This window comes from Peribacillus frigoritolerans, assembly GCF_040250305.1.
Lineage (GTDB): Bacteria > Bacillota > Bacilli > Bacillales > DSM-1321 > Peribacillus.
In genome coordinates, this window is sequence record NZ_CP158190.1 from 4,725,172 (window position 1) to 5,186,544 (window position 461,373).

The following is a 461,373-nucleotide window of genomic DNA, read 5'->3' on the forward strand; positions in this document are numbered from 1 at the left end:
TCCTAAGGGGAATTATGTTAAAAAATTATCAATATTATCAAAACAAACACCGATTTATACTGAAGGCATTCATGGCAATGATATCCTTTTTACTATTGGTTGGGATTTCTGTATCACCTATAAGTTGGAAAGATAATCCCTACGAGATGATATTACAGGTCATTTTAATATCGGGGATGATAATTTCTCTGTTATTTTTCTTAAAAACAGAAGTCAATTTTTATAAAACCCTATTCATTTTCTTAATTACTGTTTATTTATATAGCAAATTCTGGATTTTCCCGGATACCGCCATCATGCTGGCTTTATTTGCTATAGCGCCCTTGATTCCCATTTTTCTCTTTGATAAAATCGGGTTTTATGTTGTCGCCACTTTAAATATCATATTAGGTCCCGCTTCCATCTTGATCATTTCAAAAACGGATCTTCAATACACTTATGAATATGTCGCTTTGGATAGTTTCGGCAACACGCTTAATTTCATCGCTATACAAATCATATTGGTATTCGTATTCTTAGGAACCAATAATAGGGTGGAATCCACTAATGCATTTCATAAGGAAATACAGCAGGCCAAGCAATTGAACTCAGTCGGACAGCTAGCTGCCACCATTGCACATGAGATACGTAATCCGATTACAGTCGTGAAAGGGTTTGCCCAGCTATTAGACCAAGAGAAGGAACTGAATGAAACGGAAAAATTTTATGTACAGACCATGCTTACAGAACTTGAATATACACAAGTGATAATCAATGACTATTTGTCTTTGGCAAAACCGCAAACGGATAATGTACAGGTCATTCCTTTAAATTATGAAATCCAAAAGATTTCCGAACTCTTAACCAGTTTCGCCAATAATCGCAACATAGGCTTTCTCCTGGATTTCCGGGACGACCTGCACATTAGCATGAATCCCATCGAGCTTAAACAGATACTGGTCAATATCATGAAAAATGGAATTGAGTCAATGAACAAACCCGGATTCATCAAGGTGGAAACAGAGCAGGAACGCACTATGGCAAAAGTACGAATAACGGATACAGGAATTGGCCTCTCAAAAGAACAGCTTGAAATACTAGGTACCCCATTTTATTCACTTAAAGATAGGGGAACCGGTATCGGCCTGACCGTTTGTTATTCCATCGTTCAAAAATACAAAGGGAAAATCTTGGTACAGAGCGAAGTGAACAAAGGAACATCGTTCACCATTTATTTGCCCTTATATAAAGAAATAGATTAAACATATATCCCTAATAAGAAAAAGGATGACCACCCATCACCGGGCGGTCATCCTATTTCAATTAGGCTTTAAAACTATCTTGCCATTTCAGCAAATGATTTTCTAAAAAGCGGACAAACGAGTCTGAGATTTTACCAGCGAGGGCAAAAATGATGATGCCTACGAATACGACGTCCGTTTGCATGAATGAACGGGCATCCTGGATCATGAAGCCCACCCCTCTATCCGCACCCAGCAATTCAGCGACGACCAGGCACATCCAAGCCGCACTTAAGGCTAAACGGATGCCAAGTAATATGTTTGGTAAAGCTGCCGGAATCATGAGCTTCGTTATTTGTTCCCTACGGCTAAATTCCAAGATTAAGGCAACATCGTACAGTTTTTTATCCACATTCCGAAGGCCCAAAAAAGTTTGTAAATATAAAGGAAAAAAAGCACCTAAAGCAATAAGCAGCACTTTAGACAGTTCACCAAATCCGAACCACATAATGAATAAAGGGGTAATCGCAAGTAACGGGACTGTTCGTAACATTTGAATGCTTGGGTTTAAAAATTCTTCAGATTTTTTTTGCATGCCAACGATGACTCCAAACAATAATCCTAAAAAACCACCTAATGCAAAGCCTAGAAGGGCCCGCGTTAAACTGATTTGTAAATGGATGCCCATTTCCCCCGACTGAACGAGATTAATGAAAGTCGTGACGATCAATAAAGGTGATGAGAACAATTGGGCAGGCAGGATGCCAACCGTTCCTAATGTTTGCCATGTAATCAACACGACAACGGGAAGGACCGAACCCCGCAATGCCGATTTGGCGAGTTTGGATTGTTTTGTCGTTTCCCTTATGACAAGCGGCTTGTTTTGAGCAACGGTCTGTGTAGACATAATTTTCATCCTTCCTTTTTTCAAAAATTTATTTAAATGCTCCAATCTTCCACTTCTACTGGATGATGATCAAGTTGGGTTAATATGACGGACCTGAATTCTTGAAACGCTTTGCTTGTTCGAGTTCTTGGATATGGCAAATCAATTGGAACGATAGCTTTAATCCGCCCAGGCTTTGCATCCATGACGACCACTTTCCTCGATAAAAAGATGGATTCATCTATATCATGGGTGACAAGCACCATCGTTGTCTTATTCCTCTCCCATATTTCTAGTAAAGCCTCTTGAAGATGCGTTCGCGTGAATGCATCCAAAGCACCGAATGGCTCATCCAGCAATAATACTTCCGGATTACGCAATAAGGCCCTGGCAATGGCAACACGCTGCGACATTCCACCGGATAATTGGCGTGGATACGCCTTTTCAAATCCTTTTAGTTTAACAAGTGAAATCAAATCATCCACCCTTTTTCGAATGTCCGGTTTCTTTAATGGAAGATTACCTGCAATATTCTTCTCCACGTTTAGCCATGGAAATAAGCGATGCTCCTGAAAAATGAAACCACGGTCTTTAGAAGGGCCGATAACCGGATGATTCCCTGCCATGATCGCGCCGTCAAAGTCTGAATCAAGTCCTGCGATCAACTTTAATAATGTGCTTTTCCCGCAGCCGCTCGGACCAATGATCGTGACGAATTCACCATTGTTGACGGTCAGTTTTAAATTATCCAAAACATGGACACTTTCATTCTCATTCTTAAATGTTTTGCTTACTTGATTAATTTCTAACGTCGCAACCAATACCCTCACCCTTTCTCAAATAAAAAAATAGAGATCCAGCAATAAGGCACATATTGTCCCTTTGCTGAATCTCTAGTTAACTAGTCGATTCAATATTTCATTTTATATTAACTTATCGATTATTTATAATCAACACCTAATTCCAATTTATTTTATCGGATTAATTACAAATAATAATTGACAGATAATTCTAACAGCTGTTAAGATGCATTCATACACAAATCCGCTTCACACTGGAGCCAAATAAATAAAGGTCATGTGAATCAACTGGACTACCGGAGATTCAATGAAGAGTAACCCCGGCATACTCTTCGTTGAATCTCTTTTTTGTCATTAATCTGACTATCCAGATGTGGTAAGTGTATTAAAAAAGGAGGGAAATCATGAAGGACTATCGTAACAAGTTAACCGCAGTACTACTTGCCATCATTAGCATCGCTGTATTGGCAGGCTGTAACTCCGATGCCGGCAAAGCTTCCGGGAAAAGTGATCCACTGAAAGTTCATATTGCCTTAAATGGCAAGATGGGGCCATTGGTCATTGCAAAGGAAAAGGGATTGTTCAACGAAGAGTTTTCTAAACTGGATGCCCAAATCGAGTGGAGTGAATTCCAGAGTGGTCCCCCGCTTTTGGAATCCCTTGCTTCCAATCGGGTCGACCTGTCTTTTTTAGGGGATGGTGCACTGATTGCCGGCATTGATAAGAATCTGCCATTCGAAGTTATTGCACAAACAGGTCGGGGTGAGTCATCTGTCCGGATCCTGGCTCAAGCAGAAGGTAACATAAAGAAGATTGAAGACTTAAAAGGAAAAACGGTCGGTGTTGCCTCGGGGACAACGGGTCATGTGTATTTAATCAAGGCATTGAAAGCCCATGGCTTAACTACTGATGACATTAAACTCATCAATTTACAACCGGATGATGCTCAAGCAGCTTTTGAAACCAAACAATTGGACGCCTGGGCGATATGGAACCCTTATTACCTTAATAATATTGAAAAAGGCAATGCTGTCGCTCTTAAAGTAAAAGGAAAAATATTGGCTCCTGGTGCAATCATTGCACGTAAGGGCTTTGCCGAAGAGCATCCTGAAATTGTCGAGGCCTATTTAAAGGTTTATAAAAAAGCTGCCGACTGGCAAATTGAACATCCAGATGAAGCATCTGAAATTTATTCCAAAGAAACTAAATTGCCTGTGGGTACGGTCAAGACAATAATAACGGCCGAAGAACCAAATATCTTCTTTACCGAAGATGCCATCAAAGCACAACAAGAATCCATCGATACTTTAGCTGGTGTGGGTTATATCAAGAAATCATTTAATTTTAAAAATCAGATCCACAATGAATACATTGATGAAGCCTTTAAAAAATAAAAAAACATACCTTACAGGAGGAGATTGATTATGACCGAAACTAAAACACAACAATTGAAAGTGGTACCGGTAGCAGGAAGGATTGGAGCGGAAATTCAAGGAGTCCAATTAAGCGGAGACTTGGATTTAGCTATTTTCAATGAAATCAAACAAGCGTTAAACCATCATAAAGTCGTATTCTTCAAAGGACAAAATCATTTGGACGATGCCAGCCAAGAAGCATTTGCCAAACTATTGGGTGAGCCTTATGCACATCCTACAGTACCGGTCAAAGACAATACTAACTATATTTTCGAACTTGATTCCGAAAGGGGCGCTAAAGCAAACCATTGGCATACTGATGTCACTTTCGTTCCAGAAGTTCCAAAATACTCTATTTTAAGAGGTGTAACCATCCCTGACGTTGGCGGAGATACAGTCTGGGCAAATACGAATGAAGCATATGAGGACCTGCCGGATGGATTGAAGAAATTAGCTGACGGACTTTGGGCGATCCATACAAATGAATATGATTATGCCCAATTCAAACCAGCTGAAAACATCGATGATGAGGTTAAAAAGAAATATCGTGATATATTCGAATCGACCATTTATAAAACAAGGCACCCAGTCGTTCACGTGCACGCTGAAACCGGAAAAAGGCATTTGTTATTAGGTGGCTTTGCTGGTAGAGTGGAAGGATATACAACAAGTGAATCCGAAAGATTATTAAGTATCTTCGATTCATACGTCACGCGCTTAGAAAATACCGTTCGTTGGCAATGGAGTGAAGGGGACGTGGTCATTTGGGATAACCTAGCCACGCAGCATTACGCTATTGCCGATTACGGAAACCAGCACCGCGTCGTTCGCAGGGTCACTGTCGGCAAAGACGTTCCCGTAAACAAGGAGAACGAGTCCAGCAGTCTAATTATTAAAAAATAAACTGCTGTATCGAGTGAAAGGTTCGAAAATACTCAAACCTCCTGAGGAACTGGCCTTATTGAAGGAGGTTTGAGTGTTTTCTTTTTGAACAGGTCTTGTCACTCGCCCTTTGGCATTTTCAGTACTTTCCCCTCATTTAAAATTAACTTCAATGAATTCAACCTCTTCTGCACGGCTTAATGTTCCATGGGCTTTTCCAACGGTGCCTTCTTTATCTTCCCAAAAGAAGTTATGGTCCTGAACGATCGTGCTAAAATCAAAATCTCGCCACCGGGCAGCGATGGCCAGCAATCTATCTCTATGCTGAAAATCACTTGAATCCACTATTTTATAAACTTCTTCAATAATTTTAGGGGACATCGGTATAGCTCCCCATTTATCTTGCGAGCGAACCTTTTGATGAGTCATTTTATGCATGACGTCCATGACTTCCGTTTCGGTTGAGCCTTCATCAAGTCCTATTTCAAATTCGATCCCATCATATATCGCTGTTTTCGCTTCAAGTTCCGCAGCTTTCGCTTTCGCTTCCCTTTTGGCTTCGATTTTTTCATCTTCTCTTTCTCTTTCAATTTGTTCCTTGGCTTCCCTGGCTTCAATTACCAGTTGAGCTTTTTCGTACTCATTGGAGTTCTCCATGATTTTAAAGGAAGCAACCCCCACCCCGAATAATGCAACAGCAGAGATTCCACTAATAAGTAAAACCTTTTGCGTTTTCTTCATAAAAACTTCCTCCAAGATATTGATAATGTCAGATAATATTTATTTTAACATATTAACTGGATGGACTATCCAGAAAAGGAAGACATCAAACCTTCTCATCCCTTCAATAAGAATTATAGTAGTTTCAGATATCGATAATTACCCAAGGTACCCATTCTATTTTTCCAAGAAGATTCATACGTCACTTCAAGAAAAATTGATAATACCGGGTGCCGGGCACTGTGAAGCTGAGGTAGTGGATCCAAAATAGTATTGGAACAAGATATGGGGTTTTGTGGATAAATATATGGAGTAATGTAAGAGGGTAAAAAGAAACTGCCGATATGATATCAGCAGTTTCCTTTCGTTTTCGTCCAGATTATTTTGAGCTTACATGGCGTTTTTATCAGGATTAATTAGCCTGAACGATTATTTCATCGATTATACCGTAATCCTTCGCCTCATTTGCGCTTAAGAAATAATCACGATCTGTGTCCTTCGCCACCTTTTCGATAGGCTGACCGGTCCTTTCCGAGATGATTTGATTGATATGATCCTTTAGCTTCAAAATCCTTCGGGCAGAAATTTCTATTTCCGTTGCTTGCCCCCTCGCCCCACCAAGCGGTTGATGAAGCATGATTTCACTATTTGGCAAAGCACACCTTTTCCCTTTCGTACCCGCCAATAAAAGCATGGCCCCGAATGATGCAGCCATCCCCGTACATACAGTCCGGACATCAGGCTTAATATATTGCATCGTATCATAAATGGCGAAACCGGCACTGGTCGATCCCCCTGGACTGTTTATGAAGATGGTAATTTCTTTATCTGGTGCATCAGCTGCCAAGAATAACAATTGGGCAACCACGCTATTGGCTAAATGATCGGTGATCTCTTCCCCGATCATGATGATACGGTCTTTTAGAAGTCTGGAATAAATATCGTACGAGCGCTCACCCTTGCTTGATTGCTCAATTACATATGGAATGGTGGTCATATCTCTTCTTCCTCCTAACAATAATATTGGCTATGCAGCCATTGAGAGTGTGTTTGAAGGAGTGAAGCTTGATTTGGAAAGAATCGGACGATTCATCAGTTTAGGAATCATCGATTCACTGTTCAGAGATTTGAAAGATGGGATGCTTCTAATGAGGATATCAGGATTTTGGGCTTTTAAAGCCTGTGTCATCAAGGACATGAGCCGCTGTTCCTCCTCATCCTCCCAATTTTCCACGCAAGACAACCTACTACGCTCTTCAACGTCATTGTCAAAACGCTTTTTCACACGGTTCAAGATTGCCTTTACAGCCGTTTCAGTGGTGTTCAAGTAATCTGAGATTTCTTTTGACCGATAAAGGAATCCTTCCTTTAATATGAACACTACAGCTTGTTTCGGCGTAAGGGATTTTATTATATATTCAACCGTTTCAAAAACATTTTCCCCAACTGACCCCAGCTGTTCGGTATCCAACAGATCGCCTAAAGATTCTTTTTTCCTTTTTCTTATCGTATCAATCCAGGAATGTCGGGCTATGGTCTTCAATAAAGCTGTTGTTATCTCCGTTTTCTTCCCATAGCCCTGCATTGCCTTCAATATCGTTTCCTGTGCCAAATCATCCCCATCCCAATTATTTTGGGTCAGGAATCGGCAAAACCGAATCAATTCAGGATAAACTTCACGCAAAATCGCACCGTTATCCTTTTCTTCAGAAATATCTTCCCTTAACTTATTTATCATTTTTCTCACTCCTTCAACACCCTCTATCCTATAAACGTTTCAGAAAGAGAAAAAGATATGGGGGTGAAAAATTTTCCTTCATTCTTCATTATATTCTATTCCATTTTTTCCTTTGGATTTCCTTTCATACTAAAAACCTGTTTGGTTAAGATCCAAACAGGCTTGTATCAATGTTCTAATATCCTACATTTAGTCCTTCCTCGGCCTGCCCCGCTGTGTAACCGGTTCGTCACCAATCATTACAGCGAAAATTCTTCGTGCATTCCGCTCCATTCCATTTATTCAACCAGCCAAATTTTCGGAAGTGACCTTCTGCTTACGTTAATGTCCCGCAATGTCGTTACGTTTTCCCAAATCGCAATTTGTTCCGATATCCCTGACCTCCCGGATGTCCTTGTTGTAGATTCTGAATTTCAAATTTCCGGATGATCCATAGGAACTCTGCTGCTATTCCAAGTGTTCAATGCATTCGACCGTGTATTCGCTTGGTTCCATTACGTTTACTTCAATATCAAACCAACTGGAGGAACGACTTTCGTTAGCGCTATCTTTACAATAGTTCACCAAAGAACCTGCTGGTTTTTCTTCAGACTCTTGATCGCTCATCTCTTCAAAATTCACTGATCGCTCGTTATGACGCTCTCTGTCTGCCTTTTCATTCTCCAGGTCTGCGAACATGAACATGCAGTAAAAAACGGCTATCATAATTGCCATCGTAATCAACCTTGACCTTAAAGGCAGTACCTTTTTCAATATAGCTAAAACTTTCTTCATTGTGGTTTCCCCAATCCTGACTTAAAAGTATCTATTAAATACCATCTTCATTATGTTAGACAAAAAAATAAGCCCGAAGGGGCAGACTACTTTATTGATCAATCCTCGCAAAAAAAATTTATTCTTCATTTTGGATTCTTCTTTGTTATTTCGCTCCCACTGGATATAACAAAGGGTTTCGAAGGAAAACTGGCAGGACCGTCAATTTCATTTCACATTCCCCCCTAGACTTTTTCCTTTTTTGCTTAAGATATCCAATTAATATAATAACATAAAATTAACCATTTTTCTTGAAAGAACCAATTGACCTTACAATTTTGGTCAGGAATCAATATATGTGAAACAACCTTCCCTCATTTTGGAGGGAAGGTTAACCAGCCATTTTCACTTAAAGCCTTAAAGCATTCCTATTGATGCTACGCTGGAATTCATCAGCGTCCGTTTTTTCAATGAAATCATTCAATCCGTCGATGAATGACTGTTTATCCCTTGGCAAGCTCCCGCTTAATGTTAATGCGTTCGATGCATGCAATGACGATATTCTTGTATCGTCCTTTACATTCAGATGTTCGATGAATGTTTTTAATTCTATGATTCTCTCCATTTCAGCAGATTCTTCAAAATCGCCCTTTAAATACTCCATATGCAGTTCAGTACCAGGTATTAACGTAGTAGACATGGGGAATATCGCCTTGGACCGAACTTCATTTAATAATGCAGCTGTATCTACCGCATTCGGCAAGCCCTTCCCTCGTCCTGCAAGACCATACATGACCATAACGAAAAACTCTATACCTGCTTCATTCAATCTCTGCAATTGCACTCTTGCCTCTTTTGCCGTATATCCTTTCTTTACATGCTCCAGAACTTCATCGTTTCCGCTTTCGAGACCTATATATAAATCATTGATTCCTAATTCTTTTAATTCCTTTAATTCTTCGATCGTTTTCGTCGCAACACTTTGTATAGATGCATACATCGTGATTGTTTCAACTTCAGGGAGATGTTTCTTGATCAATTTTGCGATATCCCTTAACTTATTCGCACTAAGAATGAATGGATCTCCATTTAATAAATAAATCCTTTGTGCATTCGGATAAAAACCCTTTGCCTCTATCAAGTCTTTTTCTATTTGATCTAATTTCTCCATTTTGAAATTTATATCCTTATACATATTGCAATATGTACACTTATTGTTTGAACACCCGGATGTAACTTGTAATAAAAGGGTGTTTGCCTCTAATGGCGGTCTATAAATCTTCTCATCATATTTCATATGAAAACCTCTTTCTTCATTAATACATCGGAATTTCCCGATGAATATAAAGATACACACCATTTCTATTTTTGTCCAGCAATTTAATCGTACGGCAGGAGACCACCATTCCCTAAAAAGAATAGGCAGTTGACATATTTCCTTTTGTATTTAAACTGATTGTATATAACCCATTAAATAATATTGAATGATGAGGTTTTAAAATCATAAGTTGGCAGGCAGGTATAAAATATGGATGATTTAAAAATATTAAAAGCAATATCACATAAAACCCGATTGAATATACTACTTTGGCTGAAAGAACCAGAAAAGAACTTCAAGGAATTTGGATGGGCGCCCCATCTAACCGAACCAGAATTCATCAATAGTGTTTGTGTTTACCATATTCAGTTAAAGACAGGCAATTCCCAATCGACAACTTCCGAAAATTTATCAATTCTTGAGAAAGCCGGATTACTGCAGTCCAAAAAAGTAGCCGTATGGACACTTTACCAAAGAAATGAAAAGGTAATAAAAGAGTTTTCCGACTGGATAGGGAATGTACTATAAATAGTGAAGTATGCCCTTACCTAAAACGCGGCCCTTTCCTAATGTAAGAAGAGGCCGCGTTTTTTCATCCCCACAATTCATCCCCGGGTTATCTTCCCCACTGCAAAACACCGTATATCATGCTATCAATGTACCCGTCACATTGACTTCCATCCTTTTTCAGTGTTACTCTTAAAAGTATACATTCAAAATACTGATTCCATTAGTGTGAAATAAGGGAGAACACATTTGCCAAAAGAACATTTAATAGACGTTCAACCAATCAGATCATTGGAAAAATTAGATGATATGAAATGGTCATTGAAAAGACATTGCAGCGAGAGAGACTACATATTGTTCTTGTTAGGCATCAATACCGGCTTGCGTGTAACTGATTTATTATCGCTGAAGATAAAGGACATTAAAGGCAAGATGGAGGTAATCATCAAGGAAGGGAAAACAAAAAAGCCAAGATTGATACAGCTTAACAATGTATGTAATGAATTGGCAGCCTATATAGCCACCATTGATGGTGAATGGCTATTTCCCTCACGCAAGGGCGATAAGCCAATAAGTAAGATACAAGCTTACAGACAGCTTAATAAAGCAGCGGACATGGTGGACATCGTGGGCGTCGGTACCCATACCATGCGGAAAACATTCGGGTACTGGCACTATAAACGAAGTAAGAACCTTGCTGAGTTACAAATGATCCTTAACCATTCATATCCTGAAATTACACTAAGGTACATTGGGATTGCTGATGAAGTAACAGAGGACAGTTTAAATGACTTTGCACTATGGGAGGACGGAAGAAATGTCACTGGCTGAATACAATGCAAAATATGAATATATCATTCGCAGCAATATTTCCGACAGACAAAAGGCATTGAAATTAGCTGATTTAATGACCGATATGGAAGGCCAGCTAAGAAATGAAATCGGGGAACATCGAAATAAAGAGGTAAATGCTTTATATAAAAAAGTATCTCTTTTCTCCAACTTGTTATAACCAGCTTAAGACCTTGCCCTATGAGCAGAGGTCTTTTTTTCCTTGAAAGTAAATGCTTGTTTCTTTAAGGCTTTAAACTGTACCTCATTTATAATGCAGGCCCTTTTCATCTTCCTGTAACACCACAACATAACATAACGAAAAAGCTCTATTTCAAGCTTCATTCCCTCTCTTCTCTGGCTCTCCTAAGCCGTATGCTTGCGATTTAATTCCAGACAACTTTCGAATAAAAAAATTAATTAATATCATCCGACTCACTCGGTAATGGTTTCAATGTTTACAAATTAAACATACTTAAGGAATACTTTTTCGCCATCATTTCCAAGATTTTTATCCCGGCAACGCTGTTCCCCTTCTCATCCAGCGCTGCACCATAAATTCCAATCCCACATTTTCCGGGGACGGCCCCCATGATTCCCCCTGACACACCGCTTTTAGCCGGTATGCCAACATTAATGGCAAATTCACCAGATGCGTTATACATGCCGCAGGTAACCATGAATGTCTTGCAAATACGGGCAATGTCCCCGGGGATGATTTGCTTTCCCGTCAGCAAATCTTTTCCATTCATGGCCAGCACACAGCCTATCCTTGCTAAATCCTGACTGTCCATTTCAATGGCACACTGCTTCGAATACAATTCGATTAAATCCTCCACATCCTCATTTATTACATTATGCTGCTTTAAAAAATAGCTTAACGACCTATTCAAGTCTGCTGTATTGTATTCTGACCGGGCAACATCATCATTAAAACCGATAGTAGGATTTTGCGTCAACTCCCGGATAAAATGTAAAATACGCTGAAATCGCTCATTTACACTGTTACCCTCAATCATGTGGGTCACAGTCAATGCTCCTGCATTGATCATCGGGTTTAACGGCTTGGATGGCTTGTTTGTCTCTAACTTGGCTATCGAGTTAAAAGGGTCGCCGGTAGGTTCTTTTCCTACATAGGAAAAGACATATTCCTCTCCCTTTTCCATTAATACGAGAGCAAGTGTCAAAACTTTCGATATGCTTTGCAGGGTCATTTTACCTGTTACATCCCCAGCACAATATCCTTTTCCGTCAGGATAGTAAATTGCAACAGACAAATCCCCAGGATTCGCCTTTTCAAGAGCCGGTATATAGTCTGCCACTGTTCCCATATTTGTATATTTTTTTGCCTCATCGACCAGTTGCTGTAATTCTTCATTGGAACTGCATTGACATCCCATATTGTTCACAATTTTCCGCCCCTTAGAAAATTTGTCATGTGAAGTGTGCTTAGATATTGGTTTTATTATTTATTACCATATTTCATCGATATTATTTAAAAAATCAGGAATCGGCAATTTTCCTGGTTTTAAATTAGATGTACAGGTTCTGAATTATTTTCATAAAGACAAAGAAAAACAACAACATATACGTCAAAGGTAAAGCAGTAAAACAGATAAGCCAACGCCTTGTAAAAAAATCGTAGCAACTTCACTGTTCTTTAAAGAAGATTTAATTTTAAAAAAGAAGGAATTAGAAGCGCTTAGGCGGAAATATATATTATCGTATAAGCTTTCATATGTATTTCACACTTGATGGAAAGTAGGCAAAGCCATGGGAAAATCGAAGAGTTTACAAGAAATCTATAACGCCAACCGTCCAGAAAATAATGAACTTTTCCGAGCGATACAACAGCGTCTACAAATCAAGCATCCAGACAAACGAATGACAGCTACGAGAACATTACAAATAATTGTGGCTGATAGTGTTTCATCTGGAGAGCTGCGTAACGTGGAAGCTCGCCTTCTTCACAGTTTATAACGACCTGTTGTTTCATAAGCCTTTGAAATGTTAGAACACAGAAAGGATCTTCGTTTCGTAACTCAGCAACATTCATTCTTTTGCTTACTTAGTGCGCTTCGGTGCAATCATTTTGCCTCTGGAAAAGTGTCTGTTTTCTATTTACTTAATTTGAGTACAGATTTACTTTCAAAGGAGTAAAAATGCTCAAAAGATAAAGATTGACAACATTATTAGTGTGACTCATACTAATGGTGACTCAAATAACAGAATATTACGAATAGTGGAGGGGTAATTATGAATAAGATTTTCGTTCCTAACGCAATCGCCACTTTAACAAGACTTTTCTACAGTTCGACTACAATGAATGAGTATTTAGCGATGAGAACCGCCCAATTCTACATTGAAGACCTGAAATTACTGCAAGACGTGGAAGCTGTTGCCTTGGCAATTGAAAATCAAAATGCTTTCGCATTAATGTCTAAATTTAAATTATTTGATTATAAGGCTGCTGAAAAAATTGAAATCGCACTATCCTCTTCTGGCTATACGGAAGCGGACCTAAATGCTATGAATATTGAAATCTAAATTATTTTAAAAGAACGAATGGTAGAGTTAATACTCTTTGACCCATTCGTTTTTATTTTCATCGTAATAACAAACGTTGATAAAATATTATCTAGGATTTGAATATAGATGTCTTCTTTCGTTTCACATGTTTCTCCATAAGCAGTCGTATTAAGTGAGAAGAACAATATCATGAATAGGGATACGATTCCGACTTTGCTGTAAATAGGGTGCATATAGGTCTCCGATCTTTCTCATTTATGAACACATGTATGGCCAAGGAGAGTATTCCCCTTGGCCATACATCTCTTCTTATTATTGAACTATTGTCGCATTTTTATTTGACGTGTATTGTCCATTAATTTGGACGCCTTCATCGATCGTTACGACATCTCCCTTTTGAAGACGGCGTACGTCTCCTGACTTCGTGACAACAAAACGACTATAGATGCGATATGTTCCGTCTTTTTCAATTTTTCCAGCCCCAGCCTGTTTAGGTGTAATCACACGTTGAAGGATTCCATTGACCACAAGACGCAACGTTTGTGTCCCTTTTTCGGCTGTACCAGTGACATAGTCCGCCTTTGATTCAACGGTGTTAACCCTTATTGGAGATGTAATGGTCCACCCCACCTTCATATGAGCTTGTAAATGTTCTGGGGTCCGCAGTCCATAATCCACTGTAATCTGATCGGCATTCCGTATAGGACGGTTTATCGTATCCGTTACTTTAATGAAACGAGTTGGAATCGTGAAATACCCGTCTTCCTCCACCGTTGCAATTCGTTGAGGAACCCCATTTACGAGTAAGCGGACGGTCTTGTGCCCATCGATGACGTAGCCAGTAACAGCTTGAAGACGTTCGGTAACAGCATTCAGTTTAGGAGCTACTCCATCAACAACTGTAATATGCGTAGGATCGCTCTCAACTCCCCTTGCATCAGCAACCCTTACTTCTACTTTAGTACCTTGAGATAGGGATGGGACTGGTATCGAAAAATGACCTTGCGAATCTGCTGTCCCCGTATACGATTTCCCCTCAACCATTGCATGAACGGTATATCCAGGTTTGGTTGTACCTGTAATAGACGTATTCAGAATGGAAAGGGGCTGTAAGTTTGGTGGTTCAGGTAAATCAACAACCTCGACTGATACCGTTTTTATATATCCTGGAACTGGTTCAATGGTTACTTGGTATGTTCCAGCTTCTTGACCTGTTAATGACACCTTTTGGATGGATGCAGAATCAATCTGAAGTCCAGATTCAGAGGTTGTAACCACAGGTTTAACTTGCCTAAAGTGAGTCTTAGAGAGGTCGGTTAGCGTTAAGCCGTCGTGAGTCCATGACAAGGGAACGTCTAGACTGGTCCCTAGTGCAATACGGATTGATTCAGGAACAGACACCTGGTATTGATTAGCTGTATCTGATAAAAAATTTTGATCTGCTATCATCTTTTCAATATTGAGTGGATTATCCACTATGTAGTTTTGAGTCAGATTCACAGTGTGTAATTTAGATAATGTGTTTATAGATGATACGTCATTGATTTGATTACCAGCTAGATTTAATGTTTCAATATTTGACAAATCACTGAGTACTGAGATATCTTGAATTCGATTATTTTCTAAAGAAATGGATGTTAATTTTTTTAGAGCTTGAAGGTGAGAAATATCGTTCAAATTGGTTCGATTTATAGAGATAGATTCCAACAACTTTAAATTCTTTATAAAACTTATATCTTCAATAGGACTTGAACTTGTATTGAATCGCGTATTTCCTAAGACTAACTCTTCTAAATTTACTAAATGAGATATCGGAGAGAGATTGCTCAACCTATAAGAACCAGACAAGTTCAATTTCGTTAGATTAGTTAAAGAACTTAGCGATACTATGTTTACGCTATCTGTGCTCATATTTAATTCTGTTAGTTTTGTTAGTGAAGAAATAGGCGATAAATCTTTAGCCGATACCGATACAGCATCTAGTTTTTCAAGGTTAGTAGCATGCTCTAAACCGCTCAAATTTTCAACATTTACGATTTTTAAATTTGATATTTTACTTAGCATGTCTTTAGTCATAATTGTGTCAGAAGTTACTCCAAGTTCCTTTGCTATAGCTGTTTTTAAATATACATCTGGAATATCTACAGTTTCTTCATCGTGAGATGGAATTGTAGGGGCTGCAACAAAATCTCGCTCTTCAATATTTGTTTTTATATTCGCTCGTTCTTCGATCCCCTCACTTGGAGTTTGAGTTTCCTCCTCTTTTGTTGTTTCTTCAGGAATGATAGGAACTTCTACTTGTTCTTTGGTAGTTGTCCCTTCTTTTTCGTCTACTTGATCTTTATCTGAATTCGCTTCTATTACCGACTCAGATTCTCCTGACATTCCATTTAATGGTCGGGCTGATGCGTCGAATGTCGCCTCTGATGAAAGTTTTTTATCCTCGTTCTTTTCCTTCAAAGCTTCTTCAGAACGTGGAGATTCAACTAAACTTGCTTTTTTAGCTTCCTTTGTCGGTAAAGGCGTCTCTGAATTTGAATTTGTTTCAAAAAGTGAAGCTTGCTGTTCCTCTTTGTTAGTCTCAGCAGATGGTGATTCTAAACCCACTGCAAAAATTGGCAATGATTGACTCGATAAAATGACAGCTGTCAGAACGGTCGTTATCGTTTTCATTCGTTGTTTCTCCTCTATTTTTATCTCTCTTTAACAAATTTATGTTACAAGCAAATGGTAGAAATAAATAACAATAGTGCAAAGATCACCAGTCGCTGAAAAATTAATTGTGGAAAAATCGATAAGTAAAGAAGCTCCGTTCTTTTTTAATGAACGTTCTAAAACAGCAAGTACAGTAAAAAATGAAGCGGCAGATGCTTCAAAAGATTTTAGCGATCCCTCAAACCCATCTAAAATCCATAATAATTTAAAACTCTATGCAGAAGAAGTAAATATGATTTTTTCTAATTGGACAAGTCAACACTATGTTTATGGGAAATTGTCCTATCAGAATCACTGTGTATAAATAGTATTTTCCTCGGATAAATTTTTTCAATAGCTTCTATGGGCTTTATACTATTTATATCTATACGAGAAATAAAAGGTAATAACCAAAGAATAATTGGCGTAAATGGGTATTTAGGAAGCTTTGTGAATTAAAACATACTCTCAAAAAGTATGACCTCAAGTCACTAAATGGACTGTCTGCAATCACAGTTCCCACACACTCTTCCTCCGCTGCTGCTAATAATGCAGTAGCACCACCCATAGAAAACCTATTAACCCAATCAACAGCACCTTGCATATCATTTTTTTCATAATAACCCAAAGTGGTCATATTACCCTCTGAATTTACCCAAGCCCTAAAATCAAAAAGCAAGCAACTAACCTCCTCGCCAATTAGAAATTTTACTAATTCCAACGCATTAGCCCTAGGTTCTACTCTATTTGCCAAGTATCCATAGCCAAAAATCAAGACCATTTTCTACTTTTGAATTCTATATCTTCAAATTCCATTAAATAATCACTAGGATAACTATTTACAGGTTTCGCATTCGGATGTATCAATTTTCACCCAACAAATAAAGAAACCAAAACTATAAGAACCACTACGATAATAAAGCCCAAAATTAAATATCCCAAAACTACCCACTTCCTATTTATTTAAACTATTTTACCAGTTATTTCACATCTCAAGATTTTTTTTTAGAAACGCCAATCACCAAAAAAGAAACCCCCAAAAAAACATTTAAGGTATACAATAAAACGTGCAACTTAAATTCTAATTATTGTACAATTAAAAAAATCAAAATGTTCCTCACCATTAATTTCAACATAGTCTGGAGTTAGATCGTCCACATAAAAAGACACGCCAAAGGAGGTGAAGTTACAAATTCGCAATGGAGTAAAGTTTGGTAGAAGGAAAATCGAATTGACTGACACATTTCCATCTGTCTATCAAGAATGGAAACAACAGAAGAGTAAAGGAAACACGAAAGGATTTGTTGCTTGTAATGCACGTGCAACAAACGAATTTAAAGAAAAGGAATCGCTTGCTTATGTGGTGAATCGCTTCATGAATCCGCATGAAAAGAAATTCTTTAGTGTACGTGGCATAGAGGTGAATGAAGATATGTATGCATTATCTGAATTGATTCAGTGGATATGGAGAAGCAGAATCAGGAAAGGTAAAGCTATTAACCTTTACATTCCAAGTAAACGTATGCGGTCAATATTAGAAGAATATTTATTGAATGATATGTAAAGTTATTGACCAACTGTATCTCCAGCAGTTGGTCACAATTAACTAATATTTCTGCATTAATTTAAAATATTAGTTAGGGTAAATTAAAGGTATGATTTCGTTTAGTTTTATTCTCTCCTTGTCTAATTCCTTTGTTAGAGTAGACAAATATGCGTCTAACATAAATCTATTCAACATCATGTCATTTAAATCAATTAATTTTTCTGGAAGTTTTCCTTTACGTGTTCTTCAGTAACACTGGAAGGTTTAAGTACAGTTAAGTCTATACCCTGTTCAGATTAGTGAGTTAGAAAAACTGAAATTTCATTACGATAATACTTGATGGTGTACGGTCTCAAATTGCGTATATCACAATCTCTTTCAAACAGTTCTCATGCATCTTTGAACGATTGGACGTACGATTGCTTTTTTTGACGAACAATAGAAAGTTCAGCTTCACTTAAACCATTTTTCCGCCTAGCCATTACAGTAATCACCCCTATCTATGCACACGATTAGTTCACACGATTAGAAGATATTTAGTAAAGACCATTTCTCAAAAAATAAACACAAAAAAACCGTTAGCCACTACTGTGAGAAACGGTTTAAATTGCGGTACTTATTCACTATTAAATTACTGATATAAGCACCATGTTTCGACTTCTTTTGATACCGGTGGCCGGGGTCGAACCGGCACTCCAGAGGAACACGATTTTGAGTCGTGCGCGTCTGCCAATTCCGCCACACCGGCATGTATGTCAATGTTTACAGTAGTTTTAGTCAATGCTAATTATGTAATTGTCCATACGATTATTAAATACCTTTGATATGAATTTATCAAAATTCCAAACTAATGTCAATAATCAGTATTTATATATTAACCTTATTAATGAAAGCCTTGCAGGATAGATTCGAACTCCCGACCGACGCCTTAGAAGGGCGTTGCTCTACCCACTGAGCTACCTTATATATTGCTGTTTTTCTTCCATTCAGTGTAACGGTCACTTTACGAACTTAGACCGTCTGACTGTTTTTAGTATAATCAATTGAGTTAATCCTGGAAATACATAGGTATTATTAAAGAATGATAAGTTTTAGTTGTGCAGACATTCCTTTAGAAAACCTATACACAATCTCACGGTGATATTGTTAGTCTAACTTGCGTATAAAGATAAAGTCATATGGAATTAATCAACGTTACTTCTACTCCTTTGAAAATGACATGGAAAGTACTTTTCTATTGATACAATAAAAAAGACACCCACTAATTAGGATGTCTTTCTACAACTATTGCACTTGTTCTTGTAGTACTTCTTTCAGTAATTCAACTGAACTTTCTTCACTTGGGTTATTTGTTCCAAGCTCGCCTTGGAAAGCTTTTGACAATATTGATTGCCTCAGTGCATCCAGATTTCCCTCTAGTTTACACAGATTATTAGCTCTTTGCTCAATTTCTAAATTTTTTTCAATGATATTAACTATATTTTGTTGAATTTCAATTGGCGCAATAGGTAAGCGTAATTTTCTTAATGTACTTATATTTATTCTTGGGGATGTGGTTTGGGATATATTTGAGAACACCTGTCTAAGCATTATTGGTGAATTTAGTAAGTAAACAAAGTACTTAGGTAATGCTTTTACTTTATTAGGTCTAAAAAGCACTACTCTTTGCGCTAAACATACTATTTCATCTTCAATTATTCCTGCATTCCCAATGGTACCTTCTCTACAATAAATGATATCTCCCTTTTGTGGTTGTGTATTTCTAGTACGTTCTAGATAATCCTTTTCAGAAACTCTTCTTGCTTTAGAGATATCAATTTTGCCGAAATGCACATCAGAAGTTCTGATTGCTGGATACTGTCCGTCTTCAATATATTTTGGTGTTGAGTGTGGGCAATCAGAAATAAGTTCACAAACATCTTCTAGACTCATCCAATTCCAATTAGATGGAATAAAATAATTCATTCCATCCAATTCTTTCAAGTCTATTTCCTGTCCATTGAATTCCCCACGAAACGCTTTATCTAAAATAGCATTTCGCCGAGGTTCAAACGAGTCCTTCGCTTCTTCAATCAATTGCTTCGCTTCATCAATTTTACTTAAAAGCCGTTCTATCTTTTCCACAATACGTTTTTGTTCACTGAGAGGAGGAAGAGGAAAAGAAATATCTTCTATATTTTTTTTTGAAATTTGTTTAAATGTAGTTCCTGTACTTATCTTACTCAAATACGACTGTATAGTTTCAATATAAAACCTCAATAATTTTGTTTCAATTTTTCCCGACTTTATTCCTGCTACACCTCGTCCAAGACAATATTGACCATCTGCAATATTTGTTTTCCCAATAGTTGCTCTTATGGAGATAATTAAATCATCCTCACTAGATAATTTTGTTGCTTTTTTAGTATATCTACTAACTTTAGGAAAGTCTTTACCCATATCTGCTGGCCCACCTATAAGAGGTGTATAACTTGAATCATCAGTAGTAAATTCTCCTTTAGGTGATTGCCCCATATTAATTTCAAACAAAGACTTTAGGTTTGTCCATACCCAATTCTTTGGCACTTTATAAGGCTGCTCATCCTTTGGAACTAACGCTTCTTCAAATAACTCTTCTACTGTCTTCTTTTGCTTAACCATTAGTTATTCACCTTAACTTCTTCTGGCTCATGGAGTTCTACTACAACTTCATTTAATAAGTCCATCGCTTGTTTTAGCTTTACAATTGCCGCTTCGGCTGATTCTATTGGGTCTGGCAAATTATCATATGAAGATAATGATTCGTCAGCAATTAGTCCAATATCTAGACTATCATTCTTCTTAGCGATTTCTTCTCTAATGAACTTGTTCCAACGCTCGTCTTCCACTTTAGAGCGGTCTTCCGCAACATAGGCTTTCATGAAGTTTTCGAAATGAGCCATTGTTAACTGATTCCGTTTACCAAATGAAGACATATTTGTTCTGAGGTCATATACCCAAACACCTTTTGTATTTCCCTGGTCTGTCTTTTCTCTTGTAAAAAACAAGACATTTGTTTTAACACCTTGTGCATAGAAGATTCCTGTTGGTAAGCGTAGTATTGTGTGTAAATTACATTTATTCATTAAATCTCGACGAATTTGCGCGCCAATTCCGCCTTCAAATAAGACGTTATCTGGTACTACCACTGCTGCGCGCCCTGTACCGTCTGTTAAAAGAGAGTTGTAAATAAGCTGTAAGAAGTTTAATTGTTTATTTGATGTTTCAAATGTTAAATCGTCACGTGTTGCACGTTCGCCACCTTTTTTCGTACCAAATGGCGGATTTGTTAAAACAACATTGAAGTTTTTCATCCATTTTCCATTTGTTGATAACGTATCACCTTGCTCTAAACGTCCTTCCATATCATGCAGCAATGCATTCATTAATGCTAAACGATGTGTATCTTTAACAAGCTCCATCCCCGTAAAGGCTTCTTTCTTCTGGAATTCCGCTTCTTCTGGTGAAAGGTCAAAATAATTATCTGTTTTTTCCTTTAAATAATGGTCAGCTGCAATCATAAAGCCTAATGTCCCTGCTGCTGGGTCATTACAACGCTCGCCTACTTTTGGGTCAATTAGTTGAACCATTACATCAATTAATACACGCGGAGTAAAGTATTGTCCTGCTCCTGATTTTTTCTCACTGGCATTTTTCTCGAGTAATCCCTCATAAAGATTTCCTAATCCTTCTTCTTTGGCATTGTACCAATCTAAATCATCAATTGATTTAATAATCTTTTCAAGATTTTTTGGCTCATCAATACTAGTAGAAGCACCATTATATATCATACGCAATCTTTCATTTTCAATATCTTCACTACCTAAATCAAGTAGTAGTTGACGATAAAATCGATTTAATTCGATTCCTTCTTTACTAACTAGGTCGCTCCAACGCTTCCCTTCTGGAATAATGGATTCGGTTTCTTGTTCTTGCATCATTTTCAAGAAAAGTAGATATGTTAATTCAGTCACATACTCATGATATGTAATACCGTCATCTCTTAATACTGTCGCTAAATTCCAAAGCTTCGAAACAATCTCTGCGTTATTCATTATGCTCCTCCTAATGTCTGTTCATCTATGTTATTATACCTGAGTTTCGTTACGTTCTCGATAGTAAAAGGGAATCCACAGAAATAGACTCCCTTTTTGATTAATCAATTATTCGTTTATCTGTCAAAATAGCATAAATGTAAGAAGGTGCTCGCAAATGTTGAATTGGTACTGTATTACTTAACGGCAAGTAAGGTACAGCTTTTTCAAATTCAGATTTTGCTACGAGTTGATTCGTTGTCGTTAATTTAATCGATGTTCCTACAACTGTATACACAAACTGTTTTCCTCGAATTTGCTTAAATATATTCCCTTCATTTTCAACAATACGTTGCCATACTTCTTCAATCATCTTCTCACCTCATTAACTTACATACAAGTTATCATTAATCGCATATACAATCTTATCAATCTCGTCACCAAATTCACGTTTTAGCACGTTATAACCACCGCTACTTTTAAAAGGCTCTTCTGAAAATGCTTCTACTGGTGTGGGTGCTAAAACAGGCACTTGTAGCAACTGCTTTTCAATACGCTCTAGCCATTTACGTTGTCTTAGTGTCCAATCGTGTAATGCATAAACTTTTTGCATCGCGTTTTTCACGCGTGTTTCATGGTCAACCAAAGCTTCCCCTAATGCAGCTTGACGAATAAAACTAATAATATCCGCAGCAATTTCTTCATTCTTCGCTTGCTTCCAAGCAGATTGTAAATGTGATTGTTTGAAACCTTTTGTATCTAAATGAGTTACAAGCTCTCGTAAATCTTTACGTGTTAAGTCTTTTGGTCTTGTGCATATTAATTGAAGTGCTGGGATTACATTCATGTTATCTCGAATATATTGGACAAAACCGTCTAAATAGTCTGCTGGCTTTTCGTTTCCTTCTCCATATCCACGGGTTACATCCTTTACCTCATCTTCATGCTTTGAAATAATTTGAAGCTCTTTAGGTGTCTGATATGATGCGACATATTCAAACAAAATACTATTTGTTTGAGCTTGTTCTGGTCGATAGTGTTGAATTTCTTGCGCCCATTCATCAAGTGATACACCGTTTGATAATTCTTCAAAGCGACGTTGCCCCGCATCATCTATTTTTTGCTTCTTGCGCTGAATTTTCGCAACGAGCTGATTACGGAAATGCTCTGCTTCATCTTCTGTCTCTGCTTGCGTAAATGATTCATGTAAATCAGTAATCGTGAAATGTTGCTGCTTCACAACAGGCTTCATATCTGTATATTTTTGTAGTTGATTGTAAATACCAACTGCATCATAAACTCGGAAATGTGTTTTTCCGATGTCAGGACATAAACGTGTTGCACGACCTAGCATTTGGTCATATAAAATACGTGACTTTATACGACGTAAAAAAACCAAGTTTGTAATGGCAGGCACATCTATTCCTGTAGTGAGCAAATCAACTGTTACAACGATATTTGGTAAACGCTCATTTTTAAAGCGCTTAATCATTTCATTTGGATTATAAATAGAACCTGTAATTTTTACAATCCCATCGTCTGATACTACATCACCGCGATTCGCAAATGCTTCTTTTAGTATACGTACTACTAAATCCGCATGTTGATTCGTTGCAGCGAAGATAAGCGTTTTTTCTCGACTTTCTGGGTCAATATAGTCGGTTAATCTATTTAAGACTGCACGATTAAATTGTTCAGTAATGACTTGTCTATTAAAGTGCTCGACATTGAATTTCAACTCATCTTCTAAGCGTTCGAGAATCACTTCGCCTTGCTCAGGGTCATACACTTCAACTTCCTCGCCTTTTTTAAATGAAATCCCACTTTTAGCTAACTCTGATTCAAATAAATATGGCGGCTCATGGTCTACTAAATAACCATCCAATACCGCTTCTGTATAAGAATATTTATAAATCGGCATACCGAAAATATCCGTTGTATGAAGTGCTGGTGTAGCTGTTAGTCCTAGAACTGCTGCATCAAAATAGTCAATGACACGACGATATTGGCTCACATAGTCATTTTGATTTTGGAATAACAGCTCATCATCTGACATTTCGCGGTCACTTGTATAACCTCTATGTGCTTCATCGACAATGATAAAATCATATTGTCCTACAGAAGGCAACTTTTCCCCATCATTATAAAATAAGCGTTTGACCATTCCTTGTACTGTCGCAATCTGTACCTTTGTTTCAACATCTGGTGTCATTTCTTCAAGCGACTTTACATCATAAATACTAGCAAATGATAAACCTTCAAATTTCGTATCCTTTAGCGAGTCAATTGCTTGCTGTCCAAGTGAATTACGGTCAACTAAAAATAAAATGCGTCGACATTTTTTCGCTTTAATAAGTCGATACATAAGTGCAATCGCTGTACGTGTTTTCCCTGTACCTGTTGCCATCGCAAGTAGCATTTTACGTTGTCCTTCGATTAATGCAGCTTCAGCAGCTAATACGGCAGTTTGTTGATAGTAACGTAAACCAAACTTTGTAATATCTTCTATCGCGAGTTTTTCATTTGCTTCTGTATCATCTACATCTAAAAGTAAGCGTAAGTCCTCTGGTGAGTGCCATCCTTCTAATGCATGTGCATGTTTGTGAGGTGTACGTGAATCCCAGAACCAAATACCTGATTGGTCTTGTAATTGTTTTAAGTATGGTCGTCCATTTGACGCGTATAAGAATGGTGCTTTATATTCGCCATTTGCTGGAAGCAATGTGATACCTTCCTTTTCTTCTATTAAACGTGAATACGTTTTCGTTTGGCTTTCAAGAGCTGCTGGAATATCTCTGTGCTTCGCTTTTGCTTCTACAATGCCCACTAATTGCAATCCAATAAATAGAGCATAATCAGCATATTTACTTCCAACTTTCCATTCAGCAATTGCCATATTTTTATTCTTCTCTGGCATTGTTTTGTTCTTTTTGAAGCTGAGTTTTTCTGTATCAACAATCCAACCAACAGAGCGTAATTTTTCATCAATAATAATGCGTGTTTGTGCTTCTGAAAGACGATGTTTCTTAACATGAAGCTGGGATTTTTCTCTACGCTTTACACGTACATCTTTTGAAATCGTATCATCTGTTATTACATCTAATTGTTTAACAAGTTGCTTCTCTTTAGCTTCAATTTCATTTTCAAGTTGTTCAATTTTTTGTTGAAGTTTCTCTTTAGTTGTATCAACTTGATGCAACAGTTCTATATATTTAGGAGCGGAAAAGTTCCAATCAACATATACTTCCACAAACCAAATGGATAGCTGATATGCAAGTTCTAATAAGCTTTTAGCTCCTTCTGTTTTTCCATAGTTTGCATCATGTGAAGCGGTGTTCCCTTTACGACGTAATATATCAAAAATATCTATTATTTCTGGCTCTGCAAGTCCTTCTCTTCTCATAGTATTTATGCGGTCTACTTGTGTTGTATTGTAAGCTTCCCGAATATTATCAGAAGCTAATACAGCCTTCGCAATTGTTTCACCAAACAATCGAAGTTTCATAATCGATGTATGAGGGTCTTGATACACATTACGCTCAGCACTTTCCCCTAATTTCCCTAGCACTTCCCATTTGCCTTCAAAAAAAGCAAAGTTACTCTTCAATAATTTCACCGCTCTTCAATGTAGTATGTTTCTTCAATTGTACTATATTGGAAATAATAAACACACTATGTAAGCTTATTTTGATTATCACTTCATATTTTTTTTATACCTTCATTTAATAAAATCAATATTTCATTAATTGAATGAGGTTTGGAAAAATCATAACGTGTGGATAAGCCTGCCTATCCCGTTTCCTGCCTAAGACCCCAGTGAATATGTGGAAATATACCCCCTACCTATATCAATTACAAATGAAAAGAGACCCCTTAAGAGTCCCCTTAGTCAGCTTCATATTCCTTAACCTTGCGATAGAATGTAGCCTTAGTTAAATTTGATTTTTTCATTGCTTCAACTGCAGTGATATCTCCTGCTCTCCATTGTTTATAAGCCTGTTCAAATTCAGATGTAATAGATGTTTTAGGTCTGCCCAGGTGTTTCCCCTGTGCCTTTGCTGAAGCTATGCCTTCAGCTTGACGAGCCTTAATCTTAATTCTTTCTTCCTCAGCAACCCATGATAATACCTGTAATACCAAGTCAGCTACAAAAGAACCAATAGAATCATTGTATTTCCGTGTATCCAGTAATGGCATATCAATTACAACAATATGTGCTTTAATGTTCTGTGTGATATCATTCCACTCGTTTAGAATCATCTCTTTGTTACGACCTATCCTATCTAATGAATGAATGTATAATGTATCTCCTTTACGTAAACGCATTTTCAAAGCTTGGTATTGAGGTCTATTGAAGTCTTTACCACTTTGCTTATCAATATGAATATCACGTTCATTAATTCCAAGAGCATACATGCTATTCATTTGTCGTGCTTCATTTTGGTCTTTACTGCTTACTCGTACATATCCGAATTCTTTGTTGTCCATGGTTAATTCCGCCTTTGTTATTTGATAATGTCATTTTATTGGATGTGTATCAAAATATCAATAATAATTATGATACGTTTCATAATTGGACTTGATACCATATGAGACGTTACGAACCCTTATTCCACCGTTTCACAAAATGTGTTGCAGAAAGTGTACCTTTTGAAACCAAAAAAAGAGAGCCACTTCATCTGCCCTCTGATTTAAACAATTATAAAGTTGCTGTCCTTCTAAACAACTTCTACTGTTAACTCACCGTTAATTGGATTAGGAAGGTTTTTTGCATAGATAGTGTAAGACCATACAAAACTCCTATTTATACTTTCCTTCCCAAAGAATACTCTTAGATGCTCATCAAATACTTCTGTAAATTGTTGATGTTTCAAAGCGCCAATATCTTCCCGAACAATTTATATCCCTTCGTCTTCTTTAACATCTGGATAATACATATTTGAAGTACTTGTGAGAGCGGCAGTAGATAAATAGCTATACCCTGACTTCGGTTCATCGTGTATCGTGTTCATCACCATTACTGATTCAGATGGAATTCTTAGTACTATAGAAACATCCTCTAAATATGTACTCCCATCGTTTCTTAAGATAAAGTTTATCTTTTCAGACATTTGCTTACCAATATAATTCCAATCGTGGTCGTTGGGATATCCCTGCTCTTAAAGAGAAGTATTGGGCATCTCCTCGCCGGACTAGGTGGAGCTTGGAAGACCCACCCTTGAAATAAAGCAAAACACACCCGTAAAAAGGTGTGTTTTTTTGTTAACCCCTATTTATCTGAACGGGACTGAGGTAGCCTTCAAAACCTTTAGAAGAATTAAGGAATCTTATCGAATGAATAAGAACAGTGTGTTCAAGATGATGAACGTAACCGTCGAAAAGATTAGGTAGGTAACCCCTTGGTTGTAGAGATTGAATTTCTGTTGGCAAATCTTCGAATTGATGTAGATTTGGGATAAATAATCGTTCTGAATCTCTACCGGCGTTTGTGCTTCAATCGCATCTTTGAAATCGCCGAAGGACTTGCTCTGTATGCTTCCAAAAAACAGATTGGAATTCGTCGTCAGCTGGGACTGCTGGTAGACTGTGGGGTCAATTGAACCCTTAATACCCCGGAATAGATAGGTTATGCTCACAATCATTAAGATGACAAAAATGATGAGTACAAGGGTCGTGAACTCGATGTGCCGCATTTCCCAGTGATTCTCTATATCATTGATTTTGATGAGTTTATCTATCAATTTCGTGAGCGAGCCAGTAATGATGCTACTGGAGAAGAACCCGCCTAATAAAATGCCGGCAAACGCTAACGAAAAGGAAATCTTGGTATCACAATTCGAAATCCAGAAATTTATGCGTTCAAGCGTCTTTAATGACTCCTCTTTTTGTTCCGCATGACTTAATACGTGTGTCGGCTGGGCGTTCTGAGAATCTTCAGCACCTGGAGCGGGTTGTGGTTGTGAATTATTAGTGCTGTCTGGCATCAGTCATTCCTCCTTATAACGCTTATTTGGGCTACTTCCTTTATAAGCCTTTCTGACCAGGAATACAAGAGAAAACAAATGTGGAAAATACATGTTTTCCTTAGCGATATTGGCTCCCAGGTCTTATAATAAGAATATTCGTTCATAGAAAGTGGTGTCAGAACATGCCGAGTGTCAGCAAGGCGAAATTCAATGAAATCGAAACACGGATTGAACGCATCTTTACAACCGATATGGAAGTCAATGATTTTACTGGAGATGTCGTTCCTTCTACACAGGATTTGCCGGATAAGAACCGTGGGCTGATTATTACGAATTGTACCATCCTGTTCGTGGACATCAGAAGCTCTACGAAACTATCGGACAAATCCCAAGCGAAGAATATGGCGAAAATCTACCGAGCCTTTGCCAGAGCCATGTCTATGTGCGTGTATGAAAGCGGTGGTCGAGTTCGTCAAATCGCCGGTGACCGAGTGATGGGTGTTTTTGTCGATGATGCCGAAGAAAGCTCTGTCCATAAAGCCATGATTGCCGCACAAGCCATCTTAACCGTGGTTGAATATCTCTTCAATCCCTTGTGCCGAAAAAATGTCAGCAACAAAGAAATTGGTTGTGGAATAGGACTGGATACCGGACGAGTCTTAACCACTTCGATTGGGATGAAACATCAAGGAGAAGATTCCCGGGATTTGGTATGGGCAGGGAAGACCGCTAATGTTGCGAGCAAGCACACCGATTTAGCAGAAGCCAACGAAATCTTCGTGACCAAACGCTTTTATGACAAACTGCCTCAACAATTCAAAACGGATTCGGAAGGCAACCCCATTTGGAAAAAAGGATACCGGGTAAAAGGCGACAGTCTCTTTGAAGGGTATGGTATCCATGAGTTTTACATGAAAGAGCTAGTAGAAGAGCTTGGGGAGGAAACTGCAGAGAAACGGGCAACAGCTTCTTCATCTGAGGGCTCCACGGAATCGGAAGGCATTGATACGGCTCAAATCATTACAGACATTGTTCAGGGTGTGGAATCAAAAGTCGGCGGGTTATTAAGCCATTTTGAACAGGTCGTTCTCCGGGAAGTGACAGTGTCCGCCAAAGAAAGACAAGCCGAGCAAAAGCTAAAAGAACTCAGTCACCGGGAAGAAGCCGTGAAGAAAAAAGAAGAAGAATTAAAAAGGAAAGAACAGGAAATCGAAAATATCATTGCTTACAAGAAAAAAGAGGTCGTCTATGATGTTCGGGTGAAAGCTCTCAGAGAGCGAACCGACCATATGAAACTTCCGGATTTTCTGGTTGAACTAAAAGAAGTTCAAAATCTAGGAGCGGAAATTGGCAAGAAAGCGGGAACTGTCGATGACGATGTCTACGTATGGCAAATCGTGACGTATTTGCATGAGAAGGATGAGTCCGAGTTAGCTTTTCAAATTCTTGTGGGACAGTTGACGCAAGATTTGCCTTCGGCTTATATCCCAGCAACGTCGAACTCGGTGCCGATTATCAAAAAAGTGGGAAAAGAGCGTGAGTATTTGAAGGCTGCTCTCTATTACATCGAAAATAAGAAGCCGGACACGAAGAAAATTCTTCAAATTCGAAGTGTCCTCAAGGAGTTAGGAATGGAACATGAAATCGTGCATCACCCTGGTTTTTTAATAGAATAGATAGATAGATAGATAGATATAGAGAGAGAGGAATCATCCAACCATGCGAGGTAATTACCAGAAGTTTAATTTTGACAATAGCTTGAGCCGAATCGACGATATCTTAACAAGCTCCGCCACTTACGAAGAAGCAGATGACATTCCTAAAAAGGATGATTTGACGTATAAGAGCGGTAAATATGTGCAATGTGCTTCCTTATTTATCGACTTGAGAGGTTCTACGGACTTAATCAAGACGCAAGGAAGACAATCGAAGACCCTAGCACGCATCTACCGAGCGTATATCAGTGAGATTGTTGCCATCGTCAACAGTTTCCAAACGTGTAAGGAAATCAACATCGTAGGTGATTGTGTCTCTGCGATGTTCGCAGGAAAAGAAGAAACTAGTCAATCAGCAGTCATCGAAGCCCTCCAAGCCGCTTCCATGTGCAATGGCATGATGCAAGTCTTGAACGTGAAGTTCAAGAAAAAATGGGATGGCTTCCAAGAGTTAAAAGCAGGAATCGGTATAGCCCTCGGAAGAGCTTTGGTTATCAAAGCCGGATTCAGCGGAAGTGCCATTAACGATTTGATATACATGGGAGATGTGGTAAACCGAGCATCGAAAATGTGTGGATTGGCTCATAAAGACTTTGATTATCCGATTTGCGTCACGGAAGCAGTTTTTTTAAATGCGGGTAGCTACATTGCCAACGCTGACAAACAGCAGACCTACCAAGATTTCCTTACCCTACGTAATCATTCAAAACACGGGTCAGTCTACACCGGTAACTTTCACCGAGTAGAATTTGCTGATTGGGCATCTGAAAACGAATAGTAAGATAGAACGAAGTTCACGTGTGTGAGCTTCTTTTTTGGGGTATATATTGACTATAGTCAATAATTAGCTACTCATTGCAAATGGTGAATATTCAGACGGAAGGATTAATTGTATAAGAAGAGAAATTCCCACAGTTTCGTTTTCAAGATATTTTAACTCAAGCACTTATAGACTTCATAAAAAAGTACAAGTGAATTTCAGGCTTCCATCATTCTTGCTGTTTGATGGAGCCTATTTCAATTATTATGTAGGCAATTTCAGTTAATTTTCAACATCAGTAACACACTTTGTACTACCCGTCTTAACAAAATTGCTTAACTATATTATCGTTGTCAAGCTGATAACTCTTGAGTTATCACTCCGAATTCTGAGTGCTAGGAACGTTAAATATCTTTCTGTTACAGACAATATAAAAGACGGGTTTTATTAGTATGTGTATCGAACGATGATTACGACCTCATGTTCAATCATCCGCTCCAATATACAAAAAAGAGAGCCTCAAAAAAGAAACTCTCCTCAGAGTGATACTTATACCCCTCCCACAACTGGCTTAATATCTTCGAACTTACAATTCTGTAATGTTTCTGTTCCTTGCATAGCCTCCCTTGTAATCATTTCCTTATGCTTGTATCTGCCATAGAAGTTTTTATTCTTCTTCGCATGAACCTTTGTTGTGATACAAAACAAAACTTCAGCTTCGTGCAATAGTTTGATGTATTTCATTACTGTCCGTCTGTCTAGTCCTGTAATTTCAGCTAGTGTTTCAATTGTAGCCCACACAGACTTATGCTCCATACTCGCATCATGATAGTAATATAAGTGGGATACGATAGCCATGTAAATTATGAATAGCTTTGACTTATGTTTCGATTGCATAGTTACTATTATTTCAATATCAGTTTCGAACACTTTTACAAAGTAATCTTCGTTCTCTTTAGTGGGTTTGATGAAATAGGTTTGTGCAGGCTTCAAGTCTGTTACTGTTTTTGTTTTAGGTCTGTCTGCATAAACGGTGATGTAATACATAGCTTGTAGTCGGATGATGCTCTCTCTTGCCTTCTGACTAGCTTCTTTATTCTTGGGATTAATGCCCATTACAGTCATCAAATCATTGATGCTAGTTATAGCTGTTTTAGTAAAGTTATTAGCTAATGACTTAATGATTGCTAAATGGCATATATCTAGGTCTCTGCCTTCGTAATCATGCTCATGCAATAGGATTTTGGGAAACATGATGAATGATTCTGTTTTTTCTTGGATTATTGATTTTGGTAGGTCTGACACAATAAATTATCCTTTTCTTTCAGCAAAATGATAGCACTAGGCTAACCATGACTTGCTGAGGGTCATGTATCCACCACTCCTTTCATTTTTGAAATTGAGAGAATAGAAGCAAAGTGATTCAAGTTAAAGGGTGCAAGGAAGGAAGCGAAGCGACTAATTGCGCTCTTATTTGTCTCTTCTTTATTTTCTTCTCTCTTCTTTTTCTTCTCTCTTCTTACAGTATCGTTTCCCCCTTTTTTTTAGGGGAGTTTTTGAACACAGACCCCCACATTTTAGGGGGGCTGTGTTTAACCCTTTGCACAGTCCCTCTTTTTTTAGAGGAGTTTGTGTTTTTAGGTTTCTTGGAACTACTATTCTACCTTGCCCAAAACCCTTCTGTTGAAGCAATACACTACATATCTTCTAATCCTACAGCAGCAATGGATTGAGCATGATTTGTACAATGGTTACAATTTCAAGACAAATAGTTTAGGCTGTTTTCCTTTTTGGTTTGAGCATTTGTGTTTTTGGATTCTTACTGCAATATCTTGTTAGATTGCGTTTTTCATCTGCAAGTGCTAAATCAATTAGTTCATATTTTATCTTTCCTTTGTATTTGTTGAAGATATGTTTTCTCATCTCACTATAAGTCCATTTTCGAGCGGATTCATTCACTGTTCTAGCTATCACTTTTTGTAGTGCTAGTGTTTTATATCTAGGATTGTCTGGCTCATTGAACAAGGGAATATACTCTTGAATCCATAGTGTTTCTTGTTCTTTCAAGTCTGACTTATCCATTGGAGCGAATATTACTTCTACCATTTCGGGACTTGATGCAATTAGTTCCATTAAATCAGTATTCTTATGGACTTTACTATCTTCTTTAAGATACCCATATCCGAATCTGTTCCAAAAATCAATGGCTTTGCCAACATACATTAGAATTCCGTTTACATGATAGAAATACAGACCGCTTTCCTTATTTAGCATTTTTTTGCTCTTTTTTAACTCATTCCACTCAACTGTAAACACCCTATTCTTATCGACCTTAAACATTCATACTTGAAGCTAGTATAAGCCCTCACTCTCGACAATATATTATTGCCCGATACTACGATTTTCAGCAACTCCGCACCCCGCTTTCTATTTTAGATATACTTCTATTATACAAATGGACTAAATCACGAAATTCGTCTAAAACTATCATAAAAAATATGAGGTTTCTTATCACAAAATCCAAAATGCCGTGTCAAGAACTTTTTCAAAAAAAATTCATTTATTTATTACTAATGACAATTTGCTTCGAATAGACGATAGTGTTTTACAATGCAATCCGCCGTTTATATATAATGATGAATTTCGGAGAGGTTAATGTTTACCTTGAAAAATCTTATTGTCGCAAAAACTATTAATAAAGTAACTCAATGGGTATTTGTCTCGTAACGGGATTTTTTACACCATGTTGGCGTGGATTGAGGTGCTAACTGTACTTCGCGGAACGAGAAGGCTATAAAATATGGAAAATATCCCCTCCTATTTTCTCATTTGAAGCGGTAGGATAGGATGCAGATATTCTCTCTAGAGTCCCTCATACATCCACTTCAACATCTATAACCCTTTTCTTTTGGTCATACAAAAAAACCTCCTATATCGTTAGTAATATAAGTCGATATACGATGTAATTTCTTACATGACCGTTATACTGACCATTTCACTAACCAATATTGAAGGTTTTCCTAGCGGGCTTTAAAGCCGCTTTGTTAGTGTCCCAGGAGAGATTTGAACTCCCTGACCAACGACGGCTTAGAAGGACGTTGCACGGTTAATAGAATTTACACTTACCCTCTTCTTCCTCTATTCATTCTAGGGTTACTTGAATAATTTGCTATAATACTATGTTGTTCAAATCCTTCTTTTAAATCCTTTGCATATAAGTTTACATAATTTAAAGTAACATCCAATGTTGCATGACCTAGCAAGCGTTGAAGCTTAAAAGCATCCCCTCCGCTAGTTATATAGTGCTTTGCAAATGTATGCCTAAAAGCATGAATAGAGGTCTTCTCGACTCCTCTACTTTTATTGTATCGAGCAATAGTATGCTGCATGGAGTTCCTTGTCATTTGTTCACCTAACTCATTAATAAAAAGAAAATCACTTTTTTGAAACTTGTATGTTCTAATATATTCAGTTAAGACTTTGACGATATACTCGCTTATCGGATTGTACTGTGCTTTTCGATTCTTTGTTGTATTTAAGACTACCATACCATTCTCCAAGTCAATGTCTTCTACCTTTACATTTAGAATTGTATTTAGACGATTACCTGTTTCTAGTAGGTAGTTAACCATCACCCAATTCCTATGCTCTACAAAGCCGCATTCTCTTATATTTGGCTTCTTAATTAACTTCTTAATGTCTTCATCTGAGTATGGCTCTTTTTGTTCCTTTTCGGCTTTTATAAGGCTAATCTCAAACTGTCTGAGATAATCTTCTCTCATTGCAAAATAAAGCAAGGCTCTAGCTGCTCTCAAGTAAGTGTTGATAGTCGTTGCTTTTAAATTCTTTTTCTTAAGGAACAAAATATACTTATCAACTGTCTTTTTTTCAATTTCACTTGCATGGATTATTTTTATGTCCTCTAAGTATCGAATGAAATGAATTAAATTCTGTTCATAGTAACGAATAGTCATTTCAGAAAGATTCTTCACTCTGTTTTCTAACTGAAAGTCCTCATATAACTCTTTAACAGTTTTCTCATTACTCCCTTTTTGCCATTCACGAATCTTAGCCATTACATACACTCCCTTTAAGATATTTAAACTCTTAAAGGCATTTAATAATCGAAGATGTTGTCCACACGATTAGCACTCTGCTTTAGTCAATTAAACACAAAAAAAGCCAATGCTGAGATTGTCTCAAAGCATTGACTTATAAGGGTTTAACCCTTTAGATTGATACCGGTGGCCGGGGTCGAACCGGCACTCCAGAGGAACACGATTTTGAGTCGTGCGCGTCTGCCAATTCCGCCACACCGGCATGTTTGTTGGAGGCGGCAACCGGAATCGAACCGGTGGTAAAGGTTTTGCAGACCTCTGCCTTACCGCTTGGCTATGCCGCCAACGTTTTTGGAGCGAAAGACGGGATTCGAACCCGCGACCCCAACCTTGGCAAGGTTGTATTCTACCACTGAACTACTTTCGCATATGGCTGGGCTAGAAGGGATCGAACCTTCGCATGACGGAATCAAAATCCGTTGCCTTACCGCTTGGCTATAGCCCATTAACGTTGTAATCATTATACCATGTTTTTTAAAATGGGGCGACTGATGGGAATCGAACCCACGAATGCCTGAACCACAATCAGGTGCGTTAACCACTTCGCCACAATCGCCATTATAGGATTGAAATTGGCAGGGGTAGTAGGACTCGAACCCACACTGGAGGTTTTGGAGACCTCTGTTCTACCTTTAAACTATACCCCTGTAAGAAAAATGGTGGAGGGGGGCAGATTCGAACTGCCGAACCCGAAGGAGCGGATTTACAGTCCGCCGCGTTTAGCCACTTCGCTACCCCTCCGCATATGGATGAAACATGGTGCCGGCAAGAGGACTTGAACCCCCAACCTACTGATTACAAGTCAGTTGCTCTACCAGTTGAGCTACACCGGCACTACTATGGTGGCTCAGGACGGAATCGAACCGCCGACACAAGGATTTTCAGTCCTTTGCTCTACCGACTGAGCTACTGAGCCAAACAATAAAAATGGCGGTCCCGACGGGAATCGAACCCGCGATCTCCTGCGTGACAGGCAGGCATGTTAACCGCTACACCACGGGACCATAGATTGCGGGGACAGGATTTGAACCTGCGACCTTCGGGTTATGAGCCCGACGAGCTACCGGACTGCTCCACCCCGCGACGGTAATAATGTTGCTATTATGCATCAAGTTTTCGTGTTGAGCGTTTCAATGGGCTGAAATAATCAATCCTTTATGCAGAAACAACTTGATGTTATTGAAAAATGGTGGAGGATGACGGGATCGAACCGCCGACCCTCTGCTTGTAAGGCAGATGCTCTCCCAGCTGAGCTAATCCTCCAATATGTTGTCTAAATGGTGACCCGTACGGGATTCGAACCCGTGTTACCGCCGTGAAAGGGCGGTGTCTTAACCGCTTGACCAACGGGCCAGGTATAAATGGCGGAGAGCAAGGGATTTGAACCCTTGAGACAGGGTTACCCGTCTACACGATTTCCAATCGTGCTCCTTCGGCCACTCGGACAGCTCTCCAATAATGGCTCCGCAGGTAGGACTCGAACCTACGACCGTTCGGTTAACAGCCGAATGCTCTACCACTGAGCTACTGCGGAACAATATAAGCTTGGCGACGTCCTACTCTCACAGGGGGAAACCCCCAACTACCATCGGCGCTGAAGAGCTTAACTGCCGTGTTCGGAATGGGAACGGGTGTGACCTCTTCGCTATCGTCACCAAACAATGTTAACATTTTTCAAGACATATATTATTATAACGTCTTTTTGAGAAAATGCAAGAAGAAATTTTCATTCCTTCAAAACTAGATAATAAGAAGGTATTTCATTTTTTAAAAAGCGTTGGTTAAGTCCTCGATCTATTAGTATCAGTCAGCTCCACATGTCACCATGCTTCCACCTCTGACCTATCAACCTGATCATCTTTCAGGGATCTTACTAGCTTGCGCCATGGGAAATCTCATCTTGAGGGGGGCTTCATGCTTAGATGCTTTCAGCACTTATCCCGTCCGCACGTAGCTACCCAGCTATGCCTTTGGCAAGACAACTGGTACACCAGCGGTGCGTCCATCCCGGTCCTCTCGTACTAAGGACAGCTCCTCTCAAATTTCCTGCGCCCGCGACGGATAGGGACCGAACTGTCTCACGACGTTCTGAACCCAGCTCGCGTACCGCTTTAATGGGCGAACAGCCCAACCCTTGGGACCGACTACAGCCCCAGGATGCGATGAGCCGACATCGAGGTGCCAAACCTCCCCGTCGATGTGGACTCTTGGGGGAGATAAGCCTGTTATCCCCGGGGTAGCTTTTATCCGTTGAGCGATGGCCCTTCCATGCGGAACCACCGGATCACTAAGCCCGACTTTCGTCCCTGCTCGACTTGTAGGTCTCGCAGTCAAGCTCCCTTGTGCCTTTACACTCTACGAATGATTTCCAACCATTCTGAGGGAACCTTTGGGCGCCTCCGTTACTCTTTAGGAGGCGACCGCCCCAGTCAAACTGCCCACCTGACACTGTCTCCCACCCCGATAAGGGGCGCGGGTTAGAATTTCAATACAGCCAGGGTAGTATCCCACCAACGCCTCCACCGAAGCTGGCGCTCCGGCTTCTCAGGCTCCTACCTATCCTGTACAAGCTGTACCAAAATTCAATATCAGGCTGCAGTAAAGCTCCACGGGGTCTTTCCGTCCTGTCGCGGGTAACCTGCATCTTCACAGGTACTATAATTTCACCGAGTCTCTCGTTGAGACAGTGCCCAGATCGTTACACCTTTCGTGCGGGTCGGAACTTACCCGACAAGGAATTTCGCTACCTTAGGACCGTTATAGTTACGGCCGCCGTTTACTGGGGCTTCGGTTCAAAGCTTCGCTTGCGCTAACCTCTCCCCTTAACCTTCCAGCACCGGGCAGGTGTCAGCCCCTATACTTCGCCTTGCGGCTTCGCAGAGACCTGTGTTTTTGCTAAACAGTCGCCTGGGCCTATTCACTGCGGCTTTTCTGGGCTATTCACCCTAAAAAGCACCCCTTCTCCCGAAGTTACGGGGTCATTTTGCCGAGTTCCTTAACGAGAGTTCTCTCGCACACCTTAGGATTCTCTCCTCGCCTACCTGTGTCGGTTTGCGGTACGGGCACCTTACATCTCACTAGAGGCTTTTCTTGGCAGCGTGGAATCAGGAACTTCGGTACTATATTTCCCTCGCCATCACAGCTCCGCCTTAATGGAAACGGGATTTGCCTCGTTTCCGGCCTAACTGCTTGGACGCGCATATCCAACAGCGCGCTTACCCTATCCTTCTGCGTCCCCCCATCGTTCAAACGATGTATAGGTGGTACAGGAATATCAACCTGTTGTCCATCGCCTACGCCTTTCGGCCTCGGCTTAGGTCCCGACTAACCCTGAGCGGACGAGCCTTCCTCAGGAAACCTTAGGCATTCGGTGGAAGGGATTCTCACCCTTCTTTCGCTACTCATACCGGCATTCTCACTTCTAAGCGCTCCACCAGTCCTTCCGGTCTGACTTCAACGCCCTTAGAACGCTCTCCTACCATCGACACCATACGGTGTCAATCCACAGCTTCGGTGATACGTTTAGCCCCGGTACATTTTCGGCGCGGAGTCACTCGACCAGTGAGCTATTACGCACTCTTTAAATGGTGGCTGCTTCTAAGCCAACATCCTGGTTGTCTAAGCAACTCCACATCCTTTTCCACTTAACGTATACTTTGGGACCTTAGCTGGTGGTCTGGGCTGTTTCCCTTTCGACTACGGATCTTATCACTCGCAGTCTGACTCCCAAGAATAAGTATTTGGCATTCGGAGTTTGACTGAATTCGGTAACCCGTTGGGGGCCCCTAGTCCAATCAGTGCTCTACCTCCAATACTCTCATCTTGAGGCTAGCCCTAAAGCTATTTCGGAGAGAACCAGCTATCTCCAGGTTCGATTGGAATTTCTCCGCTACCCACACCTCATCCCCGCACTTTTCAACGTGCGTGGGTTCGGGCCTCCATTCAGTGTTACCTGAACTTCACCCTGGACATGGGTAGATCACCTGGTTTCGGGTCTACGACCTCATACTCATTCGCCCTATTCAGACTCGCTTTCGCTGCGGCTCCGTCTCATCAACTTAACCTCGCATGAAATCGTAACTCGCCGGTTCATTCTACAAAAGGCACGCCATTACCCATTAACGGGCTTTGACTACTTGTAGGCACACGGTTTCAGGATCTATTTCACTCCCCTTCCGGGGTGCTTTTCACCTTTCCCTCACGGTACTGGTTCACTATCGGTCACTAGGGAGTATTTAGCCTTGGGAGATGGTCCTCCCTGCTTCCGACGGGATTTCTCGTGTCCCGCCGTACTCAGGATCCACTCAGGAGGGAACGAAGTTTCAACTACAGGGTTTTTACCTTCTTCGACGGATCTTTCCAGATCGCTTCATTTACCCCGTTCCTTTGTAACTCCATGTTGAGTGTCCTACAACCCCAAGAGGCAAGCCTCTTGGTTTGGGCTAATTCCGTTTCGCTCGCCGCTACTCAGGAAATCGCGTTTGCTTTCTCTTCCTCCGGGTACTTAGATGTTTCAGTTCCCCGGGTCTGCCTTCAGTACCCTATGTATTCAGGTAAAGATACTGTTCCATTACGAACAGTGGGTTTCCCCATTCGGAAATCTCCGGATCAAAGCTTACTTACAGCTCCCCGAAGCATATCGGTGTTAGTCCCGTCCTTCATCGGCTCCTAGTGCCAAGGCATCCACCGTGCGCCCTTTCTAACTTAACCGTTAAAAAAGATCTTACAGATGCTTTGAAAAAAATTAATTGCCTTCTATCTATTATCTAGTTTTCAAGGAACAAAGCAGAAAGAATCCATCACATCGTGATGTTTGTCTTTCCTATTTGAATGAATTACTCATTCAAAACTGAACAAAACAAAAGCGCTCTCGTAATTATCCTTAGAAAGGAGGTGATCCAGCCGCACCTTCCGATACGGCTACCTTGTTACGACTTCACCCCAATCATCTGTCCCACCTTAGGCGGCTGGCTCCATGAAGGTTACCTCACCGACTTCGGGTGTTACAAACTCTCGTGGTGTGACGGGCGGTGTGTACAAGGCCCGGGAACGTATTCACCGCGGCATGCTGATCCGCGATTACTAGCGATTCCGGCTTCATGCAGGCGAGTTGCAGCCTGCAATCCGAACTGAGAATGGCTTTATGGGATTCGCTTACCTTCGCAGGTTTGCAGCCCTTTGTACCATCCATTGTAGCACGTGTGTAGCCCAGGTCATAAGGGGCATGATGATTTGACGTCATCCCCACCTTCCTCCGGTTTGTCACCGGCAGTCACCTTAGAGTGCCCAACTGAATGCTGGCAACTAAGATCAAGGGTTGCGCTCGTTGCGGGACTTAACCCAACATCTCACGACACGAGCTGACGACAACCATGCACCACCTGTCACTCTGTCCCCCGAAGGGGAAAGCCCTATCTCTAGGGTTGTCAGAGGATGTCAAGACCTGGTAAGGTTCTTCGCGTTGCTTCGAATTAAACCACATGCTCCACCGCTTGTGCGGGCCCCCGTCAATTCCTTTGAGTTTCAGCCTTGCGGCCGTACTCCCCAGGCGGAGTGCTTAATGCGTTAGCTGCAGCACTAAAGGGCGGAAACCCTCTAACACTTAGCACTCATCGTTTACGGCGTGGACTACCAGGGTATCTAATCCTGTTTGCTCCCCACGCTTTCGCGCCTCAGTGTCAGTTACAGACCAGAAAGTCGCCTTCGCCACTGGTGTTCCTCCAAATCTCTACGCATTTCACCGCTACACTTGGAATTCCACTTTCCTCTTCTGCACTCAAGTTCCCCAGTTTCCAATGACCCTCCACGGTTGAGCCGTGGGCTTTCACATCAGACTTAAGGAACCACCTGCGCGCGCTTTACGCCCAATAATTCCGGACAACGCTTGCCACCTACGTATTACCGCGGCTGCTGGCACGTAGTTAGCCGTGGCTTTCTGGTTAGGTACCGTCAAGGTACCAGCAGTTACTCTGGTACTTGTTCTTCCCTAACAACAGAACTTTACGACCCGAAGGCCTTCTTCGTTCACGCGGCGTTGCTCCGTCAGACTTTCGTCCATTGCGGAAGATTCCCTACTGCTGCCTCCCGTAGGAGTCTGGGCCGTGTCTCAGTCCCAGTGTGGCCGATCACCCTCTCAGGTCGGCTACGCATCGTCGCCTTGGTGAGCCATTACCTCACCAACTAGCTAATGCGCCGCGGGCCCATCTATAAGTGACAGCGTAAACCGTCTTTCCATCTTCTCTCATGCGAGAAAAGAACGTATCCGGTATTAGCTCCGGTTTCCCGAAGTTATCCCAGTCTTATAGGCAGGTTGCCCACGTGTTACTCACCCGTCCGCCGCTAATCTCAGGGAGCAAGCTCCCATCGATTCGCTCGACTTGCATGTATTAGGCACGCCGCCAGCGTTCGTCCTGAGCCAGGATCAAACTCTCCGAAGAAATGTTTGACTTGCTCATTTGCTTTTTTGATAGTGTGTGCTCACTTAAAATTTAACGTTGGCGCTTTGTTTTGTTCAGTTTTCAAAGAGCAATTTCGTTGCCGTTTACTTCGTAAGCGACTTTTACATCTTATCACGTTTTCAACATTGTTGTCAACATGTTTTTTAAGTTTTTTTGTTTTGATGAAGCTGCGAAAGCTGATGTCCCGCAGCGACATGTATTAATATAACACCTATATTACTATTGGTCAACAATAAAAATACATTTTTTTAAAAGTTTTTTGACACCCGATAAAACCGGTGATATACCTCGTGACCTTTTGTCTCCGCTTTGATGACGTCGATTACCTTCTTCTCTATCAAATATTCCAATAAAACACCTAGGTCGACTGAATAAAACTTAACTTCCGGATGCTCCATAAGCTCCGCAATCGTCCACGGATCTTCTTTCGTCCCCATTATTTCGACCAAATGCTGTGAACCTGCATTCGTCCTCGAATAAATAAGAAATTCGCTCGCAAGGAAAAGAAGCTCCAATCTTTTTTCGAGAGTTTCCTCACTGCTGATCAATTCTTTATACAACTTATAGATCTCTGGTTCCATATGCTTCACTTGGTTCCAGACCGTAACCTCCGGATAAAAGCCTTGTTCTATTATTTCCAAACGGGCCAAGTGATGCAGGGAATGAACGATATGGTTGTATGCCTCCAGATAATGGCCTTTTTCAAAGAAGCTTTTCCCATCCATGTACCTGCGAATTAACTTCGCAAACTCCATCCCCATCTTTAACTTCCTTCCATAGAAGGGGAACTCCCGGATTTCTGTTTTCAAACGGTTCAAATATTCATTCCGGTCAAAAAGAACCTTCCCGTTATATATCCAGTCAACCACTTTGCGGTTCGTACCTAATAGAAGCCATTCTTTTAACTGGTCTTCCTTTACGATATGTAAGGCTGCCTTTTTATCCCGGTAAGTGTAATGTTTTAAAAACACGGCCTCTTCGGCTTCGTCTGCAATCACAAAAAGGATGTAGTCAAATGTATCGGTAATCGGGCTATTATCATCCCTTTTTTCTACTAACAAGATTCCAAGTGTAGATTTTAAACTTGCTCGCTCTTGATAAATCGGGCGAAGGATATCTTCCATCATAAATTCCTCCAAAACCTTTTTTTTTAGATTTTCGACAAAACTCTTCAAATTCCTGCTTATGTCCCTTACCCCAAACCATCTCAATTCAAAAGTAATATGTATCCTTTATTTCTTTTTTGTTCCATCCATTGTTTATGTTATAGTTAAAGTTATATTTTAGGAGGGACAATCCATGGCTAAATATTCTAGCAAAATCAATAAAATACGCACTTTTGCTTTGAGTTTGATTTTCATCGGCTTCATCGTAATGTACCTTGGGCTTTTCTTCAAAACGCATCCTGTTGTCATGACGATTTTCATGGGGCTGGGCCTTTTATTCATAATCGCAAGTACAGGGGTTTATTTTTGGATTGGAATGCTTTCCACAAAATCGATCCAGGTTGTCTGTCCTAACTGCAGCAAACCTACAAAAATACTAGGGCGTGTAGATATTTGCATGCATTGTGAAGAACCATTGACACTTGACAAAAAGTTGGAAGGCGAAGAATTCAACGAAAAATATAACCGGAAAAGCCTGCATGACTAAAGGAATTCGGCTAGCTGAATTCCAGAAGTCTTTAACAATTGTATCATTTCTTCATAACACGAAAAAAAGTTCCAACCAAGTGGAGGAACTTTTTTTAATGCGATTCTTTTTTCGCACATTCCGTACAGTCGCCGTAGATTTCCATCCGATGGTGACTAACATTGAAACCGGTGACTTGTGCTGCGAAATGCTCGACTTCATCCAATGCAGGATAATCGAAATCCACAATTTTCCCGCAAGTTTGGCAAATTACATGATAATGATTCGTCGTCACAAAATCAAACCTTGCTGAAGAATCACCATACGTAAGTTCTTTTACCAAACCTACCTCACGGAACACACGCAGGTTGTTATAAACCGTTGCCACACTCATATTCGGAAACTTGCCTTCCAGCGCTTTATATATATCATCAGCGGTAGGGTGGGACATGGAGCTTATCAAATACTCAAGTATCGCATGGCGTTGAGGAGTTATTCTTACACCGGTATCTTTTAAGGAATCCAACGCTTCTTTTAACTGAACTTCAGACACCGTCATCCACCTCTTTTTCTCATTAAGTATGCATTCTTAAATTATAATGTTTATAAATAGTGTACCTTTTATGCGTTGAATTTGTCAATAATTCAATGGCTTAACCATTCTTTTTTAGTTTATTCATGAACACATTGAATCTTTCCCATTTTTGCATTGAGTTTAGTATCCCCTGGATAAGTCGATTACGTTGGTGAAGTCTTTTCCAGCTTTCAGGTATTCACGCATATTTTTTTCGAATATGGCAAAGGTTCTTGGTAAATATTCTCCGCTTTTACTTGAAAGATGCGGAGTGACTGTAACATTCTCCATCCTCCAAAACGGATGCCCTTTTCCTAAAGGTTCCGGATCAAATACATCCAAGATGGCATGAGATAATTCCCCGGCATCCAGCGCTTCGATCAACATTTCATCATTAATCAGGTCGCCGCGGCCAATATTCACGAATACTGCAGTTTCTTTCATTGCTTCAAAGTGTTCTTTTTGCAGAAGGCCCTTCGTTTCATCCGTACTTGGCAGGACGGATACGATATAATCGGCTCCCGGTATGGCTTCCAATAAATTATCCAGGGCATAAAGGTGATCGATGGATTCCACTGGTTTCCCGCTCCGATTCACTCCTATCATCGTCATCCCAAAGGCTTTCCCAAGACGAGCCACTTCCCCTCCAATTGCACCCACACCAATAACGAGCATCGTCTTGCCATTCAATTCCCCTACTTCAATCTTTCTATCCCACAATTCTTCCTTTTCATTCTTCATAAGCAGTTTCAATTTCTTTTCATATTGCAAAAGCATCCCTATCGTATACTCTGCCATCGGGATTTTATGAATGCCTCTTGCGTTGGTCACCAGAATTCCCCGTTCCTCTATGGCTTTAAAAGGCATTAATTCCATCCCTGCACTCATGACCATGATCCATTTCAAGTTCGCAGCTTTTTCAATGATTTCTTCAGTTAAGTCTTCACCATATGTAATTAAGATTTCCGCTTCACGAAGCGGCCCACCCGTCCATCCTTTTTGATAAATGAAGCCCAAGTCAGGAAAAGCTTCCGTCATCTTCTTTTGGATGCCTTCATTCGGAATGACAGTTGAAAGTATTAACATGTTTATCTCTCCCTTTTAATTAACATAAAAAAAACACGGGCTCTATGTGTCCCGCGCAACTTTCTCTGAGGAGGTATTCCCTTAATAAAGCATATTCAGGTGTCCCCTTTTTGAGTTGGACAAAAGCCTTAGCCTTATTAAAAAAGGCTTTATTTTAAGGAATTTGGGTTTAATGCATCTAATTCAGGCAAAATGAAAACGCCATCCCTTCTGATCAGGACGTCGTCAAAGAAGATGTCACCACCCCCATATTCGGGCCGCTGAATCAAAACCATATCCCAATGAATCGATGATCGGTTTCCATTATCCGCTTCTTGATAGGCAAGTCCAAGAGCCAAGTGCAGACTCCCGCTTATTTTCTCATCGAACAGGATATCATCCATAGGTTCCAATATGTATGGATTGATTCCAATTGCAAACTCCCCGATAAATCGGGACCCTTCATCAATATTCAGAATTCGGTTCATTTCAGAGTCACGATCGGAAGTAGCTTTAATGATTTTTCCCTTTTCCAAGTTTAATTCTATGTCACTAAAGGTGAATCCTTCATAGGTTGTTGGTGTGTTGAAGGATATCCTTCCATTGAGACTATCTTTTATGGGTGCCGTAAACACTTCCCCATCCGGTAAATTCTTTTTTCCGGCACATATGACGGCCGGCATACCTTTGATGGAGAAGGTCAAATCCGTTCCTGGCGAGACGATCCTGACATTGTCAGTTCGTTCCATCAATTGTTTTAACGGTTTCAAGGCCGTCTCCATTTTCCCGTAATCCATGTTGCATACATTCAAAAGAAAATCTTCGTACCTGTCGAAGGTCATGCCGGCTTTTTGCGCTAATGCGTTGGTGGGATAATTAAGCAAGACCCAACGTCGGTTGTTTACATAGAAAAGAGTGGGGGAATTCATAGCCTCCCCTTGAAGACGGTGCCTCTCGATGGGAACATCGGTCATTCCCACATCGTTTTCCTCCCCGGTGATGATGATGACCGCATCGATATCCTTATATTTCTTCAAGGCCCATTGCGAAGAGGTGTCAAGTTGTTCCTTTACATTCCCTTGTAACAGGTGGCGGCTTATTTCATCGTCTTCGAGTTCTACATATGGGTAAGCACCCACTCTATAAATTTCATCAATCAGCTCTTTCAATAATGGTTTCGTGTTGATATGGCCCCGTATGAGGATTCTCTCTTTTGGCTGTAATTGTATCGAATGATGAATCAGCCTGGCTGCAAGCTTCGTTATTCGCTCATCCTTCATCTGCCTGTCCCTTATTTTTCGAGGTCACGAAGAGTTTCAAGAGCTTCTTCGACGTGGCCTTTGACTTTTACTTTACGCCATTCTTTGACTACCTTACCAGACTTATCAATCAGGAAAGTTGAACGTTCAATGCCCATATACTCCTTGCCGAAGTTCTTTTTCAATTGCCACACATCAAATGATTCAGCCGCTTCATGATTTTCATCAGCCAGCAGCAGAAAAGGCAATCCATGTTTTTCGATGAATTTTTCATGACGTGCAGCTGGGTCTGGGCTGATTCCAATGATGACAGCGTTCATTTCCTCAAATTGCTCATTATGGTCCCGGAAATCACAGGCCTCCGTCGTGCAGCCTGGCGTCATGTCTTTTGGATAAAAATATAAAACAATATATTTCCCCTTAAAATCCGATAGGGACACCATTTCACCATTGTTTGCAGGGAGCTTGAAATCAGGTGCTTTTTCTCCAATTTTAACTGTCATATTGAACCCTCCATTTCTTTCATTATGGTAAGAGTACCCAATAATCGAAAGAAACACAACTTTCATTTATCCTTCCTATCTTTGTGCTCCAAATCAATCACCGTCCGGATCACGAACGCTGCCGGCAGTGTATAACCGATGAAAGCCTGAATCGTAGCTATCATCCTCCCCATGCCAATCGGGGCTATATCTCCATACCCTACAGAAAACATCGTCATCGCACTAAAATAAAAAGAAGTCTTCAACTGTTCATAGAAAGTGCCATCCAATCGATTGCCCATATCAAGAATCACCGAATGATTCTGAAGTTCGTATAATAAATAAATCAGTGCAAATCCAACTAATATCGTCGCATATAAATTGCCTAGCCACAGCATATCCTCCAGAGAAAACTTCTTTCCTCCCGACTCAACAAGAAATAACGTACGAATGCTCATCACCATGCAAAAAATGATTCCTGCAATCAAGATGTAGAAAGTCATCCCCCACGCCCCATTTCAAAACGCCACTTCCTCTATACATACTCCCTGTCCAAACAATATATTCTTTTTTAGGAACAGACCCTTATCACCTACACACCTAATAGCCGCATACTTTTCCTGAATCTTTTTTTCATGTTGACCCTTTTGGTCGGATATGTTAAGATTGTCTAAATTTTTATAATAGTTTTTATTTTATAAATTTTTAGCCTGCAAACAGTTATCAAGGCAGGTTTTGTCAAATTTCATATGTGGAAATAGGTTCCTAATTTTAAATTAGGATTAAAAGGGAAGTCCGGTGTAATTCCGGCACGGTCCCGCCACTGTAATGGGAGTGTTAGCGCCATCCAATATGCCACTGATCAACAGATCGGGAAGGCCCGTCGCTAATGTTAATCCCTAAGTCAGGAGACCTGCCTATTTCGACAACACTGTTTTAACCTACGGGAGATAGGGAGGTGTTAGGGACCTTATAATTTTAAGGGGCATTTTGCATGCCTCTTTATTTTAAGCATTTCTAACCATCTCTTTTGACGGTTAGGAATGCTTTTTTTATTGCTCAATTAAATGAATATAGGAGGATGGGAATATTGAAAAGCAGTAGTTTGGGTTACCCTCGAATCGGGGAAAATCGTGAATGGAAACGTACATTGGAGTCTTACTGGTCCGGTAAAATCGATGAAGCAGAATTTACGGCACAGCTAAAAGCCATCCGTTTAGGCAACTTACAAAAACAGAAGAAGCGAGGCATTGATATTATTCCTGTCAACGACTTCACTTGCTATGATCAAATGCTCGATATGTCCGTCATGTTCGGTCTTGTTCCTGAACGTTATTCAGCCTATGAAAGCGGAAGCGTCCCCCTTTCCGTTTATTATTCAATGGCTCGCGGAAACAATGATGAAGTAGCTTCCGAAATGACGAAATGGTTCAATACGAACTATCACTATATTGTCCCTGAATTAAAGGTGCCACAGCTGACGTTAACAGAAAACAAACCACTTGCAGCATATCGGGAAGCCAAGGAAAACCTAGGGATTGAAACGAAGCCCGTATTGATCGGTCCTTATACTTTCATCTCCCTTTCCAAAGGCTTCAAAAAACAAGATATCCCTGGCATCATCCTGAGCCTGCTTCCCCTATACACGCAAATCCTGCGGGAGTTGGAGCAAGAAGGCGTGAAGTGGGTTCAAATGGACGAACCTTCACTTGTTTCATCGATTTCCAAAGAAGATATGCAAACTGTTACTTACCTCTATGAAAAACTGAATGAAGCAGCACCAAACCTGAACATCATGCTACAAACATACTTTGATGCCGTGGAACATTACCAAGAAGTCATCGAATTACAAGTCCAAGGAATTGGTCTTGATTTTGTACATGACAAAGGAAGGAATCTAAGCAACCTGGAAGCATTCGGCTTCCCGAAGGACAAAGTGCTTGCTGCAGGTGTGATTGACGGAAAAAACATTTGGCTTTCTGATTTATCGAAAAAAATCCAATTGATCGAGACTCTTAAGACAATTGTAGCCGAAGACCAAATCTGGCTTCAGCCCTCTTGTTCCCTGCTTCATGTCCCGGTGACAGTTCGTAATGAAACCGCCCTTTCAAAAGAAGCGAAAGAGGCACTCGCTTTCGCTGATGAGAAACTTGAGGAAATCACACTCTTGGTCAAAGGGAATAATCAAGGCTTTGAAGCAATTGCCGAAAAAGTCGATGCCAATAAATTCACGCTTCAAACGTTAGCAAGTTCAAATGCCCGGAATCACGGAACTGTACAAGCCAATGTCGAAAAGGTTAAAACCAGGACCGCAGCCCGACAGCTTCCATTTAAAGAACGTTACCAAAAACAACAGGAATTTTTCAAATTGCCTTTTCTCCCTTCGACTACGATCGGCAGCTTTCCGCAAACATTTGAAGTTAAACAAGCACGCGGGAAATTCAAAAGAGGAGAATGGACCGCTTCGCAATATGAAATATTCGTTAACGAAGAAATTGGCAGATGGATTGAAATCCAAGAAGAAATCGGTTTGGATGTCCTTGTTCACGGGGAATTCGAACGGACGGATATGGTTGAATACTTCGGCCATAAGTTAGGCGGATTCGTCTTTTTAGAAAAGGGTTGGGTACAATCCTATGGATCCCGCTGTGTGAAACCACCAGTCATCTACGGCGACATCCATTTCATCGAACCGATGACAGTCAGGGAAAGTGTATATGCACAATCACTGACGAAGAAGACGGTAAAGGGAATGCTTACAGGTCCTGTTACGATTTTGAACTGGTCATTTGTCCGTGATGATATTTCCAGGGAGAATGTTTGCTATCAGCTGGCGCTCGCTTTGGAAAAAGAAGTCATTGCATTGGAATCCGCTGGAATCAAAATGATTCAGGTTGATGAGCCTGCACTTAGAGAAGGTCTGCCATTGAAAAGAAGCGATCGCGACGAGTATTTGAACTGGGCTGTGAATTCGTTCTTGATATCCACATCAAGCGTGGAGGATACAACCCAAATTCATACGCATATGTGCTATTGCGACTTCAACAGTTTCATGGATGTCATCTCCTCCCTGGATGCCGATGTAATTTCCATCGAAACATCCCGTAGCCATGGGGAGCTTGCTTCCGCATTCGAGGAAAAAACGTATGAAAAAGGCATTGGTCTGGGTGTGTATGATATTCATAGCCCGCGTGTGCCGGCAGTGGAAGAAATGGTAGATATGATTGAACGTGGGATCAAGGTATTGGATAAAGACCAGTTTTGGATCAATCCCGACTGCGGACTGAAAACAAGGGGTATCCCGGAAACCGTCGCTTCCTTGAAAAACATGGTCGAAGCAGCAAAAATCGTCCGTGAAAACCTTTTAGCAAAAACAACAGGCAAATGATTGAAAAGAACGTTGCCCATCCAATACAGCAGTCCCGGACTTTTTTAACCGACCTTGTTTTTCCACCGGATACAAATCATCACAATACCATCTTTGGCGGTAAAGTAATGGCCTATGTTGATAAAATAGCCTGCATTTCAGCTATGCGCCATTGTCGAAAACCCGTTGTGACTGCTTCAAGCGACTCTTTTGATTTTTTGGCCCCCATCAAGACGGGGGATGCGATCAACCTTGAAGCTTATGTTACCTGTGCCCATCGCACATCAATGGAGGTATTCGTGAAAGTGGAGCGCGAGAACCTATTAACAGGCGAGAAACAGCTTACGGCCCGTGCTTTTTTAACGATGCTGGCCATTGATGAAGACGGTAAGCCGACAAACGTACCACAGGTCATTCCGGAAACCGAAGAGGAAAAGCAGCAATATGTTCAAGCACAAGCAAGATATATTGAAAGAAAGAATAAACGCAACTAAACAAAAACCCCTTCAACATGAATGCTGTTGAAGGGGTTTCTTTCAGTTCCCTGCCCCGCGGTACCTCTTCACTCCCTGATTCCATATGAATACGGATATCACGAAAAAGGCTACCCCAATTACAGGTGTGGCAAATGCATATGCATACCACTCTTCCTTTCTAAGGAAATAAGATGCCGGATAAACACCAACAAACGCGAATGGCAGCACCCATGTTAGGACAAAACGAATGACCTTATTATAAATATCAACAGGATAGCGCCCATAGTTCCCGATATTATACATCATTGGCATGATGGAGGTTTTCGCATCCGACCAGAAACCAATGCTTGCTATCGAAACGAATATGGCTGCATAAGCAAGGGCCCCGCCTATTGCAAAAATGATGAAAAGAATCGGGTCATACCACGCAAGCTGCAGATCCAATGAAATCCCCGAATAGACTATAATGATCAAACCGGTCACAACACCAAATAACGCTTCAAGCTCGATTCTTTCTAAAATGACTTGAAACAGGCTATGTATCGGTCTTGTTAATATCCGGTCCATTTCACCTTTGACGATATAACGGTCATTAAAATCCCAGATGTTGAAAAAGGCTGAAAAAAGGGCGAATGGGATAAGGAAAAATCCATAAATGAATATGATTTCTTCACGGCTCCATCCGCTTAAAAATTGCGTATGTCCAAAAACGACTAAGATAAATACTAGATTCACGACCTGATTCAGCAGGTCAGATAGGATTTCCATGAAGAAATCGGCTCGATATTGCAGTCTTGTTTTCATATATTGACTCACATATTGAAAAAACATCGATACATAAAACATCCCGTCAACCTCCTTGAATAATCAGCTGTTTTTTTGCGACTATCCATAAAAGCTGAATCGGTATTATGAGAATGATGCACCAAATTAACTGCTGTAAAAGCGCCATGCCAATTTCGCCTGAACTGTACCCATTCGTAAAAATCATGCTTGGTACATAGCTGATCCCTTGAAAGGGTAAATATTTCATCACTTCCTGCGCCCATATAGGATAGAAACTGATGGGCAGCAGCAGACCGGAAAATAAATCAATGATAACCCTTTTAGCGCGGATTAATCCGGCATTATTATATAAGAAAAAGGTGGTGATTCCCGTCAATAAGTTGATTTGTGTATTGATGATGAAGCTGAACAGTAAGGAAATGCCGAACATCCCCCACGTAGCCGGCTCGTGCGGCAATTCGATAGGAAAAATGAAAGCTACCAGCAGCATCCCCGGAATCGAGAAGAAGAAGAAACGGAATATCCCTTCCCCAAGCCCTTGCATCGTTTTCATGCCTAAATAGTTATAAGGCCTTATCATTTCAATGGCAACCTTGCCGTCTTTAATCTCAGTGGCGATTTCGCGGTCAATATTATTGAAATAAAAAGCGCGCGCCATCCATGCAACCGCGACATAGGTTGTCATCTGCATGCTTGTAAGTCCTTCGATGGAGCTTTTTTCTCCATATATCGCATTCCATAAGAAATAATAAGCACCGATATTAATGCTATAAATTAAAATGCCGGTATAATAATCCGTTCGATACGCAAGCATCATTAAAAAACGCATGCGGATCATGGCAAGATACTTCCCCATGGCCCTCCCCCTTCTTGATAGACACGTTGTTTCTTAATGATAAGAGAGTCAGACAGTGCCTTCTTCGTAAATATTGCGAACGATCTCTTCAATGGACGTTTCATGGATTTTGATGTCTTTTATTTTAAAATGAGATACGACAGCTGAAACAAGCTGTGAAATATGATCACTTTCTTCTTTCAACAAGGCAATGTAAGTTTGATTTTTCTCATCATAAACCCAGTTAGCGGTAAATGGGAGCGCTAATGATTGTAATTCCTTCAATGCGATCGGCTCGATGAATTGAAAATGGATCTGTTTTTCCTCAGCCCAGTTATTTTTCAAACTCTGCAATTCCCCATCATAGATGATTTGTCCTTCATCAAGCATGATTACACGCTCACATAATGCTTCAATATCTCCTAAATCATGTGTAGTCAAAAGGATTGTCGTATTATATTTCTCATTGATTTCTTTCAGGAACTCACGAATCTTCATTTTCACGAGCACATCAAGTCCAATTGTCGGCTCATCCAGGAACAGCAAAGGCGGATTGTGGATCAAGGCTGCCGCAAGCTCGCAGCGCATTCGCTGACCAAGCGAGAGTTTACGCACTGGTTTGTCCAGCAAAGGGCCGATATCAAGCGTCTTGATGACATGTTCCATATGATCGTCATATTGTTCATCCGTTACCTTATAGACCTTTTTTAACAGCCTAAACGATTCTTGAACCGCAATATCCCACCAAAGCTGTGAGCGCTGACCGAATACGACTCCGATTGTCTGAGTGAACTTTTCCCTTTCTTTATGCGGATTCATGCCATTGACCGTGATTTCACCTGCTGTCGGTTCCAAAATACCTGTCAGCATTTTGATCGTGGTCGATTTCCCTGCACCATTTTCCCCGATATAAGCTACCATCTCACCCTTTTTTACAGTAAAATTGATATCATTGACGGCAGGGACGACCTTATAATTTCTGGTAAGTAAATCCCGGAAGGCACCCTTTAGCCCTGAACGGCTTGATGCCGACTTAAATTCCTTCCGAAGCTGTTTCACTTGAATTGCATCACTCATCCTGTTACATCCTCCGTAATCTCTTGTCCTAATGAATTAGTTTATCCAAACCAACCTTTTTAGACAATAAAAATGCTTGGATGCCATATACCATTTTCAGGGAGGAAATGGCCGTTGTACCAGATACATATATAAAGGAGACCAGTATGCTATGAATATCAAAAAATTATTACTATCCCAAATTGAAAAGGTCGTTTTCGACCTTCGATATGACTTCCTTTATGAAGATGAGTACGGTGAATTATTATGCCAGGTCATCAAAAGGGATTCCAGCGGGTCGATCGAAAGCACACCCATCAGTTTCCACCTTCGCATTAATGAAGAGAAAGGAACCGGGCAGCTAATCTATTACCAAGCCCAGGGCGAAATGAACCGCCAATCCTTCGACATCGAAAACCCTGACACCATCTTGGCCATTCTTACTTTCATAACAGGAGTTATGAAATCCGACTCTATTTCGCAAACAAAATGAAGGCCCGGAACCCTGATGCTTATAGGGCTTCAGCGCTTCCACCAGTGAATGAATCACATTTCCCGGCCTTCGACCCCAGATTTACGGACGGAAAAGTGCTATGATTAAGGGGAAATATGTTTATATATTTAGGAGGTTTTAAGATTGGATTTTAGTAATTCGGAGCTTTTACATAAAGAGGCATTGGAACATATCGTTGGCGGGGTTAACAGCCCATCCCGTTCTTACAAAGCTGTAGGCGGCGGTTCACCTGTTGCGATGGATCATGCCAAAGGTGCTTATTTCTGGGATGTTGATGGCAATAAATATATCGATTACTTAGCTGCATATGGCCCGATCATCACAGGTCATGCGCATCCACATATTACGGAGGCGATCGTTAAAGCAGCAGAAACGGGCGTTTTATACGGCACACCGACCAAACATGAAGTCAAATTTGCCAAAATGTTGAAAGAAGCCATACCATCCATGGATAAAGTCCGCTTCACCAATTCAGGAACCGAGTCCGTCATGTCCACCATCCGCGTTGCCCGCGCTTACACAGGACGAGATAAGATCATCAAGTTTGCAGGCTGTTACCATGGACACTCCGACCTTGTTCTCGTCGCTGCAGGCTCCGGCCCGTCCACTTTAGGTACACCGGACTCTGCCGGCGTTCCCAAAAGCATCGCACAAGAAGTCATCACGGTACCTTTCAATGATATTGAGCCATTTAAAGAAGCACTGGATAAATGGGGCAATGAAATTGCTGGCGTGCTGGTTGAACCGATCGTCGGCAACTTCGGAATCGTGGAACCAAGCCCCGGCTTTTTGGAAGAAGTCATTTCATTATCTCACGAAGCCGGATCACTAGTCATTTTCGACGAGGTCATCACAGCGTTCCGCTTCATGTACGGAGGGGCACAGGACTTTTTGGGAATTCAACCTGATTTGACCGCGCTTGGAAAAATCATCGGGGGCGGGCTTCCTATTGGTGCCTATGGCGGTAAAAAAGAGATCATGGATTCTGTCGCACCGCTGGGACCAGCCTATCAAGCAGGTACGATGGCAGGAAATCCGGCTTCCATGCTTTCCGGGATAGCTTGCTTAGAAGTACTTAAAGAAGAGGGACTGTATGACGAGCTGGACCGGCTGGGGAAAATCCTTGAAGAAGGTATCCTGAAAGCAGCCCGCCAATATAATGTACCGATCACCATCAACCGCCTTAAAGGAGCGTTGACGATCTATTTCACGACAGAAAAAATTGAAAACTATGAGCAGGCGGAAAATACGGATGGCGAAATGTTCGCTAAGTTCTTCAAGCTCATGCTCAACCAGGGAATCAATTTGGCACCGTCCAAATACGAAGCCTGGTTCTTGACGATTGCTCACACGGATGATGATATCGCTTATACTCTAAAAGCGGTTGAACATGCATTCAAAAACCTAATATAATAAATCGAATCAGCATAATTATGCATTTTTTATACACCCTCAGGATGTTCATCAATCTTGAGGGTTTCTTATTTCCCTGTAATAAATCTTTAATATTGGCATTTGAAGCCACTCCTTACAAAAATCCCACCAATTACAGCATCCATTCTATTGTATAAAAAATTGATTTCTGAATATTTAAATGATATGATATGGATACATTTATATACATTTATACACTTTCTTTCAATCTATCAAAACTTGGACTATTGTTCGGGTTTACTAATATTTCCCCCATTAAACACATGCTACAGGAGGTGAAAGGCAGAGAATAAGGGTAACCTTATTCAAGCCACATATATGACCCAACAATGGACACCTGCTACATTCAAAGAATTTCACAAGGAAGAACATGATGCCTGCGGTATCGTGTCCTGCATCGAAAAAAAGAAGATCCCTACTAACGAAAACATCTTTGCCTGTATCGACGCCCTGGTTAAAATGAACCATCGCTGCGGCTTCATCAATGGTGAGGGCGATGGCGCCGGCATCCATATCGATATTCCCCGGGCTCTTTGGAAAAAGAAGCTTGAAGCGGTAAATGTCGATCCAAGCATCGTCGATCAAGATTCCTTCATAGTCGGCCATTTATTTTTAAGCAAAAAAACAGAAGCTAACGACTTAAAAATCGAAGTCAAGGAGAAACTGCTCCAACATGGTCTCTCATTGATATTCGAAACGGATAAAGCCTACCGTTCCGAGGCATTGGGACCGATTGCCATTCAAGAAGACCCAGTGTTCTGGCAATTTGCCTGTTCCTCCACCATCAATAACAACCAGGAGCTTTCAAATGTTCTTTTTGAGCTGACTTCCGACATCGAAAAAAGTGATTTCATCCATGTTGCATCTTTAAGCCAGCATCATGCGGTATACAAAGTGATGGGTGCTGGAGATACACTCCCTGCCTATTATCTTGATCTTGCCGACCCTTTGGCTGCCTCCACCATGACACTGGGGCATAATCGTTTTTCAACTAATACTCTATCAAGCTTCTTCCGGGTCCAGCCTTTCAGTGTACTTGGTCATAATGGTGAAATCAATACCATCGCCAAATTGCGTGATGAAGCGAAAATGATTGGAGTTCCCATCGCTAAAGATGGAAGCGACTCACAGGATTTAAACAAAACGATCGAAACTTTCATCTGCCGTCATGGCTACTCTTTATTTGAAGCTGTCGATCTTATGTTCCCGCCAATCATTAATGAAATCAAGGAATATCCCGAGCACTTACAAGACTTATATACGTATTTAAGGGAAGCATGGGGTCATTTTGCACAAGGTCCGGCAGGCATCATCTCCCGTTTCGGCGATGAAGCCGTGTTCTCAGTCGACTCTTTAGGCTTGCGCCCACTATGGAATATTGAAACGGAATCATCTTATATGTTCACTTCCGAACCAGGAATCATCCCTTCCAGTGAATATACCGGAGATCCGAAACCGATGGGGCCAGGGGAAAAAATCGGTTTGAAATGGAACGGCGACCGTATTGAATTGTACACTTACAAGGATTACCAGGATAAAGTATTTGAACTCTTCAATGATCGTTTCGTCCTTTCCAATGACCGAGTCCGCTTACAGCCCCAAGTGTTTGAAAAGGTTGTCTCCATGACAAATACGCAAGCCATTCATAATGGTCAGTATAAAGCCTTTGGGTGGGAAAGGGAGCATGTCCAATTAGTGGAGCAGATGGCCGAAAAAGGCGCTGAGCCCATTCGTTCACTTGGTCATGATGCGCCACTCGCAGCACTTAATCCCCAACGGACCAACATTGCTGATTTCATTAAGGAAAGTGTGGCCGTTGTAACCAACCCTGCGATCGACCGGGACCGGGAAACCGAGCACTTCTCAACAAGAACGATCATCGGAAAACGTCCTTCCCTTTTCGAAGCGAATAAGGCAGGAAAGGTTACGGAGCTGCTGACTCCCTTATTGATTGAAGGGTCAACGGGTTATGAGTGCTCATCTATCGTATCGCAGCCAAGCTATGATCAGTTCATTAAATATAACCAAGATCAAAAACTCGTGCACTTCATTTCAAGCACGTTCAAAGAGGATGAAAACATCACGGATGCCTTGACCAGGATTACGGATGAAAGTGTCAATGCAGTGGATGAAGGAAAAACGCTGCTCGTTCTGGATGATGCCCTTGCCCATCAAAACGGCAACCTTTGGCTTGATCCCCACCTTGTCACTTCGGCCGTCGATCAAGCGTTGGTCCGCACAGGCAAGCGCCGTGATTGTTCCATCCTTTTACGTTCAGCATCGCTAAGGTCACTGCATGATATCATCGTTTCTTATGGTCTTGGGGCCAACTTAATCAGCCCCTATTATATGTTCCTTTCCTTATCTTCGGATGACCTCAAGGGGGTTACCAATCTATATAACTCCTTGACGAAAGGTCTTGAGAAAGTCATCTCCACCATTGGCATTCATGAGCTGCGCGGTTATGGAAGACTTTTCTCAAGCATCGGTTTACATGAGGAAATCGCGAAATATTTAAATGTGGCTAACTTCTTTGGATCCAATGATCTGGACTATAATTTTGATAAAATCAAGGCAGATGCTATCCAGCGCGCAGAAGATTACGGCAATGAAAAAGAACGGATGGGTAAAACCTTCCATCTGTTCCCAAGGATTTGGAAGTCTATCGGGGAAGTTGCTTCAACCGGGGACTATGATGCTTATCGCGAAAAGATCACCGAACAGGAAGAATCCAATCCTACGACGATCCGCCACTTGACATCTTTAAAAACTTCAGATGCTTCCATCCCTTCTGAAGAAGTCAGTCTTTCGGTCGGCGAACAGGAATTGCCGTTCGTCATAGCCTCCATGTCTTTTGGGTCACAAAATGAGATTGCTTTCCGGGCCTATGCAGAAGCTGCCGAGAGGTTAGGCATGATCAGCATGAATGGTGAAGGCGGGGAAATAAAGGATATGCTTGGCAAGTACCCGAAATCCCGCGGACAGCAAATCGCTTCCGGCCGTTTCGGTGTCAATGCAGAACTATTGAACTCTTCAAATCTATTGGAAATTAAAATTGGGCAAGGGGCAAAACCTGGTGAAGGCGGTCACCTTCCAGGTTCCAAGGTCACAGCGAAAATCGCAGAAGCCCGAAATGCAACAATCGGTTCCGATTTGATCTCCCCTTCCAATAATCATGATATATACTCAATTGAAGATTTGGCCCAAATGATCCATGAGCTAAAAACGGCAAACGACAAGGCAAAAGTTGCCGTCAAAGTACCAGTCGTTCCAAACATTGGTACGATTGCTGTCGGCGTCGCAAAAGCGGGGGCCGATATCATAACGCTTTCCGGTTTTGATGGCGGAACGGGTGCTGCCAGGATCCATGCACTCGCACATGTCGGTCTGCCAGTAGAGATAGGTGTGAAAGCCGCCCATAATGCGCTGCTTGAGTCAGGTATCAGACAGAATGTTGAAATTTGGGCAGACGGTGGGTTAAAAAGCTCAATGGATGTATTGAAGGTAATGCTGCTTGGTGCAAACCGTGTAGGTTTTGGAACCCTTTCGATGATTGCCGTCGGCTGTACAACGTGCCGCGGATGTCATCTTGATACTTGCCATGTGGGCATCGCCACACAAATTGAATCGGAAGCACAGGCGAAGGAACACGGGCTGCGCCGTTTTGTTCCACGAAAATTTGATTTAGCCGTTCAGGGATTAACGAATATGTTCAGTGCATTTGCAAAAGAACTCAAATCTTTGACCGGATCACTTGGGGTGAAGAATCTTCAGGATATCGTCGGACGTTCTGATTTACTGCAGCAAGTTAAAGGTCAACAATCATTGGATTTAACCTATTTATTGAAAAACTTGGATATAACACCGTTCTCACATAAGGAAACTGCGGCGTATTTGAATGAAGGCTCCATGCAGGTAGCCGTTGGCGCTGAATATCTAGATTCGCATGTAGATGATCTGCAGCAATCCCGTAGCTATAGCTCGATCACTTCCGAGCAGCGTGTACTCGGCAGCAGGGTGTCCTGTCACCGCGTTAGGGGCAGATTGGACGGATCATACAAAAAACTTCCCCCCGTCCACCTATCCTACCAGGATGGTTCCATCCCGGGTAATGGACTCGGGGCATACAATACGGAGGGAATTTCAATCAGCGTGAATGGCGGTGCCCAGGATGGTATCGGCAAAACATCGATTGGCGGTAATATTGCCATCTTTAAATCTCCAGGAAAAGATGGAAAGTTCTACAATGGCTCTGTAGGCAAGGGATTTGGTTACGGTGCACAGCATGGTCTTCTCATTGCCCAAGGTGATGCCGATGCCAGGGCAGGAATCCGGCTTTCCGGAGCGGATATGATCATTGGAGGATTATTGAAACAACCGCTTCCTAAAAAGGAAACCGGCAATATTGCGGTAACTTCCAATATTAAGGGATTCGCTTTTGAATACATGACAAATGGAAGAGGTTTGGTTCTGGGAGATCCCGGTCCATGGATTTGCGCAGGGATGACAGGCGGTGTCGTTTATTTACGGCAACAGCCTGAATCTGGATTAACCAAAGAGGTCATTAAGAAGCGGGTTGCGAAAGGTGCAAAGATTTCCATTGAGCCCCTATCCGGAAGAGGCCTGCAGGATGTGGCCGAACTTCTGGGCAAATACACGGCCCTCTTGAAAGATCATGGCCAAACCGAAGAAGCGGCCTCTTTAGAGGCCCTGCTACAAAATCCTGAAGAGCACTTCCTTCAGGTCGTTCCAGTTAAAGAACAGGCGGATCCTGCTGTTTCCACGGAGTGATGCCGAAAATATATATTAATAAAGGCTGATGCTCTTTAATGCGAGCATCAGCCTTTTCCAGTCATATACCTCTGGAATGTCTTCAAACGATGGAAAAATAAACTTGAAAGCAATCAAGAAATTGCCTATCGTTTCTTTATATATTAAACTTGATTTTAACTATTGTAACTCTTAGGAAAATCCTGTATATTACTTTTTGTTTACATCTTCTTATTTTAGTGTAAAGTACTAACAAATAAGTTAGAATACAACTTTAAGCAAAAGCCTATATATAAATAGAGCCACTTATCCATTACAATACAAAGAAAGGATTAACCCATATATGAAGTTTGGTGCCCGCATTCTCAAAACAGGAATAGCAATCGTTTTAGCGCTTTATCTCTCGGAACTGCTTAACCTTCCTGCTCCTGTCCTTTCTGGGATTGCTGCAATTTTTGCAATACAGCCGACCATTTACCGTTCATATCAAACGGTGCTGGAGCAAATTCAAGGAAATATCATTGGCGCATTGGTTGCTGTCTCCTTCGTTTTGTTGTTCGGAAATGATATTTTTATGATCGGTCTTGCCGTAATGGTTGTCATAACCATCAATTTAAAATTGAAAATGGATAAAACGATCGTCCTTTCCATCGTGACGGTCATCGCCATCATGGAAAGCCAGGACGGGGAATTCCTGAATTTTGCCTTTATTCGTCTCTCATCCGTTTTGCTTGGAATCGTTTCTTCGTTTATCGTGAATCTAGTTTTCATTCCTCCAAAATATGAAGCAAAGCTTTATACACGCATTACAGATGTAACCGAAGACATCTTGAAATGGATTAGAATCAGCACAAGACATGCTACTGAACACACTTTATTAAAAAAAGACATCAGCCGATTGAAGGCGGAGTTACTCGATCTGGAACATATCTATTCCATGTACAAAGAGGAACGGGAATATTTCAAGAAAAACAGTGTAGCTAAAGCAAGAAAGCTTGTCGTTTATCGGCAAATGATCATAACGACAAAAAAAGCGTTTGAAACCTTGAAGAGAATTCATAAGTTCGAGAATGAAGTATATCAAATGCCTGAGGATTTCCAACGGAGCATCTTACAGCAGCTTGATTCCTTGATCCGCAAGCATGAACAGTTGATATTACTGCATATCGAAAAAATCAAGTCCATCGAGGAGATTGAAGATTGGGACCAGGATTGTTTAAGTCGTAAAGAGCTGCTCGCCCACTTTTTCGAACAGCAGAATCAAGTGGACGAAATGCATGATAATCTGGGCCATCTCTCTGCCCGCCTTGTACCATTGATTTCTGCGGTCATAGAATATGACGAGCAATTGGAACATCTTGAAAAGCTGATTGTCAGCTTCCAGTCCTTCCATAAGGAAGATAACGAAATATCTGTCCACTATGAAGAAGATTAAAAAAGACGGTTCCCAGGAACCGTCTTTTTTCGTCTCTATTTAGAGCATGCCCCTCATTCAATCATCCAAAAGGTTCTTATCTGCCGCCTTTTCAATCGTATCCAATTTCTTCAAAAGATCCTGCAGCTCATCTTCTGAGAATGAATTGAAGTTCTTGCCCATCAATTGGTTATGCTCCGCAAGGACTCTCCCCAAAATCGCTTCCCCTGCCTCTTTCAATTCAAGGTTGATGACCCTGCGATCCTTATCAGAAGGCTGCCTTTTTACATAATCCATTTCGACCAACTTATCTACAAATACGGTAATCGCACTTGGCTTAACGGTTAAGAAGTCAGCCAGCTGGGTCGATTTGATTGACCCCTCTTTTTTCAATATCAATAATATGAAAAACTGAGGCGATGTTAATCCATAAGGCTGAAGATTTTTTGCTACGATGGCCCTAAGCTTCTTCCTAATCCGAAAAATCTGCATTTCTATACTATTAGTTACTTCCCATTTAAATTCCAGCCTTCTCACTCCTTATATAGGACAATCCTACCTCTTAAATTTAATTAAACGGCATTCCAATGTCAACTTTACTTTCCATATATCCTTAAAACTAAAAAAAATTCAAATTTTTACTATTTCACTGTATTTATTTCCCACTATTATTCCGAATAAATTACATGACAAAAAATAATTAAACTGGTAAACTCTTTACTTAATAATATTAATACTTATAAAAGTTAATATTTATTTAATTTAACAAATAAACATCAGAATAGGGGGCGTTGTCATTTCTAGCTTATGAACAGTATCGAAAAAAGAAATACATCATCAATATTTTTTGGAGGCGAAACAAGTGAATAGAGGACGTTTAGTTTTAATCAATGTCATTGGTTTGGTTATTATCATAGCGGTATTGGCCGGTGGGGCTTATTACTATTATGAAAGCACGAATTTCATTAAAACGGATGAAGCGAAAGTGTCGGGAGAGCTATATACCATCGTTGCCCCCGCTGCCGGTAAACTAGCAGATTGGGACTTACATGAAGGAGACAGTGTAAGTAAGGATGACAAAGTTGCCAATGTAACCACCTTAGACGGAAAAGAAGCGGTAAAAACCGCAGCACAAGGTACTATCGTTAAAACACAAGTGCATGATGAGCAGCTTGTTCAAGCGGGTCAAACGCTGGCTCAAACCATCAATATGGATGACCTGTCCATTACGGCTAATATTGAAGAAAATAAATTGAAGGATATCGAAAAAGGTGACAGCGTCGATATTATCATCGATGGAGATCCCGATACTGTCTTCGAAGGTACATTGGAACAGATCGGTTATGCTACAACGTCTGTCTTTTCAGTGATGGGCAATCAAAACAGCAGCGGAAATTATACAAAAGTTACCCAAAAAGTACCAGTTAAAATTTCCATCAAAGCACCATCCGATAAAGTTCTGCCTGGAATGAACGCAGAAGTGAAAATTTCAACTAAATAAAATGGCTACATAGTTATACAGAAAGGAGGCTTTTCTTTAAATGGCTTCTCAAACCATCACAGTAAATGAAAACAAGGGAATGAAGCAGTTTGCCCCCATGTTAATTATCTTAATGCTAGGTTTGTTCATGGTCATTTTGAATCAAACCCTGCTTAGTGTCGCCATGCCCAGGATGATGGCAGAATTCAATGTAGCTGCGACTACGATTCAATGGTTATCAACTGGATTCATGCTCGTGAATGGAGCCTTGATCCCACTGTCCGCTTTTTTAATAGAACGGTTTGGCACGCGCATTTTATTCCTTGCTGCCATGTTTTTATTCACCGTCGGGACATTCATCTGCGGCATCGCACCAAATTTCCCCGTCATCCTTACAGGTCGGCTGATACAGGCGGCTGGCGGCGGAATCCTGCAGCCATTGGTCATGACGATCATTCTTTTCATCTTCCCTCCGGAAATGCGCGGGAAAGGAATGGGAATCTTTGGACTTGCCATTATGTTTGCCCCTGCAATAGGCCCGACTTTATCTGGTTGGGTCATTCAGGAATATAGCTGGCGGGTTATGTTCTACGCAATGGTGCCATTAGGCATGATAGTCATGACACTCGCCTTTTTAAGTATGCGTAATGTAGCAGAACCAAAGAAAATCAAATTGGATTTGTTGGGTGCGTCTCTATCCTTGCTAGGTGTTGCATCATTACTATACGGTGTCAGTGAAGCTGGTTCCAAAGGCTGGACGGATCCCATCGTTCTGGGAACGATCATCATTGGGCTGATCCTTTTGACGCTTTTTGTGGTTCAACAGCTAAAATCGGAAACACCTATGCTCGACTTCCGTGTATTTAAGTATGACATGTTCGTATTATCGAATATCATTTCCGCCATCGTCACAGTGGCCATGTTTACCGGGATATTCTTATTGCCTATATATTTGCAGACTTTAAGAGGCTTCACACCAGTTCAATCGGGCCTATTGATGCTACCCGGAGCCCTTGTGATGATGGTGATGTCACCCATTTCAGGAGCATTATTTGACAAAATCGGCCCCCGGCCATTAGCACTTCTTGGTTTAGCGATTACTGCCGTCACAACCTTCGAATTCGCTAAATTGACTACGGAAACTACCTATTCGACTTTGGTCATCATCTATGCAATCCGCTCACTTGGAATGTCTTTACTGATGATGCCGATCATGACTGCTGGGATGAATCAGCTTCCTAAGCATTTGAATACACATGGTACGGCAATGAGCAATACGCTTAAACAAGTGACCGGAGCCATTGGTACGAGCTTCGTGACGACCATTTATACAACCCGTGCATCTTTCCATGGAACTGCTTTAGGAACGGAAATGAGTACGAGTGATCCCGGTTTTGTTCAGAATTTCCAAACAATCGTTCAATCCATCATGGGTTCGATGAATCAAACTAGTGAACAGGCACAGGAAACTGCCATGTCGCTGATTTCTTCACAAATCCAGGGTCAAGCAAATGTGATGGGAATCAATGATGCATTCTTTTGGGCAACAGGCTTCGCAATTGCCGGTATCGTTCTTTCCCTCTTTTTGCGTGACGTTCGGAAGGACAAAGCAATGAAAAAAGCTAAACAAGAACATTTGGATGTACCTTTGCTTCCTTCACCAGTAAAAAAATCGGTTTAATTAAATGGGGGAATAAAAATGAAGATCTATGTTGTTTACGACAGTGAAGGCAACCATACGAAAGCACTTGCCGAATCAATAGCTCAAGGGGCCGCCGCGGTCCCTGGCGCTGAGGTTCTCATTGACCATGTGAACGAGGCGGATGTTTATAAGCTCCAAGAAATGGATGCCATCATTTGGGGCTGTCCCGGTCATTTCGGCACCATCAGTTCGAGTTTGAAAACATGGATCGATAAACTTGGGTATCTATGGGCGGAAGGTGCGCTGATCAATAAAGTGGGTGCTGTGTTCTGTACGACGGCCACCGTACATGGCGGACTCGAGGCTACCATGCTGAACTTAATCACCCCTATGCTTCATCAAGGCATGATCATTGTCGGCTTGCCCGGCACTGTCCCGGAAAACGCCTTATATGGCTCCTACTATGGAGTAGGAATAAGCTGTCCGCCCGGTGTGGATGACAACATCACCAAAAATGACTTGCAGCTTGGAGAAGCATTAGGAAAACGGGTAGCCCATGTCACCCGTTCATTCATAAACGAGCTCTAGGAGGCTTGATTCAATGGGCATAATTCTAATTATCATCGTTGCCATATTAGCGGTTACGGGCTTGATCACATACAATATCAAAGCCTTATCGCCTGAAGGTAAGCCGCCGCCAGCGGAGGAAGAGAACTCGTTGGAAGAGTCCGCTTTCGCTTCGGCTGATGATTCCATTACCGAAATCATCTCCCCAACAGACAATGATGAGTTGAAAATGAAAGATCAGGATTATCGTTTGGCACTTTCCAAGCTTCACAATCAAAAGCCAAATGATGAGCCAACTGCAGAAAAAAAGCCTAATCTTCGAAAAATGAAAGACGAGGAATACCGTGGTACATTGGAAGACTTCCGGCAAAATGGCGATTGAAGCACCTCACCCCATTCGGCATATTCGCCTTTTTGGGGGTTTTCAATTACTTTGGGTGAAAGGAACATCTCCTGCCTCTCACACCGCCTTTAGCTTAAAGATAGACCTGCAGGCTTAACTTATTTTTCTGGTTGACAAATATTCACAAAGACTTTAAGCTAAGGTAATGCAACACAAACATTTTTTTAAACTCAGCTTTTGTTGAGAGACGGAATTTTAAAAGGATTTCCTTTTTTCGTTCGTCACTTGCCTTTTTGGCAGGTGGCGATTTTTATTTTTACAGGGGTGAAAAACATGCAACTTTTGAAGTATTCCATAATGGTCTTAATCGGTTCGATCTCATATGGCACATTATCAACCATGATGAAGTTTGGATTCATGGATGGCCATTCATCCGGAGAACTGGTCGGCAGTCAATACCTCGTCGGTTGGCTGATTGTCTCCGTGTTATTTCTTTTTTCGTTTAAATATAAAGTTTCATGGAAGAGTGCCGGATTACTTTTAATCACGGGCATGATGTCCACTTTCGTCGGAAAGGCATATGCCGTTTCCGTATCCGAGCTTCCCGCTTCGATTGCCGTTGTCTTTTTATTTCAATTTACCTGGATAGGCGTCCTCATTGAAAGTTTCATAAATAAAAGACGCCCGGATAAAAATAAACTCATTGCCATTTTCGTTCTCTTCATCGGGACATTATTGGCAGGCGCGATCTTTGGTCAGCCTCTATCCGGCCTAAGCCTAAAAGGCGTATTGTTCGGTCTAGTGTCAGCCTTGCTATTTGCGCTATATATGTATTGCAACTCTCAATTCGCAGTTGGGGAATCTTCAATGAAACGGCTGTTTTTCATTGCAACGGGTGGTATGCTGACTGCTGTATTCACAACTAACCCCGTCACACTTGTGACGAATCTTGTCCAAACGAACCTATGGTACTACGGTCTGCTGCTCGGCACATTGGGTGTTTTAGTTCCTTTCTTTTTCTTTGCTGTCAGTTTACCGAAAGTGGGTGTCGGGCTTGGAACGATTCTTTGTGCTGCGGAACTGCCTTCAGCGATGATCGTTTCCGTCATCTTCTTGAATGAACAGGTTACGTCACTGCAATGGTTCGGGATGTGCTTGATCATCGTCGGCATCGCCTTGCCTGAGGGAATAAAGCATCTGCCGCATTTCCTTCCTGGAAAAAAAACGCTGCATGAAAAAAGGATTTCATAACGTGCATGCACAAGTAAGACCATTCCCGTTAGCGGAATGGTCTTCTTTTGTATATTGTTTTTCCTATTCTTCTTAAGAATCCAATTGTTGTACTTGAAATAGGTTATAGTAATGCCCTTGCTTTTTCATAAGTTCTTCGTGTGTTCCCATTTCCGCAATTTCCCCATTATCGATATGAACGATCCGATCGGCATGGGTGATCGTTGATAACCGATGGGCCACGATAATGGTGGTCCGGTCTTTCGCTAAAATATCCAGCGCCTCCTGGATATAGTGTTCACTTTCCAAATCCAATGCGGATGTGGCTTCATCGAGAACAAGGATTGGCGGGTTTTTCAAAAATACCCTCGCAATGGCCACCCGTTGCTTTTGGCCTCCGGATAATTTAACTCCCCGCTCCCCGACTTTCGTTTCATATCCTTCTTTCAGACCCATGATGAATTCATGGGCATTCGCCGCCTTAGCCGCTTCAAATACTTCTTCGTCACTTGCATCAGGTCGTCCCATAAGGATGTTGGCCTTAACCGATTCACTAAATAGGATATTATCCTGTAGAACCATTCCTATTTTATCTCTTAGGCTGCGGACTTGATACTTACGGATATCCGTCCCATCCAATAATACCCTTCCCTCCGTCACATCATAGAAACGGGAAATCAAACTGACGATCGAGGATTTCCCGCCGCCGCTCATCCCGACAAGTGCAATGGTTTCCCCTGGTTTGACATCCAAGTTTATATGTTTCAAAACGGGTGCCTCTTTCTCGTCATAAGCAAAGGATACATCCTGAAAGGTTATTCGGCCTTCCACTTGCTTCAGCTCTTTCGCCCCTGGCTGGTCATCGATATCATACTTCTCATCCACAAACTCAAAAACCCGGTCCATGGATGCCAATGTCTGAGTCATTGTCGTCGAAGAGTTAACTAAACGTCTGAGGGGATTATAAAGCCGGTCAATGAAACCGACGAAGGCAACCATGGTACCCAATGACAATTGTTCATGAATGACCTGATAACCGGCAAATCCTATCACGAGCAAGGGGGCAATATCCGTGATCGTATTCACGACGGCAAATGACTTGGCATTCCAGCTTGTATGCTTTAGGGCCTTATCGAGGAAATTCTTGTTTTGCTTCGCAAACAATTCCTGTTCCCTGTCTTCTATCGCAAAGCTTTTGATGACTGACATCCCTGAAACCCGTTCATGAAGGTGACTCTGTACATCAGCTAACGCTTGGGACCGAATCCTTGTATAAGTTCTCAGCTTGCCAAAGAAATGCTTGATCGAAAATGCGTAAAATGGAAGCATGATGATCGATACAATGGTTAACTTCACGTCCATCGTAAACATGATGACTATTACTATGATGATCGTTGCGATATCGAGCCAAAGGTTCATCAAACCCGTGATGACAAAGTTCTTCGTTTGTTCCACATCCGTGATCATCCTCGAAATGACCTCGCCAACCCTTGTATTGGAATAATATTTAAAACTCAGTTTCTGTATATGAGTAAATAAATCATTACGAATATCATATAAGATTTTCGTTCCGGTCCATTGAGCGAAATATTGTCTGTAATACTCAATCGGCGGTCTAACTGCAACGAAAATGAAAATCATGATGGCCATTGCCCATAAAAGGCGTTCGGACTTCACGGCTTTGGACAGGTCACCATTTCCGATGATGTCATCCACTATATACTTACTGAGCAATGGAAGTAAAAGCGGAATCGCGAACTTTAGCAATCCAATCAGTACCGTCCCAATTATCTGCCATTTATATGGTTTGACGAATTGCAAATATCTCTTAATGCTCCCCACGGAATACCTCCTTTTCTGAATCATTAAATCCAAATGAAAAAAGTCCATACCAGTCAATTTGGAATCTTATATGCACTGTTCAATTATATTTTCCTTTTCGATGATTAAGTATCAAAAGGATTTCATTCACTAACTTTCAAACACATTTAAAGGAGGTTTAAAGGTTCCTGCATCGTGATAGATTGAAACAGTTGGTAGATACGTTACACAATGAAAAAGCCTGCCAATTAAGCAGCAGGCCTTTTCTATCATCGATAGGTTAAAAAGCGTTCATACCAACTATCAATAAACTCTGCGGAGAATGGTCCTTTTCGCTGGCGTATCATATAAATCAAATAGTCTACGTTCTGTTTCAATATTGAATCGATGGCATCCGGGTAATTCATTTCTTTCCGATGCCTTTCATATTCATCCTCATCCAGCAAATTAAACGTCATATCTGGGAATACTTTAATGTCCAGGTCATAATCAATGTATTTCAATGCTCCCGAATCGTATGTGAACGGCGAACTGATATTGCAATAATAATAAACCCCGTCCTCTCTCAACATACCAATAACATTAAACCAATACTTTGAATGAAAATAGCAAATCGCCGGCTCTCTCGTAATCCAGGTCCTTCCATCTGATTCCGTTACCATAGTACGGTCATTCGCTGCTATCACCAGATTTTGGGTCCCTTTTAAAACGGTTGTCTCTTCCCAGATACGATGGATATGTCCATTATGTTTATAGCTATGGATTTGGATTTTTCCTCCTTCGGCAGGAACAATCCCCATTTATCTCTCCCTACTTTCTATAGACACCCTGACAGCGTACTGTGCCCTATTCCGTTTGCAGTTGTTGTGTGTATTTAAAATATATACTTTTTTCCATTTACCCTATATTCCTATATTATAGCGATTTATTCATAAATTTAAAACAAAAGTGGCTAATCTCCCAGTGAAAATGTGTAAATAAGTCGAAAAAGTCTGACCATCCACCCATTTTAACTAAGAAATTAGCCGGTTATTTATCGTATGGCAGCCTGTCCTTGCTGAAAATAACGGATGACTTCTTCCGTTTGCTTCTCGAACATATCATGGATACTTTTCAATTCCTGCTTTTTGAGTTGAATCTCTTCCTGAATGGTGACCGCTTCACTTTCCTCTTCCAGTGCAAGGAGTTGCTTCTCTATATCTTGGCATCTTTCGATTTCGGATTGTAAAAGTAAAAGCTTATCCATCGTTTTCAACTGGTTGTTTATAAGCCGGTTAAATTCCTCCATGAATGCACCTTCCTAATCTGTATTTTTTCTATAGTATGTATATTCTATTTTTATCCTTTTTTTCCTTTGACATAAAATGTAAACACGACGAAACATTTGTCGAATCCAATGAAAGGCAAAAAAAAGCACCCTTCAAAAGAAGGATGCTTTTCATCGGCGATTAGCCTTGGCTTTTATTGCTTTGAGATTTTTGGTTTTGTTGTTTCACTTCTTGAACGTTAGTTTCAGAAGCAAACTCTGTACCGAATTGGCCTTGTGCTTGACCTTGACCTTTTTTTTGCTGAGATTGCGCGTTTTGTTGTCTCACTTCTTGAACGTTAGTTTCAGAAGCAAACTCTGTACCGAATTGGCCTTGACCTTGTTGAGATTGCGCGTTTTGTTGTCTCACTTGTTGAACATTAGTACCTGCTTGTGATTTATTTTTGTTATTAGCCATTGATATCACCTCCACAGATAATAAGATATCCATTATCCAAGAGTGTTATCCAACTAAAAACATTTAAATTTTTCCAGTTATATTAAACAAGCAATGAAATGCCTCCATCAACTATTACGGTTTGTCCACGAATCATACTGGCTCCATCGGAAATTAAAAACAGGATGGTATTCACCATATCTTCCACCTCGACCATCCGTCCAGCCGGAGTCTGATCTGCCGCCTCAGCAAGCATTTCATCCCGATTCGGGAAAGACTTAAGGGCATCCGTATCGATCACACCGCCTGAAACGGCATTGACACAAATATTTTTAGCAGCAAGTTCGACCGCTAAATATCTTGTCAGGGCTTCAAGCGCAGCTTTGGAAACTCCAACAGCTGTATAATTTTTTAAATAGCGAATGGATCCCAGTGAACTGATGCTGACAATTTTCCCTCCGCCGTTCCTCTCCATTAATTTCGCCGCTTCCTGTGCGCAGAAAAGGAGGGCTTTTGTATTGATGTCCATGGTCCAGTTCCAATGGGATTCCTCCAGCTCCATCAATGGGCGCTGCACTCCAGAGGCAGCATTATTAATGAAAATATCCAAACGTCCATAATAAGCATCGATTTCCTCGAACATGCTTTTCACTTTCGCAACGTCACCGACATTTGCCTTAACTACAAGGGCTTTGCGCCCCAACGCTTCAATTTCGGCTGCCACTTCTAATGCTTTCGACTTGCTCCGGGCATAATTAATAACGAGGTCGTAACCTTCCTCTGCAAGCCTTATTGCCGTGCTTCTTCCTAAACCTTTACTGCTACCTGTAACGAGTGCCACTTTTTGTTCCATTCGTTTATTCATCCTTTCTGAGTAAACACCGAGTAATAAAAATCATTTTTTTAAGGAGTGTTACTGTTATGTATGTTGGACGTGATATGACAGAGTTGTCGATGATGAAAAAATCGGATTGGGAAAATAGTGAACTTGCCTATTTTCATCACTCCCTTCAACAAATGGTACCTTATTTAAACCAAGAAGGACAGAGTATCCATAGCGAAATCGTCAAAGAAATTGAAAATAGAGGCGGACTTAATAGACAAGAAGCAGATTATACCCATGGAACGAAAACCATTTACGATTGATTTTATACGGATTTCGCTTTAATAATCAACAAAAGGAAGAGGATATCTTAGCGGATATCCTCTTTTAGCATAATATCCCTGTTCCCACTGATTTTCAAATCGCACCCAAAGAATGTAATATGATTGAACCCACGAATGCTTGTGACTATAATCTTTTATTCAATACACTCTTTTTCTTTATACGCTCTCATCATTTTTTGGTGGGAAACCGGAAATGCTAACTCACCCATCTCTGCTTCACTTACCCACTTAAGTTGCTGTTCTTTTAATGTCTCTTCACTGATGGCTTCTTTGACCATTCCGATATACGTGTCCACTTTCCAAACGAGGTGTGAGAAAACATGTTCAATTCTCACAAGTGATTCAGTGATTTCTGGTTTGACGCCATACATTTCCTGAAACCGACTCTCGAAGAATTCCCTCTTATGCAAAAGGGATGAATGGTTTTCGAAATTCGGATATTCCCAAAGATTTGCAAGCAATCCTTCTGATGCTCGCTTGTGAATTAAAAATTCGCCTTTTTCATTCGTTAAAACGGCAGCTACAATTGGTACATCCCGCGTTTTTTTCTTTTGGATTTTTACCGGCAATTCCGACTGAACCCCAGCTTCAAATGCTAGACAATGACTTTGAACTGGACATAATAGGCAGGCAGGCTTACCTGGTGTACAAATCAATGCTCCAAGTTCCATCAACGCTTGATTGAAGGCAGAGGTATGCTCATGATCGATCAGCTTTCTGACGGCTGCTTCGAAAGTCTTTCTTGTCTTTGGCTTTGCTATGTCTTCATATATCATCAATATCCTTGATAAAACACGCATGACGTTTCCATCAACGGCTGGCTCCGGCTTACCGTACGCGATACTAAGAATCGCACCAGCTGTATAAGGGCCGACACCTTTCAATTTGGCTATTTCCTCGGGATCATCCGGTACAATCCCATTATAGGATGCTTTCACTTCCTGAACGGCACTATGCAGATTCCTTACACGTGAATAATATCCCAGCCCTTCCCATGCTTTTAGGATTTTCTCTTCATCGGCATTGGCAAAATCCTCGAGTGTAGGGAACCATTCCACAAACCGGTTGAAATAAGGAATCACCGTGTCCACTCTCGTTTGCTGCAGCATTATTTCAGAAACCCAAACACGGTACGGGTCCTTATTTTCCCTCCATGGCAATTCTCTTTGTTCTTCGAGAAACCATGAAACCAAATCTTTTTGAAATTCATCGATTTTTATTTTTTCTATTGTCGGGATCGTTATTTCTTTCACATCAGTTCCTCCAAAGATGTTACACTCTTATCAAAATTGGGAATACCTATAGTAGGCCATTCTTTTTTAATATCATGTTCATATTCATTTATTTGTAAAGGTTCACGGAAATAAATCTAAATTATATTCATTTGATGGTTAATATATAAATACGGTATGATGAAAGAAGACCATTTTTTTCAAATTGTGGCAGGGAGGTTAGATTTTTGGATACAGGTACTCACTTTGTCATGGGAATTGCTCTTGGAGGTCTTGCCACATTAGATCCTGTCATTGCGCAGAGCCCAGTCACTGCAAGTGCAGTCATAGCAGGTACGATATTGGGATCACAAGCTCCGGACATTGACACTGTTTTAAAATTAAGGAATAACGCTGTATATATACGAAACCACCGTGGAATCACGCATTCCATTCCCGCTGTTTTACTTTGGCCCTTGATTATCAGCGGAGCACTTTTCGCCATCATACCTGAAGCAAATTACCTACATCTTTGGCTTTGGACCTTTTTAGCCGTTTTCCTTCACGTATTCGTGGATATATTCAATGCTTATGGGACCCAGGCTCTTAGGCCGATTTCGTCAAAATGGGTAGCTTTAGGGGTCATCAATACATTTGACCCGTTCATTTTTGGAATACATGTTGCCGGCCTGATATTATGGGGCTATGGATTTCCTCCAGGCTATTTATTTCTTTCCATTTACGGAATACTTGTCATTTATTATATTACCAGGTTCAGGGAACAAGCTTTTATAAAAAAAGTGGTCAAAAAGCAAATTCCTGGAGCAAGGAAAATTCTATTATCACCGACGATGCGTTTTCATCGCTGGAAAATTGCGGTGATTACCGAAAAGAATTATTATGTGGCACGGGCTGATAATGGATATGTGACGATTCTAGATACGTTCGATCGAGTGCCATTGCCTGAAAGTGAAATTCTTGAAGCCGCCAAAAAGGATATCAACTTGGCAGCCTTTCTGTCCTTTTCGCCTGTATACCGCTTTGAAATCGAACAGATAAAAGAATATTATGAAGTCCGTTTTATCGATTTAAGATACCGCAGCAATGGATATTACCCGTTTGTGGCAGTGGTCCATTTAGACAGCGAATTGAATATCTTGAATTCTTATACTGGCTGGATCTTTAGCGAAGCGAAACTGCAGAAGAAATTGAATATTATTTTGTAGTCACTGCGTATTGAAAAAGAGCTGATTCCAGGGAACCCCTCTGGAATCAGCTTTTTTAATGCAGTCGATTCTGCTGATTTAATAACTGTTGATATTTAGGGTTTTTTGCAATGAATTCGTGGAATTGCTCACCGTAGTTATCAATCCAGGTCCTTACAACGCGCGATGTCATTTCTTCTCCGGCATATTCATGCCCGGCCTTTGCATAGGTCGCCTCGAAATCTTCCCATAATAATTCCACCCAAGTCAAAGCTTGCTCATACGTGATGTGTTCATTTTTCTCAAGCAGTATCTTGGTTAATCTTTCATGGTAATCATTCATTAGAACCACCTCATTGCCAATATTTTTACAGAATGAACTATACTGTTCCATACCCATACTAGTAGTAAGCGGAAACGCTTCTGTCTTTAATCTGATGCTTGGAGGAGAAAAATTTGCGAAATAAACAAAAAGGATTCCCCAACCAAAACAATAATAAATTCCAAGGCGAGCCTCGTGCCAAAGCAAGATATGCTTCAAAGCGTGCAGATGGCAGTATAAATACACACCCTCAAGAAAGAATGAAAGCATCAAACGAGCGATCGAATTAAAAGATGCACCAGAAGGAATCGGGTACTTCCCCGGTTCCTTTTTATTTTAACATTGAAATCGGCAGTGCTTCTTCCTTACCGCTTCCACCTAAGCGGTATCCCCAGGCGAATACACCATTCATATAATCAATTTTGAAATAGACACCGGGATCTCCGTCAATTTGATATATTTCACCTTTTTTGAAATCATCCGGATTTAACAAATAGGCCTTGGCCATCGTCACTTTTCGTTCCAATACTGAAAATTCATTAACCATTCCCAATTGCTCTGCTTTTCTTGCTTTTTCAGTCAACGCTGCAATTTCCTGCTGTAGTTCATAGGCGGACAACTTGCTGTATCTTACGTCGCTCATATATATGACTCCTTAAATGAAATATTAATTTACCTCTATATTAAACAAAATTTTGAGATTTGGCTATCAATGCACTTAATCCCCATCTGCATTGGAAAGATAACGCTCAATCAATTCTATTGGAAAACCTTTTCGGTATAATGCCTGCTTCATTTTTTGTTCATATTCGAAGCCTTCATGGTTTTTATATCGACGTTGCATTTTTTCGGCATGGTGGCAAAGAGAATCCCATTGTTCATCTTCATCCTTTTCAACCGTCACATCTTCAAGTGCTTCATGGATGACATCTCTAGGGAAGCCTTTCCGTAACAAGGTTTGTTCAACCTTCAGCCTTAAAGCTCGTTCGGAAATGTTTTTTTCCTTTTTGACCGCTTTTCCAGCAAGTTTGCTTGCATGTTCAATCTGAATATCATAGGGGTATTCCTTCAATGCCTCGACAACCAACTTTTCTTGCACCCCTTTTTCCTTAAGCTCGAGCTTAAGGGTAGTGGGCCCTTTATTGCCTCCATTCACATGGGTCCGTACGTAAGCCTTGGCAAATTCAAGGTCGTCTAAATAGTTAAAGCTGTAAAGTTTATGTATCGCTTCCTTAATGATCGGCTCTTCCGTTTCCTTCTTTTTTAAATAAAGGCGAATTTCCGATTCCGAGCGCATCCGGTATGATAAATAATTAAGTGCATCGGTAAATGCTTTTTGGATTTCATCATGGAATTGTATTTCAGCCAAAAGCAGGTCATCAAGTTCCATACCCTTTTTCAAATGAAATTTCAATAGCACTTCTTCATCTACACTGAAGGCATATTTTTCGTCAACGAAAATGTTAAAACGATCTTTACGTTTCTTTTGGGTTGTTATTTTTGTTATGTTTGGCATAATTCCACCCCCACCCCTACTTTACCCCTTTACGTTTACCATTTCTATATATAGCATGTCTAAAAATGAAAAAAGAACATGGGCATGTTAAAGTGAAGGAAAGAAAGGGAAAGGAAGTGGTTTTCATGAAAATAGCCATTGCTGGTGGAAGCGGTTTTGTCGGCACAGCCCTTATTGATAAATTATCAAAAGAAAATCATGATATATATATTTTGACCCGTCATCCCGAAAAATTTAATAAACAGACTAATTTGACATATATCGGTTGGTTGACCAAGGACGCAAAGCCGGAAAAGCACTTGGCGGGGCTCGATGTTTTCATTAACCTTGCAGGTGAATCTCTGAACAGCGGGCGTTGGACACCTGAACGAAAACGCCGGATTGTCGAAAGCAGGGTCGAAGCTTCCAAAGAGATGAAACGAATCCTTTCCATACTGCCCGATAAAGTGCCCGTCATCATTAATGCAAGTGCAATCGGATATTATGGTATTTCAGATGATGAAACCTTTAACGAAACCTCTGAATCCATTGGTGATGATTTCTTGGCCCGTACTGTTCAACTATGGGAAAATGAAGCGGCTAAATCACGATCTTATAGTAACAGGTTGATCCTGACAAGATTCGGGGTGATTCTTGGAGAAAAAGACGGTGCACTGCCAATGATGGTCCTACCATATAAACTATTCGGCGGAGGAAAGATGGGCAAAGGGAATCAGTGGCTTTCCTGGATTCATATCCATGACGTGGTCCGTGCAATCATCTTTTGCATGAACGATGCTCGGATAGAAGGTCCAGTCAATTTTACGGCACCGAATCCCGTTCAGATGGATACATTCGGAAAAACCATAGGAGCTGTCCTGCACCGGCCCCATTGGTTGCCCGTACCACCCTTCTTCCTCAAGAAACTGCTTGGGGAAATGAGCATACTTGTACTTGAAGGGCAAAATGTCCTTCCCACTAAACTTAAAGAGGAAGGATTCACCTTCTCCTTTCCAACCCTTAAAGAAGCTTTACAAAATATCTTAAAGGAAGATTCTCACGTATGAAAGGGGCATTTTAGGAAAAAATAGGGATATTAAGTGGAATGGAGATGATTTAATTGCTCAAAAAACACGATAAAGAGAAAAGTAACTTGACTAGTACACAAGCGATTCTTTATGCTCGCGAATTTAAAAAAGCAGATCGAGCTGGTGGATATACCGAAAAGAAATCCCGTCGTTAAGTTTGGTGTTTTTTCCCGTACATTTTGAATAGCCACTCAACACAAAATAAGCTGGAGATGATTAATGAATTCATCTCCAGCTTATTTTTATTCTAGGGGGCGCTAACATGGGACGCAACAATATACACCATAATCGAGATAAGAACAAACAGAAACTTCCTCAGGTTCCTAAAAACCTGAAAAGTGACGGACTTGACGTTGAATATTCTTCCGAACTGGCTGACCAGGAAGACATCGAGGCACAAGCCCGGGCAAATGCTGCTGACCGCCGTGCTCATAGTCGCCGCTTATAAGCAGGAGAAACCAACCAAGGGGCTGTAAATCAGCCCCTTTTGTTTTCTTTATTTACATAGCTTATCCACAGCCCTGTGTATATTGTGGATATATTCTGAAAATACTGATAAAAAACAAGTACAATAAATCACCTTATCAACATGAAAATAATGTTATTTCTGGATAACCCTGTGGATTATGTGGATAAAGGCCATTTTAAGCTAACCACTCTGCATTATTGTTGTGGATAACTATTCTCTCTCCTTGAATTGTTCCACAGGATTATTATTTATATAATAACTATCTGCTACGATCTTTATTAAATGTCTTCCCTCCAAGTATCATCGCATGCCAAATGACTTTTCCAACCCTAACTTGTCAGTAGTTTTATCGCTATTGACCCCGGCATTAAAGAAGGTTCCCCAAACTTTTTCCATCAGCATTTTCTTCCAACTGTTTACGAAGCAAGAATTTTTGTATCTTCCCACTTGCGTTTCGAGGCAGCTCATTACTGAAGATATATCTTCTTGGACGTTTATAGTTCGCCAGTGTTTCACTGTTCTTACACCAAGTTTCTAAGTCGGATTCCGCCAGCGTTGGGTCTTTGGCTACGATGAAGGCCGTTACCATTTCCCCCCAATGACCATCTGGCTGACCAAGGACTGCACAGTCGAGAACTCCTGGATGCTCATATAATGTATCTTCCACTTCACGCGGATAAATATTTTCCCCTCCAGAAATGATCATGTCGTCCACCCGGTCCTTGACCCACAGATATCCATCCTCATCCAGGAAACCGATATCACCGGAATGATACCAGCCTTTGTAAAGCGCCGTTTCGGTCTCTTTATCTTTTTGAAAGTAACCCTGCATGATACATGGACCTTTCACAAGGATCTCCCCTGTTTCCCCAGGCTCCAGCATATCCTCGGGATCCGATGGCCCTTCGTCATTCGGACGGGCAATGATGATTTCATGACCGGAACATGCCTTGCCGGCAGAACCCGCTTTCCTAATTTGATCTTCCTCCAATAGGAGAGTGATGGCGGGACCCATTTCAGTCATTCCATAAGCTTGGATGAACTGGATGCCGAGTTTCTCCTGACAGGCCCTTACAAGTGAGGGAGCCATCGGGGCTGCTCCATAAAGCCCAAGCTTCAAACTCTGGAATTTATAATCATCCAAGTTTTCATGAATGAGCATGTTCCACATCGTAGGAGCAGCAAAAAACTTGGTGATCCCCTCGGATTCAATCAGTTCCATGGCTTTTTTGGGATTAAACTGATGTAATATGACATTTGCGGCACCGACCTGTACGCGAGGTAAAAAGGAACAGTGCAATTCGGCACAATGGAACATCGGTGCAGTAATCAAACCGATATCAGAGCGTTCGTACTTCATTGCCTCTATTAAAATCTCTGCTTGTTTGACCATATCTTTATGAAGGTGAATGACCCCTTTGGGCCGTCCGGTTGTCCCGCTCGTATACATGATGGCATAGATATCATCCTCGTGAACATCCACTTCTTCTGGCTTTGATGAGATACTGGCCATTTTCTGGCGGTAACCTTTGGCATATCCAGGCACATCATCATCAATATACCAGAAGGCCGTTTCCGGAAATCGCTTTTCAACCGCGGCAACGTTCGCTTCCAATTCGTGTTCGAATAAAACAACCTTTGGAGCAGCGTCGTTCAAGATGAAGGCCAGCTCTTCCGGCATTAAACGGAAGTTGATTGGATTAAAGATTGCACCGATTTTTGCACAGGCAAAGAATGCTGTTGCAAGCTCTTCATTGTTGTAAAGGTACGTAGAGACCCTGTCCCCTTTTCGCACCCCTTCCGCTTGAAGGGCCGCCGCCAACCTATTCACCTGCTCATTCCATTGAATGTACGTATAGCGGATATTTCTTCTCACGTCGTAGATAGCTTCTTTAATGGGGAATTCCTGAACCGTCTGATCAAAGATATTTTTAATCGTTACTGACATATCATTTTCCTCCTCAAGTAGGCCCACCATCAACAGGAAGAGTTCAGGCAAAGCCTGCGATGGTCGGCTTCATCCCTTTTCAGCTTTTACTTTCGTGCGAATTACGAATATTCACAAATGGAATGTCCAGATTCAGTCCAATCTTTCAATGATGGTCGCATTCGCCATCCCATGGCCTTCACACATTGTTTGCAGCCCATAACGGCCGCCCGTCCTTTCTAACTCATGGATCATTGACACCATCAATCTGGCCCCGCTGCCGCCAAGAGGATGACCCAAGGCAATCGCCCCACCATTTGGATTCAGTTTCTTCGGGTCTGCCCCCGTTTCTTTTAGCCAGGCAATCGGTACAGGCGCGAAAGCCTCATTCACTTCAAAGATGTCGATATCATCAATTGTAAGACCTGCTTTTTCCAAAGCTTTTTGGGTAGCCGGAATCGGCCCCGTAAGCATCAGGGTGGGATCTGACCCGACAACAACCCGTGTAAGCACTTTAAAGCGCGGTTTCAATCCAAGCTCTTCGGCTTTACTGCGTTCCATCAATAATAAAGCGGCAGCACCGTCACTTATTTGACTTGAATTCCCCGCATGGATTAAACCGTCTTCTTGGAAAACCGGTTTCAATCCAGCAAGTACTTCAAGAGTAGTTCCATCCCTTGGGCCTTGATCTTCCGTAACTTCGATATGATTTCCTTCTTTATCAGTACCCGATACTGATATCATTTCACGGTTAAAATGTCCTTCTTTTTGAGCACGTATTGCCTTGGCATGACTCTCCACGGAAAACTGATCACAATCTTCACGTGTTATTCCCCACTTATCGGCAATTCTCTCAGCTGATAATCCTTGGTTGATCACCTCATAATGGTCCATATACTTTTGGCTTGTTACAGCACCTTGATAATTAGATCCCATGGGAACTCGTGACATGTTTTCCACTCCACCTGCCACTACCACATCCATATCACCCGACAAGATGGCCTGGGAAGCGAAGTGGACTGCCTGCTGACTTGATCCGCATTGACGGTCAATCGTCGTTCCAGGCACTTCAATCGGAAATCCGGCAATCAGTGCAGCAACCCTTGCTATATCACCGGCCTGTTCGCCCGACTGTGAAACACAGCCTAAAATGACATCATCGACAATAGCCGGATCGATGCCCGCCTTTTCAATCAGCTTCTTCAATACTTCCCCTGCCAGATCATCAGGGCGGACGTCTTTCAAGACACCGTTCCTTCTGCCTACTGGCGTGCGAATCCCTTCAACGATAACCACTTCCCGCATATACTCTCTTCCCTTCTCAACCTTTTTATTGAATTAAAGACCCATATTCTTAGCGATGATCTTCTTCATGATTTCATTTGTCCCGGCATAGATGCTCGCTACCGGAACATCCCGATACCTTCTGGCAATCTTGTATTCCTCCATATATCCATAGCCGCCATGGAGCTGCATGCATTCAATGGATATTTTTCTGGCAGTCTCCGTCAAACGCCATTTTGCCATCGAAACTTCCGTTACAACCTGTTCACCAGCCACATGTTTGGCAATCAATTGATCTAGGAAGGCACGCCCCATTTTGATTTCCGTTGCCATTTCCGCGATTTTGAATTGAGTATTTTGAAACTGACTTACGGATTTTCCGAACGCTTCCCTGCCCTTCACATACTCAATCGTATCGGCCAACATATCCTCAGATGCGGTTTGAGCACAAATCGCCACCACAAGTCGTTCCTGCTGCAGTTTATCCATTAGGTAATTAAACCCTTTGCCTTCTTCACCAAGCAGGTTTTCCTTTGGAACACGGCAATCCTCGAAGATGAGCTCCGCTGTATCCTGACTGTGCAAACCAAGCTTCTTCAGTTTTCGCCCCCTAGAAAACCCGGGTGTATCCCTTTCGACCACGACTAAGCTAACGCCTTTATGTTTCGGAACGGCATTTGGATCCGTTTTACAGGCAACGATGACCAAATCGGAATGTATGCCATTCGTGATGAATGTCTTTTGGCCATTTACTATGTAATGATCTCCATCCAAAATGGCAGTCGTTTTAATATTGGCCAAATCCGAACCTGTACCAGGCTCTGTCATGGCAATGGCTGTAATGATTTCCCCCGTCGTGCATCTGGGAAGCCAGCGCTGTTTCTGCGACTCATTTCCGTATGCGGAAATATACGGGACGGTGATGTCACTGTGAAGTCCGAAACCAATGAAACCAGAACCGACTCTTTCCAATTCCTCATTAATTATGACGGCAAAGCCCCAATCTACCCCTGAACCCCCATAATCTTCTCCTAGGTCCGGACATAAAAAACCCTGTTCCCCCATTTTCACCCAAAATGACCGGGGAATGATCCTCTCTTCTTCCCATTGTTCATAGTGGGGAACTGCTTCTTTCTCTAAAAACTTTCGGAATGACTTACGGAAAATCTCATGATCTTCACTTAGGTATGGATGTTTCATCTGTTTTATCTCCTCTCTAATTCTTTGTCGGAGGCTCTTTTCCTGGATTTAGAATGGATTGCCCTGAAAGAATTAATAACTTACCTGGGTGACATTCTAATCGCCCCATCCAGTCTGATGGTTTCCCCATTCAGCATTGGATTCGTTATGATGCTTTCCGTTAGTTTAGCGTACTCTTCTGGATACCCGAGCCTTGATGGGAATGGTACGGTTTTCCCTAATGAAGACCTAGCTTCATCAGGTAACGAATCAAACATCGGAGTATGGAATAGACCCGGTGCAATTGATACGACACGTATCCCTTTGTTGGCTAACTCCCTTGCAATCGGCAAAGTCATACCAACAATCCCTCCCTTGGAGGCACTATATGCGGCTTGTCCGATTTGCCCTTCAAAGGCAGCGACCGAAGCTGTATTGATAATGACCCCACGCTCCCCCTCTTGGTTCGGTTCATTTTCGACCATCTTTTCCGCAGCAAGCCGGATTACGTTAAACGTACCGACCAAATTGATTTGAACGACTTTTGAGAACGCTTTCAATTCATGTGTACCTTTTCTGCCTATGACCTTCTCTGCAATTGCAATGCCTGCACAGTTGATGACCGTATTGATGCTCCCGAATTTTTTCATCCCTTCATCCAACGCCACCGATACGCTTTCTTCACTTGTTACATCCGTTTTAATAAATAGGACTGAATCTCCCAATTCCTGAGCCATTTTAGCGCCTTTTTCCTCAGAGAGGTCAAATATGACCGCTTTTCCGCCTTTTTTAATGATGTTTCTTACTGTCGCGGCTCCAAGACCTGAAGCTCCTCCTGTCACAACTGCAATCGTTTCTTGAATTTCCAAATCCTCACCCCATTTGTTTCTATTATATATATTCATCTTTCACTATCATCAAAACCTATTTTCAAGATTAATTTCACCGCTTGCATGTTTTATCGTTCACTTTCAAGTCATGAAGGGTTTCGGTAAAGCCTTTGATTACCTGTTCAAAATCCTGCTTCAACCCATCCAGCTCTTTAATGCGTTCATTTATTTCGTTTAGCTTCTGTCCTGCAGTTTCAATCGTTTTTTCCAATTGCTTTATGCCTGTCCTATCCTTATCGAATAAAAGGACGATATCCTTTATTTCCACTAACGAAAAACCATACTTCTTACCGCGCATTATGATTTTGAGCTGTGCATATTCCTTCTTTCCATAAACCCTTTTTCCCGTTTCGGTACGCTTTGGTCTAAGCATACCAAGTTCCTCATAATATCGGAGGGTCCTTGTCGTCAATCCGAATTCTTTTGCTAAATCAGAAATGGTGTACATGTTAAAACCACACTTTGCAAAGGGATTATTTACCTTCATTTTAACATTGACGTTAACGTAAACTTCAATAATTATTCACAAAATTTATAATATATGAAACTGTATGAAAGATTTAAATTGATATACTAAGGGTATATTCTTTAAAGAAGGGAATGATCGCTCCATGCTATGTTCAAAAATATTAGTTGCTTATGATGAATCCGAATTGGCACTTAAATCTTTAGAAAAAGCGATTGAATTAGGGAAGCTGGATCCCGCTATCGAAATCCAGGTGCTTCACGCTGTTACGCTGCCAATCAAGCCAAATATATATGGCAATGCCTTTCAGGAAATTGAAGAATCCATGCTCAAGTATGGCAAGGAAGTGATTAAAAAAGCGGAAGCGCTTTTATCCGAAATACCGAATGCATCCCAAACATTTGTCGTAGAGGGTTCAGCCATCACGACTTTATTGGAACATGCAAAATCCCAGAATTGTGACCTTATCATCATGGGCAGCCGCGGATTGAGTGGCTTCAAGGAATTCCTAGGCAGTGTGAGCCACTATATCGTTCAACATTCCCCAGTTCCTGTCTTACTGGTCAAATAAAATACTCTTTATAGCCAGCCCTTTCCTAGGCTGGGTTCCCCTTGGAATCCAGCTTATTTATGCGTGCATGAACTCCAAACTTATCATGTTTTACAAACACTTCCGTTTGCAGGTAAAATGAAACTAATTTAAACGAGGATAACAGGTGACGCAATGGATATTAAACATTTGCAATACTTTATAGAGGTAACCAATTTCAATAGCTTCACTCGGGCTGCCGACCATTTATTCATTACCCAGCCGACCATCAGCAAGATGATTAAAAACCTGGAAACCGAGCTAGGCGTTGAGCTTTTTGATCGTTCACGCAAGCAACTGATCTTGACCGATGCAGGCAGGGTCGTCTTAGAGCAGGCAAAATTGATTGATAAGGCCTTTCACAATTTAGAAACGGAAATGGACAATTTATTAGGTTTGAAAAAGGGACATATCCGTATCGGCCTTCCGCCGATAATAGACGCTTCTTTCTTCCCCCGGATACTTAGCCGTTTTCACGAGGATTATCCTAATATTACCTTTCAATTAGTAGAGGATGGTTCAAAGAAAATAGAAGAATCCGTTCAAAATGACTTAATTGATATAGGCGTAATAGTCCTGCCAACCAACACCGCACTTTTTCATCATTTTGCTTTTTTGGAAGAAGACATCAACTTGATTGTTCATCCCTCCCATCCGCATGCTTGTGTGGAAGAAATTGATTTGGCTGACCTGGAAAACGAATCTTTCATCTTATTCAATAAAGATTACGCCCTTCGAGATCTCATCATTTCATCCTGTAATGAAGCTGGTTTTTCTCCACATATCGTCACGGAAAGCTCACGCTGGGATTTTATTGAGGAAATGGTTTACTGTAAACTTGGCGTTGCTCTATTACCTGAAAGTTTATGCCGTCATGATGAGCGAGTAAAGACAATCAAGGTTAAAAATCCATCCATTAGTTGGAATTTGGGATTGATATGGAGTAAGGACCATTACCTTTCATTCGCTGCAAAAGAATGGCTGAAATATACGAGGGAAGCATTGTCCCATAAGCAGTGAATTATCTAGCATGATTATGTAAGCAGTATCATAGATTTAGGTTATGCACATGATAACATCTAACCATTTTACAATGCGTTACGGCGGGGTTAGACTAGTATAAGTAAAAAGCACGGTAAATGCTGGTGGATTCCATATATTCTTAAAAGGAGATATTCATGATCACTTTATCTAGTGTCGATGAGTTACAGGCAACAGAAGCAACTCTGGAGAAAATTAAATATTCATACCCCGAACTATTTGATAAACTGCACCATGTCGTTGCTTTAACACGGGCTCTTCAATTTAAATATCAATTTATGGGCACATTAATCATGGATGAAAACCATAACGAATACACCCCTGAATTCGTTATGCCCTCCGTTATCGGATTATATATAGAGGAAGTTCAAAAGTTAAAGGATGATCCAAATATCCAGGTATTACTACAGACCTTCTCCCAAAATAAAAATATTGGATATGCCAAAATCAGCATGCTTGTGCTCGGTAAAAGCCCTGAATCGCTTTTAGGCGCATCATGCATCAAATGAAGCCCCTGATATACTCCGAAAAAAACCTCCCATAATGGAAGGTTTCTTTTCTTTACATGTAATTAAAGTACTTTACTCAAAAAGGCTTTAGTTCTTTCCTGCTGGGGATTATTAAAAATCTCACTAGGAATATTTTCTTCAATAATATAACCTTCGTCCATGAAAATCACGCGATCTCCAACTTCTTTTGCAAACCCCATCTCATGGGTCACAACTACCATGGTCATGCCTTCCTTAGCCAGCTGCTTCATGACCTCAAGGACTTCGCCGACCATTTCCGGATCTAGAGCGGAAGTAGGCTCGTCGAATAGCATGATTTTCGGTTCCATCGCCAACGCCCTGGCAATGGCGACGCGCTGCTTTTGTCCCCCCGATAATGAATCCGGATATGCGTTCGCTTTCTCGGCAAGTCCGACTTTCTTAAGCAATTCCATCCCTCTTTGGGAAGCCTGTTCTTTGGATATCTTGCGGACCTTTATAGGCGCAAGCATTATATTCTCAAGAACAGTCTTATGTGGAAATAAGTTAAAATGCTGAAATACCATGCCAACTTCCGTCCGGACTTTATTGATATTGACCTTCTTGTCTGTCGTATCAAGCCCTTCAATGAAAATATGGCCTCCCGTTATCGTTTCAAGTTGATTGATACACCTCAGGAAAGTGGATTTTCCCGACCCAGAAGGACCAATTACCACGACTACTTCCCGAGGGGAAACGATTGCATTGATATTTTTCAATACATCATTATCGCCAAATGACTTCTTAAGATTCTCCACCTTTATCATTCTGTTTTCAACCTTCTTTCGAGTCTATTTAATACGAAACTTAAAATGAGGGTAAGGAATAGATAGATGAAGGCACACGCCAAGTATGGCTCCCACACTTTAAAGTACTGACTCCCCATCGCTTTCCCCCAATACATCAATTCCGGGGCAGCAATGACACAAAGCAGGGATGAATCCTTCAATAATACGATGAACTCATTTCCTAACGGAGGAATCATCCGTTTGAAAGCTTGAGGCAATACAATATGTATCATTGTTTGGACATGGGTCATTCCCAATGAACGGGCACCTTCCATTTGCCCTTTATCGATGGATTGAATGCCCGCCCGGAAAATTTCGGCAATATATGCGGCTGCATTTAACGATAAAGCAATGACACCGGCTGTTACTGCATTCGTTTCCCCGGTAAAAAAGGGCACAATTCCAAAATGGATTAAAAAGATTTGAACTAAAAGCGGTGTTCCGCGAAAAACCGTGACATAACAGTAAAATGGAAAGGCAAGCACCTTGTTTCTCATGATTTTCCCTAAACCGATAAATAACCCCAAAAAGGTTCCTATGAGGATGGAGGAAACTGACAGCCCTATTGTAAGCAATGTTCCTTTTAATAAGAAAGGAGCATATTCAAAAATAATATCCCAGCGAAAACTCATTTTGTTTCCCTCCTAAGGCCAAAAAAACTGCGTAACTTCACACGTAAAGTTACGCAATCTTTTACTATCCATTTGTTTTTATTGTTGTGCTTTTAATGTTTCTATATCTGGATCAGTACCAAACCACTCTTTATAAATTTCTGCATATTTCCCATTTTCATAAATGGCATTCACGGCTTTATCGAATTCCGATTTCAATTCACTGCCTTTTGGGAACATAAGACCATAAAACTCCTCATTGAAACTTTTGCTGTCTTCAACAACTTTAAGTTTTTGATCGGGGTTATTTTTCACATATTCTTCAACAACCGTATTATCAGCCACGACTGCCGCAGCTCCGCCTTTTAGTAATTCCTGAATGGCCAGGTTATTATTTTCGAACTTTTTGATATCCTTGTGATTCTTTCCAAGGAGTTTCTCTACCGCTTCCTGTCCGGTAGTACCAGTCTGAACGGCAATGACGTTTCCTTTCAATTCATCTCCTGATTTTATATCACTATCCTCAGGAACGAGAATCTTGTTTGTGGATAAGAAATACGGAACCGAGAAGTCATAAGATTGTTTTCTTTCGTCATTCACTGTAATCGCAGATATGGCGACATCCGCTCTCTTACCTTCGATTTCAACAAAAATCGGATCCCAGCCAACACTTTCCAATTTAATTTTATAACCCGCTTCTTTTGCAACGGCATTGATGAAATCAACATCGAAACCTACAATCTTATCTCCTTCAAGATATTCAAATGGAGCATAGTTGGCGTCCGTCACGATCCTGAGTGTTTTCCCATTGGATTCTTCTTCTTTTCCAGTTGTCGAGACTTCCTTACCCTTCCCGCATCCTGTCATGACTAGTAACAAAGAAGCAACCATGGCAAACACTAAAAAAGAAACCTTTTTCAAAATAATCCCCTCTTCTCTCTCGTAAACTCTCTTTTTTAAAAAAACAGATAAATCTAACTTTAGAGAACATTCAGTATATTCTTTTAAGAATATTATACGTTTATTTGTTTTTTTATGCAATAAAAAGTCGATAAATAACTTTAGTAAAATAAAATTTTAATCAATTAACTTGGTAAATCAAAAACGCAACTAAGCTCCAATCGGTAAAGATGCACCCTTTTACCCTTTACTCGAATTAATTGATATTATATTGAAAACAGATAGCGCCACCTTTCAAAAGGTTTAATAGAACAAAAATAAGCAGCGGCCATATTAGCGTGGCCGCTGCTCGAATGATTATTATGGGACTTCCTTATTCCCCTCTTCAATATCCAACATATCCAACAGGAAGATAAAGATCGGTATTCCGATGATCAATCCCCATATCCCAAGGAAATGCTCGGAAAACAATAGGATGATGAAGGTGAAAAATGTTGGAAGATTTGTTTTTGCCGACATGAATTTCGGATTTAAAATATAGCTTTCAATTGCATGGATCACAACAATCATGATCAATACAGCAATCACTTTGGGCATGCCGCCGATACTATAGGCAATCATGCTAAGTGGAATGAGGGAGATGATGACCCCTGCAACCGGTATCAAACCCAGGAAGAAAATCATGATCCCTAGACCGAGCAACTGCGGGAAGCCAAGAATCCATAAGAAAGTTACAGATAGGACAGCATTCGTAATGGCTATCAAGAACTGGACCTCGATCACCTTTCCGAATGAATTGATGAATTTGACGCCAAAGTGACTTAAGTTTATGAAGAAAGACTTAAATTTGGCCCGCTTGAATTTTGAAGTGAAACGAATGATTTTATCTTTTTCCAATAAGAAAAATAGACTAAGCAACATGGAAATGAAAATTTGAAATGCCAGTTTACCGAAATCGGATATATAAAGATAGAGTGTATTCATCTGTGTTTGAAGATCCAGCGGCGATCGCAGCTCGTTCATTATATTAATGGCATATTGAATGACCCTACTATCTGGTGGATGTTGAAAGAAGAAAACGATCTGTGTCACTAATTCCGTGAATTGCAGCGTAATGACCGGTAGATATTTATAAAGAACGATGGCTAAACAAGAAATGACGACTGCATATAAAAAGCTTATAACAACCTTAGAGTTGATATGCATCACTTTATTCAGCCGAATCATGATGAATTGCTCCAGCCTTCCCATCAGGAAAGTGAAAACAAATGTGAATAACACGATATTAACCATACTACCGATGCTTATTAAAAAGAGAACTAACACAATTAATGTAATTAACCTTGAAAAACCTTCGCTTTGCAAATACTCTTTTACCACTTACCTATCTCCTAACTACCGTTCTGCCGTTATAAATCCTTTACCCTTCATTTTACACGGAATTGAGGAATTCTACTACAATTACCTTCCATTGACAATAAAATTATTTGAATGATCAGTAAAACCCATGCTGAAGAAGCCGTTAAGATGTTTTCGAAAAATTCAATCTTTTATCCCAAGCCATTTCTGCATGAAAAAACATCTGCCAAATCGGCAGATGCCAGACCGTAGACAAACTCAATGAAAATCGAGTATGTCTACGGTTTTTTATTGGTTTTTAGATTTTGGACGTTGATTTCCACTCCAGGCACTCGCTTTCCGCGGGCGGTCCGGGAGCCTCCTCGGCTTGCGCCTGTGGGGTCTCCCCTAGACGCGCTTTTCCCGCAGGAGTCTCGCACCTTCCATTCCAATCAACTTAACTTTAGATAGAACCCCTTTTGTCTACAAACTCAACATCTGCCAAATCGGCAGATGCTAATCTTCATCCTTCACATCGATATCTTCGGGGATAGGTTCGTTATAATAATCCGCTAAATCCTTCTTATATTTCTCCATCTGTTCAAGATGCATATTAAACTGATCTTTAAAAATCAAATGCTGCTCACCATCATGAACGGTGCGAATTTTATTTTGAACGATCAAACTTTCTATATAAGATTCCGGCATCGATAGATATTCCGCAGTCTCTTTTACTGTCAAGTACATGCCTTCACCCCTTTTCCTCTCTAACTATACTAGATATGAGGCATTATTTGAAGCGCTTGATTTTCAACTGAAAACCTCGTACATGCCAAGGAAAGGATGATACCCGATTCAGGGTATTGTCATGCAACCTCACCAGCTTAATCAATTTCCACCAATGGAACATTTTAGATGAAAAAACTTACAATCCCTTCCAAGAACATGTAAGATAATGTTAAAGCAATATATTCATAGATTGAGGAGTGGACAAAAATGACCTTCTTTTATGTCATTCTTGCAGCAATTTTTGCTGTTTTCCTGGTCAAGTTCGTTAAAGGGCTAAGTGAACCGGCTAAATTAGAACGCTATCAAAATGAATTCCGTAAATACCATGGTGAAACTTTAGATCTGCATGCAACGGAAATCGTTTCAGAAGCATTGATAGAAAAGCTTAATAAAGCACTAGATTTCAATTATATGGAAAAGGTCAATACTGAATTCCGCCTGAAGCATCCACGGGACTCGCAGTTAAAGGTCAATCAGGCTTGGCGTGAATTGAAACGCTACTTGATCATGACTGCTGTGTTTGGAAAAGTTGAGATGTTTAATTCAGTCATCGATGAGTTATGGCATATCATGCTGAACTATAGACAGGAATATGATGAGTTTTGCCAGGCTTTCATCGGTAGGACCATTTTGCACCATCCTCATTCAGAACCTGTTTTCAAACCCGAAGAGCGGACTCTTTTTGACTTTTACTATGTACAGCTATTTACGGTGGACTCCCATTCCATTCAAAAATGGGGCAAATTTTTCAAACATGATAAAGGGCTAACGCTTCTCCGAGATTTTGAAACGCTGGAGCTGGAGCAGTTAAAAGAGAAATATATGCGGAAACCGACAAGTATACAAGCGGAACGGACCTTTGAATCCTTCACTTCCCAATTTAAAGAAAATCGCCCCATGACAGAATTGAATTGGCGGAAAACGTACGATCAGACTGACTACGCAGCTCCTGCCTATTTCACTTATGCAAGCACAGATGATTTTGACGGCGAATTTAAAGATATTTTCGGGAATGAACCGAACACAGTTTCCTCCGGATCCGGCCATGCCGATCATGGTGGTCATAACAGTTCCCATGACAGCAGTTCTGATTCCTCTTCCAGCTGTTCTTCATGCAGCTCTTGTTCGTCTTGAGCCTTTCGCTTGGAGAAATCCAAGCGTTTTTTTATACCATTAGATGAACTGGATTGATGAAGCTTAGTTTTTACTCAATATAAAAGGAGTTACAACTGATATGCATGATAATGAGATCCGAAAATTCAGACCAGTTTTTGTCTATGCAAATTTGGAAAACAAGAAAAAATTAGTACAAGGTTTAACTGAAGATCGAGTGAAATTAATTCAAGAATTAAAAAAATATAGAAATGCCCTTTCACCATTTTTAATTAATGTTTTGCAAACTAATATAGATCAGTGGGAAATAGAAATTCATGATTGGGAAGAGGAAATAAAAAAAATAGAAGCAGAGAAAGAGAGCTTTTAAGTGCTTTCGGTTTACAGACAAAAGTGGTTCGGAATTAATAAATTCCGAACCACTTTGAATTATCGTCCAAGGTTAAGGGATTGGGGCTCTGCAAGCCCACTCTCTTAGTCCATTATTAAACATGTGCAATTGAGCTATTTTCTCCAAGTTAAAGGTAAGCATCGCCTTCATCGGAAATTTTCAAGTCAATTGACGCATTCCATTTTCCTTATTCATTAATTCCACCGATTGAACCAATTCTTGATCCTCTGTTTATTTTTCTCAAGAACCTCCTTGGAAGTCCGGTTGTCTTTTTGTTTTTTCCATTCAAAGAAAGATGCAATTCCGATAAGCAGCCCTCCGCCAATGATTAAATACAGCCACCATGGCATCTCACCCCACATCGAATTGGTATTCATATAGACATTGAATAAAATCGTCCCAGTTCCAGCGATGAAATAGGATTTGTATTTCATCATGAATCCAAAGAGCATTGCTGCCAATGACACCGTGCCGATAATGAGGGCATCATATAAGGTGTTTCCTGCCATTGCATCAATGATCAAGGCCAAAAACAAAAGGAAAACAATACCACTTTCGATATATTGTGTGATTTTGCCTTTAACAAGGATTTTCCTCAGCAGAGTGGTGCTGACAATGAACAGCGGCAGAATATTCACCTCCTCCTCAAGTACAGGAGGGATCGTGAGCTGATCGACAATGACCCAATACGGATATAGACTGAACAAAATCGCTGCCGCCAACTGGTATTTCCTTTCCAACATGTCTGTCGTCGTGCTTCTCATCAAAATGAAATAGGCCGGAATCAGAAGTGCCGCGAAGATTTCCAAAATGAAATGTGCCGGTCCCCCCGTCAAAACATCCATGTTCATGGCAAGAAGAAACAGCAGACCATAGACTCTGTAAAAATCCAATTGAAGTCCTTCCCTGCCTTTATCAAGCAAGCCTTTAAAGTATTTCCTGCTTAGCAGTACCATTATGGCCGTACACCCAAAAAGGACTGCCGTTCCAACGAAAGGCTGTAATGTGTCCGCGTACATGATGATGATCCAATACGGATACAAACTGAGAACTCCGGTCAGCCAAACGTAGATGCCCTTTTCTTTTACATCCTTTGTGAAACTTCCAATCAAGATGAAGTAAACCGTGATCAAGAGCGATACAAAAACTTCGAGTAACGGGGTCAATGTTTCAGTTACTGGAAATCCCCGATTCATGGCCAGTAAAAACAGCAAGCCATATATCCTGTATGCATCGATGGTAATGCCTGTTTCTTCCTTTTTGATTAAACCATCGAAATAACGCCGGCTTAAAAGCAGCATCCCTGACATACAGCCGAAAAGGAACATCAATCCCATTACAACCGATAAGCTGTCGGCATAGCCGACAATGATCAGGAAGGGATACAGACTGACTAGTGCAGCAATATTGGAATAGATTTTCCTTTCTTGCTTTTCCGCTGTCAAGCTTCTCAGGAAAATGAAATAAGCGGTTAACAGCAGCGATACAAAGACTTGGAGTAACTGATGCTTAGCATCATTAAAAACCTCTGCATTCATATCGATCAAAAAGAATAAACCATAAATCCTGAAAGGATCAAAGCTGATGATGCCTGATCCGTTTTTCTTGAGTAATCCGCTGGAATACAGCCTGCTTAACAACAACATTCCTGCCATACAGCCAAAAAGAATAGCCAAACTCGTGACGATTGGGAGTGTATGGGCATAATCTATGATATTGATGAATGGGAAAAGGCCGATGATTGCCGCTATTCCCGAGTAAATGATTTTTTCTTTCTTATAGATCGTGAATCTTCCCATCAGGATGAAGTAGCTAGGCAACAGCAGGGAAACAAAAATCCCCAAAATTGCAGAATCTGTATCGCTCATAAACACTTCCAGATTCAAAGTACACAGATATAACAAGCCAAAAATCCGATAATAATCAATGACTCTCTTCGTTCCGTCTTGGTTGAGCAATCCTTTGAAAAGGCGTCTGCTAGCCATGACCATCACAGCCATACATACAAGCAATACGATAATCGCCATAACCAGAGGTAATGTATTTACATACATATTATAGAAGATGTACGCCAGGCCTAGAGGAACCACAACATAGTTTCGCCAATTCCTTAGCATGAGGAGATACCAGGCAAACAAGAGCTGTACAGTCATCACCCCTACCCAGACCAGCTCCCGGTTAAGCGGGAAGTCCCGGATTGCCGTTTCCAAAATGGATATGCTTATCCCTAAATGAATGAATGGAATAAGGTAATACTCCATGATGCCTTTCCAATTCTTATTGGATAACGCCCACAGAATGGTTATGAGTCCTGCTGTAATCATCAAGCATATTGATGTAATGAATACCATTTGCTCCATGTTTACGACAAATAAATGGACCTGCAGGAAAAGGACTGAAAACCCTAGGTACGTAAAAGCATATTTTTCCCATTTTACGTGCGCCCTTAAAGCACTCAAAATATAAATCAACAGTTGTGCAACATATAGTAACGGTGAGCTTTCCGTATGAATAATGAGCAAATATCCAACAGGAATCGCCAGTAAATTGGCAAGGTGACTTGCGTAAAAGAAACACAGTTTCCCATTTTTCGAATATTTCCCAAGCCATTCTCCTAATAGGAAAAAGATAATGGGGCCGAGCAACACGAACGCAATTCTCAACACCATTGAAGCAAAATCAAAAACATCGTAGAGTGAAGCATATAAGCTGGCACTTGTAATCACGACAGGCACCCAGAATATTTGCTTCCTATGGATATGGACGGACCAGCCGTTTATTGCAGTAGCTACGGCAATCACTCCGCTTGCCTCCAAAGGATTCAGTGAATCGAATGGAATCGATATCAAGGAAAGGAAGGAAAGAATCTGTCCGCTATATGCAAAAACAGGAAAGAATTTATGGTATCCCTTTTTAAATGTGTAAGCTGCACCGATGGAAATCAGTGAAACACCCATTAAATAGACGCTGAGCGGGATATTTGACCGAACCCATTCTAAACTCTCCAACAAATATGGATAGAAAGCAACCAAAGCCAGTACGAAAGTGATTGGAAATCCGTATAAGGCATTTTCCTTCATATGCTTTGATTCGTCTTTTATATATGTGATGAAGAAAAGCCCAGAGATCATGGCGAGCGCCGCACTAACTGCAAGCCAATCCATTTCGCTGAATTTAATGGTCAGTATCACTAACATGATCATTGGGGAGATAAGTAAGATACTCTTCTTAAACAGGCTGTACCTTGGGTGACGATTATATAAATATACTCCAAGATATTGAATGACCTGAATAACAAAAATCAGATTTAAGATGGTAGAAAAAGAGACTGGCAATGCAAAGAAAAGATATAGTAACGCTAAGTCGAAAATAACAACAGCCGGGTACGTGAGGCTTGAATTTCTCGAATGAAGGGAAAAATAGGTAAGCTGAGCGGAAACTAACATGAGCGCGACGAATATTTGCGCATAGTTCTCCTCGTACACCATCGCGTTACTATATAAGAAAACGATCCCGCTCCCAATCAAACTGGTGAACATGAAGTTTTTGGAAAGCTTAGTCATTTTGGATTTAGCCAGATATTTCGATAGCATAGTAAAAATGATTGGTACAAGTGCAAATGCAGTGATCATGTACTCACTTAAAAACGAGTTATAAACAAGATGGATATATCCATACGTGAAAACGGCGCTAAAAGCCATTTCATAATATTTTTTTTGGAATTTGACCGAAAAAATTAAAAACAAAACAGAAAAGACCATTAACGTTAGCGAATACAAAAAGTTGCTTGAAAATAACGTCAGGATTACAAAGGTCTCCACGATAATTTTAAACTGGATAAATTGAAAAATGAATGGTTTAAATAACGTTAATGCTTTTTGATTTTTCAACTGCTCAATATTCCATAATATTATTAAATTAAGAACGCCAATCGTCAAAAACATCCACTCGATAGTCGGCGTCACAAAAGCCAATCCGAAATAGCAGGTAATGCCAAACGTGAATATTGAAATGAAAATGAATATTTTCGACTTGAAGTAGTCAGCAATCTTACAATAAATGGCTAAGCAGAGTAATCCCCCAAGAAATCCCAGAAGCCCCCGCCCCCCACCATTAAGTGAAAGGTACTCTCCAAAAATCCGATAATATGAAGCTGATAAAATCGTAATCGGAATGAATAAACCCGCTAGCGTCAGGAATGCAAAAGAGGTCTGTTTAATTTTCAGCTTCGAAGCGATGAAGGCCATCCCTGCAAAAATGACGGATATCATTCCAATGAAGAGAACTTTCAGGACCGCATTCAGATCCCCCCATGAAGTGGTTGCTAAAATCAACCCGCCAAACAGAAGCAATATGACCCCAGTGAGCAGGATGACAGAAATATTCCGTTCCCTGATTTGCTCAGGTGTTTTCTTCGGCTTTGCCGGTTTTACCGGTTTCTCCCGTTTGATGGCCTGCTGTTGAATAACCGGTTTCCTATCAGTGATTTCCTTGACAGGTTCAAGGCTTTCCTCGAAAACGGATTCAATAGGAGCATACCCGGCCTTCTCATCTTTCATTTTCGATTCGTTCAATCCACTGGATTCCCGTAATTGCAATGAAGATTCTTCAATCAGGCTATCCTGAACCCTCTTATCGGCACTTTCGCCGATTATCGTTTCAGTTCCATGGGTGGATTTCTTCTTTTCTTGCTCTAAGCGCTTTTGTTTATGGAGGGCTAATTGGAAATGCCGATTGTATGCCCTGCTAATCCGGATATATTCTGATTTAGGGATGAGCCGCCTTTCCCATAAAACATCCAGCTCTTCTTGGAAAATACGCTTCCTTCTTTCTAATGTCATTTCTTCGTTTGAAGAATCATTCATTCCAAGCTTCCCCTTCCTTCAAATAGACCTTCTATCATCTTATGTATATTCTCTTTTCGATAATAACAAACTTTTTCCATTTTTAAAATATTTAGGATAATGCACCAAGGGTGTTCCTGCTGACTCAAAAAAAAGAATGACTTCCATAGAAGCCATCCAACGTCACTATATTGATTTTACTTTATCCTCGCTCCTGATAATGCATAAATAAACGATCATTGAAATGAAAATCGAGGCGGCTGCCGTGATATAGATGCTCCTATAGCCGAAGAGGAAGCCTATCTGCCCGAACACGATGGCTCCTATGCCCACTCCAAGATCGAAAAATGAAAAGTATGTGGCATTCGCCATCGCCTTCCGATTAGGTGCCGTCTTTTCAATCGACCATGCCTGCAGCGCAGGCTGGACAGAACCGAATCCAAATCCATAAAGCACTGCCGCAATGTAAAGGACCGCTTCACTCGGCATCCATGCAAGCAGGAGCATCCCAGCCATGATGAGTACTGTTGAAGGCACGAATATGGCTCGATGTCCCCTTCGGTCATATAATCGACCCGCGAATAATCTCGTGACCATGAGGGCCATTGCATATACTAAAAAGTACCACTGAATTCCATCTACTCCTTTTTCCGCTGTATACAGGGGAAGGAAGGTTGCAATTCCACCGAATGTAACGGAAATGAAGAAAATGAGCAATGATGGCTGAAGGGCACTCTTTTCATATATATCAAACCTTTTTGCTCTGACAGCCGCGGAAGGATCACTTTCCACTTTTTGATACCGAATAAGTGATGCTGTAACGATGGCAAACAATCCTAATAATGAACAGATCAAAAACAACTCTTGAAACGGAAGGACCGTAACTAGAAAAAGACCCAATGATGGCCCGAATGCCAATGCTAAGTTACCCGATAATCCGTAATACCCCATCCCCTCACCACGCCGTTTCGCAGGGATTATATCGGAAGCAATCGTTCCTGAAGCCGTTGAAGAAAATCCCCAGCCGACGCCCTGTACAATCCGCATCATGAATAACAAGCCGATGCTCCCCATAAAACCGAAGGAACCCACTGACAATGCAAAAATGGCTAAACCGGCAAGAAAAACCATGCGCCTTCCCTTCGTCTCCAATAATCTGCCGGCAATTGGCCGAACGAGCAAGGCCGAAAAAGTGAAGATTCCAAGGACAGCCCCCACCAGACGATCGTCACCGCCAAGCTGTTCTACAAACAGCGGGAGGGTCGGCATCGTCATTTGAAAACCCATGAAGATGCACATATTTGCCAAACAGATCATGATGAAATCACGTGTCCAGATTTTATCAGTCCCTCTTACCCGTTCATCCACTAAGGTTTCCCTCATATCCCTTCACCTTCTAATTATAATAGTCATTGCCAGTTTACTAAAATTGGTTAAAATAAGCGAATGATTTATTTCGTGTACCTAAATATATATATATAAATAAAAGCCCAGTATGACACTGGGCTCCCCCTATATCTTTCATCTACCCGCCCTAATGAGTTTCTGTTCTTTTCTTCGCCGTTTATCTTGAAACATTTTTTGATCCGCTTCCATGAATAAACTATCCATATTTCCTTTTGAATGCGAACGGTAAGCATGCCCGAATGACATACTGATGTGAGGGCCTTTTTTTAGGGAGTTTTGCAAAAGGGTTTCTTCCTTTAATAATTCACAAAGAGATTCAACTTCTCTCTTGCTTCTATCAATCAGCAGAATGGCAAACTCATCTCCTCCCACTCTCGCTAAAACAGCGATGTCCGAGAAAATCCGTTTCAATAGATTGGCCGCTTCTTTAATCAATTCATCCCCTTTCTTATGGCCATACGTATCATTCATATATTTCAGCTCATCTAAATCACACAGAATCATGGCAACCGGAGTATCAAAATCCAGATTGGATTTGGCAAATATATGATCAAAAAACTGTCGATTATGGATATTCGTTAATGGGTCATGGGACATTTGATACTCAATATCCTGTATGAATCTCACTCTTTCATCGATATTGCGAATGATTCCTTGAACGGCTACCAATTGCTCTTTTTCATATATAGGTGTAGCATATTCCTCGAACCACAAAAAATCCCCCTCGATATTTCTCCAGCGTTGAATGACCGGCTTAGTATAATCAATCCCACCATATATCTTTTCATTCAGGATTTCAAAGTCATCAGGATGAATCCTTCCGAAAGGGGAGGAAGGGTCATTGTATGCTTCTTCCAAGACGCCTTGACCTAAAAGTGTATTGATGGATGGACTTAGGTACCTAAACTCGGAACTTGGGTTTGTTTCGTAGCAGTAGATAATATCCTGAGAACTTTCCACTATATTAAAAACCTTTTTTTGCACTTCGAATCCTTTCTTCTGATAGTCCTTTTCCCTTTTCTTGCGAGTGAAGATCGTACGTTTAAATATATCCAATGACAATTTATTGAATTTCATTCCACAGCCCCCATACTTTTGAAGTCATTTTCATTAAAATCTTTAGATTTGATGGCGGACTTACACACATTACTTTTAACATAATTATCCTTTATTTATTATAATTCCAAAACATCTAAAAGGAAAAACTTTATATGTTTTTCCTTTTCTCCTTAAGTAAAGGGGACAGCTTCTAGCAATGGCCGCATAATTGAAAAAAACCGATTCCAATTGGATCGGCTTTTTCATGCTTCACGACTATTTCGTTATCTCGATTTTCCCATTATTAGTTTCCAATTTCACTAGATTTTCACCTTTGCCAATGACAGTATCTCCCTCATACTTACCAAGGATATCCACTCTCCCATTGTCAACATGAACATCGAAAGTTGTATTTGTCGGTTCCTTCTCCGTTTTGATCATGATTTTACCATTATTACTTTCGAAGTCGATCTCCCTATCCAAGTCTTTCGTGACCAATGTGATTTTACCGTTATTCGATGACCCAACCAGTTTTCCCTCCACATTATTAAGCTCTACTTTTCCATTAGCAGATTTCACTTCAACTTTTTCGGTTATTATATCATTTAATTCTACCCGGCCATTTTGAGATTTCACTTTTAGATTTTCGCTTTTCAATCCTGATATTTGCAATTTTCCATTATCGGATTCGGCGACAAAGGATTTATAAGATTCATCAGGCACATACACCTTTAAATGTAAGGATTGAATATGAAAACCAAAGCTAAAGGTACGTCGATCTTTTAATTGTACCGAAAGCTTCTTCCCTTCCACATCTGCAGTGAAATCCAACTTGGAAACATCCATCCCTTTTGAAACCAACTCTATCCTGGTCTCCTTATCCTTCGTTGGAACGATCTCTACAGCTGCATTGTCAGTGTCGATCTGAATGTCCGTTACGATTTCCGATATCGTTTTTTCCTCTGTAGTCGTTTCCTTATTCGTCACTTGGGAAAACGTAAACAGACTTCCTATTACTCCGATCAATAACAATACAAGTGCAAAGATCGATAATTTTTTTACATTAATCATTTTTCAAACCGCCTTTCACAAGAGAAGCGTTAAATTTTAAATAGCGAACGAACCCTTTAGTTAAAGCACTAGTAGCGACAAACATTCCCATGGCAATGAAAATGCCAATCCCACATAGTCCCAATGCGAAGAAAAGATCGAATAATTGAAAGTTACCTATCGCAAGGTTAAAAAGAACGCCAAACGGAGCTAGAATGAACGCTATCGCCGAAGCCCATCCTGCAATGACAACTCCGATCAATGCTATAAATGGCCCCAAAACGATCACTAAATTAAAGAATCCCAAACCAATGACTGCCCAAACTGCCCGCATTACATTACCTGCAGAAGTCGTTTGTTCGACCTGACCAAGACGATAGGATGCCATCAGTTCCTTGGAAATCTGTTTAGGATTCCCAAGCGATTTGGAGATTTCCTGCTCTGACTTTCCTTCTTCCTTTCCAATTTCGAAGTACTCTTCGTAATCTTGAAGGATATCTTCCCGTTCCTCTAAGGAAAGTCTGGTTAAAGAAGCATTCAATTGTTTTAAAAATTGTTCTTTATTCATTGGTTCACACCTTCCTTAATTAATTGATTGACCCCATTGGAAAATTCATTCCATTCCGTCAACAACTCTTGAAGGTATCTCCGGCCTTTGTCGGTTAATGTATAATACTTGCGCGGAGGCCCTTCTGTTGATTCTTGTAAATATGTCGTAAAATACTCTTCCTTCGTCAATCGTCGTAAAAGTGGATATACCGATCCTTCCGATATTTCAATTTGATCCGATATCTTCTGTACAAGTTCATACCCATAGCGATCCTGCTTATCCAATAAGACCAGGACACATAGTTCCAGGACACCTTTCTTAAATTGCACATTCATAGCACCAACACTCCTTCCAAGAGTTCTTTAGTATAGTTCAATAAACAGTACTGAACACCGAACAATACATCATATGTAAATAATTTACCACATGGTACTGTTCATTGCAAGGTACTATAAATATTTTTTTGGTCTTACATGCATTCCAATAAGGGTAGAAGAAAATTAACATTATATTCAAAGCTGCAAGAGAATACGATGTATAATAGTAAAATGTGGAAGGAGGAGTTACTTTGGCCAACAAAGAAATAACAAAAAAGCAATTCGAGTTTCTTGAACATGAATTTAATTACCTTGAAAAGGAAGGAGTCATCTCCCAGCAAGAGAAAGTGAGGATGTTAGATTCCTATGACGTAAAAGGTAATTTGAGCTTCATCACTATTCTATTATCCATTGGCGCACTTCTTTTAGGTTTGGGCGTATTGACCTTCGTAGCCAGTAACTGGATCTATTTAAGTAAAGCGGTTAAATTCCTGCTTATCATTGCATGCCTCAGCGGAGTGAACTTTGCTGGCGTGAAGGTGCAGGTACGCTTTCCCAAAACGTCACGAAGTCTGCATTATGCAGGTATTCTGATCTTTGGTGCAGGGATTTTTTTAATCGAGCAGATGTTTAATATCAGCATCAATTTCAATAGTTCCTTTTTATTATGGGCGATCGGTACGGTATTCATTGGATATTATTTGAAGGATGTCTTCGTTCTCCTTTTTACATCTTTCCTGCTTTTCATTTATATTAACGGAAGTATATTCGTTGATGAAACGTCTTATCCGCTTGCCATTCTTGTATTTCTACCAGCTTTATACATTATGTTAAAGAAATTCGATTACCCTAAATATCTGACCTTTTTCATTAACGCTTTAGCCATCAATACAATTGCCTTATTTCTTATGGAATTCGTGCCTAAGCTGGAGTTTGAAAATTCGAATACGATTGTCCTTTCCATTTTGTTTGTACTGGGAATCGTACTTGCCTATATTCCGGTAAGAGCCAAATTACAAGACATCACCCACATACAAGGGCATATCTTACATGGTATAACCGCACTCTTCCTTACCTTTGATTTTTCAATCTGGTTCCCTTTAGCTTATTTCGTTTTCCTGCTTTACCTCATTCTAAAAGGCAGTTTGACAAGTATCGTGATAATATGTGCACTGATTTTCAGATATTACATCTACTCCTTTGACTTCCTGCCAAAATCGCTTACATTCATCATCGGTGGAATCATGCTTATCGGTTTTGGCTTCTTCTTTGAAAATCAACGAAAAAAAGGAGGGAAGCTCAATGAATAATCCGTTATTCCGGCCACTTATCGTATTTTCCATTCCAGTCTTGATTCTGTTAGTCTTGGCGATTCCTCCGGTCTGGACAACAATGACAGGAGATGTAATCAAGATCAAAACAGCCCCGGTCGACCCGACTGATTTGTTTAGGGGAAGCTATGTGGCTTTGAAATACGAAATTGAATCCGTTAAGCCATCACAAGTCGATGACTCGATTAAAACCGAATTCCATACAAGAAATATGGGTGATTTTAAAAAGGTATATGTACGTTTAAAACAAAATAAGGATGGACTATACGTTGTCGATTACGTAACGAAAGAAAAACCCGGCAAAGGCGTTTACCTAAAAGGGGAATTGGAAATCCCATATGACCTGCAAAATGCTGAAACCATTCAAATCAGATACGGTCTGGACAATTATTTCGCATCCGAAGAAAAGGCAAAGGAAATGGAGAAGGAAGCATTGGCCAATCCTTCAGTCGCCGTCGTAAAGGTTCGTAATGGGAATGTTGTTTTAACGGATATCATCATTAAATGAATGAACCCGGAAATGACTAGCAAAAAGAGCATCGGTTTTTCGATGCTCTTTTTATTGCTGGACTTTTTTCATATGAATATCAGATGTTACTTAATGACACGTTTTGCCCCTATATATTTTTCTTTCCAATACTTATCACTCATTTTGACCACCTTGACCCCTTTGGTGGTGGTACCGATAAATGTACCATTTCCATAATAGATTCCTACAAAAGAGACCTGCCCTTTCTTACCTGTCGCATAGAAGACCAAATCGCCCGCTTTTAAATCTTTTTGCTTAACGGCCTTTCCCGTTTTATACTGGTCCGCACTCGTTCTTGGAATCTTCATTTCTGTGGCGGCATTTTTATATACATACTGGGTTAGACCGCTAGCATCAAACCCTTTAGGGGTCGTCCCCCCATATTTATATTTGCTTCCCACCTGCTTCTTTGCCAAAGCGGCAACTTCATCGCCATAATTGATAGAGGCTGAAGCATTAGCCGGACTGAATATGAATGCCGTCAATAATGCTCCGATCAAAACTATGGCTGCAAGCCATTTTGAAACTGGTAAACTATAACTCATCCTTTTTCCTCCCTAAACTGAAAATGAACCACAATTTTAAATGTATGCTTCATTTCGGTTTTCAGACCAAAATCATTTTTAATTGGTGCGATCATCATTTTTGCAAAAAAACAAATAACCAGATAACGCCGTTGTGTAGCAAGTTACGGTGTTATCTGGTATATTCTACTCTTCAATAGATGAAAGAATAGTGCCCATTACTTAGGCTCCTCGTATTGTCGTGCATTCTCACTATCGCTTAGACCTTTAGTGGTATGATCGACCACACCGCCGACCCCAAAGAATGTAAGCGCTATGAAGTTAATGATGCCTAAAGCCCCGTTCAATGCATCATCAGTAATTGTAAAGCCTATAGGGGTAATGAAATTGTTTATGAACGCGGCAACCATCTGCGCCAATAATAAAAGCCCAGGAAGGAGTACCGTGAATATAAACGTCGGATTCTTAAGACGCACTTTCCAGTTGATCATTGCTTTTCCCCCTCTCTATCATATTAAGTCCGAAAATGGATGCGGACTTGCTATATATTATGCGGCTTGTCCTTTTTACGTTCGGAAATTCCATAAATCTCTCTAGTTTCCGATTACATAAAAAAAAGCCCATCGGTGGATGGACCTTCTCTCAAACTTCAAAGTAGTTTTTAAAAACACTAGAGAGCGCCTCACTTTAACAAGTAAGCAACAACTTCCTCAAGCTCTATATACTCCTTTGTGTGCCAGTTGATTCCTTCCTTTACTAAATAAGCTTCTGCCTCTAAAGGAAGTCACCGTCCGCAAATCTTTTCTCTCAATCTCCCCCGGAATGGATACTGCCAGCCAAAACCGTTTATACTGCTGAGCCAATTTATAACCTGAATATATTAAATGCTATATTTTTCACACTCCATTTTTTCCTGCAAAAACATTCTGATCCGCTCAGCAGCTTCTGTCAATCTCTCGACCGGCTGGACCAAGGCAATCCGGACATACCCTTCACCCTGCTTCCCAAAAGCATCGCCTGGAACGACCGTCACCCCTGCTTTTTCAATCAATGCATAAGCAAAATCCCACGATTCCCAGCCAGCAGGAATTTGGGCCCAAATAAACATGGTGGCTGAGGATTTCGGCACATGCCAGCCACCTCTCGCAAGACCTGATATCAAGGCATCACGTCGGGACTCGTATTCCTTAACTTGTTCGGAAAGCAGCGAAAGATTGGAAGTTAGCGCCATCTCGGCAGCTTTTTGGATAGGATAAAAAACCCCATAATCGATGTGTGATTTCAACGTTCCCAGGATGTTCAGCACCTCTCTATTGCCCACCGCATATCCAATGCGGCAGCCGGCCATGTTAAAAGTTTTGGAAAGTGAGTTAAACTCAATCCCCACTTCCTTGGCACCAGGAATGGCCATAAAACTAATTTGCGGATGATCATCAAAAATCAATTCGGAATAAGCAAAATCGTGAACCACCATGATCTCGTTCTTTTTCGCAAACGATATGACTTCCGAAAAGAAAGCTTCATCAGCAAGGGCGGTGACAGGATTTCCTGGATAACTGATGATCATCATTTTAGTCTTTTTCACTATTTCATCCGGAATTCCGTTGAGCTGCGGCAGGAATCCATTTTCGGCAGTAAGCGGCATCGGATAAATGATTCCGCCGGCAAGCTCTACACTCGCTTCATAAATTGGATATCCCGGATCTGGCACCAGCACATAATCTCCAGGGTTTATCATCGCCGTTGCCAAGTGTGCAAGCCCATCCTGCGATCCCATCAGTTGGAGGACTTCCCTTTCTGCATCCAGCTCCACTCCATAACGCTTCCGATAAAAATAACGGACTGCCTCATGGAATTCAGGCGTACCTTTTAACGTATACCCATAGGAACTGGGATCCTGCGCATACTTCACAAGCGTATCCACTACGAAATCAGGCGGTGGTAAATCCGGACTTCCTACACTCAAATCGATAACATCCAGCCCACGTTTCATTGCATCCTGCTTGCGTTTCGCCAACTCTGAAAATATCCCTGTTGTGAATCTTCCGACTTTTTCAGATGGAGTCATATTCATTCTACAATTCCCCTCCATTAATGATTTCTATCTATCATTATAGCAATCAATCTCGAGTATTTTAAGAATTCATCAATATCTGTTCCAGAGCCTCATCAAGATGAGGGAATTTAAATGCATACCCCGCCTTTTCCAATCTCTCAGGTATGACCCACCGGCTTTTTAATATCAATTCCGTTTCGGTACCCATAAAGAAAGCCCCCATTTCAAGCATGGGTCTTGGACAGGGCAGTCCCATCCTAATATTCATGAGCTTTCTCAAATGAGCCATCCATTCACGATTTGTAACTGGATGCGGCGATGAACAATTGAATACCCCGCTCAACTGATTCTTTCTTAGAAAAAGGACAATGTTAAATAAATCTTCTATATGTATCCAACTGAATTTCTGATTTCCTGATCCTTGATGACCTCCCAGTCCGAATTTAACCAAATTCCTATATGGGGTCATCACTCCCCCATCTCCCAATACAATGGCGATCCGTAAAGCGATTTGTCTCGTCCTGGGTAATCGGAAATTGAAAAATGAGCGCTCCCACGCTTTCGCAACATCTACGGAAAAGCCTGAACCGATTACACCATCCCCCTCTGTCATTGGTTTATCCTCAGCATGCCTGTATATCGTTGCAGTACTTGAGTTTATCCATAATGATGGAGGATTTTCACATTGTTCAATCGCCTTACCTATCACTCCAGTCGTATCGGTTCGTGAATCCAATATTTCTTTCTTATTCTTGGCATTGTAGCGGCAATTGACCGTTTTTCCTGCTAGGTTGATTAACATATCCGAATTATCGATCGTTTCCCTTATTCCTTCTATATCTTCCCAGCCAGTATGCGGGGTTTGCCTGGAGATGATCCTTACCTCATATCCCAAATTCCTGAAATGCTTTTCAAAGTATTGACCGACAAAACCAGTCCCGCCAGCTAAAACCACTTTCTTCAGCATATAACCAACCCGCTTTCTTTTATGAGTGAATAGGTCCAACGATAACCAGTTCGGCCCTTTTTGTGAATTACTTCACAATTATACCATATTATTACATACGTTGGTATCACCAATACATAACGTATACGTGTGCAACAAATGGTGAACTTGTCCAAGCAAAAACGAATATTACACATAAATTAGTAATGTGGAAAATTTATAAAGCAAAGGGATGATTACAGTGTCAAAAAAACTAAGAAAAACTGGTGGATTCAATAATGGTGGATCCAATAATGGTGGATCCAATAATGGTGGATCCAATAATGGTGGATCCAATAATGGTGGATCCAATAATGGCGGTTCAGGTAATGGCAATTCCGAAAATGGAAATAGCAGATGCAGGTCTGCCTTGAAAAGAATCTTAAAAGATTTATTAAACAATAATAGAGGTAATTCAATCAAGGAACCTATTTCTATCAAGAAAATCAGAAGGGATTAAGAGATTCCTTTTTGAGATTAGCATGGAAACCCTTTGGAATCTTTTAAAGGGTTTCCATATTAATAAACAATAATATGATCTCCGCATTTTGGTTTAATAGAGAAAAAGGAGAAGTTATGATGTATTTTCGAGACTGGAAACCTAAAAAAGATATCAACAAATTAACGGATATTACGGTAAGTAATTTTCGGGTTTCGTCTGATACAGTGCATGAAATTTTGCAAAAGTCACATAAGGTACTTGTGATTTGTACTGATAAAGGTAAAGTAGTGGGATTTCTTTGTTATAATCTTTATTTATATAAAGTCGCTCATGTTAATTATGTAGTCCTTGACAAGAAATATAGAGGAAAGGGAATTCTACAATCCCTTTTACCGAAATTAGTAGCTCATGCAAGAGAAATAGGGATCCTTGCAGTGTCCGGTTTGGTAAACAAAAATAACCCTGAAGCATTGCAAAAATTTAAAGACTTTGGCTTTAGACCAATTTTAACTTATCAAGATGACATTCTAATTCAATCCTTTATATAACAAGGGCCTCTGCGTAATTAAGAAGATAGATTGTGAAAACATGTATTAAATATGAATCATGTGTTCCTCCATACAAAACTAGGGATGAAATAGCCTGTAAATTCTACACGAATTCATGGGCATTTCCCCTGTACTCTCATAATTAGGAATACGCAATAAATTCACTACCTAAAATAGTTAATCGAATTTTCTATTTTTTCAAATGAATCCCATTATTTTCTCCTTCCATTCGTGTATAGTGAATGTATACCTGCAAAAAGGGGGATCTTTATGAAATCGATAGAACTTATCATCTTGAATCTGGAAGAGGTTAGAAGAAGAAACATTAAACTATGGACTTCAATACCTAAAGGCTCACTGCATTGGAAGCCAGACGACAAGGCAATGAGCTGTTTAGAAATGGTTAGACATGTCCTTGATAGTGAGCATTACTATCATTTATCAATTAAAAATCAAGGCAGCTTACCCGTTTATGAATCACCATTTGAAAAACAGCCTCTTATCTCTGTCGAAGCCGAATTAAACTATGCGGAACCTTACAGGCGTGATTTTTTGGACACAATCCTATCCTTCAGCGAGGACGACTTATCCACTATTAAAATTGATCGCTCCGATATTGGGTATATCAGGGATTTAGGAGATATGTTGCTAAGGATCGCTTATCATGAGTCTGTACATACTGGTCAATTATTGGACTACTTAAGAACTGCTGGAGTTCCTAGAATTAGCGTTTGGGATTAACTGCATCATTTTCAAAGGGTGTTTCATCAAGGTGAAGCACCCATACTGTAGGCAAACTCGATGAAAATCGAGTTTGCCTACAGTTTTTTTATTGTTGTACAATTTGGACGTTGATTTCCGCTCCAGGCACGCGCTTTTCCCGCAGGAGTCTCGCACACCCGCTCTAATTAACTTATTTTTTAATTTTAGAACCCTTTTGCCTATAGTCTTTATTGTTTTAAAATTGAAATGATTACTTTAAATCAACTGGTGCCGCAGACCGCAAAAGTTTTGTATTGGGAACGATTTTAACATTTGGAAATACACATGACAGTCAAACCTTAGAGCCACTTGTTGAACAAGTGATTGAGAAAGTTGGAAAACCGGAAGCCGTTGCCGCAGATGCTGCTTAAATTTCCCCTGATGCTCCACGATAATCAAACAATCCAATTGATCACCAAGAAAAAGTTTCATGCAAGAAAATTGTGGAAAAGTAATGATATAGGAGGGATAAGAAATGTTATCAAAAAAACCGGCGGCCAGAATGGTCAGCGCCGTTATTCTAACCGGTTCACTTTTAGGAGCAGGTGCATCGTTTCCAACAGAACCGGTTGGGGCTGCATCTACAATGGATTCGGCTTCTGGCATAGCTAAGGAACACGCTCTTACCACCTTACATGAAATCTACAACAAAGCTTTTTCAGGGGAAATGCCTTATACTGCCGTGGGTTTGAAAATTAATGAAAACACCCAAAAAGAAGTATATGATGCATTTGGTCCTCCCCCTGAGCCAGGTAACCCAGATGAAGCTTTTGACTATTACCATGCAGAAATGGGGCATCCAGGATTTGCATTTGCCTATAACGATGACAAAACCATCTCACAAATCCGATATTTTGGGACAAATGTAGAACGGGACCATAACCTAGGAAGCATCACCCCTAAAGTTTTAGGAAAACAACTCGGCAGTGCTGACGAAATACGCCACATTTCCAGTACGAATGAAATAAACTACATTTACAAGACCGGAATTTATGAACTGCAATTCATTGTTGGTGAAGATCAAACTGTAGATCATATCAATCTACTCGAAGCTAAATAATATGTACGGCAAAATGGTTGTCGAAGGTTGCAGAGAATGCAAATTATCTCTGCAACCTTTTTTTGTTTCAAGCCCCTCCCCCTTCTTTCCTCTTCAACTTCAAAGCCGTGTCACTGCCAAAATCAGATAATGGAAGCAAAAGGTTCATTTCATTTACATAAACCATACTCCCCCCAAACGGATTCTTAATATTTTTACAATAAAATTAGCTTGTTCAAAATTATTTCAATATATGGAGGGTGTCAGTAAAATGATTAATAAGTTCAGGGCTTTCACAGTATCGGTTCTAAGCATAGCCATCCTCTTTCAGGGTCTTCCAGCCGCGGTTGCTGCAAATGATTCAGCAAACAATCAGGCAAATCCGGGAGGCAGATGGATGAAGGGGGAATATCATGCCCATACCACTCAGTCCGATGATGCCGAGGGATCACAGAGCCTTGAGAGCTTGCTAAATAACGCATTTGATAAGTATGGTATGGATTGGATGGGAATTTCCGACCACTTGAGGATGTCTTCAAGGGATGCTGAGGGAAATTTGATTCCAGGCGGGCCGATACCGCTATCTCAGGGAATCATACAATATCAAGCCCCAAAAATGGAGCAACTGCAAAAAGAGGGCAAATTTAAAAATAAAGTCATCTTTTCAGGCTTCGAATGGGATATGCCCACATACGAGCATGTCGGCATAGGAATTCTGGGAGACCAGCCGGGCTCACCGAAAAGTCTGAAAGCTGGCAATCAGTTCGAATATCTGTTCACCAACCAGGATGAAAAGATGTTTGATCCTGATGATGTAGCCGTCTGGAAAGCACAGGATCAAAGGGCCAATAAGACATCCGAGGATGCGCGAACAGCATTGGCATGGCTCGAGAAAAATTATAAGAATACAAGTTATGCCATATTGAACCACCCATCAAGAAAAAGGGTGTACAACATATCTGATTTTCGCGACTTCAACAATATAGCCCCGGATGTCATGTTCGGATTTGAAGGTATGCCAGGTAACCAGATGGAGCCGGATAGAGGCGGTTTAAATCTGACAACACCGGAAAACCGGACCTACGGCGGTTCCGATTACATGCTCGCTAAGGTAGGAGGTGCATGGGATGCGCTTCTTGGGGAAGGTCGTAAGTTCTGGAACTTTTCCAATTCGGACTCCCATTTTGAAATCAGTGAAAACCGCCTATACTCAAGCGGCTACTGGCCAGGTGAATATTCCAAGAATTATACATGGGTAAATGGTTCATCGATGCAATCCGTCCTTGATGGCATGCGATCAGGGAAATCCTTCTCTGTTTTTGGTGACTTGATCGACGCCCTTGATTTCCAAGCTAAAAACGGAAACAACAAGGCAGATATGGGCGGGGATCTTAAAGTGAAGGAAGGACAGATGGTCAAGATCACCATCCGATTTAAGAGCCCCCAAAAGAACAATAACGGGGACCCGGTCAAGGTGGATCACGTGGATCTGATTTCCGGGGAAGTAACCGGGAAAGCAGATCCTGGAACATCTGCTTATAATAAAGCCACCAATGATACGACAAAAGTGGTTAAACGCTTTACAAGTAAAGACTGGAAAACCGATCGCGATGGTTTTCATACCATCACTTACAAAGTCAAAGCAAATAAGGATCAATATTTCCGTTTGCGCGGCACGAATCTAGGGGAAAATGTCTCTGGAGAAACGATGGACGGTGAACCGCTGATCGATGCAAAGACTGAAATCGAGGATAACGAAACACGCTTTTCAGAAATAAACAAACGTAACTATAAAGACCTTTGGTTCTATTCGAACCCTATCTTCGTCAGTGTAGAGGATAAAAATCATTAAAACGTTAAGTTAAAAAGAATCCTGAAATAGTTCTGGACAGTCCAAAAAGCCCCTCTCCACTTAGCTAATAGTTGACGTGGATAAGGGGTTTTTTGTCTCCTTAGAATGGATATCGGTTCAGTTCCTTCCCTGGATGACGATACACCTTTCTTTTAGTTTTATTTTCACTTCAATGCGTGAAAAACCGTATAATTCACCAAGTTTCATTAACACTAATGATATAAGTTATTTTCATTGACTTTTTTCCTTTTCTTGTATAGTATCACAGAGTATCAATCCCTATCAGATTACTAGGAGGTTTACCCAAATGAAAAAAATGGTTGCACTTTTATCGCTATTGTTAGCTTTCACGGTTGTACTTACCGCTTGTGGTACCGATACAAAAAATGAGGCAAACGATACCGGCAATAAATCTTCTTCACAAGAAAGTCTATATGATAAAGTCAAAAAAGATGGCGTATTAACTGTTGGAACAGAAGGTACATACCCTCCTTTCACATTCCACGATGATTCAGATAAACTAACGGGGTTTGATGTTGAAATTGCTCAAGAAGTGGCAAAACGCCTTGGAGTAAAAGCTGAATTCAAGGAAACACAATGGGACGGCATGTTTGCAGGCTTGGATGCAAAACGTTTTGATATGATCGCAAACCAAGTGGGCATCGATGAAGACCGTCAAAAGAAATATGATTTCTCTGACCCATATATTCAATCAGGAGCGGTATTACTGGTACACAAAGATAATACGGATATTAAATCCTTCGATGATTTAAAAGGCAAGACCTCTGCACAATCATTAACGAGTAACTACAATGATCTAGCCAAATCACATGGTGCTGAAGTTACAGGTATTGAAGGATTTTCTCAATCCGTACAGCTTATTGGTTCTAAACGTGTAGATGCGACGATCAATGACAAATTATCGTACCTTGATTATAAAAAGCAACACCCGGATGCACCTATCAAAGTGGCTGATGAGGAAGAAAGCGGAGTCGCAAGTGGTTTAATGTTCAGAAAAGACAGCGGCAAATTAGTGGAAGAAGTAAACAAAGCACTTAAAGCAATGCAAGACGACGGCACGTACGCGAAAATCTCGGATAAATGGTTTGGTGAAGATGTTTCTCCTAAGTAACATTTTCACCGACCCCGAGCGCATGAACCAGCTTGTTTCCATCGCTCAAACCTCCCTCTATCCTATGATAGAGGGAGCTATTCAATATACGATTCCACTAACATTGATCACATTCGTTCTCGGCCTTATTCTTGCTGTACTCACAGCATTGGCTAGATTATCTTCCATAAGGATTCTTCAAATAATTGCGCGTGTATATGTGTCAATCATCCGCGGGACACCTTTACTTGTGCAATTATTTATCATTTTCTATGGACTTCCAAATTTAGATGTTACCATCAATCCTTTCATATCGGCTATTATAGGATTCTCTTTAAATGTGGGAGCATACGCTTCGGAAATTATCCGGGCAGCCATTTTATCCATACCAAAAGGGCAATGGGAAGCAGGCTATTCAATCGGGATGACATATACCCAAGCTTTAAAGCGCATCATTTTGCCTCAAGCTGCGCGGGTATCCATTCCCCCATTATCCAATACGTTCATTAGCCTTTTAAAAGATACATCGCTTGCCTCACTTATTCTTGTAACGGAATTATTCCGTAAAGCTCAAGAAATCGCTGCAAAAAACTATGAATTTCTACTACTTTACATGGAAGCAGCTGCTTTATATTGGATTTTGTGTACGATTCTATCTTTCATTCAAGGAAGTTTAGAGGACAGACTTAATCGTTATGTAGCAAAATAAGAACCGCAGTAGTTAAAGGAGATTTTAAAATGATCAACATTAAGAATCTTCATAAATCGTTTGGTGACCTTGAAGTATTAAAGGGCATCGATTTGGAAGTGGAGCAAGGTAAAGTCATTGTATTGATCGGTCCTTCGGGTTCAGGTAAAACAACCTTTCTTCGGTGTTTGAATCTCCTTGAGGTGCCAACGGACGGGACGATTGAAATCGATGCAACGGAAATGGACTTCAAAAAACCCGTTAGAAAAAATTCGATTACATCTTTTCGCAGTTTGACAGGGATGGTTTTCCAAAGCTATAACCTCTTCCCCCACAAAACAGCATTGGAAAATGTAATGGAAGGACCCATCATTGTAAAAAACATAGCCAAACAGCAAGCGAAGGAAACGGCTGCTGCCCTGCTTACAAAGGTGGGCTTAGGTGAAAAAATCGATTTTTATCCGTTTCAATTGTCCGGCGGACAGCAACAACGGGTCGGAATTGCAAGGGCACTGGCCATGGAGCCTAAGGTCATGCTATTCGATGAACCCACTTCCGCTTTGGATCCCGAACTAGTTGGAGACGTCCTGCAGGTCATGAAAGACCTGGCGAAAGATGAAGGCATGACAATGATCGTGGTAACCCATGAAATGCGTTTCGCCCGTGAAGTCGCCGATGAAGTCATTTTCATGGATGAAGGAAAAATAATGGAGCGGGGAACACCCGAGCAGATTTTCACCAACCCTAAAGAAGCGCGCACACGAAAATTCCTCAATATGATTCAATAAAAAAACGGTGCTATTCAAGCACCGCTCGCAGCCCCCCATTTTTTAGAAATGGGGGTTTTTGCCCATCATTATATTAATGAGATGCATGGACCTGTTTAGTATGTGTCCGTGCATGGTATAACTGAAAAAGAATCAAAGCAAAAACGGAAAGGATGGCACCCGATATAAATGGTAAATCAATAGAAATCGAAAATAACCAACCGCCGATCGGAGGACCCGCAATCCTGCCGAACGAGTCGAAGGAAGATAGCAGTCCCGTGACACTGCCATGGCCCGTCATGGAACTTTTGGTAAGCAGTGCCGAAATTGCCGGCCGGATGAACCCATTCCCCACTCCGAAAATCGTCAGGAAGACCGCCGATGTCCAGAACCCGGAAGAAAACAGGATGAGAATGAAACCAACTGCCGAGACGATGATTCCCATTCGGATGACCGCGCCTTCCCCATATTTCTTTGTCATCCTACCCACTAATCCACCTTGAACGATCGCACTCCCAAACCCCATGATCATAAAGATATAGCCTAATTGTACAAGACTTATATCAGCCTTTTTGGCTGCAAAATAAGCAAAAGTCGTTTCGAGTCCTGCCATTGAAAGAGTGACGATCAATTGCAGAAAGAACATGGTTTTAAGAGGCCCACTAAAGGCTTTCCACATGGACTCTTTATTTTTTGACTGCTGGGTCCTCTTTTCAACTGTATGTGATTCCTTCAGCATCGCAATCACTAAGAATAAAGTAATCAAAGAGGAAATTCCAGCAATGTAAAAAGGTAAATTCAAACTTGATTTGGAAAATACCCCGCCAATCGCCGGACCAAAGATGAAACCAAGCCCTGTAGCTGCCCCGATGATTCCCATCCCTTTTCCCCGATCTTCCGGCGTCGTGATGTCAGCCACATACGCCATTGCGGTTGGCATGTTTGCCGATGACAAAATCCCGCCAATGATCCTTGCTACAAATAATACCCATAAGGAATCTGCCGAAGCCGTGATAAAAAACGACAGAGCCAAGCCAGCAATCCCGATTATCATGACAGGCTTACGTCCTATCCGGTCTGATATACGTCCCCATATCGGGGCAAAAAATAATTGCATCAGTGAATAAACAGCCATTAAAAGGCCAAGCTCTGTAGGACTGCCACCAACCTTTTCAGCAAGGAATGGAATGACGGGAATGATGATCCCAAATCCGACCATGACTAAAAACATCACTAAAAAAAGTACGGGTAACACCTTTTTTGTTTCCATTATATTTTTCTCCTTTTATTCTTCCACATTCGCTACGTACATTGGATCGAATTCCTAAAATCCCATTACTTAGCATAATCTTCCTAGCAATTCTTTAAACAGTTTATCATACAACCTTTACCAAATCAGTATGAAGCACGATCTTCTTGCCCAAACCACCTTAACTAAATACAGAACAGACAACAGGATTCCTGATCTCAACATTAATTTTTCATGTAATGGCACTTTCGTGAAAATAATGGATGAGTTTGTTAAAAAACTTTCCCTCCCCTTATTTTTTGTTAAGGGGTACTCTATACTGTAGGGTATGATTGAAGTTTAGGAGGTAAAAGAATGTCTAATGATCAGTGGATTTTAATTATTGACGATGAAGAAGATTTGGCACGTCTCATGGAGACGGTTTTACATAAAGAAGGTATCCCGAATATTGTTACGGCGGGGACGATTGCGGATGGGTGGGCAAAGTTTCAAAAGTTCGATCCATCACTAGTCTTGCTAGATATTATGCTGCCAGATGGTGAAGGCTATGATTTATGCAAGCAAATTCGGGAAGTGTCGAATGTGCCCATTTTATTTTTGTCGGCAAAGGATGAGGAAATTGATAAGCTTTTAGGGTTGGCGATTGGCGGGGATGATTATATTACCAAGCCATTCAGTCCGAAGGAAGTTGCATATCGGGTAAAGGCGCAGCTGAGGCGTGCGGGCTTTTCAGAGGAAAAAGCTGCTCCAAAAAAATTTCAAGTTGGTCCTTTTGAGCTTAGTGCAAATGAAAATGAATTGAAAAAGGATGGCAAAACGCTAGAGCTCACAGCTAAAGAAATCGGACTGATGAGCTGTTTTATCCATCACCCAAATCAGATTTTGAGCAAGGAAACTTTATTTGAACATGTGTGGGGCGATGATTACTTTGGCTCTGATAATACAGTGATGGTTCATATTCACCGTTTACGCGAAAAAATCGAGGCAGATCCTTCAAATCCTTCTTTTTTAATAACCGTTAAAGGACTTGGTTATAAATTACAAACAAAGGGTGAAACAAGATGAAGTGGAAATTGACACGGCGCTTTTTAGGATCCGTTGTGACAATTGTTGTAATCGTAGGGATCGTAAATACAATTTTACTTTTATGCTTACTCTTTGTTCATTTCGACACGGAAGAGGAATCTGCGGAAAACTTTAGCCGATCTTTTTCACAATATGTAGAACTGATAGATGACAAACCGATGGTAAATGAAGAAGGGCTGGAAAAACTGCGGAACAATAACGCCTGGATACAATTTTTGAATGATAAGGGTGAACAAGTTGCAGCCTATTACACACCTCAAGAATTGCAAACCGTATATTCTCCTGTTGAAATCGTCCAAATGTATAAGTATAAAGAAATTGATGCAGAGACGACTGTTTTTGTCGGCGAAGCTCATGATTTCAGCTATTTTGTAGGGGTTAAAGATCGAGGAATTGGCCGATATGTAATGTCCTATAATTATGTTCACCTTTTAAAGTACATCAACATCATACTTTTACTGTTTTTAACCGTGGATATTATTATCGCCCTAGTCATTGGACTATTATTTGGTAAAAGATTAACGACACCACTTAACATTTTAATAGAAGGAATACAGCAGCTTCGCGAAAGACGTTTCAAAAAGATGAGTATACCAAAAGGCGTTTATGAGGATGTATTTCACAATATGAATGAACTATCTATAAAGTTGGATCAGTATGAAAAGGAACGTGATCAACTCGACCAAATGCGTGAGGAATGGATTAGCAATGTTTCTCATGACATGAAGACACCACTTGCTTCCATCCATGGGTATACAGAATTGATGAAAGATAATGCCACTGAATTAACACCACAGGAATTGTATGAGTTTACATCCATTATTAATAGACAGTCCGTATATATGAAAGATTTGCTGGATGATCTCAATTTAACGATGCGTTTGCGCAACCAACGACTTCCTTTGCAATTTGAAGATGTTGATATCGTTAAGTTTATAAAAGAAATGACGATCGAGCTTTTAAATGATTCACAATTTGGTGATAAACAGGTTGAATTTGAGGCAAATGTGGATAAAGCAACACATAAAGTGGATAAAAAATTACTGAAACGGGCGATTTTTAACTTTATCTACAATGCGCTCGTACATAATGATGAAAATGTCGTCGTGAAAATACAAATTGATGATATTGGTCCACAATCGGAACTTGATACCAAAATTACCATTGCCGATAATGGCCGCGGTATTCCCGACAAAGACTTGGAACAGGTTTTTGAACGCTACTATCGAGGTACGAATACTGCCAGTACACATGGGACCGGTTTAGGAATGGCCATTGCAAGGGACATTATTCTGGCTCATAAAGGTAAACTTGATTTGACTAGCGTTGAAAATAAGGGAACCACAATTACGATACTTTTATAATTATTTAAAGGGCTGTCCATAATTTACAGACAGCCCTTCTTTCATTTATTTTGTTCGTGCCTTTTTTGGAATATCCTCAAATTTCACTTCATCATATGACGAAACCTCATCACTATTTTTCACGTACATCTTTAAGTAAGCGTCTTTTCGAAGGTTTTTTTGTGCCGTGAATTCAAGGGGTATCGTTTCACCATCTGCATTTTTGGCGTCCAGTTTATAAGAATAGTAAGTCATCACTGAACCATCATCCAGTTTGGTTTCATGTTGTACCCCATCCTCTGTAATTTGCAAATAATAATTATCGGCATTCATGCGGTTAAAGTCTATTTTAGTAAGCGCGAAGACCCCTGCCGCTCCCAGTATAAACAAAATGCCAACTACCATAATAAATTTCTTCATCTCGATCATCCTTCTGTTTTATTATTTTGTGTGATAATACGATTATAGGAAGCTACCGTTAAGATATAATACAGACCGTAAATGACCGTATAAGCGATCATCCAGATCAACACAGGTTTTGCCAGGTCCATCATCAATAAGCCCGAGAAGGCTTTTAAAGCAACCGCACTGTGCAATAACCCCACTGCCAGTGGAACGAAAAAGATTACAAACACTTGTGATGCAATGGATTTCCGCATTTCTTTTGCGTTAACACCCATTTTATGAAGCATATTGTATTGTGATTTATCTTCCTCAGCTTCCGTTAGAACTTTAAAGTAAATGATACTGCCTGTTGCCGCTAAAAAAACAAGACCAAGAAAACTTCCGATAAAGAGCAATGAGCCTACACTTTCAATGCTTGTTTGAAAATCTTGAGGGGCACTGGAAAATAGCGCTTCTTCAGGCAATTGTTTTGCAATTTCCCCCGATAAATCAGTGGAAGCTTGATCAACCCCGATAACACGATAGCTTAGGGCTTCCCCTTCTTTTTGCAATGATTTAAATTGATCATTCGATACAACCACTGCTATGCCTGCTGTTTTCGCATTTAAAACTGTTTGTTTCTTAAAACTTTGGAATGTGATTGCCGTGTTGTTTTCTGTCGTGATGGTTTTGTCCTTATATATAGGTGAGAACCTTTTGTCATATCCAATATCTAAAATGACCGCTTTGTCATTATTCACAAGCAGTGCTTCCTTGCCTTGAACTTCTGCTAATTTGTTATATGTTTTTTCGTCGATAACCGTGTAAATCCTTTTATCAGAGCTATCGAATGCTGATCCCTTGCTAAGTTCTTTCGTATTAAATGTGACAGATAGTGCTTCAATATTTTCATCATACTTTGTATCTGACAATACAGCGCTCACTTGTTGATCGCTTTTTGCATCCGTAAGCTGATACATGAAGGTGTTAGGATCAACGGTCATAACTTGGTCATTTGCATTGTAATAAAGACCATAAACCGCACCGCCGGCCGTTACAGTTGTAGCACTTAACACCGCAATTACGGTCAATGTACGTGCATTACCCCGAATGCGATACAGCAGTTGCGAGATCGTCATTATATGAAGGCCTTTCCATAGCCATTTTTCATTTTTCTTAATCACGGCTAACACAAAGCCTGTCACGCTATGAAACAAGAGAAACGTACCGACAATAACTGTTGTCAATATAATGAGTGCTGTCATTAAAAACCCGACCTTTTCCCACACTTTAGAAGTAAAAAGATCTTGCATCGCCAACCAATAACCCATGACAATCAGGAAAATTCCTATAATGGCTACAATCATTGATGGCTTCGGGGCTGCTTCCCCTTTTTTCGATGCATGGAAGAGATCAATTAGTTTAAATTGATAAATTAAACGATAGCCCTGGAAAGATGTCACCAAGAAAATAATCAGAAATACGATAGAGGTGTTCAATGCTGCAGATCCCGAAAAAGTAAATGGTGCGATGACATCATAGCCCATTAAATAGATCAAAACCGTCATGAACCCTTTTGAACAAAGAAATCCAAGTAAAATTCCCACAACCAATGAAACCAAACCTAGCAATAGGTTTTCAAAGAAGAGCATAAAACCAATCTGACGATTACGTACGCCAAGCAATGCATATAATGCAACTTCTTTTTTACGTTTTTTCATGAAGAATGAATTTGAATAGGCAATGAAAATGGCAACGAAGAAAATCAGGATGACGGCCGCACCACTCATTAATGAACCTAATTTTTGTGATGAAGCCGTTTGTTCTGCAACTGTGTCGCTATATTTTAATGTTACAAATGTAAAATAGATGATAATGCTAAATACCATGGATGCGATATATAAAAAATATTGGGAGAGGTTTCGAGCAATATTCTTTCTCGCCAGACTAAATAACGTCATCTACCTCACCTCCAATTGTTGCAAGGACATCCATAATTTCTTGGAAGAAAGCTTTACGTGATTGGCCACGACGATAAATTTCTGTTGAAAGCGTCCCATCCTTGATGAAAATGATCCGCCGGCAGAAGCTTGCGGCATATGCATCATGTGTCACCAACATGATGGTGGAATTATTATTTTCATTCAGTTCACTTAAGCTTTCCAGCAGACCTGTTGCTGATTTTGAATCAAGTGCACCTGTTGGCTCATCTGCCAGGATCAATTGTGGCTCCGTCACAAGCGCTCTGGCTGCAGCTGTTCTTTGCTTTTGCCCACCGGAGATTTGGTATGGATATTTAGCTAATAAACCTTCAATCCCGAATACTTTAGCAATACGATTCACCAAGGCAGTAATTTCTTTCGCTGGAACTTTCGCAATCGCCAGTGGTAATAATATATTTTCCTTCACAGTCAATGAGTCTAGCAAATTGTAATCCTGGAAGATGAAACCAAGATTATCACGTCTGAAATCCGTTAAGTCAGCCCCTTTCATATCGTGAATGCTCGTATCATTCATATAAATTTCCCCTTCAGTCGGCGAGTCAATGGTTGCTAACAAATTGAGCAACGTCGATTTCCCCGCTCCAGAAGGTCCCATGATCCCTACAAACTCCCCTGCATGTATGTCAAAAGATATATTTTCCAGCGCTGTGTAGGCAGCGCTTGATTTACCATATGTTTTTTTTATATTTTTCACTTTTAATAATGGTTCCATTTGTTTCACCTCTTCAGTATTGTTGATACTTATACTTTACATGCCCATTCTTACAGCATCTTTGTGCCAACCTTACAGCAAGCTTAAATCCATAAAAAAAACGCCTGCCATTTAAATAGCAAGACGTTATTTTATGGGATTTTTTTAAAGTAAAAGTATTTAACTTTGCTTCAGAAGCCTGCGATCGATTACAAAATTACCAAATGGAATGAATGAAACGATGAAAATCATCGCCATTTTTAAAAAGGACCATTTTGATATGATGCTTACATAAAGTAATAAAAGCCCAAATACGACAAATAAGAAACCATGGATGCTGCCTAAAATGAGTGTTGCTTCCCCAATATCCAATATGTACTTAATGGGCATACCAATGGCAAGCAATAAAACATATGAGATTCCCTCAATTATTGTAATAAACCGAAACCAACCAATAGCTGTCGAAAACATTCGCTCATCCCCTTATTCATTGTACAAGTACGGCACACAAATCCAGCTTCTTGTCCTAATCCAAAATCTGTTACTTCATCATATTATATTACTGTGACATCCACTAATAAATAGTACCAGGTTTGCCTAAAAATAGAACAACAAAAGCCCAATCCAAGGATTGGGCCAGTTAACAACACAAGGTTCAAATTTACTTAAAGACGTTCAATTTCGAAACCAATTCGCTCCCTCATCCATATGCACGAAGGGAATATCCGTATCAATTACACCTTTGATTCGTTTTAACTCAACATCTTCCCCTTCGAGCCATTTTGCAAAATCTATTGAAGTCGGCTCCTGGTTCCCTCCCAAGGCAATCCAAGCTCTCATCTTCTTAGGTAAATAAGCGGATGTATGAATCGTTCCCGCCCAGCTGCTATATAAATCCGAGAAGACACCTTGGTTGGTATCATTAAACAACCTATAAGCATCGTAGGCAGATGAAAGTTTCCCTTCGTGATCTTGGATGATCTCTAATCGGCGTTTTGAATCGATAAGATGGTTACGGTTTTCATTTTTCATGATTTCAAAGTGATTTGTACAGGCATTTGACGTGCGCACCTCTACATTTCTCGGGGAGGTTTCCACAATATAGGTACTTCCGCTTTTATCATAAACGACGTAAGTGAAAGAATGACGATGCGGGATTTCCTTCAACATCGCGACCGCTTCTTGAACGTTTGCACAAGATTCAACAATCAGTCTGCCAATCATGCAGCATATGAAACCATCACCAGGATTCTTGCGATTCATGAAGTTATAGCCTATCACCAAACCTTTTTCATTCATTCCATCCATCCGACCAGTCCCTCGCTGACTCGGGCCGATGCTTGAATACCCTTGATCGGTTGGCTGGAATAGGACATAGCGTCCTTCATAGGTCTTTGGGTGGTAATCATAATTGCGAATGAGATAATCATCGCCTGTCATGATCGAACAGCCCGACCGAACATAATCCAATCGGTATCCACCAAACTCTTGCAGTACGCGGTCAATTGGCCATTTCAGCGCTTCTTGCAACCCCAGTAATTCTTCCCAAACTCCAGGGGCGAATTGTGTAATTGCTTTCTTGACCTCTTCTTCTTCAACCGTAAACCGAGGCTGCCTGATCTTCCACTGATCTTCACGATTTTTTACCGTTAGTGAATCTTTTAATTCCTCCCCTTGCATGTATCCAAACTCATAATGTGTACCCCGAAATTGTATGACATCACTATATATTTGCTTCACGGCTTATCCCTCATTTACAGTAGTTGCTATTCAAGTTAAGAATACTTGAAGTATTGTTGAAAATAAAGAAGATAAGCCTTGAATCATGCCATTAGTTCAAATATCAAGGAAATATTTCTATCTTACTATTGATGGAGACACGAATAAAGGCAGTGTAACGGATAAAAAGCATCTTCATAAATTAGGAAAATAAGCGGTTTTTTCGTGCTATATTAGTTATAATTTAAATTTTTGAATTAAAGGAGGGTCTTACTTTGAAGGTACTCATTGGAACAATACTTTTATCAATTAGCCTTTTATTTTGGTCTTTTTCTAATTTTGGCAATTACTATCCAACAAGAGAATTTATACTTGTACATATAATAATTAGTATCGTTGCCATTTTTATATTACTGTCATCATTAATACAATATATTAAAAATCCAAATGAAAAAATTTGACGTCAGTTCCCCAGCTAGTCAAAATAAATGTATTTTTTGAGAGTCTGTCCTAAAAGAGACAAAGGCAAATCTTCTGCAGAAGGTTATTATCAACACTTCCACTTTTATAATCGTACTGGTGGCCATTCATTTTATTATTAAAAGGATGATATAACTTATGGATGTAAAAAGTGAAGAACTATACAAGAAATATCTTAACCGTTCGATACCAAATAAATTTTTATTATCTGATGTAGAAGATGTTCTAATAAATGAATATCTTTCTAAATCACTAGATAAAAAAGAGATGGCTTTTCTAGTTGATCCAAAAGAATTGGATTTTTATAATAAGTGTTACATCATTGATAATGTTGAAATTCTACACAACTTATTTACAGATCAAGAAAAAAGTGATTTTCTAAGTTTAAATGAATTAAACAAACAATATACACTTGATCCTTCTGAAACTACAAAAGCAGAAATCGAATATACTCTTATTCAAGAAGGAGAATATTTGGTGATATTTTTAGGAGTTGACAGTGATGGTTACATTAAAGATTTCAAAACAATTGGGAATAGCGAGAGATTATTTCATAGATTAGTCGTCTTAATGGGAATCGAAAAAGAAGATTGCAACCTGGAAAATAGAGATTTTCATGATTATTTAGAAGCCCTTTCAAATTTAGGCTACTTAGATTAATTGTGGCCACTACCGCAAAAAGCAAATGAAAATACAACAATTCCGCTTTTACTAACGATAGATAGCTCCTAAATATTGATTTAAACAAAAAATAGTAAGTCTTTCTAAAGTAAATCCTACACTTTTTAGACTATATTAATAAAAAGTCGATTCCTTAATGTTTAGGGTCGACTTTTTTTATGCCGAAGTAATTAAATGGGTGTATTATAGGAGTGATTTTATAATAGTATCTTTCTCATAATGCAGTCCACTTAGGTCACTCGCTTTAAATCAATCATAATTAGATCTATCTTGTCCAACTTCGTTCTATGCAGATTCTATTGCATCATTTTTCTATTTCGGCTAAGTTGGTTACCATACACAATAAACCAAATGAAAAAATACTCTGACCAAGTATTCTCTTCTAAAACCCGATATTTACATCATAAGTGAAAATTAGATAAGCCTTTAAATTCATGAAACAACTCACCACCTCGTACCTCCCTCATAATCTGTAACTAGGCATATTTATGAGGGGGACGGATCATGGAGATAGAATTAACGGCACTCCATTGCTTGGTGTGGCAATGGAGATGAACCTTTTTGGTCTCGGAATAGCATTATCAGGGTAAACAAGAAATTGAAATAGGCACCAAAGCTTTCAAGGAATTTGCTATGAAGGTTAAGAGTGGAGTTAAGATGCATAAGCGGCAGTTTGCTTATTTTAATGGGATTGTTAACAAGCTTTTGAATGACCTTTACTTTGATGCTGAAGTTTATACACAACTTTAATCGAACATAAGAGGCAGGATAGTTGAGGAAGAATTCACTTTAATAAGACGAACTTTTACTATATTTAAGGAGTCCTGCTTACGGAAGACTTATTCCGAAGATAGAAAAGACCTGCTTCTTGTTATAATAGGGTATTCTCCTTTTGATTTTTGACTCGTCTTACAATGCCGTATAAGTAAGGAACAAAAAAGGCCTGGTAATCCAGACCTCTTGTCGTAACCTATTTCGGGAAAGTGATTCCACTAATAAAACCAACTACCTTTTAGATTTATCTTTTATAGTTTTTGCTATTGCTAAAAAAACTATAAATCCGATAATACCCACGAAACCTAATATATTAATTATAGTAGACAATCCGATTCTTCCTTTCCGTTAATAATCTTATTCTTTATTTTGAATAACAACTCTAAAGGAACCAAAAGTTTGTTGACTCTCGTAATTATCAACTGATACTTCATAAGGAAACGGGAAAGCGATGAGTTGGAAATTATTTTCTCTTTCAACGTCGGGAAGATTAAAATCAAAAAGATGTCTAGTTTCTGGTGGAACAGTGGTATATAAGACTTCTGTGTTATCTATGACCGGAACTTGTTCCCAATCTTTTAAAGCTATGATTGCATATCTGATCTCTTCATTCGTCTCATTTCCGGCAGAGAGCTTAAGCTTCTTGCCTTCTTTTTCAGTCATAATTGATTGCAACTTTTCCTGGCTATTTGTGATTGATATATTTTCATTTAATCCATCCTTCGCAACAGCATCAGGTTTTACTTCCTTTACTTTATTAACATCTTTCCCGCTGTCAGCTTTGTTGATGGAATACCGCATACTTAAAACTTGTTCTAAAATCCCTGCCCTATTTAGGTCGAGCTCCTTTAATTTATACTCTGGCTTTTGAACGATTACAAAAGTCAATTCACTGGAATCGGAACGAATGGGAACAGAAACTTTGAAGTTTATGGAGCTGTTAGGTTTCGCATCAAAGAAAAATTTATTTACTTCCTGCTCCTTATTTTCAGCTTTGAAATTTACTTGTTTATAATCTTCAAAAATAAGTAAAGCATACTTTCTGTCCTCATCAATGTCATTGTCTACTGAGGCAACAACTGTCACTTCATTGTTTTTACTATTAAGTGCACTTCCTTCATCGATAAGTTTACCATTCAAATCTATCAAACCATACCCAACCGAACCATACTCAGCCGCATTCGTTTCTTTGCTTTCTTTTTCAATATCATCATTATTAGACGTGCTTAATCTTAATTCTTTAGGTGGAGATGAAGCATAAAACCAGTAAAAAACCCCAAGCAATATCAAAACAGATAACGCAGCTATGTAGTATTTTTTCATAAAACCAATCTTCTCCTAATTAAAAGAGATATGCAATGAGCATATCTCTTCATTATTTTTCTACTACCAATTACCAATAGGCCTTTGTTTGACCATTAACAGTTTTATACCCTTTAAGTTTAAAAGTATGAGTCCCAATAGCAAAATCATTCCTGAAGTATATTGAATCGTTCAATGTTTTAACTCCAATATAGTCCGTCTTTGTAGAACTTGCCGATTTAGTTTTGATTAAAGAACCATCACCATTAAAGGTTTTAGCTCGTGCGTAAATATAGTCCTGTATCTTATCAGAAGATGATTTAGCGACTGCATAATTAGTCGATAAAATTGGGTTGTATGTACTTAAACTCATACGAACTTTATTCTTTGCTAGGATGGTACTACCTGTACCATCTGGTTCTTGAGTAAATGATGTTTCTTTTGAATTTACCAGACCTTCAGTTTCAGCTGCACTTGCCCCCGTAGCAGAACCTAGTATTGATAAACCTAATGCTGTTATATATAATGACCTTTTCAACTTCAATATAATAACCTCCCCTTCGTTTAGTATTTAACTATAAAAGTAAATATAAGTAAATATTACCAAATTATATAATGAAATATGTCTGCAGCTGATTTTGTCTTAACAAATTCCCAACTGGATAAATATGAGAAACCATCCTACAATTGATAAGACGTTTAAATTAGCTAAATTATTAGGTGTGAAGGTCGATGATAAGGATGAGGATGAGGATGAGGAATGAAAAAATACCCTGACCAAGTTACCTCACCTTAAATTGGTTATTCACATCATAAGTTGAAACTAAGATAAGCCTTTAAAATTTATGAAATAACTCACCACCCCGTACCTCTCTCATAATCTGTAACTAGGCATATTTATGAGGGGGACGGATCATGGAGATGGAATTAACGGCACTCCATTGGATTTATGTTGTATTCATTGCATTGATAATCGGGTTTATGGTAAAACGTCGTGATACTACCCTCATCTGCATAATTGGTATTTTCCTTTTGGCTTTAGTGGCTACAGGCAGTTTAGCATCTTCGATAAGCGGGATATTCAACAGCTTCATTTTCGCAATCACGGAATTAATGTCCACGATTTTAATCATTTCAATCATCGTTGCCATGAGCTCGGTATTAACGAAGTCGGGCATTAATGATGTCATGATTGCACCATTTGCGAAATTCATTAAAAATCCTACACTTGCCTTTTGGGTAATCGGAATCGTCATGATGATGATATCCTGGTTTTTCTGGCCATCACCTGCCGTTGCCTTATTGGGTGCCGTTCTGCTCCCCGTTGCTTTACGGGCAGGTTTACCAGCCCTCGGCGTGGCAATGGCGATGAACCTTTTTGGTCACGGAATAGCATTATCAGGGGATTTCATCATTCAGGCTGCCCCTAAACTAACGGGTGATGCGGCTTCCATACCAGTCGGTGATGTCATCGCTGCGAGCATCCCCCTTGTCATTACAATGGGGGTCGTCACCACCATCTCCGCCTTTATCCTTTTAAAGCGGGATATGAAGCTGGGAAAAATCAAGGCGGCGGATACTGAGGGGATCAGCCAAGATCAGACAATCAGTGAAAATCTGCTCACTCTGGGACAAAAGAAGTTTTTTGCAATTTTCATTCCGATCGCCTTTCTGTTGGATGTTGTGGCATTGTCGATTTTGAAGTTGCAAGGTGGAGATGCAACGGCATTGGTTGGGGGTACTGCTGTTTTCATATTGCTGATTTTATCCCTTGTCGCACATAAACAACAAGGACTTGAAAAATCAACGGCCTATTTGATTCAAGGTTTTCAATTTGGCTTCAAAGTATTCGGACCCGTCATTCCAATCGCCGCATTCTTCTATTTAGGTGATTCTGGATTCAATCAGATCATCGGTGACTACTTACCGAAAACATCCCTCGGCATCGTCAATGACCTCGGTGCCGCCTTAGCGGCCTCCGTTCCTTTAACGAAAGAAATAGCCGCCGTCACATTAACGGGCATCGGTGCCATCACTGGCTTGGATGGATCGGGCTTCTCAGGCATTTCTTTAGCGGGATCTGTCGCCAAACTTTTTGGCACGGCAATCGGAGGCGGAACCGCAACCTTGACCGCACTCGGGCAGATAACCGCGATTTGGGTTGGCGGAGGTACCCTGATACCATGGGCACTGATCCCTGCAGCTGCCATATGTAACGTCAGTCCCTTTGAACTTGCCCGTCGGAACCTGCTGCCGGTAACCATTGGTTTGGCAGTCACTACAATAGTCGCGATGTTTCTCATATAATTGATCTGCATCAATGTTGTGGACTCTAAAACACGGAACGGCATTTCGATTTCCATTCCCATATTTAAAAAGGACTGAGTAAAAAAATCAGTCCTTTATCATTTTAATCATCGATATAACTGTATTCGTCGATATATTCTTATTTTCGGAGATATAACTGTAGATTTCGTCGATATATTTTTATTTTCGAAGATATAACTGTAGATTTCGTCGATTTATTTTTCTTCATACCTAACCTATTCGTTATTGAATTTCTTTTTTGAAATCCATATGATCGTTACCAATATCGCTACTGCAGTCAACTCAAGTGCCGCTAATGCACCCCAAATCGCTTGTGAATTGACTGTGCCTAAAATCAGTACTTCCATGGCATGTTTACTCATGCTTGCTGGATTCACATTGTCTATTACGGGACTTAATCCAACTATGATTCTACAGCCGAGGAGAAATACTATCGAAATTAATGCAATAATACCCTGACTATTAAAAATGGTACTGATCATCGTGGTGAATGAAACGATAAATAGGATCCACAGCAGATAGAACAGCAAAGCCACTATTAAATCCGCAAAATCAACACTCGTAAACAAAAAAACTGCATACAGGTATGAAACCAAATATCCCAATGCCACACTGCAGGCAACAAACAGATAATTGGAAATGATTTTCCCGCTTATATAAGATCCAACCGTCACGGGCCTTGTAAGAATGAAAGCCAGCATACCATTTGCTTTATCGGATTGTACGACTCCCATCATGGAAACGATGATGATCATGACCCCTAGCTGATCAAATTGAGACCCTAAAGTACTGGCCAGAACTTCGCCGCCTTTTTGGGCAGCCATGCTTGGATCAATGGTGATCCCTTGGCTCCCGCCCAGTGCCTCTAAAATTGAAGGTAAATAATAACTTACGACTGGTTGAGTTATTCCTAAAAATATAAATACAAGCGGCAGCCAAATCACTTTAAATTCACGTACCATCTGAACAAATTCCTTTTTAGCTAAAACGGCAAAATTATTCATGTTTCCACCACCAATTTCAAGAATATCTCTTCCAATGTATCGTTATCTATTTCGAACCTTATAAGATCAACATTATGCTCCAGAGCATTTGCAAGTAACATATTCTTGTTTGAATCAATATTTTCCACTTCTATCTTCAATTTATTTCCCATTACCTCTACACCTTTGACAAAGTTCAAGCTTTTAACATGTTCAATCCATTTTTGACTTCTAGAGGTTATGGCGACATTGATTTTATTTCCGCTATTCCTGGTTAATAATTCAGACATTGTAGTGTCCTCAATTTTTTCACCACTTTTTATAATGACAAACCTCTCACATATCTCTTCTGCATCGCTTAATATATGCGTCGATAATAAAATGGTCGTATCTTTCTTTATCTCTTTTATGATATTTAACACTTCTCTCCGGCCGATCGGATCTAATGCCGAAACCGGTTCATCCATGACAATCAAAGCTGGTTTATGTAACAGTGCCTGTGCAATTCCAAGCCTTTGTTTCATTCCGCCTGAAAAAGTCCGCACCTTTGAATTCTCTTCCCCTCTCAACCCTACCTTCGACAATATCTCTGGAATGCCGCTTAATAATTCTTCCTTTTTGATACCCGAGAGCTGCCCCATGAATGTAAGGGTTTCTTTGGCAGTCATCCATTGAAAGAAGTTAGGGTATTGTGGTAAGTAGCCTATTTCCTTTTTCATTTTTGAAATTTTCTTACCGTCAAGCAATACTTCTCCCATAGTTGGATCAATAATATCTGCAATGACTTTTATTAGTGTCGACTTACCAGCCCCATTGGGCCCTATCAATCCAACACATTCCCCAGATTGCAATTCCATTGAAAAATTATTGACCGCTGTTTTTTCTTTGAATTTTTTTGTGACATTATTAATCTGTAATTTCATATTCTGTCACTGTCCTTTCTACCAATAACGAAGTATAGAATTGGACCGATAGTATTTGCAAAAATAATGATGAGTGTCCACAATAAAACATTTTTCCGTGTCTTTCGATTTCTGTATAAATCAATTAATGCAATAAGGATTAAAATCATCCCAATAGCAATTACCGGTAAAATAATCGGCAGAATAGGCATGAAATCAATATCTTTCAATTCGTTCCATCCATAATGCAATTTCATATATACCACTCCTTAATAACAAATTTTATTATCATTATCAGTAATGATAACATTTAAACTGGGATTTTTCACCTACTTTTTTCACCTACTTTTTTCTTGATAAAATATTGTTTGAGGTTTTATTGTTATTTATAATGATAATATTATCATTATAAATAACAATAAAAATATAGTCGCTTTATAGCATGAAGACATTAATTATTTACAATTGAAATTATTCAATTTCCAATGTGAGGAGAATAAGATGATTAATAAAGCCGAAATTTTAATGCATCCTGTAAGAATGAAAATTACCCAAGCTTTAATGAGAAACAGGGAAAATGGTTTAACACCATTAGAAATGTTAAAAATCATTAAAGATGTACCCCAAGCAACATTATATAGACATATACAGGTTCTATTTGATTCAGGGGTCATCCGCATTGTAAAAGAAAAAAAAGTGAGATCCGTTTCCGAAAAATACTATGTTTTAAATGAAGAAGAAGCGCGACTTAGCGGGGAAGAATGGAAAAAATATTCTAATGAGAAAAAGGTGAACTACTTTTCTTATTATCAATTATCCCTTATGACTCAATATCAAAACTATCTTACTAAATTAGAAGAAAGAGATTGCACTGAAGATGGTTCAACCTTTTCCCTTTTAGAACTAAAGCTTGATGATGAAAGCTTTATTAACTTTCAAAATGAATTGAACGATTTAATGGTAAAATACTACAACGCTACGAATCAGAGTGCTAAACAAGATTCACCTATTCGAACAATCGGCGTTACAATCATTCCTGAATCATAAGTAAATGAAAAGGCTGTTCTCAAACCTTGGACTAAAAGAACCATGAATACTATAGATTCACCAACCAAAATGGTTGCAGTCTCCGTTTTGAAACAGCCCTTCATTATGGAAGAAACCCCAAGGTTAAAAAGGGATATCCCTGCTGTCAGCAGCTTCCCAATGCTTCCTTGATACTGGTGTATACTTCATCCCATAGTTGTTTTTCTTCAGCAAAAGCCGCAGTTATCTTTTTGATGACTGCTTTTTGCGCTACCTCGAAACGTTCATCATCCTTGGCTGGCAGGTCTGACCTTAACTCCATTACATACTCTTGTACCTTTGGTGCACGTGGTCCCCAAACAGCTTTTTCTTCACTATTCTTATCAATGAATATAAAAATGGGAATTGAACGCGCTGTTCCATTCGTTAAGTATTGATCCATCAGTTCAAGATTTTGATCTCGTAAAACAATGCGAGTTTCAATATTTGCCGCTTCAGCTATATTCAGCAGGATTGGAATGTTCATCATTGCGTCTCCGCACCAGTCTTCAGTAATGACAATGGCTCGAAGTTCCTTCGTCTTTAATTCATCGAAAAAACCTTGATCCTCTGCAGAAACGGAAAAATCCTCCTGAATCGATTGTAAGTTTTCTTTATGAACCTTCATCGAAGATACAAATTCTTTAGCGGGAATCCCCTTTTCAAACCATTCATTCAGTGTCGTCATACTATTTCTCCTAACTGTTTTTAAGTTAAAAGTACCATAAACCTCTTATTTTTTCATTGTTTCCACCCTGAAAAATAAAATTCCAAATTGGTAAATTAAAACCATGTTTTCTTTCCCGTGTAAAGGGAAAACTCTAAATACATTCAATAGCTTACTAACTAACTATTTTATATTCATTAAAACATTGTTTTCTAGTTTAGGAGATGAATTTTGTGGAAGGTTTTCTCTTTGCGCTACTCCCTGCATTGACATGGGGCAGCTTAGTGCTTGTTTCCGAAAAACTCGGAGGCAACTCTTATAATCAAACACTTGGCATTACAATCGGTTCATTACTGTTTGCCATCATGATGTCTTTCATCAATCCGCCGGAATGGAGCAGTACAGTGTGGATTGTCGGTATCATTTCCGGGATAGGCTGGGCATTCGGGCAGTTATTTCAATTCAACAGCGTCAAGGAAATCGGGGTATCGAAAACCGTTCCAATCTCAACAGGGCTGCAAATTCTAGGAAATACATTTTTTGCAGTTATCATTTTCAGGGAATGGAATGACAGGATGACAATCATCATCGGCATAGTTGCAATAATCTGTTTGGTTACAGGTGTCTTGCTGACGAGCTACGGCGATGGTGATAACAAAAAAGCAGGAAGCATGAAAAAAGGGGTTTTATATCTTGCCATTTCAACGGTAGGTTATGTTACATATGTCATTGTCGTCAGATGGAATGAAGTTGACGGATGGTCGGCGATCCTGCCGCAAGCAATTGGCATGTTCCTGGCTGCCCTGCTCCTATCCATCAAACATAAACCGTTTAATAAATATGCTAGGCGCAATATTCTAACCGGAATGATGTGGGCAGTCGGTAATATCGGCCTCCTGCTCGCTAATCCAAAAGTGGGTGTTGCCATCGCATTCTCATTTTCCCAAATGGGGATCGTCATTTCCACTTTAGGCGGCATCTTTCTTTTAGGGGAGAAAAAATCCAAAAAGCAAATGGTCTTCGTCATCACCGGGTGTGTACTCGTAATTGCTGGCGGAATCATGATCGGCTTTACAAAAGAATAGTCAAAGGAGCGATAAATGATGTATGACGATTTAGAGAAAAAAGTGGTAGTGATCACTGGGGCGGCAAAAGGGTTAGGAAAAGCCATGGCCGAAAGGTTCGGTAAAGAAAAAGCACATGTCGTATTAAATTATCACACTGAAAATGGCGAACATAAGGAAATCATCAAAACGATTGAAGCGGCAGGCGGGAAAGCCGCAGCCATGCAAGGCGACGTTTCAAAGGAGGCGGATGTGAAGAAATTGCTTTCATTCGCTGTGGACACCTTTGGCACAATCGATATCATGATCAACAATGCTGGTATTGAAAATGAAGTGCCCAGCGAAAAATTGACTCTTGAAGATTGGCAGAAAGTCATCGATGTAAATCTAACCGGGATGTTCCTGGCAAGCAGGGAAGCAATCAGTTATATGCTCGATCATGGCATTAAGGGGAATATCATTAACATGTCTTCCGTTCATGACCGGATCCCTTGGCCTCATTTTGTCCACTATGCAGCAAGTAAGGGCGGAGTGAAGATGATGACAGAAACCCTTGCACTTGAATATGCTCCTAAAGGGATTCGCATTAATAATATTTCACCCGGTGCGATCGACACACCCATCAATGCCGAAAAATTCAATGACCCAAAAGCTAAACAAGATGTCATCGACCTGATACCGATGGGATATATCGGAAAACCGGAACAAATTGCGGCTTGTGCCGCTTGGTTAGCTTCCGCCGAATCGAGCTATGTAACGGGAATGACCTTATATGCTGATGGCGGAATGACCAAATATCCAGGATTCCAGGCAGGAAAAGGCTGAACTTAACTAATGAGAAGAACCATTTCAATGACTAAAACGAATAAAACCAATAAGAAAACCATGGTGAAATGACGTGTTTGACCCAATAAAGGAAAAGGTTCTTACAACCAGAAAAAAGAGCAATCCTATAAAGGATGCTCTTTTTTACATTTACAGCTTGCAGCGCTTGGAAGATATTTGTTGAAAAATTAAACTTCTCAGATTGGTCTTCATCAAATCGTAATCGTTAAATGGGGGTAACCTTTGGTGAACCAATATTAGCAAACCTTCGATCTGTTCCTCTTAAGAAAACTTTGTTACAAATTCAGCAGAACCGTATCATTTCTGAAAACCAACTGATCACTTTTGGAATTTATCAAGTTGAAACATAGTTTATTATGAATTCACAAGATATTTAGTTAGGCGGTAATGATAATGGCAAAAAAATCAAAAAGGTATAAGATGTTCGTAAACCCTGCATTAATTATTCTTTTGAGTATTTCTTTATTTTTTTTAGTATGATTGTACCAAATGTTCAAGCGGCTGGATATGTATACAAATCTGGCGGAATTACTTATGATTGTACTACTGTAAAGACATTGTCAGCTGTTAAAGTAAAAAAAGCAGCTGCTCAAATGTCTTCATTTTCTAACAAAGTTAATGGATTAACTCTTGCTGTTGGTTGGTTTAATAAGTATATAGGTACAGGTATGGGTGTTTTCGCAATAGGACTAGGTATTTCAACTTCTAAATGGAATAATGCCGCTGCAGCTGGAAAAAAGCGAAGCAAGACCATTGCGTTAAAAGGAATTGGGATGGATACTCAGCTCGTTCCATAGCTAGATATTTATTTTATTAAGGAATGAGGAGGGTTTAAATGAAAAATAGATTGTACTTAGGTATTCTATTTTCGATTTATTTCATTTTAGGATATTGTATTTTTTTTATCATGGATATCGGGCCCATTCCCAAGATTGTTTTGTTTTTTGTCTTAGTGTTCACTGTGGATCCTATTAAAAAGAAGTTAAAAGATAAAGGTTTGAATCACAAACTCAAATTAAATCGATCAAATTTCAAGACAATGGAATAGGATTCCACATTCAGATGAAGCTAGGGGAAGCAAAAATGATAATAATAAAAAAAAGATGACCCCTTGTATTCAGAGGTCATCTTTCTTCTACTGCTGGCTAAGTGTTAGCGAATGCCTTTCATGTAGCCTTGAATCTTTGGTGATAAGGCCATCAGGACAAGTCCAAGGACCATTGAAGCAATACCGATCACTCCAAAATAAGCCATTTCGGTTTGAGGTGTGTAGAATCTTACGATTTGTGCGTTCAGTGCTTGTGCTGCTGCACTTGCCAGGAACCACAGGCTCATCGTTTGTGCCGAGAATGCGGCCGGAGCCAATTTTGTAGTCGCTGAAAGTCCAACAGGAGATAAACAAAGTTCTCCAAGCACTACAAGGAAATAGCTAAGTACAAGCCATAGCGGATTGACTAATGCGTCGGATCCACCAAAATAAGCAGGAAGCAGGATTACCAGGAATGATAAACCGGCGAACAGTAAACCTATTGAAAATTTTTGAGGAATGGTCGGCTGACGCTTTCCTAGTTTAATCCATAACCATGCGAATACTGGTGCAAGGGTAATGATGAACAAAGGATTCAATGATTGGAACCAAGACGGGTTTATTTCGATTCCAGCAAAATTCAACTGTGTCCGTTTGTCTGCATAGCTTGCCAATATTGTTGCACCTTGCTCTTGAATCGCCCAGAACATGACGGCTGCTATAAACAAAGGAATATAGGCAATCAATCGGGAACGTTCAACAGAAGTTGTTTTAGGGCTGCGATACATGAAAATGAAATAAAGGGTCGGAATTACGATCCCTAGGATTCCTACAAGATTAATGAAGGTTTTAATCGTTAAGATGCCTGCAGAAGCCGTGATGCCGATGATGGCAGCGATGATCAGTGCTGCTATCCCCAATTTAGTGAATACTTTTTTCTTTTCATTCTGTGATAGTGGGTTAGCAGGAAGAGTTCCCGCCAGGCCCAGGTTCTTTTTCTTTGTTGCAACAAAGACGATGAGCCCAATTAACATACCAATTGCCGCAAGTCCAAAACCAAGGTGGAAGCTGTATTTCATTCCGACTGTACCGACAACAAACGGTGAAAGGAATGCACCCATGTTGATACCCATATAGAATATGCTGAAACCGGAATCCCGGCGTTCATCATTTTCTGCGTAAATTTCCCCGACAATGCTGGAAACGTTCGGTTTTAATAGACCAGTACCAAGAACAATGAGTACCATGGAAACAAAGAACATGGAGAGACTGCCTGGTACAGCAAGGACAATATGCCCGAGCATGATCAAGATACCACCGTAAAATACGGCTTTTGAAGTCCCGAAAATCCTATCGGCGAGCCATCCGCCAATTATACCGGACATATATACTAAAGATCCGTATATGGATACAAGGGCAAGGGCTGTGGGTTCATCAAGACCTAGTCCCCCTTTAGATACTTCGTAATACATATAGTAAACAAGAATGGCCTTCATGCCATAATAGGAGAAACGCTCCCAGAACTCAGTAAAGAAAAGGGTGAATAGTCCTTTAGGGTTTCCAAAAAAACCTTTTTGAGGTACACTATCCACAATTTTCTGTTTATTTATCGTTGCCATACCTAGCCCTCCTTTTATTATTGTATAATAACTTTTATTTTCTCTGTTGTAAACAAATATTTAGTATATTTAAATAATTAATTTCAAAATAAATAGAAGTGACTTTCCACCATGCAAGCAAAATTTCACGTTTCCAAGTAAAAGACATTCTATATAGTCTAATAGGGAGTTGTCATCAATGATATATTGCCCTAACTTCAATAATGGTATTACTTTGGTTGCCATGCACTTATTAATGAGAATCGGAAATGGCATATTTTGAAAAATCCCACCACAATCGTTATATTCACCATATAATAGATATAAAAACGAGGAGGCACCATAATGTTCGGGATCATAACCGTCGTGATGATTTTTTCCATCCCTATAATCGCCATACTGACAAGCCATTTCGAAAAACAGTCAAAAACCAAACACAAGATGCTACAAGTTGAATTGGAGCTTGAAAAACTTAAACATGAAAACTTCCTTATGGAGACGGAAAAATTGAGGCTGGAACTGGATCAGATGAAATTCGAACAAAAAAGAGACGAACCAAGGTTACTGTAATCAAGTAACGTTGTTCGTCTTTTTTAATGGATATTGTGCCGTTTTAAAAACCTTCCGCCCGTCATAAGAATTACAATAGGGCCGTTTTAATGGATATATTGATCGCCAACAAGAAGGTCTGACAGCACCTTTGTCGGGATGATGAACTCGACGGCCCCCATATATCCCGGTGCAGCTTCATAGCTGTTAAACGCGATGACTAGCTTGCCATCTTCGTTTATATAAAAGTTTTGGTTTTCATTGATGCCTTTAAAAGCAGTAAGATCATCATCTTCGACCCAATATACCTTTTCCGGATCTTCAGCCATCTGCCGCTTCATCTGTTCCTTGATGTTCTCGCTGATCACCTGAAGATAGCGATCATCTTTAAATAAGCTATTTAGCGTTAAAAGCACTTCGTTTTTCTTGTCGACTGTATCGAATTGACTTTCCGTGGAACTGGAGGCCTGAATCGTATCCGTATAACGCTGTACGGATAATATCGTTTCATTATCCGTCAATATCACATATCCGCTTTCCACCGAGATATTGCCCTTTTCACCTTCCTTCAGTTTTTCCATGGATTCCGTAAATTCCTTATAAAGCTGCTTACTTTCCGTTAAATATTTATCATTCAAGCTATTTTCGAGCTTTTTATTCTCCAAACCGGATATAGCAGGCGTTTTGATTATTGCCGAGGAATTATTCGCTTCTTCTTTCCATTCGACGAAGGTAATCACTTTGATGACCTTCTCGACTATCGGAATATCACTCATGGCTTTCGCCGCTGCCGGGCTGATGTTTACGGAAGCTGTCACAATCAGAAGCGCCGCTGCCGCTGACACGAGGATATTCCTGCCAACCCTCGGCCTCTTCCTTGGCTTTTCATTCAAGGCTGCTTGAACGACATCATTCAATTCCTTTGGTATCGGTATTTTAAGATATTCTTCCCGCAGATCTTTTAATTTTTTTTCCATTTTTTCGTTTCCTCCTGTTCAGTCATGTTGATCCGCAATAGTTGCAGCGCTTTATATAATCTTGTTTTGATCGTGCTTACGTTCTCTTCCAGCACTTCCGCTATCTCGTCCAACTTCAGGTCCTCAAAGAAACGGAGGACGACTACCGTTTTGTACTTGACTGAAAGTCCTTCCAGGGCCTTTTGCAAATCCAGGTCAGGATAGTGATCCTCCTCACCGCTGCGTAAGTATTCTATTGTTTCGTCATCGGCGACGGTCAGTTTCTTTTTCTTCCGCAAAACATCCAGTGCCGTTCTGACGATGATCTTATATAACCAACTATCTATAGATGCAGCGTCTTTGATTTTGCTGCTGGAGGCTAGCGCTTTCCTTATTGATTCCTGCACGATATCAAGGGCATCCTCTTGGTTTTTGACATAGTAAAAAGCAAGTCTGTACAAATTCTCTTGCCGTTCGGTTATCCGGGCCGCGATTAATTGATTCATATCTGGATTTTTCATTGCATGATAGAGCTCCTTACATTTAAATTACGTATCCTAGGTACAAAGAATAGACGTTGGTGCAGCCATAAAAGTTTGAAAATGAGCAAGGAAATATATTAATATAAAAAAATGAAATTTTTTACAAACTTTTAAGGCTTTTGGCGCGTCTATATAGTAGAATGATTATCGAGGTGGAGTGCATCATGAGGAAATTAAATTATAAAAAAGTCTTTATTTTTCTATTTTGTCTAACAGCTGCTGTGGGAACGATGGGGTTAGCCATTAAAAGCCTTGCTTTTGATAAGAAGAGAACCGTTTCGGCCTATACAACTGATAAAAATTACCCAGAAGCCGATATTCAAACGTATGTGAAAGATAATACGAAAGGCGGGTATTCAGCCAGCAGGCCCGTTCTGCATTTAGAAAAGATCGACAAACAGCTAGAAGCCTACATAAAGAAAGAAATTAAGGATTATGAAAAGAAATGGAAAGCATCCGACGGAAAAGCTTCCGAGCTTAACCTCACCTATACGATCCTCCATTTCAGTAAACAGACCATTACGATTTCCTTCGATAAATATGAGCAAGTGGAAGGAAAGAAGCAGTCTGGAACCCAGATCTTCACTTATGATATTCCATCTCAGCAAAAGCTCTCCATAGAAGACATCTTTGCCACGGATACTGATTATTTATCCGTTTTATCCGATATTGTTTTTGAAGAGTTAACGCAGAAGGAAGAAGAAGGCATTTCAAACAGTCTCATTAAAAAGGAAAACAAACTGAAGGCAGCCAACTTCAATTCTTTTTCAGTCTTGAAAAATACGCTTGTATTCTACGTTAAGACTGATGATTCAACTAAGACTCATACAATAGCCATCAAGAAGGATCTTTTTAAAGATAGTTTGCTAGATTCATATCAAAGTCAAGATTTGAATGAGGATCGTGTAAAGGAATGGCAGCCGAAACATATCGTCGCCAAACTGCCCGTGCAAAATGAATGGATCGACCCTTCAAAAAAGGTCATTGCCTTGACGTTCGATGACGGGCCGCATCCAAGTCATACCATGTCCATTCTGGAAGACCTGAAAAAATATGATGGACACGCGACGTTTTTCGTACTTGGAAGCCGCGTACAGCACTATCCGGAAGTTCTGCAAAAAATGCTGCAGCAAGGAAATGAGATCGGCAACCATTCATGGGATCATCCGCAGCTGACGCGCTTAAGCAAGAACAAAATCGAAGATCAAATCGAAAAGACCCAAGACGCTGTAGAAAAAGCAACAGGTACTGAGCCAAATCTCGTCCGTCCCCCATATGGAGCGATTAACAATAATGTGAGGGAATACATGGAGGATATGAAAGTCTCACTTTGGGATGTCGATCCAGAAGATTGGAAAGAACGCGATGAAAAGAAAATCGTAAACAAGGTGATGAGCAAAGCCAAGGATGGCAGAATCATATTAATGCATGATATCTATCAAACTAGCGCCCAGGCTGCAGGAAAAATCATCAAACAACTGCATGACCAAGGTTATCAACTGGTCACAATTTCGGAATTGGAAAAGGTAAAGAAGGACCGTGAACTTTCCGGAATCACCATAAGTGAATAATCAAAAGGAAAGAGCCTGTTTCGTGATTCGGAACAGGCTCTTTCCTTTCAAATAAAATAAGCAGGCCTTTGATCATATAGCAAAGGTCTGCTTGTCATTTCACTAACCAAGATCTACATTATGATAAACTTGTTGAACATCTTCCAAATCTTCCAGTGCATCAATCATTTTTTCGAATTGTGCTTGTGCATCTTCTGGTAGGGTTAGGTCATTTTGTGCAAGCATCGTCAGCTCGGCCACTGTAAAATCGCTGATTCCTGCATCCTTGAATGCTTGTTGTACAGCATGGAATTGTTCAGGTTCGGCATAAACGATGACACTTTCTTCTTCTTCAATGATGTCACGTACATCAACATCCGCTTCCATTAACAGTTCAAGAACATCATCAGCCGTTTTACCTTCAATCCCGATGACTGCCGTTGCATCGAACATATAAGCAACAGATCCGCTGACACCCATATTCCCGCCATTTTTCCCAAATGCGGCACGTACATCAGATGCCGTCCGGTTCACGTTGTTTGTCAATGCATCCACGATGACCATTGAACCATTTGGACCGAACCCTTCATAACGAAGTTCGTCATAGTTTTCTTCAGAACCGCCTTTGGCTTTTTCAATCGCACGGTCAATGATCGCTCTTGGAACATTGTACGTTTTCGCACGCTCAAGCACGACCCTTAATGCCTGATTGGATTCTGGATCTGGTTCACCTTGTTTTGCCACTACATATATTTCCCGTCCGAACTTAGCATAAATCCGACTAGTATTAGCATCTTTTGACGCTTTTTTTTCTTTAATGTTATTCCACTTACGACCCATTATAAACACTCTCTTTCATCATTGATATATACGAATAGATTATTAAGATACGGCCCTATGAGAAAACCCTAAGGGGAATTCCTACGAAGATAGGCTATACGTTTACTAGATTATATTATACATCAATTGTATAATTTTGAAAAAGTCCTGCACATCCCTCACTGGCATTTATCGGTGCTTGGCACTATTTTTTTTGAAATACTATGGAAAACATCAGCAGTGGTATAGTATGAAGTGATCGGAAAGGAGAGATGATCCATGAAGGACAACCAAATCATCATCGGGATACCCGGTAAATGGAAGGACCGGACAGAAGTGATTCAAACGGTCGCTTCCCAAAGCGAAGGGTATCTGTTAGCCGGGAATGTTTTTCATAACAGTGATAAAAACATTACTTTTCAGGCAGAGATCCATGATTATGAACCCACATTAAAGGAGAGCTTTTCCTACGCCAGTAAAGACGCCTTTTCAGAGAATGCATTAGAGGAAATCAATGACCATACCTTTACCGTTTATATAATAGCCGATGTATCCGATACCGGAACTGTTATCGATTTGATCGATGCCGGGGCAGCGATCCTAAGGGCAGGCGGAATGGCAGTGAAGATAGAAACGGCTGGAATTGCCCATTCAAAGGAAGATTGGCAGCATCTTCATCATAGCCCGGATATTCTCTCGGTATATGCCCATTTTGTCACGATCATCGGAGAGGAAGACTATTATTGTTCATTCGGAATGAAAGCCTTTGGTCTTCCGGATGCCGTGACACTTAACACAATGAGTCCGAAAGAGGCGGCTGCTCTGCTTAACACATTTAATTATTACCATGTAGGTGAACGTCCTCTCTTTAAGAATGGCGAAACCTTTAGCATTCAGCAAGATGCACCCGACTTTATATTGACTGGCCTTCAGGACTTTAGATATGAAGAAGACCATCCCTTCTACAACCCGTTTGGATTATGGAATTTAGGGACAAGTAAATAGAGGAGCGATTCGCTCCCCCAGACTGCAGGCAAATTCGAATAAATCGAGTTTGCCTGCAGTTTTTATTTAAAAACGTACCAGCTGATTTCAGAAATCCGCTCCCTTTCCGCCGACTGTCTGCAAAGTCTCCTCGACGCAAGCGCCTGTGGGGTCTCGGCTAGCCAGTTAATCGGCAGGAGTGTCGCAAATTTCTTCAATCCAATAAGGGATTACAGTAAAAAACATTAAGGGTTATAAAATCATGCTTTGGGATGAGAACAGACTACAGTTTTTCTAAAAAAATCAATCCAGTTGATTGGAATGGAAGGTACGAGACTCCTGCGGGAAAAGCGCGTCTAAGGGAGACCCCACAGGCGCAAAGAGCGCCGAGGAGGCTCCCGGACCGCCCGCGGAAAGCGAGTGCCTGAAGTGGAAATCAACGTTCAAAACCATAAAGTATAACCTAGTCATAATCATGGTTTGGAATGAAACTGCTCCAAACCTCCATTTTTATACAATGTTTGTTCAACCGAGTTTTTCACGCTTTTCTTCTTCATGTTCCTTTTTTACGAGGGACATGCCGCTCGCTTGGTATTTGAGGATCTTTTGAATGACCGTGCCAAGATGTGCCCCAGCTTCAACCGGGGGAATCCCTCCTTTATGAATGTTTGAAATGACCATCCTCTCCGCTTCAATGGTGCCCAAACGTGGTTTATAGCAAATGTAAGCGCTCAATGATTCAGCACTTACCAGACCAGGCCGTTCACCGATCAGCAGGACAATGACCTCAGGTCCAAGGATTTCACCGATATCATCCATCACGGCAACCCGTCCCTTTTCAATATAAAAAGGTGTACCCGTATCCAGACCTGCCACCACCAAAGATTGTTTGAAAGATAAATAGACGTCCTCCGCATTTTCTTCGATCGCCTTGGCACTTAAGCCATCGGAAATGATGATTTGAACTGTTGGGGCCTTTATGCATTTGGCCTCTATCGCCCGCTTTGCTTCATCCGAAAGCTTCCTGCCATAATCCGGACGCCGTAAATAGACTTCCTTATCATCTGCCTTCGTTTTCACCTTGAATAAATTCAAGCGCTTCAAAAGAATATCACTGACTTCACCATATACAGCATCGACGGCCGCCGCATGGTCAAAACGGAATTTCAGCCAAGAATCCGTTTTCGGCCGGGTCCCTGACCTGCCTACACCTATCCGCGCAGGGGTTTTCGCTATCAAGGCATCCAAATCTTCCTTATTATTCATTCCCATATCATCCACTCCTAATGGTTAAATATAGTTGGATCACCAGCACGCTTCGTTAATTTTCCGTTCTCCATAATCTCCATCTTCTCCAGCCAAGCTTCATATAATGGGGCAGGCCGCTTATCCATCGTTTGCCTCAAAGTCGCTATATCGTGGTAACTCAAAGACTGATAGTTTAACATGCAGTCATCCCCCATCGGAGTTGCGATGATGAAATTCACACCAGCCGCCGTTAAAAGTACACCCAAATCCTCGATATCATTTTGATCCGCCTTCATATGATTCGTATAGCAAATATCCACACCCATCGGCAGTCCATGCATTTTTCCCATGAAATGATCTTCTAACCCGGCTCGGATGACCTGCTTGCTGTTATATAGATATTCAGGACCAATGAATCCGACGACCGTATTGACAATGTACGGATCAAAATAGCGTGCAAATCCATAGTTCCTGGCTTCGAGCGTCACCTGATCGATTCCGAAATGCGCTTCAGCCGATAACTCGGAGCCTTGCCCCGTTTCAAAATAAAGATGCTGCGGGCCTGTGCCGGTCCCATAGGCCTTGGCGATCTCATTAGCTTCTTCGAGCAATTGTACGTTAATTCCAAAAGAGCGATTGGCCGTTTCCGTTCCGGCTATGCTTTGAAAGATCATATCAGCAGGCGCCCCCTGCTGTACGGCCTTCATTTGTGTGGTCACATGCGCAAGCACACAATTTTGGGTCGGGATGTTCCACTTCTGGATGACATCCTGTGTCGCATGAAGCAGCCGCTTTACGCTTTCAACCGAATCATCGACAGGGTTGATTCCAATGAGTGCATCCCCGATTCCATAGGAGAGGCCTTCTTTTAAAGATGCCAGCATGCCATCCACATTGTCAGTCGGGTGGTTAGGCTGAAGGCGCGAAGCAAGCGTTCCTTTGTATCCGATCGTGCTATTATTCTTGGTGAGCACTTCGATTTTATTGGCTGCATGAATAAGGTCGAGGTTCGACATTAACTTGGCTGCCGCAGCAATCATCTCACTATTCAATCCCCTGCTTAATCGCATTAAATCTTCACCGGTCGTTTCGTCACTCAAAATATATTCACGCAGCTCGCCAACGCTCCAATTCTTCACAGATTGATAGATGGTTCCATTGATGAGACCATCTATGATCCGCGAAACCTCATCCTCTTCCGGGGAGAGCAAGGGATAGTTCCTAATGTCCGCCAAAGTCAATTCGCTAAGCACCGCTTTTGCCGCAATCCGTTCTTGGACAGAATCTGCTGCAATTCCCGCAAGCCTATCTCCTGATTTCTCTTCATTCGCTTTGGCCAGGACTTCTTTCAACGATTTGAATTGATGGATTTCCCCAAAGTATTGAGTGGATAATTTCATCGTATAATCCTCCTTTTCCTAACTGTGAAAGGTTAGCGTTTTTACTACAACCGGAACGACCCCTGTCCGCAGCAGCCTTCCTATATCCAAATAATCACCATGTTCGACTTCTGTCTGATCAATGCAGATGACCGGCAGATCCGGTTGGTTCGCTAGAATGGTTTGACCAAGTGCCTTCCCATAATCACTATCCATGACAATGATCAGAGGCTGCCGCCAATTCGGTTTTTGCTTCAGTGCCTCGGTAAAAGCGACTGCGAGCCGGTGAATGTCCCGAAATGATTGATAAGGTAAATTCGTTAAATAAAAAGCAAAATTCAACCCCTCCTGCAAGGCGTCGTATATTGTGATCGCATCCTTAACAGCTTGTGCCATTTTCGCTGTTACATCCTCAAGCACGCCATGAAAATCGACCCGATAGACTGGGATATTACGAACTGGCAGATGAGAATCATTCACCTCGATGGTTGCTCCGCTGATTTCAGTTGTATGTGCGCCTGCTCCAAGTACAGTCGCCCGAACCGTTTCAACGGGCTGTTCCCACTCCCAGGCAGCCAGTTCTTCATTTCCCTTAATATAGGCCGCAAGCATCATGCCGATATCCCGGAAGCTTTTGTCCTCCCGTTCTTCATGATAGATGCAATCACTGACACCGCCCGAGAACATCAACACATCGATTCGTCCTGTCCAAGATGGCTCCCTCCCCACTAATAGAAGTTCATCTTCTTTTGTGAATGAACCAGCCAAAAACCTCGATAGCACCCTAGTCATTTCATTTGCGATGATTGCCCCATCACCATTCAAAGGAGAATACCCCTTTGATTTCAGCCATTTCCCTATTGAAGGAGCAACCTTCACCTTTGCTCCCTCCCACTCCACCAAACGGCCTCCTATATGCAGTGTGCAAGTTCCGCAAAGCATGCCAGAACGGTATACGGCGATATTCGCCGTTCCCCCGCCAATGTCTATGTTCGCTACAGTCTTTCTTGTCTTGATGGAATGTTGATAGGCGCCAGATCCCTTGGCGGCAATGATTCCCTCCAAATCCGGACCGGCTGCCGCTACAAGGAATTCTCCCGCCGCTTTAGATAACCGGTATACCATTTCTTCTGCATTTTGTTTGGTTGCCGTTTCCCCAGTGATGATGACAGCCCCTGTTTGTATGCTTTCGATCGTGATTCCTGCTTTTTGGTATTCACTTTCCACCATTCTTTGAACAGCAGGTATATCAATTACCGTCTCGGATAAAAGCGGGGTCCTGAAAATGGGACTTCGATACAGAATTTCCTTATCGGTAATTTCGATTTTTGGCACCTGTCCGCCACCCGCCACATTCCTAAGCGAAAGCTCGCTGATAACAAGTTTCGTCGTACTGGTGCCAATATCAATTCCTGCACTGATGATTCGTTCCACCTTTTCATTCATTAAAATCACACCCCAGTTTTATACCACTTGGATTTCATTGCTGTTTTCTTCCTCGTTTTTCGTTTTATATTCATTTATGCCGATAACTCCTGCTGCACGATCCTTTTCTTCTAATTCCAAAGCTTTCGGAACGGACAGCCAGTAAGCAAGACCGATTCCAATCGCTCCGGCAGATAGCTTTCCGACAATGATCGGTAATATTAAAGAGGGCTGAAAGTTGGCTGTGAATGATAAATGATCGCCTAATAGGAAGGCCGCACACACAGCGAAGGAAATGTTTATGACCTTATCCTTCGGCGGCATTTCTTTAACAAGCTTGAACATTGCTAATATATTTGCTACCGTGGCTAATATCCCTGCACTCCCAGCTTTGCTCAACCCAATTTTCCCGCCCATCGCTTCCAATGGCTTGCCTGCATATTTTTGAATCAGGTAAATCATTGGAAATGCACCTGCCAGCATTATCCCGATATACCCCGCCGTTTCCAGGGCACGGAACTGGTCTGCCTTATCAGCCATGATCGGATGGAAACCCCAAGCACCAAATACATTGGAAAACAGTCCGGTAAAAATTTCCACGATTGAAAACACGAGTACAAGTTTAATTGCGGCATCCAATATTTTTCCAAACCACATGAAACCTTTGATCATCAAATCCGGCAGGAAATAAAGACCTAAAGCGAGCAAGACTACAAAAATAAGAAGAGGAGAAAGATTCAGGGCAATTTTCAAATAGCTCAACGCGAATTCGTATGTAGAATCCGCATTTGTGGAAATCACTTCACGGATTTTCGAATTCGTTGCCACCACCAGCACGCTTGAGATAAAAGCGCCAATCGGAATCGTCAGGATTCCTGACATGACACCAAGTGCCATGTATTTATGATCACGTTTCTCCAGCATCGCAAGCCCCATTGGAATCGAGAATACAATCGTTGCCCCAGACATAAAGCCGACAATCATCGCCATGATCCAGCCTTCATATGATTCCTTCAGCTCGGCCGCTAATTGGTAACCCCCCATATCCGTCGCCAAAATCGTTGTTGCGGCGAGGGCTGGATCTGCACCGATCGCAGCGAAAACCGGGCCGCATACTGTATTGATGAACCATGATAAATAAGGGATCGAGGCCATGATTCCAGCTGCCGGAATAAATATATGGCCAACGGTATGCAAACCTTCCATGAACTGTTTCCCCAAGCCTTGCTCACTGTCTTTAATCGATGCAATAGCACCGACAACAGCACACACCATAATGATGTAAATAACGATTTTACCTACCATCTCCATACATATTCCCCCTGAATTCCGATTTGATTTGGCCTATCGACTTTAAAAAAGGGTATAAAAAAGACGCCTCTTATAGCCCAAACTTAGGTTTTTCGGCAGAAAAGCCTACAACCAATTTGGTCCATCAAAGCGCCATTGCTTCATCTATTTACTTGTTTTTGATCATTTGCAATGATTCGACGTGCCACCGTCTCCATGGAAAGCTGCTTATCCATACTAAGCCTTCTCAGCTTATTGTAAGCGATTTCTTCTGTTACATTCTTCCTTTTCATGATAATACCTTTTGCCTTTTCAATGACTTTACGATTTGTGAGCGTTTCATCTAATTGAGCATTTCGTTCCTGATACTTCTTTGTATTGGCAGCTTGCAGCAATGCTATCTCCACTGCCGGAATCAAATTCGCCTCCGTAATTGGCTTAACAAGATATCCGACGATATTCGCGCGCTTCGCCTCGTCGATATATTCACGCTGGCTGAATGCAGTTAAAAGCAGGACCGGAATCTGAAAGGTATTGGATATCACATCGCTAGCCTTAAGCCCATTCATTTTAGGCATTTTAATATCCATCAAAACGAGATCCGGCTGTAGTGCATGTGCCATTTCAATTGCCTTCTCGCCATTACGGGCATGTCCAACCACATCGAAGCCTGCATCCTTGAGCATGATCGTTATATCAAGCAGAACAATCGATTCATCCTCCACGACCAAAATCCTCTTGACCACTTCTCCCACCTACCTCTTGTATGGAAATCTTACAGAAGCCAGGGTACCTTCTTTAATCCGATGAATCAAAAACTCCCCATCCAAATCGTTTTCCACCGTCATACGGATGATATCCAGCCCCAAAGAGGGTTTCATTGCAGGTGAATACCCGATGCCATCATCTCTTACTTGAATTTCCAATTCAGGACCATCCTTATGAAAGCATACGGTAATCTTCCCTTCCGCCCCTTCCTTGAAAGCATGCTTCACACAATTATGGATGAGCTCATTCACCACCAGCGCGACAGATATGCCAATGTCGGAATCAATGGAATGAAACTCACCACCACTATATTCGATGCTTAGGCTTTGACGGGTATGATCCTCCGTATGAACAATCATATCGCCTATTTTCCTAATAAGCTCCAGCAGATCCACATGGTCGACATGACTGCTTGCCAAAATGATTTCGTAAACCGACGAGATGCTTAACACCCGGTTCAGACTGACCAATAAATGGGGCTTGATTTCTTCAGGGGCCCCTATCCTCATTTGCAGCCGAAGTAAACTGGCCACTGTCTGCAAATTATTCTTCACCCTATGATGAATTTCACGAATGGCTACTGATTTGCTGATCAGCTCTCTCTCTTTATCCCGCAGTTCAGTCAGGTCACGGATGATGATGAACGTTTCATTGGAATTCTTGTTGCCCAAATGGAATTTCTTTATTTGGAAAATCTTTTTACCAATGTTCATTTCCTTCATTAAAATGTCCTCTTTTGAAGCAAGAACATCGGCAAAGTCAGGAAAATATTCGAAAATCGATTCACCTAAGACACATTCCTTCATGCATATTTCCGATACTAAATTAATGGCAGAAGGATTCGTATAGACAAGTCGATTTTGATTATTAATCAGGAAAATGGACTCCTCGATAAATTCAGGAACCAAGGAATTTTGTTGATCTTGCCTATCAAACTGATTTGACGTTTCAGGTTCTTCATGAATCACCTTTTCCATGATTAAAACGGCGATGACCCGATCGCATTCCCCCTTGATTGGAACGACACTTTGCTGGACCATTGCCCCCTCTTGAGTCAATGCCCGATTCACGAACATGTCCTTTCCGGTGCGCAATACATAAAATACGGCCGGTTCAAAAGCCTTATAGGCAAATTTCCCGACAACCGGATGATCATAAACCGATTTCACGGAATGTCCGCATGCCTCTGCCACGACAATGGCATGCTTCCCTTCACGCACCGGACAATCAATAAACACATTCGCTTTATTCAAATTAGCTATCAATGATAAATTCGTTGATAGGTTTTCAAGAATTTGAATATCACTGTCCAGTAAATGAGTATGCAATTCACATAAATCTCGGACAGTCATTGTCCGTTCCATAGGCAAAACCCCAATAAACGTTTATTCATGGATATTATTATTGATTATTATAGATACCGACCCTATTTTTGTCAATATTCAAAATATTCTAATGTAATGTATTCTAACATAGATAACGATATTTAAAACGATTGATCCACATTCTTATCAACTCACTTGTAGAGCAAAGTTACCACTTTAAGTCCATATATGACCACCGTTACTTTTTGCATACTCATGAATTCCACCTCTTCTGGTTATAGTAAAAAAGAAAATAACGGAGGAGGTACATTCCATGAAAAGTTCAAAGGAGTTTGTTGAAAGCATTCAAGAGCAGCAAAAAAAGGAAGAAGGCAATATGCGCCGTCAAGGCAATGGGAATCCCGCTCAGAAATTACCGAATAAAAAACATTAATGAAGCCCTTCTTTAAAATATCCCAGCCTTAAATTTCAGGCTGGGATCCCTTTACTCCGATGCACTTTTTTTCTTCTTCATCTCTTCGATTTCTTTAGAAAATGTTTCTTCTATCTCTTTTTTATTTCCATATAAAAAGAGGTTATCCCCTAATTTAATTTTATACTCATATAACTCTTTCCTGATCTTCACTTCTCCGCTTTCAATAAATAAAATATTGATGTCGGCTCCATCTGAAATGACATCAAATGCTTTGACATCGATGAATTCGGAATCCTCATAAATATCGATCTCCATGACGACGTCTTCCTCTTCTAAAAATAGGACCTCCTCTATCGGGTGTTCCCATAATTCATAATGATTGTACATTTCACTTTTCATCTTATTCGATAATCTATTATTCAGGAATGGAGCTTTCACTAAAACCACCAGGACCACCAGTATCCCTATAATGATGCTTAACTCCATCAAGCGGAGATCATCTGTAAGCAATGTACTAATCGATGAAATGATGACAGCAAGTGAGAAAGCACCAAATAAAATCAAGAACATGCTTATTTTCCTTCGAACGGGATGATCAATAATCGATTTTGACTCGTCAGTTGTAAAACCAGTACCCGTCAGCATGGAGATAACCTGAAATCTTGCCACTGTACTTTTTAATCCAGTCAATTTCATCAAGGTGACCGATATTTCAATAACAAGAATAATGATTATAAGATAAAGCAACATAAAAAGTAAATTCATCAAAACGATCACTTCCTCATTTATGGTTTACCCTAATACGCCAAAAGAAATCGCATTCGTTGTTTTTCATGTCTCCACCAATATATTCACTTAATGCAAATAACTGGCATTAAAACAAAAAACACAGTAAGATCTCATTGAATCTTACTGTGTTTTATTCTTTATTCTAATCAGGATACCTTTTTCCGTTCTAATCTTGCTTTTCGAGGGAAACTTGATTTCTCAAATGGTCTTCAGCAGCAGCTTTTTTAACAACGGTGTAAATTGCTCTGGCAATTCAGCTACGCTTGGAATCATTAGGCGTTCTTTTCCATAGATGTTTTTCATCGTCATTTCTTCACTTTCATCGATGCCTCCATCGGCTAAAAACAGGCCGATGACTTCTATGCCTTTTTTCCTGGCTTCCGAAACAGCAAGATGTGTATCGACAATGCCATTTTGATCATAATCGGCAGCTGCCGGCTCACCATCGGAAAATACGAGCAAGAAACGGTTTTTTTCGCGTCTTTTTTCCAATTCCATTGCGGCAACCCTGATACTGTATCCGTCCCGGTTGTCTTCCTCAGGTTCAAGCTGCATGATTTTAGCTCCTGAGTTTAGATAAAGAGAATCGGAATGGGATTGGATCACATGGAAGTAGTTTGGCTGATATCCTTCTCTCACTTCATTTGCATCTTCCCAAAATCCCACGATCGAGTGGGGGATCTTTAATTTCTTCAGTACTTCATGAAACAGGACCACTCCTCGTTTCGTTTCATCCATCTTGTTATGCATGGAAGCCGAGCAATCGATAAGCAATGTGAATACGGCATCCATTTCATTTGAATCCTGGTTCTTTTTATAAAAAACCCGAGGATTCTCTTCAAATACAAGCGGCAGTAATTTTTTAGATAAACGGCCAAAAACCAAATCTTTTCTTGGTGCGTTCTTTTTATTTTCCAGTGTTTTTTCAATTGTACTGGAGAGTTTTCTCTTAAACGGTTCGATATCCGCAACAAACTCACGGTAGCGTCTCTCTTCCGTTATTGTTGGAATTTTTGCTTCCTTGATTACCTGAACGACGTCTTTATTTTCTTCACCAAATGGATGTTCACCACTTTTGCCCATATTGGTTTGTTTCTTCTCCAGCGTTTCCTGCTGATTGTATTCCTTTTGTTGACTTTCCCCTGATGAACCCTGGATCGAAGCCAGTGCTTGGTCGGCATCTTCCGCTTCCCGGGCACCGCCGCCCATCAGACTTGTTTTCGTTCCCTGCTCCAATTCAAATTGAAGAAATGTCGAATTGCTCTCGCCGTTCTTATTCTCCCGGTGCCAAGTCGAGAATTTCTCATCAATGAACTCACTTTTTTCTTCGTCTGCCTCTTCTGTATCATCGTTCAACAGTTCATCATTTCTAGTCAGTTCATCAAATAAGGTATTTGCCTTATACTTTTCCACCTTTGCAATGGGGAAGATGAAATACTCATTCATCGTATCCTCGTATCCATCGTTGACACGGAAAACGATTTGCTCGCAAATCCTCGTGATATCACTGGTTTTAGTGGCTTCAAAGACGGAATGGATGAACGGTTTGAGTTTCTCCAGTTCTTCAAGCTGCCTTACATTGGCTCTTGGAAAAATCGGATCCGGCCTGTCAGATTGAAGCAGTAAATATATGAGGCAGTATAATTCATCCAGTGCAAAACTTCTTGTGACATTCGTCGCCAATTGGCTTTCGAAATATTGTTTAAGGTAAGCCCCCCTTACCGAAAACCATTTTTTCGTGCCTGGTCTTTCTTTCTTCACCAATTCTTCCAATCGCAAATCTTCCAGCAAAGCGAATAATTGGGCTGCAAACTTCGGAAGTGAACTTTCCCCGATGCTGTCCTGGTACTCCTTCATGCTCTGGATTGTGGTATGATGCAGCGTGCCTATCGTTCGAAGAAGCACGTCCGTTTTCAGCCCCGCTTCCTTCACTTCCTTATTGCCATTTTCCCAAAAATGGCTGGCAGTGACCTTATTCTCGATCAGATCAATGAAGGATCCATAATTGTATTCGAATTCCAGCTCAGGAATGCCGGATAAAACAGTCGAAAGATCCTGAAGCTGTAAAAAAAGTGCCGTATCTATTATTGAATCATTGAACCTGATATACTTCATGAGGCATTCTCCTAGTTAGAATAATGTGTCAGCCAAGTTCTTCACGAACTCACGCTCCCGTTCCTCGTCCAACTTATCCACAATGGAACGAAGAATCGCCCGTTTCGGCGGGATCAACACACTTAGATCGCAAGCATCAAGCAAAGCCCTAATTGACGCCGCATCTTCAGCCACCTTCCCTTGATTCACGGCATTTATCAAATCACTCGACAGTTTAACGAACAAATCAATACTTCTTGGGTCCTTCAACTTTGTATTGGTTTCTATCAATTGCTTTAACTGCTCTCCTTCAATATAAGGAACTTCAATGACGACAAACCTATTTTTTAGCGCTTCGTTCAGCGGCACTGTCCCGACATACCCTTCGTTGATTGCAGCAATCACATTAAAGCCTTCTTTTGCCGTTATGACTTCATTCGTGAAGGGATTCGTTATCGTCCTTCTGTAATCAAGCACACCATTGATAAGCGGCAGAGTTTCCGGTTTTGCCATGTTGATTTCATCTATATATAGGAAGTGACCGTGATTCATCGAATTGGTCACTGGTCCAGGTACGAATTCTATCACTTGTTTTTCCTCTTTGTAAGCCAGCGTCTTGAAGCCCAATAAGCTTTCGGCATCCAAGTCGACTGAGCAGTTGACGCTGAACATCGGCTGATTGAATAAGTTCGATAAAGTCTCGGCAAACTTTGTCTTTCCAGCCCCTGTCGGACCCTTCAAAAGGATATTCTTCCCCATACTCAAGGCCGTGATGGCATCCACCATCAACTCCATCTCGGGAGGCAGATATCCGCCGCTCCTGATCAATTCCTCAAATTGAGCAGGATTCTTTTTGCTTGTTTGTAAAATATTCGCTATTTCTTTTGGTAATCGATTGATCATTATGTTCCTACACCCCTTTCTGAACATTTTAAGGCTCTTTCCCATTAAAAACAAACACTAAGAAAAGGAGCTGTCATCAAGACAGCTCCTTTCAAGATTCGATGTTAGAGAATGATACCCCTTAATAGGCTTCCTTAGGGTCACCTTTCAATAGGTATACCATATAGCCCAATACACCGCCAATGATGGCGGGAATCACCCACCCTATCCCTACACTATATAGTGGAAGGTATTGAGTGAAAAGGTCAGAAACGGCATCCAGTTTAATCCCTGATGCCACTATTCCATCCATTATGCTGATGATGGCCGTTAATAATAAGCTTCCTAAATATACCTCCGATTTCCCTTTGAATAAGGAATGGAAGAACGTAAGAACAATCAAAACGATCGCCACGGGATAAAGCGCCGTTAACACAGGCACTGTAATGGAAATCAGCTTGGTCAAACCTACATTGGCAACAGCCGCACTGAAAACGGAGAAGATGACGACATATGATTTATACGATACGGCAGGCAGTATTTTATTGAAATACGTAGCACAAGCCGTTATCAAACCGATGCTTGTCGTCAGGCAAGCAGCGATCACAATCAACCCTAACAACACGGCACCAGCCGGTCCAAAAAAATGATTCGAGGCTTGGGCCAAAACGTCTCCGCCATTACCCAGTTGACCGAGTTTTTCCACACTTGTTGCCCCGACATAAGTTATAGACGCATAAACGATCACCAACAAGGTGGCAGCTATTAAGCCGGCTTTCATACAGAAGCCTAACACTTCTTTTCTTGATGTTATCCCTCTATCTTTGATCGCGTTGATGACGATGATCCCAAATGCAAATCCGGCCAGCGTATCCATAGTCAAATATCCTTCTTGAAATCCCTTGAAGAAAGAATTATCTGAATAATCTGCCGTTGGTGACTGGATTTCACCCATTGGGTTAATGATGGCGACCACAATGAGAATCCCGATGAAGATCAATAATAAAGGTGTTAATATTTTTCCGACGATATCGAGCATTTTTGATGGATTGATGGATAATAAACAGGCAATTCCAAAGTATATGATTGTGAAGATCAGCAATGGTAAAAAACCGACATCATTAGATAGGAAAGGTTTAATCCCTATTTCGTAGGACACACTCCCCGTTCTCGGAAGCGCGAAAAGCGGTCCTAAAGATAAATAAAGAACGACTGTGAAAATGATGCCGAATAACGGGTGAGCCCTGCTTGCAAGCGATTGGACATCATTTTTCCCCGAAAAACCAAAAGCCAATATTGTAATGAATGGCAATCCAACACCAGTAATGATGAACCCTAAACTGGCCGACCATAAATTGGTCCCGGCGGATTGACCGAGCATCGCAGGGAAAATTAAGTTTCCTGCACCAAAAAATAAAGCAAAAAGCATTAATCCTGTTACAATGACAAAAGACAGCGGTGCTTTTTGTGACATATAGAGCCCTCCATTGTTTTGTGATTATCTTAACGAAGAAAAGAGTTGTCCATCAATTTCCGGTAAAAAAAGTGACATGAACTTCGAACGATTCTACTTATCTGTTAAAATGGACCTTCATGAAACTATGAATCATCCATAACTCTCCTAACTATAAAATCCGGCGGAACGTTTGTCAAAGCTATTTCATTCATTATTCGGAAAAATCTTTCTTTTCTTACTTCTTTTTAAGAAAACGAGAGAGGCATTTAGATTCAACAGAAAAGTTGAGTAAAAAGTACTGCAATTTATTTTGCAGGAAAAATGTTTTAATATTCAGATATCTATCTAAACTATACAAAAAACAAAGAAACAGGAGGAGTAAACATGAATACTGAAAAAGAAAAAATGGTAAGCGGGAAACCTTACATGGCCGCTGATCCGGAATTAATCAGAGATAGGGAAAATGCCAGAAAGTTGACCCGGTTATACAATCAGACAACGGAAAGCGAAGGAGATGAACGGACTGCACTGCTGAAACGGCTTTTAGGTTCCACTGGGCTAAATGTATATATTGAACCCACTTTCCGTTGTGACTATGGATACAACATTTCTGTCGGGGAAAACTTTTATGCTAATTTTGATTGTGTCATTTTGGATGTTTGTGAAGTGAAAATTGGCAGGGACTGCATGTTGGCTCCCGGAGTGCATATCTATACCGCCACACATCCACTGGATCCCTTTGAACGCAGTTCTGGAGTGGAATACGGAAAACCGGTTACGATAGGGGATCATGTATGGATTGGCGGAAGGGCCATCATCAATCCTGGAGTTACAATAGGGAGTCATTCCGTCGTCGCCTCAGGAGCGGTCGTAACAAAGGATGTTCCTGAAGGCGTTGTTGTCGGCGGAAACCCAGCTAAGGTCATCAAGCATATTGAAGGAATTAAATAAGCAGAGCCCACTTGAGTGGCTCTGCCCCTTGTTTTTCGTTAAATTTTCCTCAATGCTTCCGCGATTGCAGTATCGCCAGAGATTAAATCAAATGAACGCTTATAGGTATTTTCTTCGTTCAATGAAGCAAAAATCGTTCGAGCCACATCTTCACGGGTAATCGAACCTCTTTCCAATTCCTCGGCGGCGGTCACTTTGCCCGTTCCCGGTTCATTCACCAGACCGCCAGGCCGAATGATCGTATAATTTAAATCGCTTTGTAACAATGCCCTATCCGCATAGTGCTTGGCCACATAATACGGTTTGATGGCCTCATTCCAGTTATCGCGATTATTGGCCTGAAAAGCACTCACCATGATGAATCGGTCGATTCCCAAGTTTTCTGCCGCTTCAATCGTTTTAACTGCACCATCCAGATCAATCAACAGCGTTTGATCAGCACCGGTGCTCCCTCCTGATCCTGCTGTGAATACGATGGCATCACAGCCTTTTGCCGCATTCGCAATCTCATCCACAGATCCAGTTAAACTGACGACTGCAGATTCAATTCCATTTTTCTCTAAAGACTTACTTTGTTCTTCTTTGCGAACCATTGCCCGTACACTATGTTCCGGGCTATCTTTTAATAAATCCACAAGATGTTTACCGATCTGCCCATTTGCCCCAACTACGAATACTTTCATAAAGTCAGCTCCCATAATGGTTAGTTTGGTTTCCATTCAAATTATTTCATGGACTCAGAACATTATCAAACAATCAGCCCGGCGATTCTGCTTTAACATTGGAAAAAGTTTGGCAACCACTCTTATATATTTTATAATAAGAACAATAAGTGTTCTTCAGAAACACAAAGGGGAGGTGTAAAGATGGCAATAAGAATGTTAATGCCACCTTCTGCAGCGTCTCATGCAAAGCCTAGTATTGGAGGCGATACTTTGCATGGGGTTGAATTAAGCTAAATTTAATCGCCCGCCTTATCATTTCTAATATTCGGCTTTGCACCTTATTTCATTCTTAATAAAGAATAAGGGGCTGGCAGAAATGAAATATGTAAAAGCGACGGCCGTTTTACCTGAAAAGCTGATCGTTGAAATTCAAAAATATGTGCAAGGTGAAACCATATATATCCCTAAACCTGAAACGTCCCATCACAAATGGGGAACCCGATCGGGATCAAGGGAATTGATCGATGACAGAAATGCCTCTATAAAATATGCATTCAAACACGGGCATACCATCCATCAATTAGCCGAGGAACATTTTCTCTCCGCGGAAACCATCAAGAAAATCGTTTATTCTAAATAGGATTGCATGGGTAGCACTGATAATGATATCAGTGCTATTCGTATGCCGAGTATGTTTCTTACTCGTTTTCTCCCTTTTAAAGCAGATCCGATTTCTGTAAAGTAAAGAGAAACGGTATACTGTGAAAAGTATCGAGCAACAGAAACAGGAGTGAAGAAAATGGAACCTTTTATCAGGAGCGAGCAGTATAACTTCATAAAATCCCAAACACAGATTCTCATAAATGGACACGCGACTGCCAACGATAAGGATGTGATCAACACCCTGAAAACAGTCGCCAAAGAAAGAGTATTAAGCTTATTCAGTGACTTGAACGAAGAGCAAAAACAACTGCTGGATCCAGTAGATACCATCAAGGATCCCGCACAAGCCGAAGCCTTTCTCTTACAGGTAAAACCATTTGTGATTCCATTTAAAGAAGTAGCCGAAAAAACGATAAAAAAATTATTTCCTAAAGCAAAGAAATTAAAAACCCCTTTGTTGGAAAACATCGATTTGAGAGAGATTTCATACCTGGGATGGGATGATGTGGGATCCGGAAAGAAATTCATCATTGCACCCCATCATAATAAACTCACCGGATTACATGGAACCATTAAACCTGCCAACAAAAAAGGGATCTGTGCCATATGCAGCCGTTTTGAAGAAGTAGGGATGTTCATGTCTGAAACAAAAGGAACCATCCAAGGGACATTCATTAAAAAAGGGAATTATATTTGTCTGGACAGTATGAAATGCAACCAGAACATAACCACTTTGGATAAAATGACCGATCTGATTGAACGGCTGAAATAATACGGAAAAGCAATCCTTCAAAAGCGAAGGATTGCTTTTTGTTCTTGTTAAAAAATTCTCATTTTGTCTTGCTTATAGAATTCAAGTATAATTGAAGCGATACATGAAAGAAGGATTGATATATTGAAAAGCAAAATGAATCAGTTGTTTGAAGACCAAAAAAATGTTCATGTGCTATATTCCTATACTGAAATGGAAAATTACATTAAACAAGTTTTAGGTTATATCCAAGATGGCATCGCAGCGGGAGATTATGTCATTCTTGTTGAAAATGACCGTATTTACTCCATTATTCATAAAGAACTAAGCACTCGGTTAACGAACGATCAAATGGAGCTCCTTCACTTTGTGAACAACTTCGATTTCTATTGCTCAAGCGGCAGTTATCATCCTCCTGCAATCGAAGAATATTTTAATAAAATGGTACAGCCCTATGTGGAAAATAAAATCTCTTTCCGATCATGGGCACATGTGGAATGGGCAACCCTGGAAGAGCCGCTGCACATCATAGAGGAATTTGAAAGAACAGTAGATGAAGCTGTAAATCTGCTGTCATTTCCATTAATTTGTGCGTACAAAGGTGAGAGGATGCCAGACTACCTGAAAACCATATTGCTGGAAACACATCCTTATGTTCTAAAAGACGATGATATCATCATCTGTGAACAATACTTGCCAACTAGTTTGAAATAATACACTTACACGCTTAGGAATTCCCCTAGGCGTGTTGTTTTCCGTTGCATTATTGAATGATCATCATGAGCAATTCACCGATTTTCACCTTGACCGTTTCCCCATTAACATTCAATATGCCAAAGCAGTCTTATGCATAATCCGAGATTAATTCCCGACACATTCCACATAGGCTAACCACTTTTAAAGCTCTGACTTATCATCGGAATAGGGATACTTAACCGCCACGATTGTATCGAATCCCTTTTCGCCGTCCGATATCGCCTTCCCGATCGCAATGGCTTCTGCACATACGGTAACTCGGCCAATATATGCTTCAATATGTACGGCAGCTACGATTTTTCCTGAATTCGTTTTTAATGCAGCGCCAACATGATGCCTATTTTCCTCATAAAGATCCCTAATTTTTGCACCTGCAGCTTCTATTAAATCACGATTCGACTCAATCAAAGGATAAGTTTTGTTGATTGGCACTCCTTCTCCTCTAAAATTTCATTTAGGGATTTTTTTTAACGCTTCTAAAGCCAATAAGCGGAAATAAGAAGCCGCTGGAAAAAGTGCCGTTTCATCTACTATAAACTTAGGGTGATGCAGGTCATACGGACCGCCTGAACCTATCATTACGAAAGCACCTGGTATTTTTTCTTGGTAAAAGGCGAAGTCTTCCCCTATGGAGCTAGCTTCTAAAGTTTTTGTCGTGTAACCTGCTGTGTCACCAACCTGAAGTGCCAAATCCGCCCATTCAGGCGTATTATCAACTGATGGAGGGCCTGGATGCCAAGATAATTCAACATTTGCATTGAATGTTTCACTTATACCGTGCAGGACCTGTTTCATACGTTTCTGAATGAACTCTCGTTGAGTTTTACTGAAGGTGCGGACGGTTCCTTCCATATATGCACTATCTGGGATAACATTCCACGTTGAGCCACTATGAATTTGGGTGATGCTCAAAACCGCGGACTCTTTTGGCGCCACATTTCGGCTGATGATGGTTTGCAAAGTTGAGATAATATGTCCTGTTATGATAATCGGATCATTACCCTCTTCCGGTTTGGCTGCATGAGAACCAGTTGCTTTAACATGCACTTCAAAGCGATCGACTCCCGCTGTCAGTGCACCATGTTTTGTCCCTAACTCCCCAACTTGCAATGTCGGATCATTATGAAGACCAAATATCACATCAACATCATCCAACACACCTGTTTCCATTAAAGCACTTGCACCATGTCCCGTTTCCTCCGCAGGTTGAAATATCAAACGAATAGTTCCGGACAGATCTCTTTCTTCTTTTTTTAATAAAAAAGCAGTCCCCAAAATGACGGAAGTGTGAAAATCATGACCACATGCATGCATCACGCCGATGTGCCTTGAAGGAAAGTCCACCTCAGATTGCTCCAAAATTGGTAAAGCATCAATATCGGAGCGAAGTGCTATCGTAGGTCCCGGCTTGCTGCCTTTTATCTCTGCTACGACACCAGTTTTTAATGGGAAATTAAGTATCTTAATATTTTGAGATTGAAGCGCTTCTTTAACTTTTTTAGTCGTTTCAAATTCTTTGTTTGATAATTCAGGTGTCATATGAAGATCACGTCTGAATTCCAATAGATAATTTTCCAATTCTACATTGCTTATAGTCACCGGTTGTCCATCTCCTTAAAAATCCGAATATTAAAGAACGAAAGCTATCCAAGCAATATCAAATGAAACAGCTATCAAATAAACTATTTGATAAACGTGTAAAGCATGAGTTCTAGCTTTAGACGCATCGCAAGCATCATAACAATGAATTACTGAAAAGTGTTTATTTCGAATATTCAGCATTGACAATTTATTATACAAGGTGCTACCATGTGAAGTAATTCACTATATTATAGTAACGTATCAATACAAAAAAGGATTAAATTTCTATAGTAGAAAAGAAGTAAAGAGATACATACACATTGGTCGGAAGGAACCCTCTTCTAAACTGGAAGCGGGTTTTATTTTAACATTAATTCATAGTAAACCAGTAAGGATATACTATTATACATCCCCTGCGTTTAAAAGTGAAGACACAAAGGAGCATTTGACATATGAAAAAGAAAACAGTAAAACTTGGGGTATTTTTTGCGGGAACAGGACATCACGTTGCTTCTTGGAGACATCCTAACGCCAATCCGAAAGCAAATATGAACATCGATTATTTTAAGGGGTTGGCGCAGACTGCCGAAAAAGGTTTATTTGATTTATTATTCTTGGCAGATAGTTTATCAGTTGCAAAGGACTCGCATCCTAATATTCTGACTCGATTCGAGCCATTGACCTTGTTATCTTATCTAGCCTCGGCGACTTCCAATATTGGTTTGGTTTCAACGGCCTCCACGACCTACGAAGAACCCTTTAATGTTGCTAGAAAATTTGCTTCTTTAGACCATATTACCTCCGGCCGTGCTGGATGGAACGTAGTTACAACGTCCCTTGCCTCCACTGCAGTAAACTTCAATAAATCTGAACATTTAGAACATGGTCTCCGTTATAAAAGGGCGACTGAATTTGTTGAAGTTACCAAGAAATTATGGGACTCATGGGAAGACGATACGTTGGTTATCGATAAGGAAACAGGCCAATTCATTGATGAAAGCAAGTTTCATGAAATCAATCATCAAGGTGAGTTTTTCTCTGTAAAAGGACCATTAAATATTTCTCGCTCACCTCAGGGGCATCCGGTCATTGTACAAGCAGGTTCTTCTGGCGATGGGCAATTGCTTGCAGCAAAGCATGCAGAGATTGTCTTTACCGCCCAGGAGAATAAGGAGGACGCGGTTGCATTTTACCATGAGTTAAAAGGTCATTTGGCCGCTTTTAATCGGGAGAAAAGCAGCTTGAGTATTATGCCAGGTTTGTTCCCGATTGTGGGACAGACTGAGAAGGAAGCCCAAGAAAAGTACGAGGCATTGCAGGAGCTGATTATTCCCGAAATAGGATTGGCTGTTATGGGAAGGTATTTTGGAAATGTGGATTTTTCGAATATCCCCTTGGATACACCGTTTGCTGATATTTCGTTACCAGATAATGTAGATAGCATCCAAAGTAAATATGATTTGATCGTTAAACGGGCGACCAATGAAAATTTGACGTTACGTCAGACATATCAGTGGGTTGCTGGATCACGTGGACATCATATTGCAATTGGAACACCAACGCAGATTGCGGATAAGATTGAGGATTGGGTTAATGGAAATGCAGCTGACGGCTTTAATATTATGCCAGCCCTCTTGCCTGATTCTTTAACGGATTTTGTTGAACTTGTTGTCCCTGAACTGCAATCAAAAGGAATTTTCCGTACGAAATATGAAAGTAACACATTACGAGGGAATCTTGGCCTGGATAAACCGGTCAACCAATATTCATAAGCTTTAAACATCATACACCCGGCGGATAGTTCTCAAAGACAGAATCACCCAACCGAAGAGGCATTAACTAGATAGAGTATAGGAGGTGCAAGATGAGTCAAATATTTCGTGAAGTACGTGTAGAAGATGTGGATAAATTCCTCCAATTAACATTGGATGCTTATGCGAGTATAAGAGAGTTGGATATTCACTTTTCTGCGGCAACGGCCAAGAGAGAGGAAGCGGTTAAGCATATATCAGAAAATAAGGTATATGTTCTGGAGGAAAATGGGACATTTATTTCGACCGTTTCGATTCGGTTACCTTGGGGCCCTAATCCTGGCCCGCTCGTATTGCCACACATAGGCTGGTTCGCTACAAACCCTGCATATAAGCGTCAAGGCATAGGGAAAAAAGTTCTGTCATGGCTCGAAGAAGAAATTTTGAAGAAGCAACTGAGAGCCCCCGCGGTTACGCTCGGAACCGCGGATAATCATCCATGGCTGAAGGAAATGTACGAAAAAAGTGGATTTGAAGAGATCGGGCAAAAAGATTTAGGCAAAGGTCATCTCACAATATACTTAAGGAAAATCTTACACCCGGGACAATATCAAGCTTGGACTGAAAAACATAATCAAGCCATTTAATAATAGGAGGAAAATAACAATGAAAAAAATTCTTTCCCTTGGACTCTCTTTACTTTTCATATTAGTACTTGCAGCATGTGGCAATTCAAAACAAGAGAATGCTGCCAATGATTCCGAACAAAAAACAATTAAAGTGGGGTCCACTGGCCAAAGCTATCCAAATGGTTATCAAGAGGATGGTAAATTAATAGGTTTTGACGTAGAACTTACAGAACTCATCGCCAAGAATTTAGGATACAAGGTAGAGTGGGTCACTTCTGATTTCAGCGGGATAATGGGGCAATTGGGATCAGGTAAATTGGACACCGTTGCGAATGCCGTTGCTATAACACCAGAACGCCAAGAGCAATTTAATTTTACAGAGCCATATAGTTATTATGGTGCACAAATTGTATCAAGCACAAAAAACGATGATATTAAAAGTTTGGCTGATCTTAAAGGCAAAACCGTTTCCGGTGTGCTGGGGTCTAATAACGTAACAAACCTAGAAAAATATGATAAAAATGGCGATATCAAAATACGAACCTATGAAACCCGGGATGGCGCGATGCAAGATGCCATTAACAACCGTGTAGATGGATATATCAATTCCCGCCCAATCCTGGTTGCAGAAATAAAGAAAAATGATCTTCCGTTAAAACTAGTTGGTGATCCAGTGGCCTATGAAAATGTAGGGTATCCATTTACCAAAACAGATAAAGGCAAAAAATTAAATGATGAATTCACGATAGAAATCAAAAAACTTAAAGAAGATGGTACATTAACGAAGCTGTCCAATAAATATTTTGGTGAAGACATCACCACGAATTCCGGCGAATAAGCATAGCGGAGGTTTTAAAGCATTATGAATTTTGATTTACAATATATGTTGGAAATTTCCCTGCAAATCGCAAAATTTATTCCAATCACTCTGGTTTTAGCCATCATTTCGATGGCTTTAGCCATTATAATCGGACTTGTAGTAGCCTTAATAAGAAATAGCAATATTTTTGGAATCACCCAATTGGCAGGCTTATATATCTCTTTATTCAGAGGAATGCCAACATTGGTACAATTATTCATCATTTATTACGGTTTACCACAGTTATTCCCGTCGTTGTCAACGATGGAAGCCATGACGGCGGCGATCATTGGATTTAGTTTGAAAGAATCCTCTTATTTAGCAGAAATTTTCCGAGCTGGATTGAATTCCGTGGACAAAGGGCAGATGGAAGCGGGCCTTGCAACTGGCATGAAAAGAGTGCAGATTTACTCGCGAATCATATTACCACAGGCTGCTTTAAATGCATTGCCAGCAACAGGGAATACATTTATATCTTTGATTAAAGAAACGTCCCTTGCCTTTACATTAGGAATTACGGAACTATTTGCAGAGGGAAAAATTATAGCATCCGCTAACATGCGCTTTTTCGAGACATATTTGGTGGTTGGCTTGATTTACTGGCTATTGGTTATTCTTTATTCTTGGATACAAAAATACCTGGAGATTTGGCTCAGCAAACCACTTAGAAGGTGATCATATGATAAAAGTAAGAAACTTATCTAAACATTTTGATGATAAACAAGTATTGAACGATATTGACTTGGATATAAGAACCGGGGAAGTTGTCGCAATTATTGGCCCTTCAGGTTCTGGAAAATCAACGTTATTACGCTGTCTTAACCTGTTGGAAAAGCCCAACAGCGGCACCATCGAAATCAAGGATGTAAAATTGGATACCCAAAAATATAAAGAGAAAGACGCGTACCAATTAAGACAGCAAACAGCGATGGTATTCCAACACTATAACCTTTTTAAAAATAAAACGGCCTTAAAAAACGTGATTGAAGCTCTGCTTGTCAGCAAAAAGGTGAAAAAAGAGGAAGCCATTCAAATCGGCGTGGATTTATTGAAACGGGTTGGCTTGGAAAAACAAGCCAAACAATACCCTGCTACCTTATCCGGCGGACAACAGCAGCGTGTCAGCATCGCTAGAGCATTAGCTGTAAAACCACATGCCATTTTATTTGATGAACCTACCTCCGCTCTAGATCCCGAATTGGTTAATGAGGTTTTACAAGTAATACGGGAGTTAGCGAGAGAGGATACCACAATGGTGATCGTGACGCATGAAATGCAATTTGCGAAGGAAGTTGCTGACCATGTCATATTCATGGCAGACGGACATATTATCGAACAAGGAACCCCAGAACAAGTAATTGAGCATTCTCTTAATCCGCGAACTCAGCGTTTTTTACGGCAAATGGGAGATGAGACGGACGTATCTGCCAGGCAAAAAAGGAAGTGAAGTGCATGAACACGGAAAGGTTATCTGAAATGATTTATCATTCCAATCCGTTGGTAAATGAAGTAGTATTACAGGCAGCAATCGAAGGACTTCTTGATTATCTTGCTGTTTCCTATCAAACGAAATCCGAAAAGGAAATTACGATTTTAAAGCAAATCATTTTGGAAGAAGGCGGAAATGGGACGAGTTATTTGATTGGAAGTCACATACATGCAACAAGATCCCAGGCAGCACTCTTCAATGGCTTTCAAGTTCATTTACTAGATTATGATGATGTACATTCAGATGTACGAGGTCATCCAAGCGCAGTCATTTTGTCTGCTTTGTTAGCAGTTGGAGAACCTGAAATGTCCGGAAAACGCTTTTTAGCTGCCTATGTGGTCGGTGTGGAGATCATGGCTCGGTTTGGGGAAGCTATGAACCCCTATCATTATACAAAAGGTTGGCATAATACAGCTACACTTGGCGTAATAGCTGCAGCTGGTGCGGTTGCGTATTTACGGGAATACTCACCACGCTTAATAGCTGAAACCATGAGTCTTGCCGCTACCCAATCGGCGGGTTTACGACTTCAATTTGGCACTGTGGTAAAGCCGCTCCATGTAGGGATTGCTGCTAAAAACGCTGTAGATTCCGCAGATTGGATTCGGATGGGATTACATAGCAACCCCGACTTTTTGAATGATAGGAATGGATTCTTTAAGGTATATGCAGAAAATGGAGTTTCCGGTTTGACGGAAAATTGGGGAAAGACATGGCGGATCGTAACACCAGGATTATGGTTTAAACAGTACCCTTTTTGTTCTGCTGGGGCACATGGCGCAGATGCAGCTGTCTTTTTACATAAGACGTACGATTTGTCGGAAGAAGATATTGAATCGGTGAGTGTTTGCTTTCCTCCAAATGGTGATTCCGCTTTGATACACCATAACCCATCGACTGGTGAAGAAGGAAGATTTTCGATTGAATATATTGTATGGCTCGCGCTAACAGGCAAACCCCTAACCTTTGCTTCTTTTGAATCGAAACCTATTCCCCATTCATGGAGAGAATCCTTTCAAAAAGTAAATAGAGAGACGGATGCAACAATCAAGCCTTCCAAAGCAGCACTCCCAGTGGGACGGTTTACAATTGTAACCGTGACTACAACGAATGGGGATGTACTTTCGAAACGAATCGATACACCTAAAGGAAGTCCTGGAAATCCATTAACAAAATCCCAGCTAAAAGAAAAATTGCATAAAGCCGTAGGAGATGATGTAGAGACAGAAAAAATAATAGCAGCTGTCCATGCACTGAATCGCACATCCCTTGGTGTTCTTCAAGAAGCTGACTATAGAAGCTGACTGATAGTAAATTAGGCGAACAGTATTTATATACTGCTCGCCTAATTTATATACCATCAACCCTTGACGTCCCTCTTCTTTAGCACAGTATCTTTACTCGGGAGTTTCAGCCATTTACTCGTGAATGTCGGCGCTTTACTCGTGAGTACGGGGCATTTACTCGTGAGTTTCGGGCGTTTCACTCGTGAGCTCGGGCATTTACTCGTGAGTTTGGAGCTTTTACTCGTGAGTTTGGAGCTTTTACTCGTGAGTTTGGAGCTTTTACTCGTGAGTTTGGAGCTTTTACTCGTGAGCTCGGGCATTTACTCGTGAGCTTTGAGCTTTTACTCGTGAGTTTGGAGCTTTTACTCGTGAGTTTGGAGCTTTTACTCGTGAGTTTGGAGCTTTTACTCGTGAGTTTCGGCGTTTTACTCGTGAATTTCGACCATTTACTCGTGAGTTTTAGCGTTTTACTCGTGAATTTTGAGCATTTACTTGTGAGTACCCTATTTTCAACCACCACAAAAAAAGAAGCACCATTATGGCACTTCTTTTTTAAAAATTATGGCAATACCGATGCGCCCATCAAGTAGCGGTCCACTTCTCTTGCCACTTCACGGCCTTCATTGATTGCCCAAACGATGAGGCTTTGCCCTCTCCTTGCATCTCCGGCAGCGAAAACTCCTTCGACATTCGTTCTGTAATCGCCATAAACGGCATCAATTTTTTGATTTACTGTTTCTACGCCAAATTGAGTTAATAGCGGCATTTCCGTTCCTTCAAATCCGATTGCGATGAAAACGAATTGTGCAGGCCATACTTTTTCAGTTCCTGGAACTTCCCTGAAAATGTACATTCCGTCATCGCCTTTGATTTTTTCCATTGAGATTGTGTGCAGTTCTTTAACGTTGCCATTTTCATCGGCTACAATCTTCTTTGTTTGGATTGAATATTGACGCGGATCTGCACCGAATTTCGCTTCCGCTTCTTCATACGCATAATCGAGGGAAAACACATTCGGGTAGGCTGGCCACATATTATCAGATGTACGGGCCGTCGGAAGGATTGGATGCTTCCCGAATTGTACGACGCTCTTACATTCCTGGCGAAGAGCAGTTGCAACACAGTCAGCTCCTGTATCCCCGCCGCCGATTACGATGACGTCCTTCCCCTTAGTGTCTAAAAACTTGCCGTCTTCAAAATTGGAGTCCAACAGGCTTTTTGTCGAAGTCGTTAAGTAATCCATTGCAAGGTGAATGCCTGTTGCCCCTCGGCCTTCAATTTTCAGGTCACGCTGCTTTTGGGCACCTGTGCAAAGGATGACTGCATCATATTGATCTTGCAGTTCTTCGGCTGAAATATCTTTGCCTACTTCTGTATTGGTAATGAAGTCGATGCCTTCCTGGGTCAATAATTTGATTCGGCGTGCAACGACATCTTTTTCAAGCTTCATGTTAGGGATACCGTATGTCAACAGCCCGCCTGCACGGTCTGAACGCTCATAAACCGTGACCGAATGACCTGCTTGATTCAACTGGTCGGCACTCGCCAATCCTGCCGGGCCTGAACCGATGATGGCAATTTTCTTGCCGGTCCTGCTTTCAGGGATGCGAGGCGTGATCCAGCCATTTTCAAACCCTTTATCGATGATGGTCCGTTCAATGTTCTTGATGGTAACGGCAGGGTCGCTTATCGCTACCGTACAAGACCCTTCACAAGGGGCCGGGCAGACGCGCCCGGTGAATTCAGGGAAATTATTCGTTTTCGATAAACGGTCCAATGCTTCTTTCCATCTGCCGCGGTACACCAAATCATTCCACTCCGGAATCAGATTATGAATCGGACAGCCCGTTGTGACCCGGTTCAATTCCATGCCCATATGACAGAAAGGGGTGGCGCAGTCCATACACCGCGCTCCCTGTGTACTTAACTTTTCATCAGAGAAAGGAGCTGTATACTCTCTCCAGTCGTTTAAACGAGTGAGAGGATTCCGGTCTTTTGGTTTTTCTCGCGGATAATCCATAAATCCTGTTGCTTTTCCCATCTTTCTCTCCCCTTCCTTACTGCATCACAGCTTGTTTAGTGATTTTTTTATCTTGAACGGCATTTGCTTGAAATGCACTCATGATCGCTTCTTCATCCGTCAGCCCTGCACGCTTCTGCTCATTGATGCTTTTGATCATCCGTTTGTAATCTTTCGGAATGACTTTTACGAATCTCTTAGCGAAATCCTCCCAGTTCTCCAGTACATACGATGCTTTGGCACTTTCTGTATAATGAAGGTGGCTGTAAAGCATTTCTTTTACCTCGTTTGCATCATCCATATCATCAAGTGTCTCGAATTCTATCATTTCACCATTGCATAATGCCTTGAATTCTTCTGCATCATCAGCAAGTACATAAGCGATGCCGCCTGACATGCCTGCCGCAAAGTTTTTGCCGACGTCGCCCAGAATGACCACGCGTCCGCCTGTCATATACTCACAGCCATGGTCTCCAATTCCTTCAACGACGACATTGACTCCACTGTTACGTACGGCAAATCGTTCTCCTGCACGGCCATTAATGTAGGCCTCGCCGCTTGTTGCACCATATAAGGCGATATTTCCGGCAATTACATTGTCCCCGGCCTCGATCTGATTGCCAGAAGGTGCCGTGACAATGATTTTCCCGCCAGATAAGCCTTTCCCAACATAGTCATTCACATCACCAGTCAAATACATCGACATCCCTTTTGGAATGAACGCACCGAAGCTCTGGCCCGCCGATCCTGTAAAACGAAGTGTGATCGTATCTTCAGGCAACCCTTCCTCACCGTAGCGTTTGGATACTTCACTGCCGACAATCGTTCCGACCACACGGTTCACGTTGGTAATCGGGAAGCTGACATCCACCTGGGTTTGGTCATTTAAAGCAGGCTCCACAACAGGTAAAATCTCACGGATATCCAAAGATTCTTCTATTTTATGGTTTTGAGGAAGTTGATACGTACGAATCCCCTCCGGTTGGAAAAGAAGTGTCGTCAAGTCCAGATGCTTCGCTTTCCAATGGTTTTGCGCCCGCTCGCTCACTTGTAAAACATCAGTGCGGCCGACCATTTCTTCCAGTGTTCTAAAGCCAAGCTCAGCCATCGTTTCCCGGACTTCCTCAGCGATGAAGCGCATGAAATTCACGACATGATCCGCATCTCCAGTGAATTTGCTGCGAAGTTCAGGGTTTTGGGTAGCTACCCCGACAGGACATGTATCCAAATGGCAAGCACGCATCATGACACAGCCTAGGACCACAAGCGGTGCTGTAGCAAAGCCGAATTCTTCCGCTCCAAGGATAGCTGCCATGACCACATCGCGTCCCGTCATTAACTTTCCATCCGTTTCAAGGACTACACGGCTGCGCAGGCCATTCAGCATTAATGTTTGGTGTGCTTCGGCAAGACCAAGCTCCCAAGGAAGACCAGTATGTTTGATACTCGTTTTTGGTGATGCACCCGTACCGCCATCATACCCGCTGATAACGATGACATCTGCGGCTCCTTTGGCCACGCCGGCTGCGATCGTGCCTACGCCTGCTTTTGACACAAGCTTGACGCTTATCCTGGCATCACGGTTCGCATTTTTCAAATCATGGATCAGCTGTGCCAAATCTTCAATCGAATAGATATCGTGATGCGGAGGCGGTGAAATCAGGCCGACACCCGGTGTGGAACCGCGGACCTCTGCAACCCAAGGATATACTTTGTTTCCGGGCAGCTGGCCGCCTTCACCCGGCTTAGCACCTTGCGCCATTTTGATTTGAAGTTCATCGGCATTAACAAGGTAATGGCTTTTCACTCCAAAACGGCCGGACGCAATTTGTTTAATACCGCTGCGGCGATTATCGCCGTTTTCATCCAGTTGGTAACGGCTAGGGTGCTCCCCGCCTTCACCGCTATTGCTTTTTCCGCCTAAACGGTTCATCGCAATCGCTAATGTTTCATGTGCTTCCTGACTCAATGAACCGAATGACATCGCGCCCGTTTTGAATCGGCTGACGATGGATTCCACGGATTCCACTTCATCTATTGAAATGCTTTGGCGTTTTTGATCGAACGAGAATAAATTCCGTAAAAACCCGAGTCTCTCTTCATTCGCCAAGTTTGAATATTGCTTAAATAAATTATAATCGCCTTTCCGGCACGCCCATTGCAATGTATGGATCGTTTTAGGATTGAAAGCATGATGTTCCCCTGTTTTTCTCCATTGAAAATCACTTCCGCTTTCAAGCGTTTCATCAAGGGAATCGGCTGCAGCTTTCCTATGGCGAATCAACGCTTCATCTGCGATCGTTACCAAATCGATCCCACTAAGCTGCGATGCCGTACCGCTGAAATAGCGTTCGATCACATCAGCACCGATTCCGACCGCTTCGAAAATTTGTGCGCCGCGATAACTTTGAATCGTTGAAATCCCCATTTTCGACATCACTTTTACGATGCCTTCTGTCACAGAGCTTACATATTTCCTTACCGTTTCTTCGTAGCTGGTGGCCAAACTGCCTTCCAATACCGCCTGCTTATATGTTTCATAAGCAAGATACGGGTAAATCGCATCCACTCCATACCCGATTAGGGATGCATAATGATGGACTTCCCTTGCTTCCCCCGATTCAACGATAATGCTCACCTTCGTACGGTTACCATGGCGGATCAGCTCTTGATGAAGGGCGCTCGCAGCCAGCAGGGAAGGAATCGCAGCTTTTTCTTTGCTCATATCCTTGTCAGATAATATCAAAAGGCTGACCCCATCAGCGATCGCTTGTTCCGCTTCACGGCAGATGCGATCGAGTCCACTCTCTAAATCTTCTGAAAATAAAGTGTGAATGACTTTGCTCCTGAATTCAGGATAGGCATTTTCTTTCAACTGCTGCATTTGACCTGGCGTCAAAACAGGTGAATCCAATTGAATGCGGCGGCTGTTCGTTTCATCCGGTTTCAGCAAATCTCCTTCCGCACCGAGAAATGTCATCGTTGACGTGACGATTTGTTCACGAAGCGAATCGATTGGCGGGTTGGTTACCTGTGCAAAGGATTGCTTGAAATAGTTGAATAGCGATTGCGGGCGATCTGATAAGACTGCTAACGGAATGTCATTCCCCATGCTGCCCAGTGGATCTTTGCCTTCATTAATGACAGGCAGTAAATATTTTTGGACATCTTCATACGTGTATCCAAACGCTTTTTGCCTGAATAATAAATCACTCAATGGCTCCCCTTCGAGCACAGGTTCTTCGTCACTTAATTGAACAAGCTGTTCGTCCAGCCATTGCTGGTATGGATTTTCCTGAGCCATTTCCGACTTGATCTCTTCATCGGAAACAATACGGCCTTCCTCTAAATCTATTAAAAGCATTCTGCCTGGGCTTAAACGATCTTTGTATAATACATTCTCCGGCTCCTCATCGATCACGCCGACTTCAGAGGAGAAAATGATGTAATCATCTTTAGTCACATAATACCTTGCCGGCCTTAAACCATTACGATCCAGGATGGCACCGATTTGCTTGCCATTCGTAAAGGATATGGCCGTCGGACCATCCCATGGCTCCATGAGCATGCTATGATATTCGTAAAATGCCTTCTTTTCCTTCGTCATATGCGGATTTTCCGTCCATGGTTCAGGAATGAGCATCATCGCCGCATGTGCTGGTTTACGCCCTGCAAGCACGAAGAATTCAAGTGCATTATCAAGAATCGAGGAATCACTGCCGTCTATATCCAGAATGGGCAGGACCTTTTGCAGGTCATCCCCGAATGCTTCCGAAACAAACTGCTGCTCACGCGCTTTCATCCAATTCACATTACCTCTAAGCGTATTGATTTCGCCATTATGGATCAGGTAACGGTTTGGATGTGCCCGTTCCCAACTAGGAAAAGTATTCGTGCTGAAGCGGGAATGCACTAAAGCGAAAGCCGAAACGAAGGACTCCTGTTGAAGGTCAAGATAAAAAGCATCCACCTGCTCAGGCGTCAACAATCCTTTGTAAACGATCGTAGCACTTGAAAGGCTGGCAAAATAAAAACGATTGCCGCGTTCACGAGCCCAGTTTTCAGCTTGTTTTCTGATAATGAACAATTTACGCTCAAAAGCTAAATCATCAGTCATCCCTTCGCTTGCCCCGATGAATACTTGGCGAATCGTCGGACATGTCTCCTTGCCGACCTCCCCGATTTTCGTTGCATCAACAGGAACCGTTCTCCAGCCTAATAACGTTTGGCCCTCTTGTTCGATAAATGCATTCAAACGAGCTTCGATTTCATTCCGTTCATCATCATTGTTAGAGAAAAAGAGCATGCCTACACCATAGCGTCCTTTTGCCGGCAAGTTCATTTCCGGGCATGCCAGCCTGAAATATTCATCAGGAATCTGTACCATTAATCCTGCGCCATCTCCTGTAAGGGGATCGCTGCCTTGTCCGCCGCGATGATCTAATTGGCACAGCATATTCAGTCCTTGTTTGACGATGTCATGTGTAGCAAGCCCTTTTAAATGAGCGTATAAACCGATCCCACATGCATCATGTTCAAATTCAGGATGGTAGAGCCCTTGTGCTTTTGGTATTTGATTGTATGTCATATTAATCGCCCCCATCGTATTCTTACACCGTTATGTCACTTACATTTATTCTAGGTTTTCAAATCGATATAAACAATATATAATTCTAGTAGAATCCATCTCAATTTGAGATGAATGGCAGGAGGATGAATAAATGGAACTACGACAATTACGTTATTTTGTTGAAGTCGCCGAGAGGGAACACGTCTCAGAAGCCGCAGAGCACCTGCATATCGCACAATCAGCAATCAGCCGGCAAATCTCCAGACTGGAAGATGAACTTGGCGTTCTTTTATTCGAGAAAATCGGCCGGAATATCCAGTTAACTCCCATTGGTAAAATATTCTTGATCCATGCCAAAACAGCGATACAGGCGATTGAATATGCCAAATATCAAATTGAGGAGTTTTTGGACCCTGAACACGGAAGCATTAAAATCGGGTTTCCGACCAGCCTTTCCACCCATTTACTGCCTACCGTCATTTCCGCTTTTAAAGATGAGCAGCCAAATATCGGCTTCCACTTAAGACAGGGATCTTATTCCTCTTTAAAGGAAGCTGTCAAAAATCGCGAAATCGGATTAGCCTTCCTTGGACCGATTCCGACAAACGATCCAGATATCGAAGGTCATATCCTGTTCACGGAAAACATATCTGCTTTACTGCCAATAACTCACCCATTGGCTGAAAGAAAGAGTCTGCGCCTAAGTGATTTACGAAATGATCCCTTCGTCTTGTTTCCCAAAGGATACATCTTTCACACTATCGCTCTTGAAGCGTGCAAAGCAGCCGGTTTCGCACCTAATATCGCCTCGGAAGGTGAAGACATGGATTCCATAAAAGGGCTCGTTTCTGCCGGAATCGGAGTCAGTCTGCTCCCTGACAGTACTTTTTATGAAGTCATTCCAAGACTGACTGTCAAGATCCCGATCGATACACCCGAAGTCAAACGGACTGTCGGCATCATCACTCCTAAAAATAGGGACTTGGCTCCATCAGAAAAACTTTTTTACCAATTTGCCAAAAAGTTTTTCTCTGTTCTCGAGCAATATCAATAAAACATGGACTTCTAAACTGTTAATGGTAATCGTAGATGGGACAGCTCTTCCCATAAATAACTTCACTAGACAACTTGCCTATAGCCCACTGAACGAATAATGTATTAAGATTATTCGTTCAGAGGAATATACATGCACCCCCACCCATTCACATCTTGCTTGGCACGAAACACTCGAGCTTCATGAGCTGGTCGCCGCCCAGTCCAATGCCCTTATGAAATTTAAAAAAGCTTACCCAAAAATAAAAGACCCCATTCTAAAAACGATTTATAAACAAACGATCGATACCCTTACCCAAAACATCATGGAGCTGCTGCAATTTTACCCATTGACGCCTAAAACGTACCGGGATGAAGATGAATCAAGGGATGACGCATCGGCAGTTGTTGCCAGGGAGTTGCTAGGCTTTTCCAAAACATCGATTAAAAGTTATGCACTTGCCATTACGGAAACAGCCACCCCTTCCCTACGAAAAGTATTTAAGAAACATTTAAATGGAGCCATCGATACTCATGCCAAGATTTTCAACTACCTTTATGAAAGAAACCTCTATCCTGCTTACGACTTGAACCAATTGCTGCAAAATGACGTCGATGTTGCCAATAAGGCTCTTTCCCAACCATTCTAAATGCAAAAAAAGGCAAGCATACCGATTGCTTGCCTTTTTGTCGCGTTCCGATTCCGTTTTTCATTATAATGTTATAATATATAAGAATTGGTTTTAATTAGGTTAATATTATTCAAGAGGTGAAAATCATGAAAAAGATCTATTTATCCATCATCCTTTCCCTGCTCTCATTTTCTTTAGTTGCCTGTAAGGCTGATGATCCAAAATCCGAGAATAACCTTTCAGTTCCTGAGCTGACAGCAAGGGAGAAAGCCATCCTCGAGAATTCAAGTGAACATTCCTTTCTTATCGATTTCAGTGTTGATGATACATACAAGGAGATGTCAGTCTGGGTCGAAAAATATGAATTTGGAAAACTTGTCGAATCTGAAATGGGACGCATGACAACTGCCATCAAAGATAATGGGACGATTATCTTCACCACATCCAAAACGGATGCTGACCAAAAACGATCGATGTTCAACGTCAGCATTCAAAACGATGATGGTACGGATACAGTTACTTATCCTGAAACCATTGATGAAATGGATTCCAGCGTATGGGGCAGTGCTGGCAAACTCAAAATAAACAGCACAGACAAGCTTGCATTGGCGAGTATATGCTACTCAAGCGGAAATGAAGGCATACGTTCACTTTCCACTGATTTTTATGGTAATAGTGAAGACCATATGGACGAGTTGAAGGAATACGATGTTGTCTATCTACTAAGAAGTGAATTCACTAAATGAGCTGACAAATGCAGGGGCAGGTTTGTTTTAGCACGATACTATTGCAAAAGTGGATCGTTAAAATCTATGAATTTGAGAAAATAAATGAGGCATTTGAAGAATCAAAAAAAGGTTTGTCATCTAATGGGTGAAGGTGAAAAAGCCTATTAGATGACTGATTTTGCTCATTCGATAGATGAGTAAGTCCAAGTTATAAGATAGAAGTAAATTTTTCTACATTTTAAAAAGGGGTTGAAGGAAGAGGAATTTGGGTGTAATCTTTAAAAATAATAAAACGGAAAGAAGATTATTAATTTGAAGAAAATCATACTCCTCTTTGCAGCAGTAGTCATTGCGAGCTCTCTCGGACATCAAATAACCGGCGGATATATGGACCCTCGTAAATCCCGCCCTCGGTATATACATTTGAAATAAGGAATCCGCTTTTGCGCTTGATTCCTTATCATTTCGGAAGTAAATAAATATTAATATTTTAAGAAACGATCATGGAATTTAAATTTGTCCAAATATTTTCTCAATTGGACTTATATTAAATCCCCTTATTTCGCTCCAAACAGATCACCCTCACTTGATATACAACCATCTTACCCATTTTTTAATATACACGTTATAGCCCTTTTTCAGTTCTATCTCGATTGGTTTTTTCACTTTTTCGTCGATTTCCCATTGAATCGTTTGCAAATTTTCGGACTTAGAGCTCATCGATATCCGGTTTTTCAAATATCGCTTTGGTGACACTTCATTGTTGTGTCATCCTCACATTCTGGTTTCAAGGGAAAACAGTCCTGATTTTTTAAGTCAGGCGGGATACAAATCCGATTATTCAATAAGTTATTTACTGATCCTACTTGAAAATGAATTTCACGTCCAACCTCGGCAAATGTGTGATCATTTTCAATCAGAGTTTTTTCCATGGTCAATGGCAGGGTTGTGTAGTCATTATTAAAGTTCCCATTATTATGAGACCCGCGTATGCCAATGCCAGCTTGGATAAAGTTATTTTCGGATTTTTCGACATGGTGAATCTTGTTTCTTTGTAGTTTCGTGAACTTGTTGGAACTAAGAAACACGATCCCGTTGTTGAAACTGTTTTCAATGGTATTGTCTTCAATGGTCGCATTTTTTGTCACGTGGATGCTGATGCCTCCATGTGACTCTACAGCGGCTTGGATATCGCTTACGTAATTATCCTTAATCACTACCGAGTCCAAGAACCCCATCTCCATTTTGGTCAGGTCCGTAAATTGTGCTCCGGTAACGGCTATGCCTCGTTCTGTAATCGTGTCATTTTTTTCTATGCCATAAACATCATAATCACCCTTGGTTCCCACTCCATGGCTGTTAATTCGATTCCCTGAAATCGTAATGTTTTGAGGCGGGTAAGCGGACATCTTGCCGTTATCATACTCCATTCCTCCAACGACAATGGGGAAACGTGTATTTAAGATGACATTGTTCGTGAAGGATACGTTTTGTCCCGAATGTGTGTCGATTCCCTCCCATGTCGGGTTGTTGGCGACCACGTTCTGATCGACCACAATGGTATCGCTTGGCGGGAACTTCGCTTGCGCTTTGGCATCATCTGTTGTATTGACTTTCCTATGGCTAAAGGCCACCCCATAGCTTTGCTGAACGCTTCCAACGGTTGCTCCTGGCCAAAGATCACTAACGGTCGCATGCTTTATGGTCACGTTATTCGCTGAGACGCCGCCAATGCCCGCATATCCAATATCCGTGATACTCATGCTTTTTTTAGAAATGGGATCGGATCCTTTGATGGTTACTCCATCCACATGCTCTAAATAGATGCCATACCCTTCATATCCCGTAATATGAACATCCTCAATCGTGATATTTTTCAGCCGTTTCGCGTCACCATCTTTATCATTTATCGGGTAATCACCCACTAAATCATCCGTTGATTTCGTTTGATCAATAGCGGTAATCTGGATGCCTCTATGTCTTGATGAATAATACTTCCTTGGTTCTCCTGTTACGGCATCTTCTGTTTTTCTTTTCCCATCCAAAATAAGATTTTTTATGCCCATATGACTTTCCATTATTTTAATGGTAACAGGGTCACTTCTTGATTCAGTACAGATTGTCGTGACTGTCTTTCCATTCTCCACGGTTCCTTCCAAGGAAACTCCAGATTTCATCACAATAAAGGCACTCGCCGTGAAATTCCCTTTTGATAAGAGAACGGTCCCTCGTTTTCCGGTTTCCCCATCCTTCGGAAATTTTGAAACACTTAGAACGGCATGATTAAAAGCTGCTCTTACGGATGACGTTGTAGAGTTGGGTGCTAATGTTGACGTTTCCATCAGGGTATTGTTGTGGTCGAATAATTGGATTGTCGTTCCTGTTGTTGGTTCGCAATCCGGATTTGCTGCCGCTGTCATGGATGGGAGCGGAAAGAAAACGGCCGCAAACAGAATGAATATTACGGTACTTCTACATACTTTCATCTGAAAACTCCCCATGCATGTAATTATTCCTTGATAATTGATAACGTTGAATGCTTACCCTTGAGACGTTCGAGTCATTTATTATCCACCGTTCAATTAGCCAAAGATGGTTTTGGAGTATAATTTTGCGAACTCTAAAGTTTCAATAGGATGGCAACACACCATTGTTATCACTGTAAGAAACGTTGCCATTGCTTTTTCTTGCATCTTCTTTCTCTCCTCTTCTTTTTTGTAATACCAGATATATTACAAGAAAGAAGGGAACGGGAAATTTCATTATTAAAACGAGAAATACCAAATCTGACATCATGAAATGAAAATGCACATTATAAATCATATTGTAGGATCACAGCTCGGCAAAGGACCCAAGCCTAGCAAAAAGCCGCTGAAAATTAGAGCTGCGGTAACCCATGCTTTAAGTGAGGACATCCAGATCGAAGATGGAGATGTGTTCATTTTAATGAAGTAACAGCTAACATTTTTTCAACGTCTGTAAAAAGGGAAGTGTAGTCGCCTGTTACATGTTGGTTTCAATTCACGAAAACGCGATAGGACCCAATATGGGTCCCTAAAATTTGAGTATAAGAATTAGCCCTGTCTTAAAATCTTAATTACTTTCCTGATCATTTACCTCCAATATCAGATCACCTTCATTTGATATATATCCATCTTTTCCTGTTTTATCGATATATACGTTATAGCCCTTTTTCAGTTCGATCTCGATTGTTTTTTTCACTTTTTCGTCAATTTCCCATTGAATCGTTTGCAAGCTTTCGGTTTGCGTTTCATCTTTTATATCGACAAACACTCGGATTTTATCGGTTGTTCTTGAAAGCACATAGTTCCCCGCTGGGATCTCTGTTACGACCACATAATGACCAGGATCTTTCATGATGATTTTTTGATTTTTTTTCACGACTTTTTCAAATTCAGAAGGCTTGAATTCAATCTTCCCTTTAATTGAGAAATTTTCATTCATATATGAGGGCTCTGCATGCAGTACAGCATTTTTGTGCATTTTATTGCCAGCAACTACCGCTTCACTATCGAGAGCTTTAATATCATAATAGCCCTGATTGATATCTTTTCCGACAATGATGTTTTGTGACTCCAACACCTTATAGGAAGCAGCATTATTTTCCGTATTTCTATTAGCGGCACTCATCGCTGATGGAACAATGTACATTTTATAGATAAGGAATCCGCTTACTAATAATAGTAAAGTTATCGCGGCTATGGTTTATTTAGAGTCAAGGACGATTCCTCCAATATATACTTTGATAATGCTTTAATATATCCTTAATTACTTTCCTGATCATTTACCTCCAATATCAAATCACCTTCATTCGATATATATCCATCTTTTCCCGTTTTTTTGATATACACGTTATAGCCCTTTTTTAGTTCGATCTCGATTGGTTTTTTCACTTTTTCGTCGATATCCCATTGAATCGTTTGCAAGCTTCCAGATTTTGTTCCATGTCTAATATCGACAAACACTCCGATTTTATCGCTTGTTCTTGATAGTACATAATTCCCCGCTGGTATTTCTGTACCGACCACATAATGACCAGGATCTTTCATGATGATTTGTTGATTTTTTTTCACTGCTTTTTTAAATTCAGAAGGCTTGAATTCAAACTTCCCCTTAATCGACATTTTCGCATTCAGATAAAAAGGTCTTGCATGTAAAACAGCATTTTCATGCATTTTATCGCCAAAAAACTCCGCTTCACTATCGAGAGCTTTAATATCATAATAGCCCTGATCGATATCCTTGCCGACTATGATGTTTTGTGACTCCAACACCTTATAGGAAGCAGTATTATTTTCCGTATTTCTATTAGCGGCACTCATAGCTGATGGAACAATGTACACTTTATAAATAAGGAATCCGCTTATCAATACGAGTAAAGTTAACGCGGCTATGCTTTTATTTAGAGTCAAGGACGATTCCTCCATTATCCATCTTTACATACTCATCGGCTAATGCCTCCAGGTCCTGTTTATGATGGCTTGTCAACAGAATGAGGGCGCCGCGCTCTTTTTCTTCCTTCAAGATTCGATAAACTAGCGTAACACCTTCTTCATCGATGGCATTTGTCGGTTCATCCAATAATAAGATGTCCGGTTTTTCAAATATCGCTTGGGCGACGCTTAGACGCTGCTTCATTCCTAACGAAAATTTTCCAACCTTCATTTTTGAATCAGGATCCAGGCCGACTCTTTTTATATTCAGTTTAATATCCTCATCAGTGGCGATGTTCCTGATTTTTGCTAATATTTTCAGATTTGTATAAGCGTCATATTGGTGCAGCAGCGAAGTGTTTTCAATAATGACACTAATATTAGCAGGAAAGGAAATATCTTTATGAAGAATTTTTTCGTCTATGGCAATTTCTCCTGAGCTTGGCATGATTAATCCTGCAATCGCTCTAAGCAGCATCGTTTTACCGGAGCCATTCCTTCCATACAAACCATAAATTTTCCCGCTGTTAAACTCATAATTGATATCATGCAAAAGTGTCTTCTTCTTCATCTTTTTATGTAAAGAGCTAATTCGTATTTTTGTCATTGTGCACCTCGTTAAATTAAATCGATTTTCTTTAATCGTCTATAGGTTAAAACAGTTAAAATGATCGTCATTACGGTTAAAACGATATAAGCATTTACTGTTGATATTCCGCCAGTTTCAAGTACATCACTTCTTACATACATGCCGAAATTGGGAAGCAAAAAATATAAAATCCACGTCAGCTTTTGTGTAGATAATAGAACTCCGCCTAATGTAACCGAAAAAAGCACATAAACATTTATCAGCAATAAAGATACTTCCTCCGTAAAATGAAGTTCGAGTGCCATTTGAATGAAAATCAGGACAAAATTGGACATCATATAAAGACCTGCTATACAAATCAATGATTGGAAATTATCATAAAAAAAGGCCTGATCGACATTATTTATAAAAGCGAATACGATCGAGAAAAGAAGTTGAATTATAGATAATCCAGATATAAGGATCATTAAGTTCACGATTCTTCTAAACCCAAGTTTCACCCTGCTTTTTTCCCTGATCATCAGGTAGACCCCATAACCGGATATATATTGCCGCAAATACCCTAACGACAAAAAACTCAATCCAGAAAAGAACATATACCATGTTCCCAATACAACAAATTTATTACTGATGGGAACTCCGCTAACGATCATATATCCCGTAAGATCGGCTTTAGAGCCATCGAAATAATCAAATAGGAAAATTTGCAACAAAATGACGATCAACATCGTTATGAAGATTCGTTTAGTCATCAGAAACACCAAACATGAAATCTTTTTTCTCGATCGCGAATAGCCCAAGTAAAACCATCACGAGAGATAGAAATAATTCTTTTCCAATCATGATTAGCGAATAATATCCTGTAATTCCGCTGCTTAATAAAGGATCGATAACATTTGCGGAACTGGCAGGGCCCCAATCATTATTCAGCTGACTCTTCATCACATATAAGAGAAAACAGATACAAAAGGTCGCTGCCATCGCTATGATTGAATTGGAATAATCAAAAATGAAATAATAAAGCAGGCCAATCGAGAAATAAATGCACGTTAATAGCGCTAGATTAAGAAGAGATAAGTTCCAATAATTTGATGATATAAAGTGAAATCTATCGAATAAGAAAACAGCTGCGAAATTAATCAATAAAATGATGAACGCAAAGATAAACGAACTTATAAAAACTTGGATGGTCCGTCTCCGATACATGTCGATTCTTGATTTTAAGCGAACGATAATGTGTGGATGTTCATCTTCAATAAAAAAACGATAAAATAGTAACAAAGGAACAATATATGTGATCAATAAATTTTTAACCGAGAGATAGCCTTCTACACTCGCACTTACATCAATGATCAATGGATACGCTGGGTCAAGCTGCTTTATTTTTAAATAATGAATATTATAGGTCATCCATAAACATCCAAATAACAGAACAAGCAGCAGTGATACATACACTTTTTTTTGATTAGACTTCATCACTTTTCACCTTATAAATGAACCCGACTGTGATGACCGCTAAAAAAAGGATGGTCGATCTAAAGAAAATAAAAACGAAAGCTTCCAAGGTCACTTCGTTAAACGGCTGGATGATCATTGCTAGTGAATAATTCAGTCCTAAAATTTGTGAAAACCAGATAACAAAGCTTAACGGATACGTATACTTTATATCCGGGAAACACCAACTAAGAACAGTCGCCATCCCTGCGCATAAACTAGTGAAAAATCCAAAAATGATGATATAAACCACATTAGTGACAAAAGGTATTTTATTGGCGAGTGTATATAAAGGATTTTCCGGAAATAAATCTGGGGTCAACCCAGTGTCAAATTCACCATTCATGAAAACCATATATGCAATGAGCATATTAAATAATAAGCAACCAACCATCACTAAAAAGGAAAATGACATATTTCCCAATAACATGGTTTTATAATAAGAGTATCGCCCTTTTTTGGTCGCTACGATATATCGATAGCCTGTTTTATAGTCTTGGATATAGCTGTCAGCACACATAATTAATAGAAAAATAGGCAAAAACCAAATAAGTAGTATTTGCATCATATGACCTAATGAACTTCCCGCTAAAAAAGTGGCTAGATGGGGCATGATCCATGACTCTGAAACATTGCCGATCAAGATAAATATGTCAATAATAACAATCGCCATAATACATAACACGATGAACTTTGTTTTTTTATTATTTGTTAATCGATAATAATAACTATTCATTTTGTCTCCCTTTAGGACGCCACCTTGGTATATTCATCATCTTTTATTTATTATATTCAGTGGTGTAATAAGTCTTATATTGTCCAGGTAGTATTCTCCCTGTCTCTTCATCCCAATATCCGTCTACAGTATAGGTACTAGAGCTATAATTATTATTTTCTGCCGTTAATCTTACCTTAGCGGCATTGGCACCTGCATTGCCTTTAACATAATGGTTGCGCCCACTTTTTTCACCGCCGCTACCTGCTGTAACTTTCACTGAAGGAGATACGTTCGTGCCATCGCTTCTTTCCAACCAATAAGTCGTATAAGTATTTGTACCTTCTTGTGAATGATACATTCTCACCTTCCATGTATTCCGTTCTGTAGTTGTTTGGCGATACTTTGTACGTGTATATTCGTTGCCTTGCTCTTTCTTAATCTTAAAGGAATATAACGAATTCTCATTCCCAGCTTCAACTGAAAGCGTTCCTAACCCAATCGAGCAAGCTAAAATAGTTCCTAATGCTATTACTCTTCCCTTTCTTTTTTTCATCATATGTTCTCCTGAAATTTATTTTTGAACAGATTAATGATATATGAATGGCAAGTATGTGAAGTTTCAGAATTAAAATGGGTCATCCCAAATCTGACATCATGAAGAAAATGCACATGATAAATCATTTTCTAGCATTACAGCTCGGAAAAAGGCACGCTCATAGCAAAAACACCGCCGATGAGGAGCGGTGTTTTAATTCGTTTCCACACAAAAAAAGGCCGTTTAACATGTAGTTAAACGGCCTTCACCTACTATTTATTTGGATTTTTTAACCGTTACTTTTGTTGCTTTTCCTGTATTGCCCGCTTTGTCTTTTGCTGAGACGTATAATGCGGAGCCTGCTTTTTTCTTGCTGATTTTGATGGAGAAGTTCCCCTTACCATCAGCTTTTGCCGTTCCGATGTTTTTATTACTGTACTTCACGGTAACGGTTGAACCGATTTCCGCTTTACCTGTTACTTTTGTTGCTTTATCGTTTACTTCATTCACTTTCGGTGCACTTGGAGCGGTTTTATCTTTAACCGTTACTTTTGCTGCTTTTCCTGTATTGCCCGCTTTGTCTTTTGCTGAGACGTATAATGCGGAGCCTGCTTTTTTCTTACTGATCTTGATGGAGAAGTTCCCCTTACCATCAGTTTTTGCCGTTCCGATGTTTTTATTGCTGTGCTTCACGGTAACGGTTGAACCGATTTCCGCTTTACCTGTTACGGTAGTAGCTTTGTCGCTTACTTCATTCACTTTCGGTACATCTGGAGCTGTTTTATCGAGAACAGTCACGGTTGCCGCCTTGCTTTCACGTTTTGCTAAGTCTGTAGCTGTGACTGAAAGTTTAGTGCCGGCCTTTTGCTTGCTAATTTTCACTTTGAAATTCCCTTTGCTGTCCGTGTTACCTGAACCAATCACTTTTTTTGCGCTATTTTTGATCGTGATTTTCATGTCCGCTTGCGATTGACCCGTTACATACGTATCTTTGTCACTTAAAGCTTTAACAGTTGGCTTGTTAGGGGTTGCACCCTTATTCACGAATACTTTGATTGAAGATACTGCTAGTTTGGAAGAATCAGAGATATTCACAGTAAGCTGCTGCGCAGCTTTTTGAACCGGAATCGTAACGGCGAACGTTCCGTTAGCTGCCGCCGTTCCTTTACCGAGCGTTTTGTTTCCGCTTTTCACTTCGATTACTGAACCTTTTTTAGCTGAACCAGTCAGTTTTGTTTGCGTATCCATCACAAGATTGACTTTAGCTTGTAAATCCACTGCACTAATTGCACTGTACGCATTCAGCCTTCCATATCCAGATACTAAATCTTTTCCGACAGGCAGTTCTACTTCTGGTATTATGATTTCTCCATCTTCAGGTTGATAGTCCTCATAAGGGTCTTTTACATTATCTTCTTCTTCAAAAGCGACATATTCCGATGTCTCATGCAGGATTTCCCTTATCTCATTCACTTTCAACCCAGGGTTTCCGGATAATAACAAAGCTGTAGCTGCCGCAACATGGGGAGCTGCCATTGATGTACCATCCATGTAGGTAACATTCCCATTAGGCACAAGGCTCGGGATTCCTGTCCCTGGAGCGACCATGTCCAATTTCGATCCATAATTGGAATAATCGGATACTAAATCAAGGGCATTGGTTGCGCCAACGGATATGGCGTATTTAGATGATGCAGGATAAGAAAGACCCTCCATCCCATCATTACCGCTTGCTACGACAACCATTACATTCTTGGCGGCTGCATCTTTCAAGGCGTGTTCAATCGTCCTGCTATATTCTCCGCCCAAGCTAAGGTTTATCACCTTTGCTCCATGTTCCACGGCATATTTAATGCCTAGTGCAATTTTCTCATTATCTCCATATCCTGAAGAGTCCAAGACCTTTACAGGCAAGATTTTAGCTACTGGATTGATTCCTTGCATGGAATAACCATTATCTGCTTTTGCAGCGATGATTCCGGATACATGTGTACCATGGCCATTGTCATCGATTGCTTTTTCTTTCTTATCAATGAAATTCTTACCATCCTTCATTTCAACAATACCTTGTAAATCCGCCAGTGAATCATCGACACCTGTGTCGATAACCGCTACCAATGTATCTTTTAAATTACGTTTCTTAATAAGGTTCTGCAGTTTTTCGTTATCAATGTCCGCTCCCTTTATGCCTTCATCGCCCCCGGCGTTATTTAAAGACCATTGATACGGTGATTGTATGTCGGCAGAAAGTGCTTTGTACGTTTTTACCGGTTCGATATATTCCACTTCTGGAAGTTTTTCGATACCGGATAGAGCAGCAGACGCCTTCGTGTTGGCTTCGTTCTCTAACTCAACGACGTACATATCATCATACATTGGCTCTTGCTTCTCGGGAGTCGACAATGTTCCATATCCTTTTACCTTGGATTGGACGGAGCTTAATGACTTCCCAGGTTTAAGTTTGACGATATATTTGTTCTTTACATTTTTCGAAGCAGGAAGCTCGATTCCCGCTTTGCTTGCGATATCGACGATTCTCTTACCTTCAAGCTTATCAAGATTGATTTTCTTTGCAATGGCTTCCATATCTTTTTTCAACCCGGCTGGAGCGACGCCTGCCGACTTAGTGAACAAAGCTTTGATCGCTTCTTGCTGATCAGTGCTAATGACTGCCGTACTGCTTGCTCCATTTTCATTAAGATCCTCAATAAGGGGCTTAATCTCAACTAAGTGATTATAAACGGCTTCCCTTGCCGTTTTATTACCAGCAAGATGTAGAGCCAGGAATGGCGAAGCTTTATAATATAAAGAGGAAAGGGTGCGTCCCTCAGACGATTTCGTGAGAACTTCATCTCTAAACACGCGGAGTGTTTTCAACATGGATTCTCCCGTTTTCTTATCGTTTACACTCAGTTCAACCGGGCAAGATTCAAGCTCTTCCCCTTCGTCCCCGGCAGATGGCGGCAATGTCACTGAATGAGCATTGATGGAGTATTCAGCTACATTTTTTGCATCCGGGATGGGATTTCCCTCATCATCCGTATCGCCGAAATATTCAACTTTAACATAATATGTTCCTTCCCAAGCATATGGGAAATCGACTACAGCTTTTTCATCAGGATAAGAAGAGACAATATAATTGCTCTCATCCTTTTCTGCTTTTTCTTTATCTTGATATACGGAGATATTCAAGATTTTGTCCGAATTGACTTCAAACTCAATATGGGAGAACTTTTGTACTTCTTCTGTTGTGGGACTGAGTTGGTACCATTGGACATCCGGTTTTTCAAACTTTCCATCCAGAGTGTCCCCATTTTTTATCGTTTTTACATTTTCAATAGGCGTTGCAGCTGCAGCTTGAGAATTTAGCGGAACCATCAAGCTGAATATCAGTGTAAAAATAAGTACACACGCCGTAATTCGACTCACATTCTTAAATTTCACGGTTTCCCCTCCAATAATTGGTTAAAAAATAACAGTACTATACCAAACTATCACACTGTAAAATTTTATCAACCAATTTTTTCCCTTTTTTATGTCAAATGCTTGATATATATGGCCATAGAGCTGAAAAATGATTCTCATGAACCAATTAAGCAAGATATTTGCGTTCCGATGGTCCTCTCATGACGATTGTAGATGTCCAATTGGTAGATTGATCGCTAATAGATTTAAATCGGTGAGAATCCTAATATGACCTAATCCCTATGTTCTGCCTGCCCACGAAAAAAAAGCTGCCCAGCAGTAAAAATATGCGGGACAGCTTCCAATCGATTTATTTAGTTTGCGACGATATTGACTAATTTGCCTGGTACGGCAATCACTTTACGAATGGTTTTCCCATCGATTTGTTCTTTGATGGAATCATCACCCATCGCGATTTCTTCCAGTTTTTCTCTCGTAGTGTCAGTCGGCACCATTAATTTCGCTTTGACTTTTCCGTTGATTTGGATGACGATTTCGACTTCGTTATCCACTAACTTCGCTTCGTCGAAAGCCGGCCATGTTCCGTACGTGATGCTCTCGGAATGGCCCAGTTTAGACCAAAGCTCCTCGGCGATGTGCGGTGCAACCGGTGCAAGCAGCTTTACGAAGCCTTCGATATATACTTTAGGAAGCGATTCCGCTTTATACGCATCATTAATGAATACCATCAATTGTGATATCGCCGTATTGAATTTCAATTCCTCATAGTTCTCGGTCACTTTTTTAACCGTTTGATGATAGACTTTTTCAAGCTTGCCCGTGTCATCCGTTTCGGTCATCTTATCTGTGATCGTACCGTCATCGTTGACTAATAAACGCCAGATGCGGTCAAGGAATCGGCGGGAACCGTCCAATCCGTTTGTGGACCAGGCAATCGAAGCATCCAATGGCCCCATGAACATTTCGTACATGCGAAGTGTATCGGCACCATGGCTTTCAACGATATCATCCGGGTTCACGACATTCCCTTTTGATTTACTCATTTTTTCATTATTCTCGCCAAGGATCATTCCTTGGTTAAATAGGTTTTGGAATGGCTCTTTCGTTGGCACGACACCGATATCGTACAGGAATTTATGCCAGAAACGAGCGTAAAGCAAGTGAAGCACCGCATGCTCAGCGCCGCCAATATAAATGTCGACCGGCATCCATTCTTTTAATTTTTCAGGATCTGCAAGTGCTTCCTTGTTGTCCGGATCGATATAACGAAGGAAGTACCAGCTGCTGCCTGCCCACTGTGGCATCGTGTTTGTCTCACGGCGTCCTTTTCGTCCATTTTCATCCGTTACATTCACCCATTCCGATATGTTAGCAAGTGGTGATTCGCCTGTACCTGAAGGCTTGATATCCGTAGCTTTCGGTAAAATCAATGGAAGATCTTCTTCCTTCACTGCAGACATCGTGCCGTCTTCCCAATGAATGATTGGAATCGGTTCACCCCAGTAACGCTGACGGCTGAATAACCAGTCGCGAAGACGGTATGTTATTTTCTTCGTACCGATTTCTTTTTCTTCCAGCCATTTGATCATGGTCGAAATGCCTTCTTCTTTATTCAATCCATCAAGGAATTCCGAATTCACATGAAGACCATCGCCTGTATATGCTTCACTTGTCACATCTCCGCCAGCTACGACTTCCTTGATCGGCAAGTCGAACTTGACTGCAAATTCATAATCACGCTCATCATGGGCAGGAACGGCCATGATTGCACCTGTTCCATAGCTGATCAACACGTAATCGGCAATCCAGATCGGCATTTTTTCGCCATTTACCGGGTTAATGGCATAAGCCCCCGTGAACACGCCTGATTTATCCTTGGCCAAGTCTGTTCTTTCCAAATCGCTTTTATGTTTCACTTCATCTAAATAGGCTTCAACCGCAGCTCTTTGATCAGCCGACGTAATCTTATCTACAAACTGATGTTCAGGTGCCAATACTGCATATGTTGCACCGAATAACGTATCCGGACGAGTCGTGAACACCGTGAATGTATCATCAAAGCCATCAATATTGAATGTAACCTCCGCTCCCTCGGAACGGCCAATCCAGTTACGCTGCATATCCTTGATGTTTTCCGGCCAATCCACATCGTTCAAATCGTCGATCAAGCGGTCTGCATACGCAGTGATACGAAGCATCCACTGTTTCATCGGGCGGCGCTCAACCGGATGACCTCCACGCTCACTTTTCCCATCGATGACTTCTTCATTAGCCAATACCGTGCCAAGTGCCGGACACCAGTTAACGGCAACTTCATCAATATATGCAAGGCCCTTTTCATATAATTTCAAGAAGATCCACTGCGTCCATTTGTAATAGTCGGGATCTGTCGTGTTTATTTCGCGATCCCAGTCATAAGAAAAACCTAGGGCTTTGATTTGGCGGCGGAACGTGTTGATGTTGTGCTCCGTGAATTCGGCTGGATCATTGCCCGTATCGATCGCATATTGCTCTGCCGGAAGTCCAAAAGCGTCCCAGCCGATCGGATGCAATACATTATACCCCTGCGCCCGTTTCATCCGTGCCAGGATATCGCTTGCCGTATAACCTTCCGGGTGCCCCACATGAAGACCTGCCCCTGAAGGATATGGGAACATATCCAGCGCGTAGAATTTACGTTTGCCGCTTTCTTCACCTGTCTTGAATGTCTTATTGCCTTCCCAATACTTTTGCCATTTCGTTTCTATGCTCCTATGGTCAAAACTCATATGATTTCCTCCTAATTTCCGTATAAAAAACAATAAAAAACCCCTCATCCCAAAATAGGGACGAGAGGATTATGTATATCTTCCCGCGGTACCACCCACATTGGCGATAGCTAAAATCCGCCCAGCTTAAAATATCCGTAACATGGATTAAAACGCCAGGCATTACTTTTCACCTTCACACCCGGGACTCCAAGGCGAGTTCACGACCATCCCAGGTTGACTTGCACCACCCGTCAACTCTCTTTACTGGTTTAAACCGTTACTATTCCTCATCATAGTCTTTATGAGAATATTGGATTTTATTACATTCTAGTCAATTTCAACGATAATTGCAATAGCCGTACATAAACATTATCGACAGGTTTTTCTTTATATATGCGAATTCAAGAAAAATCGTGCAAAAAAGGGAGCTATTCATTCATAGCTCCCTTGCTTCCATTTAATGTCGCAGTAAAGTCATTTCATTCCTCAATTGATTCAACTGCTGCTTCATCCGCGAAAGCATTTCCCGTTGCTGGTCATTCGAACTGGCATACAATCGTTCCATATCCGTCAAAGCCTCTTCGATATACCTTTGCGAATTTTGAAATTGTTCATCATCATAATGCTCCTGCCGTGAGGCCTCGTTGAATTCAAACTCTGCAAAATGGAGAGCACCTTCACATTGCTCTAAAAAATGATCGACGGATTGTCTGGTTGCCATTTCAAACCCTCTCCTTCGAATCTCATTTGGATGATTCGGAATCATCTTGTCTAGTTTGAGCAAATAACGGGTGGATTATCATTTTTTTTGAGCAATCAACCTTTATCCCAAAACTTTTCACCTTGATGGGAAATGAATTGCTCAATCCATTCGGCAAAACCCATGTGGAGTTTCTCGCCTTCTTCAAAATCATCGATATGGCCTTTTACCATTAAATACTCCTTATCGCCTTTAGCGACGGCTTCCCCATCAATGACGATATTATCTTGATAAATGCAGGCCACTTTATAGCATCCCTCGTAGGAATTTTCATATGTGTAATTAATAATATCATCCAGGCTGTATAAATCATTTTCCCCGCCCGATTCTCGTGTTTCGAACAGACGGCATCCATTGGTTATTTTTAAAAACTCCTTATAATCCTCGGGCAGAAGCAGTCCGGTTTTCTTTTCAAAGGAATGAATTTGTTCATCCGAAGCAGGTGAATTGAAGGTGCAAGTGGCTTTGTATATGAATCCATCTTCATTTTCTTCGATCACCTGATTATTTTCGGCTAATTTCTTTTTCATTTGATTAATCGCTTCTTCAACTTGACCGGTCATGTCCATCAGCTCCCGATTGGATATAGTCATTCAAAGATATACTGGAAATAGCAGCAAAATGTTTAGCCCTCAAGTATACAGTATACGCTTATTTTTCAAAAAAAGACCTAGCTGCGAGAATGTTGTATAATATATGTTGCGATTTAATTTATTTAGGAGGTTGCTGATTTGAATCAGGCAAACCCGTTTATATATGCAACGGATAACAAACGATATCATACATGGAATTACCACCTGAGGGAACATTTTGGACATAAGGTTTTTAAAGTTGCCCTGGATGGCGGCTTTGACTGCCCGAACCGTGATGGCACCGTCGCACATGGCGGCTGTACCTTCTGCAGTGCCTCAGGCTCTGGTGACTTTGCGGGCAACAGGGTTGAACCCCTCGACGTCCAGTTTAAGAAGATCAGCGAACGGATGCATCACAAATGGAAAGATGGAAAATATATGGCCTATTTCCAAGCGTTCACGAATACGCATGCCCCAGTGGAAGAACTTCGCGAGAAATATGAAAGTGTATTGACCCAGGAGGGTGTCGTCGGTCTCTCCATTGCGACACGTCCGGATTGCCTTCCAGATGATGTAGTCGAGTATTTAGCCGAATTGAACGAACGGACCTACCTTTGGGTGGAGCTGGGTCTCCAGACAGTTCATGAAAAGACCGCGACGATGATCAACCGTGCCCATGACTTCGATAGCTACAAAGAAGGCGTCGATAAACTGCGGAAACATGGGATCCGCATATGCTCCCATATCATCAATGGCCTTCCTCAGGAAGATTACGGCATGATGCTGGAAACAGCCCGGGAAGTTGCCAAACTCGATGTGCAGGGGATAAAGATCCATTTACTTCATTTATTAAAAGGGACACCGATGGTCAAACAATACGAAAAAGGCCTGCTCGAGTTTCTTGACCGTGACGATTATGTCAGCCTGGTATGTGACCAGCTGGAAATAATCCCTCCAGAAATGATCGTTCACCGCATTACGGGTGACGGTCCGATCGATTTGATGATCGGTCCAATGTGGAGCGTCAATAAATGGGATGTCTTGAACGCCATTGATGCCGAATTGAAACGCCGTAACAGCTGGCAAGGAAAAAATCATCATACGGAGGTACAATCATGAAGCTTGACCGAATTTTGCCATTCGCCAGGATTCTGCTTGAAAAAGCGGTCCATCCCGGGGATATAACCATTGATTGCACGATGGGCAACGGTTTTGATACGGTCTTTCTTGCAGGACTTACAGGTGAAAACGGGCATGTCTATAGTTTTGATATTCAGAAAGAAGCGATCCAAACCACAGCGGCGAAACTAAAGGCCGAGAATTTACAAGAGTGCTGCACCCTCATTCACGATGGGCATCAACATTTGAGCAAATACATCGGGAAAGAGCATTCCGGAAAGGTCACGGGTGCCATATTAAACCTGGGCTACCTTCCTGGCGGTGACAAATCAATCATCACCCAAGCCGATACGACGATATCAGCCATTGAACAGCTATTCGAACTGCTGGCGCCTGAAGGCATCATCATCCTCGTCATTTACCATGGTCATCCAGGGGGATCGGCAGAACGGGATGCATTGATGGATTATGTACAGAACTTCCCTCAACAGAAAGCCCATATCCTGAAATACGGGTTCATCAACCAATCAAACAATCCGCCATTCATTGTCGCGATTGAAAAGAGATGATAAATCTGACACCGTTCTGTTCGAACGGTGTTTTTTCAATCCCAACTCGCAGAAGCAGAATTACCAATCACAACATTTTGAATTTTTCGTCTATAATGATTATAATGATAGAAAATAGATAAGAGGGTGCAGAAAATGGAACATTTGCCTACTTCATTACTGACGGATATATTGTCTGAAAAAATCAAAAGGGATTCAAGTGAACAATACGGGGAGTTTGTCAGCTCGCTTAACTCGTTGACAGAAAACCAAAAAACCATGGAGGACCTCAAACAATTCGATCACCATTTTGATAGGTTCCTGCCACAGCTCGATTTAATGATTTCCACTCAAAACCATGAAGCGATCATGAATATGAAAGCGACGCTTTTGGACCTATTCGCCAATGACTTAACCTTCAAATCCATTTATCTTCTATCAACCGCATTATCCAATAAAAAAGAACTTACACACTTGAACCAATTTATGTACCCGGTTACTTTCTGGGCACCGGTGATCAAGTCGAACGAGTTGCTTAAAAACGCAGGCTGATTCAAATAAAAAAACTGCCGAAGGTCTAACCTCGGCAGTTTTTTATTTATCCTGAAGTATGTACTGATCAAACGACATACCCTAATATTTTTAAACGGTTTTCAACAAAACTCAGTGCATATTGAAATACATCATCACGCTCTGGTTCATTGAAGATTTCATGATATAGCTTCGGCCATTCCTTATATTGCTTTTCACTGGCCAAGTTATAATTAAACCACTCACGAACCGCCTTCTTGTTCACGACTCGGTCATCTCCACCCTGCATGACCAAAAGCGGCACATCCTGAAATTCAGGAATCTCTTCAAAAGCATCCTTCATAGCCTGTGCAAGCTCGCGATACCAGCGAACCGAAACCCTTGTGATATATAATGTATCGTTTCTATCGGATTCACGGATTTCTGCGCTTCTCGTCGCCATTTCAGGTGTCAATCCAGATTCAACCCTGAACTTAGGCATCACGATGTTCAAACCATGCGAGATGGTTGTAAGGAACTTCGGCGGCTTCGTCACGAGGCCCAAGCATGGAGAAGAAAGAATTACCCCTGCAATGTCCCATTCCTCTTCCTGAAGAAGGCGTATCGAAATCAAACCACCCATGCTGTGTCCAAGTAAAAAGACCGGCAACGAATATTCGTAAGCCTCTTCTATCCAGCTTTTCACTTCGTCCAAATACTCATCAAAGGAATCGATATGTCCCCGGTAGGCGCGAGTAGTCATACCCTGCCCAGGAAGGTCGCCCATGACGACATGGTATCCAGCCGAAAGCCACATTTGTGTTACCCACTTATAACGTCCGTGATGTTCCATTGCCCCATGAATGATGACAATGACGCCCTTTGCGTCTCCTTCTGTCTCCCATTTCCACATTCGAAATCCCCCTTTCACTTTTCACTTGTTGTGTACGATCCATGATAGTTAAAATAATATATATAAATTATAACCATATTCGTGATTTTCGACAAAAAAGAAATCTAACAAGTTGTACATTGCTATTATAAATAGCCAAGTGTATATGCATACGGTATATTAAAATAATACATAAAAACACTCACTTCGGAAAGGAAATGATTGAAAATGATTATTTATCCGTATAAAGGCAAAGAACCTGAAATCGCCGAAAGCGCTTATATTGCTGAGAATGCTGTCGTGACAGGTGATGTCAAAATTGGCGACGAAACATCAATTTGGTTCAATTCCGTCATTCGCGGTGATGTATCCCCAACCATCATCGGGAAAAAAGTCAGTATACAGGATAACAGCGTCCTGCACCAAAGCCCAAATAATCCATTGATCATCGAGGATGAAGTAACCATTGGCCATCAGGTCATTTTACATAGCTGTAAAGTCCGTAAAGGAGCTCTGATCGGCATGGGATCGATTGTACTTGATGAAGCCGAAATCGGCGAAGGGGCCTTCATCGGTGCCGGCAGTCTCGTTCCCCAAGGTAAAGTCATTCCACCGAACATGCTGGCATTCGGACGCCCAGCTAAAGTCATTCGCGAAATCAACGAAGAAGATCGCCAGGATATGGAACGCATCGTTCGCGAATATGCCGAAAAAGGACAATACTATAAAACGGCGGAACGAATAAAGTGAATTAACTGAAAGTTACGAGTATTGTACTCAAACTCACGAGTAAACGTTCCAAATTCATGAGTAACGCTTCAACCTCACGAGTAGATGACCCAAACAAACTTGTAAACGACCTTAACTCACGAGTTTTGCACATATTTTATATTTCTTTGGGATTTCTTGAATTATTCCCGCTGAGGGTAAAATTAATCCACAAAAAAAGGTGCCCCGCAAATTGCGGGACACCTTTTTTATATGATTTACGCTTGTGCTTTTAATGTTTCTGCTTTGTCCGTACGTTCCCATGGAAGATCGACATCTGTACGGCCAAAGTGTCCGTATGCAGCTGTTTGTTTGTAGATCGGGCGACGAAGGTCAAGCATTTTGATGATGCCAGCTGGACGAAGGTCGAAGTTGGCGCGAACTAGGTCAACAAGGACTTCTTCGCTAACTGTACCAGTTCCGAACGTATCAATTGAAATCGATACAGGCTCTGCCACACCAATTGCGTATGCCAATTGAACTTCCGCTTTGTCGGCAAGGCCTGCTGCCACGATGTTTTTCGCAACGTAACGAGCAGCGTATGCAGCAGAACGGTCAACTTTAGTAGCATCCTTACCAGAGAATGCACCGCCGCCATGACGAGCGTATCCGCCGTAAGTATCGACTATGATTTTACGTCCAGTAAGACCAGCATCCCCTTGAGGTCCGCCAATTACGAAACGGCCAGTAGGGTTGATGAAGTATTTAGTTTGAGCATCGATCAATTCAGCTGGAACGACAGCTTTGATCACATGTTCTTTTAGATCTGCTTGAATTTGTTCAAGTGTAATTTCTGCATCATGCTGTGTAGAGATAACGATCGTATCTACACGTACGGGACGGTTATTCTCATCATATTCCACTGTTACCTGTGTTTTACCATCAGGGCGTAGGTAAGCAAGAGTTTCATCTTTACGAACTTGAGCCAAGCGGAATGAAAGTTTATGCGCCAATGAAATCGGAAGCGGCATAAGCTCTTCTGTTTCATTACAAGCAAATCCGAACATAAGACCTTGGTCCCCTGCACCGATTGCATCGATTTCTTCCTCAGACATGTTTCCTTCACGAGCTTCCAATGCTTTATCGACACCAGCTGCGATATCGGCAGACTGCTCATCAATGGAACTCAACACGGCACAAGTTTCAGCATCGAAACCGTATTTCGCACGTGTGTAGCCAATTCCTTTAATCGTATCACGAACGATACGCGGAATATCCACGTAAGCGGACGTTGTAATTTCACCAGCAACAAGTACAAGACCTGTTGTTACACTAGTTTCACACGCAACACGTGCATTTGCATCCTTAGCTAGGATAGCATCTAAAATGGAATCTGAAATCTGATCACAAATTTTGTCCGGATGGCCCTCTGTAACAGATTCAGAAGTAAATAGACGTTTCTTTGACATCATATTTCCTCCTTGGAAGTTAGTATGTTGTAGGCATAAGCCTGTTTTTTACGGAACTCGTTTCCCTCATTAGTTTCAACTATAGACACAGAATTACTTATAAAAAACACAAAAACCTTCCCTGGCAAATGAGGAAAGGTTTAAAATTCTGTCTTCTATCCTTTCACTCTTATCGTTCAAGGGTTTTTTACCTTGCTCAGGTTAGCACCATCACCACTATTCCTTGAAGATCTTCGCTTTATTTTCGGCGATCGATCTTGGAGTCAAGTTCAATATGGCAGGTTGCTGGGTTTCAAAGGGCCTGTCCCTCCACCAACTCGGGATAAGAGAATCCGTACAATTTAAGATATTATCGTATCTGCTTGGAATTTGTCAATGCTTTTCTAAAAAGAACATTTCCGCCCAGTATGGCGTTCATTTGAAAAACATGTTGATACAGCGCCTTAGAAGGGTTTACAATGCAAAATACGAATAGAAATGTTGAAAATTGCCATTAATAATAAGTATTAAGCAAACGAAAAACGACTTCACCATTGGAAATATATTGCTTACTTACTTCCTATTAAAATAAAATTGACTTCATTAAAGTATATGTGTTAAATCCTGACTCGGTTCCTGCCGGAATAAATGATTAACGCGACCAACTGAAAATAATCACAAATTAGAAGAAATAGTATAGACTATTTAAATGAATGTGTTATACTAATTGTAATCTAAAAACTTAAACAAAGGAAGGTACCTCATATATGAATTCTGTAGATGTTTCTAATGAGTTACACCAGTTATTAACAGGAAACAATGTGCAAACTCAACTTTCAGTTCCTCAATTGGTCGAAAAAGTATTAAGCAGAAATGAAGGCGTTTTAACATCAACAGGCGCAGTAAAAGCTGAAACTGGCAAATATACTGGTCGTTCACCTAAAGATAAATTTATCGTGGAAGAAGCATCCGTTAAAGATAAAATCGATTGGGGTTCAGTGAACCAGCCAATTTCCGAAGATGTGTTCAATAAACTATATAATAAAGTAGTTGACTACCTAAAAGCAAAAGAAGAGATTTTTGTTTTTAAAGGTTTCGCTGGTGCAGACGAATCATCTCGTCTTCCAATCCGTGTTGTTAATGAATATGCTTGGCATAACCTTTTCGCCCATACTTTGTTCATCCGTCCAAATGAAGAGGAACTAAGAGGTCACGAAGCTGAATTCACAATCCTTTCTGCACCTAACTTCAAAGCAGACCCAGAAGTGGACGGAACCACTTCCGAAACTTTCATCATCGTTTCATTTGAACGCCGTACCATCCTGATCGGCGGAACGGAATATGCAGGAGAAATGAAAAAATCGATCTTCTCGATCATGAACTACTTACTTCCAGAGGCTGGAATCCTTCCAATGCATTGCTCTGCTAACGTAGGACGTGAAGGGGACGTCGCTTTATTCTTCGGACTGTCCGGTACAGGCAAAACAACTTTATCAGCAGACACTAGCCGTAAACTGATTGGCGATGACGAGCACGGCTGGTCTTCTAACGGCGTATTCAACATCGAAGGCGGCTGCTATGCGAAAACGATCAATCTTTCACGTGAAAAAGAACCACAAATTTTCGATGCAATCCGTTTCGGTGCCGTATTGGAAAATGTTGTTGTTGATCCGGATACACGTGAAGCGAACTATGATGACAGTTCATTGACTGAAAACACTCGTGCTGCTTACCAAATGCAAGCGATCGATAACATCGTGAACCCAAGTATTGCAGGACACCCAAATACAATCATTTTCTTAACAGCTGATGCTTCAGGCGTTCTGCCTCCAATCAGCAAGCTCTCCAAAGAACAGGCAATGTTCCACTTCCTAAGTGGATACACTAGTAAATTGGCTGGTACTGAAAGAGGCGTAACTTCACCGGAAGCTACATTCTCCACTTGCTTCGGATCACCATTCTTACCGCTTCCAGCTCAACGCTATGCTGAGATGCTTGGTGATAAAATTGACGAGCACAATGCAAAGGTATATCTTGTCAACACTGGATGGACTGGCGGAGCATACGGAACTGGAAGCCGTATGAAACTTGCTTACACTCGTGCAATGGTACAAGCGGCACTTGAAGGTGAATTAGCGAACATCGAAACGATCAAAGATGATATCTTCGGCTTGGATATCCCGCTTCATGTTCCTGGTGTTCCTGATGAAGTGCTTCAGCCAATCAAGACTTGGGCAGATCCTGCCGCTTATAAAGAAGCAGCAACGGACCTTGCCGCACAATTCCGTGCTAACTTCAAGAAATTCGGCAGCGTTCCAAGTGAAATCGAAGAACTTGGCGGACCGACAGCTTAATAAATTACACAAAAGGACCAAGCTCTTGCTTGGTCTTTTCAGTTTGTCGACAAGAAATGTCTCATTCCCGAACCATGATTTCAAAACATTACTTGGTTAACCTTCATGGTTTACTTTTTGAATGGAATCCCCAGAAATTTGCTACAATCCTGCAACTGGCTATCCAAGACCCCGCTAGATACATCAGCGAGTAGTCCGAATAGTGAGGTGTAGATCGAATAAATTTGTGAACGGCCGAATAATGTGTAGTGTAGGTGGATTAACGGCAACAACGGTCGAATATAGTGCCCTGGAGGTCGATTAACGGCGACAACGGTCGAATATAGTGCCCTGGAGGTCGATTAACGGCGACAACGGTCGAATATAGTGCCCTGGAGGTCGATTAACGGCGACAACGGCCGAATAATGTGCACTGGAGGTGGATTAACGGCGACAACGGCCGAATAATGTGCACTGGAGGTCGATTAACGGCGACAACGGTCGAATATAGTGCCCTGGAGGTCGATTAACTGCAGTGAACGGTCGAATAAAGTGCACTGGAGGTCGATTAACTGCAGTGAACGGTCGAATATAGTGCCCTGGAGGTCGATTAACGGCGACAACGGTCGAATATAGTGCCCTGGAGGTCGATTAACTGCAGTGAACGGTCGAATATAGTGCACTGGAGGTCGATTAACGGCGACAACTGCCGAATATAGTGCACTGGAGGTCGATTAACGGCGTCTTAGGTCAATAGTTCGTTCTAGGTCGAATAACGCCGGCAACGGCCTAATATCTGGCCAGCCAAGCCCCAGCCAGATTGTTTGGCGGAAAGGAAGCTGAATTTCTGAAACCAACTGGAACGTTTCTACAGTCTGAAAGGACCAACTCTTGCATGGTCCTTATCTTCATTGGAAAAAGGGCACTGTCATAGTCAGCGCCCCTTAATCCTTATTCCAATATGGATTTTTTTGTCCAAGTTTTTTTTAAATGATCGCTTTATTCCTGGCTTTTTTCATGGACATCGTTTTGTATTGATATATATTGCCCAGGTTGGCCACCGGGACATCTGTTTTAGTTGCATCAATGCAATTGCGTGTATCCAAAATCAATTTATTTCTCATGAGATTTGATAGATTATCATAATCCATTTGTTTAAATTCATCATGGTCGGTCAGGACAAGTATCAAGTCGGCATCATTTACAGCGTCTTCCACTGATACGACTGGCATCTTTCCAGATTGGACATGCGGGTCATGCAAGGATACATCCATGTTTTCCATCCCCATCAAGATATTGACGACATCAATGGCTGGGCTTTCACGAATATCATCTACATTTCCTTTGTATGCAAGACCGAAAACAGCTACTTTTGGCTTCCGGATCCCCTCTAGCATCATCCTTACGGAATTAACGATATAATAAGGCATCGATACGTTGGTATCGCGGGCCAATTTAATGATTCTCGCTTGCTCTGGTGCCTTTGCAACGACGAAATACGGATCGACCGCTAAACAATGGCCGCCAACTCCTGGTCCTGGTTGGTGTATATTGACACGAGGGTGTTTGTTTGCCATCGATATGACATCCAAAACATTGATGTCCAGCTCGAAACAGATTTTCGTCAGCTCATTCGCAAGGGCGATATTGACATCCCTGAAGGTGTTTTCCATCAGTTTGGACATTTCAGCCGTTTTCGCATCCGTCTGAATGATCTCCCCTTGAACGAAGGTTTTGTAAACAAGACTTCCTTTATATGAGCATGTTTCCGTGATGCCCCCGACGATACGGTTATTATGAACCAACTCTTCAAGAATCCTTCCAGGTAAAACGCGTTCCGGACAATGAACGAGGAAAATGTCTTTTCCGATGGTAAGGCCCGTCCTCTCAATCATCGGTTTAATATGATCATCCATGCTTCTTGGCGCTATCGTCGATTCGATAATGATGACATTCCCTTTTTTGATAAAAGGAAGAATGTTTGAGGTTGCATCCATGACATGAGTTAAATCACAGGATTGATGCATGTCCTTTTTATTTGGAGTAGGTACCGCGATGATGAAAACATCCGCATGTTCCGGGCTTAACGTAGCCCGGAACTTATTGGTAGTAAGCACTTCTTGCAATACCTCCTCCAATCCTGGTTCTTCGATATGGAGCCTGCCGCTATTCAAATTGGAAATAATCTCAGGATGGATATCCACGCCGACAACATCGACACCGTGTTTCGCAAACATTAAAGAAGTTGGAAGTCCTATATAACCAAGTCCGATTGTACAAAGTTTCATATAAACCACTCCTATCTATTTTTCTGCTACACTCAAATTTGTTAGGCTGTTTGATAGATTTCGATAAAGATTTCCTTCTCTTGTTTCCAATTGTATTTTTGTCGCGCCTTCAGGCAGTTTTGGCTCATTTCCGCCCTTTTTTCAGGATGCTTCAATAAGTAATTGACACCTTCGGCAATTGATTTTGGATCATGTGAATCGACACACACACCGATTTTTTCCGTATCGACAACCTTTTGAATTTCAGGAAAGCTGCAGGCAACCACAGGAACACCGCTCATCATGTATTCAAACAATTTATTTGAAGAAGCGGAGTAGTGATTAAAGCAGACATTATTCAATATTTGAAAACCTAAATACGCATTTTTTGTATAATGGAGCAGCTCGTCGACCGGAACCTTCGGCAGGAACTTCACACGATGCTCCAGATTCATGTCGCTTACTTTTTTCATTAATTCATCCTTGATCCTTCCATCCCCGATAAAAACTACCGTCCCGCCCTCGATCATCGGTACAGCATCAACCAATTGCTCTAACCCTCTTCCCATTTGAACGCCGCCTTGGTATAACAATATCGGTTCATTCTCTGGCAAATCGAGCAGCTCATGCAAATTCACGGCCGTACTTTCCTCAGGATTGGTTGGAATCGGGTAGTTATGGACCACCTTGGGATATAGACCATATAAGTCTTCGTTATACTTAGCTCTCGTATGGTTTTCGGCAATCATTTCATCAACGAACATTAATAGGAATTTCTCCATCATCCCGTAAATCCGGCTATTATATCCCGTCCTGCTCGTTTGTACCTCATGTGAGTCATAAATCAGCTTTTTCCTTCTCAACCATTTACTGCTGATCGCTCCCTGCAAGAGCGTATTCAAGTCATTCGAATGGTAAAAATCATATTTCCTTTTCCGGCCATGATAGATCATTTGACCAAAAATGTAGCTCCTCGTTAATAGTGTCGGCAGCTTCGTTTTAGTGATCATCACGGTGCCCATCGCTAGGAGTGCAAGGGAACCGAACAGTATTGCCGATCCCAACCAGCCGTTGATCAAGTTCAAATTCCACAACGTATTCCAGACCAATAAGGCCAATAGAACGATTTCAAACTTCTTTTTCTTCAATTTGCCTACGATCCTGAGAATCTTATGAAGCGCCTCCCAGCGGTTATTCACCCTGGTGACCGAGAAACCATTTTGGTGTTTCTCCTTTTTGGCCAAACCCTCGATTTTCCAATTATGAATGGCAATTAAATCGACTTCATAACCCGCTTCAGTAAGTGCTGTGCATTCTCTTAGAACCCTCGCATCGTTCGTAAAGTGATTCCACACGAACATACATACTTTCTTCGCCATGTTGTCCTCCACTTCCGGATTTTTCAGCCTGAGGCTTCCATCACGTTGATGAGACCTTTAATATTTTTAGACCATTGAAAATGTTGTTTAGCATACCGATGACCGTTTTCCCCCAGTTCTTCACGAAGAGCTGGATCTGAGGCCATTGTCAATATATGCTGACAGATTTCATCAACATTTCTGCTCTCTGCTACCAACCCGCATTTCGCCTCAGATAGCATCTTCTTGGCCCTGCCGTCCACATCTCCGACAATGGGTATTCCGACACACATATAATCGATGATTTTACCAGGCAGCACCTTATTGAAGACTTCCTTTTCAACCAAGCTCACATAGGCAATATGGGACGTTGAAACTTCATGAAGAGTCACTCTTCGATTCATCGCATTAATCATCTTAATATTTGTCAGCCCTCTAGAGCTTATCTCCTTCTCCACTTCGGATATCCGATATCCATATCCAATCATCGAGAATTCGATTTGTTTATGTTCCCTTAGCTTTTCAGCTACGGCTATCAGTTTTTTCAAGTCCTGGGCCAGTCCGATATTCCCCGCATAAACGACCTTGATTACCTTTTCCGATACGGGTGTAAGCAAATTCTTTAAAGTCAGCTCATCCGCAGTAAGCGAATTGGGGATGTATTGGATGGCCTCCTCCTTGACTCCCTTTGCAACGATATAATCCCTGAAACCAGGACTATTGATGATAATGAAATCTGAATGCCGATATAGCTTCCTTTCCAGGAAGAAAGCGACTTTCAAAACCCACTTATTAGTAAATACTCCTACTCCTATCAACGATTCCGGCCATAAATCCCTGACATCGGTAATGAGTTTCGCCTTCATCTTTTTCTTGGCGATCAACGCCGCCAATGTCGGGAAGATCGGCGGGGTCGTGGCAAACACATAATCATATTTTTTTTCGAGACGGATGATTGTATAAATGAAAAGCCACATCGCTTCAAGATAATGAAGCAACCGCTTCCCCATATTGCTTGTATACCTCTTCACTTTGTCCGGTTTAATCCTGATGACATCCTCTTCAATGCTTTCTTCATCCCAAAACTTTGTATCTTGATATAAACTTTGATTAGGATAACTCGGCTTCAATGTGATGACCGTTACCTCAAATCCGTTTCTTTTCAAATGGAGATATATATTTTTCATTCTATTTCCCGCACTTCCGATTTCCGGATAAAAGTTTTGCACGATCATCAGGACGCTTTTCATATTCGCCTATCACCTCTATTCTGCTTTGCTTTACTTCATGCTTTATATTGTAAATGCCAGATATTAACTGAAGGTTAAAGAAATATAAAGTCCTTATTAATATTGTAAAAATTCTGTTAATTATTGTTTCATTTTCATATTTCCCATGAACTTCCCGTTATAATGGGGGAGACATTCAGAATGGGAGGAAATGAGCATGCCTAAACAACGTATTAAGGTCATGACCGTATTTGGTACAAGACCAGAGGCTATCAAAATGGCACCAGTCGTTTTGGAACTGAAAAAGCATCCAGAAGAAATAGAAACCATCGTGGTGGTCACCGCCCAGCATAGGGAAATGCTCGACCAAGTCTTGCAATGTTTTCAAATAAAGCCAGATCACGATTTGGATATGATGAAGGATAGACAAACATTAGAAGAGATAACAACTCGAGGGCTTGAAAAATTGAGTTCGCTCATGAAAGATATAAAACCGGATATCGTCCTCGTTCATGGGGATACAACGACAACTTTCATCGCAAGCTTGGCAGCTTTCTATAATAAGATACAGATTGGCCACGTTGAAGCTGGTCTCCGGACTGGTAATAAGTATTCTCCATATCCTGAAGAAATGAATAGGCAGCTGACAGGCGTCCTGGCTGATTTGCACTTTGCGCCAACAAATCAGGCGGCAGAGAATCTAATTTTGGAAAATAAAAAGAGTGATTGTATCCATATTACTGGAAATACGGCAATCGATGCGTTGAAAACAACAGTACGGAAAGATTATGAACATCCGATTCTATCTGGTTTGAATGGAGATCGTATGTTATTGATGACAGCGCACAGACGAGAAAATATCGGAAAACCAATGGAAGAAATATTCCGTTCCGTCAAACGGCTGCTGGAAGATCACTCGGATATCCAAGTTGTTTTCCCGCTTCATAAAAACCCAGTAGTCCGTGAAATTGCTTACCGGATATTTGGTGAAACGGAAAGACTTCACTTAATAGAGCCGCTTGAAGTACTTGATTTTCATAATTTTGCGGCGCATGCCCATCTAATATTGACAGATTCCGGAGGGGTGCAAGAAGAAGCTCCCTCACTTGGTGTTCCTGTCCTTGTGTTACGCGATACAACAGAACGTCCGGAAGGAATCGATGCTGGTACCCTTTTATTGGCAGGAATTGAGGAAGAACGAATTTATCAATTAGCCTCAGACTTACTTACAAATGAAGAAACCTATAAAAAAATGGCGACAGCTTCCAATCCATATGGAGATGGATTCGCTTCACAGCGGATTGTCGATATCCTATTAACGCATTGCGGAATGAAATCCCCCCTTCTATTATGAAAAATAAAATAGTGAGAAAAGCCTGTCACGTAAAGCGGCAGGCTTTTTCTATTCAGTCAGATTATGAAACGGCTGCTTCCATTTTCATTAGCGAAGGATTAAAGCAAAGTCCAATTTAGATTTGAAAATGTTAAATACATATGTGATAGTTTGGGTAGATCAAAGTATCATTGAAGTCAATCGTATTAGATTAAAACCTGCTTGGAGGTGTTGTAATGTTCGGGAAAGATCCCAATTGTGTTAAATGTGGTAAAGAAATTAAGGGGGACGAAGTCGTTCTTGTGAAAATGCGTTATCCGAAGCGTAAAGGGATGACTGAAATTAAAGCATATTTAAAAAATGAAGGAAGTTTCATCTGCGAAGCTTGTTTCGATAAGAAAATTTGATTTTAATTTTTTGGATGGGGAACTGAACATAACTCACAATCTAAAATGCAGCTAAGCCCCCGTGAATATAAAGGAGGATTAGATTCCCCCGTCGAATTGATAGTCATGACACGAAACAGGAGGATTAGTATGAAAAATCAAGTTACCCCCTATTTAATCTTCGATGGACAAGCAAAAGACGCATTAGCCTTTTATGCAGAGATTACCGATATGCAAACCTACGGGGAAGCTAATTTCCCAACACCTGAAGAAGCGAATGACCTTGTCCTGCATGCCAAAATCAAAAAAGGCGATATGTTGATCATGGTATCCGATACGTTTCCAGGCAATCCCTTTGAAGCCGGGAATAATGTTGCGTTGGTCCTCGAATGTGAAAGCGACTCGGAAATCAAGCATTTATATAAGGTTATGTGTGAACAAGGATTATCCTTAATGGAACTGCAAGATACCTTTTGGGGAGCTAAGTATGGTAAGGTCAAGGATCAATTTGGCATTCACTGGGATTTGAATTTAACAAAATGAATGTAAAATGGCCGAAAATACGATTTGTATCCCCGGCCATTTTCAATATTAATCATTCGCGGAACACTCCATCAAAAAATATGAAAATAATTAAGAACATTTTTTCCAATCAATAAAAGCGTGACGCAAATGAATAATATACGGACATAGGAAGCACCTTTCTTAATGGCGAAGTTCGTTCCTACCAAAGCTCCCGCGACCATTGCAAGGCCCATCGGGATTCCATAGGCAAAATTAACGGTCCCCATAGATAAAAAAATGATAAGTGCGGCAATATTGCTTCCAAAATTCAATATTCTTGCATTCCCTGCAGCCTGGACAAAATCAAACCCAATGATCAATAATGAAAATAATAAAAAGGAACCTGTGCCTGGTCCAAGAAAACCATCATAAAAACCAATCGCAAATATTATGACTATCAAAAGAATCATTTTCTTCCTTGTCAGCCCTTTATACTTTGCATCTTTACCCCAATCCTTTTTTACCAACGTATAAATCGCGACAATGACCAGCAAGATCAAAATGAGGGGCTTCAGTATCTCTGCGGAAACGAAATGTACAATGTATGCTCCTAACGCCGCTCCAATCACGGTAATCGGAAACAGCTTGATGACGAATTTGAAATCCACTTTTCCAGCCCGAATGAATGAAATCGTACTCGTTAAAGATCCCATGGTACCCGCCAGCTTGTTAGTGGCAAGTGCCGCTGAAGGCGAAATCCCCGTGAACAATAATGCCGGAATGGAAATTAAACCGCCCCCGCCCACAACGGAATCGATGAATGCGGCAATAAAACCCGCAAGTACTAAAAATAGCAAAGTATAGAGATTGATATCCTCCATGTATTCCCCTTCTTTCAAAAGCACTATCTAAAATGCCATTACTCTTTTTCATATAACCCTTCCTCTGATATGACAATGAATCCATGCCGCCTAAGCAAAGCCGCGGTCACGCCATTCCCGCCCTTCTTCTCCCCCTTGAATTCGCCATTATAAATCGTGGCACTCCCACAGGATGGACTATTTTCTTTTAAAACGACTAACGTCGCCCCTACTTCCTGGGCTTTCAATAACGTAAGATTGGCTCCCTTTATGTACAATTCCGTTACATCCCGGCCCGACTTCTCGATGATCTTCGCTTTTCCATCAAGGACATCCCCACCTTCACCGCCAACTATCTCAGCAGGCTCCCTCGGTGTCGAAAAACCGCCAAGCAACTCAGGACAAACCGCTATAGCCTTTTTCTCCCTCATTAATTCCATAATTCCATCATCCAGGCTATGTGTACCATTGTATCTTACCTCAAGACCCGCTAAACAAGCACTCACCAAAATCATCAAATCCCCCCGCCTCATGCGCTTTCCACCATTTTACCACTTAGGTTGGATTATTGGTGCAGAGGTCGAATTTGTTGATGCGTAGGTCGAATTATAAGCGTTTACGGTTGAATTGTTGGTGCGGGGGTCGAATTATGGGTGTGTACGGTCGAATCTATTGGTGCGGGGGTCGATTATGGGTGTGTACGGTCGAATCTATTGGTGCGGGGTCGAATTATGGGTGTGTACGGTCGAATCTATTGGTGCGGGGGTCGATTAAGGGTGTGTACGGTCGAATCTATTGGTGCGGGGTCGATTATGGGTGTGTACGGTCGAATCTATTGGTGCGGGGGGCGAATTATAAGCGTTTACGGTTGAATTGTTGGTGCGGGGGTCGAATTATGGGCGGTTACGGTCGAATTTGTTGGTGCGGGGGGCGAATTATAGGCGGTTACGGTCGAATTGTTGGTGTACAGCGCGTATCTTTCGCACATCTGGTCGAAATCTGCCACACAATACAAAAAAGCGCTTGCAGCGAAGACGATTCCCGGCAAGCGCTTGTCTATTTAGTTAGTTGAGTTCAGTGATAGTAGTTGGTACGTAATGATGGTCTTTTCACTGGTCCATTCAATTTTTTGGATAACGGCTGTTCCGCTTGAGTCAGATTGAATGGTTTTGCGGACATCGATTGGAATATCGATAGGGTATAATCTGTATCCAGCTTTCGACAGCCGAAAAATGTTTTCTTCTTCACGGGTTTCGTTCCCTTTTGTAACGATCATGGTATTTAGCTCCATAGGCATGCCCATGTGTATCTCCTCCTTGCCAATATACTTAGTATATACTTCATTCTATCATTATTCGGTTTTACTTTTCATCCAAGATGTTAAATCTTCGACTACTTTTCTGTTCACGGCCGGTGGGAAGTAATGTGTGAATTGAGGGAAATACCAGCTTTCGACCTCTTTGTCATGCATTTTCAACCTTTTTTCCAACCGGTACGCGTGTTCAATGGCGACATTATCATCTTTTTCACCATGAATGATCAGTACGGGTACATTCAAATCTTCAATCGCAAACAATGGCGTACGGTATTCATATTGATCGGGGCATTTTTTAGGTGTACCGCCGATGACCCGCTTCATCATCCGACGCATATCGACACGTTCGACATATGTTAAAAACATATCCGACACTCCACCCCATGTAACGATCGACGCTGCATTCCTGCAGTATATCCCCGTCCAAAGCGCCATGATGCCACCACGGGAAAATCCAAGGATATGAATGTGATCCTTATTCACTCTGGGATGCTGTTCAAGAAGATTGAATCCTGATATCGCATCGAATCTATCTTCGCCTCCAAAATCCTCATCTCCCTCTCCGCCTTGATTCCCACGGTAAAAAGGGGCAAAAACGATGAAACCTTCTACGGCATACTGCACGATCCTAGCGGGCCTCACCTTGCCGACATTTTTAATACCGCCGCGTAAATATAAGAAGGCATCATGTATTTCGCCATCAACCGGTTCAGCCAGCAACCCCTTTACCTTCAGGCCTTGTGATATGTACGTAACTGAATAAAGATGGATTCGTGGATGCGGTGATGGAAACCGCCGTTTTGAAATAATCGTTCCGTTCTCCAATTTCCACTCTCCTTTCTCTTTAATCTTATTGTAAAACATCCGCTTGTTTTTATCCCCTGCGAGGCATTCACATTTTTTTCTTCCGTTCATACGATAATGTAGGCAAAATACCTATATATCAAGGAGGAAGGAATTTTGAAAAAATGGTGTAAAGCAGGTGTCGTATTTTTACTTCTGTGCATGCTGGTAATCCCGCTTGGAGCATGCGGCAACAAGGAACAGGAAACAACGAAGGTCAGGGTTGCCGAAGTAACCCGTTCCCTTTTCTATACACCTCAATATGTAGCTATTGAAAAAGGATTTTTTAAAGATGAGGGTCTCAGCATTGATTTGAAAACGACGGCAGGCGGCGACAAGACGATGACCACGCTTCTGTCAGATGGGGCGGATATTGCTCTCGTTGGCTCTGAAACATCGATTTACGTTCAGGCACAAGGTTCGAACGACCCCGTCATCAACTTCGCTCAATTAACACAGACGGATGGAACGTTTCTTGTTTCACGTGAAAAAATTGACAACTTCAATTGGGATATGCTGAAAAACTCTACATTCCTGGGCCAGCGAAAAGGCGGGATGCCGCAAATGGCCGGCGAGTTCGTATTGAAAAAACATAACATAGACCCGAAAAAAGATTTGAACCTCATCCAGAACATTGATTTTGCGAATGTCGCAACTGCCTTCGCTTCCGGAACCGGCGATTTTGTTCAACTGTTTGAACCAACGGCCAGTGTGTTTGAAAAAGAAGGAAAAGGCTATATCGTCGCTTCTTTCGGCACCGAGTCCGGGCACCTTCCCTATACAGTTTATATGGCTAAGGAAAGCTATTTGAAAGAAGACAAAGAGACTGTCGAAAAATTCACGAGGGCATTGAAGAAAGCACAGGATTGGGTTCAGGAAAATGATGCTGCCGAAATTGCCGAAGTCATTCAGCCGTATTTTGAGGATACCAATATCGAAACGATGGAAACAGTTATCAACCGTTACAAAGAACAAGGTTCCTTTGCCACCGACCCCATCCTTGATGAAGAAGAATGGAACAATCTGCAAAACATCATGGATGAAGCAGGCGAGCTGCCTTCACGTATAAGCCATGAAGAGCTGGTCAATACCGATTTTGCTGAAGAAGTCACAAAATAGCATAGCTAAAGGTAAGGAGGATGTCAGATGAGCTTTTTAAAAATCCAAGACATTCACCATACTTATTTTTCAAATCAGACGGCAGCGACCGCACTAGCGGACATTTCCCTCGACATTGAAAAAGGTGAATTCGTCTCTTTTCTAGGTCCGAGCGGCTGCGGAAAAACCACCCTGCTTTCCATCATCGCTGGGCTATTTCCGCCCACTGCAGGAAAGATCCTGCTCGAAAACAAACCGCTGAAAGCCAACAGTGACCTTTCAATCGGCTATATGCTGCAGCAGGATTATCTATTTCCATGGAAGACGATTGAAGAAAATATATTATTAGGATTGAAACTGATTAAAAAAGATGAAGGCCTTGAGAGAATAAAAACGTTGAAACTTTTAAGTGACGTTGGATTGGGAGGCACCGGAAAATTATATCCGCGCGAACTCTCGGGAGGAATGAGGCAAAGGGCTGCACTGGCACGGACACTGGCGGTCGACCCAAAAATCCTTTTGCTTGATGAACCGTTTTCGGCTCTTGATTACCAAACGAAGTTGAAGCTGGAAGACCTTGTTTTTGAAACCCTGAAATCCTTCGGAAAGACAGCTGTGCTCGTCACCCATGATATCGGTGAAGCCATTGCAATGAGTGACCGCATCTATCTGTTTTCCGCGAACCCGGGAAGTGTGCACAAAACCTTCAAGGTGCCCGATGAACTGCGGGAACTCACGCCTTTCCATGCACGCAACCATCCACAGTATCCGACGCTATTCCAAACGATCTGGAAGGAGCTTGAGAGCCTTGAATATTGAACAGCTTCATAACCAATATAAAACCTCATTAAAAAAAGAAAACAGGCTCATTCGCTTTTATCAGATCCTGATTTTCATCGTTTTTTTCAGCAGTTGGGAACTTTTATCCAGAATGGAAGTGATCGATCCGCTCATCTTCAGCTCCCCAACTAAAGTGTGGCATCTTTTCATACAGAAATTGGGTGATGGAACACTGCTATCCCATTCCGGAGTGACCCTATTCGAGACCGTTCTCGGCTTTATCATAGGGACACTGCTTGGAACGATCCTGGCATCCCTGCTATGGTGGTCGCCAAGATTATCCAAAACACTTGACCCCTATCTCGTCATTTTAAATGCCATGCCGAAAGTGGCACTCGGCCCCATCATCATCGTAGCATTCGGCCCTGGCTTTCCATCCATCATCTCGATGGGGGCGATCATCTCCATCATCATAACCACCATCGTCGTCTACACCGCATTTCGTGAAGTGGACCCGAACTACCTGAAGGTGCTCCAAACTTTTGGCGCCACAAGAACACAAGCTTTTCGGGAAGCCATATTACCCGCCTCCTTCCCAACGATCATCTCAACATTGAAAGTGAATGTCGGCCTCTCCTGGGTCGGCGTCATCGTAGGGGAATTCCTTGTTTCAGCTAAAGGACTCGGCTACCTAATCATTTATGGCTTTCAAGTCTTCAACTTCACCCTCGTAATGCTTGCCTTAATGATCATTGCCGTATTTGCCACAATCATGTATCAACTAGTCGAACTGCTCGAGAGAAAATTAATCAAAGACTAACCAAACTGCCGATAAACCTCGGCAGTTTTTTCATTCATGCTTGAGGTGAAATATGAATTTAATTGAGTTTCGGATGTTTACTTGTGGTTCGGGCGTTTACTCGTGAATTTTGTCTATTTACTCGTGAATTTCGGCGATTTACTCGTGAATTCAAGCGGTTTACACGTAGCCTCGCCGGTTTACTCGTGAATTCCGGCAATTTACTTGTGAATTTCGACCATTTACTCGTGAGTTTCGACCATTTACTCGTGAATACCGGCTATTCAATCGTTTCTCAGCAAAGTGCCCTCATCCAGTCTTGATAAGCTCAACGGTACAATCTCATCTTTCATGATGAAGCTAAACTCCTCACCGAGTATATCCGGCAATGCCTCCAAAAAGACCGGGCCATCCGTTTCCAGGTAATTTTGTTTCTTTTCTACCCCACGCAATGCAGCATAGTATATCGATTTAACAAATGGTTTGACTGGATGATGTACCTTATATTGTCCCAAAAATTGCAGTTGGCCCACCAAGCCTCCTGTTTCTTCATACACTTCCCGTATGGCTGTTTCTTCAATCGATTCCCCTTCTTCCCGTTTGCCTCCAGGGAACTCCAATCCCCGTTCTCTGTGTTTGGTCAATACCCAACTGCCCTTATATCTGCTGAGTACAAAAACATGCCAAGACTCTCCAAAGACAGGATTCTCGGAGAATTCGACCTTATATCCATTCTTATCAAGAAAACGTTTCATTTTTCCCCTTCTCTCCGTATAAGAAATAATGCAATGCCCTTCATTCATTATATGGGTAAAAAAAAACACTATCCAGCAAGAATCCATCAAAAAAACGATGGACCCTCAATATTCGAGGCCATCGTCTGTTGGTTTTGCCTGTAGTATCCCCATGCTTTCTATATGCCGTCTTCCTTCTTCAGTACCCAGGGCATAAATCATCTCGTAAATTTTTTGGAGAGTGATATCCTGTTTATCATTTTCACGGTCAAAATGATATTGAAGGTATGGGACATGTGCCCGATAAAAATTTTCTTCCCCTACTGAATAATTATAATCAAATAATTCACGCAATTTGATGATTTCATTATCTGTCGCCTCGATTTCGAAATTCCATGGAGAACTTTCCCTATCTTGTGTTATCTGCCCATTCGGAAGCCAAATGTAATATTTTTTCCTGTTTTCAGACACATCCATCCACCCTTTCCATATATCCTACGCTTATTTTTCACGTATTTCCCTACTTCATACAATGGAAAATTTTGTTTACAGAAGAACAAAGATGTTAAATAATAGATTAAAGTATCTTTCAAAGGGTAAAACATATAATAAGCCCAAGCATCCCTTAAGATTTTTATATGCACCCAGAGGTTTTTTTGATAACCTACATATAAAGAGATAACGGATTTCTAATAAATGTGAGGTGAGAGTTTTGAAGTTAATTGAAGAATTATACAATATGTACCGTGATAAGATGACTGGTGATGAAGAAGATATTGATATGCTTACTTTTGCGGTTCTGGAACAGCTTGACCGCAAGGAAATTTTCGAATTGCTTCAAGAGATGGATGATCAAGAACTAACCAATTTAATGGGCCTTTACATTATAGAAACGTTAAAAGGGAAGTTCGCTCAAAATAGTATGAACGACACGAAACCTACACATTTTCCGCCTAGGAATATTCATTAAATACATACCATTTCAGGTGTCCCTCTTTTGATGGATGCCTTTTTTATAGTTTTAACCAAAAAAAAACCCTACCGAAGTAGGGCTTTTCCTAAATCTTAATGTCCTAAATACGCACGCAGCATCCAAGCATGTTTGTTTAAGCTTTTCTTCATGCCTGTCAGCATATCGGCCGTAACCGGATCTTCTTGTTCGGCAACTTCGATGATTTCCAGGAACTCTTCGGAAAGCTTTTCAAAATCACTGATGACGCTTTGAACCATATCTTCTGTATTTTCATTACCTGTCGCTTCTTCGATCGTCGTTAATTCCAGGTACTCTTTAAGGGTAGCAACCGGCTTTTCACCAATGGCCAATAGTCTTTCAGCCAATTCGTCATAGTTGGATGTCACTTCTTTATATAATTCTTCCAATTTTTGGTGTAGTTCAAAGAAGTGTGGTCCATTCACGAACCAGTGGTAATTATGAATTTTCGTATAAAGAACACTGAAGTTTGCAATTTCCTTATTCACTAAAGTTCCTAATTTTTTCTGAGCCATAAATATCTACCTCCGTAAGTTGGTTATACCTTTATAATTCCCTCTATTCGAAAATTGAAACATTATCTGACTCTGTTCTTATGCTAAAATGAATCTAAATTGTGAACGTTAGGAGCTGTAAGGTATGATTACGGTTTTAGTTATCTCAATCATTGTGATTCTGATTGTATTGGCATTATCGGTCCTAACAATCGGAAAAGGTTATAGCTACAAGCATACAGTGGATCCCGTCGAACCTTTGCCCGAGGATGAGGGAAAAAAAGAAGAACCCGAAAAATGAAAAAAGTTCCTGTCACAAATAGACAGGAACTTTTTTTATTAACCAAAAACTTTATGAAGATCTTCTTTATCTTGTGCAAGCCAGAAATTCATCAATTTCTTAGCTCCTTCAAGATCATGCAATTTTGCTTGGCCGCATTGTTTTTCGTTTGCAGCAGGAATTTCGGTAATTGTAACGGCATCCTTGAATGTATCTTCAAGAACATCGATGATTTCCGTCACTGTCGGCTCGCCGCTTACCACAAGGTAATATCCTGTTTGACATCCCATTGGCGAAATGTCGATGATATCAAAGTGATCGTAGCGCTCGGAATGCTTACGGATATTGAATGCAAGCAAGTGTTCCAGGGTATGGATCGTATCCGGCTTCATCGCTTGTTTATTCGGCTGGCAAAAACGGATATCAAATTTATTAACAACACCGTCTGTTCCTACCTTATGGACACCGCAATGTCTAACATATGGGGCTTTAACAGCGTTATGATCTAATTCAAAGCTTTCAACTGAAGGCATTTAATTCACTCCTTAATTGTATGTCATCTCTATTTTACCTTGAATAACAATATATTTCATCCTTTAAAATTAATTCTCATTATATCAATCGGATTACCAATATGCTCATTCCTTTTTTACCCTTATTGGAAATTTAGAAAATATGCTATAATTGAGGATAGTCAAATTACTCGAAAAGAGCTGAAAGCATCGTGTTGAAAAAATTATTAATGGGAATCATCCGTTTTTACCAAGTTGCTATTTCTCCATTAAAACCGCCCACCTGCCGTTTTTACCCAACTTGTTCCCATTATGGTTTGGAAGCGATCAATCGTTTCGGACCTATAAAAGGAAGCTGGTTAGCACTCATCCGGATTCTTAAATGTCATCCGTTTCATCCAGGGGGCATTGACCTTGTTCCCGAAAAAAAAGAAAAAAGTGAGGACCAATAGAAAAAACCCTTGCTTTCTTTTGCAATCTTTTGTATCATACAGAAGTCAAATCGTAATCATTTCGTTTTTACCACATAAAATTCAAATCGTAATCAATACGAATTATAAAGGAGCATTTCATATGAAAATTCGAGCATTGCTCTCACTTTTCCTTGTTACTGCGGTATTTCTGTCAGCCTGCGGCAACTCAAAGGGAGAATCGAGTAAGGAAGAAACCAAGGATGCCTTGGATATATATACGACGGTTTACCCTTTACAATACTTCACGGAGGCCATTGGCGGGGAGTACGTGAATGTCGAGACGGTTTATCCTCCCGGAACGGATGAACACTCATTCGAACCCTCTCAAAAAGATATTGTGAAAATGGCTGAGTCAGACCTGTTTTTCTATATTGGCTATAATCTTGAAGGCTTTGTAACCAAAGCTGAACCAATTCTAAGCAAAGAAGGCGTCAGCACAATTGCGGTGGGCGAAACGGTTCATCTTGATGAAGAAGAGCATGCACACGAAGAGGAACATGCACATGAAGACGAACATGCACATGAAGAAGACGGTCATGACCATGGGGGCGTTAATCCGCATTTGTGGTTAGATCCCGTCTATTCCATTGACATGGCTAAAACCATCAAGGACGAATTAACGAAAAAAATGCCGGAACAGGAAGAATATTTCAACAGCCAATTCAATGAGCTTTCCGAAAAGCTTGAGGCACTTGATGAAAAATTCGAGACGACGATCGAGTCGGGCCGTACCAATAAAATCATCGTTTCCCATTCTGCATATGGGTATTGGGAGGAACGCTACGGATTGGAACAAATTGGCGTGACAGGACTTACGTCATCAAACGAACCTTCTCAAAAGGAACTGGGGAAAATCGTAACCATGGCTGAAGAAGAAGACTTGAACTACGTCATCTTTGAACAGAATATCAGTTCTAAACTAACCGAAATCATCCAAAAGGAAATGGGAGCGAAATCACTTGAGCTCCATAACCTTTCAGTGTTGACGGATAAAGATATCGAAGCCGGCGAAGATTACTTCAGTTTAATGGAAAAGAACATCAAGACACTACAAACTGCATTGCAATAGACGAGAAAGAAGCGGATCCCTATTGGATCCGCTTCTTTTTTGTACCTCAGTACTATAAAGAGTTCTTTTTCGTTTTGTCAGCTTTCAGTAAAAATACCTGCCCTTATTTGAGTTGGAGTTTCGGTTCTTGACAAAGCAAATTGATTGCCGATAGCCAATTTATGGAATAATTAAATTTAAGCTTAGAGAGGGGAAAATATGAAAAAGATCATAAATGGAAGTTTAACGTTTCTACTTCTATCGATGCTAATTGCTTGCACGGATGAAAAAGATGATTATGCTATAATTCATCCGAATCTTTTGCCTAGTGAGGGTCATAAGTATTCGCTCCAAGCCGTTGGTAAAGAAATTACATTTGATTTACTAGAAGAGAGTAATATCACCAATGTGGGCCCAATTACAAATTGTAGCATCTTACAAGTCATTGAATGAGCAATATCCAAAACTTGAATTAAAGAAAGAACCTGCGTTCACCGTGTTTGATGAAAATGGTTTGATTTTAAAAACATATGATTATGAAGAGATGATTGATTTTTTACAAAATCCAGACAAGTACTTCTATCGGGAACGATAAAGAAGAAGGGAACCCCTTTCACTGGGATTCCCTTACGTTAGTTATTCCTTTAAATGTTTCTCTCGAATCTTTTCCATTTTCGTCATCAATTCGGTTCCAATCGTTGGTTCGAAATTCGGATAAATGACAGTCATCTCATCCATCCATTCTTTCTTTTCTTCATCTGACAGTGTATAGATGTCGATATTCGATTTTTGCTGGATTTCCCGAAGCTGTTCCTGATTTAATTCATTTGATTTGATCCATAGCCATTTCGTTGTATCATCCATCGCCCTTTGGATTTGCTGCTGAATATCCAAAGGGAGTTTGTTCCAAAACTGTTTGTTTATCATGACTACATACCCTAAATAGCCATGATCACTGATCGTTAAATATTTTTGCACCTCATATAATTTCTTGGAATAGATATTCGAAATCGTATTTTCCTGGCTGTCCGTTTCATTGATTTCAAGGCTTTTAAACGTTTCATTAAACTCCAGCTCAGAAGTTGTCGCCCCAAAATGCTTGAATTGGCTTTCCAGTACTGCACTTGGCATGATTCTAAAATTCTTTCCGGCAAAATCACTTGGATGCCGTATCGGTTTATTGCTTGTCATCTGTTTATAGTTATTCGACCAAAATGCAAGTCCCTCGATATCGATGGTATTCAGCTGCTTTAGCAGCTCTTCCCCCACTTCCCCATTCAACGCTTCCTGCAAGGCAGCGTCCGTTGGAAAGACGTAAGGGAGGTCCAATAGCATCCATTTCTTTGATATGCTCGTAATTTTAGATGTAGTCGGTGCAATCATCTGCACCTTGTTTTCTTGTAATGCTTCGATTTCTTCATGATCACTATATAATGACTGATTAGGATAAACTTCAATTTTGACACGATGACCTGTATATTCATCGACCAGTTTGGCAAATCGGTTCGCCGCTAGCCCTTTAGGTGTATTTTCGGCAACGACATGACTGAACTTAATCACGATTTGATCCTTCATCCCGACCTGCTCCTCATCCTTTGGCAAATTGAAACCGAAGCTTGTAAAGAACGATTGAAACGATATATACACGGCTATCAACAGCCCCAAGCCAATTAATAAGAAGTACCCCCATAATGCACGCATACCGACAACTCCTCACCGCTCACTTCACATTATCACTATTCTATCACAGCTTTTTCCTGTCGTAATACAATGCGCGAAAAATAGCGAAAAGTGATAGAAATTCTGTTACTATAAAGTATAGAAGTAATGGAGGAAAAACAATGGATAAATCCTTTCATATGCCCATTCAAATTAAAATCACCCTGCTATCATTTGTAATCGTCGCGTTTTCGATACTAATAGGCGGGATTTTTATATTCGGAAATATCGTTTCGGTCAGGGAGGATGAAATCGGCAAACGATCCATGATCACTGCCCATACCATCGCCGAACTCCCTGAAGTACAAAAATTGGTCCGTGAGCCTGAAGGATGGACGCAGCTTAATCCGATTATTGAAAACTTAAGGAAAATCCATCAAGCGGATTATATAGTTGTACTCAACAATCAGCATATACGCTATTCCCACCCGGTGTTCAGTCAATTGGGGACCCCATCTAGCAGCAGCGACGAAAGCGCTGCGTTCGCTGAACACGAATACCTTTCAAAGGCTGCTGGTGAACTTGGCATTTCTGTCCGCGCCTTTGTCCCGATCCTTGATAGAGATAGAGAGCAAATCGGCGTCGTACTGGTTGGGAATATCTTGCCTACGATACCGGAATTAATCAAGGACTTGAAAGGCGAAATCGCGATTATCCTGGTCCTTACACTTCTATTCGGTGTATGCGGCTCATGGCTCATGGCAAGAAGGATAAAAAAAGAGACCTTCCAACTTGAACCCCATGAAATTTCACGGATGTTAGTTGAAAGGACAGCCGCTTTCAATGCCATGCATGAAGGGGTGATCGCCATAGATAATAATCAGACAATCACGATTTTCAATGAAAAGGCTAAGCAAATATTCAATATTAACGGTGCGGTCATTGGCAAGAATATCAATGATATTATACATGATACCCGTCTCCCGGAAGTGCTTGACCGGACATCTCCCATCTTCAATCAGGAAATCTCCGTTCAAAACAGGAATATTGTAAGCAACCGGGTACCAATAAAGATTGCGGATAAAACGATTGGTGCCGTGGCCATATTCCAGGATCGCACCGATGTGACGAAGCTAGCTGAAGAGTTGACTAGTGTCAAAGCATTCGTTGAAGCCCTGCGAGTTCAAAACCATGAACATATGAACAAACTTCATACGATAGCAGGATTGATCCAGCTAGGCAATCTTGACGAAGCGCTGCATTACATTTTTCAGATTACGGAAGAACAAGAGGAATTGACCAGGTTTTTAACGAAGCACATTCACGATGATAATTTAGTGGGGCTGATATTAAGTAAGATCTCCTTGGGTAGGGAACTCGGAATCGAGCTCATCATGGACAAGCACACGAAATTGGACCGCTTCCCCGCTGATTTGGATCATCACGATTTTGTTTTGATAATCGGAAACCTGATCGAAAACTCATTCGCAGCGCTAAAGCATTGTTCAGAGGAAACAAAACAGGTTTATCTATCCATCTATCAGGATGACCGTCATTGTCAAATCGTGCTTGAGGATAATGGACCCGGCATTCCAGAGGACATTCATAAAGATATATTCGAGTATGGTTTTACAACAAAGGGTGCGGAAGGATCAGGAATTGGTCTTTATCTAATAGACCAAATTGTAAAAAAAGCGAACGGCGAAATGAAATTCACGACACGCCCTGACGAAGGAACAAGCTTTTTTCTTTCTTTTCCGATGCACGATATAGAGGAGAACCAAAATGACTAACGAAATTCGTGTACTTTTAATTGAAGACGACCCAATGGTCCAAGAGGTCAACAAACAGTTCATCGAGCGCCTGCCTCCCTTTAAAGTCGTTGATACAGCTTCAAATGGGCTTGAAGGGCTGGAAAAAATCAAGCAGTCTAAACCCGACCTTGTCATTTTGGACATCTTCATGCCATCTTTAAACGGGGTTGATACGCTTTATCAAATCAGAAAAGAGCAAATGGATGTGGATGTCATCATCATTTCAGCGGCAAATGATCAGAAAACGATTCGAAAAATGATACAGAACGGGGCTTTTGACTATTTAATCAAGCCATTTAAATTCGATAGGCTAAAACATACTCTGGAGCAATACTTTGCTTTTCGGATGGAGGTTGAAACTGACCATCAAATTTCTCAAAATCAGCTCGACCGAATCCTCTTTCAAAATAAAACACAATCTGAAGCGAGTCCGAAATATGATGTTCCGAAAGGATTGAATGGCGCGACTCTTGAGCAAGTGACGAAGTTCATTAAGACCCAGCCTGGTTCACTATCTGCAGAAGAAGTGGCTGATGGGATTGGAATCGCCAGAGTTACAGCAAGGCGCTATCTTGAATACTTGCATGGCGAAGAAGTCCTTCAGCTTGATGTACAATATGGCAGCATAGGCCGTCCAGTCAATAGATACCGGCTTAAAAAACCTTAAAACGCATGGGGACCGGCTCGAAACGGTTCCCTTTTTACTTTTAATCTTTACGCACCTGTCTTCCGGTCATATAGGCCCCACTTTCTCTTCAAAAGAAACAGCTCACACTCTTCCAATGCCGTCACTTCTTTAATGACATAGTCCGGCATGCCCCTTCTTAGTAGAATCTCCGCAATAAGGTACGGTTTTTTCTTCATACACTCTCCCCTCCCTTTCCCTTGGTTGCCATTCTTTTAAATTCATTATACAAAATAATCCAATAAAGAAAAAATAGACAAAGCCCCATTTTCCGAAAAAAAATTATGATCTATCCGGTCAATCTGGACAATTAAAAAAAGTTCCTGGTTGATTTCAGTCACTCGTTCCCTTTCCGCCGACAGTCTGCCAAGCCTCATCAAAGCAAGTATCTAGCGTGATCTTGGCTAGCGAGTTATTCGGCAGAAGGTCGCAAATTTCTTCAATTTAATATGAGTTTTAACAGAAAAAACAATGAACTGATTTGTTAGTATCCTATTAAAATCATTTTCCAAAAGGGTGGGGTTTCCGTCCAAGAAAATTCTAATTGGGTGAGTTACATAGACAGGGGGAGTGAGATGAGTTAAAGGATTATCAATATTTGGTCAAAAGAGGTGGGCCGTGCACCTCCTTTGATGTTTCACTTGTACAGTTTACTATATGTAGTCAATTCCTTTAGCCGCTTTTCATTGATGGCAAAACCGATTCCAGCTTTATCGGGAACTTGGATCATGCCATTTTCGACAAGTACTTCAGGATATATTATATCTCCATCCCAATAACGGGATGAAGATGATATATCCCCGGGAATCGTGAAGCCCTTTAATGTGGCAAGTGCAATATTATGTGCACGTGAAATGCCAAATTCTATCATACCGCCGCACCAAACTGGCACATCATTTCCCATGCATAGATCATGGATTCTTACAGCTTCCATCCAGCCGCCGACTTTAGCCATCTTAATGTTGATGACCCCACAGCTCTGGAGCGACAGTGCACTTTTGGCATCATGAAATGAATTTATGCTTTCATCAAGGCAAATGGGTGTCTGCAGCTGTTTCTGCAAAAATGAATGTTCCACAATGTCGTCATGCCCCAGCGGCTGCTCAATCATCATCAGCTTAAAGTCATCAAGCTTCTGCAGATGCGGGATGTCATCAAGAGTGTACGCTGAATTGGCATCTGCCATGAGCGGGATATCGGGATAGGCCCGACGGATTTCCGCTAAAAACTCCAGATCATTTTGAGGATTTATTTTTATTTTATATCGCTGATAACCGGATCCGGAAAAATCCTCGATCTGGCGCATCGCATCTTCTATATCATTCGATGCAATGACTACGCCAGCTGCCACTTCACTTCGTTCGCCGCCAAACAGCCGTCCAAGGTAGACTCCTTTCTGCTTCGCATATAAATCGAGGATTGCCTGCTCTAAAGCCGACTTCGCCATTGCATTCCGCCTGATTCCGTTCCATAAGTTCGGCAGCTCATCAGGATGCTTGATCTGACTGGCCAATGTTAGCGGGATTAAGAAGTCCTCCAATATATGAAAGCATGTTTTGGTCGTTTCCTCGGTATACCAAGGACTTGCAAAAGGCACAGCTTCCCCGTATCCAATCAATCCATCCTTATCCATGGCTTCGACAATTATCACTTCCCGATCGCTTACCGTTTCGAGATGCGTCTTGAATGGCCGTTTTAAAGGGGCCTTAATGTGCTTTAGGGAAATGGAGGATAACTTCATTGCCATTCCCCCATCTCCTTCTTCAGTTCCCGTCTCAGAAGCTTGCTTGCGCCATTACGGGGAAGCTCCTTACAAAATATCACTTTCCGGGGAATCTTATAGGATGCTAAATATCCCCTGCAATATTCCAGCAGTTCGCTCTCATCAAGCTCTGCACCTTGATGCAAGACGACAAAAGCAAGCGGGACCTGTCCCCACTTTTCATCGTCAGTCCCCGTCACTCCCGCTTCGAAAACATCAGGATGCATACTGAGGACGTTTTCAATCTCGGCCGGATAGACATTTTCACCGCCGGAGATGATTAAATCCGAACGTCGGTCAAGCACATATAAAAAGCCTTCCTCGTCAAGATAACCAAGATCCCCGGTATAAAGCCATCCATCGGTAATCGCCTGCTGTGTAGCATCCATCCGATTAAAATAGCCTTTCGTGACATTCGGACCTGAAACCACGATTTCCCCCACTGCACCCGGTTCACACATCGTGCCGTCTTTTTCAATCCGTAACTGCGAAGGAAACAAAGGCTTTCCCGCAGAGCCGATTTTTGTCATGCTATATTCCGGTGCCAGTGTCACAATCTGTGAAGATGTTTCGGTCATCCCATATGTTTGATAGACGGGAATCCCTTTCTCCTTACATACCTCAAGCAAATGGACGGGTGCAGGGCCGCCGCCCAACAGGAAACAGCGGAAAGTTTTTGGATAGCTTGTTCCCTTCATATCCTGCACCATCCTATTCAGCATCGCCGTCACGACCGAAATGATCGTCACGCCATTTTCCTGGATGCTCCGGTTTGCTTCCCGTTCATCGAAACGTTCAGACAAAACGACTTTCATGCCATAAATCACATTTTTCATCAAGATGGATAAGCCGCTAATATGAAAGATCGGAACCGCACAATACCAAGAATCCTCCTCATGCAATCCAAGGTTCAGAACAGACCCTACGGCACTCCACCAATGGTTGCCGAATGTTTGGATGACCCCTTTTGGATTTCCTGTCGTACCAGATGTATACATGATCGTAGCGGTATCCTCAAGGTAAAACTCTTGAAGTATCCCTGCTGTGCCTTCAACCGGCAATTCTTCCATTAAATGAAGGTGCAAATCCGGGAGAATCTCACCAATATCAGCAAGTTTTCCGGAGAAGGACCCTTCTGAAACCAGATAGGCAGTTTTGCTGTCCCCGATCTGCCAGGACAGCTCTTTTGCCGTTAGCTTATTATTCAGCATCACAATCTTCACACCGAGATGAAATAGTGCATGGATAACGACAACACCATCAATATGGTTACGGAGCAAAACCGCGCATGAATCGCCAGCGCCCAGACCAATGCTTGCCAGCCTACCAGCCATCTTCTCCGATAAAGTATACAGTTCAAGAAAGCTATACGTTTGACCTTCAAACTCGATTGCCGGGCGATCCGGTGAAAGATGCGCCCGATTTTTCAGCCAGTTCGGCAACTTTTCTTCTGCCATTGCTGCTTCCTCTCTTCCTTTTTGATATAGAAAACAGCCCGGCGATTTTCCGCCAAGCTGTCAGTCTCATCGATTCACGCGTTTCATTAAGGGAAACGAGGGAATTGCCCAAAGTCCGGAGTGCGTTTTTCTTTGAATGCATCGCGGCCTTCTTTTGCTTCTTCTGTTGTATAGTATAAAAGTGTAGCGTCACCAGCCAATTGTTGAAGACCTGCAAGGCCATCCGTATCAGCGTTCATTGCCGCTTTCAAGAAACGAAGTGCAGTAGGGCTCTTCTCAAGCATTTCTTCACACCATTTAACCGTTTCCGCTTCTAATTGGTCTAAAGGTACGACTGTGTTGACCAATCCCATATCCAATGCTTCCTGTGCATTGTATTGACGGCATAGGTACCAGATTTCACGCGCCTTTTTATGACCCACGATACGTGCAAGGTAGCCAGAACCATAACCAGCATCAAAGCTTCCTACATTCGGTCCAGTTTGTCCGAAAATTGCATTGTCAGCAGCAATCGTCAAGTCACATACCACGTTCAAGACATTACCGCCGCCAATTGCATATCCTGCAACCATGGCTACGACCGGTTTTGGAATTACGCGAATCAAACGTTGCAGATCAAGAACATTTAGACGCGGAATGTTATCTTCACCCACATATCCGCCATTTCCGCGTACTTTTTGGTCTCCGCCTGAACAGAATGCTTTGCCGCCTACACCTGTTAAAATAATGACACCAATGCTGGAATCATCACGCGCTCTTGCGAATGCATCAATCATTTCAGCAGTCGTTTTTGGCGTGAATGCATTATGTACATGTGGTCGATTGATGGACACTTTCGCAATCCCATTATATTTTTCATACAAAATTTCATCATACTCACGTATTGTTTCCCATTGAATCGTCATCATAATTCCTCCTTTTATTTCGCTTTAAAAACTCACTTATTATTTTACCAAACTTTTCTCCAACTTCCACATGAATCGCATGTCCCGCATCATTTATTATTTTCCATTCGGCGCGCTTCAGCTTTTTTTTCATCGAGTCCGCAATTCGACAAAACTTCCGGTCAAGCTCACCGGTAACAAGGAGCACAGGGAAATCAAGGGTTTGCAGTTGTTCCCAGTATGAAGCCTGATTGCCGGTCCCCATACCAAGAAGGCTATTGGAAAGGCCGGTAGAGTCATTTGCCAACCGCTGCTCCCGAATGGCCGACCTGGTTTTGGCCGACAACCGTTTTTGACTTTCAAACAGCGGGATGTTTTCCCATTGAAGTACAAACGCTTCCATGCCATTTTCAAGTATCCTTTCGGCAAGCTTCCGATCATTTTCCCTACGGATTTCCCGTTCCCCTTCTGTTAAAAGGCCCGGTGAAGCGCTCTCCAATATCAATGTATCAACATACTCAGGAAACAAACAGGCAAATCCCAATCCGAGTCTTCCGCCCATCGAGTATCCAAGGATATGGGCTTTCGGGAAATGTAACACATCCAAAATATACTTGATATCCTCAGCGACACGCTCCATCTCATACCTTCGATGATCGGCTGGTGATGCAGACATGCCATGACCGATGATATCAACCATGATCAGCGTATACCTGTCACTCAGTAGCGGAATGAGGAATTTCCATGTATCCCGATTTCCCGTAAATCCATGTAAAAGTACAAGAGGATCTCCATTTCCCGTTATTTCAACAGCATAATTGACATCCTTGCTGACAATATTCATGATATTTCCCTGTCTAACACCATTTTTATTTCCTGGGAAACAAAGCTCCACAAATTTCGATGCTTTTGTAAATTGGACTCTCTTTCTGTCGGTACTTCGATAATTTTCAGACCTTGAATTTTGAATGACTCTGTAAATACCTTCTCAAACTCATCCCAATTTTGCACCTTGTTGTATTTACCGCCATAAAGCTCGGCAGTATGGGAAAAATCAAGCCCATGAGGCGTGCCGAATAGCGTTTCGAAATGTTCCCTCTCATTCGCCTGCGGCAAGAAGGAGAAAATGCCGCCGCCATCATTATTAACCAGCAATATCGTGATATTTTGTTTTTGAAGTTTTGCCGCAAGCAAGCCATTCATATCATGGAAAAAGCTTAAATCACCGATTGCCAGCACTGTATTGTTCGATACCGTGCTTACGCCAAGCGCAGTGGAAACGACACCATCGATACCATTCGCCCCGCGATTTGCAATGGTTTTGATTCCTTTTCCATTATTCAAAAAGAAAGTATCCAAATCTCGTATGGGCATACTATTCCCGACAAACAGCGTCGATTCCAATGGCATCATATCAGCAAGCAGGGCGAACAGCTTGCCTTCGCTTAAATCCGATTCATCCCTGACGGAGGCTAAGGCATCCTTCGTCGCTCCGTTGACGGTTTGCCATAAGCGAAGCCATTCATCATCAGGAGAGGAAGTAATGCTTTCAGCAATTCGCAGACAAAAATCTTTCTCTTCGCTGTAAATCATATTCGTTGCCAATCCGGCTGGTTCGCGCCAGCCTGCTCCGCCATCGACGACCAAAGTGATTGCCTGTTTTTGTTCTTTCATGAATAACAATAACGGTTTAGAAACAGGCATTGCCCCAAATCGCAAGATCACTTCCGGCCTGAAAGCCGCTTTTGCCGTTTCATCGCGTAAAAACGTATCGTACGCATCAATGATTACGGCTTTGTCATGACTTCCGCTCCTTAACTGTGAAAGGGGATCAGCCAGTACCGGAAAAGCAAGTTTTTCCGCTAATGCGACGATGGCTTCCTTCATCTCTGGATGAGGTAATTCGCCACATACAATCATACCTTGCTTAGCTTCTGACAATGTAGTTACAACAGCTTCTATTTGTGATGATGACAGTGACAGTTCTCCACTGTCAATCATCACAGCAGGCGTCATTTTATTTTGCCTGCACTCCTTTGCTTGCTCCAGGTCCGGAATCAATGGTTCTCGAAGCGGGAAATTCAAATGAACAGGCCCTGCAGGCTCAGCTGCAGCTGTTGCCACTGCCCTTGCGCCGACCGTTCTGGCATACCGCATCATCCCAACCGTGCTTTCAGGAAGTGCCATTTCGACAAACCATTTTACATGTCTCCCGTAAAGATGTATCTGATCGATCGCCTGTGGTGCTCCAACATCACGCAATTCATGCGGGCGGTCAGCGGTAAGTACAATAAGCGGCACTCTTGAATAGAAAGCCTCAATGACGGCTGGGTAATAGTTTGCAGCGGCTGTACCTGACGTACAAAGAAGTCCGACAGGTTCTTTTTGGGCCTTAGCCAAACCAAGGGCAAAAAAAGCAGCCGAACGCTCATCCACATTAATATGAATTTCGATATCAGGATGTTCCACCAGCAACAAAGCCAAGGGTGTGGATCGTGAACCAGGGCTCACCACCACATGCTTCACCTCATTTTGTGCCAGCTCATCGACGAATGAAGCAGCATACGCTGTCAATGCATCTCGGTCATTCATTAAGATTTCCTCCTAAAGCACTTAACATCGGATTGAATTTAATCCCCGTTTCCCGGTATTCACTTTCGGGAGTCGAATCTTCCACTACTCCGCATCCGGCAAAGAGCGATGCCTCATTGTTCTGTATTAGTGCAGAACGTATTCCTACAGCGAATTCCCCGTTTCCATAAGTATCCACCCATCCTAAAGGACCCGCATAAAAGCCGCGTTCCAGACCTTCCATTTCCCGAATCCGGACAACGGCCTTTTCTTTGGGAAGTCCGCCCATAGCTGGTGTTGGGTGGAGATTCTCCACAAATTCAAAAATCGTGACACCTTCCTTTGATATACCGCGGACCGGTGTGTACAAATGCTGGATATGACGGTTTTTCATAAGTGTCGGTCCGGCCGGGACCATCACCTTTTCGCATACTGAATCAAAGGCATTGGATATCATCGATACGACATATTGATGCTCTTGTAAATTCTTTTGGTCATGAAGCAATTCTTCACCAAGACAAACATCTTCCTGTTCATCTTTCCCTCGTCCCATCGATCCAGCAAGACAGGTAGAAAAAACTTCATTTCCCTGTTTCTTAATCAAACGTTCAGGGGTGGCACCGACAAAACAGTCGCCACCAGCTTCCAAACTGAAAATATAACTCAATGGCTGCTCAGCAATCAATTGTTCAAGCACTTTCCCTGAATCGATGGAACGTTCAAAACCAAGTCGAAGCTCCCTTGCCAAAACGATTTTGTCAAGATCTGTCATCTTGATTTCCTGAACAGCCTCTGCGACCGTCCGCTTCCATTCCTCAGGTTCGACTTCCCTCTGCATAACCAGGGAATTTGCACCCAATTCATTGCCATCCAAGCTTTCGAAAAGGAAAGCTTCCCGTTCATTTATCATATCTATGAAGAGTTTTTCTGAATCATCAGGCGAACAAAGTAAGTTGGTCGTTAAGTAAGCTTGTTTACCCACTATTGACAGCATGAAGGCAGGTATATAAAAAAGGTTGTCCCCGAACTGATTCCAAAGGAGCGTACTGTCAGTTTCATAATCAAAAGAAAAGCCCCCAAACAGTAAAGGACCTGTCGCTTCTACATCGGTCACTCCTGTTTTGACAGCATTATTCTGCAGTTTGATCCAGCTCTTTTCGACTTCTCTATAACGTTCGGCATTCGATGCCGCTTTGAGTTTCTTAACATTGCCTAAACCGGTGATGGTTATTTCCTTTGCAGGGTCCTCCCAGAAAAAGCGTTCACCCGCGTACCGTTCTCTTCCAGCTTGATAAAATGAAAGGGGGTTGTTGCATTTAATCTTCTTAATATGACTGAATAGAACTTGATCATTCAAGTCCTTCGCCTTTTGTATAGCTGAAGCCAGTCCCTGAAACTGTTCAGTTTCCTCTGAGATAGCCAAAAAAATCCCCCCAAATGTACATTTTAAAAGCTTTTTAACCTATTTAAAGATACACCTCACTTGAACCTCATGTCAATAAAACGCCCCTTTACCGAACGATTCTTTCCTGCTTTTTTCCTTATTATATGAATCTTAGCGAATGTAGAGAAATACCCTTGATTTTGGAAATGGATCATCCAGGAATTCCAATTATCACCCTTACCCATTTTTCCAGCTTTTATTAGGATAACCTTTTGTGCAACATTTCAATATTTGTTATAATTTCGAGAGAACCAATAATGATTTTGAGGAGAGAAATAATGCAAACAGAATACGACGGACTTCCCCTTAAACGGACCTGGAAGATTTGGTGGGAGTTAATTCGTCCACATACACTAACCGCAGCTTTTGTCCCAGTCTTACTTGGAACTGTGATTGCACTTTTGGAAGATGGAGTGAATTGGTTACTATTCGCTGCCATGATGATTGCCAGTATCCTGATTCAAGCTGCAACAAATTTATTCAATGAATACTATGATTTCAAGAGAGGCTTGGATACGGAGGAATCCGTAGGCATCGGCGGCGGGATCGTCCGTCATGGAATGACCCCCAAACTAATCATGAGCTTGGCACTTGGCATGTATGCCATCGCCTTGATAATTGGAATCTATATCTGTGCCGCATCATCTTGGTGGCTTGCTGCAGTAGGACTGGTTTGCATGCTTGTCGGCTATCTTTATACAGGCGGTCCCCTGCCCATTTCATATACACCATTTGGGGAACTTTTTTCTGGATTATTCATGGGCTTTTTGATAATCTTGATCGCCTTTTTCATTCAAACCGGTGATGTTTCTTCAACAGCCATCTTAATTGCCATTCCAAGTGGGATTTTGGTCGGGCTTATCAACTTATCCAATAACCTACGTGACCATGATGGGGATAAGGCTCATGGGCGCAAAACGATGCCTGTAGTGATGGGCAGGAAAAACGCCCTGACATTCATGGCAATCATGTTCGCTTTCTCTTATCTATGGCTTGTTGGGCTCGTTCTTACCGGAAGCGTAACGGCCTGGATTCTTCTTGCCTTCTTAAGCATCCCGAAGGCCATGGCCGCAATCAAAGGCTTCGTAGGCAAAACGCAGCCGATCACGATGGTCCCGGCAATGAAAGCGACGGCCCAAACGAATACCTTCTTTGGTTTACTCATGGCCATTGGATTATTCATCAGCTATCTTATCTAATCTCCGAGGACTGAGCTCATCCGCTCAGTCCTTTTTCTATCTTCCGTTGCATATTGTTTTCCTATACTCCGATTCGGGTAATAGATAATACAACCATCCTACCAATATAAAATGAGATTTGGACTTTAGAAGGAGTGAATAGGATATGGCAACGAAACAACAAACGCAAAAATTAAAAAAGGAACTGCTTCAAGAAAAAAATGAGTTAAGTAGTAGAATTCAAAATGATGAACAATCTGTTCTGGATAAAAGCCAGACGGAATCCGTAGGGGAATTATCATCTTATGATAATCATCCTGCTGACCTAGGAACCGAATTATTCGAGATGGAACGGAATCAAGCACTCGATGAGCATGCACAATCAGAAATGGAGAAAATCGAGGAAGCATTAAAAGCATTGGAAGAAGGTTCGTATGGCCATTGTAAAACCTGCAATAGGGAAATCCCCATCGAGAGGCTTGAAGCGATCCCAAGCACCCTCTACTGTGTCGAGCATGCCCCAGAAGGGCCTACTGCACAAGAGCGACCAGTGGAAGAGGAAATACTGATTCCATCCAAGGGTGATCATTTTGAAAATCGTCATGGAAATGAAATAGTGGATAAAGAAGATAGCTTTGGTGATGTCGCCAAATTCGGTACATCCGAAACGCCATCTGATTACACCGGCGATCATGACAATTATAATGATCTTTATAAAACCGAAGATGAAACGGATGGATTTCCAGAAGACTATGAAGGATTTGCAGCTAATGATATCGAAGGGAAAAATAGAATGGACATACCGAACAAAAAGCAAAAGGAATATGAAGATACATTAGAAGAAGAAAATATCGATTCCCAGCTTGGAGACATTCCTTATAAACAAAAAGATAGTTATATCAATGAAAAGAAATGAAAAAAAGAAGCATACATGAATGTATGCTTCCTTTTTTGTTATGACCCGTACGGGATTCGAACCCGTGTTACCGCCGTGAAAGGGCGGTGTCTTAACCGCTTGACCAACGGGCCAAATGGCGGAGAAGGAGGGATTTGAACCCTCGCGCCGCTCGCGCGACCTACACCCTTAGCAGGGGCGCCTCTTCAGCCTCTTGAGTACTTCCCCATGGCTCCGCAGGTAGGACTCGAACCTACGACCGTTCGGTTAACAGCCGAATGCTCTACCACTGAGCTACTGCGGAACAATATGAATATGGTGGGCCTAAATGGACTCGAACCATCGACCTCACGCTTATCAGGCGTGCGCTCTAACCAGCTGAGCTATAGGCCCATATTTGGAGCGGGTGAAGGGAATCGAACCCTCATCATCAGCTTGGAAGGCTGAGGTTTTACCACTAAACTACACCCGCGAAATGGGGCGACTGATGGGAATCGAACCCACGAATGCCTGAACCACAATCAGGTGCGTTAACCACTTCGCCACAACCGCCGTAATAAGATATGGTGGCTCAGGACGGAATCGAACCGCCGACACAAGGATTTTCAGTCCTTTGCTCTACCGACTGAGCTACTGAGCCACATTTGTATTAAATTTAAAAAATGGCGGTCCCGACGGGAATCGAACCCGCGATCTCCTGCGTGACAGGCAGGCATGTTAACCGCTACACCACGGGACCTAATAATTGCGGGGACAGGATTTGAACCTGCGACCTTCGGGTTATGAGCCCGACGAGCTACCGGACTGCTCCACCCCGCGACGGTAATAATGAAACGATTTGCATCAAGTTTTCGTGTATATCGTTTTTTCGCTTCCTCTATGTAAGGTTGTTTAAAAACAACTTGCTGCTTTTAAAAAAATGGAGGAGGTAGAGGGATTCGAACCCCCGCGGGATTTGACTCCCCTGTCGGTTTTCAAGACCGATCCCTTCAGCCGAACTTGGGTATACCTCCACGGCTTTTAAAAAATGAATATGGTGGACCTTGTAGGACTCGAACCTACGACCGGACGGTTATGAGCCGTCTGCTCTAACCAGCTGAGCTAAAGGTCCTTATATTTATTGGTAGCGGCGGAGGGGATCGAACCCCCGACCTCACGGGTATGAACCGTACGCTCTAGCCAGCTGAGCTACACCGCCAATATAATATAAGTATCTGATTGAAAAATGGTGGAGCCTAGCGGGATCGAACCGCTGACCTCCTGCGTGCAAGGCAGGCGCTCTCCCAGCTGAGCTAAGGCCCCATTCATTAAAAATCACGTGGTCGGGAAGACAGGATTCGAACCTGCGACCCCTTGGTCCCAAACCAAGTGCTCTACCAAGCTGAGCTACTTCCCGCAATAAAAACATGGTGCGCCCGGCGGGAGTCGAACCTACAACCTTCTGATTCGTAGTCAGATGCTCTATCCAATTGAGCTACGGGCGCATATTATGATGGTGCCGAGGACCGGAATCGAACCGGTACGGTAGTCACCTACCGCAGGATTTTAAGTCCTGTGCGTCTGCCAGTTCCGCCACCCCGGCACATACGAAAAGTGGAGCGGAAGACGGGATTCGAACCCGCGACCCCAACCTTGGCAAGGTTGTATTCTACCACTGAACTACTTCCGCATGAAAGATGCGGGTGAAGGGACTTGAACCCCCACGCCTTGCGGCGCCAGATCCTAAGTCTGGTGCGTCTGCCAATTCCGCCACACCCGCATATAAAATGGTGAGCCATGAAGGATTCGAACCTTCGACCCTCTGATTAAAAGTCAGATGCTCTACCAACTGAGCTAATGGCTCGTGCTTGTACTATCTTAAAATGGTGCCGGCAAGAGGACTTGAACCCCCAACCTACTGATTACAAGTCAGTTGCTCTACCAGTTGAGCTACACCGGCAGGTGTAAAATGGTGGAGGATGACGGGATCGAACCGCCGACCCTCTGCTTGTAAGGCAGATGCTCTCCCAGCTGAGCTAATCCTCCATATAAAACCTGCTTGGCGACGTCCTACTCTCACAGGGGGAAACCCCCAACTACCATCGGCGCTGAAGAGCTTAACTGCCGTGTTCGGAATGGGAACGGGTGTGACCTCTTCGCTATCGTCACCAAACAATGTTAACATTTTTCAAGACATATATTATTATAACGTCTTTTTGAGAAAATGCAAGAAGAAATTTTCATTCCTTCAAAACTAGATAATAAGAAGGTATTTCATTTTTTAAAAAGCGTTGGTTAAGTCCTCGATCTATTAGTATCAGTCAGCTCCACATGTCACCATGCTTCCACCTCTGACCTATCAACCTGATCATCTTTCAGGGATCTTACTAGCTTGCGCCATGGGAAATCTCATCTTGAGGGGGGCTTCATGCTTAGATGCTTTCAGCACTTATCCCGTCCGCACGTAGCTACCCAGCTATGCCTTTGGCAAGACAACTGGTACACCAGCGGTGCGTCCATCCCGGTCCTCTCGTACTAAGGACAGCTCCTCTCAAATTTCCTGCGCCCGCGACGGATAGGGACCGAACTGTCTCACGACGTTCTGAACCCAGCTCGCGTACCGCTTTAATGGGCGAACAGCCCAACCCTTGGGACCGACTACAGCCCCAGGATGCGATGAGCCGACATCGAGGTGCCAAACCTCCCCGTCGATGTGGACTCTTGGGGGAGATAAGCCTGTTATCCCCGGGGTAGCTTTTATCCGTTGAGCGATGGCCCTTCCATGCGGAACCACCGGATCACTAAGCCCGACTTTCGTCCCTGCTCGACTTGTAGGTCTCGCAGTCAAGCTCCCTTGTGCCTTTACACTCTACGAATGATTTCCAACCATTCTGAGGGAACCTTTGGGCGCCTCCGTTACTCTTTAGGAGGCGACCGCCCCAGTCAAACTGCCCACCTGACACTGTCTCCCACCCCGATAAGGGGCGCGGGTTAGAATTTCAATACAGCCAGGGTAGTATCCCACCAACGCCTCCACCGAAGCTGGCGCTCCGGCTTCTCAGGCTCCTACCTATCCTGTACAAGCTGTACCAAAATTCAATATCAGGCTGCAGTAAAGCTCCACGGGGTCTTTCCGTCCTGTCGCGGGTAACCTGCATCTTCACAGGTACTATAATTTCACCGAGTCTCTCGTTGAGACAGTGCCCAGATCGTTACACCTTTCGTGCGGGTCGGAACTTACCCGACAAGGAATTTCGCTACCTTAGGACCGTTATAGTTACGGCCGCCGTTTACTGGGGCTTCGGTTCAAAGCTTCGCTTGCGCTAACCTCTCCCCTTAACCTTCCAGCACCGGGCAGGTGTCAGCCCCTATACTTCGCCTTGCGGCTTCGCAGAGACCTGTGTTTTTGCTAAACAGTCGCCTGGGCCTATTCACTGCGGCTTTTCTGGGCTATTCACCCTAAAAAGCACCCCTTCTCCCGAAGTTACGGGGTCATTTTGCCGAGTTCCTTAACGAGAGTTCTCTCGCACACCTTAGGATTCTCTCCTCGCCTACCTGTGTCGGTTTGCGGTACGGGCACCTTACATCTCACTAGAGGCTTTTCTTGGCAGCGTGGAATCAGGAACTTCGGTACTATATTTCCCTCGCCATCACAGCTCCGCCTTAATGGAAACGGGATTTGCCTCGTTTCCGGCCTAACTGCTTGGACGCGCATATCCAACAGCGCGCTTACCCTATCCTTCTGCGTCCCCCCATCGTTCAAACGATGTATAGGTGGTACAGGAATATCAACCTGTTGTCCATCGCCTACGCCTTTCGGCCTCGGCTTAGGTCCCGACTAACCCTGAGCGGACGAGCCTTCCTCAGGAAACCTTAGGCATTCGGTGGAAGGGATTCTCACCCTTCTTTCGCTACTCATACCGGCATTCTCACTTCTAAGCGCTCCACCAGTCCTTCCGGTCTGACTTCAACGCCCTTAGAACGCTCTCCTACCATCGACACCATACGGTGTCAATCCACAGCTTCGGTGATACGTTTAGCCCCGGTACATTTTCGGCGCGGAGTCACTCGACCAGTGAGCTATTACGCACTCTTTAAATGGTGGCTGCTTCTAAGCCAACATCCTGGTTGTCTAAGCAACTCCACATCCTTTTCCACTTAACGTATACTTTGGGACCTTAGCTGGTGGTCTGGGCTGTTTCCCTTTCGACTACGGATCTTATCACTCGCAGTCTGACTCCCAAGAATAAGTATTTGGCATTCGGAGTTTGACTGAATTCGGTAACCCGTTGGGGGCCCCTAGTCCAATCAGTGCTCTACCTCCAATACTCTCATCTTGAGGCTAGCCCTAAAGCTATTTCGGAGAGAACCAGCTATCTCCAGGTTCGATTGGAATTTCTCCGCTACCCACACCTCATCCCCGCACTTTTCAACGTGCGTGGGTTCGGGCCTCCATTCAGTGTTACCTGAACTTCACCCTGGACATGGGTAGATCACCTGGTTTCGGGTCTACGACCTCATACTCATTCGCCCTATTCAGACTCGCTTTCGCTGCGGCTCCGTCTCATCAACTTAACCTCGCATGAAATCGTAACTCGCCGGTTCATTCTACAAAAGGCACGCCATTACCCATTAACGGGCTTTGACTACTTGTAGGCACACGGTTTCAGGATCTATTTCACTCCCCTTCCGGGGTGCTTTTCACCTTTCCCTCACGGTACTGGTTCACTATCGGTCACTAGGGAGTATTTAGCCTTGGGAGATGGTCCTCCCTGCTTCCGACGGGATTTCTCGTGTCCCGCCGTACTCAGGATCCACTCAGGAGGGAACGAAGTTTCAACTACAGGGTTTTTACCTTCTTCGACGGATCTTTCCAGATCGCTTCATTTACCCCGTTCCTTTGTAACTCCATGTTGAGTGTCCTACAACCCCAAGAGGCAAGCCTCTTGGTTTGGGCTAATTCCGTTTCGCTCGCCGCTACTCAGGAAATCGCGTTTGCTTTCTCTTCCTCCGGGTACTTAGATGTTTCAGTTCCCCGGGTCTGCCTTCAGTACCCTATGTATTCAGGTAAAGATACTGTTCCATTACGAACAGTGGGTTTCCCCATTCGGAAATCTCCGGATCAAAGCTTACTTACAGCTCCCCGAAGCATATCGGTGTTAGTCCCGTCCTTCATCGGCTCCTAGTGCCAAGGCATCCACCGTGCGCCCTTTCTAACTTAACCGTTAAAAAAGATCTTACAGATGCTTTGAAAAAAATTAATTGCCTTCTATCTATTATCTAGTTTTCAAGGAACAAAGCAGAAAGAATCCATCACATCGTGATGTTTGTCTTTCCTATTTGAATGAATTACTCATTCAAAACTGAACAAAACAAAAGCGCTCTCGTAATTATCCTTAGAAAGGAGGTGATCCAGCCGCACCTTCCGATACGGCTACCTTGTTACGACTTCACCCCAATCATCTGTCCCACCTTAGGCGGCTGGCTCCATGAAGGTTACCTCACCGACTTCGGGTGTTACAAACTCTCGTGGTGTGACGGGCGGTGTGTACAAGGCCCGGGAACGTATTCACCGCGGCATGCTGATCCGCGATTACTAGCGATTCCGGCTTCATGCAGGCGAGTTGCAGCCTGCAATCCGAACTGAGAATGGCTTTATGGGATTCGCTTACCTTCGCAGGTTTGCAGCCCTTTGTACCATCCATTGTAGCACGTGTGTAGCCCAGGTCATAAGGGGCATGATGATTTGACGTCATCCCCACCTTCCTCCGGTTTGTCACCGGCAGTCACCTTAGAGTGCCCAACTGAATGCTGGCAACTAAGATCAAGGGTTGCGCTCGTTGCGGGACTTAACCCAACATCTCACGACACGAGCTGACGACAACCATGCACCACCTGTCACTCTGTCCCCCGAAGGGGAAAGCCCTATCTCTAGGGTTGTCAGAGGATGTCAAGACCTGGTAAGGTTCTTCGCGTTGCTTCGAATTAAACCACATGCTCCACCGCTTGTGCGGGCCCCCGTCAATTCCTTTGAGTTTCAGCCTTGCGGCCGTACTCCCCAGGCGGAGTGCTTAATGCGTTAGCTGCAGCACTAAAGGGCGGAAACCCTCTAACACTTAGCACTCATCGTTTACGGCGTGGACTACCAGGGTATCTAATCCTGTTTGCTCCCCACGCTTTCGCGCCTCAGTGTCAGTTACAGACCAGAAAGTCGCCTTCGCCACTGGTGTTCCTCCAAATCTCTACGCATTTCACCGCTACACTTGGAATTCCACTTTCCTCTTCTGCACTCAAGTTCCCCAGTTTCCAATGACCCTCCACGGTTGAGCCGTGGGCTTTCACATCAGACTTAAGGAACCACCTGCGCGCGCTTTACGCCCAATAATTCCGGACAACGCTTGCCACCTACGTATTACCGCGGCTGCTGGCACGTAGTTAGCCGTGGCTTTCTGGTTAGGTACCGTCAAGGTACCAGCAGTTACTCTGGTACTTGTTCTTCCCTAACAACAGAACTTTACGACCCGAAGGCCTTCTTCGTTCACGCGGCGTTGCTCCGTCAGACTTTCGTCCATTGCGGAAGATTCCCTACTGCTGCCTCCCGTAGGAGTCTGGGCCGTGTCTCAGTCCCAGTGTGGCCGATCACCCTCTCAGGTCGGCTACGCATCGTCGCCTTGGTGAGCCATTACCTCACCAACTAGCTAATGCGCCGCGGGCCCATCTATAAGTGACAGCGTAAACCGTCTTTCCATCTTCTCTCATGCGAGAAAAGAACGTATCCGGTATTAGCTCCGGTTTCCCGAAGTTATCCCAGTCTTATAGGCAGGTTGCCCACGTGTTACTCACCCGTCCGCCGCTAATCTCAGGGAGCAAGCTCCCATTGATTCGCTCGACTTGCATGTATTAGGCACGCCGCCAGCGTTCGTCCTGAGCCAGGATCAAACTCTCCGAAGAAATGTTTGACTTGCTCATTTGCTTTTTTGATAGTGTGTGCTCACTTAAAATTCAACGTTGGCGCTTTGTTTTGTTCAGTTTTCAAAGAGCAATTTGTTGTCGTTTCTCTCAGAAGCGACCTCTATAATGTAACACATTCCGTCACGTTTCGTCAACAACTTTTTTTAAAATGTTTTTCACAGCTTGTTAGCTGTTTAAGTTGCTGTCTTAGCGACAAGAAATAATATACCATGTACTAAAAATGTTTGCAATACGTTTTTTAAAACTTTTTCAAAAAAAAACGTTTCACCTATTTTCTTCTATATATTCTTTACACCAACACACCTTTATCCCTGCTTTCTGGGCCAAGCTCATGGTTTATGAATAAACGAAGCATATTTCCAAAGAAACACAAATAGTCATATATAGATATCTTTTTCCATGAGGTGAAGCAATGAATCTGCCATTAATCGGATTACTCATTTCTTACAGTATGACCCTTTACTTATTCAGTACCGCTTATTATGAAGCCATCAAGTTCAGCAGAGAAAAAGGCAAGGTGAATGGTACGACGTTTTTATTCAGTTTTACTTTCGCTTTGGTTTTCACACGGATCACCTATTTGTTTCACCCCTATTAAATAAAAGCAGTAAGTCGGGAGACTTACTGCTTTTATACGGAAACTTGCGCTTCTTCATGTACCTTGCTTTTCTTTTCATCTTTTAAGAACATCATCAAACCACCCAATATGATTGTGCCTCCCAGGACCTGCGTCCAGAGTATCGGTTCATCTAATATGAAGTAAGCCAGAATTGTCGCTCCCACCGGTTCAAGTAAGATTCCCATCGAAAGCGTCGAAGTGCTTAACCACTTTAGTGACCAATTGAATAAAGAATGCCCTAATAAAGTCGGGAAAATCGCAAGCAAAACGAAATAGATCCAATCGGAAGCAGGATAAGGCGCCAATGCCTCTTCCTTGAAGATCACATAGAAAAACAATGCGACAGTACTGATTGCATACACGACAAATGTATATGTTATAGAAGAGATACGTTTACGAACATTTTGACCAAACAGTAAATAACCGGTTACCAGCGCACATGCGATAAGCGAAAGAATATCTCCCCAAAGCGCCATACCGCTAATTCTCAAATCGCCCCAGCTAATGACGAGGCTGCCTGCTATCGCAATGATGCCGCTCAATATCGCCTTCATTGAAAATCTCTCTTTAAAAAACAGGTAAGCTCCGGCAAAAGCGAATAAAGGCTGAAGGGTGACAAGCACAGTTGAACTCGCGACCGAAGTGTAATTAAGCGATTCAAACCATAAAATAAAATGAAAAGCCAAAAACACGCCTGCCGCAATCGAATACAGCCAATCCTTTTTTTCAATGAATTTAAGTTCATGGCGGTATTTCATCAAGAATACTGGCAACATAAGTAGGACAGTAAATAATAAACGGTAAAAAGCGATAACACCCGATGGAGCGGTCGCCAATTTAACAAGGATGGCCGAAAACGATACGGATGCCACACCGATTGCCAACGCTACATAGGGATTCACTTTTGGCATTTGCACTCAAATTCCTCCTTTCAAACGGAATTACATTTCATTGAACTCTATTCTACTATGTTAAAATCATTAGGGTAGTTTTTTTTGAAAAACGGGTATATGGCAACAGACGATCTTATTCTTCGATAATAATTCGGAAGTGGTGAAACAAAATGGAATGGACATTCGACCCTCAATCGGAACTGCAAATCCTTATCAAATTGGGAATTTCAGCTCTCCTTGGACTAATTATCGGACTCGAGCGAGAAATGAAACGAAAACCCGTAGGATTAAAAACAAGCCTGGTCATTTCTATCGTGAGCTGTTTATTAACGATCGTTTCCATGGAATCCGCTTATAAATTCCCAGGGAGCGATGACGTAAATATCACAATGGATCCCTTGCGTCTAGCGGCCCAAATCGTTTCTGGCGTAGGCTTTATCGGTGCTGGCGTCATTCTCCGGAGGGACAACAACAGCATATCCGGTTTAACGACAGCCGCCATCATCTGGGGAGCTGCGGGAATCGGAATCGCCGTTGGAGCTGGATTTTTCCTCGAGGCCATAGCGGGCGTCATCCTATTGATCATAAGTGTCGAATTGGTGCCCGCAATCGTCACCTGGCTCGGACCCATGAAGTTACGGCAAAAAGAAATCTTTCTGCAGCTGGTCGTACAAAATAAAGATGACATTGCCGTCGTACTGAAAAAAATCAAAGACGAAAAAATATTCATCAAAAACCTTAGAATCAAAGATGTCGCAAATGACAACCACCTCTTGACACTTAAAGTTCTGGTCGATCATAAAGTCAGAACATCTGAAGTGTATTACACCGTTTCCAACCTTAAGGAGATTGAAAGGGTAGAGATCGAAAATGCATAATAAAAAAACCGTTTGATTACCCTCAAACGGTTTTTTTATCATTTTTGCAAAAATCTCATATTTTATATTGACTTTTCGCCAAAATCCGATAAAATAATTATTGTACCTCAATTCGGGGCATTAGCTCAGCTGGGAGAGCGCTACGCTGGCAGCGTAGAGGTCAGCGGTTCGATCCCGCTATGCTCCATATCCAAAAACCCTTGCGTAGCAAGGGTTTTTTTCTTTGGCTTTTAAAAAAATACTTCATAGTGATCATATGAATCATCACAATCTACATATATACATTTTAGGTTGTGTGCTCCAGCAGTGGGCTTAACCTTTCCGAAAGTATGAAACAATTCCCGCCATCATCGCGAAGGAGTTAAGAATCCTTTCATTAAGAAAGTGCCTACCCCCTTTAAGGAAGTAGGCACTTTCAAAATCCATTTTCAAAAAAGCATCGAAATAACTAATAGATTAATTAACTAACAATCCTTCAGGGCAATCTATTCAAAAAAGATGCGATAAGCTGTCCTAGTCTTCGAATTCCCTCGAATATTTCTTTCTCATTGGCATAACTGAACGAAAGCCGGATAAACTCGGTTCCATCGTTTTGATCCAAGAAAAAGTATTTCCCTGGAACATATGAAATACCCTCAGCAAGAGCCTGTGATAATAAATGCGACGTATCCACACCTGGAATTCTCACCCATACAAAGTAACCGCCATCTGGTACATACCATGAAACGGATTCTGGAAGAAATTGTTCCATCGAAAGGATTAACGCATTACATTTAGAACGATACACATCTTTTAGTAGGTCGAGCCGTTTATCAAAATCGGCGTTTTCTAAGTATACAGCCATTGTACTTTGAGCAAATGGATGGTCTAAATCTTTTTTAAACCACTCTAAAGCCTTAATGAATTCACTTTCTCCCGCTATCCATCCAATCCGCATTCCTGGCGCAACAACCTTGGATAAGGACCCAACATGGAGGACCCGCCCGCGTTCATCAATAGATTTTATTGGCACCGGATTTTGATCGAAGGATAATTCTCCGTACGCATCATCCTCTAGAATTAGAAAATCAAACTCGATGGAAAGCTCCAATAAATGCTTCCGGCGCTCAATTGTCATAGTCGTGCCAGTTGGATTTTGAAAGCTTGGGATAGTATAAAGAAAACGCGGGAGGGTTAGACCTTTACACTTCCTTTCATCCAGCATTTCTTTTAATCGGTATGTTTGGATCCCCTGTTCATCTATAGGTATACTGATAATCTGCTTCGTATAGTTTTGAAAAATCTCTAAAGCCTCCATATAGGTGGGAGACTCTACCGCTACGACCGCTTTATCATCAAGAAGAATGCGGGCAATGAGATCAATCCCCTGGCAAGCTCCTGATGTAATCAAAAGCTGTTCTTCCAAAATGCAAATTCCACGCTCTGCCAATCTTTTATGGATTTGCTGCTTTAGTTTTGGAATTCGTGGACTTCCGAGATAATGGAGCGGCAAATCCTGCTCCTCATCAAGAAGTCTGGCTACAGCTACCTTGAGCTCCTCAGCAGGAACGAGAGCAGGATCAGGATAACCTGAACTCAAGCGAATACAATCATCCGGCAGATTTGGCATCCATGCACCGGGCGGATCATTCTTAAGTGCCGCTTTAATGTTTTGAGAAAAAAAAGATTCAACATTCACTTCAACCATACACCCTTCCGTCAATCAAATCTTAATTGATACTCGTGATTTTTGAAGATAGACCCCTTATTTTATATAAGCATAAATCTTTTGTAGAAACACTCTAAATTAATTTTAATTTTTCTCTAATGAGAGACAACAATCACTCTTTGCAAATTCCGAAGTCCCTTTTACAAAGACTTTCTTTGTCGCTCCAATGCAATTTTAACTTATGTGTGTATGGATGAGGTCGTTATTTTCGTCATCAGTATCTGTAAAGCTGATTAAAAGAACGAAAAAATAAAGAAAGGCAGATCGTCCGCCTTTCTTCACTTTTTATGCAACTCATTGCATTTCTTAACCAATCGCTTCGGTGCCGCACGTAAATAGGCTTCTTGAATCAGATAGGTCAATTCATCCCAGTCTTCCCTATCCGGATTTTGAATAGAGACCCAACCGTTATGTCCTATATATGGAGTTTTATCAACTCTATTTTGCATTCACATCAGGTTGATGAATTCCAAAAGTATTGCCTTCGGTATCAATATAGTATCCTTGCCAAGCCATTCCGGGCAGGGCAAATATGGGCATTGCGACCTTGCCGCCATTCCCAATAATTTTAGCTTCCGTTAAATCGTAATTTTCCACTTCCATGGTACAAGCAAATGCATTTAATGCTTGGTGTGTTTCCGGCGGAGCACTATGACGCTGCATCAAAGCACCATCGATCCCAGGTTCTTTCTCATCGCCAGTTACTGCTCCATAGTAAGGCACTCCCGCATAATCACTCCAGTCTTGAAATGTCCATCCGAATACCTCTCCATAAAACTTCTTTGCCCGTTCCATGTCATTCACATGAATTTCGAAATGAACTATTCTACCCATGATTTCCTCCTAATTTAAACAAGAATTAACCATATCCTTAAATTATTCAGTCTGCGTTAGCTTACAAATGCCCATTTATTTTTAAAATTAAATGGAAATAAATTCAAATAAATTAGAGCTTCACCCTACATCCTGTCATAACTTTTTAGAAAGACCACAGGAACCCTATTAAATCTCGTTTGTTCCGACCAACCGTTTGTATATAAAATATTTGCGAAACTATGCGTATATTTTTGTGAAAGTTTGACGAGACTGCTAGTAAATAATTCTAGGAGGTTATCAAAATGTTTAGATTCGGGAAGAGAAAGCCGCGGAGCAAGGTCGGTAAATTAATAGATAAGCACGGATATACACAAGAGGAGTTTGTAAGTGCGTCCGGAATCTCACGCAATACGATAAGCAGAGTTTGCAGCGACCCTAAGTATGTGCCGTCAGCCGGGGTTTTAAAGAAAATCATGAAGGCGGTTCGAAGTATAGATGCTGGCGCCAAGGCAGATGACTACTTTGATTTGTAAAAAGGCCCTAGCTTATGGCCGGGGCTAAATGTATTATTCAATTCTTGTTCATACTCTCCTTAATCCAAGCTTTCCTTTCGCTGGAATTAGGGCATGTCCTTAACTTCAAAAGCATATCCTCCCACTTTGAAGTCAATTACTTTCAAATAAAATACCTTCATTCCAACGGCCCCAGCTTTTCAAAGTTCAGGTGAAAAAGCTCATATGTTAAAATCCTCCGCTTCTAATGGAAGCGGGGGATTTTCATCATTCTCGGATAATATGCTTATAGCTAACGGTTCTTTTGTCGCTTTTAGACAAACCCTGCAGGAATTGTTAAAAAGCGACAAAGGGTTATGTATTCCGCCTCAGCTATTTTCGACTAACCATTTTCTTAATGAACTGAACCACAGGTGACACAATGGATTCATGTACATTCGTAAGGGCATAACCGATCAGCCCCATTATTATCAGGGCCATTATTAATCCTATTATCAATCCTGATGTTTCTCTAAGTTCTTCAAGTACAGCATCCATTCCTTATCCTCCCCGGCTTGCCGATGCACTTATTTTTACGGTTTTTCACCGATTTTACGTCTGAAAGCTTCATTTATCGTTTTTTCTTCGAACATTGACCGATTCTGTTAAATAAGGTTCATTATAACGCATTGGATGATTATGGTCGAGCTGCCACTTTTAAACGCATTCATTGAAGGCCTACACCATCATCGCTCACTAATAAAGGCTTTACCTCTAGCGTTTCTCTTTAAGTCAAAAGATAAACCTTCGTTTCATCTGAACATTCAAGGAGATATGTAAACCTTTTCATTTGTCCAAAACCGACAAACAAAAGACAGAATTATTGTTTTTTAAGAACATTGAGAATATTGTCGAAAAACCTTAAGCTTAATTTAAGAAATACATCTTCTTAGGGGGTGCGCTTTATATGGAAGCCATTACAAGGGACTTTTTCTTATTTTTATCTAAGAATAACCTGCTTAATAATATTGCTAAAAAAAGCGGAGGAAATTTTGCTGCTGGAAAGATCATTGGGGGAACTGATTTCCAAAGTTCCATTAAATTCATTAAACAACTTAATAATAGCGGCTTGTCGGTTACAGTCGACCATCTTGGGGAATTCGTTGATTCCAAGGAAGTGACCCTGGAACGTACGGCAGAATGCATCGAAACCATCGAAATGATCAGCAGGGAAAAACTTGATTCACAGGTTTCTCTGAAGATGACTTCTTTGGGACTTGATATCGATCATAAACTCGTGATTGAGAATATGACGAAAATTCTTGATACAGCCGAAAAACATAAAGTCATGGTCACGATCGATATGGAAGATGAAGTTCGCTGTCAGGCGACAATCGATATCTTCAGGCAGTTCAAAGAAAAATACAGCTGCATAAGTACTGTTCTGCAAGCATATTTATTCCGCACAGAGAAGGATTTGGAGGACCTTGCCCAATATAAGCCATTCCTGCGTCTCGTAAAGGGTGCCTATAAGGAATCTCCCGAGGTGGCTTTTCCTGAAAAAGATGATGTAGACGAAAACTATAAAAAGTTGATCAAGCAAAGTCTTCTTAACGGAAATTACACCGCCATTGCCTCACATGATGACAAAATCATCGAATATACAAAAGAGCTGGCCAAGAAGTTTGACATTCCAAATACACAATTCGAATTTCAAATGCTTTATGGCATGAGAAACAAGACCCAATACGAGTTGGTCAAGCAAGGTTACAAAATGCGCGTTTATGTACCATATGGTCTGGATTGGTATGGATACTTCATGAGAAGGCTTGCAGAAAGGCCATCCAATATTGCCTTTGCCTTCAAAGGGATGGTCAGAAGCTAAATATACATTCAACATTATTAATTGCTACAAAAAATCTATTAAAAGGTGTGATTATCAATGATTTCATATAAACACGAACCATTTGTCGATTTTACAAACGAGGAAAACAAAAAAGCATATCAGGAAGCCCTTCAAACTGTTGAGGGCTACTTAGGGCAAGACTACCCTCTTTATATCGGTGCAGAGCAAGTGACGACCGATGAGAAAATCGTTTCATATAACCCTGCAGATAAGCAAGAGGTCATCGGACGAGTATCGAAAGCGAATAGGGATCTTGCTGAAAAAGCCATGCAGGAAGCTGTTACCGCTTTTGAAAGCTGGAAAAAAGTGAAGCCGGAAATCCGCGCTGACGTTTTGTTCAAAGCGGCTGCCATCATTCGCAGACGCAAGCATGAATTCTCTGCGTTATTGACGAAAGAAGCGGGAAAACCTTGGAATGAGGCTGATGCGGATACAGCGGAAGCGATCGATTTCCTTGAATTCTATGCCCGTCAAATGCTGACTCTTAAAGATGGTGTGCCTGTTCAAAGCCGTCCAGGAGAATTCAACCGCTATGATTATATTCCATTAGGGGTCGGCATCATCATTTCTCCTTGGAACTTCCCATTTGCGATTATGGCAGGTACAGCTGTTGCCGCTATCGTTACTGGTAACACAATCCTTTTGAAACCAGCTTCTACTACTCCTATCGTTGCTGCGAAATTCGTTGAAGTGATGCTTGAAGCCGGCCTTCCAGCAGGTGTATTGAATTTCGTTCCAGGAAGCGGAGCAGAGGTCGGCGACTACCTGGTCGATCATCCTAAAACACGTTTCATTTCCTTCACAGGTTCACGTGATGTAGGACTGCGCATTTACAAACGTGCTTCAGAAGTGAACGAAGGCCAAATTTGGCTGAAGCGTGTCATCGCTGAAATGGGCGGAAAAGATACAATCGTTGTCGACAAAGAGGCAGATCTTGAATTGGCGGCTCAATCGATCGTGAAATCTGCATTTGGCTTCTCTGGACAAAAATGTTCTGCTTGTTCCCGTGCTGTCATCGTTGAAGATGTATATGATCAAGTATTAGCTCGCGCTGTTGAATTAACAAAACAACTTACAGTTGGTAATCCTGTAGAAAATCATTTCATGGGACCGGTTATCGATCAAGCGGCTTTTGACAAAATCATGAGCTATATTGAAATCGGGAACCAAGAAGGACGCATTCTGACTGGCGGAGAAGGAGATAGCTCTAAAGGCTACTTCGTTCAACCGACAATCGTTGCCGATGTCGATCCGCAAGCCCGCTTGATGCAAGAAGAAATCTTCGGACCAGTCGTTGCCTTCACAAAAGCAAAGGACTTTAACGAAGCACTTGAGATTGCCAATAACACTGAATATGGTTTGACTGGGGCTGTCATTACGACAAATCGCCTTAACATGGAAAAAGCACGCGAAGAATTCCATGTCGGGAACTTGTATTTCAACCGCGGCTGTACTGGTGCAATCGTAGGTTATCAGCCATTCGGCGGGTTCAACATGTCAGGAACTGATTCCAAGGCAGGCGGACCGGACTACTTGCAGCTTCATATGCAAGCAAAAACAACATCCGAAACATTCTGATAATGTTCCATTGAACTATTTGAAGATGATTTGAAACCCCTATGGTTTTCGTATCCTCCATTCTGGATACGGAAACCAAAATGAAGTTAAATGGAGGAAGTGACAAATAGGTTGCTTCCTCTTTTAAAACAAAAAATTATATATTTCATCACGAAGGGAGTCTTTTATGGATTACGCATTAATAATTTCGATCAGCATTTACATGGCTGGCATGCTTCTCATCGGTTACTTCGCTTACAAAAGGACTTCCAATTTAAATGATTATATGCTGGGCGACCGGGGTCTTGGACCTGCTGTCACTGCATTAAGCGCCGGTGCCGCGGATATGAGCGGTTGGCTTTTAATGGGTATGCCTGGTGCCATGTTCGCAACAGGACTAAGTTCAATCTGGATTGTAATCGGTCTCACAATAGGAGCCTATATGAACTGGCTGTATGTTGCACCTAGATTGAGAACCTATACGGAAGTCGCCAATAACTCGATTACGATCCCCGCTTTCCTGGAAAATCGTTTTGGCGAGGGCTCACAGATCTTAAGGCTCATTTCGGCTTTGGTTATCCTCGTATTCTTTACCTTTTACGTTTCTTCCGGAATGGTATCCGGCGGAGTCTTATTCCAAAGTACATTCGGCCTTGATTACCATACAGGCCTATGGATCTTAACAGGCGTCACCGTTGCCTATACTTTATTTGGTGGATTCCTGGCAGTAAGCTGGACAGACTTTGTTCAAGGGATCATCATGGTTGTCGCCTTGGTTCTTGTACCGATAGTCACCCTTTTCCATGTTGGCGGTTTCGGTCCTGCGATTGACACGCCACGTTCCATTGATCCAGCCCTATTGAATATTTTCACGGGGACGAGCTTTTTAGGAATCATCTCATTATTTGCTTGGGGACTGGGTTACTTCGGACAGCCGCATATCATTGTCCGCTTTATGGCGATCAGTTCTATTAAAGAGATCAAGAAAGCCCGTACTATCGGGATGGGTTGGATGATTTTCTCCAGTATCGGTGCCATGCTGACTGGATTCATCGGTATTACGTATTTCCATCAGAACAACCTGAAGTTAGATGATCCTGAAACGATTTTTATAGAGTTAGGGGAAATACTATTCCACCCGCTTATCACTGGTTTCTTGATTTCCGCAATACTGGCAGCCATCATGAGCACGATTTCTTCGCAGCTTTTGGTTACGGCCAGCTCTTTAACGGAGGATATGTACAAAACTTTCTTCCGTCGTTCCGCTTCAGATAAAGAGCTTGTTTTCCTGGGCAGACTTTCCGTACTGACCATATCCGTCATAGCGCTCATTCTCTCTTGGGAACAGAATGACACGATCCTTGGACTTGTCGGCTATGCATGGGCTGGATTCGGATCTTCATTCGGTCCATTGGTTATACTGAGCCTCTGCTGGAAACGAATGACAAGATGGGGCGCTTTAGCCGGGATGATCGTTGGTGCCGGGACTGTAATTTTCTGGTCGATGGCAGGATTATCCGATACGCTTTATGAAATGATTCCTGGTTTTGGTGCAAGCTTGATTGCCATCATCCTGGTCAGTCTTCTAACAGCGAAACCATCAAAAGAAGTAGAAGCGACATTCGAAGAATTCGAAAAAACTTTAAAACAATAATAAAACCCCTAAAAGGAACGGTATTTATTCATATACCGTTCCTTCTTTGTTCTTGCCCCTATACACATCATTAGTTTAAAAGTATTATTAAACTAAGTTGTCATACACTTCAAAAAACTACAGGGGGCCATATATGTCATTAGAAAAAATTCTGACTCTCACAAACATCAACGATATAACGGATATGGTCAGCACTTATTTAAAAAAACCAGTCGTCATCGAAAATGACCAATTTTTATTGCTGGCATATAGTTCTTATTATATCGAACACTTCGACCAAGCCAATCGGCAAACCATCTTCACAAAGCATTGGCCGATTCCAATTCTGGAAAAATTCATGGATGAGGGCATTGTCGAACAGCTTAAAACAGTGGAGCATCCATTTAGGGTGAAACAAATCGAGGAAATAGGATTAAATCAAAGGGTCGTTGTGAGCGCCGTTCACAAAGGACAGGTCTTCGGCTTCATTTGGGTCCAAGAAACGGAAATGATGACTGATTCCGATCTGGAATTTTTACATGAAGTTTCCCATCATATCGGCAAGCTCCTTTATCAGAAAAAACAGATAAACATGAAAAAAGATGAAGAAAAAAATGAGTTTTATCAAAAGGTCATTGACGAAGTCTATCAAACGGAAAACCAAATAAAATGGGAAGCCGCCAATATGAGTCTTCTCATTCCGGAAACTTTCCTTGTCAATGTCTTTACCATCGCTCAATCCGATGCGGAACATTTCGATGAATTAGCGGATACAGTCAGTCTGTTCGCCAATGCGTTGAATCATTTTACCCATGTATTCACAAACCAATTGAAGATCATCGTTCTGATTGGCAGCAATGGAAAAGGGAAAGACCTGCTTACCGATAGCGCCAATGATTTAACGAACACCGTTCTTTCCCAATTCACCGACAAAAAGGTATTCCCGGGAATCGGAAATGAGTACTCTTCGATTCTTCAATTAAGAAAATCCTATCTCGAAGCCCTGGAAGTGATCAACTCAGCCAAGTTCATCGGTGAACCTGAGCAGCTTCCCTTCCAATATAGCAAGCTTGGGATTTTCCGTTACCTCGAAATGATCTCCAACCATCATACTAAAAAGAAATATATCAATACGGATTTAGAGATTCTTCAAAAGAAGGACCTGGAAAGCCAAACCAAACTCCTTCAAACACTGGAAATATATCTATTGAACAATTGCCGGATCAAACCGACATCGGAACAGCTATACATTCATACCAACACATTGAAATATAGATTGAATCAAATAACCGATCTCACCTCAATCGATTTTGATGACTTTCATTCGAGAATGCAACTATACATCGATTTACAGCTTATAAAGCAGAGATCTTAAAGAACGCCCCGTTTTTGAGTTCGGGTGATTCAATAAGCGAAGGAGAGAAGAAACGCGGCTAGGTCTGCCAGTTTTTTCTCTCCTTATACATTGTTGTACTTCTTTAACGCTTTTACCATATCAAGTTTTAGGTTTTTATATAATCTTATGGAAAGATCCATTTATTAAGTTTAGTAGAAATCGGTTCCTATTTATACAAGTTTCCTTCCAAAAGATCTTTTAAAGTGGTATTATCCAGCAATTCTGCCACTTGATCTCTAATCAGTGCCCAAAGAGGTTTCAATAAACAGTTATTATCTTCAAGGGGACAATATTCATATGCTGTAATGCTTACACAACTCATAGGGGCAAGCGGTCCTTCTAAGTCCCGAATTACATTTCCAATGATAATCTTATTGGGCAATTCCTTTAAAGTATACCCTCCGCGGACTCCCCTTTTACTTTTAACATAACCGTGACTTTTCAAATGCAATAGAATTTGTTCCAGATATTGAGGAGACACTAATGTCTCATTCGCAATATCTTTAATCTGCATGAGTTCTTCTTCGCTCTTTGCTAAAGCTATTAAAGCTCTTAATGCATATTCCCCCTTACTTGAAATCTTCATATGATGATCACTCCCAGCCAATACCCTTTATATCAGGCTATTTAATGATTGACGATTATATACGTGGAAATTTGTGTCCATTTCATTATTGGGAATGCACATTTAAATAATTTATTCATACTATATTTCAGAAAGTCGACAAATTTAATCATGTTACTTTGGAATCAAGTTAATCATTAAAAAGAAAGGAGCCGAAAAGATTTCAGATTAATTTAACTATTAACCCCCTCAAAAAAAGGGGACAAGTCAAGCTTCCTGACATTGAAAAAAAAATGAACGCTATCTTATTTGTAAGGAGCCGAGAAAGAATGGGTTTTTTAGAGACTATCAAAAGCACTTTCGATAACTTACCCTCATATAATGAGGTTAAATTAGTACAAGCTGTACAATCTTTAAATCTAACATTTAATGAAGTTTCTAAGTATGTTACTGAACCGAAGGATTTAGAATACGGAAGAAATGTTATTTACAGTTCCGAAAATGTCGAAGTAATTGTTATTCATTTACCTAGTATGGCCAAAACTTTTATCCATGATCATGGATTGTCTATTGGATGCATTTTTGTAGTGGCTGGAGATTTTCTAAACGTATTATATAAGTTAGAAGACAAAGAATCTTATCCTATTTATGATCGAATCGAGGAGTTTTCCCAAAATGAGATCCTCCTTGTTAAAGAAGATACCATCCATATGATGTATAATCCCACCACTTCACCTGTTATTACATTTCATATATACACTCCACCATTAAAAGGCGGAACAACTTATCCTTCCTCATGAACAATCCCCAGATTCATTTTCACTCAAATATATGAGCAATAATCTAATAGATATAGGAATGTCATTTTTACAGCCAAAAAAATTCCCATAGTTTCACAGGAGGATGCTATGAATTCGCAAAGCAATCAATTTATTCAAAGCTTGCAAGACGGAAGAAGTGTTTGGTTAAATGGAACAAAAATTGATGTCACAACCGATGAGAACTTCATTGGTACATTAACTACGATTTCCGATTTATTTAATATGATTGATGATCCGCAAAAGAGAAACTTGGTAAGCTATCCTAGCCCCAAAACGAAAAAGTTCGTCCATTCAGCCTTTTTAGTTCCACACTCTTATGATGATTTACTGCAGAGGAGGATAGCTTTTGAAACTTGGAGCCAAACAACTGATGGTGTGATGAGCCGTTTATCAGACTATGCAAGATCAAGATTAACAGGATGGTATGCATCGCGAGAGGACTATAAAAAGTTTGATGCACACTTTTCCCATAAAATTAAAGCTTATTATGAAGAAGCAAGAGATAAGAATCTTTTTTTAAGTGTTGTCCAACGAGATCCTCAAATTAATCGTGCCGATCAATGTTTCAAAGATATAAATGATCTAGGATTATTAAGAATTACAAAAAAGACGAGTGATGGTGTTTTCTTAAGTGGAGCCAAAATGATTGGTACTGCAGCACCATATTCGAATGATATAATCGTTTATCCCCTCGCAAATCTGAAAGAAGAACAAAAATCCATAGCTCATATGCTTATTGTTGCGGCCAACTCTCCCGGATTGCATATGGTTTGCCGGGAATCCTTTGCTGCAAATCAAATCAAAACAGCAGATTCGCCTCTAAGTTCAAGGTACGACGAGATGGATGCTTTATTAATTTTTGATGATGTATTCGTCCCATGGGAACGTGTATTACTGTACGACAACCCAGATGCTTTGTTACAAATCAAATTAAATCCCGCATCAAATGGCTTAGCATATCATCAAGCAATTGTTCGATTATTAACAAAGCTGGAATTCGTTGCGGCTATAGCTTGCGAAATTGCTGAAGCAATAGGGGCCGATGTTTATCTGCATGTTCAAGAAAAAATAGGAGAACTACTCATCCAAGTCGAGACGATCAGAGCTTTATTGATAGCTTCAGAAAGGGAAGGAAAGCTTGATCAATATCAAACGTTCATCCCAAATTTTACGTATATTGAAACAGCCAGAAACCTTGGGACCAAATATTATCCCCGTGCCATAGAGATCTTACAACTCATAGGAGCAGGAGGATTCATTCAAATTCCCTCAAGTGTCCAGGATTTTCAAAGTCCCTTATCAGATTTGCTGACAAAATATTATAAAGGAGCGAATCTGGAAGCAGAAAAGAGAACAAAACTATTTAAATTAGCGTGGGATCTTGTGGGGAGCCCTTTAGGGTCGAGGCATGAATTATATGAACGTTTTTACGCAGGAGATCCAATACGTAATATAGCTAATCAGTATAATAATTATGATAAAAAAAGATTTAAATATATGTTAGAAAAGTATTTAAATGATTAATAGATTTGCTGGCAAAAAACATCGCTTGAATCTTGGCGAAATCGGTAAATGTATTTGGAAAAGCTTGTTTAATAGTAGACAAGCTTTTTATTCATTCACCCTTTAAGTAAACAGCAAGAACCATTCCGTCTTTATCCGTAATAAGCACATCATGGCCGATTACTTCACTGGTTATATTCACAATTTCTTGGGCTAATTTAGCTAACATATCATCCCCCTGGTTATCGCAAAACTATAAAAAACCAGCTCGCAAATAACTTGAACTGGCTTTTCATGTATCTTCTTATATTAATTCAAGAGCATTTTCAAGAAACATTTTCTTTGTCGCCGGTGTATTCACGCTCCCAAAAATCGGCGTTTTTTATGCCTAAAGCTTTTGGATTGAAAACCGGATCGACCCCTGCTTTCTTTTGCTTTTCGTAATCCTTTAACGTAATGAGCGCCGGTTTAGCAAGAATTAAAATGGCAATGACATTGAGCCATACCATAATCCCTAGTCCAGCATCACCTAATGCCCAAGCCAGCTCTGCCGTCCGCACGGATCCGTAAAAACTGGCCGCCAGGATGATGAGCTTCAAGGCGAACATAGCCGTTTTACCATTCCGGTTGCGCATTAAATAGGCGATATTGGTTTCAGCGATATAATAGTAGGCCATGATCGTCGTAAAGGCGAAGAAGAAAAGGGCGATTGCAACAAAGCCAGCACCAAAACCTGGGATTACGCTATCGATTGCCGCTTGTGTATACCCTGGACCAGGTGTTACATCTCCCAAATTATTGACGATATATGAACCATTTTCCGCTTGTGTATTATACATGCCTGTAAATAAAATCATGAAGGCCGTAGCGGAACAAACGAACAATGTGTCGATATAAACCGAGAATGCTTGAACAAGACCCTGCTTTGCCGGATGTGATACTTCAGCCGCAGCCGCCGGATGAGCTCCTGTCCCTTGGCCGGCCTCATTCGAATAAACGCCGCGTTTCACTCCCCAAGCTATCGCCATGCCAATGATCCCCCCAAATGCGGAATCCAACCCGAAGGCACTTCTGAATATCAAAGAGATGACTCCTGGTAATTCTGTGATATTCATTAGAACGATGACAACAGATAGCAATATATAACCAAGGGCCATGAAAGGCACGATTAAGGTTGCAGCATTAGCTATCCGCTTTACACCGCCGAATATAATGAAGCCAAGTAAAAGGACGATGGCCAAACCAGTGAATACCGGTTTGATGCCGAATGCATTTTCCACCCCGGCAGCAATCGAATTGGATTGAACACCTGGCATAAGGATGGCCATGGCTATCAGGGCTGCAAATGCAAAAAGGACAGCAAACCACTTCCACCCTATCCCCTTTTCAATATAATAAGCAGGACCTCCCCGATATTGTCCATCTTGTTTGACTTTATAAATTTGAGCTAAAGTGGATTCCACAAATGCACTGGCCGCTCCTATGAAGGCTATGGCCCACATCCAGAAAACGGCACCGGGACCGCCAAAGGCGATAGCCGTGGCCACTCCTGCAATGTTACCTGTACCGACCCGACCTGAAAGGGCTATGGATAAAGCCTGGAATGAGGAAACCCCCGCTTCCGAACTTTTTCCTTGGAACATCAAGAGGACCATTTCCTTAATATGCCTCACTTGCAGAAAACGGGTTAAAATCGAGAATAATAAACCTACTCCCAATAAAATATAAATAACTGGTGAACTCCATAAAACTCCATTTAAAGCCGTAATAAATTCAGACAATCAAGCTCCCCCTTTATAGTTTGAAAATTCTAATTTATCTTTTAATGATTATATTTCATCTTGTTAGATTAAACAATAGTTTTCGCGTAAGGAAACCTTACATGTTTTTTTATTTTTCCACTTGCAAATACCCCGATAATCACATTCCTAATACAAAAAAACGCCAGCGATTCCGCCGGCGTCATGTTTTTTGCATATAGGTCAAGATACTTTAATCGCACCCAATATTTCCTGTTCCAATTGATTCGTTCTCTCTATTTTTGTTGATTCCGTCCATCCAAAATATCCAGCCATATAATCGATCACTGCATGTTTATGCGTTTGGACTAAATCGATATCGAATAACAGTGTCCCCGTCCTGCGGAAGAAGAAATCCACTGGAGTTGCGGCCATTTCATGATCCACTGCGTATTTCAGCTGTACGAACAATTTCTTTGGAAGGCCACCGCTCGCTCCTCCGTCTCCTTCGTTTTTGGCGATATCGAATAACACAGGTGCGTTGGACCCGTACATGGCCAATATCTCTTTGGAGTCCTTTACAGCGAGTCCTGAGTCAACTCCCATTTGAATATGTTGCTTGATATAATCGGAGAAGTTGCTTGATCCCCCGACATCCCCTCCGGAAATCGGCATTCCTTTAGTGCTGCTGGCTGGGTAAGTTTTATTGGATTGCTGGGCAAGCTTCCCAGCCAAAAGGTCGACCGTCGTTTTTGCCATTTTGCGATAACCGGTCAATTTCCCACCCGCAATCGTGATAAGTCCAGAATCGGACTCCCATATTTCATCTTTCCTTGATATCTCAGAAGGATCTTTCCCTTCTTCAAGAATTAACGGCCTTACCCCAGCCCAGCTAGATTCGATATCATCATTCGTAATGTTCACTTCTGGAAACATATAATGTATGCACTTTAATAGATAGGCACGGTCTTCGGAAGTAACGGTCGGCACTGCAGGATCACCATCATAAAAAGTATCCGTGGTCCCTACATAAGCTTTACCGGCTCTCGGGATGGCAAAAATCATCCGGCCATCAGGCGTATCAAAATAAAGTGCCTGCTTCAACGGGAAGTTCGATTGGTCGATGACCACGTGAACACCCTTGGATAGCTTCAGCGTCTTCCCTTGTTTCGATTGGTCCTTCTCACGAATGGAATCCACCCACGGACCTGCTGCATTAATGACTTTGTCTGCGTATATTTCATAAGCATCACCTGAAAGCAAATCGGCAACTTGGACTCCGTTCACCTTACCGTTTTCATATAACAATTGTTCTACTTTTGTATAATTTATCGGTGTTGCACCTTTATCGACAGCCGCCTTCATGACTTCAATCGTAAGACGTGCATCGTCTGTCCGATATTCAACATAGTAGCCTCCGCCCTTCAGTCCCTCTTTCTTAACGAGAGGCTCCCGTTTTAGTGTTTCATCCGCCGAAAGCATTTTCCTGCGTTCAGATTTTTTAACCCCCGCAAGGAAATCATATACCCTAAGTCCAATGGAGGTACTGAATTTCCCGAAGGTGCCTCCTTTATGCATCGGTAACAGCATCCATTCCGGCGTGGTCACATGCGGTCCATTCTCATAAACGATTTCTCGCTCTTTACCAACCTCAGCAACCATTTTTATTTCAAATTGCTTCAAATACCGCAATCCGCCATGAACAAGTTTTGTCGAGCGGCTAGAAGTACCTGCAGCAAAATCCTGCATTTCAACCAAAGCCACTTTCATCCCACGGGTCGTTGCATCCAGGGCGATACCTGCACCGGTAATTCCCCCACCAATGACAACCACATCATATTTCTCTTTTTTCAGAGTTTCGACCGTTTCTTTCCGATATATATTTGAAAACCTCATGACTGACTCCTCCTTTAAGTATTGCATTCTATTGTTTTTTTGTATGAATTTTGCGTTTACTCTTGAATTCACACTGTTTACTCGTGAATTCTGCACTTTTACTCGTGAGTTCGGTCATTAATATTAATTGGTTCATTTGTTCGCATAGGTTATATAGATATTAATATCCCTAATCTGCCATTAAAAACAAAAAAAGAGACCATAAATGCACATTATCGAATTAACGATAACGCATTCATGGTCTCTCCTGTTCTCCGGCCGAGTTATTAACTTGATTTCATTATAGCATACTCCAGCTCATTTGAGAAAGAATACATCTTGTTTTTTATTTAAACGCCATAGCGGCATGTACAGCTTTTTTCCAGCCTTCATATAATTTTTCACTTTCTTGCTCTTCCATGGAAGGTTTAAAGGTTTTGTCTACCGCCCATTGCCGGGAGATTTCTTCTTGATCCTTCCAATACCCGACAGCAAGGCCGGCTAAGTATGCAGCACCTAATGCTGTAGTTTCGTTTATGGTCGGCCTCTCCACGGGCACACGTAATAAGTCGCTCTGGAATTGCATCAAGAAGTCATTCTTGACTGCCCCGCCATCCACTCTTAGTGTTTGCAGCTCGATTCCTGAATCCGCCTCCATTGCATCAAGGACATCCTTCGTTTGATACGCAAGTGATTCAAGTGTGGCACGAATGAAATGTTCTTTGGATGTGCCGCGCGTCAAACCAAAAACGGCTCCCCGCACTTCGCTGTCCCAATATGGAGTTCCAAGTCCTACAAAGGCCGGTACCACATATACTCCATCCGTACTTTCTACCCGTTTTGCATAGGCTTCACTGTCCTTGGCATCATGCAGCATCCGCAGGCCATCGCGCAGCCATTGGATGGCGGAGCCAGCTACGAATATACTGCCTTCCAGTGCATATTCGACCTTCCCATTCAAGCCCCAAGCAAGGGTCGTCAATAGTCCGTGTTCGGAGCTGACAGCCTTGGTTCCTGTATTCATGAGCATGAAACAGCCTGTTCCATACGTATTTTTAGCCATTCCTTCATTAAAGCAAGCTTGGCCGAATAATGCTGCCTGCTGATCACCGGCTGCCCCGGCGATCGGAATCGATTGGCCGAAGAAATGATATTCAATCGTACGTGCATATTCCTCAGAGGAAGGCCTCACTTCCGGCAGCATCGACTTTGGTACAGTCAATATCTCAAGCAGTTCTTCATCCCATTTCAGTTCATGGATATTGTACATCAATGTCCTGGATGCATTGGAATAGTCCGTTACATGAGCCTTGCCTCCTGATAGCTTCCAGATCAGCCAAGTATCGATCGTACCGAATAACAGCTTGCCTTCATCTGCCTTTTGCCGTGCCCCTTCCACATTATCGAGGATCCATTTCACTTTCGTTCCGGAAAAATAGGCATCTATCAACAATCCCGTTTTATCCCGGAATAAATCATTAAGTCCCTTTTCCTTCAACTCATCACAGATTCCACTTGTTTGCCTGGATTGCCATACAATCGCATTATAGACAGGGGCACCTGTTTCCTTATCCCAAACGACTGCCGTTTCACGCTGATTGGTGATCCCAATACCGGCAATTTGCTCTGGCTTTACACCGGATTCAGATAGTACACCGGCGATCACCGCCAGGATCGATCCCCAAATCTCATTGGCGTTATGCTCGACCCAGCCTGGTTTAGGGAAATGCTGTGTGAATTCCTTTTGGGAGGAATGGACGATTTCCCCCTTTTCATTAAATAAAATCGCCCTCGAACTTGTTGTTCCTTGATCTAATGATAAAATGTATTTTTCCATTGTGTATGCCCCTCCTTTTAATTAACTAGCGATATTTCTGCTATCCAATTCATGTGACTGTTTTTTACCAAAAGCATAGGCTACTATCAATAGTACCAGGCTTGCACCCATAACAGACCAAAATCCTGCCGTTATTTCCCCCATAAAGAATGCTTTATAACAAACGGCACCAAGTGAACCCCCTACAATCGGTCCAACGACCGGAATCCATGAATAGCCCCAGTTGGAATTGCCTTTACCAGGTATCGGCAGCAAAAAGTGAGCGATGCGCGGCCCCAGGTCGCGGGCCGGGTTAATGGCGTATCCTGTCGTTCCCCCAAGTGACATCCCGATCACGACAATCAATAACCCGACTGCGAATGGGTTTAGACCCTCTGTAAAATCATTGGCCCCTATAAATAATAGACCAAGAATAAGGATGAAAGTTCCAATCATCTCACTTAATAGATTTGAAAATGTGTGCGGGATTGCAGGTGAAGTCGCGAATACACCAAGCTTCGCCCCTGGATCATCCGTAGCTTTCCAGTGTGGCAAATAGTGCAGGAATACTAGAGTTGCGCCGAGAATCGCGCCAATCATCTGGGCAACGATGTAACCGGGCACATCACTCCATGGAAATTCTCCAATAATGGCAAACCCTACTGTGACCGCCGGGTTTAAATGCGCCCCGCTTATGGAACCGACTGCAAAAACACCCATGGTAACAGCCAATCCCCACGCAATCGTGATAACGATCCAGCCGGCATCTTTTGCATAGGAACCCTTTAAGGATGAACCTGCCCCAATACCTGCTCCGAATAAAACTAATATCATCGTGCCTAACACTTCTCCCCAAAATGGAGTCATGATAAAACCCCTCCCCTGATAATTTTTTAAACCTTGCCAACAAATAAAAGGAGATCCACAGCAGAACTATCTTCATAAAAAAATTATGAATAGATCTGTTGTGAATCTCCTAGTCTCCGTCACATATATTAACTTGTACTGTAAAATATACTAGGTTATGAAAACGCTGTCAATAATTTGTGAAAAATTAATCTATTTTTCTGTAATTTTTTTCAATTTTCCCTATTAGACGATATCCCATAATTCAGTTTTTGAAGTGGTGATTGACGAGGCGCCGGCATCAAGGGCATTCAGGACTTCATCCGAAGTACGTATGAGGCCACCTGCAAATATCGGTGTCTGCAATCGTTCCTTCACTTCTTTTATCATCCATGGCATAGCGCCCGGCAATACTTCGATATAATCCGGCTTGGTTTTCTGCACCAGCTTATAGCTTTTCTCAAGCGCATGTGAGTCTATTAAAAAGATTCGCTGGATGGCAATGACCCCCTTTTGCTTCGCCTTCAATATAACGCTTGATTTAGTCGAAATCAGCCCATAGGGGTTATATTCCTGACAAATGAATTCTGTCGCGTACTCATCACTTCTTATGCCATGGATCAAATCGACATGATAAATCATTTTCTTATTATGCTGCTTTGCCATCATACTTACATTTTTCAATTGTGAGATATGCAAATCAAGAAACACACCTATTTCATAGGAACTTTCTAGAAATCTTTCAAAATCCTTCATGCTTGCTGAAGCAGGCAAAATCTTCTGATCCATCATTATCCTCCTCATTCCCAGAAAAACTCAAAACTTCAAGTCATTTAGTATATTTTAAAGAGCTTGATTTATCAAACACATTTTTTTCATGAACCATGTCATCTTAACACTATCATACCTGGCACACCCTTTATAGATTGCGGCTAAGGATATATGTAAAATATCCCCTTAAATCATAAAGAAAGTTTCATTTTCAATGCTCCTTCGACGAGTTCATACAATTTAATTGTGCCAATGGGAATTTTTCGCACGATGCTCCAAGCATTAACATTCATTTTGATCGCTCTTTTTTCATATTCAAAAAATGGCGGTCTGTTAAATATCCTTTGGTTGATGAAATTCCTGTCAATGGGTTCCATTTCCACTAATTCAAATGAAATTGTTCTTTTTTCCACATGAACCGGTTTCAATGTAATCCGGAAAGCTACGTCTCTCTTAAACATCATTTTTTTCACTTCCATCGTTCCGGAAAGCACAATATGCTTAGGCGTAATCTTGACTTTAATATCCTGACCATATGATTTCATTTTTATGATTCTCTCTATCATGGCTTCAGTTACCGTTATCGGTATGCCGCTTTTGAATGGACTCATCCTTGCATTCCCTCCCCACTCAAAGCATATGCCGGATTACCTGATGCCGTTAACATTTAAGCGTGAATTAATAAACGGTATATTCTAAATATTCAACCTCCAACTCTTGACCTTTATAAAAACTACCTGTATAGTCATAATTAATTTAATAGACAACTCTTATCCAGAGAGGTGGAGGGACTGGCCCTTTGATGCCTCAGCAACAGACTATTCATGTACTGTGCTAATTCCAGAAGTGTAAAAACTTGAAGATAAGAAGAGTATATAGCTTTGTTGCCAACACCTCTTCTTATCTTTAAGAAGAGGTTTTTTATTTTTAAAAGGAAAGAAGGAATGCAACATGTCAATCACATTAACGAAAGCGCCATTCAGGGCCGATCACGTCGGAAGTTTATTAAGACCGGAACGTTTACATATTGCCAGAAAGCAATTTAGGGAGGGTACCCTTTCAGCAGAGCGGCTTCGTGAAATTGAAACCGAAGAAATCAAACGGATTGTCGATAAACAAATTGAAGTTGGTTTAGAGGCCGTTACGGACGGTGAGTTCAGACGAACATGGTGGCACTTTGACTTCCTCGAACATTTAAATGGCATCGAGGGTTATGTAACTGAAAAAGGCCTCACATTCGATGGTGTGGAAACAGAGAGATATAATGTTCGCAATATCGCGAAGGTTTCATTCAACCCTGAACATCCCTTCATTCGTGATTTCATTGAATTGGACAAAATCGTGAACGGACGTGCCGTTGCCAAACAAACCATTCCCAGTCCGAATCAATTATTTGCTGCAGGCATTCATAATGAAGACATCTACCCTGATATTGAAGATTATGCAAATGATATCATCAAGGCGTATCAGCATGCTTTGAAAGCCTTTTATGAAGCAGGTGTGCGTTATCTTCAATTGGATGATGTATATATTGCCAGGCTTTCAGCTCCAGATTTCCAGTTCAAAGATGGAAAATATACGAGGGAACAGTTAATTGATCTTGCACTTCGTGTCATTAATGGCGCATTGGAAGGAAAACCAGAAGACCTTGTCGTCACTACCCATCTATGTCGTGGAAACTACCAGTCGACATGGGCGTTTGAAGGAAGCTATGCCCATATCGCCCCAACTTTATTGGCAAAAGAAAAAGTGGATGGATTCTTCTTGGAATATGATGATCAACGCTCAGGGGATTTCAAACCATTGGAATACATTCCAAATGGCGGGGCACGGGTCGTATTGGGTGTCGTCACTTCAAAAAATGGAGAAATCGAAGAAAAGGAAGCAGTTAAGGCTCGCATCAAGGAAGCGTCAGACTTCGTTCCTCTCGAACAATTATGCTTAAGCCCGCAATGCGGCTTCGCCTCCACCCATCACGGCAACAAGCTAACGGAAGAACAGCAATGGGAAAAGCTGAAATTCGTCGTTGATATAGCAAAAGAAGTATGGGAGTGATTTTTTTCCGAAAACTTTAATTCTGATTTACAAGATTCAACAACCTAATCGGCATTAGATAAGTGTGCCGATTAGGTTTATACTATATAAAAAACGTAAAAGACATTCAAAGCCGAAAGCAACAAAAAAAGAACGCTCACCAGCACGTCCCCTTTTTACTTGCAACTATCATCATCATCCATTTTCTTCACAAATATATCATCCGTCACCCTATCTTCCAGCTTGTTCCTCAAGGCCAATTCCGCAGCCTTCCCATCACTAGGCGACCCGTCCGAGAAATACATCGGAAACAAGGAGAAAAACAAAACATAAAAAGAAAAATAGATAAATTGATACCAGATTACCGAGCTGTCCAGGATATTCTGATACACTAAGCTATATATGATCAGCATGCTGACTAAATTAAAGATAGCCCCCCCTAAATAAATCAGCGTATTCGTCAATCGATTATCATGTTTCAATCCCTTGAACTCGCAAGTCCCATTCCAAAAATAATATTTCCTTACTTCTATGTTCCGAAAGGCGAAAATTTTATTGCCACAACCGATCAAGATTTTCTTTTCTGATCCCCCAAAGATCGTAACAAAGAAAATATGCCCGCTCAAATGTATCAGCGTAACGATCGGCATGATCAAAAAAAAGGAAAATAGAAATTTAATGATATCAGAGAGACCAAACATGTTTAAGCAACCCTCCTTACTAGAGCAATTTTCTTAACAGGATGCTACTCTGATACCCTGCCCACACTAGTTATAACTAGTAAATTTTCACAGTGGTCATATGTTGCTTTCCACAAGTGCTAAGAGGATAATTTGTTCTCTTCTGCTTAATCCGGGCTGTTTCCAACTTAATTTGGTCTGACATCAGGGTTTTTTAGACTATCTCCTGCTTAATTCGACCTTCCTCCGATTATTTCGACCTATCTCCAGCTTAATTCGACCTTCCACCGATTAATTCGACCTATCTCCTGCTTATTTCGTCCTTCCTCCGATTATTTCGACCTATCTCAGCTTTATCCGTCCTTCCTCCTGCTTTTTCTGGCCTTCAAAAAAAGCTATCTCCTTCCAAATAAATTTAGAATAGTGATAGCCTTTACATCTTTATTTAGCGATTGGGGGTGCGAAGAATTTCTGCGTTGTTTTGTCCTGGCCTCAAGCCTGTATGTTTATATTCAGGGGTGAAAACCGATGTTTTGAATGGGCAGGCGATTTGCTTCTGGACATTTCCTTTTCCGTCAGGTACCTCGACGATCATTCCCCTTTCCTTCAATTGGGGGTGTTCGGCCGCTTCGGTGAAGGTCAGCACTGGTTCTGCACAGGCCTCGAAATCAGCGAATATTTCCTGCCATTCATGAAAATCTCTTTCAAGGAAAGCCAGTCGGATGGCCGTTTTAAATCTAATTCCGCTTTCTTCATCGCTTTTCATGCTGAGGTCATACAATTCGGGTGCACCGATTGCTTCGCATAATGCTTTTCGAAATGGGGGCTCAAGGCTCCCTACCGAAAAATGGCGTCCATCTTTCGTTTCGTAAAAGTCATAAAAGGATCCTCCGTTTAACATCATTTTTTCTGGTTCAAGCTCGAGGCCCCCTTGTAAATTCAAAGGTGCGGATATGGCATTCAAGGCAAAACTGCAGTCGGTCATGCTGATGTCGATGGCTTGGCCGAATCCCGTTCTTTCCCTGTGAATGACTGCAGATAATATACCGATAACAGCATGCAATGAGCCTCCGGCAAGATCTGCTATTTGGGTTCCGTTTTTTGCCGGTCCGCCCTTTTTCGTACCGGAATAGCCTGATAAGCCTGCAATTGAAATATAATTGATATCATGTCCCGGTCGGTCTTTATAGGGACCAGTCTGGCCGAATCCCGTGATGGAACAGTAAATCAGCTTTGGATTGATCGATTTTAATGCCTCATACCCCAGTCCCAGACGTTCCATGACACCTGGACGGAATTGTTCAATGACGATATCGTATTCCTTCACTAGGTTTTTTACAGATTCGATTGACTCAGATTGTTTTAAATCCAGTGTGATCGACTTCTTCGATCTATTAAGATATTGGTTCACACCCCATGAATCCTTTGCTCCCGGCCTCTCTACCTTCAATACATCCGCTCCTAAATCCGCAAGCATCAAAGTGGCATATGGGCCTGGCAGTAACGTTGAAAAGTCCAATACTTTTAAATGAGTCAATAAGGTCATCAGCCGTGCACCTTCCCTTTCCATTGAAAATATTAAAAGCTTTCCCCGTCGTTCTGTACATTCAATTTAGCAGAGATTACGATTATCATATAACACCTCTCATCGAATATGTATAAATTTCCATTTAACAAAAATAAAAAGCTAGGAATCGGCTTCCTAGCTTTTTGATGATGAGCATAACAAGTAAATGCCGGACAATTCAATACTGCATTGTCCGGCTGATTTCACTTTAAGGTTGTTCATTCATATTTTTTGTCAAAGTCAAATTCGACTTCATCAAGTTTAACGAATTTAGTTTTTCTTATCAGTTTATAGCCAAACCATAGACCAAGGAAAAGCGGGATTCCCAGGTATGCTGCTATAACACTGCCCCAATCGATCTGGTCTGAGAAAAAGGCTTGGATATTTTGGGACAGGATGACGATCATGCCAATTAATATGGCAAAGATCGGACCTATCGGGAACCATAATGCCTTATATGGCAGCTTCTCCAATGAATGGCCTTGAGCGATGAATGCTTTCCGGAAACGGTAATGGCTGATGGAAATGCCCAGCCAAAAGATGAATCCTGTAATTCCAATGGCATTCATTAACCAAATATACACTTTACCATCACCGAATACGGAGGCTAAAAAGGCAAGCATGCCGATGGAACATGTCAAAATCATGCCTGCAACCGGTACTCCGCGTTTATTAAGTTTTGCAAAAATACGCGGTGCTTGTCCATCTTTTGCCATTGAATATAACATACGCGTAGATGCATATAGACTGGAGTTACCTGCAGATAATACTGCTGTTAAAATGACGGCATTCATAAGCGAAGCAGCAAAGGCCACTCCAGCTTTTTCAAAAATGAGTGTGAATGGACTTACCATGACGTTATCACCTTGTAAACTTGGATTCGTATAAGGGATAAGCAGTCCTATTACGAAGATTGCAAATACGTAAAAGAGCAGGATTCTCCAGAATACACTTTTAATGGCCTTCGGTATATTCCTTGCTGGATCTTCACTCTCACCGGCAGCAACACCGACAATTTCAGTACCTTGAAAAGAAAAGCCAGCCGCTATGAATACAATGAAGACACCCATGAACCCACCCGGGAAAGGAGCCTCATCGACGGTGAAGTTTTTAAAACCTACTGCTTCGCCGCCCATAATGCCGACGATCATTAGCAGCCCGACGATTATAAAAATAACGATGGCCGTGACTTTTATGAAGGAAAACCAGTATTCCCCTTCACCATATCCTTTAACGGATAAATAGTTCAATAGGAAAATGAGCACCAAGAATGATGAACTCCACAACAATGATGGACTATTCGGAAACCAGAATTTCATGATCATTGTCGAGGCTGCCAACTCTGCAGCTATCGTCATCGACCAATTGAACCAATACGTCCATCCCAAGGCAAATCCAAATGCCGGATCGACGAACTTCGACCCATAGGTACTGAAAGAGCCGCTTGTCGGCATGAATGCTGCCAATTCCCCTAAGCTCGTCATCACAAAGTACACCATTGCCCCAACTAAGGCATAAGCAAGTAATGCTCCGCCTGGCCCAGCTGTATGAATGGCTGCCCCGCTGCTGAGGAACAGCCCGGTGCCAATAGCCCCTCCAATGGAAATCATCGTTAAATGGCGGGATTTTAAACCGCGCTTTAATCCTTGTTCTTCTTGCTTTGGAGGATGCAAGATGTCATTTTCTTGTTTTGGTATCATAAATTTTCATCCCTTTCTATATAAGCGCTTTCATATATGGGGAAATCCATTTAATAAATTTTCCTATTTCATAGACTTTCAAATAGACCTAATTTACAATTCGAATTCCTTTTCTGAATATATGCAATTTTCATGCCAGATTTACAAAGCGCAATATTCAACAAATTATCAAAAAAAAATGCCTTCAATAGACAAATTTCTTTGCACTTTACGCCATGTTTTTTTGCACATTATGCCATGTTTTTTTGCACATTTATTCATTTGGTTTAATTTAAATACATTCCAAATATTACTAAAAGAATATATTCAAAGAATATTTCTATTAAAATCCATTTTTCTCCATTTTATTCCTTTAAATGTCATATTTTTTGCGAGTTTTCTCCATTTGATAATAATATGAAACGATGTAAAAATGAGGTATTCTCATGAAGGAGTTGAGTGTTATGAAAGGTAAGGTATTTTTAGGAACTGCACTATCCATCGGTCTATTATTTTCTGCTATTCCCCATCAAGAAGCTTTAGCGGCAAAAAATGTGTTAAGTGTTGAAAAGTACAATAAGCATAAGGATTCGCTAGAATTCAAGTCTGGGAAACTTACGGACCCATCCAAGCAAACGGCAGAAAATATCATTCTTACCTTTTTTGATGAAAACAAAAAGTCTTACAAGCTAGAAAAGCAAAAGGCAAAGGACTCCTTCACGATTCAGAAAGAAAGCAAGGATGAACTAGGCAACACCGTCCTTAGATTGCAACAAACCTATAAAGGCGTACCTGTATGGAATTCCACACAAGCAGTATTGATTGACGCTAAAGGTGTATTAAGCGTCGTGTCCGGTACGGTTGAAGCCAATCTAAACACGAAATTAGGCAAAAAGGCTAAAAAAGGCATCAGTGAATCCGAAGCTATCAAAATAGCGGAAGCGGATCTTGGGTTCACCCCTGCCTACGAACAATCACCTGAATCTGACCTATATGTATATGCAAATGAAGGCAAGGCCGATTATGTTTATAAAGTCAATTTGAAATTCCTAAGTCCGGAACCAGGAAATCATAATTATTTCATTTCAGTCAAAACGGGTAAAATCCTGAATAAATATAATACACTAGATGAAGTGACAGGGACCAATTCCGTCGGGACGGGCACCGGTGTGCTAAACAACACCGTGTCGCTGAACACTACCTTATCCAACGGCCAATACTATTTACAGGACAATACACGCGGTAAAGGCATCTACACTTATAATGCCAATAACCGTTCAAGATTGCCTGGTACACTCTTTTCCAACACAACAAATGCATTTACTGCTTCTGCCGATAAAGCTGCGGTGGATGCCCATTATTATGCGGGTAAAACCTATGATTATTACAAATCCACATTTGGCCGGAACTCTTATGATGGAAATGGAACCATCCTGAAATCAACCGTTCATTATGGCTCAAGATACAATAATGCTTTCTGGGATGGCACCCAAATGGTTTACGGTGATGGAGATGGCACGACATTCATCCCATTGTCCGGGGGTCTCGATGTCGTTGCACATGAACTGACGCATGCCGTGACTTCCTCGGAATCGAACCTTACCTATCAAAATGAATCCGGTGCTTTGAATGAAGCGATATCTGATATTTTTGGAACTGTTGTAGAATTTAAGAATCAAAGTGCCAAAGCCGATTATTTGGTCGGAGAAGATATTTACACACCTAGCATTTCCGGTGATGCACTCCGCTCGATGGCTAATCCAACATTGAATGGTGACCCTGACCATTATTCGAACCGTTATACGGGAACGGGTGATAACGGCGGAGTCCACACGAACAGCGGAATCATAAATAAGGCAGCTTATTTAATCTCTGCAGGCGGAACCCACCATGGCGTAAGTGTATCCGGGATCGGCATCGATAAACTAGGAACCATCTTTTACCGGGCCAACACAACTTATTTAACTTCCTCGTCGACTTTTTCACAAGCCAGAGCGGCAGTCATACAAGCGGCTTCTGATTTATACGGTTCAAGCAGTGCAGAAGTCACGGCTGTCAAAAATGCCTTTACAGCTGTCGGTGTGAATTAAGAGATTTACCTATATAAAACACCTCCCTAGCCCACCTCTAGCGGAGGTTTTTTTTCTTATGCGGGGCTATCCCGATCATTTGAGCAGTTCGCCGCCTTTTTTCGGCCTTCATGTGAAGAATTCCGTCCTTTGGTACGGGGAGAGCCTCAATAAAAACAATCTTGTCGTTTGCTAAAAATGATTAATTCCGTAAAATAGTTGCTTTTCTTCTTATTAACTGTCAAGCTTAGATGATCTGGACTATATTGAATAGAACAAGTAGGTGACGAACATGATTGAAGTTAAAACTTCCACACTCAGTGATGGTGAGTTCAATAGAGGCGTATTCGCAACACGAGATATTAAAAAAGGTGAGCTTTTACATGAGGCACCTGTCATTGCATATCCAAACGAGGAGCATGTTTTCATAGAGAAGACATTGCTGGCTGATTATGCGTTTGAATATGGTATAAACCATACTGCCATGCTTTTAGGCTATGGCATGCTGTTTAATCATTCTTATACACCCAACGCTACGTATGACATAAACTTCAAGAATCATACGTTTGATTTCTTTGCTTACACCGACATAAAAGCAGGAGAAGAAATCCTGATTAATTATAATGGTGAAGTCGATAATGAAGATCCGCTTTGGTTCAATAAAGAAAATGACGGTGAAGATGAAGCTGAATGATCATTGATCATTCATGAAGCACTTGTACTTTTTAAAACCTGTCCAAGGTTTTTTCGAAAGTACAAGTGCTTTTCCTTTTTCCTTTCACCAGCTTGATGAATTCACTGCTGGATTTTACTAAAAGGATATAAGCAATAAAAAAAAGCCCCATTAAGAATAACTTAATGGGGTCATTTCACCTTAACGTACGGATGGGTTACTTGATTTCGTTTTGGTTATTGATTGGAATTGGTTCTTGACCTTATCAATGGTTTCGGGTGTGGCTAGGGATCTTATTTGACTCATGGTTTTTTCACGGGTTTTCTTATTGCGCATTAAAAATGCGGCTGCTCCTATCAGGACGGTTCCAAGCATTTTGTTTGATGGCATGTTAGTTTCCTCCTTCAAGTTAGTCCTATATAGTATTCCCTCTATCAGCCGATTTAAACAAAAGCATCCTTTTGAGAGAGCGGTTTCGCTTTTATTCATCCTCGCTCAGGCTTTCGATAAACTTTATGCTTTCGGGATTTTTCACGACTTTTTCCGATTGATCCGGGTCAGCTTTCGTTTGCTTCATATTGTAAAGTTTATATGTCAGCACTCTTTTCACTGACTCGTTTATTCTATCCATTGGAACTTCCCCTGCTTTTACTGCTTGCAGTAATCCGTTATATACCTCAAGCTCATGGGAATATTCATGACAGACAAGTAATAAATCAACTCCTGCAAGGATTGCCTGCTTCCCCATCTCTTCATAGGAGAAATACTTGTTCACAGCACCCATTTCCAAATCGTCGGTAACGACAAGTCCTTCATATTTGAGTTTCCCCCGAAGCAGGTCTTCGATGATGATTTTAGAAAGGCTTGCTGGTTTTTCTTTATCATAGGCTGGATATTTAATGTGGGTCACCATCACGAAAAACTTTTGGTTATCCAGTTCACTTATGATTTGCTTGAAAGGATAAATATCCGAATTTTCCAGATCAAGTTGGTTTGCCTCCACGGATGATGTTTCGACATGCGGATCGATTTCGCTGCGTCCGTTTCCAGGAAAGTGCTTCAATGCACCAGTTATCGATACATCGTTCAAGCCTTGAATGGCTTTCTTTCCGTATTGATACACCTTTTCCGGATCTTGCCCAAATGAACGCTTATCCGTTTTCGATAGATCAAGAACCGGGGCGAAATTAATGTTAATCCCCATGGAGCCCAGTTCTGTCCCATTCAATTTGGCCACCTTGTACATGTCTTCAACGGATGCATTATTTCCAAGATCCTGTTGCGCGGGGAGGGGCGATACCCGTTCCTTCATCCTGATGATGTCCCCGCCTTCCTGATCGATGGCCACCATCAACGGAAGCGAATGGGTACTTTGATCGGCCATTTGCTGAAGCGAATTCGATAACCTGGCCACTTGTTTAGGGGATTTCATATTACGGTCAAAATAAATGACGCCCCCTATATGTTTTTGTTCGATAAGCTCCGTAATTTCACTGCCCTTTTCGGTTCCCTTGAAACCGACCATCATAAGCTGTCCGATTTTTTCTTCAAGCGTCATTTTTTTCAGCAATTTTTCTATACTCTCATGATTATCCGCACCGGCTTCTTTCCCTTTTTCCGCTCTGGAATCCACATCCATATTCAACTGAATGGACACCACTGTAAAAGCGAGAATTGCGATGAGGAAAAGGCCCCAATATATATTTTTTTTATTCTTCATGCTTTGACCTTCATTGACATTTTCTCTGTCCTTCCTTGATAGCCCTTTTATTGATTTCGCTGCACACTTCTTAATCATGTTCATAAAGTGACAATTCTATATCATCATTGCGGATTTTTTTGAATAAAGCATTAGCCGCGTACCATACTACAAACATAGCCTAATTAAAAGGAGATGCCCCCATGAACGGAATCTTTAAGAATATTGCCGTCACCTTCAGTCATGCAGTCGATTATGCAAAAGAAAAAATAACTGCCATTACAGGAACAACTTCTGTTACGATAGTGGAATTGAGTGAGCACATCATCAATCAGCCTGAAACAAAACTAATCAGGAAAAACCTTTTAGGTATACCTTTTTCTTTTTATCATTTACAAAAAGAAGACGTTACGTACTATTTGGAAATGAAAAGCACACAGGTTCTCCAGTTGGATGTTCAAGCGCACAATCATACAATTGTGTCTTACAGGTCTTATCGAGATAAATCCAGCTTGCCCACGGCCATTAGATTTCCTAAAACCCTTTTATCCGAATGACTTCGGTACAAAAATAAAAAAGCTGATATCCCCTGCATATGGGGTTATCAGCTTTTTTTTAATCTTATAGGGAGAAAAAACGGTCTCTTTCACTTGAAATCCATTTCTCTGCATCTTCTTCATCCTTTTTAACCAAGCGGTTAACGAGGATATCATGCCAAATGTAATTTTCGAGAAAATTGATATGAATGGGATCATCTGTGTAAAACGCCGTTTCCCTCGTTTCGGGAGAAGGGCCGTAAATCGTCTCCTTGCCATCGATGGATAAGATGAACCATTTGTTTTCTCCGATATTTTCCACATAGCTTGTTTTGCGATGTATATCTATCCCTGATAATGGGTTTTCAACCTGAAATGCAATCCCCTTGAGAGTGCAATGCCCAGCGACCCCTTTTAGCTCTTGTTCAAGTTTGCCATACATCTCGTCCCATAAGGAAACCACCACCCTTTTCTCGGCTTTGTGAATCAAAGTACGGCAGAAGGATAGGATGTGCCCTTCACCCTTAAGCGTCATTACACGATTGTCAGACATCGGTTCGATTTTCTCGAATTGCTTTAGTGTATGGCTTATGGATTGATAGGTATTGTTCCATTTTGATTGAACCGATTCCAAAAAAACATCGACTGGCAGCGGTGAATATTGTATCGAGTCATTGATTTCCTCTTTTAAGACGATTCCTTCTTCTTGCAGTCCATTTAATATTTCATAGATGCGGGCCCTTGGAATTCCTGATTCCTTGCTTACTTGATAGGCACTGGTTGGGCCTTGGCGAACCAAAGAAACATAAGCCTTTGCTTCATATTGACTAAACCCGAGAGACTGTAGTTTTTGAATGATATCTTGCATAGTACCTCCTAGTGCTTTTAGTAAGTTATATGCCTATCATACCAAATGTCTTATCGAAATCTATTCGATATCAGTTGGAATGACTCATAATATTCTTATTTACAGAACGGCTTCAATTAGTTACTATTTAAATAGTGACTAACAAAAATGGTTTATGGCTTCAGCAAAACAAGCATTTCAGCCATAATGCCATTGACGGAGGCTTCTTGGATGGAAGATATACAAATTTCAACACTTTTGCTGCTGATGTTTTTCGGATTTTTGGCAGCATTCATTGATTCCGTGGTCGGCGGCGGCGGCCTGATTTCGATACCCGCTTTATTATTTTCAGGACTTTCCCCGTCAGCAGCGATCGCTACAAATAAGTTAGCAAGTTCCATGGGGTCTTTAACAAGCACCATTGCCTTCATTCGCTCAGGTAAGGTTGATTTTAAATTGGTTTCCAAACTTTTCCCATTGATTTTCATAGGTTCCCTGCTAGGGGCTTGGGTTGTCAATTTCGTCTCGCCTGAATTATTAAAGCCAATGATCTTGGTTCTATTAATAGCTATTGCCATTTATACCTTTTTTAAAAAGGACTGGGGCCAGAAATCGACTTACCATACACTCACATGGCAAAAGGCTGCACTATTTGCGTTCGCTATATTTGCCATTGGTTTTTATGATGGCTTTTTGGGCGCTGGAACGGGATCCTTCATTTTGTTTGCCTTTTTAATGATTGGCTTTGATTTTTTGCACTCTGCAGGAAATGCAAAATTTTTGAACTTCGGAAGTAATTTGGCGGCACTGATCATGTTCATATTCCTTGATACCGTCAACTTTTCCTATGGAATTCCAATGGGGATCTCCATGATAGCAGGAGCGTTGGCCGGTTCTAAATTTGCCATTAAGAAAGGAGTGGCATATGTAAGAGTATTATTTATCATCGTAACCGTCATTCTGATCGTGAAAAATATAATGGATTACTTAATGGGCGGCTAATCTTTTAAAAAAATAGACGACAGAACACTGTTCCCCACACAGAATGTGACATATAGGAATTATTTGGGTATATGATAGGTAAAGACTGTGTGGAAAGGTGTGGTTGGATGATTGAAAAGTGGAATGGCGAAGAAATGGCAGATGTATCGGGGCAAACCATTGTGATTACTGGTGCAAATAGTGGGCTTGGCTTCGAAACGGCTTTTGCACTGGCCGGTAAGGGGGCAGAGATCATCCTTGCGGTCCGGAATGCTTCAAAGGGTGAAAAGGCGGTCGATAGAATCTTATCGGTCCATCCAAAAGCAAATGTACGAGTAATGGAGCTGGATTTAAGTGATTTGAGCAGCATTCGGCATTTTGCCGCTTCCTTTCAGGAAAACTATGAATCTCTCTCCGTCCTCATCAATAACGCAGGTGTGATGATTCCGCCCTACAGTAGGACGAAGGATGGCTTCGAGCTGCAATTCGGCAGCAATCACCTCGGTCATTTTGCTTTGACAGGCCTCCTTCTTCCGCGTATCCTTTCTACGCCAAACTCGCGTGTGGTCACATTGAGCAGCTTGGCCGCCATCAATGGATATATAGACTTCGAAAATCTAAATGGTGAAAACGGTTATAAACCAATGAAATACTATGGGCAAAGCAAGCTGGCCAATCTACTCTTCGCCCGCGAATTACAGAATAAATTCAACCAGCATGGTGCAACCCCGATCAGTGTTGCCTGTCATCCGGGCCTTTCCCATACTAATCTCATGTCACGCGGTTCTGGCAAACCCATAAATAAATTCGTGCACTTTCTTTCCAAAACCATCACCCAGCCGGCAAGTATGGGAGCATTGCCTACCCTTTATGCCGCAACGGAACCTGCATTGACAGGCGGGGAGTATATCGGACCCGATGGAAAGAAGAGCAGAAAAGGCTTTCCCAGAAAAGACGAGATCATCGATACCTTATATAATGAAGAAACGTCGAAAAGATTATGGGATATTTCAGAAACCTTGACAGAGGTCAAATATCGTTTCACTGAAAGCACGATGCCAAAATGACTTTATATATTTTCGCTCATGAACAGCGCAAAAAAAAGAGGGAGCATGATGCCCCCTCTTTTCGCTTTCATCATTCAGCGTCAAAAACTTCGACTTTTTCCATTTTGTCGCCATTTTTCATAGCTTTGGCTGTTTCAAGTCCAGATGTCACTTTACCGAATACTGTGTGAACACCGTTAAGATGCGGTTGTGGTTCATGCACGATAAAGAATTGGCTTGAGCCTGTGTCTTTTCCAGCATGTGCCATAGATAGGCTACCTGCCTCATGTTTATGAGGGTTTCCTTCTGTTTCACATTTGATTTGTGTGCCGCTTCCGCCTGCACCTGTACCTGTTGGATCTCCGCCTTGGCTTACGAAACCAGGGATTACACGGTGAAAGACTACCCCATTATAAAATCCTGTGTTTGCCAAGTTTTCGAAGTTAGCCACTGTGTTCGGTGCTTCGTTCGGGAAAAGGTCGAATTCGATTTTTTCCCCATTTGCCATAAGTATGTATCCTTTTTTAGCCATGTAAAACATCTCCTTTAATATGAACTGAATCAAATCTAATAGTACCATTTTTAGAAGCAGAAAGAAAAGCAAGCGCTACTTATTTCGAATTGTATCATTATACATTCCTCTAGTTTTTCTTTTATAATGGGGTAGATTCATTATTATAAGGGGGAACGAACCATGATACAGCAATTTGATGCATTAGTCGTGAACAAGCAAGATGATCAATTCACCGTTAACATTCAGCAGCTTTCACTTGATGATCTACCTCAAGGCGAAGTGCTCATCCGTGTTCATTATTCTGGTGTGAATTATAAAGATAGCCTTGCAGCCATTCCGAATGGTAACATCGTCAGCAGCTATCCGATCGTTCCGGGCATTGATTTGGCTGGTGTTGTCGTTTCATCTGAGGATTCTCGCTTTAAAGAAGGAGACGAAGTCATTGCGACCTCCTACGGGATTGGCGTTTCCCAATCAGGAGGCTATAGTCAGTTTGCCCGTGTTCCTGCAGAGTGGATCGTCCCGCTACCTGATGGCCTTACAATGAAAGAGGCGATGATCATCGGAACGGCCGGTTTCACTGCAGCACTATCGGTTCTGCGATTGGAAGAAAATAACCTCACCCCTGAGCAAGGGAGCGTTCTCGTCACTGGTGCAACTGGCGGGGTCGGCAGTTTCGCTGTCTCGATCCTTTCCAAACTTGGCTATTCCGTTGAGGCGAGTACAGGAAAAGAATCGGAACATGGATATTTGAAGAAAATCGGTGCGGCGACCATTGTATCGCGAGAAGATGTATATGATGGCAAGCTGCGGGCACTGGGCAAGCAGAAGTGGAGCGGGGCGGTAGATCCCGTCGGCGGTGAACCGTTAGCATCGGTCCTTAGCCAAATCAAGTATGGCGGGGCTGTGGCGGTCAGTGGATTGACAGCTGGTACAAGCCTTCCTGCCACCGTCTTTCCTTTCATCCTAAGAGGGGTTAATCTACTTGGGATCGATTCGGTCAATTGCCCGATGGATACAAGATTGAAAGTTTGGCATCGGCTTGCCACCGACTTTAAACTAGTGCATTTGGAACAGCTCGTTCAACAGGAAATTACACTTGAAGAATTGCCTGACGTCCTTCCTACCCTATTAAAAGGGGAAGCAAGAGGCAGAACGATCGTTAAACTATAAACCAAAAAGTGACGAGAGCATGGCTTCTCGTCACTTTTCATTGTGAACTTTCATTGATAGGGAGACTGATATCTACAATCGTCCCTTCTCCCACTTCGCTGCTGAAATGAATTTCCCCATTATGCTCATGGATGATTTTAGTGCTGACCATGAGCCCAAACCCTGTTCCTTTTTCAGATGTGCTATAAAAAGGCTGGCCTAGATGCTTCATACGCTCATTTGTGATTCCGCAGCCTTGATCAATGAACCGGATCACTGCAGAGTCACCTTCATGGTTTAACTGTATATGAAGTTTGCCGCCATTGGGCATGGCTTCTATAGCATTATTGACGACATTCGTGAATACTTGTTTTAACTGATTCGGTTCGCCAAAGACAGATGCCGAATCCGTATTATATTCCTTGATGATTTCGACATCATTCAATATCGCTTGAAACTCAGCTAACGTAATCACACTATCCAAAATATCGTTAAGCTGAATGAATTCACAAACCTTCGCTTCAGGCTCTGCCAAACTTAAAAACTCATTGGCCAGGTTTTCGATTTTTTCTACTTCACTGACCATCATTTCAAGATAGTCCTTTTGCTCAGGGTCTTCCCTTAATAATTGTAAAAATCCTTTGACCGTAGTTAATGGATTTCTTATTTCATGAGCGATGCCCGCAGCCATCTGTCCTACCGCCGATAACATATTGGATTTACAGAGCAGCTCTTCGGTCTTTTTACGCTCCGTAATATCCCTGCAAAATACCTGTATGGCCGGTTGACCTTTATATATAATCGGAAGACCGAGTGTTTCTCCATAAAATACTTGTCCGTCAAGTCGAATGAACTTTTGTTCCAGTAAACCAACCGCCTGATGATCGTCCCTCATGATCTCGATTCTTTTTTGTACACTTTCCCGGGACTCCAGGTGAACGAACTGAAAAACCGATTTACCGATAATATCTTCCACACTATCCATCCCAAGCATTTTTGCCCCCATGGGATTCATATACTCTATTATCCCATTGCGATGTACAAAAATCGCTTCAGGTGACACCTCAACTAAACTGCGATACCTTTGCTCACTTTCCTTCAAGGCAGCTTCAGCAAGTTTTTGATTCGTGATGTCCCGATAAACGAAAACGAGTGCACACGGCTCATTTTCATCATTACGGATATTGAACAGGGAAATGCTTACATCGATTAACTGGCCATCCTTCCTTAACCTGACCGTTTCAAAGCCTTTCCTTTGTACCCCTGCCTTAATCTGGTCATGCAATTCATTGACTGACTCCTTCAAGAAATCAGGAATAATTGGAAACGGCATGCCTATGAGCTCATCATTCGTCCAACCGAAAAACTCTTCAAAAGCTGCATTCACTTGAAGGGTCTTTCCTTCCAGATCAACAATGGAAATGGCGTCCGGGTTGTTCTCCATGAAAGACTTAAATTTCTCGGTATTATCCTCCGGCTGTTCCCCCATTTGCCCTTGTCCATAATTAATAAGCCTTTTACTCATCAATTTTTTTATTCCTTTCTTATCCGGAAATTTACAGTCTCAATTTTACAGTATCAGTAAATCATTTGCCAGTTTTATCATATGATTTTTCCAAGTTAAGGATTGATGCACAAAGAGGCCAAACCCCCATAAGGTTCAGCCTCTTTCTTAAAATGTATTATAAATATTTGGACATTCTGTACCTGTTGGTTCATAAAAGCAATGAAGCTTGAAACGTCCAACCAGGGGCTGATTATACCAGGTTGCCGGACAATCTCCCGGTGGCCTGAAGTACCATAGGCTAAATTTCGAGGGCCATATCCTTTCACCATTTACACTGCGGCGTGCAAGTCTTTTTTCCCTGTCCCTTGCCCGCTGATAAAAATACCCCTTCTGTACAGCTTCAAAGGCATGCTCCTGATAAATCATGTCTGGAATCGTCCTCAGCCCTTTGAAATCGAAACAATTCGACCTAATCCGATTGATCCCTACATTACCGATCATCAACATGCCCTGATCACCTTCGCCCTCGCCTTCCGCCCTAAGCAATCTTGCCAATAAGGCTATATCGGCATCAGTGTGCTTTACAACGGCCATTCCATCACCTCCACTTTTTTTTATCCTATGCCTCAGGGATGGAAAAATACTCCGTTTATTAACAAAATCTTCATATGGAATACACGTCCTATCAATAATACAACCCTATACTTAAGTAAGGCTGGATAGCACGCGTGGCTATCATGGTATTTGGCGAAGGCGGGGCCAATACTTTCTTTATACATATAAAAAAGGCGGCACATATTGTGCCTCTCGGACTGTAGACAAACTTGATGAAAGTCGAGTTTATCTACAGTTTTTTAAGGGTTTGTACAATTTGCCTTCAGGCATTCGCTTAACTCAAAAAGGTTTCGGAATGGTGTCATTCCGAAACCTTTTTGTCTGCAAACTGAGGCCTCACACAATGTGCCGTCTTTTTAACTTGTCATTCTTTCGCTTCAAATGCCGCTTCAAACGCCAATGATACCTTTTCGAACTCTTCATCCGATTCGATATCGAGCAGTTCACCTTCGCCTTCGACCCTGAAAAAGAAAATATCGATATCTTCATCTGTATCCTCTTCAATATCTTCAAGCAAACCTACTGCAACATATTCCGTTCCTTCTACATCCAATGAACCTAAAACCTCAACTTCATGGCCTTCATCACTGTCATCAGTAAGGGTGAAAATTTCACCTTCACGAATTTTTCCCATACTACCTCTCCTCTCATATCCATTAATAATGGAGTTGTTTCCATAGTATATCTACTATTCCATTTAGAAACAAATTTTTGCCCTGGAAAATGTTAAATTTCATTCTTACATTATAAGAATCAATCAATAGATATTATGGAAGAAAAGTATTATCCCGAAAGCCATTCGTCATTTTTCATTATTTACCAATACTTTCCCTTTATTAACATCATTTAAAAAATTATCTAAAAACGGTTATAAAAATGTAATTTAATTCCGAATAATCTTATATATACTAATATTAGCAAATTGGATCTGGACTTAATGAAGGAGGAAGATTTCTTGGCTGTGAAGAGGGTCGATCACGTTGGCGTTGTTGTAAAAGATCTTGAAAAATCCATCGCCTTTTATCAAGATGTGCTGGATTTAAAATTAAAAGCACGCATGACTCATACTAATGGGGTAATCGAACTGGCATTCCTGGGTTACGAAGAGTCGGACGAAACAGAAATAGAATTGATTCAGGGATATAGCGACACACTGCCATCCGAAGCAACGATCCACCATTTTGCCATTACCGTGGATGATATCGAAGAAGAATATGCCCGGATCAAAAGCTTGGATAACACCGAGCTGATTGATGAAGAGATCGTCACCCTTCCAAATGGTTATCGCTATTTCTACGTATATGGACCGGAAAAAGAGTGGATTGAATTTTTCCAAAGGTAAAAAGCATACTAAAAAAGCAGAGTCTTAAAGACTTCTGCTTTTTTAACGCTTCTTCAACATTTTAGCAAAATTTACAGATAAAAAACCTTTCTTTACTTAACTGAAGTAATTTCTTAATATACTGCATTTATCCTAAAAGTAATAATATTTTTGGAGGTATGCATTTTGGGGAAAATGAGCAAAAAGGTAGCAGGAATTACGTTAGCGGGAGCTGTAGCCATTTCATCACTGGGTATTTCAACAATGAAGGAAGATGTTCAGGCAAAAAACAAGAAAAAAGAACCAACAAACGTCATCATGATGGTGATGGATGGGACAAGCACAGGAGCCACAACCCTTTCAAGGTGGTATAAAGGCGGTAATCTAGCCATGGATGAAATGCTTTCAGGCGGTATGCGTACATATTCTGCTGAATCGGCCATTACAGACTCAGCTCCTGCAGCAACAGCCCTTGCGACAGGAAATAAATCCAATGATAAATTTGTCGGTGTCCTGCCAGCCATCGTTAATTCTCCAGGGCTGGATCCGGTTAATCCGAAAAATGCCCATAAACCAGTCGCTAACGTTTTGGAGGGTGCGAAACAAGCCGGAAAGGCTACTGGCATCATTTCTACATCTGAAATCCAGCATGCTACACCCGCAGGATTCTCCGCTCACGTGACACATCGAAGCAATTATGGTGATATTGCGGAACAGCAGGTTTATCAGGGGATTGACGTCGTTTTGGGAGGGGGCAAGGAATCCCTTTTACCAGGTAAAACAAAAAATGCAAGAATTGATGGAGAAAACCTTTTGGAAGTGCTCGATGAAGACAAATATGATTTTGTTGAAACCCGTGACGAGCTGTTAAACTCCAAATCGAATAAAATTTGGGGAAGCTTTGCACCAAGTGCCCTGGCATATGATTTAGATCGTAAAACAACAAAGCCAAGTGAACCCACTTTAGCTGAGATGACCAATAAAGCCCTTAAAACCTTGAAAAAAGATAAAGATGGCTTCTTCTTATTTGTCGAAGGAAGCAAGATTGACTGGGCTGCTCACGGAAACGACACGATTGGAATGATTAGTGATACTTTAGCTTTTGATGATGCCGTGAACGAAGCCCTTAAGTTTGCAAAAAATGACGGAAACACGATGGTCATTGCTGTAACGGACCACGGGAACAGCGGAATTACAATGGGTAACGTAAACACGAACTCCTCCTACCCGGAAACACCCGTATCAGCTTATATCGATCCATTAAAGAAAGCGAAGATGACTGTTGAAGGAGCTTTAAGTAAGTTAAAACCAGATCATTCCAATCTAAAAGAAGTTGCAGCACTGTATGGACTGGATGAACTGACTTCTGAAGAAACAGCAAAACTTACCTCTTCTAAAAACGTAGGTGCTGAAATGACAAAGCTGCTTGCTAACCGTGCCAACATTGGCTTTACAACTGGCGGTCATACTGGGGAAGACGTATTCCTGTATTCTTATGGCCCTTCAAAACCGACTGGATTAGTGGAGAATACAGACCTCGCTAAAAAAATGGCCGAATTCATGGGCTTTGATTTACAAAAATTATCGAACAAACTCTACATGAATGCTAAAGATTCCTTTGAGAAAAAAGGATATTCAACCCGTATTGATGTGACAGACCCGAATAACCCAATTTTCGTAGCGAAAAAGGGGCAGCAAAAAGTAGAGTTGCCTGCAAATAAGAATATCGTTATCAGCAAGACCCCTAAATCCACTAAACAAAAGAAAATTAATGCTATCACCGTTTACAACGGAAAAGACTTCTATATATCTGAACAAGCATTAAAGGCAGTCAAGTAAGCAACACATCTTTATAATGATGAAGGAGCCCTTGTTTTAACAAGGGCTCCTTCCGTCTATCAACTCTCATCCTCCCTTTTAAATTTCAGTTTGATAAAGATACAGCAGCTTATTTTAATAAAAATAAAAGTAAAGTTGTAAAATCATTACATCAATTAGAAAAGTGGAGATTGATGATGCAAGTGATTTAGCTCAATTAAAACTAAATTAAATTCTTTATTACGAGCAGGAGGAGTACCAAGTACATATTCACATGAAGAGATGAGAAAAAGAAGTAATTGAAAAATTAAAAGAAAACCTCAAAAAATTAGAACAAGAAATAAACCAAAATAAATATTCCTTTTCAAGTTTTGTACGTGAAATCTTATATAGTACACGTGATAAATGGAATTTAGAAATAGAAGAAGAAATTAAAAATAATTAAGCATCTAAAAAGGTCCTTATCTAAGATTAGATAAGAACCTTCAGACTGTAGACAAATTAATAAAAGTTCCAGTTGATTTCAGAAATCTGCTCACTTTCCGCGACTGTCTGCCAAGCCGCATCAAGCAAGCGCCTGCGGGGTCTCGGCTAGCCAGTTATTCGGCCGTTCACGCAGTTTTTCGACCTATCCCGTACTTTATTCAACCTACACTGCACTTTATTCGACCTACATTGCACCTTATTCGACCGTTCACGAATATTTTCGACCTACACCGCACTTTATTCGGTTCATGAATCTTTTCGGCCTTCTCCTCACTATTCGGACTCCAAACCCCTTTTTTTATGAATGATTTAGTACTCCCCGCTTCACCAGCTTGACTTTTTGACACCCGGCAGTTGCCCTTTATGAGCAAGTTCCCTAAAAACGATACGTGACATGTTGAATTTGCGCATATATCCACGGGGCCTTCCCGTTACTCCACAACGATTGTGAACCCTTGTCGGCGAAGAGTCACGAGGGAGTTTGGCCAATGCGGCATAATCCCCTTTCTCCTTCAATTCCTTTCTAAGTTTTGCATACTTTTCGACCATTGCCAGCTGTTTTTCAGCTTTAATCACCTTTGATTTTTTCGCCATTTATATTCTCCTTTTTTAAAAATCTTGATTTTATAAAATCTATAAACTATTCACAATTCGTTCCGCTGCCTGTCTTGCTCCCGATATATTCCTCGAAATCGGTCCCATTTCAAGTTCAGCCAATGCACCCGTGACATATAAACCAGGTCCCCACTGCAACGACTGCGATACAATCGGATAACCACATTCCGCGCAGCGTAAATCATGCGACCGGATGACTGGAGTCAGCCAATCCTTCCCTGGCATTGATGACTTAAAGCCGGTCGCTAAAAGGATCGTCCCTGTAAGTTGAATGACCTTTTCGTATTTATTCCTGAGACCAATATGCCCGTCCCTCCACACAGCGCTTATCACTTCTTCATCCATTACACGTAATAATCCCTGTTTAACCTGATTCATCAGCGCTTTATGTAAGTCAGGTGGTACGGAACCCTTATTACGTGCCTGAATAATGGTCTCGCGTCTTTTTTGATAGCTAGTTATAGCATGGAAAGGACGCTGTTTTTTCGGCCCCAACCAACCAGGATCACTGTCGAAATCATGAATCCTAAATGGATGCCGCTTTAGTAGCGTTACGTCATTGGGATAGATCTTACTCAGCTTCAAAGCGAGATGGACAGAAGATATGCCTCCCCCAATGATCGTGATTGGTCCTTTTAATTGTGTCAGCTCCGGAATATTTTCATCGAATATGTGGTAAATGGAACCCTCATGCTCTTGTTTTAATTGCTGTGCCCAATCAGGCCAATAAGGCTGTTCTCCAATACCAATTGAAATCACAAGCTTTTGTCCCACAAGCCGTCGCTTGTTTTGCAATTGGATTTCCCAGCCCTGTCCCGTTTTGCAGGCAGAGGTGACTTCCCCTTGCACCCATGCCTTCTTAATGGATAAATCATCAGCCAAGTGAACACAATGTTCATTGAAGGATTGTAGGGACGGCCGCTTATATTGGCCATAAAAGTTATTGTTCCAGTCTGCCTTTTCCACATATTTCTGCAGGCTGAAGGGATTCACATCCAGATGGTGTACGGATGGAGAACGTAAATAAGGCATTGAAATGATTTCCGTACAATGCTTCCATCTTGCCAATGGTTCTTCATTTCTATCAACAATCGCCAGCTGGTCCACTGTCGTTTTTCCTGACTTAAGTAAAAATGCCGCCATCGTCATACCTTGAATTCCTCCGCCAATAATGATCCATTCCAACATGAACTTCCCTCCTTTTATATCCATCCTCTTCAATAAAACAAAATCATTACGATTTAAACTTCATAATTACTTCGTTTCACGGTGAAGCGTGTGTTTCTTTAATCGTGGGCAGTACTTTTTCAATTCGATCCTGTCCGGATTATTCCGCTTGTTTTTCGTTGTGATATAATTGCGGTCCCCTGATTCTGTGCATGCTAACGTAATGTTTACTCTCATTTTTATTTCCTCCTAATGTTTTTTAATGAACGATTTCCGTAAAAGCAGGCAATCGATCTTCATATAAAGACCAATCCTGCTGTAACTCAATTTCCGTCAATAAGCATTGATCTAATTCATTTTCGATTTCCTGTTGATTCATTTGAATGCCAATCATCACCAGCTCCGTCATCCTGTCACCGTATACTGCATTCCACCGTTCCAATAATTCAGGTGCCTCCTTTAAAATTTGGCCCTGTTCTTCCTCAGGGTAAGCTGCAATCCATTTACCGGCTGCTTGTAAAGTTAATGACGGTCCCGCCTGCGAAAGCAAGCCTGCCGTATCATTTCTCGATGCCAGCCAAAGGAAGCCCTTTGCCCTCACCACTTGTACGGGCCAATTTTCTAACCATTCCATTAGCCTCTCGGGATGAAACGGTATTTCCCTTCTGTAAACGAAGGATGAAATCCCGTACTCCAGGGTCTCCGGGATATGCTCTTCATTCAATTCCTTTATCCAGCCCGCTCCTTGGCTTGCCTCTTCAAAATCAAATAAATGTGTATTCAATACATCCTTTAGCGGCACCTTGGAATGATTCGTTTCGATGATCCTCGCATCCGCATTCATTTTATGAAGAACCGCCTTTAATTCCTCAACGGCGTCAGCATCCATTAGATCGATTTTATTTAACAGGATGACATTGGCGAACTCTATCTGATCTATTAGTAGGTCGACCACTTCCCTGCCATCGGCAGCATCAGTTGCCTGCATCCTGTCAATAAGCGTTTCTCCGGAAGTGAAGTCTTGCCAAAAATTATACCCATCAACAACGGTAACCATCGTATCAAGCCGGCAATATTCCGATAAATCAATTCCCATGCTTTCATCAACATAGGAGAAGGTTTGGGCTACAGGTACCGGTTCGCTTATCCCAGTCGATTCAATTACGATGTAATCAATGTCCCCTTGTTTCGCCAATTTCTCCACTTCAATCATCAAATCCTCACGAAGCGTACAGCAAATGCAGCCATTCTGCATTTCCACCAGTTTTTCATCCGTCCGGGTAAACCCTCCCTGTTTGACCAGCGAAGCATCAATATTGATCTCACTCATATCATTAACAATGACGGCAACCTTCAGCTCATCCCGATTTTCAAGAATATGATTCAAGAGCGTCGTCTTTCCCGCACCAAGGTATCCACTCAATACCGTAACCGGAATTTTCTTCATCTCCATCCCTTACCACTCCTTTACCTGATTTCTTTACTGTGCGTAAATCAAAATCATTACGATTTAAATACTAAAACCATCTCCCACGCGAAAACACTCTTTAATAATAAAACGTAATCATTACTATTTGCAAGTTTTTTTCAAAATTGCCTCCGAATACTTCTCCTGAACCAATGTAATCACGATTGCTCCGACACACGGATAAATGAAAGGTGCCGTCATACAATTTAAAACAAAAAAATTAAATGGAAGCCCAATCACACATTACAACATGTGTATGGAACCTCCATTGCAGGTTTATCATTTAATGTACTTCCATATTGACAAGCAGCTGATCATTAACACAACGCTTCATTATCCAATACATTTTTCTTTTTCTTTGTTGCAAATCGAGAAAAAACTTATTGGGTACTGAGCTTATTCCGCCATTTCCCACCCTGAAGATGTTACTGTCTTTTGTTCAAAAGTTTCAATTTCTCTCTGTTTCGCCAGTTTAGAAGCTTGTGACATGGACCACGTTAAATTCCCAAAGGCAATCACTGTCCCGATCGAGATAACTAACACCTTTTTACAAAGTATTTTCTTCAATAGCTTCCTCCTGAGAATGTATTGGAATACTCTAAATATAAACCAACATTGTTAACCTAACATGTAGCTGCTGTAAATGTACGAAATTATTTTTGTACATATGTAAACACAAAAAAGCTGAGTGCATACGCAGTCAGCTTTTCATAGGTGTTTCTTATTTATAAAATACTTTGTCGACGTTGTATTTAGCATGAAGTTTATTGATCATGTACGTTTCATAGATTTCACGTTCCATAGCGTCTTCGACTATAAGAATGTCAATTTTCTTGACTTCATTACGATGATCTTTAATCGGAGAAACATTATCCTCGAAATGCTTCTTGACCCTTGGTCTTAATTTACGAGCTTTACCGACAAAAATCAGCTCATCGTTTTCATTGTAAAACAAGATGATGCCGCCTTTATCACGGGGAATCAAATGAAAATCGATAAACCCGTAAATTTCAGGAATGACAGGCTCGTCTCCTTCAATAACTTGCTTTCTTTGTTTGATGCTTATATCCGCTGCAGGGATTTCAATTTTAATCATTACAATTCACGTCCTCTATTTGTATAAGGTGAAACTTTCAATCGGAATCATGGTTTCACGTCAAGCCAATCACTATAATCTTAAAGGTAAATGGTATCATAATTATGAATGAAAAGCCATGTATGCCTTGATTGGTTTAAGATGATTCTAAATATAAAGAAGAAGACTCGCTGGGAGCCTCCTTCTTTATCGGAAATATCCGTTACCACCTGTGAGCCTTTGCATTGCTTCTTAGTATAATGTTTGTTTGCGATTCTTGCGTATGGCCATTAACTTGAGATTTTGAACGCTTAGGTCTTGTCCAATTATGGTGAAACTTTTGAGAATGTGGATCTAATTGATCTTTATAGCTCATTCTGTGTCACCTCATCATTAGGATTTGGATATTCCGTTCAGTGATAGTAATCCCCATCACTTGTTCTAGTATTTTATTTTTCCAAGGCATTTATACATATCCTTTAAAAAGCGAATTCAGCTGACTTGCCTTTTGCAAGGACTTCCCCTTCTTCATCCACCGCATCACTTGTCATTAGGGATATGCCCTTTATGTTTCCATCATTTAGAATGAAACCAATGTTTCCGCTTTTTGAACCGTTTCCTTCTATTTCACCAGTAAGTTCTTCCAAGTAGATCTCATCTTCCCATGTCAGATGTTCTCCTCTGTCCGTTTCGAGGAAAGCAACTGGGGAAAACTTAATTTTTTTATCCGTATTGTTTTTGATTTCCACGTTCACTTTTACGATATCGAAATCTTCATCATGCGTATAGCCGTGGAAGAAATCAATCATGCTGTAATCCGGAGTGGCATGCATCACTTTCATTTCTTTGACTTTAACCTCGATCGGGCCAACATCCAGCGTTTCATTCACTTTTTTATAGGCCTTCAAAGTTAATTCGCCTTTGGCATCGGAAACGTTCTGTCCGATCTGGTTCAAGTTTATATCATCAGGAAGCTGCGGATTCGGAACATAGACATCCTTTTTTTCCAGTGGTCGTGCAATTTCCTCTGTTTTTTCTTTAGCTGTCGTTTCTTCTTCGTAAGCTGGTTGGGTATTAAGAGCACCAAATGCCGTTAATAACAGGGCACCAATCATCAGTCTGTTCATTGAATCCCTCCCTGAAGTCATTATTTCTTTAATAGCTCAAAAATGATTTTGGCTTGATCCGTGTTATCGACCTGCCCGGCAAAACGTTCTTTATATGGCCCGTATGCGTAGACTGGAACATCTTCACCCGTATGTCCCCCAGTAGTCCAGGCAGTATTGGTCCGGTTATCGAATATGGCTTCGATGGCATTATCGACATTCGTCACATTTTTTGATTTGGCAGCTTCAGTTACCGTTTTGATTTCACCGTCAGTTAGCTTCACAACATTTTGGTTAATATATTGCTTTAACGTCTTTTCGACATCAGCGCCTTTGACGATGGCATCCGCCATGAAGTCAGGAGTGCGTTTGGCTGCCTTGATTGGCTCGCCGTACCAGTTATATATTCCTTTTGCTCCGATCGAGAATCCTCCTGTAGAGTGATCCGCAGTAGCCACCACTAAAGTATGTTTGTCTTTCTTCGCAAATTCCATGGCCGCTTTGTATGCTTTTTCAAAGTCTTCCATTTCACTCATTGCACCTACGATATCATTATCATGTCCAGCCCAATCGACTTGGCTTCCCTCGACCATAAGGAAGAATCCATCTTTATCTTTATTCAAGCGCTGGATCGCCGAACTTGTCATGTCTGCCAAAGAAGGCGTTTCACTTGGGCGGTCAATCATTTTCGGGAGTCCTTCAGATGCGAATAAACCAAGGACCTGCTCATTTTTGTCCTTAAGCATTTGATTTTTATCAGTCACATAACTGTAACCGTCTTTTTCAAAGGCTTTCGCCAAATTGACATCAGGCCGGACAAAATTGGACTTTCCACCGCCCAATAGGACGTCAATTTTATGTTTGCCTTTGATTAATTCGTTATAATAATCGTCTGCGATTGAATTCATGTTTTTCCGATTTTCATCATGGGCGCCAAAAGATGCAGGTGTAGCATGAGTGATTTCCGAAGTGGCAACCAATCCCGTCGCTTTTCCTTTTTCCTTTGCTGCTTCCAATACGGTTTTGACTTCCGATTTATCATTATCCACTGCAATGGCAGCGTTATAAGTCTTCACTCCGGCAGACATTGCCGTTGCAGCTGAAGCTGAATCCGTTATATTTTGTGCAGAGTCTTCTGGGTAAGTCATCTGCTGGCCAACCAAGTATTTATCAAACTCTGTCCGTTCTGCCGCCTTCGTACCAGGATTATCTTTTAAATACCGGTAAGCGGAGGTATAGGAAACACCCATGCCGTCACCAATCAGGAAAATCACGTTCTTGATTTCCGGTTCTTTATTTGGGTTACCCTTTGCCGAAACACGATCCGCACCGGACCATGATAAACTTCCAAATGCCAATGCCGAAACGAGTGTAATGGGTAAAACCTTTTTACTCCATGTGCGATTCAAATGAATGACCTCCCGTTAATCTTTTCTATTTAATTTAACTATAGGTGAAGAAAATGAACTCAATGTCAAGGCTATGTAAAAAAGCGACAGGATAATTGTTAAGACAAAGTAAAGACAGCATGTGGAATTGGTTATTCAGGGAAATCATCAGTAGCTGGGGTATATTACAGGCCATTCAACGTCTTCAAATCGGGTGATTGTCAGGAGTTTAAAGTGCTATTAATGGAGTAAAGAAATAAAGCATCCGAATAAGGATGCTTCAGAGTCAGACTGCAGACAAATTCGATACCTACAGTTTTTTCTTTGAGGAACGTTACATTTTTTTCGGAAATCCGCTTTTTTTCGCCGACACTGTCAAGCCTCCTGTCGCAAGCATCTAGCTGAGTCTCGGCTAGCCAGTTATTCGGCAGGAAAATCATGAAGTATAAACTATTCTTAAACCGTTCGGGATGAGGCCAGCCTACGTTTTACTTTAAAAACCATTCCAGTTGGTTGGAATGGAAGGTACGAGACTCCTGCGGGAAAAACGTGTCCAAGGGAGACCCCACAGGCGCAAATGGCGCCGAGGAGGCTTCCGGACCGCACGCGGAAAGCGAGTACCTGGAGTGAAGATCATGTTCCATTTGATTTAAGAAATCCGCTCCCTTTGTCGAAAAACTGAAGCGCTCCATTCAAGAGCGCGTTTTTCACTATTCTTTCTCTACAACTAAACATTCCAAAGCACGGGCCGCATTCACTCTCGCCACCTCGATTGAATCGGCAGATGACAGGGCGACTGCCACCCTTCTGCCTGCCTTTGTAACAGGTTTTCCGAAAAGACGCACTTGTGTATTAGGTAAAGCCAAAGCCTTTTCAACACCAACTATAGAATATTCCGATAACTCTTCTTGAGCTTTTAATGGACGGCTGGCACCTGGGCTGATCAGCTTGATTTCTGGGATGGGGAATCCTAGAATCGCCCGAATATGAAGGGCAAACTCGGACAAATTCTGAGTCACTAATGTCACTAGCCCCGTATCATGCGGACGTGGGGAAACTTCACTGAAATAGACTTTATCCCCTGAGAGGAAAAGCTCAACCCCGAATAATCCGTACCCACCAAGTTCATCCGTAATGGCATGGGCAATTTTTTTCGCTTCCATTATTTGCGCGTCTGTCATATTATGCGGCTGCCAGGATTCAATATAATCCCCGCCCTGCTGAATATGGCCGATGGGAGCACAAAACATGGTACCATTTACAGCCCGGACAGTAAGCAGCGTGATTTCCGAATCAAAACGGATAAATTCTTCAATGATCACCCGTCCATTTTGAACCCGGCCGCCTTCCATCGCGATTTTCCAGCAATCCTCCAGGTCACCTTCCGTGCGGCACACACTTTGTCCTTTACCTGAAGAACTCATCAGCGGTTTGACGACATTAGGAAAGCCAACTTCCTTGGCAGCTTGAACAAATTCTTCATATGTATCGGCGAATTTGTAGGCTGCGGTCGGAATCTCCAGAGTTTCAGAAGCCAATCTCCTGATTCCTTCACGATCCATAGTCAATTTAGCCGCTCTTGCCGTCGGAATGACATGAAAGCCTTCCTCTTCCAACTTGACTAATTCGGATGTAGCGATGGCCTCGATTTCCGGCACAATCAAATCGGGTTGTTCTTTTTCTACAACTCCCCTTAGTTGTTCCGCATCCAGCATATCGATCACATAACTGCGATGAGCGACTTGCATGGCAGGGGCATGTTCATAGCGGTCTACAGCAACGGTCTCGACACCAAGCCGCTGTGCTTCAAGTATGACCTCTTTCCCCAATTCACCTGAGCCCAATAATAAAATCTTTTTTGATTTATACATTCAGTCTCTCCTCCTTAATTCCTCAAAATCATTATATACGAACTATAAACGAATAAACATAAATATTTATTCGTATTTTCAATCAATTCACTCAGAAAATATAAAATAAACATACATATTTTAAGCATTATAAATACCAACTTGACAAATTGGATTAATATGTTTTATGCTACTTTTATATAAGGAAAATATATAAGCTGACTAGTTCACTGGAGGCTCTCTATTCAACAGGATAGGGGTTTTTTTCGTTTTTATCAATGAGGGAGGATTACACTATGCAAAAGGAATCGCTACGGATTATTTCCCCTATCATGAATGAGAAGCAAAATGGGGGCTTAGAAAATATAGAGTACCTTAATCTGCCGGACAGAATATTTTTCCATTGGTGCCAGCAGCAATATCGACTGAATAGAGGGATTTACAACACGATCGATCATTGGTTCTATGAGTATGGCATTGTCCATATCCTTTACCGCCGGATCAACCTTTTAGCCTTTTTGGAATTCGTTTCTACCCCTGAACAAGATACCGGAAAAACAAAGTTCATTAAATTCGGCAATGGTGGTCTAAAGCAAAAGTTGCAGGAATTCATTGCAGATTAACCTGAATCTTATAAGACCCTTATCAGTAATATGCCCGTTCTCCTCCTACTGGTAAGGGACACTTATGCGAATGTCGAAATTTGCAATACGATTACTTTTGAAAATGTAAGCGCTTTCTAATATAATGAAATTAGGTTGGATGGCATGCGTGGCCGTCAAAGTATCTGGCGTAGGTGGGGCCAATACTAGCGCTAAGGAAGTTAATCTTCTTTACCGCAAAACTATTAGAATTCCTTTTGGCAGGGGCTGCAATATTACTGGGACATGGAGAATGTCCGTTAATTTTAGGCTAAAAAGCGAGTTAATCATGCAATCGATAAGTAAAGCATAACTTTACTTATTTTTTGCAGCAGCCCTCATCGTTTCAAGTCTAATAGTTTATAAGACTAAAAAGCTCTACCCCATGGAAACGGAGTTGAGCTTTTTCATTTGTTCAAATTTCACATATATAACCCTGCCAAGAAAATCCCAAGCGACTTCTGATAAATCTCATCGAACTGTGATATTGGGAGGGGATTCGTTCCTTTGCCCAGCTCCACGGTAAATCCCGGCCTGCGCCAATCCTGAATGTACCAATCCTTATACCCTGCGTAACTATTGGCGGATTTGACAGGCTCATATCCACTGACCCTCGCAAACTCATTGACTATCGTTTCCGACTCGGGTGGTTCCAAATCTTCAAATCCCCAAAAAATGACCTCTCCTTGGGTGTGGAACGCAAGGACTTTGCCAAAATCACGTTTTTTTGTCAACTCTGACATTGCAATAGCCTCTGGCTGTGTAAGCGGCCCTTCCCCTGGATAATTCGCCGGACCTGGCTCCGTTACATTATTGCGGGCTTGTTCCAGTTCCCATTTGGCGGGAAATTGATCATTCAGATCCACCCCATTAATATTGGCTTTCCAGCCAGAGAAGTCTTCGCTGCCATTATTCCATTCGATGAGCCGTCCTCTCAATGACTCATCTGCAGGCGGTCCTTTCAGAACCAACTCCACTCCGTCCGGATTCACCATTGGGACGATCGACAGCATCGTCTGTTGATAAAAGGGAAACATAGCTAGACCGCGGATGTCAGCCTGATTCGTGACTGCGAGTAAATAATCATTTAAAAAGGTCATGATCACAGGCGTCGTTATCCACTCATTCGCATGAAAGGAACCATTATAGTGAACTCGTTTGTTGCCATTTCCAATCAGAACTTCGGGGATATCCCTTTCAAGCACCGAGTCCCCGATGGGGGAGGTTTTTATAAATGGATAGATTGTTTTCAAACGTCTAACATCGGTCATCATCGTCTCATAATCATATTCCCGATTTCCTTGAATTAGCCTCCACGTAATCCTCAATGGCACAGAAATTGTCTGACCGACTTGCAAGGCATTCGGGTTGAGATTGGGATTAACTAAAAATAGGGCATCCAATGAAAGATTACGTGACCTGGCAATTGCCCATAACGAATCACCTTGCTTGATGCTATAGCCGGTAGTCGTAAAGCCAGGAATTTTGATTTGTTGGCCAATCATAAGTGCAAGTGGGTCAATCCCACTATTGGAATCAATGATAAGTTGGTAATTCACCTTGAATAATTGGCTATAATACCACAAGGAATCATTCTGCCGCACAAAAACGTCCATACTGCACCTCCTCTTAACCAAATGTATGCTGACTCAATTTAATTATTGCCAACGCACCCTGACCTTTCTGGACTTTATGATTATAGAAAAGTCACTCCTCAAAACGAACCAAATTGGGGGCATCATCCAGAATGCTTAGGTATCGCTCAGTGCTTCCATACGTACCTTCTGGGTCTAATTCCCGATAACTTTTGAATTTCGCCATCCGCCCCTTCTTCTTGATCCAGTCCAGATGCTCCAAGGGAATGTCGGATAACTTGTTATGCAATTAAATTGGACTGCCTACTTTATCCCGATTCTTTTTACTAGTCATTAATTCCACCCTTTACCGATAATCCAAGCAACTGGCCCAACTAATCTGACAGCATGACTTCCTTACAAACCATTTATAACTATATATTCTTACCGAACTTGTCGGGTGTCATTCATATAATGGAGCCCTGCATAAATGCAAACAGGCATCCATTCATGAATGGATGCCTGTTTGCATTTACTAGATTGGTAGTCCCATATTTTACGCTTCTTGCGGTACAGGTAAACCTAAACCTTCGGCTATGCGCGTTCCGTATTCCGGATCAGCTTTGTAAAAATGGCCGATTTGACGAAGCTTGATTTCTTCCAATTCCACAGGATTCATTGCGCCCACGATCGTGTCAACAAGGCGAGTTTTCTCTTCGGCACTTAATAGACGGTATAAGTCACCTGCTTGGGTGTAGTGATCATCACTATTATGACCGACTTGTGCAGCTTGCCCAGTCACCTCGAAAGGAGTGACTTTATTTTCCGTTGATTCGGCAGGGCCTCCAAAACTATTCGGCTCATAATAAACAGATCCCTTGCCATTGTCATCTGCACGCATGAAACCATCACGCTGATAGTTATTCGCTTCCACTTTCGGACGGTTAACCGGAAGCTGGTTGTGATTCGAGCCCACACGGTAACGGTGTGCATCTCCATATGCGAATAGGCGTCCTTGAAGCATCTTGTCTGGGGAAGCTTCAATTCCCGGTACGAATGTTCCCGGTGAGAACGTGGCTTGCTCCACTTCAGCAAAGTAGTTTTCAGGATTTCTGTTCAATACCATACGACCAAGCTCGATCAGCGGATAATCTTTTTGAGACCATACCTTCGTCACATCGAATGGATCGAAACGGTATGTATCCGCATCTTCCAGAGGCATGATCTGAACATACAATTTCCATGCAGGGAAGTCCCCTTTTTCAATGGCATTGAAAAGATCTTCCGTATGGTAATCAGGGTTTTCACCTGCTAGTTTTGCAGCTAGATCCACATCAAGGTTTTTGATGCCCTGTTCTGTTTTGAAGTGGTATTTCACCCAAACGCCTTTTCCTTCAGCATTCACCCATTTAAATGTGTGGCTTCCGAAACCATGTGTATGACGGAGTGTAGCAGGAATGCCCCGGTCGGACATCAGGATCGTCACTTGGTGCAGAGATTCCGGTGAATGTGACCAGAAATCCCAAACTGCCGTAGGGTTTTTCAAATGTGTTCTAGGATCCCTTTTTTGTGTATGGATGAAGTCGGGGAATTTAATCGCATCGCGAATAAAGAATACAGGCGTATTATTACCGACGATATCGTAGTTTCCTTCTTCCGTGTAGAATTTAACAGCAAATCCACGCGGGTCACGGACTGTATCAGCAGAACCCAATTCACCTGCAACTGTGGAGAAACGGATAAAAAGATCTGTCTTCTTGCCCACACCATTGAAAAGTTTAGCTTTCGTGTACTGAGAAAGGTCGTTCGTTACTTCGAAAGTTCCGAATGCACCGGCACCCTTCGCATGAACTACACGTTCAGGCACACGTTCACGGTTGAAGTGGGCTAGTTTTTCCAATAAGTGTACATCTTGAATGAGCACCGGGCCGCGTTCGCCGGCAGTGATCGAGTTTTGATTATCTCCAACTGGTGCTCCCCAGCTTGTAGTAAGGTTTTTCTTATTTGTCATAATTGAACCACCTTTTCATTATTATTTATGTATATAATGATAAAGCTTCTCAGAAAAAAATCAATACTTATTTATAATAATTTTAATATAACAATCAATCCATTGTAATTTCAAATTAATATTACGCCTTTACCAACTCCTAACATATGGAAAAGTATAATGGTATACACCGTTGAAGGAACATCATGTTTCCATAATCACATTCCTAATAATGGTATACGACCCTTATATCCAATATTCCTTCACGACAAGTGATTTTATCATTTCTCCTACCAATGGGTTAGTAATCGAGAATGTCGCCGAATATTCATAGATACTTTGCGCTACTTCACCCATCTCCTTCTATTTATCTTATAACAAACCGAAGAGTTCTCCTGTGACTTTGTTCACTTCATCTGCCTTTATTTACATGGTGAATAGAAGGATGCATAGAAACTGAATTTTTCATTGCCTTTGTGAACCCTATCTTCAGCAGAACACTTCATGAATTGACTGAATCAAGAGGCCTTCAACCTTATTTTGCTAGAGCAATTGTAAACATACTGGTTTGTGTTCGTTTAAAAAATAAGATACTATTACGTTAAAATGACCGTCCAATAAGAGTAAGGGTGATATATATGAATGAGCGCAAACAATTGGTAGTTAAATATGCACACCAATTATTTATTGAAAAGGGATATCAAGCAACTTCCATTCAGGATATTTTAGATTATAGCGGCATTTCAAAAGGAACATTTTATAACTATTTTTCTTCTAAAAGCGAATTGCTTAAGGCAGTCTTCCTAACTTCGCAAGAAAAATTCGAAAAAGAGCGGAATGAATTGCTGATTGGGCAAAACCTTGCAGATATTGAGATATTCATCAAACAATCAGAATTACAAATGCACTCCAACAAAAACAATAAAATCTTTTTCTTATATGAAGAAGTAATGATTTCAAATGATACCGAACTTAAGAACTTCATCACACATGCTAAATTCCAGCATATCCATTGGCTATCAAAACGGTTTCTGGACATTTTCGGTGCTGATAAAAAACCCTATATTTTGGACTGTGCCATTCTTTACTCGGGAATGATGCATCAAACGATTCATTTTAATGCTTTGGCTAAAGAGCCCGATTTCAACCCTACTGAAATTATCCGTTATTGCGTCGATAGGATTAAATCGATTTTCGAAGATGTCAGCCAGTCAAATGCACAGCTTTTGGAACCCGACCTCATCAAGCAATGGCTGCCAGAGTGCTTCCATTCACAGCAGGATTTTCATACTGCACTCCTGCACTCTGCAAACGACCTAAAAAAGATGATCCTAAGGCTATGCCAAGATGATGAAGCAGAACGAGTTAAAAACCTAAAATTGATTCACTTTATCCAAGAGGAATTATTACAAAACGTTGAACCGCGAACCTTTCTCATTGAAAGTGCCCTGCTTTCCTTAAACACCAATCCAAAATTGAAAAACACATTGGAATTAACTGAATTCGAAAAAATCATTGCCCATAACTAATGAGAACCTAATGAATCCCATTTTCTAGACAAATGGGGTTTTTTCGGCGGAAAGGGAGCGGATTTCTGAAATCGACTGGACCTTTTTAAATGAAAAGACTGTAGCCGAACCGTATTTTTAAAACAAGACTTGCTTACCTTCCTGTTTTACTTTTATATTGGATGAAACCTATATTGGATTGAAGAAATTTGCGGCACTCCTGCCGAATAACTGGCTAGCCGAGACCCCACAGGCGCTTGCGCCGAGGAGGCTTGGCAGACAGTCGGCGGAAAGGGAGCGGATTACTGAAATCGACTGGACCTTTTAAGTAAAAAGCGTCTATTCCATTCTGGGGGAATACATATCGTATTCCTCTTTTTTTGTGACAATTCTGCAAACATATAACTGAAATTCATGAAATTTTAGTATAATGACTTGTAGTAAAGGTGACTTCAGGAGGAGTTTTTCATGAACATAATAATGCGTTTTCTTATCAACGGGCTGGTATTGCTCGTTATTGATTGGCTTCTCGACTCCATCACGATTAAATCTTACGGAACAGCCTTGCTGGCGGTTTTTATATTATCAATCATGAACTTGCTGGTTAGGCCCATTCTCCAGCTTATCACATTGCCGATCACCATCCTGACGTTCGGGTTGTTTTCTTTCATTATCAATGCCTTCACATTCCAAATCACTTCCTATGTTGTCAGTGGCTTTGTAATAGATTCTTTTTGGGGGGCTTTAATCGGATCATTGTTATTGAGTTTCATTCAAAGTCTTCTTATAAAACAGAGTAAAAAAAACCGTCAGTAGCATGCTGACGGTTTTTCGTGTCATTTCCATGACACCCTTCGATATTTCCCGGGCTATTTCCCTAAATTCCGCTAAGCTTCACTAGCTGTATTCTCTCATTTTTGACAAGGCAGAAGGAGAAAGCGACTCAAATCCATAACTTTACATATACATGCCGATTTCTCTCGAAATGGGTATGAATCGATTTATGGAGGAATGACATGTTCACAAAACATGAACCAAGATTCGCCCTGACCATTTTACTCGTGCTTGCTTTCTTTATTCCCACTTTTTTCACCCCATCATTAGCCGCGGCTGGAGATGGCAGCTTGTCATCTCCTTACTCCGTTTCCCAAGCCATTGCGAATCAAGACAGCACGGTTAAAACGGTCAGTGGCTATGTGACGGGACAGCCCACTTCAGCCAATACCGTCGTCACGAGCGGCTATGCGAATGATTATGCCATAGCATTGGCGGACAGCTCATCGGAAACAAACAATGCCAAAATGGTATATGTTCAGATTCCATCCTCCTTCCGCTCTGAATTTGGCTTAAAAACAAATCCTTCTTTAAAAGGAAAAAAAATCACCGTAACTGGCACACTGAGTGCATATTTCACCCATCCAGGCTTAAAAGATGTTTCTGCCATGTTTTCAGGGAATGATTCACCAGAACCGGAGACACCAGGTGTTGGCTCATACTATGATTCAGCCAGCGGAAAATCAGGGTTGGCGCTAAAAAATGCACTCCATCAAATCATTGATGACCATTCGGAAATATCGTATTCAAATGTATGGGACGCTTTACGGAAAACCGATGAGGACCCGAATAACACGAATAATGTCATTCTTCTTTATACAGGGCGTTCCCAAGGAAAAACGATGAACGGATCCGGCGTTAATGATTGGAATCGCGAGCATGTATGGGCAAAATCACATGGTGATTTTGGTACCACTTTAGGTCCCGGCACCGATCTGCACCATCTTCGGCCGACTGATGTCTCTGTCAACAGTACAAGAAACAACCTGGACTTTGATAATGGAGGTTCTGAACATTCCGAAGCGATAGGAAATTACTATGATTCGGATTCATGGGAACCTCGCGATAGTTTCAAAGGTGATGTCGCCCGGATGCTGTTTTATATGGCGGTTCGGTACGAGGGTGATGCAGGGGAAGTCGATTTAGAATTAAATAATCAAGTGAACAATGGTACCGCCCCATATCATGGTAAATTGACTGTTTTACTGGAATGGAATGAACAGGATCCTGTAGATGCCTTCGAGCGTAACCGGAATGAGATCATTTATAATGAATATCAGCATAATCGCAACCCTTTCATAGATCATCCTGAATGGGCCTCCGCCATCTGGCAATGATAATACGAACAAGCTGTTCCTTATTTTTGGGACAGCTTTTCCACTGTTAAATATCTAAATTTTTAGAAAAATCACATAATTTTATTTTGGTTGAATAGCATTCCAATTAGTTTTGAAAGTTTGTTATACGAAGCTAAAAGATAGGATCACTTTAATGGTAAGCGTTTTCATTTTTCTCTTTACATTCTTCCTATTAAAATATATTATTTAGTTGTAATATTATGTGAAAAATCAATAAATAATATGTATTCTCCTCTACTAGTGATAAAATGCTAGATAGAGAAAATTAAACTCCAACATAGAAAAGGGGAAAATTATGCAAAACTCCAAAGAATCTCAACTGCATAGAGGTTTGGAAGAAAGACATATCGCATTAATGTCTCTTGGCGCAGCCATTGGAGTCGGTCTATTTCTCGGCTCGGCATCTGCGATTAAATTAGCCGGCCCAGCCATCATCATTTCTTATGCCATCGGCGGGCTTATGATCTATCTTATCATGCGTGCACTAGGTGAAATGGCGATAAAAAATCCTGTCGCAGGCTCTTTCAGTCGCTATGCAAGCGAATTTGTCGGTCCTCTTGCCGGGTATATAACCGGATGGAATTACTGGTTCGTTTGGATCGCCACCTGTATGGCTGAAATTACGGCAGTAGGAATCTATATGCAATTTTGGTTCCCTGATACTCCGCAATGGGCTTGGGCGTTAGCCGCACTTGCCATCATGACAACGATTAACTTTCTTGCTGTAAAAGCATACGGTGAATTGGAGTTTTGGTTCGCCCTTATTAAAATCGTAACGATCATCCTTATGATCGTCCTTGGCTTCGGAATGATCATCTTTGGACTGGGGAACGGCGGAATCGCGGTCGGATTCGGCAACCTTGTTGAAAATGGAGGATTTTTCCCGAATGGGATTTCTGGTGTCATCCTCTCATTCCAAATGGTCATGTTCGCCTATTTGGGAATTGAAATGCTCGGTGTAACCGCAGGTGAAGTTAAAAACCCTGAAAAATCTTTAAAAAGAGCCATCGATACCGTTTTTTATCGAATTTTACTTTTTTACGTTTTAGCTCTGACAGTCATTTTATCAATCACTCCATGGGATGAAATGAATGGAGAAAACAGCCCATTCGTTATGATGTTTGATAAAATCGGTATTCCAGGCGCAGCAGGGATCATTCAGTTTGTCGTACTGACAGCAGCCCTTTCATCTTGTAACAGCGGGATCTTCAGTACAGGAAGAATGTTATTCAACCTAGCGCAGCAAGGTGAATCACCAAAAAGTTTCGAACGTACAACAAAGTCAGGCGTTCCTGGCGTTGCCATTATCGTTTCGGCTATCGTGCTTCTTTTCGGTGTTTACCTTAACTACATGGAAGCGGATAAAGTTTTCACTTACGTCACAAGTGTCGCCACATTCGGTGCACTCTGGACATGGGGAACCATACTTGTCACGCAGATCATGTCTAGACGAAAAATGAGTCAGGGAGAAAAACAAGGCTTGTCTTACAAGATGCCTCTTTTCCCATTCACTTCTTATTTCACTTTAGCCTTTTTAGTATTCGTAATGGTAGTACTCGGTTTTTCAGCAGATACGAGAATCGCTTTAATCGTTGGTCCGATTTGGATCTTACTGTTGGTAGCCCTGTATTATGTGACCGGCTTGCATAAACGGAAAAGATAAATGTCAGAGGGTGCCAATCTAATTGGCACCCTCTCTTTCTGCCTTCACCTTTTACCCCTTCTTTTGATCACCCAATGGATCATCGCACCAGCTCCGCCTAAAATAATGAGGATAGGCAAGTTTCCTATTATAAAAACAATGATTCCTGAACCCGCTTTAAGTAATAGATTCGCACTTGTTGCAAGTTGTTTCTTCGTTCTTTCCCATGTATTCAATTCCTTATTATCAATGCCCGGCACAACTATCTGGTCCTGTGATAACGTGATGGTAACCGTCGAATAAGAGGTCTGGTTCTCAAGATACTTCATTTGCCCGGTCAGCTGCTCTATTTCTTCTTGCACCACGGCAAGATCGGATGATATTTTCAGCAAATCTTCCGTCTTCTCAGCATCCTTCATGAATGCAAGCAACCTTTCCTCTACTGCTCTCTTTGACTTCAATCTTGCTTTTAAATCTACATATTGTTCCGTTACATCCTGCCCTGTCACATTCCTTCCGACCACTTCTGAAGCCTCGCCCTCGCTATCGGCTAGAAAATCCTGAAAATGGGCTTCAGGGACCCGAACAGTGATCGTTCCTTCCACCAGTTCTTCATCTTCCCTGAATACATTGGACTCGACAACATATCCGCCATATTCAGCCACCTTATTCTCAATCTTCATTTGTGCCTTTTCGAGGTTCTTCACCTTCAACTCAAGCTGGGCTTGATGGATGACCTTTCTTTCATCCGTCACCCCTTCCTTTTCCGCCGCTTCTTCCTGCACCATATTCCCGGAAATTGAAGCGTCCATTTTACTTTCCGCCTTTTCATCCTGTGATTTCGATGCTGAATCATCTTTTTCATTACTGCTGCATCCAGCAAGTAAAAGGAACAAACTGAACATAAACATCATTGTTTTACGGTTCATCGGTATTCCCCCTTTTCTTAATAGTACCGACGTAAAGTTTGGAAGAAAGTTACACTTCTTGATTAAAGGGCATGTTTTATTTACAGATAAGAAGGTAAAAGTATAAGAACATCCAAATAATGAAGAAAGAAGAGGATCCCATTATGAACTACGGAAAATTAGCTAAAAGTGTATTGGTACCTGTGGTCGGAGGCTCACTTGTGGGGATATTCGCCACAAGGAATTCAAAAGAAATTTATGACAAACTCAAGAAACCTGCTTTTGCTCCTCCTTCCTGGACTTTCCCCGTTGCCTGGACCAGCCTTTATACGATCATGGGAATAGCGAAATATCGCATAGCATCCAAAGAAAAAGAATCGAAGTCCGCTGAACTCCTCTATGATACTCAACTAGGGTTGAATTTCTTATGGTCTTTTTTATTCTTCAAATGGGGCTTGCGCGGAACAGCCTTTATAGAAATGGCTGCACTGCTGACCTTGATTACATTAACGGCATTCGAGTTTTATAAAATAGACCGTACATCCGGTTTAGCGATGGTTCCCTATATTGCATGGGTCACATTTGCATTGGGATTGAACTTTTCCATCTTCAGGAATAATTAATCACAAAAAAGGAAGCGCCCCTTCTTTTAAGGAGCGCTCTCTTTTAGTGTTTCACGAGTAAATGTTGAAAACTCACGAGTAAATGTGCAATTTTCACGAGTAAACCCGCTAAACTCACGAGTAAACCTCAATTAATTATTGATATTCGTAATTCTTCCTTCAATTTCTGCCATGATCTTCCCGCCTTTAAACGTTTCTTTTACATAGTTAACGAATGCTTCCAGGTCAGCATGTCCAAACACACGCTCTTTTCCTTTCAGGACGGTATAGTTATCACCGCCGCTTGCCATGAAATCATTGACAGCCACCGTGTATGTTTCGGTATCCTTGATAGGTGTTCCGTCCGCTTTCTTCAATAAGGTGACACGTTCCGTGACGGGTTTACTGAAGTCGGCTGTATAGCTCAGTCCAGAAATTTGCAAAGTTTTCGGAGATCCTTCAACGATCCATTGCTGTTGAAGCAGCGTTTTCACTTCCGCTCCAGTCAGTTCCAGCTTAACCAATACGTTTCCGAATGGCTGGATTTTCGCTAAATCGGAAAAAGTGACTTCCCCCTTTGGAATATCTGCACGAATTCCGCCTGGATTCATAAAGGCAAAATCGGAATTCAAATCTGCCTTCATCGAATCGGCAATTAAATTCCCAAGACCCGTTTCCTGCGTATAGGCATTGGTTCTTAAAATTTTCTCATCCGTTGTCCCAAGCGGGGCTTTCAACTCGGGGAACATGCCCAGGTAGTCGTTAATGAATTTCGTCGTCCCGGCATCCGGTGTGATGCCACCTTGTGTAACCGTGACAATCTCAGCTGACTTTTTGACAATATCCTTTGTGTTTGGATCGATTTCCAAATCCACATCTTCAAAAGCCGTTCCATAAGAGTAAGCTTGTACAATCAACTTATTATCCACATAGTTGTTGACCTTTGCATGATTATCTCCTGCTAAGATCACATCTACTTCATCATCCACGCTATTGGCAAGATCAGCCACTTCGCCTGTGATGACCCCTTCCTTTTCAGTGCCTGGGTCATGTGAGATGATCACAATCGATTTGACGCCTTTTTCCTTCAACTCGTTAACCGCCTTATTTACGGCAGGTGCCTGTTCTATGAACTCCACATTCTTAATGCCATCCGGACTTACTTTTTGAGGTGTGGCATTCGTGACTACACCTATGAACCCAATATCAACCCCGCCGACCTTTTTTATGACGTAAGGGTCCAAAATCGGTTTTTTCGTGTCTTTATATACGACATTGGCAACTACATATGGAAAGTTCAATTTATCGAATACAACATCGGACGTTGGCGACTTTCCGCCATTGATTTGAGCCATCAGGGTTTCTACCCCTTTGTCGAACTCATGGTTCCCGACAGTTCCGACATCGAATTTCATATTATTCAAAAACTGAAGAGTCGGTTTGTCCTGGATCAAAGAAGAAACGGGGGCACTTGCCCCAACAGCATCCCCTGCCGAAAGTAAAAGTGTATTTTCAGGGTTTTCAGCTTTACGCTGCTTCAAGTGCGCAGCTAAATAATCGGCACGCCCTTGTTTGATACCGCCAAAATCGGAAGTGGTATCAAGCTGGCCGTGAAGATCATTGATCCCGAGCAGTTGCACCTTAACGTTTTCTTTCCCCAAATTATATCTGTAAATGCCAAAGCCTTTATCATCCTTTTTGCCTGTATAGGAAATCGGGCTGTCTTCATTTAAATATTCCGCACCTTTTGGTGATGAGGTGAAAGTAACGTCCACCTTGCCTGAAATCGGGGCAATCGACCAGTTATTATCAGCAGTTGGATTGATCTCACCCTCTTGTGTGATGTAATCCATCAAGATCTGGCGATTTTCATCCGCAGAGTCAACTACATATTCGCTGCCCTTGACTCCCGGGAAGTTCCCCCCGCCCGAAGCACGGTAATTATTCGTCACGACGATGAAATCTTGATTCGGGTCCACTGGTTCACCATTATATTTCAAATCTGCAATCCTGCTTGAATCCGACACTTTTATCCCTTTTTCATCATAGCGGGGAGCCTTGGTGACATCGATTTGATACGTAACGCCGTCAATCACATCAAAATTATAGACGGCAAACTTTCCATTAAGCAGCTCCTGTTCCTCAGACTTGGCAGGATTGATTGTATTATATTTCCCTGCAGACATTTCTAGCCACTCTTTAACAACTGACCCTTTGATCTTGATTGCCTTCAAGGTATTATCGTATAAATATAAATCACCGGCGCTGCGAATGGTCAGTCCGCCTTCCTTGATTTCGGTGAATTCCTCGACTCCATTGCGACCCGCTTTGAAAGGGGCTCCTACAGAGAGAATCGGCAAGTCCTTGTATTCAGGCCGGTTGCTTTGGATGTATTTTTCTACATACCATTTCTGTGCGCTCGTCACGACCTGTACGGAAGGATCGTCTTGCACAAGGGCGAAATAACTATGAATTGGAGCTGTAGTCGTTCCAATTGGCGTGTTGACATACTTGATCGTTCCTTCGTGATCCTTCTTCACGGCTTTGACGACAGATGCATCTTCAGCTGCTTTTTTTCCTGTTATTTTATCGTTGATTGCCCGTGTTGATGATTCGGAATTGACGACTTTCCAATTCCCCTTGATATTCTGGATATCAAGATCGATGATGCCGAGATTACTGCCCCCATATCCTGCTTGAACGGCTGCTACACCATTGATGGTACCCTTTTTATTATCCACGCCTTTAAGGACTTTTCCTTGGCTATCTTTGAATAGGCTGTCTAAAGATGCCTCATCTTGTGCTGGAAAGACCTTATGCGTGTGGGAGAACGTGATGGCATCGATGCCGGATACCTTGCTTAATGAATAGATGACATCCTCGGTATTCTTGGTATCGCCATTAAATCCGGAATGCGTGAGCGCAACGATGACATCCGCGCCCTTTTTCTTCATTTCAGGGACATATTTTTTTGCAGTCGTGATGATTTCTTTTGTAATGACCTTACCTTCAAGGTTCGCTTTATCCCAATCCATGATTTGCGGAGGGGTAAATCCAATGTAGCCTATTTTTACTGATTTTTCTTTTCCATTGATGTCCTTTACTTTCTTTGTGACGATTTTATAAGGTGTATATTTATTTTTATCATTCTTTGAATTATTGTCTTTATCTTTTTTGTAAACATTGGCATTGACATAAGGGAAATTCGCATCGTTGATGGCCTCGTCCAAATAAGCTAAACCATAATTGAATTCATGATTGCCGAATGTGGCCACATCATAGTCAAGCAAGTTCATCGCTTTATATACGGGATGGACTTCACCTTTTTTCAGTGGGGCTATTTTTGCTTTGTACGTACCTAGCGGTGTCCCTTGAATAAGGTCGCCGTTATCCACTAAAACGCTATTTTTCACTTCTTTTCGTGCCTGTTTAATTAAAGAAGCCGTTCGGGAAAAGCCGACAGAGTCCGATACGGCATCCTTATAATAATCATAGCTCACCAGATTAGTGTGTATATCTGTCGTTTCCATGATCCTTAGTTCAAAAGGTGCATCCGATACGGAAGCTGCCAGGCTGTTGCCGAAGTTACTCGTATTGCCGTTATACTTGGAGACAACTGATACTTTGATCCAATAACCCGATTTGTACGAGTTGAAGTACGCAGAGAACTTTTGGGCCGATTTAATATCCGCCTCAATGGCTGACTGTGAAATGACCTTCGTCCCATTCATTAATTGGAAGACAACGGTTTCATTTCCTTTGTTCCCTTTTTTCGGTGTGACCGTTACAGTCGCTTTGGTGCCTTTTGAGTAATTAACAGTAGGAGTTGAAATGGTAAATGGTTCAGTCTTGACCGGTTTCTTATTAGACTCTTTGGCGGATGTCTCCCCCGGTACGGTAATTGGGGCTGTAATCAAACTGACAGCAAGAATCGGAGCGAGCATCTTATTAACATGCATTTTGAACGACATACTTCACAACCCTTCTATTTTTGTAAAATGCTAGAATAATATATCATGATTTTGTCGAATAAACGCCAAAATTTACCGTAATATTACTAATTTTGAATAAATGGTACTTTTTATCTATTTTCATCCACTGAACATGGACCGTTTTTCCTTCAAATATATATATAAAAGGCTGGCCTATGCACATGAGCCCGCCTGCTTACACCGCATGGATTTCAAGATCGTTCCTTCTTTCTTCGACACTCTCTACTTCAGTGAAACCGTTTGATAATAATAAGACCAAGGCAATCACCCCAGCGTACTCCCAATCGATAATGAAATGCTTACTGAAGAATCTAATAAATCATCAATACCATTGAAACAAATTAAATTCGTTAATTTTTCTCATTCGTTTTTTTGCAAAGTCTCTATTAACAAGATTTCATCAAAACAAAAGTGTAATTTAACCTAACTCACAATAAAAGTCATAAAAATGTCACTTATGTAAAAATTTCTTGGCATATATAATTACATTTATGCTTAAAAGAAAGGATGTTTTTATTTGCCTAGTAATAAAAAGGAAGGCATAATCTTTGGACTTTTTATGTGTTTTGGTATGGTCCTTATTATGTCAGTTTACAACACAGCTTTACACGGCATTTCATCGTTTACAGTAGGGAGTGCAGTGATTCAATTTGCGGTGACATTTATCGTCGCTTTTATTGCAGAGTCAATAGTTGAACCGAAGGCACGTAAACTTGCATTATCACTACCTTATGATAAGTCGAAAGAAATCAAATTTATTATTGCAATTGCCTTTTGTATGGTCCCTGGAATGGTCCTTATTATGTCAGTATATGGGCTTATTTTAACTAATTTAATGATAGGGATTGAGGGTTCAATTTTCATAGCTTACCTTAAAACGGTTGGTCTAAACTTTATCGTGGCGCTACCATCACAGTTACTAATTGTTGGACCAATCTCACGCTGGTTATTAACTAAATACATTAAACCAGCGACACAAAAGCCAAAATTAAAAAATGTTTGAGTGCGTAAATATTAATATATATGACAAATAAATAAAAAGGATTAAGCTAATACGCTAATCCTTTTTATTTAATATGTTATAACCTACTGCGTTAAGACGAAAAATTCCTTATATTATGAATAAAACTGTCCAAGGCGTTTTCCTGTGAAGCGACCATTATACCCAATATGGATTCCCTGCTTGTCCTCCCTCCATAATCCCCTTTTTTAAAAAAATCTGCCGAATTCCTTGCAAAATAAAAACTGGCAAAGCAAGTTGCATTACCAGTTTTAAAAGTTAAAGCCTATAAATCCCGATCTATTAAACTAGCGGATACCGGTTCGATGCCCATCTCCCTCGACCAGATGGACAGCTGGCCTATATGGTGGATTTCGTGCGCTATGAGATGGCGCAGTATCCTGCCTTTTTCGTATGTTCCCCCCATCCAAGATGGCTGAATCATTTCATTCTCTTCTTCAATTGCATGCGAGTTCAAATAGTCAATGACCTCAGAATGATAACATATGGATAAATCCTCCACTTTTTCGATCGTATCATAAGCTTCCAAATCGATCGCGACATCAGGCTTCCCTTGTATGGCCCTGATCCAGCTGCATTCGACATCGATAATATGGGCGAGTGTCTTCAATATATTCCCCATCCCTCCTATGCGCTGCCGTTTCAGCTCCTCACATGGTAGGGAACGGCACCACTTGAACCACTCACTTCGCACCTGCCAGTTATACTTGAATAAGATCAACATCCATCCCAGCCCCCTAACACTATTTGTCGTCAAATACCCTTCAGCCTTTGTATTGATGATACTCCTGTCTTTGAATCGTTTTGAAGCCACAAGATTCATAGAGTCTTAAAGCATGCTCATTAGTCGCCTCGACCTCGAGAAAAATGTCATATCCCAGCTGGCATTGTTCGGCTACGATCTTTTTCAATGCCTTTCTGCCAAGTCCTTTTCCCTGGTATTTTGGCAAAATGGAAAATCCATAAATCCACGCTTCCCGACCTGAGTGATCAACACGGATCTTACCGACTGCAAGGCCACCCTTTTCAATCATCATGGTTTTCAGAGTATCCTCATATAGGATGCGCTGATAATAATCCTTCGCCTCTTGTTCCGTAAATTGGAAACATTGAATATCCAGCTGAATTTCCGTTTCCTCATCATCTCTCCGTGAAGGGCGAACGACTGCATCATCATAATCATCAAGCACCGTTTCGGACCATTTCATTTGAAACTCAGAAAAAGCAAACTCACATGGGAGCTGTTTCAAAAATTCTGTCCCTGAATCGGATTGAGCAGGTGAGTTCAAGAGAATCAACTTATAGTTGCGCTCCACGGCACTTCTTATCGCCTCTTCCAGCAGCTTTGTAAAAATGCCTTGCCTCCGGTAATCAGGATGTACCATCCCGCATATCTCCACTTTGTTCCCAAAATCGTATAAACCAAGAAAACCAACAAGCTTCAATCCATCATAGTGAAAAAAGTCATTCTTATGCACACCATTTCGACTGCGAAGCGTTTCCCAGTTCAGCTTTAAAGTAAAACCTTCCCGTTCACATTCATGCTGCAGGATCCGAATATCTTCTAGCTGTTGACTCTTCAATTCATTCCACCCCTTTTCCATATTATCAGTTTATTACCAAACAATAAGAAAAGCAGCACCCTTTTACTCGGATGCCGCATACTTCTATAAGTTTATTGATGAATGTTGTTTTTTTAAAAGTATTTTCACTTTAATCCATAAAACTAAAATCGTACGAGGGGAGGATTTCCTATCTAATTCCATTGACGGATGAATTATAGTAGTAAAATGATTCCAAATGACGATTATTTTTTACCTATTTTGTGCTATATTCCAAATAATGGTTTATCATTTTTATTATTTGAGTTTAAGGGAGGGGTTTAGCAAAGTCTTGATTTTCAGATAGTACCCATTTCTTTATACCCGAATTCCGGACCCTTTTTTGAATAGAATCCGAAATTCGGTGTTTATCACCTGGCACATAAGTCCTGAGGTTATCGTTTTTTCGTTTTATGAGCGGACTTTTTTAAGTTCTCTACGTCCGTTGTCAGTTCTTTTAATTGTTTACCGAAGCGGAAGAGCAAAAACATAGAAACGACGAATGGATAGCCAAATTCGCTAACTAATGAAACCCACATAGTAGCATCCTCAATCATCATCCTCTTCACCCCTTTTCTTGTATCTGATATCTAAAGTGAAACTTGTTTAAAAAAAACAATCTAGCACTATTGATTCATGGAAAAAAGAACGAATGTTCGTATATAATTGATTTATTCCCCTTGTCTATCACTTTATTAATTAAAGGAGGGATAACAATGAACCAATTAACTTCTCATTTTTTTTCTCATTCATTGGAGTTTCTGCAGCAACAGTACTCATCTTTCTTTGAACAACCGATCATTCAAGTATTTTTACAGAACCCAGAGCATTTAAAGATTTTCACTGAAACTCTTGATTCCCCTTCTTCCCACAACATTTGCCATCTCAACGAGACTTTCAAAATTTTCTATTACCGGGCTAAAGTATACAAATACATGTGCTCCTTAATTTACTTTTTCTCTGTTGATTTTGATAAAAGGGCACGGAAACAGCGGGAACGCTATCGAATGGTACTTGATGCGGCACCAAGGGATACTGGCGGATTGATCGATCGAGTCGGCACTATGGATGTTCAACTTGAAAAGATGGGGGAAACGAATGAACTCGCTTCACACATAAGTGATGAAGAGATGATAAAAGCCTTGAAAAAGTTAACAGCCAAACAAAACCTGGTGCTCACCATGATCTTTTCCTACGGCCTATCCAACAAGGAAATTGCTGCCTATTTCCATGAGTCGCCACAGAATATCTCAAGCATCCGTAAACAAGCTCTAAAAAAACTTCGAAAGCACTATATGGATGAGGTATATGTTAGAAAGGAGAAAAGCCATTGTGGATAAAAAACTGTCAAAAGAAGAATTGATGGATCTAATCGACTCTTTGAATCCTAAAATAAAAAAATCGTTAAAAAACACGAACTATCAAGACCGGAATGATCTGGAGCAAGAAATTAAACTCAAGATCATTGAATCATATGAAAAAATCGCAGCAATCGAAGCCCCTAATTTTGAGGAGTTCCTTGCAGAATTCCTTACTAAGCAAAAACAATGAAAAAGTACCAAGTCCAGAGCAAGGATGCTGGACTTGGTACTTTTTTTCTGAATATCAGTATGATGGTTTCAATGTCAGCGTGTCACCTATTGGGTCATCTAAAGTGGTTTTATGATAAGTACCTTCTGCCCAATCTTCAAGCTGATCATGGTACCACTCACTTTTCACGTTACCTGATTGACCCGGGCCAACGAGGTGATATCCTTGATTCATGTCGGCTAGGTCGATGACAAATCTCCAGGAGCCGCCATGATTAACGGTTCCATCATCTAAAAATGCCGCCGCCTGTACGGTGACACTGCTGCCGCCTACCGGCATTCCGCCGCCGCTGTTAAATAAATAATTTAATGGGGCGACACTCGATAGCGGGTGGTTAAACCTGACCTGATGATAGTCTCCCCATTCCCAATCAGCTATATCATCCCCTTGTAATTCTTCCAGTTCCGTTAAGGTCTCCTGCAGCGACTTGGCAAGCACCTGCTCAAGTCCGCCTGCCTCTTCAATCCAAGGGCCCGGCTTACCGTCCAGTGCCCGCCTTAGTAGTTCATCGACGGCCGAACGCCTCCCATTAAAGAGGTTGAGGGTTTCCTCCGGTATTTCTTCCTTAAGCAGTACATCACCTATTTTTCTCATCCAGACATTAAAAATCATAGGTGCGGCTTCGTCAACGGAATCAATATGATTCCATTTTTCCAGAATCGTCAGTGCCTGGTCTTCCTGTTTCCCCCATGGACCTTTCAATACATCCACGAATTGAGGAACAAACTCCTTAGCTTGCAAATTCACTGTATCCATCTGCAGGCTTTGCATATCCTCGGCCGTAAGCTTTTTATTGGCTTTTAAAAACTCCTGTATCCTCATCTGACGGTACGGCTGTGCCCAGTTATTGCTGATGTGGTAAGGATAATCGTCTGAGATGACCTTATTATTCGCTGTCGAAATGAATCCCTCTTCCGGATTCACCGTTTTTGGAAGTTCATCAAAGGGAATATAGCCTTTCCACTCAAATTCATCCGTCCAGCCAGGTACAGGCAGCATACTATCGCCTTTTTTCCTGATTGGGATTTTCCCATTCGCCTTATAGGCAATGGTACCGTCGACTGAGGCAAAGACGAAATTCTGGGCCGGCGTTTCGAATTGCAAGAGTGCCTTTTCGAATTCTTTCCAGCTTCCCGCTTTATTCATATTCAGTACCGCTTCAAGCTCGGCAGATGGATCAAGTGCCGTCCACCTTAATGCAAGCACGGTATCTTTTCCGCTTTTCCCGGCAAACTCTGAGACAACCGGTCCATGGCGGGTAACCGTCACTTTATAGTCGAGTGTTTTACCATCCTTCACCTTGATGGGTTCGTCCAAGATTTCAGCTTTTTCCCATTTACCTTTGTAGGAGAATTCTTTCTCGTTTTCCGGGTTTCTCCTCTCAATATACAGATCCTGTACATCCGGACCGGTATTGGTCACACCCCAAGCCACCTTTTCGTTATGACCAAGGATGATTCCCGGAATCCCGGCAAAAATAACACCGCTCACATTGACCGACGGGGCCTCCAAATGCATTTGATACCACACGGACGGTGTAGCTAATCCCAGATGGGGATCATCGGCCAATAACGGCTGACCGGAATCCGTTTTCTTGCCTGAAACTACCCAGTTATTGCTGCCGTTGAATTCATAAGGAATAACGGCCCCTGCAAAACTTTTTTCAATATCCAGTTCTTCCTTACTGATGATATATGGAGCGTTCTTTGGATAATCAGGAAATAAATCATATGCTTTTTCCTTTGGGAACGTTTGCAGCAAATACTGCCTAAACGCCTGATCTTCCCAGTTCCCGCCTAAATCAAAGGCCATATATTTACCGATGGTCAGCGAATCGACGGGTGTCCACGGCTCTGGTTCGTATCCAAGCAGAGTGAACTCCGCCGGCCATTTCCCATTCTCCTTCAATTCATTGATATAAAGATTTACCCCCTCGGCAAACACATCCAAGGCTTCTTTCCCTTCACTTGTATATGCTGCATAAGAGGCTTCAGCCGCCCGCCTCAACCCAAGTGTACGGAAATACTTATCGTTTTTGACGGTTTTCTCACCAATCACTTCACTCAATCTTCCTGAAGCCTGACGCCTGCTTAAATCCATTTGAAATAAACGATCCTGTGCTTGGATATACCCTTGGGCTAAATACAAATCATGTTCATTCGCTGCGTTGATATGCGGGACCCCACTTGAATCCCTCACGACCGTAACCGGTTTCAAAAGACCTGGAAGCGATATTTCCCCCTTCGTTTCCGGCAAGGATCTTGAAAGAAATACATTTGCAGCAATCAAGACAGACAGCAAAAGTATAATCACGATTCCAAAACTCCATAGCACCCGCTTTCTCCACTTCCGTTTTGGCTTTTGCTGAGGTACGGCAACTTCCATCGATTCATCTCCCTCTCTCTCCCCATAAAACTCTCTTTCTTTCTATTTAAGATATTCCGCGTTTCCACCCATCTTTCCTACCAACATGCTTACATTCTCTCTTTTTATTTCAGTAAGGTTGGAAAGGTTCAAGGACGGATTTTTCCTGCGCAAGGTCGAATTATTAACGTGCAAGGTCGAATTATTACCGCTTAAGGACGGATTATACTCGTACAAGGTCGGAATTATTCCGCTCAACGTCGGATTACTACCGCGAAAGGTCAAATCGTTACCGTACAAGGTCGATTTACTACCGCGAAATTGCTCCGATAAACATTAAATCAAATGCAAAAACACCGATACAATGTATCGATGTGGCAGGGAATGCTAGCTATTTGCAATAATGTATTCAATCACTTTATCTGCATCGTCTGTATAAAAGAGAGCTTTATCAAAGTCATGGGCCGCCTTCGTCTCCGCTTCCATGTATTCAATCGGGGAGAGGAGACCGAAGATTCTCTTCCATTTATGAGTTTTCTCCAAAAGTTTTCTTTCTTTTTTTATATCCTCTGGTATGAATTCATTAATGATAAAACATGGGTCGGAAAATGAAGGGTCCCCAAAACGTTCATTCAAGGCTCGCAATTTATCCCGATCCCATTCCACCCTTACCAAGTCCGATATGACCGAGACATTTTGGACCGAGTCGAGGATCCGTTTGGACAAAACATCATATTCTTCATCCTCCAGCCCATTATCCGTCATGATTCCTACACAATACCATTTTTCGTAATGTTCTGGTTCTTCATTTTTCTTGAAAAACACTCTTCAACCACCTTCCTTACAACGCTTTACATGTCCTATTTAATTTAAATCAAAAACAACATGTCCGTCCACGTCACTTCACTATAACATGTAGAAATATCGATGGGCGATTAAATATGGGAGCTGCAGGAATGTTAGCCTGACATAGAAAAAAAGATACCCTAAAAAAAGGATACCTCCATCATACTGGCTGAAGTGCCAGCCCTCTTTGATTAAACAGATATTCCAAGGCCTGCCTGAACGATAGAAAGGCTTTTACCTGATTTGCGAAATCAAGTTTGACGATCTCTTTCACGACATCAGGGGTAAAACCGACAAACATCGTCTCCGTTCCCATCAACGCCAGTGCCCCCACTAATTGATCCAGCAGGGAGAGCATATTGCCTTCCTTCGTAAAGGTAATTCCCGAGAAATCCATGATCAATACTTCCGAATGCAGATCTGCACATTTTTGCAGCACCGTCGATTGCATCGACTCCATTCTCCAATCGTCAATGCGTCCGATCAACGGTAAGAGCAGCACATCCTTTAATACGGTCTGAACGATCGGGGTGGACAATTCTTCCATGACTTCTTGGTTTTCTTTTATCTTCTGCAAAGAATCGTTTGCCATTTTCGCCATTTTTTTATAATGATTCACGTAACTGATACTTACACAGTGTATGAACTGGTCCAGGATTGCATCAATTATCGAGCTTGCCTTTAACAGAATTTCAATGGAGTAATAGCGATTGCTCACCTCTTCTTCAATGAAACTCCAGAAGAGGTTCCGCACAAGCTGTGCTTCCTCAATATTCTTATCTAAAGGAATGCCCATATCCACGATGCGCTTACCTATTTCCATACCCGTTATTTTCATACTTTCCATTGCTTGTGCCTTTCCATGAATCAAGGCATCTGCATGAATTTGAATAAGCTTTGACCGTACCTCTTTACTGGTTTCAAAATCATAGAGCGGTTCCTCTTCTTCAAACAACTCGATATGCTCCACTAAGATATATTTAAATTTTTCAATTTTTTCACCGATCATTCTTAATTCTTCCATGTAGACCTCCCATACAGGGCTTTTATCACATTTTATCAAATAATGAATGGTTAAGGATATAAAATCCTTCTATTACCAATATGATAATAGACGTTTACCCTTTTCTTTATAAGGGTATTATGATATATGACTTGGAGGGATTATCATGAAAAAAGATCAACAGGACTTCGAATCTGAAAACATGAGCGATTTAGTCGAACTCATAAACAGTAAAAATAACAGCCGCAGAGTCTTGGATGTACTTCGGCGTAATAAAAAGGATAAAAGTAAAAGCAAAGATAAAAAATGAAAAAACCCAGTCCAAAATGGTCTGGGTTTTTTCATTGGATAAAATAAAAGTGCTGAGTTTGTTTATTAAGCAAACTCAGCTCTCCCGTCATTAACTATTGAAAAGCCACTACCTTTTTCTCCTGATTTCCTTCACATGGTTTCCTTCAGTGGTAATATAGACTGTTTCATCAATTTTGTATGTTAAATAACGGTCACAATCAATTTCCAATGTTTTCCCATTGCTGAATTTCATTGCGCAATTGGATCCCTCTTCGGTTTCCGTAACATCAATGACTTCGTTCGTCTTAAAACCGACTGCCTTGCCATCGGAGAAATGAGGATAGTATTTTTCAACAATCTCCACCTTTTCCAATCTGCCCGGACTTGTTAAGTATACAACGAATAATATAATTAAAACGGCTATTAACCCAATGAGAATTACTGCTTTTCGATTCACTCTATCTATTACCCTCTTCTCTTATCAATCTATTATTCAATATCCATTTTCACTAGATTATATTCAGCATTCCGGAAAAACATGATAGAAAAGATCATTTTATTTAACGATTTTCTTTTCAACCATCATCACACAAGCGGCAGCAAGGATGATCAGGATCGACACAGCCGAGATGACCCCTCCCCAGCCGAACTTCATCAGGAATAAACCGCCTGATGCCCCCACTATACTTGATCCCGCATAGTAAAACAGGAGATATAAAGCGGATGCTTGTGCCTTTTCACTCTTATCAGCCAAGCTTCCGACCCAGCTGCTCGCAATTGAATGAGCTCCAAAAAAGCCAAATGTAAACAGTGCAAGCCCCATTATTTTCAGCAATAGCGGATCCAATAAGGTTAAAAGGGCGCCCATCAGCATGATAGCGATTCCGGTAAGAAGTACAATCCTTCGAGTATATTGATCGGCGAGCTTTCCCATCCATGTAGAACTAAATGTCCCCACAAGATAGATTATGAAAATGAAGCCAATCAATGTTTGTGATAAATGATATGGCGGTCCCATTAAAGGTATACCCACAAAGTTATAAACGGTAACGAACGAGCCCATTAATAGGAAGGCCATGCCGAATAAGAGTACTAGTCGGCTATTCCTTAAGTTATTGATAAGGGAGGTTTTGATTCTCGACAATGAGACTCCTGCGCGGACGGCATGCTGCGAAGGCGGAAGCATCCACCAAAAAGCCAGACTGATGATCAAACTTAAAGCCCCAAGGCTTCCAATCGCTATGTTCCATGAGAAATGGTCTGTCAGCACCCCGACAATCAGCCTGCCAGCCAATCCGCCGATACTCGAACCGCTCACATAGATTCCCATCACATAGCCAAGGCTTTTCGGATGAAACTCTTCATTGATATAGGCCATCGCAATGGCCGGGAAACCTGCAAGCACCGCTCCTTGAATCGCCCGTATTGCAATCAGGATGTATAGATCATCCTGTATGAAGCTGACACATATGGATAACAATGCAGACAGAGTGAGCGCCGTCCCCATTATTTTTTTCCTATCGATATTTTCTGAGAAAAAAGAAACAAGCAATAAACAGAGTGCAAGCGTTCCTGTTGCGAAAGATAATGTAAGGCTTGCCATTGCAGGAGAGACTCCGAATTGCTTTGCGAAAACCGGAATGACCGGTTGGGTACTATACAGATCCGCAAACGTTACAAAGCTACCAAGAAATAAAGCCAAGATTGTTTTCCTGAATGATTTACCAGCAGGCTCGATATAATTCACTTTTGTTCAGACCCTTCACTATTTAACTTTCCCCCTATGTTAATACGAACTTCCCGAGTTGTCTATTTCGTCACTTTTGTCCAACGGGAAAATTTCATTCCAGCAACTTATAAAAAAAACCTTCACTGCATGCAGTGAAGGTTTTTTCATTAATTTGAACGTTTACCATCCCGCTCACTTTTCTTCAGGAGCCAGTACACTGGCATACCGATAATGAGGATGATCACTGAGTACAGGGCATTTAAAGGTGTTTGGATTAATGTGCTTAAAACAATATATATTGCACCAGCAATCGCCACGATGGGGATGAATGGGTAAAACGGCACTTTATACGTTTTTGCATCCGGATCTTTTCTGCGTAAGATGAAGACCGCAAAGAAGGCTAATCCATAAAAACAGAAGACAGAGAAAACAGCCATATTGGTAAGTTTGTCAGGGTCTGTTGCAACCATCATGATGATTGCAATGATCACTTGCAATACCGTCGCATTTATAGGCGTTTTAAACTTGGGCGATATTTTTCCGATTTGTTTATGGCCTGGTATCATTTTATCAGTCGCCATCGCCAAGGTAATGCGCGGAAAGGTCAAAAGCTTTCCGTTCAAGCAACCGAAGATTGAAATTGCTATTCCGATCGATATCAATTTCCCGCCCAATTCACCGAATAAAAGCGTTGCTGCAACATTCGCTGCATTCGTACCATGCGCAATGACTCCCTCTGCCCCCAATACATGAAGCATGGCAAGGTTCACAGCCAAGTAAGCGACCATGACCACGACTAATCCCGTTATGATTGCCCGCGGCAATGTTTTCTGTGGGTTTTTCATTTCCCCTGCCATGAAGCCGACATTCATCCAGCCATCATACGCCCAAAGCGTAGCCAAAATCGCACCGGCCATACTGATTTTCATTGAACTTTCACTATTCATATTGAATACAGGCATATCACCTTGTGCGATACCGAACACCGCTATGAAAATGATTGGGATCAATTTAGCAACGGTCGATAAGGTTTGGATGATACCGCCGTATTTTGTCCCCAGAAGATTCATGCCTGCTATAAATACGATCGTAAAAATCCCTATCGCCAAAGTGTAGCCTGGAGCGATCTTAAATATTCCTGCAACTAATATCCCGAAGTATAAGCTGAGTGCGCCCATGACTGCAGGTCCGTATACCAATGTCTGAACCCAGCCGCATAGGAATCCCCATGCTTTTCCGTACACTTCTTCCATATAGACATATAAGCCGCCAGTTTTAGGAATCCGTGTACTCACTTCCGCAATCGTCAACCCACTTGCAAGGGTAATCAGACCGCCTATCAGCCAAGCTAACAAGGCCATGGTTGAATTACCGCTTAACTCAAGCACGTCACCAGGTCTCATGAAAATACCAGAACCGATAACTGTACCAACTACAATAGATGTTCCAACCCAAAAGCCAATCGTTTTCTTCAATTGGTCATTTCCCATGTTGTCCTCCCCAGGTGTACACATGTACTTTATTTATACTAAAATTATATCATATAAATTATACGGAAATAGTTTATGTAATCATTTGAATATTACAATAAATATCCAAACACGTTGGTGTCATTACGCTCAGGCAGCTTTATTTCATTTATATTTTTTTTACTAATTATGTCTGAAACTGCACTAAAAACCGAATATTTTTTTATTATAAAAAGATTTATTGAGTTTTTACTCAATAATTACGAATTAAAAACTACAGAATTCAATTATCATTCGTCATGAATTTGATGGGAATCCTGATTATTTTCGGACACACAAAAAAACCACCCCGAATCAACGGGGTGGTTCCTCTCCTCTTTCAAGCTTCATTTCGCATTACCAAATAATGAATAGAAGCACAACCGCCAAGACGATCCGGTAAATGGCAAAAGGAGTCAATTTAACTTTATTGATTAAAATCAGGAAAAAGCGGATACAGAATAATGCAAAGATAAATGCACTGATGAAACCTGCAATAAAGAATGGCAGAACTTCAGGTGTGAAGTGTTCCCAGTATTTCACGATTTTCAACAAACTGGCACCAGCCATGATCGGCACTGCCATGATGAACGTGAAATCGGAAGCCGCCCGGTAGCTCATTCCCAATAGCACTCCACCGGAAATGGTCGAGCCTGAACGCGAGAATCCCGGCCATAGTGACAAACATTGAATTAACCCTACACCGAAGGCTTGTTTATAAGTGATTTGGTCAACCGTTTCTGCAGTCAGCTTTGGACGGAATTTATCCGCAGCAATCATCAAAAACGCACCCAAGAACAAGCCGACGATAACCGTCTTCATCGTAAATAAATGATCATCAATGTAATCTTCGAATAATAGACCTAAAACGCCAGCCGGTAACAAGCCGACGATAACCTGCAATAGGTTAAGCTTTGGACCGTTCACAGCAGATGTGCCTTTCAGCTTCCTTAAACCAAGCAAGTCCATGAATCGTCCCCAGAAGAGCACGACTACAGCTAGTATCGAACCAAGTTGGATGACTACCTTGAAGGCATTGGCCACTTCACTCCCGAAAAGCTCTTTCGAATTCAGCCATAAATCATCGACGATAATCATATGCCCTGTAGACGATACAGGAGCAAATTCAGTTAATCCTTCTACAAGACCAAGAATAACTGCAACAAAAATTTCCCACATATTCATTTTATTCACCTCATAATTCGAACACCTATTTATGGAAATATCATATGTATTTTACTCGTTGTTTAAAATATTGTCTATTAAACATTGCTGAAACAATTTACGGGTACATGTATGATAGGGTTCAAGATAAAGTTTAAAGGGGAAGTGATGATTTTGCAAAACATACTGATTTTCGCTCATAGAGGTTCCAAGGGGACGCATCCTGAAAATACCATGGCTGCATTTCAAAAGGCGGCAGAAATCGGTGCCGAGGGGATCGAGTTCGACGTCCATCTCAGTTCTGATGGTGAATTGGTCATCATCCATGATGAAACATTAGATCGAACGACCACCCTTACTGGTTATGTAAAGGATCATTCGGGACAAAAACTGAAAACGGCTGATGCCGGGAGTAAATTTTCCAATGAATTCCTTGGGGAGCAGATCCCTTTTTTAATGGACGTTTTCGACTGGGCTATAGGAAATGCTTTATTGATGAATATCGAAATCAAAACGGATAAACTCGCTTACGAAGGAATTGAACAGAAGATAATTGATTTAATTCGTCAATATGGAATGGAAAATCGGGTGATCCTCTCTTCCTTCAACCATAAATCCATTGAAAAAGTGAAGATACTTGCCCCAGATCTTGAACGTGCATTATTGTTCGAGGGACTACCTGAAAACTTCGAAGAAATCTTACGTGATAAAAAGGAATCGGGTTTTCATCCAGATAAAAACAGCCTGACTCCAGCAGTTAGAGAAAAAGCGAAAAAACTTGGATATAAAATCCGGCCTTGGGTCGCCAATGATGAAGCCGACATCGTCAGGCTGGCAGAGTTGGGAGTCGACGTCATCATGACCGATTTCCCTGAAAAGGCAATCAAGATTTTAAAAGCTTGGCAGTCACATGGCTGAACGCGAAAGAGAAGGAGCGATGCCCCTTCTCTTTCAAATCCATATTTATTCAATTAATTAACGAGAAAAGTTTGAACCGCCTAGTTGTTGTTCAGCCATTTGAACCAAACGTTTTGTGATTTCCCCACCAACAGATCCGTTAGCGCGAGAAGTAGTGTCAGCACCTAGGTTTACACCAAATTCACTAGCGATTTCATTTTTCATTTGTTGTAGAGCTTGTTCTGCACCAGATACTAAAAGTTGATTGCTGTTATTGTTGTTTGCCATGTGTTTTCACCTCCTACTAATATTAATTAGCATTTTAAGCTTAAATTATTATTGCCAATTTATTGTATTTTTTCATCTGTGTTTCTCACAATCCTAAGCTCTTTATCATGAATTTCTTTTTATGCTCATAAACTGTTAGGAAACTTTCAGTAGGAGGGAAAAGAAATTGCAAATACATGTGGTTAGGCCAGGCCAGACGTTATATGGCATCGCCCAGACGTACAGCGTAACCGTTGACAGGCTAGTTGAATCAAATAAGATCCCTAACCCAAATAATCTTGTTTCGGGGCAGGCCCTTGTCATTCCAATCGTCGGCAGTTATTATTTCGTTCAACCGGGTGATAGTCTTTATTCCATTTCCCAAAGGGTTGATGTCCCTGTTCAAGAATTGGCAAATATAAATGGCATTTCCGAAAATCAAATCCTATCAGTTGGATACCGGCTCTATATTCCGGCACGGAGGAAAAGGACCGCCGAATTTAACGGCTATGTCGAGCCGAGGGGTACGACGGTTGCACCGGCCCTTGAAACGGCTGCCAGGGAAGCTGCGCCCTATTTAACCTACCTAGCCCCTTTCAGCTTCCAGGCGCTGCGAGACGGCTCCTTAAAAGAGCCATTACTCAATGACTTCCCTGCCATCGCCAGAGAAAATAAAAATGTCCTGATGATGGTGATCACGAATCAGGAGAATGACCAATTCAGCGATGAGCTCGGGCGAATCATCTTAACGAATACTTCCGTTCAGAATAAGTTCCTGAACAATATTGTTACAACGGCTAAGAAATATGGTTTCCGCGATATCCACTTTGACTTTGAGTATTTACGGCCGGCCGACAGAGAAGCCTATAATCAATTTCTCCGAAAAGCCAGGGATCGCTTCAAGAAGGAAGGATGGTTCATTTCCACGGCACTGGCCCCTAAAACAAGTGCTGAGCAAAAAGGCCGCTGGTATGAAGCCCATGACTATAAAGCACATGGTGAAATCGTCGACTTCGTCATCATCATGACATATGAATGGGGATATAGCGGCGGACCCCCAATGGCAGTTTCACCTATTGGACCTGTTCGGGATGTTCTCGAATATGCCGTCACCGATATTCCTTCCAACAAGATCCTGATGGGGCAAAATCTATATGGCTATGATTGGACCCTGCCTTTTGTACAGGGAACCACTGCCAGGGCCGTGAGTCCGCAGCAGGCCATCCAGCTTGCGGCGGACAATGATGTTTCCATCGAGTATGATGAAACCGCACAGGCGCCGCACTTCAATTATACCGATATTGAGGATAGGCAGCATGAGGTGTGGTTTGAAGATGCCAGATCCATTCAGGCAAAATTCGATTTACTCAAAGAATTGAACCTAAGGGGAATGAGTTATTGGAAGCTCGGCCTAGCCTTCCCTCAAAACTGGCTGCTCATCAGTGATAACTTCAACGTACGGAGAAGGGTTTAACAAAAGATAAAGGAATACCGAAGCTGAAACGGGCATATAATCAATCATCGAGCATGAAGTCCATTCAGGATACGTGACTCAGCACCAAAAGCCTTCCGACATCTTCCGGAGGGCTTTTATCATTTACCGTAATTCGATAGTCAATATGCCGATATTCATCATTGAAAGTTTGTCTGTCCGGACCCTTATGAGCCAAGCCTTTTTTGACCATACTATAAGGAACAGCTCAAAGGGTGTGAAAAAAATGATTCGAATCGGTCCATACATCAGTACCGTTCCCAGATTCCCGCGTTTCATCAGATTGCTTTCCATCATCGCATTATTTTTACTTTCATTCGGGGTCTTGATCCACATTGTGGAGCCGAAGAGATTCCCCACCTTACTTGATGGCATCTGGTGGGCAATCGTGACGATGTCAACGGTCGGTTATGGAGATTTCACTCCCGTGACCAATCTTGGTAAAATCATTGGGATGGTCCTCATTTTGTCAGGCGCTGGCCTGATTACCTCTTATTTTGCGTACATCGCTAAAATTTCCATATCCAATGAACAGCAATTTCTAACAGGAAAGAAAGTATTCAGCGGCGGCGGACATATTATCATTGTGGGCTGGAATGGCCGTTCCAAGAGAATCATCCAAAACATTCATGATCGTAAGCACCATCAATCCATTGTCCTTATCGATGATACACTGCAAAAGCACCCGCTTCCAAGAACGAATATCCACTTTATCCAAGGAAAAGCTACATTGGATTCCGTTTTACAGAAAGCCAATATTAAACAAGCCATGCGCGTCCTGATCACGGCTGATCTTAAACAAGACGAGCTGCAAACGGATATGTTCTCGATATTAACGTTACTGGCAGTCAAAGGGCTGAATCCGCATGTGTATTGTCTCGTGGAAATATTGACACATGAACAAAAGGAAAATGCTTTACGGGCTGGGGCGGACGGTATAGTCGAAACGAATAAATTCGCGAGTGAATATATGCAGGATTGCTTATCGAAGGGGATCATGACGGAAGCCAGAGAACAAAATGAGCGGGATGGATTGAGCCTCAAACAGCTGCCCATCCAGGATGACTGGGTGGAATTGACGTTCAAACAGTTGAACGTTAAGCTATTCGATCAAGACATTTTATTGGTTGGCATTATTTCAGGAGGCAAGACCTTAATCAAGCCCCCCGGAGATGTAATCATACATCGTGATGACACCCTGCTCATCATTGAAGATTAATGTAATAAAAGCTTTTCCAAATCACGGACAAGCGTTTTTCCTAATGAGATATAGTTTTCCGGAAATTCAGCATCCGGATTTTCAGGCTCGGCAAACTGATTGAAGGAAGCGGAGAGGTTTCCGATATTTCCTTCATCGTCGATCCCGTCCTCGTACTTATGAGATAACAAAAACGGTTGTAAGAGTTCGACCATTACCCCGTCCTGATCGAGTGAACCATCAACAGCCTTGAAAGGGACTCTCAAGAATTGGTAGCCATCACTGTCATCAATCTTATAATCAAAAGACCCGTGGTCATAATCCCATCCTCCGCCAATCGCATATCCTACCGGTTTTAACTTCGTCTCCAGATCGAACAAACCGAATGTTTTCCCTTCCAATTGAGAAGAAATTTTAATCATTGTATAAAACCTCTTTCGCTAATTTTCTATTAGCTTAACCAAAGTGCCTTAAAAAAAACCTGGCCTGGCCTATTGTTCCTTCAATTGGAAAAAGGAATGGGAGTTCCAAGCTCCCCTTACGCTTTTGTGAAGTTTCCTTCTCTTCGCCTGACACTACTTTAGCTTTTCAAACAGAAAAAAAAGGCACAAAGCTGGATGTAATTCCAGCTTGATGCCTTTTTTATTATAAGCGCTGTTCGAGCTCAGCTTTTTTCTTTTCATAACCAGGCTTGCCTAAAAGAGCAAACATGTTCACCTTATAGGCTTCCACTCCAGGCTGATCAAATGGATTTACACCCAGTAAGTAACCGCTCATTGCACAAGCTTTCTCGAAGAAATATACCAGGTAGCCAAAAGTATAAGCATCGAGTTGCGGAACCGTTACGATCAGGTTTGGAACGCCACCGTCCGTATGGGCTAACAGCGTACCCTCAAATGCTTTATTATTCACGAATTGTACCGTTTCACCTGATAGGTAATTCAGGCCGTCCAAGTCATTGGCCGCTTCTTCAACCAATATTTCATGACGGGCCTTTTCCACCTTGATGACTGTTTCAAAAAGGTCACGCCGTCCTTCCTGAACATACTGCCCTAATGAATGAAGGTCGGTCGAGAAGTTAGCCGATGAAGGAAATATCCCTTTTTGATCCTTTCCTTCACTTTCTCCAAATAACTGTTTCCACCACTCAGAGAAGTATTGAAGTCCAGGCTCATAGTTTATCAGCATTTCAATCGTTTTCCCTTTATTGTAAAGGATATTCCGAACCGCCGCATATTGGTAAGCCTGATTCTCACCTAGCTCGGAAGAACTGAAGTCCGCCCTAGCACGCTCGGCTCCCTCCATGATTTGATCGATATCCGCCCCGCTGACCGCAATCGGAAGCAGTCCTACAGCCGTTAAGACCGAGTAACGTCCGCCAACATCATCAGGAATGACGAAAGTTTGGAAACCTTCCTCCGTTGCTACCGTTTTTAATGCGCCCTTTTCTTTATCAGTGGTCGCATAAATGCGGCTCTTAGCTTCTTCAACACCGTATTTTTGTTCCAGCAGTTTCCGGAAAATCCTGAAGGCCAGAGCAGGCTCCGTGGTCGTACCGGATTTAGAGATGACATTGATCGAGAAATCCCTATTTTCCAATAGGTCCATTACGTCCTGCATATATGTAGAGCTTATATTATTACCCACAAATAAAATTTGCGGTGCATTTCTTTTATCCGACGGTAAAATGTTATAAAAACTATGTTGAAGCATCTCAACTGCCGCTCGTGCTCCCAGGTATGATCCGCCGATACCGATAACCAGCAGCACATCTGAATCTTCTTTTATTTTAGCTGCCGCTTTCTTGATCCTTGAGAACTCTTCTTTATCATAATTGGCGGGTAAATCAAGCCAGCCAAGATATTCATTGCCTGCCCCTGTCTGCTCATGCAGGGAATGGTGTGCCACTTTTACAGCATCCTGTAAATAAGTAATTTCATGCTCCCCGAAAAACGGCAGGGCTTTTGAATAATCGAAACGAATATGGGCCATTCAAATTCCTCCTTGAATTCTTTAGTTTCCCTTTCACTTTATCTGATGTAATTCTCATAATCAAGAAATCGATCATGTAAATAACGAATTATGCATATAAAGCAATCTCCCACCCGGCAAGGTGGGAGAGCGGATCATATCACTTGTTTATAATGAAGCCCGTAAAATGGCAAGGACATCTTCACGGTTCAGGACCTTGAATCGTCCAAATTCCCCTCTGCTCATTGCTTTATCAGCCATGACTTCCAATTGTGAGTCATCGATGCCATAATTCGAAAGATTGGTCGGCGCCCCTAAGCTGCTCCAAAATGACCTAAGTCTTTCAATTCCTTCAAGGGCCGCTTCCTCATCCGTTTTACCTTCCGGATCTACATGGAATACACGGACTGCAACTTGCTTAAAGCGTGCGACATTTTCTTGGAGCACATGCTTCATCCAATTTGGGAATAAGATGGCCAATCCCCCTGCATGCGGGATATCATAAACAGCTGAAACGGCATGTTCAATGTTATGCGTTGCCCAATCACCGCTGTAACCAACCCCAAGCGACCCATTCAAGGCTAGGTTTCCGGCATACAGGATAGTGGCCCGGTGCTCATAATCCTCCAGGTCTTCCAATAGTTTAGGTGCTGTTTCAATCACCGTAGATAACAGCGATTCACAAAAACGGTCTTGCAGCGGTGCATGCGTTTCCGGGTGGAAGTACGTTTCGAACACATGTGACATCATATCGACCATTCCGTATACCGTCTGGTCTTTCGGTACTGAAAAAGTATTTTCAGGATCCAAAATGGAGAATTGCGGAAATACCAATGGACTTCCCCATCCGTATTTCTCTTTCGTTTCCCAGTTTGTTATGACAGATCCGGAATTCGCCTCAGAGCCTGTTGCAGCTAAAGTCAGCACCGTTCCAAATGGAAGGGCCTCTTCGACTGGTGCCTTCTTGATGACAAGATCCCATGGATCCCCCTCATATTTAGCACCCGCAACGATGGCCTTTGTAGCGTCTATAACGCTTCCTCCTCCAACAGCAAGGACAAAGTCGATACCATTTTCTTTACAAAGGTCAACACCTTTCCGGACTGTCGAGATGCGTGGATTCGGTTCAACTCCGGAAAGTTCGTGCACCTCTGCATTGATCTCTTTCAAGGCATTGACCACTTTTTCATATAAACCATTTTTCTTTATGCTTCCTCCACCGTATACAAGTAAAACTTTATCGCCATACGCAGGAATTTCAGTTTTTAAGCTTTCAAGCTGACCTTTCCCGAAAATTACTTTAGTAGGATTCTTATATGTGAAATTCTCCAATGGTATCTCTCCTTTAATGCCACATTGACTCCGTTTTTGAATTATCGACAGTGCCAAGTGCTAGTTTTTCTTTTATTCATTATGACCAATGTTCCATTTAAATACAAAATATCCGCCCGGAACTTTTGAGTGGATGTATATTTACATGATGAAAAAGCATGATAGTAAAGAACTGATTTTTTCAAAAAAGGAGGCTGTACAATGAGTGGAATACAAAGAACTGCACTTGTTCTTACAATAATCGGGGCAATCAACTGGGGATTAATAGGTTTTTTCCAATTTGACTTGGTCGCTTCGATTTTCGGAGGGCAAGATGCTGGATTGGCCCGTATCGTTTATGGATTGGTTGGAATCGCCGGTCTCATTAATCTTGGTCTTCTCTTTAAACCAAGTCCTGAAATTTCCAGGGAGCCTGAAACCAAACCGACTCGTTGAGGTCTTGACCATGGATAATGTTTATGTTCTATAAAATAAAGCCGGACCATGGAAAACACATGACCCGGCTTTATTTCATTCATATGCCCCTGGACAAAAAAAACCGGCTGATCGAAGGATCTGCCGGTTCCAAAAAATTATTTTTTGATTAAGTCTTCGCGTTGAGATTGTTCAATCCACTCTTGAAGTTTGTCTTTCAATGTGTTGAAACCTTCAGTAGATTCGATGTGAGATGTCGCTTTAACAGATGCTTGGCGTTTTTTCGGAGCTTTTTTCGGAGCTTCAGTACGCTCAGGAGCTTCTTCTGTAGCGCGGATCGATAAGCCGATTTTTCCAGCAGCTGAATCGATGGAAAGAACTTTAACTTTCACTTCATCGCCCACTTTTAAATGTTCGTTGATATCTTTAACGAAGCCGTGAGTAATTTCAGAAATATGAACTAAACCTTGAGTTGAATCATCTAGAGCAACAAATGCACCGTATGGTTGAATACCAGTAACTTTACCAGCAACTACCGCACCAATTTCGAATTTTTCAGACATGGTAACACTCCTATTTTATATATATTTTTTCGTCTTTTCACGCAATAAAAAATTATATCACATAATTGGAAAATAATCAAAGTTAAGTATACCATACTTTTTAGGATTTTACTCATTAAAAATGTTTGTTTTTTGGAAATAATAAATATTATAAGATCTTTATTTATAACTTATCCTAATAATTTGCAAATAACCTCTATTCCCCTTAATATATTTACTCATTTTTCTAAAGATTGTAATATTAAAACACTATTCAATTCCGCATAATCATAGTAAGATGAGAAAATGTTTTAAAAATGTAATATGCAGCTAGATATTTTTTACATCTAAAGGAGTTTTTCCATCATGTCAAAACAAGATCAATGGACTTCAAAACTTGGGTTCATCCTGGCAGCCGCAGGATCCGCTATTGGATTGGGCGCCATTTGGAAGCTCCCATATATGACTGGGCTAAATGGAGGAGGGGTCTTTTTCCTGCTCTTCATTTTATTCACCCTGCTTATCGGGGCACCGATATTAATAGCCGAATTCACGATTGGCCGCAATGCACAGAAAGATGCCATTAGCGCATATAAACATATCGCCCCGGGGAAGCCTTGGGCATTGATCGGATATGGCGGTGTCGTCGCTTCCATCATTCTGCTTTCCTTCTTCAGTGTTGTTGGAGGCTGGATCATCTCTTATTTAGCCAGAAGCTTTACAGGTTCCCTCTCAAACTTGACGCAAGAAGAATATGGAAACTTCTTCAATAAGATAATCAGTAATCCTTATGAAACGGTCATCGCTCAGTTATTATTCATGGTCTTTACCATTTGGGTCGTGCAAGGCGGCGTTTCCAAGGGAATTGAAAAGGCGAATAAATATATGATGCCTTCCTTGTTCATCCTTTTCATCATTCTTCTTATCCGTTCCTTGACTCTGGATGGAGCGATGGAGGGTGTTAAATTCTTCTTGAAGCCGGACTTTTCCGCATTAACAGGGGAAACGATCCTATTGGCACTGGGCCAATCCTTCTTTGCACTAAGTGTCGGTGTTTCCGTGATGGTAACCTACGCATCCTATTTAAGCAAAAAAGAAGATATTACAAAATCGGCCTTTTCGGTAGTTGGACTGAATATCTTCATTTCCTTGCTGGCTGGTTTGGTCATCTTCCCGGCTGTTTTCGCACTAGGCTTCAGTCCTTCAAGCGGGCCTGGATTAGTATTTGTCGTGTTGCCAGCCGTTTTCAATGAAATGGCGCTTGGCGGGATTTTCATGTTCATTTTCTTCATATTATTATTATTTGCCACCCTTACGACGGCATTCTCCATTCTTGAAATCGTCGTTGCCGCCATGATCAAGGGTGATGCTGCAAAGCGTAAGAAGGCTTCTTGGATAGCTGGTATCACCGTTTTCTTAATTGGGATTCCAAGCGCATTATCATTCGGGGTGCTTTCGGATGTGAAGATTTTCAATTTATCCATATTCGATTTCGCTGATTATCTGACAAGCAATATCGCGCTGCCAGTCGGCGCATTGTTCATATCCCTTTTCATCGGCTATCAAATGAAAAGGATCGAGGTACAAAAAGAGTTCGAATCCGGCGCTGATTCAGGCCGATCACTTTTTAAACTTTGGTACTTCCTGATTCGCTACATCGTGCCGATCATGATCATACTCGTATTCCTTAAGTCAACTAATCTCATTTAACATTCAACGTGCCGTTTCGATATTTCTCGATGCGGCATTTTTTCACAAAACCTACATATATTCCATTACTTCCCTTAAGTAATAATATGGTAAAATAATTACATAAAGAAAATATATTTCCTGAAAAAGGAGTGTCTGACTATGTCAAATATCGCGAAGAATATCCGGCAATACCGAGAAGATCACAACCTCACTCAACAGGAACTGGCTTTGAAATTACGAATCGGCACGAAGAAAATCGAAAAGTATGAATCAGGTGAATCGGTTCCTGATACACAAACCATTTTACGGCTTTCCACCGTTCTTGACATTCCGGCTTCAGAATTCCTGAAGGATGCCCAGACCGGTAACGCCGCTGGTATCGACGAGGACATAAAAAAATTGATTGAAGAAATCGGAACCAAAAAAGCGGAGCTCATTCTAAGAACAGCTAAGGACTTTAGCGAAGAACAAATTCTGAAAGTTATGCATACTTTATATAATACACAAGCTTAATTCAAAAAATGGGTCGTAGTATGTGTATTTTTTTTCAAGGTACTGGATATACTATGATTAACACTTTCTATGTTAATCCATTAGATTAACTCTTTTTTCTAATTCCCCCTATGGAAAGGGATCCGGCTGTTAAAGGCCGGATCCCTATTTTTTTGCTTTTATTGGCAATGATTCTTCATGAAACGTTCCATTCTTCTAAGCGCCTCTTGAAGCTGTTCCATGGAGGATGCATAAGAACAGCGGATATGACCTTCACCGCTTTCCCCGAACACATCTCCCGGTACAACGGCAACAAGTTCTTCCGTCAGAAGTTTCTCAGCAAATTCCATAGAAGTCATCCCCGTCTTCTCGATTGATGGAAAAGCATAAAAAGCCCCGCCAGGATTATGGCAATCCAGACCCATATCGTTAAATGATTTCACGATATAATTTCGTCTTCTCCGGTAACTCCGACGCATTTCTTCCACATCCTGCATACCGTTCTTCAATGCTTCCAATGCAGCATGCTGCGCAACGGTCGGCGCGCACATCATCGCATATTGGTGAAGCTTAAGCATCGCTTCGGAAATTTCCTTAGGTGCACAAACGAACCCAAGACGCCATCCAGTCATCGCAAACCCTTTCGAAAACCCATTGATGACAATTGTCCGCTCAAGCATGCCATCAATGGCAGCAAAAGAAGTGAATTCCTCATCATAAGCAAGTTCGGCATAGATTTCATCGGAAATCACCAGCAAGTCATGCTTTTTAATGATGTCAGCAAGCATCACTAATTCTTCCTGCCCAAGCTGGGTTCCCGTCGGGTTATTCGGTGAACAGATTAAAACGGCCTTCGTTTTAGGCGTGATCGCCGCTTCGAGTTGTTGGGGAGTCAACTTAAAGTCATCTTCCTTGGATGTTTGGACCGTGACCGGTATCCCCCCTGCCATGGTCACAAGCGGTGCATAGGCGACGAAACAAGGTTCGACGACAATGACTTCTTCACCTGGATTCAAGATGGTCCTCAGGGCAATATCCAGGGCCTGGCTTGCTCCGACCGTGACAATGATTTGATCGTCCGGTCTATACGAAACATGGAACTGCTTCTCCATATATCGGCTGATTTCCGACCTTAATTCAAATAATCCGGCATTTGCCGTATATGAGGTATATCCTTCTTCCAATGAGTTGATCGCCGCTTCCCTTACTGCCCAAGATGTTACAAAATCCGGTTCACCCACACCAAGAGATACGACCCCTTCCAAATTGGCTGCCAAGTCGAAAAAGCGGCGGATGCCTGATGGTTTAAGCTCTGCAATCGTTTTTGAAACATAACTCGTTTTAATCATGGTGACACCACTATCCGCTTATCTTCTTCAGTTTGATCAAAAATGGTGCCATCATGCTTGTATTTTTTCATGATGAAGTGAGTCGTCGTAGAAATGACGGAATCCAGTGTCGAAAGTTTTTCCGAAACGAAGCTTGCCACTTCATTCATCGAACGTCCTTCGACAATGACCGAAAGATCATAAGCCCCTGACATTAAATAAACGGACTGGACTTCTTTGAATTTGTAAATCCTTTTTGCGACATCATCGAAACCGACACCGCGTTTTGGAGTGACTTTTACATCGATCATCGCTGTGACACCATGATATTCATCCACTTTTGCCCAGTTAATGACTGTTAAGTAACGTACAATGACCCGCATATCTTCTAATTTCTTCAATGTTATTTCTATGTCCGCTTCTGATTGATCGGTCATTTTAGCCAAATCCTTCAGATCAATCCGGCTGTTATTTTCAATGATTCTCAAGACTTCCAATTCCTCTTCATTCAAGTGCATTGGAAAACCCCCCTTTTGGAATTCACTAATTTAGATGTGATGGTTCGGCTGGCAGATAGTCTCACGAATTACCTTATTAGACTCTTTTAAAAATCCTATATGACAATATAATTTAATAAGTCCTATGCTGTCAGGATAAACTTACACTATTATATCAAAATTGGTTGGGGACCTGTTATAGTAATTGTATTTTTTCATCGTTATTATTACAATTACTGTTATGCAACAGTATTAAAGGACCTTTTTTGGAATATTCAGGGTAACACAGGTTTGACCAATAACGGAGGAGGAGCTTTTATGGAAAGTCATACAATCAAAGGTGTCGAACGGGTGGGTAATATCGAAATCTATTTTGAATATGACCGAATCGATGATTCCCTCCCCAACCTTGTCCTGCTTCACGGATTTTTGTCATCGAGCTTCAGTTTCCGTAAATTAGTCCCCTATTTAATCAAGGAATACAATGTGATCTCCATAGACCTCCCGCCATTCGGGCAAAGCGGAAAAGATTATCGATATACATATTCATTCCGAAACATCGCTAAATCCGTCGTTATGTTCTTGGAGGGGAAAGGCATCAGGAAATTCAGTATCATTGGCCATTCCATGGGCGGGCAGATTTCCCTGCAGCTCATCAAGTCATATCCTGATCTTGTCGACCATGCCATTCTACTTGCCGGTTCAGGCTATCAGCCCGGCTATTCGGAAAAAATGAAGATGGTCAGTTACCTGCCTTTCTTTTCATACGGGATAAAACGATATCTGCAAAAATCAGGTATCGAAAAGAATTTGAAAAATGTCGTCCATGACCCGGCGATGATTGACGATGAAATGCGACAGGGATATCTAGGACCATTCATAAAGAAGCATGATATTTTCCGGGCATTGGGGAGGATGCTTCGAGATAAGGAAATCGATTTGTTGAAGGAGGACCTTAGTGAAATTCATACACCCTGCCTGCTTATTTGGGGAAGACATGATCGAGTGGTGCCATTGAATATCGGCGAAAGGCTCCATGAAGACCTGCCTAATTCCGAGCTTGTTATCATTGAGGATTCCGGGCACCTTCTTCCAGAGGAGAAACCGGAAGAAGTGTATCAACTAATTAAGGGGTTTATTGGAGTGGCCACCCCAACGTAAACTCACGAGTAAATTGCTGTAATTCGAGAGTAAAAGCACAATTCACGAGTAAATAACCGAAAATCACGAGTAAATGCCTGTAATTCACGAGTAAATCACTGAAAATCACGAGTAAATGCCTGTAATTCACGAGTAAATCACTGAAACTCACGAGTTAATCACTGAAACTCACGAGTAAATCACTGAAACTCACGAGTATATCGCCGAAACTTACGAGTATACTGCACAAACTTACGAGTAAAAGCACAATTCTCCAGTATATCGCCAAAACTCACGAGTAAACTTCACAAACTTACGAGTATACTGCACAAACTTGCGAGTAAAAGCACAATTCACGAGTAAATCGCTGAAACTCACGAGTAAATCACGTAAACTCACGAGTAAACTTCACAAACTCACGAGTATACTGCACAAACTTGCGAGTAAAAGCACAATTCACGAGTATATCGCCGAATCTCACGAGTAAATGACTGTAATTCACGAGGATACTGCACAAACCACGAGTTAACTGAACAAACTATGAGTATAGAGCAAAAAAACAACGTAAAAAAGGTGCCCCTGATTTCCGGGTACACCTTTTTCACCTTTATATCGAACAGCTGGCTTCATTTTTTATGATGAGCAGCTTTCGTGCAACTTCCAGGCACTTTTCCATCTGAATGGATTCATCGAACGCGAACTCGTAAATGGATTTTATTTTTTCCGCCAGTTCCTTTGGGTCATCTATATCCCGGATTGCTACGACCGTATCGGCAATTTCCGGCTCATATAGATCCCACCCTATCTTGAAAGGGTCCCATTCTTGCAAAACGGCAACCAACGCTAAATTCATTTGCTGTGTATCCATAAAATCATCACCTGCTCAATATTTTCAAAGAACATGATATCATAGTATCATAACAACAGGCTTTTCGCGAAGACGACAAATTTTTATTCGGTGGTGGATATTTTGAACAAGTCAATATTTGAAGAACAAATTAACAGGGAAAATTCAGGGTCTGCAAAATGGGATAAAAACTTCCTTACATCCTTATATGGGCGCGAGGATGTTCTGCCAATGTGGGTTGCCGATATGGACTTCCCATCTCCTGAGGGCATTCAAAAGGCATTGATGGAACGCTTGAATCATCCAATTTTCGGCTATACCGTCCCTTCTGAAACGGTTTTCACTGAAATTCAAAGCTGGCTTAAAGACCGGCACTCCTGGCAAATCGATAAGAAGTGGATTTCATTCAGCTCCGGCGTCGTTTCCGCAATCGGTACAACGATCCAAGCATTCACGAACCCGGGCGATAAAATACTGTTACAATCTCCCGTCTATACCCCATTTTTTGATATGATCAAAAATAATGACCGGGAAGTGGTCAATAGTCCCCTTATCATAGAAAAGGACCGCTTTGAGATTGATTTCACTGATTTTGAGGACAAGCTGAAAAGCGGAGTGAAATTATTCCTTTTTTGCAGTCCGCATAACCCTGGCGGACGCGTTTGGACAAAGGACGAACTCTTACGGATCGGGGAGCTATGTGAAAAATATGATGTAGTCATCGTCAGTGATGAGATACATGCTGACTTATTCCATACAACATCAAGGCATTATCCGATCGGCTCGCTTTCAGAAAAATTAGCGGATATGACCGTTACATTGATGGCGCCAAGCAAAACATTCAATATTGCCGGCCTTCAGGCTTCATTCCTGATCACAAGTAATGAAAAATTGCAGAAGCAATTGCAAAAGGCGCAAACGAAACTGGCCTTCCATGGTCTTAACATCTTTGCTTTAACAGCAATGGAAGCCGCATATCGGGAGGGCTTGGAATGGCTTGAAAACATGATCGGCTACATTGAGGAGAATATAAAAGTGGCAGAGGAATTCATTGCAGCCGAAATTCCTTCACTGCATGTCATGCATCCGGAAGCCTCTTACCTTTTATGGATTGACTGCCGTGACCTTGGATTGACCGACAAGGAAATCAAGGATCGACTTATCCATCAAGGGAAGCTCGCATTGGAGCCTGGTTCTAAATACGGACCTGGCGGAGAAGGTTTCGTCCGAATGAATCTCGGTTGTTCACGCAGCGTCATGATGGATGGGCTAAACCGTTTGAAATTGGCTTTTTCTTAAATAAAAGCTGTTTTCGCATACTTTGTTGCTATTTACTAAGTAGTGCGGTGTGGTTGATTTCCCCTCCAGATGCTCGCTTTCCGCGGGGCGGGCGGTGAGCCTCCTCGGCGTAAACGCCTGTGGGGTCTCACCTGTCCCGCTGCTCCCGCAGGAGTCTCGCACTTCCGCTCCAATCAACCTTAAATAGTTTCGTTTTAAAAACAACAATCTTTACGAAAAGAGCCTAAATAAAAGAAGAACCAGGCTTAGAATCCTGGTTCTTCTTTTTTCAATCTTTTTCATCATCCACATAAGGATCATGCTCATATCGGGGCAAATCCCCAAATGAGGTTTGAATATTCTCCTCAAAAAGTTCTTCCTTCAATTCTTCATATTGCGAGTTCGGATAAACCGTTATTTCCTTACCGTACATATCCACACCAACGAAATTTTCATAATTCTCGACATATCCCACATTTTCTTCGGACTCGACATACATATCTTCATAATCGTTTGGCGGATTTACAAAATCGGAAGGCGATTCAGATGTTCCATAACTGGCAACATCCTGCCAAGAATCTTCCGCATCGTACGCAACCGATTCATGCCGGTCATCATAATCAAACTTTCCAAATGGAGGACCGAGCACTTCCTCTTCCACCGGCCGATTGTCCGAAGTTTCCTGTGATGGGGTATGCTCGACACAATAAGTCGTTGTAGGGATTGCTTTCAAACGTTCAAGAGGTATTTCCTTGGAACAGACCTCGCATTTTCCATACTCACCTGCCTCGATCGCAGAAAGCGCTCGTTCAATATCCCTTATTTCATCCCGATCATGCTCGGAAAGGGCCAAATCCTTTTCCCGTTCATATAACTCGGTTCCTTCATCTCCGGGATGATTATCGTAACTTGATAACTCACCAGTAGAATCCTCCAGGCTTCTTCTTAAATCGTGGTTGCCTGAATCATTTAATCGCTCTTCCAACTCTTGCTTCGTTTGCTGCAATTGCTGTTGAAATTCTTTTAGCTGCTGATTGGATAGCATGTGCAACATCCTTTCAAAATCGTTCTTCCCTCTAGTATTTCTCTCTTCCCTTCATTCCATAAAGGTACTTTTTACCTTAGGAATAATTTAATTCAGATAACAGAAGCTAACTTAGAAATATTAATTTAAGGAGGGGCTTCCATTTGTATTTCTATAAAGAAGACTTAATCAATATGATCGTTCCCGATAAGCCTGATCCGAATGCTGCAAAAGTGCTTCAGGAAACGCTTGGAGGGCAATTCGGTGAAATGCGGACGATGATGCAGTATTCTTTCCAAAGCGCAAACTTCCGCGGCAAGGCTAAACAATATCGTGATTTAATTCGTGGAGTTTTCTTGGAGGAACTGAGCCACGTTGAACTTGTCCAATCAACCATCAACCAGCTGCTGAATGGTGCTGGCGGAGATATGCCCGGAGATGTCGCTACCGACGGCGCTCCATTGGATGAAGTCATCAAAGGCGGCGCAAACCCTCACCATTTCATCATCGGCGCGAAAGCATCCCTGCCCGTCGATGCTGGAGGCAATCCGTGGAATGGATCATGGGTTTATGATCACGGTAATCTTGTGGCGAACCTTTTGAACAATGTCATGCTTGAATCTACGGGTGTCCTGCAAAAGTCCAGGATTTATGAAATGAGTTCCAATAAATCAATGCGTGAAACACTGGCATTCTTAATGGTTCGTGACAATGCCCACCAAAATGCATTTGCCAAGGCATTGGAAACTCTTGGGGTCGATTGGGGGAAAATCTTCCCTGTACCTAATTATGATTTGAACAAATATCCTGAATGCCGCAAATATGTGGATTTAGGCTACCATAATGCCCAATTCAACTTCAGGATGGATCAAACTCAAATCAGCGAAATTTTCCAAGGGGAAACACCGAGCCGAAATGGCGGAAACCTTGCTGTTACCGAGCCGCCAAAAGGATTCCCTGTCCCTGAAATGCCGGATATGCCAAATGAACACAGCCCTGGATTGACTGATTTGAACAATTAAAAAAGAAGGCGAACACATCATTCTGTGTTCGCCTCCTTTTTTAATTATTGATATATTTTTCAAAAACAAAGCCAAAATCTTTCACATGGTACTTTTTCCGGCTGTCCATTAACCATTCGAAAGCGGCGGAATTAATTTCCTTGAAACTTGCAGCCATTTGGCTTCCATCAGTGCGAACTTGGTTCAAAGTGGAAGAAGCAAGGTTTACGCTTTGCTGGGCATATTGAAGGGCAAACTCATTCTCATGGCAAATTTCCGATATTTTCACGAGTGATTTAAACAAGTCCTTTAATTCTTCAATGAATTTCTTATGAACATCAATGGAGAAAGTCTTTGCACCGATCGAAAATTTTATTTCAGCATCCAAATCCACGGTCCCTGCGGTTTCAAGCGTGGCATTTGATATAGTATACTGGCTGTAGCTATATCTTGTTAGTGTACGCTTTTTGCTTATCGCACTTGTACCGTCCAAATGTATGAACGCTTGATTCGTGAAACAGTACTCATCCGTTTTTGATTTAATAAGGAAATAAATTTTTTCCCCATCTTCATGCATGATATAGTCATCTGCATCCACCTTGTCATAATCAGCAGGACTAATCACACTTCCAATATCACTAAGACCAAGGGCATCTGCCGCCATTTTCTTGAACATTCCTATTCCCCCTATCAATATCCAGGTGAACTACACCTTATTATAAGTATTTCTCCAGAATTATCTCGTCTCGGATCGGAATTCCATCAAAACTGTAAAATGGAATTTCCGGCTTGATTTTCCGTGATTCTTCCACGGCATTTTTAACGACTTCCGAAATGACATAACCACGCTTTTGAAAAAACTTCAATGCCTGTAGATTATCGTTCGTTGTAATCGCTTTAATAGTATGGCAATTTTTTTCCTTAGCGATATTTTCCATCACATAAAGCAATGATGAGCCAACACCTTGATTCTCATGCTCACTGTTCAAAGAGATGATCTGACATACATGGTCGGACAATTTGTATGTTCCCAACCCCGTGATTTTTTCATTTTCGTCCATCACCCCAAAGCCCTCAAGTTCCGCATAATGAAACAAGCCTCTTGAAAAAACGACTTGGGTCGTCTCCCAGTGCTGAATGAAAAAATCCTTGACCGTATCTGCCGCAATCATTCTTTTAGCTACGATTTGCATAACCAATTTACGCCCCCAAAATTTCTATCTCTATGCTTATAGTATAAAATGCTTATGCTGATAAGGGAACATTTAATTCTTTACGCCCTTCTAACAAAACATAATACCATTCATATTCAGATAATCAATATTCAAAAAACGGGGGCACCCTAGTGATGCACGGCATCTTCCGGGATCAAGAAATGGTATCATCCTTTATACGCTGGTTCCTTCTGGTGACCTCATCTTCGAATTGCTTCGTTTTCAATTCTTCCTTCTTTGAATATCTTATAATTGCCCTCATCGTAAAAACGGCCGCCACTAAAAAAATGAAGCAAGTTATACCAGCTGAGATATATTCAGTCTTGTCTTCCGGAAAGTAAAGAAACAAACCTAGTAAAGCATGATTGAGAAAGTCCATCCGATACATCCTTCCTGATAGGGAATTAAACTGCATTATCCCATTATATCAATTACCAGAACAATCCACTAGTGGGCTTAATCTACTAAACCCCGAAAAAAAGAGAGGCACTGAGCCTCTCGCTTCTCTTTTATTTATAAAATGGTGATTCCTTTAATGACCACGTCCACTGCAGGCTTGTCTCCCGCAACTGTCTCTACGTTAGCAATCGTATCAACAACGTCCATGCCTTCGACCACTTGTCCAAAGACAGAGTGTTTATGATCCAGCCATGGTGTGCCGCCTTGCTCCATATAAGCACTGATGATTTCTTCCGGATAACCGGCTTGCTTCATTTGCTCACCCATCCTGCTGTCCACATGCTGGGCTTGTACAACGAAGAATTGGCTGCCGTTTGTTCCTGGGCCTGCATTCGCCATGGAAAGAGCACCTCGCAAATTGAATAATTGCATGGAGAACTCGTCCTCAAATGGAGTTCCCCAGATACTTTCTCCACCCATTCCAGTGCCTGTCGGATCTCCGCCTTGAAGCATGAAATCCTTGATGACACGGTGAAAGATGATTCCTTCGTAATATCCGTTTTCAGCATGTGTCAAGAAATTCTCCACCGTCTTTGGAGCCAGTTCAGGGAATAGTTTAATTTTAATATCGCCCATCGTCGTTTGCATGATGACCGCTTTTTCATTTTCCAAAACTTCACTTGTTAATTGTGGAAAGTTTGTCATTTTACATAACCTCTTTCTTTTTAAAATTAAATGGCATGAAACACCATTTTCCATCTTCATTTGTACACTTTACACGATTTTCATAAAAAAAGCATCTTTACGAAATTGAACAAATTCGCTGTGAAAAATCGTCGTTCTTATGTATCATGAAGGAAGTTAAAAGAAAGGTGGTAGGGAAATGTCAGAACAGGATTTTAAAATCGGCGATAAGGTTACCGCCATATATAAAACTGGAAAATACATCGGGGAAGTCACCGATATCAGACCTGCTGCATATCTTGTTAAAGTGTTGGCTGTCTTGAAGCATCCCATGCAGGGAGATCTTCATAACCCGAAGCAAACGGAAGTGTCCATGTTCCATCAGCGGCGTGCTCTAGCTTTCCGGGAGCAAACCAATGTACCAAAGAATATGGTCAGGAACTTTAATGAGGAGATTCCTGAGTATAAGGAATCCTTAAGAGAAGCTGTTGAGAAAATGAAAGGCACTTTAAGCGAAGCCCAAACAGAGTGGAATGATAAAAGCTTACAGTTGCTTGAAGATCTAGCGGCGGATTATTTTAAATAAAGCATGATAAAAGCCAAATCAGTAGTATATGATTTGGCTTTTATAACGCTAAATGATTCAATACTTTTGATAAATCAATGCGATCGCCAATTGTCGTCGGTTCATGATTTTTCATATAACTTTTATCTTTCTCCACTAGCTTAAAGATATTATATGTCGTAATCGCATCATCCAGCGCCCGGTGATGCTTGCCTGTCCCTTCCTTGCCATAGGCCTGTACAGCTTTCCAAAGCCCGGTTTGATTTTGATCCCCGAAAAAGCGTTTATACTCCAGGCAAAGATCGCTTTGTTTCCCTGAAAAAGGGAAATCCAATCCTGCTTTCTGACAGTTCTGGCGAAGTACCTTCATGTCCATATTTCCCCAGGTAACAATCGTCGTCGGGTGCTGCTCATCAATTTTCTTCAATAAATTAACCAGCTCTTCAAATGAAATCCCCCGGTCCACCTGATCCTGGGTAATGTTCAAGAACTTTTTGCATCTTCCCGTTAAGACTGGAAATTTCATTGGGTTAACAAAAGATGAGAATTGTTCCTGAATGGTCTCATTAATGACGGTGACTAAGCCAACCTCAATGATTTCCGGATAAAACCCTACTGGATTGGCTTTTCCTTCCGGCATCGTAAATTCAAAATCAATGAATACATATTGCTGTTGTTCCTCCATTTTTATGACCCCCTTCATATTCCTGACATCAACATATAAACAAAAAATGGTTTTTTCTTACGAGACTATTATAACAGAAGATTTAGAAAGTTTTTCGTAACCCCATCCGGATACGTTATTGCCGTCATACCTAATTTACCCAAAACTCTTTATTGTCTATCTTATTTGGATTATGATGGATGAATAAACCAAAAGTACCATTTTTCCACCCCTTCAATCCAAGGACATACTAAAAATATATTAGTTAGGAAGTTGAACTATGCGCACGTATCTTGGTTATATCACGATTTTCCTCTTAATTCCCGTATTGATCCTTTTCATTTTCCTTTCCTATCAGGAGTGGTCCTTAGCTCAATCTCCCTATCATGTACTAGACGAGCGAATTCCCATTGAATCGATAGAACTGGCTCAGAATAGTTACATGAAGGCCGCAAATGGAAAGGTCATCAGTGAAATTTCCACTGGTGAGAAACGGACTTACCTAAAACTTGAAGACATCCCCCTCTTCCTGGAAAATCTATTCATCGTTACAGAGGATCAGAAATTTTATGATCATGCTGGCGTTGACCTATCCGGCATAAGCAGGGCGCTTCTTATCAATTCACAAAATAAAACAATCGAACAAGGCGGCAGTACCATTACCCAGCAACTGGCCAGGAATGTTTATCTTTCACATAATAGGACGTATAACCGAAAACTCAGTGAACTCATTTACGCCTATCAGATAGAGCGAAAAAAATCAAAACCGGAAATCATGGAGCTGTATTTGAATGCCATATATTTCAGTAATGGAGCTTATGGAATCGAAGCTGCTTCCCAATATTATTTCAGCAAACCGACTGGAGAGTTATCCAAGGCGGAACTTGCCTTCCTGGCCGCAATCCCTAATAATCCGGAAAACTATAACCCTCTTAAACATTTCGATGCGACGAAAAAGCGTCAGGAGAGATTACTGAATCAAATGGTGGCCGAAGGTGATTTAGAACAGGCCGAGTACGAGAAGCTTATTAAAAGTACGATTAAATTAGACTTGTCCACCCCGGTCGACTTATATCCCGATTATGTGACATATGTTCATCAGGAATTGAAAAACCTGGTGGCATCCTCCGAGGGTCTTGACAAATCTCTGCAAAGCCCTGAAGTCGCCATCCGTAAGAAAGCGGAAGCTGAGCTGGATAAAAAGGTCATAAAGCTTTTGAATTCCGGTGTAACCATCCATACCGCACTCGATACCAAGCTGCAAACACAGTCAAAGACTGCCGTACAATCAAAAATCGGTGTCAATGATATCGAGGGAGCTTTAGTGGTTATACAGCATCATACGCACGAGCTTGTCTCTTTGATTGGGGGAAAAGATTATAAAAAAAATTCTTTCAACCGTGCATACCAAAGCTATAGGCAGCCAGGATCAGCCATTAAGCCGCTTCTCGATTACGCTCCCTATTTGGAGGAAACGGATGCAGACATCAATCAGCTAGTTAGCGGAGCAAGCTATTGCAGCAATAGCTATTGTCCAAAGAATTATAGCGGCGACAGCTACGGGATGGTCACACTAAGAACTGCCTTCGCTCAGTCCTATAATACACCCGCCATAAGAATTTTTGAAAAGACGGGAGTGGAAACGAGTTTCAAGCACCTCGATGCTTTCGACTTTAAAAAGGTGAGCAAAAAAGACCACCATACGAGTTCGGCCATAGGCGGATTCGAATATGGCATGAGTCCCCTTGAACTGACAAATGCCTATACTTCCTTCAATGACGGAAACTATCAGCCGGCGCGCGCCATTATTAAAGTCACCGATCAAGAAGGTAAAGTCCTTTATAAATGGAAAGACCGCTCCAAGGAGATATGGAGCAAAAGCACCGTAACCAAGATGCGGCAGCTGCTCCATGAAACGATCATTTCCGGGACAGCCCGCAAAGCCTACTTTCCTACAGAATATGTCGGCGGTAAAACCGGTACGACCAATGATGTGAAAGACATGTGGTTTGTCGGCCTGACAGCAAACTATACAACGGGGGTTTGGATTGGAAGGGACAAGCCATCCAATCTACAATCCATTTATTCACATACACCCCATGTATTGATTTGGAAAGATATCAGCCAGACTGCCGAGTGAAAAAAGAAGGTGCCGAGATGGCACCTTCTTTTTTATGGCTATATGGGAAGGCTTGCAATGACGCTGTTATAAAGCTTCAATCCTGCATAAGCTACTATTGAAATCAGTGCCGTCCAAACGAAGATTGGAAAGAAAACCAATCCCACTAACCTCGACAAATTCAGGCTCGGGCTTAACTTATTGACAAAATAAATTAAAGCAACGACATTCGTTGCGATAAAGATGGACCCAAGCCCGATGATGAATTGAACACTGAACAATGAACAGGCACCGCCAATCACATATATGACAGACCCCTTTCTTACACTGTTCAGGGCTTTACCTTCAGAATCCTTGGAAAAGAATAATAAAGACAGCTCCAATATCGTATCGGAGATCAGCTTCAATGCGGCAAAAACCATGAAGAATAATAAGAGCAATACGATCAGCAGCGCCAGCTTAATGCCGGTTTCAGAAAAAAACTCCAGCATCCCTTGGTAGATTCCCAAGTTTCCAAATAAAGAGAGCATTTGCATTTCCCCATAAATGGCAAAGGAGAGGCTGAATAATAGAATTGAAATGATTGGTAAATAGCTAAGTAAATATGTGTTTTTCATGATTTCTCCATCCACGCGTCTTTTATCCTATATTATGCAAGATAATCCACCATTTCACAATGGATACTCTACTAATTCACCCTGGAAAAACTTTTTTCAATAAATTTTTCTGGTGGGTTTCCCCTCCTTTTCTACCTATATATAAAACATCATTCAAGTTGGCCTTCACCGTTTTTAATGCCATGCAAACCCACATAAATTGCGTTATACTTTTAAGCGAGACAAGCATTCGATAATAAAATACATATTCAACGAAGATTTCCTAACGTCTAGGATTGCGCGAAAAAAGCATAATAAGACGACTGACTTCGTTTTAAAAAAGGGGGGAGTTTATGTCTTTACTTCATTGGGCGGTATTATCACCGTTTCTTTTAGCACTTATTGTACCAATATTGTACAAACTATTTCGACAAATACATACAGGATGGTTTGTTTTGATTTTACCTATTCTCCTTTTCACCTATTTTTCAAGGTTCATTTCCTTAACCAAACAAGGGGATATCATTATGGAAAGGGCAACATGGATTCCTTCTCTTGGAATTCATGTTGATTTCTATATAGATGGACTAGGGCTTTTGTTCGCCTTGCTCATTACAGGTATAGGTTCACTCGTCGTTCTGTATTCAATTTTCTATTTATCGAAAGAGAAAGAAAAGCTGAACCAATTTTACGTCTTCCTATTGCTTTTCATGGGAGCAATGCTTGGTGTCGTCCTATCCGATAACCTAATTGTCCTCTATTCGTTTTGGGAATTCACGAGTTTATCATCTTTTCTATTGATAGGATATTGGAATGAAAGGGAGCGTTCACGTTATGGAGCGCAGAAATCCCTGCTGATCACCGTGCTTGGAGGCTTAAGCATGCTTGGTGGGATAATTCTCCTTACCGTTATGGGGAACACATTCAGCATACGTGAATTGATTGCACAAAGCGGGGAACTTATGGACCACTCGCTCTTCACTCCTGCACTTTTGCTTGTGCTGCTTGGCGCGTTCACTAAATCCGCACAGTTCCCGTTCCATATCTGGCTTCCTGACGCTATGGAAGCCCCGACACCGGTCAGTGCTTACCTTCATTCCGCCACAATGGTCAAGGCCGGAATTTATTTGGTTGCCCGATTAAGCCCTGTATTTGCAGAATCAGGATTATGGTTCTGGCTCGTTTCGATCGCCGGATTGATCACCCTGTTCTGGGGCTCATTCTCTGCTATCAAGCAGACTGATTTAAAGGGGATTCTCGCTTTTTCCACCATCAGTCAGCTCGGATTGATCATGTCGCTTTTGGGACTTGGTGCGGCTGCCCTCCACTATGAATCTTTAGGGGAAAATATATACTTGGCAGCTACGGTTGCAGCAGTATTCCACTTGATTAATCATGCGACCTTCAAAGGCAGCCTTTTCATGGTTGCAGGCATCATTGATCATGAAACCGGTACCCGTGATATCAGAAAGCTAGGCGGATTGATGCAGTTGATGCCAATCACTTTCACCGTCGCTGTCATAGGTGCTTTTTCAATGGCTGGACTTCCGCCCTTCAATGGTTTTTTGAGCAAGGAAATGTTCTTGGCCAGCATGGTGAATGTATTGGAATTGAATATCTTCAATATGGAGACATGGGGGGGCCTGTTCCCTGTGGTGGCTTGGGTAGCCAGTGTATTCACTTTTATTTATAGCATGATTGTCGTGCTCAAACCCTTTACAGGCAAACTTCAGTTACAACTATTGGAAAAGAAGCCCCACGAGGCGCCGATCGGGATGCTGATATCCCCGATCATCCTTGCTTCGTTGGTTATCGTTTTCGGTATTTTTCCAAACTTGCTATCTTCATCAATCATTAAACCTGCGGTAGCCGGCATACAGCCAAGCTTGGCGGGACCGGATTTCCAAGTCCATATCGCCTTCTGGCATGGATTCCAACCTGAAGTATGGATGACCATCGGAATCATAGCATTTGGAATCCTTTTATACAAAACGCTTCCGAAGTGGCAGAAGATCACTCAGTGGATTCCTGAACGTATATCCCTGAATGCTTTTTATGATAACGGGGTAAGAGGTCTCGAACGCTCAGCTTCCTTCGTCATGAAAGTATTAATGACAGGTTCTATTCGGACGTATCTGCTTTCAATCTTCCTTTTCTTCATTCTTTCCTTGGGCTTTACGCTCTATTGGAAGGATGCATTTAAATTGGATACAGGGAATTTTGCCCGGATCAGCATATATGAATTGGTATTAGCTTCGATCATCGTGATTGGCTCGATCGCCATTCTGTTTGCAAGATCCCGTTTAACTTCCATAATCATCTTAGGAGCCGTCGGTTATACGATTTCCCTATTTTTCGTTTTGCTACGGGCACCGGATTTAGCCTTGACTCAACTAGTCATCGAAACGATTTCGGTATCGCTGTTTTTGCTCTGTTTCTTCCACCTTCCTTTAATGGCAAGCAGAAAGGAAGAACGGATGACATTCAAGTTGAATAATGCCCTGATATCCATTGGTGTAGGGGTCATCGTGACATTGATTGCCTTATCGGCACATAGCAATAAACTATTTGATTCCATATCCAATTACTATCTTGAAAATGCTTATAAGGAGGCAGGCGGGAAAAACGTCGTAAATGTCATTCTCGTTGACTTCCGCGGACTTGATACGATGTTTGAAATCAGTGTCCTTTCCATCGCTGCGCTCGGAATATTCGCGATGATCAAATTGCGTTTGACAGGGGGGAAAGATAAATCATGAGGCAAAATGACCTAATTCTCCAAACGGTTACGAAAGTCGCCGCCTTTGTTATCTTGCTGTTTGCGGTAGCCATCTTTTTAGGCGGGCATTATTCGCCAGGAGGCGGGTTTGTCGGCGGGTTAATGACTTCAGCCGCGATTGTCCTGCTGTTGCTCGCTTTCGACATTAAAACCGTCACCGGCATCCTGCCGATTGACTATAAATTAATGATCGGGTCAGGCTTGTTCATATCAAGCCTGACCGTAGCCGGTGGGCTATTTTTCGGGGTGCCCCTCATGACACATGTTTATCATTATGTTGATTTACCGCTCCTTGGGCACATCTCGCTCCATACCGCGGTACTTTTTGATCTGGGTGTTTATCTTGTGGTTGTTGGTGTAACGATGACCATTATTCAAACGATAGGGGAGAGTGAATAATGGAACTTTTAATGGCCATTGTCATTGGAATACTATTTATGTGTGCGACCTATTTAATGCTTTCCAAAAGCATTTTAAGAATCATAATCGGTACAGGGCTGCTCAGTCACGGCGCCCACCTTTTGATTTTGACGATGGGCGGTTTGAAAGGCGGTTCCGTTCCATTGCTAAGTGATGAAGCTGCATCCTATGTCGATCCGCTTCCGCAAGCGCTTATCTTGACGGCGATCGTCATCAGTTTCGGAGTCACATCATTTTTGCTGGTACTTGCTTATCGGACCTACCAGGAACTCGGTACGGATGACATGGAAGAAATGAGAGGTACGGAAGCGAATGAATAATCTTACTTTCATGCCTGTTTTATGGCCGCTTTTCACAGGCATCCTTCTCATATTCTTTGCCAAAAAAATCAAGCTGCAAAGAGGGATATCCCTTACTTCCTCTCTTATCGGAATTGGGATTTCCCTTTATCTAGTGTATACAGTCCATTCTCAAGGGATCTTGACTTTAGGTGTCGGCAGCTGGGATGCGCCATTCGGCATCGTGATCGTCGCAGATATGCTTTCTTCGCTGCTCGTACTGACCACGAATGTCATTGGATTGGCTATACTGCTTTATTCGTTTTACTCCATAGGGGAGGAACGTGAAAGACATTATTATTATCCTGTATTTCAATTTTTGCTGATTGGAGTAAACGGTGCCTTTCTAACGGGGGATCTTTTTAATCTATTCGTATTTTTCGAAGTCATGCTGATGGCTTCCTACGTGCTGCTGGTACTGGGAGGGACGAAAATCCAACTCAGGGAATCATTGAAGTATATCATCGTCAATGTGCTTTCCTCTTCCTTTTTCGTCATCATGGTAGCGTATCTTTATTCAGTTCTAGGCACATTGAACATGGCGGACATCAGCCAGAGGATAACGGAAGTCAACCAGCCTGGAATCATCTCGGTGATAGCGATTGGCTTTCTGATCGTATTCGGTTTGAAGGGAGCCATTTTCCCGCTCTTCCAATGGCTGCCTGGGTCTTATTATGCTCCGCCGATTCCAGTGATGGCCCTTTTCGGGGCATTGCTGACAAAGGTCGGGATCTATTCCATTTTCAGGACCTATACACTCATGTTTTATCATGACCAGGATTTCACCCATACTTTCCTTGCGATACTTGCTATCTTGACCATCATTATCGGTGTCATTGGTGCGATAGCCTATTGGGATGTAAAAAAAATCATCATTTACAATATCATCATCGCCGTCGGGGTTATCCTATTCGGAATCTCCGTCATGAATGAACAGGCCTTATCAGGCTCCATTCTATATATCATTCATGACATGCTGATCAAGGCTGCGCTCTTCCTGCTGGTTGGCATCATGATCAAAATCAGCGGATCGGATGATTTGCGGAACATGGGCGGCTTGATCAAGCAATACCCGGCCGTTGCATGGACCTTCTTCATAGCTGCCATATCGCTGGCGGGAATCCCGCCGTTCAGCGGTTTTGCAGGCAAGCTCCTGATTCTTCAGGGAGCAGCAGAAAAAGGGGCATACTTAGGAATGGCCATTGTCTTGCTTTCGAGCTTGATGGTCCTATATTCCGTCATGAAAATATTCATGAATGGCTTTTGGGGAACTCCAAAAGCTGATTATGCCTTAACTAATAAAACGGTAAATAAAATGCTGGTTCCGGCAGTCCTCCTCGTCATCATTTCCGTTTTATTCGGAGTAGGGACAGAAGCGGTTTACCCATACATTACACAAGCTGTAGATTCATTAATGAATCCCGAAATCTATAACAAAGCGGTTTTAAAGGAGTAGTGCCTGATGTCATTCCAAATTTTACTGAATGTGTTCCTTGCGTTTATCTGGATGTTTTTAAAAAATGAGTTTAACGGGAGCACTTTTATCATCGGATATATATTGGGGCTCGGCATCATGTTCGTCTTCCGTCATTTTTTCAATGATCGTTTTTACTTGAAAAGGGTGAATGCCGTCGTTCTATTGCTGCTCATATTCGCAAGGGAACTCATACTTTCCAACATTAGCGTCCTTAAGGCCGTGCTTAAACCGAACCTGGATATGAGACCTGGCATATTCGCATTTGAAACCGTGCTGGCCAAGGATTGGGAAATTACGATACTATCGAATCTAATTACGCTGACACCAGGAACACTTGTCGTTGAAGTATCGGAAGATAATCGGATTCTTTATATCCACGCGATGGATATTGCCGACAAAGATGAGGCCGTTGACAGCATTAAAAATACATTTGAAAAAGCGATTATGGAGGTGAGCAAATAATGTTCGATCTAATGCTTAAAATCGCACTGCTAGGTGTTTCGCTTTCCATGATTGGATTCTTATACCGTTTAATCAAAGGGCCTTCCGTACCGGATCGGGTCATCGCACTCGATGCAATGGGAATCAATCTTATCGCAATCGTTGCACTTGCCTCCATTGTCATGGATACAAGCGCATATCTGGAAGCCATTCTTCTGCTCGGAATCCTATCTTTCATCGGAACGGTCGCTTTCGCTAAATTCCTTGAGAAAGGGGAGATAATCGAAGATGACCGCAATCGTTGAAATCCTATCGGCCCTATTCCTTTTAATGGGAGTCTTTCTCTTTTTAGTCTCGGCTTTCGGCATCATCCGGCTACCCGACGTCTATACAAGAAATCACGCTGCCTCAAAAAGCTCGACACTTGGAATCATGTTCATCCTGATCGGCACCTTGTTATATTTTTATTATAAACATAGCCATTTCGATTTCCGGGTCGTGCTTGCGATCATCTTTATCTTCATGACCAGCCCTGTTGCCGGACATTTAATCATGCGCTCGGCTTATCATACTGGCGTAAAAATGTGGGATCGGAGTGTCCAGGATGATTTAAAGAAAACCCGGTGATTCCTGCCATTGCAAAAGAGCTGCCCTGATTACAGGAGCAGCTCTTTTCTGTCTCAATCCTTTAAAAATACCTCATCGCCCACTCTGATTTCACCTGTTTGCACGACCGAGGCATATACGCCAAAATGATTTTTCCTTTCCTTGACGACAGTTTTCAGGAGTGATGGATCTCTATGTGAATCGCTTGGATCGACAGTTATGATCATACAGCGTTCACAATGCCTTTTGATCTCCAATTCCACTTCATTTCCGATTAGAATCCTTTTTCCGAACCATTTCTCTTCTAAAAAGGGCGTTTTGTTCACTAAAGATAGCACTAAATTTTGCCTGAATCTCCTGCCATCCAGTTCTTTTCCCCAAAGTTTTGTCAATTCGCCAATCGAGGCATCACTGACAAGCAGGATGTTTTCTTCTTCAATCGCTCCTAACGGAATATGTGCAGGGTGATAAACAACGGGTGCTGCCTCCTGTTTTAACAATCGTTCCATTTCTTCCTGAAAGGCTTCCTCTCCCCATGTCAGCACGTTTCCTGAAGGAGTCTTCACTTTGATTTCCGGATATTGGCCAAGGGTTTCCTCACCAGAAAAAACAGCTTGATAACAGACCATCTCCGGGACTTGGGTTATCGTCAGGAACTTCCCATTTTTATCTTTAAAAGCATGACTGCGATCTCCATATAGTCCATAGTCCATCACCTTCGTTTTCTGTACCTGTTCACCAGTGAATGATTTTACAGGATGACGGGTGATTTCTTGTATATGACCCACCAGCATAAAAAAACCTCTTTTCATACAATAGTCTACTGCCATATTATACTTAAACCGGATACTGTAGAATCATTGCGTCAATTTGCGATTGTTCTTTTGATTCACTTTGACTTCGGTAAGTCGATAACGGCCAATGTACAGCGTGAAATGCAGATAAGATGATCCTCTTCATCACGTATCTTCACGTCCCACACCATCGTCGTCTTCCCGCGATGGATGATGTTCCCTTCTGCGGTAACAAAACCTGAACGGACGCCCCTAACATGATTGGCATTGATTTCAAGGCCGACGACAGCTTGTTTTGTACTATCTACCAGCTGCATCCCGCCAAAGCTTGCAACGGATTCCGCAAGGGCAACGGATGCTCCCCCATGCAATAAACCATACGGCTGCCTAGTCCGTTCATCCACTGGCATCGTCGCAATGACTTTCCCCTCGCCGACTTCTTTCATTTCAATCCCAAGCGTGCCTATCAATGACTGTTCAATATTTCTCTCCATCCCATTACCCCCGACTCTCTTGTTTTTTTACCAAAAAAATGAACCACTATTCATATTAGTATACAAAAAAAGGATGACCCAAGTCTATCAAGTCATCCGTCAATAATGTAAATGTATTATTTGGAGAGGATTTCTTTTAATTCAAACCAGCTTGTCAGTCTTGGAATATCCAATTCCCTGTTATAGGAGTTATCCATTGCATACACTTTCGTTGGAATATCCAATAAAGTTTCCAGCACTGCCGGTTTATCATCAAAATAATAATCCAATCCCAATTTGCGGATCGTATCAATTTTTTCATGATCCTTCATCCCGCAGTAAAAATGGTCTTCCTTAACCGGAAAGCCATTTTCAATCAGCCATTTTTTCGTCCGGTCACCATGCTCCGCTTTTCTGGCTGTGATGTAATAGATTTCGTGACCATCGCGCTCAAGCTCCTGCAGCGTTTCCACTGCGCCCTCGAAGGCTGGACAGGATGAATAATACACTTCATCGGCAAGGCTGTTCCACATTTTGCCCCCAGCCTCTTTATCAAGCCCGAAAGCTTCATGGATCTCCAACGTCTTTAAAGCTCTGAATTTCGTTAACTCTATATTCGTCTTAAGCTTTTCATTATAAAGATGGAACGCGAACTCCCTCAAGTTAATAAGGGTATCGTCAATATCGAAACCGAATTTCATACTCCTTCACTCCTATTCAAACATAAGCTGCGGCAAACTGTGATGCGAAGGACATTTCCTTGTCCTCCTGAATGGCCTGCAATCTTTCAATCTCGGCTTTTCTTTTTGGCTCAGCCATTTTAAGTCCAAGGAAGCCAGTATCCTCCTGCAGGATGCCCCCAGAAATAAGCTCGGCCAATATATCGGCATCCTTCATGGCACAATTGAGTCCGAACGCACCTGTAGGTGTCATCGTATGGGCTGCATCACCTAATAAAGCAACGCCATCCTTTGTCCACGTTTCACAATAGCTGCTGTAAACATCCAATAAAATGAAGTCCTGCCAAGAGCGGATCTTTTCATACACAACCTTTTTTAATTCTGGAAAGGCAAAAAGCAAATCTTCTATGAACGGTTCAAAATGCTGTTTTCGCAAATGGGGAAATGAACCATGATCTATATTCCAGCCAATTTGGATGTAACCTCCAGCCTGGGTAAAGAGGGCAACCTGGGAGCCATTGACCAATGCCATTTTGATCGAAGGCTTCCATCCCTCCGGAGCAGGAATTTTTGCCCATAGTAAATCATAGCCATGATTTTTAATCACGACTGGAATTCCCGCTTTTTTTCGAACGATGGAAAATCTGCCGTCCGCTCCGATTATCAATGAACTTTGCACTTCCAGGTCATTTCCGCCATTTCGAGCCTTGACTCCCGTAAAACGACCCATTTCATCCTGTATCAAGCCGGTAACCCTCGTATTCATCATCAATTGAAAAGAGTCCAGCTTTTCAGCTTCATTCAATATAGCTGTAAGCAGATGATTTTGAGGGACATGTATCCCAACATGATCGACCGGCCATTCAGGGAAAATCCTTTTGAATATTTGGCCTTCATGCCAATATTCAATTTGTTCCATCCTTAGCAAGCCAAGTCTTTCCACACTCTTGAATAAACCGTGCTTTTTAAGAATGCCCTCTCCTTCATCGTTCAAGAACTCGCCCCTGAACTCCCTTGAAACCTCAGAATGCCTTTCAAGCAAAACGACTGAAATGTCCTGCTTGGCCAATAGGTAAGCCAGCAGGGCTCCTCCAGGACCTGATCCGACTATGCATACATCTGATTTAACCAACATGCCTCTTCACCTGTTGTCTATTTTTTATTTAGGATAAGCCGTGATGCGTATGTCCTCACCAAACGTTTCCACGCCAGAGAAGGAAACATCCATCGCTTCATCCATCGTATCCACATTCACTCCAGTAAACGGTGTTAGTGAGTTTCTTCCGCCCAATAGTTTAGGGGCTATATAAATCAAGTATTTATCGATGAGCCCTTCCCTAAGGAATGAGGCATTCACTTCGCTTCCGCCTTCCAGCAAGACATCCGTAATCCCCTTTTTATACAGCTCTTCCATTAATGCCTTAAGATTCAGTCCCGTCTCGTTTTTGGGGACGAAAATGAATTCGATCCCTTTTTCACGTAAAAGGTCCATTTTATCCGCAGGTGCATTTTGCTGCGTTACGATCAAGGTTTTCGCATCTGATACCTGTACAACATTGGCATCCAATGGAACCCGTAATTCACTGTCTAAAATGATCCTGATCGGATTTTTCCCTCCGCCCTCCGGAAGTCTGGTCGTCAGTGATGGATCATCGGCCAACACAGTCCCGATACCAACGAGAATGGCATCCACCTCATCACGAAGCAAATGAACGGAATAACGTGATTCTTCTCCTGTTATCCACTTTGAATGGCCTGTGTGGGTTGCAAGTTTTCCATCGAGCGTCATCGCATACTTCGATATGACAAATGGACGATTCGTCAGCATATTGTGAATGAAACGCTCATTCAGCCTTTGAGCTTCCTTTTCCAGGACGCCGACTTCCACTTCAATGCCTGCATCCTTTATGATCGATATCCCCCTGCCGGCTACTTCCGGATTCGGATCTTGAGTCGCAACCACCACTCGCCGGACACCTGATTCTTTCACCAAATTTGCACAAGGAGGTGTCTTTCCATAATGGGAACAAGGCTCAAGAGTCACATATAGCGTTGCACCTTCTGCATACTCACCCGCCATTTTGAAAGCATGCACTTCCGCATGCGGTTCACCCGCTTTTCGGTGGATCCCTGTCCCGGCTATCACACCGTCTTTGACTATGACGGCTCCGACCACTGGATTTGGATTCGTCTTTCCTTTTGCACTGGCTGCCAAATCCAGTGCAAGCTTCATGTAATATTGATCATCATTCATACTATAGCTCTCCTTATACAATCAAAGTTGGCTTCTTTTCGGGAATATGTCCAGACTTCTTAACCTTTGTATCGAGATAGAAACTATTATCTTCCGTCAAACCGCCCCAAAGCGGAATATGGTCCTTCGCCGCAAGTCCATTCTTCGTGAGGGCGTCCAGCTTTTTGGGGTTGTTCGTGATTAAAGTCACCGGATCCTCGCGCAGTTCCCTCAACACGCGGATGGCTCCCTCGTAAGATCGCGTATCGTCTTCGAATCCTAAAGCCTCATTCGCCTCGACCGTGTCATAACCTTCCTGCTGAAGCAAATAGGCAAGAGATTTGGAAAACAGGCCGATCCCTCTTCCTTCATGGTCCGCAAGGTAAAAAATGGCCCCGCACCCATGCTCGGCTATCATCTTCATCGATTGGTGGAGCTGGTAGCCGCAATCACAGCGTTTACTGCCGAAGATATCACCTGTGTGACAGATGCTATGCATCCGGACAAGTGCATCCTCCGACTTTTTAAAGTCACCATACACCAATACGGAGGATTGCTGTCCAAAAGCGAGGTTGGCTTCCGAAAGCGAATCAAGCACCGCTTCCTTGTCATTATCCGCGCCGTCAAGCTGTAGCCATGTATACCATTGGAAAACCGTTGAGAAATCTCCTTGCTCAACAGGCAGGTTCACAGGCCCTACAAGGCATATATCAGCTTTTCCCGGTGTTTTTATGATATTCATTTTATCTATTAAAAGTTTTTTTGTTTCCTCGGTTATTTTCATGTTAACATCACCTATTTTATAATTTATAGTGTGCCTTCTCCTTACTTTAGGTAAGTAAGTATATTACTATACACTATACCTGTCAATGAAGCAGTTTACAAATAATAGTGTGTCTTTGATCATAATTTTCAAGAAGTTTTTTTGCAGAAGAAAGGTCATTCCCAAACCGCTATCATATCGGCTGGCCTTTATACATATTTTAACGTATAACGAATACGTGTCTATAGACAGACTTAAGGAAAGGAAGGAAACCTTTTGGAGGATTTCCCTTATTTTTTATATGATCCTATCCTGTTTCCGCCTCACGCGAGAGCAATGAATATGAATCGGGAATGGGAAGGAACGTTGCGTCCCTACTCGGCAACCAATCCGGATCTGCTAGTTAAATCGGCAAAGACCTCGCAATCCTTAATGGTTGATGTAAAAAAAGTCATGGATACTTTAGCCACATCCAAGCCCTTCTCGAACCGGTTGATGACTGCTGCCCAAGCATCGCAAAAAAATGTCGTGATCGATATGATCAAAAAGATAGGAATTAAGAACGAACCTGATATCACGTATAACCCCGATGGGATCCGTTTTGATTTCTATCCTAAAGCAGGGGAAGAAAATTGTCATATCATCGTCAGCTTGAAATGGAGGGATGCATAACGTCCGTCCAACACCTATTTGGTAAAAAAACCGAAGCCTATTTTCGGCTTCGGATATTTGGGTTCATCTTGTTTTCGTTTCAAAGGTTTCAACCAATAGTGCAAGCGTGCGTGCCATGACACCGGTAGCCCCCGCCGTGCACAATTCGGAGTTGTTCGAGGTTGTGGAAGTTCCGGCAATATCCAGATGGACCCACGGAGTGTCTTCGGCAAATTCACCGATGAAGGCGCCGCCCATGATCGCATGTCCCGCCCCTCCAGGTGAATTATTCAAATCCGCTATTTTACTGTTGCGTACCCGCTCTTTATCCTTTTCTGTAATCGGCAATCTCCAAATGGGCTCCCCGGCCTCCTCTGAGGCTTTGACCACTTGTTCATAGAATTCCGTGTCATTTGTCATTGCACCCGTCATATCCATGCCCAGCGCGGTTATGACACCACCCGTTAAAGTGGCAACGTCAATAAGATAGTCTGCACCATGATGTTTAGCGTATGTCATGGCATCTGCCAAAACCAGCCGGCCTTCCGCATCCGTATTCAATACCTCTATCGTCTTGCCGCTCATGGCAGTGATCACATCATCCGGCTTGAATGCATCACCGCTGATCATATTATCAGTGGAAGGAATGACCGCCACGACATTTTGGTCCGGTCCTAATTCGCCGATTATTTCCATTGCTCCTAAAACAGCTGCCGCACCGCCCATATCCGTCTTCATTCCAACGATTCCGGCCTTCGTTTTCAATGAGTATCCACCCGTATCGAATGTGATGCCTTTACCTACCAACCCGATAACATCCTTCCATTCATCCTTACCTTGATACTTCAGGACGATCATTTTCGGAGGCTCGACCGAACCTTGATTGACGGCAAGGAGTGCACCCATTCCCAACTTAAGCATATCCTCCTTCTCAAGGATCTCCACTTCAAAACCATAACGTTCACCCAAGGCAGATGAATAATCCGCCAAATCCGTGGAAGTCAACAAATTGCCTGGTGTATTGACCAATGTTCTCGCGGAGTTCGTCGCCCTTCCGAAGATCCTCCCTACATGAAGCGCGGCACCGACCTCTTCTTGATCAAATTCACTGTAAACCGTAATCGATTCAAGGCTTTTTTCGACCTGGTTCGATTTTTGCTTGTATCCGCCAAATTTATAGGAAGCAAGTTCAAAAGCCTCGGAACAAGCATGCGCTGCGTCCAATGCATCCAGATTTTCAGTCGTGAATGTATCCAACGCGATTGAAAGTGTCGTAATCTTGGATTCTTTTATCGTCTTACGAGCTTTTCCCAATGCTTCGCGGAGCGTTTCAAAGGATAGCTCCTTTTCCTTGCCCAACCCTACAAAAATCAATCTCTTTATGCCTAATTTACCTAATGTATGTATTTTGACCACTGATTTTTTCCTGGAAGAGATTTCTCCCTCCTTCACTAACTCTGTTAGCTGGCCGTCCAATCGTTCATCCGCTTCTTTTCCTATGCCTGAGAATTTTACAGGTTTGTCAAATACGCCTAGAATCAGGCATTCGTCAATCAAATCTATATTCAAGGAATCTTTTACTGTGAACATTCTGCTACCTCCTCCATTCGATTACATTCATTATAACGAAATCTTCAAAAATTTTCGAATAAGGCCCGCAAAAATAATAATAACAAGTGATATTGTTTAGAATGAGTGACTTTAGAGTAATAGTATAAGAAAGATCATATTTATACTTATACCAGCAGGGAATCGACAGGACTGAATGGAACTAATAATAAGGGCCTTATTCCGAGCAGGATGTAATTACCCATATATGGTTTTCATCTTTACTTATAACTAGAAAGAAGGCTGATACTCTTGGAATTATTACTCAACTTCCCTTTAATCGCAGCATTGATTGCCATTTTCTTTGCTCAATTCATTAAAGTGCCCATCCACTTCATAGCATTTCGTAAAGTGAACTGGTCACTCATTAACTCAACAGGCGGTATGCCAAGCTCCCACTCAGCGGCCGTGTCAGCCCTAACCGTAGCGGTAGGGATCGAAACCGGTATGAAATCCCCTGTATTTGCCGTTGCCGCGATTTTTGCAGTCATCACGATGTTCGATGCGACAGGTGTGAGACGGCAGGCAGGAGAACAGGCGGCCGTCTTGAACCAGCTCGTTACGGACTTCAATACATTTGTCGAGCAAGCAAAGAACTGGCAGAAAAAAGCAGATAAACAGAAACAGCAACAATTAAAGGAACTGTTGGGACATAAGCCAATCGAGGTATTTTTCGGAGCCTTGACCGGAGTATTCATTGCGCTGGCACTTCACTTTTTCATCTTTCAAGGGTAGGTGTTCAATTTGAAAATAATCTCTCTTTGCCCCAGCAATACGGAACTCTGCACATATCTAGGGATTGAAGATCAGCTGATCGCCATCGATGACTACTCTGATTGGCCTGAAACCTTACAGCACCTTCCTAAGGTGGGGCCCGATTTATCCATTGATATCGATCATGTAGAATCACTAAAACCCGATTTGGTGTTGGCTTCACTAAGTGTACCGGGCATGGAAAAAAATATTGAGGGGCTAAAAGAACGGAACATCCCTCATATCATCTTCAACCCGCAATCACTTGAAGATATCGCAAAAGATTTACTGACCTTGGGCGATGCCATGAATCTTAAGGAAAAAGCAGAGGAACAGGCTGCCAAATTCCGTGATGCCATCCTTCAATACAAAAACGTCGCAGACAAAATCGAAACAAAGCCGTCGCTGTATTGGGAATGGTGGCCTAATCCCTTATTCAGCCCCGGGGGAGTTAATTGGTTATCCGAGATCAGCACGCTTGCGGGAGGATATAACCTATTCGAAGATGTCGACATGGCAAGCATTCAAGTCACTTCCGAAGAGGTCCAAAAAAAGGATCCCGACCATATTTGCTTAGCTTGGGTCGGTGTCCCTTTACGAAAAGTAAACCCGGCGCTTGTCAAGAAACGGAAAGGGTGGACTGATATGAAGGCAGTCCGGAATAACAATATTCACATAATGGAAGAGCCTTTATTCTGCCGCCCCTCCCCGCGATTACTGGATGGCCTTTCCAAATTGGCAAAGACTCTGCATCCTGAAGCCTACAAAAGCATGGACTAAGGCGTCCCGAACGGAAAACAGACAATCAAAAAGGCTGCCTCAATTGAGGCAGCCTTTCGCTTTCACCTTTGTCCATCATTAAAAAGCAAAGGAAGCTACATTATCGTTCAATGTTTTCTGAGCGATTTTAGGCTTGAATACCTGCCTGATCTTGGTTTCATTCAACTTGCTTAACTGTTCTTCGGATAACTCGCCGTTCCCTTTTTGGACAACATATACTTCAAGGGTTTTCTTCCCCCAATTCTCATATACATCTTGTACCGTTTCATAGTATAGATCCAGGTGGTTTCCTTTGATTGCACCACCCTTGTCCGCTACAACCCCATATCCATAGCCCGGAATCCAAAGGATGGTTCCGAGAGGGAATACGGTAAGATCGGCGGCAATGGTGGAAAACAGATCCCGTTTCACCTTCACCCCTGAATAAGTGATACCATAGGATGGGCTTTCCGGGTACTTTCCGGTTGATTCATACCCTGCTGTATATCCTGTAGCCAAAACTTCATGCTTCGGGTATTTCGAGAGCTCGATTGCCTCCGCTATCGTCGTGGGACCATTGCTCGCGGATGCCGATGCCATTAGCGTTGCCACTTGACCTCCACTATGGATCGCTTTATATTCGAGACCAAGCATTCGATGTTGTCTCATTGCCTCATCAAAAGGATGATCTTCAGGCACAGCCCCAAAAACATGATTTAAGGTCGATTCGATGGCCAAGATAAATAATATGATAATAGCAACCCTCAAAAATAATGCCTTTACAATCTTCATATGTATTAGTTCCACTCCTCTCACAAGGATATTTGTTCCCTTTACGGAGTGAAAGTATTCATAAAGCATGGAAAGAACCAATTTTTCTTACAAAAAAGGCTCTTTTCGTAAAGATTGTTGTTTTTAAAACGAAACTATTTAAGGTTGATTGGAGCGGAAGTGCGAGACTCCTGCGGGAGCAGCGGGACAGGTGAGACCCCACAGGCGTTTACGCCGAGGAGGCTCACCGCCCGCCCCGCGGAAAGCGAGCATCTGGAGGGGAAATCAACCACACCGCACTACTTAGTAAATAGCAACAAAGTATGCGAAAACAGCTTACAAAAAAAGGCCCGTCCATAAATGACGGCCCTTCTCATTATTAAAACATTTGATATCCTTTATTCCTTAGAATCCTGATGACCACACCAGCTAAAACCGCGCCAAGCAGCCCGCTAGATAAAATAATGATGTCTGCCGTATGCAAGGAAGTTAGGTTCGTTCCAAGATTAGAAAAAGATATTCCCGGATTTCTAAAATATTCTATTAGCTTTGTTTCATTGACAATGATGATGAAGACGATTGGAAATAAGATGACCATGATCCACGAAGAACGAAAGAGCATATTCAACAAAAAGCCAATTCCGAAAAACAATATGAAAAATAAGAGTATTGAGATAATTAAAACAGGCAATGGCATGTTATTCTTGACCCTCCTTAAAAAGCGACACCTTTAGTTTACTGAAAAAATAATTGCTGCGTCAACGACTTATACCAAATAATTCCGAAGAAAAGATAATTACCCAAATCACATGAATAATTTATATGATGTATACCCAAATTGATCTCCCGGATTCAATCCGTCAAGCATCGTCTGCATTCTTTCCTTTTTAAAAGCTAACAGCTGTTCCAATAATAATGATTGCTTCCCTTCCTGCATGAGTAAATCAGGGTCATAAAATTTAGCTTCATATAGTTCATCCGACTGAGCGGTTACTTCAAAACTGACCGGTTTAAGTAAAAATATCAACATATTATCACTAATATTCCCTTTGATGACTCCGCTTCTCACTCCTACAATGCCTTCAATTTCTGTATGAATACCCGTCTCCTCCAACACTTCCCTTACGACAGCTTCATCGACGGTTTCATCATTTTTGACAAAACCTGCCGGAAGCGACCATTGCCCTTTCAATCCGCCATACCTTTTATTTACGACCAGCCATTCACCTTTATCAGATATCACAAGGCCGGACACTGCAAGCCAAACATTTTTGCATCGTTCCACCAAGACCCACTTCCCCCTATATTCATTATTATTGTAAACTTCAAACAGCAGAAGAACATAAGATTAAGCTCCGTCATCCTTACCCATTATATTCCATATAAGAACCGTGCATACTCCAATAGTTGGCACACTCACCCATTGATGGGATGTCAATGAAAAAGCCATTCAGGGAAAATCCCCAAATGGCCTTTATTAATATATAGAAAAAATTAAAGGACGTTGAATTTACCTTTTTTAGCAACAAGGGAAGCTCCGCCAATCATTAACAACGCTCTGTTATCAACCATTTTCTTCATGAATGATGCAGTCTTACCTGTAACTTTCTTGCCGAATACAACACCAATCGCGTTGTCTTCACCAAGTGAACATACCGTTCCTTTGTTTTCGAAAGTGAACGTTTCAAGGTCGCTTTCATTACGAACCAATTTAGTCAGGTTCTTCGCAATGACCTCACCTTGCTGCATCGCGATTTGTGCGGTAGGCGGATATGGACGGTTAATTTCCTCGTTGATGATCAAAGCGCAGTCCCCTACGATAAAGATATCGTCATGACCCGGTGCCCGCATGTCAAGGTTCACTTTAATACGTCCGCGCATAGCTTCAAAACCGGAAGCCTCTATCACGGAGTTACCACGTACGCCAGCTGCCCACACTACGGTTCCCGCTTTGATTTCTTCCACTTCATCTTCGCCTTTTGCCACGATGATGCCTTCAGGAGTCGCCCCCTTGATCGGTGTACCGATTTTGAATTCGACACCTTTTTTCTCAAGGTAAGATACTGCATAATCCACCAATTCCGGGTCGAAGCCAGGGAGGACTGCTGGTGCTGCCTCCACACAATACATACGAACCTTTTGGAAATCGATGTCGTATTCTTTACAAAGTTCAGGGACACGGTTAGCCAATTCGCCTAAGAATTCGATTCCCGTAAATCCTGCTCCTCCGACAACGATCGTCAAGCGGTCTTCATTCTTCTCGACCTCGGAACTGTACGTAGCGAATTGCAATTGGATATGGTCACGGATTTTACGTGCCGTGTTCACGTTAGAGATAGAGAAAGCATATTCTTTTAGCCCTTGGATTCCGAACGTTTCCGATTCAGGTCCAAGACCAATCACTAAGTAATCATAAGAAATTTCGCCGTTTTCAAGGATGACTTTTTTGTTCTCCGTTTTCACTTCCAAAACGGAATCCTGGATGAATTTAACTTTGTTGTTAATGACACTTTTGATTGGATAGCGCACACGATCATGATGAAGCGTTCCAGCCGATGCTTCATGCAGCCATGTTGTTTCATAGTGGTAATCATTTTTGTTAACTAATACGATTTCTGCTTCATTTTGACCTAATGCCTTCTGTAAGCGAGTAACAGTCATCAATCCACCATAACCTGCTCCTAAAACAACGATAGTTGGCTTTTTCAAAAGTATTCTTCCACCTTTACGATATTTTCTTGTGATGCTTTCCATAACTAAAATATATTGTCTATCTTATTAATTTCCATTATAAAAAGCACTCTTATACATTTGTGACGTATTTCACGTAACACTTCGTAATTGTCATAAAAAATTCATAAAAATTTTACCAAATGATGTCTAAGTAAATATTAGTCTTTTTCCATACCTTTTTCAAGTAACAAACCGAACTTTTTCGGGTTAAAATCAAGCTGAAAAACGTTACTTTTCAACTAGTTCCATACCATATTTATACGATATGCTTAACATTGGCAAAGGGTAATTTTACCCACTTATGAAAGCGGATAAAGACCATTCATCATGAAACCGCCCTTATATAGTCAAAACTTTCTTACTTTTCTAACTTTCTCCGTTTTTTAAAAGATCATCTATGTTAAAATAAGAGAATAAATTTCAGCAAACCTAGTATCTAGTATATCGGAGGGATAACGTTGGAAGTTAATGAAAAAGTTTATGATATTACCATCATTGGCGGAGGCCCGGTTGGATTATTCACTGCATTTTATGGAGGAATGAGACAGGCATCCGTAAAAATCATCGAGAGCCTGCCACAATTAGGCGGACAATTGTCAGCCCTTTATCCTGAGAAATACATCTATGATATCGCTGGTTTCCCTAAAGTGCGCGCTCAGGAGCTAGTGAATAATTTGAAAGAACAAATGGCAAAGTTCGAACAGGATGTTGTCCTAGAGCAAGCCGTTAAAGAAGTGGAAAAGCAAGCCGATGGAGTCTTCAAGTTAACGACTGATAAAGAAATCCATTACTCCAAAACGATTATCATCACAGCTGGAAATGGGGCTTTCCAACCCCGCCGCATCGAAATTGAAGATGCAAAAAAATATGAAAACGGCAACCTTCACTATTTCATCGACGACCTCAATCATTTTGCCGGCAAAAAAGTGGTGGTTTTCGGTGGTGGGGATTCGGCAGTGGACTGGGCCTTAATGCTCGAGCCGATCGCCGAGAAAGTGAGCATCATTCACAGAAGGGATAAATTCCGTGCCCACGAACATAGTGTAGAAACACTTAAAAATTCAAAAGTTGAAATAAAGACTCCTTACATACCTTCAGAGTTGATTGGTACAGACGGACGGATCCATACGGTTGTCATCAAGGATACAAATGGTGAAGATACAGAGACGATGGAGGTGGATGCAGTCATCGTCAACTACGGCTTCGTTTCTTCTCTCGGTCCCATTAAGGAATGGGGACTTGATATCCAGAAGAACAGTATTTTGGTGAATTCCAGAATGGAAACGAATATCCCGGGAATTTATGCAGCAGGTGATATTGCAACATATGATGGAAAAGTCAAATTAATTGCAAGTGGTTTTGGTGAGGCACCCACTGCCGTCAATCACGCCAAACAATATATTGACCCAAAAGCAAAAGTTCAGCCGATGCATAGTTCCTCCATGTTTTAAAATTACGCAAAAACCCGACTTTCATAGCCGGGTTTTTTTTATTGTCCCCAATTCGGTTATTGTGGATAACTTTTCCCATTACTTATCCACAGCGCTTACTTTTGTCATACTAAGGGTAAAGAGTAGGAGAAGCCATGAAAGGAGAATGCATCTATGAATATTTTAATTGCAGGAGCCAATGGAACGACAGGAAAGCAGATCATTGGGGAATTATCAAAAAATCCGCAAATGACTGTTTACGGAATGATCCGGAAAGAAGAACAGGCCCAAACGATAAAAGCACTCGGCGGGCATCCAATCCTTGCCGATTTAGAGGGAAATGTGGATAAAGCAGTGGATAACATGGAGGCCATCATTTTTGCAGCAGGATCTGGACCGAAAACAGGGCCGGATAAAACGACAGCTGTGGATAAGAATGGAGCCATTAAACTGGTTGATGCCGCCAAAAAGAAGGGGATCGAACGTTTTGTCATGCTGAGCTCTGTCGGTTCCGATAATCCGGAACAAGCCCAAGAAGAAATGCACCATTATCTCGAAGCAAAGCATGATGCCGATGAACATTTAAAAGCAAGCGGGCTGACATACACGATTGTCCGGCCGGTTGCTTTGACAAATGAACAAGCCATCGGAAAAATATTTGTTGATGAGAAAGTGGATCATGCTGACAATTCCATTCCAAGAGCCGATGTCGCCACCGTTCTTGCCAAATCAATCACAGAAGAAAAAACATTCAATAAAACATTCGAAATTTCCAGCAGCACCCTCCCAATCAAGGAGGCCCTGAACAATATTTAAAGCAGCAAATAAGCATGAAAAAGGGCACTTTTTTTAGTGCCCCCTAGACTGTAGTCAAATTTGATGTTTGCCTGGTTTTTTCTTTAATAAACGCTCCAGCTGTTTTCAGCTGAAGCGTTTATTCGACCGTTCTCAAACTTTATTCGTCCGTCCATGTACCTAGCCTATTTTCAAATCATGGTTCGGGATGAGACCATTCCAAATCCCTTTTGCCTATAAACTAAGGGGGACACTTGTTAAAGTGCCCCCCCTTTCTCAATGATAAGAGTTTCTTAGCAGTTCTCCGGCGTACCGGCGTTTTTAGCCGTTTTGAAGGAAGACCCGCAACCGCATGAAGCGATAGCATTTGGGTTTTCGATCGTAAAGCCTCCACCCATCATCGTTTGTTTATAATCAATTACCGTTCCATTCAATATATCTGCATCCTGGGAATCAACAAGGATCTTAATTTCAAACTGTTCCAGCTGGCTATCTTTTTCTCCGGGTTCTTGTTCAAAACCCATTCCGTAGGATAATCCACTGCAGCCTCCGCCTTTAACGGCCACTCTTAAAAAGGAACCCTCTTCACCATTTTGTTTCATCATTTCTTTTATCTGAAAAGCGGCAGCTTCCGTTATTTGAACAACTTCACTCACAATAAATCCCTCCTTCTTCTGATATGTGAGATAGAACTATTACTCTTTATAGTATATACCAAAGAAATTCCCACGCTCAATTTTCCAGCTTGAAAAAATCATATTCCCCCACCTATTTTACCAACAAAAATTAGTTTATAATAAAGACTGTAGGTATAATTAACCGTTCCATTGGGCCCAATCCCAAATTACAGTAAGGGGGTAATCACCATCGAAGGCATACATCCTCTATATGATAAAAGCATGGAATGCCTTTTATGCAAGCAAAAATCAACCACTAAAAAGGTACGGTCGCGTTTTGTAAAAGTTTCTAAATATGACACGGACTTTTGCCCCATTTATGCTGATTCAGCCGTTAACGCACTTTACTATAATATCTTTGTTTGCCCTCACTGCGGCTTTTCGTATTCGGAGGATTTCTCCCGGTACTTCCCCCCCACTACAATGGAAATCATTATGGAAAAAGTAAGCTCCCAGTGGGTTCCCCACCATTTTAGCAAGGAGAGATCCATTAAAGATGCGATCAATACATACAAGCTAGCGAGTTATTGCGGAGCTTTAAAAAAGGAAAAACATATAATCCTTGCCGGAATCTGTTTACGGATAGCATGGTTATATAGGATCCACAAAAGCAAGGAACAAGAAGAAAGATTTTTGAAGTTCGCCCTAAAGGAATATGAAGCATCCTATTCAACAGGAGACTTCAGCGGCACTCAGGTATCCGAAGCCAGAATCCTCTATCTCGCTGGTGACATCTCAAGGAGGTTAGGAAATGAAAAGGCAGCCATCAAGTATTTTTCATTAGTGTTCGAAAGTCAAAAAAATGCCCGGGAAGCCTCCATCATCCAGATGGCCAGGGACCGATTTCAGGAACTCAAGCAGCAATTAACAACCCACTCGTTGCTGCAGCACTGATATTAAAAAGGCTGTCCACGAAGGAACAGCCTTTTTGTTCGCCGTTGATGATTAAAACATTTGAAATTCATCAATGTACTTATATATTTTATCAACCAATTCATCCGTTGTGTCACCAAAAACCACTTCACCGTTTACAAGCGCATATAAGTTACTGGAGCATCTGCCGCAATAACCCAGACAACCATATTCTATGATATCCAAATTCGGATCCCGCTCCAATCTTTCCAGAGCCTCCTGAGCGCCGCTGGCCAGATTGCTTACACAAAATTCAATAATCGGGTACATTGTTTCACCTCACAGTTACTAACAAACCATCTTATTACTTTTCCCTTCTACAGTCAATATTTACGCATAAAAAATCAGCCGATTTCAAGATATCGGTTGTGATTTCCTTTTATATTCGTTATACTTTTGTCGGGGTACGTAAATTAAAGAAAATTAACTAATTTTTTATTCTTGCTACTAATTGGGGTATATATATTTAATTAAACTTTAAAGGGGACCATTTGGGGGAATCCTATAGTTAAATGCTAGTCAAATTTTTCAAGAGATCAAATAAAGGGGAAAAATCATATGAAGAATCTAGTCATACTTGGTGGCGGGTATGGTGGTATGCGCATGTTGCAAAGATTGCTGCCTAATCAGCTTCCTGAAAATGTGAGCATCACGCTTATCGACCGTAATCCTTATCACTGCTTAAAAACGGAATATTATGCTTTAGCAGCAGGTACCATTCCAGATCAGCACATCCGTGTTGCATTTCCTGAACATCCTCGCTTGAAGAACGTGTACGGAGAAGTACTTTCCATCGATATGGAAAATAAACAAGTCATTATAGAAAATCAAGATCCTGTCGTTTATGATGATTTAGTCATTGGCCTTGGCTGCGAAGATAAATACCACAATATTCCTGGAGCAGACACACATACCTACAGTATCCAAACAATCGATAAATCACGCCGAACATATTCAGCCTTGAATAATTTAGGTGCCGGTGCAACCGTTTCTATCGTTGGTGGCGGACTGAGTGGTGTTGAGCTTGCAAGTGAATTGATTGAAAGCCGTTCAGATTTAAACGTTAAATTATTCGACCGTGGACCGCATATTCTATCTGCTTTCCCAGAAAGATTAAGCACCTTTGTCGAATCATGGTTCGATAAACATACAATCGAAATCGTCCATCATTCAAATATAACGAAAGTTGAACCAAACCTTCTTTATAATGGCGACGAAGCCGTTCAAAGCGACGTCATCGTATGGACAGCTGGAATCCAGCCAAGTAAGATCATCCGCGATATGGATATTGAAAAAGACCGTCAAGGAAGAGCCGTTCTGACTCCTCAGCATTTCCTTCCTAATGATGACAGCATCTTTGTGGTCGGCGACTGCGCAAGCCTGCCGCATGCACCTAGTGCTCAATTAGCGGAGTCCCAAGCTGAGCAAATCGTACAGGTTCTTGTAAAGAAATGGGCAAATGAACCACTTCCAGAAAGCTTCCCGACAATGAAATTAAAAGGGACATTAGGTTCTCTTGGGAAGAAACAAGGGTTTGGTCTTGTTGCAAATCGCCCAATCACCGGCAGAGTGGCCCGCCTGATGAAATCAGGCATTCTCTGGATGTATAAATACCATAACGGTTGATTCCAACCCATCTATGCTACATTTTATAAACTGGCCCAATGAGCTGCATGCAGCTCATTCATGGGTCAGTTTTTCTTATTTCTTCCATTATATATCATACTTGTATTGTATATCCGTATTTTTCCATCGTTTCCACCACTTTTTTGAGACGCACATTTCCTTCTGCGATGATTTCTCCTTCGATGAGGACCAGTGGATAAAATAAATCTTCCTCGATCATCTTCAAGGCAAAGCTCTTTTGCTTTTGCGTTTCTGGAGGATTAAACATATCTATATAGGATATTTTGAATTTCTGCTCAGGAAACTTCCTCGTTAAAGCGGCTTCAAGCCACTCGCAGGTATCTTTCGAAGAAGGGAGATTCACACAACTTGCGCAAATTTGCTCCGCACCATACACTTCTATCTCAATTTCTTTCATTACCACACTCTTCCTCCTTCATTTTGAATAATGTTTAAAAACTTCACCTGTTTCCATCATACCAGAATAATATAGATTATATTTCCGCAAAGTTACAGTTGGATTTTTTACTACCTTCGCTTTATAATATGATTAGGAAAGGAGTCGATTGCAATGTCTGAACAAACAATGGAAGTTCAAGTTCAAGAAGTCCTAGATAAGCTTCGTCCGTTTCTTCTTCGTGATGGCGGTGACTGTGAACTAGTTGACGTAGAAGATGGAATTGTAAAATTACGATTACTAGGAGCCTGCGGAAGCTGTCCTAGTTCGACCATTACGCTAAAAGCTGGGATTGAGCGTGCCCTTCTTGAAGAAGTTCCTGGTGTAGTGGAAGTTGAACAAGTTTTCTAATGGCCCTTTAAATAACAACAGCGTATGGATGAAGGCTCACTTCATCTATACACGTTCAACCTTTTTCATACAGGCCGGAATCTTTTCCGGGCTGCAATAAAAATAAAGCTGACTCGGCTTTTGCCCTATCAAATTGATACGGCTTGACGCGAGTCAGCTTTTTTATATGGACAATGAATGAAGCATGGCTCACGATTTCAAAAATTTCAATTCATTTTTTTCCTGTTCTGAAAGGGTTGCCGTATAGCTGCCTTCATTATCGATTTCCAATTCTCTCACAAGAAATTCCGGAAATTTTTCCTTCAATACTGTGAGCAAACTTTCACTATTTTCTGCGGATGATAAGCATAAAACAGTTGGGCCTGCTCCGCTTAGGGCTGCACCAAATCCGCCTTCATTGAGGACAACTTCTTCAATAAGCGCTAAATGAGGGACCAACTCTGCTCTATATGGTTGATGGAAACGATCACTTTGCATCATTTCACCAACAAGCTTCCAATCTTTAGATAGAACTCCTGCAAGCATTACATTTGCGGCTGCACTTCCGCTTATCGCCTCTTTATAGGAAAGCGAATTCGGAAGGACATTTCTTGAATCTTCCGTAAGCAATTCAAAATCGGGAATGACAGCAATCACCTTAACTCCCTCGATTGGAAACGACACGACATCCGTTCTTTCCTCCGTATGCAGGCCCACAACCAATCCACCATACACTGATGCCCCCGCATTATCCGGATGCCCTTCAAAGAGGGAAGCATGCCTATTCTTCTCCTCTTCGGATAAATGAAGTTCACCAACGATGTTCGCCAATTCAATCCCCGCCACAATGGCAGAGGCACTGCTTCCAAGACCCCGTGCCAGTGGAATTTCGCTAGAGACGAAAAGCCGGCATGGGGAAAGTTCCTTTCCATAGGATGCCGCCGTTTCCTTGGCAATTTGGACGATATAATTACGATCATCCGTTGGAAAAACAGACATTTCCTCTGAAAGTGGAACGACTTCCCATTGATTTGATGAAGATCCGTGTATTTCCAAGTAAAGTCCTAGCGCCAAGCCGATGGAATCGAATCCTGGTCCTAAGTTGGCCGTACTTGCTGGTACACGGATCAAGAACATCTCTGATTCCGCACTCATGCCTGTTTCACACCCTGCAGATGTTCTAAAATGACCTCTTCATCCATTGGCAGCAATGTCGGCTGAATCGTGCTTGTATTTACTGCCACATTCGGATCTTTCAATCCATTTCCAGTCAAAACGGCAACAATCTTACTTCCTTTTTTGATTTCACCGCTTTTTAATTGTTTATAGATGCCTGCAATGGAAGCACATGATGCCGGCTCTGCAAATACCCCTTCTTTTTTAGCGAGGAAATGATAGGCTTCCAGAATTTCTTCGTCCGTCACCTCATCAATTTTGCCTTTGGATTCATTTGCTGCTTCCACAGCAAAGCTCCAACTTGCAGGATTTCCAATCCGGATGGCTGTTGCAATCGTTTCTGGATTTTCAATAATGCTATCCCGGACAATTGCAGCCGCACCTTCAGCTTCGAACCCTCTCATTTCAGGAAGGCCCGTTTGTTTCGATTCGTTATATTCTTTAAAACCTTTCCAGTAAGCCGTTATATTACCTGCATTCCCAACTGGAAGCGCCAAAATATCCGGTGCGGAGCCGAGGGCATCACAAATTTCGAAAGCCGCTGTTTTCTGCCCTTCAATCCGGTATGGGTTGACCGAATTCACAAGAGTTATCGGTGAGCTCTCACTAAGTGAACGGACGATTTTTAAAGCCTGGTCGAAGTTCCCTTCGATCGAGATGATTTCCGCTCCGTACATGACGGCTTGGGCAAGCTTGCCCATGGCTATTTTCCCTTCAGGGATGACAACGATACAGCGCAGGTTGGCCCGGGCCGCATAAGCGGCTGCAGCTGCCGATGTATTCCCAGTGGAAGCACAGATGATCGTGTCGCTGCCCTCTTCTATCGCTTTGGCGACAGCCATGACCATGCCGCGGTCTTTAAACGACCCAGTTGGATTCGCCCCTTCATATTTTACATGTAAGTCGATTCCCCACTCTTCGGATAATCGATTCAGTCTGATTAAAGGTGTATTACCCTCCAAAAGGGTTAGTGCAGGTGTGTTTTCATTAACGGGTAAAAATTCTTTATACGTGCTTATAAGTCCTTGCCAGCTCATTTGATGTCCTCTCCTTCAACTCTGTATGTGCTTTTCACTTCTCTTACCATATTGTAATCATTTAATTTCTGTATTATTTGCTCAAATGCAGCCTTTGTGGCAGTGTGCGTAACCAATACAATTTCGGAAGATTCCTTTTCATCCAGAGGCAATTGAAGGATTTTATCGAATCCTACTCCATGCTCTGCAAATAAATTCGTGATTCTGGCTAAAACGCCAACTTCATCCTGAACATGTAATCGAATGAAGAACTTAGCGAAAATCTCAGTGGCATCTTTTAATTGTTTCGGGTACTGAGGTGAAACGGCACTGCGGCCATTTACGCCCAGCCTCATATTCTTGATGACCGTCACCATATCCGAAACGACTGCAGTCGCAGTAGGAAGACTGCCGGCGCCTGGTCCGTAAAACATCGTTTCCCCTACTGCTTCCCCATAAACGTATACAGCATTATACTCATTATTTACCGATGCTAACGGATGTGCTTCCGGAAGAAGTGCAGGCTGGACACTTACTTCGACCCTATCCCCTGCCCTGGAAGCGACGCCGATCAATTTCATTGTATATCCAAGCTTCTTACTATATCTCAAATCCTCTTCGGATATCTCGGTAATGCCCTGTACCTCAACATCATTCAAACCAATGTTCATTGAGAACCCGAGTGTTGATAGGATCGCCATTTTACGGGCCGCATCCAATCCGCCTACATCGGCTGTCGGATCGGCTTCAGCAAATCCCAGCTCCTGAGCTTCCTTCAATACGTCATCATAAGCTCTGCCTTCCTTGCTCATTTTCGTTAAAATGAAGTTTGTCGTTCCATTGACGATTCCCATCATTTTCGTGATGCGGTCAGAAGATAATCCATCGACAAGACCGCGTAATATCGGAATTCCCCCTGCAACACTTGCTTCATAGAACAAATCACATTGATTCTCCGTGGCCAATTCCAGCAGTTCCGGTCCATATAAAGCCATTAGGTCTTTATTGGCCGTAACGATATGCTTTTTATTTTTTATAGCTTCTATCAGATAACTGCGTGTTTCTTCGATTCCACCCATCACTTCTATTACAACATCAATCTCGGGATTCGAAAGGATATCCTCAGGATTGTCAGTTAACATTCCTTTATCGACCTCGACAAGCCGCTCCTTCGTCGTGTCTTTGACTAGTATCTTCTTAACGGATATGGAACAGCCCACTTGATGCATGAGCTTGTCCTGATGGCTTTCAATGATTTGTACGACTCCTGATCCGACTGTACCTAACCCCAATAAACCGATCGAGATGGCTTTCATAATTTGGTTCCCCCTTAAAAACTGTTTGTCTGAAGAAAACATTTGTATTTGTATAGTAGACATTATAAGTTTAATTCATATAATTATCAATAGTTAGAAAAGATGGATGCACGAACTTTTTTCGTCCATCCCTTGAACGAGTAAGAACGGGTAAAGCTGATTTTTTTATGGGAAACCATTTTGATGATTATTATTTAACGCTCTTCAATGAATCATTTGTACCCATTACAATATGTGGTTTTTGCACGGGATCCATCCATTTCAGTAAACTGAGGACATTCTTTTCAGCTGTGGCTGTACATCCCGCCGTCGGCTTTGTATCTCCTCTCCATACATGAAGAAAGATTGCACTGCCTTTTCCTTTTATGATGGGATTCGTATTATAATTGATGACCGCGCCATACTTATAGAGTTCATGATTCATCCTTTCGAAAGACTTCCATTTAACTGCAGGATTTCCTTTATAGGTTTTCCACTTGTTATAATCCTTGGATGTCTGATCATCAATCCAGTAGTCATATTTGGTCGTTTTCTTATAACTCATTTTCATTCCGGCTGGCTTCGTTCCACTTCCAAAGGACGTACCGAATGAATAAATTCCAACCGGGGATTTTCCATCACCCTCTTTTTTGCTCTTCGTGAAGCCGTTCTTCCCAATGACACCCTCCATCTTCTTCAATGCCCGGCGCCATTCCCCTTGTTTCTTTTCATACGTTTGGATCGTGACCTTTGTATCACTCATCACTTTTCCTGTCACCGATACAACTTGGTTAACGCCTTTTCTACTATCGAATTTCTTTAGAAGGGCTTTTTCACTGGTACCGAAAACCTCTTTAGCATCTGCCACATTGATATATGCTGTCTTTTTAGAGTGACAGACCTTATACCAGTTCCCAGTTCTTCCACTTGTCGATAATTCTTTGTTTTTCTTATAAGTTATTAATGTTTTGCTTGCAGCCGACGCTTTTTCCTTCACATCCGCAGCAGACTTCATGACAATCTTGAATTGATTTGCTTCGCAACTTGTTTTCGTTTCAGCTTTTGCAAGATTTGTCATTTGGATGATTAAAAGGGCTAAAAGGGCGGCCATCATCAATCTTTTCATGGTCCCATCCTTCCATAGCGATTAAATATCTAATTATTCTAAAAAATCTTGTTATCATCATAACATAGTAAGTTAGGATGAATCATATTTCTTTCCCGTTTTTATCTAAATCCAGTCAATTTTAGGCAAATCATATTGCTTGGCCGGGACCTCTGCCAATTCATAAAAATGTTTGAGGAAGGATTCATATTGTTGGGAGGATTTCGTTATTGAAGATATTTTATCCTCCAACTCATTCGACCTTGATTCCGTCGTTTTTGAAAAATACTCTTCCACAGTTTCAAAATAATGAATGGGAAACAGCATCCTCGAATATAACAACCGGGCTGAAAAGCTGGAGAAATGTTCTATGGATTGATATTCGTGAAAGAATTGGCCGATGCCCCGTTGATGGGTATGAACATTTTGAAAATAGTGTTCCCTCACCCATTCCGCGACATCCCTGGTTCCGTGGTCGAATACCCAATCGAACGGATTTTTCATCCACTTATTGCTTTTCCAGGTATCATGTAAAAAACGTTCATAACAAACCGTTCCACTATCGACAATTTGCGGGGTATCATCAATTTCCGTGTCGACTAAATATTGAATCGCATTTTCACCTAGGACCATATAATAGGGAAAGGTTTCTATGAATAATTTTTCAAACTGGTTATCAGGATGGGCGTTGAGCTTATCCCGCCAAATCTTTTCTAACTGATCGATCCTTTGTTCCCAGAGTTCTTTCCATTTTCCGATCCTTGAGCATGTTCGAATCGTTTCATTAATATTTCTCCCCCGCTGATGAAATCTTGCCAGACGTCGTCCTGGGTTGAAATTTTTCGGACCTTCCAATGCCTGATTGGCAAGAAGGATGAATAATTGTTCATCCGCTTCCGAAACATAACTTCCATGATTGGCAAGGACAAAGGCGGATACGTGACGATCTCCTTGAGAAATCAGATGTTGAGACATTTTATACCGTTCCACTAATTCCTCCTGCTCCATATTTTCAATGGGAACGATGCTGTAAACCATATTTCCTGAACGGAAGCTTGGAAACCTGCTATTGGCTTCTTCAAGCTCCACCTTTATGCCATAATTATTAAAAATGATTTCTTCTATCATGGAATGGCCCCCTTCATCAAATGGATATAATAGAAATATTGGACATCATATACTTATATATATGTGGAATAACCCGTTTTCTGAATGATTATCGAAACCTTATTAGAAATTCGGATCAAAACATCCTTCATGGGTTTTCATTTTAATTAGATCAAACTACCTGCATTAGAACTATCCCTTTAAAATATAGAGAAATGGGTGATGACATGGCTAATATTGAACAATCAATGTCTGAAAAAACGGCTCGAAGATGGCTAATTGAACGAGGAGTGAAATTGGAGGATATCGCTGAGCTTGTCATGTATTTACAATCTGGCTACCATGAAAATCTCCAAATGTCCGATTGCCTTCACAATGTCGAACGGGTCCTTTCAAAACGCGAGGTCCAAAATGCCATCCTTACCGGCATTCAGTTGGATATTCTAGCTGAGAAAAAACTGCTCGAGGAGCCTCTGCTGAGCATAATTGAAATAGATGAGGGCCTATATGGGGTCGATGAAATATTGGCTTTTTCAATTGTGAATGTATATGGATCAATCGGCTTTACCAATTATGGTTTCATCGATAAACAAAAGCCGGGGATCTTAAAATATCTAAACGATAAAAGCACTGGTAAGGTGAACACCTTTTTAGATGATATCGTTGGGGCGATTGCAGCTGCCGCTTCAAGCCGGCTTGCCCATAGAACCGAAAATGCAGAATAAAACGACATGAAAAAAAACAGGCCTGCAATCGCAGGCCTGTTTTTTTTCATTCGAAACGCCATAAGTCGAGAGTGTCCACCACATGCGTAGGCTGCTCCTTATATTGCTTTAGGCGTTCTTTTGTCGTCACGCCAGTATGTACAAGCAGTGTATCGATCCCTGCATTAATGCCGGCAAGGATATCCGTATCATAGTTATCGCCAACCATGATTGTCTCTTCTTTAGGTACCCCTAATACTCTTAGTGCTTGCTCCACTATGACGGATTCAGGTTTTCCAATGAAAATCGGCTGTACCTGAGTCGAAACGGAAACAACGGAGGTCAAGGAACCATTCCCAGGCAAAAGGCCTTGCTCAGTAGGAATGGCAATATCACCATTGGTCGAAATGAAAACAGCACCATTTCTAACAGCAAGACAGGCTTTTGACAACTTTTCATAATTGACGCCGCGATCGATGCCCATTACCAGAAAATCTGGATGCTCTTCGACAAGCTTCATTCCTTTTTCCTTAAGAGCCTCGATGATGCCTTCTTCACCCACCACATAGACCGATGCATCCTTCTTTTGTTCGGCTATGTAATTGGCAGTGGCCATGCTTGTCGTGAAAACCTGTTCATCCTCTGTTGAGATGCCGATGCTTCTTAACTTATCCGCTACTTGTGCCGGAGTCCGGGATGAATTATTGGTGACGAATAAATAAGGGATATCCCTTTTCCTTAGGTCATTAATAAACCCTGCCGCTTCCGCAATTTGTTCAGTTCCGCGATACATGGTGCCATCTAAGTCAATTAAATATCCTTTATACGACTTCATTTGAATTCGCCTTCCTAACGCTGCTAGTTTTTAAAAGCTGATACAGGTCCCAATTCATTTGTTAAATAGTTCCTCACCAAATCAGGGAATTGCTTGAATGCCTCGATATTTTCCGAAAATACGGCATGCAGTTCTTTGTGATTCACTTCAATGAAGTCTTGAACCAGCATTTTCCTTAATGGCAAAACCTTTTTGAATTGTATCGCTTTTTCTTCTGAAATCACTTTTTCATCTTGAAGGATATCGATAATATCTTCATAACTTCCTGGATCACGCATAATGAAACCATCAATTACCGCATTTCCTACATCCAACACGGAATCGATGGAAGTTTGTATCAGCCTTTCTGCGATAAGTTCCGAAAGGTCTCCATCCCAATTATCATGCCCTTCAAAAAGTCCAAGCTGCTTTTCAAGAAAACCTAATATTTGTTCAATTTTTTGGCGGTCTACAAAGTACATTATTTCCAGATCCTTTCTGATCTAAGATGATATAGGGAATCATTGGTTGAATGATCGGCATAGGTAAAACCCTGTGCCGAACCAACCTTATTCATTGATAATACCATAGCTTCTCCCTTCCTCTCAATTCCTTCAACCACAACCATTGCACCATCCAATTACTAACAGGAGCGCTGACTTACACATTGCCTTTTCTACAGGGGGGCATTTTTCGACGTCCACTCCAAGAAAACCAATTCATGATCCCATTTATATTCTTAACCATTTTCATTTAATCGATGAACGCAATGATTGCTGGAGATTCATAAAGCATCATGAGGAGGGATTAATTTCTCCAGCCAGCAGACCAGAAAAATGTCTGTTCCCCTATTGAAGTCACTTTGTTATGATGGAACTACAAATGTGAAGATAAGAAGGGAATGAGACTATGGAAGATCGTTTTTATTTATACAATGACGTCGTTGATTCAAAAACCCGGTTCATAAGCTTCATGGGAGAGGAATCGAGATTCGATCTGGCCATTACGACTACCGATCGGTTTTATGGAAAGAAGCTTGTTTTGAATATGCAGAGTAACCGTTTTGCGATAATTGGGCCTGATGATTTAGAAGAGGAAGGCTATCTTGAGCATGCCTTTCAGTTGTCAGAAGCGGAAGCCGAGGAACTACGTCACTTTTTAATGGAAATCGTCTGAGTGCTGAAGTTTTTTATCTTAAACGGGAAAACCTACTGAATGTAAGATCGATTACATGAGGGGGGGATTATCTTGGACAAAGAAGAATACCACGATTTTTCCAATGTCGAAAAACAGAGGGATTATTTAATTCCTGAAGAATTTCCCGAAGGACCTTTTGGATCACCCATTGCAAAAGATGCACCAGTCCAGAATAAAAACACACCGTGGCAGGAAGGGCAACGATATCAAAGTGCCTTCAATTATGAAAATAAATCGTTGCACGAAGGCTTACCTCGACAATATCCTGGTGCTCATCCGACACATGATGATCCAGAAAAAGATGAACAGCCTCCATATAAAGGATATGGTAACTCTTAACATGGAAGGCCAGAGTAGATTCTGGCCTTTTTATTTCTTTACTTTCTTCACGACGAAATAAGGACAGCCAAAATTGCAGTATTCATATAAATATTCACTAAGCGTGCTTATTTTCGTATCGAAGGTCGCTTTCTGATTGGAATCATCAAAAAATCCACGCAGCCTCAATTGCCCGTAACCCCAATCCCCCACTATATAATCATACTTCGTTAAAATCTCACTGTATCTGGCTTTAAACGCTTCTTCGTTATAGCCTTCCCTTTCATCCTCAATTATTTCATAGGTCATGTTATTGATGTTAATCATTGTTTTCACCTCTCATATATACATTCCTTCTTTAAATTATAACTGATTCCCCATCAATTACTAAGCGAAAAATAGAGAAATATGTTCATCCTAAAGTTACGGGGGTGTTATTGATGAAAAAAACGATAATAACGATAGGTTTAAGCTCGATTATTGCACTAACTGGATGTGCTGATAATGAAGATGATCAGGGGCTCGGTGCAAAAAACAATGCAGGCAACCCAACAAACGTAAATAATCCAACTCAATATTATGATGAGGATTATCGTAATAATGACAACAAAAGTGATGATTTTGGATTTACCCGCACCAATAGTGCAACCATTGACGGCCGTAACATTTCCAACAAAGCTGCTTCCATTGACCGTGAACAACTTTCTGATGTCATTTCTAAATTGAGTGTTCAGATTCCAAATGTCAATGACGCCGCTACACTCGTTACTGATGAGGAAGTACTTGTCGTATATGATACCAATAACAAGGATCGGACGGAAACCGCCGACCAAGTTAAACGAACTGCCATGTCCGTCGTGCCTCGCTACTATCATGTCTACGTCAGTGATGATTATCAAAACCTTGCCCAAGATGTCGAGAATTTCGCTACAGTGAAATCCGGCAGCAAAGGTATTGACTATACGATCGAACAAACGATCAAAAGAATGCTGAAATCGCCTCAAGGGTACAAAATGAGTGACGCAGAAAATGAAAATGGAGAAATGGTTAACGATAAAAGAGATCATCATGATAACATCCATCAAAAAATGGATAACCGTTGAATAAAAAAGGACCGAATTTTTCGGTCCTTTATTTCACTCTATTTCAATAATTCTTCACCTTTGTTTTGCTTATGTTTAGCCGCAGCATTAACCTGTTCATCCGCATGGTAGGATGAACGGACAAGCGGACCGGATTCACAATGGCTGAAGCCTTTTTCCAATGCACGTTCTTTCAGTTCGGCAAATTCCTCAGGCGTGTAGTATTTCAGCACCTTTAAATGCTTTTTAGTCGGCTGTAAATACTGGCCGATTGTCATGATATCGACATTATTAGCCCTTAGGTCATCCATGGTCTCGAGTATTTCCTCCCGCGTTTCACCAAGACCTACCATTAAACTGGATTTTGTCGGGATTTCCGGATACAGTTCCTTTGCTCTTCTTAAAAGCTCCAAAGAACGTTCGTACTTGGCCTGAGCCCGTACACGGTCGGATAAACTTCTGACAGTCTCTATATTATGGTTCAGGATATCTGGTTTAGCATCCATCAAAGTCTTGATATTTTCAAACACCCCGCCCATATCAGACGGTAATACTTCAATAGAAGTAAATGGATTTTTGCGACGGATTGCACGGACTGTTTCAGCGAAAACTTCAGCGCCTCCATCCTTTAAATCATCACGGGCAACAGCTGTAATGACGACATGCTTTAAATTCATCAAAACAACGGAATCGGCAACACGCTCAGGTTCAGCCCAGTCCAATTCATTCGGACGTCCGGTTGTAACAGCACAAAAACGGCATGCCCTTGTACAGATTTCACCTAAGATCATGAAAGTAGCCGTTCTTCTCACTGCCCAGCATTCGTGAATATTCGGACATTTTGCCTCTTCACAGACTGTATGAAGATTTTTCTCGCGCATCATATTTTTTAAACCGAGGTAATTTTCGTTAGTATTAAGCTTTATTTTCAACCAATCTGGTTTACGAAGAATTTCTTTATTTGTAGAAGACATGAAAATGCCACTCCATTCTATAGAAATTAACACACCCTACTTTAACAATAAAAAAGCATTTATACAAGTTATAGTTGGTTTCCCATTATTTATTTTTCATGTTTATAGCTAAATCAGCAAAACTATAAACGATGGATGGACTGATGTATTTTAATTACGGAGAATGTCATGAAAGGAGCCTGCCCCGTTGAAAAAATTATTCCTTCTTACGATAACTTGTTTGTTAATTTTGAATAGTGCACCAGGCCAAGTGGCTGATGCTGCCGATACCCCAGATGCTTATCCCGGGAGAATGGAGCTATATAAAAATATGGAGGCTACTCTCCAAATCCCGTGGTATTACCTTGCTGGAGCTGATCAATATGAGCATAGCCTCAGGGCTGCACGAAGGGACTTAGAGCCGGCAAAGGGTTTAATAGGCATCCACATCGAGCCTTCAAAGTGGAGCGGGGCCCTCAATCCTGACTTAAACGACGTGAACCCGCTCACGATCACATTTTTTGATGGATTGGGCCAGGATGGCAATGGTGATGGCAAAGCTGATATCAATAATGATACCGATCGATTGTATGCTTTTTCGAAGCATCTCCAATCTTATGGCGCAGATGAAGATAATATCCGGATCGGCTTGTGGGATTATTATAAACGAGATAAAGCAGTCAGCATCATTATCGGCAATGCCGAGATTTATAAGAAATATGGCCGGTTGGATTTACATGAAAAGGCCTTCCCTGTTCCAGTACGGACTCATTATACGTACTTGAATACATGGGGAAGCGCTCGTGGATGGGGCGGAAGGAGAATCCATGAGGGCACTGATATTTTTGCCGATTATAGCCTTCCCGTTCGTTCCACCAGCTATGGAATCATCGAGATGAAAGGCTGGAATAAATTTGGCGGTTGGAGGATAGGGATACGGGATTTAAATAATACCTATCATTACTTTGCCCATTTAAGCGGCTTTGCCAAAGGGTTGAAAGTCGGACAAATCGTCGAGCCCGGACAAGTCATCGGAGGTGTCGGCAGTACAGGTTACGGTCCTCCAGGAACTTCGGGAAAATTCCCACCGCATCTTCATTACGGGATGTACAAAGACAATGGAATCACAGAATGGAGCTTTGACCCTTACCCCTATTTAAGATTGTGGGAAAGGAAAGATTTAGCTAAAAAACGAAAGTGAGCGGCGTAAATTTTACGCTGCTTTTTTTTGATTTCAACATAAACCCCTAAACTTGATGCATAGGTATTAGTAAAGGGGGCTAAAGCGTGTTCCGAAAAAGATTTCGACCGAAGAAATTCCGAAAAAAGGGGCCTCTTCCCACCAGGAAAGTATTTCTCTATTCATTTATCCTGTTCATCATATCAAGCATCATGACTCTTTGGTACGTGGACAAATCAATCGAACCCGTGATCATGAGTGTAGCCGAATATGAAATCAAACGGATTGCAACGGAAACGATTCATGAATCGGTTGATGAGAATATAGCCAAGGTTGATATGAACAAAATCATCACCAACAATAAGGGTGGTAAGGACTCCAGTTCCTCCTATAGCTTCAATCCGGTCATATACAGTGAATTGCGGGCTAACATAACGAAGGACATTCAAAAGAAACTTGGCATCAAACAGGGAAACCCTTTTAAAACAGGTTCAGCAAAAATAAATGATGAACAATATAAAAGTGTGGTCTATTATATACCATTTGGTGTTGTAACCGGGAATAATCTCCTTTCCAATTACGGACCAGAAATCCCAGTGAAAATGTCAGTCATCGGGAATGTTGAATCGGATTTGAGGACAAAACTGACAAACGCAGGCATCAATAATGTTTATTATGAATTGATTGTGGATTTTGATGTCAATATTCAAATCGTCATCCCCTCTTTCACGAAGGAGACCAAGGTGAGTCAGGAAGTGACAGTCGGAAGTCTGCTGATCGAGGGTGATGTTCCAAGTTATTTTAGTAATGGAAACGGTTCGGTGGCACCTGCGATCATGAAGGAAAACAAGGAATGACAAAACCAGCTTATCCTTGAAGTTAGGCTGGTTCTTGTATATTGAGACATTTCATGATAAGCAAATGCAGGTTTTTATTTAAGTCCACTTCATAGGGCTCTTTTATCTGCTCCCCATCTTCTTCCAGTATCCTTATCATGGGGCGGTCTCCAATCCCCTCATTTTGAGCGGATACTATTCCTTTCCTACCATCATTCAATTCTACTGATAGACCATTAGGATAAATGGCAACCGCCCTGCGGAAAGCCTCGATGATCGTATTGTCGAACTTTTTCCCGACTCCGGCATAAAGGACTTCCAAACCCTGATGCGGCAGCATGGCTTTACGGTAAACCCGATTGGAAGTCACGGCATCAAACACATCGGCAACGGCAATGATCTTGCCGAAATAATGGATTTCATCCCCCTTTATCCCACGGGGATATCCAGAGCCATCTAACCTTTCATGATGCTGATAGGCACAATTCGCAACTAAAAGTGAAACGGTATGAACATTTTTGATTAGATGAAATCCGTAATCGGCATGTTTTTGGATTTGTTCAAACTCCTTTTCCGTCAGTTTGCCGGGTTTACGGAGGATTTCCAAAGGCACGAGCATTTTGCCGACATCATGTAAAATCGCCCCCAGCCCAAGAATTTCGAGATTCTTATTATTGATATTCAATTCCATCCCGATCGCCAGGGTATATAAGGTCACATTGAAGGAATGCGTAAAGATATAGTCATCGTATGTATAAACGTCGGCCAATAAAGTCATTAACTCTTTATTCCTTTTCAGCTCGTCCATGATGTTCCGGACTATTTGAGTGAACTTGACGTTAGCCTGCTCTATCGTGAATGATCCATCAAAGTTCATTTTGTTTTTCATGTCCAGGAAAGTGGTTTCAATCGTATTAATGGCTTCTCTTCTAAGTTTCCCGGACACTGGGGGCATTGGAATGATATCATCCGTCCTGGAATCTTGAATGTAAACAAAGGGTATATTAAGGGACACCAGTCGATTGATCATTTTCTGCGTTAATGTAAGACCCTCGCACAATAGCACATGGCCCCGCTCATTATAGATGTTTTTACCGAGCCTTGCTCCAGGGCTTAGGGACTTTGTAATAGCTAGCCTCATACCTGTACCCCATCTCCCCATTCAATATTTGTAAATCAAACCGTTTCTTTCCTTTATAAAGATTATCGGAAAAAATTTTGATAAATGAATCTGTTTGAATATATTTATTGAAAAAATATCAGCATTTGCATATAAATAAATAAGGCCCCCTTCTGAAAAAAGAAAGCCCGCTTTTTCAAATCATTTTGATTAATGCCTCTTTACCAATCATTCCTGGATGAATGCCCTTTTCCACAGCCTCCCAGGTAACCGATTCAAGCGGCGCTTCCAATAACTCTTCAATCGATTTAACTCCTGTGGCCCTCCCTGCAAGGATTTTACGATCTCTCAATTTATCGTTCAGCAGTCCAACATCTAACGCACCGCACATTATATACCCTTTTTCGGACGCGACAGCAAGTAAATTCGTTTTCGGCAGTCGGACAGAAATGGCTAGGAATGTATGATTATCAAGAATTATTGGGATCATGTTAATCAATTGGTTTCGCCCCTTCCTTCCCCATACTTTATGAAAAAAAGGGCAAAACCGTGATTTCGTATCAGGGGTTAGTGTGTATTTTTTTCAGCTTCCATAAAAGGATATCCCGTAAGAATTCCGGCAGTAAGTATTCCTTGCGATTGGAGCGATGGATACTTGGAAAGAAGTGCCCGAACGTGAACATATCAGGTATTGCCAATTTATAGGACTTATCCGCCTGCAGTTTCTCTCCTTTTATAAGGATCCCTTTTACGATTCCATTCTCCATTTCGTTAAATTCAATTTGATCATAATGCATGACTCCCATGATTTTTCCGCGGAAACCGAAACCTTTCACCTGAATATGAGGCCACTCTTCATTTCTCGATTGCATTAAGATTTCCTTTAATTCATTCCCATCGACTTCAACGACGCAAGGATTGATGGGATGTGGGCAGATTCTGTGAATATCCCCTTTTGTGACAGGTCCCTTCGGAAGCCCCTCGAGCAGAAGACCTGCATTCAAAAAGGAACAATCCGCCTGACTCCACTCCCTTAGGGCCTCCCCAAGGATTTCCGTCAAAGGACTTCGTTTGAACCAATCATTATCCAGTGCCATCGGTAAGTCCACAGCAACCTGTTTTAGCGTTTCCCCCCCGGCCTGGTATATCTCTTCAATCCATGACCGTTCATTCTCCAATTCCCAAAAGTCATTGGTATCATAAAGAATGGCTCTCTTCTGGCTAATTTTCTTTTCCTGATTGACGGTCATTTCCACCTGCCCAACAAAGAAGCCATATTTCCCTGCACCGCAAAGGAGTGTGTCATTGATCAATTTACCTTGGTGGAGGATGTGGTGGGTATGCGCGCCAAGTATGATGTCAATCTCCGGAAAGTCCTCTGCCATCCTCTCATCATCATGGATGCCCAGGTGGGAAAGGATGATGATTACATCCGCCTCTGTTTTGACCCTTTCAAGCTGTGCCTTTAACTCCACGAATGGTTCTGTTATTTCCCAGCCCATCGCAGAGTAAAACTTTTGAAAAAAGGCTGTCAAACCTATCATCGCGATCTTGGTGCCTTTTACCGTTGTATGTATCCAATATGGCAGCGCCCATTCCGGCCTTTCATTATCACCGTAATAAATATTGGCTGCCAAGACCTTGAACCTTGCATGATCATATAAGGAGTCCAACGCATCATGAGGTAAAGTGATCCCTTCATTATTGCCGATGGTCACATATTGGTAGCCCGCTTCATTAAGCAGTTCAATATTTCCTTTACCCAACGTACCTTCTGTATATGGGTGCCAGCGGTCCACATGATCGCCTATATCCAGTATGATCGCTTCTTCTCCCGTTTCTTGATGAAGTTGTCTTCTTTCTTTAAGAAACTTATCAATACGAGGCCAATTCTCAAAATGACTATGGAGATCATTGGTGTGATATAAATGAATGATTTCTGACATCATTTTCCCTCCTCGTTTATCCTGTAATGCCTTGGTATATAAGACGTAAACCAATGATTATCAGCACTATTTTCAACATATTTTCCAGCGACGCACTCTTTAGGCGCGTATTGATGAATGCGCCCAATTTAGCACCGAACCATGCACCCGGAATCAGGGCAAAAGCATATGGCCAATTTACATTTCCAAGGGAAATATGGGTAATCGAATTAGTGATGGATGATAAAAATACCATGAACATCGAAGTCGCTACAGCCATATGCGGAGGGAAGAAGAAAAGAAGCATCATGACGGGAACCATCAAGGCCCCACCGCCAATTCCAAATAATCCGGAGCTGAATCCCACGACAAAGGAAATCAATACAGCTAACACGGGGTGATAACCATAAGAAAATGAATGTCCATTTTCAGTTTCATACGTTTTCACTATTTTCCCTTTTCCAGGCTTGAAAAGCATTGGCTTCAAACGATTTTTCACTAATAGCACAATGGCCATGAAAACCATGAAAATACCAAAGTACAATGAAAAAGCTTCGGCGTTAAGGTTTTTATTCACATATGCCCCCATTATTCCACCAGGCGCACTGCCAATAAAAAAGATTAAGCCGGCCTTATAATCCACCACTTTATGTTTTAAATAAGATAAAGTCGAAGATAAGCCGGTAAAAATCATGATTACGGTTGAAACACCAACGGCGACCTGTGGAGTCAGCTCATCGATAATATTTGTAGATGTACCTAAATATAAAAGGGAAGGCACAATGATGATGCCGCCGCCCAGACCGACAAGAGCGCCGATTGATCCCGCTAATAATCCAATACCCACTAATACTAACCATACCATGTAGAAATCCGCCTTTACCTGTTTGTGAGGATATAACCTCTACTAGTTGTCACAATATCTCTTTATTTAATTATATATATCCTCTTAAAACAAACCAAGCTGCTTAGGAGCCAGTCCTTCATATTCTATACCAAGCAGCTCAATCATTTGTTTGGCATTATCAGCGGCATCTCCGCCTGAATTATTATTGAACAGGATATATATATCCTTGGATTCCTTTTCCAATATCCTGATTTTCTCCACCCATTCAGTCAATTCCTGCTGATTATATCGATATAAGTACCTGACCTCACGCCAATTATCACCCGAAGAAGGCCTTTGCCAACCATGCAGGTTACGGCCATGAAAGCGTACCAGGGTTTTATCTTTATCCATGGCCTGCAGAACGACAGGAATGGATCCCTCTCCAGCCTGCGGCTCATCGCATACAGTATGGATCCAGCCTTCCTTTTCGATAAAATCCAAAGTTTGCTGAACTACGTTGGGCCTGTACCAGCTTTGATTCCGGAACTCTATGGCAACTGGAATATCGCCCATTTCAGCTTTGCACCATCGCAGGTAATTGACATTTTCACGTTTACAATCAAACCATGGTGGAAACTGAAATAAGACCATCGCGAGCTTTCCGGACTTCTGATAAGCTTCCAGAGAGTCGCAAAATGCCTTGAACATTTCCTTCTTACTTTCAAATGGAATTTCCCCACGTTGATGTCCCGTCATCCCCTGATAAGCTTTAACGACAAATTGAAAGGATGCAGGCGTCTCGGACACCCACTTTTCACTATTCCGTTTTGGCTGAACCGCATAAAACGAAGCATCTACCTCCACAACAGGAAAATGGGCTCCATACTCTTTCAATTTATCACGCTGGGACACACCGCCATCATACAAACTATCATGATCGCCCCAACCAGTCACCCCAACATAAATCATCTGTATCATCCCCTTTTGGACAGGCTTCCCATACTATATTTTTACCCTGTATAATCGCATATACACTTGGTGTAATACCGAAAAACATCACTTCAAAAACTAAAGAACCTGCCAAGTCTCCCCGGCAGGCTTTTATATGAATGGTTATGCTATATTCGACTAATAGGCATGCCACCCGGTCATTCTTCGATGGAGCCTTCCGTATCGAGGTTGATCGATTGAAGCTTACAATCTTTTAAGGCTTTATTTTTAGTCTAATGATAATACTCTTTTCAGGATGCATCAAGTTTTATGAATTATGCTCCATATGGCACAATTTCTAAGTGTTGACCAATAAAGATAAAATGCTTCATCCTAGCCTATTGTATTTCACTAAATTTTCCAGGTAGAATTGAAAATAATAATCATGTATATTCTCTTCAAACTCTGCCGTTCCATGGAACAGCTTCGCCCCCACTATTAACGAATTAAGATATCCATCCAGATAATCACATCTAGCTTTCACCTTACTTTCAGAAACATAATGTCCATCTTTACTTTCAAGAACAATATCGATTCTCCTGCCTTCATGTTCATCGATAATCATTTGATTATAATTTTGATCAAGCCAGTTTTTTTTCATTTTACTTTTTTTAAGTGGGTAGCGTCGATTGTCCTGCCGTTGTTCTTCATGAAATTTTAGTTCATGAGGCAGGAAAACTTTTTTCAACACATCACTATCACATATTTTGAGGCAAAGAAATATCTTCTCATAATCAAAATGCTCATCCCTTGGCAAATCAAGAATTTCCGCTTTACTGAATTCCACTGCCTTAAACTTTTGCTTCACCCTAGTTACAATCTCTTCTTTATTAAAAACCAAGTGTTGTTTATTTTTTAAGTACTTTTTATAAATCTCCTCGTAATTAAAATTCATAACACTCCCCCCATCATTTAACAGGTCCCCCCATAAAAAGCATGAGCATTTGGTGTTTTTTTATAGGGATGCCAATGCAAATAATAACCTTTTTTAGGTTTACCACCCATCTTATCCACTTCTGCAAAAGGCTTACCTGAAGGATTAGCGCCTTGTGCTACACCTTGTGCTTGATTACTTGAGACTGACCATGTATCTTTTTTAGATTTCATTTTTTTGTAAAATTAACCAAAATCCAAGTACTTTAAGTTTATATTTTCTACAATAAATATTCAATTGGCATTATTAATGTATTAATTACATAAAAACAACAATTAATATTCAAAGAAAATATATAATTTTATAAAAAATAGCAACAAAGCTCTTATTCATATATTTCTAAGTGAAGTTAAGCGGACTCGAACATCTACGGTTCCTTAATATGTGTAGGACTTAGTACTAAAATAATTGAATTTACTTCAAGCATGCTTTTAAATATAGCGAACAAAATAAAAGAAGACGAACAATAAAGTTCGTCTTCTTTACTAGAAGGTAATCTGAATCTGCACCAATGGTACACTTCAAAATTACCTGGTTTAATTTTTCATCAACATCTTACAGCTTATTATCCGATGGAGCCTTCCATTTCGAACTTGATCAGACGGTTCATTTCAACCGCATATTCCATTGGAAGTTCTTTTGTAAATGGTTCGATGAAGCCCATTACGATCATTTCCGTTGCTTCTTGCTCAGAAATTCCGCGGCTCATCAAGTAGAACAATTGTTCTTCAGATACTTTGGAAACCTTCGCTTCGTGTTCAAGGGAAATGTTATCATTCAAGATTTCATTGTAAGGGATCGTATCAGATGTAGACTGATTATCCATGATTAATGTATCACATTCAATGTTGGAACGAGCTCCATCCGCTTTACGTCCGAAATGAACGATACCACGGTATGTTACTTTACCGCCCTGTTTAGAAATTGATTTTGATACAATCGTTGAAGATGTATTTGGCGCTAGGTGAATCATTTTCGCTCCAGCGTCTTGGTGTTGGCCTTTGCCGGCAATGGCAATCGATAATGTCATACCGCGAGCGCCTTCACCTTTTAAGATGACAGCAGGATATTTCATTGTCAATTTGGAACCGATGTTACCATCAATCCATTCCATTGTTGCGTTAGCGTCACAAACCGCACGTTTCGTAACCAGGTTAAACACGTTGTTTGCCCAGTTTTGGATCGTCGTGTAACGGCAGTAAGCATCTTTCTTGATGACGATTTCAACAACCGCACTATGAAGGGAGTTAGTTGTATAAACAGGAGCTGTACAACCTTCTACATAGTGAACGGATGCGCCTTCATCAACAATGATTAGCGTACGTTCGAATTGCCCCATGTTTTCAGAGTTGATCCGGAAATAAGCTTGAAGCGGAGTATCCACTTTAACGCCTTTCGGTACATAGATGAATGATCCACCTGACCAAACTGCCGAGTTCAATGCCGAGAATTTATTGTCAGTAGGCGGGATCGTTTTTCCAAAATGCTCACGGAAGATATCTTCATTTTCACGAAGTGCTGAGTCCGTATCTTTAAACACGATACCCAAGTCTTCCAATTCCACTTTCATGCTATGGTAAACCACTTCAGATTCATATTGGGCAGATACACCGGCAAGGTATTTTTGTTCGGCTTCAGGAATTCCCAATTTATCAAAAGTCTGTTTGATTTCATCAGGAACTTCATCCCAAGACTTCTCTGATTTCTCTGATGGCTTAACATAGTATGTGATTTCATCAAAGTTCAGGCTCTGCATGTCGCCGCCCCATTGAGGCATTGGCATGTTGTAAAAATGCTCCAATGATTTCAAACGGAAATCAAGCATCCATTGCGGTTCATCCTTCATTCGAGAGATTTCTTCCACGATTTCTTTTGTCAGACCACGCTTTGAACGGAAGATGGAAACATCTTTATCCGCAAAGCCATATTTATAATCGCCGATATCAGGCATTTTCTTTGCCATAGCTCGTATTCCTCCATTTCAAATGGCTGAATTACAACAGCTCATTTTAATTTAATTATTCCTTCAATCCCTTTTCCATGGCTTTCCAAGCTAGGGTAGCACACTTGATTCGGGCAGGAAATTTAGAAACACCCTGAAGGGCTTCAATATCCCCAAGGTCCATCTCATCGTCGTATTCTTTTCCCTGAATCATTAAGGAAAAAGTCTCGGACATCGCTAGAGCAGTATCAACGTCTTTGCCCTTAATGGCTTGCGTCATCATGGAAGCCGAACTCATGGATATCGAACAACCATCACCATCGAATTTAACATCGCTGACCTTGCCATCTTCAATCTTCATCGTTAAACGAATCCGATCGCCGCAAGTTGGATTATTCATATCGATTGTCATGCTTCCATCTTCTAGCATGCCCTTATTACGCGGTTTCTTATAGTGATCCATAATGACTTGACGGTAAAGTGTATCAAGGTTATCAAAAGACATTACTGAAATACTCCTTCGTTTTAACAAGCCCGGACACAAGCTTATCAATATCTTCTTCCGTGTTATATAGATAGAAACTTGCTCTTGCTGTCGCTGATACGTCAAGCCATTTCATTAATGGCTGTGCGCAGTGGTGACCGGCACGGACAGCAATTCCATCTGCATCAAGAACGGTAGCGACATCATGTGGATGTACGTCATCAATATTAAAGGTAATTACACCAGCACGCTTTTCTGCATCTTTAGGACCATAAATGGTCAGCCCTTCAATTGCTGACATTTTCTCCATTGCATAAGCGGCGAGCTTATGTTCATGCCGTTCAATATTATCCAAACCGATTTCCTCCAAGAAATCAATGGCAGCCCCCATGCCGATGGCGCCGGCGATGATTGGGGTACCGCCTTCGAATTTCCACGGGAGTTCTTTCCATGTAGACTCATACAAACCTACAAAATCAATCATCTCTCCGCCGAATTCGATCGGTTCCATTTTTTCTAGAAGATCTTTCTTGCCATATAGTGCGCCGATGCCTGTTGGACCGACCATTTTATGACCTGAGAAGGCAAAGAAATCACAATCCAAATCACGGACATCCACTTTTAGATGCGGCGTGCTTTGTGCCCCGTCGACTACCATTACAGCATTGTGATCATGGGCAATTTGGGCGATTTCCTTCACAGGATTGATAACGCCAAGCACATTCGAAACCTGCATGATGGACACGATTTTCGTTGCTTCCGTAATTGTAGCCCTCGCATCGTCAACGGAAATCGTACCATCCTCCTGAAGCGGAATATACTTCAATACAGCGCCTTTTTCTTTGGCAAGCTGCTGCCACGGAATGATATTACTGTGATGCTCCATGTAAGAGATGACGATTTCGTCACCCTCTTTAATATTTGCACCACCGTAACTTCTTGCTACAGTATTTAAAGCAGTCGTTGTGCCTCTAGTAAAGATGATTTCTTCTGTAGAAGAAGCATTAATGAATTTACGTACCTTTTCACGAGCACCTTCATACGCATCCGTAGCTTTTGTTCCTAGTGTATGCACCCCGCGGTGAACATTCGAGTTATAGCCGCGGTAATATTGCTCAATCGCTTCAATCACTGCAGCCGGTTTTTGAGAGGTTGCAGCACTATCTAAATAAACTAATGGCTGACCATTGACTTCTTGATCTAATATTGGAAAAAGCTTACGAATTTCGTATGGGTTCATTACTGTACTTTCCTTTCAATGACCGCTACTAATTGTTTTTTGACTCCCTCAATTGGAAGCTCGTTAACAACAGGGGCCAAGAATCCGTGAATGACAAGTCTTTCTGCTTCTTTTTTTGTAATACCACGGCTCATTAAATAATACAGTTGAAGCGGGTCGACACGGCCGACGGAAGCAGCATGACCAGCCGTTACATCATCTTCATCGATCAAGAGGATCGGATTGGCGTCTCCGCGTGCTTTTTCACTTAACATCAATACGCGTGACTCTTGTTCGGCATTGGCCTTTGTAGCACCATACTCTATTTTCCCAATTCCATTAAAAATGGAGGATGCGGATTCTTTCATGACACCGTGCTTAAGGATATAACCCTCAGAGCGTTTGCCATAATGAATGATGGCAGTCGTGAAGTTCTGCTTTTGTTCCCCGCGTCCGACTACAACGGTTTTTGTATCACCGTGAGAGCCATCGCCCATTAGATATGTTGTATTATCTGAAATCGTATTTCCGTCGTTCATCAGGCCAAGCGCCCACTCAATACGTGCGTCACGTCCTGCCACTCCACGGCGGTTAACATATGTCGTGAAGCCTTTAGAAAGGGTATCGACCGCACCATATTGGACTTTGGCATTCGCATTTGCAAATACTTCAGTTACGATGTTGGCAACACCTTCGTTAGACTCAACGGTTGAGAAATAGTTCTCTACATATGTGACAGAGCTATTATCTTCAGCTACGATCAAGACATGGTTGAAAAGTGTAGTATCTGGATTATCCAAAAGGAATACCGATTGAATCGGCTCTTTGATTTCTACATTTTTCGGAACATAAAGGAATGCTCCCCCATTAACTAATGCAGCATGAAGTGCTGTTAAACGATGCTCATCTATTTTAACGCCGTCTTTCATAAAATATTTTTGCACGAGCTCAGCATGATCACGAGCCGCTGATAAAATATCCGTAAAAATGACGCCTTGTTCTTTCACATTTGCTGACAGATTGATATGTGCCGGCGTATTATTGCGTTGGATGTATAAGTTTTCATTTTCTTCAATGATGGACTTAATTTCTTCCGGAAGCTCCTCTAAAGAGGCAAAAGCTTCACTCTCAACCGTATGAGTTTGGAAAGAAGTGAAATTCCATTTATCGATTTTCGTTTTATCCGGCTTTGGCATCGGGAGCTTTTCTAATTCAGAAAACGCTTGAATCCGAAGCTCGGATAGCCAAGCTGGATCATTATTTTTAGTTGAATAGGAGCTTATATCCTCTTGTTCAAACGGTAATTTCGTTTCTGTAGTCATTGCAAATCCTCCTACTTACGCTTCTTCGCCAACAGTTTCGTCTTCAATGCCCAATTCTTGTTTAATCCAGTCATAACCTTCCGCTTCCAAGCGGGCAGCAAGTTCAGGACCGCCTGATTTTACGACACGTCCTTGCATCATTACATGTACAAAATCAGGAGTGATGTAATTTAATAGACGTTGGTAGTGAGTGATGATCAAGCATCCAAAGTCTTCTCCGCGCATTTCGTTGATTCCTTTTGAAACGACTTTAAGTGCATCGATATCTAGACCTGAATCAATCTCATCCAAGATTGCAATTTTAGGTTGGATCATCATTAATTGAAGAATCTCGTTGCGTTTTTTCTCTCCGCCTGAGAAACCTTCATTCAAATAGCGTTGCGCCATATCTTCATCCATTTCAAGGAATTCCATTTTTTTGTCCATTTGACGGATGAATTTCATCAATGAAATTTCATCGCCTTCTTCACGGCGTGCGTTAATGGAAGAACGTAAGAAGTCTGCGTTTGTAACACCGCTGATTTCACTTGGATATTGCATAGCTAGGAATAGACCGACACGAGCGCGCTCGTCTACTTCCATCTCCAAAACATCTTCACCATCGAATGTGATGCTTCCGCTAGTTACCTCATATTTAGGGTGACCCATGATTGCTGATGATAAAGTGGATTTACCAGTTCCATTTGGTCCCATGATCGCATGGATTTCTCCACCTTTAACTTCAAGGTTTACCCCTTTTAAAATCTCTTTGCCTTCAATTGATACGTGAAGATCTTTAACCGTTAATGTAGAAGCTGACATAATAATACCTCCGTGAACTAATTCCAATTTTATTACCAGAAAGTAAAGATTACTTTCATTACTATAATTTACGTAAAAGCATTCTCACTTTATTCTCATTCCAATTTTATAACAAATCCAATTTGGAATCAACTAAATAGATAGGGGTTTCCACTTCGGCCATGTTAAAAACCTGTCCTATTCTTACAATACTAACAGATATGGCCTGTTTACTGCATATTCATACTTATTTTAGCTTTTGTTAAAATTATCTTATTATTCGGCAAATCTTCGTCCTTATTAATATATGTTCAAAGAATTTGATTGCAAGGTATGAACGTTCCGCTTTAAAAAGAAAAAAATCGGACTGTCAGGTATTATGTAAGTTTATCCAATAAGGAAATCCTTATTTTATGGACCACTTTCCATTTTACCTCTACAGGCCGATCTTTTAAAGAACTCTTTTATATGCTTAGCCGTGAATTTTGCGTTGAAGGTCCTGGACCATTTTGTTGCACTTTACATGTTCCCTATCCCGTTCTTTCTCAACCTCGATACGGAGGTCTAAGTTTCTACTGTACTCACTGTAGCCAATCCCATGTGAAGACTGCATCGCCTTTTCCATTTCGCTTGTTACATTTAAATCCAGAGTATTGATAGTGAACCATCCTTTCAAATTTGTGTATCATTTTTTTTCCTTCATTATCTCTATACCCTTTCCTTTCCTGATTAAACATGAAAGGAATTAAATTAAGCCGCAGACTGAAACAAACTGGATCATCAATGAGTTTGTCTACAGTTTTTTAGGTTTTTAGGTTTTCAAAATTTGAACGTTACTTTCCACTTCAGGTACTCGCTTTCCGCGGGCGGTCCGGAAGCCTCCTCGGCGCTTTTGCGCCTGCGGGGTCTCCCCTGACTCGCTTTTCCCGCAGGAGTCTCGTACCTTCCGTTCCAATCCACTAAGACTAAACAATCAGATAGAATCACTTTCACCTAAGGTTTCCAAAATGAAGTGCCTCACTTCTCTAAGTCCGGAAAAAATTATGAGCGACGCATTTTGTAAAAGCTGAACGGACAAACCAGCTTGCTTATTCATTTATGCGGCAGCAGACCGTAACGATAGTAACACCCGGAAATACTCATGATACTCGTATTAAGAGCCTCTGATTGAACATGTGATTAAGAAAGTTAGAAAACCTGAAGCTGTTGACGCAGATTCCGCAACCATGGCTATGTGTAATATGAGCGTTTTGGTTGTTATCTCTGCCTATCGGCACTCAACAACAAATATAGAATGCTATCGTGAGTACAAATCGCTTTAACTGCTTCAAATCCAATAAAAAACAAAAAGGTTTCGGAATGAGACCATTCCGAAACCTTTTTGTTTACAAACTGCGGTCTGAATTAAATCAGGTCGCCCATTCTTGAATTATTTATCCGCCGGTACAACTGCACCTTTGTATTCTTCAAGAATGAAATCTTGAATTTCTTTAGAATGCAATACTTCTACAAGCGCTTTGATTGCTTCTTTATTTTCGTCACCTTTGTTTACGGCAATGACATTCACATATGGTGATTCCGAATCTTCAATCGCAATCGAATCTTCAAGCGGATTCAAACCGGCGTCAATCGCATAGTTGGAGTTGATCAAGACTGCATCGCCTTCGCCACTCTCATAAATTTTAGGAAGCAGGGCCGCTTCATAATCGGCATCGAATTTAAGGTTTTTCTTATTTTCAACGATGTCTTTCGTTGTAGCCGTCGTTTTATCGATCCCTTCTTTCAAAGTGATCAGGCCATTCTTTTCCAAAAGGGATAAAGCGCGTCCATGATCAGCGACAGAGCTGCTCATAATGATTGTTGCGCCTTCCGGAAGTTTATCAATGCTTTTATATTTTTGTGAATATAGGGCAATCGGCTCGATATGGATTCCGCCAGCATTAACGAAGTCATATCCATTTTCTTTAATTTGCCCCTCTAAATATGGAATGTGTTGAAAGTAGTTAGCATCCAATTCCTTATCATTCAACGCCTTATTCGGTAAAACATAGTCCTGGAATGTTTCGATTTCCAATTCGATTCCTTTTTCTTTAAGAAGCGGCTTGGCTTCCTCAAGGATTTCAGCATGAGGAACATTTGATGCCCCTACAACTATTTTCTTCGATTCTTTTTCCGTATCACTGCCGCTTTTATCCTTTTCACTTCCACAAGCAGCCAAAGCGATAGATAACACTAAAATTAATGCAAATCCTAAAAACTTTTTCATCCTTTTCATCTCCCTTTATCTTTTGTCCAATTTAGATGTAATCACATCTCCAATAATTTGAATTATGAAGACGATAATTAGAATAACGATCGTCGCTACAAGCGTAACGTCATTTTGATTTCTTTGATAGCCGTCCAAATAGGCCAGATTACCAAGCCCGCCTGCGCCGATGACCCCGGCCATTGCGGTATATCCAACCAATGCAATCGATGTTACCGTAATCCCGGAAATAAGGGCAGGCATCGACTCTGGAAGAAGGACCTTCCAAATGATCGTGCTCGTTTTTGCCCCCATCGATTTAGCGGCTTCAATTACACCTTTATCGATTTCACGAAGGCCGATTTCAACCATACGCGCATAAAATGGTGCCGCACCGATAATAAGTGCCGGCAGTGCAGCGTTCTCTCCGATCATGGAACCGACAAGCGCTTTAGTGAAAGGAATGAGCAGCACGATCAAAATAAGAAATGGAATGGAACGGAATATATTGACGACAGCACTCATGACCCCGTTGACTGCCCGGTTTTCCCACATATTACCCTTCCCCGTCAGGAACAGGATCAATCCTAATATTATGCCTATAAAAAAGGTTGCCACTACAGAGACGCTTGTCATGTAAAGCGTTTCCCTCGTAGCTTCAATAATGTCTTCCCAATCAACATTCGGCAATAATTCTTCAAGCATGAGTAATCACCTCCACGCCTACCTGCTGTGCTTTAATGAATTCTATTGCGTGGAGCATTTCATCCTCTTTGCCATCAAGATGGATAAACAATGTTCCATATGAACCGCTTCTTGTTTGGGATATCTTACCTTGAACGATATTGACATCCAACTCGAAGTTACGTACAAGCTTGGTAATCAATGGGCTTTCTGCATGATCACCTACAAAGGTCAATTGAATTACTTTGCCTGCAGGATAGCGCTCGAGCAAATGGTCCATCGTTTCTTTCGTTTCTTCCGGTTCCGTTACCTGTTGCACGAAACGCTTCGTCATTTGTTCTTTAGGATTCTTGAAAACATCAAGGACAGGACCCTGTTCAACAACCTGCCCGCTTTCCATCACGGCGACGCGATGGCAGATTTTACGTATTACATGCATTTCATGTGTTATCAAGACGATCGTCAATCCCAGGCGCTGATTGATGTCAACAAGCAATTCGAGTATGGAGTCGGTAGTCTGCGGATCCAAGGCAGAAGTCGCTTCATCACACAGCAGCACTTTAGGGTCATTTGCCAGAGCCCTGGCTATTCCCACCCTTTGCTTTTGCCCTCCGCTTAATTGTGAAGGATAGGCCTTTTCCCTGCCTTCCAGTCCGACTAACTTGATCAATTCGTTCACACGCTTGGTTCGTTCAGGTTTAGAAACTCCTGCAATTTCCAATGGGAAAGATATATTCTCCTGAACGGTCCTTGACCATAATAGATTGAAATGTTGGAAAATCATGCTGATTTCTTGACGGGCCTTACGGAGCTGAGCGCCTTTAATTTTTGAAATTTCCTTCTCAGCCACCACAACGGATCCCTCTGTAGGTGTTTCCAACCCATTGAGCATTCTGATCAAAGTACTTTTCCCCGCTCCACTGTAACCGATAATACCGAAAATCTCGCCTTTATTTATTTCAACATTCACATTATTTACAGCCTTGATCGTCTCACTGTTTCCTTTTCCTGTTCGGAACAGCTTACTGACTTTCGTCAATGTAATCATTAATCCTCACCTCTTTTATCCAATAAAACCTATGAACTTAGTTGATTTCTCTACATTATTAGTCTGTTTCTCATATCATGCAAAGGGTTTCCCCCATTAAAATAGAAAAAACCTTTCTGCATGAGCAGAAAGGCAGGTGAAGAAACAGGCCTTCCTCTCATCTTCCAAAGTGATTAAACTTTGTGTGAATTGGCACCTTTCCAAGGAAATCTCCTTGTCGGTTGCCGGGTTTCATCGGGCACATCCCTCCACCTCTCTTGATAAGAGCTAATATATAGAATATTTGTACATCATTAAGTTCTTTAGTATGGTGAAATTTTATCATAGATAAAAAAGGAGCGCAATGTATATTATTTCTAGTACACAGAAACTTTACTTAAACCGTTTTGGATGTCAAGGAGACGATATTCGTCGCTTTTTCAATTGCCTGCTCCAAATCTTCTATTAAATCGTCTACATTTTCAATCCCAATGGATAAACGGACTTGATCAGCACTCACACCCGCTTTCGCAAGACCCGCCTCATTCAATTGTTGATGGGTCGTACTTGCTGGATGGATGATCAAGCTCTTCGCATCCCCCACATTCGCTACATGGGACCATAATTCCACCGAATTGATAAGCTTTGCGCCAGCTTCGCGATTACCTTGTATTCCAAAAGTCACGACAGATCCAGCTCCCTTAGGCAAATATTTATCCGCAAGGGCTTTATCGGGATGATCCTCATCACCAGGATGTGAAACCCAAGTCACTGCAGGGTGGTTTTTTAAATATTTAATGACAGACTTGGTGTTTGACAGATGCTCTTTCATCCTTACATGCAGTGTTTCAAGCCCAAGCGTAAACTGGAATGCACTTTGGGCACTTAGCGCAGGGCCTAAATCACGAAGTAACTGCACTCGGGCTTTCGTTATGAATGCAGCAGGTCCAACTGCCTCGGCGTATACCAGATTGTCGTAGCTTGGGTCAGGCTCCGTGAAGCCAGGATAATTTGGCGAGTTCCAATCGAATTTCCCTCCATCCACGATGACACCGCCCAGCGTGGTTCCATTTCCCAGAAGCCATTTTGTAGCGGAATGGATGACAATATCCGCTCCAAAATCAATTGGTCTGCATAGATATGGTGTCGCGAAGGTATTATCAATGATCAAAGGTATTCCGGCATCATGGGCGATTTTCGCTACCGCTTCAATATCAAGCACCCTCAAACTTGGATTTCCGATCGTTTCAGCAAAAATGGCTTTAGTTCTTGGCGTTATCGCCCTTTTGAAATTTTCAGGGTCATCGGGAGAAACGAACTTCACTTTGATCCCATATTTAGGAAGAGTATTTTCAAAAAGGTTATACGTACCGCCATATAATGTAGAGGCTGAAACAATCTCATCTCCAGCAGCGGCAATATTCAGGATTGAAAGTGAAATGGCCGCCATTCCGCTTGCTGTTGCCAATCCGCCGATACCGCCTTCCAATAAGGCCATTCTTTCCTCAAAAACGCTGACCGTGGGATTATGAAGTCGTGAATATATATAACCATTCTCCTTTAGACCAAATAAATTCGCTGCATGGTCGGTGTCTTTGAACAAGTATGCATTGCTTTGGTAGATAGGAACTGCACGAGCACCTGTTTCATCAGCTTGCAGACCGCCATGAACACTCAATGTTTCGAAACGCAACTTTTTCTCTGACATATGATTTCACCTTTTTCTATGGATTTAGTTGGAATTATATGATACCTGGCCTTTTATAAACAAAAAAACCACTTCAATAAGAAGAGGTTTCTAGAATACACCTCATCTACCAGAGCCAACACTCTGCTGGAATTAGCACCGTATATAAATTTATACCGGTTGCCGGGCTTCGTCGGGCCAGTCCCTCCGCCACTCTTGATAAGAACTATTAAATTCTGCCGTTACTTAATTCAAAATATAGCATTTTAGAATAAATCAGTCAATGAATTGTTAGAATATTCTTTGTTTAATTTCAATCTCGCATTCAAATGTCCGCAACAAAGAAACCAACCACGGTTCTGATTGGTTTCTTAGCTGATTTCCTTAAGCAATCCGTACAAATAAGGAACGGATTGAAAGGCATATATTTTTTTGTGCAGCTGTCCTTCTTTGAAAAGCAACAAACAAGGAACACTTTCGATTTCATATGATTCGGCAATTGCTTGGACATAATTCATATTCATTTTCCCTGCCTTCAATTCCGGGAATAGCTCCAAGGATATCGTCAGCATCTTGGAGGCAACCTGACAAGTGCCGCATAAAGGGGTATATAAATATAAGCAAAAGGTTTCCCCATTTTCAACAGCAAGCTTACACTCTTCTTCTTTCCATTCCTGCATCAATTAGTCGTTCACCCTTTGACTTAAAAATTTCATTTTCACATTCATATTGGCAGATAAAAGCACAGTTGCGATATGATGTTCGGGCGAGCTTTCCACTTCTTTGTACATTTTATTAATATACAGGTGGTTCGCTTCAGGCATTTCCCTTCGGAACTGCTTCCGGAGCTTTTCTCCTGATTCATCTGCGTCAAAAAGGAGATAAACATCACGGTCCATCAATTCATCCACTAATTCATCCAGCTTAGTTAATGATATGGTCCCATTCGTACATCTTATTTCCACATCTTCATTTAAAACGGAGGCAACTTTTCTTCTATCGGAACTGCCTTCTACAATGATCACTTTATCGAATTCGCCCCACTCCATGTCATCACTCCATCTCACGAATTATGTGTGCAACTGCCACGGTACAAAATGAAAAAGAGAGCAGGCCTTTTCAGTCCCCCTCTCATTCTTTTTAACCGTTGATTAAACTCTCATACTCTTCAGCGCTCATCAAGTTTTCAATATCACTGCCATTAGATGGTTCAAGCACGACCATCCATGCCTTTTCATAAGGAGACTCATTTACATATTCAGGGTTGTCACTTAAATCTTCGTTTACTTCAACAACCTTGCCACTGATAGGTGCATAAAGCTCAGAAACGGTCTTAACGGATTCAACACTTCCGAATGGTTCGTTCGCTTTCAATTCATCGCCGATTTCCGGAAGCTCAACGAATACGATGTCCCCAAGCTCGGACTGTGCGAAAGCTGTAATTCCAATGCGCACTGTTCCATCTTCCGTTTTGACCCATTCATGTTCTTTAGTGTAACGAAGTTCTTTTGGTGTTGTTGTCATTATTAACCCTCCATATGTACATCTTATTTTATCTATTCCATTATAAGGTAGATTGTTTGTTTAAGTAAGGAATTAACCAAATATTTCGAGAAATTTTCAGTTCCAAACCTGTTCGAATTGCTCCTCTTTGAAACCTACCGTCACTTTGGTGCCGTCCGTAACAATCGGCCTTTTCAGAAGCATGCCATCTGTGGACAATATATCAAGCATCTCTGCTTCAGAAGCTTCTTTCAGCTTATCCTTTAAGCCCAGCTCCCGATATTTTTGACCGCTAGTATTAAAAAACTTCTTCAACTCCAAATTGCTGTTTTTATATAGTTGTTCTATTTCTGTTCGCGAAGGCGGATTTTCCGCTATATGGATTGCTTCATATTGCAGTTCATGATTATCCAGCCACTTCTTTGCGTTACGGCATGTGCCGCATTTTGGGTACCAATATAATGTTAAGCCCATCATTTCACCACCTATCAATAGAATACCCGTTTTCATCACGCAATACAACGAATTGTCTTTTGAATTTCCAATACGATTTCATCAAAGGAAATAAAGGGAATGCCTTTTCGGGCATTCCCTTTACTGATTATGATTCATTGCTTAAAGAGCATATTTTTCAGCTTCGATTACCTTCACGGAAGCTTCACGCTTTTTCGCAATGACATTGATCGGATTATGTCTTGTCAGCTTGCGGAGCGACGCAAGCATGATGCGAAGAGTATCGCCTGTTTCCACTGCGATTAACGTTTCCTTTGCGTGCTGTTCTATTTCATTGAAAGCTTCCTGAACGAAGATTTCAGTGTAAAGCACTTTTTGTTTGTTCTTCTCCAGACCTGTAGCTGCTATTGCTTTTTCCGTACGCAATACCACGGATTCCGCTGCATAAGCAAGGGATGCGATATCAGCAATGTTGGAGAGGATCTCTTGTTCTTGATCAAGAGCTTTGCCGTATTTCTGTGCAGCAAGGCCAGCTGCCAGAATCCCAATTTTCTTAGCGTTTCTAACAAGCATTTTTTCTTGTGCCAATGGCTCATCGCCAGGTTCTTCCGGCATCATCATCATTAATTCCTCTTGCAGGCTTTGAGCCTTTTGAAGAAGCGGCAATTCCCCTTTAAGTGCTTTCTTCAGGAAAGTTCCAGGGACAAGCAATCGATTGATTTCATTTGTACCTTCAAAGATCCGGTTAATCCGGGAATCACGATATGCTTTTTCAATTTCATACTCCTGCATGAAACCATAGCCTCCATGAAGCTGTACGCCTTCGTCCGTAACATAATCCAACACTTCGGAAGCGAAGAATTTATTCAATGAACACTCAATGGCATATTCAGCGATTGCTGCCGCCATTGATTTCCCATCTTTCACTTGCTCATCCGTCAATTTGCTTTGCCTTTGTTCATAAAGGCCAACGGTACGGTATACAGAGCTTTCTGCTGCATAAATTTTGGATGCCATTGTTGCAAGTTTTTCTTTCGTCAAGTTAAAATCGGAAATTTTCGTTTTGAACTGTTGACGTTGATTCGTATAAGCTGCTGTAATCTCAAGGGCACGTTTAGATCCGCCGACAGCACCGACGCCTAATTTATAACGGCCGATATTCAGGATATTGAAAGCGATGACATGTCCTTTTCCGGCTACACCCAAAAGGTTTTCGACTGGTACATGTACATCTTCAAGGATTAATGTACGTGTAGATGAGCTTTTGATTCCCATTTTCTTCTCTTCAGCACCAGTTGATACGCCATCATAATCACGCTCAACAATGAAAGCGGAGAATTGTTCGCCGTCAATTTTGGCGTATACACAGAAGACATCTGCAAAACCTGCATTTGTAATCCATTGTTTTTCCCCATTTAGAATATAGTGAGTTCCTTCGGCATTCAATTTCGCTGTCGTTTTTGCTCCCAAGGCATCTGAACCTGAGCTTGGTTCCGTTAAGGCATACGCAGCAATCTTCTCACCCGTTGCCAGTAAAGGGAGATATTTTTTCTTTTGTTCTTCATTCCCGAATAATACGATCGGCAAAGATCCGATACCTACATGTGCACCATGCGTAATTCCAAAGCCGCCTGAAAGTGCCATTTTTTCTGTAATCAGTGCCGAACTGATTTTATCAAGACCCAATCCACTGTATTCCTCAGGAACGTCAGCACCAAGTAAACCGATTTCACCTGCATGCTTCAGTAATTTAACGGAACGGTCAAATTCATGGTTTTCCAAATGTTCAACCTGCGGCAGAATTTCATTCACTACGAAATCCTCGGCAGTTTTGGCGATCATTTTATGCTCATCAGAATAATCTTCCGGTGTAAACACTTGATCATACGTAATATCTTCTACTAAAAAGGCTCCGCCTTTAATGAGGTTATCTGTAGTTTGATTGGACATGTTATTTCCTCCTAATTATTTAAGATAGTAAACCCGCCGGAAGCATGACAGCTTCCGGGAGGGTAGGATTACGCCAATAATTCAAATACTCCAGCAGCACCCATTCCGCCGCCGATACACATTGTCACGACTCCGAACTGTTGGTTTCTGCGCTTCATTTCATGTAGCAGGCTTAATGTCAATTTTGCCCCCGAACATCCTAGTGGATGGCCTAAGGCAATGGCTCCGCCATTTACATTGACAATCTCTTCATCCAAACCGAGCTCACGAATGATTTGAATGGATTGGGAAGCAAAGGCTTCATTCAATTCAAATAAACCAATATCCGATAACTCAAGACCCGCTAGCTTCAAAGCTTTAGGAATGGCTGCAATCGGTCCGATACCCATGATTTCAGGCGGTACTCCTGCTACAGCAAAGGAACGGAACTTACCTATCGGTTTCATCCCTAATGAAGAGGCCTTTTCCCCATCCATGACCATGACCGCGGCTGCACCATCACTCGTTTGTGATGAATTCCCTGCTGTTACGGATCCTGTAACAGAGAATGCAGGTCTTAGTTTTTTTAGCACTTCAGCAGTGGTGCCAGGACGAACGCCCTCATCCTGTGTAAATTTAAATGATTTTTCCTTTAACTTAAGATCTGGTCCCACTGAACGAAGGGTTACGTCAACCGGTACGATCTCATCCGAAAACTTTCCTTCTGCAATGGCCTTCGCCGCCTTTTGATGACTACGAACAGAAAATGCATCTTGATCTTCACGGGAAATGCCGTATTTTTTTGCAACGGCTTCAGCAGTGTGGCCCATACCCATATAATATTCCGGTGCCGTTTCCGCAAGTCTCGCGTTCGGACGAGTTACATGGCCCATCATTGGCAAAAGGCTCATGGATTCCGCTCCGCCTGCAATGACAGTATCACTTTGGCCGAGCATGATCCTTTCCGCTCCATAAGCGATGCTTTGCAGCCCGCTTGAACAGTAACGATTAATCGTTATAGCCGGTACTGTATAAGGCAATCCTGCCAATGCCCCAATGTTACGAGCCATGTTCAATCCTTGCTCCGCTTCAGGCATTGCACAACCGATAATCAGGTCATCGATGGTGCCTTCATAATTCCCTGCACGCTTTAACGTTTCCTTTACAACAAGAGCCCCTAAATCATCAGGACGTACACTGGCAAGAGAACCCTTTTTCGCTCTTCCTACCGGAGTCCTTGCTCCAGCTACTATTACCGCTTCTTTCATGAGGATCCCCCTTACTCATTTTTAAGCTATCGATCTATTAATCTTTGTTTTGGCCATTTCTTCGTCTATTTCAATTACGGAGTGGTTTGCCTTTAACAAGCATATGCTGCATCCTAGCCTGGGATTTCGGAGTCGAAATCAGTTTTAGGAATGCCTGTTTTTCTAGGTTCAAGATATACTGTTCATCTACTTCCGTGCCAAATGGGAGTTTCCCCCCTGCCAGGACGTATGCGAGCTCTTTGGCTATGACAAGGTCATGTTCTGATAAGAATCCTGAAAGGCGCATGGATTCCGCCCCTAATAGAAGTGCGGCATATCCCGTTTCACCTACGACAGGGATCTTTGTGCGGGCAGGAGCGGTATAACCTTGTTCATGCATGGAAAGTACCGCCTGTTTCGCATCATATAGCTGATGATCCGCATTCACGCTTATTCCGTCCGCTGAATTAAGGAAATTATTCCCTCTAGCTTCTTCGGCGGAGGTTGAAACTTTTGCCATGGCGACCGTTTCAAATACTCGGTTGGCCACTTTCTGTAAGTCGAAGTCGACGCCCTTCGGCATATTCCTCAACGTCTTCACATAAAGTTCTTTAGTCCCGCCGCCGCCTGGGATCAAACCTACACCAGCTTCCACTAGTCCCATATACGTTTCAGTCGTTGCCTGGATGCGCGCTGCCGGAAGGGACACTTCAGCACCCCCGCCAAGTGTCATATTAAACGGGGCAACCACTACAGGAACTGCACTGTACTTGATTTTAAGCATCGCCTTTTGGAATTGGCTGATGACCATATCGAGTTCAAAAATATTGTCATCCTGCGCTTCCATCAGCATCATTGCAATATTAGCGCCTACACAGAAATTCTTTCCTTGGTTTCCGATGACCAAGCCTTTAAAATTCGCTTCCGCTTCGTCGACCGCCGCATTGATCATTTGGATGATATCCAGACCTATTGCATTATTCGGTGAAGTGAATTCAAGAAGAGCCACTCCATCGCCGATATCCATCAAGCTTGCACCACTGTTTTTCTTGATTACGCCTTTTTGCTTCTTGATCGCTTTAAGATTGATCACTTTAGGATTTGCAACAAGTTCCTTATATTCACCATTATCATAATAGTGAACTATGCCATTTTCTTCTTTATAGAAAGAAGTGATGCCTTTAGCGAGCATATCCTTCACCCATTGCGGAACGGTGATGCCTTCCGCTTCCATTCGGGCTACCGATTTTTCTACCCCTATCGCATCCCATGTTTCAAAAGGGCCTGTGGACCATCCGAAGCCCCATTTCATCGCTTGATCGATCGCCACGATATCATCCGCAATCTCCCCAAGCAGCTGGGCAGAATACACAAGCGCCGGATTCAGAACATTCCAAAGTAATTGGCCGGCACGGTCTTCGCTATAAACAAGCGCTTTCATTTTATTTTCCAAGCCCTTGGCCTGTTTAGCCATTTCGATGGAAGGCGTTTTTAATCTTTTTCGTGCATCATATTCAAGGGTTTCGGGATTCAGTTCAAGGATTTCCTTTCCTTTTTTCAAGAAAAACCCTTGGCCTGACTTGCTTCCAATCCACCCATTCTTAAGCATTTCATTCATGAAATCGGGTATTTTGAAAACTTCTTTTTCTTCTCCATCCACCTGGTCATATACGTTTCTGGCAACATGTGCAAAGGTATCCAATCCAACCACATCAAGTGTCCGGAAAGTCGCGCTAGTTGCCCTTCCAATCAACGGACCTGTAACCGAATCGACCTCACCAACACTGTATCCGCCTTTTTGCATTTCCCGCAGAGTGACCAATAAACCATAAGTTCCAATGCGGTTTGCGATAAAGTTAGGGGTATCCTTGGCTTCGACGACACCTTTTCCCAGTACATCTTCGCCGAATCGTTTCATGTATTCGAGCACTTCTGGTGAAGTTGCTTCAGTCGGGATGAGCTCCAACAACTTAAGATAACGCGGCGGATTGAAGAAGTGGGTTCCCAGGAAGTGCTTTTGAAAGTCCTCCGAACGGCCTTCTGCCATCGCTTCAATTGAAATTCCGGAGGTATTCGATGAAACGATGCTTCCTGGTTTACGATGCTGATCAACCTGGGCAAACACACTTTGCTTAACCTCAAGCTTCTCAACGACCACTTCGATGATCCAATCGACATCCTTTAAACGACTTATATCATCTTCCAGGTTTCCTGCCTCGATCAACGCAATGTTTCCCTTAGCTGAAAGCGGAGCTGGTTTCTGTTTTAAAAGTTTCGTAATCGCTGTTTGGCTGATGCGGTTACGCACTTGTTTATTATCTAATGTCAGTCCCTTTTTCTTTTCATCCTCAGTGAGTTCACGAGGTACAATATCCAATAATAAAGTCGGAATGCCGATGTTAGCAAGGTGTGCAGCAATCCCTGATCCCATAACTCCTGACCCTAGAACAGCAGCCTTTCGTATTTGTCGAACCAAGTTCATATCCCCCTTACGCAATTTATTGAATGAATGCTCATTCATTTTTAATTCAAAAAAATTTTGAATATTTTTTCTTATTACTAATATAGAATATATTTGGAAATTCCGCAATGATTAAACAGGAAAAAAATATTTTTTTCTCCGAGTTCCTTTGGTTATTTCTCCTCCGTTCAGTAAAAAATAACCGGGGTGGAGGTGACTTATATAATGAAGCGTAAAGATAATCCTTCTAAAGCAGCCGTAAGCGCAGCAAGCGTTAAAGGCAACGCCGGCCCTGGCGCTGAACGTCAACACGGAATCAATAAAGTGAACAGCCAGAACAATCAGTTCAAAAGATAATCCTTCTTAATTTGAGCAGCCGTCCCTTATCCGGGGCGGCTCTCGCTTCCTATTTCTTGAATAGGCCTTTTAAAACGAAAGCAATATTGGCCGGTCTCTCCGCAAGGCGGCGCATGAAGTATCCATACCAATCCGTACCATAAGGAACATACACCCTTACCTTATATCCTTCTTTAGCAAGTTCGAGCTGCTTTTCATTGCGGATACCATATAACATTTGGAATTCAAATCGATCCCGGGGAATTCCCTGATTTTTGACCAATTCCCTCGTATAATCAATGATTTTGTCATCATGTGTGGCAACGGCTGTGTAATTGCCATTTTGCATATGCTTGTTGATGATTTTCTTGAAATTCTCATCCACATCTTTTTTCTCGGGAAAAGCCACTTCACTTGGTTCTTTATAAGCCCCTTTAACAAGCCTTAGATTCGGATGGTATGCATCCAGCTCCTCAATATCCTTCTCAGTCCGATACAGATAAGCTTGGATGACAGTCCCCAATTCATTATATTCAGACTTTAGATTTTTGAATACATCCAAAGTCGGCTGACAGCGCGGAAAATCTTCCATATCAAGCGTCACGAAAACCTGATGGGCCTTAGCTTCATCCAAGATCCTCCGCATGTTATTCATTACGACTCGTTCGGACACATCCAAGCCCATCGAGGTCAGCTTCAGGGATAACTGTGAATCCAGTTCATTTCTGCCAATCATGCGGATTGCTTCAATGCACTCTTCTGCCATCTTCCCTGCTTCTTGTTCATCTTCAATGAATTCACCTAAATAATCAATGGTGACGGCAAGCCCTTTCCGGTTAAGATCTGCAATCACTTCACATGCCATATCCAAGGATTCTCCTGCCACGAAACGAGATGCCCCAAACCGCAGCCCGTATTTTTTCGCTGCCTTTGTCATGCCTTTGTTCTTTGATAAAAAAAGGAATAGATTTTTCAATATTCTTTCCATCTGCATTCCCCTCCAAATCATTTTGGAAAATAGATGCACAAGATTATTTTACCATTTAATTCACTTTTCAGATATTTAGAATCAAGAATAAAAAAAATCCAGAAGGGAAAATTAAGCTCGTTTAAAGAACACTTAAGGAGGTAGCAATGATGGAACAGCAAAATTCGTTTAACAGCCAACAGCAGTCCACCGGCTTTATGAAACAGCCGCCGGAAATGGTTACGGTGAAAGATAGCTTATACTTAACCGATATGCTTGCATGGAATCTGAATGCAGTTAAAAAAGCACATTTTTTTGCCACACAATGCAAGGACCCGCAAATCATTGATGCGTTAAATCGGTGCGGACTCATGCATCAACGCCATTACGATACCATTTTGAAACATTTGAACCCCGACCAAAATCAGGGTCAACAACAATACCAGTAAAGGAGGGTTCTTGATGCCTAATGAAAACAAAGTCCAAAATCCAGAATCTCCCGTGGCAAAGACACCGCAAATGAATGACAGGGATTTTATAAACGATATGCTTTCAACTGAAAAGTACTTTTGCAACTCCCTTTCCGTTGCCCTGCATGAAATGAGTAACCAAGCATTATTCCAAGACATTTTCTCCGTTGCCAAAGAAAATCAGGAGATGCAGCGTGAACTCTATAACCTTATGTTCGAAAAAGGCTGGTATAGTTTAGAAAAGGCGCAAGCTACCAGCTTAGGCCAATCGTATCAACAATTTTCCGGTTATAAAAATCAATTTCCATCTGGAACGAACATTCAATAAGCAAACATTCAGGGGAGTGGATTCTGCTCCTTTTGTTTTTTTGCTACAAAAAAAACCGGCCCATCGGGGCCGGCTTTATATTTAGATATCCGTTGAAAACATATACTTCTTATAGTGATACCGAATGCTGAATATTAAGCCCATGGCCATCATGTTCCCCATCAGCGAGCTTCCTCCATAACTGATAAATGGAAGCGGAATCCCCGTTATCGGTAAAAGGCCTACAGTCATGCCGATATTTTGAAAAACGTGAAACGTCAACATGCTTATAACGCCAACACAGATATATGTATAGAAGTTATTTTTCGTGTCCATTCCCGTTTTTGTTATATGGTAAATCAATAGGAAAAACAAGGAAATAATGATACTTGATCCGATGAAGCCGAATTCTTCACCGATGATGCTGAAAATGAAATCCGAATGACTCTCAGGCAAATACACTTCCCTCGAGCCGATTCCCTTGCCTGTGGTCTGGCCGGAGCCAATGGCCAGTAAGGATTTTGTTAAGTGATACCCTTCGGAGCTGGCATAATTATATGGGTCCAGCCAAGAATAGATACGGCCGAATTGATAGGATTTTACCCCTAGGTATTTTTCCAGGATTTCCGGCTTCCAAAGTACAAAGTACAGGACCGTTGAAGCGATGACAATTCCTCCCGAAACGATTGGCAGCAGGATCTTCCATGTTACCCCTGAGATGAAAATCATTCCGAGCATGATGGACATGATGACAAGCGAGGTGCCCAAATCCGGCTGTTGCATGATTAACAATAAGGGGGCACCGGTCACTAGACCGATTTTAATAAGCAGCCAGATATCCGTTTGAATCGTTTTCAGCGTGTTTTTGAGATGATGGTTTGAGATAACATTCGCTAAAGCCAGGATGAGGAAAACCTTCATGAATTCCGATGGCTGAATCGAACCGATTCCCGGAATGATGAACCAACTTTTCGCACCATTACGGACAGGAACGATGCTTTCCGGCATAATGATCAGCAAAAAAAGCAAAAATAATCCGAAGCCATAGGCGTACCAAGATATTTTTTTCAACTGATCAGAATCCAAGGTGATGAAACCTAATACGATTCCGATTCCAACTATATACCAAAAAATTTGTTTAATTAAGAAGTTTTCAGCGTACTGTCCAGTCGTTTGGGCACTATAGATTGCTAAGCAGCTTCCAACGCATAATAACAGCAATATTGTGACCAAAGAAAAATCTATTCGTGATGAAAATTTATTTTGTTCTTCCATACTTAACTCTCCCTTAAAAAGGCTCCTGCGATATATCTATAAATACACTTATTCATTATACTTTAAACAAATAAAATCACAACTATATAGAAGAATAGTTTACAGGCTTCATGGAGTTATTTCCATGAAGCCTGTAGGCATGGAGAGCTATGCATGTGATTCCTTTGATTTTTTCCGTTTCAGCAATAGGCTGACCAATCCATGGCTTGGGGAGAAGAGAAAGGCCAATCCGAATAATATGGCGGCTGAACCCACCATGCAGCCTGATATCGAGGCATCCAAAATGGTGGCAGAATAGTAGCCGATGACGGAACTTAGCACCCCTACCCCGATACTGACCCATATCATGCTGCTTAAACGGTCTGAAAGCAGATAAGCTGTTGCCGCAGGTATGATGAGCATTCCAACTACTAAAATGGAGCCTACACTATCAAAAGAAGCAACAGTTGTCAGTGAAATGAGGCTCATCAATAAGTAATGAAAGAACAGTACAGGAATCCCCATTGCAGCCGCAAGTGATGGATCAAATGAAACGAGTTTAAACTGTTTGAAGAAAAGGAAGATCAGTATGAGGTTCAGGATAAAACAACTGCCGACTATCCAAACAGCTTTTGGTCCAGCTTCGATTCCCGCGATTGTCATCGTGTTCCAGGGAGTATAAGCTATTTCGCCATAAAGGACATGTTCAAGATCAAAATCTATTTGTTGCGTATACAGGCTCACGAGTACGATCCCCGTTGCAAAAAGGGAAGTGAATACAATCCCGATCGCCGCGTCGGATTGAACGCCCGACGATTGGAAAAGCTGGATCAAGAATACGGTAAGCAAGCCGAGCGCAGCAGCCCCGATCAGCATTGGAACCGAATCACGGGTTCCGGTTATTAAAAATGCCAATACGATTCCCGGCAAAACGGAATGACTGATTGCATCCCCAATCAACGTCATTTTCCTGACTATCAAAAAACACCCTAATACACTGCAAGAACCCGCCACTAATGCTCCGACTAAGATAATCCAAAAATCATTCATGATGAGTGGCTCCCTTTCCTTCTATCCTGTTCGAGAGAATATTTCTTTTTCGTCGATACCCTTCTCCATACAGATGAAAGCACTCCGCGTTTAGGTGCAAAAAGCATGGAAAAGAAAAACCATACCGTCGCGGATAAGACAATTAACGGTCCTGTTGGCAAATCATTGACAGATGTACTTATCAACGTTCCAGAAACACCGCTCAACATTCCGAATATACCAGACAGGATGACCATGATATGCAGCCGCTCCGTCCAATACCTGGCAGAAACCGCAGGCGTGATCAGTAAAGATGCCATCAATACGACGCCTACAGCCTGGATACCGATCACTACAGCTGCCACGATCAGCATCATGATGAAATAATCCAGAAAAACAACCGGCAATCCCATCCCCTTAGCAAACCCAGGGTCAAAGGAAAGTAATTTGAATTCTTTAAAAAATACGGTACAAGTGAATATGAGAATAAAGGAAACCGTCATCATCATATACACATCGGACATGACCATTGACGCCGTCTGTCCGAATAAAAACGTATCCAATCCACTCTGGTTTCCATACTCGCTCTGCTGGATCTGCGTAAGCATGACAATTCCGAAGCCAAAGAAGGAAGATAATACGATTCCCAAGGCCGCATCCTGCTTGATCTTACTATATCTCGTAAGCACACTGATCAAGAAGACAGCCACTAAGCCAGCCAGTGCAGCACCTATTAGAAAGTAGGAAGTGGATTTCACTCCAGTTAACATAAAGGCCACACAGATACCGGGTAATGCTGCATGTGCGAGCGTGTCACCAAGCAAAGACTGCTTTCTGAGGTAGGCAAAGCTCCCGATGACCCCGCTGCTTAATCCGAGAAACATCGTGCCAAGCAATATCCACCTTGTATTTGGATCAGTAATAATATCCAGTATGTTCATCGTGTGCACCTCATTTTAATAAAAGGCCGGACTTTGTGTCTGATATTATCGCTAGGCGGCCTCCATATGTTGCCTGTAAGTATTCGGGAATGAACACTTCCTCTGTCGGACCTATTTTCATCACCTTTTTATTCAATAACATCGTCCAGTCGAAATATTCCTTCACGGTGGATAGATCATGGTGCACAACCAGAACGGTTTTGCCTTTTTCCTTCAATTCCATCAGCAATTGTATGATTGCTTTCTCCGTTGCGGCATCCACCCCTACGAACGGTTCATCCATAAAATAAATATCCGCTTCCTGTGCCAATGCACGGGCCAGGAATATCCGTTGCTGCTGTCCGCCTGATAGCTGGCTGATCTGGCGGTTAGCATATTCAGCCATCCCCACCTTTTCCAGGCACTCCATCCCCTTCTGTCTTTCGGACTTACCTGGCCGCTTCAGCCATCCGAGATGACCATATCTGCCCATCATCACGACATCGAGTGCGTTGGTCGGAAAATCCCAATCCACTGACTCCCGCTGTGGTACATACCCGATACTCTTCCTCATCGATTTATAATTAGAACCCTTTATTGTGATTTGTCCTGATATTTTTGGGATCAATTCGAGTATTCCCTTTATCAAAGTGGACTTCCCTGCTCCATTGGGGCCAATGATACCAATTAAATTTCCTTCCGGCACCTCAAATGAGACATCTTCGACAACCGGCTTCTTATGATAAGCAATCGTTAAATTCTCGACCTTCAAAGCTGCTTGATTCATAGTTTCTCCCCCTTATTTCAAAGCACGGACGATGGTGTCGGTATTATGACGGACCATTCCGATATACGTTCCTTCTTCCGTCCCTTTTTCACCCATTGCATCCGAGAACAATTCCCCGCCGATTTCCACCTTGTGACCCTGCTTACCTGCTCCTTGAATGACAGCCTCGATAGCCTTCCTTGGTACACTTGACTCTATGAAAATCGCTTTTATTTTGTTCTCCACTAGATAATTCCGCATATCCGTCACATCTTTTGATCCATATTCCGATAATGTATTGATTCCTTGGAGCCCTCTTACGTCCAGGCCATATGACTGCCCGTAGTATCCAAAAGCATCATGTGCTGTAACGAGTACCCGTTGATCTTCCGGTACTTTATTAATTTCCTCTTGAACATATTTATCAAGTTCCTCCAATTGCAGAATGTACTCCTCATAATTTTCACGATACTCTGCTTCATGCTCCTGATCATTGGCAATCAATTCTTTCTTCACTGCCTCCGCCGCAACGATCCAAAGCTTTACATCAAACCATACGTGGGGATCATGTTCCGTTGCACTCACTTTCCGTAGCTGGTTCTCCTTGAAGTCCTCCGTTACCGCAATCGTCGGTTTATCCTTGCTCATCATTTCAAATATATCCGTCATTTTCCCTTCAAGATGCAATCCATTATAAAAAATCATATCAGCCGAATCCAGTGTCTTAACATCACCCTGTGTCGCTTTATATAGATGGGGGTCGACTCCCGGTCCCATTAAACTGGTGACCTCGACATGTTTACCGCCGATATTCTCAACCAAATCCCCAATCATTCCCGTTGTTGTAACGACATTCAGCTTGCCATTGCCTTTATCCCTATCGGCCGTATCATTGCCGCACCCCGTTAAAATCAGCAATGCAGCAAGCACGCCCCCAATAGATTTTAGAAAACCCATCCATATTCCCTCCCTTTTTCATCTTTCTAAAATAGTTTGCCATGCGCAAAACTAAGTGTAAATTTTTTTACATTGTCGCAAATGCTAAAAAGTTTCCTCTACACAACTTATTTTATACTATACACAAATATACAAAAAAAGTGCAACTATTTTTAAACAATTCAAAAAGGTGAATGACTTTTACACACAGCAAAAACTGTCAGGAAGCTACTAGGCAGCTTCCTGACAGTCAGTCATTCCGTACGATGAAGTTATATTTATATTGTGGAGTTTTAATGGTGAACATAAACTAAGGGAGCTATTTCTGGACGACGTGAAATTCATGAGTAAACGCGGTTTCCACGCGTAATGCCGCGGAATTATTGACGGGCATTTCCACTCATTTTTCCTGTTTCAAGGAAATTGCCAAGTACGCAAATCCCAATTCAATTCCGCAAAGCACAAACAGGGTGATTAAAGTTTGGAACATCATGATTTCCTCCTCCTCTAAGACTTAAACCAATCTTAAAGGATGAAACCAATACCATAACAAGACCTTATTAGAATAAATCTTCAGCAGTCCCACACTGTTCCCTTGCCCTGAAATGGGTTTCATACTGTACAATATAAAAAAAGAAAAAACGGTGATACCATGACAAATATTAAAGAAATAGCTCAATGTGCTGGTGTATCTGTCTCAACAGTGTCTCGTGTATTGAATGATCATCCATATGTAAGCCCCGATAAAAGAAAGAGCGTCTTAGAAGCGATCGATCGTTTGAATTATACGAGAAACATCAACGCCATTCATCTTTCAAAAGGCAAAACCAATCTTATCGGCGTCATCATTCCCTTCAACAATCACCCATATTACGGGGCAATCGTTAACGGAATTACTAAACAGGCAAATGCAATTGGCTGTCATATCGTCATCTTTCAAACAAATTATGACAGGGAGAAAGAGATCCAGGCTTTTAATATGCTGCAAATGAAGCAGCTCGATGGCATTATCGTTTGTTCAAGGATTTCGGAAATGAAAATCCTCTTGGATTATCAAAAATACGGACCGATTATTTTATGTGAAGATACAGCCCAGGCTGAATTCTCATCCATCAGCATTGATCATTATGCAGCTTTCTCCTGTGCCCTTGAGTACGTGATTGCTAAAGGATATAAGAAAATCGGATACAGCCTCGGCCGTAAAAAGAGCAGAAATAGTTCCCATCGTACAAAGGCCTTTAACGATATCATGAGAAAACATAAACTGATAAACAATAAAGAATGGCTGTTTGAAGGCAGTTATCACATCAAAGACGGTGAACAATTGTTTAAGGATTGGAATTCAATGATGGACAAACCTGAAGCTCTCATCATCACGAATGATGACACGGCGGCAGGCTTCATTCTTACCGCTAAGAAATCGGGTATAAGGGTACCGGAAGATGTGGCCATTCTCGGCTTCAATAATGATAGCCTGAGTGAAATGCTCGACATCACGACCATTTCCTTACCGCTGGAATGGATTGGTAAAATGGCAGTGGATCTATTTGAGAATCCTGAAGTGGTCAAACATGTAAAACTGGACTACGCCCTTATAAAAAGGAGTACCGTTTAGTTATCAGGATGTTTTATATTTGAATTCTTCCTTACTGCCATCTTTCATTTACTAGGAAAAAATAACCACATAAAATAATCATTGCGATATCCCAAAAGTTATTTTATAATTTTGATATAGTAAAGTTTACTCAATTACTAGCAATCTATTAACGATTGCATGAATTTCATGAGTACAATCGTCCGACGTCACTTACAAGCTGGCTCAACGATATTAGAAAATTGAATACTTCCTCATTTACCGATGAGTTAGAGGCTGCAGCTTATAAAAGTAAAGCGGACGAGATTCTGGAAGATTAAAGACTCCGTTTGAAAGGATAAGTTGCCGAAGTTAGGGTATATTCCATGTATATTCTTGCTGGCGGTGTTACCGAACAGGAACACCACTGTCACGTTTTTTCAAAAAGCGTGGGGAGCTATCTTCGGAAGGATAAACGGGTTTATTATAAACAGCCGTCGATCTTTTTCGACTGCTGTTTTTTTATTTTTCGTTCCCTTCCAATAAAAAGGAGTGTAACATCAATTGTCAAATTCACAATCACCATCAAGCCCTACTGAACTGAAAAGGAGCCTGAAAGCGCGTCATTTAATGATGATTTCATTAGGTGGAACGATTGGAACAGGTTTATTTTTAGCTAGTGGCGGGGCCATTCATTCAGCCGGACCCGGCGGTGCCTTGGTGGCATACGCGGTCATCGGCATCATGGTTTATTACTTAATGACAAGTCTTGCAGAAATGGCAGCGTTCATGCCAGTGGCCGGTTCGTTCCGTGTCTATGCATCCAAATTCGTCGATCCGTCTTTCGGTTTTGCGATTGGTTGGAACTACTGGTATAACTGGGCAATCACCATTGCCGCCGAATTGGCAGCCGTTGTCTTAATTATGAAGTTCTGGTTCCCGGATAGCCCTTCATTTATCTGGAGTGCCATTGCGTTAATCACTATGTTTCTTATCAATTACATGTCAGTTAAAGGTTTCGGGGAAACAGAATTCTGGTTCGCCATGATCAAAGTCGTGACAGTCGTCATTTTCTTGATTACGGGTGTTCTGATCATTCTCGGAATCATGGGTGGGAATGACCCAATTGGTTTTTCCAATTTCACAATGGGCGAAGGTCCCTTTAACGGAGGGTTCTTCACGATTCTAGGCGTATTCATGGCTGCCGGCTTTTCATTCCAAGGAACGGAATTGCTTGGAGTGACTGCTGGTGAAAGTGAGGATCCAGAAAAAAATATCCCTAAAGCGATCAGATCCGTTTTCTGGCGCATCCTCTTGTTCTATATCCTTGCAATTTTCGTTATTGGAATGATCATTCCGTTTACGGATTCACGTTTATTGAGTCAAGATGTTGCCGTAAGTCCATTCACGCTTGTATTTGAACGTGCCGGCCTTGCATTTGCTGCATCCATCATGAACGCGATCATTTTATCATCCGTACTCTCTGCAGGTAACTCTGGCATGTACGCTTCAACCCGTATGCTATGGGACTTGGCACGTGATGGGAAAGCACCGAAATTCCTAGGCAAGTTAGATAAAAGAGGAGTACCCGTGAATGCACTTATCCTGACTTCTTTAGTTGGCTGCGTTGCATTCCTAGCTTCGTTTTTCGGTGATGGCGTCGTTTATATCTGGTTATTGAATGCTTCAGGAATGGCGGGATTCGTCACCTGGGTAGGGATTGCGATTGCCCATTATCGGTTCCGCAAAGCCTACGCAGCTCAAGGCCTTGATATGAATGCTTTACCATTCCGGGCAAAAGGCTTCCCATTCGGACCTATATTCGCACTTGTCCTTTGTATTATTATTATCATCGGACAAGGCTATCAAGCTTTCAGCAGCGATGGGATTGACTGGAATTCAATGTTTGTTTCCTACATTGGCTTGATTCTATTTTTCGTCCTATGGTTCGGCTATAAAATTAAGCATAAAACGAAAATCATTCCCCTAGAGGAATGTGACCTTAAATCAAAATAATACGCAAAGGACCTGTTCTTCCTAATCGGAGAAGAACAGGTCCTTTTTTCATTTCAAATGATAAACACGGCATTCATATGGTTGCAGGGGTTTGCTCGAGATCCCTTCTTCCTCCTGATCATAATTGCCGATCAGCTTTGTGGCAGAATATGCTTGCAGCTCTTCAGGCAAAGTATAGGGAGCCTGCTCTTCTTTAAAGTTGCATAGTACCAACAGCTTTTCTTCTTCCAACGATCTCGTGTAGGCAAATATTCGTTCATCATCCGGCAACAGCAGTTCAAAACGGCCATAAACGACGATATCTTGTTCCTTGCGTATTTGGATAAGCTTTTTATAAAAATGAAAAATGGAATTGTGATCATTGTAGGCCTTTTCTGCATTAATCTCGGGAAAATTGGGATTAACCTTAATCCAAGGAGTCCCTTGCGTGAACCCTGCGTTACGGGAGTCATTCCACTGAATCGGTGTTCTCGCATTATCCCGGCTGCGGGCATGGACGGCTGACATCATCCGCTCTTTCGACCAGCCATGAGAATTGACGAGTTCGTCATATGAATTCAATGTTTCGATATCCCGGTATTCATCGATGCTTTCAAATGCAACATTGGTCATGCCCAGTTCTTCCCCTTGATATATATAAGGTGTACCTTGAAGCATCTGAAGACAAGCGGCAAGCATCTTAGCGCTTTCAATACGATACTTCCCATCATGACCAAACCTTGAGACAACCCGGGGCTGATCATGGTTGTTCCAGTATAAACTGTTCCAGCCATCCCCCTCCAAACCAGTCTGCCACTTGGAAAGAATTCGCTTTAAATCGGTAAGCTTCCATTTATCGTTACTCCATTTCCCTTCTGGTCCGCTCCCCAAATCCATATGTTCGAATTGAAAGACCATATGTAGCTCACCACGATCTTTACCTGTGAATAATTGCGCGTCCTCCGGTGTGATGCCTGGCATCTCCCCAACCGTAATCACGTCATATCCAGAAAGTGCCCTTTGATTGATTTCCTGTAAAAACTCATGTATGCGCGGGCCATTCAGGAAAAACGGGCTTCCGTCACCAAACTGCTTCTCATGATGAACGGCTCCATCTGTATAGCTTTGATCTTTTGAAAGGAAATTGATGACATCCATCCGGAAGCCATCGACACCCTTATCCAGCCACCATGTCATGATGCTGTAGATTTCTTCACGGAGCTTAGGGTTCTCCCAGTTTAAATCCGGTTGTTTCCTGCTGAATAAATGTAAATAATATTCATCGGTTCCTTCATCATATTCCCACGCTGAACCTTTAAAGATCGACTCCCAATTATTTGGCTCTTTCCCATTCCTGCCTGGTTTCCAAATATAATAATCACGTTTCGGATTATCTTTTGAGGATCGGGATTCCTTGAACCACGGATGTTCATCTGAAGAATGGTTGACCACCAGGTCCATCATGATCTTCATTCCACGTTCATGAACTGCCTTCAATAACCTATCGAAATCAGCCATGGTTCCGAATTCAGTCATGATTGTTTTATAATCACTGATATCGTATCCATTGTCATCATTGGGAGATTGATAAACGGGGGATAGCCATATCACGTTCACACCCAGCTCTTGTAAATAATCGAGCTTCATCAAGATCCCGTTTATATCCCCTATCCCATCGCCATCACTATCCATAAAACTCCTTGGATACACTTGATACACAACTGCCTCTTTCCACCATGCTTTGTCCATGCTTTTCCCCCTTTTTAGCCGCATTGACACAATCATTACACCAATACCCTATTATAAAGGGGGAAACTCCAGAATATTCTACTTTTATTCAGCAATTCCCGTTTGAATCATTTCAATATCCAGATCGACCTCGATTGGAATATCGGGATATGCCTTCTCCCAATGTTTTTGATCGAAATTTCTTGTTTTACTTTTAGCGTGATCACCGAGTGCAATCGGATCTACATGGTTCACCTGAAACATGGTTACCATCTCATTTAATTTTTTACCAATGACATGCTCGGCCATGGACTCTATTTTATTCAGGTCGACCGCTTTGCCCAAGTCATAGCCTTGGACCTCTAGCAGACTCGCTTTCATTTTCACTTCAATCCTGACCTTGGGGTCTTGATTGGCATTCGAAATATGATAATGGACACGTGACTCCACGTTATTGATATCGGTAAAGTCATTTTCCTTCCATTTAATTTCATAACTCCCCAGCTTAAAGTTTTCACTAAGGACTTTATATAAAAAGCCGTCTTCATAAGGGATATATTTACCAATATAACGATCCTTTTTAAACAAGGCGATCCCTCTTACCCGTATTTGGTCTCCTGCTGTTTCCAATAAGGGCAAGACCGGATCGATTCCTTTACCATGACACGCATATAAATACGTGTGAAGATCTACATCAGGCAAATTAGTCCTTATATTCTGTTCGATCAGCTCTTTCACTTGAACCCCTGGAGTTTTAATCAACTTCGGCTCCATTTTAACTACATCCTCCGCTTTGCCATGAACGACCGCTAAATACAAATCCCTTCCCACCATTGGGTCACGCCTATATGTATCGACATAATCATTCAACCCCTTACTTGCCAATTCTTCACCATATAGAATGACTGTCAGTCTCCCGCCGACAATCGGGTATGGTGTTTTTGCATTTTCTTGCTGGCGGGCCGCCTTTATATCATGGGAGTTCGCTTCATATACTTCTTTACCCAGATCTGCTTCCTCCCCAGGCTGAGGAACACTGACCACGACCGTACCTTTGATTTTTTTGTCTTCGGCAACATCATAACCTACGACTTCAGCAATTAATATATCTTCTAATATTTGCTTTTCCACGCCGCACGCCGCCATCAAAAAGCCTGCTAATGTTATCAATAGAAGTTTGATTTTCATGATTTATGACCCCTAACTTTATAGACGATCGACTGCCATATAAATAGGAGAGGAAGATACAAATAAACGATAAAAAAACCGATTTGCGAACTGATTGTGTTAAACTTATCGATTCTATAGCGGTTATCCAAAAAAATGCAGGAAACTAAGATGATGATCAGAATGAGAACCAACATCTTTTTCTGTCTAAATCCGAATACTCTTTTCGCTGTCCTGCTTGCTGCCCAAACCCCTATGCAAACATTCGGCAGCACCATGAACAGCCAAACGGAAATCCCTATGTATTCGAACCTTTCAATGAATGGAAGGTCTACAATTTTCCATAACGTCAAAGTTGCCCAAATTACATCTTTCAGCTGATCTTGATGATAGTAGGCTAATGAAACAAGTATGGATACTAAATAAATCACCATAGTAAACAACGCCCCTAAGTGGGCCCACTTTTGAGATTTTTCACGATTTTTAATGAAAGGATAATAAATGAGGACTAATTCAAAACCAAGGTAATTCAGGGTCATTTTCTTACAGGCCTTCATGATTTCCAAAAGAGAATGATCAAGAAAAGGACCCAAATTTTCAAAGTGGGCGTACTGCAATGGAAAATAATTCAAAAGGAATAATGGCGATCCGATAATAAGCCCGATTATGCAAAAACCGGTAATGACCCTGAAACCTCCTTCCACAAAACTATACACGAGAATAAGAATGATGGTTATCAGCATCAGGACATTGACACCAGGGAACATCCAAACCTGTATGACTTCTAAATAAGTCCTTATAAGAATGATGGAAATCATTATAAAGTAGAGGATGAATAACATATTGAAAACATTTCCGACCCATTTACCAAACAAATCCTTATGGATGGCAACCAAATCAAGTGTTTGGGGGCCCCTGCCCAAAAGCTTGAAACACATCCAAAGCAGAACATTTATGATCAACCCTGATAGGAGGACCGATATCCATGCGTCTTGACCTGCCTCTTTCGCTATGATCCGTTCAAACCCCAATATCCCTACTCCAATCTGCATGCCGGGCATGAGGAAAAAAACAAAAAATGGAGATATTAGTTTAGTTTCATTTGGTTTGACTTCCATACCTTCTCACCGCTTTCTACTTCCTTATTCATCTATATCATTATGGGGGTTTCGTGTTTCCGCTTCCTTCCTTATCCTTAGTGGATTTTCCGTCCGCAGAAACTGCGGGCGTTTTTTCTGCTTTGAAAAAGGGAGGCGAATCAGACTATCTTTAAAGTCATGAATTCTTAACGGGTAAAGCGGGTCTAAATAAGGACTGCCAAGCGAAGTCAATTTCAATAAATGACTTAAAATGAATGCACTGCATAAAGCTATTCCAAACAGCCCGTATAACTGGGCAGCAATTAGAAAGGGAAAGCGGATAAGGCGAATCGTATTGCTGATTTGGTAAATCGGCACCGTAAATGAAGCCAAGGCAGCCAAAGCGACAAGCATCAACAAGACATTACTGACAAATCCCGCTTCCACAGCGGCTGTACCGATGACTATGCCGCCAACAATGCCGATGGTGGAGCCAACCTTAGCAGGCAGCCTGACCGCCGCTTCCCTCAGCAATTCGATCGTCCCTTCCAGCACGATCGCTTCCAAGATCGGCGGAAAAGGGATCACTCCCCTGGATGATATTAAGATTGGCAGTAAATCCGTTGGGATCACTTGATAATGATAGGTTAAAACGGCCACATACAGAGGTGAAGACAAAACGGAAAACAGCACGGCGAAAAGCCGAATCAAACGGAATGAAGTACCGAGATTCCAAATTTGAAAATAATCTTCAAATGACGAGAAGAATGAAATGATGGTATTGGGACCAACCAATGCATGAGGAGATCCATCCAGCATGATGCCTATTTTCCCTTCCGATAATACACTGGCCAGATGATCAGGCCGCTCCGTATCAATCAGTTGCGGAAACATCGAATTCCGATTATCCGTGATCATCTGGCTTACGAACGAAATATCAACGATCGTATCATATTCTATATCTTCTATTCTCTGCATGACTGTCTTAATGATCTGTTGATTAACCACCCCATCTATGTAGAGTACCGCTATCCTTGTTTGCGAGATGTTCCCGACCCGAAATTCCTTGGACTGCAATTCAGGAGTGGGCAACCGGTTACGGATCAGATTCAAATTCGAATCAAGCGATTCAACAAAGGCCTCCTTGGACCCAACGACCGTATATTCCGACTCGGGTGTGGAAATTTGCCTTTTCACACTGTGAACACATGGAATGAGCAAACACATTTCATCATCTTGCTTGTATTGAATCATGATCGATCCTGCCAAAACCAATCTTTGAATGTCTTTTAGATCAGCCGTCAATTTCATATCTTCCATCGGAATATCGCCTTTTAGTTGCTTAAGTACCTTCTTTGGTTGATTCGACATGACTGCCAATACTTGTTCATGGAGCTGTTGTGCACTAACCAGTGAATTGAAGTAGGAGATGATATAGCCATCATCATTCGGGAATTGAAAGGTAAGAAAATCATTAGATGCTTTAAACTTTTTAAGGAGTTCCTGAAAATCCTTGGAAGTAACCTGAAAGGATGTTGAATCCATTTCCCTCCTGCCCTTAAATAACCTCACCATCCCACCCCCATTACAAAGTTTTTCTTTCATTCGATTATTGTAACCACCCTATTTAAAGTTAGTCATGGATCTACAGTTATCTTTAAAATAGGAAAAGACCTATCCGGAATCCACCGGATAAGTCTTTTCATCTTATTTCTTTAATGATTACCAATTACCTTGGACTTGGAAAAATCCGTGTTACAAGTTCACGGAACTCTTCAGCAAATCCTTCAACGGGTTTTCCATTCTCGATATCATTCGCATACCCATCCATTCTTTGAACAAAGTCCGGATTTGCCGACACATAAACTTGGTCTACAGAAGGATCGGCTTCCCTTACTGCATCAGCAATCCTTTCTTTAAGGTCATTCGAGATATCCTTTTCCCCGCCGTCTTTTAATACTGCGCCTACATAGGCATTATTTTCAGTCACGATGACATTTGCGTTACTTACTTCCTTCAAGGCTTCGACTCGATTTGAGATATCCTCGGAGACCCTCATACCGTTTATGCCATTATCATTATCACCATTATTAACATTATTAACATTTTGCCTTGTGTCGCCTACATTCATCGGATTATCTAAATTATCCTGATGAGTACGATTCAGGCCAAGATTTTCACTGGCATCTTCGTTATCATTAGTTGCACAACCTGTAATCACTAAAGCCATCATCGCACTTGATACTATCGCTTTATAGTTCATATTCTTCACTCCTCAAAAATCATTTAACATTACTATTTGCGAGGAGTGGGCAGATTATTCAGAAGAAGTGATCTTCAAGCCGATAATTCCAACCAAAATAAAACCGACGAATACCAAACGCATCGCATCCTTAGGCTCGTTAAATACGATGATGCCTACCAGAACAGCTCCAAGGGCCCCTATTCCGGTCCAAATTGCATACGCTGTTCCCATAGGCAGCGTTTTTATCGCCGATGACAAAAAGTAAAAACTAATAACCATGCCAGCAATCGTTATGATAGAAGGTAATAATTTCGTAAAACCCTCGGTATACTTTAAACTTGTCGCCCATACCACTTCAAATAATCCTGCAATCACCAATTGAATCCAAGCCATCTTTTTCCCCTCCAATTACAGAAAAAGCCCGAGAGGTCATAAATCATAACCTCCCGGGCTTTTTTCCCTCCGTGTACGCAGATTCCTGCGCGTTTCTCTTGGACCATTCCGGTAACATTCAACCGAGGAACCCTAGAAACATAGTATTTCCATACTATATCATGTACATTTCAGATCGGTCAAACACTTATGCATCGCTTCTGTTTCTAAGCTTCCACTTGTCACCTTTTATTGAAAACCAAATATTCTTAAAGGGTTCAGGTATTTTTTTAGCCGCCTCAACCGTATATTGTACAGCCTCTTTTTTATATTCAACATCTTCAGTGATTTCTTGCTGTGTCATGGCGAGTTGGTCCGTTTCCGATTTAATCTGGTCCGTTTTGGCCTGGATGCGTGTAACGGTTTCAGTCACATTTTCAATTGTCGGTTTGGAATCCTTAAATGTTTTAAAAGCAAAAAACGCTAAATAAATAATCGATCCGATAAAGAGGGCAAGACTAATATATACAATGATCACCTAGATTCCTCCTTTTATTTTACCTTTACTATACCCGTAATAATTGAGCAGAAAACGAATCCCCATGTATTTTCTTTTATGCCTGGTCATATTATTGAAAGTAAAAGGAGGAATGAAAATGAATCAAATGCCTCTGCTTAAAGCCTGTTTTAAAGCTGGAATCCACTTCATTAGACATATGACCATACAGCAGGCTGCCACTATTGCAGGAATCATTTTTTTAATCATTCATCCAGAAGTTTTCAGCCCCCTTTGGCTTACATTGGCAACATCCGTCTTGATTCTGCTCCTGCTTTGAAGATTGTAAGTATCCTCCCGCACACTGGCTGTGTTATGGATTTCTTCGCTGACGCCCCCATCCAGATCAGGAAAACACCGAGGATATGCAACAGCATTCCACCCTTGCTTCAGAAGAATGTTCCTGCACAGATCAAACTGCCATGGAGACCCTACCATTAATTTGCCAGGACTGTTCCTATGCAGGGATTTCAATCTCTTCATAGCGATGATCAATAAAGTTTAATCAATCGATTGATTAAAACGGAATTTGACTTGAACCCCCTTGTGACAGCTGAACTTCCCTCCCCCTTCAGAATTGATTACACTACATTTACCATTTTATCAAACGGAAAACTATTAGAAAATTACAAAACTTGTGTATAATTAGGCTATATTCATTAACTATTAAGGAGGAATCATAGTCATGGATACTCTTATTCAACAATTCAGGAATTTGCCCACCACAGCGATTTCTGATGCAATGGAAGGGCTGAGCAACCTGGAATCGGCGATTAAACCCTTAAAGGAAGAGTTTCGTATGGCCGGACGAGCTTTGACCGTACAGATGCCCGTCGGTGATAATTCAGCCGTTTTAAAAGCAATCGGCGAAGCCAAGCCTGGGGATATAATTGTCGTTGACAGCAAGGGTGATACATACCGGGCTATAGCAGGAGACTTTGTCGTCGGCATGATGCAGACCATGGAAATTGGCGGCATCGTAGTCGATGGAGTCATTCGCGACCTTGAAGCCATTAAAGAATTGAATTTCCCTGTTTTCAGCAAAGGGACGACGGTTGCCTCTAGCGGCAAGGCAGGTGTAGGCGAAACCAATGTCCCCATTTCCTGTGGAGGTGTCACCGTATTTCCAGGGGACATCATCATAGGGGACATAGATGGAGTCGTGGTCGTGCCACAAGCCATGGGTGAAGAAATCCTGGTCAAAGCAAAGGATAAAATCATGAAAGACGAACAGCGTGCTGAAAAATATGCAGGGAAGCCTGATGAAATTAGAAAGTATATTGCCATGATGACCAATAAAGGATGACGCATATAAAAAACAGGCAGGAAGCGATGGCTTCCTGCCTGTTCTTTCTTTAGCCTTATTTATCGGTCTTATCTTCCTTAGAACCTTCTTCATCATAAGTGTAATCATAATCAGCAGGATCAATCGGTTTAAAGCCGTTTGGAGTATAGAAACGGAGTAAGTCGCCGTTCACTACTTGGTCGGATAAATTCAGCATCGTTTCAGCTCTCGTTTTATAATTGAGGATGTCATCATTTTCCTCGACCAATTCTCCTGTTTTAGTATCGTAGTATTTCCCTTTAATGGAAGTGACTTCCGGTGTTACAAAATCACCATTCCTGAAAGGTACCACTTCATTATGATCTTTTGACAATAAATCGGATCCGAATTGTACATAGTCTTTAGATTCAATTCCTAACAGATGCAATAAAGTCGGGAGAAGGTCAATCTGTCCTCCGTATTGGTGCATTTCCCCGCCTTCAACACCTGGAACATGAATCAATAATGGTACACGTTGCAATTGGGCATTCTCAAATGCGTCAACATCCTTGCCAAGCACTTTTGACATGGCTTCTTTATGGTTTTCGGAAATACCATAGTGATCACCATACATAACGATTACCGAATTATCATATAGACCGGATTCCTTCAGATAATCGAAAAACTCTTTAAGCGCCTCATCGGCATAGCGTGCAGTTTGGAAGTAACTATCAACGGAAGCATCGCCTGTTGTATGCTTACCGATTGTTGCTTTTTCCTGGTCCATTGCATATGGGAAATGATGAGACACCGTTATGAATTTTGTATAGAAAGGCTGTTTAAGCGTTTCTAACATTGGAATCGATTCCTTAAAGAAAGGCTTATCCATTAATCCATAACTTAGTACTTCCTCTTTATTTTCCATATTATAATGGTTTGCATCGAAGAATTGATTAAAACCAAGAGACTTATACATATTATCCCGGTTCCAGAAAGATTTGTAATTACCATGGAACACAGCAGATGTGTATCCTTGTTGCCCTAAAATAGCTGGTGCTGCTTGATACGTATTTTGGGAACGGTTTGTGAATGCTGCCCCCTGTGGTAAACCGAACAGGGAATTTTCAAGCATGAATTCGGCATCCGCTGTTTTACCTTGGCCTACTTGATGGAAGAAATTATCAAAGTGCATGAAATCTGACTTATCTGCTGCAAGTGAGTTCAAAAATGGAGTTACTTCTTCCCCATTCAACTTATAATCGATAAGGAAATTCTGCATTGATTCCAAATGCAGGTAGATGACATTCTTGCCTTTGGCTGCACCAAAGTACTCAGGGTTCGGTTCAGCGCTTGTTGCCTTCGTATAGTTGACGACTTCGGCGATATCCGTGCTGTTTGCAGTCGCACGCTGAGCGTATGTTTTAGTATTCTGAACGGCATCATAAACCGTATAGTTGAACATGCCCAAATATTTGACGATATAGTTCCGGTCGAATGTTCTTGATAATAATTGCGGGCGATCCTTTTCAGCAAGTCCCAAATTGATGGCGAAAATTGCAAGTCCCGCTAAGTAAACCATTCCAACTGTACGGCGTTTGAGTTTGAAGTCTTCCACTTTAAAGTCTTTGAATCTGTACAACACGATCAAAAGAACCGTATCAAGGAAGTAAAATACATCATGGCCTTTAAATAATTCTAAAATACTCGGTCCCAAATCCCCGGCATTTTGCACTTGCGTCAGGGTTGGCAATGTAATGAAATCGGTAAATGACCGGTAGTATACAATATTGAAGAATAACCATAGGGACATCAAAAGGTTCAACCTGATGATCCATTTAAACGATTTTTTGCCTCTAGCCAATAGTGCCAAGCCAAAGAATAAAATGGCTGAACTAATCGGATTTATGAACAGCAAGAACTGTTGCAGGCCATTTTCAAGACCTAGGTTAAATTCAATTCGATATCCAATATAAGTTTTTATCCAAAACAAGACTACCGCAATAAAGAAAAAGCCTAGTATGTTATCTGCAAATAAATGCCGGCTTTTTTTAAGAAAATTATTCATGCTTTCACCTCTATTAATCTAGTGGTTTATTTATATAAATTTTTACAAACTTACAAAAGACGGAAAATCGGAAACCTTATAATAGCATTCTTTTACTTGGATAGTCAAGATTGTGAAAACCACCTTTTGTCACATCCATAACTCTTATATCCAGAACACTTCTTTAGCTTATGAACAAGCATTTGAAAAAATAACAGAGTTTCGCCCGTCTCGAATGTTCAGCGAACCTATAACAAATATATAGGAACTCCATGTCTTAATCCAATAAATATTACCGTAACTTTATGGGGTGACTGCGGATGACAGTCACTGTTTAGTTTTACGTCCTTGAGCCTTTTCCATTATAAACGACTCTTTATAAAAAAACCAGCACATTACAAAATATGTAAAGATATAAATCTTCAATTATTGAAGGCTACCTTAAATTCCCAGTATTCCTTTCCCGATAATTCGACAGTCGAAAATGAGGTGTCGGTTACATGGATGCATCTCTCCTCCGCACTTTTGTACCCCATTCAAAATCCAAGCCTGAGAAAAGTTTGACTCCTTCATAATTGCATCCAGCCGCTCCAAAATCCCATAAACTAACAAATTGATTTCGTGTAATATCGACATCATTCCCCTAAGGCTTATTTATTAGCTATTTTTAAATAATTTTCCCTGAAAATGATGATCATATTATTTTTATATTTTTACTTTCAGGACAATTTTCATCATCCATAAAAGATTCGATTTACCAAAATTAACTTAAATTACAATTTGAAAAACTCCTCTGGGAACCGGAAAGCTCCAAGTATCCATGGATTTGACATTATAATAGGAAGAAACTAAAATTTTTCATATCGGCTGAAAGGTTACATTCCTTCGATTGCAGCCCATATGAGCTAAAAAGCAACTGGTGTGAATATGCCTTGTCCTTATCCCATTTCCCCTTAATTTTGTCGTGAGGGACCTTATAAGCTTACCTGTGTTTTGTCACCTTTATATGTGAATTCTTTTGTCCCCTTTGTTAGTATATTGGTTTCATCCAGCTTTATTATAAAAAATAAAAAAATCCTGCCCTCGATCGAGGACAGGATTTTCATTAATCATATTTATATTACTTAATACCTTCTGAAACTTCTTTAACCATAGCGTCAACAGATTCTAAACCGCCGCCTGATAAGTACCAGTAGTTAGGGTCTAGATAAATGATGTTACCTTCTTTAAATGCTTTTGTATTTTTCACAATGTCATTTTCAACAGTATCTTTTGCTGCAGCTCCATCACCGGCTACCGCATCTCTATCTACAACGAATAGGTAGTCAGGATTTTTTTCAGCAATGTATTCGAAAGAAATACTTTGACCATGTGTCGATACTTCCAATTTATCATCTACTGCAGGTACTCCGAATACATCATGGATGATTCCAAATCTTGAATCAGGTCCGTAGGCACTTACTTTTCCACCGCTAGCAAGAACGATTAAACCAGTTTTGTCAGTTGGAGCTTTTTCTTTCAAAGCATTAATGTTTTCTTCAACACTTGCCAATTCTTTAGCTGCTTCGTCTTTTTTATCGAAAATTTTACCTAAAAGTGTTACGTTTTCTTCAAAGGATTCCATATACTTTGTTGTATCTACACCTACAAAAACAGTAGGGGCAATTTTGCTTAATTCTTCATATGCGTCAGATTGACGGCCAGAAATAAGGATTAAGTCTGGAGCAATTTCGTTGATTTTTTCGAAGTCAGGCTCTTTTAACCCGCCGGCATTTTCAGTTGTACCTTCATATTTAGAAAGGTATTCCGGAAGGCCATCATGAGGAACAGCTGCTACTTCCACACCCAATTTATCAAGAGTATCAAGAGTACCCATATCGAATACAACGACTTTTTCAGGGTTTGTTTTCACTTTCGTTTCGCCTAGTTGGTGCTTAACCGTAATTTCTTCGCTTTTAGCACTTTCTTTTTTCGCGCTTGATTCTTCTTTTTCCTTATCTGATCCACAAGCTACAGCCACTACAGCGAGCATTGCAACCAAAAGCAGTAAAGATAATTTCTTAATCATTATGGTCACCTCTAAAAAATTTTTATTTAAAATTACATATTGAATCCTCACCATCACAGAGTTCACCTTCAACACTTTCCCTGCCAGATGAACAGGAGGCGGCTAAAGTCTTGGGCGCCCGCCAACTCTTAACTGCCTAAAAAGCGTACGAGGAGATTTCTGGATGGCTACGAATACTGAAGTAATTTAAAACCAACTGGAATTATCTTACGTGAAGTACACACAGATCTTATTGTCATTGATACTTTGGATTTCAATATCCATATCATAAATTTCCTTTAATACATTGGAATTGATTACTTGTTCGGTAGGGCCATTATGAACAACCTTGCCATCCTTCAATGCGACGATATAGTCGGAATAACAGGATGCAAAATTAATGTCATGAATGACGATAATGACCGTTTTCCCCAATTCATCGGCCAATCTCCTCAACACCTTCATGATTTGGACGGAATGCTTCATATCAAGATTGTTCAGGGGTTCATCAAGAAGCACATACTCCGTGTTCTGAGCAATGACCATGGCAATGAAGGCCCGCTGTTGCTGGCCGCCGCTAAGCTGGTCAAGAAACTTATCCTGCATGTCAGCAAGTTCCATATATTCAATCGCTTCATCGACGTATTTCCAATCCTCTTTCGTCAGCTTTCCTTGTGAATAAGGAAAACGGCCAAAGGCGACGAGTTCACGAATCGTTAAACGGATATTGATGTGGTTAGCCTGCTTTAAGATGGCAATCTTTTTCGCAAGTTCATTGCTATTGAATTTCCCCATATCCTTACCCTCGATCAGGACTTCTCCTGAATCCCGGGTAATGAGACGGCTGATCATCGAAAGGACGGTACTTTTCCCCGCTCCATTGGGACCGATGAAGGATGTGATTTTCCCTTTCATTATTTCAATGGAAACATCCTCGACAACCGTTTTATTATTATATTTTTTGAATAAATTTTTCACTTCTACCATGATTTATTCTCCTTTAATAGAAGATAGATGAAATAGACACCGCCGACAAAGTTGATGATGACACTTAAGGTCGTGGAAAACGTAAAGATCCTCTCTACAATGAATTGGCCGCCGACCAAGGCAATCACGCTGATCAGCATTGCACCCGGGAGGATATGTTTATGCTGATAGGACTTAATGAATTGATAAGCCACGTTTGCAACAAGCAATCCGAGGAACGTGATCGGACCGATCAAGGCAGTCGAAATGGAAATTAAAACCGTAACGACGATTAAAACCCGCTTCGTGACAAAATCATAATCCACACCCAAGTTTATGGCTTGGTCCCTCCCTAGGGACATGACATCTAAATACTTCAAAAATCTCATGAAATATACCATTGCCGCAATCATGAGGATAATAGCTAACGTTAACAGGTCCGTGTTGACATTATTGAAGCTGGCGAACATTTTATTTTGAATGATTTGGAATTCATTCGGGTCGATCAATACCTGCATGAATGAAGACATGCTGCCGAATAAGGTTCCGAAGATGATACCGATCAGCAATAGGAAGTAAATATTGCGGTTTTTCTTGAACATGAACTTGAACAGCAGGCTTGCAAAAATAAGCATGGCCGCAAGTGTAATCAGGAAATTGAGATTTTTATTCATGATCATGATATGCGTTGAACCGAAGATGAAAATCACTCCCGTTTGAATCAGCATATACATGGAGTCCAACCCTAAAATGCTTGGCGTCAGGATTTTATTATTCGTGACCGTCTGGAAAATCACTGTTGAAAAAGCTATTGCACATCCAACCACGATGATGGCGACGATTTTTATGACCCTTCTCGGCAGTGCATAATCCCAATTCGGGCCAAGGTCCCAAAAGATATAACCTGCCGTTAAAGCAGCTGCAAGAACAGCCAATATAATGATCCTACTTTTATTATTCATATGCCTTTCTCCTCAGTATCAGATAGATAAATACGGCGCTTCCTATCACACCAACTACGAGTCCGATCGGGATTTCAAATGGATATATGAGGATCCTGCCCAGAATATCGCAGATCAATAGGAATACTGCCCCTAGCAATGCTGTATGAGAAAGACTCTTTTTCAAATTGTCACCAAGGTAAAGGGATACAATATTTGGTACGATCAACCCTATGAAAGGAATCGTTCCCACCGTTAACAAAACGACAGTGGAGGATAATGCCACGATGATCAATCCAAAATTGACTATAAACTTATAATTGAGTCCTAGATTGATAGCAAACTCCTCACCCATCCCTGCCACAGTGAATTTATTGGCAAAGAAGTATGCGAGAATGACTAGAGGGATACTTACATATATAAGTTCGTACCTTCCCGACATGATCATCGAGAAATCACCATTCATCCATGTGTTGAGGCTTTGAATCAAATCATATTTATAGGCAAAGAAAGTCGAGATGGATCCTACGATATTACCAAACATCAAACCAACCAATGGAATGAAAATCGTATCCTTATATTTCACTTGATCAAGAATTTTCATGAACAAGAATGTACCTGCCAAAGCGAATATGAAAGCAAATGCCATTTTCTCAATAAGTGCTGCCGATGGAAAAATGATAATGGCAAGAAGAAGTCCCAGCCTTGCAGAGTCCATGGTACCGGCAGTCGTCGGGGATACAAATTTATTGCGGCTCAATTGTTGCATGATCAGACCGCTTATACTCATCACAATACCGGCAATGACTATGGTCACCAATCTGGGGAAACGGCTTTGCAGCATGATTTGCACTTTATCATCACTTAGATTCAATAAATCCAAGGGGGTAATGTCTTTTACACCAATGAATAATGACGTAAATGATAAAACAATTAACGCCATGACTAAATATCTTATCTTCATCTACATTTCCTACTCTTCCTATCTCAGTTAATACAGCGATAATATTTTTAATTAAATATATTTGAATAAAGACTATCGCAAAGTCACCTCTTGAAATGGAAATCATGAAGTTGCAATAGTTACAAGGTTCTTCCATTCGTGATAATGAGATTCATTATCATTATCAGTCATTCTTATTCTATCATTTCTTAGACATGTGTCAATATATACAAGGGAATTACTTTGATAAACTCCGGATAGTCATATTGTAATGAATTCGGATGAACCAATCATGCATTTCGTTACAGGAAGTGATAAAATCAAAATAACAAATATTTACTCCTCCAATGAAAGAAGCGATATGATGAAAAACTTGTTATCCAAAGTGTTCTCAAAAAAGGCGAAAATCCAGATTGAATTTTGCCAAAATAATCTTGACCGCTTCCTTAATGAACAAACAGTTGCCGATTATGGTAAGTTCTTAGCGAATCCAAGGATTCAATATAAGGAATATGAATGTTTGAGTGAGTGTAAACTTTGTCAGAAAACCCCCTATGCGAAAGTGAACGGCCAGATAATGAGTGGCAAGGATTCACAGGATCTTTTAAATAAGTTACATGATGAATTGAAATGATACGGGCCAAAATTGCTTGTTCCGTATCATTTTGACTTTCCACCTGTAATTATACAGAATACAGGTGATGAACTTCTATTAAAAGGAATTGCGAATTTAACATTGAATTATTAATCTAGTCGTTACTTCCTGTTTTTCACTATTTCATACGTTTTCACTGTATAAATAGCTTGAAATATGATAATTTATGGAAAAAGATAGACAGGAGGACGTCCATGAAAAAACTCATTCCTACCATCGTTTCAGTCGTAACACTAGGTCTTGTCACTGGATTGCCTGGCCCTATAGCCGAGGCGGAAGAATTCACCCCTTATTATGGAAATGGTCCAAGCTACATTCAACCAGATAACCTCTCCACCCTTTTCCCTGACCCTAATGTTTCTTTCAAGACCCCTGCCTTTAAACAAAACAAGGTCGCCTTTACGAGCCAGGAAGAAATGTTGGATTCCATCAAGTCCCTCTCCCATAAAAACAAAAGCATCCAGGTCAAGACGATAGGTAAATCCACAGAAGGACGCGACATCCCGATGCTTCTTTTCAGCAAGGATTCAAAAAGACCGATTAAGAATTCCCATAAACCATTGATTTGGATTCAAGGTCAGATTCATGGCAATGAACCCGCATCGGGTGAATCAACATTAGTCCTTGCACAATGGCTAGCTGAAGGCAAGCTTGGTGATGTCCTCGATAAAGTGAATGTTGCCATCGTTCCACGGGTCAATCCCGATGGCTCTTATTATTTCAAACGATTTACCGCAAATGACATGGATGCCAATAGGGACTACTTAAAAGTGGAATATCCTGAAGTGCAGACGATTCATCAATCAATCGATGATTATGAACCAGAAGTCATTCTGGATATACATGAATATACAGTGAATCCCGCCCCCCTGAAAAAAGTAGGAGCAAATGGATCGATCGCTTCTTATGATTTACTCATCTCCTCAGCCAAGAATTTAAATATTCCCGAACAGCTTCGAAAAGCTTCGGATCAATTGCTTTTACCTAATGTTTTTAAAACATTGGAAAAAGAAAAGCTTTCCTATCACGATTACTATACACTGGCCACTTCTGATGATGGAGTCCTTACCGCCACAGAAGGAAGCACCGAAGCCCGGATTGGCCGAAACGCCCTCGGTTTAAAAAATACAATGACCTTTTTAATAGAAACAAGGGGAATCAATATCGGCCGTACCGATTTTAAACGACGTGTTTTTGCACAAGCCACTGCACAGGCAGCATTCATCAAAACGACAGCCGAACAGGCCAGTAAAGTTAAAAAGGCCGTTAAACAGGCAGAAACTGAAGTCGTGCAAAAAGGGCGAAAAGCAAATGATAACGATGAAATTGTCATCACCAGCGAAAATAAATTGATTAAGGATCAAAAATTGACTGTAGTCGATTTAGCGAAAGCGAAAATGATCGATGCCTCCATCGATTGGCTGGATTCAACCGATGCCTACCCTACCCTTGTCAGAGATCGTCCGACAGCCTATATCCTTCCACCCGAATATAAATATATCGCCAATAAACTTCAGCTATTGGGAGTAGAAGTGAAAAAATTTAAAAAACCCATGAAGGTAGCTGTTGAAAGCTATAGAGTCAATGATTTAAAAGTTTCCGCTGAACTGGAAAGCGGACATTCCACAAGGGCAGTCACGACCACCGTCACTTCAAAAACTCGGGATTTTCCAAAAGGAAGCTATGTTTTCGACATGGCCCAGCCTGATGCCAACTTCATCTCCCTTGCCCTCGAACCTGAAGGCATAGACAGCTATGTGACATTCAATTTCATCCCCGCTGCCAAAGGAAAAGAACTGCCGATTTACCGCTATATGCAGCGTTCTTCCTTACCAGTTAAATGATGCATAGTATCTAAATGACGCTTTGGCAGCTTTCATTGCCAAAGCGTTTTTAGATTCCCCCCTCCTTTCAGTTGGAACTATGCGCCTGACATGATTTCTTGAATGCAACGACAAGTTTTGAATATACATATAAACGGAAAACGTGTTTTTAGAGGAGGAAAGTCATTGAACCAACATGTACAATTGGAAATCAATCGCCTTGTTAATCGCTTGAAACAAGACCAATCCGCTGATGGTTCGTGGAATTATCCCTTTGACACCGGGATAACAGCAGATGCCTATATGATCATATTATTGAAAATTCTAGATATGGAAGATACTCCTCTTATAGAGGCTTTAGTAAAAAGAATCGAAAGCAAGCAAACGGAAAACGGTTCATGGAAACTTTTCCAAGACGAGAAGGACGGCAATGTTACGGTTACGATCGAGGCTTACTATGGCCTTCTTTTTAGCGGACTCCGCAATAAGAATCATCCCCATATGAAGAAAGCCAAACAATTCATTCTTTCCAAGGGCGGCATCAAACAGGCCAAAATGTTAACGAAAATGATGCTTACCGTCACCGGACAATATCAATGGCCGCGCCTATTCCCCATTCCTCTCGAAGTGGTCTTACTGCCTCCGACCTTTTTCGGCAGCATTTATGATCTTTCCGTATATGGGCGGGTCAACATGATTCCATTGCTATTGCTTGGCCATAAAAGGTTTCAAATCAAGACCCCTGACACCCCAAGTCTAAAAGATTTATTTCAAACAAGGGAGGACCGATCCGAAGAGCGTATGTGGGAAGAGTATCGTACCGAAGAATATCGTTCCTTTTTCTCTAAACTTCAAACAGGCGTCAAAACCTTGATTGGTTATCCGGATTATTTGCATTCCTTAGCCTTGGATACTACGAAAAGGTTCATGCTCGACAGGCTGGAACCAGACGGGACACTGTACAATTATTTCGGTTCTACCTTTTTCATGATTTTTGCCCTCCTTTCAATTGGATATTCGAAAAGAGACCCAGTGATTCTAAAGGCCATGGCCGGTCTTAAGGGGATGGCCTGCTCCATTGAGGGACACACACATATCCAGTTCACGACGCCCCATGTTTGGAATACCTCCTTAATAAGCTACGCCCTTCAAGAAGCAGGAATACCTCCCAAAGACAAAGCAGTCAAGGCCGCCAATCAGTACTTACTGTCACGCCAGCATTATATGTATGGAGATTGGCTGATCCATAATCCTAACGCCATTCCAGGCGGCTGGGGTTTCTCGGATTTAAATACCATGAATCCGGATGTCGATGATACGACCGCCTCACTGCGGGCGCTGGCTAAGCAACTGCAAGTAAAACCGGATAATCGGGACAGCTGGCAGCGCGGTGTCTCCTTCACGATATCCATGCAAAATGATGATGGTGGATTTCCAGCCTTCGAACGGAATAACGACCATAAATGGCTGCAGCTTCTTCCTATAGAGGGTTCGAAATATCTCCTGACTGACCCTTCTACCGCTGATCTGACAGGAAGAACGTTGGAATTCCTGGGGAACTATACAAATATGAAGAAGCCGGAGGAAGTCAGTAAAAGAGCGGTGGATTGGCTATTGGAAGACCAGAAGCGTGATGGCTCCTGGTATGGGCGCTGGGGCATCTGCTATCTATATGGCACATGGTCTGCACTTACCGGCATGAAGGCAGCAGGGCAAGCCACTGGACATCCATCCATCCAAAAAGCCTTAACTTGGTTGAAGAAAATTCAAAATGAAGATGGCGGCTGGGGTGAATCTTGTTACAGTGATATCAAGCAGCGATACATCCCCCTCGGAACAAGCACACTGACACATACAGCATGGGCTGTGGATGCTTTGATATCGGCATCAGAAAAACCGACAACCGAGATCGAAAAAGGCATTGCCTATCTCATCCGTGCAGGTCAACAAGAAAGCTGGACCAATGATTATCCTGCAGGCCAAGGAATGGCAGATTTTTTGTATATCCATTATCATAGCTATCGCTATATATATCCCCTTTTAGCCTTAAGTCATTACAATAAAAAATTCCTGAAGACTTAATCGCCAGTGTTTTTTATCATATTAAAGGTGAATATGTGGATTACCTGTGGAAAAGTAGTGAATAACACCGGAAAGTTATCCACAATCCAAGGTTATCCACATTCATTTATCCGTAAAAGTGCCAAATGCAAGAAATTCTCCGTCATATTGTTGATTAATTCGTTTCAGCTATGTAAGGATGACTTGTTTTATACAGGTTTTGTGGATAATTTGGGGATGATCACTATTATGTGAAAACTTTATCCAGCTTATCACTATAAAATTTTATGGCCTTAGCATAAGATTGTATTTCTTGATCACTCGAGGTTTCGGCAATTATCTTCAAAAGAGATTCCATTGCAAGATCATGCTGGCCCAAATTATAAAATGCCATGGCCCTGAATACCAATAAAGCCTTTTCCTCAGGAAACTTCGCCAGCCCGGATTCCAATGTCTGTCTTGATTTTTCATATTCCCCTATGGTGCGATATGTGCTCCCCAATCCTAGGTAGGCCCCTTTTGCATCCTCCTTTGGCAAACCTAATTTGAGTGCCGCTTCGTAATAGGGCACCGCCTTTGTCTCAAGTCCGAGAATATCCAAACTCCAGGCACACTGATATTGTATGACTGCATCGCTGGGATTTTGCTTTGCCAGATCCATCAATAATCGATTGGATTTTTCGTTTTCTTTCTTTTCCCTTAAGTACAGTGCCTCTTCCAAATTCCCCATAATCAATCCTCCATTGAATAAAATTCCTTATTGCCTCTATTCGCGTTACTTCTTTTTAATTCCTCCTTATATGTCTAAGCATCACACCTCCAAACACTGCTGCAGGCAGGAACTAATATGATTGTTAAAGATGAGGAAGCTTCACTTCTCTCTGTCTAGGCAATTAAAAAAAGGATCTGCCACACGGCAAATCCTTTCATACACTTCAATTCAAGATCATTCATATATCATAGATTACTATCGACATAACATATGATTAATCATCCAACTGGTTTTTCAATACTTTACCCGTGGTTGCATCCACCACAACATCATATTCCTTTTGTCCTTGTTTTATTTCCAGCTCGTACACAAGGGTGCCATTCTCTGAATCAAGCTCCATATCCGTCACTTGACCATCCACCGCTTTCAAGGCAATCTTTTCAGCTTGATCACTGCTGACTTTTGCAGTTTCCACGGCTTGTTGTGTGCTCATATCGTCATCGTCTTCCATTTCCTGAGAAAGAATCTCTCCCTTTTCAGCATCAACGTCAACGTCTTGATAGCCTTCTTTTGTTTTAACGGTCATCTCATAGGTCATCGGCTGGTCCCAATCCTTTTCAAATTGAGTAACTTCCCCGCCTAGTTTTTCTGAAATCATTTTGACAGCCTCATCCTCGGATAGGTTCCCCTTATTGACTGCATATACCGCCGTTCCAGCAGCACCGCCGAAAAGCAATACGGAAGCTATGGACACTGTCATGATTACCTTTTTCCTTTGAATGATACCTTCTTTAATCGTACTCCACTGTTTTTTCATGAATGAATTCCTCCTTTAAGTTGTTACCTTAATAATAAGCACCCTTCATGAAACGAACATGAGCGTCAGATTAGAATTTGATGAGAAAGAGTAAGAGTCACCAACGTTCCCTCTCCCACCTCGCTTTGAATCTCCAATTTACCGTCGAATGACTCGACAAGCTTCCGGGCGATGGAAAGACCGAGTCCATTGCCTCCCGTTTTCCTTGCCCTCGATGAATCAACGCGATAAAAACGGTCAAATACATGTGGGAGATGTTCTGGTGATATCCCTGCGCCATGATCTTTCACACCGATGAGAATTTCATTATCCTGCCGTTTTATCATAATCTGTATACTTGATTCACTGTATTTCATTGCATTGTCCAATAGGATGACAATCACCTGTTCAAGCTTACTGGAAATGGTCATTGCATATATTTCTTTAAGCTCTGATTCTATCGTTATTTCACGATTTCCCGTCCTTCTGAATGTTTGCGCAATCCCTTCACAAAACGATATAAGTTCTATTTCCCCTTCCACATCAGCTGAGGGTTCCGTTTGGGAAGCTGACTGCAGAAGATGCTCCGTCAGCTTTTTCATCCGGACGGCTTCATGATGGATTGCCTCCACTGCCTCTTCCTGAATCGCCTCATCCTTCATTCCCCAGCGTTTCAATAGAGAGGAGTAGCTTTCGATTACCGTAATCGGTGTTTTCAATTCATGTGAAGCATCCGAAAGGAATTGCTGCTGTTGGTTATAATTCCGCTCCAGCCTTTCCATCATCCTGTTGAATGCCGCTCCCATCACCTGCAGCTCGTCCTTTGATTGATCCGATAGCGGTATCCGTTTGAATTCCCCGCTTTTCTCAATATCCTTCATCGTTCCGCTCATGATCGATATCGGTTTGAGGATCAGGTTGGCCAGCCACTTACCGGCAAGAATGGATAACAGAATGACAAAAAGGGATGCACCGCCCAAAACGAGGGCAAGCGTCGATAAATTATCAAGAAGGGTATCCTGCGGCTGTGTGACCTCGATCATCCCTTGCTTCTTCCCCTCATCAGGATAAGGATAACGGTAGGTCAATACATATTCACCATCAGCTTTGGCAAAATCATATCCTTTCTCGTTAATGGATTTAACCGCAAGCCCCTTAAGGTCCTCTTCATCAGTAAATGATTTTACCAGTCTTCCATCAGGGTCGAATATCCGCACCATTCCATCGTCCGGGATATACGGCTCCATTAAATCTGAATCACTGGAAATCAAATCTTTCGTCAGGATATTTTCTTCGATTAATGAAGCTTGATCTTCAAGCAGATCCCGTTCCCTCTCTATCGATATCCAAAGGAAGGCGATTAAAACGATGATACTCAACAATATGAGCATGACGCTTAAAAAAAGACTGGAATACGATTGGATTTTAGTCCGAATCTTCATACTGGCTCCTTCAGGCTGTATCCTACCCCGCGATAAGTATGGATGAGCTGCACCTCAAAGGGATAATCTATCTTTTTGCGCAAATAACGGATATATACATCAACCACATTCGTATCCCCTGCAAAGTCATATCCCCATACATGCGTCAGGATTTGTTCCCTCGAAAGTACTTGATTTTTATTTTGCAAAAGATAAACCAGCAAATCGAACTCGCGGGAAGTCAGCTCAATCCTATTGCCTTGCCTGTGAATGTCCCTTGTACCAAGGTTCAACTTAAGGTCATGGATTTTTAGTTCATCCACTTCACCTTCTGATTGGCTCTCCCGTACATTGGTACGAAAACAAGCACGGATCCGTGCCAGCAGCTCTTCAATTTCAAACGGCTTCGTTACATAATCATTCGCACCATGGTCCAGGCCATTCACCTTGTCTGGCACAGCATCCCTTGCGGTTAGAAGGATGACCGGTGTAGATCCATTCTTTTTCCGGTAACGCCTAAGTACTTCTATGCCATTCAACTCGGGCAGCATCACATCCAATAAGATTAAATCCCACTCTTCGGCTTCTGCCCTTTCCAGACCTGTCTTTCCGGTAAAAGCCGATTCTGTTTGATAACCCTCATGATTAAGTTCCAGCTGGAGAACCCTCGCTATTTTTTCTTCATCTTCTATTATTAAAATTCTCTTATTCATGATCATCACCACCTACCCCTTAGTGTACTGAAGAAATATGAAAATATCATGAGAAATTGACCCCTCAGCATAAAAATCCGATGAAATAATGAATTTAATTTTTGTGCCTTTAAAAGGTCAAAAAAAAGAACCGGATGTGAAAACACACCCGATCCATTTCATTCACCATTCCAATGCTGGTCAATGAATTCATCGCGTCCCGATTTCGCACGGTCCGCTTTATAATCATCTTTGTTTTTTTTATGATAGCCTTGATGGTATTCTTCGGCAGGGTAAAAGGTTTGGGCCGGAAGGATTTCCGTTACGATTGGTTTCTGGAACTTCCCGCTGGCCGCTACCTTTTCTTTCGCTTCAAGAGCCAGTTTTTCTTGAGCTTCATCATGATAGAAGACGGCCGTCCGATATTGGCTTCCTCTGTCATGGAATTGACCGCCATCGTCGGTTGGATCGATTTGCTGCCAATATAGCTCCAGCAATCTTTCATATGGAAATAACTGAGGATCGTAAGTGATTTCCACGACTTCATAATGCCCCGTAGTTCCCGTCTTCACTTCCTCATAAGTTGGGTTTTCAACACATCCTCCCGTATAACCGGATACGATCCCCCCAATCCCCGGTTGTTCTTCAAATGGTGTCACCATGCACCAAAAACAGCCTCCAGCAAATGTAGCCTTTTGCATAACGGTCATCCCCTTCCCTATATGTAATAAAAATTAATATACCATATTTCAATTCTGACACTGTGCTTTTTTGATTTTCGAAGCCGCAAGGGATTTAACCTTTGATCAATCCTTTGACCAGCCCTTTTCCTTGAATCTTACAATCGCTTCAACGCGGTTGCTCACATCCAATTTATCGAGGATGACCGATATATAATTACGGACCGTTCCATTGGTCAGATAAAGCTGGCTTGCGATTTCCTTTGTGGTCTTACCATCTGCGATCAATTTGAGCACTTGGCTCTCTCGTTCAGTCAACGGGTTTTCTTCTTCGAAAGCCATATCCACCAGCTCTGGGGCATAAATGCGCCGACCATCCATGATGACACGGATCGAGTTCGCCAGTTCCTCACTTGGGCTATCCTTCAGAAGATATCCGCCTACCTCGGCCTTTCTGGCTCTTTCAAAATACCCAGGACGTGCAAAGGTGGTCAAAATGATGACTTTGCATTGGTGGCCCTGCTCCTTGATCTCCTCCGCTACATCGAGTCCCGTTTTAACTGGCATTTCAATATCGGTTATGCAGATATCCGGCTTTAATTGATTGACGAGATTCATTGCTTCTTCCCCATTGCTCGCTTTTCCTACAACTTCCATATCACTTTCCAAATCAAGGATGGAACCCAGCGCGCCAAGCAGCATCCGCTGATCTTCGGCAATTACGATTCGAATCAAGGTTAATCCCACCTATCCATTATTTTTTATAGCATTCGGAACCCTTATATAAAGTGTCGTTCCCTCTGTTGATTTAATATCCAGGCTGCCATTAACGAATTCGAGCCTTTCTTTCATTCCTTGAAGTCCATTGCCTTTAATATACTCTGATCTATGTGAAAGCCCCACTCCATTATCCTGTACTGTGATCGTCACTCCTGTTTGTAATTCTTCGATGACGATATTACAGCAGTCGGCACCGCTATGTTTGACGATATTGGTCACAGCTTCCTTCAAGCACATGCTCAAAACCGTTTCAACAAGCAATGGGGTATCTTGCAATTCCGTGGTCCCTTCCAACTTGAATTCTATCTCTGCCGCTTTCAATATTTGCTTGACCCGGATGATTTCATCGCTTAGCTTGGACCCACGCATTTCCGACACCATTTCACGTACTTCCTTGAGTGCCGTCCTCGCCGTTTGACGGATATCCTTGATTTCCTTCTTGGCCGTCTCCGGATTCAAATCGATCAATTTCCCTGCAAGGTCACTTTTCAAGCCGATCAAAGACAGCTTTTGTCCAAGTGTATCATGTAAGTCACGGGCAATCCGCTGACGTTCTTCCATTTTGCCAAGCTCTGATATTCTTTTATGAGCGTCCTCCAATTGTTCTTCCAGCATGCCTCGTTTATTCCGATTATACGTGTTGAAAGGGAGCAGGATCACGCCTACCACACAAATGAGCATAAAGGGAAATTGCGAAAAGAAGGTAGGGTCTTTCATTATGAAGCCAATATTGACAGACACGATGGTAGCCAATAGCTGGATCGAATATAATACGAAAAAGCCAACCTTATTTTGAACATTCCCAATAAAGAATGCCAAAAAGAGTGAAAAGTAAATGTAGCTGAAAAATATGGTCATCGATATGGAAATGATTATTTGTATCGCCGTCCATACGTATACGGGCCATCCCTTCGAAACGAATGAGAGACCATATGATATGAAAAACAAAATGATCATGACGATTCCAAAGACTATCTCCAACATCGAAGAGGATTTGAAGATGAAATAAAAAGGAAGGATACAAAAAATGATCCAGACATAAGGGCTCAGCCCTGTGTTTTTCGGAAAGATATGATACCAACTTTGCATGGCGCCGCCTCTATTTCTTTTTATCCTAGTATATACTAATGAGTTTCATCAAAAAACCATCCAATGGGAATCGAATGGTTTTTTGATGAACTATTTATTTTTCTTGAAGACTTGGACGTTTATTATTGATTTCCACCTTAGATTTTGTTTCATTTAGACGTTCCTTAATCTCTTTAAAACTTACAAACGTCTTGTTTTCGCCATCATAAAGGCGGAAGCGAAGCGATTTTAAACTTGAACTAAGGGTGATTGTCGTTGCCTGCTGCAATGGCAGGGTGGAATCATGGACTTTTTCCAAGTTATAGTTTGGCACTCTTGGACTAAGATGATGCACGTGGTGGAAACCGATATTACCGGTTACCCATTGCAAAACCTTTGGAAGTTTATAATAAGAACTTCCATCGATGGCAGCCTTCACGTAATCCCATTCAGATTCCTCTTCGAAATAAGAATCTTCGAACTGATGCTGTACATAAAACAGCCAGATGCCCAGTGATCCCGTTACAAAAAGCATCGGTACCTGAATCATCAGGAATGCCTGCCATCCGATAGCCAAGCATAAAAGACCATAAATTGTCACGATTGAAGCATTTGTCAAATACGTATTCATCCGTTCTTTCTTTTTAGCGCCCTTTTTATTCAGACGGTTCGATACAAGAAATAGATAAAATGGACCCAATCCAAACATGACGATCGGATTTCTATATAAACGGTAAGCAAGACGCCCCCAGAATGAAGCGGCGATATATTCATCAACGGTCATGACCCAAATATCCCCTGTACCGCGTTTGTTTAAATTACTGCTCGTTGCATGATGTATGGAGTGGCTATGCTTCCATTGCTCATACGGAAATAATGTGACGATTCCACTGATTGTACCCAGGATGCTATTCGCTTTCCTGCTTTTGAAAAACGACTGATGACAGCAATCATGGAAGATGATGAAAATCCTGATTACAAACCCTGAAGCCAATACGGCAAATGCAAGGGTCAGCCAGTATGAGATGGTTAAGCTCTGATAAGCTAAAAACCATAACAGGAAAAATGGCGGAAATGTATTTATGAGCTGTTTCACGCTTGATTTAGTATTGGATTTTTCAAAAGGGGCAATATCTTTTCTCAATTGTTTTTGATTATGGTTACTCATGTTTTCCTCCTCTTAAAATATATGGAGTGTTTGAATGTATTAATTCGAAAAACGATGTCGGTATCTCTGCTTTAAGTATAGGATTAATAACCGATTTTCTATAGTCATAAACGTCATTATCCCTGCCATGACACTTGTCATATACTTGTCTGCCTCAAAACTATTCACACGTATTTTTTCCTCATTCATCATTTTTACACTTAAAAAAACGATGAATTCCCATCAATCTGATTCCAAGAAAAAGCCTTACATTTATTCGAGCAAATAAAAAAAGATCCGCCGCTTGGCGAACCCATTTAAATCTTGATGGCATAAACCCGTTCAGGACGTCCTACCGTGCCATATGTTAAATCGGCATCAATTTTTTCCTCTGACATCAAGTGCTCCAGATAACGCCTTGCCGTTGTCCTGCTCACACCGATTTCCTTTGCCACTATTTCGGCAGTTAACCCCGGGGAGGATTTCCCCAACACAACCATCACCTTCTCCAAAGTCATCCGATCGATCCCTTTTGGCAGTGAAGTCTGTTCCCTCTCTTTTTCTTTCATTTCCTTTCGCAAAAGCTTATCCACCTGTTGCTGCGTTACGGGAAAATTGCCCTCTTCCAATTCAGACAGCTTAATGTGATACTCTTGATATCGGCGTAAGGACTGCTTGAAACGTTCAAATGCGACAGGCTTGATAATATAATCAAATATGCCGATTTTGATGGCTTCCTGGACTTTTTCGATTTCTTTAGCCGCCGTAATCATGATGACATCCATTTGTTTGCTTTGCTGCTTGATTTCTTTCAGGATATCGAGCCCATTCATATCCGGAAAATACATATCGAGCAGCAATAGATCCGGCTGCATGATTTCGATGAAGCTTTTAGCCTCGTCATAGCTTGACGCGATTCCGATCGTTTGAAACCCCTCAAGCTTTTCGATGAATAGCTTTTGTATCTCCGCAATCCGCAGGTCATCTTCTACGATCAGAACTTCTATATCGCGATTGGCCATCATTTCATCCCCCCTCTGTTTTTTGGTATAGCTACGGTAAAAATCGTATATTCCCCTTCTTCAGTCGAAAAAGTGATATATCCCCCTAATCCATCAATCGCTTCCTGAACAAGGCTCAAACCTATTCCTGAATTGGTTTGATGGCTTTTCGTCGTAAAACCGTCCTGGAAAATCAGTTCGGTAACATCTGGGTTCATCCCTTTTCCATTATCTTCAACCTCTATGATCAACTCTTTACCCAAGTCCGTGACGAACAACGATACCCTTTTTTCCTCCCTTTCGTTTTCCCGCACAGCTTCGAAGGCATTATTGATGAGATTTCCGATGATCGTCACCAATAAATCCCGATCTATTTCGGACGGAATATCTTTAAAACTGCTTTCTCTATCGATGGTAAAATCAATTTTCAGCTCGCTGGCTAAACTTACCTTCCCTAAGATGAACCCCGCAATGATCGGATCAGGTACTTCCTTCATCAGAAAGTGAATGAAACCTTGGGTGACATCGACTTCCTTCGATATGAAATCCATCGCTTCTTTATATGAACCGAGTTGAATCAAGCCTAGCAGTGTATAAAGCCGATTCGAATATTCATGTGTCTGAGCCCTCAGCCCCTCTGCATACGCCTTTACATGTGACAGTTCCTGAAGGAGATTGGATAGTTCCGATTTATTTCTCAAACTTGCAACTGCACCGATGATTTCACCCTGTCCATTCAAAATGGGAATCCGGCTTGCCAAAAAAACTTCACCGTCAATCATGAATTCCTGGTCATATTCGGCACGTGCCGTGCTGACTACATCAAGCAAATGTGTATGCGTTAAGACTTCTTCGATTTTTTGCCCGCGAAGCATGACGTCTTTAGGTATATGAAGGATTTTATGCGCCGTTTCATTGACGACCGTGATTTTCCCATGAACATCAATGGCAATGATGCCTTCATGAATGGATTCCAAAATGGCATGCTTTTCTTGAAACATCCAGGCGATCTCTTTCGGCTCCAGACCCAATATCGCCTTTTTTATATTGAATGAAATGAAAAAGGCCACCAACAAACCGCCGATTAATATAAAAGAGATGATCAAGACGATCTTTCTTTGTATACTGGACACTTCTTTTTCAATATCATCCTGAAGGTAGCCAACGGAGACGACACCAATGACCTTTTCATTGGCGATTATCGGGGATTTCCCCCTAATGGAAGGTCCCAATGTGCCAGTGGACTCCGTGATGATGGATTTCCCATCCCAAACCTCGGCGTTATCTCCCCCAACCATTTTCTTCCCGATCAAGTTTGGATTTGGATGGGACAACCGTGTTTCATTCTCATCTCCTATTACTATGAATTCCGCATCGATCTGCCTGCGAATTCTTTCCGCGATGGGCTGGATGATTACAGAAGGATTATCCGTTCGAAAAGCTTGTTTAATTTCAGGCAGTAAAGAAACGGTCTGGGCAACCGACAATGCTTTTTCCCCTGTTTCCTGCTTCAGGTTATTTTCCAGTATATTTATGAAAATAACTTCAAAGATTCCACCCATTAAGATGATTAACGTACAGATGCCCAGCATCAACTTGGTGTGTAAACGCATTCAATCACCTCTACTTACATCATATAAAAAATAACCCCTTTAAAAAAGGGGTTATTTCGCAACATTCAGAAAATATCGATTAACCTTCAATATTGATGACAACATCCTTCCCTCTCTTCTTAAGTAAAACCGGAATGAGCAGCCATAATGCCGTTACGATCAGGAATGTCAGCGAAAGCGGCCGAGTGAAAAACAAACTGTAATCCCCATCGGATATTGTCAGTGCCCTGCGCATATTATTTTCTATCATCGGTCCTAAAACCAGGCCTAATACCAACGGGGCGATTGGATAATCATTTTTACTTAAGAAATATCCCAAGATCCCGCATCCTAGTAATAGCAATAAATCATAAGTCGATACTTGTACCGCATAAACACCAAAAATGGAAATCGCGATAATGATCGGAATCAAATATTTCTTTGGCGTTTCAATGATTTTCGCAAAAACCTTAACGAGTGGGAGATTAAGGATGAGGAGCATCAGATTCCCGATGAACATGCTGGCGATAAGCCCCCAAGCCACCTGGGGATGGTCCTCGAATAATAATGGACCTGGCTGAACATTGTACATCATGAGCGCACCCATTAAAATCGCCGTTGTACCGGAACCTGGAATTCCCAGCGTCAATAATGGTATCATCGCTCCGCCAGAAGCCGCATTATTGGCCGTTTCAGGACCAGCCACACCAGCGATCGCCCCTGTACCGAATCTCCCAGGTTTTTTTGAAATCCGTTTTTCCATAAGGTATGAGAAGAAGGAAGCAAGAGTGGCCCCTGCACCTGGCAGAATTCCTACAAAGAAACCTAAGAGCGATCCCCTCGCAATCGGCCCCGCAGATTCCTTGAATTCTTCTTTGGAAGGAATCAAATTATTGATCTTTGCAATTTCCCCATCATCCTCGTCTTTTTCCAAGATTGTCTTGAATACTTCCCCAAGGGCGAATAGACCCACTGCGATCGTCAGGAATTCGACCCCTTGATACAGCCAAGGAATGTCGAATGTAAAACGGGCGATTCCGGATACATTATCGATGCCTATCGTCCCGATCAACAAACCGCAAACCGTCATGATCAGTGCCTTTGTTACGGATTTTCCCGCGAGGCCGCTGACTGCCGCCAACCCTAGAAGCATGAGCGAAAAATACTCAGCCGGACCGAATTTAATGGCAATCGTCGATAATGGCTGAGCCAAGGCAATCATGGCGACAAGGGTGACGATCCCTCCGACGAAGGAACCGATTGCCGAAATCGATAAAGCACTCCCTGCTCTTCCCTTCTTGGCCATTTGGTAGCCATCCAGTGTGGTGACGACAGAAGAAGATTCACCAGGTGTATTCAATAGGATTGAAGTTGTCGATCCTCCATACATCGCTCCATAATAAACACCTGCGAGTAAAATGATGGCGCTTGTTGCCGCTTGCTCTGGGGGAAGTCCCCCTGTAATCGAAGCGGTTACCGGAATTAAAAGTGCCACACCGCTCATCGGCCCGATCCCCGGCAAAACGCCGACTGCCGTACCGATCAATACTCCGACAAATGCAAAAAGTATATTATACCAGGTTAGTGCCGTTTCAAAACCATGCATTAAATAATCAAAAGTGCCCACTTCACATCCCCCTTCCTTTTATGAAAACCAGATTGGCCACCCCGGCAGTGTTCCCTTTAACACATTCACGAATAAATAATAGATGATTCCGGAAAATCCTGCGGAAATGATGAGCGATGTCACCCACTTATTTCGTTCCATCGTTTGGAAGCAAACAAACAAAAACAGAAAGGTCGTAATGACATATCCTATCGTTTCCAATGTCAAAATATAAATCAAGGTGGAGAGCAGAATGATGATAAAGGGTTTATATTGCAGCTTCTCTTTACGTGATTCCTGCCCCTTGCCCCGAAATGCCTCATAGAACAGGCGAATACTTAAAAGAGAAAGAACGAGCCCCAATACAAATGGGAAAATGTCCGGTCCTACCGAACTTCCATAAGAAGAACTGGCCAGTTTCCTGCTTCCTATCATAAACAGCACTCCGACAGCCAGAAAGGCTACAGAAGCAAAGCGATCAAATTTAACATCCATCACAATCCCTCCATTTCAGAAAATAAGAAGAAGGTGAAAGCACCCCCTTCTTCTCGATTATTTTTCCATACCCAAAGCTTCCAATAATTGCTGCACCTGTTTCTCCTGTTCTTCTAAAAACTTGCTGAATTCTTCACTATTTTTATATTCTTGTTCCCATCCCTGCACTTCCACTTCCTTTTTCCATTCAGAAGTTTCAACTAGCTTCTCAATGGTTCCGTCCCAAAAGGTTTTCGCTTCACCAGACATATTCTGAGGTCCAAAAACGCCTCTCCAAATCGTGAATTCAGCATCAACACCTTGTTCCTTTGCAGTAGGTATGTCTTTAAGATCCCCACCTAAACGTTCAGTCGAGGTTACGGCCAACACTCTAATCTTTCCTGCTTTTAAAAATTCCCTGACACTGGATGCATCCGTTCCGATCACATCCGCATTTCCGCCAAGCAATGCCGTAATCGCTTCCCCGCCACCGTCGTACGAAACGTATTTAAGTTCGGTTGGATTCAAGCCATATTCATAGGCTGGAAGAATGGAAATCAAATGATCCATGGATCCCGGAGCCGATCCTCCTGCAAAGGTCAACTTACGCGGATCTTTTTTCACCGCTTCCAGCACTGATTTCAAATCCTTGAATTCAGAATCCGCCTTTACCACTATCGCCCCATAATCCTTAGTCAGCTGCGCCAAAGGAGTCGTATTTTTATATCCATAAGGACTGTTGCCTTCTTTTTTAAGGTTATTGATGATGACAGGCGGTGAATTTACGAACAGCATGTCATTGTTATCCGCTTGCTGTGTTGCATAATCCGCCATGAAGACAGCGCCCCCGCCACCGGGTTTGTTTTCGACGGTTAATGGCTGGTTCACCAGTTTTGTCTCACCCAAGACCTTTGTAAATGAACGGGCGGTTAGATCCCATCCCCCGCCTGCGCCCGATGGAGCAACGACCGTTATCGCTTTTTTCGGATAACCTGTACTTTCTTTCTTTTCTCCTGATGTACCCGAACTGCTGCATGCACCTAAACTTAAAGCTAACGAACCCGCTAATATGACCGCTGAAATCTTTTTACGAGAAAACATAATAATCCCCCTTTTGAAAGCGTTTTCTTAATTCTACAAAAATATCTTCGTTTTCTTTGATTGCCCAACTAAAATGCATAACTTCCATAACTTCCATATTGTTCATAAAGTTTTATCGCAGGAAAAGGGGGAAAGGACTGCACCTTTTGAGCAGCCCTGCTAGAATAGTATTTTTGATAGATATACGACCATCGTTACCGTTATGCTGCTGAATAAAGTCGACATCAAGACTGCCTGTGCCGCATACTCCGGATGGTTGTCATATTCCAAAGCGAATAATGCGCTGTTTCTCGATGTTGGAAATGAGCTTGCGATAAACAACCCTTGGGCGACAGTTCCTTCCAAGCCCAGCATGAGGATGATCAGGAAGGCGATGGATGGTGAAAGGATCAACCTTCCAACCAAGCTAAGGATAAGCGGAAGCGGGAAATGCGTCATTTTCAAATAGGCACTCTGTGCACCCAATGTAATCAGGGCAATGGCTATGAAGGCACTCGCGATATTATCAATCGGGGTCCATAAGAACAGAGGAATGTCGAAAGAAGCTGCCTGTAATAGAAAACCGAGTAATAAAGCATAAATGACGGGGTTCTTCAAGAACTCGCGAATGGCGCCCTTCGCACTTTTTGTATGGACGGAAACGGAATTCATCAATCCATAGGTATAGGTCAAGAGGTTTTGAAAAATGATCACGATGACTTGGATCGACAGCCCAAGAGGATTTCCGTGAAAAACCATCTGGCTGACGGGTAACCCGAAATTGGCTGAGTTATTCAGGACTACACTATTTTTAAACGTGGCCGAAAGGCTTTGATCAAACCTGGCAAGTTTAGCAATCACTGTACTCACGATGATGAGGCTTACTGCTTGAAGAGCAAGGAAGCTGAATATCTGGACGATCATCCCCCCGCCCATTTTACTTTGATAGATATTAATAAAGCTAATGGCCGGCATGAGCAGGAAGTGATTCAATTTAGACAGCGTATTCATATCCAACTTGAATTTACGATGCAGAATGGCCCCCGCCCCTATTAGGAAAAAGACCGGCACAATGACATTCAATACGATCAGAAACAGGACACTCACTTGACTTCCTCTCCATTCCTTAGGCAAATTCCTGATGATTTACATCTCCCATCTATCATAATGCCGGGATAACCATTATTAAAATACCAATAAATTATCGTTATCCATTCGAAAAAGGAATGATAAAAAAGCACAGAGGTTTCTGCGCTTCCAGTTAAATATCCCTCATGAAATCGACGCCTTTGACAAATTCGACAAACTCTTTAACCAGTTTTAATTCCAGCGACTTTTCATGATATAACATCCATGTATTCCTGATAAGGGGATTACCTTGCTTGTCCTTAAGGTCCATTTGACGGAGGTTTTGGTCTTTCTCCAATAAAACACTGGGGAGGATGCCATATCCCAGGCCATTCCTGACCATTTCCTTGCATGTATCCCCTTTGTCCACTTCCATCCCCACCAAAGGAGGTCCGGAAAAATTGTCTCTCCACCAATTATCGATCATTGTTTTCAAAAGAGCATCTGTCCCATAATCGATCCTCGGCAGGAAAGGCAGGTTCCGGACTTCGATTTCTTCCTTGGAAGCAATACAAATCGTTTCCTCAAAAAGATGATGCCTTGATCCTGACCATTGATAGTCCCCCCGAACAATCCCGACATGCACTTCTTCCTTATAAATGAGGTTCAGCACTTCTTTACTCCAGCCAGTTGTCACATGGAAATCCACTTTAGGAAATCGCTCACGAAATATTTTCAGCAGGCCTGGCAACTTATGCAGCGTAATATAGTTGGAAACACCCAGCCGTAATGTTCCACTGATCTCCTGACCCATATTGAATGCTGTCTCTTTTATCTGCCGGAGCCTGATCAGCATCTCATCTGCACAGATGGCCAAATATTCACCTTGAGGGGTGAACTGCACTCCCCTAGTTCCCCGCTCCACAATCTTTAGATTGAATTCCTTCTCTATTTGTTGAATCCGTTTCGTTAAAGAAGGTTGCGAGATATATAAACTTTGCGCCGTTTTAGTAATATTCCTGTGTTCATGTAACACCTTTAAAATATGCCAATCCCTTTCGTTCATAACCCTTCCCCCGATACGAATTCCCTTGAATGTTTTATAAAAACTGTACCATAAAAGGCCTGTTGGATATATCCTTTTACAAATACAAAAAAGCCCAGGCCAAACCGGCAGGACTTTCCGATAAGCATCCTTCCAGCGAAGGATGCTCAGTCATTCAATAGAATTCTTTCAGGACATGTGTAGATATTCAGTGAATCATTGCGAATGAACCCGACGGTCGTGATTCCCAATCCTTCAGCCAACTCCAAAGCCAATTCAGTTGGAGCGGATTTCGAGAGTATTAGTTCACAGCCGATTTTCGCCACTTTCAAAAGAATTTCCGATGAAATCCGGCCGCTGAACACGATAGCCTTCCCTTCTATCGAAATGCCATTTTTTAAGCAATACCCGTATATTTTGTCCAAGGCATTATGCCTTCCGATGTCCATCCTGCTTAATACGAGACCACCGGCATCACATAAAGCGGCATTGTGGACTCCGCCCGTGTTCTGGAAGGTGACAGCAGAATTTTGTAAATCCTTCATCAAGCGGAAGCAGTCATCAGGAGTCAGTTTCACCGAAACATCATCCATTTTCTTGGCAGTCAATGCATCATTTACAAAGACGAAACCTTGTCTGCTCATTCCGCAGCATGATGTAATATACCGCTTATTTTGAAAGTCCTGGAAGTAAGGATTCACTTTATCTGTCTTCACATGAACAAAGCCTTCTTTTTCCTGGACCCAGATTTCTTTTATCTCATCATATTTTTTGATGATTCCTTCCGAAGCCAAATAACCAATCACCATATCCTCGATGTATTCAGGTGTACAAACCATCGTGACGAATTCCTGGCCATTTATTTTGACAGTAACGGGATGCTCCGTTACGATCGCATCTTCCGTCCGCTCGATGTTACCTTTGGTTATCCGGATGATGTCCCTCTTGATTTCAATCGCTTTCATGTTCCCACTCCTTTTAATATCCAGGAGCCAATTGACCAATATGTAGGAACATGGTCAATGCCCGTTGAGTTTGTCCGCTATATTCTTATCAAAAACGAATACGGAAATAGCTATGTTCTCTTTGATTTTGATGTCTGAAAACAAATGGAGCAGTTTAGCTCCAACCAGTTCTTCCATTCCATCAGGGGGACTCTCCGAATACACATCCTGAACCATTTTGGTTCGTGCAGAATGGACCATATCCCTTCCTTCCTCCGATCTTGATATGAACATTTCCGTAGGAGTCAAATTCCCATATAACGTAGAAACGGCCATATTTTCCACGAAAACCGTGTGTATGCGTTCTGGTCCTTTACCGAATAGTTCCTTGCGCAGCTTACGAATCATATCATTGAATTCATGGATAACTTTTGACACCGTTGCGTCACTCCAATTCAAGAAAATTAAGTTCTCAATTTTCTTATCATAAATCAACGCGAAGAAAAACGAAAGGAATTTGGGAATGATACCCTCTTTCCAGGATTGTTTCTTTTCATAATTAAAGGTATAATATCAATGATGAAAGTTGGGAGCATAATAGTGTACTGTTGTGTCCTATCTTTTTTAAAATTATCCATAATGGTATGGATTGGTATATTGGCAAGCTTTGCTATTAAACTATTCCACCATGACCTACATTTCCGTTCAGAGACGGAGGTGTAATCATGGTGGTTTTTTTGCGTCTTTTTGGCTATAAAAGGGGGAAATATAATGAGCGATTCAAACATCACCATCACAATCAACGGGAAGGATTATACCGCTAATGAAGGAGCGACAATACTGGAGATCATCAACCAAAATGAGATGGCTCATCCACAGATTTGTTATGTTCCTGAAGTGGATCCGATCCAAACATGCGACACATGCATCGTCGAGGTTAATGGGAAACTCGTCCGGTCATGTTCGACAAAAGCAGTGAGCGGCATGGATATAGCCTTGGACTCAAGCAAGGCAAAAGAAGCCCAGACCGAGGCCATGGACCGGATCCTGGAAAACCATTCTTTATACTGTACTGTATGTGATAATAATAACGGAAATTGCAAACTGCATAACACAGCAGAATTAATGGAAATTGAACACCAAAAATATCCTTACACACCGAAAGTGGAATTGGGTGCCGTCGATATGTCCCATCCATTTTACCGCTACGATGCCAATCAATGCATCGCATGCGGGCAATGTGTTGAAGTCTGCCAAAACCTTCAGGTCAACGAGACGCTGTCCATCGACTGGGAAGCAGAACGCCCTCGGGTAATCTGGGATGAAGGAACGGAAATCAATAACTCATCTTGTGTAGGCTGCGGACAGTGTGTAACGATTTGTCCATGTAATGCATTAATGGAAAAATCGATGCTGGGTGAGGCTGGTTTCATGTCAGGTTTGAAAAACGATATGCTTGAACCAATGATAGACCTTGTCAAAGAAGTGGAGCCTGGATACAGCGGGATTTTTGCCATTTCGGAAATTGAAGCGGCAATGCGAGAGACACGGACGAAGAAAACAAAAACGGTCTGTACGTTCTGTGGGGTAGGATGCACATTCGAAGTCTGGACAAAAGGCCGTAAAATCCTTAAAGTCCAACCTACTCATGAAGCACCCGTCAATGCGATATCCACATGTGTCAAAGGGAAATTCGGTTGGGACTTCGTAAACTCGGAAAAACGTTTGACAAAGCCCCTGATTCGGAAAAATGGAAGATTCGTTGAATCAAGCTGGGATGAAGCACTTGATTTGGTTGCATCCAGACTCGGTTCGATCAAACAGCAATACGGCGGAAATTCAGTAGGCTTCATTTCCTCTTCCAAGATCACAAATGAAGAAAACTATGTAATTCAAAAACTGGCACGGCAAATGTTCGAAACGAATAACGTCGACAATTGCTCACGTTACTGTCAATCCCCGGCAACAGACGGACTGTTCCGTACAGTCGGCATGGGCGGAGACGCTGGTACAATCAAAGATATCGCCGCAGCAGGTCTTGTCATCATCGTTGGGGCAAACCCGGCAGAAGGACACCCCGTACTGGCGACACGCGTTAAACGGGCTCACAAGCTTCACGGACAAAAACTGATCGTGGCCGACATCCGCAAAAACGAAATGGCCGAGCGTTCCGACATCCATATCAGTCCAAAACAAGGAACGGATCAAGTTTGGTTGATGGCGGTTACAAAATATATGATCGATCAAGGCTGGCATGATAAAGAATTCATCAATGAAAATGTTAACTTCTTCGACGATTATAAAGAAGTACTTGAAAAATACACCCTGGAATATGCAGAAACACACACAGGTATTTCTAAAGAAACATTGATCCAAATAGCTGAGACGATTCGCGATGCAGACGGAACATGCATTCTCTGGGGAATGGGCGTCACACAAAACACCGGTGCCTCCGATACTTCGGCTGCAATTTCCAACCTGCTATTAGCTACAGGCAACTACCGTCGCCCAGGAGCGGGAGCTTATCCGCTTCGCGGCCATAACAATGTACAGGGCGCTTGCGATATGGGTACCCTTCCAACATGGCTCCCGGGATATCAGCATGTTACCGATGACGTGGCACGTGCTAAATTCGAAAAAGCTTATGGAGTGAAAATCGATGGCAAACCAGGCTTGAACAATATTGAAATGCTTAAAGCGATAGAAAAAGGCGACATGAAAGCGATGTATCTTGTAGGTGAAGATATGGCACTTGTTGACGCGGATGCAAACCATGTTGACAAGGTGTTATCAGGATTGGATTTCTTTGTTGTCCAGGATATTTTCCTTTCAAGAACAGCCCAATATGCCGACGTGGTATTGCCCGGAGCTCCATCTCTTGAAAAAGACGGTACGTTCACCAATACAGAGCGCCGTGTACAGCGTTTATATAAAGCCCTTCCCACTATCGGAGATTCTAAAGCGGACTGGGAAATCACTCAAGAGATCGCCAACCGCTTAGGTGCGAATTGGAACTACTCTCACCCTAGTGAAATCTATGACGAAATGGCAAGTTTGTCACCGATATTCAGCCAAGCGAATTACGAAGTGCTGGAAGGATGGAACAGCTTCCTCTGGGGGAGCCATGATGGATCAAGCACGCCGCTTCTTTATGTGGATGGCTTCAACTTCCCTGATAAAAAAGCGCGCTTTGCACTGGCTGACTGGGTAGAGCCGCATAAATTCCCGGAAGAATATGACCTTCATATCAATAATGGACGCATGCTGGAGCATTTCCATGAAGGAAATATGACGAATAAATCCAATGGAATCCAATCGAAAGTACCTGATATTTTCGTCGAGGTTTCACCAGAACTTGCACAAGAACGTAAAGTCAGTGATGGCGGACTCGTTCGCTTAGTGTCTCCATTCGGGGCCGTTAAATTAAAAGCCTTGATCACAGACCGTGTTAAAGATAATGAGCTATTTTTACCGATGAACTCCGTCGATAAAGACTCTGCCATTAACTTCCTGACCGGTCCTATCTATGATCAACGCACAAGCACGCCTGCTTACAAGCAGACGATGGTCCGCATGGAGGTATTAAGCGCAAGCGGGGATATCCCATTACCGGGTACCAATCCACGGAACAAAAAACGTCATCCTCAAAATGGTGTCGAGGTTGAACGTAAGTGGGCCCGTCCAGGGTATGTTCACTTAACGGATAAATAAACAAGGAGGGTGAAAATCATGGCAGCTCCTATAACGGAAATCCATAATCCCATTACTGAGGAAGAAATAAAGCTACAAAAGCTGGAGGAACTGAAAACGCTGATCACCGATAATGAAGATGCCTTGAACAATATGTTTAAAATCGTCAATGAACTGAATGACTCGGGAGTATTCGAAGCCGCGACCTCCATGCTTCAAGGAAAAGAACAAATTGCGAAAATCGCACTCCAACAAATCACAAGGCAACCTGTAACAAACCTGATCAATACACTTATGGGGGCAACAGGAGCCTTGATGAACGCCGATGCCGCACAATCCACGAAACTGCTGAACAGTGCACTTGCAGGAATCGATGAAGGAAACAAATTCCTTCAGGCAGATAAGAAGATCGGCGTTCTCGATTTAATGAAAACATTGAATGATCCAGACATAAACCGGGCGATTGGCTTTGGCGTCCACTTCCTAAAGGGAATGGGCAAGGAATTAAAAGAATAGAATCAGATCAAAGACTCAAGAGAAGCTTCTTTTGAGTCTTTGTTCTATCATATGGCTTATAGCTGCAAAACTGCTGAAAGTGAGCTTTGGATAATATTAGGATTGGAGTGGATGATTTAATGAATCAAGAGGAAAAAATTAAGGAATTAGAACACGAATTGTTTTTATTGAAGCATGCATTTTTTAAACTACATGATAGTATGGCCCCGAATTTAAAATCTAGGTATTATGAGTTATTATCACATGGCTTTAAAGAGCAAGAGGTTAATGAGTTAGATAGATTTTTCATGTGGGTTTACAGCACAAAAAATTACCCCACAAAGGAAGAAATGAGAAAAAAAATGGCAGATATAAAAAATATGGAGATTGAAGAATTACATATTGCCTCAGTAAAAAAAATCTTATTAGCTTATCAAGCTGATGGAGTTTTTCCAGTAATAGATATTATTTTGGAGGATTTCCAAAATGTTGATGTAAATATAGAGAAATGATTTTTACTATTAAGGAATGGTATAGAAACTATTCCTTTTTTTATGATTAAGGCAAGATCACTCAGAAATCACTCATCAAAATTCAGGCTGTACACCCTCCCTTTATTCGCACCTTTGCTTGTCAATTTCAATGATTGCAAGATTCTCGTTGCACTGGATGCGGAGGAAATGTTTAAAAAATCCCTCAACTGCCGATTCGTTATAGTTGTGCCTATTAGATAAAAATAATCTCGTAAAGCCTGGATATGTGCAGTTTTACTGGAGAGTTGGCATTGATTGCAAAGCCATGTGCCATGCCTTCTAATTAACGGAAACCCCTTGCAATTTTCACATATCACTCCTTTTATTAGGTCCTCTTCGTTAAGATTGTATCGTTCCAGAATGGAAGAGGCCGCTTCGATATGATACTTTTTTAAAATACGAACTATTTTCTTCAAATCTTTTTCACCTAAAATGGAATCTGTGATGGAATGCTCCATCAGATTGATTCTTGAGGGAAGTGCATCGCGATGGATAACTTTATAGTGGAGTTCAAGGTTTTCAGGAGCTGTACGGATGATTGTTTGGGGATTACTGATGACAATCAATGAAAGGATGGGCAGTGAGGGAAAACCGTTTTTCAAGAACCAATTGGTCAATTGTGTTTCCTGGCGGCTGACTTGTATGATGGGATCAGGAAATGCCGTTTCTTTTCCTTCTATCGTTCGAATGAGCTGATTGAAATGCGGATCAAAATAGATCGCCCCTGCAATGTTCTTCACTTCAATGATAAGCGCATATTTCTTGGAGATTAATAAAGTATCCAGCTGAAAAAATCGGGATTGATCCTGCAGCCTTAAATCGTGGAAGATGAAATAGCTTTTCGGTTCAAGAAAGCCTAATGGAAAATCAATGGAACATTCCCCTTTATAGCCCGCTTCCCTTTTTTTGAGATCGTTGATGATTATGGGGATTTTAGGATGATTCGGAGAAAGCCTGCGCGTTAAAGCACGTAATTTACGTATAGTAAGAGGAACTTTTCGCCTTTTTACAATCAATTTCATCGCTCCAATCTTGGTTTATCCCAAAGGATTCTACAGCAGTAGGGAATATTCCTTTAAATGATAGCGATTATACAATTTATCTGCGAAATCGGGAATATATCTCCGAAATTGGAGATATATCAGCGAAAACTCCTGATTTATCTACTAATTATACGATTTATCGATTTTTCGACAAATCGATTGAAAAAAACACAAATAAAAAACCACCAATATATGTATTGGTGGAGACGGTGGGAGTCGAACCCACGTCCAGACATAACGGCACTTAAGCTTCTACGAGTGTAGTCGATATATTCGCATTTCGCGAACTCATTAGCCTATCGACAGGCGGCAGAGCAGCTAGTCTGATTGGTCTCTTCCTTCATCCTCAGACGGTGGATTCCGGCGTATCCCACTTAGAGTGAGTCCCTTACCCTACCACGTGGGCCATGGAGGGAGGAACAGCTATCGACTGTTATTAAGCAGCGAAAGCTAGGTTGTTGTTTTGTTTGCCAGTTATAGGCGTTGACGTTTTAACGAGGCCGATCCCCTCGACTCGCAACTTAAGCTCGAACTATCCCTGTCGAATCCGTAACGTCCCCATGATAGAAATGGAGCGTACGAGAGAAGAATAGTCAGCAAGTTGGCTGATATTCAATTGTCATCGGTACAGGATTAATTATAACAGATTGGTTCAAAAAATCAATTGTAAGGTCTTGGCAGTTCTACATTTTCTGCCGATCACGGAAAGCACGTTCGATATCACGTTTCGCTTCCTTCTTCTTCAGGTCTTCACGCTTGTCATATTGCTTCTTCCCTTTACCCAGACCGATCAAAACCTTGGCAAAGCCATTTTTCAAATACATTTTCAACGGTACAATCGTGTAACCTGTTTCCTTCGTTACACCGATCAGTTTACTGATTTCTTTCTTATGCAAAAGAAGCTTCCGTGTCCGCAACGGGTCATGGTTAAACTGGTTTCCCTGCTCATAGGGGCTTACATGCATATTATAAAGATAGATTTCTCCATTTTCTATTTTAGCGAAGGCATCCTTCAAATTCACTCGGGCCGCACGGATGGCCTTGATTTCAGTCCCCTTCAAAACGATTCCGGCTTCAAACGTTTCTTCAATAAAGAAATCATGATAAGCCTTTTTATTTTGTGCTAGTTGTTTACCTGAGCCTTTTGGCATCTAACTCTCCCCTTTTTACATCCAATCGCGGCAAGAGGATGAAATGATCATCATCCCCCCGCCTCAATCTTTATCTCTTTTTTGGTTTTCTCTTGCGCTTGGCAGCTGGCGCATTTTCAAAGAATTTTTTCTTCTTTTTCGGTTTTTTCTCGGAAGAAGGAGCATTTCCATTACGGCCGCCGCCTTTTCCTTCATTACGTCCTCCATTGCCGCCACGGCCGCGTTTGCGTTCACCTGAATTGGCTTTGAATATTTTCTTCTCGCCAGATGGACGCGGACGGCTTACCTTCATGCCGATAATTTCAAAATCGATGGCGCGTTCCTCTTTATTTACGTTGGAAACACGTACGTCGATCTCATCGCCAATCCGGAACACATTACCGGTACGTTCCCCGATCATTGCAAGCTGACGCTCATCGAAGCGGTAATAATCATCCGTCATGAAGCTGACATGGACAAGTCCTTCAATGGTGTTCGGCAGCTCGACGAACATCCCGAAATTCGTGACCGAACCAATGATCCCGGTATACTCTTCGCCGATTTTATCCAGCATATATTCCGCTTTCTTCAGATCATCCGTTTCCCGTTCAGCATCGACTGAGCGACGTTCACGTTTCGATGTATGATCGGCAATCTCAGGTAAATTGGCATTCCATTTCTCCTTCGTAGCTTCATCCAGTTTACCTTCCACCAAGTAGGTCCTGATCAATCTGTGCACGATCAAATCCGGATAACGACGAATCGGCGATGTGAAATGTGTATAAAACTCAGCAGATAAACCAAAGTGACCTAAGCTCTCCGGATCATATTTCGCCTGTTGCATGGAACGAAGCATAACGGTGGATATGACCGTTTCTTCCGGTTTACCGGCAACCGCCTCAATGATTTCCTGTAACGCCTTAGGATGAACGTCATTGGCCGATCCCCGGACAATATATCCGAAGTTCGTAATGAATTCAAAGAAACGCTGCAGTTTTTCCGGCTTGGGATCTTCATGAATACGGTAAATGAACGGTACGTCAAGACGGTGGAAATGCTCAGCAACGGTTTCATTAGCCGCAAGCATGAACTCTTCAATCAGCTTTTCGGCAACCGACCTTTCACGTAAAACCACATCGGTCGGATGGCCTTCTTCATCAACGATGACTTTCGCTTCATTGAAATCAAAGTCAATCGCTCCGCGGTTCATCCGGTTCTTGCGAAGGATGGCAGCTAACTTCTCCATGTCCTGGAACATCGGCACCAACGCTTCATAGCGTTCGAGCTGTTCTTCATCTTTATCGACAAGGATTTTGTTCACATTTCCATATGTCATACGTTCCGTCGTCTTAATGACACTTTCAAAAATCTCATGGTTGACGACTTTGCCATCTGGCGTGATTTCCATTTCACAAGAGAGTGTAAAACGATCGACTTGTGGATTCAAGGAACAAATGCCATTCGATAAACGATGCGGGATCATCGGGATGACCCTGTCCACCAAATACACGCTCGTCCCTCTTTCCAAGGCTTCCTTATCGATTGGTGATCCTTCCTTCACATAATGGCTGACATCAGCAATATGAACACCCAGCTTGTAATTGCCATTTTCAAGTTTGGAAACAGTGACGGCATCATCCAGGTCCTTTGCATCCGCTCCATCAATCGTGACCAAAACATCATTTCGCAAATCCCTGCGGCTGCCAATTTCACTTTCTTGAATGGTATCCGAAACGGCATTGGCTTGCTCCATGACGTCATCCGGGAACTCCATCGGCAAACCATATTTATGGATCACGGAAAGAATATCTACTCCAGGATCATTTTTATGCCCAAGAATCTCAATGACTTCACCTTCGGCACTTATGCGTCCTTCAGGATAAGAAGTAAGCTTGACGACAACCTTATGGCCCTCTACCGCTCCATGTGAAGCATGCTGCGGAATGAAAATATCGTTTGCGATCTTTTTATCATCAGGGATGACGAAACCAAAACTTTTACTTTCGGAGTATGTACCGACCACTTGTGTAATACCGCGTTCAAGAATTCTGATGACCGTGCCTTCTTGCCTTGAGCCCGATGTTTCCGAAGATACTCGTACCATGACGACATCTCCATGCATCGCTGTGCCCGTTTCATTCGGCGGAATGAAAATATCATCCATTCCTGGGTTATCTTCAGGTGTGACAAAGGCGAATCCCTTAGCGTGTCCTGTTAATTTACCGCGGAACAAATTCATTTTTTGCGGCAGCCCGTAACGATTGCTCCTCGTTCTGACCACCAATCCCTTTTCTTCCATCTTTACTAAAGCCTTAACGAAATTCTTGAAATCTGCCGAGTCTTCGATTTTCAAAGCCTCTTCCAGTTCCTGTACCGTTAACGGCTTATACGCTTCATCCGTCATGTATGTCAGAAGCTTATTAATATGTTCTTGAATGTTATCTTCCATGAAAACCCTCCTATTCAGGGTATAATTTTGTTATTCGGCCCAATCCAGACTTTCTAAAAATTCCAATACATCTTCATGCAGCTGGTCCTTTTCTTTATCAAGAGTTATGACATGACCGGATTCTTCATACCACTTGATTTTTTTGACCGGTGATTCAATGGCATCAATAATAATATCGGCACTTTTTGGATTGATAACATCATCATGCCGACCCTGCACCACAAATGTCGGCGCGTATATAAGGTCGACGTGCTCTCGTACATCCGTTATCAATTCCTGAAGGGCTTTCAATGTATTCATCGGTTTATCGGCAAGGAGGTCCATTTCAAGCTCTATTTGCTCTTGAGTTTTTCCTTCATACTTCTTAAATTCTCTGGCGTACTCCAATACTCCTTTAAACATCATTTCTTCACTTTTGATATACATAGGCGCACACATTGATACGATACCCTTTATAGGTACAGTGTAACCTAATTTAAGAGAAAATACGCCTCCTAATGATAGTCCGGCAACAGCAATTTCTTCATGGCCTTTGCTTTTCAGGAAATCGTAGGCCATCATGACATCTTTCCACCAATCTTCCGGACCCGTTTTCACCAGCTCCTCCGGGGGGACGCCATGTCCTTTATAGTGCGGGGCATGGCAAGTGTATCCCTGTTTCTCCAAGTAACGCCCCAGCATCCGTACATCCGCTGAATTCCCCGTAAATCCATGTAAAAGTAAGACAGCTCTTTTTCCGCCTTCAAAAGTAAAGGGCTGCTGCAGCTTTATTTTCATGATCTTAAGCTCCTTTATCTGTAAATAGAATTTTAAAACATCCCTATCCTATAATTAAGTACTAAAATCACTATATCTATTCATGTAACTATTGTGCAAAGAAAAAAGTCTAGCTATTTAGCTAGACTCATTTTTGATCCATTACACATCAAAGTATGCAACAAGTAAAGTTAAAGCAAAGAATAAAATCGCCAATACTATTGTCGCACGATGTAAAACCAGGTCCAAACCGCGTGCCTTTTGCTTTCCGAATAGCTGCTCAGCACCGCCGGCAATCGCACCTGATAAACCTGCACTCTTACCTGATTGAAGCAATACCGTCACAATGAGGGCGATACTGACAATCACTAAAAGCGTTATGAGAAATGCATGCATGCAATTACACCTCCTGAAGAACCAATAAACAATTACTTTAACTTTACCACACCCAATAAATATCCACAATCTTTGTTATACTATGATGGTAAGAATTCCTAAAAATCCATAGTCATTTATTTTCTTTTTGAATCAAAGTTTGAGATAATTTGCATAAATAGAGAAAGAGGTGTCAACATGTTTAAGTCCATACTCCGGATTCTTGATCTCCTGACCATCCTATTCTCGGCGGTTGCCGGCTATTCTTTATGGACAGGCGGAAGCAATTTCATCAGCGTCCTATTAATCATCCTATCACCGCTTTTATTGCTGCTGGCAAAGTATCACGGAAATCGATACTTATTATTTGCTGCATATATCACGACAACCGTTTATTTTACTGCTATTATTTATAATGGACTTTCCAATAGCGGTATCGACTTTTTCCAATCAAGCTTCAATGTCCTCCTGATCGGGGCAGCAGCCGCCTTGCTGAGCGTCATAGCGGCGGTCATTGGGTTTGGGACCAATACTCTTACGATTCTTTGGTTATCGCTTCACGCCCTTGTCACATTCGAGACAATCAGGATGTCATCTGGTTTCCTTTCGAGCTTTTGGTCTGATCCCGTCGTGGAAACCGCAGTCCGTAACGATTATCCATTTTTATTGATGGTCGTCTGGATTGGCTTATTTCTTGATAAATATCAAAGTGAATTAACAAGGGATTACTTATCACGATAATTTTTCAACTACTTTTATTGGAAATCTTATATTAAAAGCAAGGGGCCTTTCATATGTTAAAACCTATATTTGCAGCAACCGCTCTATCATCTTTCATTCTTATGGCTGGCTGTTCATTCGACCTGACCAGCAATGATGAAAAAGAGCAAAAAGAAGAACAACCGAGCTCCCAGGAGACTGAGAAGGAGACAGAAACTGACAAGAATAATGATTCAAAAGAATCGGCCCAACGCCAGGTGGAAGTTGATGAAACGGCTAAACCCGGACAGGCCGGCCTTCAGACATTAGCCCATCCGGAAGGCATTCCTGTACTTGTCAATAAACAATACAGCCTGCCTGAAGATTACAAACCTGCTGACCTTATCTACCCAAAAGTGGATTTCATCTTTGAAGATAAAATCGATAAAAGAATGATGCGCGAGGAAGCGGGAAAGGCACTTGAAGTAATGTTCCAGGCTGCCGAAAAAGAAAACATGCACTTTGCCGGCGTTTCCGCTTATCGCTCTCACCAAAGACAGATCGAGGTCTTTAATAACTATGTGGCTAAAGATGGGGAAGAAAAAGCGAAAACCTACAGTGCAATGCCTGGGACAAGCGAGCATGAAACGGGACTCGCGATTGATGTCACGACCCACGATGGTGCATGTGCCGCCCAAGACTGCTTCGGTGATACGAAAGAATCCGCCTGGCTTGCTGAACATGCACATGAATACGGATTTATCATCCGCTACCCTGAAGGCAAGGAAAACATCACAGGTTATAAATACGAACCATGGCATATCCGTTATGTTGGTGTCGATACCGCAACTGAAATCTTTGAAGCGAAGATTACATTAGAAGAATACTATAATGCCGTACCAGTGGAAGCTGTATCGGATAATTAAAAAAAGGTGCCCGGATGCGGCACCTTTTTTTTATTAATCAAACGTTTGATTAAATCCTTTCAACCTTGAAGAAGTGGCTGGTTTATGGGCATAAAAAACCTCCTATTCAATGTGGATGGCCACATTGAATAGGAGGAGAAATTACTGTAATCCAAATTCTAGCAAAGATTACTTCTTCAAGTTATAGAAAGATTTCAAACCGCCATATACAGCCAAGTCACCAAGCTGGTCTTCGATGCGAAGAAGTTGGTTGTATTTAGCGATACGGTCCGTACGGGACATGGAACCAGTTTTGATTTGTCCTGCGTTTGTTGCAACGGCGATATCAGCGATCGTTGCATCTTCCGTTTCACCGGAACGGTGGGAAACGACTGCAGTGTAGCCTGCGCGTTTAGCCATTTCGATTGCATCAAACGTTTCAGTCAGTGTACCAATTTGGTTCACTTTGATCAGGATGGAGTTGCCGATGCCTTTTTCGATGCCTTCAGCCAATTTTTTCGTGTTCGTTACAAAAAGATCGTCACCAACAAGCTGAACTTTAGAACCGATGCGTTCCGTTAAAAGTTTGTGGCCATCCCAGTCATTTTCATCCAGGCCGTCCTCGATGGAGATAATAGGGAATTCATTCACTAGCTCTTCATAGAAAGCTACCATTTCTTCGGATGTAACACCATTGCGGCCTTCGCCAGCAAGATCATATTTGCCTGTTTCTTTGTTATAGAATTCAGATGAAGCCACGTCCATGCCAAGGTAGATATCTTCGCCTGCTTTGTAGCCAGCTTTTTCAATTGCCTCGATGATGACTTGAAGCGCTTCACGGTTTGAACCAAGGTTTGGCGCAAAGCCGCCTTCATCGCCGACTGCCGTATTCAAGCCTTTGGCAGAAAGGACGGATTTCAAGGCATGGAATACTTCTGCACCCATACGAACTGCTTCTTTGAAGCTAGGAGCTCCTACAGGAAGGATCATGAATTCCTGGAAGTCAACATTGTTATCGGCATGTGATCCGCCGTTAATGATGTTCATCATTGGAGTCGGAAGTTGTTTCGCATTGAACCCTCCAAGGTAACGATACAATGGTAAACCTGAAAATTCCGCAGCGGCATGGGCAGCAGCCATTGATACGCCAAGGATTGCATTAGCTCCCAAGTTTCCTTTGTTTTCAGTGCCATCCAATTCAATCATAGTAAGGTCAAGGCCTGCTTGGTTCGTTACATCCAAACCGATGACAGCTTCAGCAATGATATCATTTACATTATCGACTGCTTTTTGTACCCCTTTACCCAGGTAGCGAGATTTATCTCCGTCACGAAGCTCAACCGCTTCGTGTTCTCCTGTTGAAGCACCTGATGGTACGATTGCACGTCCGAAGTATCCGGACTCTGTTTGGATTTCTACTTCTATTGTTGGGTTACCACGGGAATCTAGCACTTCGCGTGCATATACATGTTCGATGTACGGCATTATAAATCTCTCCTTTTCCTATTCACAATTTTATTTAGATAATAGGGATTTCCCTGTCATTTCAACAGGTTTTTCGACTCCAAGCAAATCGAGCATCGTTGGAGCTAAATCGCCTAAGATACCACCTGTTCTTAATGTTACCTGATTTTTAGTGATAATGACAGGAACGGGATTCGTAGTATGGGCTGTCATCGGGTTGCCTTCAAGCGTTACGACTTCATCAGCGTTCCCATGGTCAGCGGTAATGATAGCTGTACCGCCCTTTGAGACGATTAAATCGACAATCCTGCCTAGGCATTCATCCACTGTTTCAATCGCTTTAATGGTAGGCTCAAGCATCCCTGAATGACCAACCATGTCCGGGTTGGCAAAATTCAAGAGAATGGCATCAAAACGGTCAGCCTCAATTTGTTCCACCAATGCATCCGTTACTTCATAAGCACTCATTTCCGGTTGTAAATCATATGTAGCGACTTTCGGAGAATTAATTAAAATCCTCTCTTCACCAGGAAACTTCTCTTCACGTCCGCCGCTCATGAAAAACGTCACATGCGGATATTTTTCAGTTTCAGCGATACGAAGCTGAGTAAGCTGGTTTTGGGAAAGTACTTCCCCTAATGTATTATCAAGATTTGTCGGATTAAATGCAACATATCCGTCAACTGTTTCTGAAAAATGTGTCAAGCAGACAAAATGGAGATGCTTCGGATGTCCAGGGCCGCGGTCAAATGAGCGAAAATCCTCATTCGTGAACGTATTGGAAATCTGGATCGCCCGGTCTGGACGGAAGTTATAAAAGATTACGGCATCATCATCTTTAATCGTCGCCACCGGTTTACCGTCTTCCGCCGTTATGACTGAAGGTATCACGAACTCATCAAAAATACCATGTTCGTAGGAATCCTCGACACATTCCATCGCGGAAGAGTAAGCTGGGCCATCACCATACACCATTGAACGGTAGGATTTCTCCACACGTTCCCAGCGCTTATCACGGTCCATCGAATAATATCTTCCGGATATGGTCGCAAACTGTCCAACACCGATTTCCTTCATTTTCGCTTCCGCTTCCTTAATATAACCTTGCGCCGTTTTCGGCCCGACATCACGACCATCTAAAAATGCATGTACATATACATTTTTAACTCCTTCTTTAGCGGCCAATTTCAGCAGG

General features: G+C 41.7%; 436 protein-coding genes, 38 tRNA genes, 6 rRNA genes, 1 other RNA gene, 4 pseudogenes, 7 riboswitches and 1 other annotated feature (1 of these 493 only partly in view). Of the genes and pseudogenes, 169 read left to right on the forward strand and 316 right to left on the reverse strand.

Translation table 11 applies throughout. The features are described 5' to 3' along the window. Positions 1 to 14: 14 nt before the first annotated feature. Positions 15 to 1,241, forward strand: a complete 1,227-nt coding sequence (locus ABOA58_RS23260) for an ATP-binding protein (RefSeq protein ID WP_350300219.1) — start codon at positions 15 to 17, stop codon at positions 1,239 to 1,241. A gap of 61 nt (positions 1,242 to 1,302) precedes the next feature. On the opposite strand, the gene ABOA58_RS23265 is transcribed toward ABOA58_RS23260, so the two are convergent. Together ABOA58_RS23265 and ABOA58_RS23270 are read right to left on the reverse strand one after the other, a co-directional pair. After that, on the reverse strand, positions 1,303 to 2,136 hold the full coding sequence (locus ABOA58_RS23265; RefSeq protein WP_434547801.1) for an ABC transporter permease: 834 nt from the start codon (positions 2,134 to 2,136) through the stop codon (positions 1,303 to 1,305). Positions 2,137 to 2,159: 23 nt separating this feature from the next. Beyond that, positions 2,160 to 2,927, reverse strand: coding sequence for an ABC transporter ATP-binding protein (locus ABOA58_RS23270; protein ID WP_350300221.1), 768 nt, complete (start codon positions 2,925 to 2,927; stop codon positions 2,160 to 2,162). Positions 2,928 to 3,310: 383 nt separating this feature from the next. Here ABOA58_RS23270 and ABOA58_RS23275 point away from each other — a divergent pair, with 383 nt between their 5' ends. Continuing rightward, positions 3,311 to 4,300, forward strand: a complete 990-nt coding sequence (locus tag ABOA58_RS23275) for an ABC transporter substrate-binding protein (RefSeq protein WP_350300222.1) — start codon at positions 3,311 to 3,313, stop codon at positions 4,298 to 4,300. Positions 4,301 to 4,330: 30 nt separating this feature from the next. Continuing rightward, on the forward strand, positions 4,331 to 5,224 hold the full coding sequence (locus ABOA58_RS23280; protein WP_350300223.1) for a TauD/TfdA dioxygenase family protein: 894 nt from the start codon (positions 4,331 to 4,333) through the stop codon (positions 5,222 to 5,224). A 132-nt stretch (positions 5,225 to 5,356) separates the two neighbouring features. On the opposite strand, the gene ABOA58_RS23285 is transcribed toward ABOA58_RS23280, so the two are convergent. The 5 genes from ABOA58_RS23285 to ABOA58_RS23305 form a co-directional block, all read right to left on the reverse strand. Further along, on the reverse strand, positions 5,357 to 5,944 hold the full coding sequence (locus ABOA58_RS23285; protein ID WP_350300224.1) for a DUF6241 domain-containing protein: 588 nt from the start codon (positions 5,942 to 5,944) through the stop codon (positions 5,357 to 5,359). 391 nt (positions 5,945 to 6,335) lie between these two features. Continuing rightward, positions 6,336 to 6,920 (reverse strand): ATP-dependent Clp endopeptidase proteolytic subunit ClpP, encoded by a 585-nt coding sequence (gene clpP / locus ABOA58_RS23290; protein ID WP_101223429.1) that lies wholly within the window; start codon positions 6,918 to 6,920, stop codon positions 6,336 to 6,338. A gap of 30 nt (positions 6,921 to 6,950) precedes the next feature. Further along, positions 6,951 to 7,661 carry a sigma factor gene (locus ABOA58_RS23295; protein WP_350300225.1) on the reverse strand — a complete coding sequence of 237 codons (711 nt, stop codon included), beginning with the start codon at positions 7,659 to 7,661 and terminating at the stop codon, positions 6,951 to 6,953. 447 nt (positions 7,662 to 8,108) lie between these two features. Then, positions 8,109 to 8,435 carry a hypothetical protein gene (locus tag ABOA58_RS23300; protein ID WP_350300226.1) on the reverse strand — a complete coding sequence of 109 codons (327 nt, stop codon included), beginning with the start codon at positions 8,433 to 8,435 and terminating at the stop codon, positions 8,109 to 8,111. A gap of 388 nt (positions 8,436 to 8,823) precedes the next feature. After that, entirely contained in the window at positions 8,824 to 9,774 is a 951-nt protein-coding gene (locus tag ABOA58_RS23305) for a radical SAM protein (protein WP_350300227.1), read from the reverse strand. Positions 9,775 to 9,942: 168 nt separating this feature from the next. Here ABOA58_RS23305 and ABOA58_RS23310 point away from each other — a divergent pair, with 168 nt between their 5' ends. The 3 genes from ABOA58_RS23310 (at position 9,943) to ABOA58_RS23320 (ending at position 11,251) form a co-directional block, all read left to right on the forward strand. Further along, positions 9,943 to 10,260 (forward strand): ArsR/SmtB family transcription factor, encoded by a 318-nt coding sequence (locus ABOA58_RS23310; protein WP_350300228.1) that lies wholly within the window; start codon positions 9,943 to 9,945, stop codon positions 10,258 to 10,260. A 288-nt stretch (positions 10,261 to 10,548) separates the two neighbouring features. Next, positions 10,549 to 11,070: a tyrosine-type recombinase/integrase gene (locus ABOA58_RS23315; protein WP_350302956.1), complete on the forward strand. Its 522-nt coding sequence runs from the start codon at positions 10,549 to 10,551 to the stop codon at positions 11,068 to 11,070. Next, entirely contained in the window at positions 11,057 to 11,251 is a 195-nt protein-coding gene (locus ABOA58_RS23320; protein WP_350300229.1) for a hypothetical protein, read from the forward strand. Before ABOA58_RS23315 ends, ABOA58_RS23320 begins: the two co-directional genes overlap by 14 nt. A 277-nt stretch (positions 11,252 to 11,528) precedes the next feature. Here the strand turns inward: ABOA58_RS23320 and glsA are convergent, their stop codons facing one another. Next, positions 11,529 to 12,470: a glutaminase A gene (glsA, locus tag ABOA58_RS23325; protein WP_350302957.1), complete on the reverse strand. Its 942-nt coding sequence runs from the start codon at positions 12,468 to 12,470 to the stop codon at positions 11,529 to 11,531. A gap of 373 nt (positions 12,471 to 12,843) precedes the next feature. Here glsA and ABOA58_RS23330 point away from each other — a divergent pair, with 373 nt between their 5' ends. Continuing rightward, entirely contained in the window at positions 12,844 to 13,050 is a 207-nt protein-coding gene (locus tag ABOA58_RS23330; protein WP_350300230.1) for a hypothetical protein, read from the forward strand. A 276-nt stretch (positions 13,051 to 13,326) separates the two neighbouring features. Beyond that, on the forward strand, positions 13,327 to 13,617 hold the full coding sequence (locus ABOA58_RS23335) for a hypothetical protein (protein WP_350300231.1): 291 nt from the start codon (positions 13,327 to 13,329) through the stop codon (positions 13,615 to 13,617). Between the two features lie 294 nt (positions 13,618 to 13,911). Here ABOA58_RS23335 and ABOA58_RS23340 read toward each other — a convergent pair whose 3' ends face one another. Beyond that, positions 13,912 to 16,272 (reverse strand): Ig-like domain-containing protein, encoded by a 2,361-nt coding sequence (locus ABOA58_RS23340; RefSeq protein ID WP_350300232.1) that lies wholly within the window; start codon positions 16,270 to 16,272, stop codon positions 13,912 to 13,914. Positions 16,273 to 16,348: 76 nt separating this feature from the next. Here ABOA58_RS23340 and ABOA58_RS23345 point away from each other — a divergent pair, with 76 nt between their 5' ends. Beyond that, on the forward strand, positions 16,349 to 16,618 hold the full coding sequence (locus ABOA58_RS23345) for a hypothetical protein (RefSeq protein WP_336865297.1): 270 nt from the start codon (positions 16,349 to 16,351) through the stop codon (positions 16,616 to 16,618). Positions 16,619 to 16,678: 60 nt separating this feature from the next. On the opposite strand, the gene ABOA58_RS23350 is transcribed toward ABOA58_RS23345, so the two are convergent. Further along, positions 16,679 to 16,972, reverse strand: a complete 294-nt coding sequence (locus ABOA58_RS23350; protein WP_350300233.1) for a hypothetical protein — start codon at positions 16,970 to 16,972, stop codon at positions 16,679 to 16,681. 552 nt (positions 16,973 to 17,524) lie between these two features. On the opposite strand from ABOA58_RS23350, the gene ABOA58_RS23355 reads away from it, so the two are divergent. Further along, complete coding sequence (locus ABOA58_RS23355) at positions 17,525 to 17,857, forward strand: hypothetical protein (RefSeq protein ID WP_350300234.1); 333 nt, start codon at positions 17,525 to 17,527, stop codon at positions 17,855 to 17,857. Positions 17,858 to 18,506: 649 nt separating this feature from the next. On the opposite strand, the gene ABOA58_RS23360 is transcribed toward ABOA58_RS23355, so the two are convergent. The 7 genes from ABOA58_RS23360 to ABOA58_RS23390 all read right to left on the reverse strand — a co-directional run bounded on the left by ABOA58_RS23360 (position 18,507) and on the right by ABOA58_RS23390 (position 27,875). Next, a tRNA-Leu gene (locus ABOA58_RS23360) sits at positions 18,507 to 18,587 on the reverse strand. 536 nt (positions 18,588 to 19,123) lie between these two features. Continuing rightward, positions 19,124 to 20,479, reverse strand: coding sequence for a restriction endonuclease subunit S (locus tag ABOA58_RS23365; RefSeq protein WP_350300235.1), 1,356 nt, complete (start codon positions 20,477 to 20,479; stop codon positions 19,124 to 19,126). Further along, entirely contained in the window at positions 20,479 to 21,912 is a 1,434-nt protein-coding gene (locus ABOA58_RS23370) for an N-6 DNA methylase (RefSeq protein WP_350300236.1), read from the reverse strand. The genes ABOA58_RS23365 and ABOA58_RS23370 overlap by 1 nt, the downstream gene beginning before the upstream one ends. A 100-nt stretch (positions 21,913 to 22,012) precedes the next feature. After that, positions 22,013 to 22,264, reverse strand: coding sequence for a hypothetical protein (locus ABOA58_RS23375; RefSeq protein WP_350300237.1), 252 nt, complete (start codon positions 22,262 to 22,264; stop codon positions 22,013 to 22,015). Between the two features lie 12 nt (positions 22,265 to 22,276). Then, complete coding sequence (gene hsdR / locus ABOA58_RS23380) at positions 22,277 to 25,498, reverse strand: type I restriction-modification system endonuclease (protein WP_350300238.1); 3,222 nt, start codon at positions 25,496 to 25,498, stop codon at positions 22,277 to 22,279. Between the two features lie 278 nt (positions 25,499 to 25,776). Then, positions 25,777 to 26,379 carry a recombinase family protein gene (locus tag ABOA58_RS23385; RefSeq protein ID WP_350300239.1) on the reverse strand — a complete coding sequence of 201 codons (603 nt, stop codon included), beginning with the start codon at positions 26,377 to 26,379 and terminating at the stop codon, positions 25,777 to 25,779. An 839-nt stretch (positions 26,380 to 27,218) separates the two neighbouring features. Next, on the reverse strand, positions 27,219 to 27,875 hold the full coding sequence (locus tag ABOA58_RS23390; protein ID WP_350300240.1) for a Pycsar system effector family protein: 657 nt from the start codon (positions 27,873 to 27,875) through the stop codon (positions 27,219 to 27,221). 164 nt (positions 27,876 to 28,039) lie between these two features. Between ABOA58_RS23390 and ABOA58_RS23395 the strand changes: the two genes are divergently transcribed. Both ABOA58_RS23395 and ABOA58_RS23400 read left to right on the forward strand, forming a co-directional pair. After that, entirely contained in the window at positions 28,040 to 29,533 is a 1,494-nt protein-coding gene (locus tag ABOA58_RS23395; RefSeq protein ID WP_350300241.1) for an adenylate/guanylate cyclase domain-containing protein, read from the forward strand. A 43-nt stretch (positions 29,534 to 29,576) separates the two neighbouring features. Continuing rightward, positions 29,577 to 30,350, forward strand: a complete 774-nt coding sequence (locus ABOA58_RS23400; protein WP_350300242.1) for an adenylate/guanylate cyclase domain-containing protein — start codon at positions 29,577 to 29,579, stop codon at positions 30,348 to 30,350. 531 nt (positions 30,351 to 30,881) lie between these two features. Here the strand turns inward: ABOA58_RS23400 and ABOA58_RS23405 are convergent. The 22 genes from ABOA58_RS23405 to ABOA58_RS23510 all read right to left on the reverse strand — a co-directional run bounded on the left by ABOA58_RS23405 (position 30,882) and on the right by ABOA58_RS23510 (position 42,032). After that, the gene (locus ABOA58_RS23405; RefSeq protein WP_350300243.1) at positions 30,882 to 31,637 is read right to left on the reverse strand and encodes a helix-turn-helix domain-containing protein; all 756 of its coding nucleotides are present in this window, start codon (positions 31,635 to 31,637) and stop codon (positions 30,882 to 30,884) included. 468 nt (positions 31,638 to 32,105) lie between these two features. Beyond that, positions 32,106 to 32,606, reverse strand: coding sequence for a GIY-YIG nuclease family protein (locus ABOA58_RS23410; RefSeq protein ID WP_350300244.1), 501 nt, complete (start codon positions 32,604 to 32,606; stop codon positions 32,106 to 32,108). A gap of 848 nt (positions 32,607 to 33,454) precedes the next feature. Then, positions 33,455 to 34,408: a tyrosine-type recombinase/integrase gene (locus tag ABOA58_RS23415; protein ID WP_350300245.1), complete on the reverse strand. Its 954-nt coding sequence runs from the start codon at positions 34,406 to 34,408 to the stop codon at positions 33,455 to 33,457. 163 nt (positions 34,409 to 34,571) lie between these two features. Further along, positions 34,572 to 34,652 (reverse strand) — tRNA-Leu (locus ABOA58_RS23420). 8 nt (positions 34,653 to 34,660) lie between these two features. Next, a tRNA-Cys gene (locus tag ABOA58_RS23425) sits at positions 34,661 to 34,734 on the reverse strand. An 8-nt stretch (positions 34,735 to 34,742) separates the two neighbouring features. Beyond that, positions 34,743 to 34,817 (reverse strand) — tRNA-Gly (locus ABOA58_RS23430). A 3-nt stretch (positions 34,818 to 34,820) separates the two neighbouring features. Beyond that, a tRNA-Gln gene (locus ABOA58_RS23435) sits at positions 34,821 to 34,895 on the reverse strand. A 35-nt stretch (positions 34,896 to 34,930) separates the two neighbouring features. Beyond that, positions 34,931 to 35,006, reverse strand: a tRNA-His gene (locus tag ABOA58_RS23440). 17 nt (positions 35,007 to 35,023) lie between these two features. Beyond that, positions 35,024 to 35,097, reverse strand: a tRNA-Trp gene (locus tag ABOA58_RS23445). Positions 35,098 to 35,107: 10 nt separating this feature from the next. Then, positions 35,108 to 35,191 (reverse strand) — tRNA-Tyr (locus ABOA58_RS23450). Positions 35,192 to 35,207: 16 nt separating this feature from the next. Continuing rightward, positions 35,208 to 35,283, reverse strand: a tRNA-Thr gene (locus ABOA58_RS23455). Between the two features lie 7 nt (positions 35,284 to 35,290). Beyond that, positions 35,291 to 35,366 (reverse strand) — tRNA-Phe (locus tag ABOA58_RS23460). A 12-nt stretch (positions 35,367 to 35,378) separates the two neighbouring features. Then, positions 35,379 to 35,454: transfer RNA gene (locus tag ABOA58_RS23465), tRNA-Asp, on the reverse strand. Between the two features lie 5 nt (positions 35,455 to 35,459). After that, positions 35,460 to 35,533: transfer RNA gene (locus ABOA58_RS23470), tRNA-Met, on the reverse strand. A gap of 104 nt (positions 35,534 to 35,637) precedes the next feature. Continuing rightward, positions 35,638 to 35,713 (reverse strand) — tRNA-Val (locus ABOA58_RS23475). A gap of 15 nt (positions 35,714 to 35,728) precedes the next feature. Beyond that, positions 35,729 to 35,803 (reverse strand) — tRNA-Glu (locus ABOA58_RS23480). A gap of 9 nt (positions 35,804 to 35,812) precedes the next feature. Continuing rightward, positions 35,813 to 35,904: transfer RNA gene (locus ABOA58_RS23485), tRNA-Ser, on the reverse strand. A gap of 5 nt (positions 35,905 to 35,909) precedes the next feature. Then, positions 35,910 to 35,984: transfer RNA gene (locus tag ABOA58_RS23490), tRNA-Asn, on the reverse strand. Positions 35,985 to 35,993: 9 nt separating this feature from the next. After that, positions 35,994 to 36,109, reverse strand: a 5S ribosomal RNA gene (gene rrf / locus ABOA58_RS23495). Between the two features lie 118 nt (positions 36,110 to 36,227). Continuing rightward, positions 36,228 to 39,160 (reverse strand): 23S ribosomal RNA (locus tag ABOA58_RS23500). Positions 39,161 to 39,336: 176 nt separating this feature from the next. Continuing rightward, a 16S ribosomal RNA gene (locus ABOA58_RS23505) occupies positions 39,337 to 40,887 on the reverse strand. The 16S, 23S and 5S rRNA genes sit together here with 15 tRNA genes alongside, the layout of an rRNA operon. A 269-nt stretch (positions 40,888 to 41,156) precedes the next feature. After that, positions 41,157 to 42,032 (reverse strand): nucleotidyltransferase-like protein, encoded by an 876-nt coding sequence (locus ABOA58_RS23510; protein WP_350302958.1) that lies wholly within the window; start codon positions 42,030 to 42,032, stop codon positions 41,157 to 41,159. 175 nt (positions 42,033 to 42,207) lie between these two features. Between ABOA58_RS23510 and ABOA58_RS23515 the strand changes: the two genes are divergently transcribed. Continuing rightward, positions 42,208 to 42,561: a YgzB family protein gene (locus ABOA58_RS23515; protein ID WP_034305326.1), complete on the forward strand. Its 354-nt coding sequence runs from the start codon at positions 42,208 to 42,210 to the stop codon at positions 42,559 to 42,561. A gap of 94 nt (positions 42,562 to 42,655) precedes the next feature. Here the strand turns inward: ABOA58_RS23515 and perR are convergent, their stop codons facing one another. The 5 genes from perR to ABOA58_RS23540 form a co-directional block, all read right to left on the reverse strand. Next, on the reverse strand, positions 42,656 to 43,099 hold the full coding sequence (perR, locus tag ABOA58_RS23520; RefSeq protein ID WP_413019659.1) for a peroxide-responsive transcriptional repressor PerR: 444 nt from the start codon (positions 43,097 to 43,099) through the stop codon (positions 42,656 to 42,658). A gap of 156 nt (positions 43,100 to 43,255) precedes the next feature. After that, positions 43,256 to 44,200 (reverse strand): D-2-hydroxyacid dehydrogenase, encoded by a 945-nt coding sequence (locus ABOA58_RS23525; RefSeq protein ID WP_350300247.1) that lies wholly within the window; start codon positions 44,198 to 44,200, stop codon positions 43,256 to 43,258. A 149-nt stretch (positions 44,201 to 44,349) separates the two neighbouring features. Then, entirely contained in the window at positions 44,350 to 45,459 is a 1,110-nt protein-coding gene (locus ABOA58_RS23530; RefSeq protein ID WP_350300248.1) for an aminopeptidase, read from the reverse strand. An 11-nt stretch (positions 45,460 to 45,470) separates the two neighbouring features. Then, complete coding sequence (gene bcp, locus ABOA58_RS23535; protein ID WP_350300249.1) at positions 45,471 to 45,941, reverse strand: thioredoxin-dependent thiol peroxidase; 471 nt, start codon at positions 45,939 to 45,941, stop codon at positions 45,471 to 45,473. Between the two features lie 62 nt (positions 45,942 to 46,003). Next, complete coding sequence (locus tag ABOA58_RS23540) at positions 46,004 to 46,423, reverse strand: potassium channel family protein (protein ID WP_101225970.1); 420 nt, start codon at positions 46,421 to 46,423, stop codon at positions 46,004 to 46,006. Between the two features lie 239 nt (positions 46,424 to 46,662). After that, a riboswitch (cobalamin riboswitch) is annotated at positions 46,663 to 46,855 on the forward strand. A 146-nt stretch (positions 46,856 to 47,001) separates the two neighbouring features. Between ABOA58_RS23540 and metE the strand changes: the two genes are divergently transcribed. Together metE and ABOA58_RS23550 are read left to right on the forward strand one after the other, a co-directional pair. Next, complete coding sequence (gene metE, locus ABOA58_RS23545) at positions 47,002 to 49,308, forward strand: 5-methyltetrahydropteroyltriglutamate--homocysteine S-methyltransferase (protein ID WP_350300250.1); 2,307 nt, start codon at positions 47,002 to 47,004, stop codon at positions 49,306 to 49,308. After that, complete coding sequence (locus ABOA58_RS23550) at positions 49,305 to 49,781, forward strand: acyl-CoA thioesterase (RefSeq protein WP_350300251.1); 477 nt, start codon at positions 49,305 to 49,307, stop codon at positions 49,779 to 49,781. Before metE ends, ABOA58_RS23550 begins: the two co-directional genes overlap by 4 nt. A 42-nt stretch (positions 49,782 to 49,823) precedes the next feature. On the opposite strand, the gene ABOA58_RS23555 is transcribed toward ABOA58_RS23550, so the two are convergent. The 3 genes from ABOA58_RS23555 to ABOA58_RS23565 are packed head-to-tail and all read right to left on the reverse strand — an operon-like array spanning position 49,824 to position 52,461. After that, positions 49,824 to 50,609 (reverse strand): ABC transporter permease, encoded by a 786-nt coding sequence (locus ABOA58_RS23555; protein ID WP_350300252.1) that lies wholly within the window; start codon positions 50,607 to 50,609, stop codon positions 49,824 to 49,826. A 4-nt stretch (positions 50,610 to 50,613) separates the two neighbouring features. Next, positions 50,614 to 51,405 carry an ABC transporter permease gene (locus tag ABOA58_RS23560; protein ID WP_350300253.1) on the reverse strand — a complete coding sequence of 264 codons (792 nt, stop codon included), beginning with the start codon at positions 51,403 to 51,405 and terminating at the stop codon, positions 50,614 to 50,616. Positions 51,406 to 51,453: 48 nt separating this feature from the next. Continuing rightward, positions 51,454 to 52,461 carry an ABC transporter ATP-binding protein gene (locus ABOA58_RS23565; protein ID WP_350300254.1) on the reverse strand — a complete coding sequence of 336 codons (1,008 nt, stop codon included), beginning with the start codon at positions 52,459 to 52,461 and terminating at the stop codon, positions 51,454 to 51,456. 151 nt (positions 52,462 to 52,612) lie between these two features. Between ABOA58_RS23565 and ABOA58_RS23570 the strand changes: the two genes are divergently transcribed. From ABOA58_RS23570 to ABOA58_RS23585, 4 genes are all read left to right on the forward strand, one after another. Then, the gene (locus ABOA58_RS23570) at positions 52,613 to 52,933 is read left to right on the forward strand and encodes a hypothetical protein (protein WP_350300255.1); all 321 of its coding nucleotides are present in this window, start codon (positions 52,613 to 52,615) and stop codon (positions 52,931 to 52,933) included. Between the two features lie 144 nt (positions 52,934 to 53,077). Next, positions 53,078 to 54,367: a glutamate-1-semialdehyde 2,1-aminomutase gene (locus ABOA58_RS23575; protein ID WP_350300256.1), complete on the forward strand. Its 1,290-nt coding sequence runs from the start codon at positions 53,078 to 53,080 to the stop codon at positions 54,365 to 54,367. 339 nt (positions 54,368 to 54,706) lie between these two features. Then, positions 54,707 to 59,179 (forward strand): glutamate synthase-related protein, encoded by a 4,473-nt coding sequence (locus ABOA58_RS23580; RefSeq protein WP_350300257.1) that lies wholly within the window; start codon positions 54,707 to 54,709, stop codon positions 59,177 to 59,179. Positions 59,180 to 59,501: 322 nt separating this feature from the next. Beyond that, on the forward strand, positions 59,502 to 60,593 hold the full coding sequence (locus ABOA58_RS23585; RefSeq protein WP_214923327.1) for an FUSC family protein: 1,092 nt from the start codon (positions 59,502 to 59,504) through the stop codon (positions 60,591 to 60,593). Positions 60,594 to 60,650: 57 nt separating this feature from the next. On the opposite strand, the gene ABOA58_RS23590 is transcribed toward ABOA58_RS23585, so the two are convergent. Beyond that, the gene (locus ABOA58_RS23590) at positions 60,651 to 61,109 is read right to left on the reverse strand and encodes a MarR family winged helix-turn-helix transcriptional regulator (RefSeq protein ID WP_214747548.1); all 459 of its coding nucleotides are present in this window, start codon (positions 61,107 to 61,109) and stop codon (positions 60,651 to 60,653) included. 325 nt (positions 61,110 to 61,434) lie between these two features. On the opposite strand from ABOA58_RS23590, the gene ABOA58_RS23595 reads away from it, so the two are divergent. From ABOA58_RS23595 to ABOA58_RS23615, 5 genes are all read left to right on the forward strand, one after another. Then, complete coding sequence (locus tag ABOA58_RS23595; protein ID WP_350300258.1) at positions 61,435 to 62,073, forward strand: HlyD family efflux transporter periplasmic adaptor subunit; 639 nt, start codon at positions 61,435 to 61,437, stop codon at positions 62,071 to 62,073. Positions 62,074 to 62,113: 40 nt separating this feature from the next. Next, positions 62,114 to 63,733 carry a DHA2 family efflux MFS transporter permease subunit gene (locus ABOA58_RS23600; RefSeq protein WP_350300259.1) on the forward strand — a complete coding sequence of 540 codons (1,620 nt, stop codon included), beginning with the start codon at positions 62,114 to 62,116 and terminating at the stop codon, positions 63,731 to 63,733. Between the two features lie 18 nt (positions 63,734 to 63,751). Then, on the forward strand, positions 63,752 to 64,282 hold the full coding sequence (locus tag ABOA58_RS23605; protein WP_063234827.1) for an NAD(P)H-dependent oxidoreductase: 531 nt from the start codon (positions 63,752 to 63,754) through the stop codon (positions 64,280 to 64,282). 13 nt (positions 64,283 to 64,295) lie between these two features. Then, positions 64,296 to 64,643, forward strand: a complete 348-nt coding sequence (locus ABOA58_RS23610) for a hypothetical protein (protein WP_350300260.1) — start codon at positions 64,296 to 64,298, stop codon at positions 64,641 to 64,643. A 294-nt stretch (positions 64,644 to 64,937) separates the two neighbouring features. Then, positions 64,938 to 65,855, forward strand: a complete 918-nt coding sequence (locus ABOA58_RS23615; protein WP_350300261.1) for an EamA family transporter — start codon at positions 64,938 to 64,940, stop codon at positions 65,853 to 65,855. 72 nt (positions 65,856 to 65,927) lie between these two features. Here the strand turns inward: ABOA58_RS23615 and ABOA58_RS23620 are convergent, their stop codons facing one another. The 5 genes from ABOA58_RS23620 to fabL all read right to left on the reverse strand — a co-directional run bounded on the left by ABOA58_RS23620 (position 65,928) and on the right by fabL (position 70,211). Then, positions 65,928 to 67,676, reverse strand: coding sequence for an ABC transporter ATP-binding protein (locus ABOA58_RS23620; RefSeq protein WP_350300262.1), 1,749 nt, complete (start codon positions 67,674 to 67,676; stop codon positions 65,928 to 65,930). Positions 67,677 to 67,924: 248 nt separating this feature from the next. Next, complete coding sequence (ntdP, locus tag ABOA58_RS23625) at positions 67,925 to 68,455, reverse strand: nucleoside tri-diphosphate phosphatase (RefSeq protein WP_048685440.1); 531 nt, start codon at positions 68,453 to 68,455, stop codon at positions 67,925 to 67,927. 233 nt (positions 68,456 to 68,688) lie between these two features. Further along, positions 68,689 to 68,943, reverse strand: coding sequence for a YgaB family protein (locus tag ABOA58_RS23630; protein WP_063577340.1), 255 nt, complete (start codon positions 68,941 to 68,943; stop codon positions 68,689 to 68,691). Positions 68,944 to 69,103: 160 nt separating this feature from the next. Continuing rightward, positions 69,104 to 69,379, reverse strand: a complete 276-nt coding sequence (locus tag ABOA58_RS23635) for a gamma-type small acid-soluble spore protein (RefSeq protein WP_350300263.1) — start codon at positions 69,377 to 69,379, stop codon at positions 69,104 to 69,106. Positions 69,380 to 69,461: 82 nt separating this feature from the next. Continuing rightward, positions 69,462 to 70,211 (reverse strand): enoyl-[acyl-carrier-protein] reductase FabL, encoded by a 750-nt coding sequence (gene fabL / locus ABOA58_RS23640; protein ID WP_230178804.1) that lies wholly within the window; start codon positions 70,209 to 70,211, stop codon positions 69,462 to 69,464. A 68-nt stretch (positions 70,212 to 70,279) separates the two neighbouring features. On the opposite strand from fabL, the gene ABOA58_RS23645 reads away from it, so the two are divergent. Further along, a complete protein-coding gene (locus tag ABOA58_RS23645; protein ID WP_061461732.1) occupies positions 70,280 to 70,504 on the forward strand; it encodes a hypothetical protein in 225 nt (74 codons plus the stop codon). A gap of 155 nt (positions 70,505 to 70,659) precedes the next feature. Here the strand turns inward: ABOA58_RS23645 and mutY are convergent, their stop codons facing one another. Beyond that, a complete protein-coding gene (gene mutY / locus ABOA58_RS23650) occupies positions 70,660 to 71,778 on the reverse strand; it encodes an A/G-specific adenine glycosylase (protein ID WP_350300264.1) in 1,119 nt (372 codons plus the stop codon). A 206-nt stretch (positions 71,779 to 71,984) separates the two neighbouring features. Here mutY and ABOA58_RS23655 point away from each other — a divergent pair, with 206 nt between their 5' ends. Then, positions 71,985 to 72,962: a metal-dependent hydrolase gene (locus ABOA58_RS23655; RefSeq protein WP_350300265.1), complete on the forward strand. Its 978-nt coding sequence runs from the start codon at positions 71,985 to 71,987 to the stop codon at positions 72,960 to 72,962. Positions 72,963 to 73,017: 55 nt separating this feature from the next. On the opposite strand, the gene ABOA58_RS23660 is transcribed toward ABOA58_RS23655, so the two are convergent. Next, positions 73,018 to 73,284, reverse strand: coding sequence for a YfhJ family protein (locus ABOA58_RS23660; RefSeq protein WP_034305384.1), 267 nt, complete (start codon positions 73,282 to 73,284; stop codon positions 73,018 to 73,020). 113 nt (positions 73,285 to 73,397) lie between these two features. Here ABOA58_RS23660 and ABOA58_RS23665 point away from each other — a divergent pair, with 113 nt between their 5' ends. Beyond that, positions 73,398 to 73,553, forward strand: a complete 156-nt coding sequence (locus ABOA58_RS23665) for a small, acid-soluble spore protein K (protein WP_034305387.1) — start codon at positions 73,398 to 73,400, stop codon at positions 73,551 to 73,553. A gap of 41 nt (positions 73,554 to 73,594) precedes the next feature. Here ABOA58_RS23665 and ABOA58_RS23670 read toward each other — a convergent pair whose 3' ends face one another. Together ABOA58_RS23670 and recX are read right to left on the reverse strand one after the other, a co-directional pair. After that, a complete protein-coding gene (locus tag ABOA58_RS23670) occupies positions 73,595 to 73,906 on the reverse strand; it encodes a YfhH family protein (protein WP_063234815.1) in 312 nt (103 codons plus the stop codon). Between the two features lie 75 nt (positions 73,907 to 73,981). Then, positions 73,982 to 74,779, reverse strand: coding sequence for a recombination regulator RecX (gene recX / locus ABOA58_RS23675; RefSeq protein ID WP_350300266.1), 798 nt, complete (start codon positions 74,777 to 74,779; stop codon positions 73,982 to 73,984). Positions 74,780 to 74,904: 125 nt separating this feature from the next. On the opposite strand from recX, the gene ABOA58_RS23680 reads away from it, so the two are divergent. From ABOA58_RS23680 to ABOA58_RS23690, 3 genes are all read left to right on the forward strand, one after another. Continuing rightward, positions 74,905 to 75,825 (forward strand): TIGR01777 family oxidoreductase, encoded by a 921-nt coding sequence (locus ABOA58_RS23680; protein WP_350302959.1) that lies wholly within the window; start codon positions 74,905 to 74,907, stop codon positions 75,823 to 75,825. A gap of 53 nt (positions 75,826 to 75,878) precedes the next feature. Next, on the forward strand, positions 75,879 to 76,001 hold the full coding sequence (locus ABOA58_RS23685) for a YfhE family protein (protein ID WP_081088510.1): 123 nt from the start codon (positions 75,879 to 75,881) through the stop codon (positions 75,999 to 76,001). A 107-nt stretch (positions 76,002 to 76,108) separates the two neighbouring features. Continuing rightward, positions 76,109 to 76,294 carry a YfhD family protein gene (locus tag ABOA58_RS23690; RefSeq protein WP_350300267.1) on the forward strand — a complete coding sequence of 62 codons (186 nt, stop codon included), beginning with the start codon at positions 76,109 to 76,111 and terminating at the stop codon, positions 76,292 to 76,294. Between the two features lie 388 nt (positions 76,295 to 76,682). Here the strand turns inward: ABOA58_RS23690 and ABOA58_RS23695 are convergent, their stop codons facing one another. The 5 genes from ABOA58_RS23695 to ABOA58_RS23715 form a co-directional block, all read right to left on the reverse strand. After that, complete coding sequence (locus tag ABOA58_RS23695) at positions 76,683 to 78,263, reverse strand: fatty acid--CoA ligase (protein WP_350300268.1); 1,581 nt, start codon at positions 78,261 to 78,263, stop codon at positions 76,683 to 76,685. A gap of 132 nt (positions 78,264 to 78,395) precedes the next feature. Continuing rightward, positions 78,396 to 79,547: a thiolase family protein gene (locus ABOA58_RS23700; protein WP_350300269.1), complete on the reverse strand. Its 1,152-nt coding sequence runs from the start codon at positions 79,545 to 79,547 to the stop codon at positions 78,396 to 78,398. A gap of 33 nt (positions 79,548 to 79,580) precedes the next feature. Then, a complete protein-coding gene (locus tag ABOA58_RS23705) occupies positions 79,581 to 80,726 on the reverse strand; it encodes an acyl-CoA dehydrogenase family protein (RefSeq protein ID WP_350300270.1) in 1,146 nt (381 codons plus the stop codon). Between the two features lie 80 nt (positions 80,727 to 80,806). Continuing rightward, entirely contained in the window at positions 80,807 to 81,574 is a 768-nt protein-coding gene (locus ABOA58_RS23710; RefSeq protein WP_350300271.1) for a 3-hydroxyacyl-CoA dehydrogenase, read from the reverse strand. 73 nt (positions 81,575 to 81,647) lie between these two features. Continuing rightward, positions 81,648 to 82,043 carry a MerR family transcriptional regulator gene (locus ABOA58_RS23715; protein WP_350300272.1) on the reverse strand — a complete coding sequence of 132 codons (396 nt, stop codon included), beginning with the start codon at positions 82,041 to 82,043 and terminating at the stop codon, positions 81,648 to 81,650. 163 nt (positions 82,044 to 82,206) lie between these two features. On the opposite strand from ABOA58_RS23715, the gene ABOA58_RS23720 reads away from it, so the two are divergent. From ABOA58_RS23720 to ABOA58_RS23730, 3 genes are all read left to right on the forward strand, one after another. Beyond that, positions 82,207 to 82,632 carry a universal stress protein gene (locus ABOA58_RS23720; RefSeq protein ID WP_350300273.1) on the forward strand — a complete coding sequence of 142 codons (426 nt, stop codon included), beginning with the start codon at positions 82,207 to 82,209 and terminating at the stop codon, positions 82,630 to 82,632. A 153-nt stretch (positions 82,633 to 82,785) separates the two neighbouring features. Then, positions 82,786 to 83,670, forward strand: a complete 885-nt coding sequence (gene cidR / locus ABOA58_RS23725; RefSeq protein WP_350300274.1) for a cidABC operon transcriptional activator CidR — start codon at positions 82,786 to 82,788, stop codon at positions 83,668 to 83,670. A 158-nt stretch (positions 83,671 to 83,828) separates the two neighbouring features. After that, positions 83,829 to 84,200 (forward strand): hypothetical protein, encoded by a 372-nt coding sequence (locus ABOA58_RS23730; protein WP_350300275.1) that lies wholly within the window; start codon positions 83,829 to 83,831, stop codon positions 84,198 to 84,200. A 62-nt stretch (positions 84,201 to 84,262) separates the two neighbouring features. Here the strand turns inward: ABOA58_RS23730 and ABOA58_RS23735 are convergent, their stop codons facing one another. From ABOA58_RS23735 to ABOA58_RS23755, 5 genes are all read right to left on the reverse strand, one after another. Beyond that, positions 84,263 to 84,985 carry an amino acid ABC transporter ATP-binding protein gene (locus ABOA58_RS23735; RefSeq protein ID WP_076371113.1) on the reverse strand — a complete coding sequence of 241 codons (723 nt, stop codon included), beginning with the start codon at positions 84,983 to 84,985 and terminating at the stop codon, positions 84,263 to 84,265. After that, on the reverse strand, positions 84,982 to 85,638 hold the full coding sequence (locus ABOA58_RS23740; RefSeq protein ID WP_137020309.1) for an amino acid ABC transporter permease: 657 nt from the start codon (positions 85,636 to 85,638) through the stop codon (positions 84,982 to 84,984). Before ABOA58_RS23740 ends, ABOA58_RS23735 begins: the two co-directional genes overlap by 4 nt. 78 nt (positions 85,639 to 85,716) lie before the next feature. Beyond that, positions 85,717 to 86,538: a basic amino acid ABC transporter substrate-binding protein gene (locus tag ABOA58_RS23745; protein ID WP_350300276.1), complete on the reverse strand. Its 822-nt coding sequence runs from the start codon at positions 86,536 to 86,538 to the stop codon at positions 85,717 to 85,719. 339 nt (positions 86,539 to 86,877) lie between these two features. Beyond that, positions 86,878 to 87,897: an AI-2E family transporter gene (locus ABOA58_RS23750; protein ID WP_230178816.1), complete on the reverse strand. Its 1,020-nt coding sequence runs from the start codon at positions 87,895 to 87,897 to the stop codon at positions 86,878 to 86,880. 474 nt (positions 87,898 to 88,371) lie between these two features. Further along, complete coding sequence (locus ABOA58_RS23755) at positions 88,372 to 88,602, reverse strand: excisionase family DNA-binding protein (RefSeq protein WP_048687214.1); 231 nt, start codon at positions 88,600 to 88,602, stop codon at positions 88,372 to 88,374. A 249-nt stretch (positions 88,603 to 88,851) separates the two neighbouring features. On the opposite strand from ABOA58_RS23755, the gene ABOA58_RS23760 reads away from it, so the two are divergent. Continuing rightward, entirely contained in the window at positions 88,852 to 89,778 is a 927-nt protein-coding gene (locus tag ABOA58_RS23760; protein WP_350300277.1) for a hypothetical protein, read from the forward strand. A 100-nt stretch (positions 89,779 to 89,878) separates the two neighbouring features. Continuing rightward, a complete protein-coding gene (locus tag ABOA58_RS23765; protein ID WP_101225939.1) occupies positions 89,879 to 90,127 on the forward strand; it encodes a hypothetical protein in 249 nt (82 codons plus the stop codon). A 215-nt stretch (positions 90,128 to 90,342) separates the two neighbouring features. Here the strand turns inward: ABOA58_RS23765 and ABOA58_RS23770 are convergent, their stop codons facing one another. From ABOA58_RS23770 to ABOA58_RS23795, 6 genes are all read right to left on the reverse strand, one after another. Beyond that, positions 90,343 to 95,013 carry a hypothetical protein gene (locus ABOA58_RS23770; RefSeq protein ID WP_350300278.1) on the reverse strand — a complete coding sequence of 1,557 codons (4,671 nt, stop codon included), beginning with the start codon at positions 95,011 to 95,013 and terminating at the stop codon, positions 90,343 to 90,345. Positions 95,014 to 95,178: 165 nt separating this feature from the next. Beyond that, positions 95,179 to 96,375 carry an MFS transporter gene (locus tag ABOA58_RS23775; RefSeq protein WP_350300279.1) on the reverse strand — a complete coding sequence of 399 codons (1,197 nt, stop codon included), beginning with the start codon at positions 96,373 to 96,375 and terminating at the stop codon, positions 95,179 to 95,181. Positions 96,376 to 96,513: 138 nt separating this feature from the next. Then, on the reverse strand, positions 96,514 to 97,476 hold the full coding sequence (locus ABOA58_RS23780; RefSeq protein WP_350300280.1) for a sensor domain-containing diguanylate cyclase: 963 nt from the start codon (positions 97,474 to 97,476) through the stop codon (positions 96,514 to 96,516). Between the two features lie 237 nt (positions 97,477 to 97,713). Beyond that, positions 97,714 to 98,508 (reverse strand): DUF4097 family beta strand repeat-containing protein, encoded by a 795-nt coding sequence (locus ABOA58_RS23785; RefSeq protein WP_350300281.1) that lies wholly within the window; start codon positions 98,506 to 98,508, stop codon positions 97,714 to 97,716. After that, positions 98,501 to 99,055, reverse strand: coding sequence for an HAAS signaling domain-containing protein (locus ABOA58_RS23790; RefSeq protein WP_350300282.1), 555 nt, complete (start codon positions 99,053 to 99,055; stop codon positions 98,501 to 98,503). The genes ABOA58_RS23785 and ABOA58_RS23790 overlap by 8 nt, the downstream gene beginning before the upstream one ends. Next, positions 99,052 to 99,372, reverse strand: a complete 321-nt coding sequence (locus ABOA58_RS23795) for a PadR family transcriptional regulator (RefSeq protein WP_101225495.1) — start codon at positions 99,370 to 99,372, stop codon at positions 99,052 to 99,054. Before ABOA58_RS23795 ends, ABOA58_RS23790 begins: the two co-directional genes overlap by 4 nt. A gap of 233 nt (positions 99,373 to 99,605) precedes the next feature. Between ABOA58_RS23795 and ABOA58_RS23800 the strand changes: the two genes are divergently transcribed. Both ABOA58_RS23800 and ABOA58_RS23805 read left to right on the forward strand, forming a co-directional pair. Beyond that, on the forward strand, positions 99,606 to 100,664 hold the full coding sequence (locus tag ABOA58_RS23800) for a DUF2157 domain-containing protein (RefSeq protein WP_350300283.1): 1,059 nt from the start codon (positions 99,606 to 99,608) through the stop codon (positions 100,662 to 100,664). Beyond that, on the forward strand, positions 100,657 to 101,193 hold the full coding sequence (locus ABOA58_RS23805) for a GDYXXLXY domain-containing protein (RefSeq protein WP_350300284.1): 537 nt from the start codon (positions 100,657 to 100,659) through the stop codon (positions 101,191 to 101,193). The genes ABOA58_RS23800 and ABOA58_RS23805 overlap by 8 nt, the downstream gene beginning before the upstream one ends. Positions 101,194 to 101,279: 86 nt before the next feature. Here ABOA58_RS23805 and ABOA58_RS23810 read toward each other — a convergent pair whose 3' ends face one another. The 4 genes from ABOA58_RS23810 to ABOA58_RS23825 form a co-directional block, all read right to left on the reverse strand. Further along, positions 101,280 to 101,759, reverse strand: a complete 480-nt coding sequence (locus ABOA58_RS23810; RefSeq protein WP_350300285.1) for a C40 family peptidase — start codon at positions 101,757 to 101,759, stop codon at positions 101,280 to 101,282. A 197-nt stretch (positions 101,760 to 101,956) separates the two neighbouring features. Next, positions 101,957 to 102,229 carry a phage holin gene (locus tag ABOA58_RS23815; RefSeq protein ID WP_350300286.1) on the reverse strand — a complete coding sequence of 91 codons (273 nt, stop codon included), beginning with the start codon at positions 102,227 to 102,229 and terminating at the stop codon, positions 101,957 to 101,959. A 389-nt stretch (positions 102,230 to 102,618) separates the two neighbouring features. Then, positions 102,619 to 103,812 (reverse strand): LL-diaminopimelate aminotransferase, encoded by a 1,194-nt coding sequence (locus ABOA58_RS23820; protein ID WP_350300287.1) that lies wholly within the window; start codon positions 103,810 to 103,812, stop codon positions 102,619 to 102,621. Between the two features lie 61 nt (positions 103,813 to 103,873). Further along, entirely contained in the window at positions 103,874 to 104,761 is an 888-nt protein-coding gene (locus tag ABOA58_RS23825; RefSeq protein WP_350300288.1) for a TIGR01777 family oxidoreductase, read from the reverse strand. A 220-nt stretch (positions 104,762 to 104,981) separates the two neighbouring features. Between ABOA58_RS23825 and ABOA58_RS23830 the strand changes: the two genes are divergently transcribed. The 8 genes from ABOA58_RS23830 to ABOA58_RS23870 all read left to right on the forward strand — a co-directional run bounded on the left by ABOA58_RS23830 (position 104,982) and on the right by ABOA58_RS23870 (position 112,009). Next, complete coding sequence (locus ABOA58_RS23830) at positions 104,982 to 105,239, forward strand: hypothetical protein (protein WP_350300289.1); 258 nt, start codon at positions 104,982 to 104,984, stop codon at positions 105,237 to 105,239. Between the two features lie 116 nt (positions 105,240 to 105,355). Continuing rightward, positions 105,356 to 105,769, forward strand: a complete 414-nt coding sequence (locus tag ABOA58_RS23835; RefSeq protein ID WP_350300290.1) for a GNAT family N-acetyltransferase — start codon at positions 105,356 to 105,358, stop codon at positions 105,767 to 105,769. 270 nt (positions 105,770 to 106,039) lie between these two features. Then, complete coding sequence (locus tag ABOA58_RS23840) at positions 106,040 to 106,510, forward strand: DinB family protein (protein ID WP_350300291.1); 471 nt, start codon at positions 106,040 to 106,042, stop codon at positions 106,508 to 106,510. A 496-nt stretch (positions 106,511 to 107,006) separates the two neighbouring features. Continuing rightward, the gene (locus ABOA58_RS23850; protein ID WP_350300292.1) at positions 107,007 to 107,591 is read left to right on the forward strand and encodes a YjgB family protein; all 585 of its coding nucleotides are present in this window, start codon (positions 107,007 to 107,009) and stop codon (positions 107,589 to 107,591) included. A gap of 250 nt (positions 107,592 to 107,841) precedes the next feature. After that, positions 107,842 to 109,422 carry an S-layer protein gene (locus ABOA58_RS23855; RefSeq protein WP_350300293.1) on the forward strand — a complete coding sequence of 527 codons (1,581 nt, stop codon included), beginning with the start codon at positions 107,842 to 107,844 and terminating at the stop codon, positions 109,420 to 109,422. Positions 109,423 to 109,729: 307 nt separating this feature from the next. Then, complete coding sequence (locus ABOA58_RS23860; RefSeq protein WP_350300294.1) at positions 109,730 to 110,554, forward strand: amino acid ABC transporter substrate-binding protein; 825 nt, start codon at positions 109,730 to 109,732, stop codon at positions 110,552 to 110,554. Continuing rightward, positions 110,538 to 111,242, forward strand: coding sequence for an amino acid ABC transporter permease (locus tag ABOA58_RS23865; RefSeq protein WP_350302960.1), 705 nt, complete (start codon positions 110,538 to 110,540; stop codon positions 111,240 to 111,242). The genes ABOA58_RS23860 and ABOA58_RS23865 overlap by 17 nt, the downstream gene beginning before the upstream one ends. 29 nt (positions 111,243 to 111,271) lie before the next feature. Next, positions 111,272 to 112,009: an amino acid ABC transporter ATP-binding protein gene (locus ABOA58_RS23870; protein ID WP_350300295.1), complete on the forward strand. Its 738-nt coding sequence runs from the start codon at positions 111,272 to 111,274 to the stop codon at positions 112,007 to 112,009. A gap of 73 nt (positions 112,010 to 112,082) precedes the next feature. Here ABOA58_RS23870 and ABOA58_RS23875 read toward each other — a convergent pair whose 3' ends face one another. Then, on the reverse strand, positions 112,083 to 113,258 hold the full coding sequence (locus ABOA58_RS23875) for an MFS transporter (protein ID WP_350300296.1): 1,176 nt from the start codon (positions 113,256 to 113,258) through the stop codon (positions 112,083 to 112,085). Between the two features lie 333 nt (positions 113,259 to 113,591). Here ABOA58_RS23875 and ABOA58_RS23880 point away from each other — a divergent pair, with 333 nt between their 5' ends. After that, positions 113,592 to 114,302, forward strand: a complete 711-nt coding sequence (locus tag ABOA58_RS23880; RefSeq protein WP_350300297.1) for a response regulator transcription factor — start codon at positions 113,592 to 113,594, stop codon at positions 114,300 to 114,302. Then, on the forward strand, positions 114,299 to 115,687 hold the full coding sequence (locus ABOA58_RS23885; RefSeq protein WP_350300298.1) for a sensor histidine kinase: 1,389 nt from the start codon (positions 114,299 to 114,301) through the stop codon (positions 115,685 to 115,687). The genes ABOA58_RS23880 and ABOA58_RS23885 overlap by 4 nt, the downstream gene beginning before the upstream one ends. A 45-nt stretch (positions 115,688 to 115,732) precedes the next feature. Here ABOA58_RS23885 and ABOA58_RS23890 read toward each other — a convergent pair whose 3' ends face one another. The 5 genes from ABOA58_RS23890 to ABOA58_RS23910 form a co-directional block, all read right to left on the reverse strand. Further along, entirely contained in the window at positions 115,733 to 116,086 is a 354-nt protein-coding gene (locus ABOA58_RS23890; protein ID WP_350300299.1) for a YxeA family protein, read from the reverse strand. A gap of 5 nt (positions 116,087 to 116,091) precedes the next feature. After that, the gene (locus ABOA58_RS23895) at positions 116,092 to 118,011 is read right to left on the reverse strand and encodes an ABC transporter permease (protein WP_350300300.1); all 1,920 of its coding nucleotides are present in this window, start codon (positions 118,009 to 118,011) and stop codon (positions 116,092 to 116,094) included. Beyond that, positions 117,998 to 118,765, reverse strand: coding sequence for an ABC transporter ATP-binding protein (locus ABOA58_RS23900; RefSeq protein ID WP_350300301.1), 768 nt, complete (start codon positions 118,763 to 118,765; stop codon positions 117,998 to 118,000). Before ABOA58_RS23900 ends, ABOA58_RS23895 begins: the two co-directional genes overlap by 14 nt. Positions 118,766 to 118,924: 159 nt before the next feature. Further along, positions 118,925 to 119,215 (reverse strand): DUF3817 domain-containing protein, encoded by a 291-nt coding sequence (locus ABOA58_RS23905; RefSeq protein WP_034305497.1) that lies wholly within the window; start codon positions 119,213 to 119,215, stop codon positions 118,925 to 118,927. Between the two features lie 204 nt (positions 119,216 to 119,419). Continuing rightward, a complete protein-coding gene (locus tag ABOA58_RS23910) occupies positions 119,420 to 120,484 on the reverse strand; it encodes a C45 family peptidase (protein WP_350300302.1) in 1,065 nt (354 codons plus the stop codon). Between the two features lie 488 nt (positions 120,485 to 120,972). Between ABOA58_RS23910 and ABOA58_RS23915 the strand changes: the two are divergent. The 3 genes and pseudogenes from ABOA58_RS23915 to ABOA58_RS23925 form a co-directional block, all read left to right on the forward strand. Further along, positions 120,973 to 121,065: pseudogene (locus tag ABOA58_RS23915) on the forward strand (SAR2788 family putative toxin); the annotation flags it as partial. Between the two features lie 16 nt (positions 121,066 to 121,081). Then, positions 121,082 to 121,603, forward strand: a complete 522-nt coding sequence (locus ABOA58_RS23920; protein WP_350300303.1) for a hypothetical protein — start codon at positions 121,082 to 121,084, stop codon at positions 121,601 to 121,603. A 612-nt stretch (positions 121,604 to 122,215) separates the two neighbouring features. Further along, positions 122,216 to 122,374 (forward strand): annotated as a pseudogene (locus ABOA58_RS23925) (helix-turn-helix domain-containing protein); the annotation flags it as partial. A 381-nt stretch (positions 122,375 to 122,755) separates the two neighbouring features. Here the strand turns inward: ABOA58_RS23925 and ABOA58_RS23930 are convergent. Next, positions 122,756 to 123,721, reverse strand: coding sequence for a hypothetical protein (locus tag ABOA58_RS23930; RefSeq protein ID WP_350300304.1), 966 nt, complete (start codon positions 123,719 to 123,721; stop codon positions 122,756 to 122,758). A 70-nt stretch (positions 123,722 to 123,791) separates the two neighbouring features. Beyond that, complete coding sequence (locus tag ABOA58_RS23935) at positions 123,792 to 124,244, reverse strand: XoxI protein (RefSeq protein ID WP_350300305.1); 453 nt, start codon at positions 124,242 to 124,244, stop codon at positions 123,792 to 123,794. A gap of 371 nt (positions 124,245 to 124,615) precedes the next feature. Here ABOA58_RS23935 and ABOA58_RS23940 point away from each other — a divergent pair, with 371 nt between their 5' ends. Further along, a complete protein-coding gene (locus tag ABOA58_RS23940; RefSeq protein ID WP_350300306.1) occupies positions 124,616 to 126,007 on the forward strand; it encodes a hypothetical protein in 1,392 nt (463 codons plus the stop codon). 236 nt (positions 126,008 to 126,243) lie between these two features. Here the strand turns inward: ABOA58_RS23940 and ABOA58_RS23945 are convergent, their stop codons facing one another. Genes ABOA58_RS23945 through ABOA58_RS23955 form a run of 3 tightly spaced genes read right to left on the reverse strand, consistent with a single transcriptional unit; the run spans position 126,244 to position 128,170 of the window. Further along, positions 126,244 to 127,032 (reverse strand): ABC transporter permease, encoded by a 789-nt coding sequence (locus tag ABOA58_RS23945; RefSeq protein ID WP_350300307.1) that lies wholly within the window; start codon positions 127,030 to 127,032, stop codon positions 126,244 to 126,246. Continuing rightward, positions 127,029 to 127,934: an ABC transporter ATP-binding protein gene (locus ABOA58_RS23950; protein ID WP_350300308.1), complete on the reverse strand. Its 906-nt coding sequence runs from the start codon at positions 127,932 to 127,934 to the stop codon at positions 127,029 to 127,031. The genes ABOA58_RS23945 and ABOA58_RS23950 overlap by 4 nt, the downstream gene beginning before the upstream one ends. After that, positions 127,931 to 128,170 carry a PLDc N-terminal domain-containing protein gene (locus ABOA58_RS23955; RefSeq protein ID WP_101225520.1) on the reverse strand — a complete coding sequence of 80 codons (240 nt, stop codon included), beginning with the start codon at positions 128,168 to 128,170 and terminating at the stop codon, positions 127,931 to 127,933. Before ABOA58_RS23955 ends, ABOA58_RS23950 begins: the two co-directional genes overlap by 4 nt. A gap of 244 nt (positions 128,171 to 128,414) precedes the next feature. On the opposite strand from ABOA58_RS23955, the gene ABOA58_RS23960 reads away from it, so the two are divergent. Next, positions 128,415 to 128,960 (forward strand): helix-turn-helix domain-containing protein, encoded by a 546-nt coding sequence (locus ABOA58_RS23960; RefSeq protein ID WP_350300309.1) that lies wholly within the window; start codon positions 128,415 to 128,417, stop codon positions 128,958 to 128,960. Between the two features lie 145 nt (positions 128,961 to 129,105). Here the strand turns inward: ABOA58_RS23960 and ABOA58_RS23965 are convergent, their stop codons facing one another. Next, positions 129,106 to 129,666, reverse strand: coding sequence for a thioredoxin family protein (locus ABOA58_RS23965; RefSeq protein ID WP_350300310.1), 561 nt, complete (start codon positions 129,664 to 129,666; stop codon positions 129,106 to 129,108). 203 nt (positions 129,667 to 129,869) lie between these two features. Here ABOA58_RS23965 and ABOA58_RS23970 point away from each other — a divergent pair, with 203 nt between their 5' ends. From ABOA58_RS23970 to ABOA58_RS23980, 3 genes are all read left to right on the forward strand, one after another. Continuing rightward, the gene (locus ABOA58_RS23970; protein WP_350300311.1) at positions 129,870 to 130,730 is read left to right on the forward strand and encodes a GRP family sugar transporter; all 861 of its coding nucleotides are present in this window, start codon (positions 129,870 to 129,872) and stop codon (positions 130,728 to 130,730) included. Positions 130,731 to 130,748: 18 nt separating this feature from the next. After that, the gene (locus ABOA58_RS23975) at positions 130,749 to 131,534 is read left to right on the forward strand and encodes a glucose-1-dehydrogenase (protein ID WP_350302961.1); all 786 of its coding nucleotides are present in this window, start codon (positions 130,749 to 130,751) and stop codon (positions 131,532 to 131,534) included. Between the two features lie 497 nt (positions 131,535 to 132,031). Beyond that, positions 132,032 to 132,352 carry a hypothetical protein gene (locus tag ABOA58_RS23980; protein WP_350300312.1) on the forward strand — a complete coding sequence of 107 codons (321 nt, stop codon included), beginning with the start codon at positions 132,032 to 132,034 and terminating at the stop codon, positions 132,350 to 132,352. 355 nt (positions 132,353 to 132,707) lie between these two features. Here the strand turns inward: ABOA58_RS23980 and ABOA58_RS23985 are convergent, their stop codons facing one another. Beyond that, the gene (locus ABOA58_RS23985; RefSeq protein ID WP_350300313.1) at positions 132,708 to 134,201 is read right to left on the reverse strand and encodes a peptide MFS transporter; all 1,494 of its coding nucleotides are present in this window, start codon (positions 134,199 to 134,201) and stop codon (positions 132,708 to 132,710) included. Positions 134,202 to 134,525: 324 nt separating this feature from the next. Between ABOA58_RS23985 and ABOA58_RS23990 the strand changes: the two genes are divergently transcribed. After that, a complete protein-coding gene (locus ABOA58_RS23990; RefSeq protein ID WP_350300314.1) occupies positions 134,526 to 134,750 on the forward strand; it encodes a hypothetical protein in 225 nt (74 codons plus the stop codon). A gap of 86 nt (positions 134,751 to 134,836) precedes the next feature. On the opposite strand, the gene ABOA58_RS23995 is transcribed toward ABOA58_RS23990, so the two are convergent. After that, on the reverse strand, positions 134,837 to 135,706 hold the full coding sequence (locus ABOA58_RS23995; protein ID WP_350300315.1) for an anti-sigma-V factor rsiV: 870 nt from the start codon (positions 135,704 to 135,706) through the stop codon (positions 134,837 to 134,839). Beyond that, positions 135,691 to 136,206, reverse strand: a complete 516-nt coding sequence (locus ABOA58_RS24000) for an RNA polymerase sigma factor (RefSeq protein WP_350300316.1) — start codon at positions 136,204 to 136,206, stop codon at positions 135,691 to 135,693. Before ABOA58_RS24000 ends, ABOA58_RS23995 begins: the two co-directional genes overlap by 16 nt. 185 nt (positions 136,207 to 136,391) lie before the next feature. On the opposite strand from ABOA58_RS24000, the gene ABOA58_RS24005 reads away from it, so the two are divergent. Next, complete coding sequence (locus ABOA58_RS24005) at positions 136,392 to 137,798, forward strand: polysaccharide deacetylase family protein (RefSeq protein ID WP_350300317.1); 1,407 nt, start codon at positions 136,392 to 136,394, stop codon at positions 137,796 to 137,798. 102 nt (positions 137,799 to 137,900) lie between these two features. Here ABOA58_RS24005 and ABOA58_RS24010 read toward each other — a convergent pair whose 3' ends face one another. Next, entirely contained in the window at positions 137,901 to 138,617 is a 717-nt protein-coding gene (locus tag ABOA58_RS24010) for a YebC/PmpR family DNA-binding transcriptional regulator (protein WP_048686262.1), read from the reverse strand. Between the two features lie 258 nt (positions 138,618 to 138,875). Here ABOA58_RS24010 and ABOA58_RS24015 point away from each other — a divergent pair, with 258 nt between their 5' ends. After that, the gene (locus tag ABOA58_RS24015) at positions 138,876 to 139,601 is read left to right on the forward strand and encodes a DUF4261 domain-containing protein (RefSeq protein WP_350300318.1); all 726 of its coding nucleotides are present in this window, start codon (positions 138,876 to 138,878) and stop codon (positions 139,599 to 139,601) included. 504 nt (positions 139,602 to 140,105) lie between these two features. Here the strand turns inward: ABOA58_RS24015 and eutC are convergent. The 6 genes and pseudogenes from eutC to ABOA58_RS24045 all read right to left on the reverse strand — a co-directional run. Further along, a pseudogene (gene eutC / locus ABOA58_RS24020) lies at positions 140,106 to 140,831 on the reverse strand (ethanolamine ammonia-lyase subunit EutC); the annotation flags it as partial. 32 nt (positions 140,832 to 140,863) lie between these two features. Beyond that, a complete protein-coding gene (locus ABOA58_RS24025; RefSeq protein ID WP_350300319.1) occupies positions 140,864 to 142,228 on the reverse strand; it encodes an ethanolamine ammonia-lyase subunit EutB in 1,365 nt (454 codons plus the stop codon). An 18-nt stretch (positions 142,229 to 142,246) separates the two neighbouring features. Beyond that, complete coding sequence (locus ABOA58_RS24030; RefSeq protein WP_350300320.1) at positions 142,247 to 143,653, reverse strand: ethanolamine ammonia-lyase reactivating factor EutA; 1,407 nt, start codon at positions 143,651 to 143,653, stop codon at positions 142,247 to 142,249. Between the two features lie 18 nt (positions 143,654 to 143,671). Next, on the reverse strand, positions 143,672 to 144,943 hold the full coding sequence (gene eutH / locus ABOA58_RS24035; protein WP_350300321.1) for an ethanolamine utilization protein EutH: 1,272 nt from the start codon (positions 144,941 to 144,943) through the stop codon (positions 143,672 to 143,674). A gap of 140 nt (positions 144,944 to 145,083) precedes the next feature. After that, a complete protein-coding gene (locus tag ABOA58_RS24040; protein WP_350300322.1) occupies positions 145,084 to 145,668 on the reverse strand; it encodes an ANTAR domain-containing response regulator in 585 nt (194 codons plus the stop codon). Between the two features lie 9 nt (positions 145,669 to 145,677). Then, on the reverse strand, positions 145,678 to 147,054 hold the full coding sequence (locus ABOA58_RS24045; protein WP_350300323.1) for a sensor histidine kinase: 1,377 nt from the start codon (positions 147,052 to 147,054) through the stop codon (positions 145,678 to 145,680). A 274-nt stretch (positions 147,055 to 147,328) separates the two neighbouring features. Between ABOA58_RS24045 and ABOA58_RS24050 the strand changes: the two genes are divergently transcribed. Beyond that, a complete protein-coding gene (locus ABOA58_RS24050; protein WP_048686276.1) occupies positions 147,329 to 147,448 on the forward strand; it encodes a DUF4023 family protein in 120 nt (39 codons plus the stop codon). Between the two features lie 51 nt (positions 147,449 to 147,499). Here ABOA58_RS24050 and ABOA58_RS24055 read toward each other — a convergent pair whose 3' ends face one another. The 4 genes from ABOA58_RS24055 to brnQ all read right to left on the reverse strand — a co-directional run bounded on the left by ABOA58_RS24055 (position 147,500) and on the right by brnQ (position 152,669). After that, the gene (locus tag ABOA58_RS24055) at positions 147,500 to 148,195 is read right to left on the reverse strand and encodes a hypothetical protein (protein WP_350302962.1); all 696 of its coding nucleotides are present in this window, start codon (positions 148,193 to 148,195) and stop codon (positions 147,500 to 147,502) included. Between the two features lie 222 nt (positions 148,196 to 148,417). Then, complete coding sequence (locus ABOA58_RS24060; protein ID WP_350300324.1) at positions 148,418 to 150,334, reverse strand: vWA domain-containing protein; 1,917 nt, start codon at positions 150,332 to 150,334, stop codon at positions 148,418 to 148,420. A gap of 15 nt (positions 150,335 to 150,349) precedes the next feature. Beyond that, a complete protein-coding gene (locus ABOA58_RS24065) occupies positions 150,350 to 151,216 on the reverse strand; it encodes an ATP-binding protein (RefSeq protein WP_350300325.1) in 867 nt (288 codons plus the stop codon). Positions 151,217 to 151,337: 121 nt separating this feature from the next. Further along, positions 151,338 to 152,669 carry a branched-chain amino acid transport system II carrier protein gene (gene brnQ, locus ABOA58_RS24070; RefSeq protein WP_350300326.1) on the reverse strand — a complete coding sequence of 444 codons (1,332 nt, stop codon included), beginning with the start codon at positions 152,667 to 152,669 and terminating at the stop codon, positions 151,338 to 151,340. A 366-nt stretch (positions 152,670 to 153,035) separates the two neighbouring features. Here brnQ and ABOA58_RS24075 point away from each other — a divergent pair, with 366 nt between their 5' ends. Next, positions 153,036 to 153,602: a sugar O-acetyltransferase gene (locus ABOA58_RS24075; RefSeq protein WP_350300327.1), complete on the forward strand. Its 567-nt coding sequence runs from the start codon at positions 153,036 to 153,038 to the stop codon at positions 153,600 to 153,602. 38 nt (positions 153,603 to 153,640) lie between these two features. Here ABOA58_RS24075 and ABOA58_RS24080 read toward each other — a convergent pair whose 3' ends face one another. Next, on the reverse strand, positions 153,641 to 154,285 hold the full coding sequence (locus tag ABOA58_RS24080; RefSeq protein ID WP_350300328.1) for an SDR family oxidoreductase: 645 nt from the start codon (positions 154,283 to 154,285) through the stop codon (positions 153,641 to 153,643). A 358-nt stretch (positions 154,286 to 154,643) separates the two neighbouring features. Between ABOA58_RS24080 and ABOA58_RS24085 the strand changes: the two genes are divergently transcribed. From ABOA58_RS24085 to ABOA58_RS24095, 3 genes are all read left to right on the forward strand, one after another. Then, positions 154,644 to 154,907: a CD3324 family protein gene (locus tag ABOA58_RS24085; RefSeq protein ID WP_350300329.1), complete on the forward strand. Its 264-nt coding sequence runs from the start codon at positions 154,644 to 154,646 to the stop codon at positions 154,905 to 154,907. Between the two features lie 159 nt (positions 154,908 to 155,066). Further along, entirely contained in the window at positions 155,067 to 155,702 is a 636-nt protein-coding gene (locus ABOA58_RS24090) for a FusB/FusC family EF-G-binding protein (protein WP_350300330.1), read from the forward strand. Between the two features lie 123 nt (positions 155,703 to 155,825). Then, positions 155,826 to 156,395: an MEDS domain-containing protein gene (locus tag ABOA58_RS24095; RefSeq protein ID WP_350300331.1), complete on the forward strand. Its 570-nt coding sequence runs from the start codon at positions 155,826 to 155,828 to the stop codon at positions 156,393 to 156,395. Between the two features lie 49 nt (positions 156,396 to 156,444). Here the strand turns inward: ABOA58_RS24095 and ABOA58_RS24100 are convergent. Together ABOA58_RS24100 and ABOA58_RS24105 are read right to left on the reverse strand one after the other, a co-directional pair. Further along, positions 156,445 to 156,863: pseudogene (locus tag ABOA58_RS24100) on the reverse strand (cytidine deaminase). A gap of 24 nt (positions 156,864 to 156,887) precedes the next feature. Then, on the reverse strand, positions 156,888 to 158,036 hold the full coding sequence (locus ABOA58_RS24105; protein WP_350300332.1) for an amidohydrolase: 1,149 nt from the start codon (positions 158,034 to 158,036) through the stop codon (positions 156,888 to 156,890). A gap of 434 nt (positions 158,037 to 158,470) precedes the next feature. Here ABOA58_RS24105 and ABOA58_RS24110 point away from each other — a divergent pair, with 434 nt between their 5' ends. The 6 genes from ABOA58_RS24110 (at position 158,471) to ABOA58_RS24135 (ending at position 164,050) form a co-directional block, all read left to right on the forward strand. Further along, a complete protein-coding gene (locus ABOA58_RS24110; protein WP_350300333.1) occupies positions 158,471 to 159,790 on the forward strand; it encodes an LLM class flavin-dependent oxidoreductase in 1,320 nt (439 codons plus the stop codon). A gap of 92 nt (positions 159,791 to 159,882) precedes the next feature. After that, positions 159,883 to 160,416 carry a GNAT family N-acetyltransferase gene (locus tag ABOA58_RS24115; protein ID WP_350300334.1) on the forward strand — a complete coding sequence of 178 codons (534 nt, stop codon included), beginning with the start codon at positions 159,883 to 159,885 and terminating at the stop codon, positions 160,414 to 160,416. 19 nt (positions 160,417 to 160,435) lie between these two features. Further along, the gene (locus ABOA58_RS24120; RefSeq protein ID WP_350300335.1) at positions 160,436 to 161,236 is read left to right on the forward strand and encodes an amino acid ABC transporter substrate-binding protein; all 801 of its coding nucleotides are present in this window, start codon (positions 160,436 to 160,438) and stop codon (positions 161,234 to 161,236) included. A 24-nt stretch (positions 161,237 to 161,260) separates the two neighbouring features. Further along, positions 161,261 to 161,932, forward strand: coding sequence for an amino acid ABC transporter permease (locus ABOA58_RS24125; protein WP_057279163.1), 672 nt, complete (start codon positions 161,261 to 161,263; stop codon positions 161,930 to 161,932). 4 nt (positions 161,933 to 161,936) lie between these two features. After that, a complete protein-coding gene (locus ABOA58_RS24130) occupies positions 161,937 to 162,704 on the forward strand; it encodes an amino acid ABC transporter ATP-binding protein (protein WP_350300336.1) in 768 nt (255 codons plus the stop codon). Positions 162,705 to 162,709: 5 nt separating this feature from the next. Next, a complete protein-coding gene (locus tag ABOA58_RS24135; protein ID WP_350300337.1) occupies positions 162,710 to 164,050 on the forward strand; it encodes an MmgE/PrpD family protein in 1,341 nt (446 codons plus the stop codon). Between the two features lie 56 nt (positions 164,051 to 164,106). Here the strand turns inward: ABOA58_RS24135 and ABOA58_RS24140 are convergent, their stop codons facing one another. The 3 genes from ABOA58_RS24140 to gltB all read right to left on the reverse strand — a co-directional run bounded on the left by ABOA58_RS24140 (position 164,107) and on the right by gltB (position 170,640). Then, entirely contained in the window at positions 164,107 to 164,352 is a 246-nt protein-coding gene (locus ABOA58_RS24140; RefSeq protein WP_350300338.1) for a hypothetical protein, read from the reverse strand. 239 nt (positions 164,353 to 164,591) lie between these two features. Next, the gene (gene gltD / locus ABOA58_RS24145; protein WP_350300339.1) at positions 164,592 to 166,073 is read right to left on the reverse strand and encodes a glutamate synthase small subunit; all 1,482 of its coding nucleotides are present in this window, start codon (positions 166,071 to 166,073) and stop codon (positions 164,592 to 164,594) included. A 16-nt stretch (positions 166,074 to 166,089) separates the two neighbouring features. After that, the gene (gene gltB, locus ABOA58_RS24150) at positions 166,090 to 170,640 is read right to left on the reverse strand and encodes a glutamate synthase large subunit (protein ID WP_350300340.1); all 4,551 of its coding nucleotides are present in this window, start codon (positions 170,638 to 170,640) and stop codon (positions 166,090 to 166,092) included. A 133-nt stretch (positions 170,641 to 170,773) separates the two neighbouring features. Between gltB and ABOA58_RS24155 the strand changes: the two genes are divergently transcribed. The 3 genes from ABOA58_RS24155 (at position 170,774) to ABOA58_RS24165 (ending at position 173,032) form a co-directional block, all read left to right on the forward strand. Beyond that, positions 170,774 to 171,676, forward strand: a complete 903-nt coding sequence (locus ABOA58_RS24155; protein WP_076370054.1) for a LysR family transcriptional regulator — start codon at positions 170,774 to 170,776, stop codon at positions 171,674 to 171,676. Between the two features lie 214 nt (positions 171,677 to 171,890). Next, on the forward strand, positions 171,891 to 172,304 hold the full coding sequence (locus tag ABOA58_RS24160) for a spore coat protein (RefSeq protein ID WP_350300341.1): 414 nt from the start codon (positions 171,891 to 171,893) through the stop codon (positions 172,302 to 172,304). A gap of 128 nt (positions 172,305 to 172,432) precedes the next feature. Next, entirely contained in the window at positions 172,433 to 173,032 is a 600-nt protein-coding gene (locus ABOA58_RS24165; protein WP_350300342.1) for a hypothetical protein, read from the forward strand. Between the two features lie 716 nt (positions 173,033 to 173,748). On the opposite strand, the gene ABOA58_RS24170 is transcribed toward ABOA58_RS24165, so the two are convergent. The 12 genes from ABOA58_RS24170 to ABOA58_RS24225 form a co-directional block, all read right to left on the reverse strand. Then, positions 173,749 to 175,500 carry a right-handed parallel beta-helix repeat-containing protein gene (locus tag ABOA58_RS24170; RefSeq protein WP_350300343.1) on the reverse strand — a complete coding sequence of 584 codons (1,752 nt, stop codon included), beginning with the start codon at positions 175,498 to 175,500 and terminating at the stop codon, positions 173,749 to 173,751. A 607-nt stretch (positions 175,501 to 176,107) separates the two neighbouring features. Beyond that, entirely contained in the window at positions 176,108 to 176,686 is a 579-nt protein-coding gene (locus ABOA58_RS24175; protein ID WP_350300344.1) for a hypothetical protein, read from the reverse strand. 113 nt (positions 176,687 to 176,799) lie between these two features. Next, on the reverse strand, positions 176,800 to 177,447 hold the full coding sequence (locus ABOA58_RS24180; RefSeq protein WP_350300345.1) for a hypothetical protein: 648 nt from the start codon (positions 177,445 to 177,447) through the stop codon (positions 176,800 to 176,802). Beyond that, positions 177,434 to 178,075, reverse strand: a complete 642-nt coding sequence (locus ABOA58_RS24185; protein WP_350300346.1) for an ABC transporter ATP-binding protein — start codon at positions 178,073 to 178,075, stop codon at positions 177,434 to 177,436. Before ABOA58_RS24185 ends, ABOA58_RS24180 begins: the two co-directional genes overlap by 14 nt. Before the next feature lie 11 nt (positions 178,076 to 178,086). Further along, on the reverse strand, positions 178,087 to 178,809 hold the full coding sequence (locus tag ABOA58_RS24190; RefSeq protein ID WP_350300347.1) for a DUF2705 family protein: 723 nt from the start codon (positions 178,807 to 178,809) through the stop codon (positions 178,087 to 178,089). Further along, the gene (locus tag ABOA58_RS24195) at positions 178,802 to 179,533 is read right to left on the reverse strand and encodes a WxPxxD family membrane protein (protein ID WP_350300348.1); all 732 of its coding nucleotides are present in this window, start codon (positions 179,531 to 179,533) and stop codon (positions 178,802 to 178,804) included. Before ABOA58_RS24195 ends, ABOA58_RS24190 begins: the two co-directional genes overlap by 8 nt. Next, a complete protein-coding gene (locus ABOA58_RS24200) occupies positions 179,523 to 180,287 on the reverse strand; it encodes a hypothetical protein (RefSeq protein WP_350300349.1) in 765 nt (254 codons plus the stop codon). Before ABOA58_RS24200 ends, ABOA58_RS24195 begins: the two co-directional genes overlap by 11 nt. Positions 180,288 to 180,330: 43 nt before the next feature. Continuing rightward, positions 180,331 to 180,825 (reverse strand): DUF2712 domain-containing protein, encoded by a 495-nt coding sequence (locus ABOA58_RS24205; RefSeq protein WP_350300350.1) that lies wholly within the window; start codon positions 180,823 to 180,825, stop codon positions 180,331 to 180,333. Positions 180,826 to 181,080: 255 nt separating this feature from the next. Continuing rightward, positions 181,081 to 184,248: an Ig-like domain-containing protein gene (locus ABOA58_RS24210; RefSeq protein WP_350300351.1), complete on the reverse strand. Its 3,168-nt coding sequence runs from the start codon at positions 184,246 to 184,248 to the stop codon at positions 181,081 to 181,083. A gap of 335 nt (positions 184,249 to 184,583) precedes the next feature. After that, a complete protein-coding gene (gene leuS / locus ABOA58_RS24215; protein WP_350300352.1) occupies positions 184,584 to 186,998 on the reverse strand; it encodes a leucine--tRNA ligase in 2,415 nt (804 codons plus the stop codon). A gap of 53 nt (positions 186,999 to 187,051) precedes the next feature. Next, positions 187,052 to 187,283 (reverse strand) — a binding site (T-box leader). 154 nt (positions 187,284 to 187,437) lie between these two features. Beyond that, positions 187,438 to 187,701 (reverse strand): DUF2524 family protein, encoded by a 264-nt coding sequence (locus ABOA58_RS24220; RefSeq protein ID WP_101225556.1) that lies wholly within the window; start codon positions 187,699 to 187,701, stop codon positions 187,438 to 187,440. Positions 187,702 to 187,796: 95 nt separating this feature from the next. Next, positions 187,797 to 188,303, reverse strand: a complete 507-nt coding sequence (locus ABOA58_RS24225) for an SMI1/KNR4 family protein (protein ID WP_350300353.1) — start codon at positions 188,301 to 188,303, stop codon at positions 187,797 to 187,799. A 168-nt stretch (positions 188,304 to 188,471) separates the two neighbouring features. On the opposite strand from ABOA58_RS24225, the gene ABOA58_RS24230 reads away from it, so the two are divergent. The 3 genes from ABOA58_RS24230 to ABOA58_RS24240 all read left to right on the forward strand — a co-directional run bounded on the left by ABOA58_RS24230 (position 188,472) and on the right by ABOA58_RS24240 (position 190,531). After that, the gene (locus ABOA58_RS24230; RefSeq protein WP_350300354.1) at positions 188,472 to 189,431 is read left to right on the forward strand and encodes a TIGR01212 family radical SAM protein; all 960 of its coding nucleotides are present in this window, start codon (positions 188,472 to 188,474) and stop codon (positions 189,429 to 189,431) included. Further along, on the forward strand, positions 189,428 to 190,000 hold the full coding sequence (locus ABOA58_RS24235) for a class I SAM-dependent methyltransferase (protein ID WP_350300355.1): 573 nt from the start codon (positions 189,428 to 189,430) through the stop codon (positions 189,998 to 190,000). The genes ABOA58_RS24230 and ABOA58_RS24235 overlap by 4 nt, the downstream gene beginning before the upstream one ends. Positions 190,001 to 190,135: 135 nt before the next feature. Further along, complete coding sequence (locus ABOA58_RS24240) at positions 190,136 to 190,531, forward strand: hypothetical protein (protein WP_350300356.1); 396 nt, start codon at positions 190,136 to 190,138, stop codon at positions 190,529 to 190,531. 67 nt (positions 190,532 to 190,598) lie between these two features. Here ABOA58_RS24240 and ABOA58_RS24245 read toward each other — a convergent pair whose 3' ends face one another. Continuing rightward, entirely contained in the window at positions 190,599 to 191,402 is an 804-nt protein-coding gene (locus ABOA58_RS24245) for an alpha/beta hydrolase (RefSeq protein WP_350300357.1), read from the reverse strand. Between the two features lie 210 nt (positions 191,403 to 191,612). Here ABOA58_RS24245 and ABOA58_RS24250 point away from each other — a divergent pair, with 210 nt between their 5' ends. Beyond that, entirely contained in the window at positions 191,613 to 192,131 is a 519-nt protein-coding gene (locus ABOA58_RS24250) for a gamma carbonic anhydrase (RefSeq protein WP_350302963.1), read from the forward strand. A gap of 236 nt (positions 192,132 to 192,367) precedes the next feature. On the opposite strand, the gene metK is transcribed toward ABOA58_RS24250, so the two are convergent. Continuing rightward, the gene (gene metK / locus ABOA58_RS24255; protein WP_241594195.1) at positions 192,368 to 193,561 is read right to left on the reverse strand and encodes a methionine adenosyltransferase; all 1,194 of its coding nucleotides are present in this window, start codon (positions 193,559 to 193,561) and stop codon (positions 192,368 to 192,370) included. 163 nt (positions 193,562 to 193,724) lie between these two features. Continuing rightward, a riboswitch (SAM riboswitch) is annotated at positions 193,725 to 193,887 on the reverse strand. Between the two features lie 417 nt (positions 193,888 to 194,304). Here metK and pckA point away from each other — a divergent pair. Next, complete coding sequence (pckA, locus tag ABOA58_RS24260; RefSeq protein WP_101225563.1) at positions 194,305 to 195,891, forward strand: phosphoenolpyruvate carboxykinase (ATP); 1,587 nt, start codon at positions 194,305 to 194,307, stop codon at positions 195,889 to 195,891. Between the two features lie 965 nt (positions 195,892 to 196,856). Here the strand turns inward: pckA and ABOA58_RS24265 are convergent. Genes ABOA58_RS24265 through ABOA58_RS24275 form a run of 3 tightly spaced genes read right to left on the reverse strand, consistent with a single transcriptional unit; the run spans position 196,857 to position 200,745 of the window. Continuing rightward, the gene (locus ABOA58_RS24265) at positions 196,857 to 198,158 is read right to left on the reverse strand and encodes a nucleotide sugar dehydrogenase (protein ID WP_350300358.1); all 1,302 of its coding nucleotides are present in this window, start codon (positions 198,156 to 198,158) and stop codon (positions 196,857 to 196,859) included. Between the two features lie 41 nt (positions 198,159 to 198,199). Further along, entirely contained in the window at positions 198,200 to 199,516 is a 1,317-nt protein-coding gene (locus ABOA58_RS24270; protein WP_350300359.1) for a glycosyltransferase, read from the reverse strand. A 23-nt stretch (positions 199,517 to 199,539) separates the two neighbouring features. Beyond that, positions 199,540 to 200,745, reverse strand: coding sequence for a glycosyltransferase family 4 protein (locus ABOA58_RS24275; RefSeq protein WP_350300360.1), 1,206 nt, complete (start codon positions 200,743 to 200,745; stop codon positions 199,540 to 199,542). Between the two features lie 196 nt (positions 200,746 to 200,941). On the opposite strand from ABOA58_RS24275, the gene wecB reads away from it, so the two are divergent. The 3 genes from wecB (at position 200,942) to ABOA58_RS24290 (ending at position 202,986) form a co-directional block, all read left to right on the forward strand. Further along, positions 200,942 to 202,078, forward strand: coding sequence for a non-hydrolyzing UDP-N-acetylglucosamine 2-epimerase (gene wecB / locus ABOA58_RS24280; RefSeq protein WP_434547752.1), 1,137 nt, complete (start codon positions 200,942 to 200,944; stop codon positions 202,076 to 202,078). Between the two features lie 215 nt (positions 202,079 to 202,293). Continuing rightward, positions 202,294 to 202,464, forward strand: a complete 171-nt coding sequence (locus ABOA58_RS24285) for a hypothetical protein (protein ID WP_063595927.1) — start codon at positions 202,294 to 202,296, stop codon at positions 202,462 to 202,464. A gap of 129 nt (positions 202,465 to 202,593) precedes the next feature. Then, complete coding sequence (locus ABOA58_RS24290; RefSeq protein WP_350300362.1) at positions 202,594 to 202,986, forward strand: VOC family protein; 393 nt, start codon at positions 202,594 to 202,596, stop codon at positions 202,984 to 202,986. 71 nt (positions 202,987 to 203,057) lie between these two features. Here the strand turns inward: ABOA58_RS24290 and ABOA58_RS24295 are convergent, their stop codons facing one another. After that, the gene (locus ABOA58_RS24295) at positions 203,058 to 203,828 is read right to left on the reverse strand and encodes a sulfite exporter TauE/SafE family protein (RefSeq protein WP_350300363.1); all 771 of its coding nucleotides are present in this window, start codon (positions 203,826 to 203,828) and stop codon (positions 203,058 to 203,060) included. 38 nt (positions 203,829 to 203,866) lie between these two features. After that, the gene (locus tag ABOA58_RS24300) at positions 203,867 to 204,322 is read right to left on the reverse strand and encodes a DUF523 domain-containing protein (RefSeq protein WP_350300364.1); all 456 of its coding nucleotides are present in this window, start codon (positions 204,320 to 204,322) and stop codon (positions 203,867 to 203,869) included. 134 nt (positions 204,323 to 204,456) lie between these two features. Between ABOA58_RS24300 and ABOA58_RS24305 the strand changes: the two genes are divergently transcribed. Continuing rightward, a complete protein-coding gene (locus ABOA58_RS24305) occupies positions 204,457 to 204,879 on the forward strand; it encodes a hypothetical protein (RefSeq protein ID WP_350300365.1) in 423 nt (140 codons plus the stop codon). On the opposite strand, the gene ABOA58_RS24310 is transcribed toward ABOA58_RS24305, so the two are convergent. Beyond that, the gene (locus tag ABOA58_RS24310; protein WP_101225571.1) at positions 204,868 to 205,110 is read right to left on the reverse strand and encodes a DUF2584 domain-containing protein; all 243 of its coding nucleotides are present in this window, start codon (positions 205,108 to 205,110) and stop codon (positions 204,868 to 204,870) included. The genes ABOA58_RS24305 and ABOA58_RS24310 overlap by 12 nt on opposite strands. A 48-nt stretch (positions 205,111 to 205,158) precedes the next feature. Next, positions 205,159 to 205,947, reverse strand: coding sequence for an alpha/beta hydrolase family protein (locus ABOA58_RS24315; protein ID WP_241594698.1), 789 nt, complete (start codon positions 205,945 to 205,947; stop codon positions 205,159 to 205,161). Positions 205,948 to 206,082: 135 nt separating this feature from the next. Between ABOA58_RS24315 and ABOA58_RS24320 the strand changes: the two genes are divergently transcribed. Genes ABOA58_RS24320 through ABOA58_RS24330 form a run of 3 tightly spaced genes read left to right on the forward strand, consistent with a single transcriptional unit; the run spans position 206,083 to position 208,663 of the window. After that, positions 206,083 to 207,084, forward strand: a complete 1,002-nt coding sequence (locus ABOA58_RS24320) for an ABC transporter substrate-binding protein (RefSeq protein ID WP_402906582.1) — start codon at positions 206,083 to 206,085, stop codon at positions 207,082 to 207,084. A gap of 27 nt (positions 207,085 to 207,111) precedes the next feature. Continuing rightward, positions 207,112 to 207,882, forward strand: coding sequence for an ABC transporter ATP-binding protein (locus tag ABOA58_RS24325; protein WP_137019594.1), 771 nt, complete (start codon positions 207,112 to 207,114; stop codon positions 207,880 to 207,882). Next, complete coding sequence (locus tag ABOA58_RS24330; protein ID WP_230160637.1) at positions 207,872 to 208,663, forward strand: ABC transporter permease; 792 nt, start codon at positions 207,872 to 207,874, stop codon at positions 208,661 to 208,663. The genes ABOA58_RS24325 and ABOA58_RS24330 overlap by 11 nt, the downstream gene beginning before the upstream one ends. Before the next feature lie 263 nt (positions 208,664 to 208,926). Here the strand turns inward: ABOA58_RS24330 and ytkD are convergent, their stop codons facing one another. Both ytkD and ABOA58_RS24340 read right to left on the reverse strand, forming a co-directional pair. After that, positions 208,927 to 209,397 (reverse strand): RNA deprotection pyrophosphohydrolase, encoded by a 471-nt coding sequence (gene ytkD / locus ABOA58_RS24335; protein ID WP_350300366.1) that lies wholly within the window; start codon positions 209,395 to 209,397, stop codon positions 208,927 to 208,929. 105 nt (positions 209,398 to 209,502) lie between these two features. Beyond that, on the reverse strand, positions 209,503 to 209,853 hold the full coding sequence (locus tag ABOA58_RS24340) for a hydrolase (protein ID WP_245406464.1): 351 nt from the start codon (positions 209,851 to 209,853) through the stop codon (positions 209,503 to 209,505). Positions 209,854 to 210,079: 226 nt separating this feature from the next. Between ABOA58_RS24340 and ABOA58_RS24345 the strand changes: the two genes are divergently transcribed. Next, positions 210,080 to 210,346 (forward strand): DUF6154 family protein, encoded by a 267-nt coding sequence (locus ABOA58_RS24345; RefSeq protein WP_370694063.1) that lies wholly within the window; start codon positions 210,080 to 210,082, stop codon positions 210,344 to 210,346. 95 nt (positions 210,347 to 210,441) lie between these two features. Here ABOA58_RS24345 and ABOA58_RS24350 read toward each other — a convergent pair whose 3' ends face one another. Then, positions 210,442 to 210,882, reverse strand: a complete 441-nt coding sequence (locus ABOA58_RS24350) for a Dps family protein (protein WP_063589839.1) — start codon at positions 210,880 to 210,882, stop codon at positions 210,442 to 210,444. 124 nt (positions 210,883 to 211,006) lie between these two features. Between ABOA58_RS24350 and ytzI the strand changes: the two genes are divergently transcribed. Beyond that, on the forward strand, positions 211,007 to 211,162 hold the full coding sequence (gene ytzI / locus ABOA58_RS24355) for a YtzI protein (protein WP_101225577.1): 156 nt from the start codon (positions 211,007 to 211,009) through the stop codon (positions 211,160 to 211,162). A gap of 38 nt (positions 211,163 to 211,200) precedes the next feature. On the opposite strand, the gene ABOA58_RS24360 is transcribed toward ytzI, so the two are convergent. Next, positions 211,201 to 211,674, reverse strand: a complete 474-nt coding sequence (locus tag ABOA58_RS24360; RefSeq protein WP_137019600.1) for an S-ribosylhomocysteine lyase — start codon at positions 211,672 to 211,674, stop codon at positions 211,201 to 211,203. Between the two features lie 209 nt (positions 211,675 to 211,883). Here ABOA58_RS24360 and yidD point away from each other — a divergent pair, with 209 nt between their 5' ends. The 3 genes from yidD to ABOA58_RS24375 all read left to right on the forward strand — a co-directional run bounded on the left by yidD (position 211,884) and on the right by ABOA58_RS24375 (position 213,769). Then, positions 211,884 to 212,105, forward strand: a complete 222-nt coding sequence (gene yidD, locus ABOA58_RS24365; protein ID WP_377400061.1) for a membrane protein insertion efficiency factor YidD — start codon at positions 211,884 to 211,886, stop codon at positions 212,103 to 212,105. Positions 212,106 to 212,226: 121 nt separating this feature from the next. Next, positions 212,227 to 213,195, forward strand: coding sequence for a metal ABC transporter solute-binding protein, Zn/Mn family (locus tag ABOA58_RS24370; protein ID WP_350300368.1), 969 nt, complete (start codon positions 212,227 to 212,229; stop codon positions 213,193 to 213,195). A gap of 385 nt (positions 213,196 to 213,580) precedes the next feature. Next, positions 213,581 to 213,769, forward strand: a complete 189-nt coding sequence (locus ABOA58_RS24375; RefSeq protein WP_350300369.1) for a hypothetical protein — start codon at positions 213,581 to 213,583, stop codon at positions 213,767 to 213,769. A 41-nt stretch (positions 213,770 to 213,810) separates the two neighbouring features. Here the strand turns inward: ABOA58_RS24375 and ABOA58_RS24380 are convergent, their stop codons facing one another. Further along, a complete protein-coding gene (locus ABOA58_RS24380; RefSeq protein WP_350300370.1) occupies positions 213,811 to 214,875 on the reverse strand; it encodes a DctP family TRAP transporter solute-binding subunit in 1,065 nt (354 codons plus the stop codon). 140 nt (positions 214,876 to 215,015) lie between these two features. Between ABOA58_RS24380 and ABOA58_RS24385 the strand changes: the two genes are divergently transcribed. Both ABOA58_RS24385 and ABOA58_RS24390 read left to right on the forward strand, forming a co-directional pair. After that, positions 215,016 to 216,626, forward strand: a complete 1,611-nt coding sequence (locus ABOA58_RS24385) for a sensor histidine kinase (RefSeq protein WP_350300371.1) — start codon at positions 215,016 to 215,018, stop codon at positions 216,624 to 216,626. Beyond that, complete coding sequence (locus ABOA58_RS24390) at positions 216,619 to 217,314, forward strand: response regulator (RefSeq protein ID WP_350300372.1); 696 nt, start codon at positions 216,619 to 216,621, stop codon at positions 217,312 to 217,314. The genes ABOA58_RS24385 and ABOA58_RS24390 overlap by 8 nt, the downstream gene beginning before the upstream one ends. A gap of 47 nt (positions 217,315 to 217,361) precedes the next feature. Here the strand turns inward: ABOA58_RS24390 and ABOA58_RS24395 are convergent, their stop codons facing one another. From ABOA58_RS24395 to ABOA58_RS24425, 7 genes are all read right to left on the reverse strand, one after another. Next, positions 217,362 to 217,511: a hypothetical protein gene (locus ABOA58_RS24395; RefSeq protein ID WP_185151124.1), complete on the reverse strand. Its 150-nt coding sequence runs from the start codon at positions 217,509 to 217,511 to the stop codon at positions 217,362 to 217,364. A 458-nt stretch (positions 217,512 to 217,969) separates the two neighbouring features. Next, the gene (menC, locus tag ABOA58_RS24400; RefSeq protein WP_350302965.1) at positions 217,970 to 219,073 is read right to left on the reverse strand and encodes an o-succinylbenzoate synthase; all 1,104 of its coding nucleotides are present in this window, start codon (positions 219,071 to 219,073) and stop codon (positions 217,970 to 217,972) included. Beyond that, positions 219,070 to 220,551 carry an o-succinylbenzoate--CoA ligase gene (locus ABOA58_RS24405; RefSeq protein WP_350300373.1) on the reverse strand — a complete coding sequence of 494 codons (1,482 nt, stop codon included), beginning with the start codon at positions 220,549 to 220,551 and terminating at the stop codon, positions 219,070 to 219,072. The genes menC and ABOA58_RS24405 overlap by 4 nt, the downstream gene beginning before the upstream one ends. A gap of 86 nt (positions 220,552 to 220,637) precedes the next feature. After that, entirely contained in the window at positions 220,638 to 221,456 is an 819-nt protein-coding gene (gene menB, locus ABOA58_RS24410) for a 1,4-dihydroxy-2-naphthoyl-CoA synthase (RefSeq protein WP_034310494.1), read from the reverse strand. Further along, a complete protein-coding gene (gene menH / locus ABOA58_RS24415; RefSeq protein WP_350300374.1) occupies positions 221,428 to 222,279 on the reverse strand; it encodes a 2-succinyl-6-hydroxy-2,4-cyclohexadiene-1-carboxylate synthase in 852 nt (283 codons plus the stop codon). The genes menB and menH overlap by 29 nt, the downstream gene beginning before the upstream one ends. Then, complete coding sequence (gene menD, locus ABOA58_RS24420) at positions 222,276 to 224,027, reverse strand: 2-succinyl-5-enolpyruvyl-6-hydroxy-3-cyclohexene-1-carboxylic-acid synthase (protein ID WP_350300375.1); 1,752 nt, start codon at positions 224,025 to 224,027, stop codon at positions 222,276 to 222,278. Before menD ends, menH begins: the two co-directional genes overlap by 4 nt. Further along, a complete protein-coding gene (locus tag ABOA58_RS24425; protein ID WP_350300376.1) occupies positions 224,020 to 225,429 on the reverse strand; it encodes an isochorismate synthase in 1,410 nt (469 codons plus the stop codon). The genes menD and ABOA58_RS24425 overlap by 8 nt, the downstream gene beginning before the upstream one ends. Before the next feature lie 299 nt (positions 225,430 to 225,728). On the opposite strand from ABOA58_RS24425, the gene ABOA58_RS24430 reads away from it, so the two are divergent. Continuing rightward, on the forward strand, positions 225,729 to 226,649 hold the full coding sequence (locus ABOA58_RS24430) for a 1,4-dihydroxy-2-naphthoate polyprenyltransferase (RefSeq protein WP_350300377.1): 921 nt from the start codon (positions 225,729 to 225,731) through the stop codon (positions 226,647 to 226,649). 145 nt (positions 226,650 to 226,794) lie between these two features. After that, positions 226,795 to 227,544 (forward strand): TraR/DksA C4-type zinc finger protein, encoded by a 750-nt coding sequence (locus ABOA58_RS24435; RefSeq protein WP_350300378.1) that lies wholly within the window; start codon positions 226,795 to 226,797, stop codon positions 227,542 to 227,544. Between the two features lie 41 nt (positions 227,545 to 227,585). Here ABOA58_RS24435 and ABOA58_RS24440 read toward each other — a convergent pair. The 24 genes from ABOA58_RS24440 to ABOA58_RS24555 form a co-directional block, all read right to left on the reverse strand. After that, positions 227,586 to 227,657, reverse strand: a tRNA-Glu gene (locus tag ABOA58_RS24440). Positions 227,658 to 227,660: 3 nt separating this feature from the next. Beyond that, positions 227,661 to 227,751, reverse strand: a tRNA-Ser gene (locus ABOA58_RS24445). A 1-nt stretch (position 227,752) separates the two neighbouring features. Continuing rightward, positions 227,753 to 227,827 (reverse strand) — tRNA-Asn (locus tag ABOA58_RS24450). Positions 227,828 to 227,839: 12 nt separating this feature from the next. After that, positions 227,840 to 227,916 (reverse strand) — tRNA-Ile (locus ABOA58_RS24455). 5 nt (positions 227,917 to 227,921) lie between these two features. Next, positions 227,922 to 227,995: transfer RNA gene (locus ABOA58_RS24460), tRNA-Gly, on the reverse strand. A 4-nt stretch (positions 227,996 to 227,999) separates the two neighbouring features. Beyond that, positions 228,000 to 228,075, reverse strand: a tRNA-His gene (locus tag ABOA58_RS24465). A 12-nt stretch (positions 228,076 to 228,087) separates the two neighbouring features. After that, positions 228,088 to 228,163 (reverse strand) — tRNA-Phe (locus tag ABOA58_RS24470). Positions 228,164 to 228,186: 23 nt separating this feature from the next. Then, a tRNA-Asp gene (locus ABOA58_RS24475) sits at positions 228,187 to 228,262 on the reverse strand. 6 nt (positions 228,263 to 228,268) lie between these two features. Next, a tRNA-Met gene (locus tag ABOA58_RS24480) sits at positions 228,269 to 228,342 on the reverse strand. 101 nt (positions 228,343 to 228,443) lie between these two features. Further along, positions 228,444 to 228,536: transfer RNA gene (locus tag ABOA58_RS24485), tRNA-Ser, on the reverse strand. 21 nt (positions 228,537 to 228,557) lie between these two features. Further along, positions 228,558 to 228,634: transfer RNA gene (locus ABOA58_RS24490), tRNA-Ile, on the reverse strand. 10 nt (positions 228,635 to 228,644) lie between these two features. Beyond that, positions 228,645 to 228,721 (reverse strand) — tRNA-Met (locus ABOA58_RS24495). 28 nt (positions 228,722 to 228,749) lie between these two features. Beyond that, a tRNA-Ala gene (locus tag ABOA58_RS24500) sits at positions 228,750 to 228,825 on the reverse strand. Positions 228,826 to 228,842: 17 nt separating this feature from the next. Next, positions 228,843 to 228,919 (reverse strand) — tRNA-Pro (locus ABOA58_RS24505). A gap of 11 nt (positions 228,920 to 228,930) precedes the next feature. Then, positions 228,931 to 229,007 (reverse strand) — tRNA-Arg (locus tag ABOA58_RS24510). A 9-nt stretch (positions 229,008 to 229,016) separates the two neighbouring features. Beyond that, positions 229,017 to 229,105 (reverse strand) — tRNA-Leu (locus ABOA58_RS24515). A gap of 12 nt (positions 229,106 to 229,117) precedes the next feature. Then, positions 229,118 to 229,192, reverse strand: a tRNA-Gly gene (locus tag ABOA58_RS24520). A gap of 8 nt (positions 229,193 to 229,200) precedes the next feature. Next, a tRNA-Leu gene (locus ABOA58_RS24525) sits at positions 229,201 to 229,282 on the reverse strand. 8 nt (positions 229,283 to 229,290) lie between these two features. Then, positions 229,291 to 229,366, reverse strand: a tRNA-Lys gene (locus tag ABOA58_RS24530). 20 nt (positions 229,367 to 229,386) lie between these two features. Beyond that, positions 229,387 to 229,462 (reverse strand) — tRNA-Thr (locus ABOA58_RS24535). A 10-nt stretch (positions 229,463 to 229,472) separates the two neighbouring features. After that, positions 229,473 to 229,548 (reverse strand) — tRNA-Val (locus ABOA58_RS24540). An 11-nt stretch (positions 229,549 to 229,559) separates the two neighbouring features. Beyond that, positions 229,560 to 229,675 (reverse strand): 5S ribosomal RNA (rrf, locus tag ABOA58_RS24545). Between the two features lie 118 nt (positions 229,676 to 229,793). Further along, positions 229,794 to 232,726 (reverse strand): 23S ribosomal RNA (locus ABOA58_RS24550). A gap of 176 nt (positions 232,727 to 232,902) precedes the next feature. Further along, positions 232,903 to 234,453, reverse strand: a 16S ribosomal RNA gene (locus tag ABOA58_RS24555). A 433-nt stretch (positions 234,454 to 234,886) separates the two neighbouring features. On the opposite strand from ABOA58_RS24555, the gene ABOA58_RS24560 reads away from it, so the two are divergent. Beyond that, positions 234,887 to 235,072, forward strand: coding sequence for a hypothetical protein (locus ABOA58_RS24560; protein WP_101223533.1), 186 nt, complete (start codon positions 234,887 to 234,889; stop codon positions 235,070 to 235,072). A gap of 32 nt (positions 235,073 to 235,104) precedes the next feature. On the opposite strand, the gene ABOA58_RS24565 is transcribed toward ABOA58_RS24560, so the two are convergent. Continuing rightward, entirely contained in the window at positions 235,105 to 236,004 is a 900-nt protein-coding gene (locus ABOA58_RS24565) for a DMT family transporter (RefSeq protein WP_434547802.1), read from the reverse strand. A 152-nt stretch (positions 236,005 to 236,156) separates the two neighbouring features. Here ABOA58_RS24565 and ABOA58_RS24570 point away from each other — a divergent pair, with 152 nt between their 5' ends. Together ABOA58_RS24570 and ABOA58_RS24575 are read left to right on the forward strand one after the other, a co-directional pair. Then, on the forward strand, positions 236,157 to 236,864 hold the full coding sequence (locus tag ABOA58_RS24570) for an MgtC/SapB family protein (protein ID WP_101223535.1): 708 nt from the start codon (positions 236,157 to 236,159) through the stop codon (positions 236,862 to 236,864). A 114-nt stretch (positions 236,865 to 236,978) separates the two neighbouring features. Beyond that, positions 236,979 to 237,051: transfer RNA gene (locus ABOA58_RS24575), tRNA-Ala, on the forward strand. Between the two features lie 288 nt (positions 237,052 to 237,339). Here the strand turns inward: ABOA58_RS24575 and ABOA58_RS24580 are convergent. Then, positions 237,340 to 238,542, reverse strand: coding sequence for a PLP-dependent aminotransferase family protein (locus tag ABOA58_RS24580; RefSeq protein WP_350300380.1), 1,203 nt, complete (start codon positions 238,540 to 238,542; stop codon positions 237,340 to 237,342). A gap of 468 nt (positions 238,543 to 239,010) precedes the next feature. Beyond that, the gene (locus tag ABOA58_RS24585; RefSeq protein ID WP_350300381.1) at positions 239,011 to 239,406 is read right to left on the reverse strand and encodes a VOC family protein; all 396 of its coding nucleotides are present in this window, start codon (positions 239,404 to 239,406) and stop codon (positions 239,011 to 239,013) included. A gap of 284 nt (positions 239,407 to 239,690) precedes the next feature. Here ABOA58_RS24585 and ABOA58_RS24590 point away from each other — a divergent pair, with 284 nt between their 5' ends. After that, positions 239,691 to 239,921 (forward strand): helix-turn-helix domain-containing protein, encoded by a 231-nt coding sequence (locus ABOA58_RS24590; RefSeq protein WP_134782497.1) that lies wholly within the window; start codon positions 239,691 to 239,693, stop codon positions 239,919 to 239,921. Between the two features lie 351 nt (positions 239,922 to 240,272). On the opposite strand, the gene ABOA58_RS24595 is transcribed toward ABOA58_RS24590, so the two are convergent. Further along, positions 240,273 to 240,437 carry a hypothetical protein gene (locus ABOA58_RS24595; protein WP_214744096.1) on the reverse strand — a complete coding sequence of 55 codons (165 nt, stop codon included), beginning with the start codon at positions 240,435 to 240,437 and terminating at the stop codon, positions 240,273 to 240,275. Between the two features lie 409 nt (positions 240,438 to 240,846). On the opposite strand from ABOA58_RS24595, the gene ABOA58_RS24600 reads away from it, so the two are divergent. The 4 genes from ABOA58_RS24600 (at position 240,847) to ABOA58_RS24615 (ending at position 246,350) form a co-directional block, all read left to right on the forward strand. Continuing rightward, positions 240,847 to 241,764 (forward strand): proline dehydrogenase, encoded by a 918-nt coding sequence (locus ABOA58_RS24600; protein ID WP_350300382.1) that lies wholly within the window; start codon positions 240,847 to 240,849, stop codon positions 241,762 to 241,764. A 57-nt stretch (positions 241,765 to 241,821) separates the two neighbouring features. Beyond that, complete coding sequence (gene pruA, locus ABOA58_RS24605) at positions 241,822 to 243,363, forward strand: L-glutamate gamma-semialdehyde dehydrogenase (RefSeq protein WP_101223545.1); 1,542 nt, start codon at positions 241,822 to 241,824, stop codon at positions 243,361 to 243,363. Between the two features lie 166 nt (positions 243,364 to 243,529). Next, positions 243,530 to 244,996, forward strand: coding sequence for a sodium/proline symporter PutP (putP, locus tag ABOA58_RS24610; protein ID WP_350300383.1), 1,467 nt, complete (start codon positions 243,530 to 243,532; stop codon positions 244,994 to 244,996). A 133-nt stretch (positions 244,997 to 245,129) separates the two neighbouring features. After that, complete coding sequence (locus ABOA58_RS24615; RefSeq protein ID WP_350300384.1) at positions 245,130 to 246,350, forward strand: PucR family transcriptional regulator; 1,221 nt, start codon at positions 245,130 to 245,132, stop codon at positions 246,348 to 246,350. A gap of 187 nt (positions 246,351 to 246,537) precedes the next feature. Here ABOA58_RS24615 and ABOA58_RS24620 read toward each other — a convergent pair whose 3' ends face one another. After that, entirely contained in the window at positions 246,538 to 246,957 is a 420-nt protein-coding gene (locus ABOA58_RS24620; protein ID WP_350300385.1) for an RrF2 family transcriptional regulator, read from the reverse strand. Positions 246,958 to 247,265: 308 nt separating this feature from the next. Here ABOA58_RS24620 and ABOA58_RS24625 point away from each other — a divergent pair, with 308 nt between their 5' ends. Together ABOA58_RS24625 and ABOA58_RS24630 are read left to right on the forward strand one after the other, a co-directional pair. Next, a complete protein-coding gene (locus ABOA58_RS24625; RefSeq protein WP_350300386.1) occupies positions 247,266 to 247,736 on the forward strand; it encodes a cysteine dioxygenase in 471 nt (156 codons plus the stop codon). A gap of 108 nt (positions 247,737 to 247,844) precedes the next feature. Continuing rightward, entirely contained in the window at positions 247,845 to 249,281 is a 1,437-nt protein-coding gene (locus ABOA58_RS24630) for a 4-hydroxyphenylacetate 3-hydroxylase family protein (RefSeq protein WP_350300387.1), read from the forward strand. Positions 249,282 to 249,372: 91 nt separating this feature from the next. On the opposite strand, the gene ABOA58_RS24635 is transcribed toward ABOA58_RS24630, so the two are convergent. From ABOA58_RS24635 to ABOA58_RS24665, 7 genes are all read right to left on the reverse strand, one after another. After that, on the reverse strand, positions 249,373 to 249,489 hold the full coding sequence (locus tag ABOA58_RS24635) for a sugar diacid recognition domain-containing protein (RefSeq protein WP_350300388.1): 117 nt from the start codon (positions 249,487 to 249,489) through the stop codon (positions 249,373 to 249,375). A gap of 97 nt (positions 249,490 to 249,586) precedes the next feature. Then, positions 249,587 to 251,041, reverse strand: coding sequence for an alanine/glycine:cation symporter family protein (locus tag ABOA58_RS24640; protein ID WP_350300389.1), 1,455 nt, complete (start codon positions 251,039 to 251,041; stop codon positions 249,587 to 249,589). 201 nt (positions 251,042 to 251,242) lie between these two features. Beyond that, complete coding sequence (locus ABOA58_RS24645; protein WP_350300390.1) at positions 251,243 to 252,895, reverse strand: glycerol-3-phosphate dehydrogenase/oxidase; 1,653 nt, start codon at positions 252,893 to 252,895, stop codon at positions 251,243 to 251,245. A gap of 325 nt (positions 252,896 to 253,220) precedes the next feature. After that, positions 253,221 to 254,711, reverse strand: coding sequence for a glycerol kinase GlpK (glpK, locus tag ABOA58_RS24650; RefSeq protein WP_350300391.1), 1,491 nt, complete (start codon positions 254,709 to 254,711; stop codon positions 253,221 to 253,223). Between the two features lie 21 nt (positions 254,712 to 254,732). After that, positions 254,733 to 255,557 (reverse strand): MIP/aquaporin family protein, encoded by an 825-nt coding sequence (locus ABOA58_RS24655; RefSeq protein ID WP_127777776.1) that lies wholly within the window; start codon positions 255,555 to 255,557, stop codon positions 254,733 to 254,735. A gap of 225 nt (positions 255,558 to 255,782) precedes the next feature. After that, complete coding sequence (locus ABOA58_RS24660) at positions 255,783 to 256,325, reverse strand: glycerol-3-phosphate responsive antiterminator (protein WP_048683275.1); 543 nt, start codon at positions 256,323 to 256,325, stop codon at positions 255,783 to 255,785. 173 nt (positions 256,326 to 256,498) lie between these two features. Next, positions 256,499 to 256,918 carry a hypothetical protein gene (locus ABOA58_RS24665; protein ID WP_350300392.1) on the reverse strand — a complete coding sequence of 140 codons (420 nt, stop codon included), beginning with the start codon at positions 256,916 to 256,918 and terminating at the stop codon, positions 256,499 to 256,501. A 156-nt stretch (positions 256,919 to 257,074) separates the two neighbouring features. Next, a riboswitch (SAM riboswitch) is annotated at positions 257,075 to 257,176 on the forward strand. An 82-nt stretch (positions 257,177 to 257,258) separates the two neighbouring features. On the opposite strand from ABOA58_RS24665, the gene ABOA58_RS24670 reads away from it, so the two are divergent. Continuing rightward, complete coding sequence (locus ABOA58_RS24670) at positions 257,259 to 258,362, forward strand: 5-methyltetrahydropteroyltriglutamate--homocysteine S-methyltransferase (protein ID WP_350300393.1); 1,104 nt, start codon at positions 257,259 to 257,261, stop codon at positions 258,360 to 258,362. A 155-nt stretch (positions 258,363 to 258,517) separates the two neighbouring features. Here the strand turns inward: ABOA58_RS24670 and ABOA58_RS24675 are convergent, their stop codons facing one another. The 3 genes from ABOA58_RS24675 to ABOA58_RS24685 form a co-directional block, all read right to left on the reverse strand. Beyond that, entirely contained in the window at positions 258,518 to 259,042 is a 525-nt protein-coding gene (locus ABOA58_RS24675) for a hypothetical protein (RefSeq protein ID WP_350300394.1), read from the reverse strand. Positions 259,043 to 259,466: 424 nt separating this feature from the next. After that, the gene (locus ABOA58_RS24680) at positions 259,467 to 260,567 is read right to left on the reverse strand and encodes a CaiB/BaiF CoA transferase family protein (protein WP_350300395.1); all 1,101 of its coding nucleotides are present in this window, start codon (positions 260,565 to 260,567) and stop codon (positions 259,467 to 259,469) included. A 239-nt stretch (positions 260,568 to 260,806) separates the two neighbouring features. Continuing rightward, positions 260,807 to 262,288: an amino acid permease gene (locus ABOA58_RS24685; RefSeq protein ID WP_350300396.1), complete on the reverse strand. Its 1,482-nt coding sequence runs from the start codon at positions 262,286 to 262,288 to the stop codon at positions 260,807 to 260,809. Positions 262,289 to 262,731: 443 nt separating this feature from the next. Here ABOA58_RS24685 and ABOA58_RS24690 point away from each other — a divergent pair, with 443 nt between their 5' ends. Together ABOA58_RS24690 and ABOA58_RS24695 are read left to right on the forward strand one after the other, a co-directional pair. Continuing rightward, positions 262,732 to 264,357: a M4 family metallopeptidase gene (locus ABOA58_RS24690; protein WP_350300397.1), complete on the forward strand. Its 1,626-nt coding sequence runs from the start codon at positions 262,732 to 262,734 to the stop codon at positions 264,355 to 264,357. Between the two features lie 271 nt (positions 264,358 to 264,628). Then, the gene (locus tag ABOA58_RS24695; RefSeq protein ID WP_034310428.1) at positions 264,629 to 265,030 is read left to right on the forward strand and encodes an SET domain-containing protein; all 402 of its coding nucleotides are present in this window, start codon (positions 264,629 to 264,631) and stop codon (positions 265,028 to 265,030) included. Positions 265,031 to 265,210: 180 nt separating this feature from the next. Here ABOA58_RS24695 and ABOA58_RS24700 read toward each other — a convergent pair whose 3' ends face one another. Together ABOA58_RS24700 and nagZ are read right to left on the reverse strand one after the other, a co-directional pair. Beyond that, on the reverse strand, positions 265,211 to 265,399 hold the full coding sequence (locus ABOA58_RS24700) for a hypothetical protein (RefSeq protein ID WP_350300398.1): 189 nt from the start codon (positions 265,397 to 265,399) through the stop codon (positions 265,211 to 265,213). 91 nt (positions 265,400 to 265,490) lie between these two features. Then, positions 265,491 to 266,729, reverse strand: a complete 1,239-nt coding sequence (gene nagZ, locus ABOA58_RS24705) for a beta-N-acetylhexosaminidase (protein ID WP_350300399.1) — start codon at positions 266,727 to 266,729, stop codon at positions 265,491 to 265,493. A 182-nt stretch (positions 266,730 to 266,911) separates the two neighbouring features. Here nagZ and ABOA58_RS24710 point away from each other — a divergent pair, with 182 nt between their 5' ends. Next, a complete protein-coding gene (locus ABOA58_RS24710) occupies positions 266,912 to 267,265 on the forward strand; it encodes a hypothetical protein (protein ID WP_350300400.1) in 354 nt (117 codons plus the stop codon). 64 nt (positions 267,266 to 267,329) lie between these two features. Here the strand turns inward: ABOA58_RS24710 and ABOA58_RS24715 are convergent, their stop codons facing one another. Next, positions 267,330 to 268,112: a TrmB family transcriptional regulator gene (locus tag ABOA58_RS24715; protein WP_350300401.1), complete on the reverse strand. Its 783-nt coding sequence runs from the start codon at positions 268,110 to 268,112 to the stop codon at positions 267,330 to 267,332. 210 nt (positions 268,113 to 268,322) lie between these two features. On the opposite strand from ABOA58_RS24715, the gene ABOA58_RS24720 reads away from it, so the two are divergent. Both ABOA58_RS24720 and ABOA58_RS24725 read left to right on the forward strand, forming a co-directional pair. Further along, a complete protein-coding gene (locus tag ABOA58_RS24720) occupies positions 268,323 to 269,093 on the forward strand; it encodes a sulfite exporter TauE/SafE family protein (protein ID WP_034310419.1) in 771 nt (256 codons plus the stop codon). 107 nt (positions 269,094 to 269,200) lie between these two features. Next, positions 269,201 to 270,139 carry an oxidoreductase gene (locus ABOA58_RS24725; protein ID WP_350300402.1) on the forward strand — a complete coding sequence of 313 codons (939 nt, stop codon included), beginning with the start codon at positions 269,201 to 269,203 and terminating at the stop codon, positions 270,137 to 270,139. 70 nt (positions 270,140 to 270,209) lie between these two features. On the opposite strand, the gene ABOA58_RS24730 is transcribed toward ABOA58_RS24725, so the two are convergent. Continuing rightward, positions 270,210 to 270,650 (reverse strand): peptidylprolyl isomerase, encoded by a 441-nt coding sequence (locus tag ABOA58_RS24730; protein WP_095679904.1) that lies wholly within the window; start codon positions 270,648 to 270,650, stop codon positions 270,210 to 270,212. A gap of 162 nt (positions 270,651 to 270,812) precedes the next feature. Here ABOA58_RS24730 and ABOA58_RS24735 point away from each other — a divergent pair, with 162 nt between their 5' ends. Continuing rightward, positions 270,813 to 271,805: an NADPH:quinone oxidoreductase family protein gene (locus ABOA58_RS24735; RefSeq protein WP_350300403.1), complete on the forward strand. Its 993-nt coding sequence runs from the start codon at positions 270,813 to 270,815 to the stop codon at positions 271,803 to 271,805. A gap of 37 nt (positions 271,806 to 271,842) precedes the next feature. On the opposite strand, the gene ABOA58_RS24740 is transcribed toward ABOA58_RS24735, so the two are convergent. The 3 genes from ABOA58_RS24740 to ABOA58_RS24750 form a co-directional block, all read right to left on the reverse strand. After that, positions 271,843 to 273,309: a PAS domain-containing sensor histidine kinase gene (locus ABOA58_RS24740; RefSeq protein ID WP_350300404.1), complete on the reverse strand. Its 1,467-nt coding sequence runs from the start codon at positions 273,307 to 273,309 to the stop codon at positions 271,843 to 271,845. Positions 273,310 to 273,456: 147 nt separating this feature from the next. Then, positions 273,457 to 273,885 (reverse strand): cell wall hydrolase, encoded by a 429-nt coding sequence (locus ABOA58_RS24745; RefSeq protein ID WP_350300405.1) that lies wholly within the window; start codon positions 273,883 to 273,885, stop codon positions 273,457 to 273,459. 385 nt (positions 273,886 to 274,270) lie between these two features. Then, positions 274,271 to 274,540 carry a DUF1292 domain-containing protein gene (locus ABOA58_RS24750; protein ID WP_137020263.1) on the reverse strand — a complete coding sequence of 90 codons (270 nt, stop codon included), beginning with the start codon at positions 274,538 to 274,540 and terminating at the stop codon, positions 274,271 to 274,273. 303 nt (positions 274,541 to 274,843) lie between these two features. On the opposite strand from ABOA58_RS24750, the gene ABOA58_RS24755 reads away from it, so the two are divergent. Next, complete coding sequence (locus tag ABOA58_RS24755) at positions 274,844 to 275,248, forward strand: VOC family protein (RefSeq protein ID WP_434547753.1); 405 nt, start codon at positions 274,844 to 274,846, stop codon at positions 275,246 to 275,248. A 174-nt stretch (positions 275,249 to 275,422) separates the two neighbouring features. After that, entirely contained in the window at positions 275,423 to 277,066 is a 1,644-nt protein-coding gene (locus ABOA58_RS24760; RefSeq protein WP_350302966.1) for an alkaline phosphatase, read from the forward strand. Positions 277,067 to 277,855: 789 nt separating this feature from the next. Here ABOA58_RS24760 and rpsN read toward each other — a convergent pair. The 10 genes from rpsN to purT form a co-directional block, all read right to left on the reverse strand. Continuing rightward, complete coding sequence (gene rpsN, locus ABOA58_RS24765) at positions 277,856 to 278,125, reverse strand: 30S ribosomal protein S14 (protein ID WP_350300407.1); 270 nt, start codon at positions 278,123 to 278,125, stop codon at positions 277,856 to 277,858. Between the two features lie 39 nt (positions 278,126 to 278,164). Continuing rightward, entirely contained in the window at positions 278,165 to 279,334 is a 1,170-nt protein-coding gene (locus tag ABOA58_RS24770) for a SidA/IucD/PvdA family monooxygenase (protein ID WP_350300408.1), read from the reverse strand. A 66-nt stretch (positions 279,335 to 279,400) separates the two neighbouring features. Continuing rightward, positions 279,401 to 279,550: a 50S ribosomal protein L33 gene (gene rpmG / locus ABOA58_RS24775; RefSeq protein WP_034310390.1), complete on the reverse strand. Its 150-nt coding sequence runs from the start codon at positions 279,548 to 279,550 to the stop codon at positions 279,401 to 279,403. Positions 279,551 to 279,572: 22 nt separating this feature from the next. After that, complete coding sequence (locus tag ABOA58_RS24780) at positions 279,573 to 280,766, reverse strand: GTP-binding protein (protein WP_350300409.1); 1,194 nt, start codon at positions 280,764 to 280,766, stop codon at positions 279,573 to 279,575. Between the two features lie 411 nt (positions 280,767 to 281,177). Continuing rightward, complete coding sequence (locus ABOA58_RS24785) at positions 281,178 to 281,348, reverse strand: hypothetical protein (protein ID WP_156500230.1); 171 nt, start codon at positions 281,346 to 281,348, stop codon at positions 281,178 to 281,180. A gap of 154 nt (positions 281,349 to 281,502) precedes the next feature. Beyond that, a complete protein-coding gene (locus tag ABOA58_RS24790; RefSeq protein ID WP_170971597.1) occupies positions 281,503 to 281,883 on the reverse strand; it encodes a nucleotide excision repair endonuclease in 381 nt (126 codons plus the stop codon). A 196-nt stretch (positions 281,884 to 282,079) separates the two neighbouring features. After that, positions 282,080 to 282,232, reverse strand: a complete 153-nt coding sequence (locus ABOA58_RS24795) for a YpzG family protein (RefSeq protein WP_072272311.1) — start codon at positions 282,230 to 282,232, stop codon at positions 282,080 to 282,082. A gap of 103 nt (positions 282,233 to 282,335) precedes the next feature. Then, positions 282,336 to 282,983 carry a DUF4352 domain-containing protein gene (locus ABOA58_RS24800; RefSeq protein WP_350300410.1) on the reverse strand — a complete coding sequence of 216 codons (648 nt, stop codon included), beginning with the start codon at positions 282,981 to 282,983 and terminating at the stop codon, positions 282,336 to 282,338. A gap of 20 nt (positions 282,984 to 283,003) precedes the next feature. Next, the gene (locus ABOA58_RS24805; protein ID WP_350300411.1) at positions 283,004 to 284,371 is read right to left on the reverse strand and encodes an alkaline phosphatase; all 1,368 of its coding nucleotides are present in this window, start codon (positions 284,369 to 284,371) and stop codon (positions 283,004 to 283,006) included. Positions 284,372 to 285,060: 689 nt separating this feature from the next. Continuing rightward, a complete protein-coding gene (gene purT / locus ABOA58_RS24810) occupies positions 285,061 to 286,221 on the reverse strand; it encodes a phosphoribosylglycinamide formyltransferase 2 (protein WP_350300412.1) in 1,161 nt (386 codons plus the stop codon). A gap of 275 nt (positions 286,222 to 286,496) precedes the next feature. Here purT and ABOA58_RS24815 point away from each other — a divergent pair, with 275 nt between their 5' ends. Continuing rightward, positions 286,497 to 286,823: a hypothetical protein gene (locus tag ABOA58_RS24815; RefSeq protein ID WP_350300413.1), complete on the forward strand. Its 327-nt coding sequence runs from the start codon at positions 286,497 to 286,499 to the stop codon at positions 286,821 to 286,823. Positions 286,824 to 287,263: 440 nt separating this feature from the next. Here ABOA58_RS24815 and ABOA58_RS24820 read toward each other — a convergent pair whose 3' ends face one another. Then, on the reverse strand, positions 287,264 to 288,457 hold the full coding sequence (locus ABOA58_RS24820) for a M14 family metallopeptidase (RefSeq protein WP_350300414.1): 1,194 nt from the start codon (positions 288,455 to 288,457) through the stop codon (positions 287,264 to 287,266). Positions 288,458 to 288,971: 514 nt separating this feature from the next. Continuing rightward, positions 288,972 to 290,426: a catalase KatA gene (gene katA / locus ABOA58_RS24825; protein WP_350300415.1), complete on the reverse strand. Its 1,455-nt coding sequence runs from the start codon at positions 290,424 to 290,426 to the stop codon at positions 288,972 to 288,974. A gap of 617 nt (positions 290,427 to 291,043) precedes the next feature. On the opposite strand from katA, the gene ABOA58_RS24830 reads away from it, so the two are divergent. From ABOA58_RS24830 to ABOA58_RS24845, 4 genes are all read left to right on the forward strand, one after another. Then, the gene (locus ABOA58_RS24830) at positions 291,044 to 291,934 is read left to right on the forward strand and encodes a TetR/AcrR family transcriptional regulator (RefSeq protein WP_350300416.1); all 891 of its coding nucleotides are present in this window, start codon (positions 291,044 to 291,046) and stop codon (positions 291,932 to 291,934) included. A gap of 447 nt (positions 291,935 to 292,381) precedes the next feature. Beyond that, a complete protein-coding gene (locus tag ABOA58_RS24835) occupies positions 292,382 to 292,729 on the forward strand; it encodes a phage holin family protein (protein ID WP_048685276.1) in 348 nt (115 codons plus the stop codon). A 200-nt stretch (positions 292,730 to 292,929) separates the two neighbouring features. Next, positions 292,930 to 294,084, forward strand: a complete 1,155-nt coding sequence (locus ABOA58_RS24840) for an endonuclease (protein ID WP_350300417.1) — start codon at positions 292,930 to 292,932, stop codon at positions 294,082 to 294,084. A gap of 316 nt (positions 294,085 to 294,400) precedes the next feature. Further along, positions 294,401 to 295,768: an amino acid permease gene (locus tag ABOA58_RS24845; protein WP_350300418.1), complete on the forward strand. Its 1,368-nt coding sequence runs from the start codon at positions 294,401 to 294,403 to the stop codon at positions 295,766 to 295,768. A 44-nt stretch (positions 295,769 to 295,812) separates the two neighbouring features. Here ABOA58_RS24845 and ABOA58_RS24850 read toward each other — a convergent pair whose 3' ends face one another. Continuing rightward, complete coding sequence (locus ABOA58_RS24850; protein ID WP_350300419.1) at positions 295,813 to 296,676, reverse strand: DUF4349 domain-containing protein; 864 nt, start codon at positions 296,674 to 296,676, stop codon at positions 295,813 to 295,815. A gap of 143 nt (positions 296,677 to 296,819) precedes the next feature. Between ABOA58_RS24850 and ABOA58_RS24855 the strand changes: the two genes are divergently transcribed. After that, on the forward strand, positions 296,820 to 297,278 hold the full coding sequence (locus ABOA58_RS24855) for a TspO/MBR family protein (protein ID WP_318291902.1): 459 nt from the start codon (positions 296,820 to 296,822) through the stop codon (positions 297,276 to 297,278). 131 nt (positions 297,279 to 297,409) lie between these two features. Here ABOA58_RS24855 and ABOA58_RS24860 read toward each other — a convergent pair whose 3' ends face one another. Beyond that, a complete protein-coding gene (locus ABOA58_RS24860; RefSeq protein ID WP_350300420.1) occupies positions 297,410 to 301,228 on the reverse strand; it encodes a bifunctional 2',3'-cyclic-nucleotide 2'-phosphodiesterase/3'-nucleotidase in 3,819 nt (1,272 codons plus the stop codon). A gap of 538 nt (positions 301,229 to 301,766) precedes the next feature. Between ABOA58_RS24860 and ABOA58_RS24865 the strand changes: the two genes are divergently transcribed. Beyond that, the gene (locus ABOA58_RS24865; protein WP_350300421.1) at positions 301,767 to 302,252 is read left to right on the forward strand and encodes a DUF2798 domain-containing protein; all 486 of its coding nucleotides are present in this window, start codon (positions 301,767 to 301,769) and stop codon (positions 302,250 to 302,252) included. 283 nt (positions 302,253 to 302,535) lie between these two features. Here the strand turns inward: ABOA58_RS24865 and ABOA58_RS24870 are convergent, their stop codons facing one another. From ABOA58_RS24870 to ABOA58_RS24880, 3 genes are all read right to left on the reverse strand, one after another. Continuing rightward, positions 302,536 to 302,994 carry a DinB family protein gene (locus ABOA58_RS24870; RefSeq protein ID WP_350300422.1) on the reverse strand — a complete coding sequence of 153 codons (459 nt, stop codon included), beginning with the start codon at positions 302,992 to 302,994 and terminating at the stop codon, positions 302,536 to 302,538. Between the two features lie 40 nt (positions 302,995 to 303,034). Further along, on the reverse strand, positions 303,035 to 303,853 hold the full coding sequence (locus ABOA58_RS24875) for a GNAT family N-acetyltransferase (protein WP_350300423.1): 819 nt from the start codon (positions 303,851 to 303,853) through the stop codon (positions 303,035 to 303,037). Positions 303,854 to 304,266: 413 nt separating this feature from the next. Then, positions 304,267 to 304,431 carry a YvrJ family protein gene (locus ABOA58_RS24880; protein WP_081088496.1) on the reverse strand — a complete coding sequence of 55 codons (165 nt, stop codon included), beginning with the start codon at positions 304,429 to 304,431 and terminating at the stop codon, positions 304,267 to 304,269. A gap of 156 nt (positions 304,432 to 304,587) precedes the next feature. Between ABOA58_RS24880 and ABOA58_RS24885 the strand changes: the two genes are divergently transcribed. Then, on the forward strand, positions 304,588 to 305,211 hold the full coding sequence (locus tag ABOA58_RS24885) for a sigma-70 family RNA polymerase sigma factor (RefSeq protein ID WP_350300424.1): 624 nt from the start codon (positions 304,588 to 304,590) through the stop codon (positions 305,209 to 305,211). After that, entirely contained in the window at positions 305,204 to 305,422 is a 219-nt protein-coding gene (locus ABOA58_RS24890) for a hypothetical protein (RefSeq protein WP_101223589.1), read from the forward strand. Before ABOA58_RS24885 ends, ABOA58_RS24890 begins: the two co-directional genes overlap by 8 nt. A 54-nt stretch (positions 305,423 to 305,476) precedes the next feature. On the opposite strand, the gene ABOA58_RS24895 is transcribed toward ABOA58_RS24890, so the two are convergent. The 3 genes from ABOA58_RS24895 to ABOA58_RS24905 form a co-directional block, all read right to left on the reverse strand. Next, positions 305,477 to 307,846 carry a penicillin acylase family protein gene (locus ABOA58_RS24895; protein WP_350300425.1) on the reverse strand — a complete coding sequence of 790 codons (2,370 nt, stop codon included), beginning with the start codon at positions 307,844 to 307,846 and terminating at the stop codon, positions 305,477 to 305,479. Between the two features lie 366 nt (positions 307,847 to 308,212). Continuing rightward, on the reverse strand, positions 308,213 to 308,650 hold the full coding sequence (locus ABOA58_RS24900; protein ID WP_350300426.1) for a hypothetical protein: 438 nt from the start codon (positions 308,648 to 308,650) through the stop codon (positions 308,213 to 308,215). Positions 308,651 to 308,831: 181 nt separating this feature from the next. Next, positions 308,832 to 309,695: an STAS domain-containing protein gene (locus ABOA58_RS24905; RefSeq protein ID WP_350300427.1), complete on the reverse strand. Its 864-nt coding sequence runs from the start codon at positions 309,693 to 309,695 to the stop codon at positions 308,832 to 308,834. A gap of 145 nt (positions 309,696 to 309,840) precedes the next feature. Here ABOA58_RS24905 and ABOA58_RS24910 point away from each other — a divergent pair, with 145 nt between their 5' ends. Then, positions 309,841 to 309,984, forward strand: coding sequence for a hypothetical protein (locus ABOA58_RS24910; RefSeq protein ID WP_350300428.1), 144 nt, complete (start codon positions 309,841 to 309,843; stop codon positions 309,982 to 309,984). A gap of 108 nt (positions 309,985 to 310,092) precedes the next feature. On the opposite strand, the gene ABOA58_RS24915 is transcribed toward ABOA58_RS24910, so the two are convergent. The 4 genes from ABOA58_RS24915 to ABOA58_RS24930 all read right to left on the reverse strand — a co-directional run bounded on the left by ABOA58_RS24915 (position 310,093) and on the right by ABOA58_RS24930 (position 314,387). Then, a complete protein-coding gene (locus tag ABOA58_RS24915; protein ID WP_101223592.1) occupies positions 310,093 to 310,422 on the reverse strand; it encodes a hypothetical protein in 330 nt (109 codons plus the stop codon). A 99-nt stretch (positions 310,423 to 310,521) separates the two neighbouring features. After that, positions 310,522 to 311,712, reverse strand: coding sequence for an MFS transporter (locus ABOA58_RS24920; protein ID WP_350300429.1), 1,191 nt, complete (start codon positions 311,710 to 311,712; stop codon positions 310,522 to 310,524). A 149-nt stretch (positions 311,713 to 311,861) separates the two neighbouring features. Continuing rightward, complete coding sequence (locus tag ABOA58_RS24925) at positions 311,862 to 313,184, reverse strand: APC family permease (protein ID WP_350300430.1); 1,323 nt, start codon at positions 313,182 to 313,184, stop codon at positions 311,862 to 311,864. Between the two features lie 375 nt (positions 313,185 to 313,559). Beyond that, positions 313,560 to 314,387: an undecaprenyl-diphosphate phosphatase gene (locus ABOA58_RS24930; protein WP_350300431.1), complete on the reverse strand. Its 828-nt coding sequence runs from the start codon at positions 314,385 to 314,387 to the stop codon at positions 313,560 to 313,562. Positions 314,388 to 314,534: 147 nt separating this feature from the next. On the opposite strand from ABOA58_RS24930, the gene ABOA58_RS24935 reads away from it, so the two are divergent. Then, complete coding sequence (locus ABOA58_RS24935) at positions 314,535 to 315,284, forward strand: glycerophosphodiester phosphodiesterase (RefSeq protein WP_350300432.1); 750 nt, start codon at positions 314,535 to 314,537, stop codon at positions 315,282 to 315,284. A 57-nt stretch (positions 315,285 to 315,341) separates the two neighbouring features. Here the strand turns inward: ABOA58_RS24935 and ABOA58_RS24940 are convergent, their stop codons facing one another. After that, entirely contained in the window at positions 315,342 to 315,551 is a 210-nt protein-coding gene (locus ABOA58_RS24940; protein ID WP_034310322.1) for an alpha/beta-type small acid-soluble spore protein, read from the reverse strand. Positions 315,552 to 315,717: 166 nt separating this feature from the next. On the opposite strand from ABOA58_RS24940, the gene ABOA58_RS24945 reads away from it, so the two are divergent. Then, positions 315,718 to 317,004: a glycoside hydrolase family 18 protein gene (locus ABOA58_RS24945; protein WP_350300433.1), complete on the forward strand. Its 1,287-nt coding sequence runs from the start codon at positions 315,718 to 315,720 to the stop codon at positions 317,002 to 317,004. A gap of 244 nt (positions 317,005 to 317,248) precedes the next feature. Further along, on the forward strand, positions 317,249 to 318,241 hold the full coding sequence (locus ABOA58_RS24950) for a potassium channel family protein (protein WP_350300434.1): 993 nt from the start codon (positions 317,249 to 317,251) through the stop codon (positions 318,239 to 318,241). On the opposite strand, the gene ABOA58_RS24955 is transcribed toward ABOA58_RS24950, so the two are convergent. The 3 genes from ABOA58_RS24955 to ABOA58_RS24965 all read right to left on the reverse strand — a co-directional run bounded on the left by ABOA58_RS24955 (position 318,238) and on the right by ABOA58_RS24965 (position 321,523). After that, positions 318,238 to 318,642 carry a YugN-like family protein gene (locus ABOA58_RS24955; RefSeq protein ID WP_350300435.1) on the reverse strand — a complete coding sequence of 135 codons (405 nt, stop codon included), beginning with the start codon at positions 318,640 to 318,642 and terminating at the stop codon, positions 318,238 to 318,240. The two genes, ABOA58_RS24950 and ABOA58_RS24955, sit on opposite strands and share 4 nt — an antisense overlap. 223 nt (positions 318,643 to 318,865) lie before the next feature. Further along, positions 318,866 to 320,212, reverse strand: coding sequence for a glucose-6-phosphate isomerase (locus ABOA58_RS24960; protein WP_350300436.1), 1,347 nt, complete (start codon positions 320,210 to 320,212; stop codon positions 318,866 to 318,868). 147 nt (positions 320,213 to 320,359) lie between these two features. Then, a complete protein-coding gene (locus ABOA58_RS24965; RefSeq protein ID WP_350300437.1) occupies positions 320,360 to 321,523 on the reverse strand; it encodes an iron-containing alcohol dehydrogenase in 1,164 nt (387 codons plus the stop codon). Positions 321,524 to 321,724: 201 nt separating this feature from the next. On the opposite strand from ABOA58_RS24965, the gene ABOA58_RS24970 reads away from it, so the two are divergent. Beyond that, positions 321,725 to 321,958: a DUF378 domain-containing protein gene (locus ABOA58_RS24970; RefSeq protein ID WP_063234087.1), complete on the forward strand. Its 234-nt coding sequence runs from the start codon at positions 321,725 to 321,727 to the stop codon at positions 321,956 to 321,958. Positions 321,959 to 322,095: 137 nt separating this feature from the next. On the opposite strand, the gene yugI is transcribed toward ABOA58_RS24970, so the two are convergent. Continuing rightward, positions 322,096 to 322,500: a S1 domain-containing post-transcriptional regulator GSP13 gene (yugI, locus tag ABOA58_RS24975; protein WP_063234086.1), complete on the reverse strand. Its 405-nt coding sequence runs from the start codon at positions 322,498 to 322,500 to the stop codon at positions 322,096 to 322,098. Positions 322,501 to 322,845: 345 nt separating this feature from the next. Here yugI and ABOA58_RS24980 point away from each other — a divergent pair, with 345 nt between their 5' ends. After that, positions 322,846 to 324,189, forward strand: a complete 1,344-nt coding sequence (locus ABOA58_RS24980) for a sodium-dependent transporter (RefSeq protein ID WP_260358696.1) — start codon at positions 322,846 to 322,848, stop codon at positions 324,187 to 324,189. 141 nt (positions 324,190 to 324,330) lie between these two features. Beyond that, positions 324,331 to 324,684: a helix-turn-helix domain-containing protein gene (locus tag ABOA58_RS24985; RefSeq protein WP_054398881.1), complete on the forward strand. Its 354-nt coding sequence runs from the start codon at positions 324,331 to 324,333 to the stop codon at positions 324,682 to 324,684. A 158-nt stretch (positions 324,685 to 324,842) separates the two neighbouring features. Here ABOA58_RS24985 and ABOA58_RS24990 read toward each other — a convergent pair whose 3' ends face one another. Together ABOA58_RS24990 and ABOA58_RS24995 are read right to left on the reverse strand one after the other, a co-directional pair. After that, a complete protein-coding gene (locus ABOA58_RS24990) occupies positions 324,843 to 326,012 on the reverse strand; it encodes an aminotransferase (RefSeq protein ID WP_350300438.1) in 1,170 nt (389 codons plus the stop codon). Beyond that, the gene (locus tag ABOA58_RS24995) at positions 326,009 to 326,509 is read right to left on the reverse strand and encodes an Lrp/AsnC family transcriptional regulator (RefSeq protein ID WP_350300439.1); all 501 of its coding nucleotides are present in this window, start codon (positions 326,507 to 326,509) and stop codon (positions 326,009 to 326,011) included. The genes ABOA58_RS24990 and ABOA58_RS24995 overlap by 4 nt, the downstream gene beginning before the upstream one ends. Before the next feature lie 297 nt (positions 326,510 to 326,806). Between ABOA58_RS24995 and ABOA58_RS25000 the strand changes: the two genes are divergently transcribed. After that, on the forward strand, positions 326,807 to 327,649 hold the full coding sequence (locus ABOA58_RS25000; RefSeq protein WP_350300440.1) for an alpha/beta fold hydrolase: 843 nt from the start codon (positions 326,807 to 326,809) through the stop codon (positions 327,647 to 327,649). Between the two features lie 586 nt (positions 327,650 to 328,235). Here ABOA58_RS25000 and ABOA58_RS25005 read toward each other — a convergent pair. Next, positions 328,236 to 328,496, reverse strand: a complete 261-nt coding sequence (locus ABOA58_RS25005; RefSeq protein WP_350300441.1) for a DUF1871 family protein — start codon at positions 328,494 to 328,496, stop codon at positions 328,236 to 328,238. A 93-nt stretch (positions 328,497 to 328,589) separates the two neighbouring features. On the opposite strand from ABOA58_RS25005, the gene ABOA58_RS25010 reads away from it, so the two are divergent. Continuing rightward, positions 328,590 to 329,774 carry a MalY/PatB family protein gene (locus ABOA58_RS25010; protein WP_350302967.1) on the forward strand — a complete coding sequence of 395 codons (1,185 nt, stop codon included), beginning with the start codon at positions 328,590 to 328,592 and terminating at the stop codon, positions 329,772 to 329,774. Between the two features lie 268 nt (positions 329,775 to 330,042). Here ABOA58_RS25010 and ABOA58_RS25015 read toward each other — a convergent pair whose 3' ends face one another. Further along, positions 330,043 to 330,798: a TraR/DksA C4-type zinc finger protein gene (locus tag ABOA58_RS25015; protein WP_350300442.1), complete on the reverse strand. Its 756-nt coding sequence runs from the start codon at positions 330,796 to 330,798 to the stop codon at positions 330,043 to 330,045. Positions 330,799 to 330,941: 143 nt separating this feature from the next. On the opposite strand from ABOA58_RS25015, the gene ABOA58_RS25020 reads away from it, so the two are divergent. After that, positions 330,942 to 331,799: a manganese catalase family protein gene (locus ABOA58_RS25020; RefSeq protein ID WP_350300443.1), complete on the forward strand. Its 858-nt coding sequence runs from the start codon at positions 330,942 to 330,944 to the stop codon at positions 331,797 to 331,799. 40 nt (positions 331,800 to 331,839) lie between these two features. On the opposite strand, the gene ABOA58_RS25025 is transcribed toward ABOA58_RS25020, so the two are convergent. The 4 genes from ABOA58_RS25025 to ABOA58_RS25040 form a co-directional block, all read right to left on the reverse strand. Next, entirely contained in the window at positions 331,840 to 332,454 is a 615-nt protein-coding gene (locus tag ABOA58_RS25025) for a PH domain-containing protein (protein WP_048687662.1), read from the reverse strand. Between the two features lie 40 nt (positions 332,455 to 332,494). Further along, positions 332,495 to 332,971: a GNAT family N-acetyltransferase gene (locus tag ABOA58_RS25030; RefSeq protein WP_137016352.1), complete on the reverse strand. Its 477-nt coding sequence runs from the start codon at positions 332,969 to 332,971 to the stop codon at positions 332,495 to 332,497. A gap of 175 nt (positions 332,972 to 333,146) precedes the next feature. Next, positions 333,147 to 333,371 (reverse strand): hypothetical protein, encoded by a 225-nt coding sequence (locus tag ABOA58_RS25035; protein WP_034310272.1) that lies wholly within the window; start codon positions 333,369 to 333,371, stop codon positions 333,147 to 333,149. 134 nt (positions 333,372 to 333,505) lie between these two features. After that, a complete protein-coding gene (locus ABOA58_RS25040; RefSeq protein ID WP_098371439.1) occupies positions 333,506 to 334,096 on the reverse strand; it encodes a peptidylprolyl isomerase in 591 nt (196 codons plus the stop codon). A gap of 178 nt (positions 334,097 to 334,274) precedes the next feature. On the opposite strand from ABOA58_RS25040, the gene ABOA58_RS25045 reads away from it, so the two are divergent. Next, positions 334,275 to 334,661 carry a kinase-associated lipoprotein B gene (locus tag ABOA58_RS25045; protein ID WP_350300444.1) on the forward strand — a complete coding sequence of 129 codons (387 nt, stop codon included), beginning with the start codon at positions 334,275 to 334,277 and terminating at the stop codon, positions 334,659 to 334,661. A gap of 40 nt (positions 334,662 to 334,701) precedes the next feature. Here the strand turns inward: ABOA58_RS25045 and kapD are convergent, their stop codons facing one another. Continuing rightward, on the reverse strand, positions 334,702 to 335,325 hold the full coding sequence (gene kapD, locus ABOA58_RS25050; RefSeq protein ID WP_350300445.1) for a 3'-5' exonuclease KapD: 624 nt from the start codon (positions 335,323 to 335,325) through the stop codon (positions 334,702 to 334,704). 259 nt (positions 335,326 to 335,584) lie between these two features. Between kapD and ABOA58_RS25055 the strand changes: the two genes are divergently transcribed. Then, positions 335,585 to 337,444 carry a transglycosylase domain-containing protein gene (locus tag ABOA58_RS25055; protein WP_350300446.1) on the forward strand — a complete coding sequence of 620 codons (1,860 nt, stop codon included), beginning with the start codon at positions 335,585 to 335,587 and terminating at the stop codon, positions 337,442 to 337,444. A gap of 38 nt (positions 337,445 to 337,482) precedes the next feature. Here ABOA58_RS25055 and ABOA58_RS25060 read toward each other — a convergent pair whose 3' ends face one another. Then, positions 337,483 to 338,040, reverse strand: coding sequence for a DUF5366 family protein (locus tag ABOA58_RS25060; RefSeq protein ID WP_350300447.1), 558 nt, complete (start codon positions 338,038 to 338,040; stop codon positions 337,483 to 337,485). A gap of 332 nt (positions 338,041 to 338,372) precedes the next feature. Between ABOA58_RS25060 and ABOA58_RS25065 the strand changes: the two genes are divergently transcribed. Genes ABOA58_RS25065 through mnhG form a run of 7 tightly spaced genes read left to right on the forward strand, consistent with a single transcriptional unit; the run spans position 338,373 to position 344,101 of the window. Beyond that, positions 338,373 to 340,778: a Na+/H+ antiporter subunit A gene (locus ABOA58_RS25065; protein ID WP_350300448.1), complete on the forward strand. Its 2,406-nt coding sequence runs from the start codon at positions 338,373 to 338,375 to the stop codon at positions 340,776 to 340,778. After that, entirely contained in the window at positions 340,775 to 341,197 is a 423-nt protein-coding gene (locus tag ABOA58_RS25070; RefSeq protein WP_350300449.1) for a Na(+)/H(+) antiporter subunit B, read from the forward strand. Before ABOA58_RS25065 ends, ABOA58_RS25070 begins: the two co-directional genes overlap by 4 nt. Beyond that, on the forward strand, positions 341,197 to 341,538 hold the full coding sequence (locus ABOA58_RS25075; protein ID WP_076368129.1) for a Na(+)/H(+) antiporter subunit C: 342 nt from the start codon (positions 341,197 to 341,199) through the stop codon (positions 341,536 to 341,538). Before ABOA58_RS25070 ends, ABOA58_RS25075 begins: the two co-directional genes overlap by 1 nt. Further along, entirely contained in the window at positions 341,531 to 343,012 is a 1,482-nt protein-coding gene (locus tag ABOA58_RS25080; protein ID WP_350300450.1) for a Na+/H+ antiporter subunit D, read from the forward strand. The genes ABOA58_RS25075 and ABOA58_RS25080 overlap by 8 nt, the downstream gene beginning before the upstream one ends. A 6-nt stretch (positions 343,013 to 343,018) precedes the next feature. Next, a complete protein-coding gene (locus ABOA58_RS25085; protein WP_350300451.1) occupies positions 343,019 to 343,495 on the forward strand; it encodes a Na+/H+ antiporter subunit E in 477 nt (158 codons plus the stop codon). A gap of 11 nt (positions 343,496 to 343,506) precedes the next feature. After that, a complete protein-coding gene (locus ABOA58_RS25090; protein ID WP_370023645.1) occupies positions 343,507 to 343,779 on the forward strand; it encodes a Na(+)/H(+) antiporter subunit F1 in 273 nt (90 codons plus the stop codon). Then, entirely contained in the window at positions 343,763 to 344,101 is a 339-nt protein-coding gene (mnhG, locus tag ABOA58_RS25095) for a monovalent cation/H(+) antiporter subunit G (RefSeq protein ID WP_048687653.1), read from the forward strand. The genes ABOA58_RS25090 and mnhG overlap by 17 nt, the downstream gene beginning before the upstream one ends. A gap of 53 nt (positions 344,102 to 344,154) precedes the next feature. Here mnhG and ABOA58_RS25100 read toward each other — a convergent pair whose 3' ends face one another. The 6 genes from ABOA58_RS25100 to ABOA58_RS25125 all read right to left on the reverse strand — a co-directional run bounded on the left by ABOA58_RS25100 (position 344,155) and on the right by ABOA58_RS25125 (position 349,044). Then, positions 344,155 to 344,874 carry an MOSC domain-containing protein gene (locus ABOA58_RS25100; protein ID WP_350300452.1) on the reverse strand — a complete coding sequence of 240 codons (720 nt, stop codon included), beginning with the start codon at positions 344,872 to 344,874 and terminating at the stop codon, positions 344,155 to 344,157. A gap of 95 nt (positions 344,875 to 344,969) precedes the next feature. Continuing rightward, the gene (locus ABOA58_RS25105; protein ID WP_350300453.1) at positions 344,970 to 345,368 is read right to left on the reverse strand and encodes a hotdog fold thioesterase; all 399 of its coding nucleotides are present in this window, start codon (positions 345,366 to 345,368) and stop codon (positions 344,970 to 344,972) included. Between the two features lie 116 nt (positions 345,369 to 345,484). Further along, positions 345,485 to 346,048 (reverse strand): 5' nucleotidase, NT5C type, encoded by a 564-nt coding sequence (locus ABOA58_RS25110; RefSeq protein ID WP_350300454.1) that lies wholly within the window; start codon positions 346,046 to 346,048, stop codon positions 345,485 to 345,487. Between the two features lie 16 nt (positions 346,049 to 346,064). Continuing rightward, positions 346,065 to 347,162: an FAD-dependent monooxygenase gene (locus tag ABOA58_RS25115; RefSeq protein WP_350300455.1), complete on the reverse strand. Its 1,098-nt coding sequence runs from the start codon at positions 347,160 to 347,162 to the stop codon at positions 346,065 to 346,067. A gap of 24 nt (positions 347,163 to 347,186) precedes the next feature. Further along, a complete protein-coding gene (ribD, locus tag ABOA58_RS25120; protein ID WP_350300456.1) occupies positions 347,187 to 348,281 on the reverse strand; it encodes a bifunctional diaminohydroxyphosphoribosylaminopyrimidine deaminase/5-amino-6-(5-phosphoribosylamino)uracil reductase RibD in 1,095 nt (364 codons plus the stop codon). Between the two features lie 13 nt (positions 348,282 to 348,294). Continuing rightward, positions 348,295 to 349,044, reverse strand: coding sequence for a GTP cyclohydrolase II (locus ABOA58_RS25125; protein ID WP_350300457.1), 750 nt, complete (start codon positions 349,042 to 349,044; stop codon positions 348,295 to 348,297). 321 nt (positions 349,045 to 349,365) lie between these two features. Here ABOA58_RS25125 and ABOA58_RS25130 point away from each other — a divergent pair, with 321 nt between their 5' ends. Continuing rightward, positions 349,366 to 349,695, forward strand: coding sequence for a hypothetical protein (locus ABOA58_RS25130; RefSeq protein WP_350300458.1), 330 nt, complete (start codon positions 349,366 to 349,368; stop codon positions 349,693 to 349,695). Positions 349,696 to 349,758: 63 nt separating this feature from the next. On the opposite strand, the gene ABOA58_RS25135 is transcribed toward ABOA58_RS25130, so the two are convergent. Further along, positions 349,759 to 351,264 (reverse strand): leucyl aminopeptidase, encoded by a 1,506-nt coding sequence (locus ABOA58_RS25135; protein ID WP_350300459.1) that lies wholly within the window; start codon positions 351,262 to 351,264, stop codon positions 349,759 to 349,761. A 270-nt stretch (positions 351,265 to 351,534) separates the two neighbouring features. On the opposite strand from ABOA58_RS25135, the gene ABOA58_RS25140 reads away from it, so the two are divergent. Together ABOA58_RS25140 and ABOA58_RS25145 are read left to right on the forward strand one after the other, a co-directional pair. After that, complete coding sequence (locus ABOA58_RS25140; protein WP_101223628.1) at positions 351,535 to 352,017, forward strand: divergent PAP2 family protein; 483 nt, start codon at positions 351,535 to 351,537, stop codon at positions 352,015 to 352,017. A 9-nt stretch (positions 352,018 to 352,026) separates the two neighbouring features. Beyond that, positions 352,027 to 352,815 carry a cobalamin-binding protein gene (locus ABOA58_RS25145; RefSeq protein ID WP_350300460.1) on the forward strand — a complete coding sequence of 263 codons (789 nt, stop codon included), beginning with the start codon at positions 352,027 to 352,029 and terminating at the stop codon, positions 352,813 to 352,815. A gap of 78 nt (positions 352,816 to 352,893) precedes the next feature. Here the strand turns inward: ABOA58_RS25145 and ABOA58_RS25150 are convergent, their stop codons facing one another. The 4 genes from ABOA58_RS25150 to ABOA58_RS25165 all read right to left on the reverse strand — a co-directional run bounded on the left by ABOA58_RS25150 (position 352,894) and on the right by ABOA58_RS25165 (position 356,274). After that, complete coding sequence (locus tag ABOA58_RS25150) at positions 352,894 to 353,586, reverse strand: 3D domain-containing protein (RefSeq protein ID WP_350300461.1); 693 nt, start codon at positions 353,584 to 353,586, stop codon at positions 352,894 to 352,896. A gap of 358 nt (positions 353,587 to 353,944) precedes the next feature. Next, a complete protein-coding gene (locus tag ABOA58_RS25155; protein ID WP_063234052.1) occupies positions 353,945 to 354,262 on the reverse strand; it encodes a YuiB family protein in 318 nt (105 codons plus the stop codon). A gap of 108 nt (positions 354,263 to 354,370) precedes the next feature. Then, the gene (locus ABOA58_RS25160; protein WP_350302968.1) at positions 354,371 to 354,850 is read right to left on the reverse strand and encodes an NUDIX hydrolase; all 480 of its coding nucleotides are present in this window, start codon (positions 354,848 to 354,850) and stop codon (positions 354,371 to 354,373) included. Between the two features lie 209 nt (positions 354,851 to 355,059). Next, the gene (locus tag ABOA58_RS25165) at positions 355,060 to 356,274 is read right to left on the reverse strand and encodes an NAD(P)/FAD-dependent oxidoreductase (protein ID WP_350300462.1); all 1,215 of its coding nucleotides are present in this window, start codon (positions 356,272 to 356,274) and stop codon (positions 355,060 to 355,062) included. A 482-nt stretch (positions 356,275 to 356,756) separates the two neighbouring features. Between ABOA58_RS25165 and ABOA58_RS25170 the strand changes: the two genes are divergently transcribed. Next, positions 356,757 to 357,749: an NAD(P)/FAD-dependent oxidoreductase gene (locus ABOA58_RS25170; protein ID WP_350300463.1), complete on the forward strand. Its 993-nt coding sequence runs from the start codon at positions 356,757 to 356,759 to the stop codon at positions 357,747 to 357,749. 153 nt (positions 357,750 to 357,902) lie between these two features. Further along, positions 357,903 to 358,544: an SDR family oxidoreductase gene (locus ABOA58_RS25175; RefSeq protein ID WP_350300464.1), complete on the forward strand. Its 642-nt coding sequence runs from the start codon at positions 357,903 to 357,905 to the stop codon at positions 358,542 to 358,544. Positions 358,545 to 358,816: 272 nt separating this feature from the next. Here the strand turns inward: ABOA58_RS25175 and ABOA58_RS25180 are convergent, their stop codons facing one another. Next, complete coding sequence (locus ABOA58_RS25180) at positions 358,817 to 359,179, reverse strand: HesB/IscA family protein (protein ID WP_350300465.1); 363 nt, start codon at positions 359,177 to 359,179, stop codon at positions 358,817 to 358,819. A gap of 171 nt (positions 359,180 to 359,350) precedes the next feature. Between ABOA58_RS25180 and ABOA58_RS25185 the strand changes: the two genes are divergently transcribed. Beyond that, the gene (locus ABOA58_RS25185; protein WP_350300466.1) at positions 359,351 to 360,094 is read left to right on the forward strand and encodes a DUF2225 domain-containing protein; all 744 of its coding nucleotides are present in this window, start codon (positions 359,351 to 359,353) and stop codon (positions 360,092 to 360,094) included. Positions 360,095 to 360,145: 51 nt separating this feature from the next. Here the strand turns inward: ABOA58_RS25185 and ABOA58_RS25190 are convergent, their stop codons facing one another. Next, on the reverse strand, positions 360,146 to 360,382 hold the full coding sequence (locus tag ABOA58_RS25190; protein ID WP_350300467.1) for a YuzB family protein: 237 nt from the start codon (positions 360,380 to 360,382) through the stop codon (positions 360,146 to 360,148). Positions 360,383 to 360,670: 288 nt separating this feature from the next. Here ABOA58_RS25190 and ABOA58_RS25195 point away from each other — a divergent pair, with 288 nt between their 5' ends. After that, positions 360,671 to 361,738 carry an NAD(P)/FAD-dependent oxidoreductase gene (locus ABOA58_RS25195; protein WP_101223635.1) on the forward strand — a complete coding sequence of 356 codons (1,068 nt, stop codon included), beginning with the start codon at positions 360,671 to 360,673 and terminating at the stop codon, positions 361,736 to 361,738. A 94-nt stretch (positions 361,739 to 361,832) separates the two neighbouring features. On the opposite strand, the gene ABOA58_RS25200 is transcribed toward ABOA58_RS25195, so the two are convergent. Further along, on the reverse strand, positions 361,833 to 362,156 hold the full coding sequence (locus tag ABOA58_RS25200) for a YuzD family protein (RefSeq protein WP_350302969.1): 324 nt from the start codon (positions 362,154 to 362,156) through the stop codon (positions 361,833 to 361,835). Between the two features lie 153 nt (positions 362,157 to 362,309). Between ABOA58_RS25200 and ABOA58_RS25205 the strand changes: the two genes are divergently transcribed. After that, positions 362,310 to 362,546 (forward strand): NifU family protein, encoded by a 237-nt coding sequence (locus ABOA58_RS25205; RefSeq protein ID WP_034310199.1) that lies wholly within the window; start codon positions 362,310 to 362,312, stop codon positions 362,544 to 362,546. Positions 362,547 to 362,735: 189 nt separating this feature from the next. On the opposite strand, the gene thrB is transcribed toward ABOA58_RS25205, so the two are convergent. The 5 genes from thrB to yutH all read right to left on the reverse strand — a co-directional run bounded on the left by thrB (position 362,736) and on the right by yutH (position 368,245). Continuing rightward, entirely contained in the window at positions 362,736 to 363,680 is a 945-nt protein-coding gene (thrB, locus tag ABOA58_RS25210) for a homoserine kinase (protein ID WP_350300468.1), read from the reverse strand. After that, a complete protein-coding gene (thrC, locus tag ABOA58_RS25215) occupies positions 363,677 to 364,738 on the reverse strand; it encodes a threonine synthase (protein ID WP_350300469.1) in 1,062 nt (353 codons plus the stop codon). Before thrC ends, thrB begins: the two co-directional genes overlap by 4 nt. Then, positions 364,735 to 366,033 (reverse strand): homoserine dehydrogenase, encoded by a 1,299-nt coding sequence (locus ABOA58_RS25220; RefSeq protein WP_350300470.1) that lies wholly within the window; start codon positions 366,031 to 366,033, stop codon positions 364,735 to 364,737. The genes thrC and ABOA58_RS25220 overlap by 4 nt, the downstream gene beginning before the upstream one ends. A 190-nt stretch (positions 366,034 to 366,223) precedes the next feature. Beyond that, entirely contained in the window at positions 366,224 to 367,138 is a 915-nt protein-coding gene (locus tag ABOA58_RS25225; RefSeq protein WP_350300471.1) for a L,D-transpeptidase family protein, read from the reverse strand. Between the two features lie 105 nt (positions 367,139 to 367,243). After that, complete coding sequence (yutH, locus tag ABOA58_RS25230) at positions 367,244 to 368,245, reverse strand: spore coat putative kinase YutH (protein ID WP_350300472.1); 1,002 nt, start codon at positions 368,243 to 368,245, stop codon at positions 367,244 to 367,246. A gap of 206 nt (positions 368,246 to 368,451) precedes the next feature. Here yutH and ABOA58_RS25235 point away from each other — a divergent pair, with 206 nt between their 5' ends. Continuing rightward, positions 368,452 to 368,949 (forward strand): phosphatidylglycerophosphatase A family protein, encoded by a 498-nt coding sequence (locus ABOA58_RS25235; RefSeq protein ID WP_063234039.1) that lies wholly within the window; start codon positions 368,452 to 368,454, stop codon positions 368,947 to 368,949. Between the two features lie 46 nt (positions 368,950 to 368,995). Here the strand turns inward: ABOA58_RS25235 and ABOA58_RS25240 are convergent, their stop codons facing one another. Together ABOA58_RS25240 and ABOA58_RS25245 are read right to left on the reverse strand one after the other, a co-directional pair. Further along, positions 368,996 to 369,763, reverse strand: coding sequence for a TIGR01457 family HAD-type hydrolase (locus ABOA58_RS25240; protein WP_241592726.1), 768 nt, complete (start codon positions 369,761 to 369,763; stop codon positions 368,996 to 368,998). 23 nt (positions 369,764 to 369,786) lie between these two features. Beyond that, entirely contained in the window at positions 369,787 to 370,224 is a 438-nt protein-coding gene (locus ABOA58_RS25245; RefSeq protein ID WP_101223642.1) for a DUF86 domain-containing protein, read from the reverse strand. Between the two features lie 427 nt (positions 370,225 to 370,651). Here ABOA58_RS25245 and ABOA58_RS25250 point away from each other — a divergent pair, with 427 nt between their 5' ends. Further along, the gene (locus tag ABOA58_RS25250) at positions 370,652 to 370,918 is read left to right on the forward strand and encodes a DUF3055 domain-containing protein (protein WP_098371475.1); all 267 of its coding nucleotides are present in this window, start codon (positions 370,652 to 370,654) and stop codon (positions 370,916 to 370,918) included. 72 nt (positions 370,919 to 370,990) lie between these two features. Then, the gene (locus tag ABOA58_RS25255; protein ID WP_286197464.1) at positions 370,991 to 371,278 is read left to right on the forward strand and encodes a cytosolic protein; all 288 of its coding nucleotides are present in this window, start codon (positions 370,991 to 370,993) and stop codon (positions 371,276 to 371,278) included. A gap of 30 nt (positions 371,279 to 371,308) precedes the next feature. Here ABOA58_RS25255 and ABOA58_RS25260 read toward each other — a convergent pair whose 3' ends face one another. Next, on the reverse strand, positions 371,309 to 371,584 hold the full coding sequence (locus tag ABOA58_RS25260) for a YutD family protein (protein ID WP_350300473.1): 276 nt from the start codon (positions 371,582 to 371,584) through the stop codon (positions 371,309 to 371,311). A gap of 113 nt (positions 371,585 to 371,697) precedes the next feature. Here ABOA58_RS25260 and ABOA58_RS25265 point away from each other — a divergent pair, with 113 nt between their 5' ends. Beyond that, positions 371,698 to 372,360 (forward strand): YhcN/YlaJ family sporulation lipoprotein, encoded by a 663-nt coding sequence (locus ABOA58_RS25265; RefSeq protein WP_350300474.1) that lies wholly within the window; start codon positions 371,698 to 371,700, stop codon positions 372,358 to 372,360. Positions 372,361 to 372,398: 38 nt separating this feature from the next. On the opposite strand, the gene lipA is transcribed toward ABOA58_RS25265, so the two are convergent. After that, positions 372,399 to 373,313 (reverse strand): lipoyl synthase, encoded by a 915-nt coding sequence (gene lipA, locus ABOA58_RS25270; RefSeq protein ID WP_063234033.1) that lies wholly within the window; start codon positions 373,311 to 373,313, stop codon positions 372,399 to 372,401. 187 nt (positions 373,314 to 373,500) lie between these two features. Between lipA and ABOA58_RS25275 the strand changes: the two genes are divergently transcribed. Continuing rightward, positions 373,501 to 374,493 (forward strand): M23 family metallopeptidase, encoded by a 993-nt coding sequence (locus ABOA58_RS25275; RefSeq protein WP_434547754.1) that lies wholly within the window; start codon positions 373,501 to 373,503, stop codon positions 374,491 to 374,493. A gap of 86 nt (positions 374,494 to 374,579) precedes the next feature. Next, entirely contained in the window at positions 374,580 to 375,329 is a 750-nt protein-coding gene (gene yunB / locus ABOA58_RS25280; protein ID WP_101223646.1) for a sporulation protein YunB, read from the forward strand. Between the two features lie 22 nt (positions 375,330 to 375,351). Here the strand turns inward: yunB and ABOA58_RS25285 are convergent, their stop codons facing one another. From ABOA58_RS25285 to ABOA58_RS25395, 23 genes are all read right to left on the reverse strand, one after another. Continuing rightward, a complete protein-coding gene (locus ABOA58_RS25285) occupies positions 375,352 to 376,449 on the reverse strand; it encodes an HD-GYP domain-containing protein (RefSeq protein ID WP_350300475.1) in 1,098 nt (365 codons plus the stop codon). 175 nt (positions 376,450 to 376,624) lie between these two features. Then, entirely contained in the window at positions 376,625 to 376,927 is a 303-nt protein-coding gene (locus ABOA58_RS25290; RefSeq protein ID WP_034310161.1) for a YunC family protein, read from the reverse strand. A gap of 61 nt (positions 376,928 to 376,988) precedes the next feature. Further along, complete coding sequence (locus ABOA58_RS25295; protein WP_350300476.1) at positions 376,989 to 378,374, reverse strand: bifunctional metallophosphatase/5'-nucleotidase; 1,386 nt, start codon at positions 378,372 to 378,374, stop codon at positions 376,989 to 376,991. Positions 378,375 to 378,390: 16 nt separating this feature from the next. Next, the gene (locus ABOA58_RS25300) at positions 378,391 to 379,218 is read right to left on the reverse strand and encodes a sulfite exporter TauE/SafE family protein (RefSeq protein WP_350300477.1); all 828 of its coding nucleotides are present in this window, start codon (positions 379,216 to 379,218) and stop codon (positions 378,391 to 378,393) included. 84 nt (positions 379,219 to 379,302) lie between these two features. Further along, complete coding sequence (locus tag ABOA58_RS25305) at positions 379,303 to 380,151, reverse strand: DUF72 domain-containing protein (RefSeq protein ID WP_350300478.1); 849 nt, start codon at positions 380,149 to 380,151, stop codon at positions 379,303 to 379,305. A 349-nt stretch (positions 380,152 to 380,500) separates the two neighbouring features. Next, complete coding sequence (locus ABOA58_RS25310) at positions 380,501 to 381,067, reverse strand: hypothetical protein (RefSeq protein ID WP_350300479.1); 567 nt, start codon at positions 381,065 to 381,067, stop codon at positions 380,501 to 380,503. 17 nt (positions 381,068 to 381,084) lie between these two features. Then, positions 381,085 to 381,279, reverse strand: a complete 195-nt coding sequence (locus ABOA58_RS25315) for a hypothetical protein (RefSeq protein WP_350300480.1) — start codon at positions 381,277 to 381,279, stop codon at positions 381,085 to 381,087. Between the two features lie 392 nt (positions 381,280 to 381,671). After that, positions 381,672 to 383,069, reverse strand: a complete 1,398-nt coding sequence (gene sufB / locus ABOA58_RS25320) for a Fe-S cluster assembly protein SufB (protein ID WP_053536753.1) — start codon at positions 383,067 to 383,069, stop codon at positions 381,672 to 381,674. A 55-nt stretch (positions 383,070 to 383,124) separates the two neighbouring features. Next, positions 383,125 to 383,553: a Fe-S cluster assembly sulfur transfer protein SufU gene (gene sufU, locus ABOA58_RS25325; RefSeq protein ID WP_034310148.1), complete on the reverse strand. Its 429-nt coding sequence runs from the start codon at positions 383,551 to 383,553 to the stop codon at positions 383,125 to 383,127. Next, the gene (locus ABOA58_RS25330; RefSeq protein ID WP_350300481.1) at positions 383,543 to 384,772 is read right to left on the reverse strand and encodes a cysteine desulfurase; all 1,230 of its coding nucleotides are present in this window, start codon (positions 384,770 to 384,772) and stop codon (positions 383,543 to 383,545) included. Before ABOA58_RS25330 ends, sufU begins: the two co-directional genes overlap by 11 nt. Beyond that, positions 384,772 to 386,073 (reverse strand): Fe-S cluster assembly protein SufD, encoded by a 1,302-nt coding sequence (sufD, locus tag ABOA58_RS25335; protein ID WP_034310144.1) that lies wholly within the window; start codon positions 386,071 to 386,073, stop codon positions 384,772 to 384,774. The genes ABOA58_RS25330 and sufD overlap by 1 nt, the downstream gene beginning before the upstream one ends. Before the next feature lie 15 nt (positions 386,074 to 386,088). Further along, on the reverse strand, positions 386,089 to 386,874 hold the full coding sequence (gene sufC, locus ABOA58_RS25340) for a Fe-S cluster assembly ATPase SufC (protein ID WP_148358289.1): 786 nt from the start codon (positions 386,872 to 386,874) through the stop codon (positions 386,089 to 386,091). 1,408 nt (positions 386,875 to 388,282) lie between these two features. Next, on the reverse strand, positions 388,283 to 389,119 hold the full coding sequence (locus ABOA58_RS25345; protein ID WP_137016432.1) for a MetQ/NlpA family ABC transporter substrate-binding protein: 837 nt from the start codon (positions 389,117 to 389,119) through the stop codon (positions 388,283 to 388,285). A 15-nt stretch (positions 389,120 to 389,134) separates the two neighbouring features. Beyond that, positions 389,135 to 389,803, reverse strand: coding sequence for a methionine ABC transporter permease (locus tag ABOA58_RS25350; RefSeq protein WP_350300482.1), 669 nt, complete (start codon positions 389,801 to 389,803; stop codon positions 389,135 to 389,137). Then, on the reverse strand, positions 389,796 to 390,830 hold the full coding sequence (locus ABOA58_RS25355) for a methionine ABC transporter ATP-binding protein (RefSeq protein WP_350300483.1): 1,035 nt from the start codon (positions 390,828 to 390,830) through the stop codon (positions 389,796 to 389,798). Before ABOA58_RS25355 ends, ABOA58_RS25350 begins: the two co-directional genes overlap by 8 nt. Before the next feature lie 154 nt (positions 390,831 to 390,984). Beyond that, positions 390,985 to 391,097, reverse strand: a riboswitch (SAM riboswitch). 109 nt (positions 391,098 to 391,206) lie between these two features. Next, positions 391,207 to 392,517, reverse strand: a complete 1,311-nt coding sequence (locus ABOA58_RS25360; protein WP_350300484.1) for an O-acetylhomoserine aminocarboxypropyltransferase/cysteine synthase family protein — start codon at positions 392,515 to 392,517, stop codon at positions 391,207 to 391,209. Between the two features lie 99 nt (positions 392,518 to 392,616). Further along, a riboswitch (SAM riboswitch) is annotated at positions 392,617 to 392,722 on the reverse strand. Between the two features lie 145 nt (positions 392,723 to 392,867). Next, positions 392,868 to 393,176: a thioredoxin family protein gene (locus ABOA58_RS25365; protein ID WP_063596108.1), complete on the reverse strand. Its 309-nt coding sequence runs from the start codon at positions 393,174 to 393,176 to the stop codon at positions 392,868 to 392,870. Between the two features lie 3 nt (positions 393,177 to 393,179). Next, positions 393,180 to 393,545 (reverse strand): toprim domain-containing protein, encoded by a 366-nt coding sequence (locus ABOA58_RS25370; RefSeq protein ID WP_048688210.1) that lies wholly within the window; start codon positions 393,543 to 393,545, stop codon positions 393,180 to 393,182. 91 nt (positions 393,546 to 393,636) lie between these two features. Next, entirely contained in the window at positions 393,637 to 394,020 is a 384-nt protein-coding gene (gene gcvH / locus ABOA58_RS25375; protein WP_137016434.1) for a glycine cleavage system protein GcvH, read from the reverse strand. A gap of 96 nt (positions 394,021 to 394,116) precedes the next feature. Continuing rightward, positions 394,117 to 394,473 (reverse strand): arsenate reductase family protein, encoded by a 357-nt coding sequence (locus ABOA58_RS25380; RefSeq protein WP_350300485.1) that lies wholly within the window; start codon positions 394,471 to 394,473, stop codon positions 394,117 to 394,119. Between the two features lie 141 nt (positions 394,474 to 394,614). Beyond that, complete coding sequence (locus ABOA58_RS25385) at positions 394,615 to 396,402, reverse strand: acyl-CoA dehydrogenase family protein (RefSeq protein WP_350300486.1); 1,788 nt, start codon at positions 396,400 to 396,402, stop codon at positions 394,615 to 394,617. A gap of 68 nt (positions 396,403 to 396,470) precedes the next feature. Continuing rightward, positions 396,471 to 397,649, reverse strand: a complete 1,179-nt coding sequence (locus ABOA58_RS25390) for an acetyl-CoA C-acetyltransferase (RefSeq protein WP_350300487.1) — start codon at positions 397,647 to 397,649, stop codon at positions 396,471 to 396,473. Positions 397,650 to 397,719: 70 nt separating this feature from the next. Then, entirely contained in the window at positions 397,720 to 400,104 is a 2,385-nt protein-coding gene (locus ABOA58_RS25395) for a 3-hydroxyacyl-CoA dehydrogenase/enoyl-CoA hydratase family protein (RefSeq protein ID WP_350300488.1), read from the reverse strand. Between the two features lie 207 nt (positions 400,105 to 400,311). Here ABOA58_RS25395 and ABOA58_RS25400 point away from each other — a divergent pair, with 207 nt between their 5' ends. Further along, the gene (locus ABOA58_RS25400; protein WP_072273724.1) at positions 400,312 to 400,446 is read left to right on the forward strand and encodes a YuzL family protein; all 135 of its coding nucleotides are present in this window, start codon (positions 400,312 to 400,314) and stop codon (positions 400,444 to 400,446) included. A gap of 49 nt (positions 400,447 to 400,495) precedes the next feature. Here ABOA58_RS25400 and ABOA58_RS25405 read toward each other — a convergent pair whose 3' ends face one another. Then, positions 400,496 to 401,413, reverse strand: a complete 918-nt coding sequence (locus ABOA58_RS25405) for a proline dehydrogenase (RefSeq protein WP_350300489.1) — start codon at positions 401,411 to 401,413, stop codon at positions 400,496 to 400,498. 149 nt (positions 401,414 to 401,562) lie between these two features. On the opposite strand from ABOA58_RS25405, the gene ABOA58_RS25410 reads away from it, so the two are divergent. Beyond that, positions 401,563 to 401,841: a hypothetical protein gene (locus ABOA58_RS25410; protein WP_350302971.1), complete on the forward strand. Its 279-nt coding sequence runs from the start codon at positions 401,563 to 401,565 to the stop codon at positions 401,839 to 401,841. A 13-nt stretch (positions 401,842 to 401,854) separates the two neighbouring features. Further along, positions 401,855 to 402,190, forward strand: a complete 336-nt coding sequence (locus ABOA58_RS25415) for a spore coat protein (RefSeq protein ID WP_350300490.1) — start codon at positions 401,855 to 401,857, stop codon at positions 402,188 to 402,190. Between the two features lie 81 nt (positions 402,191 to 402,271). Here the strand turns inward: ABOA58_RS25415 and ABOA58_RS25420 are convergent, their stop codons facing one another. From ABOA58_RS25420 to ABOA58_RS25440, 5 genes are all read right to left on the reverse strand, one after another. After that, a complete protein-coding gene (locus ABOA58_RS25420; protein WP_350300491.1) occupies positions 402,272 to 403,444 on the reverse strand; it encodes an FtsW/RodA/SpoVE family cell cycle protein in 1,173 nt (390 codons plus the stop codon). A 147-nt stretch (positions 403,445 to 403,591) separates the two neighbouring features. After that, positions 403,592 to 404,473 (reverse strand): metal ABC transporter permease, encoded by an 882-nt coding sequence (locus tag ABOA58_RS25425; RefSeq protein ID WP_350300492.1) that lies wholly within the window; start codon positions 404,471 to 404,473, stop codon positions 403,592 to 403,594. Beyond that, entirely contained in the window at positions 404,470 to 405,393 is a 924-nt protein-coding gene (locus ABOA58_RS25430) for a metal ABC transporter permease (protein WP_350300493.1), read from the reverse strand. The genes ABOA58_RS25425 and ABOA58_RS25430 overlap by 4 nt, the downstream gene beginning before the upstream one ends. Before the next feature lie 10 nt (positions 405,394 to 405,403). Continuing rightward, positions 405,404 to 406,159 carry a metal ABC transporter ATP-binding protein gene (locus ABOA58_RS25435; RefSeq protein WP_350300494.1) on the reverse strand — a complete coding sequence of 252 codons (756 nt, stop codon included), beginning with the start codon at positions 406,157 to 406,159 and terminating at the stop codon, positions 405,404 to 405,406. A gap of 12 nt (positions 406,160 to 406,171) precedes the next feature. Further along, a complete protein-coding gene (locus ABOA58_RS25440) occupies positions 406,172 to 407,095 on the reverse strand; it encodes a metal ABC transporter solute-binding protein, Zn/Mn family (protein WP_350300495.1) in 924 nt (307 codons plus the stop codon). Between the two features lie 631 nt (positions 407,096 to 407,726). Between ABOA58_RS25440 and ABOA58_RS25445 the strand changes: the two genes are divergently transcribed. Beyond that, positions 407,727 to 408,689 (forward strand): LacI family DNA-binding transcriptional regulator, encoded by a 963-nt coding sequence (locus ABOA58_RS25445; protein WP_350300496.1) that lies wholly within the window; start codon positions 407,727 to 407,729, stop codon positions 408,687 to 408,689. Positions 408,690 to 408,930: 241 nt separating this feature from the next. Further along, positions 408,931 to 409,115, forward strand: a riboswitch (Lysine riboswitch). 96 nt (positions 409,116 to 409,211) lie between these two features. Further along, positions 409,212 to 410,663, forward strand: coding sequence for an amino acid permease (locus ABOA58_RS25450; protein ID WP_258832366.1), 1,452 nt, complete (start codon positions 409,212 to 409,214; stop codon positions 410,661 to 410,663). A gap of 48 nt (positions 410,664 to 410,711) precedes the next feature. Here ABOA58_RS25450 and ABOA58_RS25455 read toward each other — a convergent pair whose 3' ends face one another. From ABOA58_RS25455 to ABOA58_RS25485, 7 genes are all read right to left on the reverse strand, one after another. Then, positions 410,712 to 412,391: a glycoside hydrolase family 13 protein gene (locus tag ABOA58_RS25455; protein WP_350300497.1), complete on the reverse strand. Its 1,680-nt coding sequence runs from the start codon at positions 412,389 to 412,391 to the stop codon at positions 410,712 to 410,714. 84 nt (positions 412,392 to 412,475) lie between these two features. Continuing rightward, entirely contained in the window at positions 412,476 to 413,558 is a 1,083-nt protein-coding gene (locus ABOA58_RS25460; RefSeq protein WP_350300498.1) for a Ger(x)C family spore germination protein, read from the reverse strand. Continuing rightward, positions 413,555 to 414,655 carry a GerAB/ArcD/ProY family transporter gene (locus tag ABOA58_RS25465; RefSeq protein ID WP_350300499.1) on the reverse strand — a complete coding sequence of 367 codons (1,101 nt, stop codon included), beginning with the start codon at positions 414,653 to 414,655 and terminating at the stop codon, positions 413,555 to 413,557. Before ABOA58_RS25465 ends, ABOA58_RS25460 begins: the two co-directional genes overlap by 4 nt. 24 nt (positions 414,656 to 414,679) lie before the next feature. Then, complete coding sequence (locus ABOA58_RS25470; protein ID WP_350300500.1) at positions 414,680 to 416,161, reverse strand: spore germination protein; 1,482 nt, start codon at positions 416,159 to 416,161, stop codon at positions 414,680 to 414,682. Positions 416,162 to 416,345: 184 nt separating this feature from the next. Continuing rightward, positions 416,346 to 416,879 carry a YhcN/YlaJ family sporulation lipoprotein gene (locus ABOA58_RS25475; RefSeq protein WP_350300501.1) on the reverse strand — a complete coding sequence of 178 codons (534 nt, stop codon included), beginning with the start codon at positions 416,877 to 416,879 and terminating at the stop codon, positions 416,346 to 416,348. Between the two features lie 54 nt (positions 416,880 to 416,933). After that, a complete protein-coding gene (gene sugE, locus ABOA58_RS25480) occupies positions 416,934 to 417,254 on the reverse strand; it encodes a quaternary ammonium compound efflux SMR transporter SugE (protein WP_350300502.1) in 321 nt (106 codons plus the stop codon). 48 nt (positions 417,255 to 417,302) lie between these two features. Beyond that, a riboswitch (guanidine-I (ykkC/yxkD leader) is annotated at positions 417,303 to 417,401 on the reverse strand. Between the two features lie 40 nt (positions 417,402 to 417,441). Next, positions 417,442 to 417,771, reverse strand: coding sequence for a DUF948 domain-containing protein (locus ABOA58_RS25485; RefSeq protein ID WP_350300503.1), 330 nt, complete (start codon positions 417,769 to 417,771; stop codon positions 417,442 to 417,444). A 118-nt stretch (positions 417,772 to 417,889) separates the two neighbouring features. On the opposite strand from ABOA58_RS25485, the gene ABOA58_RS25490 reads away from it, so the two are divergent. Together ABOA58_RS25490 and ABOA58_RS25495 are read left to right on the forward strand one after the other, a co-directional pair. Further along, complete coding sequence (locus tag ABOA58_RS25490) at positions 417,890 to 418,069, forward strand: hypothetical protein (protein ID WP_034310080.1); 180 nt, start codon at positions 417,890 to 417,892, stop codon at positions 418,067 to 418,069. A gap of 405 nt (positions 418,070 to 418,474) precedes the next feature. Then, on the forward strand, positions 418,475 to 419,095 hold the full coding sequence (locus ABOA58_RS25495) for an RraA family protein (RefSeq protein WP_350300504.1): 621 nt from the start codon (positions 418,475 to 418,477) through the stop codon (positions 419,093 to 419,095). 55 nt (positions 419,096 to 419,150) lie between these two features. Here the strand turns inward: ABOA58_RS25495 and ABOA58_RS25500 are convergent, their stop codons facing one another. The 5 genes from ABOA58_RS25500 to ABOA58_RS25520 all read right to left on the reverse strand — a co-directional run bounded on the left by ABOA58_RS25500 (position 419,151) and on the right by ABOA58_RS25520 (position 426,015). Then, entirely contained in the window at positions 419,151 to 421,118 is a 1,968-nt protein-coding gene (locus ABOA58_RS25500; RefSeq protein WP_350300505.1) for an LTA synthase family protein, read from the reverse strand. Positions 421,119 to 422,217: 1,099 nt separating this feature from the next. After that, positions 422,218 to 423,162 carry a siderophore ABC transporter substrate-binding protein gene (locus ABOA58_RS25505; protein ID WP_434547803.1) on the reverse strand — a complete coding sequence of 315 codons (945 nt, stop codon included), beginning with the start codon at positions 423,160 to 423,162 and terminating at the stop codon, positions 422,218 to 422,220. A gap of 210 nt (positions 423,163 to 423,372) precedes the next feature. Next, positions 423,373 to 424,131 (reverse strand): iron ABC transporter ATP-binding protein, encoded by a 759-nt coding sequence (locus ABOA58_RS25510; RefSeq protein ID WP_034310071.1) that lies wholly within the window; start codon positions 424,129 to 424,131, stop codon positions 423,373 to 423,375. Then, positions 424,125 to 425,072, reverse strand: a complete 948-nt coding sequence (locus tag ABOA58_RS25515; RefSeq protein ID WP_133351182.1) for an iron chelate uptake ABC transporter family permease subunit — start codon at positions 425,070 to 425,072, stop codon at positions 424,125 to 424,127. The genes ABOA58_RS25510 and ABOA58_RS25515 overlap by 7 nt, the downstream gene beginning before the upstream one ends. Further along, on the reverse strand, positions 425,065 to 426,015 hold the full coding sequence (locus tag ABOA58_RS25520) for an ABC transporter permease (RefSeq protein ID WP_350300506.1): 951 nt from the start codon (positions 426,013 to 426,015) through the stop codon (positions 425,065 to 425,067). Before ABOA58_RS25520 ends, ABOA58_RS25515 begins: the two co-directional genes overlap by 8 nt. A gap of 250 nt (positions 426,016 to 426,265) precedes the next feature. Here ABOA58_RS25520 and ABOA58_RS25525 point away from each other — a divergent pair, with 250 nt between their 5' ends. The 3 genes from ABOA58_RS25525 to shc all read left to right on the forward strand — a co-directional run bounded on the left by ABOA58_RS25525 (position 426,266) and on the right by shc (position 430,554). Further along, entirely contained in the window at positions 426,266 to 426,628 is a 363-nt protein-coding gene (locus tag ABOA58_RS25525; protein WP_350300507.1) for a DUF1450 domain-containing protein, read from the forward strand. 215 nt (positions 426,629 to 426,843) lie between these two features. Beyond that, entirely contained in the window at positions 426,844 to 428,493 is a 1,650-nt protein-coding gene (locus ABOA58_RS25530) for a M14 family metallopeptidase (RefSeq protein WP_350300508.1), read from the forward strand. Between the two features lie 165 nt (positions 428,494 to 428,658). Then, positions 428,659 to 430,554, forward strand: coding sequence for a squalene--hopene cyclase (shc, locus tag ABOA58_RS25535; protein WP_350300509.1), 1,896 nt, complete (start codon positions 428,659 to 428,661; stop codon positions 430,552 to 430,554). 226 nt (positions 430,555 to 430,780) lie between these two features. Here shc and ABOA58_RS25540 read toward each other — a convergent pair whose 3' ends face one another. From ABOA58_RS25540 to ABOA58_RS25620, 17 genes are all read right to left on the reverse strand, one after another. Next, the gene (locus tag ABOA58_RS25540) at positions 430,781 to 431,263 is read right to left on the reverse strand and encodes a tetratricopeptide repeat protein (RefSeq protein ID WP_350300510.1); all 483 of its coding nucleotides are present in this window, start codon (positions 431,261 to 431,263) and stop codon (positions 430,781 to 430,783) included. A 256-nt stretch (positions 431,264 to 431,519) separates the two neighbouring features. Continuing rightward, positions 431,520 to 432,062: a PepSY domain-containing protein gene (locus ABOA58_RS25545; RefSeq protein ID WP_350300511.1), complete on the reverse strand. Its 543-nt coding sequence runs from the start codon at positions 432,060 to 432,062 to the stop codon at positions 431,520 to 431,522. 65 nt (positions 432,063 to 432,127) lie between these two features. Further along, the gene (locus ABOA58_RS25550; protein ID WP_350300512.1) at positions 432,128 to 433,483 is read right to left on the reverse strand and encodes a sensor histidine kinase; all 1,356 of its coding nucleotides are present in this window, start codon (positions 433,481 to 433,483) and stop codon (positions 432,128 to 432,130) included. Beyond that, positions 433,480 to 434,175 carry a response regulator transcription factor gene (locus ABOA58_RS25555; RefSeq protein ID WP_350300513.1) on the reverse strand — a complete coding sequence of 232 codons (696 nt, stop codon included), beginning with the start codon at positions 434,173 to 434,175 and terminating at the stop codon, positions 433,480 to 433,482. The genes ABOA58_RS25550 and ABOA58_RS25555 overlap by 4 nt, the downstream gene beginning before the upstream one ends. Positions 434,176 to 434,333: 158 nt before the next feature. Further along, complete coding sequence (gene msrA, locus ABOA58_RS25560; protein ID WP_350300514.1) at positions 434,334 to 434,855, reverse strand: peptide-methionine (S)-S-oxide reductase MsrA; 522 nt, start codon at positions 434,853 to 434,855, stop codon at positions 434,334 to 434,336. A gap of 105 nt (positions 434,856 to 434,960) precedes the next feature. Then, positions 434,961 to 435,569 carry a response regulator transcription factor gene (locus ABOA58_RS25565; RefSeq protein WP_214773034.1) on the reverse strand — a complete coding sequence of 203 codons (609 nt, stop codon included), beginning with the start codon at positions 435,567 to 435,569 and terminating at the stop codon, positions 434,961 to 434,963. Between the two features lie 12 nt (positions 435,570 to 435,581). Beyond that, positions 435,582 to 436,703, reverse strand: a complete 1,122-nt coding sequence (locus ABOA58_RS25570; protein WP_350300515.1) for a sensor histidine kinase — start codon at positions 436,701 to 436,703, stop codon at positions 435,582 to 435,584. Between the two features lie 94 nt (positions 436,704 to 436,797). Beyond that, positions 436,798 to 437,850 carry a fatty acid desaturase gene (locus ABOA58_RS25575; protein WP_350300516.1) on the reverse strand — a complete coding sequence of 351 codons (1,053 nt, stop codon included), beginning with the start codon at positions 437,848 to 437,850 and terminating at the stop codon, positions 436,798 to 436,800. A gap of 296 nt (positions 437,851 to 438,146) precedes the next feature. Next, positions 438,147 to 438,854 carry a response regulator gene (locus ABOA58_RS25580; protein WP_350300517.1) on the reverse strand — a complete coding sequence of 236 codons (708 nt, stop codon included), beginning with the start codon at positions 438,852 to 438,854 and terminating at the stop codon, positions 438,147 to 438,149. Further along, positions 438,851 to 440,443, reverse strand: coding sequence for a sensor histidine kinase (locus tag ABOA58_RS25585; protein WP_350300518.1), 1,593 nt, complete (start codon positions 440,441 to 440,443; stop codon positions 438,851 to 438,853). The genes ABOA58_RS25580 and ABOA58_RS25585 overlap by 4 nt, the downstream gene beginning before the upstream one ends. 79 nt (positions 440,444 to 440,522) lie before the next feature. Next, complete coding sequence (locus ABOA58_RS25590; protein ID WP_101223696.1) at positions 440,523 to 442,049, reverse strand: tripartite tricarboxylate transporter permease; 1,527 nt, start codon at positions 442,047 to 442,049, stop codon at positions 440,523 to 440,525. Between the two features lie 18 nt (positions 442,050 to 442,067). Next, positions 442,068 to 442,523, reverse strand: a complete 456-nt coding sequence (locus ABOA58_RS25595) for a tripartite tricarboxylate transporter TctB family protein (protein WP_350300519.1) — start codon at positions 442,521 to 442,523, stop codon at positions 442,068 to 442,070. 57 nt (positions 442,524 to 442,580) lie between these two features. Beyond that, positions 442,581 to 443,603, reverse strand: coding sequence for a Bug family tripartite tricarboxylate transporter substrate binding protein (locus tag ABOA58_RS25600; protein ID WP_350300520.1), 1,023 nt, complete (start codon positions 443,601 to 443,603; stop codon positions 442,581 to 442,583). A 159-nt stretch (positions 443,604 to 443,762) separates the two neighbouring features. Next, positions 443,763 to 444,689: an AEC family transporter gene (locus tag ABOA58_RS25605; protein ID WP_350300521.1), complete on the reverse strand. Its 927-nt coding sequence runs from the start codon at positions 444,687 to 444,689 to the stop codon at positions 443,763 to 443,765. A 154-nt stretch (positions 444,690 to 444,843) separates the two neighbouring features. Then, positions 444,844 to 445,716, reverse strand: a complete 873-nt coding sequence (locus ABOA58_RS25610; protein WP_098185511.1) for a LysR family transcriptional regulator — start codon at positions 445,714 to 445,716, stop codon at positions 444,844 to 444,846. Between the two features lie 146 nt (positions 445,717 to 445,862). Continuing rightward, positions 445,863 to 446,660, reverse strand: coding sequence for a formate dehydrogenase accessory sulfurtransferase FdhD (gene fdhD, locus ABOA58_RS25615; protein WP_350300522.1), 798 nt, complete (start codon positions 446,658 to 446,660; stop codon positions 445,863 to 445,865). Positions 446,661 to 446,714: 54 nt separating this feature from the next. Then, the gene (locus ABOA58_RS25620; protein WP_095390832.1) at positions 446,715 to 447,077 is read right to left on the reverse strand and encodes a DUF2294 domain-containing protein; all 363 of its coding nucleotides are present in this window, start codon (positions 447,075 to 447,077) and stop codon (positions 446,715 to 446,717) included. A 333-nt stretch (positions 447,078 to 447,410) separates the two neighbouring features. On the opposite strand from ABOA58_RS25620, the gene fdhF reads away from it, so the two are divergent. The 3 genes from fdhF (at position 447,411) to ABOA58_RS25635 (ending at position 451,336) form a co-directional block, all read left to right on the forward strand. After that, the gene (gene fdhF / locus ABOA58_RS25625) at positions 447,411 to 450,350 is read left to right on the forward strand and encodes a formate dehydrogenase subunit alpha (RefSeq protein ID WP_350300523.1); all 2,940 of its coding nucleotides are present in this window, start codon (positions 447,411 to 447,413) and stop codon (positions 450,348 to 450,350) included. 18 nt (positions 450,351 to 450,368) lie between these two features. Continuing rightward, on the forward strand, positions 450,369 to 450,845 hold the full coding sequence (locus tag ABOA58_RS25630; protein WP_063595796.1) for a DUF1641 domain-containing protein: 477 nt from the start codon (positions 450,369 to 450,371) through the stop codon (positions 450,843 to 450,845). Between the two features lie 119 nt (positions 450,846 to 450,964). Beyond that, the gene (locus tag ABOA58_RS25635; RefSeq protein ID WP_350300524.1) at positions 450,965 to 451,336 is read left to right on the forward strand and encodes a hypothetical protein; all 372 of its coding nucleotides are present in this window, start codon (positions 450,965 to 450,967) and stop codon (positions 451,334 to 451,336) included. Positions 451,337 to 451,404: 68 nt separating this feature from the next. Here ABOA58_RS25635 and ABOA58_RS25640 read toward each other — a convergent pair whose 3' ends face one another. The 6 genes from ABOA58_RS25640 to secG all read right to left on the reverse strand — a co-directional run bounded on the left by ABOA58_RS25640 (position 451,405) and on the right by secG (position 457,131). Further along, complete coding sequence (locus ABOA58_RS25640; RefSeq protein ID WP_350300525.1) at positions 451,405 to 452,379, reverse strand: nuclease-related domain-containing protein; 975 nt, start codon at positions 452,377 to 452,379, stop codon at positions 451,405 to 451,407. A gap of 219 nt (positions 452,380 to 452,598) precedes the next feature. Beyond that, positions 452,599 to 452,960: a transfer-messenger RNA gene (gene ssrA / locus ABOA58_RS25645) on the reverse strand. A 123-nt stretch (positions 452,961 to 453,083) separates the two neighbouring features. After that, positions 453,084 to 453,551 (reverse strand): SsrA-binding protein SmpB, encoded by a 468-nt coding sequence (gene smpB / locus ABOA58_RS25650; protein WP_350300526.1) that lies wholly within the window; start codon positions 453,549 to 453,551, stop codon positions 453,084 to 453,086. Between the two features lie 70 nt (positions 453,552 to 453,621). After that, complete coding sequence (gene rnr / locus ABOA58_RS25655; RefSeq protein WP_350300527.1) at positions 453,622 to 455,979, reverse strand: ribonuclease R; 2,358 nt, start codon at positions 455,977 to 455,979, stop codon at positions 453,622 to 453,624. Between the two features lie 30 nt (positions 455,980 to 456,009). Next, positions 456,010 to 456,756 carry an alpha/beta hydrolase gene (locus ABOA58_RS25660; RefSeq protein WP_101223705.1) on the reverse strand — a complete coding sequence of 249 codons (747 nt, stop codon included), beginning with the start codon at positions 456,754 to 456,756 and terminating at the stop codon, positions 456,010 to 456,012. Between the two features lie 141 nt (positions 456,757 to 456,897). Beyond that, positions 456,898 to 457,131 carry a preprotein translocase subunit SecG gene (gene secG, locus ABOA58_RS25665; RefSeq protein ID WP_034309999.1) on the reverse strand — a complete coding sequence of 78 codons (234 nt, stop codon included), beginning with the start codon at positions 457,129 to 457,131 and terminating at the stop codon, positions 456,898 to 456,900. A 177-nt stretch (positions 457,132 to 457,308) separates the two neighbouring features. Here secG and ABOA58_RS25670 point away from each other — a divergent pair, with 177 nt between their 5' ends. Next, positions 457,309 to 457,851: a hypothetical protein gene (locus ABOA58_RS25670; protein ID WP_350300528.1), complete on the forward strand. Its 543-nt coding sequence runs from the start codon at positions 457,309 to 457,311 to the stop codon at positions 457,849 to 457,851. 53 nt (positions 457,852 to 457,904) lie between these two features. Continuing rightward, positions 457,905 to 458,735, forward strand: a complete 831-nt coding sequence (locus ABOA58_RS25675; protein WP_350300529.1) for a M15 family metallopeptidase — start codon at positions 457,905 to 457,907, stop codon at positions 458,733 to 458,735. Between the two features lie 168 nt (positions 458,736 to 458,903). Here the strand turns inward: ABOA58_RS25675 and eno are convergent, their stop codons facing one another. Together eno and gpmI are read right to left on the reverse strand one after the other, a co-directional pair. Next, positions 458,904 to 460,199, reverse strand: a complete 1,296-nt coding sequence (gene eno, locus ABOA58_RS25680; protein ID WP_034309992.1) for a phosphopyruvate hydratase — start codon at positions 460,197 to 460,199, stop codon at positions 458,904 to 458,906. A gap of 30 nt (positions 460,200 to 460,229) precedes the next feature. Continuing rightward, positions 460,230 to 461,373 carry the 3' portion of a 2,3-bisphosphoglycerate-independent phosphoglycerate mutase gene (gene gpmI, locus ABOA58_RS25685; RefSeq protein ID WP_350300530.1) on the reverse strand. The gene runs 392 nt beyond the window's last position, so the window shows 1,144 of its 1,536 coding nt (coding positions 393–1,536); its start codon lies off the right edge, out of view; its stop codon occupies positions 460,230 to 460,232.

Bases quoted from the DNA above. Each gene is read 5' to 3' on its own strand.
- ABOA58_RS23260 (WP_350300219.1), top strand. From the start codon at position 15: ATGTTAAAAAATTATCAATATTATCAAAACAAACACCGATTTATACTG.
- ABOA58_RS23265 (WP_434547801.1), bottom strand. From the start codon at position 2,136: ATGAAAATTATGTCTACACAGACCGTTGCTCAAAACAAGCCGCTTGTC.
- ABOA58_RS23275 (WP_350300222.1), top strand. From the start codon at position 3,311: ATGAAGGACTATCGTAACAAGTTAACCGCAGTACTACTTGCCATCATT.
- ABOA58_RS23280 (WP_350300223.1), top strand. From the start codon at position 4,331: ATGACCGAAACTAAAACACAACAATTGAAAGTGGTACCGGTAGCAGGA.
- ABOA58_RS23285 (WP_350300224.1), bottom strand. From the start codon at position 5,944: ATGAAGAAAACGCAAAAGGTTTTACTTATTAGTGGAATCTCTGCTGTT.
- clpP (WP_101223429.1), bottom strand. From the start codon at position 6,920: ATGACCACCATTCCATATGTAATTGAGCAATCAAGCAAGGGTGAGCGC.
- ABOA58_RS23295 (WP_350300225.1), bottom strand. From the start codon at position 7,661: ATGATAAATAAGTTAAGGGAAGATATTTCTGAAGAAAAGGATAACGGT.
- ABOA58_RS23300 (WP_350300226.1), bottom strand. From the start codon at position 8,435: ATGAAGAAAGTTTTAGCTATATTGAAAAAGGTACTGCCTTTAAGGTCA.
- ABOA58_RS23305 (WP_350300227.1), bottom strand. From the start codon at position 9,774: ATGGTGTGTATCTTTATATTCATCGGGAAATTCCGATGTATTAATGAA.
- ABOA58_RS23310 (WP_350300228.1), top strand. From the start codon at position 9,943: ATGGATGATTTAAAAATATTAAAAGCAATATCACATAAAACCCGATTG.
- ABOA58_RS23315 (WP_350302956.1), top strand. From the start codon at position 10,549: ATGAAATGGTCATTGAAAAGACATTGCAGCGAGAGAGACTACATATTG.
- ABOA58_RS23320 (WP_350300229.1), top strand. From the start codon at position 11,057: ATGTCACTGGCTGAATACAATGCAAAATATGAATATATCATTCGCAGC.
- glsA (WP_350302957.1), bottom strand. From the start codon at position 12,470: ATGGGATGTCAATGCAGTTCCAATGAAGAATTACAGCAACTGGTCGAT.
- ABOA58_RS23330 (WP_350300230.1), top strand. From the start codon at position 12,844: ATGGGAAAATCGAAGAGTTTACAAGAAATCTATAACGCCAACCGTCCA.
- ABOA58_RS23335 (WP_350300231.1), top strand. From the start codon at position 13,327: ATGAATAAGATTTTCGTTCCTAACGCAATCGCCACTTTAACAAGACTT.
- ABOA58_RS23340 (WP_350300232.1), bottom strand. From the start codon at position 16,272: ATGAAAACGATAACGACCGTTCTGACAGCTGTCATTTTATCGAGTCAA.
- ABOA58_RS23365 (WP_350300235.1), bottom strand. From the start codon at position 20,479: ATGGTTAAGCAAAAGAAGACAGTAGAAGAGTTATTTGAAGAAGCGTTA.
- ABOA58_RS23370 (WP_350300236.1), bottom strand. From the start codon at position 21,912: ATGAATAACGCAGAGATTGTTTCGAAGCTTTGGAATTTAGCGACAGTA.
- ABOA58_RS23375 (WP_350300237.1), bottom strand. From the start codon at position 22,264: ATGATTGAAGAAGTATGGCAACGTATTGTTGAAAATGAAGGGAATATA.
- ABOA58_RS23385 (WP_350300239.1), bottom strand. From the start codon at position 26,379: ATGGACAACAAAGAATTCGGATATGTACGAGTAAGCAGTAAAGACCAA.
- ABOA58_RS23390 (WP_350300240.1), bottom strand. From the start codon at position 27,875: ATGCCAGACAGCACTAATAATTCACAACCACAACCCGCTCCAGGTGCT.
- ABOA58_RS23395 (WP_350300241.1), top strand. From the start codon at position 28,040: ATGCCGAGTGTCAGCAAGGCGAAATTCAATGAAATCGAAACACGGATT.
- ABOA58_RS23400 (WP_350300242.1), top strand. From the start codon at position 29,577: ATGCGAGGTAATTACCAGAAGTTTAATTTTGACAATAGCTTGAGCCGA.
- ABOA58_RS23410 (WP_350300244.1), bottom strand. From the start codon at position 32,606: ATGCTAAATAAGGAAAGCGGTCTGTATTTCTATCATGTAAACGGAATT.
- ABOA58_RS23415 (WP_350300245.1), bottom strand. From the start codon at position 34,408: ATGGCTAAGATTCGTGAATGGCAAAAAGGGAGTAATGAGAAAACTGTT.
- ABOA58_RS23510 (WP_350302958.1), bottom strand. From the start codon at position 42,032: ATGGAAGATATCCTTCGCCCGATTTATCAAGAGCGAGCAAGTTTAAAA.
- ABOA58_RS23515 (WP_034305326.1), top strand. From the start codon at position 42,208: ATGGCTAAATATTCTAGCAAAATCAATAAAATACGCACTTTTGCTTTG.
- perR (WP_413019659.1), bottom strand. From the start codon at position 43,099: ATGACGGTGTCTGAAGTTCAGTTAAAAGAAGCGTTGGATTCCTTAAAA.
- ABOA58_RS23525 (WP_350300247.1), bottom strand. From the start codon at position 44,200: ATGTTAATACTTTCAACTGTCATTCCGAATGAAGGCATCCAAAAGAAG.
- ABOA58_RS23530 (WP_350300248.1), bottom strand. From the start codon at position 45,459: ATGAAGGATGAGCGAATAACGAAGCTTGCAGCCAGGCTGATTCATCAT.
- bcp (WP_350300249.1), bottom strand. From the start codon at position 45,941: ATGACAGTTAAAATTGGAGAAAAAGCACCTGATTTCAAGCTCCCTGCA.
- ABOA58_RS23540 (WP_101225970.1), bottom strand. From the start codon at position 46,423: ATGACTTTCTACATCTTGATTGCAGGAATCATTTTTTGCATGGTGATG.
- metE (WP_350300250.1), top strand. From the start codon at position 47,002: ATGGGAATATTGAAAAGCAGTAGTTTGGGTTACCCTCGAATCGGGGAA.
- ABOA58_RS23550 (WP_350300251.1), top strand. From the start codon at position 49,305: ATGATTGAAAAGAACGTTGCCCATCCAATACAGCAGTCCCGGACTTTT.
- ABOA58_RS23555 (WP_350300252.1), bottom strand. From the start codon at position 50,609: ATGTTTTATGTATCGATGTTTTTTCAATATGTGAGTCAATATATGAAA.
- ABOA58_RS23560 (WP_350300253.1), bottom strand. From the start codon at position 51,405: ATGGGGAAGTATCTTGCCATGATCCGCATGCGTTTTTTAATGATGCTT.
- ABOA58_RS23565 (WP_350300254.1), bottom strand. From the start codon at position 52,461: ATGAGTGATGCAATTCAAGTGAAACAGCTTCGGAAGGAATTTAAGTCG.
- ABOA58_RS23570 (WP_350300255.1), top strand. From the start codon at position 52,613: ATGAATATCAAAAAATTATTACTATCCCAAATTGAAAAGGTCGTTTTC.
- ABOA58_RS23580 (WP_350300257.1), top strand. From the start codon at position 54,707: ATGACCCAACAATGGACACCTGCTACATTCAAAGAATTTCACAAGGAA.
- ABOA58_RS23585 (WP_214923327.1), top strand. From the start codon at position 59,502: ATGAAGTTTGGTGCCCGCATTCTCAAAACAGGAATAGCAATCGTTTTA.
- ABOA58_RS23600 (WP_350300259.1), top strand. From the start codon at position 62,114: ATGGCTTCTCAAACCATCACAGTAAATGAAAACAAGGGAATGAAGCAG.
- ABOA58_RS23605 (WP_063234827.1), top strand. From the start codon at position 63,752: ATGAAGATCTATGTTGTTTACGACAGTGAAGGCAACCATACGAAAGCA.
- ABOA58_RS23610 (WP_350300260.1), top strand. From the start codon at position 64,296: ATGGGCATAATTCTAATTATCATCGTTGCCATATTAGCGGTTACGGGC.
- ABOA58_RS23615 (WP_350300261.1), top strand. From the start codon at position 64,938: ATGCAACTTTTGAAGTATTCCATAATGGTCTTAATCGGTTCGATCTCA.
- ntdP (WP_048685440.1), bottom strand. From the start codon at position 68,455: ATGGGGATTGTTCCTGCCGAAGGAGGAAAAATCCAAATCCATAGCTAT.
- ABOA58_RS23630 (WP_063577340.1), bottom strand. From the start codon at position 68,943: ATGGAGGAATTTAACCGGCTTATAAACAACCAGTTGAAAACGATGGAT.
- ABOA58_RS23635 (WP_350300263.1), bottom strand. From the start codon at position 69,379: ATGGCTAATAACAAAAATAAATCACAAGCAGGTACTAATGTTCAACAA.
- fabL (WP_230178804.1), bottom strand. From the start codon at position 70,211: ATGGAACAAAAAGTGGCACTCGTTACAGGTAGCAGTAAAGGTTTAGGA.
- ABOA58_RS23645 (WP_061461732.1), top strand. From the start codon at position 70,280: ATGTATGTTGGACGTGATATGACAGAGTTGTCGATGATGAAAAAATCG.
- ABOA58_RS23660 (WP_034305384.1), bottom strand. From the start codon at position 73,284: ATGAATGATTACCATGAAAGATTAACCAAGATACTGCTTGAGAAAAAT.
- ABOA58_RS23670 (WP_063234815.1), bottom strand. From the start codon at position 73,906: ATGAGCGACGTAAGATACAGCAAGTTGTCCGCCTATGAACTACAGCAG.
- recX (WP_350300266.1), bottom strand. From the start codon at position 74,779: ATGCCAAACATAACAAAAATAACAACCCAAAAGAAACGTAAAGATCGT.
- ABOA58_RS23680 (WP_350302959.1), top strand. From the start codon at position 74,905: ATGAAAATAGCCATTGCTGGTGGAAGCGGTTTTGTCGGCACAGCCCTT.
- ABOA58_RS23690 (WP_350300267.1), top strand. From the start codon at position 76,109: ATGGGACGCAACAATATACACCATAATCGAGATAAGAACAAACAGAAA.
- ABOA58_RS23695 (WP_350300268.1), bottom strand. From the start codon at position 78,263: ATGTCAGTAACGATTAAAAATATCTTTGATCAGACGGTTCAGGAATTC.
- ABOA58_RS23700 (WP_350300269.1), bottom strand. From the start codon at position 79,547: ATGCGGGAAGTGGTTATCGTTGAAGGGATTCGCACGCCAGTAGGCAGA.
- ABOA58_RS23705 (WP_350300270.1), bottom strand. From the start codon at position 80,726: ATGAAACATCCATACCTAAGTGAAGATCATGAGATTTTCCGTAAGTCA.
- ABOA58_RS23715 (WP_350300272.1), bottom strand. From the start codon at position 82,043: ATGTACACCATTTCTGATTTAGCAAAAGAATTCGGATTGACGACAAGG.
- ABOA58_RS23720 (WP_350300273.1), top strand. From the start codon at position 82,207: ATGCTATGTTCAAAAATATTAGTTGCTTATGATGAATCCGAATTGGCA.
- cidR (WP_350300274.1), top strand. From the start codon at position 82,786: ATGGATATTAAACATTTGCAATACTTTATAGAGGTAACCAATTTCAAT.
- ABOA58_RS23730 (WP_350300275.1), top strand. From the start codon at position 83,829: ATGATCACTTTATCTAGTGTCGATGAGTTACAGGCAACAGAAGCAACT.
- ABOA58_RS23735 (WP_076371113.1), bottom strand. From the start codon at position 84,985: ATGATAAAGGTGGAGAATCTTAAGAAGTCATTTGGCGATAATGATGTA.
- ABOA58_RS23740 (WP_137020309.1), bottom strand. From the start codon at position 85,638: ATGAGTTTTCGCTGGGATATTATTTTTGAATATGCTCCTTTCTTATTA.
- ABOA58_RS23755 (WP_048687214.1), bottom strand. From the start codon at position 88,602: ATGTACTTGACAGTAAAAGAGACTGCGGAATATCTATCGATGCCGGAA.
- ABOA58_RS23760 (WP_350300277.1), top strand. From the start codon at position 88,852: ATGACCTTCTTTTATGTCATTCTTGCAGCAATTTTTGCTGTTTTCCTG.
- ABOA58_RS23765 (WP_101225939.1), top strand. From the start codon at position 89,879: ATGCATGATAATGAGATCCGAAAATTCAGACCAGTTTTTGTCTATGCA.
- ABOA58_RS23770 (WP_350300278.1), bottom strand. From the start codon at position 95,013: ATGAATGATTCTTCAAACGAAGAAATGACATTAGAAAGAAGGAAGCGT.
- ABOA58_RS23775 (WP_350300279.1), bottom strand. From the start codon at position 96,375: ATGAGGGAAACCTTAGTGGATGAACGGGTAAGAGGGACTGATAAAATC.
- ABOA58_RS23780 (WP_350300280.1), bottom strand. From the start codon at position 97,476: ATGAAATTCAATAAATTGTCATTGGATATATTTAAACGTACGATCTTC.
- ABOA58_RS23785 (WP_350300281.1), bottom strand. From the start codon at position 98,508: ATGATTAATGTAAAAAAATTATCGATCTTTGCACTTGTATTGTTATTG.
- ABOA58_RS23790 (WP_350300282.1), bottom strand. From the start codon at position 99,055: ATGAATAAAGAACAATTTTTAAAACAATTGAATGCTTCTTTAACCAGA.
- ABOA58_RS23795 (WP_101225495.1), bottom strand. From the start codon at position 99,372: ATGAATGTGCAATTTAAGAAAGGTGTCCTGGAACTATGTGTCCTGGTC.
- ABOA58_RS23805 (WP_350300284.1), top strand. From the start codon at position 100,657: ATGAATAATCCGTTATTCCGGCCACTTATCGTATTTTCCATTCCAGTC.
- ABOA58_RS23810 (WP_350300285.1), bottom strand. From the start codon at position 101,759: ATGAGTTATAGTTTACCAGTTTCAAAATGGCTTGCAGCCATAGTTTTG.
- ABOA58_RS23815 (WP_350300286.1), bottom strand. From the start codon at position 102,229: ATGATCAACTGGAAAGTGCGTCTTAAGAATCCGACGTTTATATTCACG.
- ABOA58_RS23820 (WP_350300287.1), bottom strand. From the start codon at position 103,812: ATGAATATGACTCCATCTGAAAAAGTCGGAAGATTCACAACAGGGATA.
- ABOA58_RS23825 (WP_350300288.1), bottom strand. From the start codon at position 104,761: ATGCTGAAGAAAGTGGTTTTAGCTGGCGGGACTGGTTTTGTCGGTCAA.
- ABOA58_RS23835 (WP_350300290.1), top strand. From the start codon at position 105,356: ATGATGTATTTTCGAGACTGGAAACCTAAAAAAGATATCAACAAATTA.
- ABOA58_RS23840 (WP_350300291.1), top strand. From the start codon at position 106,040: ATGAAATCGATAGAACTTATCATCTTGAATCTGGAAGAGGTTAGAAGA.
- ABOA58_RS23850 (WP_350300292.1), top strand. From the start codon at position 107,007: ATGTTATCAAAAAAACCGGCGGCCAGAATGGTCAGCGCCGTTATTCTA.
- ABOA58_RS23855 (WP_350300293.1), top strand. From the start codon at position 107,842: ATGATTAATAAGTTCAGGGCTTTCACAGTATCGGTTCTAAGCATAGCC.
- ABOA58_RS23860 (WP_350300294.1), top strand. From the start codon at position 109,730: ATGAAAAAAATGGTTGCACTTTTATCGCTATTGTTAGCTTTCACGGTT.
- ABOA58_RS23865 (WP_350302960.1), top strand. From the start codon at position 110,538: ATGTTTCTCCTAAGTAACATTTTCACCGACCCCGAGCGCATGAACCAG.
- ABOA58_RS23870 (WP_350300295.1), top strand. From the start codon at position 111,272: ATGATCAACATTAAGAATCTTCATAAATCGTTTGGTGACCTTGAAGTA.
- ABOA58_RS23875 (WP_350300296.1), bottom strand. From the start codon at position 113,258: ATGGAAACAAAAAAGGTGTTACCCGTACTTTTTTTAGTGATGTTTTTA.
- ABOA58_RS23880 (WP_350300297.1), top strand. From the start codon at position 113,592: ATGTCTAATGATCAGTGGATTTTAATTATTGACGATGAAGAAGATTTG.
- ABOA58_RS23885 (WP_350300298.1), top strand. From the start codon at position 114,299: ATGAAGTGGAAATTGACACGGCGCTTTTTAGGATCCGTTGTGACAATT.
- ABOA58_RS23890 (WP_350300299.1), bottom strand. From the start codon at position 116,086: ATGAAGAAATTTATTATGGTAGTTGGCATTTTGTTTATACTGGGAGCG.
- ABOA58_RS23895 (WP_350300300.1), bottom strand. From the start codon at position 118,011: ATGACGTTATTTAGTCTGGCGAGAAAGAATATTGCTCGAAACCTCTCC.
- ABOA58_RS23900 (WP_350300301.1), bottom strand. From the start codon at position 118,765: ATGGAACCATTATTAAAAGTGAAAAATATAAAAAAAACATATGGTAAA.
- ABOA58_RS23905 (WP_034305497.1), bottom strand. From the start codon at position 119,215: ATGTTTTCGACAGCTATTGGTTGGTTTCGGTTTATTACAATAATTGAG.
- ABOA58_RS23920 (WP_350300303.1), top strand. From the start codon at position 121,082: ATGGATGTAAAAAGTGAAGAACTATACAAGAAATATCTTAACCGTTCG.
- ABOA58_RS23930 (WP_350300304.1), bottom strand. From the start codon at position 123,721: ATGAAAAAATACTACATAGCTGCGTTATCTGTTTTGATATTGCTTGGG.
- ABOA58_RS23940 (WP_350300306.1), top strand. From the start codon at position 124,616: ATGGAGATGGAATTAACGGCACTCCATTGGATTTATGTTGTATTCATT.
- ABOA58_RS23945 (WP_350300307.1), bottom strand. From the start codon at position 127,032: ATGAATAATTTTGCCGTTTTAGCTAAAAAGGAATTTGTTCAGATGGTA.
- ABOA58_RS23950 (WP_350300308.1), bottom strand. From the start codon at position 127,934: ATGAAATTACAGATTAATAATGTCACAAAAAAATTCAAAGAAAAAACA.
- ABOA58_RS23955 (WP_101225520.1), bottom strand. From the start codon at position 128,170: ATGAAATTGCATTATGGATGGAACGAATTGAAAGATATTGATTTCATG.
- ABOA58_RS23960 (WP_350300309.1), top strand. From the start codon at position 128,415: ATGATTAATAAAGCCGAAATTTTAATGCATCCTGTAAGAATGAAAATT.
- ABOA58_RS23965 (WP_350300310.1), bottom strand. From the start codon at position 129,666: ATGACGACACTGAATGAATGGTTTGAAAAGGGGATTCCCGCTAAAGAA.
- ABOA58_RS23970 (WP_350300311.1), top strand. From the start codon at position 129,870: ATGAATTTTGTGGAAGGTTTTCTCTTTGCGCTACTCCCTGCATTGACA.
- ABOA58_RS23975 (WP_350302961.1), top strand. From the start codon at position 130,749: ATGTATGACGATTTAGAGAAAAAAGTGGTAGTGATCACTGGGGCGGCA.
- ABOA58_RS23980 (WP_350300312.1), top strand. From the start codon at position 132,032: ATGATTGTACCAAATGTTCAAGCGGCTGGATATGTATACAAATCTGGC.
- ABOA58_RS23985 (WP_350300313.1), bottom strand. From the start codon at position 134,201: ATGGCAACGATAAATAAACAGAAAATTGTGGATAGTGTACCTCAAAAA.
- ABOA58_RS23990 (WP_350300314.1), top strand. From the start codon at position 134,526: ATGTTCGGGATCATAACCGTCGTGATGATTTTTTCCATCCCTATAATC.
- ABOA58_RS23995 (WP_350300315.1), bottom strand. From the start codon at position 135,706: ATGGAAAAAAAATTAAAAGATCTGCGGGAAGAATATCTTAAAATACCG.
- ABOA58_RS24000 (WP_350300316.1), bottom strand. From the start codon at position 136,206: ATGAAAAATCCAGATATGAATCAATTAATCGCGGCCCGGATAACCGAA.
- ABOA58_RS24005 (WP_350300317.1), top strand. From the start codon at position 136,392: ATGAGGAAATTAAATTATAAAAAAGTCTTTATTTTTCTATTTTGTCTA.
- ABOA58_RS24010 (WP_048686262.1), bottom strand. From the start codon at position 138,617: ATGGGTCGTAAGTGGAATAACATTAAAGAAAAAAAAGCGTCAAAAGAT.
- ABOA58_RS24015 (WP_350300318.1), top strand. From the start codon at position 138,876: ATGAAGGACAACCAAATCATCATCGGGATACCCGGTAAATGGAAGGAC.
- ABOA58_RS24025 (WP_350300319.1), bottom strand. From the start codon at position 142,228: ATGAAATTATCCACTCAATACTTTGGGGAAATCCATCAATTCAAATCG.
- ABOA58_RS24030 (WP_350300320.1), bottom strand. From the start codon at position 143,653: ATGAATGAAAAGGTGGAACGAATCATCAGTGCAGGAATTGATATTGGC.
- eutH (WP_350300321.1), bottom strand. From the start codon at position 144,943: ATGGAGATGGTAGGTAAAATCGTTATTTACATCATTATGGTGTGTGCT.
- ABOA58_RS24045 (WP_350300323.1), bottom strand. From the start codon at position 147,054: ATGGAACGGACAATGACTGTCCGAGATTTATGTGAATTGCATACTCAT.
- ABOA58_RS24050 (WP_048686276.1), top strand. From the start codon at position 147,329: ATGAAAAGTTCAAAGGAGTTTGTTGAAAGCATTCAAGAGCAGCAAAAA.
- ABOA58_RS24055 (WP_350302962.1), bottom strand. From the start codon at position 148,195: ATGAATTTACTTTTTATGTTGCTTTATCTTATAATCATTATTCTTGTT.
- ABOA58_RS24060 (WP_350300324.1), bottom strand. From the start codon at position 150,334: ATGAAGTATATCAGGTTCAATGATTCAATAATAGATACGGCACTTTTT.
- ABOA58_RS24065 (WP_350300325.1), bottom strand. From the start codon at position 151,216: ATGATCAATCGATTACCAAAAGAAATAGCGAATATTTTACAAACAAGC.
- brnQ (WP_350300326.1), bottom strand. From the start codon at position 152,669: ATGTCACAAAAAGCACCGCTGTCTTTTGTCATTGTAACAGGATTAATG.
- ABOA58_RS24075 (WP_350300327.1), top strand. From the start codon at position 153,036: ATGAATACTGAAAAAGAAAAAATGGTAAGCGGGAAACCTTACATGGCC.
- ABOA58_RS24080 (WP_350300328.1), bottom strand. From the start codon at position 154,285: ATGAAAGTATTCGTAGTTGGGGCAAATGGGCAGATCGGTAAACATCTT.
- ABOA58_RS24085 (WP_350300329.1), top strand. From the start codon at position 154,644: ATGAAATATGTAAAAGCGACGGCCGTTTTACCTGAAAAGCTGATCGTT.
- ABOA58_RS24090 (WP_350300330.1), top strand. From the start codon at position 155,067: ATGGAACCTTTTATCAGGAGCGAGCAGTATAACTTCATAAAATCCCAA.
- ABOA58_RS24110 (WP_350300333.1), top strand. From the start codon at position 158,471: ATGAAAAAGAAAACAGTAAAACTTGGGGTATTTTTTGCGGGAACAGGA.
- ABOA58_RS24115 (WP_350300334.1), top strand. From the start codon at position 159,883: ATGAGTCAAATATTTCGTGAAGTACGTGTAGAAGATGTGGATAAATTC.
- ABOA58_RS24120 (WP_350300335.1), top strand. From the start codon at position 160,436: ATGAAAAAAATTCTTTCCCTTGGACTCTCTTTACTTTTCATATTAGTA.
- ABOA58_RS24125 (WP_057279163.1), top strand. From the start codon at position 161,261: ATGAATTTTGATTTACAATATATGTTGGAAATTTCCCTGCAAATCGCA.
- ABOA58_RS24130 (WP_350300336.1), top strand. From the start codon at position 161,937: ATGATAAAAGTAAGAAACTTATCTAAACATTTTGATGATAAACAAGTA.
- ABOA58_RS24135 (WP_350300337.1), top strand. From the start codon at position 162,710: ATGAACACGGAAAGGTTATCTGAAATGATTTATCATTCCAATCCGTTG.
- ABOA58_RS24140 (WP_350300338.1), bottom strand. From the start codon at position 164,352: ATGCCCGAGCTCACGAGTAAAAGCTCCAAACTCACGAGTAAAAGCTCC.
- gltD (WP_350300339.1), bottom strand. From the start codon at position 166,073: ATGGGAAAAGCAACAGGATTTATGGATTATCCGCGAGAAAAACCAAAA.
- gltB (WP_350300340.1), bottom strand. From the start codon at position 170,640: ATGACATACAATCAAATACCAAAAGCACAAGGGCTCTACCATCCTGAA.
- ABOA58_RS24155 (WP_076370054.1), top strand. From the start codon at position 170,774: ATGGAACTACGACAATTACGTTATTTTGTTGAAGTCGCCGAGAGGGAA.
- ABOA58_RS24160 (WP_350300341.1), top strand. From the start codon at position 171,891: ATGAAATTTAAAAAAGCTTACCCAAAAATAAAAGACCCCATTCTAAAA.
- ABOA58_RS24165 (WP_350300342.1), top strand. From the start codon at position 172,433: ATGAAAAAGATCTATTTATCCATCATCCTTTCCCTGCTCTCATTTTCT.
- ABOA58_RS24170 (WP_350300343.1), bottom strand. From the start codon at position 175,500: ATGAAAGTATGTAGAAGTACCGTAATATTCATTCTGTTTGCGGCCGTT.
- ABOA58_RS24175 (WP_350300344.1), bottom strand. From the start codon at position 176,686: ATGTACATTGTTCCATCAGCGATGAGTGCCGCTAATAGAAATACGGAA.
- ABOA58_RS24185 (WP_350300346.1), bottom strand. From the start codon at position 178,075: ATGACAAAAATACGAATTAGCTCTTTACATAAAAAGATGAAGAAGAAG.
- ABOA58_RS24190 (WP_350300347.1), bottom strand. From the start codon at position 178,809: ATGACTAAACGAATCTTCATAACGATGTTGATCGTCATTTTGTTGCAA.
- ABOA58_RS24195 (WP_350300348.1), bottom strand. From the start codon at position 179,533: ATGAAGTCTAATCAAAAAAAAGTGTATGTATCACTGCTGCTTGTTCTG.
- ABOA58_RS24200 (WP_350300349.1), bottom strand. From the start codon at position 180,287: ATGAATAGTTATTATTATCGATTAACAAATAATAAAAAAACAAAGTTC.
- ABOA58_RS24205 (WP_350300350.1), bottom strand. From the start codon at position 180,825: ATGATGAAAAAAAGAAAGGGAAGAGTAATAGCATTAGGAACTATTTTA.
- leuS (WP_350300352.1), bottom strand. From the start codon at position 186,998: ATGAGTTTTGACCATAGGAGCATAGAAACGAAATGGCAAAAGTATTGG.
- ABOA58_RS24220 (WP_101225556.1), bottom strand. From the start codon at position 187,701: ATGGCAACCAGACAATCCGTCGATCATTTTTTAGAGCAATGTGAAGGT.
- ABOA58_RS24225 (WP_350300353.1), bottom strand. From the start codon at position 188,303: ATGACCGGTCAAGTTGAAGAAGCGATTAATCAAATGAAAAAGAAATTA.
- ABOA58_RS24235 (WP_350300355.1), top strand. From the start codon at position 189,428: ATGAAGCTTGACCGAATTTTGCCATTCGCCAGGATTCTGCTTGAAAAA.
- ABOA58_RS24240 (WP_350300356.1), top strand. From the start codon at position 190,136: ATGGAACATTTGCCTACTTCATTACTGACGGATATATTGTCTGAAAAA.
- ABOA58_RS24245 (WP_350300357.1), bottom strand. From the start codon at position 191,402: ATGTGGAAATGGGAGACAGAAGGAGACGCAAAGGGCGTCATTGTCATC.
- metK (WP_241594195.1), bottom strand. From the start codon at position 193,561: ATGATGTCAAAGAAACGTCTATTTACTTCTGAATCTGTTACAGAGGGC.
- pckA (WP_101225563.1), top strand. From the start codon at position 194,305: ATGAATTCTGTAGATGTTTCTAATGAGTTACACCAGTTATTAACAGGA.
- ABOA58_RS24265 (WP_350300358.1), bottom strand. From the start codon at position 198,158: ATGAAACTTTGTACAATCGGACTTGGTTATATAGGACTTCCAACTTCT.
- ABOA58_RS24270 (WP_350300359.1), bottom strand. From the start codon at position 199,516: ATGGCGAAGAAAGTATGTATGTTCGTGTGGAATCACTTTACGAACGAT.
- ABOA58_RS24275 (WP_350300360.1), bottom strand. From the start codon at position 200,745: ATGAAAAGCGTCCTGATGATCGTGCAAAACTTTTATCCGGAAATCGGA.
- wecB (WP_434547752.1), top strand. From the start codon at position 200,942: ATGCCTAAACAACGTATTAAGGTCATGACCGTATTTGGTACAAGACCA.
- ABOA58_RS24285 (WP_063595927.1), top strand. From the start codon at position 202,294: ATGTTCGGGAAAGATCCCAATTGTGTTAAATGTGGTAAAGAAATTAAG.
- ABOA58_RS24290 (WP_350300362.1), top strand. From the start codon at position 202,594: ATGAAAAATCAAGTTACCCCCTATTTAATCTTCGATGGACAAGCAAAA.
- ABOA58_RS24295 (WP_350300363.1), bottom strand. From the start codon at position 203,828: ATGGAGGATATCAATCTCTATACTTTGCTATTTTTAGTACTTGCGGGT.
- ABOA58_RS24300 (WP_350300364.1), bottom strand. From the start codon at position 204,322: ATGATTTTGGTGAGTGCTTGTTTAGCGGGTCTTGAGGTAAGATACAAT.
- ABOA58_RS24305 (WP_350300365.1), top strand. From the start codon at position 204,457: ATGGGTGTGTACGGTCGAATCTATTGGTGCGGGGGTCGATTATGGGTG.
- ABOA58_RS24310 (WP_101225571.1), bottom strand. From the start codon at position 205,110: ATGGGCATGCCTATGGAGCTAAATACCATGATCGTTACAAAAGGGAAC.
- ABOA58_RS24325 (WP_137019594.1), top strand. From the start codon at position 207,112: ATGAGCTTTTTAAAAATCCAAGACATTCACCATACTTATTTTTCAAAT.
- ytkD (WP_350300366.1), bottom strand. From the start codon at position 209,397: ATGAAACGTTTTCTTGATAAGAATGGATATAAGGTCGAATTCTCCGAG.
- ABOA58_RS24340 (WP_245406464.1), bottom strand. From the start codon at position 209,853: ATGGATGTGTCTGAAAACAGGAAAAAATATTACATTTGGCTTCCGAAT.
- ABOA58_RS24350 (WP_063589839.1), bottom strand. From the start codon at position 210,882: ATGGCTCAGAAAAAATTAGGAACTTTAGTGAATAAGGAAATTGCAAAC.
- ytzI (WP_101225577.1), top strand. From the start codon at position 211,007: ATGATTACGGTTTTAGTTATCTCAATCATTGTGATTCTGATTGTATTG.
- ABOA58_RS24360 (WP_137019600.1), bottom strand. From the start codon at position 211,674: ATGCCTTCAGTTGAAAGCTTTGAATTAGATCATAACGCTGTTAAAGCC.
- yidD (WP_377400061.1), top strand. From the start codon at position 211,884: ATGGGAATCATCCGTTTTTACCAAGTTGCTATTTCTCCATTAAAACCG.
- ABOA58_RS24370 (WP_350300368.1), top strand. From the start codon at position 212,227: ATGAAAATTCGAGCATTGCTCTCACTTTTCCTTGTTACTGCGGTATTT.
- ABOA58_RS24375 (WP_350300369.1), top strand. From the start codon at position 213,581: ATGTGGGCCCAATTACAAATTGTAGCATCTTACAAGTCATTGAATGAG.
- ABOA58_RS24380 (WP_350300370.1), bottom strand. From the start codon at position 214,875: ATGCGTGCATTATGGGGGTACTTCTTATTAATTGGCTTGGGGCTGTTG.
- ABOA58_RS24385 (WP_350300371.1), top strand. From the start codon at position 215,016: ATGGATAAATCCTTTCATATGCCCATTCAAATTAAAATCACCCTGCTA.
- ABOA58_RS24390 (WP_350300372.1), top strand. From the start codon at position 216,619: ATGACTAACGAAATTCGTGTACTTTTAATTGAAGACGACCCAATGGTC.
- ABOA58_RS24395 (WP_185151124.1), bottom strand. From the start codon at position 217,511: ATGAAGAAAAAACCGTACCTTATTGCGGAGATTCTACTAAGAAGGGGC.
- menC (WP_350302965.1), bottom strand. From the start codon at position 219,073: ATGAAGTTATCCTCCATTTCCCTAAAGCACATTAAGGCCCCTTTAAAA.
- ABOA58_RS24405 (WP_350300373.1), bottom strand. From the start codon at position 220,551: ATGGCAGAAGAAAAGTTGCCGAACTGGCTGAAAAATCGGGCGCATCTT.
- menB (WP_034310494.1), bottom strand. From the start codon at position 221,456: ATGACGATTCAATGGGAAACAATACGTGAGTATGATGAAATTTTGTAT.
- menH (WP_350300374.1), bottom strand. From the start codon at position 222,279: ATGAATATTGTCAGCAAGGATGTCAATTATGCTGTTGAAATAACGGGA.
- menD (WP_350300375.1), bottom strand. From the start codon at position 224,027: ATGAATGACCGAGATGCATTGACAGCGTATGCTGCTTCATTCGTCGAT.
- ABOA58_RS24430 (WP_350300377.1), top strand. From the start codon at position 225,729: ATGCAAACAGAATACGACGGACTTCCCCTTAAACGGACCTGGAAGATT.
- ABOA58_RS24435 (WP_350300378.1), top strand. From the start codon at position 226,795: ATGGCAACGAAACAACAAACGCAAAAATTAAAAAAGGAACTGCTTCAA.
- ABOA58_RS24560 (WP_101223533.1), top strand. From the start codon at position 234,887: ATGAATCTGCCATTAATCGGATTACTCATTTCTTACAGTATGACCCTT.
- ABOA58_RS24565 (WP_434547802.1), bottom strand. From the start codon at position 236,004: ATGCCAAAAGTGAATCCCTATGTAGCGTTGGCAATCGGTGTGGCATCC.
- ABOA58_RS24570 (WP_101223535.1), top strand. From the start codon at position 236,157: ATGGAATGGACATTCGACCCTCAATCGGAACTGCAAATCCTTATCAAA.
- ABOA58_RS24585 (WP_350300381.1), bottom strand. From the start codon at position 239,406: ATGGGTAGAATAGTTCATTTCGAAATTCATGTGAATGACATGGAACGG.
- ABOA58_RS24590 (WP_134782497.1), top strand. From the start codon at position 239,691: ATGTTTAGATTCGGGAAGAGAAAGCCGCGGAGCAAGGTCGGTAAATTA.
- ABOA58_RS24595 (WP_214744096.1), bottom strand. From the start codon at position 240,437: ATGGATGCTGTACTTGAAGAACTTAGAGAAACATCAGGATTGATAATA.
- ABOA58_RS24600 (WP_350300382.1), top strand. From the start codon at position 240,847: ATGGAAGCCATTACAAGGGACTTTTTCTTATTTTTATCTAAGAATAAC.
- pruA (WP_101223545.1), top strand. From the start codon at position 241,822: ATGATTTCATATAAACACGAACCATTTGTCGATTTTACAAACGAGGAA.
- putP (WP_350300383.1), top strand. From the start codon at position 243,530: ATGGATTACGCATTAATAATTTCGATCAGCATTTACATGGCTGGCATG.
- ABOA58_RS24615 (WP_350300384.1), top strand. From the start codon at position 245,130: ATGTCATTAGAAAAAATTCTGACTCTCACAAACATCAACGATATAACG.
- ABOA58_RS24620 (WP_350300385.1), bottom strand. From the start codon at position 246,957: ATGAAGATTTCAAGTAAGGGGGAATATGCATTAAGAGCTTTAATAGCT.
- ABOA58_RS24625 (WP_350300386.1), top strand. From the start codon at position 247,266: ATGGGTTTTTTAGAGACTATCAAAAGCACTTTCGATAACTTACCCTCA.
- ABOA58_RS24630 (WP_350300387.1), top strand. From the start codon at position 247,845: ATGAATTCGCAAAGCAATCAATTTATTCAAAGCTTGCAAGACGGAAGA.
- ABOA58_RS24635 (WP_350300388.1), bottom strand. From the start codon at position 249,489: ATGTTAGCTAAATTAGCCCAAGAAATTGTGAATATAACCAGTGAAGTA.
- ABOA58_RS24645 (WP_350300390.1), bottom strand. From the start codon at position 252,895: ATGAGGTTTTCAAATATATATCGGAAAGAAACGGTCGAAACTCTGAAA.
- glpK (WP_350300391.1), bottom strand. From the start codon at position 254,711: ATGGAAAAATACATTTTATCATTAGATCAAGGAACAACAAGTTCGAGG.
- ABOA58_RS24655 (WP_127777776.1), bottom strand. From the start codon at position 255,557: ATGACTCCATTTTGGGGAGAAGTGTTAGGCACGATGATATTAGTTTTA.
- ABOA58_RS24660 (WP_048683275.1), bottom strand. From the start codon at position 256,325: ATGGATCAGAAGATTTTGCCTGCTTCAGCAAGCATGAAGGATTTTGAA.
- ABOA58_RS24665 (WP_350300392.1), bottom strand. From the start codon at position 256,918: ATGAGTCCATTCAAAAGCGGCATACCGATAACGGTAACTGAAGCCATG.
- ABOA58_RS24670 (WP_350300393.1), top strand. From the start codon at position 257,259: ATGTCAATCACATTAACGAAAGCGCCATTCAGGGCCGATCACGTCGGA.
- ABOA58_RS24675 (WP_350300394.1), bottom strand. From the start codon at position 259,042: ATGTTTGGTCTCTCTGATATCATTAAATTTCTATTTTCCTTTTTTTTG.
- ABOA58_RS24680 (WP_350300395.1), bottom strand. From the start codon at position 260,567: ATGACCTTATTGACTCATTTAAAAGTATTGGACTTTTCAACGTTACTG.
- ABOA58_RS24685 (WP_350300396.1), bottom strand. From the start codon at position 262,288: ATGATACCAAAACAAGAAAATGACATCTTGCATCCTCCAAAGCAAGAA.
- ABOA58_RS24690 (WP_350300397.1), top strand. From the start codon at position 262,732: ATGAAAGGTAAGGTATTTTTAGGAACTGCACTATCCATCGGTCTATTA.
- ABOA58_RS24695 (WP_034310428.1), top strand. From the start codon at position 264,629: ATGATTGAAGTTAAAACTTCCACACTCAGTGATGGTGAGTTCAATAGA.
- ABOA58_RS24700 (WP_350300398.1), bottom strand. From the start codon at position 265,399: ATGCCATCAAACAAAATGCTTGGAACCGTCCTGATAGGAGCAGCCGCA.
- nagZ (WP_350300399.1), bottom strand. From the start codon at position 266,729: ATGAAGAATAAAAAAAATATATATTGGGGCCTTTTCCTCATCGCAATT.
- ABOA58_RS24710 (WP_350300400.1), top strand. From the start codon at position 266,912: ATGAACGGAATCTTTAAGAATATTGCCGTCACCTTCAGTCATGCAGTC.
- ABOA58_RS24715 (WP_350300401.1), bottom strand. From the start codon at position 268,112: ATGCAAGATATCATTCAAAAACTACAGTCTCTCGGGTTTAGTCAATAT.
- ABOA58_RS24720 (WP_034310419.1), top strand. From the start codon at position 268,323: ATGGAAGATATACAAATTTCAACACTTTTGCTGCTGATGTTTTTCGGA.
- ABOA58_RS24725 (WP_350300402.1), top strand. From the start codon at position 269,201: ATGATTGAAAAGTGGAATGGCGAAGAAATGGCAGATGTATCGGGGCAA.
- ABOA58_RS24730 (WP_095679904.1), bottom strand. From the start codon at position 270,650: ATGGCTAAAAAAGGATACATACTTATGGCAAATGGGGAAAAAATCGAA.
- ABOA58_RS24735 (WP_350300403.1), top strand. From the start codon at position 270,813: ATGATACAGCAATTTGATGCATTAGTCGTGAACAAGCAAGATGATCAA.
- ABOA58_RS24740 (WP_350300404.1), bottom strand. From the start codon at position 273,309: ATGAGTAAAAGGCTTATTAATTATGGACAAGGGCAAATGGGGGAACAG.
- ABOA58_RS24745 (WP_350300405.1), bottom strand. From the start codon at position 273,885: ATGGCCGTTGTAAAGCACACTGATGCCGATATAGCCTTATTGGCAAGA.
- ABOA58_RS24750 (WP_137020263.1), bottom strand. From the start codon at position 274,540: ATGGGAAAAATTCGTGAAGGTGAAATTTTCACCCTTACTGATGACAGT.
- ABOA58_RS24755 (WP_434547753.1), top strand. From the start codon at position 274,844: ATGAAGGAGGAAGATTTCTTGGCTGTGAAGAGGGTCGATCACGTTGGC.
- ABOA58_RS24760 (WP_350302966.1), top strand. From the start codon at position 275,423: ATGAGCAAAAAGGTAGCAGGAATTACGTTAGCGGGAGCTGTAGCCATT.
- rpsN (WP_350300407.1), bottom strand. From the start codon at position 278,125: ATGGCGAAAAAATCAAAGGTGATTAAAGCTGAAAAACAGCTGGCAATG.
- ABOA58_RS24770 (WP_350300408.1), bottom strand. From the start codon at position 279,334: ATGTTGGAATGGATCATTATTGGCGGAGGAATTCAAGGTATGACGATG.
- rpmG (WP_034310390.1), bottom strand. From the start codon at position 279,550: ATGAGAGTAAACATTACGTTAGCATGCACAGAATCAGGGGACCGCAAT.
- ABOA58_RS24780 (WP_350300409.1), bottom strand. From the start codon at position 280,766: ATGGAGATGAAGAAAATTCCGGTTACGGTATTGAGTGGATACCTTGGT.
- ABOA58_RS24795 (WP_072272311.1), bottom strand. From the start codon at position 282,232: ATGAGCTATAAAGATCAATTAGATCCACATTCTCAAAAGTTTCACCAT.
- ABOA58_RS24800 (WP_350300410.1), bottom strand. From the start codon at position 282,983: ATGAACAGACTGATGATTGGTGCCCTGTTATTAACGGCATTTGGTGCT.
- purT (WP_350300412.1), bottom strand. From the start codon at position 286,221: ATGTATAAATCAAAAAAGATTTTATTATTGGGCTCAGGTGAATTGGGG.
- ABOA58_RS24815 (WP_350300413.1), top strand. From the start codon at position 286,497: ATGCAAAAGGAATCGCTACGGATTATTTCCCCTATCATGAATGAGAAG.
- ABOA58_RS24820 (WP_350300414.1), bottom strand. From the start codon at position 288,457: ATGGACGTTTTTGTGCGGCAGAATGATTCCTTGTGGTATTATAGCCAA.
- katA (WP_350300415.1), bottom strand. From the start codon at position 290,426: ATGACAAATAAGAAAAACCTTACTACAAGCTGGGGAGCACCAGTTGGA.
- ABOA58_RS24830 (WP_350300416.1), top strand. From the start codon at position 291,044: ATGAATGAGCGCAAACAATTGGTAGTTAAATATGCACACCAATTATTT.
- ABOA58_RS24835 (WP_048685276.1), top strand. From the start codon at position 292,382: ATGAACATAATAATGCGTTTTCTTATCAACGGGCTGGTATTGCTCGTT.
- ABOA58_RS24840 (WP_350300417.1), top strand. From the start codon at position 292,930: ATGTTCACAAAACATGAACCAAGATTCGCCCTGACCATTTTACTCGTG.
- ABOA58_RS24845 (WP_350300418.1), top strand. From the start codon at position 294,401: ATGCAAAACTCCAAAGAATCTCAACTGCATAGAGGTTTGGAAGAAAGA.
- ABOA58_RS24850 (WP_350300419.1), bottom strand. From the start codon at position 296,676: ATGAACCGTAAAACAATGATGTTTATGTTCAGTTTGTTCCTTTTACTT.
- ABOA58_RS24855 (WP_318291902.1), top strand. From the start codon at position 296,820: ATGAACTACGGAAAATTAGCTAAAAGTGTATTGGTACCTGTGGTCGGA.
- ABOA58_RS24860 (WP_350300420.1), bottom strand. From the start codon at position 301,228: ATGTCGTTCAAAATGCATGTTAATAAGATGCTCGCTCCGATTCTTGCT.
- ABOA58_RS24870 (WP_350300422.1), bottom strand. From the start codon at position 302,994: ATGTTGATCTTATTCAAGTATAACTGGCAGGTGCGAAGTGAGTGGTTC.
- ABOA58_RS24880 (WP_081088496.1), bottom strand. From the start codon at position 304,431: ATGATGATTGAGGATGCTACTATGTGGGTTTCATTAGTTAGCGAATTT.
- ABOA58_RS24885 (WP_350300424.1), top strand. From the start codon at position 304,588: ATGAACCAATTAACTTCTCATTTTTTTTCTCATTCATTGGAGTTTCTG.
- ABOA58_RS24895 (WP_350300425.1), bottom strand. From the start codon at position 307,846: ATGGAAGTTGCCGTACCTCAGCAAAAGCCAAAACGGAAGTGGAGAAAG.
- ABOA58_RS24905 (WP_350300427.1), bottom strand. From the start codon at position 309,695: ATGGAAGAATTAAGAATGATCGGTGAAAAAATTGAAAAATTTAAATAT.
- ABOA58_RS24910 (WP_350300428.1), top strand. From the start codon at position 309,841: ATGAAAAAAGATCAACAGGACTTCGAATCTGAAAACATGAGCGATTTA.
- ABOA58_RS24925 (WP_350300430.1), bottom strand. From the start codon at position 313,184: ATGGGAAATGACCAATTGAAGAAAACGATTGGCTTTTGGGTTGGAACA.
- ABOA58_RS24930 (WP_350300431.1), bottom strand. From the start codon at position 314,387: ATGAATATGTGGGAAATTTTTGTTGCAGTTATTCTTGGTCTTGTAGAA.
- ABOA58_RS24935 (WP_350300432.1), top strand. From the start codon at position 314,535: ATGATTTTGCAAAACATACTGATTTTCGCTCATAGAGGTTCCAAGGGG.
- ABOA58_RS24940 (WP_034310322.1), bottom strand. From the start codon at position 315,551: ATGGCAAACAACAATAACAGCAATCAACTTTTAGTATCTGGTGCAGAA.
- ABOA58_RS24950 (WP_350300434.1), top strand. From the start codon at position 317,249: ATGATTCGAATCGGTCCATACATCAGTACCGTTCCCAGATTCCCGCGT.
- ABOA58_RS24955 (WP_350300435.1), bottom strand. From the start codon at position 318,642: ATGATTAAAATTTCTTCTCAATTGGAAGGGAAAACATTCGGTTTGTTC.
- ABOA58_RS24960 (WP_350300436.1), bottom strand. From the start codon at position 320,212: ATGGCCCATATTCGTTTCGATTATTCAAAAGCCCTGCCGTTTTTCGGG.
- ABOA58_RS24970 (WP_063234087.1), top strand. From the start codon at position 321,725: ATGAGTGGAATACAAAGAACTGCACTTGTTCTTACAATAATCGGGGCA.
- yugI (WP_063234086.1), bottom strand. From the start codon at position 322,500: ATGTCTGAAAAATTCGAAATTGGTGCGGTAGTTGCTGGTAAAGTTACT.
- ABOA58_RS24980 (WP_260358696.1), top strand. From the start codon at position 322,846: ATGTCAAAACAAGATCAATGGACTTCAAAACTTGGGTTCATCCTGGCA.
- ABOA58_RS24985 (WP_054398881.1), top strand. From the start codon at position 324,331: ATGTCAAATATCGCGAAGAATATCCGGCAATACCGAGAAGATCACAAC.
- ABOA58_RS24990 (WP_350300438.1), bottom strand. From the start codon at position 326,012: ATGATTAAAACGAGTTATGTTTCAAAAACGATTGCAGAGCTTAAACCA.
- ABOA58_RS24995 (WP_350300439.1), bottom strand. From the start codon at position 326,509: ATGCACTTGAATGAAGAGGAATTGGAAGTCTTGAGAATCATTGAAAAT.
- ABOA58_RS25000 (WP_350300440.1), top strand. From the start codon at position 326,807: ATGGAAAGTCATACAATCAAAGGTGTCGAACGGGTGGGTAATATCGAA.
- ABOA58_RS25005 (WP_350300441.1), bottom strand. From the start codon at position 328,496: ATGGATACACAGCAAATGAATTTAGCGTTGGTTGCCGTTTTGCAAGAA.
- ABOA58_RS25015 (WP_350300442.1), bottom strand. From the start codon at position 330,798: ATGCTATCCAATCAGCAGCTAAAAGAATTTCAACAGCAATTGCAGCAA.
- ABOA58_RS25025 (WP_048687662.1), bottom strand. From the start codon at position 332,454: ATGTTCAAGAAAATGGCGGCAGATGCCCTTGGTCTTAGTGATATTGGA.
- ABOA58_RS25030 (WP_137016352.1), bottom strand. From the start codon at position 332,971: ATGCAAATCGTAGCTAAAAGAATGATTGCGGCAGATACGGTCAAGGAT.
- ABOA58_RS25035 (WP_034310272.1), bottom strand. From the start codon at position 333,371: ATGGACTTTCTCAATCATGCTTTACTAGGTTTGTTTCTTTACTTTCCG.
- ABOA58_RS25040 (WP_098371439.1), bottom strand. From the start codon at position 334,096: ATGACAAACTTTCCACAATTAACAAGTGAAGTTTTGGAAAATGAAAAA.
- ABOA58_RS25045 (WP_350300444.1), top strand. From the start codon at position 334,275: ATGTCAGAACAGGATTTTAAAATCGGCGATAAGGTTACCGCCATATAT.
- kapD (WP_350300445.1), bottom strand. From the start codon at position 335,325: ATGGAGGAACAACAGCAATATGTATTCATTGATTTTGAATTTACGATG.
- ABOA58_RS25055 (WP_350300446.1), top strand. From the start codon at position 335,585: ATGCGCACGTATCTTGGTTATATCACGATTTTCCTCTTAATTCCCGTA.
- ABOA58_RS25060 (WP_350300447.1), bottom strand. From the start codon at position 338,040: ATGAAAAACACATATTTACTTAGCTATTTACCAATCATTTCAATTCTA.
- ABOA58_RS25065 (WP_350300448.1), top strand. From the start codon at position 338,373: ATGTCTTTACTTCATTGGGCGGTATTATCACCGTTTCTTTTAGCACTT.
- ABOA58_RS25070 (WP_350300449.1), top strand. From the start codon at position 340,775: ATGAGGCAAAATGACCTAATTCTCCAAACGGTTACGAAAGTCGCCGCC.
- ABOA58_RS25075 (WP_076368129.1), top strand. From the start codon at position 341,197: ATGGAACTTTTAATGGCCATTGTCATTGGAATACTATTTATGTGTGCG.
- ABOA58_RS25080 (WP_350300450.1), top strand. From the start codon at position 341,531: ATGAATAATCTTACTTTCATGCCTGTTTTATGGCCGCTTTTCACAGGC.
- ABOA58_RS25085 (WP_350300451.1), top strand. From the start codon at position 343,019: ATGTCATTCCAAATTTTACTGAATGTGTTCCTTGCGTTTATCTGGATG.
- ABOA58_RS25090 (WP_370023645.1), top strand. From the start codon at position 343,507: ATGCTTAAAATCGCACTGCTAGGTGTTTCGCTTTCCATGATTGGATTC.
- mnhG (WP_048687653.1), top strand. From the start codon at position 343,763: ATGACCGCAATCGTTGAAATCCTATCGGCCCTATTCCTTTTAATGGGA.
- ABOA58_RS25100 (WP_350300452.1), bottom strand. From the start codon at position 344,874: ATGCTGGTGGGTCATATACAAGAAATCACCCGTCATCCTGTAAAATCA.
- ABOA58_RS25105 (WP_350300453.1), bottom strand. From the start codon at position 345,368: ATGGAGAGAAATATTGAACAGTCATTGATAGGCACGCTTGGGATTGAA.
- ABOA58_RS25110 (WP_350300454.1), bottom strand. From the start codon at position 346,048: ATGAAATTCGGTTTCGATATTGACGATACCCTTATTAACTTGAGGGAG.
- ABOA58_RS25115 (WP_350300455.1), bottom strand. From the start codon at position 347,162: ATGTTGGTTAAATCAGATGTATGCATAGTCGGATCAGGTCCTGGAGGA.
- ribD (WP_350300456.1), bottom strand. From the start codon at position 348,281: ATGAATGATGATCAATATTACATGAAGCTTGCACTGGATTTGGCAGCC.
- ABOA58_RS25125 (WP_350300457.1), bottom strand. From the start codon at position 349,044: ATGAAAATAACCGAGGAAACAAAAAAACTTTTAATAGATAAAATGAAT.
- ABOA58_RS25130 (WP_350300458.1), top strand. From the start codon at position 349,366: ATGAATCGGGAATGGGAAGGAACGTTGCGTCCCTACTCGGCAACCAAT.
- ABOA58_RS25135 (WP_350300459.1), bottom strand. From the start codon at position 351,264: ATGTTCACAGTAAAAGATTCCTTGAATATAGATTTGATTGACGAATGC.
- ABOA58_RS25150 (WP_350300461.1), bottom strand. From the start codon at position 353,586: ATGAAGATTGTAAAGGCATTATTTTTGAGGGTTGCTATTATCATATTA.
- ABOA58_RS25155 (WP_063234052.1), bottom strand. From the start codon at position 354,262: ATGCCATTGCCTGTTTTAATTATCTCAATACTCTTATTTTTCATATTG.
- ABOA58_RS25175 (WP_350300464.1), top strand. From the start codon at position 357,903: ATGAATATTTTAATTGCAGGAGCCAATGGAACGACAGGAAAGCAGATC.
- ABOA58_RS25190 (WP_350300467.1), bottom strand. From the start codon at position 360,382: ATGTACCCGATTATTGAATTTTGTGTAAGCAATCTGGCCAGCGGCGCT.
- ABOA58_RS25195 (WP_101223635.1), top strand. From the start codon at position 360,671: ATGAAGAATCTAGTCATACTTGGTGGCGGGTATGGTGGTATGCGCATG.
- ABOA58_RS25200 (WP_350302969.1), bottom strand. From the start codon at position 362,156: ATGAAAGAAATTGAGATAGAAGTGTATGGTGCGGAGCAAATTTGCGCA.
- ABOA58_RS25205 (WP_034310199.1), top strand. From the start codon at position 362,310: ATGTCTGAACAAACAATGGAAGTTCAAGTTCAAGAAGTCCTAGATAAG.
- thrB (WP_350300468.1), bottom strand. From the start codon at position 363,680: ATGAGTGCGGAATCAGAGATGTTCTTGATCCGTGTACCAGCAAGTACG.
- thrC (WP_350300469.1), bottom strand. From the start codon at position 364,738: ATGAGCTGGCAAGGACTTATAAGCACGTATAAAGAATTTTTACCCGTT.
- ABOA58_RS25220 (WP_350300470.1), bottom strand. From the start codon at position 366,033: ATGAAAGCCATCTCGATCGGTTTATTGGGGTTAGGTACAGTCGGATCA.
- ABOA58_RS25225 (WP_350300471.1), bottom strand. From the start codon at position 367,138: ATGAAAAGATTGATGATGGCCGCCCTTTTAGCCCTTTTAATCATCCAA.
- yutH (WP_350300472.1), bottom strand. From the start codon at position 368,245: ATGATAGAAGAAATCATTTTTAATAATTATGGCATAAAGGTGGAGCTT.
- ABOA58_RS25235 (WP_063234039.1), top strand. From the start codon at position 368,452: ATGGCTAATATTGAACAATCAATGTCTGAAAAAACGGCTCGAAGATGG.
- ABOA58_RS25240 (WP_241592726.1), bottom strand. From the start codon at position 369,763: ATGAAGTCGTATAAAGGATATTTAATTGACTTAGATGGCACCATGTAT.
- ABOA58_RS25245 (WP_101223642.1), bottom strand. From the start codon at position 370,224: ATGTACTTTGTAGACCGCCAAAAAATTGAACAAATATTAGGTTTTCTT.
- ABOA58_RS25250 (WP_098371475.1), top strand. From the start codon at position 370,652: ATGGAAGATCGTTTTTATTTATACAATGACGTCGTTGATTCAAAAACC.
- ABOA58_RS25260 (WP_350300473.1), bottom strand. From the start codon at position 371,584: ATGATTAACATCAATAACATGACCTATGAAATAATTGAGGATGAAAGG.
- ABOA58_RS25265 (WP_350300474.1), top strand. From the start codon at position 371,698: ATGAAAAAAACGATAATAACGATAGGTTTAAGCTCGATTATTGCACTA.
- lipA (WP_063234033.1), bottom strand. From the start codon at position 373,313: ATGTCTTCTACAAATAAAGAAATTCTTCGTAAACCAGATTGGTTGAAA.
- ABOA58_RS25285 (WP_350300475.1), bottom strand. From the start codon at position 376,449: ATGAGGCTAGCTATTACAAAGTCCCTAAGCCCTGGAGCAAGGCTCGGT.
- ABOA58_RS25295 (WP_350300476.1), bottom strand. From the start codon at position 378,374: ATGTCAGAAATCATTCATTTATATCACACCAATGATCTCCATAGTCAT.
- ABOA58_RS25300 (WP_350300477.1), bottom strand. From the start codon at position 379,218: ATGGTATGGTTAGTATTAGTGGGTATTGGATTATTAGCGGGATCAATC.
- ABOA58_RS25305 (WP_350300478.1), bottom strand. From the start codon at position 380,151: ATGATTTATGTTGGGGTGACTGGTTGGGGCGATCATGATAGTTTGTAT.
- ABOA58_RS25310 (WP_350300479.1), bottom strand. From the start codon at position 381,067: ATGAATTTTAATTACGAGGAGATTTATAAAAAGTACTTAAAAAATAAA.
- ABOA58_RS25315 (WP_350300480.1), bottom strand. From the start codon at position 381,279: ATGAAATCTAAAAAAGATACATGGTCAGTCTCAAGTAATCAAGCACAA.
- sufB (WP_053536753.1), bottom strand. From the start codon at position 383,069: ATGGCAAAGAAAATGCCTGATATCGGCGATTATAAATATGGCTTTGCG.
- sufU (WP_034310148.1), bottom strand. From the start codon at position 383,553: ATGTCTTTTGATAACCTTGATACACTTTACCGTCAAGTCATTATGGAT.
- ABOA58_RS25330 (WP_350300481.1), bottom strand. From the start codon at position 384,772: ATGAACCCATACGAAATTCGTAAGCTTTTTCCAATATTAGATCAAGAA.
- sufD (WP_034310144.1), bottom strand. From the start codon at position 386,073: ATGACTACAGAAACGAAATTACCGTTTGAACAAGAGGATATAAGCTCC.
- sufC (WP_148358289.1), bottom strand. From the start codon at position 386,874: ATGTCAGCTTCTACATTAACGGTTAAAGATCTTCACGTATCAATTGAA.
- ABOA58_RS25345 (WP_137016432.1), bottom strand. From the start codon at position 389,119: ATGAAAAAGTTTTTAGGATTTGCATTAATTTTAGTGTTATCTATCGCT.
- ABOA58_RS25350 (WP_350300482.1), bottom strand. From the start codon at position 389,803: ATGCTTGAAGAATTATTGCCGAATGTTGATTGGGAAGACATTATTGAA.
- ABOA58_RS25355 (WP_350300483.1), bottom strand. From the start codon at position 390,830: ATGATTACATTGACGAAAGTCAGTAAGCTGTTCCGAACAGGAAAAGGA.
- ABOA58_RS25360 (WP_350300484.1), bottom strand. From the start codon at position 392,517: ATGTCAGAGAAAAAGTTGCGTTTCGAAACATTGAGTGTTCATGGCGGT.
- ABOA58_RS25365 (WP_063596108.1), bottom strand. From the start codon at position 393,176: ATGCAGGAATGGAAAGAAGAAGAGTGTAAGCTTGCTGTTGAAAATGGG.
- ABOA58_RS25370 (WP_048688210.1), bottom strand. From the start codon at position 393,545: ATGGAGTGGGGCGAATTCGATAAAGTGATCATTGTAGAAGGCAGTTCC.
- gcvH (WP_137016434.1), bottom strand. From the start codon at position 394,020: ATGACAACAACACCAAAAGAACTTCGTTACACTAAAGAACATGAATGG.
- ABOA58_RS25380 (WP_350300485.1), bottom strand. From the start codon at position 394,473: ATGGGCTTAACATTATATTGGTACCCAAAATGCGGCACATGCCGTAAC.
- ABOA58_RS25385 (WP_350300486.1), bottom strand. From the start codon at position 396,402: ATGTCCAATCAAACTACAGATAACCTCATTAAAGGCGGAGCCTTTTTA.
- ABOA58_RS25390 (WP_350300487.1), bottom strand. From the start codon at position 397,649: ATGAAAGAAGCGGTAATAGTAGCTGGAGCAAGGACTCCGGTAGGAAGA.
- ABOA58_RS25405 (WP_350300489.1), bottom strand. From the start codon at position 401,413: ATGGAAAGAATATTGAAAAATCTATTCCTTTTTTTATCAAAGAACAAA.
- ABOA58_RS25410 (WP_350302971.1), top strand. From the start codon at position 401,563: ATGGAACAGCAAAATTCGTTTAACAGCCAACAGCAGTCCACCGGCTTT.
- ABOA58_RS25415 (WP_350300490.1), top strand. From the start codon at position 401,855: ATGCCTAATGAAAACAAAGTCCAAAATCCAGAATCTCCCGTGGCAAAG.
- ABOA58_RS25420 (WP_350300491.1), bottom strand. From the start codon at position 403,444: ATGGAAGAACAAAATAAATTTTCATCACGAATAGATTTTTCTTTGGTC.
- ABOA58_RS25425 (WP_350300492.1), bottom strand. From the start codon at position 404,473: ATGAATGATTTTTGGATTATCTTAGTCGGAGCATTAGTGGCGGGTTCT.
- ABOA58_RS25430 (WP_350300493.1), bottom strand. From the start codon at position 405,393: ATGAACATACTGGATATTATTACTGATCCAAATACAAGGTGGATATTG.
- ABOA58_RS25435 (WP_350300494.1), bottom strand. From the start codon at position 406,159: ATGAATCAAGCAGCTTTGAAGGTCGAGAATTTAACGATTGCTTATCAT.
- ABOA58_RS25440 (WP_350300495.1), bottom strand. From the start codon at position 407,095: ATGGGTTTTCTAAAATCTATTGGGGGCGTGCTTGCTGCATTGCTGATT.
- ABOA58_RS25445 (WP_350300496.1), top strand. From the start codon at position 407,727: ATGACAAATATTAAAGAAATAGCTCAATGTGCTGGTGTATCTGTCTCA.
- ABOA58_RS25455 (WP_350300497.1), bottom strand. From the start codon at position 412,391: ATGGACAAAGCATGGTGGAAAGAGGCAGTTGTGTATCAAGTGTATCCA.
- ABOA58_RS25460 (WP_350300498.1), bottom strand. From the start codon at position 413,558: ATGAAAATCAAACTTCTATTGATAACATTAGCAGGCTTTTTGATGGCG.
- ABOA58_RS25465 (WP_350300499.1), bottom strand. From the start codon at position 414,655: ATGGAAGTCAAACCAAATGAAACTAAACTAATATCTCCATTTTTTGTT.
- ABOA58_RS25470 (WP_350300500.1), bottom strand. From the start codon at position 416,161: ATGGATTCAACATCCTTTCAGGTTACTTCCAAGGATTTTCAGGAACTC.
- ABOA58_RS25475 (WP_350300501.1), bottom strand. From the start codon at position 416,879: ATGAACTATAAAGCGATAGTATCAAGTGCGATGATGGCTTTAGTGATT.
- sugE (WP_350300502.1), bottom strand. From the start codon at position 417,254: ATGGCTTGGATTCAATTGGTGATTGCAGGATTATTTGAAGTGGTATGG.
- ABOA58_RS25490 (WP_034310080.1), top strand. From the start codon at position 417,890: ATGAATCAAATGCCTCTGCTTAAAGCCTGTTTTAAAGCTGGAATCCAC.
- ABOA58_RS25495 (WP_350300504.1), top strand. From the start codon at position 418,475: ATGGATACTCTTATTCAACAATTCAGGAATTTGCCCACCACAGCGATT.
- ABOA58_RS25500 (WP_350300505.1), bottom strand. From the start codon at position 421,118: ATGAATAATTTTCTTAAAAAAAGCCGGCATTTATTTGCAGATAACATA.
- ABOA58_RS25510 (WP_034310071.1), bottom strand. From the start codon at position 424,131: ATGGTAGAAGTGAAAAATTTATTCAAAAAATATAATAATAAAACGGTT.
- ABOA58_RS25515 (WP_133351182.1), bottom strand. From the start codon at position 425,072: ATGAATAATAAAAGTAGGATCATTATATTGGCTGTTCTTGCAGCTGCT.
- ABOA58_RS25520 (WP_350300506.1), bottom strand. From the start codon at position 426,015: ATGAAGATAAGATATTTAGTCATGGCGTTAATTGTTTTATCATTTACG.
- ABOA58_RS25525 (WP_350300507.1), top strand. From the start codon at position 426,266: ATGAATTCGGATGAACCAATCATGCATTTCGTTACAGGAAGTGATAAA.
- ABOA58_RS25530 (WP_350300508.1), top strand. From the start codon at position 426,844: ATGAAAAAACTCATTCCTACCATCGTTTCAGTCGTAACACTAGGTCTT.
- ABOA58_RS25540 (WP_350300510.1), bottom strand. From the start codon at position 431,263: ATGGGGAATTTGGAAGAGGCACTGTACTTAAGGGAAAAGAAAGAAAAC.
- ABOA58_RS25545 (WP_350300511.1), bottom strand. From the start codon at position 432,062: ATGAAAAAACAGTGGAGTACGATTAAAGAAGGTATCATTCAAAGGAAA.
- ABOA58_RS25550 (WP_350300512.1), bottom strand. From the start codon at position 433,483: ATGAAGATTCGGACTAAAATCCAATCGTATTCCAGTCTTTTTTTAAGC.
- ABOA58_RS25555 (WP_350300513.1), bottom strand. From the start codon at position 434,175: ATGAATAAGAGAATTTTAATAATAGAAGATGAAGAAAAAATAGCGAGG.
- msrA (WP_350300514.1), bottom strand. From the start codon at position 434,855: ATGCAAAAGGCTACATTTGCTGGAGGCTGTTTTTGGTGCATGGTGACA.
- ABOA58_RS25570 (WP_350300515.1), bottom strand. From the start codon at position 436,703: ATGCAAAGTTGGTATCATATCTTTCCGAAAAACACAGGGCTGAGCCCT.
- ABOA58_RS25575 (WP_350300516.1), bottom strand. From the start codon at position 437,850: ATGAGTAACCATAATCAAAAACAATTGAGAAAAGATATTGCCCCTTTT.
- ABOA58_RS25580 (WP_350300517.1), bottom strand. From the start codon at position 438,854: ATGATGGCCAATCGCGATATAGAAGTTCTGATCGTAGAAGATGACCTG.
- ABOA58_RS25585 (WP_350300518.1), bottom strand. From the start codon at position 440,443: ATGCGTTTACACACCAAGTTGATGCTGGGCATCTGTACGTTAATCATC.
- ABOA58_RS25595 (WP_350300519.1), bottom strand. From the start codon at position 442,523: ATGGATGTTAAATTTGATCGCTTTGCTTCTGTAGCCTTTCTGGCTGTC.
- ABOA58_RS25600 (WP_350300520.1), bottom strand. From the start codon at position 443,603: ATGTTTTCTCGTAAAAAGATTTCAGCGGTCATATTAGCGGGTTCGTTA.
- ABOA58_RS25610 (WP_098185511.1), bottom strand. From the start codon at position 445,716: ATGAACGAAAGGGATTGGCATATTTTAAAGGTGTTACATGAACACAGG.
- fdhD (WP_350300522.1), bottom strand. From the start codon at position 446,660: ATGAAAGCGATTGAAATCAAGAGGGACATCATCCGGATAACCAAAGGT.
- fdhF (WP_350300523.1), top strand. From the start codon at position 447,411: ATGAGCGATTCAAACATCACCATCACAATCAACGGGAAGGATTATACC.
- ABOA58_RS25630 (WP_063595796.1), top strand. From the start codon at position 450,369: ATGGCAGCTCCTATAACGGAAATCCATAATCCCATTACTGAGGAAGAA.
- ABOA58_RS25635 (WP_350300524.1), top strand. From the start codon at position 450,965: ATGAATCAAGAGGAAAAAATTAAGGAATTAGAACACGAATTGTTTTTA.
- ABOA58_RS25640 (WP_350300525.1), bottom strand. From the start codon at position 452,379: ATGAAATTGATTGTAAAAAGGCGAAAAGTTCCTCTTACTATACGTAAA.
- smpB (WP_350300526.1), bottom strand. From the start codon at position 453,551: ATGCCAAAAGGCTCAGGTAAACAACTAGCACAAAATAAAAAGGCTTAT.
- rnr (WP_350300527.1), bottom strand. From the start codon at position 455,979: ATGGAAGATAACATTCAAGAACATATTAATAAGCTTCTGACATACATG.
- ABOA58_RS25660 (WP_101223705.1), bottom strand. From the start codon at position 456,756: ATGAAAATAAAGCTGCAGCAGCCCTTTACTTTTGAAGGCGGAAAAAGA.
- secG (WP_034309999.1), bottom strand. From the start codon at position 457,131: ATGCATGCATTTCTCATAACGCTTTTAGTGATTGTCAGTATCGCCCTC.
- ABOA58_RS25670 (WP_350300528.1), top strand. From the start codon at position 457,309: ATGTTTAAGTCCATACTCCGGATTCTTGATCTCCTGACCATCCTATTC.
- ABOA58_RS25675 (WP_350300529.1), top strand. From the start codon at position 457,905: ATGTTAAAACCTATATTTGCAGCAACCGCTCTATCATCTTTCATTCTT.
- eno (WP_034309992.1), bottom strand. From the start codon at position 460,199: ATGCCGTACATCGAACATGTATATGCACGCGAAGTGCTAGATTCCCGT.